427 protein-coding genes, 11 tRNA genes, 16 pseudogenes and 3 other annotated features are annotated in these 461,373 nt (G+C 54.6%); of the genes and pseudogenes, 242 read left to right on the top strand and 212 right to left on the bottom strand.

Translation table 11 applies throughout. The features are described from left to right. The first annotated feature begins 286 nt into the window (after positions 1-286). The 3 genes from WG219_13075 to WG219_13065 all read left to right on the top strand — a co-directional run bounded on the left by WG219_13075 (position 287) and on the right by WG219_13065 (position 3,964). Complete coding sequence (locus tag WG219_13075; GenBank protein ID WXL24261.1) at positions 287-1,564, top strand: NAD(P)/FAD-dependent oxidoreductase; 1,278 nt, start codon at positions 287-289, stop codon at positions 1,562-1,564. After that, positions 1,561-2,280, top strand: coding sequence for a thiosulfate oxidation carrier complex protein SoxZ (locus WG219_13070; protein ID WXL24260.1), 720 nt, complete (start codon positions 1,561-1,563; stop codon positions 2,278-2,280). Before WG219_13075 ends, WG219_13070 begins: the two co-directional genes overlap by 4 nt. A 163-nt stretch (positions 2,281-2,443) precedes the next feature. Next, a complete protein-coding gene (locus tag WG219_13065) occupies positions 2,444-3,964 on the top strand; it encodes an aldehyde dehydrogenase family protein (GenBank protein ID WXL24259.1) in 1,521 nt (506 codons plus the stop codon). 390 nt (positions 3,965-4,354) lie between these two features. Here WG219_13065 and WG219_13060 read toward each other — a convergent pair whose 3' ends face one another. Continuing rightward, positions 4,355-5,971 (bottom strand): methyl-accepting chemotaxis protein, encoded by a 1,617-nt coding sequence (locus tag WG219_13060; GenBank protein WXL28007.1) that lies wholly within the window; start codon positions 5,969-5,971, stop codon positions 4,355-4,357. A gap of 356 nt (positions 5,972-6,327) precedes the next feature. Between WG219_13060 and WG219_13055 the strand changes: the two are divergent. The 3 genes and pseudogenes from WG219_13055 to WG219_13045 all read left to right on the top strand — a co-directional run bounded on the left by WG219_13055 (position 6,328) and on the right by WG219_13045 (position 9,662). After that, a pseudogene (locus tag WG219_13055) lies at positions 6,328-6,743 on the top strand (ABC transporter permease). 427 nt (positions 6,744-7,170) lie between these two features. Further along, positions 7,171-8,334, top strand: coding sequence for a GGDEF domain-containing protein (locus WG219_13050; GenBank protein WXL24258.1), 1,164 nt, complete (start codon positions 7,171-7,173; stop codon positions 8,332-8,334). A 105-nt stretch (positions 8,335-8,439) separates the two neighbouring features. Beyond that, positions 8,440-9,662 (top strand): IS3 family transposase gene (locus WG219_13045; protein WXL24257.1). Its coding sequence is split into 2 segments (ribosomal slippage): positions 8,440-8,725 and positions 8,725-9,662, totalling 1,224 coding nucleotides; the frame shifts between segments, so codons are not numbered across the junction. Continuing rightward, positions 8,718-8,834 (top strand) — a sequence feature (AL1L pseudoknot). It overlaps the preceding gene by 117 nt. Before the next feature lie 304 nt (positions 9,663-9,966). Here the strand turns inward: WG219_13045 and WG219_13040 are convergent. After that, positions 9,967-10,692, bottom strand: a complete 726-nt coding sequence (locus WG219_13040; protein WXL24256.1) for a tetratricopeptide repeat protein — start codon at positions 10,690-10,692, stop codon at positions 9,967-9,969. A 53-nt stretch (positions 10,693-10,745) separates the two neighbouring features. Next, the gene (locus WG219_13035; protein WXL24255.1) at positions 10,746-11,108 is read right to left on the bottom strand and encodes a hypothetical protein; all 363 of its coding nucleotides are present in this window, start codon (positions 11,106-11,108) and stop codon (positions 10,746-10,748) included. A gap of 185 nt (positions 11,109-11,293) precedes the next feature. Here WG219_13035 and WG219_13030 point away from each other — a divergent pair, with 185 nt between their 5' ends. After that, positions 11,294-13,096, top strand: coding sequence for a sodium:proton antiporter (locus WG219_13030; GenBank protein WXL24254.1), 1,803 nt, complete (start codon positions 11,294-11,296; stop codon positions 13,094-13,096). Between the two features lie 171 nt (positions 13,097-13,267). Here the strand turns inward: WG219_13030 and WG219_13025 are convergent. From WG219_13025 to WG219_13015, 3 genes and pseudogenes are all read right to left on the bottom strand, one after another. After that, a pseudogene (locus WG219_13025) lies at positions 13,268-13,762 on the bottom strand (flavin reductase family protein). A 101-nt stretch (positions 13,763-13,863) separates the two neighbouring features. Then, on the bottom strand, positions 13,864-14,898 hold the full coding sequence (locus tag WG219_13020) for a methionine synthase (GenBank protein ID WXL24253.1): 1,035 nt from the start codon (positions 14,896-14,898) through the stop codon (positions 13,864-13,866). A gap of 21 nt (positions 14,899-14,919) precedes the next feature. Beyond that, positions 14,920-15,903: a DUF1852 domain-containing protein gene (locus WG219_13015; protein ID WXL24252.1), complete on the bottom strand. Its 984-nt coding sequence runs from the start codon at positions 15,901-15,903 to the stop codon at positions 14,920-14,922. Positions 15,904-16,478: 575 nt separating this feature from the next. On the opposite strand from WG219_13015, the gene WG219_13010 reads away from it, so the two are divergent. The 9 genes from WG219_13010 (at position 16,479) to WG219_12970 (ending at position 24,645) form a co-directional block, all read left to right on the top strand. Continuing rightward, positions 16,479-17,432: an AraC family transcriptional regulator gene (locus WG219_13010; protein WXL24251.1), complete on the top strand. Its 954-nt coding sequence runs from the start codon at positions 16,479-16,481 to the stop codon at positions 17,430-17,432. Between the two features lie 262 nt (positions 17,433-17,694). Next, positions 17,695-19,053, top strand: coding sequence for a benzoate 1,2-dioxygenase large subunit (benA, locus tag WG219_13005; GenBank protein ID WXL24250.1), 1,359 nt, complete (start codon positions 17,695-17,697; stop codon positions 19,051-19,053). Next, positions 19,050-19,538 carry a benzoate 1,2-dioxygenase small subunit gene (benB, locus tag WG219_13000; GenBank protein WXL24249.1) on the top strand — a complete coding sequence of 163 codons (489 nt, stop codon included), beginning with the start codon at positions 19,050-19,052 and terminating at the stop codon, positions 19,536-19,538. Before benA ends, benB begins: the two co-directional genes overlap by 4 nt. A 46-nt stretch (positions 19,539-19,584) precedes the next feature. Further along, on the top strand, positions 19,585-20,598 hold the full coding sequence (gene benC / locus WG219_12995; GenBank protein WXL24248.1) for a benzoate 1,2-dioxygenase electron transfer component BenC: 1,014 nt from the start codon (positions 19,585-19,587) through the stop codon (positions 20,596-20,598). Positions 20,599-20,694: 96 nt separating this feature from the next. Next, the gene (locus tag WG219_12990; GenBank protein ID WXL24247.1) at positions 20,695-21,471 is read left to right on the top strand and encodes a 1,6-dihydroxycyclohexa-2,4-diene-1-carboxylate dehydrogenase; all 777 of its coding nucleotides are present in this window, start codon (positions 20,695-20,697) and stop codon (positions 21,469-21,471) included. 26 nt (positions 21,472-21,497) lie between these two features. Further along, positions 21,498-22,619, top strand: a complete 1,122-nt coding sequence (locus WG219_12985; GenBank protein WXL24246.1) for a muconate cycloisomerase family protein — start codon at positions 21,498-21,500, stop codon at positions 22,617-22,619. A gap of 17 nt (positions 22,620-22,636) precedes the next feature. Beyond that, entirely contained in the window at positions 22,637-22,927 is a 291-nt protein-coding gene (gene catC / locus WG219_12980) for a muconolactone Delta-isomerase (GenBank protein ID WXL24245.1), read from the top strand. A 43-nt stretch (positions 22,928-22,970) separates the two neighbouring features. Further along, the gene (gene catA / locus WG219_12975) at positions 22,971-23,897 is read left to right on the top strand and encodes a catechol 1,2-dioxygenase (GenBank protein WXL24244.1); all 927 of its coding nucleotides are present in this window, start codon (positions 22,971-22,973) and stop codon (positions 23,895-23,897) included. Positions 23,898-24,045: 148 nt separating this feature from the next. Beyond that, complete coding sequence (locus tag WG219_12970; protein ID WXL24243.1) at positions 24,046-24,645, top strand: hypothetical protein; 600 nt, start codon at positions 24,046-24,048, stop codon at positions 24,643-24,645. Positions 24,646-24,809: 164 nt separating this feature from the next. On the opposite strand, the gene WG219_12965 is transcribed toward WG219_12970, so the two are convergent. Then, positions 24,810-25,454, bottom strand: coding sequence for a LysE family translocator (locus WG219_12965; protein ID WXL24242.1), 645 nt, complete (start codon positions 25,452-25,454; stop codon positions 24,810-24,812). A 207-nt stretch (positions 25,455-25,661) separates the two neighbouring features. On the opposite strand from WG219_12965, the pseudogene WG219_12960 reads away from it, so the two are divergent. The 5 genes and pseudogenes from WG219_12960 to WG219_12940 all read left to right on the top strand — a co-directional run bounded on the left by WG219_12960 (position 25,662) and on the right by WG219_12940 (position 28,776). Beyond that, positions 25,662-25,832: pseudogene (locus tag WG219_12960) on the top strand (transcriptional regulator). 695 nt (positions 25,833-26,527) lie between these two features. Then, the gene (locus WG219_12955) at positions 26,528-26,872 is read left to right on the top strand and encodes a hypothetical protein (GenBank protein WXL24241.1); all 345 of its coding nucleotides are present in this window, start codon (positions 26,528-26,530) and stop codon (positions 26,870-26,872) included. Positions 26,873-26,927: 55 nt separating this feature from the next. Beyond that, complete coding sequence (locus WG219_12950) at positions 26,928-27,398, top strand: RDD family protein (GenBank protein WXL24240.1); 471 nt, start codon at positions 26,928-26,930, stop codon at positions 27,396-27,398. Positions 27,399-27,540: 142 nt separating this feature from the next. Next, positions 27,541-28,188: a hypothetical protein gene (locus WG219_12945; protein ID WXL24239.1), complete on the top strand. Its 648-nt coding sequence runs from the start codon at positions 27,541-27,543 to the stop codon at positions 28,186-28,188. Between the two features lie 399 nt (positions 28,189-28,587). Further along, on the top strand, positions 28,588-28,776 hold the full coding sequence (locus tag WG219_12940; GenBank protein WXL24238.1) for a hypothetical protein: 189 nt from the start codon (positions 28,588-28,590) through the stop codon (positions 28,774-28,776). A gap of 178 nt (positions 28,777-28,954) precedes the next feature. Here the strand turns inward: WG219_12940 and WG219_12935 are convergent, their stop codons facing one another. From WG219_12935 to tauA, 10 genes and pseudogenes are all read right to left on the bottom strand, one after another. Further along, positions 28,955-29,608 carry a methionine ABC transporter permease gene (locus tag WG219_12935; protein WXL24237.1) on the bottom strand — a complete coding sequence of 218 codons (654 nt, stop codon included), beginning with the start codon at positions 29,606-29,608 and terminating at the stop codon, positions 28,955-28,957. After that, a pseudogene (locus WG219_12930) lies at positions 29,592-30,572 on the bottom strand (ATP-binding cassette domain-containing protein). Before WG219_12930 ends, WG219_12935 begins: the two are co-directional and overlap by 17 nt. A 104-nt stretch (positions 30,573-30,676) precedes the next feature. Further along, a complete protein-coding gene (locus tag WG219_12925) occupies positions 30,677-31,471 on the bottom strand; it encodes a MetQ/NlpA family ABC transporter substrate-binding protein (GenBank protein ID WXL24236.1) in 795 nt (264 codons plus the stop codon). A gap of 18 nt (positions 31,472-31,489) precedes the next feature. After that, a complete protein-coding gene (locus tag WG219_12920) occupies positions 31,490-32,911 on the bottom strand; it encodes an LLM class flavin-dependent oxidoreductase (protein WXL24235.1) in 1,422 nt (473 codons plus the stop codon). After that, positions 32,911-34,110: an SfnB family sulfur acquisition oxidoreductase gene (locus WG219_12915; protein WXL24234.1), complete on the bottom strand. Its 1,200-nt coding sequence runs from the start codon at positions 34,108-34,110 to the stop codon at positions 32,911-32,913. Before WG219_12915 ends, WG219_12920 begins: the two co-directional genes overlap by 1 nt. A gap of 3 nt (positions 34,111-34,113) precedes the next feature. Beyond that, positions 34,114-35,398: pseudogene (locus tag WG219_12910) on the bottom strand (SfnB family sulfur acquisition oxidoreductase). 250 nt (positions 35,399-35,648) lie between these two features. Then, positions 35,649-36,482 carry a taurine dioxygenase gene (gene tauD, locus WG219_12905; GenBank protein WXL24233.1) on the bottom strand — a complete coding sequence of 278 codons (834 nt, stop codon included), beginning with the start codon at positions 36,480-36,482 and terminating at the stop codon, positions 35,649-35,651. 15 nt (positions 36,483-36,497) lie between these two features. After that, on the bottom strand, positions 36,498-37,313 hold the full coding sequence (gene tauC, locus WG219_12900) for a taurine ABC transporter permease TauC (GenBank protein ID WXL28006.1): 816 nt from the start codon (positions 37,311-37,313) through the stop codon (positions 36,498-36,500). Positions 37,314-37,327: 14 nt separating this feature from the next. Then, positions 37,328-38,110, bottom strand: a complete 783-nt coding sequence (tauB, locus tag WG219_12895) for a taurine ABC transporter ATP-binding subunit (GenBank protein WXL24232.1) — start codon at positions 38,108-38,110, stop codon at positions 37,328-37,330. A 158-nt stretch (positions 38,111-38,268) separates the two neighbouring features. Continuing rightward, positions 38,269-39,243 carry a taurine ABC transporter substrate-binding protein gene (gene tauA, locus WG219_12890; GenBank protein ID WXL24231.1) on the bottom strand — a complete coding sequence of 325 codons (975 nt, stop codon included), beginning with the start codon at positions 39,241-39,243 and terminating at the stop codon, positions 38,269-38,271. Positions 39,244-39,514: 271 nt separating this feature from the next. On the opposite strand from tauA, the gene WG219_12885 reads away from it, so the two are divergent. The 3 genes from WG219_12885 to lpxO all read left to right on the top strand — a co-directional run bounded on the left by WG219_12885 (position 39,515) and on the right by lpxO (position 41,904). Further along, positions 39,515-40,117: a DUF4823 domain-containing protein gene (locus tag WG219_12885; protein WXL24230.1), complete on the top strand. Its 603-nt coding sequence runs from the start codon at positions 39,515-39,517 to the stop codon at positions 40,115-40,117. 11 nt (positions 40,118-40,128) lie between these two features. Next, positions 40,129-40,698 (top strand): DUF1285 domain-containing protein, encoded by a 570-nt coding sequence (locus WG219_12880; GenBank protein ID WXL24229.1) that lies wholly within the window; start codon positions 40,129-40,131, stop codon positions 40,696-40,698. Positions 40,699-41,004: 306 nt separating this feature from the next. Next, positions 41,005-41,904, top strand: a complete 900-nt coding sequence (lpxO, locus tag WG219_12875; protein ID WXL24228.1) for a lipid A hydroxylase LpxO — start codon at positions 41,005-41,007, stop codon at positions 41,902-41,904. 76 nt (positions 41,905-41,980) lie between these two features. On the opposite strand, the gene WG219_12870 is transcribed toward lpxO, so the two are convergent. Next, positions 41,981-43,645, bottom strand: a complete 1,665-nt coding sequence (locus tag WG219_12870) for an electron transfer flavoprotein-ubiquinone oxidoreductase (protein WXL24227.1) — start codon at positions 43,643-43,645, stop codon at positions 41,981-41,983. 322 nt (positions 43,646-43,967) lie between these two features. On the opposite strand from WG219_12870, the pseudogene WG219_12865 reads away from it, so the two are divergent. The 12 genes and pseudogenes from WG219_12865 to WG219_12810 all read left to right on the top strand — a co-directional run bounded on the left by WG219_12865 (position 43,968) and on the right by WG219_12810 (position 54,294). Then, a pseudogene (locus WG219_12865) lies at positions 43,968-44,716 on the top strand (electron transfer flavoprotein subunit beta/FixA family protein). Further along, a complete protein-coding gene (locus WG219_12860) occupies positions 44,717-45,646 on the top strand; it encodes an FAD-binding protein (protein ID WXL24226.1) in 930 nt (309 codons plus the stop codon). It abuts the pseudogene before it with no gap. A gap of 113 nt (positions 45,647-45,759) precedes the next feature. Further along, a complete protein-coding gene (locus WG219_12855) occupies positions 45,760-46,458 on the top strand; it encodes an AzlC family ABC transporter permease (GenBank protein WXL24225.1) in 699 nt (232 codons plus the stop codon). After that, positions 46,455-46,787, top strand: a complete 333-nt coding sequence (locus WG219_12850; GenBank protein ID WXL24224.1) for an AzlD domain-containing protein — start codon at positions 46,455-46,457, stop codon at positions 46,785-46,787. Before WG219_12855 ends, WG219_12850 begins: the two co-directional genes overlap by 4 nt. A 164-nt stretch (positions 46,788-46,951) precedes the next feature. Further along, complete coding sequence (locus WG219_12845; protein WXL24223.1) at positions 46,952-47,779, top strand: transporter substrate-binding domain-containing protein; 828 nt, start codon at positions 46,952-46,954, stop codon at positions 47,777-47,779. Between the two features lie 9 nt (positions 47,780-47,788). Next, the gene (locus tag WG219_12840) at positions 47,789-48,148 is read left to right on the top strand and encodes a DUF4398 domain-containing protein (GenBank protein WXL24222.1); all 360 of its coding nucleotides are present in this window, start codon (positions 47,789-47,791) and stop codon (positions 48,146-48,148) included. After that, a complete protein-coding gene (locus WG219_12835) occupies positions 48,145-48,954 on the top strand; it encodes an OmpA family protein (protein WXL24221.1) in 810 nt (269 codons plus the stop codon). The genes WG219_12840 and WG219_12835 overlap by 4 nt, the downstream gene beginning before the upstream one ends. A gap of 179 nt (positions 48,955-49,133) precedes the next feature. Continuing rightward, positions 49,134-50,573: a PLP-dependent aminotransferase family protein gene (locus WG219_12830; protein ID WXL24220.1), complete on the top strand. Its 1,440-nt coding sequence runs from the start codon at positions 49,134-49,136 to the stop codon at positions 50,571-50,573. Between the two features lie 100 nt (positions 50,574-50,673). Next, entirely contained in the window at positions 50,674-52,356 is a 1,683-nt protein-coding gene (locus tag WG219_12825) for a VWA domain-containing protein (protein ID WXL24219.1), read from the top strand. Continuing rightward, the gene (locus WG219_12820) at positions 52,353-52,934 is read left to right on the top strand and encodes an RNA polymerase sigma factor (GenBank protein ID WXL24218.1); all 582 of its coding nucleotides are present in this window, start codon (positions 52,353-52,355) and stop codon (positions 52,932-52,934) included. The genes WG219_12825 and WG219_12820 overlap by 4 nt, the downstream gene beginning before the upstream one ends. Next, positions 52,931-53,629, top strand: coding sequence for a hypothetical protein (locus WG219_12815; GenBank protein ID WXL24217.1), 699 nt, complete (start codon positions 52,931-52,933; stop codon positions 53,627-53,629). Before WG219_12820 ends, WG219_12815 begins: the two co-directional genes overlap by 4 nt. A 137-nt stretch (positions 53,630-53,766) precedes the next feature. Beyond that, entirely contained in the window at positions 53,767-54,294 is a 528-nt protein-coding gene (locus WG219_12810; GenBank protein ID WXL24216.1) for a hypothetical protein, read from the top strand. 241 nt (positions 54,295-54,535) lie between these two features. Here WG219_12810 and WG219_12805 read toward each other — a convergent pair. Further along, positions 54,536-55,303: pseudogene (locus tag WG219_12805) on the bottom strand (AMP-binding protein). A gap of 209 nt (positions 55,304-55,512) precedes the next feature. On the opposite strand from WG219_12805, the gene WG219_12800 reads away from it, so the two are divergent. The 5 genes from WG219_12800 to WG219_12780 all read left to right on the top strand — a co-directional run bounded on the left by WG219_12800 (position 55,513) and on the right by WG219_12780 (position 61,845). Further along, complete coding sequence (locus WG219_12800; GenBank protein ID WXL24215.1) at positions 55,513-55,740, top strand: hypothetical protein; 228 nt, start codon at positions 55,513-55,515, stop codon at positions 55,738-55,740. Between the two features lie 1,228 nt (positions 55,741-56,968). Then, positions 56,969-57,502: a fimbrial protein gene (locus WG219_12795; GenBank protein ID WXL24214.1), complete on the top strand. Its 534-nt coding sequence runs from the start codon at positions 56,969-56,971 to the stop codon at positions 57,500-57,502. A gap of 86 nt (positions 57,503-57,588) precedes the next feature. Then, a complete protein-coding gene (locus tag WG219_12790; GenBank protein ID WXL24213.1) occupies positions 57,589-60,036 on the top strand; it encodes a fimbria/pilus outer membrane usher protein in 2,448 nt (815 codons plus the stop codon). Between the two features lie 34 nt (positions 60,037-60,070). Continuing rightward, on the top strand, positions 60,071-60,808 hold the full coding sequence (locus WG219_12785; protein ID WXL24212.1) for a molecular chaperone: 738 nt from the start codon (positions 60,071-60,073) through the stop codon (positions 60,806-60,808). Continuing rightward, positions 60,805-61,845, top strand: a complete 1,041-nt coding sequence (locus WG219_12780) for a fimbrial protein (GenBank protein WXL24211.1) — start codon at positions 60,805-60,807, stop codon at positions 61,843-61,845. Before WG219_12785 ends, WG219_12780 begins: the two co-directional genes overlap by 4 nt. Before the next feature lie 76 nt (positions 61,846-61,921). On the opposite strand, the gene WG219_12775 is transcribed toward WG219_12780, so the two are convergent. The 7 genes from WG219_12775 to WG219_12745 all read right to left on the bottom strand — a co-directional run bounded on the left by WG219_12775 (position 61,922) and on the right by WG219_12745 (position 71,672). Further along, entirely contained in the window at positions 61,922-62,743 is an 822-nt protein-coding gene (locus WG219_12775) for an NAD(P)-dependent oxidoreductase (protein ID WXL24210.1), read from the bottom strand. A gap of 138 nt (positions 62,744-62,881) precedes the next feature. Further along, positions 62,882-64,870, bottom strand: a complete 1,989-nt coding sequence (locus WG219_12770) for an acetyl/propionyl/methylcrotonyl-CoA carboxylase subunit alpha (protein ID WXL24209.1) — start codon at positions 64,868-64,870, stop codon at positions 62,882-62,884. 141 nt (positions 64,871-65,011) lie between these two features. Beyond that, positions 65,012-65,809 (bottom strand): enoyl-CoA hydratase-related protein, encoded by a 798-nt coding sequence (locus tag WG219_12765; protein ID WXL24208.1) that lies wholly within the window; start codon positions 65,807-65,809, stop codon positions 65,012-65,014. Between the two features lie 214 nt (positions 65,810-66,023). Then, positions 66,024-67,184, bottom strand: coding sequence for a citronellyl-CoA dehydrogenase (atuD, locus tag WG219_12760; GenBank protein ID WXL24207.1), 1,161 nt, complete (start codon positions 67,182-67,184; stop codon positions 66,024-66,026). 49 nt (positions 67,185-67,233) lie between these two features. Further along, positions 67,234-68,850, bottom strand: coding sequence for a geranyl-CoA carboxylase subunit beta (gene atuC / locus WG219_12755; GenBank protein ID WXL24206.1), 1,617 nt, complete (start codon positions 68,848-68,850; stop codon positions 67,234-67,236). A gap of 5 nt (positions 68,851-68,855) precedes the next feature. Then, entirely contained in the window at positions 68,856-69,719 is an 864-nt protein-coding gene (locus WG219_12750; protein ID WXL24205.1) for an SDR family oxidoreductase, read from the bottom strand. A 165-nt stretch (positions 69,720-69,884) separates the two neighbouring features. Continuing rightward, a complete protein-coding gene (locus tag WG219_12745; GenBank protein WXL24204.1) occupies positions 69,885-71,672 on the bottom strand; it encodes an acyclic terpene utilization AtuA family protein in 1,788 nt (595 codons plus the stop codon). Between the two features lie 239 nt (positions 71,673-71,911). Here WG219_12745 and WG219_12740 point away from each other — a divergent pair, with 239 nt between their 5' ends. After that, a complete protein-coding gene (locus tag WG219_12740) occupies positions 71,912-72,535 on the top strand; it encodes a TetR/AcrR family transcriptional regulator (protein WXL28005.1) in 624 nt (207 codons plus the stop codon). Positions 72,536-72,656: 121 nt separating this feature from the next. Here the strand turns inward: WG219_12740 and WG219_12735 are convergent, their stop codons facing one another. The 7 genes from WG219_12735 to WG219_12705 form a co-directional block, all read right to left on the bottom strand. Beyond that, a complete protein-coding gene (locus WG219_12735; protein WXL24203.1) occupies positions 72,657-73,517 on the bottom strand; it encodes a hypothetical protein in 861 nt (286 codons plus the stop codon). Positions 73,518-73,826: 309 nt separating this feature from the next. Further along, the gene (locus WG219_12730) at positions 73,827-74,591 is read right to left on the bottom strand and encodes a CPBP family intramembrane glutamic endopeptidase (protein WXL28004.1); all 765 of its coding nucleotides are present in this window, start codon (positions 74,589-74,591) and stop codon (positions 73,827-73,829) included. A gap of 231 nt (positions 74,592-74,822) precedes the next feature. Further along, positions 74,823-75,614, bottom strand: coding sequence for an ABC transporter permease (locus WG219_12725; protein WXL24202.1), 792 nt, complete (start codon positions 75,612-75,614; stop codon positions 74,823-74,825). Between the two features lie 16 nt (positions 75,615-75,630). Continuing rightward, on the bottom strand, positions 75,631-76,368 hold the full coding sequence (locus tag WG219_12720; GenBank protein ID WXL24201.1) for an ABC transporter ATP-binding protein: 738 nt from the start codon (positions 76,366-76,368) through the stop codon (positions 75,631-75,633). Beyond that, entirely contained in the window at positions 76,365-77,330 is a 966-nt protein-coding gene (locus WG219_12715; protein ID WXL24200.1) for a YVTN family beta-propeller repeat protein, read from the bottom strand. The genes WG219_12720 and WG219_12715 overlap by 4 nt, the downstream gene beginning before the upstream one ends. Positions 77,331-77,398: 68 nt before the next feature. After that, positions 77,399-78,574 (bottom strand): ABC transporter substrate-binding protein, encoded by a 1,176-nt coding sequence (locus tag WG219_12710; protein ID WXL24199.1) that lies wholly within the window; start codon positions 78,572-78,574, stop codon positions 77,399-77,401. 151 nt (positions 78,575-78,725) lie between these two features. After that, positions 78,726-79,700, bottom strand: coding sequence for a tetratricopeptide repeat protein (locus WG219_12705; protein ID WXL24198.1), 975 nt, complete (start codon positions 79,698-79,700; stop codon positions 78,726-78,728). Positions 79,701-79,879: 179 nt separating this feature from the next. On the opposite strand from WG219_12705, the gene WG219_12700 reads away from it, so the two are divergent. From WG219_12700 to WG219_12685, 4 genes are all read left to right on the top strand, one after another. After that, positions 79,880-80,350, top strand: a complete 471-nt coding sequence (locus WG219_12700) for a YbaK/EbsC family protein (protein WXL24197.1) — start codon at positions 79,880-79,882, stop codon at positions 80,348-80,350. Between the two features lie 127 nt (positions 80,351-80,477). Continuing rightward, entirely contained in the window at positions 80,478-80,915 is a 438-nt protein-coding gene (locus tag WG219_12695; protein ID WXL24196.1) for a copper-binding protein, read from the top strand. After that, positions 80,916-82,172 (top strand): histidine kinase, encoded by a 1,257-nt coding sequence (locus WG219_12690; GenBank protein ID WXL24195.1) that lies wholly within the window; start codon positions 80,916-80,918, stop codon positions 82,170-82,172. It begins immediately after the preceding gene. Beyond that, positions 82,169-82,819 (top strand): response regulator transcription factor, encoded by a 651-nt coding sequence (locus tag WG219_12685; protein WXL24194.1) that lies wholly within the window; start codon positions 82,169-82,171, stop codon positions 82,817-82,819. The genes WG219_12690 and WG219_12685 overlap by 4 nt, the downstream gene beginning before the upstream one ends. A 247-nt stretch (positions 82,820-83,066) precedes the next feature. Here WG219_12685 and rimO read toward each other — a convergent pair whose 3' ends face one another. The 7 genes and pseudogenes from rimO to WG219_12650 all read right to left on the bottom strand — a co-directional run bounded on the left by rimO (position 83,067) and on the right by WG219_12650 (position 90,703). After that, positions 83,067-84,389 (bottom strand): 30S ribosomal protein S12 methylthiotransferase RimO, encoded by a 1,323-nt coding sequence (gene rimO / locus WG219_12680; GenBank protein ID WXL24193.1) that lies wholly within the window; start codon positions 84,387-84,389, stop codon positions 83,067-83,069. Positions 84,390-84,583: 194 nt separating this feature from the next. Next, positions 84,584-85,363 carry an alpha/beta hydrolase gene (locus tag WG219_12675; GenBank protein WXL24192.1) on the bottom strand — a complete coding sequence of 260 codons (780 nt, stop codon included), beginning with the start codon at positions 85,361-85,363 and terminating at the stop codon, positions 84,584-84,586. A gap of 373 nt (positions 85,364-85,736) precedes the next feature. Next, the gene (locus WG219_12670) at positions 85,737-86,285 is read right to left on the bottom strand and encodes a cytochrome b (protein ID WXL24191.1); all 549 of its coding nucleotides are present in this window, start codon (positions 86,283-86,285) and stop codon (positions 85,737-85,739) included. Positions 86,286-86,367: 82 nt separating this feature from the next. Beyond that, positions 86,368-87,639: an AcvB/VirJ family lysyl-phosphatidylglycerol hydrolase gene (locus WG219_12665; protein WXL24190.1), complete on the bottom strand. Its 1,272-nt coding sequence runs from the start codon at positions 87,637-87,639 to the stop codon at positions 86,368-86,370. Between the two features lie 7 nt (positions 87,640-87,646). After that, a pseudogene (gene mprF / locus WG219_12660) lies at positions 87,647-90,223 on the bottom strand (bifunctional lysylphosphatidylglycerol flippase/synthetase MprF). A gap of 217 nt (positions 90,224-90,440) precedes the next feature. Next, positions 90,441-90,517: transfer RNA gene (locus WG219_12655), tRNA-Met, on the bottom strand. 109 nt (positions 90,518-90,626) lie between these two features. Further along, a tRNA-Met gene (locus WG219_12650) sits at positions 90,627-90,703 on the bottom strand. A gap of 313 nt (positions 90,704-91,016) precedes the next feature. Between WG219_12650 and WG219_12645 the strand changes: the two genes are divergently transcribed. Then, on the top strand, positions 91,017-93,086 hold the full coding sequence (locus WG219_12645) for an LTA synthase family protein (protein WXL24189.1): 2,070 nt from the start codon (positions 91,017-91,019) through the stop codon (positions 93,084-93,086). A gap of 95 nt (positions 93,087-93,181) precedes the next feature. On the opposite strand, the gene WG219_12640 is transcribed toward WG219_12645, so the two are convergent. The 5 genes from WG219_12640 to mobA form a co-directional block, all read right to left on the bottom strand. Continuing rightward, a tRNA-Met gene (locus tag WG219_12640) sits at positions 93,182-93,258 on the bottom strand. 136 nt (positions 93,259-93,394) lie between these two features. Then, positions 93,395-94,261, bottom strand: a complete 867-nt coding sequence (gene cho, locus WG219_12635; protein ID WXL24188.1) for an excinuclease Cho — start codon at positions 94,259-94,261, stop codon at positions 93,395-93,397. 155 nt (positions 94,262-94,416) lie between these two features. Next, a tRNA-Pro gene (locus tag WG219_12630) sits at positions 94,417-94,493 on the bottom strand. A 131-nt stretch (positions 94,494-94,624) separates the two neighbouring features. Further along, the gene (locus WG219_12625; protein ID WXL24187.1) at positions 94,625-94,846 is read right to left on the bottom strand and encodes a YgdI/YgdR family lipoprotein; all 222 of its coding nucleotides are present in this window, start codon (positions 94,844-94,846) and stop codon (positions 94,625-94,627) included. A 79-nt stretch (positions 94,847-94,925) separates the two neighbouring features. Further along, positions 94,926-95,501: a molybdenum cofactor guanylyltransferase MobA gene (gene mobA / locus WG219_12620; GenBank protein ID WXL24186.1), complete on the bottom strand. Its 576-nt coding sequence runs from the start codon at positions 95,499-95,501 to the stop codon at positions 94,926-94,928. 67 nt (positions 95,502-95,568) lie between these two features. Here mobA and moaB point away from each other — a divergent pair, with 67 nt between their 5' ends. Next, positions 95,569-96,108, top strand: a complete 540-nt coding sequence (gene moaB / locus WG219_12615; GenBank protein WXL24185.1) for a molybdenum cofactor biosynthesis protein B — start codon at positions 95,569-95,571, stop codon at positions 96,106-96,108. Next, positions 96,105-97,307, top strand: coding sequence for a gephyrin-like molybdotransferase Glp (gene glp, locus WG219_12610; protein WXL24184.1), 1,203 nt, complete (start codon positions 96,105-96,107; stop codon positions 97,305-97,307). Before moaB ends, glp begins: the two co-directional genes overlap by 4 nt. Before the next feature lie 52 nt (positions 97,308-97,359). On the opposite strand, the gene WG219_12605 is transcribed toward glp, so the two are convergent. Both WG219_12605 and WG219_12600 read right to left on the bottom strand, forming a co-directional pair. Then, positions 97,360-98,382, bottom strand: a complete 1,023-nt coding sequence (locus WG219_12605) for an AraC family transcriptional regulator (GenBank protein ID WXL24183.1) — start codon at positions 98,380-98,382, stop codon at positions 97,360-97,362. 187 nt (positions 98,383-98,569) lie between these two features. Beyond that, a complete protein-coding gene (locus WG219_12600; protein ID WXL24182.1) occupies positions 98,570-99,268 on the bottom strand; it encodes a pirin family protein in 699 nt (232 codons plus the stop codon). Positions 99,269-99,487: 219 nt separating this feature from the next. Between WG219_12600 and yegS the strand changes: the two genes are divergently transcribed. From yegS to WG219_12585, 3 genes are all read left to right on the top strand, one after another. Beyond that, entirely contained in the window at positions 99,488-100,405 is a 918-nt protein-coding gene (gene yegS / locus WG219_12595; protein WXL24181.1) for a lipid kinase YegS, read from the top strand. A 128-nt stretch (positions 100,406-100,533) separates the two neighbouring features. Continuing rightward, positions 100,534-101,469 (top strand): chemotaxis protein CheV, encoded by a 936-nt coding sequence (locus WG219_12590; protein WXL24180.1) that lies wholly within the window; start codon positions 100,534-100,536, stop codon positions 101,467-101,469. Between the two features lie 86 nt (positions 101,470-101,555). Further along, entirely contained in the window at positions 101,556-102,371 is an 816-nt protein-coding gene (locus tag WG219_12585) for an MOSC domain-containing protein (protein WXL24179.1), read from the top strand. Positions 102,372-102,414: 43 nt separating this feature from the next. Here the strand turns inward: WG219_12585 and WG219_12580 are convergent, their stop codons facing one another. Beyond that, complete coding sequence (locus WG219_12580) at positions 102,415-104,340, bottom strand: transglycosylase SLT domain-containing protein (protein ID WXL24178.1); 1,926 nt, start codon at positions 104,338-104,340, stop codon at positions 102,415-102,417. A gap of 297 nt (positions 104,341-104,637) precedes the next feature. Here WG219_12580 and WG219_12575 point away from each other — a divergent pair, with 297 nt between their 5' ends. Then, positions 104,638-106,563 (top strand): ATP-binding cassette domain-containing protein, encoded by a 1,926-nt coding sequence (locus WG219_12575; protein ID WXL24177.1) that lies wholly within the window; start codon positions 104,638-104,640, stop codon positions 106,561-106,563. 60 nt (positions 106,564-106,623) lie between these two features. Next, the gene (locus tag WG219_12570) at positions 106,624-107,310 is read left to right on the top strand and encodes a hypothetical protein (GenBank protein ID WXL24176.1); all 687 of its coding nucleotides are present in this window, start codon (positions 106,624-106,626) and stop codon (positions 107,308-107,310) included. 27 nt (positions 107,311-107,337) lie between these two features. Here WG219_12570 and WG219_12565 read toward each other — a convergent pair whose 3' ends face one another. After that, positions 107,338-107,778, bottom strand: coding sequence for a universal stress protein (locus WG219_12565; GenBank protein WXL24175.1), 441 nt, complete (start codon positions 107,776-107,778; stop codon positions 107,338-107,340). 71 nt (positions 107,779-107,849) lie between these two features. Between WG219_12565 and WG219_12560 the strand changes: the two genes are divergently transcribed. From WG219_12560 to WG219_12530, 7 genes are all read left to right on the top strand, one after another. Continuing rightward, the gene (locus WG219_12560; GenBank protein WXL24174.1) at positions 107,850-108,287 is read left to right on the top strand and encodes a hypothetical protein; all 438 of its coding nucleotides are present in this window, start codon (positions 107,850-107,852) and stop codon (positions 108,285-108,287) included. Positions 108,288-108,938: 651 nt separating this feature from the next. Further along, the gene (fadB, locus tag WG219_12555) at positions 108,939-111,086 is read left to right on the top strand and encodes a fatty acid oxidation complex subunit alpha FadB (protein ID WXL24173.1); all 2,148 of its coding nucleotides are present in this window, start codon (positions 108,939-108,941) and stop codon (positions 111,084-111,086) included. A 30-nt stretch (positions 111,087-111,116) separates the two neighbouring features. Then, a complete protein-coding gene (gene fadA, locus WG219_12550; protein ID WXL24172.1) occupies positions 111,117-112,292 on the top strand; it encodes an acetyl-CoA C-acyltransferase FadA in 1,176 nt (391 codons plus the stop codon). Positions 112,293-112,366: 74 nt separating this feature from the next. Continuing rightward, a complete protein-coding gene (locus tag WG219_12545) occupies positions 112,367-112,609 on the top strand; it encodes a DUF1653 domain-containing protein (GenBank protein ID WXL24171.1) in 243 nt (80 codons plus the stop codon). Positions 112,610-112,732: 123 nt separating this feature from the next. Then, a complete protein-coding gene (gene topA / locus WG219_12540) occupies positions 112,733-115,339 on the top strand; it encodes a type I DNA topoisomerase (protein WXL24170.1) in 2,607 nt (868 codons plus the stop codon). A 68-nt stretch (positions 115,340-115,407) separates the two neighbouring features. After that, positions 115,408-115,926, top strand: coding sequence for a DUF6586 family protein (locus WG219_12535; protein WXL24169.1), 519 nt, complete (start codon positions 115,408-115,410; stop codon positions 115,924-115,926). A 74-nt stretch (positions 115,927-116,000) separates the two neighbouring features. Next, complete coding sequence (locus WG219_12530; GenBank protein WXL24168.1) at positions 116,001-116,237, top strand: hypothetical protein; 237 nt, start codon at positions 116,001-116,003, stop codon at positions 116,235-116,237. A gap of 81 nt (positions 116,238-116,318) precedes the next feature. On the opposite strand, the gene sulA is transcribed toward WG219_12530, so the two are convergent. Beyond that, the gene (gene sulA, locus WG219_12525) at positions 116,319-116,798 is read right to left on the bottom strand and encodes an SOS-induced cell division inhibitor SulA (protein ID WXL24167.1); all 480 of its coding nucleotides are present in this window, start codon (positions 116,796-116,798) and stop codon (positions 116,319-116,321) included. An 11-nt stretch (positions 116,799-116,809) separates the two neighbouring features. Then, positions 116,810-117,421: a transcriptional repressor LexA gene (lexA, locus tag WG219_12520; protein WXL24166.1), complete on the bottom strand. Its 612-nt coding sequence runs from the start codon at positions 117,419-117,421 to the stop codon at positions 116,810-116,812. Between the two features lie 255 nt (positions 117,422-117,676). Here lexA and WG219_12515 point away from each other — a divergent pair, with 255 nt between their 5' ends. Genes WG219_12515 through nagZ form a run of 3 tightly spaced genes read left to right on the top strand, consistent with a single transcriptional unit; the run spans position 117,677 to position 119,975 of the window. Next, entirely contained in the window at positions 117,677-118,384 is a 708-nt protein-coding gene (locus WG219_12515; GenBank protein ID WXL24165.1) for a TetR family transcriptional regulator, read from the top strand. A 46-nt stretch (positions 118,385-118,430) separates the two neighbouring features. After that, positions 118,431-118,955: a L,D-transpeptidase gene (locus tag WG219_12510; GenBank protein WXL24164.1), complete on the top strand. Its 525-nt coding sequence runs from the start codon at positions 118,431-118,433 to the stop codon at positions 118,953-118,955. A gap of 21 nt (positions 118,956-118,976) precedes the next feature. After that, positions 118,977-119,975: a beta-N-acetylhexosaminidase gene (gene nagZ / locus WG219_12505; GenBank protein ID WXL28003.1), complete on the top strand. Its 999-nt coding sequence runs from the start codon at positions 118,977-118,979 to the stop codon at positions 119,973-119,975. A gap of 54 nt (positions 119,976-120,029) precedes the next feature. Here the strand turns inward: nagZ and WG219_12500 are convergent, their stop codons facing one another. The 4 genes from WG219_12500 to WG219_12485 all read right to left on the bottom strand — a co-directional run bounded on the left by WG219_12500 (position 120,030) and on the right by WG219_12485 (position 123,844). Beyond that, the gene (locus tag WG219_12500; GenBank protein ID WXL24163.1) at positions 120,030-122,567 is read right to left on the bottom strand and encodes a penicillin acylase family protein; all 2,538 of its coding nucleotides are present in this window, start codon (positions 122,565-122,567) and stop codon (positions 120,030-120,032) included. Positions 122,568-122,685: 118 nt separating this feature from the next. Beyond that, the gene (locus WG219_12495) at positions 122,686-123,099 is read right to left on the bottom strand and encodes a DUF2489 domain-containing protein (GenBank protein WXL24162.1); all 414 of its coding nucleotides are present in this window, start codon (positions 123,097-123,099) and stop codon (positions 122,686-122,688) included. A 55-nt stretch (positions 123,100-123,154) separates the two neighbouring features. Further along, complete coding sequence (locus tag WG219_12490; GenBank protein ID WXL24161.1) at positions 123,155-123,346, bottom strand: SEC-C metal-binding domain-containing protein; 192 nt, start codon at positions 123,344-123,346, stop codon at positions 123,155-123,157. Between the two features lie 6 nt (positions 123,347-123,352). Next, on the bottom strand, positions 123,353-123,844 hold the full coding sequence (locus tag WG219_12485) for an LEA type 2 family protein (GenBank protein ID WXL24160.1): 492 nt from the start codon (positions 123,842-123,844) through the stop codon (positions 123,353-123,355). A 111-nt stretch (positions 123,845-123,955) separates the two neighbouring features. On the opposite strand from WG219_12485, the gene WG219_12480 reads away from it, so the two are divergent. Further along, entirely contained in the window at positions 123,956-124,516 is a 561-nt protein-coding gene (locus tag WG219_12480; protein ID WXL24159.1) for a hypothetical protein, read from the top strand. Between the two features lie 31 nt (positions 124,517-124,547). On the opposite strand, the gene WG219_12475 is transcribed toward WG219_12480, so the two are convergent. After that, entirely contained in the window at positions 124,548-125,018 is a 471-nt protein-coding gene (locus tag WG219_12475; GenBank protein WXL24158.1) for a YchJ family protein, read from the bottom strand. A gap of 4 nt (positions 125,019-125,022) precedes the next feature. Then, complete coding sequence (locus tag WG219_12470) at positions 125,023-125,520, bottom strand: DUF6231 family protein (protein WXL24157.1); 498 nt, start codon at positions 125,518-125,520, stop codon at positions 125,023-125,025. Positions 125,521-125,953: 433 nt separating this feature from the next. On the opposite strand from WG219_12470, the pseudogene WG219_12465 reads away from it, so the two are divergent. From WG219_12465 to WG219_12455, 3 genes and pseudogenes are all read left to right on the top strand, one after another. After that, a pseudogene (locus tag WG219_12465) lies at positions 125,954-126,304 on the top strand (OmpA family protein). Positions 126,305-126,483: 179 nt separating this feature from the next. Further along, positions 126,484-126,732 (top strand): annotated as a pseudogene (locus WG219_12460) (DUF1145 domain-containing protein). 76 nt (positions 126,733-126,808) lie between these two features. After that, positions 126,809-127,570 (top strand): collagen-like protein, encoded by a 762-nt coding sequence (locus WG219_12455; GenBank protein ID WXL24156.1) that lies wholly within the window; start codon positions 126,809-126,811, stop codon positions 127,568-127,570. 46 nt (positions 127,571-127,616) lie between these two features. Here WG219_12455 and WG219_12450 read toward each other — a convergent pair whose 3' ends face one another. Then, a complete protein-coding gene (locus WG219_12450) occupies positions 127,617-128,081 on the bottom strand; it encodes a CopD family protein (GenBank protein ID WXL24155.1) in 465 nt (154 codons plus the stop codon). 108 nt (positions 128,082-128,189) lie between these two features. Here WG219_12450 and dinG point away from each other — a divergent pair, with 108 nt between their 5' ends. The 5 genes from dinG to pdxH all read left to right on the top strand — a co-directional run bounded on the left by dinG (position 128,190) and on the right by pdxH (position 135,413). Beyond that, positions 128,190-130,334: an ATP-dependent DNA helicase DinG gene (gene dinG, locus WG219_12445; protein WXL24154.1), complete on the top strand. Its 2,145-nt coding sequence runs from the start codon at positions 128,190-128,192 to the stop codon at positions 130,332-130,334. A gap of 125 nt (positions 130,335-130,459) precedes the next feature. After that, entirely contained in the window at positions 130,460-132,655 is a 2,196-nt protein-coding gene (locus WG219_12440; GenBank protein WXL28002.1) for a beta-agarase, read from the top strand. A 46-nt stretch (positions 132,656-132,701) separates the two neighbouring features. After that, positions 132,702-133,847, top strand: a complete 1,146-nt coding sequence (locus WG219_12435) for a serine hydrolase domain-containing protein (protein WXL24153.1) — start codon at positions 132,702-132,704, stop codon at positions 133,845-133,847. 213 nt (positions 133,848-134,060) lie between these two features. Continuing rightward, entirely contained in the window at positions 134,061-134,651 is a 591-nt protein-coding gene (locus tag WG219_12430) for an OmpA family protein (GenBank protein WXL24152.1), read from the top strand. A 114-nt stretch (positions 134,652-134,765) separates the two neighbouring features. Continuing rightward, entirely contained in the window at positions 134,766-135,413 is a 648-nt protein-coding gene (pdxH, locus tag WG219_12425; protein WXL24151.1) for a pyridoxamine 5'-phosphate oxidase, read from the top strand. 45 nt (positions 135,414-135,458) lie between these two features. Here pdxH and WG219_12420 read toward each other — a convergent pair whose 3' ends face one another. Continuing rightward, on the bottom strand, positions 135,459-135,698 hold the full coding sequence (locus tag WG219_12420) for a hypothetical protein (protein ID WXL24150.1): 240 nt from the start codon (positions 135,696-135,698) through the stop codon (positions 135,459-135,461). Positions 135,699-135,847: 149 nt separating this feature from the next. Here WG219_12420 and WG219_12415 point away from each other — a divergent pair, with 149 nt between their 5' ends. The 8 genes from WG219_12415 to WG219_12380 all read left to right on the top strand — a co-directional run bounded on the left by WG219_12415 (position 135,848) and on the right by WG219_12380 (position 143,570). Next, positions 135,848-136,984 (top strand): glycerate kinase, encoded by a 1,137-nt coding sequence (locus WG219_12415; protein ID WXL24149.1) that lies wholly within the window; start codon positions 135,848-135,850, stop codon positions 136,982-136,984. Between the two features lie 103 nt (positions 136,985-137,087). Continuing rightward, positions 137,088-137,549, top strand: a complete 462-nt coding sequence (locus WG219_12410) for a glycine zipper 2TM domain-containing protein (protein WXL24148.1) — start codon at positions 137,088-137,090, stop codon at positions 137,547-137,549. A gap of 304 nt (positions 137,550-137,853) precedes the next feature. After that, positions 137,854-140,646: a monovalent cation/H+ antiporter subunit A gene (locus WG219_12405; protein ID WXL24147.1), complete on the top strand. Its 2,793-nt coding sequence runs from the start codon at positions 137,854-137,856 to the stop codon at positions 140,644-140,646. Continuing rightward, positions 140,646-140,978, top strand: coding sequence for a Na+/H+ antiporter subunit C (locus WG219_12400; protein ID WXL24146.1), 333 nt, complete (start codon positions 140,646-140,648; stop codon positions 140,976-140,978). Before WG219_12405 ends, WG219_12400 begins: the two co-directional genes overlap by 1 nt. Further along, positions 140,975-142,477, top strand: coding sequence for a monovalent cation/H+ antiporter subunit D (locus tag WG219_12395; protein ID WXL24145.1), 1,503 nt, complete (start codon positions 140,975-140,977; stop codon positions 142,475-142,477). The genes WG219_12400 and WG219_12395 overlap by 4 nt, the downstream gene beginning before the upstream one ends. Then, the gene (locus WG219_12390) at positions 142,474-142,971 is read left to right on the top strand and encodes a Na+/H+ antiporter subunit E (GenBank protein ID WXL24144.1); all 498 of its coding nucleotides are present in this window, start codon (positions 142,474-142,476) and stop codon (positions 142,969-142,971) included. The genes WG219_12395 and WG219_12390 overlap by 4 nt, the downstream gene beginning before the upstream one ends. Beyond that, positions 142,956-143,225 carry a K+/H+ antiporter subunit F gene (locus tag WG219_12385; protein ID WXL24143.1) on the top strand — a complete coding sequence of 90 codons (270 nt, stop codon included), beginning with the start codon at positions 142,956-142,958 and terminating at the stop codon, positions 143,223-143,225. Before WG219_12390 ends, WG219_12385 begins: the two co-directional genes overlap by 16 nt. Positions 143,226-143,234: 9 nt before the next feature. Continuing rightward, a complete protein-coding gene (locus WG219_12380) occupies positions 143,235-143,570 on the top strand; it encodes a Na+/H+ antiporter subunit G (protein ID WXL24142.1) in 336 nt (111 codons plus the stop codon). A gap of 37 nt (positions 143,571-143,607) precedes the next feature. On the opposite strand, the gene WG219_12375 is transcribed toward WG219_12380, so the two are convergent. The 5 genes from WG219_12375 to WG219_12355 form a co-directional block, all read right to left on the bottom strand. Continuing rightward, entirely contained in the window at positions 143,608-145,218 is a 1,611-nt protein-coding gene (locus WG219_12375; GenBank protein ID WXL24141.1) for an NAD(P)/FAD-dependent oxidoreductase, read from the bottom strand. Between the two features lie 442 nt (positions 145,219-145,660). Beyond that, a complete protein-coding gene (locus WG219_12370) occupies positions 145,661-146,680 on the bottom strand; it encodes a lipase secretion chaperone (protein ID WXL24140.1) in 1,020 nt (339 codons plus the stop codon). Positions 146,681-146,859: 179 nt separating this feature from the next. Next, complete coding sequence (locus WG219_12365) at positions 146,860-147,840, bottom strand: triacylglycerol lipase (protein ID WXL28001.1); 981 nt, start codon at positions 147,838-147,840, stop codon at positions 146,860-146,862. Between the two features lie 187 nt (positions 147,841-148,027). Beyond that, positions 148,028-149,035: a triacylglycerol lipase gene (locus WG219_12360; GenBank protein WXL24139.1), complete on the bottom strand. Its 1,008-nt coding sequence runs from the start codon at positions 149,033-149,035 to the stop codon at positions 148,028-148,030. Between the two features lie 473 nt (positions 149,036-149,508). Beyond that, positions 149,509-150,858, bottom strand: coding sequence for an MFS transporter (locus tag WG219_12355; protein WXL24138.1), 1,350 nt, complete (start codon positions 150,856-150,858; stop codon positions 149,509-149,511). 348 nt (positions 150,859-151,206) lie between these two features. On the opposite strand from WG219_12355, the gene pqqF reads away from it, so the two are divergent. The 4 genes from pqqF to WG219_12335 all read left to right on the top strand — a co-directional run bounded on the left by pqqF (position 151,207) and on the right by WG219_12335 (position 156,614). Beyond that, positions 151,207-153,681: a pyrroloquinoline quinone biosynthesis protein PqqF gene (gene pqqF / locus WG219_12350; GenBank protein ID WXL24137.1), complete on the top strand. Its 2,475-nt coding sequence runs from the start codon at positions 151,207-151,209 to the stop codon at positions 153,679-153,681. A 218-nt stretch (positions 153,682-153,899) separates the two neighbouring features. Next, positions 153,900-154,457: a PPC domain-containing DNA-binding protein gene (locus tag WG219_12345; protein WXL24136.1), complete on the top strand. Its 558-nt coding sequence runs from the start codon at positions 153,900-153,902 to the stop codon at positions 154,455-154,457. 479 nt (positions 154,458-154,936) lie between these two features. After that, a complete protein-coding gene (locus WG219_12340) occupies positions 154,937-156,058 on the top strand; it encodes a porin (protein WXL28000.1) in 1,122 nt (373 codons plus the stop codon). A gap of 169 nt (positions 156,059-156,227) precedes the next feature. Then, complete coding sequence (locus WG219_12335) at positions 156,228-156,614, top strand: hypothetical protein (GenBank protein WXL24135.1); 387 nt, start codon at positions 156,228-156,230, stop codon at positions 156,612-156,614. 213 nt (positions 156,615-156,827) lie between these two features. Here the strand turns inward: WG219_12335 and WG219_12330 are convergent. After that, positions 156,828-158,050, bottom strand: a protein-coding gene (locus WG219_12330; GenBank protein WXL24134.1) for an IS3 family transposase whose coding sequence is annotated in 2 segments (ribosomal slippage) — positions 156,828-157,765 and positions 157,765-158,050 — 1,224 coding nt in all. Because the reading frame shifts where the segments join, the coding sequence is not laid out codon by codon here. Continuing rightward, positions 157,656-157,772 (bottom strand) — a sequence feature (AL1L pseudoknot). It overlaps the preceding gene by 117 nt. Positions 158,051-158,216: 166 nt before the next feature. Here WG219_12330 and nosP point away from each other — a divergent pair. From nosP to WG219_12315, 3 genes are all read left to right on the top strand, one after another. Beyond that, positions 158,217-159,356, top strand: a complete 1,140-nt coding sequence (nosP, locus tag WG219_12325; protein ID WXL27999.1) for a nitric oxide-sensing protein NosP — start codon at positions 158,217-158,219, stop codon at positions 159,354-159,356. Then, the gene (nahK, locus tag WG219_12320) at positions 159,295-161,934 is read left to right on the top strand and encodes a hybrid sensor histidine kinase/response regulator NahK/ErcS' (GenBank protein ID WXL24133.1); all 2,640 of its coding nucleotides are present in this window, start codon (positions 159,295-159,297) and stop codon (positions 161,932-161,934) included. The genes nosP and nahK overlap by 62 nt, the downstream gene beginning before the upstream one ends. A 195-nt stretch (positions 161,935-162,129) precedes the next feature. Then, positions 162,130-162,966, top strand: a complete 837-nt coding sequence (locus WG219_12315; GenBank protein ID WXL24132.1) for a DMT family transporter — start codon at positions 162,130-162,132, stop codon at positions 162,964-162,966. A 72-nt stretch (positions 162,967-163,038) separates the two neighbouring features. Here the strand turns inward: WG219_12315 and WG219_12310 are convergent, their stop codons facing one another. Both WG219_12310 and WG219_12305 read right to left on the bottom strand, forming a co-directional pair. After that, positions 163,039-163,704 carry a response regulator transcription factor gene (locus WG219_12310; GenBank protein ID WXL24131.1) on the bottom strand — a complete coding sequence of 222 codons (666 nt, stop codon included), beginning with the start codon at positions 163,702-163,704 and terminating at the stop codon, positions 163,039-163,041. Between the two features lie 98 nt (positions 163,705-163,802). Continuing rightward, a complete protein-coding gene (locus WG219_12305; GenBank protein ID WXL24130.1) occupies positions 163,803-164,360 on the bottom strand; it encodes a PQQ-dependent catabolism-associated CXXCW motif protein in 558 nt (185 codons plus the stop codon). 288 nt (positions 164,361-164,648) lie between these two features. Here WG219_12305 and WG219_12300 point away from each other — a divergent pair, with 288 nt between their 5' ends. Next, complete coding sequence (locus WG219_12300; GenBank protein WXL24129.1) at positions 164,649-165,449, top strand: transporter substrate-binding domain-containing protein; 801 nt, start codon at positions 164,649-164,651, stop codon at positions 165,447-165,449. 6 nt (positions 165,450-165,455) lie between these two features. Here the strand turns inward: WG219_12300 and WG219_12295 are convergent, their stop codons facing one another. The 7 genes from WG219_12295 to WG219_12265 all read right to left on the bottom strand — a co-directional run bounded on the left by WG219_12295 (position 165,456) and on the right by WG219_12265 (position 172,699). Next, on the bottom strand, positions 165,456-165,623 hold the full coding sequence (locus WG219_12295) for a DUF2897 family protein (GenBank protein WXL24128.1): 168 nt from the start codon (positions 165,621-165,623) through the stop codon (positions 165,456-165,458). Between the two features lie 76 nt (positions 165,624-165,699). Further along, a complete protein-coding gene (locus WG219_12290; protein ID WXL24127.1) occupies positions 165,700-167,046 on the bottom strand; it encodes a 3-deoxy-7-phosphoheptulonate synthase class II in 1,347 nt (448 codons plus the stop codon). A gap of 86 nt (positions 167,047-167,132) precedes the next feature. After that, complete coding sequence (locus WG219_12285) at positions 167,133-168,920, bottom strand: N-acyl-D-glutamate amidohydrolase (GenBank protein ID WXL24126.1); 1,788 nt, start codon at positions 168,918-168,920, stop codon at positions 167,133-167,135. Beyond that, positions 168,917-169,657: a sulfite exporter TauE/SafE family protein gene (locus tag WG219_12280; protein WXL24125.1), complete on the bottom strand. Its 741-nt coding sequence runs from the start codon at positions 169,655-169,657 to the stop codon at positions 168,917-168,919. Before WG219_12280 ends, WG219_12285 begins: the two co-directional genes overlap by 4 nt. Beyond that, complete coding sequence (locus tag WG219_12275) at positions 169,657-170,439, bottom strand: SDR family NAD(P)-dependent oxidoreductase (GenBank protein ID WXL24124.1); 783 nt, start codon at positions 170,437-170,439, stop codon at positions 169,657-169,659. Before WG219_12275 ends, WG219_12280 begins: the two co-directional genes overlap by 1 nt. Then, on the bottom strand, positions 170,439-171,371 hold the full coding sequence (locus WG219_12270; protein ID WXL24123.1) for a bile acid:sodium symporter family protein: 933 nt from the start codon (positions 171,369-171,371) through the stop codon (positions 170,439-170,441). Before WG219_12270 ends, WG219_12275 begins: the two co-directional genes overlap by 1 nt. A 38-nt stretch (positions 171,372-171,409) precedes the next feature. Next, the gene (locus tag WG219_12265) at positions 171,410-172,699 is read right to left on the bottom strand and encodes an NAD(P)-binding domain-containing protein (GenBank protein WXL24122.1); all 1,290 of its coding nucleotides are present in this window, start codon (positions 172,697-172,699) and stop codon (positions 171,410-171,412) included. A 160-nt stretch (positions 172,700-172,859) separates the two neighbouring features. Here WG219_12265 and WG219_12260 point away from each other — a divergent pair, with 160 nt between their 5' ends. Beyond that, positions 172,860-173,633: a spermidine synthase gene (locus WG219_12260; GenBank protein WXL24121.1), complete on the top strand. Its 774-nt coding sequence runs from the start codon at positions 172,860-172,862 to the stop codon at positions 173,631-173,633. Here the strand turns inward: WG219_12260 and WG219_12255 are convergent, their stop codons facing one another. Then, positions 173,634-174,425, bottom strand: coding sequence for a crotonase/enoyl-CoA hydratase family protein (locus WG219_12255; GenBank protein WXL24120.1), 792 nt, complete (start codon positions 174,423-174,425; stop codon positions 173,634-173,636). It lies immediately after the preceding gene. A gap of 344 nt (positions 174,426-174,769) precedes the next feature. Here WG219_12255 and WG219_12250 point away from each other — a divergent pair, with 344 nt between their 5' ends. Further along, positions 174,770-176,446 carry a DEAD/DEAH box helicase gene (locus WG219_12250; GenBank protein WXL24119.1) on the top strand — a complete coding sequence of 559 codons (1,677 nt, stop codon included), beginning with the start codon at positions 174,770-174,772 and terminating at the stop codon, positions 176,444-176,446. A gap of 97 nt (positions 176,447-176,543) precedes the next feature. Here the strand turns inward: WG219_12250 and WG219_12245 are convergent, their stop codons facing one another. Further along, positions 176,544-177,314: a class III extradiol ring-cleavage dioxygenase gene (locus WG219_12245; GenBank protein ID WXL24118.1), complete on the bottom strand. Its 771-nt coding sequence runs from the start codon at positions 177,312-177,314 to the stop codon at positions 176,544-176,546. Positions 177,315-177,439: 125 nt separating this feature from the next. Here WG219_12245 and WG219_12240 point away from each other — a divergent pair, with 125 nt between their 5' ends. Next, positions 177,440-178,096 carry a thiopurine S-methyltransferase gene (locus WG219_12240; GenBank protein WXL24117.1) on the top strand — a complete coding sequence of 219 codons (657 nt, stop codon included), beginning with the start codon at positions 177,440-177,442 and terminating at the stop codon, positions 178,094-178,096. 52 nt (positions 178,097-178,148) lie between these two features. Here the strand turns inward: WG219_12240 and htpX are convergent, their stop codons facing one another. The 3 genes from htpX to WG219_12225 form a co-directional block, all read right to left on the bottom strand. Next, positions 178,149-179,021 (bottom strand): protease HtpX, encoded by an 873-nt coding sequence (gene htpX / locus WG219_12235; GenBank protein ID WXL24116.1) that lies wholly within the window; start codon positions 179,019-179,021, stop codon positions 178,149-178,151. 89 nt (positions 179,022-179,110) lie between these two features. Further along, entirely contained in the window at positions 179,111-179,563 is a 453-nt protein-coding gene (locus WG219_12230) for a hypothetical protein (protein ID WXL24115.1), read from the bottom strand. A gap of 86 nt (positions 179,564-179,649) precedes the next feature. After that, entirely contained in the window at positions 179,650-180,861 is a 1,212-nt protein-coding gene (locus WG219_12225) for a pyridoxal phosphate-dependent aminotransferase (GenBank protein WXL24114.1), read from the bottom strand. A gap of 205 nt (positions 180,862-181,066) precedes the next feature. Here WG219_12225 and msrB point away from each other — a divergent pair, with 205 nt between their 5' ends. From msrB to WG219_12210, 3 genes are all read left to right on the top strand, one after another. Beyond that, on the top strand, positions 181,067-181,462 hold the full coding sequence (msrB, locus tag WG219_12220; GenBank protein ID WXL24113.1) for a peptide-methionine (R)-S-oxide reductase MsrB: 396 nt from the start codon (positions 181,067-181,069) through the stop codon (positions 181,460-181,462). 135 nt (positions 181,463-181,597) lie between these two features. Next, positions 181,598-182,083, top strand: a complete 486-nt coding sequence (locus WG219_12215; protein ID WXL24112.1) for a glutathione peroxidase — start codon at positions 181,598-181,600, stop codon at positions 182,081-182,083. Between the two features lie 5 nt (positions 182,084-182,088). Continuing rightward, positions 182,089-182,547: a MarR family transcriptional regulator gene (locus WG219_12210; GenBank protein ID WXL27998.1), complete on the top strand. Its 459-nt coding sequence runs from the start codon at positions 182,089-182,091 to the stop codon at positions 182,545-182,547. Here the strand turns inward: WG219_12210 and WG219_12205 are convergent. Next, positions 182,526-184,835 (bottom strand): response regulator, encoded by a 2,310-nt coding sequence (locus WG219_12205; GenBank protein WXL24111.1) that lies wholly within the window; start codon positions 184,833-184,835, stop codon positions 182,526-182,528. The two genes, WG219_12210 and WG219_12205, sit on opposite strands and share 22 nt — an antisense overlap. Positions 184,836-184,935: 100 nt before the next feature. Here WG219_12205 and WG219_12200 point away from each other — a divergent pair, with 100 nt between their 5' ends. Both WG219_12200 and WG219_12195 read left to right on the top strand, forming a co-directional pair. Beyond that, positions 184,936-185,829, top strand: coding sequence for an ATP-binding protein (locus tag WG219_12200; GenBank protein WXL24110.1), 894 nt, complete (start codon positions 184,936-184,938; stop codon positions 185,827-185,829). After that, positions 185,822-186,304, top strand: a complete 483-nt coding sequence (locus WG219_12195; GenBank protein ID WXL24109.1) for a GAF domain-containing protein — start codon at positions 185,822-185,824, stop codon at positions 186,302-186,304. Before WG219_12200 ends, WG219_12195 begins: the two co-directional genes overlap by 8 nt. Before the next feature lie 53 nt (positions 186,305-186,357). Here the strand turns inward: WG219_12195 and WG219_12190 are convergent, their stop codons facing one another. Next, complete coding sequence (locus tag WG219_12190; GenBank protein WXL24108.1) at positions 186,358-187,017, bottom strand: glutathione S-transferase family protein; 660 nt, start codon at positions 187,015-187,017, stop codon at positions 186,358-186,360. Between the two features lie 34 nt (positions 187,018-187,051). After that, the gene (locus WG219_12185) at positions 187,052-187,822 is read right to left on the bottom strand and encodes a hypothetical protein (protein WXL24107.1); all 771 of its coding nucleotides are present in this window, start codon (positions 187,820-187,822) and stop codon (positions 187,052-187,054) included. 224 nt (positions 187,823-188,046) lie between these two features. Here WG219_12185 and WG219_12180 point away from each other — a divergent pair. The 4 genes from WG219_12180 (at position 188,047) to WG219_12165 (ending at position 188,437) form a co-directional block, all read left to right on the top strand. After that, positions 188,047-188,122: transfer RNA gene (locus tag WG219_12180), tRNA-Glu, on the top strand. A gap of 35 nt (positions 188,123-188,157) precedes the next feature. Beyond that, a tRNA-Gly gene (locus WG219_12175) sits at positions 188,158-188,233 on the top strand. Between the two features lie 44 nt (positions 188,234-188,277). Further along, a tRNA-Glu gene (locus WG219_12170) sits at positions 188,278-188,353 on the top strand. Between the two features lie 8 nt (positions 188,354-188,361). After that, positions 188,362-188,437 (top strand) — tRNA-Gly (locus WG219_12165). A gap of 64 nt (positions 188,438-188,501) precedes the next feature. On the opposite strand, the gene WG219_12160 is transcribed toward WG219_12165, so the two are convergent. From WG219_12160 to WG219_12070, 19 genes are all read right to left on the bottom strand, one after another. Beyond that, complete coding sequence (locus tag WG219_12160; protein ID WXL24106.1) at positions 188,502-189,572, bottom strand: cysteine synthase family protein; 1,071 nt, start codon at positions 189,570-189,572, stop codon at positions 188,502-188,504. A 74-nt stretch (positions 189,573-189,646) separates the two neighbouring features. Next, positions 189,647-190,780, bottom strand: coding sequence for a histidinol-phosphate transaminase (gene hisC, locus WG219_12155; protein WXL24105.1), 1,134 nt, complete (start codon positions 190,778-190,780; stop codon positions 189,647-189,649). Positions 190,781-190,793: 13 nt separating this feature from the next. Continuing rightward, complete coding sequence (locus WG219_12150; GenBank protein WXL24104.1) at positions 190,794-192,188, bottom strand: MATE family efflux transporter; 1,395 nt, start codon at positions 192,186-192,188, stop codon at positions 190,794-190,796. After that, positions 192,182-193,183 (bottom strand): hypothetical protein, encoded by a 1,002-nt coding sequence (locus WG219_12145; protein ID WXL24103.1) that lies wholly within the window; start codon positions 193,181-193,183, stop codon positions 192,182-192,184. Before WG219_12145 ends, WG219_12150 begins: the two co-directional genes overlap by 7 nt. Before the next feature lie 34 nt (positions 193,184-193,217). Then, positions 193,218-194,588: an alanine racemase gene (locus WG219_12140; GenBank protein ID WXL24102.1), complete on the bottom strand. Its 1,371-nt coding sequence runs from the start codon at positions 194,586-194,588 to the stop codon at positions 193,218-193,220. Between the two features lie 154 nt (positions 194,589-194,742). Then, a complete protein-coding gene (locus tag WG219_12135) occupies positions 194,743-196,905 on the bottom strand; it encodes a TonB-dependent siderophore receptor (GenBank protein WXL24101.1) in 2,163 nt (720 codons plus the stop codon). 378 nt (positions 196,906-197,283) lie between these two features. Next, complete coding sequence (locus tag WG219_12130) at positions 197,284-198,333, bottom strand: acyltransferase family protein (GenBank protein WXL24100.1); 1,050 nt, start codon at positions 198,331-198,333, stop codon at positions 197,284-197,286. Between the two features lie 63 nt (positions 198,334-198,396). Continuing rightward, positions 198,397-199,803 (bottom strand): lipid II flippase MurJ, encoded by a 1,407-nt coding sequence (locus tag WG219_12125; GenBank protein ID WXL24099.1) that lies wholly within the window; start codon positions 199,801-199,803, stop codon positions 198,397-198,399. Position 199,804: 1 nt separating this feature from the next. Beyond that, positions 199,805-201,235, bottom strand: coding sequence for an O-antigen ligase family protein (locus tag WG219_12120; protein WXL27997.1), 1,431 nt, complete (start codon positions 201,233-201,235; stop codon positions 199,805-199,807). A 2-nt stretch (positions 201,236-201,237) separates the two neighbouring features. Next, entirely contained in the window at positions 201,238-202,341 is a 1,104-nt protein-coding gene (locus tag WG219_12115) for a glycosyltransferase family 1 protein (GenBank protein WXL24098.1), read from the bottom strand. Continuing rightward, positions 202,332-203,540, bottom strand: a complete 1,209-nt coding sequence (locus tag WG219_12110) for a glycosyltransferase family 4 protein (GenBank protein ID WXL24097.1) — start codon at positions 203,538-203,540, stop codon at positions 202,332-202,334. The genes WG219_12115 and WG219_12110 overlap by 10 nt, the downstream gene beginning before the upstream one ends. Positions 203,541-203,547: 7 nt before the next feature. Next, positions 203,548-204,879: a cellulase family glycosylhydrolase gene (locus tag WG219_12105; protein ID WXL24096.1), complete on the bottom strand. Its 1,332-nt coding sequence runs from the start codon at positions 204,877-204,879 to the stop codon at positions 203,548-203,550. Further along, positions 204,876-206,057, bottom strand: a complete 1,182-nt coding sequence (locus WG219_12100; protein WXL24095.1) for a glycosyltransferase — start codon at positions 206,055-206,057, stop codon at positions 204,876-204,878. Before WG219_12100 ends, WG219_12105 begins: the two co-directional genes overlap by 4 nt. Beyond that, a complete protein-coding gene (locus WG219_12095) occupies positions 206,057-208,042 on the bottom strand; it encodes an exopolysaccharide transport family protein (protein ID WXL24094.1) in 1,986 nt (661 codons plus the stop codon). The genes WG219_12100 and WG219_12095 overlap by 1 nt, the downstream gene beginning before the upstream one ends. A 14-nt stretch (positions 208,043-208,056) precedes the next feature. Then, positions 208,057-208,824 carry a polysaccharide biosynthesis/export family protein gene (locus tag WG219_12090; GenBank protein ID WXL24093.1) on the bottom strand — a complete coding sequence of 256 codons (768 nt, stop codon included), beginning with the start codon at positions 208,822-208,824 and terminating at the stop codon, positions 208,057-208,059. A 29-nt stretch (positions 208,825-208,853) separates the two neighbouring features. Then, positions 208,854-209,765: a glycosyltransferase family 2 protein gene (locus WG219_12085; protein WXL24092.1), complete on the bottom strand. Its 912-nt coding sequence runs from the start codon at positions 209,763-209,765 to the stop codon at positions 208,854-208,856. Next, complete coding sequence (locus tag WG219_12080; protein ID WXL24091.1) at positions 209,765-211,228, bottom strand: mannose-1-phosphate guanylyltransferase/mannose-6-phosphate isomerase; 1,464 nt, start codon at positions 211,226-211,228, stop codon at positions 209,765-209,767. The genes WG219_12085 and WG219_12080 overlap by 1 nt, the downstream gene beginning before the upstream one ends. Positions 211,229-211,844: 616 nt before the next feature. Further along, positions 211,845-212,255 carry a PA2817 family protein gene (locus WG219_12075; GenBank protein WXL24090.1) on the bottom strand — a complete coding sequence of 137 codons (411 nt, stop codon included), beginning with the start codon at positions 212,253-212,255 and terminating at the stop codon, positions 211,845-211,847. A gap of 79 nt (positions 212,256-212,334) precedes the next feature. Next, positions 212,335-214,782 (bottom strand): acyl-CoA dehydrogenase, encoded by a 2,448-nt coding sequence (locus WG219_12070; protein WXL24089.1) that lies wholly within the window; start codon positions 214,780-214,782, stop codon positions 212,335-212,337. A 144-nt stretch (positions 214,783-214,926) separates the two neighbouring features. Between WG219_12070 and WG219_12065 the strand changes: the two genes are divergently transcribed. The 3 genes from WG219_12065 to WG219_12055 all read left to right on the top strand — a co-directional run bounded on the left by WG219_12065 (position 214,927) and on the right by WG219_12055 (position 217,505). Continuing rightward, positions 214,927-215,586, top strand: coding sequence for a transglutaminase family protein (locus tag WG219_12065; GenBank protein ID WXL24088.1), 660 nt, complete (start codon positions 214,927-214,929; stop codon positions 215,584-215,586). 195 nt (positions 215,587-215,781) lie between these two features. Next, entirely contained in the window at positions 215,782-216,714 is a 933-nt protein-coding gene (locus tag WG219_12060; protein WXL24087.1) for an ABC transporter ATP-binding protein, read from the top strand. After that, entirely contained in the window at positions 216,711-217,505 is a 795-nt protein-coding gene (locus tag WG219_12055) for an ABC transporter permease (protein ID WXL24086.1), read from the top strand. The genes WG219_12060 and WG219_12055 overlap by 4 nt, the downstream gene beginning before the upstream one ends. 69 nt (positions 217,506-217,574) lie before the next feature. On the opposite strand, the gene cysB is transcribed toward WG219_12055, so the two are convergent. The 5 genes from cysB to WG219_12030 all read right to left on the bottom strand — a co-directional run bounded on the left by cysB (position 217,575) and on the right by WG219_12030 (position 221,484). Then, positions 217,575-218,549, bottom strand: coding sequence for an HTH-type transcriptional regulator CysB (gene cysB, locus WG219_12050; GenBank protein WXL24085.1), 975 nt, complete (start codon positions 218,547-218,549; stop codon positions 217,575-217,577). Positions 218,550-218,644: 95 nt separating this feature from the next. Further along, the gene (locus tag WG219_12045) at positions 218,645-219,160 is read right to left on the bottom strand and encodes a universal stress protein (GenBank protein ID WXL24084.1); all 516 of its coding nucleotides are present in this window, start codon (positions 219,158-219,160) and stop codon (positions 218,645-218,647) included. Between the two features lie 129 nt (positions 219,161-219,289). Beyond that, a complete protein-coding gene (locus WG219_12040; GenBank protein ID WXL24083.1) occupies positions 219,290-220,195 on the bottom strand; it encodes a 5'-nucleotidase in 906 nt (301 codons plus the stop codon). A 9-nt stretch (positions 220,196-220,204) separates the two neighbouring features. After that, entirely contained in the window at positions 220,205-221,158 is a 954-nt protein-coding gene (locus WG219_12035) for a putative 2-dehydropantoate 2-reductase (protein WXL24082.1), read from the bottom strand. Then, entirely contained in the window at positions 221,158-221,484 is a 327-nt protein-coding gene (locus WG219_12030) for a thioredoxin family protein (protein WXL27996.1), read from the bottom strand. Before WG219_12030 ends, WG219_12035 begins: the two co-directional genes overlap by 1 nt. A gap of 55 nt (positions 221,485-221,539) precedes the next feature. Here WG219_12030 and WG219_12025 point away from each other — a divergent pair, with 55 nt between their 5' ends. Then, on the top strand, positions 221,540-221,962 hold the full coding sequence (locus tag WG219_12025; protein ID WXL24081.1) for a PilZ domain-containing protein: 423 nt from the start codon (positions 221,540-221,542) through the stop codon (positions 221,960-221,962). A gap of 167 nt (positions 221,963-222,129) precedes the next feature. Further along, positions 222,130-223,206: a 3-deoxy-7-phosphoheptulonate synthase gene (locus WG219_12020; GenBank protein WXL24080.1), complete on the top strand. Its 1,077-nt coding sequence runs from the start codon at positions 222,130-222,132 to the stop codon at positions 223,204-223,206. Between the two features lie 84 nt (positions 223,207-223,290). Here the strand turns inward: WG219_12020 and WG219_12015 are convergent, their stop codons facing one another. From WG219_12015 to WG219_12005, 3 genes are all read right to left on the bottom strand, one after another. Then, positions 223,291-224,487, bottom strand: coding sequence for a benzoate/H(+) symporter BenE family transporter (locus WG219_12015; protein ID WXL24079.1), 1,197 nt, complete (start codon positions 224,485-224,487; stop codon positions 223,291-223,293). After that, positions 224,487-225,098: a LysE family translocator gene (locus WG219_12010; protein ID WXL24078.1), complete on the bottom strand. Its 612-nt coding sequence runs from the start codon at positions 225,096-225,098 to the stop codon at positions 224,487-224,489. Before WG219_12010 ends, WG219_12015 begins: the two co-directional genes overlap by 1 nt. Before the next feature lie 142 nt (positions 225,099-225,240). Further along, positions 225,241-225,675, bottom strand: coding sequence for a MarR family transcriptional regulator (locus tag WG219_12005; protein WXL24077.1), 435 nt, complete (start codon positions 225,673-225,675; stop codon positions 225,241-225,243). Between the two features lie 82 nt (positions 225,676-225,757). Between WG219_12005 and WG219_12000 the strand changes: the two genes are divergently transcribed. The 4 genes from WG219_12000 (at position 225,758) to WG219_11985 (ending at position 231,241) form a co-directional block, all read left to right on the top strand. Next, positions 225,758-226,915 (top strand): PLP-dependent aminotransferase family protein, encoded by a 1,158-nt coding sequence (locus WG219_12000; protein ID WXL24076.1) that lies wholly within the window; start codon positions 225,758-225,760, stop codon positions 226,913-226,915. A gap of 33 nt (positions 226,916-226,948) precedes the next feature. Continuing rightward, a complete protein-coding gene (locus WG219_11995) occupies positions 226,949-227,551 on the top strand; it encodes a glutathione S-transferase family protein (protein ID WXL24075.1) in 603 nt (200 codons plus the stop codon). Between the two features lie 97 nt (positions 227,552-227,648). After that, complete coding sequence (locus WG219_11990) at positions 227,649-229,577, top strand: DEAD/DEAH box helicase (protein WXL24074.1); 1,929 nt, start codon at positions 227,649-227,651, stop codon at positions 229,575-229,577. Between the two features lie 188 nt (positions 229,578-229,765). After that, positions 229,766-231,241, top strand: coding sequence for an inorganic phosphate transporter (locus WG219_11985; protein ID WXL24073.1), 1,476 nt, complete (start codon positions 229,766-229,768; stop codon positions 231,239-231,241). Between the two features lie 32 nt (positions 231,242-231,273). On the opposite strand, the gene WG219_11980 is transcribed toward WG219_11985, so the two are convergent. Further along, a complete protein-coding gene (locus WG219_11980; GenBank protein WXL24072.1) occupies positions 231,274-231,675 on the bottom strand; it encodes a hypothetical protein in 402 nt (133 codons plus the stop codon). Between the two features lie 517 nt (positions 231,676-232,192). On the opposite strand from WG219_11980, the gene WG219_11975 reads away from it, so the two are divergent. Beyond that, positions 232,193-232,723, top strand: coding sequence for a cupredoxin family protein (locus WG219_11975; GenBank protein ID WXL24071.1), 531 nt, complete (start codon positions 232,193-232,195; stop codon positions 232,721-232,723). Positions 232,724-232,758: 35 nt separating this feature from the next. On the opposite strand, the gene WG219_11970 is transcribed toward WG219_11975, so the two are convergent. Next, positions 232,759-233,130 carry a glutaredoxin gene (locus tag WG219_11970; GenBank protein WXL24070.1) on the bottom strand — a complete coding sequence of 124 codons (372 nt, stop codon included), beginning with the start codon at positions 233,128-233,130 and terminating at the stop codon, positions 232,759-232,761. Between the two features lie 145 nt (positions 233,131-233,275). Here WG219_11970 and WG219_11965 point away from each other — a divergent pair, with 145 nt between their 5' ends. Next, complete coding sequence (locus tag WG219_11965) at positions 233,276-233,509, top strand: DUF3820 family protein (protein WXL24069.1); 234 nt, start codon at positions 233,276-233,278, stop codon at positions 233,507-233,509. Positions 233,510-233,555: 46 nt separating this feature from the next. Here WG219_11965 and WG219_11960 read toward each other — a convergent pair whose 3' ends face one another. The 5 genes from WG219_11960 to WG219_11940 all read right to left on the bottom strand — a co-directional run bounded on the left by WG219_11960 (position 233,556) and on the right by WG219_11940 (position 237,856). Further along, positions 233,556-235,226, bottom strand: coding sequence for a malate:quinone oxidoreductase (locus WG219_11960; GenBank protein WXL24068.1), 1,671 nt, complete (start codon positions 235,224-235,226; stop codon positions 233,556-233,558). 340 nt (positions 235,227-235,566) lie between these two features. Next, on the bottom strand, positions 235,567-236,115 hold the full coding sequence (gene folE, locus WG219_11955) for a GTP cyclohydrolase I FolE (GenBank protein ID WXL24067.1): 549 nt from the start codon (positions 236,113-236,115) through the stop codon (positions 235,567-235,569). An 85-nt stretch (positions 236,116-236,200) separates the two neighbouring features. Next, entirely contained in the window at positions 236,201-236,758 is a 558-nt protein-coding gene (locus WG219_11950; protein WXL24066.1) for a Smr/MutS family protein, read from the bottom strand. A gap of 84 nt (positions 236,759-236,842) precedes the next feature. Continuing rightward, complete coding sequence (locus WG219_11945) at positions 236,843-237,160, bottom strand: hypothetical protein (GenBank protein WXL24065.1); 318 nt, start codon at positions 237,158-237,160, stop codon at positions 236,843-236,845. 99 nt (positions 237,161-237,259) lie between these two features. Next, positions 237,260-237,856, bottom strand: coding sequence for a cysteine hydrolase family protein (locus WG219_11940; GenBank protein ID WXL24064.1), 597 nt, complete (start codon positions 237,854-237,856; stop codon positions 237,260-237,262). 204 nt (positions 237,857-238,060) lie between these two features. On the opposite strand from WG219_11940, the gene prmB reads away from it, so the two are divergent. Further along, positions 238,061-238,993: a 50S ribosomal protein L3 N(5)-glutamine methyltransferase gene (gene prmB, locus WG219_11935; GenBank protein WXL24063.1), complete on the top strand. Its 933-nt coding sequence runs from the start codon at positions 238,061-238,063 to the stop codon at positions 238,991-238,993. Here the strand turns inward: prmB and WG219_11930 are convergent, their stop codons facing one another. After that, on the bottom strand, positions 238,994-242,470 hold the full coding sequence (locus WG219_11930; GenBank protein ID WXL24062.1) for a NahK/ErcS family hybrid sensor histidine kinase/response regulator: 3,477 nt from the start codon (positions 242,468-242,470) through the stop codon (positions 238,994-238,996). 248 nt (positions 242,471-242,718) lie between these two features. Here WG219_11930 and WG219_11925 point away from each other — a divergent pair, with 248 nt between their 5' ends. Then, complete coding sequence (locus WG219_11925; GenBank protein WXL24061.1) at positions 242,719-243,123, top strand: hypothetical protein; 405 nt, start codon at positions 242,719-242,721, stop codon at positions 243,121-243,123. A gap of 24 nt (positions 243,124-243,147) precedes the next feature. Here WG219_11925 and WG219_11920 read toward each other — a convergent pair whose 3' ends face one another. Next, positions 243,148-243,432, bottom strand: a complete 285-nt coding sequence (locus WG219_11920) for a hypothetical protein (protein WXL24060.1) — start codon at positions 243,430-243,432, stop codon at positions 243,148-243,150. A gap of 111 nt (positions 243,433-243,543) precedes the next feature. On the opposite strand from WG219_11920, the gene WG219_11915 reads away from it, so the two are divergent. After that, positions 243,544-244,113: a GNAT family protein gene (locus WG219_11915; GenBank protein ID WXL24059.1), complete on the top strand. Its 570-nt coding sequence runs from the start codon at positions 243,544-243,546 to the stop codon at positions 244,111-244,113. 18 nt (positions 244,114-244,131) lie between these two features. On the opposite strand, the gene WG219_11910 is transcribed toward WG219_11915, so the two are convergent. Together WG219_11910 and WG219_11905 are read right to left on the bottom strand one after the other, a co-directional pair. Continuing rightward, positions 244,132-244,920 carry a hypothetical protein gene (locus WG219_11910; GenBank protein WXL24058.1) on the bottom strand — a complete coding sequence of 263 codons (789 nt, stop codon included), beginning with the start codon at positions 244,918-244,920 and terminating at the stop codon, positions 244,132-244,134. A gap of 69 nt (positions 244,921-244,989) precedes the next feature. Further along, positions 244,990-245,961: an alpha/beta fold hydrolase gene (locus WG219_11905; protein ID WXL24057.1), complete on the bottom strand. Its 972-nt coding sequence runs from the start codon at positions 245,959-245,961 to the stop codon at positions 244,990-244,992. Between the two features lie 159 nt (positions 245,962-246,120). Between WG219_11905 and aroC the strand changes: the two genes are divergently transcribed. The 4 genes from aroC to WG219_11885 all read left to right on the top strand — a co-directional run bounded on the left by aroC (position 246,121) and on the right by WG219_11885 (position 249,289). Next, the gene (aroC, locus tag WG219_11900) at positions 246,121-247,212 is read left to right on the top strand and encodes a chorismate synthase (protein ID WXL24056.1); all 1,092 of its coding nucleotides are present in this window, start codon (positions 246,121-246,123) and stop codon (positions 247,210-247,212) included. Between the two features lie 77 nt (positions 247,213-247,289). After that, positions 247,290-248,447, top strand: a complete 1,158-nt coding sequence (locus WG219_11895) for an MFS transporter (GenBank protein WXL24055.1) — start codon at positions 247,290-247,292, stop codon at positions 248,445-248,447. Between the two features lie 31 nt (positions 248,448-248,478). Next, the gene (locus WG219_11890; protein ID WXL24054.1) at positions 248,479-249,027 is read left to right on the top strand and encodes a hypothetical protein; all 549 of its coding nucleotides are present in this window, start codon (positions 248,479-248,481) and stop codon (positions 249,025-249,027) included. Positions 249,028-249,097: 70 nt separating this feature from the next. After that, positions 249,098-249,289, top strand: coding sequence for a PLD nuclease N-terminal domain-containing protein (locus tag WG219_11885; protein WXL24053.1), 192 nt, complete (start codon positions 249,098-249,100; stop codon positions 249,287-249,289). Between the two features lie 18 nt (positions 249,290-249,307). Here WG219_11885 and WG219_11880 read toward each other — a convergent pair whose 3' ends face one another. After that, on the bottom strand, positions 249,308-250,189 hold the full coding sequence (locus tag WG219_11880) for a DNA-3-methyladenine glycosylase (GenBank protein ID WXL24052.1): 882 nt from the start codon (positions 250,187-250,189) through the stop codon (positions 249,308-249,310). A 183-nt stretch (positions 250,190-250,372) separates the two neighbouring features. On the opposite strand from WG219_11880, the gene WG219_11875 reads away from it, so the two are divergent. From WG219_11875 to WG219_11855, 5 genes are all read left to right on the top strand, one after another. Then, a complete protein-coding gene (locus WG219_11875; protein WXL24051.1) occupies positions 250,373-251,848 on the top strand; it encodes an NAD(P)/FAD-dependent oxidoreductase in 1,476 nt (491 codons plus the stop codon). Next, positions 251,832-252,761 (top strand): alpha/beta hydrolase, encoded by a 930-nt coding sequence (locus WG219_11870; protein WXL24050.1) that lies wholly within the window; start codon positions 251,832-251,834, stop codon positions 252,759-252,761. Before WG219_11875 ends, WG219_11870 begins: the two co-directional genes overlap by 17 nt. Before the next feature lie 268 nt (positions 252,762-253,029). Then, on the top strand, positions 253,030-253,362 hold the full coding sequence (locus tag WG219_11865) for a ribonuclease E inhibitor RraB (protein ID WXL24049.1): 333 nt from the start codon (positions 253,030-253,032) through the stop codon (positions 253,360-253,362). A gap of 95 nt (positions 253,363-253,457) precedes the next feature. Then, positions 253,458-254,177 (top strand): type 1 glutamine amidotransferase, encoded by a 720-nt coding sequence (locus tag WG219_11860; protein WXL24048.1) that lies wholly within the window; start codon positions 253,458-253,460, stop codon positions 254,175-254,177. Between the two features lie 197 nt (positions 254,178-254,374). Next, entirely contained in the window at positions 254,375-254,974 is a 600-nt protein-coding gene (locus tag WG219_11855) for a cysteine hydrolase family protein (GenBank protein WXL24047.1), read from the top strand. Positions 254,975-255,057: 83 nt separating this feature from the next. Here WG219_11855 and WG219_11850 read toward each other — a convergent pair whose 3' ends face one another. After that, positions 255,058-255,873: a c-type cytochrome gene (locus tag WG219_11850; protein ID WXL24046.1), complete on the bottom strand. Its 816-nt coding sequence runs from the start codon at positions 255,871-255,873 to the stop codon at positions 255,058-255,060. Further along, positions 255,870-256,229 carry a rhodanese-like domain-containing protein gene (locus tag WG219_11845; GenBank protein WXL24045.1) on the bottom strand — a complete coding sequence of 120 codons (360 nt, stop codon included), beginning with the start codon at positions 256,227-256,229 and terminating at the stop codon, positions 255,870-255,872. The genes WG219_11850 and WG219_11845 overlap by 4 nt, the downstream gene beginning before the upstream one ends. Before the next feature lie 691 nt (positions 256,230-256,920). Between WG219_11845 and WG219_11840 the strand changes: the two genes are divergently transcribed. Then, positions 256,921-258,126, top strand: a complete 1,206-nt coding sequence (locus WG219_11840; protein WXL24044.1) for an acetyl-CoA C-acetyltransferase — start codon at positions 256,921-256,923, stop codon at positions 258,124-258,126. A gap of 52 nt (positions 258,127-258,178) precedes the next feature. Continuing rightward, the gene (locus tag WG219_11835; GenBank protein ID WXL24043.1) at positions 258,179-260,323 is read left to right on the top strand and encodes a 3-hydroxyacyl-CoA dehydrogenase NAD-binding domain-containing protein; all 2,145 of its coding nucleotides are present in this window, start codon (positions 258,179-258,181) and stop codon (positions 260,321-260,323) included. Between the two features lie 74 nt (positions 260,324-260,397). Here the strand turns inward: WG219_11835 and WG219_11830 are convergent, their stop codons facing one another. The 3 genes from WG219_11830 to WG219_11820 all read right to left on the bottom strand — a co-directional run bounded on the left by WG219_11830 (position 260,398) and on the right by WG219_11820 (position 262,360). Continuing rightward, complete coding sequence (locus WG219_11830) at positions 260,398-261,288, bottom strand: pirin family protein (protein WXL24042.1); 891 nt, start codon at positions 261,286-261,288, stop codon at positions 260,398-260,400. A gap of 454 nt (positions 261,289-261,742) precedes the next feature. Next, positions 261,743-261,904: a hypothetical protein gene (locus WG219_11825; protein WXL24041.1), complete on the bottom strand. Its 162-nt coding sequence runs from the start codon at positions 261,902-261,904 to the stop codon at positions 261,743-261,745. A 291-nt stretch (positions 261,905-262,195) separates the two neighbouring features. Next, on the bottom strand, positions 262,196-262,360 hold the full coding sequence (locus WG219_11820; GenBank protein WXL24040.1) for a hypothetical protein: 165 nt from the start codon (positions 262,358-262,360) through the stop codon (positions 262,196-262,198). A gap of 221 nt (positions 262,361-262,581) precedes the next feature. Here WG219_11820 and WG219_11815 point away from each other — a divergent pair, with 221 nt between their 5' ends. Next, positions 262,582-263,316: an amidotransferase gene (locus WG219_11815; GenBank protein WXL24039.1), complete on the top strand. Its 735-nt coding sequence runs from the start codon at positions 262,582-262,584 to the stop codon at positions 263,314-263,316. Between the two features lie 44 nt (positions 263,317-263,360). Here WG219_11815 and WG219_11810 read toward each other — a convergent pair whose 3' ends face one another. The 4 genes from WG219_11810 to WG219_11795 form a co-directional block, all read right to left on the bottom strand. Beyond that, entirely contained in the window at positions 263,361-264,332 is a 972-nt protein-coding gene (locus tag WG219_11810; GenBank protein WXL24038.1) for a magnesium and cobalt transport protein CorA, read from the bottom strand. Between the two features lie 95 nt (positions 264,333-264,427). Then, positions 264,428-265,153 carry a 1-acylglycerol-3-phosphate O-acyltransferase gene (locus WG219_11805; protein ID WXL24037.1) on the bottom strand — a complete coding sequence of 242 codons (726 nt, stop codon included), beginning with the start codon at positions 265,151-265,153 and terminating at the stop codon, positions 264,428-264,430. A gap of 136 nt (positions 265,154-265,289) precedes the next feature. Further along, complete coding sequence (locus WG219_11800; GenBank protein WXL24036.1) at positions 265,290-267,173, bottom strand: methyl-accepting chemotaxis protein; 1,884 nt, start codon at positions 267,171-267,173, stop codon at positions 265,290-265,292. Positions 267,174-267,325: 152 nt separating this feature from the next. Then, positions 267,326-268,015: a crotonase/enoyl-CoA hydratase family protein gene (locus WG219_11795; GenBank protein ID WXL24035.1), complete on the bottom strand. Its 690-nt coding sequence runs from the start codon at positions 268,013-268,015 to the stop codon at positions 267,326-267,328. 182 nt (positions 268,016-268,197) lie between these two features. On the opposite strand from WG219_11795, the gene WG219_11790 reads away from it, so the two are divergent. From WG219_11790 to WG219_11775, 4 genes are all read left to right on the top strand, one after another. Further along, positions 268,198-268,395, top strand: coding sequence for a hypothetical protein (locus WG219_11790; protein WXL24034.1), 198 nt, complete (start codon positions 268,198-268,200; stop codon positions 268,393-268,395). A 119-nt stretch (positions 268,396-268,514) separates the two neighbouring features. Continuing rightward, positions 268,515-268,604, top strand: a tRNA-Ser gene (locus WG219_11785). 247 nt (positions 268,605-268,851) lie between these two features. Further along, positions 268,852-269,520, top strand: a complete 669-nt coding sequence (locus WG219_11780; protein WXL24033.1) for a hypothetical protein — start codon at positions 268,852-268,854, stop codon at positions 269,518-269,520. 326 nt (positions 269,521-269,846) lie between these two features. After that, a complete protein-coding gene (locus WG219_11775) occupies positions 269,847-270,065 on the top strand; it encodes a DUF2970 domain-containing protein (GenBank protein ID WXL24032.1) in 219 nt (72 codons plus the stop codon). Between the two features lie 9 nt (positions 270,066-270,074). On the opposite strand, the gene WG219_11770 is transcribed toward WG219_11775, so the two are convergent. Next, a complete protein-coding gene (locus WG219_11770; protein ID WXL24031.1) occupies positions 270,075-271,175 on the bottom strand; it encodes an ABC transporter substrate-binding protein in 1,101 nt (366 codons plus the stop codon). Positions 271,176-271,312: 137 nt separating this feature from the next. Here WG219_11770 and pnuC point away from each other — a divergent pair, with 137 nt between their 5' ends. Then, positions 271,313-271,879, top strand: coding sequence for a nicotinamide riboside transporter PnuC (pnuC, locus tag WG219_11765; protein WXL24030.1), 567 nt, complete (start codon positions 271,313-271,315; stop codon positions 271,877-271,879). Then, entirely contained in the window at positions 271,876-272,406 is a 531-nt protein-coding gene (locus WG219_11760) for an AAA family ATPase (protein WXL24029.1), read from the top strand. Before pnuC ends, WG219_11760 begins: the two co-directional genes overlap by 4 nt. An 89-nt stretch (positions 272,407-272,495) precedes the next feature. Here WG219_11760 and WG219_11755 read toward each other — a convergent pair whose 3' ends face one another. Further along, positions 272,496-272,834, bottom strand: coding sequence for a DUF3509 domain-containing protein (locus tag WG219_11755; protein WXL24028.1), 339 nt, complete (start codon positions 272,832-272,834; stop codon positions 272,496-272,498). 18 nt (positions 272,835-272,852) lie between these two features. Next, positions 272,853-273,074, bottom strand: a complete 222-nt coding sequence (locus WG219_11750) for a hypothetical protein (protein ID WXL24027.1) — start codon at positions 273,072-273,074, stop codon at positions 272,853-272,855. A gap of 435 nt (positions 273,075-273,509) precedes the next feature. Here WG219_11750 and dnaX point away from each other — a divergent pair, with 435 nt between their 5' ends. From dnaX to WG219_11730, 4 genes are all read left to right on the top strand, one after another. Beyond that, positions 273,510-275,651 (top strand): DNA polymerase III subunit gamma/tau, encoded by a 2,142-nt coding sequence (dnaX, locus tag WG219_11745; protein ID WXL24026.1) that lies wholly within the window; start codon positions 273,510-273,512, stop codon positions 275,649-275,651. An 18-nt stretch (positions 275,652-275,669) separates the two neighbouring features. Next, a complete protein-coding gene (locus tag WG219_11740; GenBank protein WXL24025.1) occupies positions 275,670-275,996 on the top strand; it encodes a YbaB/EbfC family nucleoid-associated protein in 327 nt (108 codons plus the stop codon). Positions 275,997-276,086: 90 nt separating this feature from the next. Next, entirely contained in the window at positions 276,087-276,686 is a 600-nt protein-coding gene (recR, locus tag WG219_11735; protein WXL24024.1) for a recombination mediator RecR, read from the top strand. 135 nt (positions 276,687-276,821) lie between these two features. Then, positions 276,822-277,970: an acyl-CoA dehydrogenase family protein gene (locus WG219_11730; protein WXL24023.1), complete on the top strand. Its 1,149-nt coding sequence runs from the start codon at positions 276,822-276,824 to the stop codon at positions 277,968-277,970. A 61-nt stretch (positions 277,971-278,031) separates the two neighbouring features. Here WG219_11730 and WG219_11725 read toward each other — a convergent pair whose 3' ends face one another. From WG219_11725 to WG219_11715, 3 genes and pseudogenes are all read right to left on the bottom strand, one after another. Next, on the bottom strand, positions 278,032-278,244 hold the full coding sequence (locus tag WG219_11725; protein WXL24022.1) for a cold-shock protein: 213 nt from the start codon (positions 278,242-278,244) through the stop codon (positions 278,032-278,034). Between the two features lie 179 nt (positions 278,245-278,423). Further along, positions 278,424-279,269: an SDR family NAD(P)-dependent oxidoreductase gene (locus WG219_11720; GenBank protein WXL24021.1), complete on the bottom strand. Its 846-nt coding sequence runs from the start codon at positions 279,267-279,269 to the stop codon at positions 278,424-278,426. A gap of 5 nt (positions 279,270-279,274) precedes the next feature. Continuing rightward, positions 279,275-279,469: pseudogene (locus WG219_11715) on the bottom strand (NAD(P)-binding protein). Between the two features lie 108 nt (positions 279,470-279,577). Between WG219_11715 and WG219_11710 the strand changes: the two are divergent. Further along, positions 279,578-280,282 (top strand): TetR family transcriptional regulator, encoded by a 705-nt coding sequence (locus tag WG219_11710; protein WXL24020.1) that lies wholly within the window; start codon positions 279,578-279,580, stop codon positions 280,280-280,282. Positions 280,283-280,336: 54 nt separating this feature from the next. Here the strand turns inward: WG219_11710 and WG219_11705 are convergent. From WG219_11705 to fnr, 3 genes and pseudogenes are all read right to left on the bottom strand, one after another. Further along, a pseudogene (locus tag WG219_11705) lies at positions 280,337-281,167 on the bottom strand (metal-dependent hydrolase). A gap of 173 nt (positions 281,168-281,340) precedes the next feature. Beyond that, complete coding sequence (locus WG219_11700; GenBank protein WXL24019.1) at positions 281,341-281,889, bottom strand: adenine phosphoribosyltransferase; 549 nt, start codon at positions 281,887-281,889, stop codon at positions 281,341-281,343. Positions 281,890-281,909: 20 nt separating this feature from the next. Then, positions 281,910-282,635 (bottom strand): fumarate/nitrate reduction transcriptional regulator Fnr, encoded by a 726-nt coding sequence (fnr, locus tag WG219_11695; GenBank protein WXL24018.1) that lies wholly within the window; start codon positions 282,633-282,635, stop codon positions 281,910-281,912. A gap of 154 nt (positions 282,636-282,789) precedes the next feature. Here fnr and WG219_11690 point away from each other — a divergent pair, with 154 nt between their 5' ends. Next, positions 282,790-283,242 (top strand): hypothetical protein, encoded by a 453-nt coding sequence (locus WG219_11690; GenBank protein ID WXL24017.1) that lies wholly within the window; start codon positions 282,790-282,792, stop codon positions 283,240-283,242. An 8-nt stretch (positions 283,243-283,250) separates the two neighbouring features. On the opposite strand, the gene hemN is transcribed toward WG219_11690, so the two are convergent. The 14 genes from hemN to ccoN (WG219_11620) form a co-directional block, all read right to left on the bottom strand. Further along, entirely contained in the window at positions 283,251-284,633 is a 1,383-nt protein-coding gene (gene hemN, locus WG219_11685) for an oxygen-independent coproporphyrinogen III oxidase (GenBank protein ID WXL24016.1), read from the bottom strand. Between the two features lie 88 nt (positions 284,634-284,721). Next, entirely contained in the window at positions 284,722-285,405 is a 684-nt protein-coding gene (locus WG219_11680; GenBank protein ID WXL24015.1) for a sulfite exporter TauE/SafE family protein, read from the bottom strand. After that, positions 285,398-285,613, bottom strand: a complete 216-nt coding sequence (ccoS, locus tag WG219_11675; GenBank protein ID WXL24014.1) for a cbb3-type cytochrome oxidase assembly protein CcoS — start codon at positions 285,611-285,613, stop codon at positions 285,398-285,400. Before ccoS ends, WG219_11680 begins: the two co-directional genes overlap by 8 nt. Positions 285,614-285,670: 57 nt before the next feature. Further along, positions 285,671-288,079, bottom strand: coding sequence for a heavy metal translocating P-type ATPase (locus tag WG219_11670; GenBank protein WXL24013.1), 2,409 nt, complete (start codon positions 288,077-288,079; stop codon positions 285,671-285,673). Between the two features lie 8 nt (positions 288,080-288,087). Further along, a complete protein-coding gene (locus WG219_11665; GenBank protein ID WXL24012.1) occupies positions 288,088-288,600 on the bottom strand; it encodes a FixH family protein in 513 nt (170 codons plus the stop codon). 11 nt (positions 288,601-288,611) lie between these two features. Next, a complete protein-coding gene (gene ccoG, locus WG219_11660; GenBank protein WXL24011.1) occupies positions 288,612-290,024 on the bottom strand; it encodes a cytochrome c oxidase accessory protein CcoG in 1,413 nt (470 codons plus the stop codon). Positions 290,025-290,189: 165 nt separating this feature from the next. After that, entirely contained in the window at positions 290,190-291,185 is a 996-nt protein-coding gene (ccoP, locus tag WG219_11655; GenBank protein WXL24010.1) for a cytochrome-c oxidase, cbb3-type subunit III, read from the bottom strand. Continuing rightward, positions 291,182-291,367 (bottom strand): CcoQ/FixQ family Cbb3-type cytochrome c oxidase assembly chaperone, encoded by a 186-nt coding sequence (locus WG219_11650; protein ID WXL24009.1) that lies wholly within the window; start codon positions 291,365-291,367, stop codon positions 291,182-291,184. The genes ccoP (WG219_11655) and WG219_11650 overlap by 4 nt, the downstream gene beginning before the upstream one ends. Positions 291,368-291,373: 6 nt before the next feature. Beyond that, the gene (gene ccoO / locus WG219_11645; GenBank protein ID WXL24008.1) at positions 291,374-291,982 is read right to left on the bottom strand and encodes a cytochrome-c oxidase, cbb3-type subunit II; all 609 of its coding nucleotides are present in this window, start codon (positions 291,980-291,982) and stop codon (positions 291,374-291,376) included. Next, complete coding sequence (gene ccoN / locus WG219_11640) at positions 291,982-293,424, bottom strand: cytochrome-c oxidase, cbb3-type subunit I (protein WXL24007.1); 1,443 nt, start codon at positions 293,422-293,424, stop codon at positions 291,982-291,984. The genes ccoO (WG219_11645) and ccoN (WG219_11640) overlap by 1 nt, the downstream gene beginning before the upstream one ends. A 365-nt stretch (positions 293,425-293,789) precedes the next feature. Then, entirely contained in the window at positions 293,790-294,722 is a 933-nt protein-coding gene (gene ccoP, locus WG219_11635) for a cytochrome-c oxidase, cbb3-type subunit III (GenBank protein WXL24006.1), read from the bottom strand. After that, the gene (locus tag WG219_11630; GenBank protein WXL24005.1) at positions 294,722-294,904 is read right to left on the bottom strand and encodes a cbb3-type cytochrome c oxidase subunit 3; all 183 of its coding nucleotides are present in this window, start codon (positions 294,902-294,904) and stop codon (positions 294,722-294,724) included. Before WG219_11630 ends, ccoP (WG219_11635) begins: the two co-directional genes overlap by 1 nt. 4 nt (positions 294,905-294,908) lie before the next feature. After that, a complete protein-coding gene (gene ccoO, locus WG219_11625) occupies positions 294,909-295,517 on the bottom strand; it encodes a cytochrome-c oxidase, cbb3-type subunit II (protein ID WXL24004.1) in 609 nt (202 codons plus the stop codon). Beyond that, positions 295,517-296,956 carry a cytochrome-c oxidase, cbb3-type subunit I gene (gene ccoN / locus WG219_11620; GenBank protein WXL24003.1) on the bottom strand — a complete coding sequence of 480 codons (1,440 nt, stop codon included), beginning with the start codon at positions 296,954-296,956 and terminating at the stop codon, positions 295,517-295,519. The genes ccoO (WG219_11625) and ccoN (WG219_11620) overlap by 1 nt, the downstream gene beginning before the upstream one ends. Before the next feature lie 101 nt (positions 296,957-297,057). Here ccoN (WG219_11620) and WG219_11615 point away from each other — a divergent pair, with 101 nt between their 5' ends. Both WG219_11615 and nfuA read left to right on the top strand, forming a co-directional pair. Then, the gene (locus WG219_11615; GenBank protein ID WXL24002.1) at positions 297,058-297,738 is read left to right on the top strand and encodes an alpha/beta family hydrolase; all 681 of its coding nucleotides are present in this window, start codon (positions 297,058-297,060) and stop codon (positions 297,736-297,738) included. A gap of 90 nt (positions 297,739-297,828) precedes the next feature. Then, entirely contained in the window at positions 297,829-298,413 is a 585-nt protein-coding gene (nfuA, locus tag WG219_11610; GenBank protein ID WXL24001.1) for a Fe-S biogenesis protein NfuA, read from the top strand. An 84-nt stretch (positions 298,414-298,497) separates the two neighbouring features. Here nfuA and WG219_11605 read toward each other — a convergent pair whose 3' ends face one another. After that, positions 298,498-299,538 (bottom strand): RNA methyltransferase, encoded by a 1,041-nt coding sequence (locus WG219_11605; protein ID WXL24000.1) that lies wholly within the window; start codon positions 299,536-299,538, stop codon positions 298,498-298,500. A gap of 121 nt (positions 299,539-299,659) precedes the next feature. Here WG219_11605 and WG219_11600 point away from each other — a divergent pair, with 121 nt between their 5' ends. Continuing rightward, positions 299,660-299,962, top strand: a complete 303-nt coding sequence (locus WG219_11600; GenBank protein WXL23999.1) for a DUF1883 domain-containing protein — start codon at positions 299,660-299,662, stop codon at positions 299,960-299,962. 47 nt (positions 299,963-300,009) lie between these two features. On the opposite strand, the gene WG219_11595 is transcribed toward WG219_11600, so the two are convergent. Then, the gene (locus WG219_11595) at positions 300,010-300,897 is read right to left on the bottom strand and encodes an EamA family transporter (GenBank protein WXL23998.1); all 888 of its coding nucleotides are present in this window, start codon (positions 300,895-300,897) and stop codon (positions 300,010-300,012) included. Positions 300,898-301,058: 161 nt separating this feature from the next. Here WG219_11595 and aceK point away from each other — a divergent pair, with 161 nt between their 5' ends. The 3 genes from aceK (at position 301,059) to WG219_11580 (ending at position 305,340) form a co-directional block, all read left to right on the top strand. Then, entirely contained in the window at positions 301,059-302,786 is a 1,728-nt protein-coding gene (gene aceK, locus WG219_11590; GenBank protein WXL23997.1) for a bifunctional isocitrate dehydrogenase kinase/phosphatase, read from the top strand. A 259-nt stretch (positions 302,787-303,045) separates the two neighbouring features. Next, positions 303,046-304,611 (top strand): PAS domain-containing methyl-accepting chemotaxis protein, encoded by a 1,566-nt coding sequence (locus WG219_11585; protein WXL23996.1) that lies wholly within the window; start codon positions 303,046-303,048, stop codon positions 304,609-304,611. Between the two features lie 75 nt (positions 304,612-304,686). After that, complete coding sequence (locus tag WG219_11580; GenBank protein WXL23995.1) at positions 304,687-305,340, top strand: DTW domain-containing protein; 654 nt, start codon at positions 304,687-304,689, stop codon at positions 305,338-305,340. A 165-nt stretch (positions 305,341-305,505) separates the two neighbouring features. Here WG219_11580 and WG219_11575 read toward each other — a convergent pair whose 3' ends face one another. The 3 genes from WG219_11575 to WG219_11565 are packed head-to-tail and all read right to left on the bottom strand — an operon-like array spanning position 305,506 to position 310,411. Beyond that, positions 305,506-306,864: an HlyD family type I secretion periplasmic adaptor subunit gene (locus WG219_11575; protein ID WXL23994.1), complete on the bottom strand. Its 1,359-nt coding sequence runs from the start codon at positions 306,862-306,864 to the stop codon at positions 305,506-305,508. A gap of 8 nt (positions 306,865-306,872) precedes the next feature. Beyond that, positions 306,873-309,032, bottom strand: coding sequence for a type I secretion system permease/ATPase (locus tag WG219_11570; GenBank protein ID WXL23993.1), 2,160 nt, complete (start codon positions 309,030-309,032; stop codon positions 306,873-306,875). Between the two features lie 23 nt (positions 309,033-309,055). Beyond that, entirely contained in the window at positions 309,056-310,411 is a 1,356-nt protein-coding gene (locus tag WG219_11565) for a TolC family outer membrane protein (GenBank protein ID WXL23992.1), read from the bottom strand. Between the two features lie 451 nt (positions 310,412-310,862). On the opposite strand from WG219_11565, the gene WG219_11560 reads away from it, so the two are divergent. Continuing rightward, positions 310,863-321,092: a retention module-containing protein gene (locus WG219_11560; GenBank protein WXL23991.1), complete on the top strand. Its 10,230-nt coding sequence runs from the start codon at positions 310,863-310,865 to the stop codon at positions 321,090-321,092. A 127-nt stretch (positions 321,093-321,219) separates the two neighbouring features. Here the strand turns inward: WG219_11560 and WG219_11555 are convergent, their stop codons facing one another. Further along, the gene (locus WG219_11555) at positions 321,220-321,879 is read right to left on the bottom strand and encodes a DUF6685 family protein (GenBank protein WXL23990.1); all 660 of its coding nucleotides are present in this window, start codon (positions 321,877-321,879) and stop codon (positions 321,220-321,222) included. A gap of 361 nt (positions 321,880-322,240) precedes the next feature. Between WG219_11555 and WG219_11550 the strand changes: the two genes are divergently transcribed. Next, a complete protein-coding gene (locus WG219_11550; protein ID WXL23989.1) occupies positions 322,241-322,459 on the top strand; it encodes a DUF2835 domain-containing protein in 219 nt (72 codons plus the stop codon). An 81-nt stretch (positions 322,460-322,540) separates the two neighbouring features. Continuing rightward, positions 322,541-323,563, top strand: coding sequence for a quinone-dependent dihydroorotate dehydrogenase (locus WG219_11545; protein ID WXL23988.1), 1,023 nt, complete (start codon positions 322,541-322,543; stop codon positions 323,561-323,563). Positions 323,564-323,652: 89 nt separating this feature from the next. Here WG219_11545 and WG219_11540 read toward each other — a convergent pair whose 3' ends face one another. Beyond that, entirely contained in the window at positions 323,653-323,868 is a 216-nt protein-coding gene (locus WG219_11540) for a ribosome modulation factor (protein WXL23987.1), read from the bottom strand. A 427-nt stretch (positions 323,869-324,295) separates the two neighbouring features. Between WG219_11540 and rlmKL the strand changes: the two genes are divergently transcribed. Beyond that, the gene (gene rlmKL / locus WG219_11535; protein WXL23986.1) at positions 324,296-326,515 is read left to right on the top strand and encodes a bifunctional 23S rRNA (guanine(2069)-N(7))-methyltransferase RlmK/23S rRNA (guanine(2445)-N(2))-methyltransferase RlmL; all 2,220 of its coding nucleotides are present in this window, start codon (positions 324,296-324,298) and stop codon (positions 326,513-326,515) included. 3 nt (positions 326,516-326,518) lie between these two features. Here the strand turns inward: rlmKL and mnmC are convergent, their stop codons facing one another. Continuing rightward, positions 326,519-328,501 (bottom strand): bifunctional tRNA (5-methylaminomethyl-2-thiouridine)(34)-methyltransferase MnmD/FAD-dependent 5-carboxymethylaminomethyl-2-thiouridine(34) oxidoreductase MnmC, encoded by a 1,983-nt coding sequence (gene mnmC / locus WG219_11530; GenBank protein WXL23985.1) that lies wholly within the window; start codon positions 328,499-328,501, stop codon positions 326,519-326,521. Positions 328,502-328,625: 124 nt separating this feature from the next. Here mnmC and greB point away from each other — a divergent pair, with 124 nt between their 5' ends. Continuing rightward, a complete protein-coding gene (greB, locus tag WG219_11525) occupies positions 328,626-329,099 on the top strand; it encodes a transcription elongation factor GreB (protein WXL23984.1) in 474 nt (157 codons plus the stop codon). A gap of 84 nt (positions 329,100-329,183) precedes the next feature. Next, positions 329,184-330,479, top strand: coding sequence for an MFS transporter (locus tag WG219_11520; GenBank protein WXL23983.1), 1,296 nt, complete (start codon positions 329,184-329,186; stop codon positions 330,477-330,479). Positions 330,480-330,497: 18 nt separating this feature from the next. Here WG219_11520 and WG219_11515 read toward each other — a convergent pair whose 3' ends face one another. Then, positions 330,498-333,002, bottom strand: coding sequence for an ABC transporter permease (locus WG219_11515; GenBank protein WXL23982.1), 2,505 nt, complete (start codon positions 333,000-333,002; stop codon positions 330,498-330,500). Further along, positions 333,002-333,685 (bottom strand): ABC transporter ATP-binding protein, encoded by a 684-nt coding sequence (locus WG219_11510; GenBank protein ID WXL23981.1) that lies wholly within the window; start codon positions 333,683-333,685, stop codon positions 333,002-333,004. Before WG219_11510 ends, WG219_11515 begins: the two co-directional genes overlap by 1 nt. A 10-nt stretch (positions 333,686-333,695) precedes the next feature. On the opposite strand from WG219_11510, the gene WG219_11505 reads away from it, so the two are divergent. Continuing rightward, positions 333,696-334,301 carry an arylesterase gene (locus WG219_11505; GenBank protein WXL23980.1) on the top strand — a complete coding sequence of 202 codons (606 nt, stop codon included), beginning with the start codon at positions 333,696-333,698 and terminating at the stop codon, positions 334,299-334,301. Between the two features lie 15 nt (positions 334,302-334,316). Here WG219_11505 and WG219_11500 read toward each other — a convergent pair whose 3' ends face one another. Beyond that, entirely contained in the window at positions 334,317-335,789 is a 1,473-nt protein-coding gene (locus tag WG219_11500; protein ID WXL23979.1) for a sensor domain-containing diguanylate cyclase, read from the bottom strand. Between the two features lie 389 nt (positions 335,790-336,178). On the opposite strand from WG219_11500, the gene WG219_11495 reads away from it, so the two are divergent. Together WG219_11495 and WG219_11490 are read left to right on the top strand one after the other, a co-directional pair. Beyond that, on the top strand, positions 336,179-336,460 hold the full coding sequence (locus tag WG219_11495) for a hypothetical protein (protein ID WXL23978.1): 282 nt from the start codon (positions 336,179-336,181) through the stop codon (positions 336,458-336,460). 84 nt (positions 336,461-336,544) lie between these two features. Then, complete coding sequence (locus tag WG219_11490) at positions 336,545-337,504, top strand: L,D-transpeptidase family protein (GenBank protein WXL23977.1); 960 nt, start codon at positions 336,545-336,547, stop codon at positions 337,502-337,504. A 112-nt stretch (positions 337,505-337,616) separates the two neighbouring features. Here the strand turns inward: WG219_11490 and WG219_11485 are convergent, their stop codons facing one another. The 3 genes from WG219_11485 to WG219_11475 all read right to left on the bottom strand — a co-directional run bounded on the left by WG219_11485 (position 337,617) and on the right by WG219_11475 (position 341,241). Beyond that, positions 337,617-338,114, bottom strand: a complete 498-nt coding sequence (locus WG219_11485) for a DUF934 domain-containing protein (GenBank protein ID WXL23976.1) — start codon at positions 338,112-338,114, stop codon at positions 337,617-337,619. Beyond that, positions 338,098-339,756: a nitrite/sulfite reductase gene (locus WG219_11480; protein ID WXL23975.1), complete on the bottom strand. Its 1,659-nt coding sequence runs from the start codon at positions 339,754-339,756 to the stop codon at positions 338,098-338,100. The genes WG219_11485 and WG219_11480 overlap by 17 nt, the downstream gene beginning before the upstream one ends. A gap of 405 nt (positions 339,757-340,161) precedes the next feature. After that, entirely contained in the window at positions 340,162-341,241 is a 1,080-nt protein-coding gene (locus tag WG219_11475; GenBank protein WXL23974.1) for a patatin-like phospholipase family protein, read from the bottom strand. A 167-nt stretch (positions 341,242-341,408) separates the two neighbouring features. Here WG219_11475 and WG219_11470 point away from each other — a divergent pair, with 167 nt between their 5' ends. Genes WG219_11470 through WG219_11455 form a run of 4 tightly spaced genes read left to right on the top strand, consistent with a single transcriptional unit; the run spans position 341,409 to position 344,012 of the window. Beyond that, the gene (locus WG219_11470; protein WXL23973.1) at positions 341,409-341,717 is read left to right on the top strand and encodes a PepSY domain-containing protein; all 309 of its coding nucleotides are present in this window, start codon (positions 341,409-341,411) and stop codon (positions 341,715-341,717) included. Beyond that, positions 341,717-342,025 carry a PepSY domain-containing protein gene (locus WG219_11465; protein WXL23972.1) on the top strand — a complete coding sequence of 103 codons (309 nt, stop codon included), beginning with the start codon at positions 341,717-341,719 and terminating at the stop codon, positions 342,023-342,025. The genes WG219_11470 and WG219_11465 overlap by 1 nt, the downstream gene beginning before the upstream one ends. Beyond that, the gene (locus tag WG219_11460; GenBank protein WXL23971.1) at positions 342,025-342,693 is read left to right on the top strand and encodes a response regulator transcription factor; all 669 of its coding nucleotides are present in this window, start codon (positions 342,025-342,027) and stop codon (positions 342,691-342,693) included. Before WG219_11465 ends, WG219_11460 begins: the two co-directional genes overlap by 1 nt. Then, entirely contained in the window at positions 342,690-344,012 is a 1,323-nt protein-coding gene (locus tag WG219_11455) for a sensor histidine kinase (protein ID WXL23970.1), read from the top strand. Before WG219_11460 ends, WG219_11455 begins: the two co-directional genes overlap by 4 nt. Before the next feature lie 21 nt (positions 344,013-344,033). Here WG219_11455 and WG219_11450 read toward each other — a convergent pair whose 3' ends face one another. Both WG219_11450 and WG219_11445 read right to left on the bottom strand, forming a co-directional pair. Then, complete coding sequence (locus WG219_11450) at positions 344,034-344,630, bottom strand: NAD(P)H-dependent oxidoreductase (protein ID WXL23969.1); 597 nt, start codon at positions 344,628-344,630, stop codon at positions 344,034-344,036. Positions 344,631-344,731: 101 nt separating this feature from the next. Continuing rightward, positions 344,732-346,879, bottom strand: a complete 2,148-nt coding sequence (locus WG219_11445) for a methyl-accepting chemotaxis protein (protein WXL23968.1) — start codon at positions 346,877-346,879, stop codon at positions 344,732-344,734. A gap of 232 nt (positions 346,880-347,111) precedes the next feature. Here WG219_11445 and WG219_11440 point away from each other — a divergent pair, with 232 nt between their 5' ends. Together WG219_11440 and WG219_11435 are read left to right on the top strand one after the other, a co-directional pair. After that, positions 347,112-348,428 (top strand): Na+/H+ antiporter family protein, encoded by a 1,317-nt coding sequence (locus WG219_11440; protein ID WXL23967.1) that lies wholly within the window; start codon positions 347,112-347,114, stop codon positions 348,426-348,428. A 168-nt stretch (positions 348,429-348,596) separates the two neighbouring features. After that, positions 348,597-349,289: a peptidase C39 family protein gene (locus tag WG219_11435; protein ID WXL23966.1), complete on the top strand. Its 693-nt coding sequence runs from the start codon at positions 348,597-348,599 to the stop codon at positions 349,287-349,289. 53 nt (positions 349,290-349,342) lie between these two features. Here WG219_11435 and WG219_11430 read toward each other — a convergent pair whose 3' ends face one another. Next, positions 349,343-350,626 carry an FAD-binding oxidoreductase gene (locus tag WG219_11430; protein WXL23965.1) on the bottom strand — a complete coding sequence of 428 codons (1,284 nt, stop codon included), beginning with the start codon at positions 350,624-350,626 and terminating at the stop codon, positions 349,343-349,345. A 185-nt stretch (positions 350,627-350,811) separates the two neighbouring features. Here WG219_11430 and WG219_11425 point away from each other — a divergent pair. Next, positions 350,812-350,888: transfer RNA gene (locus WG219_11425), tRNA-Val, on the top strand. Between the two features lie 101 nt (positions 350,889-350,989). Here WG219_11425 and WG219_11420 read toward each other — a convergent pair. The 24 genes and pseudogenes from WG219_11420 to WG219_11305 form a co-directional block, all read right to left on the bottom strand. Further along, positions 350,990-352,132 carry a tyrosine-type recombinase/integrase gene (locus WG219_11420; GenBank protein WXL23964.1) on the bottom strand — a complete coding sequence of 381 codons (1,143 nt, stop codon included), beginning with the start codon at positions 352,130-352,132 and terminating at the stop codon, positions 350,990-350,992. Between the two features lies 1 nt (position 352,133). Then, complete coding sequence (locus WG219_11415) at positions 352,134-352,367, bottom strand: hypothetical protein (protein WXL23963.1); 234 nt, start codon at positions 352,365-352,367, stop codon at positions 352,134-352,136. A gap of 78 nt (positions 352,368-352,445) precedes the next feature. After that, positions 352,446-352,772 carry a hypothetical protein gene (locus WG219_11410; GenBank protein WXL23962.1) on the bottom strand — a complete coding sequence of 109 codons (327 nt, stop codon included), beginning with the start codon at positions 352,770-352,772 and terminating at the stop codon, positions 352,446-352,448. Between the two features lie 45 nt (positions 352,773-352,817). After that, a complete protein-coding gene (locus WG219_11405; GenBank protein WXL27995.1) occupies positions 352,818-353,228 on the bottom strand; it encodes a phage protein NinX family protein in 411 nt (136 codons plus the stop codon). Between the two features lie 276 nt (positions 353,229-353,504). Beyond that, entirely contained in the window at positions 353,505-353,711 is a 207-nt protein-coding gene (locus WG219_11400) for a hypothetical protein (protein WXL23961.1), read from the bottom strand. Between the two features lie 25 nt (positions 353,712-353,736). After that, entirely contained in the window at positions 353,737-353,877 is a 141-nt protein-coding gene (locus WG219_11395) for a hypothetical protein (GenBank protein WXL23960.1), read from the bottom strand. 23 nt (positions 353,878-353,900) lie between these two features. Beyond that, the gene (locus WG219_11390) at positions 353,901-354,284 is read right to left on the bottom strand and encodes an ead/Ea22-like family protein (protein WXL23959.1); all 384 of its coding nucleotides are present in this window, start codon (positions 354,282-354,284) and stop codon (positions 353,901-353,903) included. A 596-nt stretch (positions 354,285-354,880) separates the two neighbouring features. Further along, positions 354,881-355,024: a hypothetical protein gene (locus WG219_11385; GenBank protein ID WXL23958.1), complete on the bottom strand. Its 144-nt coding sequence runs from the start codon at positions 355,022-355,024 to the stop codon at positions 354,881-354,883. After that, complete coding sequence (locus WG219_11380; GenBank protein ID WXL23957.1) at positions 355,021-355,335, bottom strand: hypothetical protein; 315 nt, start codon at positions 355,333-355,335, stop codon at positions 355,021-355,023. The genes WG219_11385 and WG219_11380 overlap by 4 nt, the downstream gene beginning before the upstream one ends. Continuing rightward, the gene (locus WG219_11375; protein ID WXL23956.1) at positions 355,322-355,624 is read right to left on the bottom strand and encodes a hypothetical protein; all 303 of its coding nucleotides are present in this window, start codon (positions 355,622-355,624) and stop codon (positions 355,322-355,324) included. Before WG219_11375 ends, WG219_11380 begins: the two co-directional genes overlap by 14 nt. A gap of 171 nt (positions 355,625-355,795) precedes the next feature. After that, complete coding sequence (locus tag WG219_11370; protein WXL23955.1) at positions 355,796-356,056, bottom strand: hypothetical protein; 261 nt, start codon at positions 356,054-356,056, stop codon at positions 355,796-355,798. After that, positions 356,053-356,292 carry a hypothetical protein gene (locus WG219_11365; protein ID WXL23954.1) on the bottom strand — a complete coding sequence of 80 codons (240 nt, stop codon included), beginning with the start codon at positions 356,290-356,292 and terminating at the stop codon, positions 356,053-356,055. The genes WG219_11370 and WG219_11365 overlap by 4 nt, the downstream gene beginning before the upstream one ends. Continuing rightward, complete coding sequence (locus tag WG219_11360) at positions 356,267-356,908, bottom strand: HNH endonuclease (protein WXL23953.1); 642 nt, start codon at positions 356,906-356,908, stop codon at positions 356,267-356,269. Before WG219_11360 ends, WG219_11365 begins: the two co-directional genes overlap by 26 nt. A gap of 40 nt (positions 356,909-356,948) precedes the next feature. Further along, a complete protein-coding gene (locus WG219_11355) occupies positions 356,949-357,497 on the bottom strand; it encodes a hypothetical protein (GenBank protein ID WXL23952.1) in 549 nt (182 codons plus the stop codon). A 7-nt stretch (positions 357,498-357,504) separates the two neighbouring features. Then, a complete protein-coding gene (locus WG219_11350; protein WXL23951.1) occupies positions 357,505-357,999 on the bottom strand; it encodes a single-stranded DNA-binding protein in 495 nt (164 codons plus the stop codon). Continuing rightward, a complete protein-coding gene (locus WG219_11345; protein WXL23950.1) occupies positions 357,999-358,787 on the bottom strand; it encodes a YqaJ viral recombinase family protein in 789 nt (262 codons plus the stop codon). The genes WG219_11350 and WG219_11345 overlap by 1 nt, the downstream gene beginning before the upstream one ends. After that, positions 358,784-359,701 carry a recombinase RecT gene (locus WG219_11340; protein ID WXL23949.1) on the bottom strand — a complete coding sequence of 306 codons (918 nt, stop codon included), beginning with the start codon at positions 359,699-359,701 and terminating at the stop codon, positions 358,784-358,786. The genes WG219_11345 and WG219_11340 overlap by 4 nt, the downstream gene beginning before the upstream one ends. Positions 359,702-359,957: 256 nt before the next feature. Continuing rightward, on the bottom strand, positions 359,958-360,089 hold the full coding sequence (locus tag WG219_11335) for a hypothetical protein (GenBank protein WXL23948.1): 132 nt from the start codon (positions 360,087-360,089) through the stop codon (positions 359,958-359,960). Next, entirely contained in the window at positions 360,086-360,370 is a 285-nt protein-coding gene (locus WG219_11330; GenBank protein WXL23947.1) for a hypothetical protein, read from the bottom strand. The genes WG219_11335 and WG219_11330 overlap by 4 nt, the downstream gene beginning before the upstream one ends. A gap of 21 nt (positions 360,371-360,391) precedes the next feature. Then, entirely contained in the window at positions 360,392-360,706 is a 315-nt protein-coding gene (locus WG219_11325) for a hypothetical protein (GenBank protein WXL23946.1), read from the bottom strand. 630 nt (positions 360,707-361,336) lie between these two features. Continuing rightward, positions 361,337-361,546 carry a hypothetical protein gene (locus WG219_11320; protein WXL23945.1) on the bottom strand — a complete coding sequence of 70 codons (210 nt, stop codon included), beginning with the start codon at positions 361,544-361,546 and terminating at the stop codon, positions 361,337-361,339. A gap of 1,487 nt (positions 361,547-363,033) precedes the next feature. Further along, the gene (locus tag WG219_11315) at positions 363,034-363,870 is read right to left on the bottom strand and encodes a DUF3037 domain-containing protein (GenBank protein ID WXL23944.1); all 837 of its coding nucleotides are present in this window, start codon (positions 363,868-363,870) and stop codon (positions 363,034-363,036) included. Beyond that, positions 363,867-364,605, bottom strand: a pseudogene (locus WG219_11310) (HipA family kinase). Before WG219_11310 ends, WG219_11315 begins: the two are co-directional and overlap by 4 nt. A 118-nt stretch (positions 364,606-364,723) precedes the next feature. After that, on the bottom strand, positions 364,724-365,293 hold the full coding sequence (locus tag WG219_11305) for a LexA family transcriptional regulator (protein WXL23943.1): 570 nt from the start codon (positions 365,291-365,293) through the stop codon (positions 364,724-364,726). Between the two features lie 158 nt (positions 365,294-365,451). Here WG219_11305 and WG219_11300 point away from each other — a divergent pair, with 158 nt between their 5' ends. The 36 genes from WG219_11300 to WG219_11125 all read left to right on the top strand — a co-directional run bounded on the left by WG219_11300 (position 365,452) and on the right by WG219_11125 (position 393,127). Continuing rightward, positions 365,452-365,661, top strand: a complete 210-nt coding sequence (locus WG219_11300; protein WXL23942.1) for a Cro/CI family transcriptional regulator — start codon at positions 365,452-365,454, stop codon at positions 365,659-365,661. A 9-nt stretch (positions 365,662-365,670) separates the two neighbouring features. Next, positions 365,671-365,973, top strand: coding sequence for a hypothetical protein (locus WG219_11295; GenBank protein ID WXL23941.1), 303 nt, complete (start codon positions 365,671-365,673; stop codon positions 365,971-365,973). A gap of 243 nt (positions 365,974-366,216) precedes the next feature. After that, positions 366,217-366,948 carry a phage antirepressor KilAC domain-containing protein gene (locus tag WG219_11290; protein WXL23940.1) on the top strand — a complete coding sequence of 244 codons (732 nt, stop codon included), beginning with the start codon at positions 366,217-366,219 and terminating at the stop codon, positions 366,946-366,948. After that, positions 366,948-367,310 (top strand): HNH endonuclease, encoded by a 363-nt coding sequence (locus tag WG219_11285; protein ID WXL23939.1) that lies wholly within the window; start codon positions 366,948-366,950, stop codon positions 367,308-367,310. The genes WG219_11290 and WG219_11285 overlap by 1 nt, the downstream gene beginning before the upstream one ends. Next, entirely contained in the window at positions 367,310-368,209 is a 900-nt protein-coding gene (locus WG219_11280; protein ID WXL23938.1) for a hypothetical protein, read from the top strand. Before WG219_11285 ends, WG219_11280 begins: the two co-directional genes overlap by 1 nt. Then, positions 368,199-368,672 (top strand): hypothetical protein, encoded by a 474-nt coding sequence (locus WG219_11275; protein WXL23937.1) that lies wholly within the window; start codon positions 368,199-368,201, stop codon positions 368,670-368,672. The genes WG219_11280 and WG219_11275 overlap by 11 nt, the downstream gene beginning before the upstream one ends. Next, entirely contained in the window at positions 368,669-368,857 is a 189-nt protein-coding gene (locus WG219_11270) for a DUF1382 family protein (protein ID WXL23936.1), read from the top strand. The genes WG219_11275 and WG219_11270 overlap by 4 nt, the downstream gene beginning before the upstream one ends. Beyond that, positions 368,854-369,219, top strand: a complete 366-nt coding sequence (locus tag WG219_11265; GenBank protein WXL23935.1) for a hypothetical protein — start codon at positions 368,854-368,856, stop codon at positions 369,217-369,219. Before WG219_11270 ends, WG219_11265 begins: the two co-directional genes overlap by 4 nt. Then, positions 369,212-369,418 (top strand): hypothetical protein, encoded by a 207-nt coding sequence (locus tag WG219_11260; protein ID WXL23934.1) that lies wholly within the window; start codon positions 369,212-369,214, stop codon positions 369,416-369,418. The genes WG219_11265 and WG219_11260 overlap by 8 nt, the downstream gene beginning before the upstream one ends. Beyond that, positions 369,411-369,998, top strand: a complete 588-nt coding sequence (locus WG219_11255; GenBank protein WXL23933.1) for a DUF1367 family protein — start codon at positions 369,411-369,413, stop codon at positions 369,996-369,998. Before WG219_11260 ends, WG219_11255 begins: the two co-directional genes overlap by 8 nt. Continuing rightward, the gene (locus WG219_11250; protein ID WXL23932.1) at positions 369,995-370,501 is read left to right on the top strand and encodes a hypothetical protein; all 507 of its coding nucleotides are present in this window, start codon (positions 369,995-369,997) and stop codon (positions 370,499-370,501) included. The genes WG219_11255 and WG219_11250 overlap by 4 nt, the downstream gene beginning before the upstream one ends. A 55-nt stretch (positions 370,502-370,556) precedes the next feature. Next, the gene (locus WG219_11245; protein WXL23931.1) at positions 370,557-371,096 is read left to right on the top strand and encodes a recombination protein NinG; all 540 of its coding nucleotides are present in this window, start codon (positions 370,557-370,559) and stop codon (positions 371,094-371,096) included. Further along, a complete protein-coding gene (locus tag WG219_11240) occupies positions 371,093-371,320 on the top strand; it encodes a DUF3310 domain-containing protein (protein ID WXL23930.1) in 228 nt (75 codons plus the stop codon). Before WG219_11245 ends, WG219_11240 begins: the two co-directional genes overlap by 4 nt. 53 nt (positions 371,321-371,373) lie before the next feature. Then, positions 371,374-371,631 (top strand): hypothetical protein, encoded by a 258-nt coding sequence (locus WG219_11235; GenBank protein WXL23929.1) that lies wholly within the window; start codon positions 371,374-371,376, stop codon positions 371,629-371,631. After that, a complete protein-coding gene (locus tag WG219_11230; protein WXL23928.1) occupies positions 371,628-372,329 on the top strand; it encodes a hypothetical protein in 702 nt (233 codons plus the stop codon). The genes WG219_11235 and WG219_11230 overlap by 4 nt, the downstream gene beginning before the upstream one ends. A 322-nt stretch (positions 372,330-372,651) precedes the next feature. Next, the gene (locus tag WG219_11225) at positions 372,652-373,059 is read left to right on the top strand and encodes a hypothetical protein (GenBank protein WXL23927.1); all 408 of its coding nucleotides are present in this window, start codon (positions 372,652-372,654) and stop codon (positions 373,057-373,059) included. Between the two features lie 38 nt (positions 373,060-373,097). Beyond that, positions 373,098-373,682 carry a terminase small subunit gene (locus WG219_11220; protein WXL23926.1) on the top strand — a complete coding sequence of 195 codons (585 nt, stop codon included), beginning with the start codon at positions 373,098-373,100 and terminating at the stop codon, positions 373,680-373,682. Then, complete coding sequence (locus WG219_11215) at positions 373,672-375,135, top strand: DNA-packaging protein (GenBank protein ID WXL23925.1); 1,464 nt, start codon at positions 373,672-373,674, stop codon at positions 375,133-375,135. Before WG219_11220 ends, WG219_11215 begins: the two co-directional genes overlap by 11 nt. 198 nt (positions 375,136-375,333) lie before the next feature. After that, positions 375,334-376,710 (top strand): anti-CBASS Acb1 family protein, encoded by a 1,377-nt coding sequence (locus WG219_11210; GenBank protein WXL23924.1) that lies wholly within the window; start codon positions 375,334-375,336, stop codon positions 376,708-376,710. Next, entirely contained in the window at positions 376,673-377,596 is a 924-nt protein-coding gene (locus tag WG219_11205; GenBank protein ID WXL23923.1) for a phage minor head protein, read from the top strand. The genes WG219_11210 and WG219_11205 overlap by 38 nt, the downstream gene beginning before the upstream one ends. Before the next feature lie 2 nt (positions 377,597-377,598). Further along, positions 377,599-378,873, top strand: a complete 1,275-nt coding sequence (locus WG219_11200) for a hypothetical protein (GenBank protein ID WXL23922.1) — start codon at positions 377,599-377,601, stop codon at positions 378,871-378,873. A 5-nt stretch (positions 378,874-378,878) separates the two neighbouring features. Continuing rightward, on the top strand, positions 378,879-379,322 hold the full coding sequence (locus WG219_11195) for a hypothetical protein (GenBank protein ID WXL23921.1): 444 nt from the start codon (positions 378,879-378,881) through the stop codon (positions 379,320-379,322). A gap of 12 nt (positions 379,323-379,334) precedes the next feature. Continuing rightward, a complete protein-coding gene (locus tag WG219_11190) occupies positions 379,335-380,426 on the top strand; it encodes a major capsid protein (GenBank protein ID WXL23920.1) in 1,092 nt (363 codons plus the stop codon). Positions 380,427-380,438: 12 nt separating this feature from the next. Further along, complete coding sequence (locus WG219_11185) at positions 380,439-380,705, top strand: hypothetical protein (protein ID WXL23919.1); 267 nt, start codon at positions 380,439-380,441, stop codon at positions 380,703-380,705. 82 nt (positions 380,706-380,787) lie between these two features. Beyond that, entirely contained in the window at positions 380,788-381,174 is a 387-nt protein-coding gene (locus tag WG219_11180) for a hypothetical protein (GenBank protein ID WXL23918.1), read from the top strand. 65 nt (positions 381,175-381,239) lie between these two features. Beyond that, positions 381,240-381,509 carry a hypothetical protein gene (locus WG219_11175; GenBank protein ID WXL23917.1) on the top strand — a complete coding sequence of 90 codons (270 nt, stop codon included), beginning with the start codon at positions 381,240-381,242 and terminating at the stop codon, positions 381,507-381,509. Between the two features lies 1 nt (position 381,510). Beyond that, the gene (locus WG219_11170; GenBank protein WXL23916.1) at positions 381,511-381,906 is read left to right on the top strand and encodes a hypothetical protein; all 396 of its coding nucleotides are present in this window, start codon (positions 381,511-381,513) and stop codon (positions 381,904-381,906) included. Position 381,907: 1 nt separating this feature from the next. Beyond that, positions 381,908-382,276: a hypothetical protein gene (locus WG219_11165; GenBank protein WXL23915.1), complete on the top strand. Its 369-nt coding sequence runs from the start codon at positions 381,908-381,910 to the stop codon at positions 382,274-382,276. A gap of 13 nt (positions 382,277-382,289) precedes the next feature. After that, positions 382,290-383,282: a phage tail tube protein gene (locus WG219_11160; protein ID WXL23914.1), complete on the top strand. Its 993-nt coding sequence runs from the start codon at positions 382,290-382,292 to the stop codon at positions 383,280-383,282. Between the two features lie 41 nt (positions 383,283-383,323). After that, positions 383,324-383,932, top strand: coding sequence for a DUF6246 family protein (locus WG219_11155; GenBank protein ID WXL23913.1), 609 nt, complete (start codon positions 383,324-383,326; stop codon positions 383,930-383,932). 51 nt (positions 383,933-383,983) lie between these two features. Continuing rightward, positions 383,984-386,410, top strand: coding sequence for a tape measure protein (locus WG219_11150; protein ID WXL23912.1), 2,427 nt, complete (start codon positions 383,984-383,986; stop codon positions 386,408-386,410). Continuing rightward, positions 386,407-386,871, top strand: a complete 465-nt coding sequence (locus WG219_11145; GenBank protein WXL23911.1) for a DUF1833 family protein — start codon at positions 386,407-386,409, stop codon at positions 386,869-386,871. The genes WG219_11150 and WG219_11145 overlap by 4 nt, the downstream gene beginning before the upstream one ends. Further along, positions 386,868-387,236, top strand: a complete 369-nt coding sequence (locus WG219_11140) for a nitrite transporter (GenBank protein WXL23910.1) — start codon at positions 386,868-386,870, stop codon at positions 387,234-387,236. Before WG219_11145 ends, WG219_11140 begins: the two co-directional genes overlap by 4 nt. Further along, a complete protein-coding gene (locus WG219_11135; GenBank protein WXL23909.1) occupies positions 387,233-390,235 on the top strand; it encodes a host specificity factor TipJ family phage tail protein in 3,003 nt (1,000 codons plus the stop codon). Before WG219_11140 ends, WG219_11135 begins: the two co-directional genes overlap by 4 nt. After that, the gene (locus WG219_11130) at positions 390,222-390,686 is read left to right on the top strand and encodes a hypothetical protein (GenBank protein WXL23908.1); all 465 of its coding nucleotides are present in this window, start codon (positions 390,222-390,224) and stop codon (positions 390,684-390,686) included. The genes WG219_11135 and WG219_11130 overlap by 14 nt, the downstream gene beginning before the upstream one ends. 104 nt (positions 390,687-390,790) lie before the next feature. Beyond that, entirely contained in the window at positions 390,791-393,127 is a 2,337-nt protein-coding gene (locus WG219_11125) for a family 43 glycosylhydrolase (protein WXL23907.1), read from the top strand. A 66-nt stretch (positions 393,128-393,193) separates the two neighbouring features. Here WG219_11125 and WG219_11120 read toward each other — a convergent pair whose 3' ends face one another. Beyond that, entirely contained in the window at positions 393,194-395,140 is a 1,947-nt protein-coding gene (locus WG219_11120; GenBank protein WXL23906.1) for an acyltransferase family protein, read from the bottom strand. 224 nt (positions 395,141-395,364) lie between these two features. Here WG219_11120 and WG219_11115 point away from each other — a divergent pair, with 224 nt between their 5' ends. The 14 genes from WG219_11115 to WG219_11050 all read left to right on the top strand — a co-directional run bounded on the left by WG219_11115 (position 395,365) and on the right by WG219_11050 (position 407,707). Next, positions 395,365-395,850, top strand: coding sequence for a hypothetical protein (locus WG219_11115; GenBank protein ID WXL23905.1), 486 nt, complete (start codon positions 395,365-395,367; stop codon positions 395,848-395,850). Beyond that, complete coding sequence (locus tag WG219_11110; protein ID WXL23904.1) at positions 395,847-396,338, top strand: DUF2514 family protein; 492 nt, start codon at positions 395,847-395,849, stop codon at positions 396,336-396,338. The genes WG219_11115 and WG219_11110 overlap by 4 nt, the downstream gene beginning before the upstream one ends. Positions 396,339-396,754: 416 nt before the next feature. Continuing rightward, entirely contained in the window at positions 396,755-398,677 is a 1,923-nt protein-coding gene (gene thrS, locus WG219_11105) for a threonine--tRNA ligase (GenBank protein WXL23903.1), read from the top strand. Next, positions 398,677-399,228, top strand: coding sequence for a translation initiation factor IF-3 (gene infC, locus WG219_11100; GenBank protein WXL27994.1), 552 nt, complete (start codon positions 398,677-398,679; stop codon positions 399,226-399,228). Before thrS ends, infC begins: the two co-directional genes overlap by 1 nt. Positions 399,229-399,288: 60 nt before the next feature. After that, entirely contained in the window at positions 399,289-399,483 is a 195-nt protein-coding gene (gene rpmI, locus WG219_11095) for a 50S ribosomal protein L35 (protein ID WXL23902.1), read from the top strand. Positions 399,484-399,509: 26 nt separating this feature from the next. Further along, complete coding sequence (rplT, locus tag WG219_11090) at positions 399,510-399,866, top strand: 50S ribosomal protein L20 (protein ID WXL23901.1); 357 nt, start codon at positions 399,510-399,512, stop codon at positions 399,864-399,866. A 95-nt stretch (positions 399,867-399,961) separates the two neighbouring features. After that, positions 399,962-400,978 carry a phenylalanine--tRNA ligase subunit alpha gene (gene pheS / locus WG219_11085; protein WXL23900.1) on the top strand — a complete coding sequence of 339 codons (1,017 nt, stop codon included), beginning with the start codon at positions 399,962-399,964 and terminating at the stop codon, positions 400,976-400,978. 42 nt (positions 400,979-401,020) lie between these two features. Next, positions 401,021-403,399 carry a phenylalanine--tRNA ligase subunit beta gene (gene pheT, locus WG219_11080; protein WXL23899.1) on the top strand — a complete coding sequence of 793 codons (2,379 nt, stop codon included), beginning with the start codon at positions 401,021-401,023 and terminating at the stop codon, positions 403,397-403,399. 3 nt (positions 403,400-403,402) lie between these two features. Beyond that, positions 403,403-403,705 (top strand): integration host factor subunit alpha, encoded by a 303-nt coding sequence (gene ihfA, locus WG219_11075; protein ID WXL23898.1) that lies wholly within the window; start codon positions 403,403-403,405, stop codon positions 403,703-403,705. Continuing rightward, positions 403,686-404,042: a MerR family transcriptional regulator gene (locus WG219_11070; protein ID WXL23897.1), complete on the top strand. Its 357-nt coding sequence runs from the start codon at positions 403,686-403,688 to the stop codon at positions 404,040-404,042. The genes ihfA and WG219_11070 overlap by 20 nt, the downstream gene beginning before the upstream one ends. A 78-nt stretch (positions 404,043-404,120) precedes the next feature. After that, a tRNA-Pro gene (locus WG219_11065) sits at positions 404,121-404,197 on the top strand. 177 nt (positions 404,198-404,374) lie between these two features. Further along, positions 404,375-405,583: a hypothetical protein gene (locus WG219_11060; GenBank protein ID WXL23896.1), complete on the top strand. Its 1,209-nt coding sequence runs from the start codon at positions 404,375-404,377 to the stop codon at positions 405,581-405,583. 245 nt (positions 405,584-405,828) lie between these two features. After that, entirely contained in the window at positions 405,829-406,371 is a 543-nt protein-coding gene (locus WG219_11055) for a Pycsar system effector family protein (protein WXL23895.1), read from the top strand. A gap of 19 nt (positions 406,372-406,390) precedes the next feature. Continuing rightward, positions 406,391-407,707 carry an adenylate/guanylate cyclase domain-containing protein gene (locus WG219_11050; protein WXL23894.1) on the top strand — a complete coding sequence of 439 codons (1,317 nt, stop codon included), beginning with the start codon at positions 406,391-406,393 and terminating at the stop codon, positions 407,705-407,707. A 221-nt stretch (positions 407,708-407,928) separates the two neighbouring features. On the opposite strand, the gene WG219_11045 is transcribed toward WG219_11050, so the two are convergent. After that, on the bottom strand, positions 407,929-408,069 hold the full coding sequence (locus tag WG219_11045; protein ID WXL23893.1) for a hypothetical protein: 141 nt from the start codon (positions 408,067-408,069) through the stop codon (positions 407,929-407,931). Between the two features lies 1 nt (position 408,070). Next, positions 408,071-408,199, bottom strand: a complete 129-nt coding sequence (locus WG219_11040) for a hypothetical protein (protein WXL23892.1) — start codon at positions 408,197-408,199, stop codon at positions 408,071-408,073. Positions 408,200-408,372: 173 nt separating this feature from the next. Between WG219_11040 and WG219_11035 the strand changes: the two genes are divergently transcribed. The 3 genes from WG219_11035 (at position 408,373) to umuC (ending at position 410,827) form a co-directional block, all read left to right on the top strand. Beyond that, positions 408,373-408,999, top strand: coding sequence for a hypothetical protein (locus tag WG219_11035; GenBank protein WXL23891.1), 627 nt, complete (start codon positions 408,373-408,375; stop codon positions 408,997-408,999). A 120-nt stretch (positions 409,000-409,119) separates the two neighbouring features. Beyond that, the gene (locus tag WG219_11030; protein ID WXL23890.1) at positions 409,120-409,557 is read left to right on the top strand and encodes a S24 family peptidase; all 438 of its coding nucleotides are present in this window, start codon (positions 409,120-409,122) and stop codon (positions 409,555-409,557) included. Next, positions 409,550-410,827, top strand: a complete 1,278-nt coding sequence (umuC, locus tag WG219_11025; GenBank protein WXL23889.1) for a translesion error-prone DNA polymerase V subunit UmuC — start codon at positions 409,550-409,552, stop codon at positions 410,825-410,827. Before WG219_11030 ends, umuC begins: the two co-directional genes overlap by 8 nt. 24 nt (positions 410,828-410,851) lie before the next feature. On the opposite strand, the gene WG219_11020 is transcribed toward umuC, so the two are convergent. The 5 genes from WG219_11020 to WG219_11000 form a co-directional block, all read right to left on the bottom strand. Continuing rightward, a complete protein-coding gene (locus WG219_11020; GenBank protein WXL23888.1) occupies positions 410,852-411,295 on the bottom strand; it encodes a hypothetical protein in 444 nt (147 codons plus the stop codon). Between the two features lie 38 nt (positions 411,296-411,333). Next, positions 411,334-412,443, bottom strand: coding sequence for a tyrosine-type recombinase/integrase (locus tag WG219_11015; GenBank protein WXL23887.1), 1,110 nt, complete (start codon positions 412,441-412,443; stop codon positions 411,334-411,336). 3 nt (positions 412,444-412,446) lie between these two features. Further along, positions 412,447-412,662, bottom strand: a complete 216-nt coding sequence (locus WG219_11010; GenBank protein ID WXL23886.1) for a hypothetical protein — start codon at positions 412,660-412,662, stop codon at positions 412,447-412,449. Continuing rightward, positions 412,637-412,849: an AlpA family transcriptional regulator gene (locus WG219_11005; protein WXL23885.1), complete on the bottom strand. Its 213-nt coding sequence runs from the start codon at positions 412,847-412,849 to the stop codon at positions 412,637-412,639. Before WG219_11005 ends, WG219_11010 begins: the two co-directional genes overlap by 26 nt. 79 nt (positions 412,850-412,928) lie before the next feature. Continuing rightward, positions 412,929-413,681 carry a LexA family transcriptional regulator gene (locus WG219_11000; GenBank protein ID WXL23884.1) on the bottom strand — a complete coding sequence of 251 codons (753 nt, stop codon included), beginning with the start codon at positions 413,679-413,681 and terminating at the stop codon, positions 412,929-412,931. 1,183 nt (positions 413,682-414,864) lie between these two features. Between WG219_11000 and WG219_10995 the strand changes: the two genes are divergently transcribed. The 5 genes and pseudogenes from WG219_10995 to WG219_10975 all read left to right on the top strand — a co-directional run bounded on the left by WG219_10995 (position 414,865) and on the right by WG219_10975 (position 417,597). Beyond that, positions 414,865-415,269: a hypothetical protein gene (locus WG219_10995; GenBank protein ID WXL23883.1), complete on the top strand. Its 405-nt coding sequence runs from the start codon at positions 414,865-414,867 to the stop codon at positions 415,267-415,269. A gap of 8 nt (positions 415,270-415,277) precedes the next feature. Next, positions 415,278-415,562, top strand: coding sequence for a hypothetical protein (locus WG219_10990; GenBank protein ID WXL27993.1), 285 nt, complete (start codon positions 415,278-415,280; stop codon positions 415,560-415,562). Between the two features lie 125 nt (positions 415,563-415,687). Then, entirely contained in the window at positions 415,688-416,053 is a 366-nt protein-coding gene (locus WG219_10985; protein WXL23882.1) for a hypothetical protein, read from the top strand. 428 nt (positions 416,054-416,481) lie between these two features. After that, positions 416,482-417,234 (top strand): hypothetical protein, encoded by a 753-nt coding sequence (locus WG219_10980; GenBank protein WXL23881.1) that lies wholly within the window; start codon positions 416,482-416,484, stop codon positions 417,232-417,234. 177 nt (positions 417,235-417,411) lie between these two features. After that, positions 417,412-417,597: pseudogene (locus WG219_10975) on the top strand (metallophosphoesterase). Positions 417,598-418,268: 671 nt separating this feature from the next. Here the strand turns inward: WG219_10975 and WG219_10970 are convergent. Further along, positions 418,269-419,228, bottom strand: coding sequence for a hypothetical protein (locus tag WG219_10970; GenBank protein ID WXL23880.1), 960 nt, complete (start codon positions 419,226-419,228; stop codon positions 418,269-418,271). 234 nt (positions 419,229-419,462) lie between these two features. On the opposite strand from WG219_10970, the gene WG219_10965 reads away from it, so the two are divergent. Next, the gene (locus tag WG219_10965; GenBank protein WXL23879.1) at positions 419,463-420,512 is read left to right on the top strand and encodes a hypothetical protein; all 1,050 of its coding nucleotides are present in this window, start codon (positions 419,463-419,465) and stop codon (positions 420,510-420,512) included. A gap of 157 nt (positions 420,513-420,669) precedes the next feature. Here the strand turns inward: WG219_10965 and WG219_10960 are convergent, their stop codons facing one another. Continuing rightward, the gene (locus WG219_10960; GenBank protein ID WXL23878.1) at positions 420,670-422,172 is read right to left on the bottom strand and encodes a DUF3596 domain-containing protein; all 1,503 of its coding nucleotides are present in this window, start codon (positions 422,170-422,172) and stop codon (positions 420,670-420,672) included. Positions 422,173-422,213: 41 nt separating this feature from the next. Between WG219_10960 and WG219_10955 the strand changes: the two genes are divergently transcribed. After that, the gene (locus WG219_10955) at positions 422,214-422,480 is read left to right on the top strand and encodes a hypothetical protein (GenBank protein ID WXL23877.1); all 267 of its coding nucleotides are present in this window, start codon (positions 422,214-422,216) and stop codon (positions 422,478-422,480) included. A 631-nt stretch (positions 422,481-423,111) separates the two neighbouring features. Continuing rightward, entirely contained in the window at positions 423,112-423,633 is a 522-nt protein-coding gene (locus WG219_10950) for a hypothetical protein (protein WXL23876.1), read from the top strand. An 8-nt stretch (positions 423,634-423,641) separates the two neighbouring features. Here the strand turns inward: WG219_10950 and WG219_10945 are convergent, their stop codons facing one another. Further along, positions 423,642-424,514, bottom strand: coding sequence for a WYL domain-containing protein (locus WG219_10945; protein WXL23875.1), 873 nt, complete (start codon positions 424,512-424,514; stop codon positions 423,642-423,644). Positions 424,515-424,677: 163 nt separating this feature from the next. On the opposite strand from WG219_10945, the gene WG219_10940 reads away from it, so the two are divergent. The 8 genes from WG219_10940 to brxL are packed head-to-tail and all read left to right on the top strand — an operon-like array spanning position 424,678 to position 440,719. Then, positions 424,678-425,178 (top strand): BrxE family protein, encoded by a 501-nt coding sequence (locus tag WG219_10940; protein ID WXL23874.1) that lies wholly within the window; start codon positions 424,678-424,680, stop codon positions 425,176-425,178. After that, the gene (locus WG219_10935; GenBank protein ID WXL23873.1) at positions 425,175-425,960 is read left to right on the top strand and encodes a DUF1819 family protein; all 786 of its coding nucleotides are present in this window, start codon (positions 425,175-425,177) and stop codon (positions 425,958-425,960) included. The genes WG219_10940 and WG219_10935 overlap by 4 nt, the downstream gene beginning before the upstream one ends. After that, positions 425,941-426,513, top strand: a complete 573-nt coding sequence (locus WG219_10930; protein WXL23872.1) for a BREX protein BrxB domain-containing protein — start codon at positions 425,941-425,943, stop codon at positions 426,511-426,513. Before WG219_10935 ends, WG219_10930 begins: the two co-directional genes overlap by 20 nt. A 15-nt stretch (positions 426,514-426,528) precedes the next feature. Continuing rightward, on the top strand, positions 426,529-430,167 hold the full coding sequence (gene brxC, locus WG219_10925; protein WXL23871.1) for a BREX system P-loop protein BrxC: 3,639 nt from the start codon (positions 426,529-426,531) through the stop codon (positions 430,165-430,167). Positions 430,168-430,170: 3 nt separating this feature from the next. Next, entirely contained in the window at positions 430,171-434,268 is a 4,098-nt protein-coding gene (pglX, locus tag WG219_10920) for a BREX-1 system adenine-specific DNA-methyltransferase PglX (protein WXL23870.1), read from the top strand. Further along, positions 434,265-436,115 carry a DUF262 domain-containing protein gene (locus tag WG219_10915; GenBank protein ID WXL23869.1) on the top strand — a complete coding sequence of 617 codons (1,851 nt, stop codon included), beginning with the start codon at positions 434,265-434,267 and terminating at the stop codon, positions 436,113-436,115. The genes pglX and WG219_10915 overlap by 4 nt, the downstream gene beginning before the upstream one ends. Further along, positions 436,115-438,637 (top strand): PglZ domain-containing protein, encoded by a 2,523-nt coding sequence (locus WG219_10910; GenBank protein WXL23868.1) that lies wholly within the window; start codon positions 436,115-436,117, stop codon positions 438,635-438,637. Before WG219_10915 ends, WG219_10910 begins: the two co-directional genes overlap by 1 nt. 3 nt (positions 438,638-438,640) lie before the next feature. Continuing rightward, positions 438,641-440,719 (top strand): BREX system Lon protease-like protein BrxL, encoded by a 2,079-nt coding sequence (gene brxL, locus WG219_10905; GenBank protein WXL23867.1) that lies wholly within the window; start codon positions 438,641-438,643, stop codon positions 440,717-440,719. Between the two features lie 44 nt (positions 440,720-440,763). Here the strand turns inward: brxL and WG219_10900 are convergent, their stop codons facing one another. Continuing rightward, on the bottom strand, positions 440,764-441,066 hold the full coding sequence (locus WG219_10900) for a hypothetical protein (protein ID WXL23866.1): 303 nt from the start codon (positions 441,064-441,066) through the stop codon (positions 440,764-440,766). Between the two features lie 330 nt (positions 441,067-441,396). After that, positions 441,397-444,231, bottom strand: a complete 2,835-nt coding sequence (gene mobF, locus WG219_10895; GenBank protein WXL27917.1) for a MobF family relaxase — start codon at positions 444,229-444,231, stop codon at positions 441,397-441,399. A 988-nt stretch (positions 444,232-445,219) separates the two neighbouring features. Between mobF and stbB the strand changes: the two genes are divergently transcribed. After that, complete coding sequence (stbB, locus tag WG219_10890) at positions 445,220-445,948, top strand: StbB family protein (protein ID WXL27916.1); 729 nt, start codon at positions 445,220-445,222, stop codon at positions 445,946-445,948. Next, on the top strand, positions 445,941-446,369 hold the full coding sequence (locus tag WG219_10885; GenBank protein WXL27915.1) for a hypothetical protein: 429 nt from the start codon (positions 445,941-445,943) through the stop codon (positions 446,367-446,369). Before stbB ends, WG219_10885 begins: the two co-directional genes overlap by 8 nt. A gap of 104 nt (positions 446,370-446,473) precedes the next feature. Here the strand turns inward: WG219_10885 and WG219_10880 are convergent, their stop codons facing one another. Beyond that, the gene (locus WG219_10880) at positions 446,474-446,788 is read right to left on the bottom strand and encodes a hypothetical protein (protein WXL27914.1); all 315 of its coding nucleotides are present in this window, start codon (positions 446,786-446,788) and stop codon (positions 446,474-446,476) included. A 138-nt stretch (positions 446,789-446,926) separates the two neighbouring features. Here WG219_10880 and WG219_10875 point away from each other — a divergent pair, with 138 nt between their 5' ends. The 5 genes from WG219_10875 to WG219_10855 all read left to right on the top strand — a co-directional run bounded on the left by WG219_10875 (position 446,927) and on the right by WG219_10855 (position 453,735). Next, on the top strand, positions 446,927-448,087 hold the full coding sequence (locus WG219_10875) for a hypothetical protein (protein ID WXL27913.1): 1,161 nt from the start codon (positions 446,927-446,929) through the stop codon (positions 448,085-448,087). Positions 448,088-448,281: 194 nt separating this feature from the next. Further along, complete coding sequence (locus WG219_10870) at positions 448,282-449,052, top strand: hypothetical protein (GenBank protein ID WXL27912.1); 771 nt, start codon at positions 448,282-448,284, stop codon at positions 449,050-449,052. Positions 449,053-449,092: 40 nt separating this feature from the next. Then, positions 449,093-449,965 (top strand): hypothetical protein, encoded by an 873-nt coding sequence (locus WG219_10865; GenBank protein WXL27911.1) that lies wholly within the window; start codon positions 449,093-449,095, stop codon positions 449,963-449,965. Positions 449,966-450,434: 469 nt separating this feature from the next. Continuing rightward, positions 450,435-451,997: a PAS domain-containing methyl-accepting chemotaxis protein gene (locus WG219_10860; GenBank protein WXL27910.1), complete on the top strand. Its 1,563-nt coding sequence runs from the start codon at positions 450,435-450,437 to the stop codon at positions 451,995-451,997. A 1-nt stretch (position 451,998) separates the two neighbouring features. Further along, positions 451,999-453,735, top strand: a complete 1,737-nt coding sequence (locus WG219_10855) for an EAL domain-containing protein (GenBank protein WXL27909.1) — start codon at positions 451,999-452,001, stop codon at positions 453,733-453,735. Between the two features lie 272 nt (positions 453,736-454,007). Here WG219_10855 and WG219_10850 read toward each other — a convergent pair. Then, positions 454,008-454,328: pseudogene (locus tag WG219_10850) on the bottom strand (transposase). On the opposite strand from WG219_10850, the gene WG219_10845 reads away from it, so the two are divergent. The 4 genes from WG219_10845 (at position 454,321) to WG219_10830 (ending at position 457,067) form a co-directional block, all read left to right on the top strand. Further along, positions 454,321-454,668: a hypothetical protein gene (locus WG219_10845; GenBank protein WXL27908.1), complete on the top strand. Its 348-nt coding sequence runs from the start codon at positions 454,321-454,323 to the stop codon at positions 454,666-454,668. The pseudogene WG219_10850 and the gene WG219_10845 sit on opposite strands and share 8 nt — an antisense overlap. A gap of 495 nt (positions 454,669-455,163) precedes the next feature. Continuing rightward, positions 455,164-455,451 (top strand): type II toxin-antitoxin system HigB family toxin, encoded by a 288-nt coding sequence (locus WG219_10840; GenBank protein WXL27907.1) that lies wholly within the window; start codon positions 455,164-455,166, stop codon positions 455,449-455,451. 2 nt (positions 455,452-455,453) lie between these two features. After that, positions 455,454-455,855 (top strand): helix-turn-helix domain-containing protein, encoded by a 402-nt coding sequence (locus WG219_10835; GenBank protein ID WXL27906.1) that lies wholly within the window; start codon positions 455,454-455,456, stop codon positions 455,853-455,855. A 126-nt stretch (positions 455,856-455,981) separates the two neighbouring features. Beyond that, a complete protein-coding gene (locus tag WG219_10830) occupies positions 455,982-457,067 on the top strand; it encodes a hypothetical protein (protein ID WXL27905.1) in 1,086 nt (361 codons plus the stop codon). 506 nt (positions 457,068-457,573) lie between these two features. Here WG219_10830 and WG219_10825 read toward each other — a convergent pair. After that, positions 457,574-457,912, bottom strand: a complete 339-nt coding sequence (locus WG219_10825) for a hypothetical protein (protein WXL27904.1) — start codon at positions 457,910-457,912, stop codon at positions 457,574-457,576. Between the two features lie 771 nt (positions 457,913-458,683). Further along, positions 458,684-459,906 (bottom strand): IS3 family transposase gene (locus tag WG219_10820; protein WXL27903.1). Its coding sequence is split into 2 segments (ribosomal slippage): positions 458,684-459,621 and positions 459,621-459,906, totalling 1,224 coding nucleotides; the frame shifts between segments, so codons are not numbered across the junction. Beyond that, positions 459,512-459,628: a sequence feature (AL1L pseudoknot), on the bottom strand. It overlaps the preceding gene by 117 nt. Before the next feature lie 52 nt (positions 459,907-459,958). Here WG219_10820 and WG219_10815 point away from each other — a divergent pair. Further along, positions 459,959-460,396 (top strand): annotated as a pseudogene (locus tag WG219_10815) (HlyD family efflux transporter periplasmic adaptor subunit). A gap of 107 nt (positions 460,397-460,503) precedes the next feature. Here the strand turns inward: WG219_10815 and WG219_10810 are convergent. After that, on the bottom strand, positions 460,504-461,259 hold the full coding sequence (locus WG219_10810; protein ID WXL27902.1) for a 3-oxoacyl-ACP reductase family protein: 756 nt from the start codon (positions 461,257-461,259) through the stop codon (positions 460,504-460,506). Positions 461,260-461,373 lie beyond the last annotated feature (114 nt).

Raw genomic sequence — 461,373 nt, 5'->3', positions numbered from 1 at the left:
AAAGTGATGAGGTTTTAGAAAAATATGTATTCTTGTGCAGGTGATGTTAATTACGTGAGTTGGATAGAGTGTCTAGAGATGATCCGCGGCCGATGCGTAATAAACTCATAAAATAAGTTGATTCAGCCGAATAAAGTTTTCTCAGGATCTATAAGAATTCATTGCGTTTTAATTAGGAGTCAAAGCGCTTTTCTCCTTCCTACGTATTGCTTCATTTACTCCTAAAGTCGAATATGTTGAGCGCCTATCTTGTATCAGCGTGGTCTCAAATGAAGACTGGGCACTCATGATGCAGAGCATCTCACGCAGAAAATTATTGGCGGGTATAGGCCTGGCACCTTGGCTGATGTCCAGTGGTATCCGGGCTGGCGTGAGTCGATTACGAGTCGTCGTGATTGGCGGAGGATTTGCTGGCGCTACTGCCGCACGTTACCTCAAGCAGCAAGCACCTGAGCTGGATGTGGTTCTGATCGAGCCAAAGAGCGAGTTCTACACTTGCCCCTTTAGTAATCACGTGTTGGCGGGGTTGCAGCCACTGTCGAGTATCTGTCACCGCTACGAAGGCTTGATAAAGCAAGGTGTAAGACACATCCGCCAAAGCGCGCAGTTCATCGACCGTGAAAAGCAACGAGTTTGGCTCGAAGACGGTCAGCGGCTGCATTACGACCGCCTATTGTTAGCCACTGGCATTAGCATGAACTGGCAGGCAATCGAGGGCTATGACCAAGACGCAGCACAGGTTTTGCCCCATGCATGGCAGGCCGGAGCGCAAACGGTTTTGTTACGCAAACAATTGCAGCAGATGGATGCTGGCGGCGTGGTTGTCATCAGCGTTCCGGATAATCCCTATCGTTGCCCACCCGGTCCGTATGAGCGGGCCAGTTTAATTGCTCACTATCTCACTCAGCACAAACCACGCAGCAAGGTACTAATCCTCGATAGCAAAGATACCTTCTCCAAGCAGGCACTATTTCAGCAAGGATGGAAGGAGCTCTATGGCGAGCGTATAGAGTGGTTGGGCAGGGCTGATGGAGGACAAACGTGGCGGGTGGATGCGCTCAAGCGTGAGTTGTACACCGAGTTTGGTCAGAAGCATAAAGGCAGTGTGGTCAATCTGATTCCGCCACAGACCGCAGCCCCAATTGCGCAGCAGGCTGGGCTGACTGATAGCACTGGCTGGATACCGGTTCGTGCAGCAAGTTTCCAAACTCAGGCTGATCCTGCCATTTATGCAGCAGGTGACTGCACGATTGCCTCACCTATGCCCAAGTCAGCCTACAGTGCCAACGCTCAAGCCAAAGTGGCTGTAGCCGCGATGTTGGCGGACCTGACTGGGAGGGGGGCGCCAGAACCTGAATGGCGCAATACCTGCTACAGCGCCTTGAGGCCGAATTATGCGGTGTCGATCGCCGCAAATTACACCGTACATCAGGAGCGATTGATTGAGATACCTGGCAGCTTGGCGCTTAGCCCGGCGGATGGTTCGCAACAACTGCGCGAGCAGGAGTTTGCACTCTCACAAGCGTGGTACAGCAGTATTTGCGCGGATTCATGGGGCGTATGAAAGCGCTACTGATTGTTTTGTTGGCCTGCTTACCTCAGTTGAGCTGGGCATTTACAGCCGAGGTATTGGCCAAGCAGTGGATGGCTGAAGGAATACACCACAATCAGGGGCTGGAATTGACCCTGGCGCCATGGGTGGAGGATGGCTCATTCATACCATTGGACTTGGTTTTAACGGGAGCTGAACCACCGGTCTCAATCAGTTTGTTACGCAGTGAAGAGCCAGATCCTCGCATCGCTCAGATTACCGTGCAGGAATGGGCTGAGCCGCTACGCTTATCGACGCGGGTTCGGTTACCACAAAGCCAATCACTCATTGTGCTGGCGCGTGATGGGCAAGGGCGTGTGTGGTCAGCCCGGCAAGATATTGAAGTATTAGCCAGTAGCTGCATGACGCCCATGCCCTCAGCTCGGCCAGTGAACTTTGGCCAAGTGCGCGTCTGGGTTGATGGAGAGCATGAGCGCGCGCTGCGTACGGTACTGCATCATCCAATGGAAACCGGCCGCAGACCTGACCTTGCTGGTGGTTTTTTGCCGCGCCATCTACCGACGTTGTTCGAAATCAATAGTGCGGGGAATAACGTACTGCGTGCAGAACCATTTGAAGGGCTTTCAGTCAACCCATACTGGCGCCTTATTCTCCCTGCCCGCAGCCACGCCATCAGTATTCGCTGGGTCGATGCTGATGGCAGCCAATTTAGTGCTGAACTGCCCTGATCTAAGGAGGTAAACACAGGTGATGATTTCCGGCTCTACTACCAAATAACGAGAGGTTTTGTGCCATGGGCGCATACCTGCGCCTTTGGGGCCTTTCTAAGATCAAGCCATGCCCAGCTCACGCTTTTGGGAGCAGGCTCACTAACAAAAAGAGGTTTTCACAATGATCTACGCCAAACCAGGTACTCAAGGCGCGCTGCTCACACTCAAACCGCGCTACGGCAACTACATCAATGGCGAATTCGTTGCGCCGGTAAATGGCAGCTACTTCACCAACACCAGCCCGGTTGATGGTTCGGTCATCGGTGAATTCCCGCGTTCCGATCGTGACGATATCGAGCGGGCGCTGGACGCTGCTCACGCCGCCGCCGACGCCTGGGGCCGTACTTCGGTTCAGGAGCGCTCCCACATCCTGCTGAAAATCGCTGACCGCATTGAGCAGAACCTGGAGCTGCTGGCTGTTACTGAAACCTGGGACAACGGTAAGCCGATTCGTGAGACCCTGAACGCCGACATTCCGCTGGCGGCTGACCACTTCCGTTATTTCGCTGGCTGCCTGCGCGCTCAAGAAGGCTCCACTGCCGAAATCAACGACACCACTGCGGCCTACCACTTCCACGAGCCACTGGGCGTCGTTGGCCAGATCATCCCGTGGAACTTCCCGCTGCTGATGGGCGCATGGAAACTGGCTCCGGCTCTGGCTGCCGGTAACGCCATCGTGCTCAAGCCTGCTGAGCAAACTCCGCTGGGCATCACCGTACTGATGGAGCTGATCGGTGACCTGCTGCCAAAAGGCGTACTGAACGTGGTGCAAGGCTTTGGCCGCGAAGCCGGTGAAGCGCTGGCCACCAGCAAGCGTATCGCCAAAATCGCCTTCACCGGTTCCACGCCGGTTGGCTCGCACATCATGAAGTGCGCTGCTGAGAACATCATTCCGTCGACTGTAGAGCTGGGCGGCAAGTCGCCGAACATCTTCTTCGAAGACATCATGAAAGCTGAGCCTGCCTTCATCGAGAAAGCAGCTGAGGGTCTGGTTCTGGCCTTCTTCAACCAAGGTGAAATCTGCACCTGCCCGTCCCGTGCACTGGTTCAAGAGTCGATCTTCGAACCGTTCATGAACGAAGTGATGAAGAAGATCAAACAGATCAAGCGCGGCAACCCGCTGGACACCGACACCATGGTCGGCGCACAGGCGAGCCAGCAGCAGTTCGACAAGATCATGTCCTACTTCGAGATCGCTCAGCAGGAAGGTGCCGAGCTGCTCACCGGTGGTGGCGCAGAGAAACTGGAAGGCAGCCTGGCAACGGGTTACTACATCCAGCCGACCCTGCTCAAAGGCCACAACAAAATGCGTATCTTCCAGGAAGAAATCTTCGGCCCGGTGGTCAGCGTTGCCACCTTTAAGGACGAAGCTGAAGCCCTGGCAATCGCTAACGACACCGAGTTCGGTCTGGGCGCTGGCGTGTGGACCCGCGACATCAACCGCGCGTACCGCATGGGCCGTGGCATCAAGGCCGGTCGTGTATGGACCAACTGCTACCACCTGTACCCGGCGCACGCTGCGTTCGGTGGTTACAAGAAATCTGGCGTAGGCCGCGAAACCCACAAGATGATGCTCGACCACTATCAGCAAACCAAAAACCTGCTGATCAGCTACGACATCAACCCACTGGGCTTCTTCTGATCCGTGTGAAATCTGGCGCGCCGGCTCCGCGCGCCAGCCCCCAACCTGCGACTCGCCTTAGGTGAGTGTGCTGACTGCCCGAATGGCGGTTCGGGCAGAGTTTCAGCAACGCAACGCGGCTTCGGCCGCGTTTTTTATTGCCTGGAGAAAAGCGGGCAGAGCGTGGTGCAGTGAGTGTTGCGGATCGATGCGGCTTTTATCGGATACCAAACCGCACGCTGTATAGGGCGCGCGCTCACAGATGAGACGTAGAGTCCAATCGAACTGCAGGGGGATACACAGAGCACCGGCTAAAGGTCTTGCTCGCAGGGCGGGGGATCTACAGATGGAAGCTAAAGTGGAGACCGCTCCAGGTTTTGTCTGTCACGGTCTCCAATCGCTATAGCGGCATCAGATTTTGAAGTTCTGCACCAGCTTTTGCAGTTGGCTGGCAAGGCTTGCGAGTTGTGTGCTGGTGGCTACGTTTTGACGTGAGGCATCGCTGGTTTCTTCAGCGATCTGGCTAACACAGGTGATGTTGCGGTTGATCTCTTCAGCGACCGAGCTTTGCTCCTCGGCGGCGGAGGCGATCATGGCGTTCATGTCATTGATAGTGGCAACGGCGTTGCTGATTTGCTCCAGCATACGACCGGCGCTGGCCACTTGTTCTTTGCCACTTTGAGCCTTCTCACAGCTGCTTTCCATGACGGTCACGGCGCGGTTTGCACCGTGCTGCAGCTTTTCAATCATCGCCTGTATTTCAGTGGTGGACTGCTGAGTACGTGAGGCGAGTGTGCGTACCTCATCGGCCACTACGGCAAAACCACGCCCTTGTTCGCCTGCACGGGCCGCTTCGATGGCCGCATTCAGGGCGAGCAAGTTGGTTTGGTCAGCAATGCTGCGAATCACATCCACCACAGAGCTGATGCTGACGCTGTTGGCTTCCAGCTCGTGAATGACTTCAGCAGCATGCACAACTTCGGTGGCCAGACTATCAATAGAGATGATGGTCTGTTGCACAACCTGTTTGCCGCTTTCAGTCTGATTGTCAGCTTCTTCTGCGGCGTGAGCTGCGTTAGCGGCATTGCCTGCGACGTCTTGTACTGTGGCGGACATCTCATTCATCGCAGTGGCCACCTGATCGGTTTCCATCTGTTGACGATTGATGCCATCACTGGTTTGGCGGCTGATCTGCGCTGTTTGCTCGGCCGCAGCGGCCAGTTGCTCAACAGCTTGTGCCAATTCGCGGATGGTGCGCTGGAAGTGGCTGGCCATGGTGTTGAAGGCATCAGCAATAGTGCCCAGTTCATCTTTACCCGTGTATTGGATGCGATGAGCTAAGTTACCGCTGGCAAGGGCAGAACCACCCGATTGCAATTGGCGTACTGCTTGAGTGATACCGGATACGGTAGCCAGTGAAAAAGCGATGGCAATGCTCAAGGCAACGGCAAGAGAAATACCAATTGTGAATAGCAATTTGCTGAAGCGATTGTCAGCCGCCAGATGGCTTTTCTCGGCGAAGCCTGTCTGCTGGTTGATCAGGTTACGCAGATGTTCATAGGTTTTGTTAAAGGCCGGTTGTAGGCGGGTGAGGATGATTTCATTGGCCGCCATGTAATCGCCGTCACGCATCAGCTTCAGCGCGGGTTGAACGCTTGTATCCAAGTAAGTAATCAGCTCGCGTTGCAGTGCATCAAACATGCGCTGCTGCTCAGGCTCCACAACCAGGGCCTGGTATTCGCTCATATGCTCACGCATATCCTTAGCGTTCTGCTCCACGGCATCAAAGTGGAGGCTAGGCGGGTGATTATGGGCATTCTCAAACGCACTGCCCGGCATGTGCTGGAGGGCCAGCAGCAACTGCGTACGTGTGAGGTGCATGTGGTTGCTTAGTTCGTTCAACGTATCCAGCGGTAGCAGTACGTTGTTGAACATCTTGTCCAGATCACTGTTGCTGTTGCGCATACCGTTCAGTCCAGCAACGGTCATCGCAACTGTAACGAATGCCAAGAGCCCCAAAAGGCACATAAGACGAAATTTCAAAGTAAACCGAGTCAACCAATCACGCATTGCAACCTACCAACGTAGTCAGGAAAACGATGGTTCTATTTTGCCATCAATTGGTACTGGTATCTTGCGTTAGGTCATTAAGTGCTTGATTCAGTGCTATATAAATATGTCCAAAAGGTCAGGTATTAATGGGGTTGGTGCTGGTTTTACGCGGTCTCATGGGGCGATAAGGCCTGGAACAAAATGTCGCAGCCACGGCTGTGAAGGTGTACGCCGTTATGCCTCATCAGTGACCTGACTCAGGCAAGCTGGAACGTTCTGATGTTATATGTTTATGCGTAATTGATATTTAAATTGAATTTTTATAGCTGTAGATTGGCTCCATGCTGAATCCGCTGCCCGCCATCGCATTACTGCCGTTGGCGCTGAATACCTGTGCGGGATTTCTCGGCGTCTCGGAAACCCAGCGCATAGCCGGGCGCAACTGCGGCCTCAAAGGCCTGTGTTTTACTGTTTATCCTTATTCCGGCAACTCTGCCGTCGATTCTCGCAGGCCTGAAAATCGCTTGGGCGTTTGCCTAGCGTATGCTGATCGCCGCCGAGCTGGTGATTGGCGCCTCCAGCGGCAAGGGCAGGCTGGGTTGGTACATCTTCCTGAACCGCAAAGAGCTGTACACCGACAAGGTTTTCGCCGGGCTGGCGCCGTGATTCTGTTCGGCCTGCTGGTGGAAAACCTCATCTTCGCCAAGGTTGAGCGCCTCACCGTAAACGCTGGGGCATGCAGCGCTAAGCCGTGCTCAAAGACAGATAAAGAACAGAACCAATGCTTCAGAATGGGCTGAGGGCGGCAAATGGCAGTAACGCTGCGTAATTAAGACGTTTATGAAAAAGCGCCCGGTGAATGCCGGGCGTTTTCATATGTGGGGGCGTTCGGTTCGTCGAGTCTAGATAATACTTTCGTCTTACTTATAACTTGGCGATGTAGATGGTTTGCCAGATAGAGCAAATAGCCATTACGATCAGCTTTGTAGAACAGTCGTGCAGTTATATAAATGTGCTCTGAGCACGCGATCCTTACTGGAGGCGCCTCAGCACTGAACTGGCGATCGAATTAACGAAGAGCAAGTGCGCAAGCGTCTTCTCTTGTCTGAAGCGCGCACGAACAGGCCCGGTTGCTTGACGGCCGACTTCAGTAGTCACTCCATTTGTGAGAAGTCATGGTCACCACTGTCATCATCAGCATGCTCTGCGTGCATCTGCTGTGTTTTAGCGCCATGTTCCTGCTGATCAGCACTCGGCTGAACGGCAAGAAATTCGGTATGGAAGTCTTCGCCCTCGGTAGCCTGTTGCTGGGTATCGCCTACATTCTTCAAGTGGTGGAAGGGTCAGACCGAGAAGGCTTGGTGAACATCATCAACCACACCATGACACTCTGCGCCCCTGTGGCTTACTGCCTTGGCGGTATGCGTTTTTTTGGCTACTCAACCCCCGTACTGCGGCCCATGCTGGCGGTAGCAGTGGGTTACACCCTATTGCAGCTCGTGCTGGATCAAATATTAGGGCCGGTTGCTCGGCATGTGCTGTTAGCTGGGGTGTGCTCGATGCTGTTCTTCGGCATGACAGCCTCACTGGTCTATGGGCGCTCCAGCTTTGCCAAAGACCTGCGCGCCGAGATTGTCGTATTTGCCTTGCTCATTGGCGGCATCTGTATTCTCAACGGCATCAAGTTTTTCATCATTCTTGATGGCGGTCTGGAAGCCCTGAATTTGAGCAGCCGCTTTCAGGTGATCTTTTACATTTATATGTCCTTCCTCGGCACCGTATTACCGCCCAGCCTCGTCTGGCTGGTGCTGCGACGCCTCACGGACGAACTGCGCACCTTGGCCACCCATGACCCACTTACACGCCTGCTTAACCGGCGCGGCATGGTCGATGGTCTGGAGAGTCATTTTCGCTCCCGTACAGCGGGCAAAGCCTTTGTCCTGATCGTCGATGTCGATCACTTCAAACGCATCAACGACACCCACGGGCACAAAACCGGAGATCAGGTGCTGGTGCACGTCGCTAACATCCTCGTCAGCAACGCCCGCAAAGGTGACCTCGTCTGCCGTCTAGGCGGCGAAGAATTCGCCCTGATCGCCCTCGACACCGACCGCGAAGGCGCCCTGCAACTGGCCGAACGCGCCCGTGCCGCCATTGAACAAAGCCAAGTCCCCGGTCTCGACCCCAAGCAACCCATACGCTGCACCGTCACCATTGGCGTCTCCGATCCCTTCACCAGCGCCCAAGCATTGGATGACTCGCTGCAACAGGCGGACAGGGCGTTGTATCGAGGGAAATCGGAAGGGAGGAATCGGGTGGAGTGGGTGAGGGTAGGGTAAGTAGGTGTGTTGATGGCAAGGGCAAGTTTCGGCCAATAGCCGTCATTGAGCTTCCTGAATCGCCCCGGGTTTCGTGGAGGCCTCAACTCTTGAGAAGATGAGGCCATGAAAAAGACTACGACCTACTCCCCTGAAGTCCGTGAACGTGCCGTGCGCATGGTTCTGGAACACCTGAACGACTACCCCTCCGAGTGGGCCGCCATTGAAGCCATCGCGCCGAAGATTGGCTGTGCAGCGCAAACGTTGCATGGCTGGATTCGCCGCCATCAGACCGACGCAGGCCAGCGTCCAGGCCCGACCACCGAAGAGCGCGAACGCATCAAGGCGTTGGAGCGGGAGAACCGGGAATTGCGCAAGGCCAATGAAATTCTGCGTCTGGCCAGTGCGTATTTTGCCCAGGCGGAGCTCGACCGCCGCACCAAGTCCTGAGGGCTTTTGTCGATCAGTACCGTGACCGTCTCGGGGTCGAGTCGATCTGCCGTGTCTTGCAGATCGCCCCGTCCGGTTACCGCAGACATGCGGCCCAACTGCGCAATCCGGCACTGCGTTGTTGCCGTGCTCAGCGCGATGAGGCGTTGAGCTTGGAGATCCAGCGCGTGTGGGATACCAACATGCAGTGCTATGGCGCGGTGAAGGTTTGGAAGCAGTTACTGCGAGAGGGCCTCAAGGTCGCCAGATGTACGGTGGAGCGGCTAATGCGGCGAGCTGGGTTGCAGGGAATTAGGCGTGGCCAGGTTGTACGGACGACGGTGGCCGGCGACAAGTCGCTGTGTCCGCTGGATCGTGTCCAACGCCAGTTCCATGCTGAGCGCCCGAACCAGCTGTGGGTGTCGGATTTCACCTATGTCTCGACCTGGCAAGGCTGGCTGTACGTGGCGTTCGTGATTGACGTCTTTGCACGGCGCATCGTCGGCTGGCGAGTCAGTACCAGCATGAAGACCGACTTCGTGCTGGATGCCCTGGAGCAAGCGCTGTACGCCCGACAGCCACATCGTATGGGTGGCCTGATTCACCATAGCGACCGTGGCAGTCAGTACGTCTCGATCCGCTATACCGAGCGGCTGGCAGAGGCCGGCATTGAGCCTTCGGTTGGCAGCAAGGGCGACAGCTACGACAACGCCTTGGCCGAGACTATCAACGGGCTGTACAAGGCTGAACTGATTTACCGGCAGTCATGGAAGAGTCGTGAAGCTGTTGAGATGGCGACCTTGAAATGGGTGCACTGGTACAACCACCAGCGGCTGTTGAGCTCAATCGGGTATATCCCGCCTGCGGAGGCTGAGGCAAACTTCCACCAGCAACAAGCAAGTCAGGCCATGGCGGCCTGACTTAAACGAAACGGCCTCCACGAAACCCGGGGCGATTCATGCTGTACAGGTGTAGTGGTCACTAATCCCGGACATTTTGCAGTTCTATAACGAGGCTGCACAGGCTCTCGAATACCGCACACAGGTTCTACCCCACTTACACAGACGATTTTGTGTTGCTGGGCTAGCAGGCCTTATCAAGAAGTGCGGGTGAGGGTACGCTAAGTTGATGCGGGCGATATCGGCTGGGAGCGGTCATAGTGCGTTTACGAGATTGAAAAGAAATGGGGACAGATTTATTTAAGCCCTCGGCTCTGATCACAGGTCAGTTCACCCGCAAATAGTCTCCGTCTGCACTGACGTTATGGCCGAAACCGCAGTGCCAACTATCACTACTTTGTTTGATGGTAAGGCCGTTTCCATCTGACGACTTCGTCAGTGAAAGTATGCAGGGTTCTGCGTCATCACTCTCTCTAAGAACGATATCGCCCTCACCATTTTTCAAGGTCACCACTTCGCTGAAATCGCCCAGGTTTGGGCCGTAGTAAAGGGCCCGCGGACCAAAGTACACACCTTGCCAGTCCGCTTGGTATGTATCGATTTTGAGTGGTTTCAATGTGAGGATCTGAAACGTGCTGAGCCTGGCGTATCGCCAATATTCGCCTGAAAGCGAGGTTGGCTTCGGCAGGGCATCCAGCTTGTCCTGAATCAGCGAGAGGTTGTACTTCGACTTTTTGTCATTCGGCATGATGGCCAGCCAAGCCTGTGCTTTGCGGTATTCGCCCTGGCGAATCCAGGTCAGTGCGACATTGTTGTAAGCAGTGGCTAGTCGGTCCTGATCCCCCACATCACACTCTTCCTGCCACGCCGCCTGCAGTTCAAAGGATTCCCGTGCTTTGGGGTAGTTCTTGGCTTTGTAGAAGGCTTCGCCTTGCTGCGCGTGCTGGCTGATCTTTGCGCAGTCGGCTGCAATCTGTGCCTCGGTGATTTCTGCTTGGCAGTTGAGGGCAATTAACATCAGCGCCAGCAGGCTGAGGGTGGGTTTGTTCACTGTAGCTTTCCTTATAAATTATGCCGACTTGCTTCCCTGCAATAAGCCTCAGCTTACGCTTCGCGGCATGCACTAATCTCTTTCCAGATATAGCCATAGCTATATCGTAACCAGGCAATTTTTAAACTGTCCTGCCGACGCTTTATCCAGCTGGCCTCGCGAGCACGGGTCTGTTTGTCTATTTCGCTCAGCAGCCACTGGGTATCGAACCCTGTCCATATAGGCGGTACAGGGGTTTCAAGATTGCTAAAGCACACTGGAGCAACGTCCTCAAAGAGTATGTCCCGGACAATCTCGGGGTCGTAGTCACGCACTTGCTTTGCTATCGCCTTATAGTCCACCGCGTTGTCAACAAAGGCGTCTGCCAATGCTATTTGGATTTTGGCTCGGTCTTGTGGAGTTAGAACACGTCCCAATGGGCAAGCTCCCCTAGCTCAGCAGCGAAAGTGTCGGCGGAACCTCCGCCAGCTATACCACCTGCGGTACTGCCAACAAGAATAACTGCATAAGTATGCCGTAACTCATTAACGCAAATATTCCCCTGAACCATCCCGCCATTAGCTAGTCTTTCAATGCCTGCTCATCGAAGGACGAAGCATTAATGAACGAAACCCAAATTTTATTGGCCTTTGGCGGTATCGGATTAGCCGCGTTGGCCTGTCAGTGGCTGGCGTGGCGTTTAAAGCTGCCGGCGATTTTGTTTTTGTTGTTAAGCGGCATTCTGGCTGGGCCGGTGTTGGGCTGGCTTGATCCGCAGGAGCTGTTCGGGCCATTGCTGATGCCGTTGGTGTCGATGGCGGTGGCGCTGATTTTGTTTGAAGGCAGTTTGACGCTGCACCTCTCGCAGTGGCGTGAGATCGGCAGTGTGGTGCAGCGGCTGGTGACGGTCGGTGCGCTGGCGACCTGGGCGGTGATTACGCTGGCTACGCATTGGTTGCTGGGCTTTGATTGGCTGTTGTCGCTGCTACTGGGGACGTTAACGCTGGTGACCGGGCCGACGGTGATTGTGCCGATGCTGCGGGTTGTGCGACCGCGGGCTTCGATTGCCAATATCCTGCGCTGGGAAGGGATCGTGATCGATCCTATCGGCGCGTTGCTGGCGGTGGTGGTGTACAGCTTTATTATCGCCAGTGCATCGGGTGAGGGCCTTAGCCACAGTCTGATGGTGTTCGGCGGTGTGATCGCCTGTGGCACTGTGTTGGGCATTGCCGGTGGCTGGTTGCTGGGTGTGGTGTTGCGTCGCCAATGGCTACCAGAGTATCTGCACAACCTTGCAGCGCTGGCGGCGGTACTGGGCATCTTTATTGGCTCCAACCAGCTCATGCATGAGTCAGGCTTGCTGGCGGTAACGCTGATGGGCATGTGGCTGGCCAATATGCGCGGCGTCGATGTGCAGCACATTCTGCACTTCAAGGAGAACCTCAGTGTTTTGTTGATCTCCGGTCTGTTCATCCTCCTTGCTGCACGGCTGGATCTCAGCGCATTGCTGGCGTTGGGCCCTGCGGTGTTGATTCTGCTGCTGGTGATTCAATTGGTCGCCCGGCCACTGAACATGCTCATCTCTACGGCAGGCTCCAGCCTGAACTGGCGCGAGCGCGCCTTGCTGGCGTGGATCGCGCCACGGGGCATTGTTGCGGCGGCAGTTTCGGCCATATTCGCGATTCGCTTGGACGAGGCGGGCTATGAAGGCGCGCTGCTGTTGGTACCCCTGACGTTCGCGGTGATCATCGGCACCGTTGTTGTGCAAAGCGCGACAGCACGCCCAATCGCCCGTTTACTGAATGTGGCTGAGCCTGCGCCGAGTGGCTTCCTGATTATTGGCGCTAACGGCCCGGCGCGGGAGATTGGCAAGGCACTCCAGCAGTTGGGCAGCCGCGTGTTGCTGACTGATTCCAGCTGGGAAAACATCAGCGCGGCGCGTATGGAAGGGCTGCCGACTTATTTCGGCAACCCGGCTTCCCAGCACGCCGAGGCCCACTTGGATTTGATCGGCCTGGGCCATCTGCTGGCGCTTTCTCCGTCTGGTGAGCTGAATACCTTGGCGGTGATGCGCTTCCGCCATGACTTCGGCCATCAGCGCCTGTTTAGCTTGGCCCACAGCCAGGAGAGCCGCCGCAGCGACAAGCACCGTACCAGCGACAAGCATCGCGGCAAGCTGCTAGGTAACGACAGTCTGACCTACAGCAAGCTGGCCAGCTTGCTGGCGAAAGGTGCGGAGTTTTACAGCACCACGCTGACCGAGGGCTTCACCTGGGAGGATTACCAGGCGCTACACGGTGAGCGTGCAACGGTGTTGTTTGCTCGTGACCCGAGCGGTTGGGTGCATGTGGTCAGCAGTGACAGCCAGCTCAAGCCCGCTACTGGCTGGACATTGCTGGCGGTGATTCAGCCGCAGGCGCAATAGCGTGGAGCGAACGCCCGTGTTGAGCGGGCGTTCGCTTCAATATGTAGTCTGGCTTAGTTCTCAGCGATGCATAGTCCCGCTGTTCCGCATTTCAATCCCTTCAGCAAACTGTTGAGACGTTTTCTTCACGGTATGCCTTTTTTCTGGCAGGTTCAACGGCGTGCCATTAGGCGCCTCAAGGGTGCAGTACTGACCTTTGAAATACAGCAGCGGCTGAGGCGCGCCTGCCTCATCACGGCTGAGAGCTTTAACTTCACCTATAACGATCAGATGATCGCCTGCCTGATATTCAGCGTGAATTTCACAATCCAGCCAATGCAGGCTGTTAGTGATAAGTGGGTTGCCCAGCGGGGAGTCATACCACGACACACCTCGCCACTTATCTGAGCCTTGGCGAGCGAACTGATTAGAAATATCCACCTGTTGATCGCTCAGGATGTTAACGGCAAAGCGGCCTGCCTGACGGATGCGTGGATAGCTCGCAGAGGTGGACATGACGCTAAACGACACCAGCGGCGGGTTCACTGACACGCTGTAAAATGACTGGCATGTAAAACCGAGCTGCTCATCGTTTATACGTGATGTGATGACGGTTATCCCGGATGCAAAGTTGCCCAAGGCTTTACGGAAACTCAGTGGCTCAATAGCAGGATTTACACCTGGCATAGACGATCCTAATTAGACTCAACGGCTGCCCGGCTTGGGGCTTCAAGCGCTTGAGCCCGCCCTGCACCAGCGCTGGATGCAGGGCGGGTTGTGTGTCTTAACTAGCGTGAAGCAGCCAGTTCTTGACGGATGATTTCTGCGCCAGCGCTCAGTGCGTGAAGCTTGCACCTGGCCACTCGACGAGCCAACGGTGCCATGCCGCAGTTGGTTGATGGATAGAGCTTGTCAGCGTCTACAAACTGCAAGGCCTTACGTAATGTGTCGGCAACTTCCTCGGGTGTTTCGATGGTGTCAGTGGCCACATCAATTGCGCCCACCATCACTTTTTTGCCGCGGATAAGCTCAATGAGGTCCATCGGTACCCGGGAGTTGTGGCATTCCAGTGAAATGATGTCGAGCTTGGACTTCTGCAACTTAGGGAAGGCTTCTTCATATTGTCGCCATTCTGAGCCTAAGGTTTTTTTCCAGTCGGTATTGGCTTTGATGCCGTAGCCGTAGCAGATATGAACGGCGGTCTCACACTTGAGGCCTTCAAGGGCGCGTTCCAACGTAGCAACACCCCAGTCGTTCACTTCATCAAAGAACACGTTAAAGGCAGGCTCATCAAATTGGATGATGTCCACGCCAGCTGCTTCTAGCTCAAGCGCTTCTTGGTTGAGGATTTTGGCAAACTCCCACGCCAGCTTTTCACGGCTTTTGTAGTGGCCGTCGTAGAGTGTGTCGATCATGGTCATTGGGCCGGGGAGGGCCCACTTAATCGGCTGCGTCGTTTGCTTGCGTAAAAACTTGGCATCTTCCACGAATACTGAGTGTGGCCGGGAAACTTCGCCGACTACAGACGGTACGCTGGCATCGTAGCGATTGCGGATTCTGACGGTTTCGCGCTTTTCGAAATCCACACCTTCAAGGTGCTCGATAAAGGTCGTAACGAAGTGTTGTCGTGTTTGTTCGCCATCACTGACGATATCAATGCCTGCGTGAAGTTGCTCTTGCAACGAAACGCGTAACGCATCTTGTTTGCCCTCTGCCAGTTCTTCACCTTGTAGTTTCCAGGGCGACCAGAGCTTTTCAGGTTCGGCAAGCCAAGAAGGTTTTGGCAGACTGCCTGCTGTAGATGTGGGTAATAGTTTTTTCACAATAAAGACCTTTTAAATCACTCAGGCAGCGTAACTGGAGGACCACTGTTCAAGAACAGTTTGGTAGGGTTTTATAAATACTTCTTCGACGAACCTTCCTTGCTCAACTGCCAGGCGGCTGCGTTCTTCCCGATCATAATTAATTCGAGTTAATGAATAGTCTTGATTGTTCAGGCTGGGCTGGTAGCACTTGCCTGCCGGGGAGTTTGCGTTGTAAATCTCGGGCCGGTAAATCTTCTGGAAGGTATCCATGGTGCTAATCGTGCTAATCAGCTCCAAGTCTGTGTAGTCGAGTAAAAGATCCCCTGAGAAATAAAAAGCAAAAGGTGCGGCGCTATTGGCTGGCATAAAATAGCGAACTTTTAGCCCCATCTTTTTGAAATACTCATCCGTAAGTGAGTATTCATCCTGCAAGTATTCGAAACCTAGCACGGGGTGCTGGTTTTCGCTGCGGCGGTAGATTTTGCTGCTAGAGACGCTCAGGCAGATGACCGGCGGCTTGCTGAAGTTGTCGCGGTATGCGCTGGAGCTGACAAATTTTTTGAATAGCTTTCCGTGCAGTTCACCAAATTTTTCTGGTGTCTCGAAACGCTGCTTGCCTTTGTTGTGCGCTTGCAGCAAAACACTAAAGTCATAGTCCCTGACATACGACGAGAAACTATTGCCAGTAATGCCTTCAATTCGTTCATTGCTGTGGTGATCAATAATATTGGTTTTCAATACTTCGATCAGCGGCAGCGGGTCTTCGTTGTGTTTAAATTCTGCCTCTAATTCAGCTGATATGATTTCAAGCTCAATGCTATAACGATCTCCATTGGGGTTGTCCCAATGAGCCAGCGCATTAAAGCGGTTGTCGATCATTCTAAGGGTGTTCAGCAAATTTTCTCTGCGACTTGCTCCCCTGGCCAAGTTGGCAAAGTTTGTTGTCAGTCGGGTATTGTCTGATGGAATGTAATTCTCATCAAAGCGAATGCTTTTAACGTTGAAGTTAAAGTCTGTAGCCATTTTGATTGTGTAACCTGAAGTTCTAAAGACCACAGCGATGTTTGACTATGGGTCTTTGAGTCGATATGTCTGCGATCGTATATGTGCTCGGGCATGTCACGAGCTGATTGGCGCAGTGAATGTGTCAGGAGTGATTGTCAGGTTGAGCGGGATGATGAGGCAATCTCATATTTTTCGTGATGAAAGCAAGAAATCCTCATGATTGAGCGCAGGCCTTCACGCACTCAGTACAGGCGCCTGTGTTGAATCTCCAATGCGCTTGGTCATGTGGCATAGGCGTCGGCGGCTTGATCGCCCGTTTAATTTCGAGTTTTCACCGCTCTGTCCGCAGTGTGCGGACTAGGGCTACGTGCGCTGCTTGACCCGCATCATGCTGCTAGGCAGGTGAATTGATGTTGCCCGCGTGCACCATCTGTCTGTTGTGGCTCACTTTGAGACTACGATGCTGGTACTGCGTTGGGGCTTGTGATTGAGTGCCAGTCAGCTTGATGCTGCTTATCTGGGTCGTTGTGTGGCATCAATGCCTGATGGGTCGCTGTTTGGCGATTCGATAATAAATAAAAGAGAGTTTTCGCATGGAAAACCGCCTGCTGAGTGTGAGCAGCAGGGTGTTTGAGCGTGCTGATCCCCGTGAAGTATCTGAGTATGTCAATCAGCATGTCGGCACTCATGACATCCGCCTGCCGCGATATGGATACCCTCAAGCCAGTTTGAGTCACCGCCCGTTTTCAACCCTTGATCTGTGCCGGATCAGCTATGGCGGGGTGGTGCGTGTTACGTCTCCGGCGCTGGAAAGTATCTTCCATCTGCAAATTCTGCTGCGTGGTCAATGCCTGTGGCGTACGCATAATCAGGAACACAGCCTGAATCCGGGGGATGCGGTGCTGATCAACCCGGATGATCCGGTTGACCTGACCTATTCGGCAGACTGTGAGAAGTTCATCGCCAAGCTGCCTGTCTCTCTGCTGGATTCGATTTGTGAGACGCAGCACTGGCAGCGCCCAGAAGAAGGCATTCGTTTTCTCAACAAGCGTTACGGCGCGGCTGAATTAGGCAATTTTTACAGCCTGCTCGATGTGGTGTGTAACGAGGCTGAGGAACCGTCGCTTGAGCGTGTGCAGCAGCACTTTGCGCACATCATAGGCAGCAAGCTTCTGGTGCTGATGGACAACAACATCAGTCACGAGCCGTTGGGCAATCAGGTCGCACGTTTTGATCAGATTGCTGACTTTATCGAGGCGAATCTGAAGTTGGAGCTCAGCGCCGAACTGTTAGCCAGACAAGCCAATATGAGCGTGCGTTCGTTATACGGTCTGTTTGAGCGCCAAGTTGGGGTGACGCCGCTGCATTACATCCGGCAAAAGCGTCTGGAGCGTATTCATACCTGTTTGCTTGACCCCAGCTGCGGGGTGCGCAACGTAACCGAATTAGCGCTGGAGTACGGCTTTCTGCACCGTGGTCGTTTCTCTCAAATCTATCGTCAGCAGTTTGCCGAGTTACCCTCTGAGACCTTTAAGCGCCGCCGTTAAGGGGCGCCTCTTAAAACTACCTGCGTTGCCAACGCCGCGTTAAAAACAGCCTCAAAATGCTCATTTACCACCTGTAAACTGCGCTTTTTCGCCTGTTTTTGCCTTGCGTTGACTGCCTCGCCTACGTTTTTAGAGGTCCCCTAAGGCGGTGCTTCCTCCTCTTACACAAAGTGGATAGCAGTCTGCGCAAAGTGGATATTGCCGCTGTCTGCCCATGCCTAACCTGAGCCTCGCCTGAACAATAACAATGGAGGCTCTGGCTATGTCCCTGAGTGTCGAGTACCTGAATGCCTTGCTTGAGGACGATAGGGAGAAGGGCATCTACCGCTGCAAGCGGGAGATGTTCACGGATCGGCGTCTGTTTGAGCTGGAGATGAAACACATCTTCGAAGGCAACTGGATTTATCTGGCCCACGAAAGTCAGATTCCCGAGATCAACGACTTCTTCACCACGACAATGGGGCGCCAGCCAATCTTTATTGCCCGCAATAAAGAAGGCGAGTTGAACGCCTTTCTTAACGCCTGTAGCCACCGTGGGGCCCAGCTGTGTCGGCATAAAAGCGGCAATCGTTCGTCGTTTACATGCCCGTTCCACGGCTGGACCTTCAACAACAGCGGCAAGCTGCTCAAGGTGAAAGACCCTAAAGACGCGGGTTACCCCGAAAGTTTCAACTGCAATGGCTCCCATAACCTGACGCCGGTCGCCCGTTTTGAATCGTACCGGGGCTTTCTGTTTGGCAGCCTGAATGCGGACGTGAAACCGCTGAAAGAGCACCTTGGCGAGTCAGCCAAAATCATCGACATGATTGTCGAGCAGTCACCTGAGGGCCTGGAGGTGCTGCGTGGCTCCTCATCCTATATCTACGAAGGCAACTGGAAGCTGACCGCTGAGAACGGCGCAGACGGTTACCACGTAAGCGCCGTGCACTGGAACTACGCGGCCACGCAAAACCAACGCAAACAGCGCGAAGCCGGTGAAGAAATCAAAACCATGGACGCTGGCGGCTGGGCCAAACAGGGCGGTGGTTTTTACTCATTCGAGCACGGCCATTTATTGCTATGGACCCGCTGGGCCAACCCGCAGGACCGACCGGCCTATGAGCGTCGCGATGAACTGGTGCAGGCGTATGGACAGGCCCGCGCCGATTGGATGATCGAGAACTCGCGCAACCTGTGCCTGTATCCAAACGTCTACCTGATGGACCAGTTCAGCTCACAAATCCGTGTGGCGCGCCCGATTGATGTGAATCGCACGGAGGTCACCATCTACTGCATCGCCCCCAAAGGTGAGAGTGCCGAAGCGCGGGCGCAGCGCATTCGTCAGTACGAAGACTTTTTTAACGTCAGCGGCATGGCCACGCCGGATGACCTTGAAGAGTTCCGCTCGTGCCAGCTTGGCTACGGCTCGGGGCGCGGTTGGAACGATATGTCCCGTGGCGCTGAGCACTGGGTTGAAGGTGCGGATAGCGCTGCCCAAGAAATCAACCTGAAACCGTTGCTCTCCGGGATACGCACCGAAGATGAAGGCCTGTTCGTGCTGCAACATAAGTACTGGCAGCAACTCATGCTGGATGCCGTAAACGCTGAGCAGCAGCTGATCGCCGTGGAGGATGTGCAATGAGCAGCCTTTACGAAACCGTACGTGATTTTCTCTACCGCGAAGCGCGCTATCTGGACGACCGCCAGTGGGATGAGTGGTTAGAGCTGTATGCGCCGGATGCCACATTCTGGATGCCTGCGTGGGATGACCGTGATCAGTTGACCGAGGACCCACAGGCTGAAATTTCGTTGATCTGGTACGGCAACCGGGGCGGTTTGGAAGACCGGGTGTTTCGCATCAAAACCGAGCGTTCCAGCGCGACCATGCCGGACACGCGCACCTCACACAACATCAGCAATATCGAGATAACCGGGGAGCGGGACGGGCTCTGCCACGCGCGCTTTAACTGGCACACCCTGAGCTTCCGTTACAAAACCACGGACAGCTATTTCGGCACGAGTTTCTACGTTTTGGATGTGCACAGCGAGCAGCCGCAGATCAAAGCGAAGAAGGTGGTGCTGAAAAACGACTACGTCCGCCAGGTCATTGATATCTACCACATCTGATTTTGCTGCCCGCAGGCCATTTGCGCCTGCGTGGGTGAGGTTGCCTATGAATTACCAAATTGCACTCAATTTTGAGGATGGCGTGACGCGCTTTATTAGCGCTAACACCGACGAAAGTGTGGCGGATGCGGCCTACCGGCAAGGCATCAATATTCCGTTGGATTGCCGCGACGGCGCATGCGGGACCTGTAAATGCTTTGCCGAATCGGGCCAGTACGATCTGGGCGAAGAGTTTATTGAAGACGCGCTGACAGATGATGAAGCCGCAGAGGGTTTTGTCCTGACCTGTCAGATGCGCGTGCAAAGTGATTGCGTGGTGCGTGTGCCAGTCGGGTCTGAGGTATGCAAAACCCAACAGGCCCGTTATGAGGGCGCTATCAGCCGGGTTGAGGTGCTTTCTGCAAGCACCTTTGTACTGTCGATCAAAGCCGAATCATTGAAATCGTTGGCCTTTCTGCCGGGCCAGTACGTGAATCTCACCGTGCCGGGCAGCGATCAAAGCCGGGCGTATTCCTTTAGCTCGCTGCAACAGGGTGGTGAAGTCAGTTTTCTGATCCGAAATGTACCGGGTGGTTTGATGAGCCGCTTTCTCAGTGAGTCTGCCAAGGTTGGTGACGCCCTGAGTCTGGCTGGGCCGTTGGGTAGTTTCTACCTGCGCGAGATCAAGCGCCCATTGCTGTTGCTGGCCGGTGGCACAGGGCTGGCGCCGTTTATGGCGATGCTGGAGAAAATCGCTGTGGCTGGCACTGATCAGCCCGTGCACCTGATCTATGGCGTAACCAGTGATGTTGATCTGGTTGAGCTGGATAGGCTTGAGACGCTGGCGCAGCAGATTCCTACCTTCACGTTCAACGCGTGTGTCGCCAGCCCTGAGAGCCACTATCCGCAAAAAGGCTATGTCACCCAGCACATAGAGGCCAACCACCTCAATGGCGGGGATGTGGATGTGTACCTGTGCGGTCCGCCAGCGATGGTTGAGGCTGTCCGCCACTACCTGCAAGAGCAGGGCGTGACGCCATCCAACTTCTATTACGAGAAGTTCACTCCCAGCACGGATTAAGACGCTGTTCGCCACCAGAACAGGGCGTTAAGCCCAGCCATTACAACCATCACCAGACCCCGCGAGGTGTGTATGGGCGAGAAGAGTTTTCAAGGATTGGACAGAAACAGGCGCTTTGCCGGCAAAGTGGCTTTTGTAACCGGTGCGGCACAGGGCATTGGCCGAGGCGTAGTTGAGCGGCTGCTGGCGGAAGGTGCGCAGGTTGCCGCGGTTGATCGCTCCGAGTTGGTATTGGAGCTGGCTCAAGCGCATCAAACGGATCTGCTGTGCCTGACGGCAGATCTGGAGCAATACGGTGAGTGCGCACAAGCCATGACCGATGCCGTGCAGCACTTCGGGCGCATCGACATCCTGATCAACAACGTCGGCGGCACCATCTGGGCCAAGCCGTTTGAGCATTACCGCGAGCAGGAAATCGAGGCCGAGGTTCGTCGCTCCCTGTTCCCAACGTTGTGGTGTTGCCATGCTGCTTTGCCGTACATGCAGGCGCAGGGCAGTGGGGCCATCGTCAATGTGTCCTCCATTGCCACCCGTGGTGTTAACCGCGTGCCGTACGGTGCCGCCAAAGGCGGGGTAAACGCGCTGACTGCGTGCCTGGCTTTCGAGAATGCTGGCAATGGCATCCGCGTCAATGCCACAGCACCGGGTGGGACAGAAGCGCCGCCGCGCCGCATCCCGCGCAACAGCGCTGAGCAAAGTGAGCAAGAGAAGGTTTGGTATCAGCAGATTGTTGATCAGACCGTCGACAGCAGCCTGATGAGGCGCTACGGCAGCATCGACGAACAAGTCGGCGCCATCCTGTTCCTTGCCTCGGATGAGGCCGCCTATATCACCGGCACCGTCCTGCCTGTTGGTGGTGGTGATCAGGGCTGATCCTTTCCTAACTTCGGAGTCTCACCATGAGTCAGGTGCTGATTGAACGCATTGAGGCGTTCATCGTCGATTTACCCACTATTCGCCCGCACAAGTTGGCGATGCACACCATGCAGCAGCAGACATTAGTGATTGTCCGCCTGCGTTGCAGTGATTCGGTTGAAGGCATTGGTGAGGGCACCACAATCGGTGGTCTTGCTTACGGCTACGAAAGCCCGGAAAGCATCAAATGCAACATCGACCACCATCTGGCGCCCGCGTTGATTGGCATGGATGCCAGCAATATTAATGCTGCCATGCAGCGGCTGGATAAAATCGCCAAGGGCAACACCTTTGCCAAGTCCGCCATTGAAACCTCACTGCTGGATGCCCAGGGCAAACGCCTCGGATTGCCCGTCAGTGAGCTGCTCGGCGGGCGTGTACGCGATAGCCTTGAAGTGGCCTGGACACTGGCTTCCGGTGATACCAGCAAGGACATTGCCGAAGCCGAGTGCATGCTGGAGATTCGCCGTCACCGTATCTTCAAACTGAAGATTGGTGCTAACCCGGTTGAGCACGACCTCAAGCACGTGATCGCGATCAAAAAGGCACTGGGCGACAAAGCCAGTGTACGGGTTGATGTTAACCAGTATTGGGATGAGTCCCAGGCATTGCGGGCCTGTCAGGTGCTGGGTGACAACGGCATTGACCTGATTGAGCAACCCATCTCCCGCATTAACCGCGCAGGGCAAGTGCGTCTTAACCAACGCAGCCCGGCGGCCATCATGGCGGATGAATCCATCGAGAGCGTTGAAGATGCCTTCAGCCTGGCTGCTGACGGTGCGGCCTCGGTATTCGCCCTGAAAATTGCCAAAAACGGAGGCCCACGTGCCGTGCTGCGCACTTCTCATATCGCAGAAGCCGCCGGTATCGCCTTATACGGCGGAACCATGCTGGAAGGAACCGTCGGCACGCTGGCCTCGGCCCACGCCTTTATCACGCTCCGGCAGCTGACCTGGGGCACCGAGCTATTCGGTCCCTTGCTGCTGACTGAAGAAATCGTCACCGAAGCCCCCGTATACCGCGACTTTGCCCTGCATGTACCACGTACGGCGGGGCTGGGAATCACCCTCGACGAAGAGCGTTTCGCCCGCTTCAAGCGCCACTAAACAAGGAGGTAATGCACATGCTGTTTCACGTAAAGATGGTGGTCAACCTGCCGCTCGACATGGACCCAGCTAAGGCTGCACAGCTGAAGGCTGACGAGAAAGAACTGGCGCAGCGCCTGCAACGGGAAGGCATCTGGCGGCATCTCTGGCGCATTGCAGGGCACTACGCCAACTACAGCGTATTTGATGTGCCCAGCGTTGAGGCGCTGCACGACACCCTTATGCAGCTGCCGCTGTTTCCCTACATGGACATTGAGGTCAACGGCCTGTGCCGCCATCCCTCCTCAATCCACAGCGACGACCGCTGAAGCCATCGAACCGACCCGATAACAACAATTTGAGGTGTTAGCCATGACTGTGAGAATTGCTCAAACCAATGAAACTCAAGCACTCTTCAAAGAGGCCGCTGGGTTCGCCAATAACGACGGTAACCCGCGCCTGAAAAAGATCATGTTTCGCGTGCTCAACGACGTCGCCAAACTGATCGAAGACTTTGACCTGACTGAAGACGAGTTCTGGACCTTTGCGGACTACGTGAACCGTTTGGGCCAGCGCAGCGAGGCAGGGTTGCTGATTGCCGGGTTGGGGATCGAGCGCTTTCTCGACATGCGCCAAGATGCCATTGGTGCCGCCGCAGGCCAGACTGGTGGAACGCCGCGCACTATTGAAGGCCCGCTTTATGTGGCGGGCGCACCAGTCGTGCAAGGTACCGCGCGGATGGATGATGGCAGCGAAGACGATGTTGGGATCGTTATGTTTCTGGAAGGGCAGGTAGTGGACTTAGACGGTCAGCCTATAGCCGGGGCAACGGTTGATGTGTGGCACGCCAATACCAAGGGCAACTACTCGTTCTTCGACAAGAGCCAATCTGAATACAACCTGCGCCGCCGCATCATTACCGACGCTGAGGGGCGCTACCGGGCACGCAGTATCGTTCCGTCCGGGTATGGTTGCGACCCGCAAGGGCCGACTCAAGCGTGTTTGGATTTGCTGGGGCGTCACGGCCAGCGACCGGCACACATCCACTTCTTTATCTCCAGCCCTGGTTACCGCCACCTGACCACGCAAATTAACTTGGCGGGTGACAAGTACCTGTGGGACGACTTTGCCTACGCCACCCGGGACGGTCTGGTGGGCGAGTTAAACTTCCGCGAAGACGGTGCCCGTGGCATAGCCGGTCGTTATGCTGAGTTGCAGTTCGACTTCCAGTTGCAGAAAGCCGCCGACCATAAAGCTGAACAGCGCAGCCAGCGCCCGCGAGCGTTGCAAACACTCTAAACCCTAGTGCCTGCGGGGCTGGGCAAAACCCGCAGGCTTATTTATGGAATGGATACCGCTGGTAAAGTTGTGTGCATTACCGGTTCAGATTCCCTTTGAAAGGTTGTATAAGCCCCAGCCATCTGCTGGAGTTCAAGGAACAGTTTCAATGCATCGTATCTGGATGCTTCTTCTGCTTGGGGCACTTGCGGGGTGTGCGACTAAGCCCCCAGCCAATCCCTACAACCTCTGCGCGATTTTCCGTGAAAAACCCAAATGGCATGAGGCTGCATTAGCTACACAAAAACGTTGGGGGGCACCGGTGCAAGTGCCAATGGCGATGATGTACCAAGAGTCCACCTTCAAGCACGACGCACTGCCACGGCGTTATTACTTGCTCGGCTTTATCCCGTGGGGCCGGGTGAGCACGGCCTACGGTTACGCCCAAGCTAAAACCGATACCTGGGCCGATTACAAACGCGAAGCCGGGCGCTGGGGAGCTGACCGGGACAACTTCGCTGACGCCATCGACTTCATGGGCTGGTTTATGTACAAAACCCGCCAAGTTAACGGCGTATCCCTGTGGGATGCCTACGGCCAATACCTCAACTACCACGAAGGCTGGGGCGGTTACCGCAACCGCACCTACGACGCCAAACCCTGGCTCAAAACCACCTCACAAAAAGTCCAGGCCCGCGCCTCGGAATACGGCGCGCAGTACCGCAGCTGTGAGCAAGAACTGTCCCGTGGTGGCGGTTGGTTCTGGTAGTTCTCAAGCCTCAGCGCAGGGCTGGGCATAACGAGATGTAAAGGCGCGTGGCTACCCGTGCCAGTAGCGCTTATTAGCGGCTAAAGCCGCTCCTACGTATTACCCTATTTTGTAGGAGCGGCTTTAGCCGCGAATGGCCCAAACCAATTCTTTGCGTCTGAGCACTAACGATGCGTCAACGCTAGCCTGACGCCCAATGCGATAAAGGCCGTGCCCACAATTCGGTCCAGCAGTATCTGGATTTTGCGGTTACGGGAGACTGCGCCAGCGGCGCTGCCTGCCAGCACAGCAAACATCGCGTCGGTGACAAAGGCCACCAGCGTGTAGGCGAGGCCCAGCACGAGGAAGGACTCCATCTGGTGTTGGCCGCCCGGCACGACGAATTGCGGGAAGAACGAGACAAAAAACAGCAGCACCTTGGGGTTGGTCAGCGTGGTGATAAAGCCTTTGCTGAGCAAGTCCTGCAGGCGCGCATCTTTTTTAATCGATGGCGCATCATCCTGCGTGACCTCGCCTTTGGACAATGTACCGAGAATCATCTTCCCGCCCAGGTACATCAGGTAAAGCGCCCCGGCGTATTTGACGATTGAGAACATCACTGGCGAGGCGGCGATCAGCGCCGTAAGACCAATCACGCTGGCAATGGCGTGCGTGCAACTGCCCAGCGCGACGCCAGCAGCAGAAATAACCCCAGCTTTTCGGCCGTTGGCCACGCTTTGGCCCACGACATAGGCCATATCTGGGCCCGGCGTGATGGATAGCAGAAAAACGGCAAGAACAAACAGCCACAGGCTAGTGATATCAAACATAAGGCTGTACCAACAAAAGCGGCTGGTCGATGAGTGAGCTCATCAGCCAGATGAAAGAGGGCGCTTACTGTAGCACCGGCTCAATTGCCCTGCGCAGCCCCTTCATCCAGCTATTTACTGGTCGGGCGCCTGAATCTAGCGGCCAGCGCATTCACCATCCGCTGCCCATACAGCCCAACAGCCAGCCCCAACAGGATCAACAGCACCGTGGTCAGCCTGCGCCAGTGGGGCGAGCGCTATCTGTTCGCCGAGGGCGAAAGCTATTCGCAACTGCTCGATAACGATCAAGCCGAACCCGTGCAAACCATCAGCGTGTGCTCAAGCACAGGCAAAGTACTAGGCCCGGAAGATTGCCACCGGCGGGTGGTAAAGGTTTAAGGGATTACATGCCTTGGTGGGTGGCTAATAACACCATCTACACCCCCGATCCTACCGGCGGAGGGTAGGGTGGATAAGGCCGCAAAGCGGCTTATCCACCAGCGGTCTTTCGCCAGACTCAAATCCCGAAATCAGCGATGTTCATACCGCCAATTGGCAGATGAAAAGAGCGTCACCTAAGAGTCTCGATCCCCCTACAGTCCCGGTGCACGGAGCAGGGCGTTAACCACGTCCAGTAGGGTGAATAAGACCGCGCAGCGGTTTATCCACCAAGCAGTCTTACGCCCAACTCAAATCTTGAAATCAACGAAGTCGGTACTGTCGGCCATCCCCACAATCACGACCCGAATAAGCAACTGACGTGAGCAGATTTGTTCGGCTTGCAGCGTTCAAATCAGATCGTGACTTGCTTAAATCTGAAAGGACGGTTTTCAGATTGTCTCTAGAAATGGCCACTTGCCATTAGGTATTCTCAAGGTGCATTCGTCTCATGTCGCGGCGCTTAGCGTGAAATTACATGTAAACGCGAGCAGTCAAGCGAATTCATCGAGGGATTCAGTCTGTTGGCTTAAGCCTTTGCTTGGTAAATATTTATTGTCAACTGCTGCTTTGCCTTTGCGGATTTAGATCGAATGCACCGTTATGCGTTAAACGCGCATGCGGACTAATTACTGTTATGTGTGAAGGAGAGGAACATGCCCACTTGCCCCAAATGTCAGTCAACTAACATCGATAAGCTGAATTACGGTAAGCGTGTAGGAGCTAGTGTCGGTGGAGCAGGAGGTGCTGCTGGTGGTGCGGCAACGGCTCTGGGTGGTGCAGCTGCCGGTGGCAAAGCAGGTGCCGCAATGGGGGCTTTTGGTGGCCCTGTCGGTATCGCAGCTGGCGCAGCAGTCGGAAGTATCGCGGGCGCAATTGTGGGAGCCCTAGCAGGCGGCGCTGCCGGAGCTGCAGCCGGAGCCATAGCAGGGCGTGCTGTTGATGAACACATCCTCGATAACTACAAGTGTATGAAGTGCGGCTACAAATTTAATGAATAGACCGCAGCCTAAGCTGAAAATGTAGGAATTATGAAAAAACAAGGAAGCTCTAAATATGCAAAATCAAGATCTAGAATACGCTGGCTTTTGGGTAAGAACAGGCGCTGCCATCATTGATTCAATCCTGATGATGCTCATAACAGTCCCATTAACTGTATCAATATATGGGTGGGGTTATTTTAGTGAAGAAAACACATCAATCATCGCTGGCCCTGCTGACTTCCTGATAACTTGGGTGCTGCCAGCTATAGCTGTAATCGCTTTCTGGATCACTAAACAAGCCACCCCAGGTAAAATGGCTGTTTCTGCAAAAATCGTCGATGCAACTACAGGTCGCCCGGCAAGCCCAGCCCAATTGGTAGGCCGATATTTCGCTTATTTCGTATCAATGCTGCCACTCTTTCTGGGAGTTATTTGGGTGGCTTTTGATAAGCGTAAGCAAGGATGGCACGATAAGCTCGCAGGTACGGTGGTGATTAAGAAAATTAATATTGGGCCTGAGCCAGTTAATTTCAATAATGCTTGATAAGGCGTCTAGAGGAAAAGGGCAGATTTATTTGTTCGCGTTTCCCCGTGGAAAATAAATCTGTCTCCCTTTATGCGCTCACTGGGGTGGGCTAAATTTTGCAATTTAGCCCGGATATATAGTGCAATCAAAGGTCTATGCAATGATTCATGCTCCATTTTCAATCGTAGAAACACGCTGGTGGCAAGACGGAAATAACAGTGTTCGTGCTTTGTTTGAGTCAGTTGCCGCTTTGCAATATGAGAATCCGAGTGCTTTTTTATATGACATGTTTTGCGATGATTCATCACTTGATACAATAATGCATCAACGCTGCTCAGATGGTACAACGCATGTTATTTATTTGGCTACTCACGGTAATGAAGAGGCCACTGCAGTAGGGCATGATGAAAGTACTCTGGTATCGCGCACTAGATTTCGCAATATCTTGCGAAGTGCTAATGCTAAGGGAAAATTAACTGGGTTATATCTTGGTACTTGCTACACAGCGCAAAATAGGACGATCGAATTTCTTATGGATTCTGGCGGTACAAAGCTTTCATGGATGGCGGGATACACTGAATCTGTGGATTGGATCGAGGGATCTGCAATTGATATGGTTTTTTTTAACTACTTGGCGCAAGAATATAGAAGGAATAAATCGAGGAAAAAGAAAAGAACAGGTGCGGAGATGGCAAAAACAGCAGCAACTGAGCTCATGAGACTTATACCAAGTGCTCATTCAAAATATGGATTTAATTTTTATAGTTTCAATGGTAAAAAGTTGACGAGCATGCTGGATGGGAGGTAATGCCTAAAGATTCATTCAAGTCGTGGCTACTTCAGGATATGGGTTATCTGAAAAATTTGGCATCGTATGAAGATAAACGTTGAGATGCTTTTTAAAAATATTTTTATCATTAATTTTTTGAAGAAAAGAGGGTTGGTGTTTTTCTGGAGGACGATGTGTTAATGGATAAGTCTGTCTCCTTTTTTTACTGTTATAGTTTTGGAAAAAGCGAATAAAGTCGCTCCTGTGAAATGGTACAGGGCTCCAGATATGGAAAGAATACAGGTCCAGCATCCTGCAGTGCCTTTCACAGAAATTAATAGCATTGGCAAAAGCAATGAGAAGTAGCCTAACAAGTCAATGCAGCGGGCGGCGTAGCGTCACCGCTGATTTCCAGCGTTAGAGAAAAAGGAGCGTCATATGAATAAGTCAAAAAACCTAGATGAAGTATACGAGAAGTTAAAATTGTCACCCCATTGGAGAGATGATTTCAGAATCGAAGAAACGAAAGATGCAGGTGGAATACCCGTCTACTACATAAAAGCTGATGATCAAGAGCCATCCACAATTCTTGCCATTGCCCAATTAAACGAAGTCTTAAAGCTCTAACAACTGGTTCAAATCGTTCGCGTCGCTCACTGGGACGGGCTAAAGCCCGCCCCTTAACCAATCGTAACTAGAGCTCGGAATTACTGTCTTGCACCGACGAGAATCCCGAATCAGTGATGTCTACACTGCCGTTTTATGCATGAAAAGAGCATCAGCTACGCTGCCCTAATCCCCCCACTCACCCCCGCCGATTCACCCCCTTCGCCAACCGATCCCCGCCGTACTGAATCACACTCACCAGCACCACCAGCGCGAAGATCACGGTAAACATCACCTGGCTGTCGAAGCGTTGATAGCCGTAGCGGTAGGCGATGTCGCCGAGGCCGCCTGCGCCGATGGCGCCGGCCATGGCGGAGGAGTTGATCATGGTGACTAAGGTCAGGGTAAAGCCGCCAATAAGGCCGGGCAGAGCTTCGGGTAGCAGGACGTGCCAGACGATATGCCAGCGGCGGCAGCCCATGGCTTGGGCGGCTTCGATCAGGCCGTGGTCGACTTCGCGCAAGCTGACTTCGGCGATGCGCGCAAAGAACGGTGTAGCGGCGATGGTTAGCGGGACGACAGCCGCCCACACGCCATAAGTGGTGCCGACGATCAGGCGGGTGAAGGGGATCAGCGCCACCATCAAAATCAGAAACGGGATGGAGCGGAACAGGTTGACGATGCTGCCCAGCACCTGATTCAGACGGGGCGCGGCGAAGATACCGCCTTTGTCGCTGGTGACCAGAAACACCGCCAGCGGAATCCCTGCCAGCAGCGCTAGAAAGGACGACACGCCGACCATCAGCAACGTGTCGAGAAAACCCTGCCACAGGCGTTCAAATAGGATCGACATAGCCCAGTACCTCCGTTTGGCTGGCCAGTTGTTGTGCCTGTTGGATCAGTTGTTCGCGGCTGTGGGTTGAGCCGCTGACCGCCAGCAGCAGGTAGCCCAATGCGTGGCCCTGAATCCGTTCGATGCCTGCATCCAGCAGGCGCAGCCTGCCGCCGAGTGCCTGGCCGAGGGCGGTGAGGTTCGGCTCGGCCTTGTCACCGGCAAATTGCAGGCGTAGCACCAGTGCGTCGTCCGGGCTGGTCGGCTGAGCGTGTAAACGGGCTTGCAGGTCGTCCGGCAGGGCGTGGCGCAAGGGTGTCAGCAGCGTTTGGGTGACCTCGTGCTGCGGCGCGCCGAACACTTGCCAGACCGGGCCTTGTTCAACGACATGGCCTTGTTCGAGCACCACGACGCGGTCGCAGATTTCGCGGATCACCGCCATCTCGTGGGTGATCAGCACAATGGTCAGGCCCAGACGCTGGTTGATCTGCTGGAGCAGGGCGAGGATCGACTGGGTGGTTTCCGGGTCCAAGGCGCTGGTGGCTTCATCGCACAGTAGAATCTGCGGGGCGTGCACCAACGCGCGGGCGATGCCAACGCGCTGTTTTTGCCCACCGGAGAGTTGCGCCGGGTAGACCTTGTGTTTGTTTTGCAGGCCAACCAGTTCCAGCAGCTCGCGCACTTTTTGTTGCCGCTGGGCTTTCGGCACACCGGCCACGCGCAAGGGCAATTCGACGTTTTGCCAGACTGTTTTGGCGGACATCAGGTTGAAGTGCTGGAAGATCATGCCGATGCGGCGGCGCAGCTGCACCAACTGCTCTTCATCCAGTTGGCCGATGTCGCTGTTGTTGATCAGGATCTGCCCGCTGCTGGGCTGTTCCAAGCGGTTGATGGTACGCAGCAGCGAGGATTTACCTGCGCCGCTGCGGCCGATGATGCCGAAGATTTCGCCGTGCTTAATCTCCAGCTCGATGTTGCTCAGGGCGTGTACGCCGTTATCGTACTGCTTGCTTACGCCGCGAAAGTGCAGGTGCGGCGGGGCGACGGCGAGGGCGGCCTGCTCCACGTGAGTCTGAAAGCCGCTCATGTTCAGCGCTCCCAGCCGGCCTGATACAGCGTGCCGAGGTATTCATCTAGCGCGGCGCGGACCACCGGCGAGTGCTGGTAGATATCGACGAATTTCTTCAGCCGCGCATCGTCCCGGCTCTTGGGCTGGATGACGAACTGGATGACGTATTCGGGGTGATCCAGCCCGTCAAACAGCAGCGCTGAAGTAGCGTCGAACAGTTTCGACTGGCGGATATAGGCTGGATAACCCTGCACCAGATCCACGTCATCGTAGGCCGGAACCAGTTGCACGGCTTCCAGCTGGATGATGTTGATGTGCTTGGGATTGGTCAGGATATCGTCTTCTGTCGCCTTGTAACCCACGCCCGGCTTGAGGGTGATCAGCCCGGCTTTGGCCAGCAGTTGCAGGCCGCGCCCGCTGTTGATCGGGTCGTTGGCGATGGCGACGCGGGCGCCTTCGGGCAGTTCATCGAAGCTTTTGTACTTTTTCGAATACAGCCCCACGTTGTTGATCACGCCTGGCGCGTAGGGCACCAGATCAAACCCGGCGGCGGCTTTGGCGTTTTCCAGAAAGGGGATGTGCTGGAAGTAGTTCACGTCGATATCGCCATTGGCGAGGCTGACGTTGGGGGCGATCCAGTCGTTGAACTCGATCAGCTCGACTTCCAGCCCTTGTTTTTTCGCTTCTGCCACCGCCACTTCCAGCGGCTGGGCAAAAGCGGCGGTGGAGCCGAGTTTCAGCGGCGCATCAGCAAAGGCAAAAGCGCTGGCGAGTAGCAGGGTGGTGAAAGTGAGGCGGGTAATGGCGCTGCGCATAGATGCATCCTTGTCAGGCTAAAGCAGGTTAAGAACGGCGTGGTTAAGGTGGGCTTTCTGGTTGGATTGGCTCAGGTTGGCCGGGGAACGCCAATGCGCCGCGCTGTGGTTCTCCGGCAGGCGTGGGCCGTGGCCGAACAGCTTGTTGCGCAAGGTGCCTTCGGCATATTGGGTTTTGTAGGCGCCACGGCTTTGCAGCTCGGGAATCACCAGCTCGATAAAGTCGGCATAGCTTTCCGGGGCGACGATGCGGGTGAGGTTGAAGCCGTCCAGCCCAGTTTCCCTGATCCAGCTTTGCAACTGATCAGCCACCTGCTGCGGTGAGCCGACGATAACTGGATAACGCCCGCCTAACGCGTGTTGCTCCAGCAGGCGGCGTTTGGTCCAGCCGCTGTCTTTGGCGGTAAAGGCTTTCACCACTGACTCGATGGCGTTGGTCTTCTGGTAGCGGATCGGCTCGTCCAGCTCGTAGGTTGAGAAGTCGATTCCGGTGGAGCTGGAGAAGTGCGCCAGGCCCGCTTCCGGGCTGGCGTAGCGCAGGTATTCGGCGTGTTTGTCGCGGGCCTCGGCTTCGGTCGTGGCGACGATCACGCTGATGCCCATAAACACCTTTATCGAATCCGCCGTGCGGCCCGCTGCAACGGCGCTGGCGCGAATTTGCTTAACCTGCTCGCGCACCGCCGCCTGATTCTGCCCGCCGATAAATACGCACTCGGCATGCTGCCCGGCAAAACGCTGGCCACGAGGGGAAGAGCCGGCCTGAAACAGCACAGGCGTGCGCTGCGGCGAAGGCTGGCTGAGGTGGTATCCCTCGACCTGATAGAACTCGCCCTGGTGCTGAACCTTGTGCACTTTGCCCGGCTCGGCATACACGCGGCGCTGGCGGTCAACTACGACGGCATCATCCTGCCAACTGCCTTCAAGCAGCTTGTACAGCACCTCCAGGTACTCATCGGCCTGATCGTAGCGGCGGTCGTGTTCAATCTGCTCGCTCAGGCCCATGGCTTTGGCGGCGCTGTCCAGATAGCCGGTGACGATGTTCCAGCCGACCCGGCCGTTAGTCAGGTGATCCAGCGTGGAAAGCCTGCGGGCGAAGGTGTAGGGCGGCTCGTAGGTGAGGTTGGCGGTGACGCCAAAGCCGAGATTTTGTGTAACCGCCGCCATGGCCGACACCAGCAGCAGCGGGTCGTTGACCGGTAGTTGGATGGCCTCCTGCAACGGCAGATCGACGGACTGCTGGTACACGTCGTACACGCCGAGAATGTCGGCAATAAACAGCCCGTCGAACAGGCCGCGTTCCAGCAATTGGGCTAGCTCAGTCCAGTACTGAATGCTGTTGAACTGGCTGGAGTTGTCCCGCGGGTGGGTCCACAAACCGTGGTGGATGTGGCCCACGCAGTTCATGTTGAAGGCGTTGAGGAGAATCTGTTTCTCAGCCATCAGATGGTCCCCCGACGCGGTGGCAGGGTGTCGTTGAGGTAGTAATTGCCGACCGCGTGATACTTCCAGCGCACCGGATCATGCAGGGTGTGGGTGCGGGCGTTGCGCCAGTGGCGGTCGAGGTTGTGATGGGCGAGGGTGCCGCGGCTGCCAGCCAGCTCCAGCAATTTGCTGGCGATGTTCAGCGAGGCTTCGGTGCTGATGGCTCGCGCTTCGGCCACGGCAATGGAGGCTTGCGCCACGCTTTCGGCGGTAGGGTTGGCCTGGGCTGCATCAACAAACTCGCCTGCCCATTCCAGCAGCGCTTCAGTGGCGTGCAGTTGGGTGACCAGTTTGCCAATGGCTTTGAGGGTGAGCGGGTCGTCGCTGGCTTTGTCGACGCCGGAGTCGATCCACGGGCGGGCATTGCTGCGCACGAATTTCAGAGTGTCTTCATAGGCGGCGCGGGCGATGCCGGTATCAATCGCGGCATGCAGCAGTTGGGCAAACGGGCCGACTGTTGTCGGGCGCTCGAAAGCACTCTGGAACGGCACCACATCGTCGGCTGCCACCGGCACCTGACTCAGCACCACCGAGCCGCTGCCGGTGGTGCGCTGGCCAAAGCCGGTCCAGTCATCAATGATCTCAAGCCCGGCTGCATTACGCGGGACAAAGGCCAGATGGCCAACGCCGTGCTCATCCACCGCCAGCGTAGGGATGCGCTGGGCGTACAGCGCGCCGGTTGAGTAGAACTTGCGGCCGGTGATGCGGAATTTGTCGCCGTCACGTTCGAGCCGGGTGTTGCGGTCCAGCGCGGTTTTGGTGCCCAGCTCGGCCAGGGCGTTGCCGAAGCGCTGGCCGTTGAGTACGTCAGCGTAGAGTCGGGCTTGTTGCTCAGGCGTGCCGTTGATGCGCAGCACTTCCAGCGCATAGAAATGGTTTTGCGGAATTTGCCCGAGAGAGCCGTCCGCCTGGGAAATACGGGCGATGACCTTGGCCACGGTGACGCTGGACACACCCGCGCCGCCGTAGGCTTTGGGCACACTGATGCCCCACAGGCCGGATTGGCTGAATTGTGCCAGTTCAATGTGAGGCAGCAGGCGCTCGCGGTCACGTTGGGAGGCTTCGCTGGCAAAGGACTCGGCCAGGTGTTCGGCCACCTCAAGGGCTTCGGCATCACTGCGAATCAGGTAAGGCTTGTTATGCAGGGGAGCGTTCATCAGTCAGATCCATGAATGACGGGCAGGGCGTGTGCCATTGAGGTGGTAGGCGCCGATGGCGTGGTATTTCCAGCGCACCGGGTCGTGCAGGGTGTGGGTGCGGGCGTTGCGCCAGTGGCGGTCCAGGCCGAACTCGGCGAGGGTGGCGCGGCTGCCGGCCAACTCCAGCAACTTTTCGCTGGCTTGCAGGCTGATCTCGGTACTCAGTACTTTGGCTTCGGCCACGGCTATCGAGGCGCGGGCGGCGCTGTCGGCATCAATCGGCTGCTGAGTGACTTCATCCAGTACCCGCGCCGCTTTGCGCAGGAGAATTTCAGCGGCATGCAGGCTGATCTGTAGGCGGCCGATATCGGCAATCACGTACGGGTCGTCACTGGCGCGCTCGACGTTGGCATCAATCCACGGGCGGGACTTTTCCCGGACAAAGGCGATGGCGTCGCGCAGGGCTGCGGCGGCGATGCCGGTATCAATGGCGGCCTGAATCAACTGTGAGAAGGCGCCCTGAATATTCGGGCGCTCAGCCAGTGGTGCGAGGGGGATCAGGTTCTCCTCATCAACCTCCACGTTATGTAGAAAAACGGTGCCGCTGGCGGTGGTGCGTTGGCCAAAGCCGGACCAGTCGTTGACGATGCGTAGCCCAGGGCGTTTGCGCTGAATCAGGGCCAGCACCGGCTGATCCTTCTCATCCAGCGCTTTGGCGGCAATCCAATGGGCGAACAGGGCGCCGGTGGAGTAGAACTTTTCACCGGTGATAAACCAGCGGCCATCTTTCTCTTCAAGACGCGCGCGAATATCCAGGGTGTGCTTGCTGTTGCGCTCCGGCCCGGCATTACCGATGCGCCAGCCGTTGAGCACGCTGGTGAAGATGTACTGCTTCTGGCTCTGGGTAGCAGCGCTGTTGATCAGGCCGATCAGGCCGAAGTGGTTTTGCGGGATCTGCCCGAGTGACGGGTCCGCTGCGGAGATAATGCGGAACCGTGGCGTAAGACAGCTGCGGCCCGCCGAACTCACGGGGGACGCCAATACTGCCAAGGCCGCTGCGGGTGAACTGCTCGACCAGCTCCCAGGGCAGCTTGCGCTCGCGGTCACGCTGAATCGCCTGTAATTCTGCGGCCTCTGCCAGCTCACGGGCGGCGGCGATGGCCTGTTCATCGGTTTGCAGGATTTTTGCGGGGTACAAAGGGGCAGCGGCGGGCTGGGCAACGTCTGGTTGGGCGTTGTTTGCGGCTGTCTCTGGCAGGGTTTCCGGGTGGGAAACGGTGTCCTTAAGGGGGGGCGGACTGGCCATGGATTCCTCTTCTTTTTAGGTGGCGCATCGGCCCCCGCAAAGAAGACGGGCACCGAAGCAAAATCAAAAAACGAGCTGCTCCGGTGGTCCGGTCCATATACCTTAAACCTGCGTATCTTCTTATCTAAAAGAGTTTTTTCGCATAAACATAGATGCCAAATACTGGCCGGTTGGACGCTCTTACCAAGCCAAATAAAAAAGCGCACCGGCCGGTGTGGCGGGTGCGCTTCGTGCTGTTGAATGTTATAGATCAGACCGGCTTGTCACCCAAAATGGTGGCGCGGTGCATCACGCGGCGATTCGGACGGTAATCGTCGGTGGCGTAATGCTGGGTGATGCGGTTGTCCCAGAAGGCGATGTCGTTCTCCTGCCAGCGCCAGCGGATGGTGAATTCCGGCTTGGTGCTATGGGCGAATAGGAGTTTCAACAGCGCGTCGCTTTCGGCTGGCTCCAGCTCGTTGATGCGGGTGGTGAAGCCCTCATTGACGAACAGGCCTTTGCGCCCTGTAACCGGATGCGTACGAACTACCGGATGGGTCAGTGGCGGGTGCTTGCGTTGCACTTCGTGGTAACGCTCCAGTGCGTCCGGCGTATTGCCGAAGCGCTCCAGCGGGAAGGAGCGGGTGAAGTCGTGGGTCGCAGTCAGTCCATCAAGCAGCTGTTGCAGCGGCTTGGACAGCGCTTCGAACGCCGCGCTGCTGCTCGCCCACAGCGTGTCACCACCGAAGGCAGGCGGTTGCTTGGCTGCCAGTACCGCACCCAGCGCCGGTTCCTCAAGGAACGTCACGTCGGTGTGCCAGATGGCATTGTCACGCACGTCGGTTTCGGCGGTGTCCAGAACCAGCACTTCCGGCTGATCGGGGATGTTAGGGTAAATCGGGTGAATGTGCAGATCACCGAAGTAGCGGGCGAAGTTGGCCTGCTGCTGGGGCGTAATCGGCTGGTTGCGGAAGAACAGCACCTGATGAGTAAGCAGGGCATGTTCGATGGCGTCTTTTTGTTCGGCGCTCAGCGGCTGGCTCAGGTCGATGCCGTCAATCTGTGCGCCCAATGCCGGGCTCAATTGGGTGATTTGAATGCTCATCTAAATTCGTCCAACTCAGTGTGCCTGGCCGTGCCAGGGGGCAAGTTTGCGTTGCAGGGCGCGCAGGCCCAGCTCTAAAGCGAAGGCGATCAGGGCGATAACCAGAATCCCCAGTATCACCACATCAGTGACCAGAAACTGGGCGGCTGACTGCACCATGAAGCCCAGGCCGCTGGTGGCGGCGATCAGCTCTGCGGCAACCAGGGTCGACCAGCCGACGCCAAGGCCGATGCGGATGCCGGTGAGAATGTCGGGCAGGGCGCTGGGCAGAATCACATGGCGGATCAGTTGCGCCTGGGTTGCGCCCAGCGCTTGGGCCGCACGGATTTTGCTCTTGTCGGCGTTGCGCACGCCGGTCGCGGTGGCAATGGCGATGGGGGCGAAGATGGCGAGGAAGATCAGCAGCACCTTCGACAGCTCGCCAATGCCGCACCAGATCACGATCAGCGGCAGATAGGCCAGCGGCGGGATCGGCCGGTAGAACTCGATCAGCGGATCAAAAATGCCACGTGCGATGCGGCTGTAGCCAATGGCAATGCCCAGCGGGATGGCCGTCAGCACCGCTGCCACCAGTGCCAGGCTGATGCGCTGCAAGCTGGCGGCCAGATGCTCCCACAAAGAGCTGCCCATGTAGCCTTGGGTCAGCACCACCCAGCCACGTTCCAGCACAGCCTGCGGGCTGGGCAGGAACAGCGGTTCGATAAAGCCAAAGTAGGTCACCGCCCACCAGCTCCACAGCAGGAAACCTACACTTAGGCTGCTGATGGTGAACAGGCTGAGCTGACGCGGGGCGCGGCGCTTGGGCTGTTCGGCTTGGTCGTTGGAGTAAATGTATTCAAAGCTGCTCATGGGCGATTCCCCTGGCGTTCAGCAAATACCTGCGCAAGCACATGCTCGCGGGTGGCAATAAAGTCGGGATCGGATTTGATCGTCCGGGCGCTTTCGCCAGCGGCGTAGCGCTTACCGAAATCCAGGCTCAGGCGCTCACTGATGCGGCCCGGGTTGGGCGACAGCAGGATCAGATCGGTGGCCAGAAACACGGCTTCTTCAATGTCGTGGGTGATCAGGAACACAGGTTTGGCGGTGCGCTGCCAGACTTGCAGGAGCAGTTCCTGCATCTGCTCGCGGGTAAAGGCATCCAGCGCGCCAAACGGTTCATCCATCAGCAGTACGCGGGGCTCGGCGGCGAGGGCGCGGGCAATGCCGACACGCTGGCGCTGGCCACCTGAGAGTTCCCAGATACGGCGCTTTTCAAAACCGGCCAGATCGACCAGTTTGAGCAATTCACGGGCTTTGGCTTCGCGCTCAGCTCGGCCAACACCAGCCAGTTGCAGGCCGAAGGCGACGTTTTCAAGCACGGTTTGCCAGGGCAGCAAGGCGTCATCCTGGAACACCACGCCGCGCTCTGCACCGGGACCGGTAACAGGGTGTTGATCGAGGCTGATACGGCCAGCGCTGGGGCTTACAAAGCCCGCAATCAGATTGAGCAGGGTGGTTTTACCGCTGCCGGAAGGGCCAAGTGCAACCAGTAATTGCTCTGGGCCGAGGCTCAGGGATATGTCCGTCAGTACCGGCTCGGCCGTGCCGGGGTACTGTGCGCTGATGCGCTCCAGTTCGAGTAAGGCCATTTGCGATGTTCTCATCAGTAACGTGCCGCTCAGGTCTGCGGCACAAAGACGGTGTCACGGTGTCACGGTGTTGCAGGTGATTCAGGCTTCCGTTGCCGGATCGACCCTGTACAGCAGGATTTAAGGCGGTCAGCGTCCGTGCTGACCTTTCATTCCGCTTATTGCGGAATGAATGCGTTGGTGACGTACGGGCTGTAGTCAGTCAGCACCGCATCCACCTTGCCTTGCTCCTTGAGGAACGCAGCGGTATTCGTGATGGCTTTTACGGTCGGCTCACCTAAGGCTTTTACCTGCTCGGCCGCCAGCGGGAAGACGTTGCTTTGCAGCAGGCCTGGGATGTCTTCAGCTTTGGCACCGGTCAGTTTGGCGATCTTGTCGATGTTGCTTTTGTCCGCTAGCCAGGCTTGTGGGTCTTGGTTGTACTTGGCGTAAGCATCCAGCGTGACTTTGGCAAAGGCGCGCACGGCGTCTGGGTTCTTTTCTGCGAAATCTTTACGTACTACCCAGCCGTCGAAGGTCGGAGCGCCCAGCTTGCCCAGCTCACCTGAGGTGATCAGCACTTTGCCGTTCTCCTTGGCAACGCCCAACGCCGGGTCCCACACATAGGTACCGTCGATGTCACCACGCTTCCACGCGGAGATGATGGCAGGTGGTGCCAGGTTGAGGATCTGCACGCTGGCTGGATCAATCTTCCAGTGCTTCAGCGCAGCCAGCAGGCTGTAGTGGCCGGTGGACACAAACGGCACAGCGATCTTTTTGCCTTTGAGGTCTTCTGGGCCATTGATGCCATCACGGACCACCAGTGCTTCAGATGCACCCAGTTGAGCGGCGATCAGAAAGGTCTGGATCGGCAGTTGGCGGGTGGATGCAGCCGTGATCGGGCTGGAGCCGATGTAGCCGATCTGCACGTCACCGGAGGCAACGGCGGTGATCACTTCCGCACCACCGTCAAATTTGCGCCAGTCGATTTTGGCGTTGCTGGCTTTCTCAAACTCGCCGTCAGCTTGTGCCACTTTGGCCGGGTCTACAGTGGTTTGGTAGGCGATGGTGAAGTCGGCCGCTTGAGCACTGAGCGCAAAGCTACCAACAGCAATGGCGGCAAGCAGGCGGCGGGGGAGGAATTTATTTAGCATGACAGACTCCTGACCGACCTACTGCATCAGGAGTGGTCGGGCTTTTCTCGTTTTTTGATGGGGCTTACTGGGAGTCCGGTGGTCCGGTGAAATGCAATTTAATGGATATAAAAACCATCCAATAAATACTTTTTAAGCATATGCATATGTGTAATCGCTCAAGCAGGCCGGTTGAACAACCTCGTATTCCTGGCTTATGCCTAAACTGGCGTGAAATCTGCATTTACAAGCTATTCGCCGGTTTTTTGTCACCGGCCAGGAGGCTCTGACTATGCGTATAGCGGTACTACTTGCGGCGGCTCTAACTTTGAGCGGCTGTATGAAGCCCAGTGATTTGGCAGATGGCGCAGTGAATCAACTGCGGGATGTGGGGATGTTGGATCACAGCCATACCCAGCGCGTTAGCAACTGGCGTCTGCAACCGGATTCCTTCATCTATATTGCTCAAGGTGCATTCACGCCATCGGGAGGCGCCTATCCGCGACCCAATGTGGTCGCAGAGGAGGCCTTTAATGGTTTTGTCGAATACTTCCCCATGGTTCGTCGTGCCAAATCGCCTATAGGGCTTGAAGAGGCCATGGCCGAGGCGCGCAGCCTGGGCGCTCATTATCTGCTGTACAGCCGTTTTGCGTCTGCCAATGACCGCATCGGTTCGGTGGAGGAGTGGGAAGAGCAGGGCGACTGGGGCAATTTGGGCACTGATAAGGCTGTGATTCATCTGATGCTGCTGGAAACGAATACCCGTTATCTGGTGGATAGCGCACGTATTCGTAACCGCGGCGGCTTGCTCTCGCTATATGATGCCAAGCCTGAAGAATTGATACGCCCGCCGCTGGAGGACTACGCCCAGCGTCTGCTTGGGCTGAGTAATTGAAGGAATACGTAATGAGCGATACCGGTAAGGCCAGCAATTTGCTGGCGCAGATTCCCAAGAGCGAGGGCAAAGGTTTGCCGCCGGTGCACCTGTGGAATCCCGATTTTTGCGGCGATATCGACATGCGCATCGCCCGCGACGGTACCTGGTACTACATGGGTACGCCGATTGGCCGCAAGCCCATGGTCAAGCTGTTCTCCACCATCATCCGCCGCGACGGTGATGACTATTTTCTGGTAACGCCGGTAGAAAAAGTTGGCATCAAAGTCGACGACGCTCCTTTTGTAGCGGTGACGTTGCAGGTGGAGGGCGAAGGTGAGGCTCAAGTACTGCGCTTCACCAACAATGTCGACGATGAAATCATCGCGGGGCCTGAGCACCCTATGCGTTTTGAGCTTGACCCCGTAAGCGAAGAACCTTCGCCTTACTTGCACGTAAGAACTAACCTTGAAGCTTTGATACACCGCAATGTGTTCTATCAACTGGTTGATCTGGCTGTTAGCCGTGAGATCGACGGTCAGCAGTGGTTGGGCGTTTGGAGCAGTGGGGCATTCTTTCCGATTGCCCATGATCCGGCTTAAGTGAGTGGCTGAGGGTTTGTGGTTTTAGCCGTTTACGCTCTTATCAAAGCGAGTGAGTGCTTATGTGCGCGGATTGGTTGATTCTGGGAGTATAATTCCGCGTTTTCGATAAGATTTTGTCAAAGGACGGAGACCGGTCGGTCTCTTCAGCCAAGTATGGCCAGGTAAACCCAGTTCACCTGCAGTGGTCAGTTGTTTCTTACGGTATGTCCAATGCCTGTTAGCCAAGCTAAGACTTGCGACAGGCGCCGACCTGTCATGACCGGTCGGGGCATGATCATCTCCTTCTAAAAGGCGATTTGTCCTGTGAAACTACTCATTGTTGCTGTTTATCTGCTATCCATTGTTTATGTGCACCTTCGTGGCAATGTGCGACATAAGTTAAGCCGACAGCTCAGCGATCACTCCAGCTTTCTGGCTCCGATAAATACGTTCCTGTATCTGTTCTCCCGTAAACCCAACCGACCGTTTTTGGACGCTGCCGATTTTCCTGAGCTAACTGTTTTGCAGGAGAACTGGGAGACCATTCGTGAGGAGGGGCGTGCTCTGCTGGCTGCGGGGGCGATCAAAAAGTCTGATCAATACGATGACGTGGGTTTCAATTCGTTCTTCAAATCGGGCTGGAAGCGCTTCTACCTGAAGTGGTACGGCGACAATCATCCGTCAGCGATGAAGCTGTGTCCGCGGACAACCGAGCTGGTGCAGGGCATTGGCTCAGTCAAGGCCGCCATGTTTGCTGAACTGCCGCCGGGCTCGAAGTTGGTTCGTCACCGTGATCCTTATGCCGGTTCGTACCGCTATCATCTGGGCCTGGATACACCGAATAGTCCGGATTGCTTCATTGATGTGGATGGCGAGCGCTACCACTGGCGTGATGGCGAAGCGGTGGTATTTGACGAGACGTACATCCACTACGCGGAAAACGCCACGCAAGAAAACCGCATCATCCTGTTCTGTGATGTTGAGCGCCCACTGAAATACGGCTGGGCTACTGCGTTCAGCCGCTGGTTTAGCCGCACCGTTATGGCGGCAGCGGGTTCGCCTAATGAGGCGGGCGACAAAACCGGTGCACTGAATCGTCTTTTCGGCAAAATTTACAAAGTGCGCCTCTACGGTAAGGCACTGAAAAAGCGCAACCGTATTCGCTACTACATTGAGAAATGGGCGCTGTTTGGTGGGTTACTGCTGCTGTTTATTTTGATTTGATCCGGCAGTTATTCGGGCCTAAAACAAAAAAAGCTCCGTACCTTTCGGTACGGAGCTTTTTCTTTGGGCGACTGCCTTACATATTGGGGTAGTTCGGGCCGCCGGTGCCTTCAGGAGCAACCCAGGTAATGTTCTGAGCCGGGTCCTTAATGTCACAGGTTTTGCAGTGTACGCAGTTCTGTGAGTTGATCTGGAAGCGCTTGTCGCCGTTTTCCTGCGTAACTACTTCGTACACGCCTGCAGGGCAGTAACGCTGCGCCGGCTCGTCGTACAGCGGCAGGTTTTTGCTCAGCGGAATACTCGCATCAGCCAGCTTCAGGTGGCACGGTTGGTCCTCTTCATGGTTGGTGTTGGAGAGGAATACCGAGCTGAGCTTGTCGAAGCTCAGTTTGCCATCCGGCTTCGGATAGTTGATTTTCGGCGCCTGTGCAGCGGGCTTCAGGCGAGCGTAGTCTGGCGTTGTGTCGCGCAGGGTGAACGGAATCTTGCCGCCGAAAAAGTTCTGATCAAGCCAGTTGAAGCCGCCGCCGATGATGGCGCCGAACTTGTGAATAGCCGGGCCAAAGTTGCGGCTGCTGAACAGCTCGTCATGCAGCCAGCTGGCTTTGAAGCCATCAACGTAGCTGGTCAGTTCGTCACGGCCTTCGCGGCCTGCGAACAAGGCGTCAGCCACAGCTTCAGCGGCCAGCATGCCGGACTTCATAGCCGTGTGGCTGCCTTTGATTTTGGCGAAGTTCAGGGTGCCGAGGTCGCAACCGATCAGGGCGCCACCTGGGAAGACCATCTTCGGCAGGGAGTTGTAGCCACCTTTACAGATGGCACGAGCACCATAAGCAACACGCTTACCGCCTTCCAGATACTGAGCAATCACAGGGTGATGCTTATAGCGCTGGAACTCATCAAACGGCGACAGGTGCGGGTTGGTGTAGGACAAGTCGATGATCAAGCCGACTACCACCTGATTGTTTTCCAGGTGATACAGGAAGGAACCACCGGTGTTTTCGCTGCCCATGATGTCCATCGGCCAGCCAGCGGTGTGGACGACCAGGCCTTGCTCATGCTTGGACGGATCAATGTCCCAGATTTCCTTGATACCGATGCCGTAATGCTGAGCATCGGCTTCGCTGTCGAGGTTGAATTTCTTGATCAGCTGTTTGCCGATGTGGCCACGGCAGCCTTCAGCGAACAGGGTGTACTTGGCACGCAGTTCCATGCCTGGGGTGTAGTAACCCTCTTTAGGGTTGCCTTCGTGGTCAACACCCAAGTCGCCGGTCAGAATGCCGTATACAGCACCGTTTTCATCAATCAGCGCTTCCTGAGCAGCAAAGCCTGGATAAATTTCTACGCCCAGGTTTTCAGCCTGTTGGGCCAGCCAACGGCACAGGTTACCGAGGGAAATGATGTAGTTGCCTTCGTTGTGCATGGTCTTCGGAACGAAGAAATCAGGCACTTTCGTAGCACTTTCGGCATTTTTCAGGACATAAATGTCATCACGCTTGACGGGCGTGTTGAGCGGGGCGCCGAGTTCTTTCCAGTCGGGAAAGAGTTCACTCAGTGCACGCGGCTCGAAAACGGCGCCGGAAAGGATGTGTGCACCCACTTCAGAGCCTTTTTCAACAACGCATACACTGATATCTTTACCCGCTTCGGCGGCTTTCTGCTTCAATCGGCAAGCAGCGGACAAACCGGATGGGCCGGCGCCGACGATAACGACGTCGAACTCCATAAATTCGCGTTCCACAGGCAATCTCCTGGTCAAGGCTCTCTAGTTTTAATGTGTATTCAGGCTCAACCCTTGAACACTGGTAGTGCATTATATCTACACGCTTGTCCGGGTCCAATACAAACGTTTGTTTGAATTTTCTGTAGGGCTGTTAGAATCTTACTACACCGCAGACGTTCGGGTCTTCTGTTGTATTGACCGGGCCCCTGTCGTGCGGTCAAGATACGGGCGGTTTTGTGTCTGCCATCCATGTGGTTGACTCCCGGTTCCGGCCGGTTTGCGTTCCCGCCATGTTCGCTTCTGGCGACATCCATATTCACCGGAGAGTAACGAGGAATCCATGAAGGTTCTTGTAGCTGTCAAACGAGTGGTCGACTACAACGTTAAAGTTCGTGTTAAAGCGGACAACAGCGGTGTCGATCTCGCTAACGTCAAGATGTCGATGAACCCGTTCTGCGAAATCGCTGTTGAAGAAGCGGTACGCCTGAAAGAAAAAGGCGTGGCGAGCGAAATCGTTGTCGTCACCATCGGCCCGTCCGCCGCTCAAGAGCAACTGCGTACCGCGCTGGCTCTGGGTGCTGATCGCGCTGTTCTGGTTGAGTCGGCTGATGAGCTGAACTCCCTGGCTGTTGCCAAAGTGCTGAAAGCCGTTGTCGATAAAGAGCAGCCTCAGCTGGTCATCCTCGGCAAGCAAGCGATCGACAGTGATAACAACCAAACTGGCCAGATGCTTGGCGCTCTGACTGGTTTCCCCAAGGCACTTTTGCTTCCAAAGTTGAAGTGGCTGGCGACAAGGTCAACGTCACCCGTGAAATCGACGGTGGTCTGCAAACTGTTGCACTGAACCTGCCTGCGATCGTCACCACTGACCTGCGTTTGAACGAGCCGCGTTATGCGTCCCTGCCGAACATCATGAAGGCCAAGAAGAAGCCGCTGGAAACCGTTACTCCAGCTGATCTGGGTGTTTCCACCGCCTCTACCGTCAAGACCCTGAAAGTTGAAGCCCCGGCTGCTCGCAGCGCTGGCATCAAGGTCAAGTCTGTAGCTGAACTGGTCGAGAAACTGAAGAACGAAGCGAAGGTAATCTAAATGGCTATCTTGGTTGTTGCAGAACACACTAACGCTGCGCTGGCCCCTGTCACTCTGAACACTGTGGCAGCTGCTCAGAAGATCGGCGGTGACGTACACGTACTGGTAGCGGGCGCTGGTTGCGGCGCTGCTGCTGAAGCGGCTGCGAAAATCGCGGGCGTTTCCAAGGTCCTGGTTGCTGATAACGCTGCTTTCGCCAATCAGCTGCCGGAAAACGTAGCACCGCTGGTTGCTGAGCTGGGCGCTGGCTATAGCCACATCCTGGCTTCTGCTACCAGCAACGGTAAGAACATCCTGCCACGCGTTGCTGCGCAGCTGGACGTTGATCAGATCTCTGAAATCATCGCTGTTGAAAGCGCTGATACCTTCAAGCGTCCGATCTACGCCGGTAACGCCATTGCCACCGTGCAATCTTCCGCTGCAATCAAAGTCATCACCGTTCGTGGTACTGGCTTTGATGCTGTTGCTGCTGAAGGCGGTAACGCTGCGATTGAAGCCGTTTCTGCGGGTGGCGACGCTGGCAAATCGGCTTTCGTTGGCGAAGAGCTGGCTAAGTCCGACCGCCCTGAGCTGACCGCTGCCAAGATCGTCGTTTCCGGCGGCCGCGGCATGCAGAACGGCGACAACTTCAAGCACCTGTATTCCCTGGCTGACAAGCTGGGTGCAGCTGTGGGCGCATCCCGCGCTGCAGTTGACGCAGGCTTCGTACCGAACGATATGCAGGTCGGTCAGACCGGTAAAATCGTTGCCCCGCAGCTGTACATCGCGGTGGGCATCTCCGGTGCCATCCAGCACCTGGCCGGTATGAAAGATTCGAAAGTGATCGTTGCGATCAACAAAGACGAAGAAGCCCCGATTTTCCAAGTGGCTGATTACGGTCTGGTTGCCGATCTGTTCGAAGCAGTACCTGAGCTGGAGAAACTGGTCTAACCAGTATTTTCGCTAGAAAAAACCCGGCCTACGCCGGGTTTTTTTATGGGATAACTTCTGCGAAGTCAGTACAGTTCAGGCTTTCAGCTGAGCATTTGCACAAGGTTGTTTTGATGCGCGGTCAAAGGATTCGGGCGTTTGGTAGTGGATTAACAGACAGTTTGTCCGTTGCAGCCGGATATCTACCCATCGCCTTTTCGTTCGGTGTGGCCGCTATACAGGCCGGGTTGCCAGCTGCCATCGCTATCTTGGCCTCAGTCATTGTGTATGCCGGTGCCAGCCAGTTTCTTTTGATCTCCTTGCTGGCCTCAGGGGCTGGAATTTGGACTGCCTTGCCGACAGTGATGCTGATGAATGCCCGTCATGTTCTCTATGGTCCAGCCTTGATCCCTGGATTGTCTGCACCTCCTCAATTAAGAAGTCCGTTGCAGGCTTTTGGCTTAACCGATGAGGTTTTCGCCACAGCAATGAGTAAATTACCGTCGATCAACGAGGCTGACCGCGAACACTGGTTGTTAGGTTTGCAGATCGGGGCCTATGCCTCTTGGGTCGGTGGGACGATTGTCGGCGTTTTGCTGGTGGCAGAGGTGGGGAACTGGCCTGTGTCTGTACGTGAAGGGCTTTCGTTTGTGCTGCCTGCGCTATTTTTTGCGTTGTTGCTTGAGACAGGTGTCCGCCGCTGGATGCTGCCAATCCTGGCCGCCGCTTTGACAGCCGCAGTGCTAGGCCTGTTTATCGCCAACTACAACGCGCTTGTGGTGGCCATTTTGGTCGGGGCAGTGGTGCAGGCATTCTGGGGGAAGACCTCATGATGCAGATGTTTTGGATTATTTTGGCGTGTGGTGTTGGGACATTTCTGTTGCGTTGGCTGCCTTTGAGGCAGGCCCGTAAGCGACATACTACGGAACGTGGCTCAGCTGCAGTCGTGCGCCTTTTAGCGGGAGTAGGCCCCGCCGCGGTCAGTGCGCTGTTCACGGTATCGATTTACGGTTTATTGGGTACTGAACACACATTGAATCAATTTTTTAGAATCGTCTCGGCTTTGGCCATCGTGGTGATGGTGCGTATGTTGACCCGTGGTGGCGTAGCGATTCCTACTTTATGCGGCGCGCTGGGGTACGGATTACTCGGAACAATCTAATTAATCTGCACGCCTGTGATGTCAGTCAAGAGGGGCGCAGAGCGCTTCGATTAGATTCAGCACCTTTGCTGAGGCGCAGATAGTTACTCAACATAAGCTAGTATGGTTATGTCGTTTTTTGCTTATTCGTACCGCTTTTGCTTCAACTCTTCGAGAAGTCACCCATGCTAAAACGTGGTTTGCGTAAATGCGTTGCCGTTTTCTGTGGTCTGCTGTTGGCGCCTGTTGCTGCAAGTGCGGCGGGTAAGTGCGAGCGTCTGATTGCTACTGGCAATCCAGAGTATCCGCCGTATTTATGGCGAGACCCGCAGAACCCTCAGCAACTGATTGGCGCTAACGCAGACCTGTTGAAATATGTTGGTAATGAGCTGGGTGTGAAGATTGATGTCCTCTATACCGGACCATGGTCGCGGGCGCAGGATGAAGTACGCACAGGCCGGGTCGACCTGATAGCGGGCGCATTTCTGACAAAAGCTCGCCTTGGGGTGATGGATTACATTCACCCGGCGTTTTACACCACATCCAACGTGGTGTGGGTGCATAGCGGGGCTGAGTTTCCGTATGCGAGTTGGGAAGACTTGAAAGGACGTACCGGCGATACCCTAGTCAATAACAGCTTTGGACAAGAGTTTGATGCTTACGCCAAGAGCAATCTGACGCTCGAAGGTGTCTCCAGCCTTACACAAGCATTCAAGAAATTGCTGCTCGGGCGTACCGATTACGTCCTCTATGAGCGCTACCCTGGTCAGGCTCTGGCAGACAGTCAGGGGCTAGGGGATAACCTGCTTGTGCTGGATCCACCGATCTCTAGTGAAGGGCTATACCTGACTCTGTCGCACAATTCGGCCTGTAATGATGCCTGGCTCAGAGGTAAGCTTGCGCAGGCTATGACTGAGGCTCTTGAAAAGGGCGTGCCGCAGAGGTTGTTGGAGAACAATCTGAAACTTTGGAAAGAGCAACAGCCTCCAAGCCTGACAGAGGCTACTGAGTAGGGAATTCGTGTGAGTTATCGTCGTGTCTGTGTGGCCTTGCTGCCACTGTTTCTGAGTGCCTGTGCAACTACTGATCCTGAACCCGTTGAGCAACTACGCTTGACTGAGCAGGCTCTTTCTCAAGCCAAGGCGCTTGGTGTTACGGCTGAACAGTCAGCGACGCTGCGTCTGGCTGAACAGAAATTTGCATTGGCTCAGGCCTATGCAGAGGAAGGTGAGTTCAGGGATGCCCGTAACCAGGCTGAACAGGCGGAGCTTGATGCGCGTCTGGCCGAGGCTGAACATCTGACTGAAAAGAGCAAGCAACAGCTGGTGGAGCTTCGCAAGGGCATTACTCAGTTGCGCAAACAGCTGGGGGGCTTGCAATGAAAGCGTTGAAGTTAGCGCTGACGGTTATAACTGGCTCATACTTGCTTAACGGTTGTGCGGTGACACCAAACTCTGAGGCGGAGTTGGGCAAGGCCCGCGTAGCTTATGAGCGCCTTAAGGATGATGCCAACGTCTTGCGCAGCGCGCCTAAGGATTTGATTCGCGCCGGTGAGTCGTTAGGTCGGGCAGAACGTCTTTCCAGCTATTGGGGCAGCTCAGACGACGTGGCTCATTATGCTTATCTGAGCCAGCAATACGCCGCTATCGCTGAACAAAAAAGCCTGCTTAATCTCAATCAGGAAAAGGCCGCCAAGCTGGAGCTGGACAAACAGCGACTGGAATTGGCTTTGCGCGAAGCTAAGTTGCTCAATGTGCAAGATCAAGGCAGTTGGATTGAGGAGCAAATTGTCAGCCTCGCTTCGGACGAAGCTAACCGAGGTCTGGTTATGACCCTCGGCGATATGCTGTTTGATACCGGACACAGTGACCTGCAAATTTCTGCCAACCGTACGGTTTTGAAGTTGGTGCAGTTTCTGCAACTCAACCCGCGACGCGTTGTACGCATCGAAGGCTATACCGACAACACCGGCACAGCTGAAGAAAATCTACAGCTGTCCAACGCCCGAGCGCAGGCAGTGGCGGATGTGATGGTGGAACTCGGTATCGATCCGAAGCGTATTGAGGTCAAGGGATACGGCGACAGCTTCCCGGTAGCTGTTAATGCCTCGGAAAAAGGCAGGGCACAGAATCGCCGGGTTGAGGTCGTGATTTCTGATGAGAACGGTCGACTAAGCGAATCACGTTAATGCCATAAGTCCTAAAGCCCCGCTAGCCGGGGCTTTTTATTGCCTGCTGAAAGCTATTCACCCAATTTATTACTTCGTTGTGGACAATCTGCTGTATCGCTGACAAATTTCGTAACTGTGCCGGTTCAGTTTTGATTGATGACTATACTGTTACGGTTCAGTTAGCAGGGGTTAGGTCCATGACGAGTCTGTTGCTTTACCAGCGTATCGCTCAACAACTGGCGGATGATATCCGTCGCGGCGTCTATCAGCCCGGAGAGCGTGTGCCTTCCGTGCGCAAGATGAGCACGCAGTTGAACGTGAGTCATGCGACGGTGTTACAGGCTTATGCAAATCTCGAGGATCAGGGCCTGATCCGTGCACGCCCGCAGTCAGGTTTCTATGTCCACCAGAGCCCGGCATTGACGGCAGCCACCCCAGACATCGCTCGGGTTGAGCGCCCTGGTTTGGTAACCCGAGGCAGCATTATCAATCAGGTGTTGTCGGAGTCCCGCCGTGAAGGGGTTTTCCCTTTGGGCGCTGCGGTGCCCCATGTTGAGTATCTACCGGTACGGGCGATCAGCCAGCAGTTAGCCAAGGTCACTCGCTTTCAGACGGCCAAGTCGTTCGGCTATATGTTTAGCCCCGGCTATGAGCCGCTGCGACGCCAGGTGGCTATCCGTATGCGTGATGCGGGTGTGGTGGTTGACCCGTCTGAGGTGGTGATCACCCACGGCTGCGTGGATGCCGTACACATGAGTTTGCGGGTCCTGACCAAGCCAGGCGATCTGATCGCGGTGGAGTCACCCACTTATTACGGTTTGCTTCAGGTTGCGGATTTATTGGGGCTTAAGGTCATCGAGATTCCCGGAGATCCAACCACGGGGATCAGCCTTGAAGCGCTGCAGCTGGCTGCTAACCAGTGGCCTATTAAGGCGGTCGTACTGACAGCTCGTTTGAGTAACCCGCTGGGCAGTACGATGACTGAAGACCGCCAGCGACAATTACTGCGCCTGGCTGACAACTATGATTTCAAGATCATCGAAGATGATATCTACGGTGAACTGATGTTTGAGCAGGGCACCACGCGTGCACTCAAAGCGCTAGATCGCGACGCTCGTGTTGTTTACTGCTCCAGCTTTTCCAAAACCTTATCGCCGGGTGTGCGTATTGGTTGGGTGATTGCTGGGCGGCATCAGGAGGAAATCGAGCGTTTGCAGACCTTCACAACGTATTCAGCCTGTAGCGTGACGCAGATGGCTGTAGCGGCTTATCTGGAAAATGGTGGGTACGACAGGCATCTGCGCACCGTCCGTCAGGAATACCGCAAGAACCTGAATCTGTTTCAACTGGCGGTACAGCAGTACTTCCCGGAGGGGACTCAGATCAGCCGGCCTAAAGGAGGCTTCATCCTCTGGGTGAGCCTTCCTGCGCGGGTGAATACCAAGGAGATTCACCTTCAAGCCCTTAAACAGGGCATCAGCATTGCGCCGGGCCTGATATTCAGCAATACGGAGCAGTTTAACCACTGCATTCGCCTGAACTGCGGGATTCCATGGAACCGTGAGGCGGAGCGGGCGTTGATGACGCTGGGCTTATTGGCAACGCAGCTGTGCCAGGAGGCGGGGCCGGAGTCCTGAAAGGTGCTGGCAGAAATAGTTCTGCCAGCCTTAACCCGTTTCAGCCAAGCACTGCGTCTATTTGAGCGAATGGTTTGTCACTCGCATCAGGAGACGCCGCATGTCTTACCTTCAACTGTCGTTTCGGCCGCTGCTGGCCGGATTTGCTGTAGCCCTCATCTCAGGTCTTGGTCTAACCGCATGCAACTCCAGCATGCAAGAGGAAACGGTGGAGACTGAGGCTGCCGCAAAGCTCAGCCGCCATCAGCCTTTAGCCGCAAGCAGTGCGGCGATGCCGGTGGCGACCTACGCGATGATGCCGCAGCTGGTCATGGAAAGGTCTGTGCCGGAGTATCGTGAACAGTCCCGTGAGCAGTACCAGAAACAGGATGACAATCCAGTTCGGGCTGTCGCGGAAAACCCGGTTTCGACTTTCAGCATTGATGTGGACACAGGCAGCTATTCCAATGTGCGCCGTTTCCTTAATCAGGGGCAGTTGCCGCCGAAAGAGGCCGTGCGCCTGGAAGAGCTGGTCAATTACTTTCCCTATGATTATCCGCTGCCCACAGGTAACGTGCCGTTTGGCATCCAGACGGATGTAGCCACTACGCCGTGGAACCCGCAAAGCCGGTTGCTGCGAATTGCAATTAAGGCTTCGGATGTTCAGCGTGCAGAGTTGCCGCCAGCAAATCTGGTGTTTCTGGTGGACGTGTCCGGCTCCATGGACCGCCAGGACGGCCTGCCTCTGGTTCAGTCAACGCTGAAACTGCTGGTGGATCAGCTACGGGCTGAGGATAAAGTGTCGCTGGTCACGTACGCCGGTACCTCTCAAGTCGTGCTTGAGCCAACTTCAGGCAAAGAGAAAGCGAAGATTCGTGCTGCCATCGAGCAGTTGACTGCTGGTGGCTCGACAGCCGGGGAGTCTGGCATTCAGCTGGCTTATCAGCAGGCGGAGCAGGGCTTTATCGACAAAGGGATTAACCGCATCCTGCTGGCCACCGACGGCGACTTTAATGTCGGCATCAGTGACTTTGACGCGCTCAAAGAGATGGCCGCGCAGAAGCGCAAAACAGGCGTTTCCCTGACGACGCTGGGCTTTGGCACAGATAACTACAACGAGCGGCTGATGGAGCAGTTGGCCGATGCTGGTGATGGCAACTACGCCTATATCGACAACCTGCGTGAGGCGCGCAAGGTGCTGGTGGACCAGCTCAGCTCAACCCTGGCGACGGTGGCCAGCGATGTGAAGGTTCAGGTTGAGTTCAATCCCGCTGAGGTGAGCGAGTACCGCTTGCTGGGTTACGAGAACCGTGCACTCAAGCGTGAAGACTTTAGCAACGACAAGGTCGATGCCGGTGAAATCGGTGCCGGGCATACGGTTACAGCGCTATATGAGGTGATCCCCGCTGGTAATAAAGGCTGGCTGGAGCCTCTGCGTTATCAGGAGGCTGGTAAGGTTGCTGGCAAGGCTGGGGAAATGGCTTGGCTGCGCATTCGTTACAAGCCGGTTGGTCAGAACAGCAGCAATTTGCTGGAGCAGCCGATTGCATCTGGCGCGGTACAGTCGATCGACCAAGCCAATGAAGACCTGCGCTTTGCCGCAGCTGTGGCGGCATTCGCACAGCAGCTCAAGGGCGGTTCTTACACCGGAGATTTCTCCCTGGCTGACAGCGCGGCTCTGGCGCGCAAGGCTAAGGGTGAGGATTACTTTGGCTTGCGGGCTGAGTTCATACAGTTGGCAGAACTGGCGCAGAGCCTGCAAACTGAGAATTCCCGTTCTACGACTGCACGAGTGCAACAGTGAACCAGCCCCTCATGGAAGATGATGTCGCCTTGTTGCGACGCTACCGCCGCGGCGATGCTGCGGCCTTTGCCCAACTGTATGAGCGACACCGGCTAGGCCTCTTTAGCTTTATTTTAGGCTTGTGCGGTGATCAGGCTTTGGCCGAAGAGGTGTTCCAGGACACCTGGATGAGCCTGATCCGCACCCAGAGCGATCAGCGCGAGTCCGTGTTGTTCAAAACCTGGCTGTACCAGATCGCCCGCAACCGCCTGATTGATCACTGGCGTAAGAATGGTCGGCATCAGGCTGGGCATGATGAGTACGATGAAACTCAGCATGCCCAGCCCGACCCTCAGCCAAGCCCTGAGCAGCAGCTGAATCTAACCCGTGACCAGCAGCGCTTACAGGCTGCTTTGGCTGATTTGCCAGAGGAGCAGCGCGAGGTCTTTCTGCTGCGTGCCCATGGCAGTCTGGAAGTAGCCGATATCGCGGAGTTGACCCAGACCCCAGCTGAAACGGTAAAGAGCCGTTTGCGCTATGCGATGCAGAAGTTACGTCGGTTGTTGGCTGAACCCGCAGCCGAGGAGTTGCCCTTATGAAGCACGAATCCCCTATGACGCCTGAGCAGGAGCAGCAGATGCTGGAGCATTTCCGTCTGCATGCTCAAGGCGAACCCAGCGCCGCAGTCGATGCACAAATAATGGCAGCGGCCCGTGCAGCCACTGAGCAGCCTGTGACGGCGGGGCAACCCCAGTATTCGTTTTCACGCTTGTACTCCTGGCTATCGGGGGGGCGCGGTCAGCAGCGCTGGTCGCTGGCTTTGGCTGGCGTGGCCTGTTTAGGGATCGCCTTGAGTCTGACGTGGCGCCAGTTCGAGCCCACGGCTGATAAGTATGATGGTGTCCCTGCGTCAGAGTCGTACTCAGCAGTTTCGAGTGAGGCCCCTATGAGGCCGATGACGGCTCAGTTGATTGCGCCCTCAGCAGAAATGCGAGCCAGGTCTGCACAGCCTGAGGCTGCACTCGGCGCTCAGCCCAGCGCGAAGCAACGCGTTGAGGCCGCTTCAAGGGAACAGTTTGCAACCCTTGCCAGTGCGCCAGCGATGGAAACTATCAATTCAGACGAACAACCGTTGGTTATTGATCCCGACGTGCAGGAGCGTCTCAAGGCACTGCATGTCTTAAGGCAAGAAGGGAAAGAGAAAGAAGCTGAGGCAGCCCTGCAAACACTGCACAGGGATTATCCCGACTTGGATATCGAGGCACTGTTGCGCCAGTGGCAGGAGCAGGAGTGAGTGGAAGTGCTGACAGGTAGACATTCTGTTTGTTGAACTGTCGGCATTTCTAAATTGTGTCGCTAGACAAAACCCGCTTGCCAGTGCGTCTGGCACGGGTCAGCATAGCGGCTTTCTACGTATTGTCAGTCAGCTCTATGTCTCTATTTCGTTGCTTAGGCGTTATTGGACTTGCCGCATTACTTGTCGCCTGTGATCAGTCTGAAAAAGCCCAGCCCACGGTAAAACCGACGGCACCTGTTGAGCGCCCGCAAGAACAACCCACGCCTCCCGTTGAGCCTGTTGCGCCGATTGAAACCAGTGCGCCAGAACAACCCGAACCGGCCGCGCCTCCTGCGGTTGAACAGCCCACCATCGAGGTAAAGGCTAAGCCAGAAAGTGCACCTAAAAACGTCACTCAGGCCAAGCCAAAGCCCACAGTTAAGCCGTTGCCAGAACACGAACCGCTGAACTTGAGCCTCAACCCAAATGTATTTGACCCGCTAAAGCCGTATGACCAAGAGGATGTCCAGCCAGACAAACTGCTGCCACCACTGTTTGAAGAAAAGCCAGAACCGGAAAGCCCGTTCCAACTCAACGGAAAGCTGATCACCAATGACAGCATGCAAGGTGACTACTGGGACACGGTAGAAGGTGCGCAATTGAACTTTGAGTTCAAACAGTAGGCAGACGATGGTGTGCAGCAGGTGAGGTGATCTCAGAACCTGTAAGCGCCTTCTACAATAGCCTGATAGAGTGCGGGCCTGATGACTGTCAGGTGATGATCAGCGGGCAGCCTCACGAAGACAGAACCGTCAATTTTGTCAGGGGCATAGGCTTCATTCTTCAGCGCTGACTTCTTGTATTTGAAGGTGCCGGTTGTCTCTACGCTGTGCAACTGTCGATAGAACAGTGGCTCGGCGTAGGCAGGTAGAGCACATCCTGCTCATTCAAGGTCAGGCCTGAGTGGCCGAAGCCACCGTAGGATTTAATCCACTTGCCGTGGCTCATGATCGAGGCTTTGGGCAGCCCTGTGGTGCCGGAGGTGTAGATCAGAAAGCATGGATCTTTCATCCTCACCTGCGCAGACTCCGGCGGATTTTCTTGACGTTGGCTGCATGCAAGGTGGAACAGGTTTGTGCAGTGTGTTGGAGCATTACCCGCGTCTGTCAGGCAATCGTGATCGGCCACCCAATAAGGGTGTGGCGGTTTTTCGAGCTGCGAGCTGACTTCATCGTAGGCAGTCAGTAATTCATCGCCCACTACAACGAATTCCGGGCTAACCAGGTTAAGGCTGTGGGCCAACACCTTGCCGCGCTGCGTGGTGTTGAGCAGCGCGCTGACGGCGCCGAGTTTGCTCAAGGCCGCCCAAATCATCAGCATTTCTATGCGGTTTTCCATCATGACCGCGACAACACTGCCATGGCGTACACCTTCTGCCTTAAACGTCCACGCCAATCGGTTAGCCCAGGCATTGAAGTGGTTGTACGTGAGGCGGCGATGTTCATCCATCGCGGCAGGGCGTTCGCCGTGCAGGCGGGCAGCCTGCTCAATGGCCCAAGCCAACGACAGCTTCTTTTCGCGATTGCGAATCGCGGTGTAGTACAAGCCTCGCAACATGCGTGGAGTCTGGCTGAAGCGTTGCGGTAAACGAGCAAGAAAACGCAGCGGTGAAATCAGGTCGGTCTGGCTCATAGTGGTCAGTTTTTCTTGGCCTATATCCGTTGGCAGTGACGGCATTGAAAGGTCCAGCGAGCACCTATGGCGCCTGCGCGGCACTGTTCAGTCAATTCAGTAAATAGTGCTTCATTAGCTGCACAATCGCCCCCGATCTTTAGATAGGCGTGCACTTGACCGAAGCGGGTCAGTACACTGGACCCAAGATGGAATGACAGGGATTGACCATGCTTAAGCGCCGCAGACAGGCAGAAACAGCCAAACCACCTGAGAACGAGTCGATATTCACCATGATCGACCGGGTGATCTGGACGCTGGTTCGGATAGTAGGGCTGATGCTTGCAGCGGCCATTCTGACGCCGCATTTCTCTGTTCTGCTTGTACTGGCCACAGCGTTGCTGTGTTGGCTGAGCGCGCGAATGGGGATGAAGAAAGTCGCCAATTACATCACATAGAACCTGACTGTATTGGTGTTGGGCACTGCGTTCTCCTGCTTTTACTGGTTGCCATTTTGGCTTGGGGCCCCGTTGGGGTTGCTGGTGGTGCTGGTCGGTTTTACTAGGGGAGTGCTATGGCCTGATGCAACTGATTCAGACTAAGCCGCATCATTTGTAGGCAGCGACTGAGACGATTTACTGCGAGCAGATTGGCCACAAGGGCGAGGATGCCGGAATTCAGCCGTTATCTGCCTAGCGTATTTTCAACAGTCCGCAAGCGGCCAGTGCTGCCAATGACTTCCATCTGCGGCACCAAGCACGCGCTACGCCCTATGGCTGTTTTGAGCCTCAGTCCTATACCGTAAAAACTATCCCGAGTTGAGTCGCTTGGTGGTAATGGATGCCTGCACACTGCATCAGGGATTGTATAGAGCAATGGTGGTCCGCCGATGATTTGGTTAGCGTACAGCTTGTTCTTAATAGTGACGCAATATACCTGCCATATAGTCTTTTAGTAGCCGGATGATAAAGCCCCAAACTATTACCATGCCGGGACTGTGAGCGAAGGGGGGGGCAATGCTTGTGGGGCGTACTTTCGCGGAGATGTTGAAGTCAAGTCCTTACACCTAGTCGCACTTATGTAGTTGCATATCTGAAACGTCGGCTAGGGACTTATGGGGTGCGCGCGTGGATCTCAACTGTAAGGCGTGTACCAGCACGTCGCAAAACGCACATTTTAAAATTGAGTGCATTCTCCTGTATGACAGTAGGCAGCCGTGTGGTGTTGTGCAAATTACTCATGCCTGAATGATGGTGAAGAAAATTTTCGAAACATCTATGTAATAAAAATGGAGTATTTTTTAATTTATTTTTAATTTGGTATATGGGGGTTGCATTTTTAATTAGGGTGCCGTTTTTGTGTGAATATTTGTTTTGGCTCGTGACTTGATGTTGATTTTTACTTAATGTATGTATTTTTTTCTTTATGTAAGTAAATCCCTACGCTGCGTTCGGGTAGTCCTTGCATACGTGTTTTCCCTTCTGAACTATCGTTGACTTACTTCATCAGGTTGATTGCTCCTGAGATTAATAATCTTTCGCTTATATCGGTCTTGCCGACTATCTGAGTTATGAGTGTGCGGAATGCATTGCTCTTCCGGTAATAATCGATATCTCGGTTAAGTGTGATTTCTCTGGGGTGTCTGTGTTGAAGTGTGACCGATAAATAAATTATGAGAGAGTTTTCATGAAAAATATTTTTGTAGCTGCAACTGCCTCCATTGTTCTGGGAATGTCTTCTTTTGCTTTCGCAGCAACACCAAGCAGCGGTAATCCAGGTACTGTTCGTTTTATCGGTGAAATCGTCTCCGGTGCATGCGGTATCGATGCTGGTAGCATGGATCAGACTGTTTCCTTGGGGCAGGTCCCGGCTAGCCAGTTCAAGGCCGTTGGCGATCGCTCCAGCCCGAGCAAGTTCGATATCGTTTTGACTGATTGCGATACCAGCACTCAGAAAAATGCTCGTTTCACCTTCTCTGGTGTTCAAGATCCAGCTTCTCCTGCACTGTTCGCTACCACAGGTCTGGCTGAAAACGTTGCTATCCGCCTGCAAGCTAGCGCTGGCGAGATGCTGGAAAACGGTAAAGAGCAGGTTGCTCCGATTGTTTTGCAAGATGGTAATAACACTGTCAGCTTCGGTGCTATGTACGAATCTACAGCTGCTTCCGTAACACCGGGTGAAGCTGACAGCGTTGTTAACTTTACTGTTGCTTACAACTAATTTGCGCTAGGCGATGGTTGTATAGGAAAGGGGCGTAAATGCCCCTTTCTTCTTGTTAATTTCTGTATAGAGAAAAGGTGGATCTCGTGATCCGTCGTGAATGTTTTTTCCTTTGCTTTTTGAGTATCGCCGCGCCTTCTGTTGTGGCGCTAGAGTTTAATTCTGAGTTTTTAAATATAGATAATGATACAAATGTAAGTCTGGATAAATTTTCGCGCGGGAAGTACACGGCTCCTGGTAGTTATCTGCTTGATATTGTCGTTAATAAAAGGAGTTATGGTAGCGAGTCGATAGAGTTTAAAAGTAATGGTGAGGGGCTTGAGACTTATCCGTGTCTGCGTTTGAACTTGATAAGTAAATTTGGTCTCAAGTCAAGTTTGTTGGAGCTTCTGCCATATTACCAAGATACGGATTGTATCAGGCTAGATTCTATTGATAGTGCCAAAGTTAACTATCAGGCAGGATTGGCTCGACTTTCAATAAGTCTGCCTCAGGTTTCCTTTGAGTATGACGACCCTAGCTATATGCCTCCGGCTGCTTGGAGTGATGGTATTGACGGTGCGCTGCTGGATTACCGTGTAATTGCCAATCATCGGCACTCTACTGGGGCGGGTTCCAGTGGTGAGTCAAATTCTCTTCAGAGTTATGGAACTGCCGGGCTGAATATCGGTGCTTGGCGGATTCGAGCTGATTATCAGGCGCAGAAAGAAAGCGGTAGTTACAGCAGTACGTTCAATGACAAAACGTTACAGCTCAATCGATTCTATGCGTACCGAGCGTTGCCCTCTATCCGTTCAAAGTTCACCTTTGGCGAGGACTACCTGAACTCAGATGTATTCGACACATTTGCCTTAAAAGGCGCAACACTCAGTAGCGATGAACGCATGCTGCCGCTCAGGTTGCGTGGCTATGCACCATTGATCAGCGGGCATGCGCAGACCAATGCGACGGTCACTGTTTCCCAGGACGACCGCGTGCTCTACTCAACAACGGTCACCCCAGGCGAGTTCAGCATTCAGGACTTAGATAGCAGTGTTCAAGGTGTGCTGGATGTAACAGTCAAGGAAGAAGATGGAACTGAGCAGACTTTCACGGTAGCAACCGCGACAGTACCTTTTCTCGCACGTGAAGATGAACTTCGCTACAAAATTTCAGTTGGTCAGCCGCGCCTGACCGGTGGAGGTATTGAACCTAACTTCATCAGTTCGGAGCTAGCCTATGGCTTGCCTATGGAGGTGACTCTGTACGGCGGGGTGCTGGCGGCTGACGATTACTTATCCAGCGCACTGGGTATCGGTAAGGATCTAGGCCCATTTGGTGCTCTGTCTGTGGACGTCACCAATGCGAGGGCGAAACTATATTGGAGTGACGAACTCACGGAGGGTAACTCCTACCGAATAAACTATTCCAAGCGATTTGATGCAATTGGCACCGATTTGCGTTTTTTGGGGTATCGTTTCTCAGAAAAGTCCTTCACTAACTTCTCACAGTTTGTTGGATCACCTGATTCATACTCCATGAACTCGGGTAAACAGCGTTATTCCATCACCCTGGCCAAAAACTTCCCATGGATGTCGGCCAGCTTTTCCTATGACCACTCTACCTATTGGGATGCGCCGACCAATAACCGTTTTGGCCTGACACTGGCACGACGAGTATCTATCGCAGGGCTGCATAACCTGAACGTGCATCTGTCTGCCTATCAGACGCGCAATGCGCTCAATGACGATACTCAGGTTTACCTCGGGCTCAGCCTTCCGCTTGGTGAAGGTGCGGTGGTGTCGAGTAACATGCAGCACACAGGTTCCGGTGATCCTGGTGCCACTTTGGGCTACAGCTATGACGACGGCCGAGGTATCAATTACCAGGTTCACGGCACTGTGGGTGAGCAACGTAGTGCAAGTGCTAACGTAAGCAAGCGCACGGCAAACTACCGGGTGAATGCTTCAGCTACCACAGATGGAAGTACCTATCGTTCGGTCACCGCCAGTGTCAACAGTTCGGTCGTGTTGACTTCTCATGGTGTGATGTCCCACGCCAATGGCTCAAACGGTGATACCCGCTTGTTGGCTTCAACCGACGGCGTCGAAGGGGTTGCGTTTGCTGGTCTGGCACGCACCAACAGCAAAGGGCATGTTGTGGTTGATGGAATCCCTTCATTCCAGGCTTACGAGGCTCGAGTGAATGTAAATGAACTGCCACTCAACGTGGATGTAGCCAACCCAATTCAGCGCATGACGCTTACTGAAGGAGCTATCGGTCACGCCAGTTTTGCTGCAGGTCGCGGATATAACGCTTTTATAGAAGTTCTTCAGGAAGGCGGAGACTTTGTGCCGTTTGGTGCATCGGTTCAAGACGCTGTCACCAATCGGGAAGTAGGTATTGTCGGCGAGCAGGGAGTGACCTATCTGCTTGGTGTTAAAGCAGGTGCAGATCTGATTGTGCGTTGGGGAGATGGCCAAAATTGCAAGCTGGCTGAACTACCAGAAAGTGAAATCGTTACAAATGTAGCTAAGTCAGTGCTTTGTCTGTAAGCACGCCAGCTTTTTTTATGCTTGGAGAGATAATATGTTTTTATTACCACATCGCTACTTTAAACAGCGCATTTGCCTTGCCGCTAGTCTTTGTATTCCATTGTTGGTACAGGCTGCAGTTTCTCCAGATCGTACGCGAGTTATATTCGATGAGTCGGCCCAGTCGGTAGGCGTTACACTGAACAACAGAAGTACTGAACTTCCGTTTGTAGTGCAGTCATGGATTGAAAATGGAAACGGCGAAAAACTTACCAGTCCCTTCATGGTATTACCCCCTCTGCAGCGCATTGAGGCTAGCGAAAGCTCGCTATTACGTATCGTTAAACTCCCTGAGGCTGAACTTCCGAAAGATCGTGAGTCAGTTTTCTATTTGAATGTGCGTGAAATTCCACCTAAGAGTGAGGCCGTGAATACAATTCAAATTGCCTTGCAATCGAAGATCAAACTTTTCTATCGCCCTGCAGCCGTTAAGCGTGTTCGTGGCGGAGATCTAGCCGAGGGCCTTCATATTAAGGTCGACTCAGCAGCTAAACAGCTTACGATTAATAATCCGACCGCTTTTCATATAACCGTAGTGGGGCTACTGGCTGGCGTAGAAAAAATTAGTATGCCTATCGAAACGGTGATGATCGAGCCTTTCGGCAGTGCTCAATTTCCAATTACTCAGACAGGGTTTAAAGAGTTGTTCGTGTCTAACATGAATGATTATGGAGGCCAAGCAGATACACATTTCATTTGCAGCGCTGTTGAGTGCAAGGCTGCGCAACCATGAAAGTTAGCAGTTCGTCCAATCGCCACTTCTGGTGGATGTGTGGCCTGTTTGCGCTTCTGCTTTCATTCTCTCTACCGTCATGGGCTTTGCATTGCAAGTCAGTCACGGGCGCTGATTATTTGACTGAGGATATTGGCCCTGTATCGGTTCCAGCGACGGTCGCTGATGGCACCATCATTTGGCGATCACGCACACACACTGTGTCCGCTGAGTGCTGGAAGCACCCTGATTCATATCCTACTGAAAATGATCCAATCTATTTCTATGGCAACCCTTCCGGACTTTATTCCCCTGCTTGGGGCATTGAGTTCGGTTTGGTCTATAAAGGCCGTACTAATTGGGATGGTGACTGGAGTTCGAATCCTTCAGGTGGGGTGTATACCGGTCACACCTCTATCGCCTGCCCGTGGGCAATTACCTATCCGGCAATGAAGCAGTGTACTTTGGTGCGAGCGAATATTACGTTTCAGGTAGTGATTCGTAAGCGTGGATTGGAGCCACTGAAAACACCGACTCAAGACACGTATGACGTATTTCAGTTAGACGGGAAGTATGGTTTGTATGATGGTCCATCTAACCCGCACGGAAATTTTCGTTATCAACTGCGGGGCTTGCAGAATATCGTCGGTACAGACTGCGCCATTGATGTGACGGCTAAACCAGAGCCCGGAACTGTTAACTTTGGAACGGTTCAGACTACTACCACAGGCTTCTCACCACCAGCACCAACCAGAAGCTTCACACTGGAATTAAACAAAGCTTGCGAAACTGCCATCAATATTGGTGGTACCTTTATGACGTCTTACAAAGACGGCGATTATGTGATGTTGCCAGAAGCTAACAGTAAGTTCGGTATACAGATCAGGGATCAACGTAACAACCTCGTTCCGTTCAACGAACCGTTCCCTTTGGCCAAGTTTCAACCGAACCAACCACAAATCATTGTTCCATTCACCGCCACAATGGTGCCCTTGGATACTGATATTGACGAAGGGGCATTTGAAGCAATGATGGTAGTCCAAGTGGTTTACTACTGAGGCATTGCTGACTCTAACAGTCTGCTCTTGCAAGAGGCAAAACCTGCAAGAGTAGACTGCCTAACTTATTGAAGGGTCACTCCACAAACAAATCCGTCATCAACCCGCTTCCGTTCTGGTCGTAGCGGTACTTGTCAAAGTCAGTGACGCCTTGTTCGGCAAGGATTTCATCGTCAATCAGCAGGCGGCCGGTGAGGCTGCGGCCCGTTGTGTTGAGGATGGCGTAAGCGGCGTCCGCCATGATCGCCGGGGTGCGAGCCTGTTTGAAGATTTGCGGGCCGCCCAGTTCGAACTCGATGGCTGCTGTGGCAATCACAGTGCGTGGCCACAGTGAGTTGACGCTGACGCCGTGCTTCTTGAATTCCTCACTCATGCCGAGGGTCAGCATGCTCATGCCGTACTTGGTTACGGTGTAAGGGCCGTATTGGGCAAACCATTTCGGATCGAGGTTCAAAGGCGGGGAGAGGTTGATGATGTGTCCGCCGCTTTGTTTGAGATAGGGCAGCGCGGCCTGGCTGCAGACCATCACGGCGCGGGTGTTGATCTGGTACATCAGGTCAAAGCGCTTGGGTTCGAGCTTTTCCACGCCCACCAGCTTGATGGCACCGGCATTGTTGATCAGTGCATCAATACCGCCAAAGTGTTCGGTGGCTTTGGCCATGGCTGCGCGCACGGCTTCTTCATCGCGTACATCGAGTTGTATGGCCAGCGCCTTGCCGCCAGCTGCTTCCACTTCTGCGGCAACGCTGTGAATGGTACCTGCTAGTTTGGGATGGGCTTCGGCGCTCTTGGCAGCAATGATGATATTGGCGCCATCAGCCGCTGCTTTAAGGGCGATTTCGCGTCCAATACCGCGACTGGCGCCAGTGATAAACAGAGTTTTGCCTTTGAGGGACATCGTGTAAGCCTCCGGTGCTTGTGGCTGTTTAAAAATCAATTCGAGCCAATATCAATCGTGATAAACGAAAAAGCCCCTCCGCAACGCTGGCGTTAACCAGTGTTGAGGCGGGGCCAGGTAAGGCTGCATGGGCACCGATTAAGCTTCGTCAGCCTCGATTTCCACCAGCAGTTGGCGATTCTTAACCTGATCGCCTTTATTGGCACCAACGCGGCGTACGGTACCGTCTACGCCTGCTTTGAGTGGGTGTTCCATCTTCATGGCTTCCAGCACAACCAGCAGTTGGCCTTTGCTGACCTTGGCGCCTTCTTCCACCAATACATCAACGATTGCACCGTCCATAGGCGCTTTCACCGCACCGCTGCTGGCCGCATTCTGGCCACCCGCTGGCTCGTGGGTAACGTCGATCAGTTCGAGGTTGCCGAAGTGGCCGAACAGCCAAACCTTGTCACCGTCTAAGTGGTACGCCTGACGACGACGGATGCCGTCTTGCTCTAGGGTCAGCCAGCGGCCATCGCTGTTGAGCAGCTTCAGTTCGACCTGCGTTTCACCGACTGTGGCGCGCAGGTAGGCTTGAGTGCCATCGCCCAGTACGTCGAGTTCAACGGCACACTTCTGCTCGCCCTGTTTCAGGGTGAAGCGCCACGGCGCGCTACCCGCGCTGCGCCAACCGGCAATACCGCCCTGATGGGCGCGACTGTTGGCCGAGGCCTGATAGAGCAGGGCGGCGGCAATGGCCAGCTCGCTTGCAGCCGGGGCTTGTGGGGTCAGGCTCTCGTCGCTGGCAAAGTGCTCGGCGATAAAGGCGGTGGTGGCCTTACCCGCTGCAAACTCTGGGTTGGCCAGCAGGTTGGCGAGGAAGCGCTGGTTGCCGTTTACGCCCAGCAGCACGCAGTTTTCCAGCGCGCGAACCAGCTTGCGGCGGGCATCTTCACGGGTTGCGCCGTACGCGATGACTTTGGCCAGCATCGGGTCGTAGAACGGGGTGACTTCCTGACCTTCCACCAGACCGTGGTCGATGCGCACGCCATCCAACAGCTCAGGCTCCCAGCGCAGCACGCAGCCAGTTTGCGGCAGGAAGTTCTTGGCGGAATCCTCCGCGTACAGGCGCACTTCCATGGCGTGTCCGGTGAGCTGGATCTGCTCCTGAGTCAGCGGCAGCGGTTGGCCTTCGGCAGCACGGATCTGCCACGCCACCAGGTCCTGGCCGGTGATCAGTTCAGTAACCGGGTGCTCTACCTGCAAGCGGGTGTTCATTTCCAGAAAGAAGAACTCGCCGCTGGCATCCAGCAGGAATTCCACCGTACCGGCACCGACGTAGTTCACGCTGGCAGCGGCTTTCACAGCCGCTTCACCCATGGCTTTGCGCAGCTCTGGGGTCATGACCGGGCAGGGGGCTTCTTCTACCACTTTCTGGTGGCGGCGCTGCACGGAGCAGTCACGCTCACCGAGGTAAACGATGTTGCCATGCTGATCGCCAAACACTTGGATTTCCACGTGACGTGGGCGAATCACGGCACGCTCCAGAATCAGCTCACCGGAGCCGAAGGCGTTTTGCGCTTCGGAGCGGGCGGTGCGGATTTGCTCTTGCAGTTCGCTGGCCTCGTGCACCAGGCGCATGCCACGACCACCGCCACCAGCGCTGGCTTTGATCATCAGCGGATAGCCGATGCGGCCGGCTTCAGCGATTAGGGTCTCGTCGTCCTGTGCGGCACCTTCGTAACCCGGAATGCACGGCACACCGGCTTCGAGCATGGCGATTTTCGACAGGCGCTTAGAGCCCATCAGGTGGATGGCCTCAACGGTCGGGCCGATAAATACGATACCGGCGGCCTCGCAGGCGCGGGCAAAGTCGGCGTTTTCCGAGAGGAAACCGTAGCCGGGGTGGATGGCATCTGCGCCGGTCTTTTGGGCCGCCGCGATGATGTTGTCGATCACCAGATAGGACTGGTTGACCTGCGCCGGGCCGATACACACGGCTTCGTCAGCCACTTGCACATGGCGGGCGCCAGCGTCGGCCTCAGAGAACACCGCCACGGTGCGGTAACCGAGGTCTTTGGCGGTGCGCATTACCCGGCAGGCAATCTCACCGCGGTTGGCAATCAGAATCTTATTGAATGCAGCCATTTATTGTTCTACTCCTGCCGTCTAATCCGCGCTGGGACTCTATGGGTGGATCGGGGCGCGTCGTTCACGCTTGATTGATCCACCGTGCGGTGTTCGGGTGATGTGGAAAGCAACATCCACCCTACGATCTGTATATCCGTGTTATTGCGCCCACTTGGCAGCACGCTTCTGTACAAAGGCCATGGTGCCTTCAACACCTTCCGGGCCGGTGACAGCGGCTGCAAACTGCTCCGCAGCACGGTCCAACAGGCTGCTCAGGGCTTCTTGCTCGGTGTCCAGCAACAAGGCTTTGGTCAGTGCGTTGGCGTGTGGCGCGCATTTGCGCACTTGCTCGATAGTCTCTGCCAGACGTTGTTCCAGATCGCTGTCGTTGCTTTCGCAGTAGTGCACCAGGCCCAGACGCAGGGCTTCTTCGCCGTTGAAGCGAGCCGCCGTAAGCGCCAGACGGCGGGCCTGAGTCAGCCCCACACGCTTGACCACAAACGGTGCGATCTGCGCGGGCAGAATACCGAGAGTGGTTTCCGGCAAACCGAATTTGCAGGCGCTGTCGGCAATGGCGATATCGCTGATGCAGGCCAGCCCGAAACCGCCGCCGAGCACGGCACCTTCCAGCACAGCGATGACCACCAGCGGGGCGCGCTGGAACTCTTCCAGCATGGCGCCGAAGGCGCGGTTCAGTTCGCGATAGGCGTCGCCGCCTTTGGCGCGGGCACCGGCCATGTCTTTGATATCGCCACCGGCACAGAAGTGGCCACCAGCGCCACGCAGCACCAGAGCACGCACGTCGTTCTGCTGGCTGACGTGGGCCAGCACCGCACGCAGTTCATGCACCATGGCCAGACTCATGGCATTACGGCTGTCCGGACGGTTGAGGGTGACGTGCAGCACGCCCGCCTCAAGGTTCAACAGCAGTGTTTCGCAATTCGGTAATTCAGCCATTGCAGGCTCCTTAAATCTTTTGCCTAACGCACTTCGTTTGGGGCCGGGCATCGTCATGTTGGATGTAAAACGACGACTACGCGCCCCGATCCACCCTACAGTCTGTATCCACCAGAGCGCCGGTTACCCCGGTAGGGTGGATGTCGCTTTTTACATCCACCGTGCGATCTCAATGGTGGATCGGTGAAGCGCGATCCACCCTACGTTCAGCGCCTTAGCCTTTCTTCTTGCCGGGTAGGGTGCCCATCATTTTGCAGATGATGCCGAGCATGATTTCGTCCGCACCGCCGCCGATGGACACCAGACGCACGTCGCGGTAAGCGCGGGAAATCGGGTTGTCCCAGGTGTAACCCATGCCACCCCAGAATTGCAGGCAGCTGTCGGTCACTTCACGGCCCAGACGACCCGCTTTGAGCTTGGCCATGGAGGCCAGCTTGGTCACGTCGCGGCCTTTGATGTACAGCTCGGTGGCTTGGTACACCAGCGCGCGAAGGGCTTCGATTTCAGTTTGCAGCTCAGCCAGGCGGAAGTGCACATACTGGTTGTCGATTACCGGTTGGCCGAAAGTGTGGCGCTGACGGGTGTATTCAATGGTCTGGTCAACGCAATACTCCAGGCCTTTGATGATGTTGGCAGCACCGAACAGACGCTCTTCCTGAAACTGCAGCATCTGCATCATGAAGCCAGCGCCTTCGTGGCCGATGCGGTTGCGCTGCGGCACGCGCACGTCATCGAAGAACACTTGAGCTGTCTCGGAGGAACGCATGCCGAGCTTTTCGATGTGCTGGCTGAGGGTGATGCCCGGCGTGTTCATCGGCACCACGATCAGGGATTTGTTGACGTGGGGCTTGTCGTCACTGGTGTTGGCCAGCAGGCAGATAAAGTCGGCTTGCGGGCTGTTGGTGATCCACATTTTCGCGCCGTTGATGATGTAGTCATCACCGTCTTTGCGTGCGGTGGTTTTCAGGCCGGCCACGTCGGAGCCTGCGCCGACTTCGGAGACACCAATGCAGCCAATGTAGTCACCCGCAATGGACGGGGCCAGGAACTCCTCACGCAGGGCATCGGAGCCGAAACGGGCCAGCGCCGGGGTGCACATGTCAGTCTGCACGCCGATGGCCAGTGGTACGCCGCCGCAATGGGCGGTACCGAATTCTTCAGCAGCTACCACCGAGTAGCTGTAATCCAGGCCCATGCCGCCGAATTTTTCCGGCTTGGAGATACCCAGCAAGCCCAGATCACCGGCCTTTTTGAAAATTTCACGCATCGGGAAATGGCCGTCTATTTCCCACTCTTCGACGTAGGGGTTGATCTCCTTGTCGACAAAGTTTTTCACCGTGCGGCGCAGTTCTTCGTGTTCTTGAGTGAAGTTCATCGTTGTTATTCCTTCTTTCAAAAAGTGTCAGTTCAGGACTGCGGCTCGATTACAGGCGGGCCACACCAAATGTGTTGGACTTCAATGGGCGGATACGCGCCTCTTCGCAAATGTCGAGCAAGAAACCCAGCAGCTTGCGCGTGTCACGTGGGTCGATCAGGCCGTCATCCCACAAGCTGGCGGTGCCGTACAGCGCGGTGGACTGGCTGTCGAGCTTCTGCGCAGTCACTTGCTCCAGCATGTCGAGCATTTTCGGGTCGGCTTCTTTGCCTTCTTTTGCGTGTTTGTCTTCAGTGACGATACGCAGCACCTTACCGGCCTGTGCGCCACCCATAACGGCGGTACGGCTGTTCGGCCAGGCGAAGATAAAGCGCGGGTCCAGGCCACGGCCGCACATGGCGTAGTTACCGGCACCGTAAGAGCCGCCGACAACGATGGTCAGCTTCGGCACGGTGGCATTGGCCACCGCCTGGATCATCTTCGAGCCGTGCTTAATCACACCGTTCTGCTCAGACTCGGTGCCGACCATAAAGCCGGTGGTGTTGTGGAAGAACAGAATCGGCGTATTGCTCTGTTCGCACAGTTGGATGAATTGAGCCGCCTTAGCCGCACCACGCGGCGTGATCGGGCCGTTGTTGCCGATAAAGCCGCAGGGCTGGCCTTCAATGGCAAGGTGTCCGCACACGGTCTGGCTGTCGAACTCGTTTTTAAAGTCGAGGAACTCGGAGCCGTCAGCGATGCGGGCGATGATTTCGCGCACGTCGTAGGGCTTTTTTGCGTCGTTGGGCACGATGCCCAGCAGCTCTTCAGCCGGATACAGCGGCTCGCGCCAGGTCTTTTGCGGGCGGGCGGGGAGCTGGGCATTCCACGGCAGCATGCCGAGAATTTCGCGGGCCAGGCGCACGCCATCGGCATCGTTCTCAGCCAGGTATTCAGCGGTACCGGCCACTTGGGCGTGCATCTCGGCGCCGCCCAGTTGTTCATCGGTGGCGATCTCACCTGTAGCAGCCTTCAGCAGAGGCGGGCCAGCGAGGAACATCTTGGCCTTGCCGCGCACCACCACAACGTAGTCTGAAAGGCCTGGTTGGTATGCGCCACCGGCGGTGCTGGAACCGTGCACCACGGTGATTTGCGGCAGGCCCATGGCCGACATACGCGCTTGGTTGGCGAAGCCGCGAGCACCTTCAACGAAGATGTCCGCCGCGTAGTTCAGGTTGGCACCGCCGGACTCGGCCAGCGTCACCACCGGCAGTTTGTTTTCAAAGGCGACCTGTTGCAGGCGCAGGGATTTCTTCAGGCCAGTTGGCGAAATGGTGCCGCCCTTGATGGCGCTGTTGTTGGCCAGCACCAGGCAGCGCACGCCTGAGATGTAGCCAATACCAGCGATGATGCCGCCACCGGCCATGCTGCCGTCTTTGTCATCGTGCAGCTTGTAACCGGCCAGGGAGGACAGCTCAAGGAACGGCGCGCCCGGATCGAGCAGCAGGTTCAGGCGTTCGCGGGGCAACAGCTGGCCACGGCGCTCGAATTTGGCTTTGGCTTCATTGGCCTTATCCAACACCTTTTGTTCGACTTCACGGAAGCTCTGGATGGCAGCGAGCATGGCTTCACGGTTCTGGGCGAACCCTTCGCCGTGAACGTCAATTTCCGACTGGATAACTGGCATCAGATTTACTCCTTGAACACTTCAGGCAAATAGGCCCGGTGGAAACCGTTATAGGACTCGCTGTTCCTCGCTTTGCCGAGGGTCCAGGCGCGGGTGCCCTGGCTGGCGGCGCCATCAATGCGGATGGTGTTACCGCTGATGAAGTTGGCGCCAGGGGAGAGCAAGAAGACGATGGCCGCAGCAATCTCGGATTCGGTACCAATGCGTTGCAGCGGCACGTGATCCTTCAGGTTACGGATCATGGTTTTCATCGACTCCGGGTAAGTGTCCATGCCACTTGAGGCCACCCAGCCCGGCGCCACGGCGTTGACCCGCACACCGGCATGGCCCCACTCGTACGCGGCAGTCTTGGTGAAGTTCTCCATACCGGCACGGGCTGCACCAGAGTGGCCCATGCCCGGCATGCCACCCCACATATCAGCCAGCATGTTGACGATGCTGCCGCCATGCTTGCTCATGCTTTGCATAAACACTTCTTTAGCAATGAGGAAGCCACCCACCAGATTGGTCCGTACCACGGCCTCAAAGCCTTTCTGGTTGATGCCAATCAGAGGGGCAGGGAACTGGCCGCCGGCGTTATTGACCAGATGATGAATCTGCCCGCGCTCAGCGATGATCGCCTTGACCATAGCCTTGACCGCTTCTTCATCACGGATGTCGCAGGCGTGGAAGCTGACTTCGCCGCCGTCTTCACGAATCTCCGCTGCGGTCTTTTCCAGCTTCTCCAGTTTGCGTCCTACCAGCACCACATGGGCACCCAGATGGGCCAGCTCATGGGCTACGCAGCGACCAATGCCACTGCCGCCACCGGTGACCACGATGGTCTGACCGCTGAACAGGCCGGGCTTGAAGACTGAGTCATATGCCATTGTTGTTTTTGTCCTATTCATAAGGCAGAAGTCTTGTGGTGCCTTCTGCCAGAAGCTGGTGGATGAATAAAGCGCCATCCACCCTACACAGTGTTCGCCAGTCCCGTAGGGTGGATCGGGGCGCGTAGCCCGCGCTTCACCGATCCACCGTGACCATCTCAAGCCCTACAACGATTCAGCCAACGCCTTCGGTACGGATACCGGAAACTCCAGCAGTTGCTGAGCAAAGGCCTTGCCTTGTGGGTCGATGCGTAGAGAGGCAACACCACCGCCGCCCAGTGCATTTTCCAGCAGGAAGTTCAGGCTGTTAGTGCCCGGCAAATGCCAGCGGCTGACTTTGCTCTTGTCGCCTTCCAAGGTGTGGCCCATCCAGTCGGCCACCGCACCTTCAGTCAGCGCCGCAGCAATCCAAGGCAGGTACTCGGCTTTACGGGCCATCACACCGATGTTGCTGTGGTTGCCTTTGTCACCCGAACGGGCCACGGCCAGTTTCACCAGCGGTACAGTGACTTCGCCCTGGCCCTGCGGTTGGGCGACGGCCACATCAGCGCCGATCAGCTCAGCGTTGTAGGCAGGGAGTTCAGGCAGGCTAACCGGTGTGCGCTCGCCGTTGATTTCCACTTCCAGGTTGCACGCGCTCTTGTCGGCGAGGAAAGAGAACAGGCGGATGATCGGGTAAACCGTCGGGCGGCCGCCGACGATGCCGGTCAGGCCCGGAGCCATACCGGTCGAGGCTTGGGCGATCTCGCGGGAGAACAGCACCAGTGCTTCCTTCTTGGCGTGGCTGACGGCCAGTTTCACGATCACTTCGCGGGTGTCTTTGCGCTGGCCTTGTGGGCCGTAAGTGGCCTCGGTGCCCAGCAGCTCAATATTCACATCGCGGTAAGGGCCCCAGCCGCGCTCGATGAACATTTCCTGAGTCTTATTGATGATCGCCTGGCTCACGCGCTCGGCCTTGGCCACGGCGTCGATACCGGCCAGCAAGCAGCTGGCAGTGCAGCGGAAGCCATCCGGGTGAGTGGCGCTGACTTTGTACTGATCAGTCGGTGGCAGGCCTTTGGCGCCTTTAACCGACACCACGTTTTCGGTGACTTGCTCCAGCTTTACTTCGCTGAAATCGCAAATCACGTCCGGCAGCAGGTAAGCGCGTGGGTTGCCGATTTCATAGAGCATCTGCTCGCCCACGGTGAACGGCGTGACCAGACCGCCAGTGCCTTCCGGCTTGCTGATGGTGAAGCTGCCGTCTGCGCTGGCCTCAATAATCGGGAAGCCGATGTGCTCGTAATCCGGCACATCGCGCCAGTCGGTGAAGTTGCCCCCGGTGCTTTGGGCACCACACTCAACCAAGTGACCCGCGAGCGCGGCTTGCGCCAACTTGTCGAAGTCGCTCCAGTCCCAGCCGAACTCATGCACCATGGCGCCGCTGACGACTGCGCTGTCGACCACGCGGCCGGTGATCACAATATCTGCACCTTGTTCCAAGGCGGCTGTAATGCCCGGCGCGCCGAGGTAAGCGTTCATGGAAACGCAGAAGGGCGGCAGCGGGTTGCCGTTGAACATCTCTTTAGTACCGGCCTTGGCCAATTCGCCCAGCTTAGGTTGCAGGTTGTCGCCGTGCAGCACAGCAATCTTCAGGCTGACACCAGCTTTCTCGCAGGCTGCGGCCATGGCGGCGGCGCAAGCCGTCGGGTTAACCCCACCGGCGTTGCTGATCACGCGGATTTTTTTCTCGGCGATCTCACCCAACAGCGGGGCCAGTACTTCGACGAAGTCTTTGGCATAGCCTTCGTCCGGCTTCTTCATCTTGGCGCCCGCCATGATCGACATGGTGATCTCGGCCAGATAGTCGAAAACCAGATAATCAATAGTGGCACCGCGTACCAGTTGGGCAGCAGCAGTGGAGGTGTCGCCCCAGAAGGCGGAAGCGCAGCCGATGCGTACTGTTTTTGTCATTGGAATAGCCCGCAACACAGGAATAGGGTGAAATGAAGGCTACCAAGCAAGCGCTTGGTTGAAAAGACCCTGTTTGTGTTTCTTTGTGAAAATTGTGCCAAGCGCTTGCTTGGTTGGTCGGTAGCGCATAAATTCCCCCCCAATTGCGTTTATGTCAGTTCAATGGCACGGCACTCGGGCACTTGCGGCCGGTTTACACGATGCGTAGCTGGCTTATCAGGTTGTTGGAGAACAAAGAAGTGGATGAACAGAAAGCCCAGGCCGTATTGCATGAACTGGTCAGCAGCGGGCAGATAACTGATCCGGAGAGTGCCCGTGGCAAGCTGTTGCAAACCGCCGCGCACCTGTTCCGCAGCAAAGGCTACGAACGCACCACCGTGCGCGATCTGGCCAGTGCAGTGGGGATTCAGTCCGGCAGCATCTTCCACCACTTTAAAAGCAAGGACGAAATCCTCCGCTCGGTGATGGAAGAAACCGTCCGCTACAACACCGCCCTGATGCACGCCGCACTCGCCGAAGCCACTGATCTGCGTGGTCGCGTACTGGCGCTGATCCGCTGCGAACTGCAATCCATCATGGGCGGCACCGGCGAGGCCATGGCCGTGCTGGTCTACGAATGGCGCTCCCTGTCAGAAGAAGGCCAGGCCTTTATCCTCAAACTGCGCGACCAGTACGAACAGCTCTGGCTTCAAGTCCTCACCGAAGCCAAAGAAGCCGGCTTTGTTAAAGCCGACCCCTTCATCCTGCGTCGCTTATTGATGGGCGCCCTGAGCTGGACCACCACCTGGTTCCGCCCCGAAGGCCCAATGCCGTTGGATCAGTTGGCGGAAGAGGCGCTGCATATGGTGTTGAAAGAGGGGTGAGTCGATCTCGTTAGATAGTGTCCGGCCATTTAGGTGTATTAGTCTTCAGGGCTAACTGGTATTACGAGTTAAGTCCCTCGCGTTATACGGGGGGCGTATTTTGGGAGAGTGGCTTATATAGTTAGTACCACGATCCTTCTGCTCTGAAGTCGATCTTTTTGGTTTCAGGGTCAAAGGTTATTTTTACTTTTTCAGGTGGCTCAATGAAGGTTTTTGGAAAGCTCAATTGATTTAGCCTTTGTATAACTCCATTGTCATCTGTTAGAGCTACCCGTGCGCCGCTCCTAGTTTTCATTATTTTCATGAAGGTTCTATTATTTTCTTGGCTTATTGGTATTAGTATTTCTTCGGGTAGTGGTTTTAGGTATTCAAGATAGTTAATAAAGTTGTTTTGTTTTTCTGTGTCACCTGATAGGTATTCTATCGCTGCAGATATTTCAATTTGGCTGCTGAAGTAGGTGTAGTTGATGCACCATAGATTCATTTCGCAATTGCTTTTCATTGGGACGGCCCATTTTACTACTGGCAAAGATTTTGAGATGGCCACGCCAGCAGTTAATGCGCTCTCACCGAGTAGTGATTCAAGTATTATTTCCTTTGCTTCATCTAAGATTACGCACATTGGTGCATTCATGCGTGGCTCGAACTTCGCCAGTTTGTTAAATTCCCTGCTTAAGGATATTCTTCTATCGGCGTCATAAATTATGTCTCCCCGGGATATTGCGCCGCGAAACATGAATCCTTTCGCTAAACCTAGTTCTAAGAATAAATGGATTGCTCCTACAAAGTTGCAATTGGATACAGTGTCATTTGTGTCGTGAGAGATTAGTAGTATGGAGTCCGATGCAATTTCTGAAATTTCAAAGTTGGTGCTTGGTCCTTCATAGTTCATGGGCTTTCCGAAGAAGACCTCATCTCTGGCGATGTCAATAAAGTTTGAGTATCTTTTGTAAATTTCTTCGATGCCAAGTTTTTCGATCATGGATGAGTAACCAAGCACATCCAAAAAGCAAATCAGTCGATTCTTGTGATGGTTCATGTAATACGCCAGTTTTTGTTGGTGTTAGTGTGTGCGGTTGCTTGAAATTCTTATTTTGTGTTTGATTGGTTCGAATGTTCTGTTTGGGTGCGTTGAGGGTACATATTTTCAGTTTTTTTGGTCGGTTTTATAATTAGGATTGTTTTGTGGGTAAAAACTTTTAAAAATCTCTGACTTGAACTCAATTTTGCCTGCTCCTAAGAATGCGACCGCTTGGTTTCGTTGAGTCGCCTTACTTTTCTTGTAATGTTTTTAGTACACCGGCAACCGCAGCGGATAGCTCAGCAGCAAGATGTGCAGAGTATTTACTGCCAGATGCAGGGCTATCGCCAGGCTGATACGGCCGCTGAAGTGGTACACCAAGCCGTAACCCAGCCCGGCAACGCCGGCGAGCAAGGCGAAGAGGGGGCTGAAGGGTAGGTGGACGGCTGCAAAAATAGCCGTGCTGATGCCGATGCCCGTCCAAGCGCCGAGCCAGCGCACCAATTGGGTTTGTAGCAGGCCACGGAAGAGCAATTCCTCAGCCAGTGATACCACGCCTAAATTTACCAGCAGCCACAAGCCTAAGCCTTCCGGCCACTTGGGCTGCCAGCCGACCAAGCCGGTGCCCAGTGCAAGTAGGGGCACTGCAATTAAAGTGGTGAGGGCGACCAAGGCGGTTTGTTTAGGATTACTCAGCGTTTTGCGGGGTTGGCCTAGCCACCAGGCCAGCAGGATTATTCCAGCGGTTAGTTTGCCCCAGCCAAACCTAAGGCTATAAGGCGGCGCATCATCACTGAGTTGGCGTGCAGGCCAGAGCGTGGTGCTGCCAAACCCCGGTAGCAAATGAAATACCAACGCTGCGCAGCCGAGCAAAGCCAGCAGCCACCAAACACCCGTCGGCAGGGATTTCTCACCCAGTAAGAGTAGAGCGCTGAGCAACACCGCCAGTGCTAACCCAGTCGGTTGAATGAAGCCAAGCCCATAGCCGAATGCCAGGCAGAGCATTGGCAGAACGAGGCGGAATTGTAGGGACAGCAGTGGTGTATTGGGATGAGTCATTGCGCGCTCCAGAACAGGTGAATGGCAAGCGTATGGCTTGAGCGCAATAAGTGCGTGGGAGCGTTGAGTGTGGATGTGTCGAGTTCAGCCGTCGGTAAACAGAAGTGCAGCGCCATACAACCTCCTTTTGTAAGCGCTGCACCGTACCGCGTTGATCGCAGTTTTGTCATGCCAGGGATGTGTTGCCTGGACTTTTTCGTACAGAACCTACGAGCCCTTTCTCAGCGCCGCATGTTGCGGGTTAAACGTCAGCACCGCCAATGTAGCGAACAGCAGCGTCAGTCCCACGCAAATCCCCAGTGCCAGGCCATTTACCCGCTCATAGAGGGCGAAGCGCACCAGTTCAGTGGCGTGGGTGAAGGGATTAATGGAGCACAGCCAGTACAGCCATTCGCTGGCTTCCTTCATCTTCCACAGCGGGTACAGCGCAGAGGAGAGGAAGAACATAGGGAAGATGACGAAGTTCATCACCCCGGCAAAGTTCTCCAACTGGCGGATGCCGTTGGACAGCAACAGGCCCAGTGCGCTGAGCAAAAGGGCGACTAGCAACAGCGCAGGCAAAGCAGCCAGCAGGCCCCAGGCGGGTGGTTGCACGCCATACAGCCAGGCGATACCGAGGAAGGCGTAGACCTGTAACAGCGAGATCAGGGCGATGGCCAGCAGTTTGGCGGCCAGCAGAAACGCTCTGGGCAGCGGGCTTGTGAGCAGCACGCGCATGCTGCCCATTTCCCGGTCGTAGACCATGGACAGCGAGCCTTGCATGCCGTTGAACAGCAAGATCATGCAGGCCAGGCCCGGCACGATGTAAGTCTCATAGGTGATGTAGGTGTCATACGGGGCGATAATGGCGATCCCCAGCGCGGCACGGAAACCGGCGGCAAACACCAGCAGCCACAGTAATGGTCGCACCAGTGCGCTGAGAAAGCGGCTGCGTTGCAGAACGAAGCGCAGCCATTCGCGCAGCACGATGCCTTTGAGGCAATACCAGTAGGCATTCATTACAACACTCCGAAAATCATCGTGCGCCCGCTTCGGGGTTTGCGGTCAGGCGGGCGAAGCTGGCGGCCAAGTCGCTCTCCCCATCCACGCGGATGCTTTGCACGGTGCCTTGCGCAACCAGTCGGCTGCGGTTGAGCAGGAACAGCGCGTCGCTGTCGTGGATTTCATCCAGCAGGTGAGTGGTCCACAGCACGGCAAGGCCGCTGTCGCTGCACAGTTGACGCACGTGCTGGTTGAGCGCTAAACGGCTGGCCGGGTCGAGGCCGACGCTGGCTTCATCCAACAGCAACAGTTGCGGGCGGTGTAGCAGGGCGCGGGCGATTTCAACGCGGCGACGGTGGCCGCCGTTGAGGTCGCGCACTTTGTCTTTACGCCGTTCGCTCAGGTGCTGGCGCTCAAGCTCTTCATCAATGCGAATCTGCGCCGCTTTGCGGCCGATGCCGTGCAGGGCTGCGTGGTAGTGCAGGTTCTGTTCGACGCTTAAATCCAGATCCAACGTGCTTTGTTGGAACACCACCCCCAGCTGTGCCAACGCCTGACGCGGCTGTTTACGCAGGCTGTGGCCCATCACCCGAATCTCGCCCTGTTGCAGGTCGTAGAGGCGGGTGAGCAGGGCGATAAGCGTGGATTTACCCGCGCCGTTGGGGCCCAGCAGGGCGGCGAAAGTACCGGGCGCAACGCTGAAACCCACGTCTTGCAGAGCAAGGCGTGGGCCGTAGGCGAAGCGGATGTTATCCAGCTCCAGTGCCATCATGGGGTGACAACCACGCCCCATGGATAGCGCCCGACTTTGATCGACTTGATCACTTTCAGCGAGGCGACATCAATCACCGAGACGTCACTGCTCACGCCATTGGTGGTCAGCAGGTGCTTCTGGTCCGGGGTGAACGCCATGTGCCAGACGCGACGGCCAACCAGGAGGTAGTCAAGAACCTCGTAGGTTTTGGCATCGACCACTGCCACGTGGTTGGCTGGGCCGAGGGCGACGAATGCGTATTTGCCGTCTTTGCTCAGTTTGACGCCCACCGGCTGAACTTTGTCCGGGTGTACGCCTTTGATGGCGAAGGTCATGACTTTTTCGATCTGACGGCTGGCCACGTCGATGATGCTGACCGTGCCGCCGATTTCTGCGGAGGCCCACAGACGCTTGCCGTCCAGATCAAATTCAACATGGCGCGGGCGTTGGTCAACCAAGGTGTTATCCACCAGTTGCTGGGTGCTGGTGTCGATCCAGTGCAGCATGTTGGTGGTTTCGCTGGTGTTCACCGCCCATTTGCCATCCGGGCTGACGGCCATGCCTTCGGGCTCCACGCCCACATCGATCTGCGCCAGGACTTCGTCAGTCTGGGTGTCGACCACGGTGGCCAGGGCATCGTCTTCGTTGGAGATGTACAGCCAGCGGTCATTCGGGTGCAGGGCAAACTGCTCTGGGTCGGCGCCGGACGGTAGTTCTTTGATGATCTTGCGGGTGGCCAGATCCATCACCTGCACGCGGTCGGAGTCACTGGCGCAGATGTACAGCAGCTTGTTGTCGCTGGACAGCAGCAGGCCGCGGGGGCGCTGGCCGACCGGGATGGTCTCGGTGACTTCCATCTTGTCCATGTCGATGACGGTGATGCTGTCATCCTTCTCATTGGAAACGTAGGCGGTGGCAGCCAGAGTGGCACTGCTGGCCAAGGTCAGGCCGATGCTCAGTGCGAGGGTTGTCAGGCGCATGGGGTTTATCCTCTTGTTCTAGTAGGGGCTGCACATTGCGAATTGACGCAATGTGCAGAGGCAGGTGTTCAGGCCTGTTCGGCCAGGTTGCAGGTCACTTCCGGCTGATCAAAGCCGAGGCTGTCCAGTTCACTGGTTGGGTGCAGGAAGCCGTCTTGCGGTGAAGTGGTCACCAGTGCACGGGGATGTACGACTGGAATGGGCTGGCGCAACTGGCCGTTCCAGCTGCGGAAATTCAATTTGCGGCCTTTGAAGCCATCCAGCGGCAGGTCGTTGCTCAAAGACAGTGTGCGGATGGCGGCTACGTCTGTTGTACGCAGCTTGGTCACGGCGCTGGCGAGGCTGCGCACACCAATCCAAGCGGCGAAGTCGCGGTCATTCATCCAGCGTTTGGCATGGGCTTCAAAGCGCTTTTGCAGTTGGGCTGCGCCGTAGGTTTCTACGGTTTTGTGCCAGCCGGTCGGGGTCAGGCCCTGAGTGCCGGCAACAGGGCGCGGGTACCAGGTTTGATAAGGCACATACTCACCGAAGTCACCGCGTTCATCAGCCACCAGCACCACGTCGTACTCATCGGTTTGAGTGAACAGCGGCATTTCCGACTGGGCGCTACGACGTTGGTCGTTATCAAAGCTCCAGGCTTTTTCTGCAACGATGGTGTGGCCAAAGCGTTTAGCGGCGCGCTTGAGGGCTGCGGCGTAGGCTTGATCATCTTCAGTAGGTCCGACAATCAGAAGCCAGCGAGTCCATTTGCGCACAGTGAGGAACTGCGCCAGGGCGTCTGTGAGCATGGCGCGGCTGGGCAGGGTGTGCAGTACGTTGCTCAGGCATTGTTGCTGACGCAGGCTGTCATCTGGGCTACCGGCGTTGATCAGCAGGCTGTCGGGCAGGGCGTCGCTCAACTCTCGCAGGGTGGCAGCCGGTGCGTTCACAACAAACAAGCGCAAGCCTTCTGCATGTTGTTTACGTGCGGCTTCGATCAGCGCCGCGCTGTCCTCGTGTTCCGCGACTTCCAGTTGGTAGCTGTGCTTGAGAAAACGCCCGGTGCTGTTGCTGTCTGTGATGGCCAGTTCGGCGCCGCGCAGGCCTGCATCCTCAGGCTCGGGAATGACGTTAGAGAGCAGTGGCCCGGTATCGGGTGTGTAAGCCAGATAGCCAATGCGCACCTGCAATTCGTTAGCACTGGCAGTCATCGCCAGTCCTAGGCTGGTGGTGAGGCAGAGCATTAAGCGGCTGAACGAATGCATGAGACGACTCCTGAACAGGGTGTCGCCAGCATAGGAATCCCGACTGGGTCGGGAAATATGCCCAAGGTCGCGCCGGGTTCCTACTAAGGTAGTAAATCGAAGGGGGCTAATAACCTGCCGCAAAGTGGTGGCGGCAGGTGATTGACAGGTATCAGTCGCTCAGCTGACGGATATCCAGACGCAGGTGGTGTATGCGAGCGGTGCCGTTGTGAATGCGCAGTGTGGCGTGCTCGCTAAGCTCCAGTGTTTGCTCAGCAGCAGCTTGGTTTAATTGTTCACGGATGACGGTGAAGGCGAGGATGTCATCATCCACTTTCATCAGCTCAGGCGTGCCGCGTTGGTAGCTGTAGTCTTTCGCTTGATCGAAGGTTTGCTGCCACAGCGTTTGCAGTTCGCTGCGCTTGAGTTGTTGCCAGGTTGTGCTCTGTGGCAGGCGAATATGGATCTGCGCGTTCTCTTCAAGCGCAGCGACCATGCCGCTGGCGTTACGCCGCCCAGCGGCGTTGCTCATCTGCTCGAACAGCTGTTTCACGCTGGCCAGTTCGTCAGCGCTGGGGGCTGGTGTTTTACCGTTGCCTTCCAGTGCTTGGATGAACTGCCGTGCAGTTGTGTGCCCGCCTGTATGGGCTGCACTGCGTATCCAGCGCAAACCTTCGCTGCGTTGGCCTTCCTCATACAAGTACTTGCCGAGTATCCATTGGGCTTCTGTGTTGTCACCCTCAGCGGCGCGGGTGTACCAGAGGCGCGCCGTGGTTTTATCGACGGGAGTGCCCAGGCCGTTGTCCATGGCTCGGGCAACTTCGTACATGCCAATGGCATCACCTGAGTCGGCTGCCTTGCGGTACCAGTACAGGGCTTTCTCCAGGTCGGTCTGGGTACACAGCCCGGCGGCATACATGTTGCCTAAGTTGAGCATGCCTTGGTGATTGCCCACATCGGCCAGTGCTTGATAGCGTTCGAAGGCTTCATCGAACTGCCCCATTTTGTAAACGGCATAGGCCTCCAGCACTTGGATCATCTCCCGTGCTACGCGCTCCTGATCACCATCGTTAGGAGCTGCCGAGGCAGTTGTGGTCATAAGGGCAGTGAACAGGGCAAGCGGGAAACGCAGGGCGAAGGTACGCATTACAGGCTCTCACTACAGGGGCGACTGCGTTTACGTTAGCAGCCAGGCGCTGTGTGGTCTGTGGCCTGAAAGTGCTAAAGGCTTCGGACTAAAGTCGCGAAAGCTGCAGCGGTTGCAGCTGTTGCGACCTCGTTTAATTCTTATGATTAGCTGGTGACCACTATCGGAGGGATTCTTATATGTCACTTAGTAAACGTGCCCAACATTTTCAGGACATGCTCAATCAGCGGGGGCTCAACCTGACGGTTCAGGAATTGCCGGATTCAACCCGGACGGCTGACGATGCGGCGCGTGCGTTGAACTGTGAGAAGGCTCAGATCGTCAAGTCCTTGGTGTTTCGCACCGAGTCGAACAGTCCGGTGTTGGTTTTGGCCAGCGGCCCAACGCGGGTTAATGAGAAGGCCATTGAGCGAATCCTGGGAGAGCCCCTTTCTAAGGCCGATGCTGGCTTTGTTAAAGCGGTCACTGGGTTTGCCATCGGCGGTGTTCCGCCGTTTGGCCATAAAGAGCCTATCCAGTTGTTTGTCGATGAAGACTTGCTCAGGTTTGATGAGCTATGGGCAGCGGCAGGCACGCCCAATGCGGTGTTCAAAATTCCCGGAGATTTGTGCGCAATCCTCCCTGACCATCAGGTGATTTGCGTCAAGTAGCAGGCGACGTCGTGGTCGTAGCTGTTTGTCTAAAGTACCTCTGAGCCAGTACTAAGGTAGTAATACATGCCAAGGTCTGGCTGCTTAGCATGGGCGCATCCCAACAAGAACAAAATAGGTGCTTCCAATGCGTACTTTAAAGGCTCTAATGCTCCCAGTGTTGCTGGTTGTCAGCATGATCGGAGTGGACACGCTTCAAGCAGCAGGTGATTTGACCCGCCGCACTGAGTCTTTGCCAGATCTGGTGTTTGGCAGTGAAGAAAGTGACTACAGCATGTCCCAGACTGAGTATCAGCTGGAGACCGGAAAAGCCTATCAACTGAAGATCATTTCAACCGGGCAGAAGGAATATGCGTTCCAGGCGCCTGAGTTCGCCACATCAATCTTTGTGCGTAAGGTTGAAGCCGGTGGTGTCGAAATTAAATTGATCACCCTGACCGAGCTGGAATTTGAAGACGCAGGTGAGGCTGAAATCTACTTCGTGCCGATTAAGCCGGGCAAATTTCCGTTCTACGCCAAGGGCCTTGAAAGCAAAGGCATGCTGGGCCACTTCGTGGTCAAGTAAGTGTCTGCTCTAAGACGAACCTACCTGCTGGTGACCCTGCTATTTGTAGTGGTCACCAGTTTTGCGTTACTGCTGATGACCCGGCAGGCGCGCGAAGATGTGCTGCGTGAGGTACAGGCAGCCGAATCTGTTGTCGGCTATCTCTACGATTCTGTGCAGCGTGACCCCGAAAACCTTCAGCCCAGCTTGATCGGCAACCTGCGCCATATACGGGTTCATTGGCAGGGGGACGATCAGGACGATGATGAGTCCTCCTTCGAAGCTTGGGTCAGTCAGTACATTTTCGATATTCATACCAAGCCACGGGTGATTGATATGCCCGATGGCCGGCGTCTGCATATCAGTGTCGATCCAACGGATGAGATCGAAGAAGTCTGTGATTCGTTGTTACAGCTTCTGTGGCTGAGTTTGTTCGCACTGAGCTTTAGCCTGTTGAGTATCCGCTGGGCGGTGAAGCAAGGGCTGAGCGTGTTGGATGAGCTATTGCGTGGCTTGCAGCAAGTCAGTGAAGGGCAACTGGACGCGCGATTACCGGTGCACAGCGTACCTGAAGCAAGACGCCTAGCTGCTCATTTCAACTCAATGGCCACCACCTTGCAGAAGGTTCAGGCGGACAATACCGAGCTCACTCACGCGCTAATGGCCCTGCAAGAGCGTGAACGCGCACGCTTGGGGCAGACCCTGCATGACGACCTGGGCCAGTACCTCAGTGGAATCCGGGCTCAGGTTTGCCTTCTACGGGCTGTTTCTGACAACCCAGAGCAAGTTCGCTGTACGGCCCAGCAGTTAGAGGTGCATACACAGCGCTTGCAGGAAGGCTTTCGCGGCTTGGTTCGCGATTTGTATCCGGTCATGTTGGAGCATTTGGAGCTGGATGAGGCATTGCAGCTGCTCAGCAATAACTGGCAAGAAGCGACCGGTATTCACTGCCGGGTGATCGTAGGTCAGAACTTACCGCGACTGCCGCTGCCGACCAAGGCTCACCTGTACCGTCTGATTCAAGAGGCGCTGACCAATGTTGCTCGTCATTCTCACGCCAGTGAGGTGCGGGTGCGTTTGCAGTATCAGGGCAAGCGGTTGCGCTTGTTTATCCGCGATAACGGCCAAGGTGCCAATCAACCATTACAACCGGGCATTGGCCTGCGCTCCATGCAGGAGCGGGCACGTAGCCTCGGGGCCCAATTGCAGGTGATTACCCGGCCCGGAGCTGGGTGGGTGTTAGCACTTACGCTGCTGGTAGAGGAGCATGTTGGATGAAAATTCTTTTAGTGGATGATCATGCTGTCGTTCGTCAGGGCTATGCCAGCCTACTGCGGGCCCTGTTGCCTGACGTTCAGGTGCGTGAGGCTTGCGATGGCGAGCAGGCCCTGCAGATGGTTCAGGAGGAGATTCCTAACCTGGTCATCATGGATATCTCATTGCCGGGCATCAGTGGCTTAGAAACCACACGCCGTCTGCGCCAACGGCTACCTCAGCTGCGTGTTTTATTTTTCAGCATGCACGATGAACTGCCATTGGTGCGACAGGCACTGGACGCGGGGGCGCTGGGCTACCTGACCAAAACCTCATCGCCGGAAGTGCTGGTAGAAGCGGTCAATCGCACCTTGGCCGGGCACCCCTACATTGAGCAGACACTTGCAACGCATCTGGCGTGCAACCCGCACAGCGAAGGCAACAGCGATCCGCGCCTGCGTGGCATGACCCAGCGAGAGTTTGAGATATTCGTGATGCTGGCCAAGGGTACGCCGAGCCAGATGATTGCCGAGAAGCTGTGCATCAGCAGCAAAACCGTCTCCAACTACCTGACGCTGCTGAAGAGCAAGCTGCAAGTCAGCTCACAGGCTGAGCTGGTGCACCTGGCGATTGATACTGGAGTGATCCGGCTGGGGCTTGAAAGCGCCTGAATCACGCGGCTTTGTGAGGGCCATTGTAGGGTGCGGTAAGCCTGCGCAGCAGGTTACCCACCATGGATTTTGGCTGTTTCACGATATGGGTGGGCTGCACGGGCGCTCGGTGGATAAACCGCAGCGCGGTCTTATCTCACCCTACAGGGGGGATTCGCTGGGATGCCCCGGAATACCTCTGGAGCTATCAATCCGCAGACACAAAAAAACCGGCACATGGCCGGTTTTTTGTTGAGCGAAATGCTGATCAGATCAGCTCAGCCCACATGTCGTACTCGTCGGCATCAACGATGCGCACACGGACTTTATCGCCCGGTTTGACCGCTGTGGTTTCGATAAACACGCTGCCGTCGATTTCCGGAGCGTCAGCGTAGCAGCGGGCAACAGCGCCCTGATCGTCCACTTCGTCGATCAGCACTTCCATTTCTTTACCGACTTTCAGCTGCAGGCGTGCAGTGCTGATGGCCTGCTGGTGCGCCATAAAGCGGTCCCAGCGGTCTTGCTTCACGTCATCCGGTACTGGGTTGTCCAGCAGGTTGGCCGGTGCGCCGTCTACTGGCGAGTACTGGAAGCAGCCCACGCGATCCAGTTGGGCTTCGGTCAGCCAGTCCAGCAGGTACTGGAAGTCTTCTTCGGTTTCGCCGGGGAAGCCGACGATGAAGGTGGAGCGGATGGTTAGCTCAGGGCAGATTTCGCGCCACTGCTTGATACGGGCCAGGGTTTTGTCTTCAAAGGCCGGGCGCTTCATGGCCTTGAGCACTTTCGGGCTGGCGTGCTGGAACGGGATGTCCAGGTACGGCAGGATTTTGCCGGCAGCCATCAGCGGGATCAGTTCATCCACGTGCGGATACGGGTAAACATAGTGCAGGCGTACCCACACGCCCATGCTCGACAGCGCTTCGCACAGCTCGGTCATGCGGGTTTTCACCGGCTGACCGTTCCAGAAGTCAGTTTTGTACTTCATGTCGACGCCGTAGGCGCTGGTGTCCTGAGAAATCACCAGCAGCTCTTTAACGCCTGCTTTGACCAGACGCTCAGCCTCGCTCAACACTTCACCCACCGGGCGGCTGACCAGTTTGCCGCGCATGGACGGGATGATGCAGAAGCTGCAACTGTGGTTACAGCCTTCAGAAATCTTCAGGTAGGCATAGTGGCGCGGGGTCAGCTTGACGCCTTGCGGGGGTACCAGGTCGATCAGTGGGTTGTGCTCGGTGCTTGGCGGTACCACTTCGTGTACAGCATTCAGCACTTGCTCGTACTGCTGCGGGCCACTGACGGAGAGTACGCTCGGGTGCACTTCACGGATGGAGCCTTCTTCCACGCCCATGCAGCCGGTGACGATCACCTTGCCGTTTTCGGCGATGGCTTCACCGATCACTTCAAGGGATTCAGCCTTGGCACTGTCGATAAAACCGCAGGTGTTGACCACCACCACGTCGGCGTCCTGATAGGTCGGCACCACTTCGTAGCCTTCCATGCGCAGCTGGGTGAGGATGCGTTCGGAGTCCACGAGGGCCTTGGGGCAACCAAGACTTACGAATCCGACTTTAGGTGTGGTGGGGGTGGACATCAGGTGAACCTCGGGCGCGTACGGGGATGCTGGGCGCTCGTGCGCCTCTGATCAAAAAGTGCGCAATTCTAGCGATGCTGGCCGGGCATTTCCAGCGCCTTATGGATACATCGCTGCGGCATCGTCAGTCAGTCGGTGTAAGTTGTAGTACAGCACTGGCTAACTGACGAACACAGATCCCCCTATGGATGGAATTAGCGAAGGAACGCGCGAACCGCATCCAGCACCTGCTGGGGGTATTCGCGGTGCGGTACGTGCCCACAGTTCGCTAGCAGAACCATTTGTGTCGGGCCGCCGGCGCCAGCGCAGATGAACTCTGGCTGACGGTTTGAGCCGAACTCGTCCTGATCACCGTGCAGGCACAGCAATGGGCAGTGCACGTTGGGCAGCTGATCCTTCAAGCTCCAATTGGCAAAGGCTTCGGTTAGCCACGTGCCTGTCCAAGCGTGTAACACCCAATTGGCTTTGTCGCCATGGTATTTGGCCAGGCGATCCATTTGCCCTGGTTTGGCGAATTCATTTTTGGCGTGGGTGATGCCGTTCTTTGTGTTGATCTCAAAAAAGCCTTGGGCGGACTCGCTGATCACGGCCTCGCACGCGTTCGGGTAGGCGACTGCGCAGCCAACGGCCATGCCGCCGCCGACACTGTGGCCAAATGCGACAAAACGCTGGATATCAAAGGCGTTTAGCACCGCGTTGAAGTCTGTGGTGGCTTCATCTTGCACGAAGGTTGTGGGCATTTCACCGCCACGAACATCGGATTGGCCAAACCCCAGGCGGTCATAAGCGATGACGCGACGTTCGGTGGCCGCTGCTAATTGTTCAGGAAAGTCTCGCCACAGTGTCACGCAGCCCAGTGAATCATGCAGCAGGATGATGGGCGCGCCTTGCTCTGAAGAGGGCGTCCAGCTTTGGGCAAAGAGTTTGCCTCTGGCGGTTTCAATCCAATGTTGCTGCAGGGTTACGGTGGGCACGGTGGGCTCCTTGATTGTTAGATAGGCCTTTGTTCTGTAGACGCTATGACTTGTCGAACCTCATACGGACAGTCAGTGAGCCCGCTGAGCTTGAACGGCTGCCCAGTACATCCGGGCGCGTTGAGAGGGTGACTACAAAACTAAGGGGTGCAGACGTTAGGCCCAAGTGGCATTCAGGGCAATACGACAAGCGGATAAGCCACTGAAATACTGCCTGCTTGGTTCACTAAGCATGCGCTTGGACGATTTTAAACGCTTAAGTTATGGAGGCGGTGAGTGTCGTCAGCGCTTGTCGCAACCAAGCTTGGACGTGTCGTTAATAGTAGTAGGGGGGCACCATGAGGCTGGCTCAGCAGCCTCATAGTGGTTTGCATTATTTACCTGGCAACATGCGTTTCAGGGTGTCGTCTTTCAGAACGTGGTGGTGGACCACTGCTGCCACTGCATGCAGCCCGATCAACCAATACCCGACAACGCCTCCCAGTTCGTGCCACTCCTTCAAGCTACCTGCAAGATCCGGGTTCTTGCTAACCAGTGGGGGTAGATCCAAGCCGAAGAAAGGAATGGGTTTGCCTGCTGCACTAAGTACCGCCCAGCCCATCAATGGCAGGCCAATCATCAGTGCGTACAGGGCAAGGTGCATGAGCTTGGCAGGCACGGCTTGCCAATCTGGAAGCGCGGGTGTGACTGGAGGTGTCGGTGCGATCAGACGGGCCAGCAAACGAATCCACACCAGCACAAAAACACTCATGCCGAGTATGAAGTGCCACTGCTTAAGCAGCTCGCGGGGATCACTGCCCTTAGGAAAGTTAACCCGGAGTTCAATACAAGCATAAACGGCAGCAATTAGCACCAGCATCAACCAGTGCATGCTGATGGATAACGTGCTGTAACGGGCAGGATGTTGCGTCAGAGTTGTCATCACGGTTTCCTTGGTATCCCACACGAAGCGGCGGGCTTGAGGGAAGCCTAGCTGCTCATCCTTAATTGAATGTTAAGTTAGATCAATGTCCGGTGCTTTGTGATTGGCGCTGGGCAATCGCCTGTAAAAGTCGTTCAGCCAAGGCAGGGTAATTTTCATCAAAGTGATGTCCGCCAGGCAGGCGTAGTTTTTCACCTACGGCAGTGGGTTCGGTACAGCCGCTGGTGGTTTGTTCTTCCTCGCCGTAAACGCACAGCACTTTTTCTGCTGGTAGTTTGCTCAACTCTGGGCCGATCAGGGCTTCTTGCCCGGATTGCCCCAGCCAGCCTTTGACTTCCACTTGGAAGCTGCCACTGCGCGCCAAGGCCATGAGCAGTATGGCGTCTACCTGTTGCTGATCCGCAACAGGCAGACGGTTGTAGATGGCAGGCAGCACATCGGCACCAAAGGAAAAACCGGCCAGTACGAAGCGTCTGGTGCTCCATTCTTCGCGGTAGTACTGCATCATCCGGCTGAGGTCGGCCGCCGCTTGTTCAGGGCTTTTGTGCTGCCAGAAATAGCGCAGGCAATCGACACCGACTACCGGAACATTTCGGGCTGACATTTCTTCGGCCACAGCTTTGTCGAGGTCTCGCCAACCGCCGTCACCGGAGTAGAAGAGGGTGACTGTTTCGGCGGTCTGCTGGTTATTGATCTCGATGGTAGGCATGTCATCGGGTTGGCCTTGCAGCAGCTCATTCAGGCGTTGCTGTAAGAGCTCAGGCAGTGTGGTGTCGTAGTCGCTGATACTGGTATGGGCATTGCTCAGGTCACGGGCAAAGCGGGCGCTGGGATCATCCGGGTTATTGTTCCAAGCGGCGAACCAGTGGCCATGTTCGGCTTTTGAAGGCAGCGGCAGTGCGCAGTCTGGTTGCTTCAAGCTGAAGCCCACAGACAGTGCCTGAGCATTGTCATTGTTCTGGGTAGCCAGCCAGCGCCAAGCAAATGCAGCGCCTTTACCAATCCCGGCGACCAAGGTTAGGTGCCCGGAAAGCAGGGCGACCGCTGCCTGGGCGCGTTGTTGCTGGGCTGCACAATCATCAGCGGGGAGTGTGAACTCGACCAGTTTGACTCCGTTGTCCAGGGCCATTTCCAGCAGATCATCGTCTGCCAGTCGCTGCCCTTCTTCTGAGGCCAGGAGTACCCATGCTGTCGGTTTTCCATCGGGAATAGCCAGTGTTACCTGACTGCCGTCGGCCAGCGTATGGTGCTCAATGCGGGCATGGGTGTTGTAGCACAAATACACCAGTAGTCCGGCTGCGATGAGCAGCACAGCGATGAGCAGGGAAATCTGTTTGCGGGTGACCTTGAACATGCTGTCCTCAGCGTTTTACCAATCCTGTGTAGCCACCAGCAATCAGGGCGGCGGTATCTGCCAGCGCGACCAGTGGGTCAAGCCCGGCAGGTACGGCCATGTAACGAGGCTCCCATTCGGGCTGAAACTTCTCTTTGAAGTGGCGTAGACCCTTGAAGTTATAAAACTGTTCGCTGCGCTGAAAAATCATTGAGCCCAAGCGTTGGGTCAATGGTGCGCCGCGACGTGGTTGCAAGCCCGACAATGGCACCATGCCGAGGCTGAAGCGCTTATGCCCGGATGCTTTGTAATGCAGCAACAGATTGAGAATTAGAAATTCCATGGTCTGCTTAGGCGCTTCGGGATGTACCCGCATGAGGTCTAAGCTGGCCAGCTCTTGACTCGAAGTTTCCAGCAGGTTGGCAAATGCAACCGGGCGGTCTTCAAGGGTGATTACGGCGATGCGGAAATGTTTGAGGTACTCAGGGGTAAAGCGGCCCAGTGAGAAGCCTTTTTCCCGCACGTGTTTACCTTGCATCCAGGCATCGGAAATTACTTTAAGCGCATCCAGCGGCGCCTGACCGGCCTCATAGATCACCAGCTTGAGGCCGTCACGCTGACCGCGATTTAAGGTGTAGCGCAGATCCTTCATGGCTTTGCCTTTGTCTTGCAGGTCAAAGCGTTGCAGGTCGACTCGGGCTTCTTCGCCGAGTTTCAGCGCACTCAAGCCGATATCCATGTAGTAGGGCAGGTTCTCTGCGCGTACCTGATAGAACACGGGACGCAGCCGGTAGGTGTCGCATAGATCGCGGAACTGCCAGATCAGTTCGGCCCGGTGTGAGGCTGTACCGGTAGGGTCGAACAATGCAATCAGGCTGCGGCCGTGGCGAGCAAACATCAGGAACGACTCGCCCTCAGGGTGTAGCAGCACCGCCTTATCACCGGTCAGGACCAGCGCGCCATCGGGCTGATCGGATGCCGCAACGATGTTGCGAGCTTGCTCTAATTCTTCTGGGGTGATGGGGTGAATGGTCATCGGCACGGGTTTGAGCAACCACAGCAGCGCAATGATGCCCAGTAACAAGCCGCAGCCTAGGGCTGCACGCAGCGTACGAGGCGCGTCACCGTTTACGGCAAACTGCCAGAACAGCTCATTGCTGTAGGGAACATTCTGGTACACGAACAATGTTAGCCAGAACGATGCGGCCAATACGCAGAAACTGGCCACCAGATTGCCTCGGGCTACAGGCATCTCCAGCAGGCGGCTGGGGCGGTAAAACGACTGGCGGAAGATAACCAGCAGCGTAGCGGTCAGCACCATGAGGCTAGCTTCTTCCCAGTCAAAGCCCTTGAGGATCGACAGGCCCGCGCCACTGATAAGCAAAATGACGGTCAGCGCCCAAGCGGCTGACAAGCGCCTGCGTAGGCCGTGGGCCAGCAGCAAGCACAGCATGCCCACCAGACTCGCGGCTAAGTGCGAAACGTCGATCAGTCGATGGGGAATCAGAAAGCTAAGGTACTCCAGGCGTTCATCCGCCGCCGGTGTCGCCCCGGAGAGGATGAGCACTACACCGGAGAGAAACACCAGCAGTGACAGGATCGGTGCAGCCAGACCAGACGCGGCCCTGACGGCTTTACGGCCTGCCGGTAAGAAACGTTTAGCCTCGTTGGCCAGCAGGAGCAGGCAAGCGACTGCCAGTGGCAGACCGATATAAATCAACCGATACAGCAAGAGCGCGGCCGCCAGTGGTGCAGCATCCAAAGAACCAGCAAATGCTGCTAGCAGCACTGCCTCAAATACGCCGATTCCCCCTGGTACATGACTGAGTACACCGGCCGCCAATGCCAGCAAATAGACCAGCAAAAAAGCGGGCAAAGGCGGGGCTTTGGGGAGTAACAGGTAAAGCACGCTGGCGGCTGCGCAGACATCAATGAGAGTGATGAGCAGTTGCAGAGCGGACAGCTTCAGGCCGGGTAGACGCAAGCTGCGCTGTCCAAAGCGGATGCTGACGTAGCCTTGTCCTGACAGCTGAGGGTCGCGGCGACGACTGAGCCAGAAAATACCCAGCGCGCTTAACAGCAAAACCAACCCCGCTATCATTTGCACGGTTGCGGCTGGCAAGCGCAAAGCCAATCCGGCCGCTTCCGGGTTGATCAGTGCTGCGACCGCTGAAAGCGGCGGTAAGGCACAGCCCAGTGCCAGGCTGACAAATACGGTGATGCGGGCTATGTCGCTGGTGCCGACGTTGTAGCGGCTGTAAAGCCGATACCTGACGGAGCCGCCTGTCAGAACAGAAAACCCTATGGCATTGGAGATGGCGCTGGCGCAGAAATTACCCATGGCCATGACACGCATAGGCAAGCGCACGCCCGTCATGCGAAAAGCAGACCATTCGTAGCCAAGCAGGGCGATAAAACTCACGGCTGCCGCGCCAGCTGCCGCTAGCAACTTACTGTCGGGGACTTCATCAATGGCACTGCGCAATGCATCTGGGTCTAGCTCACGCAGGAGATGCCAGCAGGCAAAAAGTCCAAAGCCAAAGAGAAGAAGGGTGAGTGCAAGGCCGATGGCCTGTCGGTATGAGCTCAGGTAATCAAGCCATCGTGGAGGCTTGTCGTGCGCGTTGTCTTTGGGTGTCGCTGAAAGTTGAACCTTACCGCCCATGAACCACCTCGTGTCGAGTTGGCAAAAGAGCATGTGGGCGGCAGGGATAACTTCCAAGCCCCGCCGAATCTGATCCGACTATCGGTAGGGTAAACGCGGGAAACTGGGACAATCGCCATAAACAAAAAAGGCCACTCAATGAGTGGCCTTTTGAATTTGGTTGCGGGAGCCGGATTTGAACCGACGACCTTCGGGTTATGAGCCCGACGAGCTACCAGACTGCTCCATCCCGCGCCGGCCATTGTATAGAGATTGGGCTTTGTGTCAAGTAAAAAATCAGTTGAATCAAATATTTAGAAAACGCAGGCGAAAAAAAACCACTCATTGAGTGGCTTTTTGAATTTGGTTGCGGGAGCCGGATTTGAACCGACGACCTTCGGGTTATGAGCCCGACGAGCTACCAGGCTGCTCCATCCCGCGGGCCGAATAATACGCTTGTGAGTTTGAGTGTCAAGATTTTTTAGCCAAATCATTGATTTAGCTATGCCTGGCTGCCATTCAACTGCTCTACAGATGAGCGCTGATGCTGGTCGGCCCTGATTTCACCTTTTTTTCACAACCTGGTCTCTACTATCTGTAGGTTGTGCAGGGGGCTTTGTTGGCCGAGTTGAGGGTCATGCTAGGACGCTGATCTTGCTTTTGGTCGGATCAGCTGAGGTTTCCAGCACTTTATGTGCATGCTTGAAGTCGTATGCGGTTCATAACAACTCCTATTAATTGCATGAAGCTTTTTATGTCGAACGCATCCCTAAAAGATTTACCGCCTCCTGTTTTGTCGAGTACACCCTCAGTCAAATCGCATATGGCATTCGTATTGGGCAGCGCCTTGTTGTTCATGCTGGTCCTCAGCCTTTTGCGTTTGGCTTTGTTGGTCTACAACCGCGACATGATTCTGGATACCCCGGCAAGTGTTGTGCTTGAAGGGTTCTTTAATGGTTTGCGGTTTGACCTGCGTCTGACGGCCTACGTATTTATCCCTCTTCTAATTTGCCTGCTCAGCCTAAAAGCAATGGCGGCGCGAGGATTAATGCGGGCATGGTTGCTGTTGGCAACTTGCGTGGTGATATTGCTGGGTTGTCTGGAGTTGGACTTTTACCGTGAGTTTCACCAGCGCCTGAATGGCTTGGTGTTCCAGTACGTAAAAGAAGACCCGAAGACTGTCCTAAGCATGATCTGGTACGGCTATCCAGTAGTTCGATACCTTTTGGCTTGGATCGTCGGAACGTTGCTGTTGTTCTGGCTGTTTAAGCGCATTGACTTGGCCACTTGGAAAAACCGGCAGATTGTCCAAGGCGGTAAGGCTGTAGCAGGGTGGCCAGTGCGCCTGGTGGTGTTCCTGTGCTGTGCCGTGGTGGTGACGTTGGCCATACGTGGCACCCTGCGCCAAGGCCCGCCCATTCGCTGGGGGGATGCCTACACCACTGATTCACTCTTTGTTAACCAGTTAGGTGTTAACGGTACGCTTTCTCTAATTGATGCTGCCCGTAAGCAAATGGGGGAGGACCGCGACAATATATGGAAAAGCAGCCTGCCGACCGAACAGGCTCATCAGATCGTGCGCAAGATGTTGCTGACAGATCAGGATACGTTGGTGGACGCGGACAAGGCGCCGGTACGTCGCGATAGCCTGCCACTCGATGCAGGAACACTGAATGTTCGCAACGTAGTCGTCATCTTGATGGAAAGTTTCGCAGGGCACTCAGTTGGGGCGCTTGGTGCTAAACAGTCGGTGACTCCATATTTTGATCAGCTGGCCAAGGAGGGACTGCTGTTTACGCGCTTCTTATCTAACGGCACCCATACCCATCAGGGGATGTTTGCAACCATGGCCTGTTTCCCAAACCTGCCTGGTTTTGAATACCTGATGCAGACGCCGGAGGGCGCGCACAAATTGTCCGGCCTGCCAGCTGTACTGCAGCCGCGGAAGTTTGACGATGTTTATGTCTACAACGGTGACTTCGCCTGGGATAACCAATCAGGTTTTTTCGGTAACCAAGGCATGACCACCTTTATAGGTCGCAATGACTACGTTGACCCTGTGTTCTCTGATCCGACGTGGGGGGTGTCCGATCAGGACATGTTCGATCGTGCGCTGGTCGAGCTGAAAAAACGTGAAGGCAAAGAGCCGTTCTATGCACTACTGCAAACGCTTTCTAACCACACACCTTACGCCTTGCCGACACCGCTGCCGGTGGAACCGGTGACTAACCGTGGCAGCATGAATGAGCATCTGACCGCCATGCGTTATTCCGACTGGGCGTTGGGGCAGTTCTTTGAAAAGGCCCGTAAGGAGCCGTATTTCAAAGACACCTTGTTTGTTGTCTTGGGTGATCACGGTTTTGGAAACGAGCAACAGATTACCGGCATGGATCTGGGGCGTTTCAACGTACCGCTTTTGATGATAGCGCCGGGCATACAGGAAAAATTCGGCACTGAGAACAATGTGGTTGGCAGTCAGGTTGATGTTGTGCCGACGATCATGGGGCGCCTTGGTGGCGGCTATCGTCAGCAATGCTGGGGCCGCGATTTGCTTAGCCTGCCAGAAGGTGATCAAGGGTTCGCTATCTTCAAACCATCAGGCAGTGATCAGACGGTGGCCATTATCAAAGGGGATCAGATGTTGATTCAGCCTAAGGACATGAAAGAGCAGTCCTGGAGTTATCAGCTGGGTGCAGACCCTAAAGGCGCGCAGATTGAGTTGGATGAGCAAGCGGGTGAGCTGAAGCAGCAGCTTGAGGCTTATATCCAAAGCGCAACAGAAAGTCTGCTGGATAATACTGCTGGTACCCATGCAGTAGAGTGAGGGTACGAATAAGCCAGTCGCCAACAGGCTGGCTTATTCTCTGTAAATTCCGCCAGGCAATAAAAAAGGCCACTCATTGAGTGGCCTTTTGAATTTGGTTGCGGGAGCCGGATTTGAACCGACGACCTTCGGGTTATGAGCCCGACGAGCTACCAGACTGCTCCATCCCGCGGCCGCCATTCTAGTGTTTTACAGAGCTGTGTCAATCTAAATCTCAGATTATTTCTTTTTTATTCAGATGCTTAGGTGTGTGTTGTGCGACTTTAAGCGCTGCTGAATGAGGCTGGATGGCAGGTGTACAGTGCCTTTCAGGGGAATTGAGCGGTAAGGGCGTTGGTGGAAAAATCAATAATATTGCAAAGGCCGAAAATGATCGGGCGGACGAGAATTTTGTAGCTGTCTGCATCAAATGGTTGAGGAGCTGAGCTCGATGCTTGGCGTGCTGCTTCCTCAGTTGAGTAAGTGCCTAGGTAATGCCACTGGTTGATTACGTGATATTCCTGCAAGGTGCTACAGCTTTCATACAGTGCAATGGCTCCGGCGAATGGCCAGCGATAAACCTGCCACTGCGCCAGCGATGCCTGCAGTCGCTGGTGATGGGCCTCTCGGGTTTCCTTGCCACAACAAGCCCCCGCGCATTTGCCAATTTGAGCCCTGAAGCAAGCACGCCCGCTCGGGTGTTCAAGCCCGAGGAGGGTGTGACACAACCGCTCTTGATCCGCGAGTTCAAGTAAGGCCTCTTTAGCTGCCTTTCTACTCTTGAAAAGCCCGTACAGCTGACCCGTATTTTCCCAGGTTGTATCAACAAGTTCAGGGGTTAAACCCTGTAGGCGTATGGAGCACAAACGCTTCTTGCGTCGAAGGCGTTTGTTTGTCAGCGGTTGTAGTTCCTTGATGAGCTTGGACTCGAGAAGCAGGGCGCCGATTTCACCAGCTGTTAAGCGATATTCAATGCGCCGTGTTTGGCGTAACAGGTGCGCTTCTTCTTGAGTGCGCAAGTGAGAGAGCAGGCGTGCGCGGATGTCCACGCTTTTGCCGATGTACAGTGGCAGATCACCGTCCTCAGCAAAAAACAAATACACGCCGGGAGCCCTAGGTGCGGCTAGCACTTGCTCGCGCAGATGCTCCGGGTATTCGTATGGAGTTTTGGGTTTTGGCAAATTTGGTACAAGCATGCCTATATAGTGGGGTGCATGCCGAAAAATACGAGGACCATTGATCGGCGAGTGTCACCTCAACATGAGTATGTGAGGATGAGTCTGTCAGTGGGCCAAAACGACAAAACCCGCCGAAGCGGGTTTTGTTGGCAGTTCAATGATGAACTTGAATATGGTCGGAGAGACAGGATTCGAACCTGCGACCTTCTCGTCCCGAACGAGACGCGCTACCAAGCTGCGCTACACTCCGAATGGGGCCGCATTTTACCGAAAAACTTTTACAGCACAAGGGGTTAGCTTTGATTTTTTCTATCAGAAGCACGCTTGTGCTTGTCCTAAATTATCAATCACCCGGCAAGTGCCGGGTGATATCGCAGATATTCAGAGTTCTTTGACAGTGCGTACTTGGTCTTTGTTGACCTTGGCGCGCTTACCGTCAAGCTGCTGGAATTCGTAGAAGCCAGAATCTTCATCGAACACGGGTTCGTCGATGGTTTGGATTTCACGGCCATCATTCAGGGTGATGACGGCGGGGGAAGAACAGCCTGCCAGCGTCGCCAGACCAAATGCGATGAACAGGGCTGGTAGCAGTCGCTGATTCATTGGGAGTGTCTCCTTAATAATAATTTGCTTACGTGAGTATGATAAAAACTGTCTGACAGAGTTCCCAACCATAAAAAAACTATTTCACTACAAGCAAGCTTTGCGGCGTGTTGAAATTCGACAGCCTAGGATCGTCGGTTGGGCATTCGATAAAGACAGGTGCATGGCTGCTAAGCCAACGTTGGGGGCTGCGTTGGCCGGAGCGCCACTGCAATTCAAGATCATTGTTGAGCAGGGTCGGTATTAGGCAAAACAACGGCTCAATCCACCCGCCCGACTTCACAATCACGGGGTGCTGGCCGCAGCGGCTGATGATTTCTTCAATCAGTGTTTGGTCAACTCGTGGTGCATCGCAGGGTAGGACCAGCAACTGCGAGTGCCGGGCATTGCGTAAACCAGCGCGGATACCGGCAAGCGGTCCTTCAAATGTGGCGTCATCATCGGCAAACAGCCGATCTGCGTAAACGGAATAGGGCTCAGCGTTTCGGTTGCAAGAGATGATCAAGTCATCCGTCAGCGGGCGAACCACGCCATGAACCCATTCAATCATGGGGCGGCCTTGCCAGTGAATCAGGCCTTTATCTTGCCCGCCCATCCTTTGCCCACGTCCACCCGCCAATATCAGGATGGAAAAAGGCGTGAGTTGGTCGGGCATGGAACGTCTCTCGTTGAGGGGCTGTGATATAACGGCGAGCATTCTTGGATCAAGCGAGATACCTGCCATGAAGGACAAAGCAGAAGCCGTATTTGTGCCCCTAAATATAGCGGTACTGACCGTTAGTGACACCCGCAATCTGGATACCGATACATCCGGGCAGCTGTTGATCGAGCGTTTGCAGGGGGCAGGGCACACCTTGGCTCAGCGAGCCTTGCTGAAGGACGATCTATACAAAATACGAGCGCAAGTGGCGACCTGGATCGCGGACGATCAGGTACAGGTTGTGCTGATTACCGGAGGTACAGGTTTCACAGCACGGGACAGTACGCCAGAGGCTGTTACCTGCTTGCTGGACAAGCTAGTGGATGGATTTGGCGAGCTGTTCCGGCAGATTTCGGTTGCTGATATCGGAACTTCTACTATTCAATCCCGGGCGTTGGCGGGCCTTGCCAATGGCACCTTGGTTTGCTGCATGCCGGGCTCGACCAATGCTTGTCGCACGGCTTGGGATGGCATCTTGGCGGAGCAGTTGGATAATCGCCACCGTCCGTGCAATTTCGTGCCTCATCTCAAGAAGGCAGCTGCCTGCGAGACTCGCGGATGAATGCTCCCCTGATGCCTGTTGAGCAGGCACTACAGCAGTTGTTGGAGCAGGCAGAGGCCGCATTAATTATCGAGACGCAACAAGTCAGCCTGGATCAGGCTGATGGCCGGGTATTGGCTGAAGATGTGATTGCCAGCCTTGACCTGCCACCGTGGCCTAACAGTGCAATGGATGGCTATGCCCTGCGCTTGTCCGATTGGGTTGCTGAGGCGCTGCCGGTATCTCAACGCATTGTTGCTGGTAGTGCACCTGAACCTTTAGAGCGAGGTACCTGTGCCCGCATTTTTACCGGCGCACCGATGCCACAAGGTGCTGACACCGTTGAGATGCAGGAAAACATCACGCTGACAGACGATGGGCGTGTGGTGTTTACGCAGCCTTTGAAGGTGGGGCAGAACGTCAGGCCGCAAGGTCAGGAAACGCGCAAGGGTGATCGCGTGCTGGCCCAAGGCACTCGTCTTGGCCCGGTGGAATTGGGATTGGCGGCCTCGTTGGGGTTGAGCCACTTAACGGTGTGTCGTCGAGCACGAGTTGCCGTGCTTTCCACCGGAGATGAGTTGGTGGAGCCGGGTCAGGCCTTGGGTTTTGGTCAGATCTACAACAGTAATCGTCGCGTCCTCATCAGTTGGCTGCAGCGTCTTGGCTGCGAAGTCGTTGATGCTGGAATCTTGCCAGATAATCTGGAGCAGACACGAGCGGCGTTGGCGGCACTGGACCAGGTTGATCTGATTCTTTCAACCGGTGGTGTCTCTGTCGGTGAGGCGGACTTTCTCGGAGTAGCCCTGCGCGAAGAAGGTGAGTTGGTATTGTGGAAGCTGGCGATCAAACCCGGTAAGCCACTGACCTTTGGCCGCTTTAGAGGTGTGCCAGTAATGGGCTTGCCAGGTAATCCGGCTTCGACGCTGGTGACCTTCGGATTATTGGCGCGCCCCTACCTGTTGCGCCGTATGGGGGCTACTCAGGTTCAGCCACTGGGCTTTGATCTACCCGCTGGCTTCGCTTGGAATAAAGCGGGCAAACGCCGGGAGTATTTGCGGGCGCAAGTTCAGAATGGGCGCGTAGTGCTGTATCCCAATCAAAGTTCAGGTGTGCTGCTGAGTGCGGCCTGGGCAGACGGTTTTGCCGAGGTGCCGGAAAACACAACGCTGGCAGAAGGGGATGCTGTGCGGTTTATACCCCTGAGCGAGCTGCTGGTTTAAATCAGTAATAGATGATGAATGGCTGGGGGTTGGCCGTCCCTGGCCTTAGCGCTCAATGACTGCGCTGAATCTGGCGGAATTCGCCGGGTGTGTTCCCTGTCCAGCTCTTAAAGCTGCGGTGGAACGAGCGCGGCTCACTGAAGCCAAGCAGGCAGGCGATGGTCTGCACGGGCAATTCTGTGCGTAGCAGATAGTGCTCGGACAACTCTTTGCGCAGTTCTTCCAGAATTTGCTGATAGCTGGTGCCGGCAACTTGCAGGTGGCGCTGGAGAGTCCTGGCCGTCATAGCGAACTGTTCGGCAACACGCTCTTTGCGTGGCAGTCCATTGCGCAGTAGCAGACGCAGGGTGTTCTTTACCTGTTGCGGAAAAGGCTGATTGGCATCCAAACCGGACATGACATTCAGTGCGTGTTCTTCTAGGTTGTGCAGCAGGCGGGCATCAGCCTCTTTGAGCGGTAGATCAAGAAACTCATTGGGCACGATGAGGGCGCTTGCTGGCTGCTCGAACAGCACCGGACAGCCGAAGATGGCTTCGTATGCGGCAATTTGGGTGCCTTGTGGTTGGGCATGTTCAAACCACACTTCACACGGTGAGTATTGAGTGTCGGTGAGCCAGCGAGCAAACAGCAGCCAACTGGCGAGGGTGTTTTCCACCAGTTGGCGTTTTGTCTCGCCGGGTAGTGCGTGGCACAGCCAGCCCATATGGGTGGTTTCGCCTGTGCTGCGGATATCACTGGTACCTATATCGCTGACCAGTTTCTCGTAGGGCTGAATGCGGCTCATGGCTTCGCCCAGAGTGGCGCAGTTCATGGTGATATAGCCCAATAGGCTCCAGGATCCAGGTTGCACATAACGGGCGGAGTTCAGGCCGAAGAGCGGATCGCCGGAGCGTGCCAGCAGGTTTTCTAGCAGACGTTCAAACTGCTGACTGGGAATGCGTAGGCTGTTGTCTTCAAGATCGGCAGGTTTAAGCCCGGCACTGCGCAGTGCTTGCTCTATGTCTATACCGAGTTGTTCAGCGTGGCGGATGTATTTGTGCAAAACGGGAATGGCGGTGTAGCCGAGGTCGTTCATGGGGTCTTTGACACGAGATGTGGTGTATTGCGAGGAGGATGCGTACAGGATGCCCTGACGTCTTGGGTAGGCCGCCTAGTATAGGCCGATGGGGCGGGGAGACAAGTTGAATTGCCAGCAACTAGCTATGGCTTAGCCTGCTGGAGGGTGAAGGACCAAGCGGGGCGAACCCCGCTTGGTGGGGTTTTTAAGCCACGTCTACTAGAACGATTTCACTTTCTTCCAGTGCGGTCACGCGAATGACTTCCTCTTGTTCAATCGCAACACCATCGCGGGCGCTGGCCTTAACACCATTCACTTCAATGCTGCCGGTTGCAGGCACCAGATAGGCTTTACGGCTTGCACCAATAGCGTATTCAGCAGTCTGACCAACATTAAGCGTTGCGGCTACCACGCGGGCGTCGGTGCGGATTTTCAGGGCATCCGTGTCCGCTTCATGGCCGCTTGCTAGTACCACAAAGTTCCCAGAGCGGTCTCCTTTGGGGAATGGCTTGGTTCCCCAGGATGGTTGCAGGCCGGTCTTATCCGGGAAAATCCAAATCTGGAACAGCGTGGTGGTCTCTTTCTCCATGTTGAACTCGCTGTGGGCGATACCTGTCCCAGCGCTCATGACCTGCACATCACCCGCTTCAGTACGACCGTGGTTGCCCAAACTGTCGCGGTGGGTGATTGCCCCTTTACGCACGTAGGTGATGATTTCCATGTCACGGTGCGGGTGAGTCGGGAAACCACCGCCTGCAGCAATCTCATCGTCGTTCCATACGCGTAACGGGCCCCAGTTCATGCGAGCTGGGTCATAGTACTCAGAGAACGAAAAGTGGTAATGGGCATTCAGCCAACCGTGGTTGGCACGGCCAAGTTGGTTGAAAGGGCGTACTTCGATCATCTGCGTAACCTCCTAATTGGAGACGGCTGGGTTGCCGTATCCGCTGTTTATGGGGTAATGATCCATGAAATTAATTAGATTATAAATGCCTTATTTTTGCGCATAACAATCGAATAAATAGATGTGTTTGGGGTTTCGTCTAACCTGCAGGCGTAATGGGGAAGCTCTGCAATACTGAGTCAGGTGATGGGCATGCCGTTTAAATAGGAGGAGCTGTAGATGGATGTACGCAAAGCACTGCTGATCCTGCATGGAAAGCAAGCAATGAACGAGGATGTGCGCGCCGCTGTGGCGCAGCGCCGTGAGCTGGGTTGGCAGTTGGATGTCCGGGTGACTTGGGAAGGGGGCGATGCACAACGAATCGTTAACGAGGGGCTAGAGGCGGGGTATCCCATCCTGATCGCAGGCGGTGGTGATGGGACCTTGCGCGATGTGGCTGAAGCGATGGCTAAGGCTAAAACACAGGCTTCGCTGGTGCTGATGCCGTTAGGGACAGCCAATGATTTTGCCGTTGCAGCTGGTGTGCCGCTTGAGCCGTTGGCTGCGCTGGAGTTATTGGATCAGCCGGCGCAATTGATTGATCTGGGCAGCGTGGATGATCAGGTGTTCCTGAATATGGCCACGGGTGGCTTTGGCAGCAATGTCACTGCTAATACCTCTGAAGACCTCAAGCGCGTACTGGGTGGTGTTGCCTATTTTCTGACAGGGCTGACACGTTTTGCAGAAGTTCATTCCTCGTTTGCCCGTTTTACTGGGCCGGACTTTCAATGGGAGGGGGAGGTGCTGGCACTCGGGGTCGGCAACGGACGCCAGGCTGGTGGTGGACATCAGTTGTGTCCGCAGGCACAGGTGAATGATGGGCTGCTGGATGTCTGTATTGTTCCGGCAGCAGCGGATGCAGTCGGGACGTTGGGCACATTCCTGTCGGGCAGTATTAACGGAGTGGAAAGTGTTGCAGTGACTGCTCGCGTGCCTTGGCTAGAAGTTGAGGCCCCCGAAGGCTTGGATCTCAATTTAGACGGAGAACCCATAGAAACCACCCGTTCCCGTTTTCAGATCCTGCCGTCAGCGCTTCGTGTGCATTTACCCGCATCCTGCACGTTAACTGGAGCAGGTGCGCCAAATAATCGCGAATAAACGCGCTGGGGTGTAGCATGGTCAGGTAGTGGCTTGGTGCTATCTATTACAGTGGTGCCATCTGCTGCCGATACAGTGGATCAACAGGATTCAATCAGCCCAGTGGCGAGCAAATTCAGGAGTAAATGATGGCGGGCATTCTTGATACGGTGGATCAGCGCACCCAACTGGTGGGTGAGAACCGCCTGGAAATTCTGATGTTCCGCCTCACTGGGCGTCAGGTGTTTGCCATCAACGTTTTCAAAGTTCAGGAAGTGCTGCAATTACCAAAGCTGACGCTGATGCCCCAGCGTCATCGCTTTGTCTGCGGTGTTATCAATTTGCGCGGGCAAACCTTGCCGGTGATTGACCTGTCTCAGGCCATTGGTATGCGTCCGATTGTTCCTGATGAGCGCAGTACGATCATCGTCACCGAATATAACCGCTCAGTGCAGGCCTTTCTGGTCGGTGGGGTTGAACGCATCATTAACCTCAACTGGGAAGCCATCCAACCACCACCAGGTAGCGCAGGGCGGCAACACTACCTGACCGCGATCACTAAGGTTGAAGACCAGATCGTCGAGGTGATCGACGTGGAAAAGGTGCTGGCCGAGATCACCCCCATGAGCACCAAAGTATCGCCTGAGAAGCTGGCAGACCCCATGTTGGAATATGCCCGGGGGCGTGAAGTGTTGCTGGTGGATGACTCCAGTGTTGCCATCACCCAGTTACAGAGCACCTTGTCGCAGTTGGATATACGCTGCCACTGTGCAACAGATGGCTTGCGTGCATGGAATAAGCTCAAGGCTTGGGCAGATGAAGGTATCGACCTCAACGAGAAACTGTTGATGGTGGTGACCGACGCCGAAATGCCAGAAATGGACGGCTATCGCCTGACCACGGAAATTCGCAATGATCCGCGCATGCGAGATTTGTACGTGGTGCTGCATACGTCACTGTCCGGCAGCTTTAACGCTGCAATGGTGAAGAAGGTCGGCTGTGACAACTTCCTCTCCAAGTTTCAGCCAGACAAACTGGTTGATGTCATTCATGAGCGTCTGGAGCTACTGTACCCGACAGTGTAGGCATGGTCTGTTAACGGAAAGCGTTGGGGTTTCGTCTCGGTTGCACTTACAGTTAGCAGTGAGTGCATTTAACCGAGATCGACACCATGTTGCAGCTTTCCGAGCTTTATCGTTACCCCATTAAATCCTGCGCGGGCGAGACCCTTGCAGAGGCTTCTTTGGGGGCGCTGGGTGTACAAGGTGATCGTCGTTGGATGGTGGTTGACGCTGAAACTGGACGTTTTCTGACACAGCGCTTACTCAGCCAGATGACCCAATTGCATGCCCGCTGGCAGGGTGATGGAGCGCTGCATGTTTCTGCACCAGGGATGCCTGAGCTTGAGATTGCGGTGCCCGGTGCAGATGACAATCTAAAAGGCGTCACTATCTGGCGGGATACCCTAGAAGTGCCGGATGCCGGTGATCAGGCTGCCAAATGGTTCAGTGATTGGTTGCAGCGGCCATGCAGATTAGTGCAAGTGCCCGACGCCAGAGCACGGCATGTGATCAATGCCTATCCCAAGTATGCCCAGGCCGAAGACCGGGTCGCGTTTGCTGACGGCTTTCCATTGCTGTTGATTGGCCAGGCTTCGCTGGACGATCTTTCCCGGCGCGTTGGCCGCCCTTTGTCGATGCTGCGTTTTCGGCCGAATCTGGTGGTGGCAGGAGCTGAGCCCTATGCCGAAGACAGCTGGAAGCGCATCCGTATCGGTGAGATGGAGCTTCGTGTGGCCAAGGGCTGTGCCCGTTGCATCATGACTACGCTGGACCCTGAAACAGGGGAGCGCAGTGAAGATCGCGAGCCGCTGACGACCCTGATGACTTACCGCAAGCGTGACGATGGGATTTATTTCGGTCAGAACCTGGTTCCCTGTGGGGAGGGGCGTCTGGTGACCGGCATGCCGGTAGAGGTGATCGAGTAACGCGCAAGCCTGCACGCCCGTTGAGGGCGTGCAGGGATGTCGATTACTGATCGAAGTAGCGCTCGTGCCACGCCACCAGCGGTTGTGGCGAATTAAGTTTATTGCCGTAGATCACTGAGTAAGACAGAACGTTCTGAACATACTGGCGGGTTTCGTCGAACGGAATGTTCTCGATCCAGACGTCATAAGACAGGTGATTGGCCCCACGCAGCCACTGGCGTACGCGGCCCGGCCCGGCGTTGTAAGCGGCTGAAGCCAGTACACGGTTGCCGTTGAACTGTCCGTAAATCTGGCTCAAATAGGCTGCACCCAACTGAATATTGATTTCAGGTCGGAAAGCCTGCTGAGGGGAAGCCAGCGGAATACCAAAGCGTTTGGCGGTTTCCTTAGCGGTTGCTGGCATCAGTTGCATCAGGCCCATGGCGCCTACGTGGGAGCGAGCGTCAGCCATAAAGGCGCTTTCTTGACGGGTGATGGCAAAGACCCAGCTTGAGTGAATATCACGGTTGCGGGCTTCGCGAACCAAGGCGTCACGGTGGGCCATTGGGAAGCGAACATCCAAATCATCCCAGTACTGAGCCTGACTGATCGCGCGGATCGCAGGGAAATACCAGCCCATTTCATAACCGATGCGGGCTTGCGCCACCATTTCATCACGGCTGAACAGGCGGGTGACGTTGTACCACTCGCGGCGTCCGTCGGCGATCTGGCCACGGGCGTGAAACTCCAGTGCACGACGAATAGCAGCAGAGTTGCGGACTTTCTGGATGGTTTGCGGACTCAATGCCAGTGGTTTGTTATTGAGCTGGTAGGGCGCTTTGACCTGATCTGCGGCCATAAAACCATAGAAGTCACGCTCCTTGGCCAAGGCCTGATACAGCGGGATGGGCTCTTTGCTGTTGGGCTTGGCCAGTTGCAGGCTGCGGGCCTGCCAGTAGCGCCAGCGGTTAGTGCTGATCAGGTCTGCTGGCATACGTTTGGTCAGCTGATAGGCTTCTTCCCAACGACCCAGGCGTAGCAACAGGCGTGCGCGCCATTCGGTGACGTTATTGTCGCGCAGCTCCGGGTCGTACTTGGCCATCACGTCCAAAGCACGGGCATCAAAGCGACGGGCCAAGGTCAAGCCGATTTCACGGGCGATGGCGACTTGCTCATCTTTGGAAAACTTCATGCGCTGGGTATAGCCATCCAGCAGGCTGAGCGCAGCTTCGGGATCTTGGCGGGCCAAACGGCGCAGGCCAAGACTGACAACATCACCCGTGGCGTGATCGGTTTGGGTAATGCGCCCGGTCTGCTTAAGCAGTTCGGGTTTTTGAGCCACTTGCAGGAGCAGTTGGCCTTGGTTGCTGAGAGTCGTCAGGGTTTTGCTGAGGTGGGTCACCAGGCCATAGTTGCGGGCTTCTGCTGCCAGCTTGGCCCGTTGCCAGCGTTTTTCTTCGGTCAGTTGGCCGTCAGCTGCCCAGCGCTGAAATAGTGGATCACAGGCGTTGGGTTGTGATTTGCCCACCAACCAGAGCTTTTCAGCGGCAGCATGAGCTTCCTTTCGCATGCCCTGGTTGAACAGGTATTGACCGTACAGGCAGTCCAGTTCAGTGAACTTCAGCCCGGGGTCGTAATAATTGGCAAATGTTTTCCACTCTCCACGTTCGGCTACCCAACGTAGCCAGCGCAGTTTCATCCAGCCGATTTGCGGCAAGTCACCATGTTCCGTGATGAATTTTTCGATTTCTTCATTGCTGGCGGACTTGAGCCGGGCTGTCAGCTCGTCATAGGCGAGGTAGGGCTCCAGTGGGTAGTCGCGCAGCTCATTGGCGTAGCGCAGGTAAGGGCCCTTGTCGCCTTTGGCCAATGCAGCCTTGGCTTGGTCGTAGTAGAGCCGCTGCTGGGCCAGTGTTGCGGCTTGGGCAGTTGAAAGACAGACAGTAGACGCCAACAGGCAGGAGAGCAGTTTCAACAAAGGGGCTCGCATGACTCATCCATAAATAGCAGTAGTGCAATCCCACTAGCTTAGTCGTTTGCCTTAACTCGGAGAAGGCTCAGGGCGGTAATGAAAGCGGTTGAGCACTTTGATGTAAGCCAAATCATGTGTGTAGGCACTGTTTGCTTGGTTTACAGAGCTATCGGGAAATTGCCAGCGATACGAGACGACAACTCAGGGTAGAATGCGCGCCCAGTTTTGCAGCCTGCGTGCTGTGGAAGATTACTCCGGGAGGCGGTGTCTGGTTTACCAGTGAGCCCAACTCCCGCCGTTATGTTGAGGCGTGTGATGACCCTGCTCAAATTCTCTGATGTGTCCCTGGCTTTTGGCGCAATGCCGTTGCTGGACAAAGTGTCCTGGCAGATCGCCAGGGGCGAGCGGGTGTGCATCATCGGCCGTAACGGCACGGGTAAGTCCAGCATGCTTAAGTTGGTTAAGGACCTACAAAAGCCTGACGACGGCTCAATCTGGCGTGCACCCGGTTTGAAAATCGGTGAGCTGCCCCAAGAACTGCCTGTTGCTGATGGGCGCAGTGTGTTTGATGTGGTCGCCCAGGGCTTGGACGGTGTAGGTGAATTGCTCGCGCAGTATCACCACCTCAGCCAGAACATCACCAATGATGAGGACTTGGACAAGCTCATGCGCGTGCAGCAGGAGCTTGAGGCTCGTGATGGTTGGCGCTTACAGCAACTGGTAGACAGCACCCTGAGCCGCTTGCAATTGCCTGCTGAAAAAACCTTGGCTGAGCTGTCCGGCGGTTGGCGCCGTCGTGTGCTGTTGGCTCAGGCGCTGGTCTCTGAGCCTGATTTGTTGCTGCTGGACGAGCCTACCAACCACCTGGACATCGGTGCCATTGCCTGGCTGGAAGAGGCGTTGAAGGAGTTTCAGGGCGCGGTGCTATTTATTACCCACGACCGTTCTTTCCTGCAAAACCTCGCCACCCGCATTCTTGAGTTGGATCGCGGCGGTCTGATCGACTGGAACGGCGATTACGCCAGCTTCCTTGTACATAAGGAAGCTGTTCTGGCGGCAGAAGAGACTGCCAACGCGCTGTTCGACAAACGTCTGGCTCAGGAAGAAGTGTGGATTCGACAGGGCATCAAAGCCCGTCGTACCCGTAACGAAGGGCGTGTACGTGCTCTGAAAGCCATGCGCCAGGAACGTAGCCAGCGCCGCGAGCGTACTGGTAAAGCGAGCTTCCAACTGGAGACCTCGGAGAAGTCGGGCAAGCAGGTCATGGTGCTTGAAAATGTCAGCTTCGCCCATCCAGGCGGCCCTGAACTGATCAAGGATTTCTCCATGGTGCTGCAGCGGGGCGATCGCATTGGTTTTCTGGGGGCTAACGGTACCGGCAAAACCACCTTGCTCAAGCTTATGCTGGGGGATCTTCAGCCGACTAAGGGCACTGTAGAGGTGGGGACGCGCCTAGAGGTTGCTTACTTTGATCAGCTGCGAAACCAGCTGGATTTAGAAAAAACCGTTATCGATAACATTTCTGAAGGCCGCGACTTTATCGAAATTGATGGCCAGAACCGACACGTCCTGAGCTATCTGGGCGACTTCCTGTTCAGTCCGCAGCGCGCCCGTACCCCGGTTAAAGCCCTGTCTGGTGGTGAGCGCGCCCGTCTGTTGCTGGCCAAGTTGTTCAGCAAGCCCGCCAACTTGCTGGTGCTGGATGAGCCGACCAACGACCTGGATGTGGAAACCCTTGAACTGTTGGAAGAGGTCCTGCTGACTTTCTCTGGCACGGTACTGATGGTCAGCCACGACCGGGCGTTCCTCGATAACGTCGTAACCAGTACTTTAGTTTTTGAAGGTGAAGGCCGAGTGCGGGAATATGTGGGCGGCTATCAGGATTGGCTGCGCCAGGGTGGATCACCCCGCCTGCTGGGCGTTGGTGAAACCAAAGGCGGTAAGCCAGAGCTGCAATCGGCTGTGGTGCCAGCTCCTGTTGAGGCCGCGGTGGTTGAGCCAGAAGCCCCCGCACCGGCCAGTAAGAAGAAGCTTAGCTACAAGTTGCAGCGCGAGCTGGAAGCAATCCCAGGGCAGATTGATGAGCTTGAAGCGAAACTGGCTGCTTATCAGGAGCAAATTGGTGACCCTGGTTTTTACCAGCAGCCTGTAGAGGTGACGTCCAAAGTGCTTGAGGCGATGCAGGCTGCGCAGCAAGAGCTGGACCACCTGATCGAACGATGGGCCGAGCTGGAAGGGTAAGTGCCATCTAGCGCTGCATGCGTTAGAGGTAGTGTTTAGTGGATTCTGGCGGGGACTTTCATGAGTATCGAGTACAGCATTATTCTCGATGACGACCATCAGTTCAGTTACAAAATTGAGCTTGATCGGGTTTATAGCGCGCAGGACGCGCAACAAGCACCCGCATGGACGCGACTTGAGCACGAACGCTGCACTAACTGCCCGCTGAGCAAAGACCAATTTAGCCATTGCCCTGCAGCGGTGGACCTGCACCGTGTGATCGAGGATTTTCAAGGGCTGCCTGCATTCCAGAAGGTCTCTGTCTCGGTACGTACCCCTGAGCGTGAATATGCTAAGTACCTGGGGTTGGAGGAGGGGTTACGAGCACTCTTAGGGGTGATCATGGCCACCAGTGCGTGCCCCGTCTTGAATAAATTGAAGCCGATGGCGTTGCAGCACTTGCCATTCGCCAACTCCCAGGAGTTCACCTTACGCGTAGTTTCCCTTTACCTCACTCAGCAATACTTCAACTACAAAGAGGGGCGAATACCAGATTGGGACATGAAGGGGCTGGTGCGGCTCTTCCAACAATTGCAGTTGGTCAACCAGGCTTTTTGGCAGCGTATTCATGCTACCTGTGAGGGGGACTCAAACCTAAAGGCCTTCCTCAGCTTCTTTTCCATGTCGTCCAGCATCACCTACTCACTGGAAACCCAGTTGCAGAAAGTCAGGCCGCTGGTTATGGGGCCTAAAGAGGCAGGAGAATAAGGCTTATGCCTTATTCTCCGTTGGCACTTACTCTGATTTTTTTAGGCGTACTGCCAAGACATCGCAAGGCGCGCTGTGCAGGACGTCGTTAGCTGTTGAGCCCAGCAATAGGGCGAGTCCATGACGACCATGACTGCCAACGATAATCAAATCGCAACCTTGTTCTGACGCCAATCGATGGATTTCCTGACGTGGCTGGCCGTATGTCAGGTGGCGCCTGTCTTCGCTCAGGTCTGGGTATTTACCGGCAAAAGCATCGAGCCGTTGTCGGGCTTGGTCATATTGCTGCTGTTGCAGCATCGAAAGGTCCATGGGAACGTCGCCACCAAAGGCCATCGCCATTGGTTCGACAACATGAACCACAGATAATAGTGCCCCGCTTGCGGAGGCTACTTTTTGAGCCCGATGCATGACCGGATCGCATTCGTCTGTTAGGTCTACGGCGACCAGAATGTGCTGGTAAGGCATGGCAGTTACTCCTCTTGAGGTCGATGGTTTTAGTATGGCCTTCCCGTTTTTTAAATCTTTGAGATTACGCAATGAATGTCTGGTTAATGCTTCTGCTCCTGGCCGTGGTGCTCAGTCCGCTTTCGCTGCTGATGCCGTCGAAACGGCAAAGGGGGCGGATGGATGTGCGCTTGGAGGCCCGGCGCATGGGGCTGGCTATGCAGCTGTCCCGTGAGCAATGGCCGCACTGGATGTCGCAAACAGCCCCAGATTCATGCCCACACTACCACCGTGCGCGCCGCAGGGGGAGCAATGATAGCTGGTGTTACTGGCAATCGGAGCCTGGGCAGTGGCTAAACAAGTGGCGTGAACCTTGTGAGGACGCCACTCTTTTAGAGCAGTTACTTGTATTGCCAGGTGATGTCTACAAGGTTGAAGCAAATGCAAAAGTGCTGGCGCTATGGTGGGGCGAACGGGGCGGCAGTGAGGCGCTTGAAAAGGTGGCAGCGTTCATTAAAGCGCGCGCCTAAAAAGAAAGCCCAGAGCAACTCTGGGCTTTAGATAGGCCAGGCAGGCCGGAAATCGATAGTTCGAGATGCGAAAAGACACGTTCAGGACAGGGGCTACCCTGAGCGGAACTGAATGCCTCAATTGTAGACCGATATAGACGTTTCCATAAGCTTGACGTTGAGGATCATGTTTAGCGGCTTACGGACTATGAATCACCCCGTATAAATGAGGTTGATTGCGGCGTTATCTGCTGGCTGGCCTTTCCAGTCGTCATGGCTGAGAGTATTCATTTAGACGTCTTGCCGGGCATTTTGGCTGCGCCTCTGGGCCGAAAATTACTGCCTATATTGCTCGCATTCCCTCCCATTACTGATCATCCGATAGCAGAGTTGGATACGTTTGTTCAGTGCGATAACGTAATTTTTTGTACAGGCAAATAAGCGTATAACTCCCAATTGACAAGCGCTGGCTTTTCCGTGAAGGTGTGCACACCCAAGTCAAACGGGCGTATGAATTGAGCGTTTGTTTTATACAAATGCCTTCCTGCCCGATTATCGCGTCGGTGGGTGTGCCAGGCTGATTGGGGCTACATTGCACAGTTCATCTGTGGAGTAGCTTGCTGGTTGGCTCCGATGTGTACTGTTCAGCTTCCATACCGTGGAGATCAGTTGATGATTTACGAAGGTAAAGCCATCACGGTTAAGGCTCTTGAGAGCGGCATCGTCGAACTGCAATTCGACCTCAAGGGTGAATCCGTCAACAAATTCAACCGTCTTACCCTAAATGAACTGCGTCAAGCTGTTGATGCAATCAAGGCTGATGGTTCGATCAAAGGCGTGATTGTTACCAGTGGCAAAGACGTGTTCATTGTTGGTGCCGACATCACCGAGTTCGTCGACAACTTCCAGCTGCCTGAGGCAGACCTGGTCGCTGGCAACCTCGAAGCCAACAAAATCTTCAATGATTTCGAAGACCTGCCTGTCCCTACAGTAGCAGCCATCAATGGCATTGCACTGGGCGGTGGTTTTGAAATGACTCTGGCTGCTGACTACCGCGTAGCCAGCGAAGCTGCCAAGATTGGCCTGCCTGAAGTTAAACTGGGTATCTACCCAGGCTTTGGCGGTACCGTTCGTCTGCCACGCGTAATCGGTACTGATAACGCCGTTGAGTGGATCGCCTCCGGTAAAGAAAACAAGCCTGCCGACGCGTTGAAAGTCGGTGCAGTTGACGCAGTCGTTGCTGCCGACAAATTGCAGGAAGCGGCACTGGATCTGATCAAGCGCGCCATCTCCGGCGAGCTGGACTACAAGGCTAAGCGTCAGCCGAAGCTGGAGAAGCTCAAGCTCAACGCTATCGAACAAATGATGTGCTTCGAAACCGCCAAAGGTTTTGTTGCCGGTCAGGCTGGCCCGAACTACCCAGCACCGGTTGAAGCGATCAAGACCATTCAGAAAGCGGCCAACCAAGGCCGTGACAAAGCTCTGGAAATCGAAGCCGCTGGATTTGCCAAGCTGGCTAAAACTTCCGTTGCGGAGAGCCTGATTGGTCTGTTCCTGAATGATCAGGAACTGAAGAAAAAAGCCAAGAAACACGATGAAATCGCTAATGACGTGAAACTGGGTGCTGTACTCGGTGCCGGTATCATGGGTGGCGGTATTGCTTACCAGTCCGCTTCAAAAGGGACTCCGATCCTGATGAAGGATATCCGCGAAGAGGGTATCCAGATGGGGTTGAACGAGGCCTCAAAACTGCTGGGCAAGCGTGTTGAAAAAGGCCGCATGACGCCTGCGAAGATGGCTGAAGCACTGAATGCCATCCGCCCGACCATGTCCTACGGCGATTTTGGCCATGTTGATATCGTGGTTGAAGCTGTAGTTGAGAACCCGAAGGTCAAGCACGCTGTGCTGGCTGAGGTAGAAGGGTATGTGAAAGAGGACGCCATCATCGCGTCCAACACGTCCACTATCTCCATCACTTACTTGGCTCAAGCGCTGAAGCGTCCTGAGAACTTTGTGGGCATGCACTTCTTCAACCCGGTTCACATGATGCCGCTGGTTGAGGTTATTCGTGGTGAGAAGTCCAGCGAGAAGGCTGTGGCGACTACTGTTGCTTACGCCAAGAAGATGGGCAAAACCCCGATCGTGGTCAACGATTGCCCAGGCTTCCTGGTAAACCGTGTGCTGTTCCCGTACTTCGGCGGTTTCGCCAAGCTGGTAAGCGCTGGTGTCGACTTTGTGCGCATCGACAAGGTCATGGAGAAGTTCGGCTGGCCTATGGGCCCGGCTTACCTGATGGACGTTGTGGGTATCGACACCGCTCACCATGCACGTGATGTGATGGCAGAAGGTTTCCCAGAGCGTATGAAGGAAGAGCGCAAAACTGCTGTTGATGCGCTGTACGAAGCCAATCGCCTGGGTCAGAAGAACGGCAAAGGTTTCTACGCTTACGAGACCGACAAGCGTGGTAAGCCGAAGAAAGTGGCTGACGCCGATATTCAGGCAGTACTCGCGCCGGTTGTGTACGAGCAGCGTGAAGTGACTGATGAAGACATCATCAACTTCATGATGATCCCTCTGTGCTTGGAAACCGTTCGCTGCCTGGAAGATGGCATTGTCGACTCGGCAGCTGAGGCAGATATGGGCCTGATCTACGGTATTGGTTTCCCTCCGTTCCGTGGTGGCGCGCTGCGCTACATCGATTCGGTTGGTGTTGCCGAGTTCGTAGCCCTTGCTGACAAGTACGCTGACCTGGGTGCGCTGTACACACCGACTGCGAAACTTCGCGAAATGGCCGCCAAAGGCCAGAAGTTCTTCGGTTAAGCGCGCAACGACTAGAGCGAGAGTAAATTTATGAGCCTGAATCCTAGAGATGCAGTGATCGTCGACTTCGGTCGTACCCCAATGGGTCGTTCCAAGGGCGGCATGCACCGTAATACCCGCGCTGAAACTATGTCGGCGCACCTGATCAGCAAGCTGCTGGAGCGCAACACTAAAGTTGACCCGGCAGAAGTTGAAGACGTTATCTGGGGCTGCGTAAACCAAACCCTGGAGCAGGGCTGGAACATTGCCCGTATGGCGTCGCTGATGACTCAGATCCCACACACCAGTGCAGGTCAAACTGTCAGCCGTCTGTGTGGCTCTTCCATGAGCGCGCTGCACACTGCCGTGCAAGCTATCCAGACCGGTAACGGTGACGTGTTCGTCGTGGGTGGTGTCGAGCACATGGGCCACGTTGGCATGATGCACGGCGTTGATCCGAATCCACATCTGTCCCTGTACGCTGCTAAGGCTTCGGGCATGATGGGGCTGACCGCAGAAATGCTGGGCAAAATGCACGGTATCAGCCGCGAGCAGCAGGATGCCTTCGGTGAGCGTTCTCACCGTCTGGCGCACAAGGCAACTGTCGAAGGCAAGTTCAAGGATGAAATCATCCCGATGCAAGGCTACGACGAGAATGGCTTCCTGAAAGTTTTCGACTACGACGAAACCATTCGTCCGGAAACAACCCTTGAAAGCCTGGCTGCCCTTAAGCCTGCCTTTAACCCAAAAGGCGGAACTGTGACTGCAGGTACTTCCTCGCAGATCACTGATGGCGCTTCCTGCATGATTGTCATGAGCGCTCAGCGTGCTCAGGACTTGGGCATTCAACCGATGGCTGTAGTTCGCGCCATGGCTGTTGCCGGTGTGGACCCGGCGATCATGGGTTACGGGCCTGTACCGTCAACTCAGAAAGCTCTGAAACGCGCAGGTCTGACCATCAACGACATCGACTTCATCGAACTCAATGAAGCCTTTGCAGCCCAAGCTCTGCCTGTGCTGAAAGATCTGAAGGTTCTCGATAAGATGGATGAGAGGGTCAACCTGAATGGCGGTGCGATTGCATTGGGTCATCCGTTTGGTTGTTCCGGTGCACGTATCTCCGGTACCCTGCTCAACGTGATGAAGCAAAATGGCGGCACCCTGGGTGTGTCTACCATGTGCGTGGGTCTCGGTCAGGGTATCACCACCATTTTCGAACGCCTGTAGTCAGCGCGTTTTTGAAATGGAAAACCGGGGCTCAGGCCCCGGTTTTTGTTTTTTGAGTACAGTACTGAATGAATATGGAAACACAGATACAACCTGGTCTCTATCGCCATTACAAAGGCCCTGAGTATCGCGTTCTGGGTGTAGCAAGGCACACTGAGACCGAGGAGCTTATGGTTGTTTATCAGGCATTGTATGGTGAGTTTGGCCTGTGGCTGAGGCCCCTGGACATGTTCAGCAGCACTGTAGATGTTGATGGTGAAACGGTTCCACGTTTTGCGCTGATCAAGGTCGAAGACTCAGTATTGACTCGGTTTTGAGCTGCACTAAACGCTTGCTGAACTTGACCTTCGCTAAAGCACCACTATATATAGCGGTGCCGCATTAGCATCTGTACAGCACCTCCCGCTTTTTATTTACCGAATTCAGGAATTTTCCAATCCATGGGCAAATCGCTGGTCATCGTGGAATCCCCGGCCAAGGCCAAGACCATCAACAAGTACTTGGGCAGCCAGTACGTGGTGAAGTCGAGCATCGGCCATATCCGCGACCTTCCTACCAGTGGCTCGGCCACTGCTGCCAAAGAGCCTGCCAAACGTGGCAAGGCTGCTGGAGAGGTACCAGCCCTGTCGCCTAAGGAAAAGGCTCGGCGTCAGCTTTTCACCCGTATGGGGGTTGACCCGGAGCACGGCTGGAAAGCCAAGTACGAGATTCTTCCAGGCAAGGAAAAAGTCGTAGATGAGCTCCGCCGTCTGGCAAAAGACGCTGACACTATCTATCTCGCAACCGACTTGGACCGCGAAGGGGAGGCTATTGCATGGCACCTGCGGGAATCCATCGGTGGGGACGACAGCCGCTACAAACGCGTGGTGTTCAACGAAATCACTAAAAAGGCTATTCAGGAGGCGTTCTCTGAGCCGGGTGAGTTGGATATAAACCGGGTTAACGCTCAGCAGGCACGTCGCTTCCTTGACCGTGTTGTGGGCTACATGGTCTCGCCGTTGCTGTGGTCGAAGATTGCCCGTGGTTTGTCCGCCGGCCGCGTGCAGTCGGTTGCCGTAAAGCTGGTGGTTGAGCGGGAAAAAGAAATTCGTGCATTCGTGCCGGAAGAATACTGGGAAATGCACGCAGACCTTGCCAGTGGGCGTGGCGACACAGTGCGTTTCGAGGTTATCCGTGAAAACGGTGAGGCTTTCAAACCGCTTAACGAGGCGCAGGCCATGGCCGCGCTGGAAGCTTTAAAGGCTTCGGCCTACAGCGTCAGTAAGCGTGAAGACAAGCCGACTAGCAGTAAGCCTTCTGCTCCGTTTATCACCTCCACCTTGCAGCAGGCGGCCAGTAACCGCCTCGGCTTCGGTGTTAAGAAAACCATGATGATGGCTCAGCGTCTTTATGAAGCTGGTTACATCACCTATATGCGTACCGACTCCACCAACCTGTCAGTTGATGCGCTGAACATGGTGCGTGGCTTTATCGAGTCGGAGTTTGGTGACAAGTATTTGCCATCCAAGCCGCTGTACTACAGCAGCAAGGAAGGGGCTCAGGAAGCGCACGAGGCGATCCGTCCTTCTGATGTCAATCTCAAGCCAACTCAACTTTCAGGCATGGAGCGAGATGCAGAGCGTCTGTACGACTTGATCTGGCGTCAGTTTGTGGCGTGCCAGATGCCGCCTGCTGAGTACCTGTCTACGTCTGTTACCGTCAGTGCTGGCAAGTTTGAGCTGCGCGCCAAGGGCCGTATCCTCAAATTTGACGGCTATACACGTGTGTTGCCGCAGCAGAGCAAGCCGGGCGAGGACGACGTGTTGCCAGAAATGACCCAGGGCGAGGCACTTAAGCTGCTCAAACTGGATCCAAGCCAGCACTTCACTAAGCCGCCAGCGCGTTACTCAGAAGCCAGCTTGGTTAAGGAAATGGAGAAGCGCGGAATTGGTCGCCCATCGACCTATGCCGCGATTATCGGCACCATTCAGGATCGAGGTTATGTGACGCTGCATAACCGCCGTTTCTATTCGGAAAAAATGGGTGAAATCGTCACCGATCGCCTCGGGGAAAGTTTTTCCAACCTGATGGATTACGGCTTCACAGCGCGTATGGAGGAGCATCTGGATGATGTTGCTCAAGGTGAGCGCGAGTGGAAGAACCTGCTTGATGCTTTCTATGCCGACTTCAAGAAAAAGCTTGAGGTGGCTGAGGCCAGTGAAAATGGTATGCGTGCCAATCAGCCAACCATGACTGATATCCCGTGCAAAGAGTGCGGGCGGCCAATGACTATTCGCACAGCCTCCACTGGGGTGTTTTTAGGCTGCTCAGGCTATGCGTTACCGCCTAAAGAGCGCTGCAAGGCTACGGTTAACCTTGTCCCAGGTGACGAGATTGCTGCGGATGATGAGGGGGAGTCCGAGTCACGCGTGCTGCTGGGTAAGCGTCGCTGCCCAATCTGTGCCAATGCGATGGATGCTTACCTGCTGGATGAAAGCCGTAAACTTCATATCTGCGGTAACAACCCGGATTGCGCAGGTTACGAGATTGAACAGGGGCAGTACCGCATCAAGGGGTACGAGGGCCCGAGCCTGGAGTGCGATAAGTGCGGCAGTGAAATGCAGCTCAAGACAGGGCGCTTCGGTAAGTTCTTTGGTTGCACCAACAGTGAATGTAAAAACACCCGCAAACTGCTTAAGAGCGGGGAGGCTGCTCCACCGAAGATGGACCCGGTGAAGATGCCTGAGCTCAAGTGTGAGAAGGTCGATGATACTTACATCTTGCGCGATGGTGCTTCCGGCTTGTTCCTGGCTGCTAGCCAGTTCCCGAAAAATCGTGAGACACGTGCGCCGTTGGTGTTGGAGCTGGTGCCGCATCGCAGTGAGATTGATCCGAAGTATCACTACCTGTGTGATGCGCCGACAAAGGATAGTCAGGGGCGTCCTGCTGTTGTTCGTTACAGCCGAAAAACCAAGGAGCAATATGTGCAGACCGAGGTAGACGGCAAACCGACAGGCTGGCGTGCATTCTATGACGGCAGTAAGTGGAAGGTCGAAGACAAGAGTTAATGGGCATTGTTTGTGCGCCTGAAGAGTCAGGCGCGCACAGATAGTTTGTATGCAGTGGAGAATGCCGCATGGCCCAGGAACTCTATACCCGTACCAATCAGAAGATTTTCTACGCAGGGCTTGCATTGGAATCCTGGCGTAAGGCCGAGCAAGCCCAGAATTTGAACGCACTGGCCCTTATCCAGGCTGAGCGTGAGTCGGCATTGTTTCATTTGTACGGCGCTTTGCTTGGGCTGTGCCACGAAATTGCTGGTTATTACCGTATCCCTGACAGTACAGCGCCGCGAGCTGAAGTATTCCTTCGGGGTGAAGTGCTTGATGTTGCTCCCAGTCAGGAGTTGGGTGAGCTTGTTGAGTTGTACCGGTCCGCAGACAGCTGGCTGGCGCAATTGCTAAAGGCGTACAACCAGTTATTTCTACCTCCTCAAGCAGGTAAGCAGGGCAAGGTTGATCCTTCAACGCCATTGATTACAGCGGTGAGCCTAGATAGTGAAGAGCAGTCTCTTAGTCATGAGACTCTTGAGGCTTGGCGCCAAGCTTTAAAAGCGCTGGCTCAGCGGTTTCGACAAACTTTAAGCGAGTGGTAAGGCCTGAGTGAATTTCAGGCCGAGAGCGTCTTCGGCCTGTTACACTGTGCGCCTTTCGTGGAGAGCTAATTTAAATGCCGACTTCATTTCTGGAAATTGTTGAGCTGCCGGATGGGCGCATTGCATTGCGTCGTGCAGAAGATGAAGAGTCTCTGGTAGTGCTGGATTTCTCCGCAGATGCGAAGGCATTCTTGCAGGGGCAGCACCTAGAAGTTGCCAAGGCGATGCTTAATGTCGGCGTGCAAATGGCCGGCCAATTGGCTGAAAATAATTTTCAGCAAGAAGAAGAGATTCCTCGCGTTCTGCATTGATGGCAGCCTTCATGGCGCCATTCGCGTTGGGGCGAAAATAGGGCAAAGCGCTGTCTTTGCCCTGACCGGTTACCTGTGGTTTTAGCCTAGGCTGATATTGAGGCTCTGTGCTTTACCTGCTTGGGCTGCCTGTTCCAGGGTATTGCGGGCTTGGGCGGGGAGAGGGTGGAGCCAACTGACGACTGTGTGGCTGCGTCCTAGCTTGAGTGCTTCCTCTGCTAGGGTCAGAGCACTTTGTCCACCCCGCGGTTGAAGTAGCAAAATACGTTCGCGGTTCAGGCCGCTTTCACGCAGCCAACTGTGGGTAAGCGTTGCAGGTGGTGCGATAAGAGTTAGCCAGCGATGGTCGTGGTTATCGCTTAATGCTTTCAGGATCGGTGCGAGAAGCGTTAAGCAGTGCCCGGCTGAGCCGCGTAGCGACATTTCACTGAATGCGGTTGCGTCTTCATCAAGCGCTGGAGCCTGATCGATAGAGTCGGCCAGCCATGGTGTTGCCGATGATGCGATGACACCATCAAACAAAGGCAGTTGCGAGCGGTTCAGTGATTGCGGGAACTGCATAGAGCCTCCTTTTAGCGGCGGATCACGCCGACGCTCAAACCTTCAATGACAAGGTCTTGTTCTTCCAAATTGACTTTAATGGGAGAGAACTCTGGGTTCTCGGCAAGCAACCACACGGTGTTGCCTTCGCGCTTAAACCGTTTGACGGTGACTTCATCGTCTATTCGGGCTACAACGACCTGCCCATTGCGCGCTTCGCGGGTGGTGTGTACGGCAAGCAGGTCGCCATCAAAGATGCCGATGTCTTTCATACTCATACCCCGTACGCGCAGTAGGTAATCTGCTTTAGGGTGAAAGAAATCGGGATTGATTTTGCAGGAGTCTTCGATGTGCTGCTGAGCCAGGATTGGAGAGCCTGCCGCAACCCTGCCAATTACAGGTAAGCCCTCGTCTTCGTCGCTATTGGGTTCAAAGCCAGGGATGCGGATGCCACGGGAGGCGCCAGGTGTCATCTCAATGGCGCCTTTACGGGCCAGTGCTTTGAGGTGCTCTTCAGCCGCGTTAGGCGATTTGAAACCGAGCGCGGTGGCAATTTCTGCCCGCGTAGGTGGGTAGCCGTTATCCTCTAAGCACTGTTTGATGAAGGCGAGAATTTCGGCCTGGCGTGGCGTCAGTTTTAGCATGGTCATCTCTGTCTTTTTGTACAGTGACTGGGATTATATACAGTGTTGTTGGATTGGCAATCATTCAATTTCTAATATTGCTGGCGTTAGTCGAATACTGACTAAAGTATGTGGTGTTACTTGCAGACTTCACTGATCGTCGTATGGGGTTATGGAGTAAAGTCTGGGATAGTTGCGGTTTGGAGGGCTGCCCGGCTTGACAATGAATGCAACTGAAACGTATGTTTCAAACAAGTGTTTGCTAGATGAATTCTTATGGCCCAGTCGGAAACTGTTGAACGTATTCTTGATGCAGCAGAACAGCTTTTTGCTGAGAAAGGCTTTGCTGAAACTTCTCTGCGTCTGATTACCAGCAAGGCTGGGGTGAATTTGGCCGCGGTGAATTATCATTTCGGCTCTAAAAAGGCGCTGATTCAAGCCGTGTTTTCGCGTTTTCTCGGCCCTTTCTGCATCAGTCTTGAGCGCGAGCTTGACCGGCGCCAAGCCAAGCCTGATTGCAAGCCCAGTTTGGAAGAACTACTCGAGCTGCTGGTTGAACAAGCGCTCTCAGTAAAGCCGCGTAGCGGCAACGACTTGTCAATCTTTATGCGCCTGTTGGGCCTTGCATTCAGTCAAAGCCAAGGGCATTTGCGTAAATACCTCGAAGAGGTCTACGGCAAGGTTTTCCGTCGTTATATGCTCTTGGTTCACGAGGCTGCGCCGCGTATACCACCTCTTGAACTGTTTTGGCGGGTGCACTTCATGCTGGGGGCTGCTGCATTCAGCATGTCGGGTATCAAGGCTCTGCGAGCCATGTCTGAGAATGATTTTGGTGTAAATACTTCACTTGAGCAGGTGATGCGTCTAATGGTCCCGTTCCTAGCAGCAGGCATGCGTTCGGAAAGCGGCCTGATTGACGATGCTTTAGCTAACGCTCAACTCAAACCCCGCAATAAAACTGCAGTGCCAGCTGGCAAAGTCTGATGGATGTGGATGGGCTAGCGAGGTTTGATCCGTTAAGCTAGCCGCCATGACAACGCTTGATCTTCTTCATATTTCAATTGCCGACCAGCAGTTATATGGCTTTGCTGGCGGCAAGCTGAAATTTCGTCTGCCCGTTTCCACCGCACTTAACGGTGCGGGCGAACTCAATGGTTCAGGCTGTACGCCCCGTGGTCGGTTTTTGGTGCGCGCCAAAATTGGCAATGGTTTGCCAGTAGGTGCGGTGTTGCGGGGCAGGCGTTGGACCGGTGAGGTCTGGTCGCCTGAACTGCATGCGCAGTTTCCTGGGCGTGATTGGATCCTCAGTCGGATTCTTTGGCTCAGCGGCTGTGAGCCTGGCCGCAACCGCATGGGGCAGGTTGATACCTTTCGCCGTTATATATACCTGCACGGGACTCCCGATACAGAGCCAATGGGCGTACCGCTGTCCCATGGCTGTGTGCGCCTGCGTAATGAGGCGTTGGTTGAGTTGTATGACGCTGTCCCGGCTTATTGTGCCGTGCACATTGATGAGGCCGCTTGCCCGCAGTGGGCGGCTGCACCGATTGAATAAGGAATTGTTGTGAGTGTGACTCTGCAAGGCTCTCTGATGCTGGATATCGACGGCACGTGGTTGACTGCCGAAGACCGGGCGATCCTTCGCCATCCTGAAGTTGCTGGTTTGATTTTGTTTGCACGCAATATCGAGGATCCGCGTCAGGTTCGGGATTTGACCGCCTCAATTCGTGCGATTCGCCCCGATCTCCTGCTGGCAGTCGATCAGGAGGGTGGCCGCGTGCAGCGTCTACGCAATGGATTTGTGCGTCTACCGGCAATGCGTGCGTTGGCCGATAACCCAAATGCTGAAGAGCTTGCCGCTCTGTGTGGGTGGGTGATGGCAACAGAGGTACTTGCGGTTGGGCTCGACTTGAGTTTCGCCCCAGTGCTGGATTTGGATCACCAGCGCAGTGCGGTTGTCGGTACACGGTCTTTTGAAGGCGATCCGCTGCGTGCTACTGCGCTGGCGGGTGCGTTCATCCAAGGTATGAACAATGCGGGGATGGCCGCCACGGGCAAACACTTCCCAGGGCACGGTTGGGCTGAGGCCGACTCCCATGTCGCAATACCGGTTGATGAGCGCAGTCTTGAACAGATCCGTGCTGTTGATTTACAGCCATTTGCCCGGTTAAGTCAGCAATTGGCAGCTGTTATGCCAGCCCACGTGATTTATCCGCAGGTGGACAGTCAGCCTGCCGGTTTCTCACGGCGTTGGTTGCAGGAGATTCTGCGTGGCGAGCTAGGTTTTAAGGGGGTGATCTTCAGTGATGATCTGTCCATGGCCGGTGCTCACGTGGTAGGCGATGCCGCCAGCCGTATTGAGGCTGCCATGGTCGCTGGCTGTGATATGGGATTGGTATGCAATGACCGAGCATCCGCAGAGTTAGCCTTGAGTGCATTACAGCGCTTAAAGGTTGCGCCTCCACAGGGGCTGTCGCGTATGCGACGCCAGGCATACCCCGGGATCGAATATAAGCAGGATCCACGCTGGTCACAGGCCATAAGTCGCCTGCGCGAGGCGCATCTGATCGTATAAATGTGAACCTAAAAATAAAGGCGCCTGAGGCGCCCTTATTTTTTGCAGCCAGGATCACTTGTCCGGACTGAGCAGCAGGCGACGGTTACCGTAGACTTTATCAATGTTTTCCGAGCGGAATGGGAAGGTCATGTAGCTGCCCTTGAGCCAGGCTTCGATGCCATCAGCGTAATGCTGACTGGCTGGATTGCCTGATTGACCGGAACTGTTAAGTCCAATCATCGGCTCTGCCCGACCGAAGTCGACGATAATGCGCATGGCTGGTACCAGCCAAGTGTCGAAGTTATCCCCCCATTCATAAGCTGCTACGTTCAAGGTGCCGTGGTCACCTCCTGCAGGGTAGGGGCCGCGATCTAGGTAGTTTTTAATCGCATTGAGGCTTGCACGCTGGCTGGCGCTCAGGTGCTGGGCCATTTTGGTTGAGTCGCTTGCCCATGTGTAGGTGTGCAGCTTGCCCCACTGCCAGCTGGTGCGATCAGTGCCCAGGCGGCTTTCCAAAAGGGTTACTGAAGCGGCTAAGCTGCGGGCGAGGATCGCGGGTTTATCCTCTTTCTGCGGCGTGTTGCGGTCATCCCAGAAGGGGCTGTCCTCACGACTGAGCAGGTGATCGGCTTGTGCTGAATATGAGTTGTTGGCGGTGGCGACCAGCGCTTTCCATGCTGGGCTGGTGTCTGGCCCCAGTTCATCGAGGAAGGTGTCGCGGGCGCTCTGGTAGAGAAAGGCGCTGTACAGGGCTGCGTCGGCCGATGTTGCTGACATTTTGCCGTCGAACTTCATCAACCGGTTGAGGGCCTCCTGAGCCTTGTTACGCTCTGTCGGTGGCAATGCGTTGATGGCTGCCTTGAGGCTTTCCGCCATACCGGGAGCGCTAAACATCCGTTGCAGTTTGGCCACGAACGGAGACGTCTGGTCGTACTGCATGGCAATCGAGCTTTGCGTGTCGTGTCTGCCGCTGTTGGCCAGTTGTTCGATGCGTTCGGCGCGCTCAGGGTAGAACCAGGAGTTGGACAGTTGCATGCCGTAACCCTGTGGCACTGTGCGATGGTTAGCTGTGCCCAGCCAGCCTTGTGGCGGGTCTTGATCGTAAGGATGCAGCATGGGGTCGGCGTAGCCATCCCATTCGTACTGGCTGTTCCAGCCTGGAGATGGCATCAGCCCGAGCCCGGCGCGACGGTTTGGATAGCGTCCGGTGACTTGCCAGCCGATATGTTGGGCGTCGGCAAAGACAATGTTGAGTGGAATGGCTCGTACTTCACGGGTGGCTTCGAAGGCCTGATCCACGGACTGAGCGCGGGATAGGTCAAACATCGCATCCAAGGTTTTGTCGCCATCCAACTCAGGCGTTCGCAGAGCAAGACCATAACCACTGCTCAGCGGTAACGGTTGCAGCATATGCTTACGCTCGCCCAGTACGGAGTTCAGTAGTGGGCCGTGGCGGGTTTCGAAAATGGTTTCTCGAATCGGGCGCTCGCCCTTGATAAAGAATGTCTCCTGGCGCTCCTTAACTGGCAGCCATTTGCCGTCAGCCTGGTAGTAAAGGTGACCGTTCTGGCGTTGAACCTTTTCTAGAAAAAGGTCTTGGGTATCGCCCATGACCATTGTCATTCCCCAGCCTAGTTTTCCGTTGAATCCGGCTACTACAGCGGGTACGCCGGCAACCGATACGCCCGCGGCATTGAACTTTGGTGAGCGGATTTGAACGAAGTTCCAGGCTGAGGGCATTGAAAGCGGCAGATGCGTATCGTTAGCCACAATGCTGCGACCGCTGCGTGTTTTGACCGGGGCAAAGGCCCAGTTATTAGAGGCTGCTACGCCAAGCATATGAGCATCGGCGAACTGGCTGACTGCTTGATTTAAGCCGCCTAGGCTTGCGAGTTGACCGCTGAGGTTGAGGCCTTTGAGTTTCTCGGCTTCGCTAAAAGGCAGCGGCTCATCCGGATAGGTCGGCAGCAGCCACGCCACCTTGTCAGCACCGACTTTCTGCGCCAGTACCAGTGAGGCGATCTCTTCCTGAAGATTAACCGAGAGTCCAAAGTTGAGCAGGCAGAAGATCAGTGCAGAGTCTTCTGGCTTCCAGTAGGCCGGGCGATAGCCAGCCTCTGCCAGGTCCATCGGCAGTTTGTCGCGGTAACGGAACAGATAGGCGTTTACGCCTCGGGCGTACACTTCGAAGAACTTCTGCAAGCGTGGCGAGGCGTTCTTGAAAAGGAGCTCCGCGTTCTTCTTCAGGTTGACTGAACGCATAAAACGGTCGATATCCAAGACGCCGGGGCCGGCCATTTCCGCCAGTCGGCCCTCGGCCATCAGGCGCATGCTGACCATTTGGCTGAGGCGGTCGCTGGCATGGACGTAGCCCAATGCAAACAGTGCGTCGTGGAACGTGGTGGTCTCAATGAGCGGCATGCCCAGCGTATTGCGGCGTACAACCACACTGTTGGCCAAGCCTTTGATTTTGACGATGCCTTGGTCTGGGTGAACGCTGTTGCTGTATCGGCTGTTGAGAAATGACTGGCATCCGCTAAGTGATACTGCTGCCGTTACCAAGCCAGCGAGGCTCAGGTAGGCCATGGGACGAAATGCGCGCGCTAGCATGCAGCAGGCTCCTTATAGGGAGTAGTCATGATTGAGATTCGGATTTTGGGGTTAGTGACGGCGTAGGGCGTACGTTAGCCAGCGAGGCCGTGCCTGACAAGGCGTCTGCATGTATAAGTCAGGTGCGAGGTTGGTTACTCAAGCCTTTGTCGAGCAGCCATCGGGCCGCATCGTGAGCCGCTTGCTGATGTTCAACGGTTAAGCGCTCAAACAGCTTCTCGTAATTCGCGCGCTGTTCTTTACTCAGTGCCTTCCAGCCCTGGTGGGTCGGGATATGTGCTGTAGCGGCATAAATCCGCTTGAAAACATCACAGGGTTGATTTTGGTTGAGCTGATAGTCGTAGTTATCCAGCAGTACCTTGATTCGAATCGCGCCCTCGATCAGTGGCAGTTGCCCATCCAGAAGGCTGTTAGCGAGGATTCTAAGGTCGCCAGCGAGTCGCTCGTGTTGGGCTAGGCGTTTTTCTCTATGGGCTTGCTGTTGCCGCCAGACTTTGCGCCAAAGGTGGAGCGCATAGACTGCCAAAGCCACGAGTATTAACGTGGCTATGGCGAGTAGTGATGTGGGCAGTGCTGTCACTAGCGGTTCACGCGCCGTGGCACTTCTTGAACTTCTTCTGGCTGCCGCACGGGCATGGATCGTTACGGCCAACGTCTTTCAGTGCGTTGCGTACCGGCTCTTGATGGCCGTGGTTGCAGTGAGGGCCGTGAACATGGCCATGATCATGATGGTGGTGATCGTGGTTGCAGTCAGGGCCGTGGACGTGTTGCTGGTTCATGCAGTGTTACTCCGGGATGTAATCACCGGGAATTATCTCGCCATTACGCGACATGTGCACGCGTTGACCGAAGAACCAGCCGGTTTTTACAGAGCCTTTGAATTGATAGGGAATTGCCTCGTCAGGCTGTTCGAGGGCTTTAACCACTTGGCGAACGTGGCGCCACAAATTGGTGCGCACTGGAACTGAGAACGTACTGTGGCCATGGGCGGGCACACTCAACGAGACATCAGCCTCGCCCTTGGTGAGCTCAACATTATTGAGGGTGACCTGATATTCCAGCTGGCTGATGGGCAGGCTGAAGCTATTGGGGTTGTCGATCCTAAAGCGCAGGTTGAAGTGCTGTTCAAGCAGTCTGGCTTTAACGACCTCCACCTTGAGCAAGGCGATTTCAGGCGATTTCAGGCTACCGGTGGATGAGCAGCCGGAAAGGCCTGAAAGAAGGCCAAGAAATAGTGTAAGGCTCAGTATTTGTAGTGATTTTGCCTGTAAAAACATTGCTGCCCCCCAATGACTTCTCAGTGTAACAAGCAAGAGCGCAGCTGCAAGCGGTTGTTAGTTGAAATAATCTGCACCATAGTGGCGTAAGACTAGGTCAGGAGTATGACGATGGCTCGTTACGAAATTGCATTCAGTGCGCAATTGGTGCCGGGAGCTCAGCTTGAAACTGTTAAAGCGAATCTAGCCAAGCTATTCCAAGCCGATGAGCAACGCTTAGCGTTGCTCTTCTCAGGGCGCCGGATTGTGATCAAGAACAATCTGGATGAGGCGGGCGCAGAGAAATACCGCTCTGCTATAGAGCGCGCAGGTGCGGTGGTTGAAGTTGTCGACATGGACTGCCAGATCGAGGAAATTGTTCTGACAGCTCCAGCTCCAGCTCCAGCTCCAGCTCCAGCTCCAGTGCCGGAGGCACCTGCAGCGACCACCAACGCCCGCCTGCAAGTGATCCCTCGCGACGAGTACATGGCTGCATTCAGTGATGTTGAGGCTCCAGATTTTGGAATTGCCCCGCTGGGCAATGATTTGCAGGATGCCAAGCCTGCTGCAGCGGTGCCTACTCTGGACCTGTCACAGTTCAGCCTGGCACCGGCGGGCAGCGATATGGGGGAGTTAAAGCGTGCCGCTGCTGGTCCTGTGCCTGATATCTCTCATCTTAAATTGCAGGATTGAATGGCCTATACGCTGGATAGGGATGTCCGGTTCAAAAGAAATCCGAGCAGCACTTCTTGAATTTTTGCCCGCTGTTACATGGGCATGGGTCGTTGCGCCCAGTCTTAAGCTCAACCGTGGGGTCAATGAAGTACCAGCGCCCGGCGTTTTGAACAAAAGCTGATCGCTCACGATGGCTCTGCTCACCATTTTGATCCCGCCAGCTCGCAACGAATGTCACATAGGCATGGGCAGGGGTGCCTTCAAGCAGCTCGGCGTGCTCAACGTTTAGGCCAAGCCAAGTGCTGCCAAGGCTCCAGCTACGGATGCCATCTTGATCTAGCGCGTTTTGCTGCGCTGGCAGTGTTGTTTCAACTAGATAGTCGATGAGCCCGACGGTGTATGCACTGTAGCGCGAGCGCATCAATGCTTCTGCAGTGGGAGCGGGTGTGCCTGCGTGATAAGGGCCACAGCAGGCAGCGAGGGTTTGTTGGCTGCCGCAAGGGCAGTTAGCGTTACTCACTGATTTACCACCAGTACTTTCCAAAGTTTTGCGGGTTGGCCCAAAACTTGGCATTGAGCCAGTCAGGCACCTGTTTGTAGTCCAGTAGATCGTAGGTGAAGAGCGTCAGGGTCTGCTCATCACGCTGGAAGCGTTCACTGGCTTGCAAGGCCAGGGCAAACAAGTCTTTGTCTTCCCAGCCGCTGGCTTTCAGATCAATCAGCACTGCCATGCGGCTGGCATTCAGGTTGCGGATGCCGCCGAGCAGTTGCAGCCCTTCACGCTTATCCATGTGCTCAAGGCACCCAACGATAATGGCAAGGTCGTACCGTTTTGCTGCCAATTCTGCGGGCAACTTCCCACTTTCTGCGTGCGCAATATGACACTTTGGCTGTGCCTGAATAAATGCATCAATTGCTGGTAGGTCACGTTGGCCTACAAGTAGCAAGCGTTCAGGAGTGTAACGCGCCAGAAGAGCTGCTAGGGCCTGTTGGGGTGTTCTGTCTGACTGAGGGGCGGGCATAGACGTCCTTATGGGTGCAGATAGCTGGCGGGCGTAAAGATATGAGATAGCACATAAGTTCTACTTAGGGCTTCGATTCTCTGGCGCATTTTAAAACTGGGGTCTTTACTTCGTCAGTATCGGCTTTTACGCCGATTTACCAATAGGAGACACACAAATGAGCATTATCAGGAAAGCATTACCCCTGATCGCAGCCAGTACTTTGTTGACAGGATGTGCCGGCGTTCAGAAAAGCGATTGGCCTACCTGCGCGGTTGTTGGTGGTATAGGCGGCGCGGGGTTGGGGGCTATTGAAAGTTCTGCATGGGCTGGCGGTGGTGCTGCCCTGGGGGCTGGTATGGCTGCTGCCTATTGCTGGGTGCATGGGGCCGAAGAGCAGGTGGCGGTCGTAGAAGAGGTTGTCGAAGAGCCAGTGGCGGTGGTTGAAGAAGTTGAGCCAGTACGCGTTGAACTGGATGTTAAGTTCGATTTCGATAAGGCGCAGGTTCGCCAGGAAAGCTACGGCGAGATCAAAAACCTTGCCGATCTTCTTAACCAGTATCCGCAGACCAGCACTGTGGTTGAAGGCCACACCGACTCCGTCGGCAGTGATGCTTACAACCAGACGCTCTCCGAGCGCCGTGCCAATGCCGTACGTGATGTACTGGTGAATGAATATGGTGTACCGGCCGACCGAGTCAGTGCTGCGGGTTACGGTGAAAGCCGCCCGGTTGCCGATAACGCTACCGCTGAAGGTCGTGCAGTAAACCGCCGCGTGGAAGCTGAGGTAGAGGCTCGTCCCTGATAACTGATCTACGTCAGGACAGAGACCTAAAGCCAGCCCATCTCAGGGCTGGCTTTTTTATAGGTGTGGTTAACCTCTAGTAGTCTGAGTGCAGACTGCAACTGCCTGTGAGCGTGAGTGTGGCGGGCGGCGGCCAAAGCGGTTAATGTTCCGGCCAGATTTTTGATTGAGTCGGCGTTATGAAAATCTTCTTGCTCCTTGGAAAACTGGTGACGTTGGTGTTCTGGGGAATCGTGATTGGCAACCTTTATCAGCCATTTGCTCAGCCATTTGATCTTCTGCTGCGTTTAGCTGGGGGAGTAGTCCTGGCTGTGCATGTTCTTGAGACTTTGATCTTCCATAAAAGGCTTAAGGACCTACCGTTGCCTTTTATGCAGCGAGTTCAGGTTTTAGTGTTTGGTGTGTTTCATGTGCTGGGGTTACCAGCGCACAAGGCTGAGTCGATAGCAGCCCCTGTCGGGAAAGGGGCTGAACCAGAACAAATAAAAGGGGAGGAAGCAGAACATGCAGAAAATCTTGGCGCTGACGCTGTTGTTCAGCCCGTTAGCACTGGCTCAGGCGGCAATTGAAGTCAGCCCTAATGCCATCATGCGTTTACCTGCTGTGGGCACTGCGCTGCATGTAGATCGGCTTGAGATTGCTGACCATGGGACCCTGCTAGTACCTGCTGGGTTGACAGATATTCAGGTCGATCAACTTGTTCTTGGCCAGCAGGCTCGATTGTCGTTCGCGCCAGGAGAGCGTCCTCTGAGTCTGCAGGTTACTACTGCCACGTTAGGTGAGAATGCCTTGATTACGGCACGTGGAGCCCAGGGCAATTACTCGAAACCGGCAACAGCTGGGCGTGATTTGAACCTGCGCTTTGGTGAGATCAATTCTGGTGCCTTGGTGGTGGACGCCCGTGGTGGTAAAGGTGCGCCAGGATATGTTGGGCTTGCTGGTGCAGATGGCAAGCCGGGTGGATGCACGTGGGGGCAGGCTACCCATGGCCATGATGGCCTTGATGGTGGCGATGGCCAGCCAGGTGGTGCAGGTGCGAAGGTGCGTATCGAGATTCCACAGAGTCTTGCTGAAGAGCAAGTGCGAGTGCTCGTGGAGGGTGGTCCTGGTGGTGATGCTGGTCAGGCCGGACAGGCTGGCAAGGGCGGTGACAGCAAAGGGTGTTTGCTTTACACCACAGCTGCCGGTGCCAGCGGTAAATCTGGGCAGAATGGGCGTGCGGGTGAGGCAGGCGCTCCTGGCAGCGCAGAAATCGTTAAGTTTTGATGAGCCTCCCGCTAGTGGGACTAAACACCGCTAGCGGGAGCAGAACTCAGAAGCTCGGACGGGCTGCTGCAACAGCAACCAGAATTAGGCCCAACAGCAAGTTAGTGCCTACCAAACGGCGTATTTTTCCCAGAACTTCACCACCCGCTGGCCAGTTCTCCGCATCAACGGCACGGCGCAGGGCTGGCAGTTGGAGTATTTGTAGGCGCAGGAATAAGGCCAGCATCGCCAGGTAAAGTCCCATCATGATGTGCACGTAACGCGGCGCACCGTCGAAGCCTTTGAATGTCAGGTGCATCATGCCAACGCCGGTTACGGGCAGCACAATCACGGCAGCCCATACCCAATAAAAGAACCTCGGAAATACGCTCAGCCACAGTTTAAGGCGTGAGGGTGCGTCTAGTGCACTGACTGCTGCCGGGCGCAGCACCATCCAAGCGAAGAACATGCCGCCGACCCAAATTAGGGCGGCGAGTACATGCAGGCTGTAGGACATTGCATAAGGGGTCATGGGTGTTCCTCTCAGGTAAGCGGTTCTGCGCATTATCAATTAGCGCGCTATGATAGCCGCCGATTTCAAACACTGAAAATTTATCCAGCCTTTCACGTCCCGTATTTCATGCTCAGTCCCGAACTAAAATCCCAGATACAAGGCGCTTATAGCCGCTTCCTTGAGGCCAAGTCCCTCAAGCCCCGTTACGGCCAGCGTTTGATGATCGCTGAAGTCGCTAAAGTGCTGGGCACTATACAAACCGACGATGAAGGGCGGCGCGTGGGCGAGCCGGCCGTTGTGGCGGTAGAGGCGGGCACAGGCACAGGAAAGACAGTGGCTTACAGCATGGCCACCATCCCGACTGCCAAAGCAGCTGGTAAGCGCTTGGTGATTGCCACAGCCACTGTGGCGTTGCAGGAGCAGATCGTCCATAAGGATCTGCCCGACCTAATGCGCAACAGTGGTCTGAGTTTTAGTTTCGCGCTGGCCAAGGGGCGTGGACGTTATCTCTGCTTGTCCAAGTTGGATCTGCTGTTGCAGGAGGGCCAGGCGCAAAGTGCGACGGCGCAGCTGTTTGAAGAGGAAGGTTTCAGAATCGACGTGGATGAACAGAGCCAGAAGCTGTTTAACGCCATGATCGAAAAACTCGCCGGTAACAAATGGGATGGCGATCGTGATAGCTGGCCAGAAGAGCTGGATGATACCCAGTGGGGGCAGGTGACCACTGACCATAGTCAGTGCACGGGGCGTCATTGTCCGAACTTCCAGCAGTGCACCTTCTACAAAGCTCGGGAGGGCATGGGCAAGGTTGATGTGATCGTGACCAACCATGACATGGTTTTGGCTGATTTAGCCCTTGGTGGCGGCGCTGTACTGCCGGACCCGCGTGACACCCTTTATGTATTTGACGAAGGCCATCACCTGCCAGACAAAGCGATTGGCCACTTTGCCCATTTTACCCGCTTACGTTCGACCGCCGACTGGTTGGAGCAAACAGCCAAGAACCTCACCAAGCTGCTCGCGCAGAACCCGCTGCCGGGTGATCTTGGCCGGCTTATTGAGCAGATTCCAGAGTTAGCCCGAGAGATTAAGACCCAGCAGCAATTTATGTTTGCGGCCTGCGAGCAATTGGCTGACTTCCGTGCTGGGGAGGACATGGAGGGGCGTGAGCGCCCGCGTCATCGATTCCCCGCAGGGGTGGTACCTGAGCATCTGATCGAACTTGGCATGGAGCTGAAAAAGGGCTTTTCCAAGCTGACTGATCTCTACACCGGTATAACTGATCTGCTCAAAGAGGCCATGGATGGAGAGGGTGCAGTCGGTATTGCCAGCCATCAGGCTGAAGAGTGGTATCCACTATTTGGCAGCTTATTAGCCCGCGCTCAAGGGAACTGGGAGCTGTGGCTGGCCTTTACCACGGAAGATCCTGAAGAAAGTGCGCCGATGGCCCGCTGGCTGACATTGGCCGACAGTGGCGCAATGTACGACATTGAAGTTAACGCCAGTCCAATTCTGGCTGCCGAGACCTTGCGTCGTAACTTGTGGAATGTGGCCTATGGTGTGCTGGTAACCTCGGCAACACTGACTGCACTTGGCAGTTTTGATCGGTATCGAATGCGTGCCGGTCTGCCTAAGCAAGCGGTTACGGCCGTGGTACCGAGCCCATTCCACCATGCCGATGCAGGTGTATTACGGATCCCTAACCTGAATGCTGATCCGCGGGATGTCGCAGCTCATACCGCCGCGATTGTTCGTGAGCTGCCAGGCCTTATAGCTGGATCGAAGGGTACATTGGTGTTGTTCTCCTCGCGAAAACAGATGCAGGACGTGTTCGAAGGTCTGGAACGAGACTGGCGCAAACGCGTGTTCATCCAAGGCAACCTGTCCAAGCAAGAAACGCTGAACAAACACAAAGCACGGGTCGACAGTGGTGAGGAAAGTGTCCTCTTTGGACTGGCCAGCTTTGCCGAGGGCGTAGATTTGCCCGGTGCCTATTGCGAGCATGTGGTGATCGCCAAGATTCCGTTTGCAGTGCCAGATGATCCGGTAGAGGCCGCACTGGCTGAGTGGATTGAAGCCCGTGGCGGTAATCCGTTTATGGAAATTGCAGTGCCGGACGCTTCGCTGAGGCTGGTTCAGGCGTGCGGACGATTGCTGCGCACAGAAGCTGATCGGGGTGTCATTACATTGCTCGACAGGCGAATGGTCACCCAGCGTTACGGTAAGGCTATTCTCAATGCGTTGCCGCCTTTCCGCCGGGAAATAAGCTGATTAGGCCTAATCTGCTGGCGCGCCAGTGAACGCCGCGAGCACAATACGGTCAGCAATCACATAGTCCGGTTACAGGCCATTGCCTGTGAGGTGTGTGTTCTGCGCTTGAGGGAGTTTGTTGCGTGATGGTCAAACTGCGGTTGCAAGTGGGTGCATGGGTATTGTTGGGCTGTTCTTCATTGGCTTTTGCCCAGGAAAAACAGGAGCTGTACAACTTTGTTCGTCCTCTGGATGTGGTAAAGGTCGTTACACAAAACGTCGAGCTGCCAGACCTAAAAGGTGAAGAAACACCCGGTGGTGAGGTTTTGCGCAGAATCGTATTCCAGCCTGGCGAGCAGTCACTGCTGACGCTTCAACCTCAAAATGAGTCATGGGACTGGAGTAAACAACAGGCTCTGGTACTGCGTATTCAGAATGCGATGGACTGGGATCTGACCTTGGATGTTCAGGTTCAGAGTAATGACGGTCAACAGCTTAACAGTCGAGTCGCTTTGCGTGCCGGGCCAGCGCAAACCCTCGTACTGCCTCTCAGTGCCACATCACCCCTGAAGCACGGAATGCGTGCGGGAGTGCCGATGCCGGTACAACAAGGGGGCCGCCAAGTGCTGTTTGCCGACAACGTCAGTGGGGCGCTGGATAAATCCCAAGTGAATTCAGTAGTGCTGTCTGTCCCCAATCTGGACTCAGCCCAGAGTATTTTGCTTAGCCATGTGGCTGTTCAGCAAGAATCACCCGAAGCAAACATTTACCAGGGCATTGTTGATGCTTATGGCCAGTACAGCGGTGGCCGCTGGCCGGGCAAGATTTCGCGAGACGAGCAGTTGCAGCAAGGCGCTGCTGAAGAGGCCAGGCAACTGCAAAAGTGGCTGAGTGAGCCTAATCAGCTGGATGCCTATGGCGGGGTAAAGGTCTCTGAGGGCTTCGAAAAAACCGGGTTCTTTCACACTGAAAAGCGCAATGGGCGCTGGTTTCTGGTGACTCCAGAAGGCAATCCGTTCTTCTCCCTGGGGGTTAATGCGGTCAGCGTGGATCAAAGCGCCACCTACGTAGAAGGTCGCGAGGCGATGTTCACGGTATTGCCCAAAGACGGCGAACCCCTTGCTGCTTTTTTCGGCAGTACAGACAGCCGCAGTGGTAATGGCTCCAATCAGGGCCGTGCTTTTGACAGTGGCCGATGGTTCGACTTTTATGGCGCAAACCGTCATCGCACCTATGGCCAAACTGACCCGGCCGCATGGCGTCAACTGAGCCAGGACCGCCTGTTGGCATGGGGTTTTAATACCATTGGTAATTGGAGCGATCCGGCTTTTGCTAATGAGCCGCGCATGCCGTTCACTGTGCCGCTGTCTATCCGCGGCGACTACGCGACCATCAGCACTGGCGTGGATTGGTGGGGAGCGATGCCAGATCCGTTTGATCCCCGCTTTGCTATGGCGGCTGAGCGAGCTGTGGCCATTGCCGCTCGAGATGTGCGGGACAATCCATGGCTGATCGGTTTTTTTGCTGATAACGAACTGGCTTGGGCTGGCGCCGCAGACGATGCGAACGGTCGTTACGCGCTGGCTTATGCGACCTTGCGGCTGACCACGGATGTTCCAGCCAAGCGCGCGTTCCTTAAGCAGTTGCGCGATAAATACCGTAACCAAGAGGGGCTCTCCAAAGCCTGGGGTATCCAGTTACCGGCTTGGGAATTGATGGAGGACCCTGGTTTTGAGGCGCCACTGCCCAACAATGAGCATCCGGCAATTGAAGTGGATATGCAGGCCTTCCTGAAGCTCTACGCAGAGACCTACTTCAAAACCATCTCAGAGTCATTGAAATGGCATGCGCCGAATCATTTGCTCTTGGGGGGGCGTTTCGCCAGTAGTATTCCTGAGGCCGTCAACGCCTGTGCGGCCATTTGCGATGTGCTCAGCTTTAACTTTTATACCCGTGAGCCGCAGCAAGGCTATGACTTTACTGTGCTGCGCCAGCTGGACAAGCCGCTGATGGTTACTGAGTTCCATTTTGGCTCCCGCGATCGGGGGCCGTTCTGGGGCGGTGTGAGTGAAGTTTATAAAGAGGAAGAGCGTGGCCCAGCTTATGCGCAGTTCCTCAAGAAAGCGCTTGAGGAACCACAGATAGTGGGCGTTCACTGGTTCCAATATCTGGATCAGCCTGTAACCGGGCGCCTGCTTGACGGAGAAAACGGCCACCTAGGTCTGGTTGCCATCACTGACCGGCCATGGGATGGCTTCGTCAAAGCGGTGCAAAAGGCCAATCGCCAGGTGGCGGCAGCTATGAGTAAACTGCTGGTTACAGAGAAAACAACAAAACCGTAATCTCATACGGTTTTACTGGTGTTGATACAGGTTTGAGGGCGAGTGCGTGCAGATACAGGGATATTTCGATCTTAAATTTGAAGCGCTGCGTGATGCATTTGCTGCGCTGTTCGACAATCCCCAAGAGCGCGGTATGGCTCTGTGTGTGCAAGTTGGCGGCGAAACTGTCGTCGACTTGTGGGCAGGCACCTCTGACCGAGATGGCCAACAGGTTTGGCACAGCGACACCATACTTAATCTGTTTTCGTGCACCAAAACCTTCACAGCTGTCACTGCATTGCAGCTGGTGGCCGAGGGCAAACTTCAGCTGGATGCCCCTGTAGCCGGTTACTGGCCAGAGTTCGCTGCGGCTGGCAAAGAGAACATCACGCTACGCCATCTGCTCAGTCACCAAGCCGGTCTTCCGGCGTTGCGTGAGTTGTTACCGGCTGAAGCCCTCTATGATTGGCAAGCAATGACCCAAGCGTTGGCTGCCGAGCAACCCTGGTGGACGCCAGGGCAAGGGCATGGCTATGCCCCGATCACCTATGGATGGTTGGTGGGCGAAGTGTTACGGCGGGTAGAAGGGCGCGGGCCAGGAGAGTCTATCGTCGCTCGCATTGCTAAACCTTTAGGGCTGGACTTCCATGTGGGGTTGGCTGATGAGGAGTTCGATCGAGTCGCCACGATTACGCGCGGCAAAGGCAACATGGGAGATGCTGCGGCACAACGGTTGCTGAAAGTCACCATGACTGAGCCTACCGCCATGAGCACCCGGGCTTTCACCAATCCACCGTCGATCATGACCAGCACCAATAAGCCGGAGTGGCGGCGCATGCAGCAACCGGCTGCTAATGGCCATGGCAATGCCCGTAGCCTGGCTGGTTTCTACAGTGGTTTGCTGGATGGCAGCTTGCTGGAGAGCGATATGTTGGCCGAGCTGATCCGTGAACATGCAGTAGGTGAGGATAAAACCCTGCTGACCCGCACTCGCTTCGGCCTCGGCTGTATGCTGGATCAGCCTGATGTAGCTAATGCTACCTATGGTATGGGGCCGCGTGCGTTTGGGCATCCCGGAGCGGGTGGTTCTATCGGATTTGCTGATCCTGAGCGGGATGTCGCCTTTGGTTTCGTCACCAATAATCTTGGACCGTTCGTCTTGATGGACCCTCGACCACAAAAACTTGCACAAATCCTTACTGCCTGTTTGTAGCAACCTCGGCTAAACTGCTGCATAACCTTTTTAAGTTATCGTCATAAAGTATTAAATTTCTTCCTTTTTAAGTGTGGATTCATGATGCCAGCCCAAAAGACACTTGCTCTCTCCTTATGCCTGTTTCTTAGCGGATGCAGCTCGTTTAACTCTTTTGATCTAAGTGCCTTGGGCTTTGGTGAAAAGAAGGAAGAAAAACCTCAAGTTGTAAAGATGCCGCCGCCGGCCGTGACCCAGGCACGTTTGAATGATTACGAACCGAAGGTCAAAGAGGCCATCAAAGGCACTCACTTCGAATACGAGCGCCGTGAAAATGTATTGGTAATCACAGCACCGGTACAAGGGGCATTCAATCCAGACCGCCCTAATATGATGCTGCCAGCAATGCTGGGCCCGTTGACACGCATGGCTAAAATGGTTGAGGCCGATGAAACCATTGGTGTGTTGATTCTGGGTCACGCTGACAGCAGTGGCGATGCCAAGCAGAATCAGATTCTCAGTGAGCAACGTGCTCGCGCGTTTACGTCGATCTTTCGCATGAGCGGTCTTAAACAGAACCGCCTGACTGCCCGTGGTCTGGGGTCTGTTTCCCCTCGCGCCGCTAACGATAGCCCACAGGGCCGAGCACTTAACCGTCGTGTTGAGATCATGCTGACATCCAAAGACACCCTTAATGCGCTGATCGCCCGCTATAGTCAGCCGGCTCCTGCCAGCACGTCCGCAGCGGTTGCCGACGTGAAAAAAGTCACTGATAAAAACGCAAAGACTGTTGCCAAGGCTGAGAAGTCGGCTACCCGCAACTGATTCAGGCTACGCGTTAAGGAAGTCTGTTCTCACAAGCGCTCGCAGGCTTTTTGCGTCAGATCAAGCAGAACCTGGCGCCTCCAGTTAAGCTAGGCACATTCAGGAGGATGTGCCATGACTCAAACACTGGCTGATATGCGCCGCGACTACACCCGTGATGGCCTGAGCGAAGCCCAGGCTCCGCTTGAGCCACTGCAACTGTTCCAGAGCTGGTTTGCCGACGCAGTCAAAACCGAACAGCTCCCCGTAGAACCCAATTCAATGATGCTGGCGACCGTCGACAACGACGGCCGTCCGCATTGCCGTGTCTTGCTGCTCAAAGCCTTGGATGAGCGAGGCTTCACTTTCTTTACGAACTACGATGGCGCCAAGGGCCAGCAGCTTCAGGATAATCCATTCGCGGCGATGACTTTTTTCTGGCCAGCACTTGAGCGCCAAGTGCGCATTGAAGGGCGCGTGGAAAAGGTTACGCCGCAGGAGTCAGACGCCTATTTCCAGGTGCGCCCGCTGGGAAGTCGCTTGGGGGCTTGGGCTTCACCGCAAAGCCGGGTAATTGCTGATCGAGGTGAGCTGGAAAGCCTGCTGGCTGAAACCGAGAAGCGTTTTCTCGACACTGCACCGCATTGTCCTCCGCATTGGGGCGGTTACCGGTTGATTCCCGAACGTATTGAATTCTGGCAGGGGCGAGCCAGTCGTTTGCATGATCGCCTCAACTACCGCTTGGTAGAGGGTACCTGGCTGCGCGAGCGTCTCGCTCCGTAATGGTTATGAGCAGCAGTCGGCCAGGGCTGGCTGCTGTTTTCTTGATCAGCTTCGCTCTGTGTATTGGTCGGCGGCTTGTTGCAGCCACACTGGCAAATCGCTTCGCTTGACCTTTTGTGCCTGTGCCTCAGCCAGTTTCTCCAGCATGTAGGCACGCTTATCCGGGGAGTCCGCTCCTAATGACAGGGCCAGGTCACGGTCCATCCAGCGTTTAATTCGCACATAGATCCACCAGTGGAAGTACAGTCCTGTGATGGTGGTGATCACTACAATGAAATAATCCATAACACTCCCCAATCAAGCCACATAGCTTAAAGCATGCGGGACTGAGCATTGAAGACGTATTGTTGTCGCAGCATTTGGGCTTAATTCACTTTGGGCTGTGCTGGTGTCTTCGACCGTGAAGGATCTCGGTGCAGTTCATGAGGTTGGATATGAAAGTTGTCATTGCTCCTGATTCATTCAAGGAAAGTCTCTCGGCCCCTGATGTCGCTGCTGCGATTGCCCGTGGCTGGCTGGAGGTGTTTCCGCAGGCTGAAATTTGTCTGCGGCCAATGGCTGATGGGGGCGAAGGCACCGTTGATGCTCTGCTGGCCGCAGTTGGTGGTGAGCGCCGTTTATTAAAGGTGAAAGGACCGCTCGGAGTAGAAGTGCAGGCCCATTGGGGTTGGCTGACGGGCAATACGGCTGTCATTGAAATGGCGGCCGCCAGTGGGCTGGCGTTGATCGCGCGGGATCAGCGCGACGCTGCCCGCGCCAGTAGCTACGGTACAGGTCAATTGATTCGGGCAGCTCTGGATGCAGGGGCGCGGCACGTTATTCTTGGGTTGGGAGGCAGTGCCACGAATGATGGCGGCGCAGGGCTTTTGCAAGCGCTGGGTGCTCGCTTGCTCGATAGCGACGGTCAGCCACTGGCTTCAGGTGGTGGGGCGTTGGCTGGACTGAAAACGATTGATCTTTCTGGTCTGGATCCACGTATAGGTCATGTCAGCTTTGAAGTTGCAGCTGACGTAGATAACCCCTTATGTGGCCCAAAAGGCGCGTCTGCTGTATTTGGGCCGCAGAAGGGCGCGAACCCACAGCAGGTGAGCGAACTGGATGCGGCATTGCAGCATTACGCTTCAGTCGTTGCGCAGACGCTGGGCCAGGACCACAGCCAAGTCCCCGGCACCGGGGCTGCCGGAGGATTGGGTTTTGCCGCCAGAGCTTTTTTGAACGCAGGCTTCCGCCCCGGTGTCGAACTGATTGCTGAGTTGTCAGGTCTGGCGCAATCCATAGTCGGAGCTACTCTGGTTATCACAGGGGAGGGGCGTTTTGACTCCCAAAGTCTGCATGGCAAAACTCCAATCGGGGTTGCTCGTGTGGCTCAAGCGGCGAACGTTCCGGTTATTGTGCTGGCAGGCAGTTTGGGTGATGGCTATCAGGAGATGTACCAAGTTGGGATTCAGGCTGCATTTAGTTTGGTGCCTGGACCGATGACATTGGAACTGGCGTGTGCATCAGCTGACAAAGAGCTTCAAGCCCGCACTGTTGATATTGCACGGCTATGGAGGTTAGGCAGGGGCGTCTAGTATGTCTGTGTTTGATCGTTGAGTTTGCAAGGTGCGCTGGCTGAGTTGGATATATCGTTACCGGGCGCGGCAGAGAGCCGAGAAGGCCTGAGTGGAGAAAATTATGCGTAAAGCCATGGTATTGGCCATTTCACTGAGTTCATTGGCGCTGTTGGGTGGCTGCACGTCAAACTTGACCGGCGACTCGTATTCACGGGATGAGGCTCGCCAGGTTCAAACGGTACGACTGGGGACTATTGAGTCGCTGCGTCCGGTCAAGATTGAGGGTACAAAAACACCGATCGGCTCGGGAGCCGGCGCCATCGTCGGTGGCGTGGCAGGTAGCGGATTAGGCGGCGGACGTGGCAGTGCAGTCGCTGCGGTTATCGGTGCGGTCGCGGGTGGGTTCCTGGGAGCTGCAACTGAAGAGGGGTTGACCCGTACTCAAGGCGTTGAGATCACTGTGCGTGAAGATGACGGCAGCCTTCGCGCTTATGTCCAAGAGGTCCAGGAGAACGAGATTTTCCGGGTTGGTGACCGTGTCCGTATCATGACTGTGAATGGCACCAGCCGCGTTACTCATTGATTGTCACCTTAAGCCGGATCAGCATCGGCTGATCCGGCTTTTTATTGTTTTTTGTAAGTAAACCAGTCCCTTAGAATGAATGCGTTCAGTTCGAATGCCTTCCACTTTGGAGTGTTTGGAAATATTTCTATCCATGACGCGCTGATGATAGTTATGGATAATCGTGACATTTCCGTAATTCGTACTGTCCTGCTTCATTACTGGTTTAAGGTTAGTAGCAGGTGGCCGGTTGTTTAGGCGTATGGATGCTATGTGGCGTTAGGCTGCGCATGGACATGCGCCAGATTTGTTTGAGGGGACTTCTATGACGCTAGCGATGATCATCGCCTTGCCGTTTATTGGCATTTTTATGGCCTTGCTGGGTGAGCGTTTTGGGCGCTCAGCCTGTGCCGTGGCGACGGCTATCGCCCCCGTCATTGCGCTGTATCTGCTGTTTACAAACTATGAGGCGGTGTTTGCTGGTCAAACCCTCATTTCGACCTATAGCTGGTTGCCTGCGCTTGGGTTGAACCTGTCTGTACGCTTAGATGGCTTGGGCTTTTTGTTTGCCTTGCTGATTCTGGGTATCGGTCTACTGGTTGTTTTGTACGCTCGTTACTACCTGTCTGCTAAAGAGCCGATGGGGCGCTTTTTCTCTTATCTGCTGCTTTTTATGGGCGCCATGCTCGGTGTGGTGCTGTCTGAGAATTTGCTGCAACTCGTCATGTTCTGGGAACTGACCAGCCTGGCCTCTTTCTTGCTGATTGGTTTCTGGAGTCATCGCTCCGACGCTCGTCGTGGAGCTCGGATGTCCCTGACCGTTACCGGCGGTGGTGGATTGGCGATGCTGGCCGGTATCCTACTGATCGGCCATATCGTTGGCAGTTTCGAGCTGACTCAGGTGTTGGCTTCTGGCGATCTGATCACTAACCATGCGCTATATCCCCTGGCCCTTGTGTTGGTGCTACTGGGGGTGTTCACCAAGTCAGCGCAGTTCCCATTCCACTTTTGGCTGCCTCACGCGATGGCGGCGCCCACACCGGTTTCGGCCTATTTGCATTCTGCAACGATGGTCAAAGCTGGGGTGTTTCTCCTTGCGCGACTTTATCCGGCTCTTTCTGGATCGGACCTCTGGTTCTATTTGGTCAGTTTGACGGGGCTGACCACGTTGCTTGTCGGGGCAGCCATGGCCCTGTTCCAGCATGACCTGAAAGGTTTGCTGGCTTATTCGACAATCAGCCACTTGGGGTTGATTACGCTGCTGTTCGGTCTTGATACCCAGCTGTCCACTGTCGCGGCTGTATTCCATATCATCAACCACGCGACCTTTAAGGCTTCGCTGTTTATGGCCGCTGGGATCATCGACCATGAAACCGGTAGCCGTGATATGCGCAGAATCAACGGCCTGTGGAAGTACATGCCGCATACCGGCTTGCTCGCCATGGTGGCAGCTTCAGCCATGGCAGGGGTGCCGCTGCTGAATGGTTTCCTCAGTAAGGAAATGTTCTTCAGCGAAACCTTGAACGCTCAGCTCCTAGGTAGCTTCCACTGGGTAATTCCTGCGGTGGCAACCGTGGCCGGGGTTTTTGCGGTGGCTTACTCACTGCGTTTTATTCATGACGTGTTCTTTAACGGCGAGCCAATTGACCTGCCTAAATACCCGCCCCATGAGCCTCCGCGTTACATGAAGGTACCGGTGGAGATTTTGGTGACTGTTTGCTTGTTGGTGGGCATTGTTCCAGCCTATACAGTCGCACCTTTGCTTGCGGCGAGTGCTTCATCTGCACTGGGTGGGCAACTGCCGGAGTACAGTCTGGCGATCTGGCATGGTTTTAATCTGCCGCTGCTGATGAGCTTTGTTGCGCTGATCGGCGGGATTCTTCTGTATGCCTGTCGCAAGCCACTGTTTAGCTGGTATGAAGGATTGCCGACTATCAGTGCGATTGATCTGTTCGAGCAGGCTATGCGTAGCGTGCAGGCGTTTGCCCGTAGTGTCACCGGCTTGTTGGAGAACGGTTCGCAGCAGCGTTACTTACTCTGGATGCTGTGCAGTGCACTGGTCTTGGTGGTAGTTGCCCTTGAGCCATTGGAGACTTTGCAGGGCACCTTGCCGCTCACGCCCGTTGATGCACTGACTGCCCTCGGTTTTGCTGTGCTGTGCCTGACGTCAGTGTTGACTGTGGTTTATCACCGCGAGCGCTTGATTTCGCTGATGATCGTGGGGGGCGCGGGGTTGATGGTGGTGCTGGCATTCGCCCGTTACTCTGCACCCGATTTGGCATTGACCCAGGTTTCGGTAGAGGTGGTGACTATCATCCTGCTGATGTTGGTGCTGTATTTCATGCCGGATCGTACGCCGCCTGAGTCCAGCAGCGCACGTGTCTTACGTGATCTGCTTGTGGCCTTAGGAGTAGGTACGTTAATCGCATTGCTGACGTTCGCTGTGCTGACCCGGCCCTATGACAGCATTGCTTCCTTCTTTATGCAGAACAGTATTTCAGGTGGCGGCGGAGCGAACGTCGTTAACGTAATTTTGGTCGACTTCCGTGGCTTCGATACCATGGGTGAAATCACTGTACTGGCCATTGCCGCTGTGGGCATTTATGCATTGCTGCATGGCCTGCATTTGCCGCATCCGGAGCGCGATGCATTTGGCAGGTTATGGTCCACCGATAGCCATCCGATGATCCTCGACAAGCTATCGCGCCTTCTCCTGCCGATGGCGTTGCTGGTTTCTGCTTTTATCTTTATTCGTGGCCACAACCTACCTGGAGGCGGCTTTATTGCGGGCCTGATCACCGCGATTGCCCTGATCCTGCAATACATATCCCACGGCGTGACGTGGACTCAGACGCGACAGCCTTTGAGTTATCACGCGATAGCAGGTTGGGGTGTGATGTTGGCAGGTCTGACCGGTTTGGGGAGTTGGGCATTTGGTTATCCGTTCCTGACGACATCATTTGGTCATTTTGATATTCCGCTGATTGGCGAGATTGAGCTAGCCACAGCGCTGTTGTTTGACCTGGGGGTGTATCTGGCGGTGGTTGGGGCAACCCTGCTGATTCTTTCTAACCTCGGCCACGTGAGTCAGGACGAATCGAGCAAGGAGGTTCTCTGATGGAAGTGTTATTCGCCATTACATTGGGCGTGTTGAGTGCATCGGGTACTTATCTGTTGCTAAGGGGCCGCATCTTTCCCGTGGTACTAGGGCTGACACTGTTGTCGTATGCCGTCAATTTGTTCCTTTTTGGAATGGGTCGCCTCGTTACCGGTGGGGCAGCCGTGTTGGGGAGCGGGACAACGCAATACGCTGACCCGATTCCGCAGGCCCTGGTGCTAACGGCGATTGTGATTGGCTTTGCCATGACAGCCTTTGTTGTGGTGCTGTCGTTGCGTGGGCTGGGTGAGTTGAAGACAGATCATGTCGATGGCAAGGAGCCTCGCGCATGAATCATCTGTTGATCCTGCCAGTTCTGATTCCGCTGTTTATGGGGGCGATCTTGTTGATCGCTCACCGTATGGGAAAGCCTGCCAAGCGCGTGTTGTCACTGCTGGCAACTTTTGCCCTGATCCCCGTTGCTGCTTGTCTTCTGCTGCAGGCCGGTGATGACCAACTGCGTGTCTATGCATTGGGCAACTGGCAGCCACCGTTTGGCATCATCCTGCTGTTGGATCGTCTTAGCGCATTGATGCTGTTACTGACTTCTGTGTTGGCCAGTCTTTCTCTGATCTATGCTTCGCGTGGAGATGACGAGCGTGGGCCAAACTTTCACTCGCTGTTCCAGTTTCAGCTGCTAGGGATCAACGGGGCGTTCCTGACGGGCGATTTGTTCAACCTGTTCGTGTTTTTCGAGATTTTGCTGATCTCGTCCTATGTATTGTTGGTCCACGGCAATACCGGTGAGCGGGTAAAGGCTGGGATGCACTACGTGGTGCTGAACCTTCTGGGCTCGTCATTCTTTTTGATTGGCGTTGGTATGCTCTATGGCTTGACTGGCACGCTGAACATGGCTGACTTGGCAATTAAAGTCGGGCAGGCCGATGCCGACACGGCACCATTGATTGCTGCAGCGGCGTACTTTCTGTTGGTGGTCTTTGCACTCAAGGCTGCCATCCTGCCGTTGTACTTCTGGTTGCCCCGTGCCTATTCAGCTGCCTGCGCGCCGGTTGCCGCGTTGTTTGCGATCATGACCAAGGTGGGGTTGTACGCCATTATTCGCGTGTTCACCCTGATCTTCGGTGGTGCCGCCAATGAATTGGCCTATCTGACCCACGATCTGCTTTGGTGGTTGGCAGGTCTGACCATTGTTGCGGGTGTATTTGGGGCCTTAGCAGCCCGTCAGTTGCAAGTTCTGCTGGCATACCTGGTGGTGGTTTCAGTGGGAACGTTACTGGCCGGTTATGCCTTGGGGAATGCTGAGAGCCTGGCCGCTGCCTTGTATTACTTGGTGCATAGCACATTGGTCGCAGGAGGCTTGTTCCTCCTAGCCGACCTGATCAGCCGCCAGCGTGGGGATGCCCAAGGGGCGCTGCTGCAACAAGCAGCAGTGCAGCAACCTTTGCTGCTGGGTGGACTGTTCTTCATCGGTTGCATATCGGTGGCAGGTTTACCGCCATTCTCGGGCTTTCTTGGGAAAGTGATGCTGCTGCGTGCGGTACTGGACGAAGGTCAGGCGCAGTTGCTCTGGCCGATTCTGCTGGTGGGTGGCTTCGGTTTGATCATCGCTCTGAGTAGGGCAGGCAGTGCCCTTTTCTGGGCAGGACAGCAGGCACCAGCAGTCACACAAAAAGCAGACCCAGTGCGCTTGCTGGCAACCGTCGGTTTGCTCAGTGGCAGTGTTGTTCTGGTGATTGCTGCCCAACCGATTAGCGCCTACATGCAAGCTACGGCCGAGCAGTTGATGAATCTACAACCCTATCTGGCCATCGTCCGTGGAGGTGAGGCATGAAGCGATTCTTTCCGCATCCACTGATGATGTTGGTTTTGGCCATCCTCTGGTTGTTTATGGTCAACAGCATTGCGTTGGGACAGGTAGTGCTCGGCCTGATTTTAGGCTGGGGCATCGTCCACCTCACACAGCACTTTCTGCTGGAAGTGCCGCGTGTCCGTAAGCCGCTGCTGCTGTTTACCTTCATGTTCAAAGTGTTCTACGACATCGTCATTGCCAACCTGCAAGTGGCCAAGCTGGTGTTGGGATCGCCGCAGCGCCTCAATCCGGCGTTTGTGGATGTGCCGATGGATATCGAAAATGACTTCGTGCTGGCAGTGCTGTCGAGCATCGTCTCGTTGACCCCTGGGACCGTATCGGCAGGCCTCAGTGCTGATCACAAGATTTTGCTGCTGCATGGGCTGGATGTGCCAGATGCGCAGGCCCTGATTGATGAAGTGAAGCAACGTTACGAAGCCCCACTCATGGAGATTTTCGAATGCTCACGTACGTAATGCCAGTGTGCATGGCACTGCTTGCGCTGGCAGTGGTGCTCAATGTCGCGCGCCTGATCAAGGGGCCGAGTATGCCGGATCGCGTTTTGGCCTTGGACACGTTGTACATCAACGGGCTGGCGCTGGTAGTCGTCTTTGGGATCTGGCTCAACAGCAACATTTTTTTTGAGACGGCGTTGCTGATCGCTGTTATGGGCTTTGTCAGTACGGTGGCGGTAGGTAAGCACCTGCTGCACGGCGACATCATTGATTAAGGACCGATCATGCCATTCTGGTTAGAACTCCTGATTTCACTGGCACTGTTAGTCGGTAGCCTGTTCACGTTGATTGGTGCGATTGGTCTGTATCGTCTGCCAGATTTCTTTACACGTCTGCACGGGCCGACTAAAGCGACCACGTTGGGTGTCGGCGGTTTGCTAATCGCGTCCATTCTGTTCTTCAGTGTGCAGGGCGAGGGTATCAGTGCGCATGAGCTGTTGATTACGCTGTTCCTGTTTATCACCGCGCCGGTCAGCGCGCACATGCTGTCTAAGGCGGCGATTCAGAAGAAGGTTAAGTTGTTTGAGCGCACCCGCGGCAGGCCGTGGGAGGAGGGCTGAGGCGCAGTAATCTACGCCTCAGTTGGTGTGCTCAGGCTCAGTCGAGTTTGAGCATGTCGCGGATAACGGCTTCAGCCACGCGGATGCCGTCGACACCAGCGGAGAGAATCCCTCCGGCATAGCCCGCACCTTCACCGGCCGGGTATAAACCCTTCACGTTCAGGCTCTGCAAGTCCTCGCCACGGGTGATGCGTACAGGTGACGATGTGCGGGTTTCGATACCGGTCAGCACGGCATCGTGCAGGTCAAAGCCTTTAATCTGTTTGCCGAAGGCTGGCAGCGCCTCACGGATCGCCTCGATGGCGAAGTCCGGCAGGGCCAGGGCCAGATCACCTAGTTTGATGCCAGGTTTATAGGACGGCTCAACACTGCCCAGTTCAGTCGAGGGTTTACCAGCAATAAAGTCACCTACGAGCTGGGCGGGTGCTTCATAGCTGCTGCCACCCAATATGTAAGCATGGGACTCCAGACGCTCCTGCAACTCAACACCCGCCAAAGGGCCACCCGGATAGTCCTGCTCAGGCGTAATGCCAACCACAATGCCGGAGTTGGCATTGCGTTCGTTACGCGAGTATTGGCTCATGCCGTTGGTGACTACGCGGTTTGGTTCTGAGGTTGCCGCCACAACTGTCCCGCCGGGACACATGCAGAAGCTGTACACAGCGCGACCGTTTTTAGCGTGGTGTACCAGTTTGTAGTCCGCAGCCCCCAGCTTGGGATGGCCTGCGTATTTGCCCAGGCGAGCACGGTCGATCAGAGACTGTGGATGCTCGATGCGGAACCCCACCGAGAAAGGTTTGGCCTCCAGATACACACCGCGTTTTTCCAGCATGCGGAAAGTGTCACGGGAGCTGTGGCCTAACGCGAGAATCACATGGCGGCTAAAAAGCTGTTCGCCATTCTCAAGTTCCACGCCCTTAAGCTGTCCATCATCAATCAGGAGGTCACTGACCCGCTGCTCGAATCGTACTTCACCGCCCAGCGCCTTGATTTCTTCACGCATGGTGGCAACTACACCTGTCAGGCGGAAGGTACCGATGTGGGGTTTGCTCACATAGAGGATTTCGTCCGGTGCGCCGGCTTTAACGAACTCCTGTAACACCTTCCTGCCGTAATGTTTCGGGTCTTTAATCTGGCTGTAGAGCTTGCCGTCGGAGAAAGTCCCGGCTCCGCCCTCGCCGAACTGGACGTTGGACTCTGGGTTGAGCACCTTCTTGCGCCAAAGCCCCCAAGTATCTTTAGTGCGCTGGCGAACTTCTTTACCACGCTCAAGCACAATTGGCTTTAAACCTGCCTGGGCAAGAATCAGTGCAGCAAAAATACCGCATGGGCCAAAACCAACCACCAGCGGGCGCTCTGCGAAATTCTCTGGCGCGGAACCTAGCGGTTTATAACGGGTGTCTGGGGCGACGCTGATATGGCGGTCGTCGGCGAACTTCTGCAGCAGGTTTTCTTCGTTATTGACTGTGCAGTCGATGGTGTAGATGAACTGCAACTCTGTGGACTTCTTACGCGCATCGTAGCTGCGTTTGAAAATGGTGAATTCGAGCAGGTCTTTATCTGAAATGCCGAGGCGTTGAAGGATAGCAGGACGTAGCGCTTCATCAGAGTGATCGAGGGGCAGTTTCAGTTCTGTGATACGTAACATGGGCATGTACTCAAAAGGCCGGTGGCAACCCGGCAGAGGGTTTGGCGCGGAGTATACCTGTAGCTGGCAGCATGAGCAGCTACAGGAGAAAAATCACTGGCAGTGGTAGGAATATGGAACAAGAGAAACGGGGCGTCTCCTGTTTAAATTACTCGCTGTTCCTAGTAGTTTATTTTTCTCAGTAGGGCATAAAGTTGGCTTGAAGCAAAAGGAAGAACAAGGGTTTTAATTTGAAAGGATTACGGTAAGAGTCTGGCCAATCCAGTTATTAGCTAGGTGCTGCTGCGCATCAAGGGTTTATGTGGCTGTTTATAAGCAAATAAAATCCGACTTCGGTATGTTTGTATTAGGATTTTAAAATGGTTGCTACATGTCTTGTTTGTGGTCTCGGAAATACCGGGCGTTGATGTATTCTGATCAATGCCCGGTATTTAAGGTTTTGTTATTTCTTTTCTTTTTGCTGCAACTCATAAAGCTGCAGGGCGGCATCAACCCGCAGGCGTTCTTTATCGGTGAAATTTTCCTCCATCAGGCGTTTGATGGCTTGTTCCTTCTCATTGTCGCTGAGCCCGGTGTTGTCGCTGATTTTTTGCCTTTCAGATTGGAATCCAAGTAGACGCTTTTGCCATTCGGAGCGTTTAGTGTCCAATTGTTCGAGGCGTTCAGTGGCTTCTACGCCGACAGTCTGCTGGCGTAATTTGCGCAGATCAGCGTCGGTCCCACCATTGGCCTGAAGTGCTGCAGTCTTTTGGTTGAGTTCGCTCAGCAGACGGGTTAGAGCATCATCCTGCATCTCTTCTGGAAGCGCATCGCGCAGTTGCTGGATCCGCTCAGTTTTAGTTTCATCACTTAGATTCGGGTCATGTAGGATCGTGAGTCGTTGCAGGGTGAACTCGTTGTAGAGTTGTTCTCTACCGAAAAATGCTGCTACGACGTCACTGCTGAATATCCGTTCTCGTAGTGCTTTTACCGCTGATTCACGTTGAGCGAGGGTGCTGATGTCGGTGGTTTGTGGGTGCTCCATTTCTAAAGCAATAAGCTCATGCTGATACTGAAGATACTGATTAAGAATCTCATGTGCCTGGCTTTTGGCTGGTTCTTGTAATTGGCTATCAATATAGCCACGAAGCCTTTTAAGACTTTGCTCAACTGATTCTTCGCCAATCGTACTAAGGAAATAATCGAATATACGCCGAATATCATCGGTGATCAGTAGGTTGCCTGCTTCATCAACTTTGAATACCCCGTCTACTTCCGTATCCCTCATATAAGAAGGCATTTGTGGTAATTTTTGCAGAGCGGTTAGATTGTTGTCTGGAGCAACCTGTGTCACTTGGCTGGAAACTATTGATCGGGTGGGGGATTGTGATATTGCTGTAGTTTTTGGTTGCGGGTTATACAAGAAGAGCGCAGCCAGAATGACAATGAAAGCCACGGTAAACAGTAAAAGCAGTTTTTTCACGTTCACACCTGATTAGATTTATGTATTGCAGTTTTCGTCATTTTTTGGCGGTTTATAATTTGAGACTATTTTTAACAACAAGAGCCGAGTTCTTTTAGCTGTTGAGGAGGACTGGGCACTATGAACATGTTTCGTAATAGAACAGTGCGGGCCCTGCAAAGCAGAACCCGCAATTTTTATCAGAAGCCAGCAAGTTTCAAACGGTTAGCATGTTGTCGAAAAAGTGTTTTCGGGTTGGTTTCAAGTGGACTTACATTCCCGAAAAGTTGGTTGATTTCATCGACATGGTTCATGATGTAGTTGTCACGAATTACTTGACCGAAGTGAGAGCCACAAACCGGGGCCAGACCATCACTGTCACCTTTGCCCATAAGTCTGTTGACCACGGCTCCTGCTGCCATCCCGAGGTCGTTACCACTGTCCAGGAGGTTGGTTAGTGTGTGACTACCGATCCATGAGTAGAGGCGGATGCCGTTAACCTGATACGCACCTTCACCGCAATCACTTGTTGGTATACCTGCAGGGAAGCGTCTGTTGAAGTCAGCTGCACCCACGGTGGTCAGTGAGCCAAGTGAGCCTAGGGAATCTTGAGGAGGCAAGGGGATGTTACCGCTCAGCAAGTTGATTGTCTGGCCTACCACATTGACAACTGCAGCAATCGGCTCGCGTATAGCCGGGTTATCTGGGACGAGATCGATTGCGTCGGCAACTCCGGAGCCTTTGTGTGACCCTCCGACGGTAGTGACTGAGGCTACGAGATCTGGTCTGGTGCCGAGTACATAGCGCACATCTCCTCCACCTTGACTATGTCCGATCAAATTGAACTTTTTGTAGCCTTTTGCTGCAGCCCACTGTTCCAGTTGTGCGATAAGTTGCTCGCCGCGGACCTCGTTACTGTTTACCGCTGATGACTCGCTGATAAGAACTTCAGCGCCACCGTTGCGCAGTTCACCGGGAATGCCGAACCAATAGTCAATACCTGCAATCTGCCCGAAGCCAAACAGACCATGGCTGAGAACAATTGGATAGCGTGTTTGCGTGTAGTCATCTTTCTTGGGAAACAGAAAATCCAGCAGCCCGGCGCTGGCCTGTGTAGTCACCAGTAGTGTTGAACTGAGGCAAAGTGCAGCAAGTGTCTTAGTCTGCACGTTGTGTGGCATGCAAGCAGTGATGCGACGATGTAGATTCATCAGGAGTCCTTCCTTTTTGGATTTATAAACTCATGTTTCCATGAGTCGGTCACTAAAGAGGCAGCTCTGCCTCAATCCCTGTAATAAGCAGGGCCATTGCGGCCCTGCCTGCCTACTTACCGATAAATGTTCTATGTCTCAGAGGACAGCAGGCTGTTTAAAGGCCCGCGAGCTTCAAACGGTTGGCGTGTTGTCGGTAAACCGTTACTGGGTTTGTTTCCAGCAGGCTGGTGAGACCGAACATCAGGTTTACTTCATCTAGGTGGTTCATACGGTAATTGTCGCGGATGACCATACCTAAGTGAGAACTGCAACTGCCAACCATTCCGTCATTTGCCACGCCTTTGGGGAAAGTCAGTGAGGCTGTTTTTGTAATCAGATCTGATGGGTCAACGATGTTTGTGCTAGGACTGGCTCCACTCCATGAGTAGTAGCGGATGTTATTGACGACATAGTCACCTTCACCACAATCGGTTTTGGGGATGCCATCCGGGAAGCGGCTGTTGAACTTCAATGATCCTTCGGTGGATAGGGCCGCCAGTGAGGCTAGGCCGTCTTGCTTGTGGAACTTCCCATCTGCAGAAAGTACGTCGATCAGGGCACCCAAGCTCTCAGCAAGGGCGACCACTGTCGCCCGGGCAATCGGGTTTTGTGGGTTTTCTTTCAGGTAGTCAGCCAGCGCTGAGCCTTTGTTTACCCCTGCAATAGTTGTGACAGACGCCACCAGATCCGGGCGTACACCTGCAACGTAGCGGATGGTTGGGCCGCCGTGGCTATGGCCGACAAGATTGACCTTGCCTTTGCCGGTTATGGCCAAGTAGCTCTCTACTTGTTGGAGCAGTTCCTCTCCTCGGATTTCGGTGCTGTTAACAGGTGAGACCTCAGTAACGAAGACATCTGCACCGCTCTGACGTAGAGCACCCGGAATACCATGCCAGTATTCGACTGCGCCTCCGAGGAGTCTGTCAAATCCATATAAACCATGACTGAAGACTATGGGGTAACGAGTCTGCGTGTAGTCGTCTTTTTTTAGTCCCAGAAGATCCAGAAGGCCCGCATTGGCCTGGCCGCTGAGTACTATTGAGGTGCTTAGGCACAGAGTGGCGATTTTCTTTACGTGAGGGATGCGGCGAGCACAGGAAGAGAGAGTGTTGAGCAGCTTCATTGATGTCCGTCCTGGTTAGTTTCTGCAATTACCCCATGGGATTATGTTGGGTAGCTGCGCCTCATCCGTTGAGGAGCTTCGGGCACAACTTGAAGCCACCTGTGGTGCTTGCTGAAGTGGCTTTAAGTTAGGTCCGATGCACTATTGTGATGGGCTCAAGCAGAAAGTGTGCCAGATGCCTGCTTTGTCTCTGAGAGCCTCATTGTGCGGGTGTTAAGCAAGTTCAACTGAGGTAAAGCTGACCATGTAGTCATTTAAATGCGTTACTACATGGAACAGAAATTTGAGTAGGAGGTGTGGCTAAAGGTAGCAAGAGTGTGACCCAAGTCTGTTTTTGACGAAGGGCTCCGGTTTTTTCACTCACAAAAGCAGTTAAACCTCAGTTTCCCCTCCCGGATAGCACTTTGGGTAACGGTTGTGTGGACGTTTAGCCTGCTCAGATCGAGCAGGCAATGTGCTTTGCATGCCGCCGTTCATGTCGCGTCAGCATGACTCACAAGACCTTTGATAAAGATGGCGCCAGTGGCGATGACTGCAGGCACCAGAAGTGCGGTAAGAACTTGTTCAAAATTCCATCCCAGGCCAAGCAGGGTGGCACCAATCCAAGCGCCTAGAACAGCGCCTAAACGACCTATTCCCAGCATCCAAGAGACGCCTGTAGCGCGACTCTGGGTCGGATAGAACCGGGCGGCCAAAGACGGCATGGCCGATTGGGCACCGTTTACGCACATACCAGCCAGCAATACCAGCGTGGCGAGCAGGGTTACATTGCTGAGGCTCTGCCCCACACAGTATGCGAATACACCCGCTAGCAGATAAAACACGGCGATGACTTTGTGTGGGTTAAAGCGGTCCATTGCCCAGCCAACGCCTACTGCACTGAGGACGCCGCCGAACTGGAACATCGCGCCGATAACGGCTGCGTGTTCCAGGCTGGCGCCGTTGTCACGCATAAGCGTCGGAAGCCAACTGGTGAGCAGGTAGACGATGACCAACCCCATGAAATAGGTGAGCCAGAGCAGCAGGGTGCCGGTCTTAAACGAGCTGGAAAAAATCATTTTGAAGACATTGCTGCTGGGAGCGGCATTTTGTTCAGGGACACTAAACCCACTAGCCTTTTCCACTTCTAACGGGGCAATAGGGGCAAGTACCTGACGAATTTTAGCGACACTCCTGTTGCTTACCACGAGGAATCGGGCAGATTCAGGCAGCCAAGCAAGAAGTGCTAGCCCCATCAATATCGGTAAAACACCGCCAATCACCAACAGGCTCTGCCAGCCGTAGTGGGGGATGAACCACGCTGAAATCAGCCCGCCGGAGGCCATGCCAAGGTTAAAGCCGCAAAACATGCTGGTCACAAGCAGCGACTTAAGTCGCTCAGGGGTGTACTCCGAGAGCAGGGTTGTAGCATTGGGCATGGCAGCACCAAGGCCCAGACCGGTCAGAAAGCGCAATATCAGCAGTTGTTCCAAGTTGCTGCTGTAGGCACAAAGCAGACTGAACAGACCAAACAGAAACACGGCAATTACGAGGACGACCTTGCGTCCGAAGCGGTCCGCCATTGGGCCTGACCCGAGCGCACCGAAGATCATACCGACAAGTGCTGCGCTCATGACTGGACCTAAGCTGGCGCGGTCTATACCCCAGTCCTGACTGAGGGCAGGGGCTATAAATCCCATGGCAGCGGTATCAAGGCCGTCCAAGAAAACGATCAGAAAGCACATCAACACAATCCGCCATTGGTGTGCAGAGAGTGGCTGATTGTTGATGAAGGACTGTACGTCCAGGATGCCCGCGTCGGGCGTTGAGATGTGACGACTCATGCAAGGATTCCTGCGAAGTGGGCTTCCTCTACCTGGCTAATGAGGGTGAACGAGGAAGACTTGGCAAAACAGGAATGAGTGTTGTCAGGTTGGCTGACGGCTCATTGTTTTTATTGGGAAGGCCCGTTCCAGAGCCTTGCAAGGTCAATAGTCTCGGTTGCGAAAGTATTCGTATAGTCCTTTATTGGGCAAGGTGGGCGGTTATCGCACGTAGGTCGGTCGTGAGTGAGATCCAATCCTTGCTTGGCCCCAGGTATCGCGGCAAGGCGGGCTCCTCCCAAAGAAGTATTGCCAGTCGCGCTGTGAGCGCTGATTCTCATCTGCTTACGTCCGTTGGACTGTGTGCTTATGTCAGCTGCCCCCGCCAATGTCAGCCAGCCGCTTCTGCCGGATATCCGTCGGTTGTCCAATGGCTTGCCAGTATTACTGTGTAGTCAGCCATGGTCTGGACGGGCAGGCGTTTGTCTGCGGGTCAATGCCGGCAGCCACGATGAGCCGCTGGCATATCCGGGGCTGGCTCACTTTCTTGAGCACATGCTGTTTCTGGATAGCAGTGGTTATACCGCTAGCCAGCGCTTGATGCCGTTTGTTCAAGCCTGTGCAGGGCACTTGAACGCGACCACACAGGCCCGTCATACAGAGTTCTTTTTTGAGGTTCCTGCAGATCAGCTAGGAGGTGCTCTGGCGCGCTTGCTAGATATGCTGACGCGACCACTGCTGAGCGAGAGCGAGCAGCTCAGGGAGCGGGAGGTGATTCATGCCGAGTTTGCTGCCCGCTGTCAGGATGCTGATACCTTACTGAGTGCTGCTATGGGGCAGGCTTTGCCGGTTGGGCATCGTTGCGGTGATTTTCTGGCGGGTAACCGCGACACGCTGCCGGTTCAGGAGGGTGGTTTTCAGCAGGCGTTGCGCAGCTTCCATCAACGCTATTATTTCGCGGGCAATTGCCAGCTGAGTATTGTGGCTCCGCAGGGGATAGAAGAGCTGTACTGCTTGGCTCAACAGTATGCAGCTGCGTTGCCGGAGAAACCGGTGGAGGAGCGTTCTGCTCCATCACCCATGTTGCCACTGCGTTTTCACTGTGCGCGGCTTTTTTGGGAGAATGCCCCGGAGGCGATCCACGTCGGTTTTGTCCTAGACCTGCCCTCAACTCACGCCGACGATGCTTTTCGCTTATTAAGAGAATGGCTGCTGGCTGAGCAAGCAGGTGGTTTGCTTGACGAATTGCGTTCAGACGGACTCTGTTCCGGGCTGGAGATGCGCAACGTCTATGCAGCGCAGGGGCAGGCACAGCTTGTCTTGAGTGTGACCAATGCAAGCAATCCTGAGCGTGTGTTAGCGCTGGTTAACGATTGGTTGGCCTTTATGGCCACGCATGCCGATCTTGGCCAGCGACTTGAGCACTGCCGTGCCGTACAGACCTGGCAAACGGTAAGCCTGACGCCTCTTGAGTTGGCGAGGCAGCAGGCTCAGGCTGCTGTAGAAAACGGCTGCTGTGATGTGCAAGCAGTGCGACGACTGCTTGAGCAGATGCAAGATCCCCAGCGTCAGATCGTGATTCGCACACAAAAGGATGAACTGCCAATCTGGGGCGGATCAGGTTTTCCTTTGCGTATGGTGTCCGACAGGCTGATATCTGTGCCCCGTATCAGCAAACCCTGGCGCCTGCCTGAAGCTAACCCGTTATTGGCAGTGCCGGATCAGGACATGCCTTTAAATATCCCGGCAAGTTTGCTTTGGTTGGACGCTGCGGATGATCCGCTTTCACCAATAGCTCACGCAGCCTGGAGAGCGCGCCTAACCTTTACAGCGCCTCTGTGCAGCCAACGTTTGCGGTCGTTGCTTGATACGTGTTCGAGACAGCTGGTGCGGCAGGCTGCGCAATTGGGGGTGCAGTTACACCTTAACTCTGACGCCAGCAGTGTAGAGATCCGTCTGCATGGGCATGCGCGGTTGCTTCCCAACGTCATTGGGGCGTTAATGCGTAAATTAGCTAATCCCAGTGAGCGCTGTTGGCAAGCTGCATATGAGACAGTGTCTGAGGCTGGTGTTATGCCCATCCGCGCGTTACTGGCGCGGATAAATGAGATCGTTGAATTCGCACCACAGCATGATCCTGATAGTGCTCGCATGCGAGAGCTCTATGCCTCGATGCAGGTGGATGCTTTGGGCATCGGCTTTAATGCAGATGAGCAGCGGGGTATTACAGCGTTGTTTGCCACGGCATCTAAACGTCGTACCGACGTAGGCACAGCGCCATTGCCATCACGCGTCTCGTGGCAGCAAGTCTCGGCAGATGGCGAGTCAGCGCTGCTGTTGTTTTGCCCACAACCTGACTTGTCTGCAGAAACAGAGGCAGGTTGGCGTTTATTGGCACAATTGCATCAGAGCAGTTTTTATCAGCGTATTCGCAGTGAGCTGCAATTGGGCTATGCGGTTTTCTGCCAGTACAGGCAGATCAAGGGGCAGGGCGGGCTGCTGTTTGGTGTGCAGTCACCCCATCTTTGTGCATCAGCAATTCTGGCGCATATTCAGGCATTTCTTTCTGCGCGTACTGCCTGGGTTGAGCATCTGAGTGGGGCTGAGTTGCAAGATGCTTTGGTTGCCTTACAGCGTCAGTTGCAGCAGCACGCCAATCATGTAGAGAGCATGGCGGAGCAGCAGTGGCAGATACACCTTGCTTCATTGCCCTCAGACCATATTGAGCGAGTGATTAGCGCCCTGGAAAACCTGAGTCTGGCGAGCCTGTGTGCTGCGCAACACGCGCTGACTGAGGGAGCTGGTGGCCGATATATTTTGAGCAACCACGAGCAGTCTGACTGACCGGCTATCGTGTTACTGCCGCTGCATATGCCATAGCTATTAGCGCTGTAAATTGCCTTGCCTCCACTCAGGGCCCTATATAGGTGGGCATTCTCTTTAGGTGTGAATAATGGCCACTTGAACACTCATAAATTGTGAGTCAGTGCCTTACGCATAGTCAGTTTTGTCAGGAGAGGGGCGTTGTTAGGTTGAACCGACGCAAATAGCGGAGGTAAACCATGAAGATTCAAACGTTAGTCATATCTTTAACCCTTTTGGCCACTAGTGCAGCAGTGAATGCAGCTGACTATATAAAACCCTCTGATGTGAAACCCTACGGTGAAGCTAGCAGTGTCCAGGAGAGGCTGGTCAGTTCTTCTGAGACTGAAAAGACCTACGCGCTGATCCTGCGGGAGGGGGATGATGTGTATACCGCTCTCAATGATTTTGCCGTGCGCCATAAGGTTGTGGGAGGACGTTTCACGGCAATAGGCGCAGTTAAAGATGTCAAAGTTGGCTGGCTTGATCGCCAGCGCAAAGAATACAAAGTCATCGCTGCCGGCCAGCAGGTGGAAATAATCGCCCTAACGGGTGATGTTGGCGAAGTAAATGGCACACCTGCGGTACACGCTCATGTGGTGTTGAGTCGTGACGATGGCAGTGTATGGGGTGGTCACCTCATGCATGCCGTTACCTCGCCCACGGTTGAGGTTATCTTCACTACGTACAACACCCCCATGCCGAAGATGTTTGACGATGAGTCAGGTATGACGTTGTTCAACTTCCAGAATCTTTAAATCAGCAACAGTTTGTACAAAGCATCGTCTTTAGCCGGGGGGCTTCAGTTTCGCCAGAGGACGGTGCTATCAGAGCGTTATCAGGCAGCAACCCTTAGTGCAGCCGCTTTACCGAAAAGTGGTTTTGTTTTTTGCAGCTTCCTTCCAGGGCTGCGCCATCCTTCTACCCCTAACCCCTCAAGACATACACGGCAAAGCTGGAGTTGCCGGGTATTAGTTCGTCTACGACTTTGGATGATAGTGCTTTAAGTGTGGGTCGGATTAGGTGCAGGTATTAGGCCGTTAGCGTCGCGACTGTGCTTGGCTCCAAAGCAGCAAAAGATCAGGGCTATGGCAGCGTATGGGTACTGGTATGTGTTTTTGATAATCCGCTTCGACCGACTGACCGTTACGAGTCGTCCTATCCACCGGAGAGTGTTATGAACAACAAGAATGCCAGCACCCGTTTTCTGCCTTTGGCGCTAGCCACTGCTGTAGCAATGGTGACTGCTCAGCACGCAGCTGCCGAGATTGTCCTGTACGACCAGGATGACGTTACCTTTTCCACCGATGGCTACATCAACGCCTTCTATGTGAACAGCGATGTAGATCGTGAAGGTGAGCAATACGACCGTCGTCAGTCACGCGTCAAAATGGGCTTCCTGCCAAACTGGATCGGTTTCAACTTCGGTAAAGAAGTCGATGGTTTGAAACTGGCGGCTCGTTCTTCTTTCTGGGTGACCATCAACGATGGTGAGTCGGGCGGTACTGATACTGCGATCGACGTTCGTCAGTTTTACGGTACCGTAACCTCCCCAGAGTGGGGTGAGGTTCTGGTTGGTAAAGATTTCGGCCTGTTCGCTCGTTCGAACATCTTCCTGGATGAGCTGCTGGCTGGCTACGGTAACGTCAGCGACACCTTGGGCTTGGTTGATGGTGGCGGCGTTTCCTTCGGCAACATCGGTACTGGCTACCCATATCCATTCCCAAGCGCTCAGATCACCTATCGCAACAACAACCTTGTTGAAGGTCTGCGCGTAGCGGTTGGTATCATGGATCCGGTTGACACCAACGATAACACCGATCTCGGTAAGTCTTACCAAGAGCAACCGCGCTACGAAACAGAAGTCAGTTACCAGTTCGACGTAGGCGGCGCGACCATCTACTCCTGGATCAACGGCATGACCCAGAGTTCCGAAAACACCGACAGGAGTGTGGACACCATCGACTCCAACGGTGTTGGTTACGGTGTGCAAGCTAAGATCGGTGGCTTCTCTGTGACCGCATCTGGCTTCGAGGCTGAAGGCATCAACCCATTCTTCACCAACAACCTGGGTGAGCCGAGCCTGCGTGAGATCGATAGCAGTGGCTACCTGATTCAGAGCTCCTACACCTTCGGCAAAAACCGTGTGGCCATCTCTTACGGTAAAACCGAGGATGACGGTAATGGTCTGGGTACTGAGGCCGATTACGAAACCCGCGGTATTGCTTACTTCCGCACCATCAACGACAACCTGAAATTGGTTGCCGAGTACAACCAGTACGAAATTGATGCGACTGAAGGCAGTGGTCTGGGCGAAGACACAGACACCCTGGCATTGGGCGTCGTGCTGAACTGGTAAGGCAGACAGCTGAATCAGGCGGGGGAAACCTCGCCTGATTCGTTTCGGAGGTAACGATGGATATTCAAGCATTGCTGATCCTGTTGCCCTTGAGCAGTGTGGTACTGGCACTGCCATTTGTCCTCGGGCGCTGTCTGTTTCAGCGTCGCTCCCAGTTGAGGTAATACTTATGCTGGGGCTTTGGGCTGAACATGCTGCGCAATACCTGCTGGTGCTGGCGATTACGACCACACTGGTATTTGCCTTACCTATCTTCGCTGTACCGCTAACGTGGTCCCGCGTAATGCGCTGGACGATCCCCGAGCACACAGACTTAGCTGTCTATTTTGGCCGTTGTCTTGGTGCATTCATTCTGATTATCGAAGCCATGATGTTTCGTGCTGCCCTTACCGGGGAGGCGATTCATGTGACATTCGAACTGCTGGCGGGCGTTGCCACGATGATGATCGTGGTACACATCTACGGCGCCATTAAGCGAATCCAACCGATCACTGAAACGCTGGAAATAGGCTTCTATATAGTGCTGTTGTTACTCACGCTGCTGTTCTGGCCTTAGGGGCAGAGCAAGCCACTACAGCTGGGTTATGCCCGGTTTTTCATATCAGGCCCGCTGCAAGGGCTGCACTTACAGAAGCCATCTCAGCGGCCGATGAGTCGAGATTGATAGGCGACATTCATGCATTTTTGATGAGCGATGCCGCTTAGGTTGCTCCCACCCTAAAAACACTACTGAATCGCCCCGGGTTTCGTGGAGGCCGTTTCGTTTAAGTCAGGCCGCCATGGCCTGACTTGCTTGTTGCTGGTGGAAGTTTGCCTCAGCCTCCGCAGGCGGGATATACCCGATTGAGCTCAACAGCCGCTGGTGGTTGTACCAGTGCACCCATTTCAAGGTCGCCATCTCAACAGCTTCACGACTCTTCCATGACTGCCGGTAAATCAGTTCAGCCTTGTACAGCCCGTTGATAGTCTCGGCCAAGGCGTTGTCGTAGCTGTCGCCCTTGCTGCCAACCGAAGGCTCAATGCCGGCCTCTGCCAGCCGCTCGGTATAGCGGATCGAGACGTACTGACTGCCACGGTCGCTATGGTGAATCAGGCCACCCATACGATGTGGCTGTCGGGCGTACAGCGCTTGCTCCAGGGCATCCAGCACGAAGTCGGTCTTCATGCTGGTACTGACTCGCCAGCCGACGATGCGCCGTGCAAAGACGTCAATCACGAACGCCACGTACAGCCAGCCTTGCCAGGTCGAGACATAGGTGAAATCCGACACCCACAGCTGGTTCGGGCGCTCAGCATGGAACTGGCGTTGGACACGATCCAGCGGACACAGCGACTTGTCGCCGGCCACCGTCGTCCGTACAACCTGGCCACGCCTAATTCCCTGCAACCCAGCTCGCCGCATTAGCCGCTCCACCGTACATCTGGCGACCTTGAGGCCCTCTCGCAGTAACTGCTTCCAAACCTTCACCGCGCCATAGCACTGCATGTTGGTATCCCACACGCGCTGGATCTCCAAGCTCAACGCCTCATCGCGCTGAGCACGGCAACAACGCAGTGCCGGATTGCGCAGTTGGGCCGCATGTCTGCGGTAACCGGACGGGGCGATCTGCAAGACACGGCAGATCGACTCGACCCCGAGACGGTCACGGTACTGATCGACAAAAGCCCTCAGGACTTGGTGCGGCGGTCGAGCTCCGCCTGGGCAAAATACGCACTGGCCAGACGCAGAATTTCATTGGCCTTGCGCAATTCCCGGTTCTCCCGCTCCAACGCCTTGATGCGTTCGCGCTCTTCGGTGGTCGGGCCTGGACGCTGGCCTGCGTCGGTCTGATGGCGGCGAATCCAGCCATGCAACGTTTGCGCTGCACAGCCAATCTTCGGCGCGATGGCTTCAATGGCGGCCCACTCGGAGGGGTAGTCGTTCAGGTGTTCCAGAACCATGCGCACGGCACGTTCACGGACTTCAGGGGAGTAGGTCGTAGTCTTTTTCATGGCCTCATCTTCTCAAGAGTTGAGGCCTCCACGAAACCCGGGGCGATTCACTACTTAGGGATGACTTTGGCGCTACTCAAGTTGCATGGGGATTGGCCCGGCGCCTTACTAAAATTGAGCTTTGATTGAATGTGTATTGATGGGGCTCGGTATGCCGCATGCACCTATGGAAGATGTACTTACAGCGACATCGAGTGCGACAGATGTCGAACTGGTTGCTCAGGAGCTGGCGCGGCAGTTGATACACCCTAATTTGGGGTTCGTGTTGTTCTTCTGCTCGGCTGAATACGATCTGCAAGCACTGGGCGAGGCGCTGGATCAGTACTTCGGAGGCGTCAGTCTGGTGGGCTGTACCAGCGCAGGGGAAATCACGGCCCAGGGCTATGACCGTGGCTGTGTCAGTGCCATTGGGTTTGATCACCGCAGCTTCTCAATTGCCAGTGCGCTCATTGATGAGATGGAGCGCTTCAGCCTGCTGGATGCGCAGCAGTTGGTTGAGGAACTGGTCAGTGAGTGCCGGACTAATGAGTTAGCCCCCATCAAGGGCCACAGCTTCGCCCTGACGTTGCTGGATGGGCTTTCCAGTCGTGAAGAGATCGTACTGGGGGCCTTGAGCGCAGCATTTGGCAGCATTCCGCACTTTGGTGGTTCCGCCGGGGATGACAATCGCCTGAATCAGACCCATGTGTACTACGCAGGGGAATTCCATAAGAGTGCTGCAGTGGTGGTGCTTTTCAACACCTGGCTCGACTTTGAAGTATTCAGCACCAATCACCTGCTACCGCGGGAAGATAAGCTGGTGGTAACCCGTGCCGACAGCACATTGCGCCGAGTGTATGAGCTAAACGCTGTGCCCGCCGCTCAGGAATACGCGGACCTTATCGGTGTGCCCGTTGATTCGCTGAACCATACGATTTTCGCTGCCCATCCACTGGGGGTCCGTATTGGCGAGCAATACTACGTGCGCTCAATTCAGCGCGTTAATGAAGATCTCAGCCTGACTTTCTACTGTGCGGTTGAGAACGGCATTGTGCTCACAGCTATGCGCCCCGGTACGTTGCTGGAGGATACCCAGCGGGTCTTCGCAGGCCTGCGTGATCGCCTCGGTCCGCTGTTGTTGACCATAGGCTGTGACTGTTTTCTGCGCCGCATGGAAATCGAAGAGCAGGGGGGAGTGGCAGAGGTTTCAGACTTCCTGCGCAGCCAGAACGTAATCGGCTTCAACACCTACGGGGAGCAGTTCAATGGCATGCACATCAACCAAACACTCACTGGAGTTGCCATTGGCAGACCTGGACGAGGTTGAGGTTGCTGAACTGCGCGCCCGCTGCGCCGAACTCCAGCAGCAGAACAATAAGCTCCGGCAGATAAACGCCGCCCTTATCGAGCGTGTTGAGTCAGTTCACTCCCGTGGTGACGATGCTTATGCCGCGTTTCAGCATTCGGTGGTGCTGGCTGAGCAAGTACGGGAACGAACCGATGCGCTCAACCAAGCCATGGCCGAACTCAAATCCAGCAACCAGTTGCTCAGTGATGCACGCCTACGGGCGGAGACGGCTCATCAGCACTTGATTGATGCGATTGAAAGCATCTCCGACGGCTTTGTTCTGTTTGACCGCGAAAAACGCATCGTCCTGTTTAACAGCCGCTTTAAATCATTCTGGGCGGGTAGCAGGGCACGCATTTCAGCTGGGACACGATTAACTGAGATTAAGCGCCTGAGCCGTACCACTGGGTTGGTGGTGGAAGAACAGCGCAGCGGACGTGACGACAATACGCTCTTCCGTCTGCAAGACGGCCGTTGGGTGCAGGTAAGTGAGCGGCCAACCCGTGAAGGCGGGCTGGTGATTCTCTATACCGACATCACCGAAGTGAAACTCAATGAAACCATGCGCCGAGAGCAAGCCTTGGCGCAAAAATCGCGGCTTTTGCAGCGTGCCGTAGATAACCTCTCTCAAGGCATGGCCATGGTCAATGCAGAGGGGCAGCTGGAACTGTGGAATCACCGTTTCCTCGACCTCTGCGGGCTGGCGCCGATTAGCGCTCACCGCCCATTTGCTGAGGTGATGGCAGAAAGTGAATTGCAGCTACTGACCCCTGAGAGTCAGGATGAGCAAGGGCGACCACTTAAAGAGCTGGAGCTGTGTCTGTTCGACGGTCGCATGCTGGAGGTGCGTACGCATCCGCTGCCAACCGGCGGCTTCGTTAACACCTTTACAGACATCACTGAACGCCACCGTCACGCGGAAGCGCTCAGCGAAAGTGAGCGCTGGATCCGTCTGATCACCGACCATGTACCCGCACTGATCGCCTACCTGACGGCTGATCTGGTTTACCAGTTCACCAACAAGGTCTACGAAGAGTGGTATCGCTGGCCCCGTGGTGCCATGCTTGGGCAGAGCCTGCGCGAAGTGCACAGTGAAGAGCATTGCCGTCGTTTGGAACCATTCGTGGAGCGGGCGCTGTCGGGTGAAAGCGTCACCTTCGAGGTCGCTGAGACCAACCACAAGGGGCAGGAGCGCTACATGCTGCGCTCCTATGTGCCAAATCGACTGGCTTCGGGTGAGGTAGTCGGGATCTTCGTACTGATACGCGATATCACAGAGCGCAGACGTACAGCAGAGGCACTGCACCAGGCGTATCAGCACCTTGAGCAACGGGTGCGGGAGCGTACGGCCGAACTCACCGAGCTTAACAACCAGCTGCTGCGGGAAATTGATGAGCGCACGCAGATGGAGGTTCGCTTGCGCGAAGCCAAAAGCGAAGCTGAGCAGGCTAACCTGTCGAAGACCAAATTCCTCGCAGCCGTTAGCCATGACTTGCTGCAACCACTAAATGCTGCACGTTTGTTCACCAGTGCGCTGATGGAGAATCGTGAAGGCAGGGATACCACCGCGCTGGTGCGTAACGTCAGCAATTCACTGGAAGACGTGGAGAATTTACTCGGCACACTGGTGGATATCTCCAAGTTGGATGCAGGGGTCATCAAACCTGATATCGCGCCCTTTGCAGTCAGTGAGCTTTTGGAAAACTTGGCCGTCGAGTATCGCCAAATAGCCGCCAGTGAAGGGCTGCATTTGGATTTTGTGGGCAGTTCGGTGCTGGTGCGCAGTGATATCCAACTGTTGGCGCGGATACTGCGTAACCTGCTCAGCAATGCCATTCGCTATACCCCAAGTGGGCGTATTTTGCTGGGGTGTCGCCGTCGCAGGCAAAGCCTGTCTATAGAAGTGTGGGATACTGGTGTTGGAATCGCCCAGGACAAACTTAGTGAAATATTCCTTGAGTTCAAGCGGGGCGATGTTCAACACCATCGGCAGGACCGCGGCTTAGGTCTGGGGCTGGCCATCGTCGATAAGATTGCCCGCATGCTCGGCCATCGCGTGCGCGTGTCTTCGCAGCAGGGTAAGGGCTCAGTGTTTGCGATCGAAGTACCGATCACCACCAAAGCGCCTAAGGCAAAGGTCGCCTATGAAGCGCCCGAGTCGCTGGATGAGCGTTTAAGGGGATCACGGATCTGGGTGCTGGATAACGATGCAGCCATCTGTGCGGGCATGCGCACACTGCTGGAAACATGGGGCTGTCAGGTGGTTACTGCATTGTCCGAGGAAGACCTGGCGCGACAGGTAGACAACTTCCACGCCGATGCGGATCTGCTGATTGCCGATTACCATCTGGATGATGACAAAAACGGCGTGGATGCCGTGGCCCAGATTAACGCCCGGCGCAGCACGCCATTGCCTGCGTTGATGATCACCGCCAACTACAGCAATGAGCTTAAACAACAGATGCGCGAGTTGGGGCATACGCTGATGCACAAGCCGGTTCGGCCGATGAAGCTGAAAACGGCAATCAGTCATCTTTTAGAGCGTGAACAGGCGTAGCCGCTCGTAATTCTCAAGCGGGCGCTGCAGACGGCTAAGTATTTCCGAGCTGGATGCAGCCAGTGCTGGTGTTTTGGTTGAAGATCGGGCCCAATTCAATCGACACCATTCACTCCTGATTGGCTACTGCTCAGCTCATTCCCGCGGTCATGGGGATAATCAGTTGAATCAGGACTGCCTGCCCTAAGGTACATAATGACTGCGCTGGTTTTTACGACAATATTATTCGCCGCAGCTTTGCATGCGTCATGGAACGCCATTGTTAAAGCCGGTAAGGATACATTTCTAACGACGGTTCTTGTTTCGGCCTTTGCGGCGATTTGGGCGCTGATTGGCTTGCCTTTTTTACCTGTGCCAGACTCGCAAAGCTGGCCTTATATTTTTATTTCGACCCTCTTGCAGGTTATCTACTGCTATCTGTTAGCGACTGTCTATCGACTGGCCGACATGAGTTTGGTTTACCCGCTGATGCGAGGAGTGGCGCCAATCATTGTGGCGCTTACAGCAACGCATTTTCTGGGCGAAAAGCTTACAGGGCTAACCTGGTTGGGCATCCTGATAGTTTGTTCAGGTGTTTTGTTTGCTCTGGTAAGAATGAAAAGCGGCAACGCTAAGGGTGTGATGCTGGCACTGTTGAATGCCTTCATCATTGCCGGTTATACGTTGAGTGACGGTATTGGCGTGCGCCTTTCGGGATCGCCTGTGGCTTACACCTTGTGGGTGTTTTTGTTGGCGGGTGTGTTGATCTTGATCTGGCCGCTTGTGGTCCAGCGTCGGGCATTCTTCGCTTACACCGGGCAGAACTGGCGATTAGGGGCAGTTGGGGGAATGGGGGCGATTGCGTCCTACGGCCTGGCGCTTTGGGCCATGATCGGTGCCCCGGTGGCGGTCGTTGCTGCTTTGCGAGAGAGTTCAATACTGTTTGCGGCGCTCATTTCGTTCTTCATCCTTAAAGAACGGGTTGACGCTGTTCGGGTTATTTCAGCCTGTCTCATTGTTGTGGGTGTGGCGGTACTGCGCTGCGCGTCATAGTGCATGAGGGCAGGGTGGGTCAGCGGTGTGACCTCCCTGCGTTAGGCTGGCTAGCACAGTCTTGTGCGAGGCTCAGCGGCGCAAATAGGCTGCGAAATCAATGTCCCCGGCAGACAAAATAGCCTGCACACGATTGTGCACGTTGAGTTTGCGCAAAATCGCCGATACGTGTGCTTTTACGGTGGTTTCTGCAATGTCCAGGCTATAAGCAATCTGCTTATTTGACTCGCCTTTAGTCATACGCTCAAGCACCAACAGTTGTTTGCGCGTCAGGGCTTGCAGCAGCTCCGGTGGGAACGTTTGATGATCGGGGTTGCTACGTTGGGAGCCTGATTTCTGCGTACGGATGATATCCGGTGGCAGGTATACGTTGCCGTTGAGAATCTGCTGGATGGCATTGGTCATCTGGTTGCGCGGGGAGCTCTTGGTAATAAAACCTACAGCGCCGTAGGTGATGGCCTGCAGCACGATCTGTTTGTCTTGCTCGGCAGAAACAATCACAACAGGGATAGTGGGCGCTTCATTACGCAGGTTGATCAGGCCATTGAGGCCATGCATGCCTGGCATGTTCAGATCGAGCAGGATCAGGTCCAGATCGTCGTGTTCGTGGGTCAACGCGAGCGCGCTGTCCAGATCAGCGGTTTCCATGATGGTACTGCCGGGAAATCCATCGGCAATCACGCTGCAAATGGCTTCGCGAAACAGTGGATGGTCGTCGGCGATCAGAATCTTGTACATGGCCTTGCCCCTGATTTTTGTGGTTGTGGCATGGATGTGGCTGTTTTCAGCTCTAAACCTCCCTGGTCATTTTTTCTCTAATGTCCTGTAGAGAGTGTTTAGCGTGCTGGTGTAAAGGGTTCCGGTTGGGCTGGAACGAGCTGCAAACCTGCTTGTTGCCAAGCATCAACACCATCTCTGAACCAGTACAGGTTGCTGTAACCCAATTGATGGGCTCGTTTCACGGCGTTCCAGCCTAACCAGCAGTCGGAGCGGCAGTAGAAGACCATAGGCCAGCTCTTATCGCCATGACTAATGCGTTTTAGGTTGTCTTCGAAGTACTGCTGCCAGTACTGATCCAGCTTGCCCAAGCCTGTATTGGCCAGCCAAATGCTTCCGGGTAAGTTGGCGTGTATTTCGTCCTCAATAAACTGTCCATGCAGCCATTGGCGACCGTAAACGTCAATCAGTGCAACGTCCTTACTGTTCAGCAGGTTTTGTAGTGATTCTGTATCGAGAGTATGGGCATGTTCAGCATGGGCGGGTGTAGGGCTCCGGTAGTGGCTGCTGCGGAACCCGTCTGCATTAAACAGATCCGGAGCGCCCTGTGCAGGGACACTCAGCAGTAACCCAGTAAGCAGTGATAGCCCTAACGATAGGGGCATGCAGCGCATCATTGCCTTAAGTCTCTGTTCTTCTTGTGCGGGTATTACAGGGCAAAGGTTGGGTTTTGTGAATCCTACATTGGTCAGCAAAACCAGTACTAAAGTAGTAACTGTTTTTGGGTGTAGACGACCCTTGTGGTGAGTTCATTCATTAGCGTAACGAGTGTGAAGGGTGATGCTGAAATGATGGCGTCACAATATGGCAAGTGTCATGTGTGTAAATAACCTGTGCTCACCTGTTCGAGATGCAAATCATCGCTTAGGCTGTGTGGATTAGTGTAAGCGAGCTTGACTAGCCAAATGCCGATGCTTAGCCGGTTATTGCACCAGTTTCTAATGTTATTTGGGGGGCTGCTAATTAGTGGTGCGAGTTTTGCTGCTCAAGAAGTCCGTGTGGCTGCTGCTTACTTCCCACCTTATGTATACAAGCCTGACCATGATTATGCTGAAGGGTTACAGGCAGGGTTGCTGACTGTCCTTAACGAAAGCCAGACTGAGTTCCGCTTTGTGGCGGTACCCACTTCACTGATGCGACGTTTTCGCGATCTGGAACAGGGACGAACCGATATGAGCTTATTTGAAAATCCTCTATGGGGATGGAGTAACTTTGCCAACCACCAAATTGACATGGGTTTAGTGGACACAGAGGTTTTTGTTGCGCGAAAGGAGCCAGGGCGTACCCAAGCGTACTTTGACCGCCTTGATGGAAAACGCTTGGTCTTATTCGCGGCGTATCACTATCGTTTTGCTGATTACAGAATAGAGCCTGCATTTTTGAGCAGCGAGTTCAATGCTGTGTTAGGGCACTCTCACGAGAGCAATTTACTTATGCTGCTGCATGGGCGTGCAGACATTGCACCCATGACACGGTCCTTCATCGAGAGCTACATCATGCGCAACCCGCGGTATTCCGACCGGGTGATGATCTCCGAGAGGGTCGACCAGGTGTACCGTCACCAGGCGATTCTGCGCGAGGGCGCGCCGATCACGCCTGAGCAGTTCACAACGATTTATGAAGCGTTGCGTGACAGTGGCAAACTTCAGAACATTTTTGGCAATTACGGCATCACCGTACTTCCGCGATCTGCAATGACTCGCTGAACCGACTCAACGATCCTGAGCGTCTTTGCGTTCCTGCTCAACTTCCCGCTCTTTGATTTTCTTGAGCTGTTCGTCTGTCAGCGGCAATGGCTTGGCTGTTCGAAGCAGCACCGTTAAACCACCGGCGATAGCAGCCAGCGAAAGTAGTATTAAAAGTCCTACAGACCAAGTCATCGCGTTAACTCCTCTATTTATTCTTAACCATAGACGATAGAGCTGTTGGGCTGCCTGTGAGCAGCCCAACGGATGCTCAACGGCGCACTTGCTTGAGCGTTTCAGCAATCATAAAGGCCAGCTCCAGGGACTGGTCAGCATTCATGCGCGGGTCGCAGTGGGTGTGATACCGGTCGGACAGATTGTCTTCCGTGATTGGCCGTGCGCCGCCTGTGCACTCGGTGACGTTTTGCCCGGTCATCTCAATATGAATCCCGCCCGCATAACTGCCTTCGGCCTGATGCACGGCGAAGAACTGTTTAACCTCAGCCAGAATCTGCTCGAACTCACGGGTTTTGTAGCCTGTGCTGGCTTTGATGGTGTTGCCGTGCATCGGGTCTGAACTCCACAACACGTTGCGACCTTCACGTTGCACGGCTTGGATCAGTCGCGGCAGTCCCGCTTCAACTTTATTGGCGCCCATACGTACGATGAGGTTGAGGCGTCCAGGGTCATTGTCCGGGTTGAGGATGTCGATCAAACGGATTAGTTCTTCACTGTCCATGCTAGGCCCGACCTTGACGCCGATCGGATTGCCAACGCCGCGCAAGAACTCGACATGGGCGCCATCAAGCTGGCGGGTACGGTCGCCGATCCACAGCATATGCGCCGAGCAGTCGTACCAGCCGCCGGTGAGGCTGTCTTGGCGGACGAAGGCTTGTTCGTAGTTTAGCAGCAGTGCTTCGTGGGCAGTAAAGAAGCTGGTTTCACGGACCTGCGCAGCGCTGTCCATACCGCAGGCACGCATGAACGCCAGGGTTTCATCAATGCGGTCAGCCAGTTGGCTGTACTTCTCGCTCAGGGCTGAGTTGGCGATGAAGTCGAGGTTCCATTTATGCACCTGATGCAGGTCGGCAAAGCCGCCTTGGGCAAAGGCCCGCAGCAAATTGAGGCTGGCCGTGGACTGGTGGTAGGCCTGGAGCAGGCGTTCCGGATCAGGGACGCGGCTGGCTGCATCGAAGCTGATGCCGTTGACGATATCGCCGCGGTAGGCGGGCAGGGTGACGCCGTCGATGGTCTCGTCATTAGCTGAGCGCGGCTTGGCGAACTGGCCTGCCATGCGCCCGACTTTGACGACCGGACAGCCCGCAGCAAAGGTCATGACAATGGCCATTTGCAGCAGCACTTTAAACGTGTCGCGGATTTTAGCTGCGCTGAACTCAGCAAAGCTCTCGGCGCAGTCGCCGCCCTGTAGAAGGAAGGCCCGGCCTTGGGTCACTTCCGCAAACTGGCGCCGTAACTCCCGGGCTTCACCCGCGAACACCAGCGGCGGGAAGCCTGCCAGGGTGCGTTCTACTTGGGCCAGGTGATCGGCATCAGGGTATTGCGGCTGTTGCTGGATGGGTTTGCTTCTCCAGCTGTCGGGTGTCCAAGCGTGCTGCATAGCGGTTCTCGATATCAGTCCATTTCAACGAATGAAACATCTTAACTGATAATAATTACCGATATGCGGCACGCTTTGGCCGATGTTTATGCCAGTGCCGGTTGCATACCGCTTACGGGCTGGCGTGACAGGACCTGTTCGCTGGGCAGGAAACGGCCAAAGTCACGGGTTTTGCCCAGTGTGTCAGGGAAGCCTTGTTCGCGTTGGTAGGCGATGCGGCCATTGATCAGGGTGGCCTCAACAGCGGCATCGTTACGTTTCACAACGCGCACCAAGCCCAGTACTTCCATAGGGGCTTCGTGCATTTCGTCCAGCTCATCGGTTAGCCCTTCAGGGTTGACGATGACCAGATCAGCGCGGTCGCCGACACGAATATAGCCCGCATCTACGCCGATAAAGTCAGCCAATTCGCCAGTCAGGCGGTGGATGGCGTGGCCCAGTTCCATAAACGGTGCGCCTTCCAGTTGTGCATCACGCACATACTTGAGGAAGCGCAGCGGGAAGTTGTATTGAGCGATGGAGCGCAGGTGGGCACCCGAGTCGGCAAAGCCGGGTTGAGTCCAAGGGCTGGCCAGCAGCTGGCGCATAATGGGAATGCGCACGTTGCCGTAGCAGGTGGTCCACTTAAGTTCTTCGCGGTACTGGCAGGCCAGTTCGAAGTAAGCGTCCACAGGATCGAGGCCGCGTGCCTGGCCGAGTTGTTTGAAGTTTTTGCCGACCATCTCTTTATCCGGGCAGTCGATCACCCAGCAGTCAGAGAAGTCACGGTGCCACAGGCCTTTGGTGAGAACTGCCTTGACCTGCTTCTTGAACAGGGCGCGGAACTCGGGCTCTTTGACTTTGCTGTACAGCTCATCCGGGTCTTTGATGTTGCGCAGGATTTCCCCGGCGCCAAACTCCTCAAAGGCATTCACGTTGAGTCCTTCAAGGTGCAGGTTGAAGGGGGCAGGTAACGTCTGCCAGCGGAAGTGCCCGCGCAGGACTTTATTAGCCAGCCAGCCCGAAGCACGGGTGATGCGGTGCAGGAACGGCTGCGCCTTGAGGTCCAGGGCGGTCAGCATCGAGCACTTAAGCGGCTTACGGAACCAGCCGTGGGCTTGCCAGAGGAAGGCAAACACGTTGACCTTGGTTACGGCGTTTGGCGCGCCCTGAAGCACGGCGCCGCGACGACGGAGCACAGCAAACAGGCGGGAGAATTCTTTCCAGGTGGCGAACGTGGAGGGCAGCGGACTGGACCAGGCGCGGTCGCCGTCCATCTTGTCCAGGCGGGTGGTCATCACCGACAGACCAATACAGCCTGCGTCGAGTGCTTCTTCGAGCAGCTCTTCCATGCGCTGCATTTCAGCTTCCGTAGGCTTGACCCGGCTGGTTGCGCGTTCGAGGCCCATCACTGCTACACGCAGCTCTGAATGACCCAGGAAGGAGTTCACGTTCGGCCCCAGCTCCAGTTGATCGTAGAAGGCGCGGTAGCCTTTGGCATCGCGCCAAGTTTTCTTCTGCTCAAGGATGGGCAGGACGTATTCGCGGGGTACTGCTTCTACGCGGGTGAAAAGGTCGGAGCAGTCCACAGCATCGGCCAGCACCATGCTGATGGAGCACGAGCCGATGGTGACTGTGGTAACGCCGTGGCGCACCGACTCTTTCAGGGCCGGCGCGGCAATCACCTCGGCATCGTAGTGCGAGTGAATTTCAAGGAAGCCTGGGGTGATCCATTTACCGCTGGCGTCGATCACGTTGGGGCAGCCGCTTTCATCCAACGGGCGCAGGCTCAACACATCAATACGGCCGTCTTTAATGCCGATGTGTCGAATTTGACCCGGTTGGTTGCTGCCATCGAAGTACAGGCCGTTTTTAATAATGATGTCGTGGCTCATATCAGGCTCCATGGGGCAAGAAGCAGGCCGCCGGTGACCAGCAGCAACAGGTAAATCGCTATACGGAAGTGTTGTTCGTTAAAGCGTTGATGCAGGCGCTCGCCCAGCCACACACCGATCAACAGCAGTGGGGCGTAGGTGAGAATCTGTGGCAGGGCCGGTTGCAGACGACCGTCGAACAGGAAGCAGATCGTCAACAGGCTGTTCAGGGTGAACCACACGGTCACCAGAGTGGCGCGAAGACGGGCTTTATCCAGCGGTGTGCCTGCCAAGGCAAAGACCAGCAGCGGCCCGCCCGATGCAAATAGGCCATGGCTAATACCCGCACACAAACTGATGATGCGGTTAAGCCACATGGGCCTGGCCTGCTGGGCCAAATTGCGACGCAGGCGCCACAGCTCGCGGGCCGCAAACCACAGCACCAAGGCGCCAAATAGGCGTTTGGCCAAGGCAGCATCCAGCCAAGGCAGAATCACATAGCCAATCAGGGTGCCGAGCACCATACCCGGCAGAATCATGCCCAGCAGCAATTTGCGGTCGATTTGACTGCGGTGACGCCACACCAGAAAACCAGTCATGCAGATGTTCAGCGGAACCAGAATCGGTAGCAATTGCTCAATTGGCAGCAGCAGTGCCCCTAGCGACAGAGCAATCACAATGCTGCCAAAACCGGTGATGGCTTCAAGCGTGTAGGCCAGCAGAATAAAACCAGCCAGGGCGATCCAGGCAAATTCCATCAACCCATCTCCCCAGCAAATCGTTCACTCATCTTGCGGTAATAAAAGCTTGGCGCTATTCGCCAAAGCAGACTGGCTAACCAACTGCCACGATCGGGGAATAGGCGCTCAACACCCTTTTCGTGGGCCTTGAGGATCTGTTCGGCCATCCAGTCGGCCCCGCGGACTTTGCCGATGGTTGAGCGTTTGTGTTGGGCTGCATGGCCATCAGCGCCCAGAGCGTTGCGTTCAATGGGGGTATCGAGAAAGCTGGGGTAAACCATCAGCATGCTAATGCCGTCTTGCCTGACCTCGGCGCGTAATACCTCAAAAAACTGAGCCAGAGCGCTTTTCGCCGCACAGTATCCAGCGCGGCCGAGCACCGGCATCCAGCCCGCCATGGAACCAATGGCGATGATCTGACCCTGGGTTAACTGAAGCAGTGGCAGCGCCTTGAGTGTTAGCTCTGCCGGGGCGTGATAGTCCACGGCCATAACTTTGCGGAACACGGCCGGGTCTGTGCGCATGGTCGGTGAGCGGTGGGTAATGCCCGCGTTATTGATCAGTACATCGAGTCGGCCAAAGTGCTCCTCACAGGTACGAATCAATTTTCGCTGGACGTCCGCATCAGTTATGTCGCCGCTGACCCCATACACGTGCTCTTTGCCTAGGGTGGCAACTCGCTCGGCCAAGCAGTCGGCATTCATGTCATTGAGCAACAGACCGTAGCCCTTGGCGTGATAGGCGCGTGCAAGCTCCCAGCCGAGGCCGCTAGCGGCCCCGGTGATTAGTGCGATTTGCATCAGTGACTGCCTTGATTAATAGACGATGGCGCCAGATCGGAGGCGGCGGGTGCCGAGCGCGACCAGTACAGTGCCAGTAGCAGACCGGCTAACAGCTGCCAGCAGCCCCAGAACGCGGCGATCAGCAACATGCCACCGGCTTGCGGGAAGAAAGTGAAGATCAGTGCCATGCCCAACGCTGAGTTATGGATGCCGGTTTCCAGCGTGACTGCACGCACATCCGCTTCAGGCAGGCGCCACAGGCGGGCACAGATGTAGCCTAAGCCAAGGGCCATGGTGTTGAGCAGAACCACCAGCCAGAAGAACAGATGGAAGTGCTCCAGAAACTGGTCGTAGTTCTTGATAAAAGCACCACCAACGAACGCAATCAGCACCAACAATGAAAAGTTGCGCAGCGGGCGCTCCAGCTTCTGCGCCAACAGCGGGCGAATTTTGCCGATAAACATGCCCAAAGCCATCGGCAGGATCAGTACCAACAGCACCATCAGCAGCAAGCTGATTGGATCAACGCTGATCTCGGTGAGCAGCGCCCGGGTTTGCGGGTTGATGCCCGCATACAGAGCAAAGTTCAGTGGGGTGAAGATCCCCGCCGTTACACTTGAGACAGCCGTGACGCTGGCCGACACCGCCACGTTGCCCCGGCCAATCCAGGTCATGATGTTGGAGAAAGTGCCGCTGGGGCAGGTTGCTACCAGAATCATGCCCATGGCCAGTGACGGATCAATCGGCAAGAGAATGGTCAGCAGGCAGGTGGACGCTGGCAGCAAAACGAACTGAACCAGCATGCCGATCAGCGGTGCCTTAGGTGCGAGCAGGATTCGCCTGAAATCATCTACGCGCAGTTCTAAGGAAACACCAAACATCATCAGCGCGATGATGGCGTTAAGGCCAATCATCGCGGTGGGGGAAAACTCAAGGTTAACGGCCGTCATTGCGTATTACCTAATGCATGCAAGGTTTATAGGTTTTGTTATTTTTTTAGCTCGGCAATCAGCTGCCTGAGTGTGGCCCGATACGTGTCTTTGTGCACGTAGTAGGCCATGCGATCAAGTTTCAGGTAGTTATAGCCACCGTCCTCGCGGCTATTGCAGCCCGCTGTCACACGCTGGCGGAATGTTTGAGCGGCTTGCGGGTTGTTCTTTTGCTGGCGGATGGACAAGGCCACCAGTTCTGCCTGCTCATCCCGGCCCTGCCAGCCAAGGCCAGAGGCTTCCACCATGCCCATCATGAACAGGTCATCGTATTGGGGGTGGAAGATGTTCAGGTACAGCTGTGGCGCGCCAGCCTCTTGCGGCCAGTTGAGGTGTTTACGCTCGATGAACGGGTAGTTCAGTTTGTAGCCAGTGCCTTGCAGAATCAGGTCGTATTCGGCTTTATGCCCATCGCTGAAGGTTACTGTTTGGCCTTCGATGCTGGTTACATCCTTACGCGCTTTGATGTCACCATGACCGAGGTAGTGCAGAACCAGCGAGTTCATCACAGGGTGCGATTCGTAGAGCTTGTAATCCGGGTCTGGTAGCCCGTATTGAGAAGGCTTGCCCACCAGTGTGCGGATAATCAGACCATCGACAAATTGCTTGAGCGGACGAGGTAGCTTGACCGCTCCACCCAGGGTGTCTGTCGGACGGCCCCAGGCAAACTTAGGTAAGAAGTAATAACCACGGCGCACGGAAATATCCACCGACTTGGCGCGGTGCACGGCATCCACGGCAATGTCGCAGGCCGAGTTGCCGCAACCAATCACCAGCACACGCTTACCACTGAACACATCGGCTGAGCGATAGTCGCTTGAGTGCATCAGCTCACCGCTGAAGGTGCCGGGCAGGGCGGGTTGGTTAGGTGTATGCAGCGTGCCGTTGGCGATCAGGACGCCATCCACCAGCCATTCACGCTGTTGCCCATCAGACTCTGTAATGAGTTTCCAGCCTTTTTCCAGGCGCTCTACGCTGCGAACACTGGTGTTGAACTGGAAATGCTTATACAGATCGAAGTGTTTGGCGTAATCGCGGAAGTAACGGCGCATCTCGCTGTGGTGCGGGTAGGTGGCAACGTCATCTGCAATCGGGAATTCGGTGAACTCTGTGGTGCTTTTGGATGAAATCAGGTGTGCCGAGTCGTACATGGTGCTGTGAGGGTTATCAATATCCCACAAGCCACCGACGTCGCTGTGCTGCTCGAAACCCACAAACTCGATACCGTACTTCAGCAACTGGCGGGCAGTACAGAGACCCATTGGGCCTGCGCCGATGATGGCATGCATGATGACCTCACGATTCGTTTTTGTATTTTGTGGATTGCCGACTCACGTGTCAGTCAGCGGCTGCGACAAATTATCGCGTGACCTGGGGTAGTGAGCTCAATGACAATTGGCGACTTTCGCCTGATCAAAATGGTCAGGGATGTCATGGTGGAGTGTTCTGATGCCGGGTTTACCCCCAGTCGATCAAATGCCTGAGCCGGTAATGATTGCTGAAGTGCACGATGCGTTCGGGGTTATTCAGGTAGTCGAAATGGGCGCCTATCGCTTTCTCGAATTTGGTGAAGCCATCGAGCAGAGCTGTACCTTTATGCCCGATCCGAGTTGGCTGGAGTACGACTACACCCGCGCCATGCTCATGGCAGCGCTGGCCTGCGAGGCGCCGGAGAGTGCGCTGTTCCTCGGCCTTGGGGCGGGCAATTTGACCCAGGCATGTCTGAAGTTTTTGCCACTGGACGACGTTGAAGTCATCGAGTTGCGCCCGGATGTCCCTCGCTTAGCGATGGAATACATGGGGCTTGCAGATGATCCACGCCTGACCATTCGCATTGGCGATGCGGTTGAACTGTTGGATAGCGCTGAGAAGACAGACTTGCTGTTTGTTGACCTGTACAACGATAACGGCCCGTCCAGCGGACATCTGGCCTGGAAGTTTCTTGAAGACTGTCAGCAGAAGCTCAACCCTGGTGGATGGCTGATCATCAACCAGTGGGCCAGTAATGACGGTAAGCCGTTGGGCGCTGCGTTGTTACGAGGACTGTTTCATCGCCATTACTGGGAGTGCCCGGTGAAGGAGGGCAATGTGGTGCTGATGGTTCCGGCTGATCTGGATCAGTCACTGGATCGTGACCTGCTGCGCCAGCGCAATGCTGCTCTGGCGCCTAAGCTCGGTTATTCCCTTGAGCCGCTGATTCGATGCATTCGCCAAGCTAGCTGATCAACGGCCTTTGAACTCACCCGGCCTGCGTTCCTGCATAGCGCGCAGGCCTTCTTGGGCATCCTCACTGCCAATCAGTCGGGTCGCAACCGCAGGCAGGGCGGCACACGCTGCCGCTTCACCTTCCACAATGGCTTGCCGCGCAGAGGCCAAAGTAGCCTGCACGCCTAATGGCGCTTGGGCTGCGATACGCTGTGCCAGCTTCAGTGCGGTCGGCATCAGGTCTTCGGTGGCCAGTACTTCTTGAACAAGCCCCAGGCGGTAGGCTTCGTGGGCATCAAACGGGTCGCCGGTTAGCAGCCAGCGCATGGCATTGCCCCAGCCAGCTATTCGCGGCAATCGCAGGGTCGCGCCCCCAAAGGGCAGGATGCCGCGCTGAACTTCCATTTGCGCAAAGCGGGTGTTGCTGGCACACAGGTTGATATCAGCCGCCAGCATCAACTCAATACCAATGGTGTAACAGTAGCCTTGTGCCGCGACGATAACGGGCTTGGTTACTCGTTTACCGCCAAATGTGCCCATTGGGTCATAGCCGCCCTCAGGGATTTTCCAGCCAGCGGCCAGTTCGGTGGCGACGTTAGCCAAATCGAGCCCGCCGGTGAAATGTTCGCCATGGGCAAAGAGCAGTGCCACTCGGGCGTCTTGGTCACGTTCGAACTCTCCATAGGCCAGTGCTAGGTCATCCAGCATGGCCATGTCGAAGGCATTTCGCTTGTTGACGCGGTCGAGTCCGATCAGCAAGACATGTCCTAGCTTTTCCCGGGTTACACGTCCTTCTGTGTGGCTGGTCATGGAGAGCTGTCCTCAGCTGAGTGTGTTTTTGTATATTGGTCGCGGCATTTATAGTTTTTTAGCCTACCGTATTGCCTGTTTAATTTCGCAGGAAATCAACACATCAGCCAGGATTTCCGGTATAGTGTGCGCCGGTCAAAACTTGACCACGTTCAGGTAGAGCACATCGCCCGGGGGCAAAACCTCGGCAGCCAGTCCCCCACACGGACTATCCTTGACGATTCATTTATCACCATGTTTTCGCAAATCCCCGCCGACAGAGCTGCCAGGGTGACCTTTTGGTCTTACACGGCATGCGCAGCTTTGGAATATGGGTCTTTTGCGGATGTATTTAAGGCAGACCCATGACCCAGGAAATCGGCGGCTTCGCCGCACTCGGACTTCACCCCAGCATCGTCGCTGCACTGACTGCAATTGGCTACGAAGAGCCGTCGCCTATTCAGTCCCAAGCAATCCCGGTCATTCTTTCCGGGCGCGACATGATTGGGCAAGCTCAAACCGGTACCGGCAAGACCGCTGCTTTTGCTTTGCCTCTGCTGACTAAAATTGATGCAAGCAAGCGTGAACCTCAGGCGCTGATTCTGGCGCCGACCCGCGAACTGGCCCTGCAAGTGGCCACCGCGTTTGAATCCTACTCTAAACAAATGCCCGGCCTGAATGTGGTGGCGGTATACGGTGGCGCGCCAATGGGCCCGCAACTGAAAGCCATTCGCCAGGGGGCTCAAGTAATTGTGGCAACGCCGGGACGTTTGGTTGATCACCTGCGTCGCGACGAAAAGATGCTCTCGACCATCCAGTTCCTGGTGCTGGACGAGGCAGACGAGATGCTCAAATTGGGCTTTATGGATGACCTCGAAGTAATCTTCGAAGCCATGCCGGCCAGCCGTCAGAGCGTACTGTTCTCGGCCACTTTGCCACATTCGATTCGTGCTATTGCTGAAAAGCACCTGCGTGAACCTCAGCACATCAAAATCGCTTCAAAGACTCAGACAGTAACGGCCATTGAGCAGGCGCACCTGATGGTCCACGCGGACCAGAAGCACGCCGCTGTTTTGCGTCTGCTGGAAGTGGAAGAGTTTGATGCGCTGATCGGTTTCGTTCGCACCAAGCAAGCCACTCTGGATCTGGCTGCTGCCCTGGAAGCCAAAGGCTACAAAGCCGCTGCGCTGAACGGTGACATCGCCCAGAACCAGCGTGAGCGCGTAATCGACTCGCTGAAAGACGGTCGTCTCGACATCGTGATTGCAACTGACGTTGCTGCCCGTGGTCTGGACGTGCCGCGTATCACCCACGTGATGAACGTGGACATGCCGTACGATCCGGAATCCTACGTACACCGTATCGGCCGTACTGGTCGTGCAGGTCGTACCGGCCGTGCACTGCTGCTGGTTACGCCGCGTGAACGCCGCATGCTGCAGGTGATTGAGCGTGTAACCGGACAAAAAGTTGGCGAAGTTAAGTTGCCAAACGCTCAGCAGGTTCTGGGTGCACGCATCAAGAAGCTGACTGCAAGCCTGGCGCCGCTGGTTGCTGATGCTGAAGCCACCCACGGTGATCTGCTCGATCGTCTGACCGCTGACATCGGTTGCAGCCCGCGTGCTCTGGCCGCTGCGCTGCTGCGCAAGGCTACCAACGGTCAGGCCCTGAGTCTGGCTGAGGTTGAGCGTGAGCAGCCGCTGGTTCCGGGTGGCCCGCGTGAGCGTTCGGAGCGCTCTGAGCGTGGTCCGCGTCCTGAGCGTGAAGGTGGTCGTGAGCGTCGTGCGCCAATGCCGCTGGCAGAAGGTCGTGCTCGCTGCCGTACTGCACTGGGCGCGCGCGATGGTATCGCCGCCAAGAACCTGCTGGGCGCAATCCTCAACGAGGGTGGTTTGGCACGTGAAGCAATCGGCCGCATTCAGGTGCGCGAGAGCTTCAGTCTGGTTGAGCTTCCAGAAGACGGCCTGGAACGCCTGCTGGCCAAGCTGAAAGACACCCGTGTAGGTGGCAAACCGTTGAAGCTGCGTCGCTATCGCGAAGACTGATCTCTACGGCGTTAAGAAAAAGCCCTGCTCATGCAGGGCTTTTTTGTTTCTGGGTGAGTGGTGCTTGAGTCGTCTGAACCGTTTAAGCGTTGAATGCTCAGGCAAAGCTATAGATATCCATGCCCAGCGTTCCGAATGCGAAACCCGTGTGCTCGACTTTAAAATCACGACCAGCACCCATTGCGAAATACAACGGCAGAAAGTGCTCATCAGTGGGATGACTGCGCACGGCGTTTGGCGCTAGTTGGCGGTAGTTGAGTAGCGCAGAGGTGTCCCGGCGATCCAGCTTTTCTACGACCCAATCGCGAAACGCTTGAGCCCAAGGCTCGACACTATCCGGCCCAGCATAACGATCCATATCCCGCAGGTTGTGTGTGATGCTGCCGGAGCCGATCAGAAGAATGCCCTCTGCGCGTAGATCCTGTAGGACCTCGCCGATACGCAGGATCAATTCAGTGCCATGCTGGCTGGGCAGTGATATCTGCACCACAGGAATATCTGCCTGCGGGTACATCAGTCGTAGGGGAACCCAGGTTCCATGGTCAAACGGGCGTTGCGCATCAAGCGTTGCCGGCAGACCGGCTTCGTTCAGGCGTTGGGCTATGTCTGCGGCCAGCTGTGGCTGGCCGGGGGCAGGGTACTGAAGTTCATAAAGTGCCTGAGGGAAGCCGCCGAAGTCATGCCAGGTTGCAGGCTGGCTACCGCTGCTGATGCGCAGGTCATTGCTTTCCCAATGCGCGGAGACCACCACAATTGCCTTCGGTCGTGGCAGTTGGGCGGCGAGCCTGGTCAGGACTGGGCCGGTTTCGCCCGGCATCAACGCGATCATTGGCGATCCGTGTGAAATAAACAGGCTTGGCATTAACATGGCGAACACCTCCATACACTAATGTCCTATTTTCGATCACCTGCGGGGTGGTTAAAAGCTGAATAGTTGGGGCATTCGTATCGGGTAATTTGATTTGAAGCCTTGTAGGGGATCTGGGAGTTCGTATGCACGCAGAGTTTTGGCATCGCCGCTGGGCACGCAGTGAGATTGGCTTTCATCAGCGGGAGGTGAACGCTGACCTTGTACAACATTGGCCTGCGTTGCAGCTTTATTCAGGGGATCAGGTGTTTGTGCCGTTATGCGGCAAGAGTCTGGATATGGTTTGGCTGTCCGCTCAGGGGCTGCAAGTGCTTGGCATTGAGCTTTCACAGGTGGCCGTTGAGGACTTTTTTAAGGAGCAAGGGCTGCAGCCTGAGGTGACTGAAGCGGGGGCGTTCAGGTGTTATGAGGCAGAAAGGTTACGGATTTTTTGTGGTGATTTTTTTGCACTGACGGCTGAGCACGTCGAGGCTTGTCGCGGCATTTATGATCGTGCAGCACTGATTGCACTGCCGCCGGAGATGAGGGCGCGGTATGTAGCGCATCTCAGCCAGATTATGCCCCGTGGCTGCCAGTCACTGTTGGTGACGTTGGATTATCCGCAAGAGCAGATGTCGGGCCCACCTTTTGCGGTGAGTGATGAGGAAGTACAGCGGTTATTCAGTCCAGATTGGGACGTTGAGCGGTTACAGCAGCTAGATGTATTAGGCGGTAACTGGCGTTTTTTAGAGAAGGGCTTGAGTCGTTTGGAGGAGAACGTCTATCGCTTAATAAGGGCGTAAGGACATTCTTGCGTAAAAAGGCGGCTCGAGGGCCGCCTTTTTCGTGGCGCTGTTAGCCGCGCTGGCGCAGGGCTTCGATACGGTCTTCCAGTGGTGGGTGGCTCATCAGCAAGCCAGCCAGACCATTTTTCAGGCCGCCGTTGATGCCAAAGGCTGTCAGGCTGCTTGGCATGTTTACCGGTACTTCCTGCTCGGCGCGTAGGCGCTGCAAGGCTGCAATCATGGCACCGGTGCTGGCCAGGCGCGCACCAGCTTCATCCGCTTTGTATTCACGCTTACGCGAGAACCACATAACGATGATGCTGGCCAGGATGCCCAGTACCAGTTCCGCGAAGATAGTGGCAACAAAGTAACCAATGCCTTGGCCTTCTTCGTTTTTCAGGATCACCTTGTCAACGAAGTTACCGAAGATACGGGCGAAGAACATAACAAAGGTGTTCACAACGCCCTGGATCAGAGCCAAGGTCACCATGTCACCGTTAGCTACGTGGCCAATTTCGTGGGCCAGTACCGCACGCACTTCATCTGGTGAGAAACGTTCCAGCAGGCCTTGGCTGACCGCAACCAGTGCGTCGTTCTTGTTCCAGCCTGTGGCAAATGCATTGGACTCATAGGCCGGGAAGATACCGACTTCCGGCATTTTGATACCCGCTTCGCGGGACAGCTCTTCCACGGTTTGCAGCAGCCATTGCTCATGGCGTGTGCGTGGTTGGGTGATGATTTCAGTCTTGGTGCTCATCTTCGCCATCCATTTGGACAGGAACAGCGAAACCAGCGAGCCGGCGAAACCGAACACGGCGCAGAAAACCAAAAGGCTTCCGTAGTTCTGGCCGGTGAAGCGGTCAACCCCAAGCAATTTCAGGGTGATGCTGGCAATGATCAACACTGCAATGTTGGTGGCCAGGAACAGCATAATGCGCATCATGGTGTGTAGAGACTCCTCACGGGTGAAACTATTGGTTATTGCCGGCTATATAAGGGCGGCTACCCTGGTTCTTCAACTGAGCTTCTATTTCAAACTATGTCGCTTGTGCTGCTCAGATTGCTTTCAAAGAGTAGACGGGTCAGTCGTGCAACACGTTCACTGTTACGTTGAGAAAGTGCCTCACGTAACTGAAAAGCAAGTGTACCCCTTGTCCTACGTACACTAGGTGGGAGCTGTTGCTCAGAATCGACAGCGAATGGCACGGCCCGGGTGAGACGCATGAAAGACTTTTCTGTCAGCACTGCTTGATCCAAAGCGTCGTAACCGATCGTCGAATCGAAGCGAATGTACCCCTCATCCGCAAGCCATAGCAGAGCGCCCAGGCAGCTTTGGTGGCGGGGTGTGGGGAGGCCGAACTCGTCAGGTTCTTCCCGGCCGATCAGGTCTTCAACATATAGGGCGGATTTGCAGGGAAACGCCTGATACAAGGCCAGCAGACCTGCGGCGGCATCTTTATAGAAGTCGTCTATCTGCAAATCCATCCAGTTATTTCCATTGCTGAAATTAAGGTGAAAAGTGGCCGGTGCACGGCCAGCTGTATCTGGGCGTGCGCCGGCTCATTCCCTGTTTACTGTTTGTAAGTTTTGAGGAAACTGCCGATGCGTGTGATGGCGGCTTCAAGGTCATCAACACGGGGCAGGGTAACCACACGGAAGTGGTCAGGCCATGGCCAGTTGAAGGCAGTGCCTTGAACGACCAGCAGTTTTTCCGAGAGCAGCAGGTCCAGTACGAATTTTTCGTCGTTATGGATCGGGCAGACTTTCGGGTCGATTTTGGGGAAGGCATACAATGCGCCCATTGGCTTCACGCAGCTCACGCCAGGGATGTTGTTGAGCAGCTCCCAGGCTCGGTTGCGTTGTTCCAGCAGGCGGCCGCCGGGAAGAACCAGGTCGTTAATGCTTTGATAACCGCCCAGAGCTGTCTGGATGGCGTGCTGACTCGGTACGTTGGCGCACAGGCGCATGTTCGCCAGAATGTCGATGCCTTCAATATAGCTCTTAGCCTGATGCTTAGGGCCGGAAATGGCGATCCAGCCGGAGCGGAAGCCCGCCACGCGGTAGGACTTGGACAGGCCGTTGAAGGTCAGGCAGAGCACGTCTGGTGCCAGTGAAGCGGTGGAGATGTGCTGGGCTTCGTCGTAGAGAATCTTGTCGTAGATTTCGTCAGAGAACAGCACCAAGTTGTGCTGGCGTGCCAGCTCAACGATGTCCATCAGAACTTCTTTGGAATACACCGCGCCCGTCGGGTTGTTCGGGTTGATCAGTACCAATGCTTTGGTGTTTGGCGTGATCTTCGCCTTCATATCGGCGATATCCGGGAACCAGCCTGCTTGCTCGTCGCACAGGTAGTGCACTGGATTGCCGCCCGCCAAGGCTACCGAGGCCGTCCACAGTGGGTAGTCGGGAGCAGGAATCAGTACTTCATCGCCATTATTGAGCAGGGCCTGCATGGCCATGACGATCAGCTCGGAGACACCGTTACCCAAGTAAATGTCTTCAATGCCAACGCCTTCTACCTGCTTTTGCTGGTAGTACTGCATCACTGCTTTACGGGCGCTGAACAGGCCTTTTGAATCACTGTAGCCTTGTGCCGTAGGCAGGTTACGGATGACATCACGAAGAATTTCGTCAGGCGCTTCAAAACCAAACGGCGCCGGGTTGCCGATGTTCAGCTTGAGGATTCGATGTCCTTCTTCCTCCAGGCGTTTGGCGTGCTTGAGCACCGGCCCGCGGATGTCATAGCAAACGTTGGCGAGCTTGTTGGATTTGCTGAACTGCATGATAGGGTCCTGATATGAGGAAATACCGCACTTCAACCCGGTGGCGCAGGTCTGGAAACTGCCGAGCGGCGGTGCCGCTTCGATACCTACTGCTGCCGAGCCTTGGCAGGTTGTGGTGCGGGTGACAGACTGAGCGCGAATGATACGTCGCAGCCTGGCCTAGGCAAAGGTGCAGGCCGGGCTTTTTTCAGTTGAGGAGTGGGTCATGGATAAATTGGATAAGCCTCTGGACGCTTGGCGCGAGGAACTTACCGAAGAGCAATTTCATATTTGCCGGCTAGGCGGCACGGAACGGGCATTCACCGGTAAGTACCATGACAGCAAAACGCCGGGTGTCTATCACTGCGCGTGCTGTAAAACGGCCTTGTTCGATTCCGACGCTAAATATGATTCTGGAAGCGGTTGGCCCAGCTATTTCCAGCCCGTGAATGATCAGGTCATTCGTAGCGTGGATGATTTCAGCCATGGGATGCATCGGATCGAAGTTAAATGCGCGAACTGTGATGCCCACCTCGGTCACGTGTTTCCAGATGGCCCTACGCCGACCGGTTTGCGCTATTGCATCAACTCAGCGTCATTGAACTTGGTCGAGCGGACTTAAGGTTGTGGTGGTGCGAGGCGCGTTATTTTGAGCGAAACAGGCCCGTAATCAGCGGGCCTTATTTTTATAGAAATAGATTGTGTGCAATTTAATTGTTGGCTAGCTTCACTGGGGTCAACAAACGGAGGCTGCAGTATGAGTAATCAGCTACTGGACATACCCCTTACTGCCATCAGTGGGGAGCAGAAGACGCTGTCAGACTTTGGCGGGCGGGCATTCCTTGTTGTTAATACAGCAAGCAAGTGCGGTTTTACGCCCCAGTACAAAGGCTTGGAGCAGCTCTGGGAGCGCTACAAAGAAAAGGGGTTGGTGGTGCTAGGCTTCCCTTGCAATCAGTTCGGCAAACAGGAGCCCGGCGATGAAACAGCTATTTCACAGTTCTGTGAGTTGAACTTTGGCGTTAGCTTTCCGTTGTTCCGCAAAATTGAGGTAAACGGTAACAATGCTCATCCGCTGTTTGTCAGTTTGAAGAAGCAAGCACCGGGGGTGCTGGGCAGCCAGGCGATCAAATGGAATTTCACCAAGTTTCTGGTGAGCGCTGACGGTCGTCAGGTCAAGCGATTCTCGCCGATGTGCAAGCCTGAAGAGCTGACTAGCGAGATAGAAGCGTTGTTGAAATGACTGAAATGAAAGCAGGTGATGCGAGTCTGCGGCTGGATAATCAGCTGTGTTTCAAGCTGTATGCAGCGTCGCGCCTAGTGACGCGTGCTTACCAACCGATGCTGACTCAGTTGGGCCTGACTTACCCGCAGTACCTTGTGATGTTGGTACTGTGGGAGTGGCATCAGCAGCCATCTGAGCAGCCAACGGTTAAAGCGCTGGGGGCGCGGTTACTGTTGGACTCTGGCACACTGACGCCGCTGCTAAAGCGCTTACAAGGCCAAGGGCTGCTGGAGCGTAAGCGGTCTTCAGCAGATGAGCGTGAGGTGCACTTGGCGCTTAGCGAAGCAGGCTGGAGCCTTTATGCCAAGGCTCTGCCGCTTAAGCACCAACTGCTCTGTGATCGTCAAGTGGAGTCGCAGTCCCTTGAGGGTTTACGTCAGCAGCTGGATGGTGTGCTGGCTCAGTTGCTATCCAGCCAGTGAGCCAGCAATTGGCCAAGTTCGTCTTTGCGGAAAGGTTTGGCCAGGTAATCATTCATACCTGCTTTCTCACAGCGTTCGCGCTCGTCCGAAAGGGCGTTGGCAGTTAGGGCTATGATCGGCAGCCCCTTGAATTCTGACCGCTGGCGAATTTGCCGGGTGGTTTCGTACCCGTCCATGACGGGCATGTTGCAGTCCATCAGCACCAGGTCAACGTGGTGCCTGTCGAGCAATCGCAGCGCTTCCCCACCATGGTTGGCCAGCAGTATTTTGTAACCCAGCTTGCTTAGCATGCCTTTGGCAACCAACTGGTTAACCGGGTTGTCCTCCACTAACAACAGTGTGAACTGTTGGTTGTCATGGGGTTCTGTGCTGCACTGAGGTGCTTGGTCTTCTCGACGGTTCAGGGAGTGACCAAGCGCTTGCAACAGTGCCTGGCGGCTTAGCGGGCGCGCCAGTTGGATAATTGGATTGAGACTGGCTACTTGTTGAGGTGTTAAGAATTGCCCGTATGCACTGACCAGAATGACCGGTATCTGACTGTGGGTTCGCAATTCGCTCAGCCGTTGAGGGCAGTCGCTGATAATCAAGTCAGCATTGAGGTTTTGGAGCGCGTTGTTGTAATCAAGTTGCTGGTAGTCCAACCCCCAGCTTGGGAGCAAGCTAGCAAGCTGCTCGCTGAGACCTGAGCTGTTGGGGCTCATGACTAAAACGCGGCCTTGAATTGAGGGCAGAATCAGTGCATTGCCCTGTGGTTTGAGGGGTAAATCCACATAAAAAGTGCTACCAAAACCTTCCTGCGTTTTAAGCCTGAGCTGACCCTGCATGGCTTCGCACAGACGGCGGGTCAGGGCGAGCCCCAGACCAGTGCCGCCATACTGTCGGGTAATGTCGACGCCCGCTTGGGTAAAGGGCTGGAAAATACGACTCTGGGCTTCTTCGGCAATCCCGATGCCGGTGTCACGGACAACGATCTGTACGCCTTTTTCGCTCGACTTGACACTGATGTCGACCCGTCCGAAACGTGTGAACTTCAAAGCGTTGGAGAGCAGGTTGCTGACAATTTGTCTAACTCGGGTCGGGTCGCCTAAGAGCAACGGAGGCAGGTATGGGTCAATCAGGCAGGTCAGTTCTACGCCCGCTGCCGTGTTTTGCGAAAGTAGACTGGCCGTTTCCTCAACAATACCGCCTAGGTCGAAGGGGATGTGCTCAAGTTCAAGCTGGCCTGCTTCGAATTTAGACAGGTCCAGAATGTCGTTCAACAACTCCACCAGAACCTTACCGGAGTTGTGCGCAATCGACAGCTGTTGGCGTTGTTCGTCGCTGAGTGGCCCATCCAGGGATAACGCCAGCATGCCGAGCAGGCCGTTAAGGGGGGTACGAATTTCATGGCTCATGTTGGCCAGGAAGGCCGAGCGAGCTTGAGCCATGTCCAGCGCAATACGCTTGGCGTCCTGTAACTCGCGGTTGGAGTCAAGGAGTCGCCGGTTGGCAGCCTCCAGCTCACGGGTGCGTGAGGAGATGATGTCTTCAAGCTCTGTCAGGTAGTGCGTCAGGCGGTTCTCGGCCTGGTGCCGTTGTTCGATCTCGGAAGTGATGCTGCTCAGCTGGCGGTTGGTGACATCAACCAGCACGCCGATCTCGTCGCGTTCGTGGCCAGGCGGATAAGGGAGTTTTTCAGCCTTGGGGTTGCGCAGGTCACGCTCACTGAGGGCACTGATAAAACCGGTCAGCGGTTTAGTCAGCATGAAGTAGAAAAGCACCAGCAGTATCAGCGAGAGCAACAAACTGCGAGCGAAACCCGTGCCGATGGTGAGCATGGAGCGGCGCAGAAAGTTGCTCCCAAAGGCATAGGTGTCGACTTCAAGAATCAATTTGCCCAGAGCCTCATTCGGGGCATGATTGATATATAACGTGCTCTCAAAAATACGGCGTTGGCCGAACAGGAAATCGCTGATCGGTCGGTAGCTGCTTTGCAGCGTGGGACGGCTGACGCTGGAGAGCACTTGATGGGTGTTATCAATCACCTGAGCGCGCACGACAGCAGGGGAACGTAGTAGGCCCAGCACCAGTTCCTGAGCAAGCTCGGCATCAATGTTGTAGGTGATGCGCGCGGCAGGGTTGTGGCTGATGTCCATCAGGGCGTTGATTTCGCGGTTGATGGAGGCATCTTCGCTGGCATAGTCGATGCTGACTTGCACCAAACTAAGGAGGGTGCCGAGGATAAAGGCTACCAACACAGTTAAGCCTGCCTGCTTGTAGGACAGGCGTTGGGTTAGCGCGATATCCATAACGGTATTGTTTATTCCCTGATCGGTTGTGCGTGTAGCATAGCCGATCTGCGTTGATCGAAGGCAGTGGCAACGCTGTTTGTAAATTTCGGAGTAGAGCGTGGACGTAATTTTGCAGAACTTCTTGTCACGGGCAGAAGCCGTGATGGCGCGTATCGAACCGTTGTTACCTGCACAGCGCGAAGCAATCGACTGGCAGACTACGCTGGCTGCACGTTGGCAGCGAGAAGGGCGAACGGGGTACCTGCTGCCGCTCAAGGTGAGTCTGGATATACGTTTGGATGACCTGCTGGGGGTTGACCGCCAGCGCGACCAGTTGGCACGCAATACCAACCAGTTCGTCAGCGGTCTTCCTGCTAACCACGCCTTGTTATGGGGAGCGAGGGGCACTGGTAAATCGTCCTTGGTCCGCGCTCTTTTGGCAGAGCATGCGGAGGCGGGGCTGAGGCTGATCGAGATCGAGCGGGATCACCTATCGGATCTGCCGCGCGTCGTTGAGCTCCTCAGCGGGCTGTCACAACGCTTTATAGTGTTTTGCGATGACTTGTCCTTTGAGGCAGGCGAGGGTGACTATCGGGTGCTGAAATCAGTGCTGGACGGATCGCTGGAGCGTGCGCCAGATAACGTTGTGTTGTATGCCACCTCTAACCGGCGCCATCTGGTGCCGGAAAAGCAGAGTGACAACGATAATTGGCAGCATATCGACGGTGAGTTGCATCCAAACGAAGCGGTTGAAGACAAAATCGCATTGTCAGATCGCTTTGGCCTGTGGGTTTCGTTTTATCCATTCAGCCAAGAGCATTTTCTCGACGTGGTTCGGCATTGGGTTGGTGTCCATGCCAATCAGGCGGGTTTGAGCTGGCAGTGGCATGAGGACCTGGAAAAGGCCGCAATCCGCTGGGCGCTGGCCCGTGGCAACCGCAATGGCCGTTGCGCCTATCAATTCGCCCGTGATTGGGTGGGTATGAAATTACTGAGTAAGCACGATGATTGATTTGCAACAAAGTGGGCAGGGCCTGGATGGCTATCCATTGCTGGAAGCACAATTGCAGGCTTTGTTAGCGGATGAGCGTGATTTTGTCGCTAATGCGGCGCAATTTTCGGCTTTCCTGTTTCAGGAACTGAGTGATTTGAACTGGGCGGGTTTTTACCTGGCTCGTGACAATCAACTGGTGCTGGGGCCTTTTCAGGGTAAAGTTGCCTGTGTACGTATTCCATTCGGCAGGGGCGTATGCGGGACGGCTGCAGCCACTCGACAAACACAGCGTGTTGAAGATGTGCATGCATTTGCCGGTCACATTGCTTGCGACAGCGCGTCAAACAGTGAGTTGGTGGTGCCTCTAATCAAGGATGGCCGTCTGATCGGCGTGTTGGATCTGGATAGCCCAACACTAGGGCGCTTCAGTGAAGTTGATCAGGCTGGAGTAGAACGACTGGCTCAGGTATTTCTTGAGTTAACAGATTGCTGAGTCTACTTGAAAAAGCCCGGGTAACCGGGCTTTTTGCTGATTGTCAGGCTGTGCTATTTGCCGGTCATTTTGGCAATCACTTTCTGTTCGCTGGCAATCATGCTTGCGGCTGTTTCCCGTGCTTTGATGCGTTCGAAGTGGGCGTGGAGCTTGGGCCAGCGATGAGCGTCTAGCTGTTCATTGGCGTGTTGCAGGTTAACCAACTGGGTGGCAACCGCCAGATCGGCGAGGGTCAGTTTGCCGCCAACAAAATAGTCGGCATCGCCTAAGAGCTTTTCTAGATAATCAAAATGAGGCGGGAGCTTCTGTGTCAACGCTTTTTGCGCGGCGTCCTCATCACATTGTTGACCGATTGATGGCAGAACAATACGGTTCCGAAAAACAGCGAACGTGCTTAGTGGTGCAACCTCGTAATCGGCATATTTCTCGATCCAACGGACTTTGGCTCGTTCTTCAGGAGTGTCACCAAGCAGTTGAAGGCTTTGTGGGTACTTATCTTCTATGTACTGGCAGATGACGCTTGAATCCGCGAGGGTGGTATCCCCGTCTCTAAGCGCGGGTATTCGTCCCAGTGGGCTCAGCTCTGAAAACCATGCTGGCTGGTTGAAGGGCAGAACAATCTCAAGTTGGTAGTCCAGTCCCTTTTCAGCAAGCAGCAGGCGGACTTTACGTACGAACGGCGACAGTGGTGCGCCGTAAACTGTCAAACTCATGCGGGCTACTCCCAGGCGCCAGCGGCGCGTTTGTTTAGTCGTAGATGTTCTTCTTTTTCCACTCTTCGTCGCTGCCGAGCGAATCGAGTCCAGTATTGAGTTCGCTTTGCTGGCTGCTGGAACGTTTGATGTTGTCCAAGACCAAGGCATTGGCTCGGGCTAACTGGTCTTCGAACTTTTTCAGTGCTTCTTTATAGGGGTTTGGCTCAGGTTGCTTGCTCAGATATTGAACGCCCCGCTCGAAAGCTAGGCGTGCTTGACCGGGCATGTTCTTTTGCAGGGCTTGCAGGCCTAGGTTGTTAAACAGCTCGATGTGCACCTGACAGAGCATGTGTCGAATTTGACCGACCCAGTGTTTGCCCTCTGCCACTGTGATCACGCCATCCTTAACGGCTCGTGTCAGCTGGCCGTGCAACGTCTCAAGTTGATAGCGGATGTCTTTGCCCTTGGCTTCACTGGAAATGTGTTCCTGCGGGTTGCTAATGGTGATGGACTCACCGAGCTTCTGCTGCTGCCGAAGCACCTCTAAATTAGCAAGGGCATCTTTATCGTTTTTGTTCAGGCCAATTAGACGATCGCAAATATGTATTTGCAGACGGATCAGCAGCTGCTTGAGGGCAGGGGACATAAGTTGTCCAGGAAGGGTTTCGTTTAGGTCGCCACACCGGCGCAGACGATCGGTAAGGTCGGCACGCATGCGAGCCTTCTCGATCTTGTTGGCTTCAACCATCTGGTTGATATAGGCGATCGCCAGTAGAAGGACGACTCCACCTATTACCAGGGAGGTAATAAAGAGTGGGGACATAGGTTGGCCTCTCGGTCACCGGTTTTGGCCCGAGTGTAGTGTGTAAGCATGGTTGGAGATAGTGTTTTGCTGGCACCAGAACATGAAGTCTTTGATTTATAAATTTTTTTTCAAAGAAAGGTTGACGACTTCTAATTCCATCCATAGAATGCGCGCCACTTCCAGCGCAAAGCCTCACAGCAGAGCGGTTAGGAAGCCGGATAGAGAAGTGATTTCCGGGCAATGTCCCCTTCGTCTAGTGGCCTAGGACACCGCCCTTTCACGGCGGTAACAGGGGTTCGAGTCCCCTAGGGGACGCCACTTCCAAAAGAAGTGTGTTGTACCAAGTTGTAAATGCGGGAATAGCTCAGTTGGTAGAGCACGACCTTGCCAAGGTCGGGGTCGCGAGTTCGAGTCTCGTTTCCCGCTCCAGTTTCAGAAACGCTGTTGAGGCAGAGTTTCAAATAAGTTCCAAGGTCCCCTTCGTCTAGTGGCCTAGGACACCGCCCTTTCACGGCGGTAACAGGGGTTCGAGTCCCCTAGGGGACGCCAATTTGTACGCGGGAATAGCTCAGTTGGTAGAGCACGACCTTGCCAAGGTCGGGGTCGCGAGTTCGAGTCTCGTTTCCCGCTCCAAATAAACAAAAAAGCCGCTCATATGAGCGGCTTTTTTGTTTGTTCTCTAGTCTGTTTAGAAGGCTTATGCCGATTTAGCGTGTGGCCCTAGCGGTGATGCGTAGCCTGCCTGAATAATCCTTGTCCGTTTGCAGAGAATCTGCTCTAACTCGGCCGCGACTGAGCTATTCATCAGTTTGTGTGTATACATCCACTCGTCATTGAACACTGTGTCGAGGTACTTCTCGCCGCCATCGCAAACCAGGACTACTGAGGTGCTGTCGGAGCGTTGCCCGCGGGCCTGCTTGAGGGCGTGATAGATAACGCCTCCGGCTGAGCCGCCAACAAGGATGCCATGGTGTCGAGCGAGGTAACGCGCTGTTTCAAATGCTTGGCTGTCGCTGACCCTGATGCCTTCATCAATGAGTTCGTAATCAATCAGTTTGCCGATCTCGGCTCCGGCCGGAGTACCGGTACCTGATTGATGGTAGGGCGCACCTGTGCCCCCGAATATCACAGACCCAACGGGCTCCACGCCGACAATTTTCAGGTTGGGAATCGATGTTCTCAGGGCGCGTCCTGTTCCACAGAGTGAGCCGCCAGTACCAATGGCGCCGATCAGCGTACTAATTTTGTCGCCAAGTGCACGATGCAGCTCATGGGCAAGAGCCGTATAGCCGTTGGCATTACCGGGATTATTGTGTTGTTGGGTCCAGTAGGCACCATGCTCATGGGCTATACGTTCGGCGGTGGCATCTCTGTCCGCAGTCGCCAGACCACCCTCTGGGCTGCCAACGCGAACCAGCTCGGCACCATAGGCCTGCATGCCCCGCAGTTTTTCGATGCTGGAGTGATGGTCGACAACGGCTGTGAAGCGGTAGCCCCGCTCTGCGGCAATCAGGGCCAGGCCTAAACCGGTGTTGCCTGAAGTTGATTCGACAATCCAGCCGCCGGGTTGGAGTTTTCCTTGTGCTTCGGCTTCATCAATCATTTGCCGCGCCATGCGTATTTTCGCGGTGGCCGTTGGATTGTACTGCTCAAGTTTCAGTAAGACGCGACCGCTGCCCGGAGCGACCGGCAACTCCAGCAGAGGTGTGTCACCGATCAGATCAGAGACGCGGGATTTAATGGGGGCAGGACTCTCAATAGCATGCATAACCAACTCCGTGGTTGCTGTAGTAGCTTAAAAATGTGTGGGATGTTTGTTTCCTGAATGTCAGTGAGTGATGTTCAGATGCTTCGTTTAAGGCTCAGCAATGCCTTCAGAAACTGGTCGTTTTCTTCAGGTAATGCGATGGAGGCGCGGATGAAGGTTTCATAGCCGGATTCGCGCCAGGCTTTGACGATCACACCTTGACGCAGCAGGGCCTCTACAACGGTTGTGGCCGGGATATGGGTGTCGATAAACAGGAAGTTGGCGTTGGAAGGAGCTACCCGGTAACCGTGGGCTTCTAAGGCGTGCGTAAGACGGACTCGCTCTTGGGTAATCAATGCGACGCTTTGGCGAAGATGGTCAGCGTCGTCCAGTGCGGCGAGGGCTGCCTCCTGGGCCAGTTGATTAACGTTGTAGGGTGTACGGACGCGATGCATCGCTTCAATGATTCCGGGATGTGAGGCAATGCCATAGCCCACGCGCAGGCTGGCCAGACCGTAGGCTTTGGAAAAGGTCCTGAGGACGATCCAGGGACGTGATTGTGCCGCTAGTATGTCCAGCGCCTCGGAGTATGCAGGGTCAGCTTCTGCATATTCGTGGTAGGCCTCATCCAATACGAGCAAGCATTCCTCAGGGCTAGCCTGGACAATCTCTTGAAGTTCATGCGCAGAAAAGACCGTGCCGGAGGGGTTGCACGGATTACTAATGAAAATGAGCTTTGCAGGCAGCTGGAGTGTTTTACGCCACGCCTCGAGGTCGCATGAAAAGCGGTCGGTCAGGGGCACTTTGAGGACTGTGGCCCCCATCATCCGTGGGAAAGTTTCGTGCAGGCTGAAGCAGGGGGATTGAGTGACGACTAAGTCCTTGGCATTCAAGAAGACTTGGCACAGCAGCTCTAGGATGTTCTCCGAGCCATTACCAAGAATGATCTGTTGCGCCGGGTATTTATGTTTGTCGGCGAGCGCTTGGCACAACGCTTTCCCGGCTGGGTCAGGATAGCGACCCAGGCCCTCAAGAAGACGACGCTGTAGCGCCTCAAGTGCCAGCGGAGAAATACCGAGTGGGTTCTCATTGTTGGAAAGTTTTACCAATCTCTTTGGCTGGTATTTGAGGCGGATTTCTTCTGGGTCAGCGCCTGGGTCATAAGTGGGTAAGGCCGTGATAACAGGGCGGGTCAAATGATGCAGTGCTTGACGTTCGGGCGTACGCATGCTGATTCCTTCCTCATTGTCCGCTGGCGGCAGGTGAGGTTTCCTGCCGCCGAAGGTCTGTGATGCGCTGATGAAATGAAACGCCCAGCAGAACGGCTGTCGCGGCCAAACCGATGGCTTGACCCATCCAAACGCCGTAGATGCCGAAGCCTGTCAGAAATCCAAGCAGGTATGCGCAGGGCAGCCCGACAAGCCAGTAGCCGAGCAGGGAAATGCGAAATGGGCCGGCGGTATCGCCGGTGCCACGCAAAATACCGTTGCCTATGTTCTGGCTGGCATCAAAAATCTGGAGTACTGCGGCAATCAGCAGGCCTGAGACCGCAAGGCTAAATGTGGCTGCATTGGTGCGTTGATCGGCTGAGATAAACCAACTGACGAGGGTGTTCGGTACAAGCAAGTAGGGCACTGCAACAATCAGCATGCTTGCTACGCCGAGCCCGATGGCGATGTAACCCAGTTTTTTCGCGCGAGCGTAATCAGCAATCCCACAGGCTTCACTGATGTGGATTGACGCTGCATGTGAGATGCCTGCCGAGATCATGAAAACGATATAAATGATCTGGTTTAGCACCGTTTGAGCGGCCAACGCCTCGACACCCAAAAGACCGATTAGCAGCGTCAGTACGGTGAAAAATCCTGCTTCGGATGCATAGGTTCCGGCGATTGGCAGGCCGAGCTTCCAAACATCACGTACCGCTGCGGATGACCACCGTAGCTCAGGCAGGGAGAAATACGGTGCCAGCCGTTTGTTCTTGATCACCACGATCAGGAACATCAGAAACGACAGTAGAAATACCACCGATGTTGTTAACGCAACGCCAATGAAACCCAGCGCTGGCATGCCAAACTTTCCAAACACCAGGCTGTAGTTCAGGAAGGCCGTCAAACCGATTGATATCAGTGTGATCGCCAGTAATGGGCCAGGGTATTTGAGGCCTACCGTGAAGTGCCTAAGGGTTTGGAACCACAGGCAGGGCAGCAAGCCGGGGGCTGCGAGCAATAAGTATTCGAAGGTCAAGGCTGCGATATCCGGCTCTTGGCCAACCCAGATCAGGGGTTGTTCCAATGCCAGTAAAAGCACAATGAAGGCCAGACCAGAAACGGTCGCCCAAAACATCCCTGCTACAAGTAGCTGGCGTATACGGGCCTGGTCGTCGCGGGCTTGTGCTTCAGCAACCAGGTTGCTGACACTGGTTACCAGGCCGGTGCCCATCGTTCGCAACTGGTTGAACAAAGCAATGGCCAGGCCGCCAGCTGCCAGCTCTCGGGCTCCAAGGCTGCCCAGCACAATGATATCAATGGTTGTTACGGCTACATGCGCGAAGTTGGTCAGAATGAGGGGTAAGGCAAGCCACCAAATTGCCCGGACTTCACTGTGCCAGCCGCGTTGTTGGGTTGTGCTCACCATAGCTTGACCCTCACACCGCGGTTCTGCGCCAGAGCCAGTTCCGCCAGATACCGACCCAGGGCTACATCGGTGACAACCATGCCGCTGTTGTAGGCAAACACCACATCAGTTGGATTACGTCGTGCCAGTGCTTGGCCGCTGAGGATGTCGGGTAGTTCTGCATCCACTGGAGGAATGCTGCCGTCAGCCTTGCACAAATCGCCGCAGGTGACTTTCATCTGCTCGATATCTGTGGCAATTCGATAGTCAGCCTCATGTAAAACGTCAGCGTCGATACCGTAACCCAGCAGAATGGCGACGGCTCCGGGCTTCATCCAGGCCCGATGAACTTGCAGCTTTGAGGTGAGCCCTGAAGCACCGATGATGATGTCTGCTTGGCCTGCAGCTTGTTGTAGGTCCTCTACATCCTCAACCTGACGCTGCGGATATAACCGGCTGACTTCAGCCTGTACAGCCTTTACCCCATCACGATAGTTGCCATAAACCATCAGGCGCTCAAGCCCCGGTAAGGCGGCAAGCAGCATTGGCAACGCAATCTGCCCCTGAACCCCGGTGCCGACCACAAGCGCGGATTTCGCCTGCGGATGCGCCGCACGGGCCATTAGTGCTGATGTGGCTGAGGTGCGCAGAGGCCCAAGTTTGACAACATCCATCATGGCGATTGGTTCGCCAGTGCTGTCATCGCACAGAAAAATAAATGAGTGAAAGCGATAAGCGTCGCGGTTACGTTGCGGGTCGAACTCGTACACAACCTTGAACCCGAGTGTTTGACTCGAACCGTCGCGACCAACCATTGAGTAGCCAATTGAGCGTTGATCAGCAGGTTGAACAATGGTTTTTAGGGGATTGATTGATTCGCCAGTGCGCAGCGCGATGAGAGCCTCTTCAACGACCTTGAGTACGTGCGTGTATTCGGTGCCCAAGACTTCCAAGTCGGACTGTGAGAGCAACCAAAGTTCCCCTTTATTTCCATATCTATGAGCGGAGTGCTCCATGGCATTCGCCTCCGTTTGGCGGTTTAAAGCAGGCTTAAATATCGTCCAGTCGCCAGTGCATCGAGTGGTCGTGCGGGTCGAGTTCAATGACGACTTTTCGGGGAATCGCTGCGTCGTGGAAAGCGGACTCGTTAGAGTCCATTTGATAGCCCGCCGTGTTGATGTAAACGAGCTTTTCACCAGGCAGAACAGGGCGCGAAAAGGGGACTTTGCGCCAACTAACCATGTCGCTGTCCAGGCAGGTAGACCCGCCTACGCAGGCATTGAAGGCTGAGCCGCAGGGCTCTCCCAGTAACACAGGGTCAGGCAAGTATTCGCTGTTAAACCATTGTTCGGAAAGACTCAGGCTGCTGCCTTCAACGGTGATGATTGAGTAATCGCTGCGTTGTTTACTGCCCAGAATGTTGAACAAGGTCAGCCCGGCCTGATCCAGTAGTGCGCGGCCTGGTTCAATAATCAGATGGATACCGTTGTGACGCAGCTTGTGCGCCAGACTCCCTTGCTGGGTGGGGGCTTGAAGCAATGCTTCCAGCGCGTTGGCTCCGGCAATCTCACTGCCGTAGGGGTAGAAACCTGAGAATGATTTATTGGCGTGGTAATGAGTGCGATGGTCGTGTTGCAGGAATCGGTTCCAATGCTGGGCAGAAACATACTGGACCGGTAGCCCGCCGCCGATATCGACTCGGTTGCAGGTGACGAGTCCCAGTGCTCGTGCTTGGAGGCATAAGTCGATAGCCCGGCTGGTACAAGTCGCTCGCTCGGCAAGGCCATAGCCACTGAGGTGGAAGGAGAACCCTTGCAGCTCGATGGTCGAAGGATTGGCAAGGCACAGCAGGACGCTCTGATTGAGCTCCTCCTCACTGTGGCCAAACCGGCTCTTGGCCTCACTTTCCGGGCGCCAACGTAATAAAGTCCGCGCGCGCTGGTTCAGGTTTGCAGCGATCAGCGTCAGGCGCTGCAACTCATTTACCGAGTCGACTGAAATCAGGCACCCGTGAAGCAGGGCTTCTTTAAGCAGGCGTTCTGGCTTATCCGGCCCAGACAGGCCTATGCGATCGCCCCGTACACCGGCGCTGAGGGCTTTGCTGAGTTCGCCACTGCTGGCGACGTCGATTCCACTATGGCGTTCGGCTGCTGCACGGGCAAAACAGTCTGCCTTATTGGCTTTTTTGGCGAAAAGGATGGTGCTTTGCAAATGGTGTGTGTCGAGCACACGTTGCATGCGCGCTAGGTTCTCATCGAACACCTGAGGCAATACAACATGCAGCGGAGAGCCTAACCCTTGCACCAGCTCGTTGAGTCGGCGGTGGTGTTCGCCCAGTAAACGGCCTATCAATGGATGCTGGTGGGCAGGAAGAGGTTTGCTCACTGTAGGTGGAGAAACACGACCTAGGTCTTCACGCATTTCACAGTTCATGGCTGCACCCAATGCACAGGTTGAGGCTCGCTGATGTTCACCAACGGGCTGTTTAGGGCGAGGTTCACCTCTGGGAGAGGATGGGGCGGGGCGATAACCGCTAGGCGTTTTCGCATTGGCTGCCCCTCGGGTCTGTACGCCGCTAGAAGCTGAACTTGGTTGAGAGGAAAATCTCCCGCCCGCGCCCAACCTCAAGGCCGCCGCTGTAGTAAACGCCGGAGTAGTAGTACTTGTTCGTCAGGTTCTTGGCTTGCAAGCGGAATGTGGTGGGCACGCTTTCGATTTTTGTCTCATAGCTAATGCCTGCATCCCACAGGCTGTAGCTGGAGATATAACCGCTGTTTTGCGCATCCACAGGACGACTGCCGACGTAACTCACTGTACTGTCGACTGACAGCTGAGGAACGGATTCGAACGCGTAGCGCGCCCCCAGTGCGCCTTTCCAACGGGGCACACCCTCACTGCGTTTGCCACGGGTGGTGTCGTCAGTTACCTCCTTAAGCTCTGTATCCAGGTAGGCTGCGTTGCCCATCATGGTCAGGCCTTGGGTGACTTTTGCCGTGGCGTTAAGCTCAACGCCACGGTGCTGGAAGCGGCCATTGCTGACAAAGTCGTTATTGAGATTCAGGTAGCTGGCGTCGCGTTTAATTTCAAAAACGGCCAAGCCCACGTTGAGACTGTCATTGAGATCCGCTTTTAAGCCTATCTCGTACTGCTCTGACTCAATCGCATCCGTAGGGTGGTTAGCATTGTTGGCGTTGTAAGGGGCGTAATCGCCTTTCTCGAAGCCTTTGGAGTAGCTGATGTAGGTCATCAGGCTCTCAACAGGGCGATAGATCAGCGCACCGGTCGGAACAAAGACACTCTCGTCTTGAGGCAGCGCGCCTGCAGACAGGTCGTGGGCTTTGTACCAGATATAGCGCCCGCCAAGCAGGACCTGAAACTGGTCGGTTAGCGTGATCAAGTCGCTGGCAAACACTGAGGTTTCGCGAATGCTGGATTTAAACTCGGTGTCATTTTCATGACCGAAATGCCAGCGATCAGGTTGAGTAGGGTTGCGGATATTGCCGACGGATATATCGCCGACGCCTATGTCACCACCACTTTCCACAAAGTCCCAGTAGGGGCTGTTGTCATGGAATTGTCGGTACGAGGTGCCGAAGAACAAGTCATGGAAAATGCTGCCGGTTGAGATTTTGCCTGCCAGATAGGTTTGCAGTGACCAGGTGCTGAACACCTCCCCACGTGACTGGTACAGATCCGCGTAGCCGATATCACCATTGGGTTGAATATCAAAGAGGTCTACGTAGCCCCCGTGGCGCTCAACGCGGGAGTAGTTGGCCTGCGTGACTGAGGTCCAGTCATCATTGATCAGGTAGTCGAACTTGGCCTCCAGGTTAAATGCCTCGGTTTTGTGGCGATACCAGGAGGGCGAAAGGGCGTCGCGGCGATCAACATGGGGCGGCCGAACATAGCTGGAAGGATCCAACGGATTGGCCCGCTTGCTTTGATCCGCCCGCAGGATTGGGTCTGACATGGCGCTCTTCCAGGCCCAGTCGGTATTCAGCTGCAGGAGGGCGCGGTCACTGAAGCGGAAGTCCGTGGCCAAACCCACAAACTTGCGCTCTAGATCACCGAAGTGGTTGAAGTCGCCGATCTTCTCGTAACCGGCATTGAGCCGGTAGCCAATGGCATCATCGGCCAGACTGTTGCTGGTATCCACCGCCACGTAGCGTCCCAGCAATGACGTGCCTTGTAAGCTGACTGTTGTGAAGGGCTGCAGGGTAGGTCGCTTGGGGATGTAGTTAATGGTTCCGCCTGGCGAGTTGAAGCCATACAGAAACCCTGACGGGCCTTTGAGTACGTCAACGCGCTCGACCAACTCCAGTGGCATATCGTAGTGCGGCGCCAAGGCCAGGCCGTCGCGGCGAATTGTGTTGAAGTTATCCATCGCAAAGCCGCGCAGGCGGAAGTTATCGAAGCCGCCGCCGTATGAGGAGTTGAGCACTGAAGGATCAAGCGCGAGTACATCCTTGACTGTACGCGGAGAGGTTTCACTGATGTGCTTTGCGCTGTAGCTCTGAATCGCAAGGGGGACTTCCATGGTGTCCTTAGCCCCGAACGCTCCGGCATTGACCTCAAAGGCATTGTTCAGCGGAGCGGTGACCGTCACTGCACCCAGATCCATGACTTCGGCTGTTGGCTCATCATCTGCATAAGCCGGATTGAGACCGATTGATGCAGCAACCACACTGGCCAAAAGGCTGTGCTGCAAAGGGCGTTGGGGTGTCGCTCGAACACGCATGTGAATACCTTCTTTCATTAGCGATTAAGAGGAATCAGCGGGAGTTCGGCTTAAGGAGACTTTCCATTCTCATGCACCTATCCCTGTGCTAAATGCGGTAATTGCCACTACCGCTAGCTGTTATTCTTAAAACGTTATAATGTAACATTATCGAATGCAACCTTTTCTCATCGAACAGGCGTTGATATGCCTAAAGCTGTCTGGAATGGGGGGTTTAGCTGTTGAGTAGCACGCCATTGATGACGGGTTACAGGGGGGGAGACGACAGGAGAAATACGCGCAATGCCTGTGTTCTTAAGGCAATGCGCGTTGGGTCAACTCAGGTGACTGCCACAGTAAAGGCCCAGGGGCTTTTCTGTGGCAATGCGTGTCTCGCGATTAAGAGGCGGGCCGCGCGGCTTTACGGACGGGAAACGGAAAGTACAGCGCCCGCAGCAGCGCCACACGCTTGAACACTTCCGCAATGATCAGCGGAACCACCACGGCGATGACGAAAGCGACTCCAGCGGCTGCCGCCTCAGGCAGGCCAAGGTGTTTGAGTAATGCAAAGCTCTTGTGCTGAATCTCGCCATGGAAGATCAGCAGAATCAGGGTTGACTGGCCAATGTATGTCATCAGCTTGCCCAGCCAGTTGAGTTTCATCATCACCCCAGCCAGCGCCCAGCAGATATAAACTCCGCTGAGTGCCTGCACGGTCGTCAGCAGCCAGTGATCGTAACGGCGCTGAGCCAGATCCATCACCACAGGTTGGTAGGCAAAAGTAGCCGCGGTGATGGCAACGGCAATCAGCAATGTCACCACTGAGCTGCGGTGGCTACGCAGAACATCGCGCAATACATACCCGAGCATGAAAAACGCGCTGCTGATCAGCGTCACATCGATGCTGAAGGGCAAGCCTGGCAGTAGATAGTGCGTGCCGCCAAACGTCACCGGCACTTGCCAGAAAGCTTTTAATGTCAGAATGCCCAAGCCAAGCAGCGTTGCCAGCAGCAGGCAGCTTGATGTCAGCGACAATTCCAGGCGTTTGATCAGGCGCAGTATCAGCCACGAGAACAGCAAGGCTGCCCAAAAGTGCGGGAGAAACCACAACGCCTGCCAGGGCAGAGTTTCAACACTGGCGTAAAGCACACCGCCGATGTCAGGCAGCAGTGGCTGGCCACGGATCAAATCCCGCACGATGACGTAGCCGAGCATGGTCACGAAAAACGGCTTGAGCAATGCATCAGCCTTGCGCACAGCCATTTCTACGAAGGGCTGTTCAGGTTTGAACAGCACGCCGGATATAAAGAAGAACAACGGCAGAATAAAGGCTGATAGCAGCGGGTAAAGCGCCTCGGGTGACTGTGCGACAAACCAGCCATGCCCAAACACGATAATCAAAATGCCAATGCCGCGTGCGACATCCATTTGAATCCAGCGCTGTTTCAACCTGTTATCCCCACATTCCACTTGTGCAAAAAATTAACGCTTATGTGCCCTGTTACCGTTGAGCTACTGACGCCATGGCCGTAGCCACATGGCTAATGTCCCCAGGGTTAATGCCCCCATGGCAGTTGCAAGCGCGAGCTGCAGCCAGATGTTTGTGATTGGCAAGATGAGCAGTGCCGCCACGGTTAGCAGTCCGGCGCTGAGCAGGCACAGACGAGGCCAGTGCACTAAATGGGCTAGTTTCAGCCGATGTATCAGAAGTGCCGCGGTGCAGATAACACCAGCTGTGCTGGCCAGAGGAATACCGCTCAAGCCAATGGCAAGCGGCAAGACCAGTAACAATCCAGCGTTCACCGCGCTGCCTGTTAATTCGCAACGCAAAGGCAGGCGTGTGTCACCATCGGCATAGGCATAGCGGGCAAGCAACGCGTTACTGGCACCAAATACCAATGGCAGCGCAAACCAAGCCAGCAGATTAGGTAAAGGTGAGCCTATGCCTTGCTCGGGCAGCAGGAGTGTCACAAACGCGGGAGCTGCAGCCACTAGACCAACTCCGGCAGGCAGCGTAAGCAGGATGGCTGATTCAATCCCGCGCTTAAGACTGTCCAGACGCTGACTGCCCTGGCGGCGACTCATCATACTGAGCAGCACCTGATTAAGACTCATCAGGGCAATCATTGGCAGATTGATCAGCTTGCGCGCTAGGTTGACCCAAGTGACGGCGCCTTCGCCCAGCAACGAGGCTGCGAGGCGTTCAAGTAGCGTCAGTCCTTGGCTGGCAGCATTGCTGGCAAGCAGCGGCCCAATGCGTTGTGCCAGTTCACGCAGCTCGTTACCTGGCGCGCGCAGCTGCCATGGGCGCCAGCCTTGTGTCCACACGGCTGGCAACAGGACCAGTGGCATCAACAGACTGCCCAGTAAGCAACTCCATGCGAGGTGGGTAGGATTACTGTTAGGCCCAACAACGGCCAGATATATGACTGGCGGCAGGTTAAAGAGTAGCGACCCCAAACCTGCCAGGAAGAACTGTTCACGAGCATGCAGAGGAATAGTGAGAACAGCATGCAGCATCAGCCCGGGCATACACCAGACCAATACCTGCAAGTTGCTGGCCGCCTGTGCAGTTGCGGTATCCGTTAAACCTGGGCCGAGCAGTTTGACCAGCCAGGGGGCCGCCACATAAATTGCCGTGCTCAGTGCCAGTGCAAGTCCGAACAAGCTGGGAAGCATGGCAGACAACCATTGCATTTGTTGTCTGCTTTGCCGCTGAAGAAAAAGAGGCAGTGCCGCCGCGCTGAGGAGCCCTCCGGCCAGTGACATTCGCAAGGCTTCAGGCAGAAACAAGGCAATGAGAAAGGCATCGCTTTGTTGGCCAGCGCCCCAAGACGTCACCAGTAGCAGCTCACGGGCAAAGCCCAGGCACAGACCTAGCAAGGTGGCAAATGTGAGCCAGAATGCTGATCCGAGCATGTCAGGAGAGACTCCCAACATCATGCAGGAAGGGCTGTTTGCTCACGCGCTTGGGTTGTGGCTGACGGGAAGGGAAGAGACGTCTCGCCTCAAGTAAGTTAATCCCCACCAGCAGCCAGAACAGACCGATCATCACCACTGCGAAGCTGAAGTAGTGGTCAAACAAACCACTGACTAGCGCTGAGAGAATGCCGCAGGTACTGCCCAACCAGATGGCGTTGTCGCGAGTCAGGACAATCGGGCCTTTTTCAGGCCGCGCTTCACGCCACCAGCGCCATGTCACAGCGATGTACAGCAGCATGCCGATAAAGCCGACTTTGTACATGAAGTTGAGCCACAGATTGGAGATCCCCATGAGATTGGTGCCCGGCACCGGCGGGTCGACTTTGAAACCGATGCCAAGCGGATAGCGGGCGACGGCATCTGGGAACATCCGGTACTCGTCGAATCGCACCTGAGTACTGGCGTTCTGCGTCGAGAAAATAGTGGCCAGGCGCTCCTGTAGGGGCGGGTAGCTGAGCACCAGCAGAACCACCAAACCGGCGCCAACCAACAGCATACGGCCCGTATGTGGAACCTTGCGCAGGGACATCCAGAACAGAATGGCTGCCAGGCTGAGCATGGCTCCGCGTGAACTAGCCAGCAGAATGGCGGCGGCACCCAGTACTGCCACTGACAAGCCAAGCCCGCGGCGCCAGCCTTGATTGGCAACGCCATAACAGAAGGCCAGAGGGAGCAGGAGCGCCATAATGCCGCCAGTGGCATTAGGGTGCATCCACGGCGAGCCCATACGCGTGGCAAGCGCTTCCAGGCCAAACTTGAGCATGTCCAGGTTGCCGTAGTTGAGCAGCGTGAGAATCGGCCCCATGCCCGATGCGGAGCGGTAGCGAATGAACACAGCAATGGACATCACCAGCATGGCCAGCGTGCCCACGAGCATCGCTATGACCACCGTTTCACGGGTTTTAGGCTCGATCAGCAGACGGTCGGCCAGGAACACGATCGACAGATTCAGCAACCAACGCAGCCAGCTTGAAAAACCGCTGCCCTCAGCCTGAATGCTGACTTGGCCCACCACAAATGGCACCACTGTAAACAGCATCAGCCACAGCAGCATACGCTCCGTAGAGCGGTAGCGAAGTGAGGTCACCGGAGGCAGCTTTGACAGAAACAACTGCCACATGACCGCTCCCCAGGTGAGAGCAAGAATGGCCTCGCTCACTGTGGTGCGGATACCGACATTGATGGTGGAGTAGGGCGCAAAAGTGGCGACCAGCACAAACAGCAGCAGCCCCCACAGCGGGAAGCGCAAAACTGTCACGGCGCCTGCAACAGCAATGATCCCTGCTGCAGCTTTCGCAGGCGAAAGCAAAAGTAGTGCAGCACCAAAGGCCAAGCCTGCCAAGCTGGCAGCCAGATTACCGAGGAAAATTCTCACCGCAGCTCCTCGATCAGTTCAGCCAGGCGCTTCTGGTAAGCCTCATGGTTGAAACGGGCGGCCCAGGCTATCAGTTCTTGACGATTGTGGTGTGGCGGTGTGTTGGCTAACTCAAGCATCAGGTTGTGCAGCGCGGCCGAATCGGTTGGCGAGAATCGTGGTGCCGACGGCGGAGTGATTTCATCCAGGGAGGTGCCCGTGGCTACCGCCACGGGCGTGCCGACGCTAAGGGCTTCAATCACAGGCAGGCCGAACCCTTCGGCGTAAGAAGGTTGCCACAGGCGCTGCGCTTTCAGGTAAAGGCTGTGCAGGTGAGCATCATCCAGCCCGCCCAATGCTTGTAACCCTGGCAGGTTGCGCTGAGCTTCAGGCAAGTGTTCAAGACTGCCCACCAGAACCAGTGCCGGTACATCGGCAGACTCGGCTCTGGCTTGCTGCCACACATTAATGAACCAGGGAACGTTTTTGCGCAGCTCTCGGGTGCCCACCAGCAGCCAGAAACGCTCAGGCAGCGCATAAGCTGAAAGGTCTGCCGGCTGGCCTGTGAATCCGTTGACCTGATTCGGCAGGACCCTGAGTTTATGAGCCTGCCGCGGAAACAGGCGGGCAGCTTCATTCGCGCTGTACTGCGAGGGTGTCCAGACCCGGTCGGCGGCATGCATTGAATAGGCAATCGACAGGTAATCAGTGATCCGGTAAAGCAGCGCTTTCCAGCGGTTAGCGTGGTAATTCTTCAAGGTGATCTGGAACAGATCATGAATCAGCAAGGCATAGCGGACACCAGAGGGGCGTGGCGGAAGCGGTAGGCCCATGTTGAACGTACTGATGTACAGGTCGATATTGTTGCGCCGCAACGCGCTGGGCAGGTAACAAGCTTCGAAACGCAGACGCTGGTGTGGTTGATGCATTGATGTGGCCGGGCAAGCCCATTCCGGGCAGTGCGCATTTTGGCGAATTGAATCACCCTCCGGTGCCACGGCAAAACGGCTGACACTGCAGTCGGGCAGTGCCTTGAGAGCATCTTCGAGGGCGTAAACCTGGCGGCTGATACCCGACTGTGGGGAGGTGCCGACGGTTCGGTAGTCCAGACCTATGCGCATGCTGTTTGATCCGCGTTCAGAGTGGCATAGACCTGTTCCAGCTGGGCAGCTGCCACGCTCCAGTCATGATGTTGACGTGCATAAGCACGACCATTTTCGCCCATTCTTTTCGCCGTCTCAGGGCTGCGCAAAAGCTGCACAACAGCCTCGGCTAATTGCTCTGGGGTTTCGCCCGCGAGATAGTCCTGTCCGGGTTTAAGCGCCAGGCCGGATGCGCCTTGGGCGGTTGTAGCCAGCGGCAGGCCAGCGGCGAGCGCTTCCAGCACTTTGAGCTTTGAGCCGCCGCCATGGCGCAGTGGCGCGAGAAATACCGAGCTGGTCGACTGCAGCGCTAGCAAGTCTGGAACAAAGCCCTGCCATTCGATGCGAGCGTCTGGCCAACGCTGCGCCCATTCTTCGGGCAGGGCATAACCACAGACACTCAGGCGGGCGTCAGGGCATTTGTCCCAAATAAGGGGCATGATTTCGTCCAGCATCCATTTAGCGGCATCCACGTTAGGAGCGTATTCGTAGTTGCCAAGGAACAGGATGCGTTGTTGCTCAGGCGCGGGTTGAGCGCCGGCGAAGTAGGAACAGTCAACGCCATTGACCACAACAGGCAGTTTGCGGCCGAGCATGCTGCCTAAACGCTGGGCGTCTTGTTCGGTAACCGCAATGACTTGCGCCGCTTGCTGCATCACTCGGCGCTCCCAGCGCCGGTAACGCCACTGGTCGTAGTGGACAAAGGGCTTCAGCCAGGCGGGCATGTTGGCATAGGTCGCGCTGCCAAGGGATGACTCCACGTTGTGTTCGGTCATGACGAAGGGCTGCTGCTTTTCACGCAGCACCTTTTCATAAGGCTGAAAGGTATAGCTGTGTTCGATCTGGACGATGTCCCAGTGTTCTTGCAGCAGATCACGGGCAGCGTGCTCCAACCCTTTAGACAACCCGTTGGTACTGGTGAGCAGAGGGTAGGGCGCAAACAGAGCGGCAGCGATTGTTTTCAGGCTTCGCAGTGGGCGACGCGGCAGGACAATCAGGCGCTCAAGCAGCGGCTCAAGTGCTTTACGCTCTTCGGCTGTCACCGGTTGCTTACTGTGCATCAACAAGGTGATACGGTGCCCGCGCTGTGCAAGGCTGCGCAGCAAATGGTATTGGCGCGTTTTGCCGCCGCTGGTGGTCGGCCAGGGGGAATAGGACAGGATCCACAGAATACGCATACGTCGCTTACTCCCAGACCAGCATTTGCAGGCTGGATTTAACGGGAACCTGTAAGCCTGTCTTGCCGTTAAGCTCGGTAACCTTGCCGCTCAATGGATCGTGCAACGTGGCTTTGCTCAATTTGGGAAGGGTCACTTCGCCCCCTTGAGCAGACCAGAACAGCCAGATATGGCGGCCATCTTCGCGGGTCCAGCCGATACTAAAAGTACCTTGGGGCAATTGTTCGGCCACAGGTGGATCGGCAGGTGTCAACTTCGGCCCGGTCACCTTGAGGAAGCGTTGCAGGGCTAGGTAGACCGGTTTGGGGTTGGCATCCAGATCCAGCAGGCCGTAGTCGCGGTCACGCACGCTGGCTCGGTGATCGAGATCACTCAGGGTGAAGAGGAAAATCCGGTCGTAATCCAAGGCGCTCATCAGGGCCAGACGGCGTATGACGTAGTCGGCCTGACCGTTTACGCCGATGATGTCCTGAGCCTCTTTCGGCCCTTTGTAGGCGGACCAGCCCCATTCGGTACTCCAGATTTCCGGAACACCGCTGTTACGCAGGGCTTGGTTTACAAAGTTGGCTTTCTCAATAAAGTCCAGCTTGGCGGGATCGTTGCCTTCCGGGAGCTGGGTATAGGGATGGTAGGCGGCTACAGTCCCCAAATGCTGGGCGCCAAGTTTGCTCAGTTCATCAAACATGGTCTGGCCGTTTGGCATTTCACTGAAAAATGCCATGCCTGCCGCGACGACAGGCTTCTCGGGTTGTACTTGACGCAGTGCAATGGTGCTGGCTTGCAGCAGCTCAGCATAGCCTTTGGGGTCCGCTTCGGGGCGCCAAAAGCCGATTAGGTTAGGCTCGTTCCAAACCTGCCAGGCTGCGACACTCGGGTAACGGTCTGCGAGCATGGCCATGCGTTGTGCAAATACAACCGGGTCTTGCGGCGGAAACTGATCCTGAAACGGGGATGATTTCGGAGCCGTAGTGATAAAGCGTGCTGAACCGACAAGATAAAAGAGTGTGTTCAGGTCGCGCTTTTGCAGGTCTTTGACCAGCACATCCAGGGCTCCCATGCGGTAGTCGTCTTCGGCGACTTCAAGCCGATCCCAGTGCAAATCAATTCGAACCCAGTTGAGGCCTAATGCCTCAAGGCGGTCTATCTGTTTTTGGTAACGCTCGGGGCTAAACCAGAGGAACTGGGTATTAACGCCTAGAAAATCTTTCCAAACGACCTCGCGAGGTGCCTTAAGTACCTGAATCTGAGCGTCAGCCTGTTTTCCCAACAGGGTTGAGAGGATCAAAACCAAAAATATCGCCAGCAAGGCGAAGAGCAGTACGCGGCTACGGGCTTTCATGCGCGGTGGTCCATCAAGGTACTGAATATGTCATAAAAGTGTCGGGCAGTATTGGCCCAGAGCCGTTCCGTGCCAATTGCCTGAGCGCGGTCGGCCCAACCTTGGGCCAGCTCTGGGGCTTTGGCAAGCTTGAGTAGTTCCTCGGCCAACGACGCCACATCACCCTGGCGGAACAGACTGCCATTGCCGTGCGAGACCTCTTCAGCAAAGGATCTGGCGTTTGAGGTAATGGCCCCGCGGCCACAGGCCGCAGCCCAAGACAATGCCCCGCTGGTTCCACGCTGGCGGCCGAGGAGTGATAGCTTCTTCGACTCGCGGTACGGCAATACCATGACGTGATGGGCCTGAATGGTCGCGGCTATCTCTTGCGCAGGCAGATTGAGTTTCCAGTCAATTGCATGGGTCAAATCGAGTTCGGCTATCTGCTGTTCGAGTTGCTGCAGGTAGTTAGCTTTACCTGCGAAGGCCATCTCCGCTGAGGTGCCACCGGCGAGGGTCAGCCGGACACGTTGGCGCAGCTCAGGCTGGGTCGCAAACAGGTTGGCCAGAGCGTGGATTAAGTCCTCAATGCCTTTGCCGCGATAGATGAAACCGAAATAGAGCAGGCGCAGTGGTTCCAGTGGGGGCAACGGCGCTGCCGGAATGGGCAGGTTGCCGTGGTGAATAACAGCGACTTTCCCCGGCTCCAGTTGCATGCGGTGTGAGAGGCACTGAGCACCGGTGTTAGTCAGCGTTACGATGCGGTCCAGGCTGCGGGCCAGCTGGCGCTCTTCACGCAGGGTCAAAGGGTCTGCTAGAACAACAGCTGCCTGAGGCAGCGGGCTGGGCAGGCGCTCGAGCAAGGTCAGTGGCCAGGGCAGCTGTTCTCGCCGCCAGACGATGCGCTCCGGGTCATGCACGGTCGCAGTCATGGGCACACCAGGCAGGCGCTTACGCAGCTCACGCAGTGCTAAAAACTCCGTGAGCCTGCCGCCGCCAAGTTCGGCATGGATGAGGTCGATGCCTTCCCAATCCACCGAGTTCAGTACTTGGCCGACATTACTGCCGCTGACAGCTTTACCTTGGAGCGGGGTTACGACCTCAATACCCAGTGCCATTAATGCTTGGCGAAAGTTATTGGCGTAGTCGGCGATCCCGTTCTGTTCCGGTGGCAAAGGCGCCAACAGAGCAATCCTCATCAAAACGCGCTCCTGTAACGGGCGATTGTTTGCAGGACTTTGCTTGGTACTTCGAAACGGCGGCGGTTAATGATGATGCCATCGACCTTGCCAAACGCTGTAGTCAGAATGTACAGGGCATTCTGAATCACCGGTACAGTACTCTTCTGGGCTTCAACGACCAGTGCGATCAGGTCGGCCTGACGCAGTTTAGTGAATGCGCCGCTGCTGCTGGTCAGGGCGGGTGCATCTAGCAGGACGACTTCACCGGGTTGAGCGGGGCCACCATCCACGCGCACGCGCACACCATTTTCTTCCAGAACCTGTTGCAGCTTGCTGATGATGAAGCTGACACCTTCGCCTGGGCGAGCTGAAACCAGGCCCAGGGTTAGACCGGTTTTCTCTATCTGGGCATAGGGCAGCAGGCTGTAGAGTCGATAAACACTGGCTGTGAAGGCATTGCTATGAGCTTCTCCTTTGTCCTGCTCAGGAAGCGTACTCCATAGCGGCAGGCCGAGTTTCTCCTCAGTCAGACCACCATCATGGATGCGCTGGTCGAGCAGGTAGCACAGATAAACCACCAGCAGACCTACGGCCACACTGAAGGGGAGGGCAAGGAATAGCATCAGCAAGGTTTTCGGGAAAATCCGACCTGGGTTGTAGGTGGCTTCTTCGATTATCGAAATATTGCTGATCTGGCTGTTATCCAGCTCACGGTCAATCCGAGATTTTTCCAAGCTGTCGACATACAGCGCGTAGTTGCGCTCGGTTGCGCGCAGCTCACGGTTAAGGCGCTCGATCGTCGGCTCCATTGCCATCGCTTCGCGGCGTTGGCTCTCAAGTTCTTTGAGCTGCTTTTCCTGTTCTCTGAGCTGGCTTTTCAGGGCGGCGTTGTTGCTGCTCTCATCCAGCAGCACGCGTTGCAGGTGGATCGACAGGGTGTTGGGTGCACGATCTTCAGAGCTTTGTACGGTATCCCCCTCAAGCTCGACTTCTTTCTCCAGTGCTGCGATCGAGGCGTTTAGCGCCAGTACAGGTGGCGCATTATCCGTGTAGGTGCGCAGCATGTCGGCACGTTCAAGGCGCTTTTGGTTAAGCAGGCGGCGCAGGTCTTGTTGGGCAGGGTTGAGAGCAATCTGGCGGACCGTGACGACTTCGCCCGGCAGCCCTTTGAGTTGCTTGCGGGTGCTTTCCAGCGCGCTGTCTGAAGAGGCGATCAGGCGAATTGTGTTAAAGCGTTCGCCGCGCAAAATGTTGATGCGCTCGGAAAGGTCTTGAAGGCGATCTTCAATACTGGCGGCACCTAGCTTGTCGAGGTGCTGGAGAATTTGATCTTTGAAGTCTTTGATCTGGGCTGCTGACTCAGCCGTTTGGTTTTCATAAAACACGTACAGGCTCTTGCGACCCAACGCCTGCGTGCGTTCTTGCAGATAGATATCGACCCAGGCTTTGACGACAGCTTGAGCAACTTCAGGCTCACTCCAACTGAAGCTGATTTCCATCACTGTGGAGCCAGGCTCATGAGTGACCGAGAACTTCTTCTTCAAGTCTTTAGCCAGACGTTCGAGTGCTGTGGTCTCTTCGATGATGCCGAAGGTTTCCAGCGTCACGCGAATACCGTCAAAGACCGCGCCAATGCCTTTCTTCACGTAGAACTTAGTGCGTTTCCACAGGCTTTCAGGTGGTGGCTGATTGGCCAGCACTTCCAGATAGCGTTCGGCAACCTGGCGGATGATCGGGCGGCCGGTCAACATCAGCTCTTCATCAACGATCGGGTCGCGTTGAGTGCTGGGCATTACCAGTGTCTGACGGTCGCTGACTTCAATTGGCAGGGTAGAGTCACGTCCGGGCTTAACCAGCAGGCGGGCTGTGGACTCGTATTTAGGAGGGAGCAAAAACGCACCCAACACAATAATGACCAGTGCGCTGATAGCGGCCAGGCGGAATTCACGCTTGAAAATGAACAGCAGCCGCAGCAAATCACGAAAAGAACGAATTTCAATCATGGTATTGCTGCGCCTTAGTTGTCGTTAACGGTATAGCTGAAGCCAACACCCATGGATTTGGTGAATGGCAGCAGTTGGTTGAGATAGACGTCGACCCCTTCAATCCGGTCGCCGACCATGGATTTGGGCACGAAAATGATGTCGCCGCGCTGTAACGGAAGGCTTTTGCGACCTTCTGGGCCGGTGGCCAACAACTGGCTGAAATCAAGGAAGTAGGCGTTGTACCGACCGTTTTCGTCCTCGCGTAGCAGGGCGACGCGGCGAGCGTCACCCACTGGAAGGATGCCGCCAACACCCATGATGGCTTGCTCCATGTTATTGGCGACTGGAATGGGCACAGCCGATGGGTTACGAACCGCACCACCGACAAAAACGGTATTACCGGGGGCCTGGTTGATATTTACGGTCACACCTGGCTCTCGGTAAATGCTGGCCAGTTTGGTGCGTAGCTCGTCGGCAATTTCTTGTGGGGTACGGTTAGCGGCCTTTACCTGTCCGATGAAGGGGTAGTAAAAGCTGCCGTCAGTTAGCACGGTATATAGGGTCAATTCATAAATGGTGCTGGTGTTGATGGCCGACAAGGTCGGCATTTCACCTGAGTCCCGGACAATTCTGAGGATATCGCCAACACGGATGCGCTCAAGGGCCGGCGGAAGTTTGGCCAGTTCAGTTAGTGCCAGTTTGCCTTGGTCGACAGTATCGCTATCAGGCACAGGAATGCGCGCCGGCGTGTTGCAAGCAGCCAGTGCCAGCAGGGCAAGCATGAGTAGTGGACGCTTCATGTGGGGATACTTCCTCAGGGTTGTAGCCTTTATTTCCAGTAGCCCGGAAACATGCTGATACGGCGTTTAAAGGACAGTGGCAACTTGTGCTCGGTCTGGCCGAGACGGTAGCCGACTAACTTGAGAACTGTTCGCATGATTGCTTCAGGTATGAGATGTATGGCACGTGCCTTAATCAAAGTCCTGACTTCCTGAATGAAATAGCGTAAGCCTTCATTCTTGGCGTCGCCAAAGGTCTGGCGAATCCAGCGTTCTCTTCCATAGAAGACGCCAATGTCGAAGTAGCGGCGAAACTCTTCCAGGAGGCTGTAGTTGTGGGAGTGGTGTACTTCTGCATTAGCGGCATAGCGCACGGCATAACCCTTGAGTAGCAAGCGAGCTGCCACGTAGGCATCTTCACTGCCAATGACATCTTCAGGAAAACCGCCCGACTTCTCCAATGCATCTGTCCGATAGGCCGAGAAAGAGTCTGAGCTGAAGCAGGTTTTGATGCCCAGTTCGTCAGAGTCTTTACGCCGCTTGGTTCTGCTCTGTTGCGGGTAGTTAAAGTGGCGCGATTGTGCGCTAAGAATATCGGCACCCTTGTGCGGCAACTGTCGTCCATAGGCGACGCCAATATCCGGCTCAGAGCAGAGTGACTCCAGTAAATTGGCAAAACTGTCCGGGGAGGCCGGTATGGCGTCCTGGGTCATGTAGATCAAAACATCGGCGTTGACCTGCTGGCTTGCCCAGCGTCGGGTGCCGCCATGGTTGAATGTTTCAACGGGAATGACTTCGACGCGCGCTCCAAACTCACGGTAGCGAGCAACTGTGTTGTCGGTGGAGCTGCTATCGACAATGAATATTTCGTCTGGCTGACGGGTTTGGGCTGCCAGAGCTGGTAATTGGAGGTCGACATGGGGACCCGCGTTGCGGGTGGGTATGATGAGGGCTACACGCATTATGCTTGCTCCACATCATCGCCAGGCGCGCGGCCATAGACATCATCAAAGCGTACGATGTCATCTTCGCCGAGGTACTCGCCGCTCTGAACCTCAATCATCACCAAATCAATCAGTCCTGGGTTGCTCAAGCGATGCTTGTGCCCAGCAGGGATGAATGTGGACTCATTGGTATTGAGCAGAAATTGATGTTCACCATTGGTGACCTGAGCGGTACCACTGACTACGATCCAGTGTTCGCTGCGGTGATGGTGCATTTGCAGCGAGAGCGAGGCTTCTGGTTTAACCACAATACGTTTGATTTTGAAGCGACTGCCTTCTTCAAGCACTGTGTACGAGCCCCAGGGGCGACTCACCGTTGTGTGCAGTTTGTACGCATCGTGGCTGCGCTTTTTGAGCTCTTGAGCGATAAGTTTCACATCTTGCGGACGCTTAGCATCGGCAACCAAAAGGGCGTCCGGGGTATCAATAATCAAAAGATCGTGAATGCCCAACCCGGCCACAAGGCGCTTACGGGAGTCGATATAGCACCCGCTCACATCATGGAGAATGGTCTCGGCGCGGATTTGGTTGCCGTGCTCATCGGCCGGAAATACCTCACGCAGAGCCTGCCAGCTGCCAATATCGCTCCAGCCGATGGAGCAGGGTACTGCGGCGACTTTTTCCGAGTGCTCCATAACTGCGTAGTCAATAGACAGGTCAGGAGCCTGTTCGAATGCAGAGGCATTCAGTTCGCGCTGTTTGAAATGATCGCCTGACAACTGGCTGCCCTCAGCCAAGGCAGCTTGAGTGGCCTGAAGAACTGCAGGCGCGTAGCGTTCAAGCTCTTGAAGCAGAGTGCCTGCCTGGAAGCAAAACATTCCCGCATTCCAAAGATGGCGGCCGCCTTCTAAATAGGATTGGGCGGTGGCATGGTCAGGTTTTTCGACAAAGCATTTGACTTTAAAGCCGTTCCCCACCGGCTCCCCTTGCTCGATATAACCAAACCCGGTTTCAGCTCGCTCGGGAGTGATTCCAAAGGTGACAAGGAGTCCCTGCGAGGCCAATGTTCGTGCCTGCCCAACTGCCTTTTTGAACGCGGGCTGATCCGTAATTAGATGGTCAGCGGGGAGAATCAACAGTTGGGCTTGGGCGCCGTACCGTTCCTCAACATGCAGAGCTGCAGCTGCAATAGCGGGGGCCGTGTTGCGGCCGAATGGCTCCAGCAAGAACTCTTGCGCAATGCTGCTCTTAATTTCGCGGTAATGATCAAGAGTCTGAAAAAGTAATTCACGATTGGTGACTGTGAGGATGCTGCCAATGTCAGCTAGCGCTGAAACCCGCAAAAGGGTTTTTTGCAGAAGGCTTTGGTCGTCTTCCAAGCGGATGAATGGCTTGGGCATGCTTTCACGGGAAACAGGCCACAGTCGCGTGCCTGCACCACCTGAAATAATGCAGGGAATAAGAATCGCGGCAGTCGTCATGCAGTGCGTCCTTGCTTATCGCTGGGCCTTATTTAGGCCCACCATCCATGGTTAACCTGTTATCAGCACATCCGTCGTTCCGAGTGCTAAACATGCCATCGCCATAGTGAAGGCGTGACAGAGTTCGAAGCAGCGTCACCAACGGGTGAGCCACTTGAAATCAAGTCTCCAATTTAAGACGAAGTTAAAACGACTAGTGGATTGTGGATGGGGGCATTAACTGCCACCTAGATACAGGAGTTAAGTGTTGCGGGTCGTCACTTGTAAAAATCGCAGCGTCAGAAACATGTGGCCAAAAATACGTCACATGATGAATTTTGTTTTTGACTTAAGTCATTTTTACGTCGTTTAGAGTGACTTTTACATGAGTGGGATAAAGGTTGCTAAAACGTTGGTGCTGTTTTCAATGTGCCAGGTGTTACCACAGCTGCTCAAGCGCTTGGGGCTTATCAGCCATAGGCCAGTTGTGGAGCGGGCAGGGCTAATTGAGGTGATGCTGAGCTCATACGGTCGTAGGCTCGTCATCTATTGGGGCAGGGAAAAGTTGAGCCTGCTGCGTTATCCCTGCAGGCTCAAGGCAATTAAAGAGTCGGAAGGCATTCAGAACTGCAGCTTATCAATGCTTACTGCCTTCAGTTGGCATAGCCAGCAGTTGTTTTTCCATGTTCCAGTCGAAAGGCTCGTCGTTTTCTTCTGCCTGGAAACGGCGTTCTTCGAGCGTCTGGTACATCTCGATTTCTTCGTCCGGCATAAAGTGCAGGCAATCACCGCCGAAGAACCAAAGCAGATCCCGTGGAACCAGATGAGCAATCTGGGGATAGCGTTGGAAAATCTGGCTGATCAAGTCCTGGCCCAGATACTGACTCGTGTCCGGGTCGTTTGGCAGGTCGGCGAGCAGTTCATCAAAGCGCTCAAGGAACATGGCGTGGCTGTCATCCAGAATCTGCTCGGCTTCACCCAAGGCCGCCAGGATGGTGCGCACATGCTGTAGCAGGGAAAGGTGATGTTCGAGGTGTGGGTTGGCCATGGTGCAGTCCTGTAGGTAAAACGGGCGGGCAAGTATAAAGGCCGCGCCGCCCGCTGTCCTGTTACTCGCCTTGATCTCGTCAGCGAACCTGACCTGCGTGCAGACTCAGCTCCTCTTTGCTGAAATCGTCGACATCAATCACTCGGCGGCGAGCCGCTTCGGTCTGTTTCAGCGCGTGAGCTTCCTGCTCGCTCAGAACGCCTGCCAGTTGTGCCGCTTCGATGAGGGATTGTTCTGGCTTCGGTGCAGCTTCGCCGGATTTAATCGCTTTGTGAAGTTTGCGATTCAGCGCTTTGCTTTCCTGCAAAAGATTGTGAGCGTGTTGCAAGGCACCAACTGCATCGGTTTCCTGTTTGGGGCGGTAGCAGCCCGCAAGTATTTCCTCTAGCGCAGCATCACCGGCGTTACGGCCCAGCACAGCGGCAACTTCGGCATCCAGTTTGTCGTTTGGCCCTTTGTGCATGCGTCCCAAAGGTAGAACGAGCAAGCGCAGGGCGCAGCCAATCGGTTTGTTTGGAAAGTTATGCAGTAGGCCTTCAAGTGCCTGTTCGGCCTTGCTGAGGCTCTCTTCTAGTGCCCAGCGTAGCAGCGGTTGTGAGTGTGCCGGATAGCCCAGGTCGTGGTAACGCTTAAGGGCGGCGGAGGCCAAGTAAAGGTTGCTCAGGACATCACCGAGTCTAGCTGAGAGCCGTTCGCGGCGTTTCAGCTCGCCGCCCAAGATCATCATGCTGGTATCTGCCAGTAGCGCAAAAGCAGCAGCAAGGCGGTTGAGTGCGCGGTAATACGGGCGGCTGACATCATCCCCCGGTACTTTGCTAAATGCACCGAAACCTAGGCTAAGCAGCAGGCTGCTGGCGGCATTACTGATGGCGAAGCCGATATGTTCCAGCAGTAGCTGGTCGAACTCCTCCAGCGCTTGGTTCTGATCCTCCAAGGTGGCTAGTGACATTTCCTTAAGTACAAAAGGATGGCAACGGATTGCACCCTGGCCGAAGATCATCAGGTTACGGGAGAGAATATTCGCCCCTTCAACCGTGATAAAAATCGGCGCGCCTTGCCACGAGCGGCCAAGGTAGTTGTTTGGCCCCATGATGATGCCCTTGCCACCGTGCACATCCATGGCGTGGCTGATGCACTCCCGGCCGCGTTCTGTTAGGTGGTATTTGAGGATCGCTGAGAGCACGGACGGTTTCTCACCCAAATCAACCGCGTTAGCGGTGAGAATGCGGGCGCTGTCCATCAGCCAGGCGTTTCCGCCTATGCGCGCCAGAGCTTCCTGAATGCCTTCAAACGCTGACAGGGGTACATTGAACTGCTCACGGATCTCACTGTATTGGCCGGTGGTCAGGCTGGTGAATTTGGCGGCGCCAGTGCCCACCGCTGGCAGAGAGATTGAGCGGCCAACCGACAGGCAATTCATCAGCATCATCCAGCCTTTGCCCAGCATATCTTTACCGCCAATCAGGTATTCCAGCGGGATGAACACATCCTTGCCGGAGTTCGGCCCGTTCATAAACGCTGCACCCAGCGGCAGATGTCGGCGACCAATTTCTACGCCGGGAGTATCAGTTGGCACCAGCGCTAGGCTGATGCCGAGTTCTTCCTTGTCGCCCAACAGGTGTTCTGGGTCATAGGCCTTGAAAGCCAGGCCTAGCAGCGTGGCGACCGGTCCAAGGGTGATATAACGCTTCTCCCAGTTAAGGCGTAGGCCGATAACTTCTTCACCTTGCCATTGGCCTTTGCAGATGACACCGGTATCGGGCATTGCGCCAGCGTCAGAACCAGCCAGTGGGCCGGTGAGGGCAAAGCAGGGGATATCGTCGCCACGGGCTAAGCGCGGCAGGTAGTGATTACGTTGTTCGTCGGTACCGTAATGCAGCAGCAGCTCAGCCGGGCCCAGTGAGTTGGGCACCATGACAGTCGAAGCTAGGTCGCCGGAGCGGGTGGCTAACTTCATTGCAACTTGAGAGTGTGCGTAAGCCGAGAACCCCTTGCCGCCGTATTCCTTGGGAATGATCAGGGCGAAGAAACCGTGGGTTTTAATGTGTTCCCAGGCTTCTGGAGGAAGATCCAGCTGCTGGCCGATTTCCCAGTCGCTGACCATTGCACAGAGCTCTTCAGTTGGCCCGTCAAGAAAAGCTTGTTCTTCTTCAGTGAGCTCGGCCTTGGGGTAGTTCAGCAAGGTATTCCAGTTGGGACGGCCGCTGAATAGCTCACCATCCCACCAGACTGTGCCAGCCTCGATAGCATCGCGCTCTGTATCCGACATGGGCGGAAGGACGCGTTTGAACCAGTTGTAAAGTGGCTGTGTGAACAGGCGTTTACGCTGTTGGGGTAGCAGCAGGGGAAGTGCACTGGCAGCTAGCAGCACCCAGCTAATCAGTTGTAGCCAGCCAGGAGTGTGGCTGAAGAGGGCTGTCACAATCAAATAGCCAGCCACAATAGCCATTGCCTTAAGTGGGGGCGTGCGTCGGTGTGCCAGAAAGGCGACACCTAAGAGCAGTACAAGTAACCAGAGAACAAGCATGCAAATTCCTCCATGATGATGTGCAGTACACATCCCTCAGCATAGCCACCTTGTTGGCGGCATGAGCAGTAAGCTTGGCAGAATCGTCATGGCTTGGGCTGGATACGTCTGAGTAGACTGGATTTCCAGCCTCGGAGAATCCAAATGCGTGAGTACCTTGAGCCCAGCCGATTCATTGATAGTGACCACCCGGCAGTAGTGGAGTTCGCCGAGCGTGCCCGAGGTGCGAGTGACGAGCCCCTGCAACAGGCGCTTAATCTCTACTACGCTGTGCGCGACGGAATACGCTACAACCCTTATGTATTCAGTCGGAATGAGGAAACCCTTAAAGCCAGCTACGCGGTATTAAGTGGTGAGAGCTATTGTGTGCCCAAGGCAGCGTTACTTTCGGCCTGTGCCCGCCACTGCGGAATACCTGCGCGCATTGGTCTGGCCGATGTGCGCAACCATCTTTCAACACCTCGCTTGATTGAGCTGTTACGCACTGAAGTGTTTGCCATGCACGGCTACAGCGAGTTGTTCCTAGAGGGGTGCTGGGTCAAGGCAACGCCCGCTTTCAACCTGAGCCTGTGTAAGTTATTTAAGGTTGAACCGCTCGAGTTTGACGGCATACACGACAGCGTTTTTCATGCCTATAACCAAGAGGGCCAGCGATACATGGAATACCTCTGTGATCATGGCCAGTTTGCAGACTTACCGGTTGAGCTTTTCTACAAGCATCTTGCCCACTGCTACCCGCATTTGTTTGAGGACGCCTTTCGCCTGGGAGATGGCGATTTGGCCAGTGAAGTGGTGAGGTCTTGAAGGTAATTTGCACGCTATATCAAATGGACTGATGGATTAAATCAGAAGATTTAGCCAACAAGTCACGTCTTAATGTGTAGGCTATCACCTCCGCAACATTAAACGCTTATTACGGCTCTGACTGAGGGTTCGCTAGAATTGGCGTATCTCGGCGAACGTGTTTTCGCGTTATTTTTATCAGGTGTGCAGATTTATATGAGTACTGCTCTTTCCATCCGGCAGTTGACCAAAACTTACAACAATGGCTTTCAGGCGCTGCATGGCATTGATCTGGATGTTGCCGAAGGGGATTTCTTCGCTCTGCTTGGGCCTAATGGCGCCGGTAAATCCACCACAATTGGCATCCTCTCCACGTTGGTGACTAAAAGCAGTGGGACGGTCAATGTGTTCGGCAATGATCTGGATAAACAGCCGTTGGCGTTAAAACGTTGCCTGGGCGTTGTGCCGCAGGAGTTCAACTTTAATCAGTTTGAAAAACCCTTCGACATTGTCGTGACGCAGGCGGGTTATTACGGTATTCCGGCGCGGATTGCCAAGGAGCGAGCAGAGCAGTACCTGAACCAGTTGGGTTTGTGGAGCAAGCACAATGTTCCGTCCCGAGAGCTCTCCGGGGGGATGAAACGTCGCCTGATGATTGCGCGTGCCCTTGTCCATCAGCCGCGCTTATTGATACTTGATGAGCCTACTGCTGGCGTCGACATCGAGTTGCGCCGTTCCATGTGGAGTTTTCTCACTGAGCTGAATGAGCAGGGCATTACGATTATTTTAACGACGCATTATCTGGAAGAAGCTGAGCAGCTTTGCCGAAATATCGGCATCATCGATCACGGAAGAATTGTCGAAAATACCAGCATGAAGGAGTTGCTCAAAACCCTGCATGTCGAAACTTTCCTGCTCGATTTGGCTGAGCCATTGATGGCTGAACCCCAGCTGCCGGGCTATCCCGCCAAAATTATTGATGCTCACACACTTGAGGTTCAGGTGGAGAAAACGTTGGGCATCAGTGAGCTATTCCGCCTGCTGGCGGCACAGAATATTCAGGTTCTCAGCATGCGTAACAAATCCAACCGCCTTGAAGAGCTATTTGTGTCTCTGGTTGAGAAAAATCTTCAGAAGGTGGCGGTATGAGTGGTTACGAGCAAGGTTCTGAGTTCAAAGCAAACATGGTTGCCTTGTATACGATTGTGGTGCGTGAAATTCGCCGTTTCACTCGTATCTGGCCACAAACGTTGCTGCCTCCAGCGATCACCATGGTGCTGTACTTTGTCATCTTCGGAAATCTGATTGGCAGTCGGATTGGCGATATGGGTGGCTTTAGCTACATGGAATACATTGTACCGGGGCTGATCATGATGTCGGTGATCACCAACTCATACGGTAACGTTGTGTCGAGTTTTTTCGGCAGCAAGTTCCAGCGTTCCATTGAGGAGTTGATGGTTTCCCCCGTTTCGCCTCATGTGATTCTTTGTGGCTATGTCATCGGTGGGATATTGCGCGGTCTGGCGGTCGGGCTGATTGTGACCTTACTGTCGCTGTTCTTTACTCACTTGCAAGTCCACCATTTAGGCATCACCGCGTTAGTGGTGCTGCTGACTGCGGCAATCTTCTCCATGGGCGGCTTCATCAATGCGGTATTTGCCCGCAATTTTGATGACATTTCCATTGTGCCGACCTTTGTCCTTACCCCGCTTACCTATCTGGGGGGGGTGTTTTACTCCATTACACTGCTGCCCCAGTTTTGGCAGACCGTGTCGATGGCTAACCCTGTACTACATATGGTTAATGCTTTCCGTTACGGCATTCTTGGTGTGTCGGATATCCGCATTGGCGTCGCAATCGCTTTCATGATGGTTGCCTCTGTTGTGCTGTACCTGATCTGTATCCGCTTGCTAGTTGGCGGCAGGGGTATGCGCCAATAAATTTCGCTGCTGCAGACAAAAAGCCCGTCGTGAAGACGGGCTTTTTGTTTGTGCTTTGTTGGTAAAAACTCAGTGCACCGGAAGATCAATGCCTTCAAAGAGCTCCTCAAGCTCTGCCTTGTTGTGGCACTGCACCGCCTTGGCCAACACATCGCGGGTGAGGTGAGGAGCAAAGCGCTCGATGAAGTCGCACATAAAGCCACGTAGGAAAGTGCCGCGACGAAAACCAATCTTAGTCACGCTCGCTTCGAACAGCTCGCTGGCATCTAGAACGACGAGGTCTGTGTCGAGTTGGGTGTCGACTGCCATCTTAGCCACGATCCCAACACCCAGGCCCAAACGAACATAAGTTTTGATTACGTCAGCGTCCGCAGCAGTAAAGACAACCTTCGGAGTCAGGCCGCGCTGGCTGAAGGCTTCATCCAATTTAGAGCGACCGGTGAAACCGAATACGTAGGTCACGATGGCATATTCGGCCAAGGCTTCTAGAGTCAGTTTGGGCAATTTGGTCAGCGGGTGCCCTTGGGGGACCACAACACAGCGGTTCCAGCGGTAGCAGGGCATCATGATCAAGTCGTTGAACAGCTCCAAGCCTTCTGTGGCAATGGCGAAGTCGACAGTGCCGTCAGCGGCCATTTCAGAAATTTGCATCGGTGTTCCCTGGTGCATGTGCAGGGATACGTCCGGGTATTGCTTAATGAAATTGCTGATAACAGGAGGCAGCGCATAACGTGCCTGTGTATGGGTGGTGGCGATGGACAGTGTGCCTTTCTTCTCGTTAGAGAATTCTTGGGCGATCTGTTTGATGCTTTCAACTTTGCGCAGGATTTCACCCGCAGTGTTAATGATGCGCTCACCGGCCGGAGTGATGCGGGTCAGGTGTTTGCCACTACGAGCAAAAACCTCGACACCCAATTCATCTTCAAGAAGGCGGATTTGCTTGCTGATCCCCGGTTGCGATGTATAGAGGCTTTGGGCTGTGGCCGACACATTGAGATCGTGGTGGGCGACCTCCCAAATGTAGCGCAGTTGCTGGAGCTTCATAAAAATCCCTCAAGAGCCAAAAGTCGACAGGCAGATCGTCCGGCGGTCATATAACCATAATGCTCATTCAGTCGTAAAATCTAGAACAGTTTTATTTAATTGGGAAGCTTTGAGCTTCCACTATGTGTACGGTGCTGAAGCATTGGCACCAGGTAGACAGGCACCTCGCACAGCTGAACCAATCTGGAGGCTGTGCGGCCAAGCGGGACACTGAGATTAGTTCCATGACTATGACTGCCAAGTACCAGTAGATCTGCGCCCAATTGACGGACTTCATCCAAGATAACGCTGGGAGGGTCTCCCTGGCGGACATGAACGGCTTTGATCAGCTTGATGTCATTGCTTAGATCGTCGATTTCTTCTCTGAAGCCTGCAAGAACCCTTTCTTTGAGGTGCTTCATGACGCTGTTAAGCCCGTTGTGCTGCAGCTCTTCCAGCTCATGTTCATCCAGGTAAGTTTTCAATACAGACTGTGCGTACAGGCCCATCGGCTCCACTGCGTGTACGACATACAGGCTTGCTTTGAATGACCGAGCTAGAGCGAGCGCGTGCTGCAAGACGTAGGGTGCATAAATTCCAAGATCAGTGGCATAGACAATAGAGCGAATCATGCGCACTCCTGTAGCTGCGTGACTGGCTGGTATTAACTGAGAATAGCAGGCTCAAAACTGGTCAAAAACATGAATTTGTTCTCGCCAGTGCCCGTTCCAGAGAGGTTTGTTACAGGGCAGTGCAGATGATTAAAGCTGCTGCTCGTTACTTACGCCATGTGGAACGTGCCCTGTGGCGACAACATCGCGAGCTCGTTCACAGTGTCCGGCTTGGTCATCGAAAAAAACGTCAGCACCAAATGTTTCAAGAAATGAGGATTTATCCAGTCCACCGAGGAAAAAAGATTCGTCTAGGCGGATATTCCATTCGCGTAAGGTGCGGATAACCCGTTCATGGGCCGGTGCAGAGCGAGCGGTGACGAGCGCGGTACGGATAGGGCACTGATCGTTAGGGAACTCCTGCTGCAAACTGTGCAAAGCCGCTAGGAAAGGCTTAAACGGGCCGCCTCCCAATAACTCGCGCGCTGACTGCCGCTCGTGGCTTTGAAAGGCCTCAAGGCCGCCTTGCTGATAAACCCGTTCAGACTCGTCTGAAAAGAGAACCGCATCGCCATCAAAGGCAATTCGCAGTTCAGGGCTGGCCGCGCGCCGTGAACCGCCGGAAAGAATGGTGGCTGCTGCAAAGCCAGAGGCCAGCGCACGGCGCACATCTTCAGCGTGGGTGGAGAGAAACAGGTGACAGCCGAACGCAGCCAGATAGGGTTCTGGGCTGCGTCCGCCGACAAATGCTGCCCGAGAGATGTTCAGGCCGTGATGCTGGATCGAGTTGAATGCGCGCAGGCCAGTGTCTGCACTGTTACGCGATACCAAAATCACCTCAACGCGTTCCTGCTTAAGCGCCGTATTGAGGCCCAGGAGTTTTTCGACAAGGGGGAACGCGTCGCCGGGTTGGAGAATCTCCTCTTCATGCTCGATCTGGTATTGGCGATAGGCTTCGACGCCTTCGTTTTCATATACCTGATGGCTCTCACGCAGATTGAAAAGCGCGCTGGAGGAGATCGCTAAAACCAGCTTGTCGTCGAGTCCCTTGCTCATGTTCTACTCCTACTCGGGTTGTGGCCGCTGGCTGATGAATCGCAGGCTCTGATAAAGCATTTCTGTACGGGGCATGGCAATACCCACTTCAGCTGCAGCTTGCAGTGCTACCTCATAAATGGCGTGTAATTCCATGGGCCGTTTCAGGGCAAAGTCGTGATACATGCTTGGCAGGTAGTCTGGCATACGATCAGTGACTGCCAAGAGCTTGCTCGCAAAATTGTTGGGCATCTGGTAGCCGCATGCGATGGCTACGTCTATCACCTCTTGCATGATGGCCGCTGTCAGGGCGCGGCTGTCAGAGTGCTGCATGATGCGCTGGGTGTCGCAATTGAGCAGGGCTGAAAGGCCGTTGTAAGGGGCATTCCAGACCAGTTTTTGCCAGCGCGCCTGCGTGACGTTGGACAGCGTCCCGCACTCCAAGCCGCCTTGTTTGAAGACATCACTGCCTTGCTCAACGATGTGCTGTCGGGCGCTGTCATCTTCTGCCGGGCCTGAGTGGTAGACCAGGTTGAGGTTGCCCAGTGACTGATGCTCGACCACTCCAGGTGCGCTGCGGTGTGCGCAGATATAGCAAAGACCAGCAATCAGATGCAGCGAGTCCGGCAGCAGTGGGCGCAATTCGTCCTCGACAGCCAGGCCGTTTTGCATCATCACGATTTTGGCGTCATCTGCGGCAGCCTGAATGATAAGTGGTGCCAGTTCGTTATTGCTGGTGGATTTAGCACACACCAATAACCAGTCGCATTTAGGCATATCGGCGACAGATTGATACGCCTGCACGGGGTTGAGGGTCAGGTTGCCATGCACAGCACTATTAAGTCGCAGGCCGTTTTCAGCAACAGCTTGATATTCGCTACGCAGTAGAAAGTGCACGTCAAGGCCTGCACGGGCCAGCATAAGGCCGTAAAAACCGCCAATGGCACCAGAGCCAATAATGCCAATACGGGGTGTTGCATTCATCAAGGGAGTTCCTCTGCTGGGCGTAACAGGGCTGTGTTCAGCGCCTCGGTTAAATCGTTTAGGTTCAATTTGGCTTGAACCGGGCCGTAAAACTGGCCATCTCGAATGGCAAAGAGTGTCGGGAGGTGAAACACCTCATAGCGCGAGACCAGGCCGCCATTGCTGCCAGCGTCTATCCAGGCCAGGCGATCAACAGGAAGATCTAGTCCCGGCAAATGCTGCCTTGCCCAGCGACAGCTGCTGCAGCCGGTGCTGGTGAAAATCAGCAGGCTAACGCCGGGCAGGGCGAGCAGGCGATGATCTGCATCGAGATCAGTCAGTTCCAGTTCGCTCACTATACTGGTCAATGTGAAGTCCGAATGATGGCTTGGAGGTGTCGAGATGCGTCGTTATTTGCGTCATCCGACAGAAATGCCTGTCGAGCTGGTGGTGCGCAAGCAAAGATTTATACCACGTCAGCGCCTGCATAATATAAGTCTGGGTGGCGTTGCATGTAACAGCCCGCGGCCGTTCCGGCGCGGTACAGCGGTTGACATGCGCATCCCTTTATTCGGCTCACAAGCTTGTTATCCGGGGCTCGTGGCCTGGAGTCGAAAGGAGGGGGAGGCCTATGTGATCGGCATTGCGTTTGTCGATCACGAGACCGTATTCAGGGTGCGGATGATCGAGCAAGTCTGCTCTATTGAGCAGTATCGGCGTCAATTGGAGTTGGAAAAAGGCTCTGCGCAAACGTTCGATTCAGCGGCTAAAGCCTGGATTGAGCAGCATGCCAATACCTTTGGGCTCGATACAAAACCCTCTTGAATGGACTGCCGAGTAAGCCTTTAAGCCGAAAAGCCCATTGTCGAAGCAGGCCTATACGCGCTAAGGTTCTGCACCCCGCTGCGCTCATGACTGCTGCGCTCCCCATATGGAGGTGCACTGGAGGCCGGCAGCCGTACCTGATTACCTACAAGTAGATGACAAGCACGATGGCTGATTTACCGATTGATGACCTGAACGTTGCCTCCAATGAAACCCTGATTACTCCCGCTCAGCTCAAGCGTGAAATTCCGCTGACTGAAGCGGCTCAGCGTACTGTGACCAACGGTCGTCAGGTTGTTCGCAACATCCTCGATGGTAAGGATCACCGTCTGTTTATCGTCGTGGGCCCTTGCTCCATTCACGACATCAAGGCAGCCCATGAGTATGCCAAACGCCTGAAAGTCCTGGCTGAAGAATTGTCTGACACGCTGTATCTGGTTATGCGTGTTTACTTTGAGAAGCCGCGTACAACCGTGGGTTGGAAGGGCTTGATCAACGATCCTTACATGGACGATTCGTTCAAAATTCAGGATGGCTTGCACATTGGCCGTAAGTTGCTGCTGGATCTGGCCGAAATGGGCTTGCCAACGGCCACTGAAGCGCTGGACCCGATCTCCCCGCAATACTTGCAGGACCTGATCAGCTGGTCGGCCATTGGTGCGCGTACTACTGAGTCGCAGACTCACCGCGAAATGGCCTCGGGTTTGTCCTCAGCTGTCGGCTTCAAGAACGGTACAGATGGTGGTCTGACAGTTGCCATCAACGCACTGCAATCAGTTTCCAGCCCGCACCGTTTCTTGGGGATTAACCAAGAGGGTGGCGTCTCGATCGTCACCACTAAAGGTAACGCCTATGGTCACGTGGTTCTGCGTGGTGGTAACGGCAAGCCGAACTATGACTCGGTCAGTGTGGCTGTGTGCGAGCAGGAGCTGGTCAAGGCCAAGATCAAACCGAACATCATGGTCGATTGCAGTCATGCCAACTCCAACAAGGACCCGGCGTTGCAGCCATTGGTCATGGACAACGTTGCTAACCAGATTCTTGAAGGTAACCAGTCCATTGTTGGCCTGATGGTGGAAAGCCACCTGGGTTGGGGTAACCAGTCCATTCCGAAGGACCTGAGCCAACTGCAGTACGGTGTATCCATTACTGATGCTTGTATCGACTGGGATACCACTGAGAAGACGCTGCGTAGCATGCATGCCAAGCTGAAAGACGTTCTGCCGAACCGCTCCCGCGGCTGATATCTACCGGCTGAACCCATTCGGGGCTGAAACCACTCCTTAGCGGGATGCGGTTTCAGCCCCGAAGTCGTTTAAGGGATGGCCTCAGCTGCGTTTTTTGCCCCAGTTCAGTACGGCGAGGGTCAGCAGCCCGGCCACAATTCCCCAGAAGGCCGACCCGACGGTGAATAGGGTCATGCCTGAGGCCGTAACCAGAAAGGTGATCAGTGCGGCTTCGCGCTCCTCAGGTTCCTGCATGGCCTGTGTCAGTCCGCCAATGATTGAGGAAAATAGAGCTAGAGCGGCAATCGACAAGATCAGTGCCTTAGGGAACGCTGCAAAAAGAGCGGCCAGTGTGGCGGCGAAAATACCTGCGATGGCGTAAAAAATACCGCACCAAATAGCAGCGGTGTAGCGCTTTTGTGGGTTCTCGTGAGCTTCTGGCCCGGCGCAAATGGCTGCGCTGATGGCGGCCATGTGGATGCCGTGACTACCAAATGGGGCCAGCAGAATTGACAGGATTGAGGTGGTATTGAGCAATGGGCTGGCAGGTACATCATATCCATTGGCCCGTAACACCGTCATGCCAGGCAGGTTCTGTGAAGCCATGGCGACAATGAATAGCGGGACGCCAATGCTGATGATGGCTGCCAGTGAGAATGCTGGGGTCGTCCATTCGGGGGTAGCCAGCTGAAGGTTGAAGCCGCTGAAGTCCAGCAGGTCCGTACATCCAGCATACAAGCCGCCGATAATCAGGGCGGCGAGCACCGCGTAACGCGGCGTCAGACGTTTGCCCAATAAGTAGGCGAGCAGCATGCATACGACCAGCAACGTGTGTTGCTCAGCCGCTATGCATATTTCCAAGGCAATTTTGAACAGCACACCGGCCAGTAATGCAGAAGCCAGAGAAGCGGGTATACGTCGCATCAGATGGTCAAAGGTGCCTGTCAGCCCGATCAGCAGAATTAACGCCGATGCAAATATGTAGGCACCAATGGCTTCTGCGTACGGCACGCCAGGCAGGCTGGTAATCAGCAATGCAGCACCCGGGGTGGACCAAGCAATCATGACCGGTACACGGTAGCGCAAGGACAAGCCGATACAGCCGATAGCCATGCCCATTGACAGCGCCCAGATCCACGAAGAAATTTGCCCGCTGCTCAGGCCTGCGTTGTTACCCGCCTGTAACAACAAGGCGAGTGAGCTGGTGAAACCTGTCAGTACAGCGACAAATCCAGCGACAATGGCTGATACCGATGTATCGGCCAGAGGGCGCAGTGGCAGGGCGGTTGGGTGCTGCATCAGAACAGTCCTGAGTCAGTAAGAATCGGATAAAGCGAGGCTACCAGCAGAATCGCCATCGCGGTATTGAAAATGCGCAGGGCACGAGCATCGCTCAACCAGCGTCGCATCAGGCTTCCTGCTGCCGCCCAAAGCCCAACGCTCGGTAGGTTAATGACTGCGAACAGCACCGAAATCATTAAGACATTGGTGGTGAAATTTTCGTGGGGCGTATAGGTGGTGATGGCACCAATAGCCATGATCCAGGCTTTGGGATTGACCCATTGAAAGGCGGCAGCCTGCATAAAGCTGAAAGGGGTTGCTGCGCCCGAACCTTCCACATCCGGTGTGCCAGTATTGGCTATTTTCCAGGCCAGATACAGCAAGTAGGCGGCACCGGCATAACGCAGGATGGTGTGCAGTACAGGCACTTGCTCAAAAACTTGACCAAGGCCGAGCCCAACGGCTGCCACTAACACCATAAAGCCGAGGCTGATCCCCAGCATGTGTGGAATGCTCCGGCGAATGCCGAAGTTCACGCCGCTGGCCAGCAGCATCATGTTATTGGGGCCTGGTGTCAGTGAGCTGACAAGGGCAAAGACGACAAAGGCAAGAAGCAGTTCGGTGGTCATGGCTGTGTTCTCTCTATCAGGAGTACAGCCTAGGGCGGAGGCAGGGGGGCGTCTCCGTACAGCAGCTAAGTCAATGGGTAGAACAGTTAAAGTATCTGCCTATCCGTGAACGTGAGCGCTCAACTTATATCGGCAAGACTGTTTAAACGATCCGGTTCAAGGTCTGGTTGACCAGCAGCCAGCCATTCGCTGCATCTTCTCCAGCCTCGGCAAACGCTTTTTGCAGCAGCTTTGATTGTTCACGGCGTAATGCCTGCTCGAGCTTGGCGCCTTCAGGGGTAAAGGCAAGCACGCGTTTACGCTTGTCATCTGCGGCGGTCAGGCTCTCCACTAAATGCATCTCCAGCAATTGTCGCAGAGGGATGCTAAGCGCTTGTTTGCTGACACCCAGATAAGCGAGGAGCTCCTTCATGCTCATGCCAGGGTATTTACCAATAAAAAACAGGATGCGGTGGTGCACGCGGGAGAGGCCCCGGCGTGCCAGCATCTCATCTGCCTTGGAGGTGAACGCCTGATAGCCAAAGAAGAACGACTCCATGGCGTTTTGCTGAATGCTCGGATTTTTAAGGTCAATCATATTGACGTATCTGGTACTGTCGGCGTAGTTTCGGTCAAACAGTTTGACCTAATTTTAATTGAATTTGCTACCGGTGATTTCCATGGCTTTCTCTGAACGTGTTGCCCGCCTGAAAAGCTCCCTGATTCGTGAAATTCTTGCTGCGGCGCAGCGTCCAGAGGTGATGTCCTTTGCAGGTGGCCTGCCTGCTGAACCTATGCTGCCGAAAGTTGAGTGGGCCGAGATGCCGACGAGCATGGGCCAGTACGGCATGAGTGAGGGTGAGCCTCAATTGCGTGAAGCCATCGCCGCCGAGGCTCGGGCGCTGGGTGTTCCGTGTGAGGCGAGCCAAGTGCTGATCGTAAGCGGTTCCCAGCAGACTCTGGATCTGGCCAGTAAGCTGTTCATTGACCCGGGCACCCAGGTATTGCTGGAGGCACCCACCTATTTGGCTGCTCTACAAGCCTTCCAACTGTTCGGTGCCGATTGCATTGCCGTCCCGCAGGAAGCAGATGGCCCGCAGATTGATGCGCTGCGCAAAACCTTGGAGAGCAGCAAGCCGGCATTTGCCTACCTGATCCCGACTTTCCAGAATCCATCAGCGGTTCGTTACAGCGAAGCCAAGCGGGATGCAGTGGCTGCGCTGCTGGATGAATTCGGCGTGACCCTGATTGAGGATGAGCCTTACCGTGAGCTGGTATTCGATGCTGGCAGCGCGACCCCGATTGTTTCGCGCCTTAAGAAAGCCAGCTGGATCTACACGGGCACTGTATCGAAAACCCTGCTGCCAGGCCTACGTGTCGGTTATTTGATCGCCACCCCTGATCTGTTCCCGTACCTGCTGCGTTTGAAGCAGTCCGCTGACCTGCACACCAACCGCATTGGGCAGTGGCAGGCGCTGCAATGGCTGGGTACTGAGCAGTTCCGCAGCCACCTGAGCGAACTGCGCGATTTCTACCGGGTGCGCCGTGATGCCATGCAGAACGTACTGAACGAGCACTTCAGTGATCTGGCCGATTGGCAGGTGCCGCAAGGTGGTTTGTTCTTCTGGCTTAAGCTCAAGGAGCCAATGGATACCCGCACCTTGCTGGATAAGGCTCTAGCACAAAACGTGGCCTTTATGCCGGGTGAACCTTTCTTTATCGACCCGGATCAGAACCCAGGTTATTTGCGCCTCAACTTTAGCCACGTAGCGCCAGAGCGCTTGGCTGAAGGGATCAAGCGTTTGGCTGCGGTAATCCGCGAGGCGCAAGCTGACTGATAGTCGGCTTACCCTACAGATTCAGAGGGATTCATGTACAAGGTTTACGGCGACTACCGCTCGGGCAACTGCTACAAGGTTAAGCTCATGCTGCATTTACTGGGTATGGATTATCAGTGGGAAGCAATTGATATCCTCAAGGGTGAAACCCGCAGCGAGGCCTTTTTGGAGAAAAACCCCAACGGCAAGATTCCGGTGCTGGAACTTGAAGATGGCAGTTACCTCTGGGAGTCCAATGCCATCCTGAACTTCCTTGCAGATGGCAGTACCTATCTGCCAGCGGAGCCACGTCTGCGTACGCAGGTCTTGCAGTGGCAGTTCTTTGAGCAGTACAGCCACGAGCCCAATGTGGCAGTCGCACGCTTTATAAAACTCTACCAAGGCATGCCAGAAGAGCGCCGTGGTGAGTATGAAACCTGCCTTGAGCTGGGCTACAGAGCACTGAAGGTTATGGATAAGCAGTTGCAGAACACCTCATTTTTGGTGGGGGAGAGCTTCTCGATTGCTGATGTCGCGCTGTATGCCTATACCCATGTGGCGGATGAGGGTGGCTTCGATCTCGTGGCTTTCCCGGCTATCCGGGCATGGATGGATCGAGTCTCTGCTCAGCCAGGTTACGTGGGTATGTTTGACTGAAAGGTCGGCCGCCGAGCGCCAAGCGGCTCTCGGCGGCGACTTTTTGAGCTAAAAAAGGCTTATCATTCAACGATCTATTAAGTTTATGGGTCGTCGAATGCCCTCTGCTGTACAGCGCTACAAGCAATTACTAGCTGATGTTCTGGCGCGCTACTTTCCCAACACTACGGCTTACCTGCGGGCTGAGCGCAAGGCTAATGCGGCACGTCTTGCTCCAGCGAAGCAACAGAGCAAGAAGGGCAGAACCCGTAAACCAGGCAAAGTGCCTGTTAAATCCCCTAAGGCGAGTGCTGCCGGTCCCAAAAACGTGGGCAAAGCCTCTGGCATATACAGCTCTACGCCGCTCACTATTACCGCTGCATCGGTTAAAACCATGCAGGAACAAGTAGCAAATGCTGTGAAGGCAGGGGTGCTTGCGCCACCTTCTGCAGAGCAGTGGGCGATGATCGTCAGTCCGCAGCCACTGACCAGGGTGTTCGCCGGTGCTGGTTCGGGCAAGTCAACCACACTGATCCTTCGGGTCATGTTCATGCTCGCGCACATGTCTGTACGACCTGAGCAGATGACCATTATTTCATTTACCAACGCCTCGTGTAGTGAGTTGCGTGAACAGCTCTCGCAGGTGTCGAGCTATTTTGCCTGTGAGGTCTCTCCAGCACAGGCGCAACTGATGGTGCGGACTTTTCACTCAGCAATGGCTGTTATGGCAAAGGGGATGCTGGGAAGTTGTAACTGGTTTGAACAACTGGACGAGCGCCGCAGCGATCAGGCTGAGCCGGATAATCCATTGCTTGGCTCGCGCCTGCGCCCTGGCCAGCAACGCATTCTTAAACAGGTCTATCAGTGCTGTTACAACGAGCAGCCACGCTTTCGCGAACTTGTACACCGACTGCTTGGGGAGCCTAACAAGACCCATGCTGCCAAGGCACCCATGGGGCTGTTCAGAATGAGCGGCGAGTTTTCTGCGGTTCCCTTGTATGAGGCTTTTTATGCTCAAGGTGGTTTTGCCGAAAGTATAGGTTTGGATATCGTCAAGCTCCCGCTGCAAAAGCTTAATTGCCCTGAGCCGGAACGCCATTTTGCTGAGGCGCTGACTATGTTCTGGCGCGCCTTTCAACAAACTCTGCATGAGCAGGGTTTGATGACCTTCAGTGGTGCTTTTCAGCAACTCACCGAGCGTTTGAAACAAGGCGAGGCGACCCTTGAATCAGCGCTTATTCAGCCTTTTTGTCACTTGCTGATTGACGAATTTCAAGATATTTCGCCGCAGATTGTTCAATGGCTTCAGGCCGTTCAGCGCTTTGCCAGCGAGCAGGGGGAGCGCGTAAGTCTGATGGCCATTGGCGATGATTGGCAGTCAATTTATGGCTGGCGCGGCAGCTCACCCGAACTGTTCATGGATTTTGATCGGCACTTCCCCTGTAAAGGACGAGGGAAGCGCAGTAGCGTTCTCATGCTGGCGACGAATTATCGGAGCATCGAGCCCATCATCCGCGACGCTGAAAAGGTGTTACAGCCTGTCAGTAGTAAGCAGGCCAAGGGCAGTTCGGCCAATCGAGCGACGGAGGCAGGAGAGCACGGGGTCAAGCTGATCCAGGGTTTTGACCTACGCAAACAGATGCCAGATTTGCTCAGTCAGATACAACGACAATGTGAGTATGCCGGACAGCGCAAGCGCGAGCGCACCGCCGTATTAATCCTTGCCCGCAGAAACGAGCCATTGAAGGCCATCACTGAACAGTTAGATAAGAAGTTGCCCGTTAAGGCCTACACCATCCATCGTGCAAAGGGGTTGCAGGCTGAAGTCGCTATCATTCTGGATGACTGCATGCCGCCAGTGCCTCACCCGTTGCGAAATGCGTTATATGCCTGCAGCGGTTTTTTTTCCAACAGTTATGACCAGGCGATGAAGGACGAAAGTTTGCGCCTGGCGTATGTGGCCATCACCCGGGGTGTCAGTCGCGTGTTTTGGTACTGCCAGAAGCACCAGGGGGCAACACAGTTGCTTGCTAGGAAGGGGCAATGAGCCATCATTTAGCGGTTTTTTCTGCCAGACTGCTGCGTGATCAAAAAAATTAATAGTTGCCGCAGGCCCTTAAAATCGTGGCATTCCGTCGATTTTAGGACTGTCGAACATCATGTTGATGACGATTTGGCTGATTTTGGGGCAATATTTTGTGACAATGCGCGCCCCCTAATACCGAGTGCTTTTGCATGCTCTCCCTTTTTTCCACTATGGATGCCTGGCTGATTGTCAGCTTGGTCGTTGCAGTCACGTTTGTACTCGCATTCGAGTTCATCAACGGTTTTCACGACACTGCCAACGCCGTAGCAACCGTTATCTACACGAAAGCCATGACACCAAACCTGGCAGTTTTCTGCTCCGGGGTGTTCAACTTTCTGGGGGTTCTGCTAGGTGGTGTAGGCGTAGCCTATGCGATTGTTCACCTGCTACCGGTCGATTTGCTGATTAACGTGAACACTGGCCAGGGGCTGGTGATGGTCTTCTCTCTGCTAGCAGCGGCGATTTTGTGGAACCTCGGGACCTGGTTTTTTGGCATTCCAGCTTCCAGCTCGCACACATTGATCGGTTCGATCCTTGGGGTGGGGCTGGCCAATGCGCTGATCACTGATATATCCGCCGCAGAGGGGGTCAACTGGCAGAAGGCTGCAGACATCGGTATGTCTTTGCTGTTTTCGCCGCTGGCAGGCTTTGCTGTAGCTGCGTTATTGCTCATCGCGCTGAAGTTGTGGAAGCCGCTGTCGACTATGCACAGTTCGCCGGTCCAGCGTATTGAAGAGAAGGGCAAGAAACATCCGCCGTTCTGGAATCGCATGGTGCTGGTGACCTCAGCCATGGCGGTGAGTTTCGTCCATGGCTCCAATGACGGACAAAAGGGTATTGGCCTGATCATGCTGGTGCTGATTGGTATCGTGCCTGCTCACTTTGCTGTGGATCTTGAAGCTACAGGCTACGAAATCTCCCGCACCCGTGACGCCGCTGTACACCTGGGTGATTTTTACCACCGCAATAGCGAGCCGTTGTCCGAATACTTGGCTCTGGGCAAGGGTAACGGGTCTGATCTGCCTAAGCAGTTCCACTGTGACCCTCAGCAGACCGAAGCAACCCTAGCATCGCTGCTAACTATCCTTAACGGAGTGCACAGTTATGAGGATATTCCACCAGCCCAACGCGTGGAAATGCGCCGTTATTTACTCTGCCTAGACGATGCAGCACGCAAAGTGTCTAAGCTCGACGTGCTGCCTGATCGTGAAAAGAGTGATTTGGAAAAGCTGCGCAAAGACCTGACTTCGACGACCGAATATGTGCCGTTCTGGGTTGTGTTGGCCGTAGCGCTTTCGCTGGGTCTGGGGACTATGGTGGGCTGGAAACGCGTTGTGCTGACTGTGGGTGAAAAAATCGGCCGTGGCGGCATGACATACGCCCAAGGCATGAGCGCCCAGGTGACGGCGGCAGTGGCGATTGGCATGGCTAACGTATTCAGTCTGCCGGTGTCGACTACCCATGTATTGTCGTCGGGCGTAGCTGGGACAATGGTCGCCAACCGCAGTGGCCTGCAATCTGGGACTGTGCGCAATATTCTGCTGGCCTGGGCGCTGACGTTGCCTGTCGCGATGACGTTGGCCGCTGGGCTGTACTTGGCCGTTACATTCCTGTTCCTGCGTTAATCAAGGGCACCTGAACCAGAGGTCGCTCTGGTTCAGGTGTCACGCAGAAGATCGTGTGAGTTCAGCAGGTTGTAGGCTATCTCTGGTCGTTTTTCCAAGCTGCGGCGAATAGCAGCCGGGATGGACTGGCGTGTTTTTCGGCAAAGACCAATTTGCTCAGCAATCTGAATCTGTATTCCGCGCATGCTACGGACTTCATTGAAGCCGGGTTCAATGGTCATACGAATACCAAGCTGCTCTTCCATACGCTGTTGCATACGGTATAGATGCTCCAGGCTTTCCAGATTCTCGAGGCGTTCCAGTAGACGCTTTTCCTCAGATCGCGTCAGCAACAGGATTCGCTGGAGGGTTACGGGCTGGTCAGCTAACGACTCACGCCTGCAATCGCAGGCACCGGGTGGGCAAGGTTGGCGTATGAGGATCGGCTGATTCATGGACTCAGATCATAGCCAGCTTAGGTTGACCTTGCACATACCCATCTGTAGACAACACGCTCCACTCGTGTTTTAGTCAGTTTGTTAGTTCTGCCTTTTCCTCATATGCCTCTGACTCGTCTGTTACTCATCCCTTTGATGCTGTTCGTATTGTCACTGCAAAGTGTGGCAGGGGGGCGTGTGCTCGACTGCAATGAAGGCTTTGCGGTGAGCAAGACACATGCAGGGCACGTCATGAACGAAACGGAGCAAATGCCAGTGTGTGAGAGGCAGGTTGATAGCATTCAACATCACACTAGCCACTGTTCATGCACTCTGATCTGCCCCGGTGGCGTTGCCTTCAACTCTTTAAGGGAGGCGAGTATTCCGGCTGCCAGCGCCAAGCCATTTGCAACCACTGGGCACAGTTTTTTTAGTGTGGTGTTGGACCCAGCTGATAAGCCGCCTAAGTTTTCCTTTGTTTAAGTCTTTTAACCTACTTATGTGGTGGCGACTTACGCCTGTTTAGGTGTGGGCATTGCCAGAGTGCTTATTCAAGGATGTTTATATGTTTTTTAAATCGTGCGTTGTTACTGTTGCTTTGTCCCTTGGTTTGGTCAGTGTCGCTGCGGCCGATGAAGGCCAGCAGCCCCATCATCAAATGGTGATGAATGCAGGTGTGCCTGTGCAAAAGGCATGGGGAATGGCAGGTGATACAGAAAAGGTGGAGCGGACGATCGAGATCAAGATGGATGATCGTATGCGATTTAGCCCTGACCACATAGCGATCAAACAGGGAGAAACCATACGGTTTGTTCTTCCGAATGATGGGCAGGTTCAGCATGAGTTTGTTTTGGGTGAAAAAGCACTGCTGGACAAATTCGCCGACGATGTTGTGAAAGGCAAAGGCATGCTGCATGGCGAAACAGGAATGGCCCATGTTGCGCCAGGTGAGCGAGGCGAGGTGGTGTGGACGTTTAACCGGGTAGGCGAGTTTGATTTCGCTTGCCTGATTGCGGGGCACTATCAGTCTGGAATGGTGGGCAAGATCAGCGTCACAGCCCAATGATGCTATGGGGCCGCCAATAGGCGGCCCCATACAGTTTAAGCGGTAGCAAATCGCTCGTTTAAATAGGCGATGATGGCTTTGGATTCATACATCCAAGTAACCTGACCTTCTTTCTCTATACGTAGACAAGGTACTTGAATCTTTCCGCCTTGTTCTTCTAGTTCTTTACGAGCCTGAGCATCTCCTTTGGCGTCGCGCAGAGCGACAGGCACGTTCAGTCGATGCAATGTTCGGCGAGTCTTAATGCAAAAAGGGCAAGCATGAAACTGGTACAGGGTCAGTTCACGGGCAGCTTGATCGACTTCGGCCTGAGCGGAGGCTGAGCGCTTGGTTTTACTCGGGCGGGTAATCCAGTCGATGAAAATGATCAGCTGACCGAGGCCTTTGCGCAGAGCGGTAATAATCATGCAGATGAAACCTTGACGAGGGAGTGAAAAAGGTGGGGCAGCTTACCTGAGTTACGAGCAGCTGGGCAGGCTGGTGTGGCCGTGTGAGCAGACGCATAATTTACTGCATGTGATTAAAGCGCTGTAGGCGCTCAGGACGAGTTAAGTGAAACCCGAAGACCTGTTGCTGTTGGTGAGCCGTGAGATGCCGTTTGGTAAGTACAAGGGGCGCCTACTGGCTGACTTACCAGGGCATTACCTAAATTGGTTTGCCCGTGAAGGTTTCCCGAAAGGGGAAATCGGTCGGCTTTTGGCCTTGATGCAGGAGATCGATCACAATGGCCTTTCTGGTTTACTGGATCCTCTGAGAACTAAGCCCAGAGAGCCGCTCAAAAACTAGCTGGATAATCAAAGCTGCCCCTTAGGGCAGCCTTGAATAGAGGGGATCAGAGAGCAGTATTATTAGTGCGCTCGGGTTGAGTAGAGCTAGTGGCTGGCGTGTTGAGTTCTGCTTGATCCTGTAACGATGCATCAGGGGCTGGTGCAGGCTGTTTTTCTGGAAGAACCTCGACAAATGGCAGGCCCAGACGCTCGCTGGTGCGAGCACGGGTCGCATTAGTCAGCTCTAGGTTACCGTTAAGTTTTTGGCCATACGTTGGAATGATCTCTTTCAGCTTGGCCTGCCACTGCGGTGTTTGCACCTTATCCTTAAATGCACGCTCCAGCACAGAAAGCATGATTGGCGCAGCGGTTGATGCGCCGGGAGAGGCGCCCAACAGTGCAGCTACGCTGCCGTCCTCTGCGCTCACGACCTCAGTACCAAACTGCAAAACCCCTCCAAGTTTGGGGTCTTTTTTGATTACCTGCACGCGCTGACCGGCCTGAACGAGTCGCCAGTCCTGTGCTTGTGCTTCTGGGAAGTACTCGCGCAGTGAAGCCATGCGATCATCATCGTTGAGCATCAGCTGGCTGATGAGATAGGTACTCAGTGGGATGTTGTCGATACCAGCACTGATCATCGGACTGATGTTATGGGTGGTCAGGGCGCTGAACATATCCAGCAGCGAACCATTCTTCAGGAACTTGGTAGAAAAGGTAGCGAATGGTCCGAACAGCAGCACTTTCTTACCGTCAATGACGCGGGTATCAAGATGCGGTACTGACATCGGCGGAGAACCTACCGAAGCTTTGCCATAGACCTTGGCCAAGTGTTTCGAGACGATATCAGGATTGCTGGTGGCCAAGAATGATCCACCTACTGGGAAGCCAGCATAACCCTCGGCTTCTTTGATTCCGGTTTTCTGTAACAGCTTAAGTGCTGCACCGCCTGCACCGATAAAGACAAACTTGGTCTTGATGGCTTTTTCTGCCTCACCGTTGTTGAGATCGGCTACAACCACAGTCCATGTGCCGTCATCGTTACGTTTGATATCACGTACTTCGTGACGCAAGTTGAGCTTGAACGTCTCTTTTTGGCTTAACGAGCCAAACAGTTGGCGTGTAATTTCGCCGAAATTGACATCCGTGCCGATCGCCATTCGCGTTGCTGCGATTTTCTGCGCTGGGTCGCGGCCTTCCATCATCAGTGGTACCCACTGCTTGATCTGCTGAGGATCTTCCGAGTACTCCATCCCACGGAATAATGTGCTGTGCTGCAGGGCAGCATGGCGCTTTCTGAGGAAGTTGATGTTGTCATCACCCCAGACAAAACTCATGTGGGGCGTATGGTTGATGAAAGAGGAAGGCTTGCGTAGGACGTCTCGTTCGACCTGATAGGCCCAGAATTGCTTAGAAATCTCGAAAGACTCATTAATAGCAACGGCTTTGCTGATGTCGATGCTGCCGTCAGCCTGCTCAGTGGTGTAGTTCAGCTCGGCAAATGCAGAGTGACCAGTGCCTGCGTTGTTCCATGGGTTTGAGCTTTCATCGGCAACTTTATCCAGTCGCTCGTAAACCTCAATATTCCACGCTGGTTCCAGCTCATTCAGATAGGTGCCTAAGGTAGCACTCATGATGCCGCCGCCAATTAAGACGGCATCAACGGTTTTGTCTGCATCGGGTTGTTTCGAACAACCGATCAGACTGATGCAAAGCAAAGGCAATAATAGTTTTTTCATAGTGCTCGCCATTCCATGGGAGGGACAATCAGTAACCATTCTAGGTTTATCGTGCAGTGATGCCGTTACGTTCGTCTGGTTACATAGCGGTACTTCCGAATAAAGGCTGCGGGGTTTGGACCGCTGTTTCCTTTCGGTTACACCGTATCTTAGGCAGAAAGTGTGCCAGCCAGGTCAGTATCGCATTGGCCCTAGCTAGGAAGATTCTGATGGGGATGGGGCGGTGGATTCCCGCCAACAAATCGTAGTTAAGAGTGATGGGGTGGCGGTTATCCGCCATCCCTCTGAGCCCACTGCATGAAAGCTGGTGGTCAAACCGGTATTGCACCGGTTTGAATGATCAGTTGTTGATCAGACTCAGGAATTCGCTGCGAGTCGCTGCGTTTTCACGGAACTCGCCAAGCATCACAGAGGTGACCATGGAGGAGTTCTGTTTTTCTACACCGCGCATCATCATGCACATGTGCTGTGCTTCGATAACGACGGCCACGCCCAGCGCCCCAGTAACCTGTTGGATGGCTTCGGCAATTTGGCGGCTCAGGTTTTCTTGGATCTGCAGGCGGCGGGCAAACATATCGACGATGCGGGCTACTTTTGACAAGCCAAGGACTTTGCCATCGGGAATGTACGCCACATGCGCTTTGCCAATAAACGGCAACAGGTGGTGTTCACACAGCGAGTACAGTTCGATGTTCTTGACCAGCACCATTTCACTGTTGTCAGAGCTGAACAGCGCGCCATTTGCGACTTCTTCCAGCGTCTGCTGATAGCCACGGCACAAGTACTGCATAGCCTTGGCGGCGCGTTTTGGGGTATCCAGCAGGCCTTCGCGGGATACGTCCTCGCCAAGCTGACCAAGGATGGCGGTGTAGTTTTGTTCCAGGGACATGGACAATCTCGTTGGTATTTCAAAGTGCGCAGGTTAGGGCGCATGGTGGATGCTGGCAAGTTTAGCGTTTGCCAGCATAATCCGGTTATTCGTCGCGGCCATCCATCATTAAGCGCTTGAGCATGACATAGACTGCGCCTGTTCCGCCGTGTTTTGCCTGGCATGAGGTGAAACCCAGCACCTGAGGGTGTTGACGCAGCCATGTGTTGACGTGGCTCTTAATCATTGGGCCTCGGCCGTTTTTGCGCTGCGCCTTGCCATGGGTAACGCGCACGCAGCGCACTTCAAGGCGGTTGGCCTCGGCGATGAACTCCCACAAGGTATCCCTGGCCTTTTCGACGGTCATGCCATGCAGATCAAGGGAGCCTTCAAACGGTATCTGCCCAAGCTTAAGCTTGCGCATTTGACCTTCTTGAACACCGTTAGCGGCCCAATGCAGGCTGTCTTCAGGGTCAACATCAATCACGAACTGGTCGGAGAGGCCGTCGACCTTGATTTCTTTAACCCCAACAGTCGCTGCTTGGCGCAAGGCCGCTAACTGTGTCTTGTTGGGTTTGGGTTTGCCGGTGTCTGCGCGGTCATGCTTGATTGGCTTGATGCCGCGCAGTTCGGCTTTGAACAGGGAAAAATCGTCGTCTTGCATCTGAACCTCCGCGAATGCCACTAGTGTAACCAAGGCGGAGGGGTTCGTGCTGCATCCTGATTATCTTAGTGTCGCGATTGGTGATTAGTCACGCCGTTTAAGCAGGTCTGGGGACAGACTGAGTCCGTCGGTGCGACGCGATCGGCGACACCGTCGCCAGATGAGCGCCCCAAAAATGAATAGGAAAAAACCTGCAAATACCATGACTCTGGCTGTGCCTGGGTCCTCGTTCAGGCTCTGCAAGGCGACGGGTTGATTCAGTAGGCTGATTGATCCGGTCAGAACCAAGATGATTGAAAAAATGATGAAGATCACTGCCAGTAGGGTTGCCAGGCGATAGCGCCAAGTTCCCGGCTTGCGTGTTCGCAGGCAGCGCGGATCAAAATCATCGGAGAGCTTCATTCCGATTTCCTCTTATAGTCTTGGCGGTAAGACCTGAGGTTACAGAGCAGGTTCAACCCGCTCTGTTGATCGGTTGCCAATGTGGGCGCTGAACAGCCTTTAAATCAAGGCTTGGGCGTTAGGAACGACAGCAGCGAAATTATCCGCCAGCGCGACTATTTCAGTGCGGTGCATATCGGCTGCTTGGATGATCTGTCCATCTGGCGTCGGCAGGTCACGGGTTGCACAAGCCGCGTCGACAACGGTACAGCGATAACCGAAGTCTTTGGTCGCACGAACAGTGGTGCTGATACTGGAGTGGGTCATAAAACCGCATACGATCAGGTCCAGTCGGCCAATTTCTTGCAATTTTTCATGCAGGTGTGTGCCCGAGAAAGCATTGGGAAGACGTTTTTCAATGACGTACTCTCCGGCGATCGGTGCAGTTTCTGGCAGGTGGTAGCCGCGCGGACCTCGCGGGTCAAGCAAGCCGTCAGGTATACCCATGTGTTTTACATGAATGACCGGCGTGCCCAGTTTTCGGGCAGCATCGAGCAGTTGAGTGATTTCACCGAGGGCAGCATCAAGACCGGGCAGTTTCAGCACGCCGCTACGGTATTCTTCCTGTGCGTCGATAATGATCAGCGTCGCGTTGCGCAGGCTGGCAGGTGCGTGGGTACGTCCTGTCAATGCAAGCAGCGTCTGAGGGATGGTCATGTCATAAACTCCTGACTGGACAATCCCACTATTCTCTCCCGCATGCGTGCGTATGTGAACTAGCGTCTGTTGATATTGTTCATCACGTCTATTCAAGACTGGCGGCAGTCTACGGCTGGTGAGTCTTAGCTGGTATCGTCATGAGTGCCGACCTGGACTGTGTAATGGGCTAGAATGCCTATCCTTTATTCACGGAGAACCATTGTGAGCGACACCAGTAAGGACTTCCCGACCCGCCTGAGGACTGTGCGCGATTATATTCGGTGGGCTGTTAGTCAGTTTCATGGTGCGGACTTGTTCTTTGGACACGGCACTGACAATGCCTGGGATGAGGCCCGGCAATTGGTGCTGGGGGCGCTCCATCTACCTTATGAAATAGCCGACAGCTACCTGGACTGTCGCCTAGAGGATGAGGAGCATGCTTACCTGCACGAGTTACTCCGTCAACGCATTGAAGAACGTGTGCCAACCGCCTATCTGTTAGGTGAAGCTTGGTTCTGCGGTTTGCCATTTATCGTGGATGAGCGAGTGTTGATTCCGCGTTCTCCGATCGGTGAGCTTATTGAGCAGCAGTTTGCACCGTGGTTACCTCATGAACCTGCGCGAATTCTCGATCTGTGCACCGGGTCGGGTTGTATCGGCATTGCCTGTGCCTATGCCTTCCCAGAGGCCGAAGTGGTATTGGGAGACCTGTCTTTCGATGCCTTAGAGGTGGCCAATCAAAATATCGAACGTCATGAGCTAGGCGAGCGTGTGTATACCGTCCAGGGTGATGGTTTTGCAGGGCTGCCAGGCCAGCGTTTTGATTTGATCGTGTCTAACCCACCCTATGTGGATGCCGAAGATTTTGCCGATATGCCGGCCGAATACCAGCATGAGCCGGAGTTGGGGCTTGCCTGCGGGGAAGATGGGCTCGATTTAGTGCGGCGTATGCTGGCCGAGGCGGCTGATCATCTGACCGAACAGGGCGTGCTCATTGTAGAAGTGGGCAATAGTCAGGTGCATGTGGAGGCGCAGTATCCAGAAGTCGACTTCACATGGTTGGAATTTGAGCGTGGCGGGCATGGCGTGTTCCTGCTCGGGGCCAAACAGTGCCGTGAGCACCAAGCGCTCTTCCGTGAGCGCCTCAACGGCTGATTAGCGCAGACTGTTGAACCGGTTGAGCAGGGCGCGTAATGCGGCTGGCTTGACCGGTTTAGGCAGGAACTCCAGCCCTGCAGCTCGTACTTGAGCAATCAGCTCCTGACGCCCGTCAGCGCTGATAACCACTGCCGGTACCTGTACGTTCAACTGCTCGTGTAGCCAGGTGACCAAATCAGTGCCTGTTTCGCCATCGTTTAGGTGATAGTCGACCAAAATGACCTGCGGGTGCATGCCGTCTGCTAGCAGGCTTTCACATTCCAAACGGTTGCGTGCAGTCCATACATGGCAGCCCCAACGCGACAGCAGACTGGCCATTCCGTTGAGAATGCTGTCTTCGTTGTCGATGCACAGGACGCGGGTTCCTGCCAGGGGTTGGCTGGTGGTTTCGCGCTGGGGCTTTAGTGGGACTTTGGGTTTTTCAGTGGCAATCGGCACGGTGACGCTGAAAACACTCCCTTTACCTACCCAAGAGCGAACTTCCAGGGGGTGCTCCAGTACGCGGCACAGACCATCGGCAATAGCTAATCCAAGGCCCAAACCTTTTTCAGCCCGGGTCTGGTGGCTGTCGAGGCGTTTAAACTCCTCGAAAATCACTTTGCGCTTTTCTTCAGCAATGCCTGGGCCGCGATCCCATACTTCTAGTCGCAGGTGCTTGCCACTGCGGCGCACGCCAAGCAGAACGCGGCCTTTGGCGTAACGGAATGCGTTGGTCAGGAAATTTTGCAGAATCCGTCGTAGCATTTTGATGTCGCTGTCCACCAGCAGCTTGCTGCTGCGCATGCAGAACTCAACACCTTGCTCCGCTGCAAGCACCTTAAATTCTGCCCCCAGCGTCTCGAACAATGTATTCAGTACAAAGGGCTGACGTTGGGGGGTGATGCGACCATTTTCCAGGCGGGATATATCCAGCAGATCGCTGATCAGGTCTTCGGCAGAGCGTAACGAGCTGTCTAAGTGCCGAACCAGCTCACGCGCTTCCTCGGGTAGGTCGTGCTCATGATGGGAGAGGGCTGCTGAAAACAGGCGGGCGGCGTTCAGCGGTTGCATCAGGTCATGGCTCACTGCCGCAAGGAAACGGGTCTTTGATTGGTTGGCACTCTCTGCATTGCCCTTGGCATCAATCAGCGCGAGGTTCAGCAGTGACAGTTCATGGGTGCGTTGTAATACGCGTTGTTCCAAGCCTTCGTTGGCATCTTTCAAGGCGCGTTCGGCCTCGCGGAACTCGGTGATGTCGGTAAAACTCATTACGAAACCGCCGCCAGGCATCGGGTTACCAATGAGTTCAATGACTCGGCCATTTGGAAATAAACGTTCGGAAGTATGTGCCGTGCCTTGGCGCATCCAATACAAGCGTTTGTTGACGTGAGCTTCGATATCACCACCCCCTAGCAGGCCGCGCTCTGCATTGAAGCGGATGATGTCAGCAATAGGGCGCCCGACTTGAATCAGTCCATCCGGGTATTCAAACAATTCGATATAGCGGCGATTCCATGCAACAAGATGCAGGGATTGATCCACCACGCTGATGCCTTGGGTGATGTTTTCAATTGCGCCTTGTAGCAGGGCGCGGTTGAACTGCAAAACTTCTGAGGCTTCATCGACGATGCGCACCACATCTTCGACGTGCATTTCCCGACCCTCAATAGCGGCCTTAACCACGGCTCGGGTGGAAGATGCCCCCAGAACACCAGCGAGCAGGCGTTCAGTGTGGGCAATCCAGTCGCTGGTGGAGGGCTGGTTGGGATCGAAAGGTTTGCCTTGTAGCAGTGCATAGCGATGAAAGCTCTGTTTGGCGCGTTCTTCGCCGACAAAACGGCTGGCCAGCAGGAGCAGGTCGCTCAGTTGCACTGCCAGCATGCTGCGGTTACTGGTCGGCCTGCCGAGGTCGTGGCCAATAAACCGACCAGCTTGCCAGTGGTCTGTGACTCGTGTGCGCGAGAAAAAAGACACCCAGGCAAACAGAATGAAGTTGCCAGCCAGTGACAAGATGATGCCGCGGCTCTGCGGGTCAACATCAATGCCAATCGGGGCGTGCAAGAGGGTTTGCAAACCGGGGAAGACGTCTAGCGATAAGCCAATGCTGCCCGCAATCAGTGGCATCACCAGCGTGTACAGCCAGATCAGTGCGCCCACTGCGATCCCGGCAAACACACCTTGGCGGTTAGCTTGCTTCCATACCAAGGCGCCAAACATAGCCGGTGCGAGTTGCCCTATGGCTGCAAAGGAGACCTGCCCGATGGTTGCCAGACTGGCGTTTGAGCCCAGTAAGCGGTAGCAGACGTAGGACAGCAACAGAATCAGAACAATACTGACCCGTCGGGCTGTGAGCATCCAATAGCGGAACGCTTCGAAAGGTCGTTCGGTGTTTTTGCGGCGCAGCAGCCAAGGCAGCAGCATGTCATTAGAAATGATCGTCGACAGCCCAACTGAGGCGACGATCACCATGCCGGTCGCGGCGGAAGCACCACCAATAAATGCCAGTAGCGCGAGAGTAGGGTGGGACTGGGCCAGTGGCAGGCTAATCACGAACGAGTCTGGGCTGATGTCGCTCGGAAGCAGCATTTTCCCTGCAAGGGCGATGGGCACAACAAACAATGCGGCCAGTACTAGGTACAGCGGGAACACCCAGCGTGCTAGGTTGAGGTCTTTGGGCTCTGTGTTCTCTACCACTGTTACGTGAAACTGACGGGGCAGGCAGGTGATGGCGATCATGGCCAGGCCAGTCTGGGCGAGCATCGCAGGCCAGTTGACGCTTTGCTGCCAGAACATCTCCAGCTCGCTACTCGCCTTGGCCTCTATGAGCAGGTGGTCAAAGCCGTTGTAAATGCCGTAGGTAACAAAGACGCCTACCGCAAGGAATGCCAGCAGTTTGACCAGCGATTCAAAAGCAATCGCCAGCATCATGCCTCTGTGGTGTTCGGTGACATCAAGGTTACGGGTGCCGAACAAGATGGTGAACAGGGCCAGAATTAGCGACACCACCAGTGCGGTGTCTTGGGCGCCAGGGCCAATGATCTGCGCGTCTTCGCCAATCAGTAAGTTGACGCCCAGCACAATAGCCTTGAGCTGTAGCGCAATGTAGGGCAGTACGCCGACTAGACAGACAAAGGCCACGACAATGGCCAGGGTTTGTGATTTGCCGTAGCGGGCGGCGATAAAGTCAGCAATGGAGGTGATGTTTTCTTGCTTGCTGATCATCACCATCTTTTTCAGTACCCAGGGGGCAAAGATCATAATGATGATGGGCCCTAGGTAAATTGGCAGGAACTGCCAGACTTGCTCAGTGGCCTGGCCGACTGACCCAAAGAAGGTCCAACTGGTGCAGTAAACAGCCAGTGACAAACTGTAGACCCAGGCGCGGGCTTTAGGTGACAGCGGTCGGTCACGGCGGTCGCCATAAAAGGCGATTGCAAACAAGATGGCCATATAGGCCAGGGCGACAACGGCAATAAGCCCGCTGGAGAGGGTCATGCACACTCCGCTGGAAGTGGTGGTTTGAACAGAAGGTGTTACTCAGAACCCGCAGAGCATACTGCATCAGTCTGCGCGAGTGTCCTTGTTACTTGCGTTTGCGTCAGGTCGACCATCGTCGAATGTGTCATATACCGGCAGCCTGTCTGAAGATACAAGCCGACAGTGATACCCAATCACAACCGGGTGTATTTTGAGCTTAGCGCTAGCCGAAGGGCGCAGGGTATAACTCACGGAGGAGAAGCACGATGGCGCACGTTATTGATACTCAAGAGTTGCGTGCGCTGGCTGAGAGGACCGGACTCACCGCTGATTGTGTCTGCCTGAGGCACGATCTCAAGGGTTGGAGCGGTTGGCCAGTGGGCTATCACGAAGATGAGTTTGTATTCCACGGGACACTGGCTAAGTACTCGCAGGAGGAAGCGACCATCGATGAGCACCACCCTGACCAGACGCACTACTGGTCAGTTAAGGCGCCAATAGCTCCGCAATTTTATCCCTACAACCAGTCCACAGTTTGGCTGTGCCGCCATTGTCGGCGTGTTTATCTACGACACAATGACGACGGTGCTTACCATGTTGAACGACGTATTCGACTGGTGCAGGCTGAGCTCATCGTGGATGCAGCACATGCCAATGACGGTCGTGAGTGAAACTAGCAATCACCTGAGTTCCGGTTACATAACCTCCAGCGCAAAGGCTGGCAGCACTACACAAACCAAGAACTGGAGAGCTAAGTAGCCAAAGAAGGCCCCAATACCGCCGTAAAAGGCCGCGACAATGGCGGTGAGGAATGTAAACACGATGCCAATGGCCTGTCTGGCCAGTGTGAGCCATCCTGACCCACCTGTTTTACGTCCATCGTATTCAGCTTTGATGATAAACAGGCTGAACGCTAGGGATATTGCCACCATCAGCCGGGCGGGATTGATCATAAACCACTCAAATATGACTGCAGTCATCATAACTACCTGAGTATTGAGGAACTATCGTGCTGAATATTTGCACAAATACAGAGTCATAGTCAGGTAATTGTTGTTTCTCTCTAACACGGCTGAGTGATGAGGCACCCAATGTTTAAACCGCAACTGGTAACCCTGCAACGCGGCGCTCTGCGGATTGAGCCGATGGCCGATGCGGATATTCCTGCGTTGGTTGAATTGGCGGAAGCCAATCGCCAAGAGCTTATGTACATGAGTGGCACGCAGCGGTTGGACTGGTATCGAGAGGCCCTGGCTAATCAGCGGGACGGGCTGGCGATCGCCTTTACAATACGTTTGGGTAACGTGTTGGTGGGTACTACGCGTTTTGCCGACTTCAATAACAGCCTCCCCAGTGCTGAGATAGGTTGGACGTGGCTGGACAAAAAACAGCACAGCACAGGCCTTAACAGCACCATTAAATACCTGATGCTCAAGCATGCGTTTGAAAACTGGGGCATGGTGCGCGTGCAGCTTAAAACCGCTGCCAGCAACACCCGCTCGCAGCGTGCGATTGAAAAGCTGGGTGCACGACGCGAGGGTGTTTTGCGTAATCATCGTCGCCTGGCTGATGGCCGTCTGGATGACACGGTGATGTACAGCATTACCGACGACGAGTGGCCGGCGGCAAAGCGTGATTTGGAGATACGTTTCAGCTCTTAAAGGCGTAAGTAGCCAGCCTTAGTGAGTTGCAATCCAGATAAGTAGGGCGGCCTGGAAGACGCTAAAGGTCACCAAGCAGGCGATGGTAAAGCGTAAGCCACTGTCGTCTCGCTTGTAGGCGGTAATGCGCTCTTCCAGCTTGCGGATCTTATTCTCCTGTTCATGCAAGTTATGGTCTGCCTGCTCCAGCATACTGGCGGCATCAACCAGCCCAAGAACCTGTACTTTTTCTTTGTTCCAGTCCGTGTGCAAGGAGCTGACGCGTTGTGCCGTGCATTGTGCGGTCATTTGCAGGGGGTCGAGGTACTCAATCGTGAACCCCTGCGCTTGCAATGCGTGATCGCGACGACTGCGCGATTCTTCACTAAAGGCATCCTTACTTGGCAGCGCCATGGGTTTGACTTGATAGTGCGAATACTTTTTTCGCGCCCATTCGGCTGCCTGAGCCATTAGAAAACGGCCAAGGCCACGGTTTTCAGGAACAGGAGAAAGGCCTTTAGGCGGCCCAAAATGGATGGTGCGCTCAGTGTGGTTGGCCCAAACTTCCAAGACGTTCTGTTCTTTATGAACACGTTGATCCGGCAAGTGCAAAGTCAGGCGTAACACGCTGTCATATTGATCACCGCGTTCGACGTAGCCCAGCTGGATAAAACGCAGTGGTCGTGGCCCGGTGTATTTATCAACTGGCAACGGCGCCAAGCGCAACAAACGAAACTCTTCCGGGGGCAGTTCTGCCCACGGATGCGCTTCTTCGAGTTCTTGATCTTCTGCAGAAGCTTCTGCTTCTGGGGTGGTGTTTTCGGTCATAAACGACTGTCCTTAGTACGATCTTACAGAGTGATCGCATGGTTACCGCGCTTATCGGCCATTTTGTTGTTAACTAGAGGGTGGCTCTTTGCTATTGCGCTTAATAAATTGAACGATAGTTTCGCTTAGCCCGGCTGCAAGCGGTAGTTTTGGATTGTTGTAACTGGCAATTTGCGACTGTAAGTCGGCATTTGTGATGCGTAAGACGTGGTTCATACCTGGAACAATCAAGGCATCTGTATTGGGTTTGGCTTCACTGAGGGCCAACGCGTCGTCAACGCTCACTTGAATGTCGTGAGTGCCTTGGACAATCAAGGTTGGCACTTGTAGGCGGGCAAACGCTTGGGCGGGATCTTGCCGCAGCAGGGATATCAAATACGGCTGCACGCTGGGTCTGAATAACACCTGTAAGTCTTCGGGGACCTGATCGGTCGTTTGGCCTTTCAAGAGCAGATCAAGAATGGCATTACTTTGAGCCCTGAGATCCGGTGGCAGGCGGGTGTCGATCTGTTCACGTAGGACCTGATCAATAGGGCGCCCAGTTCCTGCCAGCGAGACAACAGCAGTGGCGTGAGCCTCTGGGGCTGCGAGGCTGGCAATCAACGCGCCTTCGCTGTGGCCAATCAGAACGAGATTGCTGAAGTCAGGGTCTTGTCGGAGTAAGCGGCTCCATGCGATGGCGTCGTTAACGTAGGCTTCAACGCTGAGGTTGCGCTCGTCGGGTGTCGCTGCCCGGCTGGCGGCAACGCCGCGTTTGTCGTAACGCAAGCTGGCAATACCCTGTTTCGCAAGGTTCTGGGCCAGGCGTTTGAGGCTGTCATTACGGCCGCCTTCTGGATTATTTCCATCGCGGTCGGTCGGGCCGCTTCCAGCAATCAGCAAGGCTACGGTTTGCGGTGCGTTGCCAGACGGTTTGAGCAAGGTACCAAACAGGGTGCCTTGATCAGTTTGCAGGCGCATTGGCAGCTGCATGCTGGCATGGGGGCTGGCCTGAGCCAAGGAGCTACCGAGAAGGACGGTCAAGAGAAGTGCTCGCAACATAGAGTATGACTACAGAAAAGAGTTACTTGGACGCACAACTGGGCCTAAGGTTCGGCGTGAACTGAATCGGCACCGAGGTTATACTCGCACGCTTTACCTTAGTGGAGTGCCGCGTATTGCGCGCGGTCTCTGGGCTGATATTCGCGGAGCGTTTTGCACATGTCCGGCAATACCTACGGCAAGCTGTTTACTGTCACCACCGCTGGCGAGAGCCATGGGCCGGCGCTGGTCGCCATTGTTGATGGCTGCCCGCCGGGGCTCGAATTGAGCTTGGAAGACATGCAGCGTGACCTGGACCGCCGCAAACCGGGCACCAGCCGCCACACCACCCAGCGTCAGGAAGATGACCGGGTAGAAATTCTTTCCGGCGTGTTTGAGGGCAAAACCACTGGCTGCTCTATTGGCTTGCTGATCCGCAACACCGACCAGAAGTCCAAGGATTACTCCGCAATCAAGGATTCCTTCCGCCCAGCCCATGCGGATTACACCTATCACCACAAGTACGGTATCCGCGACTACCGCGGCGGTGGCCGCAGCTCGGCCCGCGAAACAGCCATGCGCGTGGCTGCCGGGGCCATTGCCAAGAAGTTTTTGGCCACCCAAGGCATTGTCATTCGTGGCTACATGAGCCAACTGGGCCCGATCGAGATTCCGTTCAAGACTTGGGACAGCGTTGAGCAGAACGCATTTTTCTGCCCAGACCCGGACAAAGTGCCGGAGCTGGAAGCCTATATGGACCAACTGCGCCGCGACCAGGATTCCGTAGGGGCGAAGATCACGGTTGTTGCTGAGGGCGTTAAACCGGGCTTAGGTGAGCCTATTTTTGATCGCCTCGACGCTGAGCTGGCTCACGCACTGATGAGCATCAACGCAGTTAAAGGCGTCGAGATCGGTGCTGGTTTCGCTTCTGTTGCCCAGCGGGGCACCGAACACCGAGACGAACTGACTCCGGAAGGTTTCCTCTCTAACAATGCCGGCGGCATTCTCGGTGGGATTTCCAGCGGCCAGCCAATCGTGGCGCATCTGGCGCTAAAGCCGACCTCCAGCATTACTACGCCGGGTCGTACCATTGATATCAATGGTAATCCTCAAGACCTGATCACCAAGGGCCGTCACGATCCGTGCGTAGGCATCCGTGCTACGCCAATTGCTGAGGCGATGATGGCTATCGTGCTGATGGATCATCTGCTGCGTCACCGCGCCCAGAATGCTGACGTCAAGGTGAGCACGCCGGTTCTGCCGCAACGCTGAACCATAACGCAGGCCGGGGATTCCCGGCCTGTTCTGTTTGGGCTTGGGATGGCGAAGGGCCTCTGTATTGAGCCTTTATGAACACTGAATTGCCTTACTGGCGCCTTTCCGGTTTCTACTTTTTCTATTTCTCTCTGCTCGGAGCTACGGCGCCGTTTCTGTCCCTGTATTTCGACCATCTTGGGTTTTCCGCTGCGCGTATTGGCGAGTTGGTGGCCATTCCCATGTTGATGCGCTGCTTTGCGCCGAACATCTGGGGCTGGCTTGGGGACTACACCGGCCGCCGCTTGGCGATTGTGCGCTTTGGTGCGGTCTGTACGCTGTTGAGCTTCGCCGGGATTTTTTTCAGCAAAAGCTACGCCTGGCTGGCGCTGATCATGGCCTTACATGCGTTCTTCTGGCATGCGGTGCTGCCGCAATTCGAGGTGATCACTTTTGCTCACCTACGCGAGAAAGCTGAGGGCTACAGCAAAATCCGTCTATGGGGCAGCATCGGTTTTATCGTTGCAGTGGCGGGCCTGGGTAAGCTGTTCGAGGTGTTGAGTCTTGATGCCTACCCATGGGCGCTGGTGCTGATCATGGGGGGGATTGTGCTGGCGAGTCTGTGGGTGCCGAATATGCAGGCCCAGGCGCGCAGCGGTGACCATTCCGGCGGGTTCTTGAAACAGCTATGGCAGCCAGGAATTCTGGCTTTTTTTGTCTGCGCGGGGCTGATGCAGCTGAGCAACGGGCCGTATTACACCTTCTTGAGTCTGCACCTGGAAAACCTCGGTTATACCCGCAGCACCATTGGCCAATTATGGGCGCTGGGCGTGGTGGCTGAGATCGTCATGTTTATTTTTATGGCGAAGATACTGGCCCGGTTTTCGTTGAGGTCGGTGCTGGTTGGCAGTTTCCTGATTACCGCTGTGCGCTGGTTGTTACTGGGTAACTTGGCGGATCATGTGATGGTGCTGCTGTTTGCTCAGATTATGCATGCGGCCACGTTTGGTAGTTTCCATGCGGCTGCCATGCATTTTGTCCAGCGCAGTTTTCCCGAGCGCCTGCAAGGCCAAGGACAAGCGTTGTACGCTGCACTTGCCGGTGTCGGTGGGGCGTTGGGCGCTTTGTATTCGGGCTACAGCTGGCACGGCTTGGGTGCCGCCTGGACTTTCAGCATCGCCAGCGTATTTGCCGTAGCGGCCGCGATGATTACTATCCGTTATGTAGGTAAGGAGCGCGCAGGCGCTGTCTGATCCGAGTTCTATATTTTGAAGAGTATTTGATATGAGCAGCCTGATCGTTTTTCACCATGTCACCCCTCAGGTGCCAAACAAGCTGCTGACCCATGAGGAAGACATTGTCAGCACACTCGCAGCTGTTGGCATTACCTACACTGAAATCCCTGTACAGGAACGGGTCAATCCAGGTGAGTCGGATGATCTATTGCTACAAGCAAGTCGCTCACAGTTGGATCAATTGCAAGCCGACTACGCTATGGCCAGCATTCAACTGCTGAATGTGTGCGATGAACGAGGCGAGGGTAATGCACTTGCTGACAGCCTGCGCAAAGAGCAGCGCTGTGCTGCAAAGCAAGTGGTTTATTGCCTGGCAGGGCGCGGCCAGCTGATGCTCAATCTCGGCGAATACATCTACGGCGTGGTGCTTGAGAAGCAGGGGCTGGTGGTTGTGCCTGCTGATACAGCGTTCTGGCTTGATGGCGGCGAAAACCCGCGCTTTGCCCTCGCACGTTTATTTGAGACCGCTCAGATACCAGACTTTGAGGTGGTTGATGGCGATTTCCCCGGACGTTTCTACCGTTTCGATCAATTTTGACTGGCGTTCAGCATTACTCAACAGAGTGTCTATCCTGAAAGGGCAAACCTTTCAAACAGGAGTGACACGCATGGGCTCTACATTTAGTGGTCTGCTGGGACTGGTGATTCTGGCTCTGGATATTTGGGCGATCATCAGTGTTATTAAAAGCAACGCGGAAGTTGGTATTAAGATCCTTTGGATCGTATTGATTGTCCTGCTGCCAGTAGTCGGGCTAATCATCTGGGCGCTGCTTGGACCTAAGGGTACGGTCAAGCTTTAAGGCATATCAAACCTGTCTTCATTCACCTGAATAGTTGTGCCACAGGTACGCTGCCGCATAGGCCCGCCAGGGACGCCAAGTCTCTGCACGGGCCTGTAATTGTTTGGCGCTGATGCCGTCTTCACCCCAGATTGGTGCCTTAAGCAGGCCCAGATCACTCGCCGGGAAGGCATCGGTCTTGCCAAACGCCCTCAACGCGATGTGCTCGGCCGTCCACGGGCCTATCCCCGGCAGGCTGCACATACGCTCAACAAAGCTGCTGTAACCCTGCTGTGGGTCCAGGTTCAACACACCGGAGGCCACCTGAGCGGCGAAATGTTGCAGGCACTGCACGCGACGAGAAGGCATACCAATCCCCTCTAAATTAGCTTCTGCAATGGCCTCTGGCGTTGGAAATAAACGGCTAAGGTGCGGTTGGCTGGCATCGCTCAGGTCTCTGCCAACGCGCGCAACCAGCCGGTTAGTAATGCTCACAGCGGCTTTAACCGTTACTTGCTGGCCAACAATCGCCCGTACAGCCTGCTCAAATGGGTCCCAGGCCGTGGGAAGGCGCAGGCCAGGGTGTTGCGCCTCCAGCTTGCGCAAAAGCGCGTCGCGGGCAAAGTGCGCAGCAATTACGTCTGGATGGCAATCCAGATCAAACATCTTGCGGACACGGGCGATAAGCTCAGGCAAGCAATTGTGTAGAGAGGGGCTGGCAGTCAGCTGTAAGGCTGGTTGATCGCTCAAGGGTATGACCTGAAACCAGCCACTTTGCGCGCCGATTAGCGCGCTGCGGCTATAGGCCTGAGCGGAAACATGCTCAACACCATCAAGGGCACGCAGCTTGTAGTGGGAATGGAACTGCTGCCAGGACCAGGGTTGGTGATAGTGGAGAAGGGATGTTTGATTTCTGTTCATGGCGCAACGGTAGCGGGAGATGGTTATTACGACCAGTCTCAGGCTGACTTTCAAATTTTGCTGAAGTTCTAGCAGTGAAGCGATTGTGCATGATCATCCGGAATTTGGCCGTAAAGGCCACTTACGGGGGGGTAACAGCGGATTAGTATGGGGATTTCAAATCCTATATGTTTGGGCATAACAATGAATAAAAAATTACCCAATACTTCTCATACTCAGGTGCTGATTATCGGCAGCGGCTTTGCCGGTTTGGGGATGGCGATTCAGTTGCAGCAGGCGGGGATTACCGACGTGCTGTTGTTGGAAAAAGCCGCCGAGCCCGGTGGAACCTGGCGGGATAATAACTATCCAGGGGCTGCGTGTGATGTGCCGTCCCATCTCTATTCATTCTCCTTCGAGCCTAAACACGATTGGAGCCGTAAATTCGCGCCACAGTCGGAGATTCATCAGTACAGCCTGCATCTGATTCGTAAATACCAGTTGGCCGGGCATATTCGCTGTAATGCAGAGGTAAGCAGCGCGGCGTTTGTGGAGTCCACTGCAAGCTGGCGGGTTACCCTGACGGACGGCGAAGTGCTGACCTGTGCTGTGCTGATAAGTGCCTGCGGTCAACTCAATCGACCTGCGTACCCAGCCTTGCCAAGGCTTGCCCAGTTTCAAGGTGAAGCCTTCCATTCAGCACGTTGGCGGCACGATTTAGAGTTGCGCGGCAAGCGTGTTGCAGTGATTGGCACAGGCGCTTCAGCAATTCAGTTTGTGCCGCAAATACAGCCCAAAACCGGCAAGTTGATGCTGTTCCAGCGTTCCGCTCCCTATGTGCTGAGTAAGCCCGATCGTGCCTATAAGCCTTGGGAGCAGACGTTGTTTAAGTATGTACCTGGCTTGCAGCAACTCAGCCGTGGCTTGATGTATTTGCACCATGAGCTGCGCGGTCTGGCATTTATCAGCATGCCTTGGTTGATGAAGGGGATGCGCTGGGGTTTCGAGCGGCATCTTAAGCAGCACATCGCTGACCCAATGTTACGGGCGCGTTTGCAGCCGGACTATCCAATGGGGTGCAAGCGAATCCTGATCAGCAACGATTACTTTCCAGCGCTGACGCAGCCCAATGTGCAAGTGATCGATACGGCTATTCGTGAGGTCAGGGCCCATTCGATTGTGACGGCGGATGGGCAGGAATATGAATGTGATGTGATCATTTACGGCACTGGTTTTGCCGCCACAGATTTTCTTGCGCCGATGCACATCACTGGGCGTGCAGGGCAGGTACTCAATGAGGTGTGGCGTGATGGCGCTGAGGCTTACAAGGGCATCAGTGTCAGCGGTTTTCCGAATCTGTTTATTCTTTACGGACCGAATACCAATTTAGGTCATAACTCGATTCTGTACATGCTGGAGAGCCAATTCCGTTATGTCGTTGGCTGCTTGCAGGCCATGGAGCAGCGCGGCCTGCAGTGGATGGATGTTAAAGCTGACATACAGGCACGATATAACCGCAACGTTCAGGCCGACTCCCATCGTACGATCTGGGAACAGGGATGTACCAGCTGGTACAAGATTGACTCAGGCAAAAACACCAACAACTGGCCGGGATATACCTTTATCTACCGCTATCAGACCCGAAAACCGGAGCTGAATCATTATGACTGTCAACGCTGAATTCATCACACCTGCATCCGAGCAGGCGCTCTTGCGTTCGATTTTGCGCGGCAGCCTGCGCTTGCTGTTCCGTAGCTTGGTCCGACCACCGATGCCGATAGCGGGTCAGCGGGCAGTCCTGCGCATGCTTACGGCCGTTAGCCCGACGCCTGCTGGCGTTACACTTGCAGCGGGATCACTTGCGGGCAGGGCGTGTGAGTGGCATCGTCCAGCGTGTAGTAACGGATCAGTATTTCTGTATCTGCATGGCGGCGCTTTTCTGATTGGCGGGCCGAATACGCACCGGGCGATCTGCGCTCACTTGGCCAAGCGTGGGCAGATGGACGTGTGCGCGCTGGATTATCGTCTGGCCCCCGAACATCCTTATCCGGCAGCACGTGAAGATGCTGTGGCAGCCTACAAGAGCTTGCTCGAGGTAGGCTACAAGCCAGAGCAGATCGTGATAGGCGGCGACTCAGCTGGAGGCAACCTGAGCCTGATTACAAGCCTTTATCTTCGCGATCAAGGTATATCTCAGCCAGCGGCGCTGGTGTGTTTTTCACCGGTTACTGATTTTACTGGTGCGCATATTCATCACCCCCCAGCGGGTGACCCGCTGTTAAGCGAGGCCTGGGTACGGCAGGCCGTAGGACTCTATTGCCCGCCGCATGTGGAACCCGATGACCCTGGCGTTTCGCCGCAGTTTGCTGATTTAACCGGCTTGGCACCGCTGCTCTTGCAAGTAGGTGAAGATGAAATGCTGCGCAATGACAGCCTGCGTTTTGCCGAAAAGGCACAAGCGGCGGGTGTGGAGGTACAACTGCAACGCTATGTTGACCTCTGGCATGTATTTCAAGCCCACGCCGGGTTACTCAAAGTTGCAGACCGGGCGTTGACCGATGTGGTGACTTTTATCCGGTCACGAGGTTGTTGAGTGGGGCGAGGAGGGTGTTTCCGTTTGTAAGAATTAAAGCGAATGTCCCGTAACGGAACTAGTCTATCTATATAGCTGCCTCAGTAATGGCGGCAGCTGTCGGCTATGGGGCAAGTCCATGTGGCTATTCCCGCCGCTTACTGTGCATTCTGCTGTTGGTTGTATCCGCAAGTCCTGGGGGCCGCTGTGCTTTCTCTTTATGGCCCCTTGTTTAAGGCTGAGTCCGCGTCAGAGGTAATTCATTGTCGTCGCAGAAGGAGATCAGATTATGGGCAGGGCATTGCATGAAGAAAACCGCGACAGCCTGTTCCGCCGCATGAGAGAAGGTGGCTTCGATTTCTCCCGTTTTTACCCGATTGAGTTCTACGCTGTATTTCCTGATGAACAGAAGGCCCGGGAGGCTACCCGCCGCTTTCGTGGGGAGTCTATGCACGCGCAAGTTTCAGAGCGTGAAGATGGTGTATGGAGTTTGCAGGTGTGCAAAGTCATGTCAGCCACCAGTAATGGGATTGGTGACTTTGAGCAGGATTTGGAGTCCGTGGTGATTCCCTTGGGTGGTGAACTGGACGGCTGGGGCGTGACACAGGAGGCTCGCCCATAGGATGTATAAGCGTGTCACCTGCAACGGGTGACACGCAGTTGTTTCGCCTCGACCCCGACAGATGCATGGGGCAGACTTACCAGAGGAGGCGATTTATGACCGATATTCTCATCTTTACCCATACCGAATACTGCCCACCAGCCCACTTGGGTGAGGTGCTGGACAATGGTGGCTACACCTATCAAGTGTTAAGAGCGGACCAGAATCAACTTGATGGCTTAGACCTAGATAAGCCAAAGGCGGTCGCCATCATGGGTGGGCCGATGAGTGTTAACGACCCTTTGCCATGGCTGCACACTGAGGTGGCTGCGATCCGCTATCTACTCAAGCGCGAGGTACCCATGGTTGGTCACTGCCTGGGCGGGCAATTGATAGCTAAAGCCCTGGGGGCTCCCATTACGTCAATGGGTTATACAGAAAGTGGCTGGCAGCCGATGAGTCGACTGGATCAGGCTCAGCCAAGCCCCTGGTTAGAGCACGTGCCTGACACCTTCACTATTTTCCAATGGCATGGGGACACCTTCGCAATTCCAGAAGGTGCTCAACCCTTGTTGAGCAGCCCTTGGTGCCCTAATCAGGGCTTTGCTTGGGGGGAGAAAGTGCTGGCTTTACAAGGTCACCCTGAAATGACTGAAGCACTTATCACGGAGTGGCTCACGGATTGGTACCACTTGCTAGATCCAACACAGCCGAGTCAACAAAGCAAAGCACAGATGCAAGCGCAATTGCAGCAGAAGGTTTCTGAGTTGAACAAGGTGGCTCAAGGCTTCTACAGGCGTTGGCTGGCATTAGCGGGGCTGAACCCCAGGCCATGACTTCATTGAGTGTCTTGATCTGGCGCTAATCTTTATAAGCGGTGGCGGTAAGCCTGATGACAGCTTTGATGCTTCAGCCCTTCAAGGCGTTGCGGGGAGGCCTAATGAATAGCAATACTAAGACTAACGTACTATGGAGGCGTCTGTTGTATTAGCGAATATGGCGTATTGTCTTCGATCAACCTGTGAGGCTACACATGAGTTCTGCAACAACCTTGCGTCTACTGACCGGTATGCCCGCTGTGCCGGCACCCTTATCCGATTCTGCGCTGATCATTGTTGACGCGCAGAATACCTATCGAACAGGTGTGTTGGCGCTTGATGGGGTTGAGGCTGCCCTAGATCAATGCAAAGCGCTGCTTGAACGTGCGCGTAAGGCAGGCGTTCCTGTTATTCATATCCAGCATGATGCTGGGCCTGGAACTCCCTATGACATTCGTGCTGAGATTGGTGCGATTGCCGATAAGGTGGCTCCGGCAGAAGGCGAGCCGGTAATCGTCAAGAACTACCCTAACTCCTTTGTGCAAACTGACTTGCATGAGCGCTTGCAGAAACTCGGCGTCAAAAACCTGATTGTGACGGGCTTCATGACCCATGTTTGCATCAACTCTACAGCTCGTGGTGCGTTCAGCCTGGGGTACTCGGTCACTGTGCCGGCCGATACCACAGCGACCCGCAACCTGCCTGCAATCGGTGGTGGGGTTGTCCAGGCTGCCAGTATGCAGGCCGCGGCATTGGCCATGTTGGGCGATATCTTTGCCATCGTAGTGCCTTCTCAGGCCGATATTCCTGACTAATAAGGCTTCGTATGGAGGGGGCACGGTTTAGCCGTGCTCACCCGTTGCGCAGCTTAGCCCTTCGTAATCACAGCAGCTGACGCTCAATTTGTAGCAGTGGAAACCTTTCTACCTGCCATGTGCTTGAGATAGCTGATCAGGTCGCTCAGGGCTTGCTCGCTCAGTACATTCTCTGCAAATCCTGGCATCTTGCCCTGCGACCATTGACGTAGGCTCTGCGGGTTACGGATGTACTGGCGCAGAAAATCACCGCTGAAATATTCCGTCGGGTTGTATGGCAGGTTTAAGTCAGGGCCAAACTGCGCGTCGCCTTCACCGTTTAGCTTGTGACAAGCCAGGCAGTTTTTCTGGAACTGTTCGAAGCCGGCCGACACGCTGCTGTCTGCGGCTTGATCGGGCAAAAGGTTGGGGAAACGCTCGCTTACTGCTGCCAGTTGTTTAATCGATGCGACCTGGAAGGGCCATTGCTCAGGCCCAATCTGGCTGGCTGCGGGATTTTCCCAGACCAAATAAAACGGCCCTGCACTGGGGGTGCGCTGGCTGATTCTTGGCCAAGGGTTGGCGGGGTCCTCAATTGCCAACCAGGCTTTGCTACCTGTCTTGCTCAACAGCGGTGCGGCTGGCAACTCAGCAGCGAACCCGTCAGTCGCACGTACCTGCAGATGATCCCCTGGGGCTAAACCATCCAGTAAGTCTGCGACTGGTATAGCGCGATAGTGCATGGTGCGCTTGTAGCTGACGTCGTCCACGATTTCGATAGTTTGCAGGTTCGGGTGCTTGAGTAATTCCTCAGTACCTAACTGTGTGCGGCGCTGGTCCAGTTCAATGGTCAGCTCGGCAGCGATCAGCGGGCTGACTGTGAGCAAGCAAAGCAATGCGAGTAGGGGGAGCTTTTTCAATCCTGCGTTTCCAGTGCGTCTTTAAGCTCTTCGTAGCCGCCGGCATTTATTACATGGGTGTAGCCGAGCTGATTGAAGCTTTCTAAAGCTATGCCGGAGCGTCGGCCGCTGCGGCAGTAGAGAACAATTGTGGTGTCTTTGTCGGGTGCCAGTGAGCTGATTTGTCCGGCAAGCGCTTCATGGTCGATGTTTTGTGCACCCTCGATGGCGCCTGAAGCAAATTCCTCAGCACTGCGCACATCAATCAGCAATGTATCGGGGGATTGCATAGCATCGAGTGCAGCACTGATCTCGGCTTGGCCGGCAAACAGGGAGGTACTGATTAGCAACGCGGAGGCACTTAAGAATGAGCGCATGGCAAGGACTCCGTAGCAGAAAAGCTACCCTAGCACGGTAAACCCATAGTGCGTACTAACCGGGACGTTTGCTTTGACGATTGGGCATCTCTGGCACTGCACGCGCCAGCATTCCTGCGTCCAGAGATGCCTTAGCCGCTGAGGGCAAAATGCGCTTAGTGTCAGCTAACGATGCGGGTCAGATTGGGGAGAATCAGAACTACCGTTGTAGCGAAAACGATCATCCCGGCTTGGCGAACTTTCAGAAAATTATTCATGGCATTTGCCTATTGTTTTTTACGGTTGCTGGCACGCGCTGTGTAATTCAGCACTGTGCTGCACCTCTGTTGGCCACATAAACCGTCCCGGCAACACCCGGCGGCGGTACTGTTTAAGATGCCCTGAATGGGGATCAGGTCACCTACTAAAACTCTAGGTTTTTGTGAGTTTGTAAATAGACTCATTTTTTCCTAGGTTAAAGTGTTTTTATCAGTTTTAGTTATTAAAGAGTTGACCCAATTGCGCACCACCCTATACGCCAGACGTGTTCATGAGGGCTGGGACGACCGATGACCGTTGGTCTGAGCGCAGGGGTCAATTCACCTGAGCACTTCGGTCATTGAGTCAGGAAACGGGCGGGGTATGGTAAGTCCACCTAACAAGAACTGGTGTGGTGAATGCTGCGCCTGAACACTGTGAGTCTGAGGACGCCATGACCGAAGCATTTATTTTCGATGCGGTGCGTACGCCCCGCGGCAAGGGCAAAAAGGACGGATCGCTGCACAGCGTAAAACCAGTGGATCTGGTCGCTGGGTTGCTTAAGGCACTGCAATCACGCAACAACCTCGATACCAGCCAAGTCGATGACGTAGTGCTCGGTTGTGTGACGCCTATTGGTGATCAGGGTGCAGACATCGCTAAAACAGCAGCGATGGTGGCGGATTGGGATGTCAGTGTGTCCGGCGTGCAGCTCAACCGTTTCTGTGCTTCCGGGCTTGAGGCGGTGAATATCGGTGCGATGAAAGTGCGTTCCGGTTTTGAAGATCTTGTGGTCGTCGGCGGTGTAGAGTCCATGTCCCGTGTGCCCATGGGCTCAGATGGCGGTGCCTGGGTGATGGACCCAGCTACCAACATGCACACTCATTTCACTCCGCAAGGGATTGGTGCCGACCTAATCGCCACGCTTGAGGGCTTTAGTCGCGAAGATGTCGACAACTTCGCTTTGCGTTCACAGCAGAAGGCAGCGCGGGCTAGCAACGGTGGCGGCTTTAAAAAATCTTTGGTTCCGGTTACCGATCAAAACGGGATTGTGCTGCTGGATCACGACGAATTTATCCGTGGCGACTCTACTCTCGAAGGTCTTGGCAAACTCAAGCCCAGCTTCGAGATGATGGGGCAGATGGGATTCGACAGCACCGCATTGCAGGTTTACAGCCATGTGGAGCGGATCAATCACGTGCACACGCCGGGCAACAGCTCGGGCATCGTTGATGGTGCAGCATTGATGCTCATCGGCTCTGAATCCAAAGGTAAAGAGCTAGGACTCAAGCCCCGCGCTCGTATTATCGCCACGGCTGTGACCAGCACTGATCCGACCATCATGCTTACGGGGCCTGCACCGGCTACTCGTAAGGCACTGGCCAAAGCCGGTTTGAGTGTTGAAGACATTGACCTGTTCGAAGTCAACGAAGCCTTCGCCTCGGTGGTGATGAAATTCATGAAAGACATGGGCGTCAGCGAAGACAAGGTCAACGTCAATGGCGGTTCCATTGCCATGGGCCACCCGCTGGGCGCAACAGGTTGCGCCATTCTCGGCACGCTGCTGGATGAGCTGGAGGAGCGCCAACTGCGCTACGGCTTGGCCACCCTTTGTGTAGGCGGCGGCATGGGTATCGCCACCATCATCGAACGTATCTGAGCGCAACGGGCTAGCCCGGTGCTTGAGCACATTTGGCAAGAGAACTCGAACAATGATTGACGCCATTCGTTATGAAAAAGGTCAGGACAATATCGTCGTCCTGACCATGGATATGCCCGGCCAGAGCGCCAACACCATGAACGCCGTCTATCGCGAGGCGATGGGGGCGGTGGTGGACCGTTTGGAGGCCGAAAAAGACAACATCGCCGGGGTGATCCTGACCTCTGCGAAAAAGACCTTCTTTGCCGGTGGCGATTTGGGTGAGCTGATCAAAGTCACCAAGGCCGATGCCAAAGACTTCTACGCGATGATCCTGCGCATTAAAGGCCAACTGCGTCGTCTGGAAACGTTGGGTAAGCCTGTAGTCGCAGCGATCAACGGCGCGGCCTTGGGTGGTGGTTGGGAGATTGCCCTGGCCTGCCATCATCGTATCGCCCTGGACAATTCCAGCGTGCAGCTGGGTCTGCCAGAGGTAACCCTGGGCCTGCTCCCGGGCGGCAGTGGGGTCGTGCGCATGGTGCGCTTACTGGGGCTGGAAAAGTCGCTGCCGTATTTGGCAGAAGGGAAAAAGGTACGTCCGGATGCAGCGCTCAAAGCGGGCCTGATCCACGAGTTGGCCACTGACGTCGATGACATGCTGGCCAAGGCTCGTGCCTGGATCGCTGCCAACCCAGCTGCGGTGCAGCCGTGGGATGTCAAAGGCTACAAAATACCCGGCGGCACGCCGTCTACCCCAAGTGTGGCGCAGATGCTGGCCATCGCGCCGAGCGTGCTGCGGGACAAAACCAAAGGCTGTTTCCCAGCGCCGGAGAAGATCATGTGCGCCGCTGTGGAAGGTGCTCAGGTTGATTTCGATACCGCACAGATCATCGAAGCCCGTTACTTCACCGAGCTGACCACTGGCCAGGTGGCCAAGAACATGATTGGCACCTTCTGGTTCCAGCTCAATGAAATCAACGCCGGTGGCTCCCGTCCGCAAGGTTTTGCGCCGTATGTAACCAAGAAGGTCGGCGTACTTGGCGCAGGCATGATGGGCGCAGGTATCGCCTATGTGTCTGCAGCTGCCGGGATCGACGTGGTGCTCAAAGACGTTTCGGTAGAAGCGGCAGATAAGGGCAAGAGCTATTCCGCCAAGCTGTTGGACAAGAAAGTCAGCCGTGGCCATATGACCGCTGAGAAGCGCGATGCGGTGCTGGAGCGGATCAAAACCACCGATAAAGAAGCTGACTTCGACGGCTGCGATCTGATCATCGAAGCGGTATTTGAAGACCGCGAGCTGAAAGCCAAGGTCACCGCAGCGGCTGAGTCTGCTGCACTGAGTGATGCGGTCATCGCCTCCAACACCTCAACGCTTCCGATCACGGGCTTGGCCAATGCAGTGCGGAAACAGGACAAATTCATTGGTCTGCATTTCTTCAGTCCGGTCGACAAAATGCCGCTGGTGGAAATCATCAAAGGTGCTAACACCAGCGACGAAACCCTTGCCCGTGGCTTCGACTACGTTATGCAGATCAAAAAGACGCCGATTGTGGTCAACGACAGTCGTGGCTTCTTCACTTCCCGTGTGTTTGGCACCTTCACCAATGAAGGCCTTGCCATGCTTGGCGAGGGTGTGTCTGCTGCAATGATCGAAAACGAAGCGCGCAAAGCGGGTATGCCCGTCGGTCCGCTGGCAATCAGTGATGAAGTGTCCATGAGTCTGATGGATCACATCCGCAAACAAACCATCAAAGACCTCGCGGCCGAAGGTAAGCAGATCCCGGATCATCCGGCTTATGCGGTGATCGATTTGATGCTCAACGAATACAAACGTCCCGGTAAGGCTGCAGGCGCTGGCTTCTACGAGTATCCGGCTGGCGGTAAGAAGTTCCTGTGGCCTGAACTGAAAGTTCGTTTTGAGAAAGCCGATGCTCAGATTTCACAGGAAGACGTTCGCGATCGCATCCTGTTTATACAGGCCATTGAGACCGTACGTTGCGTGGAAGAGGGCGTGCTTAAGTCGGTTGCCGACGCCAATATCGGCTCCATCTTCGGCATAGGTTTTGCCGCTTGGACGGGCGGTGCGCTGCAATTTATCAACCAGTACGGCATTCAGGATTTCGTTGCCCGTGCTCAATATCTGGCCGAACAGTACGGTGAGCGCTTCCTGCCACCGGCTTTGTTGCTAGAGAAGGCGGCCAAGGGGCAGAACTTCTGAAGTACTCGCGCTGACCTGCTACTGACCAAACCGGCCCATTATGGGCCGGTTTTTTATTGCGCTTAAGGCGTTACTTAGCGCCAAACAGGGATGGTGCCGGAGGCTGTGCGGCGATCGCCGGCTTCGCGAAGGGTGCGGGCTAGCTCTGTAATACGCCGTTCGCCCATCTCAAGTGCTTCGGCTGACGTGTGAACAGAGTAGCTTCCCAAATGCAGTGAGTGTGGATGAGGTACCGCTGAGCCCAGCACGAACACCGCGTCTTCTTCACCTGGGTTTTCTAGGTCAATGGCCGCGCTGCCGGGGGCAAATACCGCCATCTCGCCTGTTTTCAGCGAGACGCCTGTCGAAAGCTGGCCCTTAGCCAAAGCCAGCCAGGCAACGCTATGACCGGCTGGTGGTTGATAGGTCCAGCGCTCTTTGGCCTTAAGCGTGACCAGCAGATAGTTAATCCCTTTTGGCGCGTTTACCGGGCTTTGGATGCCTTGGTACTCACCGATAATGACGTGGGCTGGTCCACTCTGTGGAATAGATTTCGCCTCGAAGTACTGACTTTCTGGCTGGCTATTTTCCAGTTCAGGGGGCAGCGCCAGCCATAGCTGGAAGCCCGTTAGGCGGGGCACATTTTCAATGATCATTTCCTTGCCGTGCCAAACCCCGGCAGCAGCCTTCATCCATTCAACACCGCCATAGCTGATGGTGCCTGCACCTGACTCGGGTACATCAAAGCGCATGCTGCCTTCCGGCAGTACAGTAACGGTGGCAAGTCCAGAGTGTGGGTGCAGCGGCATTGAGCCGAGGGCTTGGACGTTAACGCCACCGACTTTAAAAAGATCGAGAAAAACAAAGGGCTTGAGAATCTGTCCTAAATCAGACGGACTCATCAGGCGGGTGATCGGCCCGTGGGTATGTCCTTCCGTTACGTGGATGACGGGCCTTTCAGATAAGGCACGGTTGTTGGTGTTCATTTAAACGCATCCTGGCGGTTGAATAGGGGGCGGTGACTTGCTGCGCGGAGCTAATGCCGTCATGCAAAGAGTACGTCCTGCCGGGTGTTAGCTAAGCGCAGTGAGATGACTGGCAAACGGCCCTGGGCCGCAGCTTTCTGCACCTGATGGATTAGTCCCAACAGCGCGATTGGACACTTGCCAAGGCTCGTGCACTGGAAACTGTCCAATCCCAATCGCTTTCTACGCTGTGCAGGTGTGCTGTAACGGGCAGCTCTTTATAAACTGCTCGATAGTTCTGTATTCACCAGTATCGGTCGGAAGCGACAGTGTGGTGACGCTGCCATCGTTGAAGTGGACGGATGCTTCCGTTTCAAGATGCAGGCCTCCCTGGTCAATGGTCACGTGACTAACACGGTAAACGTTTGGCTGCCTCAACAATGACTTAACGCTCACGACTATTCTCCTCAGCGATTTACTTATCGCTCGGTTGCGGGTTTTTCACCGGCACGTTGTGAATGTTGAGAAACTGCTGTGCCGACTGAGCGGCTTTCTGTTGCTCGTTAGCGCTGTCGTGATGGTGATGGGAATAGCTGGAAGCAGTGGCAAGGCTGGCGATAAAGGAAAAATTAATCATGATCCAAGTCCTTTGGTAAGCAGGGCGATACGCCCGATTCGTTAATACTCTGCCTGTGCGGGGTCTTGCAGAAGTGAAAGGGGGTTATGGTGACTATTAGCTCCGCTGATAGTGGTTGCGAGTGCTTATAACAGTCGTTTTCCGGTGTCTGATTAGCGAGTGCATTGCTGCTTGAGTCAATGAAAGGTGGGCTACTGACAGCGTGTCGGCAGTCCGCCTTTCACTGAGTGCAGATCGGATGCAAGGGCAATGGATGACGCGATTTATCTTGGGCTGCTGTGCCAGGTGACCTCAGGCGGTTTTGTTACCGTCTTTCTGCTGTGACTGTGCGCCAGATTTGAGATCGGCGACCTGCTGTGGCTGAGCATTTGTTGGTTGAGTTGAGGGCTGATAGTTGATATTTCCAGAGAAAACCGATGCTGCAATCAAACTGGCGATAGCTGAATAGTTGACCATTTCTGATGTCCTCTTCGACCCGTGGGCGACGTGCCCAGTGAGGTTGATACTCCGCCTCATAACGCCTCTAAAAAAGTGAATGGCGCTTATGGTGTGTATCAATGTCGGTAATGGTGACAAATGGTCAAATTCAGTGCCTGAAGGCTATTGCCTTACCGCCCGCATGAGGGCACCCTTGCGCGCTTAAAAATTGCCCCCATTGCTCGCCAGGTGAAGGTGCCATGCCGCTGCAGATTTGCATTCTTGAAACTGATGTCCTGCGTCCGGAACTGATAGACCAGTTCGACAGTTATGGCCGGATGTTTGAGCGCTTGTTTGCCCAGCAACCGATTCCCGCGCAGTTCAAGGTGTATAACGTGTTGGAGGGGAATTACCCGCCTGACACAGAGCGCTACGATGCGTATCTGGTCACGGGGAGTAAAGCGGACTCATTCGGGCCTGATGAGTGGATCCAAACGCTCAAAACCTATCTGCAGGATCGCTTTAAACGGGGCGATAAACTCCTGGGTGTGTGTTTCGGTCACCAACTGCTGGCATTAGCGCTAGGCGGCCATACTGAGCGTGCTGTTAAGGGCTGGGGGGTTGGCATCCACCGTTACGACTTGCCCAATAAGGCGCAGTGGATGAGCCCGGATCTCGAAGACCTGACATTGCTGATCAGTCACCAGGATCAGGTCACTCGCTTGCCTGATAATGCGACGCTGCTGGCTAGCAGTGAGTTCTGTCCGATTGCTTCGTACTGCATTGGTGATCAGGTGCTGTGCTTCCAAGGCCACCCTGAGTTCGTGCACGACTATTCCAAGGCGTTACTCAATGCACGTCAGGAGCACATTGGCGAGGCCGTCTATACAAAAGCAATGGATAGTCTCAGTCAGGAACATCAAGGCCAGACTGTTGCCGAGTGGATGATGCGGTTTGTCGCACAGGGCCGCTCTGGCCTTGAGCAAGCAAGCTAAGACATAAACTGCACAGGGGCCGCTTTAGAGCGGCCTTTTTGTATCTACAGCCAGCCGTAATGTCTGAAGCTGAAATACAAGGCTAGGCAGCCGCTGCCTATCAGACCGAGTACCCCAAAGTAACCATAATGCCAGCTTAGTTCGGGCATATTGTGGAAGTTCATCCCGTAAATACCCGCAACGGCAGTTGGGAAGGCCAGAATGGCAGCCCAGGCTGCGAATTTACGCTGGGTGATGCTCTGCCTGGATGACTCCAGAAGCAGACCAATTTCGATCGCATGGTCGGCCATTTCCCGAAGCCCTGTCAGGTCTTCCAGCAAGCGTTTGACATGGATGCTCACGTCACGGAAGTAGGGCCGCATGTTCTTGTCGATGAAGGGGAATTCTAGGCGTTGCAGCTCTTGGCAGATTTCAGCCAGTGGGCCTATGTAGCGGCGCAGACGAAGTAAGTTGCGGCGTAAGGTCTGGATGCGCTCGACATCGGACTGGCTTAGCGGATGCTTGAGCACATGCTGCTCAATTTCTTCCAGTTCGTTATGAAAGCTGTCCAGCAGCGGCCGGTAGTTCTCAATCACAAAACTGAGGAGGGCGTAGATGACAAAGTCTTCACCGTGCTCAAGCAGTAGTGGTCGGGCTTCACAGCGTTGGCGCACTTGGGAGTAAGGCGGCGAGTTGCCGTAACGGGCACTGATGACGTAACCCGTACCGGCAAACAACTGTGTCTCGATAAAGGTCAGCTCACCGTCCACTAGACACGGTGAATAGAGCACCATAAACAGGGCATCGCCAAAGGTTTCCAGCTTGGGGCGAGTGTGGCGTTGCAGGGCGTCCTCAAGGGCCAGTTCGTGCAGGTTGAATTGCTTTTGAAGGGTACAGAGTTCTTCCTGTTGTGGCTCGTAAAGACCTATCCAGACGAAGTGTCCGGTCTTATTCGCCCACTCGCGGCCTTCATCTAGATCAATATTGGCAACTTTGCGGCCTTTGCAATAAGCCGCAGCGGCGATGACTTGCCCCATGTGATTTCCCTTACCCGCGATAAATTGCCGAACAGCATAGTCGCTTGGACGCCTATGGGGAATGCAGACACGCCGGAGTAAGGCACTAAAGCGATTCAGCGCTTTTGGCTGACCTGTTGATCCAGTTCCGCAATGCATTGCTGCATTTGCGTGCGGCAGTTCTCCATGAGCTGTGGCAGGTCTTTCTTGTCCAAACCTGCTGTGGGAATAGGTGGCAGTGAGCGGATGTGCAGGGTGCCGCCATTCCAGCTATTAAACTTTACGTGTTTAGGGTAGGTACTGACACAAACGGGAATGATGGGCACTCCCGCAGCAACGGCCATCTGAAAGGCACCTTTCTTGAAAGTTTGGAGGCCCTTGCCGTGATTGCGCGTGCCTTCGGGGAACACCCAGATCGAGGTGTCTCTGTTCTTAAGTGCGTCAGTGGTCGCTACCAATGAATGGCGTGCGCGGATGGCGTTATCACGATCGATCAGGATATTGCCGGCGAGCCAGTAGATCTGGCCAAAGAACGGCACCCACTTTAGGCTTTTTTTACCGACGCTTACGGTACGAGGTGGAACGATGCGACTGAATACATACAGATCGAAATTGGACTGGTGGTTGGCAACGAATACACAAGCGCCATGCTGCTCAGTCAGTGAACGGATTTCAGCCTTGAGCTTCCAGCGCAAAATCCATAGGCCTGGAACACTGTAGAGCCTACCGCAAATACGGCTGTTGTCCGGATTAAAGGGGCGACATAGGCAAACTAGCAGGCCGATCAGACTGGCCAGAATAAAGTGCACGCCCATCGCCAACATGCGCAAAATAAACAGCATTCATGACACCTGCAATGGTGAAGAACGCAGGAGTTTACGGTTGCCTTGTGAATTCGGCAATTATCGCCATGGCGTGCCGGTCGGAGGGTTGGGTAACAGATTGGGGCTGCCCATAAATGTAGGGCAGCCCCATTTTTTACACGCTGAAACGGCCTAGTAACCGGTCTTGCTGGGTGACTTGGTCAACCATCAATGTGCATTGACGCACCTGCTCTTCGGAGCCAGTCGAAACCTCATAGCTGATGTCACGAATGTTGGTTGTGTTGCGGTTTATTTCTTCGGTGGTGGCGCTTTGTTCTTCTGCCGCGGTAGCAATTTGCAGGTTCATGTCGTTGATGCGTGTGATCGCATCTCTGATCCGTGCCAGCATGTCATTAGCTGCACTGGCTTCTTCTGCGGTTCTGCTGGCGGAGTCGCGGCTTTGTTGCATGCGAGATTCAGCCTGACGCACGCCTGCTTGCAGCTGGTCGATCATCTGGCGAATTTCTTGTGTCGACTGTTGGGTGCGTGAAGCCAGCGAGCGTACCTCATCGGCGACGACCGCGAACCCTCGGCCAGACTCGCCTGCGCGGGCAGCCTCGATGGCAGCATTGAGTGCGAGCAGGTTGGTCTGATCAGCAATGCTGGTAATAACCGACAAAATCGACTCAATATTCTGGCTGAGTTTGGACAGCTCATTGATTGAGTTGCTGGTCTGATCCATCTCCTCGGCCAGATTCATGATCGCCTCAGTGGATCGGGAAACGACGCGTACACCGTTCTCAGTTTCTTCATTGGCCATTACCGCCGCTTGCGCAGCGGACTGTGCGTTTCGGGCAACCTCTTCTGCAGTGGACGCCATCTCCTGCATTGCCGTGGCGAGTTGATCCAGCTCTTGCATCTGCTGTTGCAGCCGGGTGGCGCTCTGATGAGCGCTATTGGACGTCAGAGTGGTACTTTCCCGCACTTGCCTGGAGTTGCCCATTACATCTCGGATCAGGTGTTGCAGGGTTTCGATGAAACTGTTGAAGTCTTTGGCGACTAGGGATATTTCATCATTACCTTGTGCAGGCAGACGGCGCGTGAGGTCACCTTGGCCACTGTTCACCTCCACTAGGGAGTTGTGTAAATGGTTAAGTGGCTTCAGTAGGGTATTCATCAGAACAATCAGCACAATTAGGCTAATCACGACGCCTAAAACAGTTCCAACCACGGCACTCCAGCTTAGGGAGTTGGCTTCGGCCATGATGATCTCCTTATCCAGCACAACTCCGATGTACCAATCCATACCTTTCAGGTTGGGTAAAGGCGTGAAAGAAACTAATAAGTCCTTATCGGCGGCACTAATGTCAGTAATATTAGTTGTTAACTGTGGAGCCTGGCCATCGAACAACTCGCGGTAATTTTTGCCGTCGTAGGAATGGTCAGGATGGGCGATGATGTTGCCATTCTTGCTCATTAAAAAGGTGTAGCCAGCACCATTGAAGTCCAGGGTGTTGATCGCGTCAGAGATGTTCTTGAGGCTGATATCACCACCAATCGCCCCCAACAAATTACCGTTGTCTGTCAGCGGGGCTACAGCTGAGATGAGAGTCTCGCCTGTGGTGCTGTCGACGTAGGGTTCGGTTAATACCGCCTGTTTCGCGGCGATTCCAATGCTGTACCACGGACGCTTCCTGCCATCCCAATCAGCACTCGGATTCCAACTTTCCGTGTTTTTGATGGGTTTGCCATCACTGGTCAGGGTGCCAAACACCAGGAGGAATTCGTTGACCAGCGTCTGGGTGGTGATTACACGCTGCGTTTCTTCAGGGCTGTAATTGCGGTCAATGGTCTGCGAGGCAAGATCCATCAGCTTGAGCTTGGCGTTGAGCCAGTTCTCAATCTGTCGGGCTAGGGCGCCACTGGTTTCGTCAATGTTTTCACTGACCTGCGCGTACAGCGAACTGCGCACCTGGGTTACCTGGGAGACCGACAGCAATGTGGTCGTCAGCAGCAAGACTACGGCGGCTGCTAACCCCACCTTGTGGGAAATCTTCATGGCGCGCTCCATTGTTATTTTTTTAGGTAATCGGCTCGTTCTTCGCGTACTTGAATATTTGGATGGTTAATGCTGGCACTTACAGCATAGCCCGTAAAAAACAGGCTAAATAAATGCCCGGCAGGAGCCGGGCTTTATGACGTATCAGATTGTTACAGCGCGTGTTGTTTATCCAGTTCAACCGCTTGGGCAAGCTCATCAAGCAATGCACTGCGTACTTTCAGCTTGGTGTTCTTGTGCGCCTTCATGTTGATCTTTTTCATTTGCTCTGCAACCGCGAGGGCAGTTGCCTGTAGCTGCTCGGCCGGTACCACTTTGTCAAAGAAGCCGGCATCCAGCGCACCTTGTGGATCAAACATCTCGCCATTGATCACAGAACGCTGGAAATGCTGCTTATGCAGACGGTCACGAGCCAGTGCAATACCTGCGTGGTGCATGGTCATGCCGATCAATACCTCATTCAGACCAATGCTGAATGGCCCTTCAATGCCAATGCGGTAATCCGCTGACAACAACAGGAACGCACCTTTTGCTACGGCATGGCCGGGGCAGGCAACGATGATCGGGAAGGGGTGAGACAGCATGCGGCGGGACAGGGTTGAGCCGGAGGCGACCAGGTTAATGGCATTCTCCGGGCTGGAGGTCATCACCTTCAGGTCATAACCGCCGGAAAGAATGCCTGGCTGACCCGTGATAATAACAATTGCACGATCCTGCTCGGCGCGATCCAGCGCAGCATTTAATGCAGCCACGACATCCGGGGAAATTGCATTGACCTTGCCGTTGCTCAGGGTCAGCGTGGCAATGCCATTGTCTAATTGGTAACTGATCAGCTCACTCATGGGGCGATTTCCTTGTTAAAAGTTGTGCAGACGTTACTCATACCCTGTGCGACGGTAAAGCCTCATAGCTGACCGTTAAGTCATGCTGTGCGTGTGCAGGCTATAGCCTGTATCCACTTTGCCAATTGGCCGAGAGTCGCCGGAGTACCTACATTGCGGGTTTTTCGCAGGAGGAACCCGCAATGTCTGACAGTCCTAAGCAGAAGACACGCTGGAGAGGCTGCCTGGCTCTGCTATTACTGATCGCCCTGATGTGGGCATCGGCAGGTGATTCGGCGCAGGAAAGAACAGGCCTTGTGGCCATTTTTGCACTGAGCCTGTTTATTTCGCTTGGCTTCATTCTGTTTGGCCGTGAACGAATAGATCCAGGCAGCAAGTGACCCTATCGCGACAGCAGATTCTTCATAAGCGCATGAAATTTTTGAAAAAAACCTTTGCGTTCTAATAAATGTTCGATTACATTAGCGCACCTCGAAACGGCAAACGCCTAACGAGATCCGGTGAAGTGTCCGAGTGGTTGAAGGAGCACGCCTGGAAAGTGTGTATACGGGAAACCGTATCAAGAGTTCGAATCTCTTCTTCACCGCCACTTTCAAAAAAGCCCCGTAGCTGAAAAGTTACGGGGCTTTTTCATTTCTGTCATGCCTGCGGTTGCTAAATTGCTACAAAGCAGGGGGGGGTAGAAAGTCCAGTGCCACTGGCGTTGCGAGGACTCCTAGATTATGACTTACGACTGATTAGGCCTATATAGTGGTCGTAAGGTAAGGCCTTTGAGGCAGCGGATTGTCGCGCGTGAATTTGGGACGTGCCATGCACTAGTGGCGAAGGAGTCTGTGATGCTATTTGATGAGGAGGAGTTAAAGCGCAGGGCTGATTACATGGCTGAAAACGGTGGAATTCAACCGATGCATGGGGTGTTTTACAACTACTCCATACGCTATACAGCAGAGTGCGCCCTTAACGCATTTTTATTATACGAGGAGTTGCTTGAGTGTGACTCTGAGGCATGGGAGTTAGTAAGTTCTGTGCAGGAGGCTATCGGGCATGCAGGGGCTCTATCTAGATATTTTTGGCCTCCGGTTAAACCGAAGGACAACAGTCCTTTTGCACGTCATAAAACCGCACGAGGAGCTTCATTAAGAAAGCACTACGGGCTCACCGAGGACTCGCCACTTTGTATGGAAGGATTGCGGAAAGCAAGGAATGCTTGGGAGCACTTTGACGAGAGATTGGACGTGTATTTGCTCAAGCATTTGGCCGGAGAATTCATACCTGAGCCTCTTGTGGCTTCTCACGCGCTCGCAGATAGCCCAGTGAAAAAAGTCTTCAAACTGATAGATCCTGAGGCGCAGTGCTTAGTTCTTTTGGGAGAAAAGTTTTTCTTTGGCCCAATCCGTGACGAGGTTATCCGCATTCTGTCGCACTTTTCTGAGTACAAGAATCTATCCGATAGATTGATCGGGCATCGTGAGGTGGTGGGAAAAGGAGGGCTTGAGCCGGGTTAGTTCAAAATACTCGTACATACCCAGTTCATCTCCCGTCTGTATGGCTTGTAGATAGCCGTATCTGTGAACGAATCGGGTCTTCAAAAGCTCGAATCGCTTCTTCACCGCCACTTTCAAATAAGCCCCGTAGCTGAAAAGTTACGGGGCTTTTTGTTTTGCGGCCCGAAGCATTGGTGAAATTAAATTTCCAATCTGGCAATTGTGCGCCTGCTCGGCTCTGCCGATGTTTCTGAGGCAAGGCATGGACGGGCTGATTCAGGTGCTACTGCCATTCACGTGGCGATATCCGTATGCGCAGCTAAGCTTTAGAAAAGGAGGGTGAGGCGATGAGTGATAAAGATGAACGTCAGCCGCTAACGCTAAAAGAGCTGTTGCAGAGCGTGTTAAGTGCGGCGTTAGGGGTACAAAGCGGAAAAAACCGTGCGCGTGATTTTTCCCGGGGGACGCCAGGGCAGTTCATTATCCTGGGGGTGACATTTACCATCCTGTTTGTGCTGATGGTCTACTTGCTAGTTAGGCTTGTGCTGCACTTCGCAGGTGTGTGAGAACGCTGGTCAGTGCAGCATGTCTTCGATTGAGAACTGGTAGTCCTTGATTTGAGGCTTGTAAACCGCACTGAAGTTTTTGAAGTTAAGGCCATAACCGGGCATTTTCATGTGCCGCATCAGCTGGGCTGCTTGTTTCTCATCCACAAGGGTGAACAGGTCGTCTACTCGGTCTTTTCCGCCGCGCTCTGCGAAGTCTTTTCCGGCGTGGTAGTCATGGAGCATGACTACGGCCCAAGCCCCAAGTGAGAAGTGGCCACTAGTCAGCGCTGAAATTTGGTTATTGATGCGTGCTTTGAATACGTTATCCGAGTTGTTGAGGGCCGATAGGTATATATCCCGGCCGGGTGTTCTGCCGAGCTCTTGTGCTGCGTCCATTACGCCGAAAGCCATTTCGTCATTAGCAGACCAGGCCAGCTGTGCATCGGGGTGGCGCTTGAGCAGAACTTTGGCTTGTTCGTAGGCGCGTTGACGGCTCCACTCTCCAACGACTGTCTGTTGCAACTTTATTTCAGGGTGCTCCGCAAGTGCTTGCCGTAGTCCCTGTTCGCGTAGGGCGGAGGAAGGTGTAGAGCGAATGCCATTAAACGCGAGCATGCTGCCAGGTTGGCCGGACAGTTTCTCAATTAGGGCTTTGGCCATCAGGTATCCCGCGTGCTGGTCATTTGCGATCAGGCTGCCAATCCAGTTTTTATAGCGTTCACGTGTGCCACCGCTTAGGGTCTGTTGTTCGGGGGTCAGGGTGCTGTGAAGGCTGAAAAGTTTGACCGGCGTTTCAGCGAAAATACGTAAGATTTCGGGGCCTACATACATTTCATTCACAAAAATGATGTAGTCGGGCTGTAGGGGGCCGACTGTCAGGGTGTGGGCGTTTTTCAGAATGCGTTCCCGTTGGCGCTCGCCATACAGGATTCTAAGGTTGACCCCTAGGTCTTTGGCTGCTGCCTGCATAAATTCGGAGTAACTCACCCAAAATGGTTCATTAGCGAAGCCAGGGTTGAGAAATACTATGTCAGCAGGCTTGGCGGCTGCGTTAGTGGAGGCTTGAGCGAGCTGCGCAAACATCAGTGCGGCGGCTACGACTAAAAGCCTTAATGCTGAACTGAACACACGGATTCTCCTGATAGGGTTCGGGAGTATATCTGGAAAATCATGCCATTTTGATGGCCTTAAAGTATTTACTCTATAGCGGCAGACTGTCTGGGAAGCGCTCGCTACAATTCGCGCTCTCTTTAAGCGGGTGCGTTATGTCTTTGTTAGAGGTTGTTGCGTCGGCAATCGGTATTCTGGCTGTATGGCTTACGATTCGGCAGAACACGTGGTGTTGGCCTGTTGGGTTGGCCATGGTGCTGATGTACGCCTGGATTTTTTATGACACTCGCCTCTACTCCAATATGTTGTTGCAGATGGTGTATGCCTTGCTGCAAGGCTATGGGTGGTGGATGTGGCTACGGGGCGGAGACTCGGGGGGCGGGGTTCAGGTTGGACGCTTAAGTGTTAGCCGATTGGCCGCGGGTCTTGTGTCTGGCGCACTACTTTCATTGGTTTTGGGTTATGCAATGGCAACCTATACCGAGGCGAGTGCCCCCTGGCAGGACGCAAGTTTGAGCGCCTTTAGTTTGGTGGCTCAGGTGTGGATGGCGCAGAAGCGTATAGAGAGCTGGTTGCTCTGGATCCTATTAGATGCGTTGTTTGTTGGTCTCTTTCTACAGCAGGGCTTATATCTGACTGCAGCTTTGTATGTAGCCTTTACGCTGCTAGCTGTTCGCGGCTGGGCGGCCTGGCGGCGTGACTTGGCTACGGAGCCAGTATGAAGATAGTGGTTTTGACCGGGCCAGAGTCAAGTGGAAAGAGTTGGCTGTCGAAAGAGTTAAACGCGCAGTTGGGCGGGTTGGTGGTTGGAGAGTATGTGCGCTTTTTTATCGAAGAAAAGCAGCGTGATACATGCTACGAAGACATCACCCCCATCGCTTTAGGGCAATTGGAGTGGGAGGATCAGGCTAGATCGTCCGATACGGAGCTACTGGTCCTGGACACACACCTACTGAGTAATATTCTGTGGAGTCGTACGCTGTTTGGGGCCGTGCCTGAGTGGATCGAACGAGCATTACTCGAACGTCAATATGGACTGCATATCTTGCTCAGTCCGGAAGGTGTCGAGTGGGTTGATGATGGACAGCGCTGTCAGCCAGAGCTTGAGCGGCGGCTTGACTTCTACATGGCCTGCAAGCAATGGTTGAGTGACAATAATCAGCGTTTTGTTGAAGTGGCGGGCGATTGGGGGCAGCGAAGAGAGCGTGTGCTTGATGTTGTTCAGCGCTGGCTTGCAGAGCGCGGCTGATACGTGTTGTTGAGTCAGAGAAGGGGCACGACTCAGAGTCTGGGCCCGGCTTTTGCTGCTTGCCGGGCTCATCATGGTTAACGACTGTTTCACTCAGCCTGATAAGTCAGCAGGCTGTCCTGTTCCTTGAGCGCCTTTCTCAAGTCTGAAGGAATGCTGCCTGAGCGCATGGCCAGCTCCAAGCGGATATTTTCCAACGCTTGGGCAAAGGAGTCAGGATCGCCGCGCTGTGTCTTGGTCAGAACACGGCTGCAAGAGGTGGCATCGTTGTCGTCAAGTAAGGAAAGAACGATGCCGCCGTCTGGCCGGGGATCACTGAACGTTACACGCAATGGCGAAAACATTTTTTCTACAAATGGACGGTTGATGTTTTCCATAACAATCTTCTTCCAAGTGAGTGAAAAATATTCGATCACAACATAGAACATTAGTTCTCTATATTGTGTTTATCCGTTAATTGCTCTTTTGGCGCGGTCAATCACTTGTTGCAGATTGGCCTGGCTGTATTGGCCGGGATAAAGACGCTGTGTGTGTCGCGCGATGCCCGACTTGTTTACAACTGTAAAACTGAAGCTGCCATTGCGCGGTGCAAGAATATGGCAGTCAAGTGGAGCAAATGCATTGGTAAGGGTGCTAACTGCATCCTGGATCTGATGATGTGTATTCATTTTTATAGTGTTTCCTAAACGCTGCGCATCTATGCGCTAAGTAAAACTCCATGCGCACGACCCAAACGGTGGTCGTGAAGAATGGAACTGATTATGTGTGCGGATGGCTATTGGCCGGCACTGGGTCAGTACCCACGAGGTTGGCTAAGTCTGCTTTAGAAGAGATGGCCAAATCAGTCAGAAGTAGCATTGGGATCAGAGCTGTGCGGCATCTTGGCAGATGCGCTCTGAATCGAGCTATTAAAAGGGCCTTAGAGGCCATTTGACTTACAGCTTGGTACAAACAGACAACATCATACTGCTTTGGTTAAAAAATATCCAGTGCATTTTTTGAACACGCTGACGCGTCTTATGAAGACACCCTCATTCGGATGCAATTTACCCCATGCTCCGTTACGATTAGGGATCAATCGCTTTCTCTCACGATAGGTATCAATGAGTTATCAGGTTCTAGCACGTAAGTGGCGTCCGCGCTCATTCAACGAAATGGTTGGGCAAACCCATGTGCTCAAGGCGTTGATCAACGCTTTAGACAGCCAGCGCCTGCACCATGCCTATCTATTCACCGGCACGCGTGGGGTGGGGAAGACCACCATTGCGCGCATTATTGCCAAGTGCTTGAACTGCGAGACCGGTATCAGCTCTACGCCCTGCGGCGTTTGTTCGGTCTGCAAGGAAATTGATGAAGGGCGCTTTGTCGATCTAATTGAGGTCGATGCGGCGAGCCGAACCAAGGTCGAAGATACCCGTGAGCTGCTGGACAACGTCCAGTATTCGCCGAGCCGTGGGCGATTCAAGGTCTACCTGATCGACGAAGTGCACATGCTCTCAACCAGTTCCTTTAACGCTCTGTTGAAGACACTGGAGGAGCCGCCACCCCATGTGAAATTCCTGCTCGCGACTACAGATCCACAGAAGTTGCCAGTAACGGTGCTGTCCCGCTGCTTGCAGTTCTCTCTGAAGAACATGCCCCCTGAGCGTGTCGTTGACCACCTCTCCCATGTACTGACTGCTGAGCAGATTCCGTTTGAGCAGGATGCCTTGTGGCTGTTGGGGCGTGCGGCCGATGGGTCCATGCGGGATGCCATGAGCCTTACCGATCAGGCGATTGCCTTCGGCGAAGGTAAAGTGCTGGCAGCGGACGTCCGCGCTATGCTGGGTACGCTTGATCATGGCCAAGTCTATGGTGTGCTGCATGCATTGCTAGAAGGTGATGCACGTAAACTGATTGAGGCCGTGCGTCATTTGGCCGAGCAAGGGCCAGACTGGAATGGCGTGCTGGCTGAGATGCTCAATGTGCTGCACCGCGTTGCGGTTGCCCAGGCGCTACCTGAGGCCGTCGATAATGGCCAAGGTGACCGTGAGCGCGTGCTGGAGTTGGCTCAGGCGTTGCCTGCAGAGGACGTACAATTCTATTACCAGATGGGCTTGATCGGCCGTCGTGATCTGCCTCTGGCTCCCGAGCCGCGAAGCGGTTTTGAAATGGTGCTTCTGCGGATGCTGGCCTTCCGACCAGCTGATAATCAGGATGTTCCCCGGATAGCGCTAAAGCCTCTGGGAATCAGCCAGGCCACTGCTGATTCAACGAGTAACACAGTGGCCAGTGCCGGAACACCGGCGCTGGCGCATCCTGTTATGCCAATCGAAGCAGCGACTGAAGCCGCTGTTGAGCCTGAGCCCGTAGAGACAGTTACTCAAGCTATTGAGCAGACGGATGCGGCGTTTGTTGTCACAGAGCAGAAAGCACCTGAGGCCTTGCAATCGCAGCCAATAGACGCTCAGCCTGTTGCACCTGCACCTGCACCTGCACCTGTCGAGTCTGTGGCAGCTCAGGAAGTCAGCGGTATTGATCTGCCTTGGGAAGAGCAGAAGGCTCCTGAGTCGGAACCGGCAGCTGTGGTTGCTGAGGCTGAGACTCAGACAGCCATAGAAGTTGACGTGCACGTTGAGCCTGAAACCATCGATGCGGCGGCTCCGGGTGAACCAGTTGCAGAGCCAGCTGAGGAGGTATCGCTTGCACCCTCGATAGAGGCAGCAGTTGAAGATGATGACGAGCCACCGCTTGGTGACTACGATTATGTTGATGTAGACGCCGACTCGTTTGACTATGACTTCGCTGTCGCGGATGCCGAAGAAGTCGCCGAGCCTGAGGTATTGCCTGCTGTGGCGCCCGCCACGGGGCTGGCTGCCGAGTGGCTGGAGATGTTCCCAAGATTGGGCCTTTCCGGCCTTACAGGCAGTATCGGAGCCAACTGCACCCTGATATCGGTTGAAGGTGATAACTGGTTATTGCACCTGGACCCCGCACATTCAGCGCTATTCAATGCCACGCAGCAGCGTCGTTTGAATGATGCTCTGAATCAATTCCAGGGCAGAGAAGTGAAACTGCGCGTGGAGTTGCTTAAGCCGGAACAGGAAACGCCTGCTCAGGCTGCTGCACGCCACCGTGCCGAGCGTCAGCGTGATGCTGAGCGCTCTATCCAGCAGGACCCAATTGTCCAGCAGATGATTCAACAGTTCGGTGCGGTTATTCGTGCCGACAGTATTGAGCCGCTGAATAACAACCTCAACGCCTAATTACCGAGGATTTACACCATGATGAAAGGTGGAATGGCTGGCCTGATGAAGCAGGCTCAGCAAATGCAGGAAAAGATGCAGAAAATGCAGGAAGAGTTGGCTAATGCCGAAGTAACTGGGCAATCCGGTGCAGGCTTGGTCAGCGTGGTCATGACTGGCCGCCACGACGTTAAGCGCATCACGTTGGACGACAGCCTCATGCAGGAAGACAAAGAGGTTCTGGAAGACCTGATTGCCGCTGCGGTTAATGATGCCGTGCGCAAGGTTGAGCAGAACAGCCAGGACAAAATGTCCGGTATGACCGCTGGGATGCAACTGCCACCCGGTTTCAAACTGCCTTTCTAAAGCTGTTTGTTGCGAGATGTGGACGCACCGCATCTCGCATTTCTGTCTACGACCGCCTTAACGGTTCGCCGCCACTGCACGAGTTGTTACATGAGCTTTAGTCCTCTGATTCGCCACTTGATAGATTCCTTGCGTAGCCTGCCCGGCGTTGGGCAGAAAACAGCTCAGCGCATGGCGCTTCACCTGCTTGAGCGGGATCGTACTGGCGGACTGCGTCTAGCAGAGGCGCTTAGTGCAGCAATGGCGGGAGTGGGGCATTGCCGACAATGCCGTAGTCTGAGTGAGGATGAGGTGTGCCAGCTATGCCTCGACAGCCGCCGCGATGATAGCCTGCTGTGTGTCGTGCAAGGCCCGGTTGATGTATACGCTGTAGAGCAAACGGGTTACCGGGGGCGTTATTTCGTGCTCAAAGGGCATCTATCACCATTAGATGGCCTAGGCCCTGAGGCCATCGGAATACCTGAGCTGCTTCAGCGGATTGAGGCTGGCCAGTTCAGCGAGATCATCCTGGCGACCAACCCGACAGTCGAAGGAGAGGCCACTGCTCATTACATAGCTCAGGTGCTCGCTGATAAAAATTTGAGCGTTACACGGCTTGCTCACGGTATGCCGCTGGGTGGTGAGCTAGAACTCGTGGATGGTGGAACGCTGGCTCACGCCCTGGCTGGCCGTCGTCCAATCAGCCTTTAAGTATCCATACTGCTTGTTGTCCGCGCTGCTGGTAGCACCGCGGCTATTTTGTGTGCCTGCTGCTTTCAACTGAAGCGCTTGATAGCCAAGCAAGCGCTTGGTATGGTTCCGTAAAATAACAACGGGACCTCTTACATGGCCGCATTTCAGGAATATTTCGATGAAACTCACCAGCTGGTCCGCGATTCGGTGCGCCGTTTCGTTGAGCGAGAAATTCTCCCCTTCATTGATGAATGGGAGGAGGCTGAGAGCTTCCCCCGTGCGCTCTACAAGAAGGCTGGTGAGGCTGGCATTCTAGGCATCGGTTTTCCTGAACAATTTGGTGGAAGCCATGAGGGGGACCTGTTTGCCAAGATTGCCGCCAGCGAGGAGCTTATTCGCTGTGGATCAACAGGGCTTGTATCAGCCTTGTGCTCTCTGGATATTGGTTTGCCCCCAGTGTTGAAGTGGGCCAAGCCGCATGTTCGTGATCGTGTCGTGCCTGAGGTGCTAGCTGGCGAAAAGATCATCTCGCTGGCGATAACCGAGCCAAGCGGCGGTTCTGATGTCGCTAATCTCAAGACCCGCGCAGTAAAAGAGGGTGATTTCTACAGGGTAACCGGCAGTAAGACCTTTATCACCAGTGGCACACGTGCGGATTACTACACAGTTGCGGTGCGCACCGGTGGAGAAGGCTTTTCGGGTGTCAGCTTGCTTCTGATAGAGAAAGGCACGCCAGGTTTCACGGTTGGCCGGAAACTGAAAAAAATGGGCTGGTGGTGTTCGGATACGGCGGAGCTGTTCTTTGATGACTGCATGGTGCCGGCTGAAAACCTGATTGGCGTCGAGAATATGGGCTTTGCTGGCATCATGGCCAACTTCCAGTCTGAGCGCTTGGCCCTGGCCCTGATGGCCAACATGACCTCGCAGATGGCGCTTGAAGATGCATTGACCTGGGCTAAAGACCGTAAAGCCTTTGGTAAGCCGATTGGCAAGTTTCAGGTGATCAAACACCGGCTAGCAGAAATGGCAACCCAATTGGAGGTGTCCCGCGAGTTCACCTACAGGCAGGCGGCGAAAATGGCGGCGGGTAAGAGTGTCATCAAGGAGATCTCCATGGCGAAGAACTTTGCCACGGACGTGTCCGATCGTATCACGTACGATGCAACCCAGTTGCTGGGGGGCATGGGCTTTATGCGTGAAAGCCGAGTTGAGCGCCTGTATCGAGACAACCGTATTCTTTCGATTGGGGGCGGTACGCGTGAGATCATGAACGAGATCATCAGCAAGCAAATGGGCTTGTGATTCTGTTGTTTCAATAAAAACAAACCCCGCAAAAGCGGGGTTTGTTTTTCAGAGCGAGAAGTTAAGCAGGCTTAACTTCTTCGGCCTGCATACCTTTCTGGCCGCGAGCGGGCACATAGGTAACTGTCTGGCCTTCTTTCAGAGTTTTAAAGCCGTCAGCCTGGATGGCTTTGAAGTGCACAAAGAGGTCGTCGCCACCGTTAGCTGGAGTAATGAAGCCGAAGCCTTTTTCATCGTTGAACCATTTAACGGTGCCAGTTTCGCGATTTGCCATGGTGTGTCTCTTGAATCGTTTTGAAGTGCAGGGCCAGACGAGGCGCCTACGTGGTTTGCCGGATACGGGGATCTGACCTAATCATCATATGCGGTTTTTCTGAGAAGTGCTGCCTCTAACATCAATAATTCATGCGTAATCTGCTAGTTGGTACACACTCTCGTACCATTAATCAGCTTTCAGTCCTGTCTCCGCGCTGCGAAGCGCATAGCAGCTGTCACTATGTTCTGATAGAAGGCTGGGAACAGTCGTTGCATCAAGTCAATCACGTAGGCATCCGGACCAATAAGGATTCTGCGTTTGTTTTTTAGCACGCCTGCAAGAATGACCTGTGCAGCTTTCTCTGGAGTTGTTTTGAGAAGGTGATTGAATTGCTGCTTAGCGTTATCCGGATTTGTGCCAGTCAGGTTATCCATACTGGCATTCACGCGGGCACTGTTGGCGATATTGGTTTTGATTCCCCCAGGGTGTACGCAACTGGCTGAAATTCCATATCTGCCTATATCCAACTCCTGCCGTAGTGACTCGGTAAATCCCCTGACGGCGAATTTACTGGAGTTGTAAGCGCTCATGCCGGGCTGTGCGAATAAGCCGAATACACTTGAAATATTGATGATATGGCCGTTACCGCTTGCCTTTATATGGGGAAGAAAGGCTTTGGTGCCGTTTACCACGCCCCAAAAGTTGATGGACATGATCCATTCGTAATCGTCGAAGTCATTGCCCTCGGTCGTACCACCTTGAGCTACACCAGCGTTATTGAAGATCATGTTTACGCGGCCATGTTCGTTGACCACCTGACCAGCCCAAGCCAAAACAGCCTGCCGATCTGCCACGTTCACGGCATGCTCGCTCACGCTAACGCCCAGTGCACGGGCTTGCTTGGCCGTCTCACTAAGCCCCTGAGTGTTGACGTCTGAGAGTGCTAGATGACATCCCTGCCGCGCCAGGTTCAGGGCAAGGGCTCGACCGATACCAGATCCTGCACCGGTGATGGCGGCGACTTGATCGTTAAAGGTGTTCATACACTGATTTCCTTGGCGCAGCCTGGGTAATTATTGACTCGCCAGGTGCCACCGACGCCTTGATCCTTTTCGATCAGGATAAAATCATTTTCCCCCGCCTCTTTCAGGCGAATGGCCATGCCAATGCCAGAGAAGCCTGTGCCGATAATGGCCACCTTGTAGTGAGGTACAGGTTGTGGAGGTTTTTCGTGTGTATTCATGACCAGGCACCTATTATTATTGCTGGTTGTATACAACTGTCTACTAAGGTATTCAGTTGTATACCATTCGGCAAGCCATGATTTCATCAGCCAATATTTGGGTAGGGTATGTCCACGCTCGAGATCGAACCCAGTAGTGTTGCACCGGGTAAACAATCACTGATTGATGCTGCATTGCGTTTGACCAGCACCAGTAGGAGCTTAAGCAGTGTGGGGCTTCGTGAATTGGCCAGAGAGGCTGGGCTTAACCCGAATACTTTCTATCGCCATTTTCGTGATGTGGACGATTTGGGGCTGACCATCATTCGTAAGATCGCGTTGGAACTCAGGCAGCCACTCCGGGATTTGCGTCGGGCGGCGGCAGAGCGGGTCCAACATTCATCAGCCAATGGTGCTGAGCTGTTCGGGATCGACTTGCAGCGCAGTCGGTTGGTTTGTCATGAAACCGTTCAGCTATTTTTCGATTTTGTGGAGCAGAACCCGCAAGCTTTTTTCATCGGCGTGCGTGAGTTGCACGGTTCATCGGTGTTAATGCGCAAGGCTTTGGGGGAGTTGATGGATGATTTAGCGCTGGATATGGCGGACGACATCAGAGCCTACAAGCTGTTGCCCGAGATGTTGGCGCGCGAAGTTGTTTTGGAGATTTCCGGTGTGATCAGCCGCAATCTGTTTCAGCAGTCGCTGGATTACATTGCCCTGCCAGAAAAGCGTGGAGCGGTTAGAGCAATGGCGGAAGAACAGATCGTCATGCTGTTTACCGGTGCCAGCGTATTGCAAAGCATGGGGCAATTGCAGTTGCCTGTCAGCGACTAGCCTCTACAAACAGGTGCAGGCGGTGCATGAGCAGGCACCGCCAAGCTGGTGGCCCTAGCTGCTGAATCCTAAGCGGTCACGCCACCGCTGTTCCAAGGCTTTGCTGTCGTGGTCATAGGGGTGGAAATCGGGGCGGTAATAGCTCAGATAAGGCCGGATAATACCGGTTAGGTATCCATTGCGAGGGCTGAGCAGGGTTTTCAGGCCCTTGCCCCAGCTGCGCCAGTTGAACAGTTGGCCATCCTTGCGCAGAAGGTGAAGCTGGAACCAGCCGATCACCCCGAAAAAGAGGAGTGTGGATACTGTCATGGTGCCAATGCGGGTGAAATATCCGCCGCCGACGGCTTGAAATACGTCGTAGGCAACCGCTTTGTGCTCATTCTCTTCAATAGCGTGCCACATCCACAGTTGATAGAGCCTTGGATCGTTCATCTGGCAGGTAAGGTCTTCGCGCTGGAGAATCTGCTCAGCCATTGTCGCGGTGAAGTGTTCCAGAGCGCAGGTGATGCCCAAGCGCTGCTTGACGGAGCTGAAGCGGGTTACCCATTCCAGTAGCACTTTGATTCTTAGCTCCAGACGATGGAGGTCAATGTTGTGCTCGGCTGCGTATTGGTTGTACGCAGCATGTTCTTTGGAATGCATGGCCTCCTGGCCGATAAAGGCGCTGATGTCTTTTTTCAGCTGAGGATCATCAATGCGATCGCGTACCGCCCGCACACTGTCCACGAAGAACTTTTCTCCATAGGGGAACAGCGAAGAAAGGTTATTCATGAAATGGCTGAGAAAGGGATCTCCAGCGAACCAGTACTTCTAGCTTTCACTGAAGTTAAAGTCCATGCGGCGGACCGGGAAGCTGGGAGCGGGAAGTTTGGCTTGGGCAGACATAAGACAACTCCTGAGCATTGATCGGCATGCGAACATTTGATCGCTGGAGTGATCATTAGTTGCTCAGGTGATTTTGCACAGGTCATATCCGGCCAGAGCGACAAAATTACGCCAACTTATGGTTGGTGTTAGGGCTCTAGCGGGGCAGGCACCCACGGTGGGCGCCAGCGCTGTTACTGCTCGGTGAGGCTGTAATAGGTCAGGGCAAATGTCGGGATGCCACTGTCCATCAGCTTTTGCGAGCCGCCGAGTTCAGGCAGGTCAATGATGGCGGCCGCTTCGACGACGGTTGCACGCAAGCGCCGCACTAGCTGAGCTGCGGCGAGGAGGGTGCCACCGGTGGCAATCAGGTCGTCGAAGATCAGTACTCTGTCGCCTTCGCAAAGGCTGTCGGTGTGTACTTCAAGACGAGCCTCACCGTATTCAGTCTGGTAGCTCTCGGTCAGCACTTCAGCCGGTAACTTACCTTGCTTACGAAACAAAACCAGGGGTTTGTTGAGCTCGTGGGCGACAATAGAGCCGATCAGGAAGCCGCGGGCATCCAGGGCGCCAATGTGGCTGAAGTCGGCCTCGATGTAGCGCTGAACGAATGTGTCAACGATCATGCGCATCGCCCGTGGTGACTGAAACAGTGGTGTGATATCTCGAAAGATCACGCCAGGCTTGGGGAAGTCCACCACAGGACGGATAAGCGTTTTGATCGTGAAATCATCGTAAGGCATGAAAATGTCCCGGCTATTGACTAGTTACCGCCTGCCAGTGAGCACAGCTCGATAGGATCAAGGATGCGAACTTCCTTGCCTTCGGCCTCCAGCAGTTTGTTCTGCTGAAAACGGGTGAAGACCCTAGAGACTGTTTCGACAGCAAGGCCGAGATAATTGCCAATTTCGTTACGGGACATCGACAGGCGGAACTGATTGGCCGAAAAACCACGGGCGCGGAAGCGCGCGGAGAGGTTGACCAGGAATGTGGCAATGCGCTCGTCAGCGGTCTTTTTCGACAGCAGCAGCATCATTTGCTGATCTTCGCGTATCTCACGGCTCATGATGCGCATCATCTGGCGGCGCAGCATAGGCAGTTGCAGAGCCAGTTCATCCAGTCGTTCGAAAGGAATTTCGCAAACGGAGGTTGTTTCCAGGGCAACCGCGGAAACAGGATAGATCTCGCTGTCCATGGCTGACAGGCCAACCAGCTCACTGGGAAGGTGGAAACCAGTGATTTGCTCGTCGCCAGCATCACTGAGGCTGAAGGTTTTCAAGGCCCCGGCACGCACAGCGAAAACTGAGTTGAACGCATCACCCTGACGGAAGAGAAACTCTCCCTTCTTAAGCGGCCGTCCGCGTTTGACGATTTCATCGAGGGCGTCCATGTCTTCAAGATTCAAAGACAGTGGCAAACACAGCGTCGCCAAGCTGCAATCTTTGCAATGCGCTTGGTGAGGTGCGTGAATTTTGATGCATTCAGACATCTGGAGTTCCTGAACTAAGCACACAACATACTTAAGGGTAACCCAGTGACAGGCTAGGAGCCAAATGAATGCTTGGGTTTGAATGAATACTGTTAAAGCTTGTTACAAATAGAGCGATAAAAGAGGGTAATCCAATTTTTCAAAGAGATTTTCAATGAAAATTTCAGAAGCCGAACTTGCTGGGCGGATCAATCGAACGATAGAGGCCAATACACAAGCAGAGGGCAAAGGCGCAGCTGAGCCTGAGAGATTTTTCGACAGTGTGCGGGTAAGTCTTTCAGAAGGCGCACGGGCCCGCTCAATGTCAGAGCAAGCTGACAAAGCTATTGATGAGAGCGATTTGCCTGGGGATGTGAAGACCATCCTTAAGATGATTCGGGAGTTGAAGGAAAAACTGGCCGAGGCCTTGCTCAGGCTGCGTGAAACGATGAGTGATGACACGCTAACGCCGGATGAGAGGAGAGTGCTGCTGGAATCCATTCAGCTGGAGGTCAGTACGTTGCAGTCCGCCTTGACGAAGGCTAATGCGTCGCTAATTGATGCGATGAAGCTGCATGGCCTGTCCGATCTGCAAATTTCGGAGGCCTTGCAGCTACTTCAGCTCTGATAACGGTGCTAGATGACCCTGGAAAAACGTTGCTGACTGCTCTCATGCAAATAGTGGTCAAACAGCATGCACAACGACCTGACAAGCAGCCGTCCTGCTGGCGTTACTTCGATATCGTCAGGCGTCAGTACGATGAGACCATCCCGGTTCATTTGTTCCAATGCAGGCCAGACATCGGCAAAGTACTGGTAGAAGTTAATGCCATACGCCTGCTCAATATCAGCGAAACGCAAGTAGAAGTGGCAGATTAATTGCTGGATGACTGCACGGCGCAGGCGGTCATCATCGTCGCAAATCAGCCCGCGACACGTCGCCAGTTGGTTAGCCTGGATTCGATCCTGATAAACAGCAAGATCGCTGCTGTTCTGGCAGTACAGGTCACCTATCTGGCTGATTGAAGACACGCCTAGGCCAATCAAGTCGCAATGACCATGGGTGGTGTAGCCCTGGAAGTTGCGTTGCAGCGTGCCGTCTTCCTGGGCGATGGCCAGCTCGTCATCTGGCAGGGCAAAGTGATCCATGCCGATATAGCGATAGCCTGCTGCGCTGAGCTGTTCGATGCTGGCCTGAAGCATGGCGAGTTTGTCGCCGGGGCTCGGCAGGTCGCTGTTGTTAATCCGGCGCTGCGGCATAAAACGTTCCGGCAGGTGCGCATAGTTGAACAGCGTGAGGCGATCAGGTTGCAGGGCAATGATTTCGGCCACTGTCTTTTGGAAACTTTCCGGCGTTTGCAGGGGCAGGCCGTAGATCAGGTCTATGTTCACCGAGCGGAACTGCAAAGTGCGAGCAGCATCGATGATGGCGCGGGTTTCTTCCAGCGATTGCAGGCGGTTGACTGCCCGTTGTACAGCGGGGTCCAAATCCTGCACGCCGATACTGATGCGGTTGAAGCCGAGCTCTCTGAGCAGCCCCATGGTTGACCAGTCAGCCTCGCGGGGGTCGATTTCGATGCTGTAGTCACCCGAGTCATCATCCAGCAGATTGAAGGTCTGGCGTAGATGGCTCATGAGTTGCCGCAGCTCGTCATGGCTGAGAAAGGTCGGGGTGCCACCCCCAAAGTGCAGTTGCTCAACTGTCTGTTTTTTGTCCAGATGTTGGCCGATGGCAAGCGCTTCTTGCTGCAGGCGTTCCAGGTAGGGCTGGGCGCGGCCGCGATCTTTGGTGATGACCTTGTTGCAGCCACAGTAGTAACAAATATGGGCGCAGAATGGGATGTGTACATACAGCGACAGTGGTCGCAATTGCTCACGGCTGTTGCGCAGCGCGTGCAGCAGGTCGAATTGGCCCACGCCGTCATGAAACTGAACGGCGGTTGGGTAAGAGGTGTAACGAGGGCCAGCCTGGTCGTAACGACGAATCAGATTGGTGTCCCACTCAATGGTGTTGAGCATGCGGGCTTTCCGGGTCTGTCTACATAGGCCGGAAGTCTATGGTTGTCACGATTTGGGTATCTTGACCTGTATCAAGCAGGTGCAGTGATCAATGTCCCATTAGCCAATGCTGGTGTGGCCCGGGCAGCGTCCATAGGCCAAACAATATGACCATGAAACCGCCAGCAATACGAATGCCGCGATTGCGCATAAATCGGCTGAGTTGCTCAGCTGCCAAGCCTGTGGCTATCAGCACAGGTAGGGTGCCGAGGCCGAAGAAGAGCATGAGCAGTGCGCTGTTCAGGGCATTACCTTGGCTAGCGGACCATAACAAGGTGCTGTAAACCAAACCACAGGGTAGCCAGCCCCACAAACCGCCTAATACTAGAGCACGGGGTAAGCTGGTAACCGGCATAAAACGCTTAGTCAGTGGCTGTATGAAGCGCCACAGACCGCGACCAAGGGCTTCGATACGCGTCAGGCCACTCCACCAGCCGGCCAGATACAGTCCCATGGCAATCAGCAGCAGGGCCGCCACAACACGCAGGGCCGTCACTAATGGGCTGCCAGCTACTGCCCAGCCAGCCAAGCCGAGGAATAGTCCTGCTAGGGTGTAGCTGAGGATGCGGCCCATGTTATAGGCCAGCAGCAGCCTCAGGCGGCGGCTGCGCTGCTCAGGTGGAATAGCCAGGGTCAGGGCGCCCATCAGGCCGCCGCACATCCCCAAGCAGTGACCGCCCCCGAGCAAGCCAAGGATAAGGGCTGAAACTAACAGAGGCAGTAGCTCAACCACGCGGCTGGTCCTTATCCGGCTGCTGAGTGTCTTCCCGAGCTTGCTCGACTGCAGCCCGGTGCTTTGGGTCTTCATCGTCAAACAAAATGCTGTGTGCTGGACCGTCCAAATCGTCGTACTGGCCGCTGTCTACCGCCCAGAAAAACAGCCAGATGGCGAATGCCACCAAAACGATGGCGACAGGGATCAGGATATAAAGCGCTGGCATTGGATCTCCGCGTGCAGGTGTTGGCTGCTGACAGGCTGGCTAGTATGCGCGGCTGGTTTACAGGGGGCGAACTCGTGCCAGACGAAGGGCATTGAGTACGACCAACAGTGAGCTGAGGGACATCCCCAGTGCTGCCCAGATTGGTGTAATCCAGCCGAAGGCAGCAAAGGGTAACACCAGACCGTTATAGGCGCTGGCCCAGATCAGGTTTTCGATGATGATATGGCGGGTGCGACGTGCCATTTTAAGGGCTTGCACCAGGCTGCTGAGCCGGTTTGAGAGCAGTACTGCATCGGCGCTCGTTTTCGCCAAGTCAGTAGCGCTGCCCATTGCTACGCTGATGTCAGCTGCTGCAAGTACGGGAACATCATTGACGCCGTCGCCAAGCATCAGCACCCGGCGGCCTTCACTGTGCAATTGCTTGAGCACAGCCAGTTTGGCGTCGGGAGTAAGGCCGCCACGCGCATCATCAATGCCGAGCTGTTTAGCGACCTCTGTGACCATGGGTGAGCTGTCACCGGATAGCAGCAAGATCTCCCAGTGTCGTGCTTTGGCGGCTTCAATCAGTTCTGCCGCATCCTCACGCAGGCGGTCATCCAGTACAAACCAAGCCAGCGGGCCTTGGGTGTCGCCCAGTAGTAACCACTGTCCATGTTCTCCGCTGATGATGGGGGCGGTTGTATTGCTCAACTCACATACAAACTCGGCTTGGCCGATGCGTAGCGTGCGACCGTTTACTTGGCCCTCAAGTCCGAGGCCTGGATGGCTGGTTACGGAGTCTGCAGGTTCCGGAGCTTGCCCGAATGCGCGGGCTATTGGGTGTTCTGAGCGGTTCTCGAGTGCAGCTGCAAGTGCTAGGCAGGCATCACTATTGAGTGCAGTGTGTGGGTGGATGGCACTGAGCGTCAGTTTTCCTTCGGTGAGGGTGCCGGTTTTATCGAGTACCAGCGTGTCGACATGGTTCAGTCCCTCAAGTACATGCCCGCGGGTCAGCAGCATGCCGAGTTTGTGAAGCGAGCCAGTCGCGGTAGTCAATGCTGTGGGTGTGGCCAAAGCGAGAGCACAAGGGCAGGTGGCAACCAGCAGAGAAAGCACAATCCAGAACGCGCGGGACGGATCAATCTGCCACCAGATGATGCCGACAACGGCAGCAACCAGCAGAACAACGATCAAAAACCAGTGTGCAACCTTGTCCGCCAACATGGCCAACTTGGGCTTGTCGGATTGGGCGCGCTCAAGCAGTCGCACGATCGCGGAGAGTCGAGTGGCATCGCCCAGGGCCTGTACTTCGACGGTCAGTGGGCCTTCGACGTTAAGTGTGCCTGCGGTGACGGCATCGCCTGGTCTGCGTGGCTGAGGCAGGTATTCACCGGTCAGCAAGGACTCATCAATACTGGATTGTCCTTGCAGAATTTTTCCGTCGGCCGGCAGTAACGCACCGGGGGGAACCAGCACTTGATCAGCGATATTCAGCTCGCTCAGGAGAATGCGGTGGCTCTGGCCGTATTCGTCCAAGCGCAGGCAAGAAGCCGGCAGCAGGTTGACCAGCTGTGCGGTGGCCGTTGCTGTGCGTTCTCGGGCACGGCGTTCGAGGTAGCGTCCTGCCAACAGGAATAGTGCAAACATACCTACAGCATCAAAATACAATTCACCCTGACCGGTGACTGTGGACCAGATCCCTGCGATGTAAGCACCAGCAATGGCCAGCGAGACTGAAACATCCATGGTTAAGTGGCGTGTGCGTAGATCACGCAGCGCGCCACGGAAGAATTGGCCGCAGCAGTAAAAGACGATCGGTGTGGTCAGAAACAAGCTGACCCAGCGCAGGATCTTGTCCAGTTCGGGGCTTAAGTCGATATTGAATTCGGGCCAGGTGGCCATGGTCGCCATCATCACCTGCATCCACAGCATTCCCGCTACACCAAGTTGACGCATGGCACGGCGGTTTTCCTGCTGGAGTTGCTGGGCGGCGGCGTCAGCTTGCCAAGGGTGGGCGGCATAGCCGATTTTGCGCAGTTCGCTGAGCAGCTTACTCAGTGGTACCTGACTGTCGGACCAGCGCACGATCAGTCGATGGTTAGAGAGGTTGAGGCGGGCTTCATCGACACCGGGCATGGTGCGCAGGTGCTTTTCGATCAACCAGCCGCATGCTGCACAGCTGATACCTTCTATGAGTAGACAGGTTTCACTCAGCTCACCCTTGTGTTCGACAAAGGGCTGTTGGACATCCTTGCGGTCATACAGCGCCAGTTCATCCGGCAGTACCTGAGGCAGGCTTTGCGGGTTGGCGGCGTTTTCGCTGCGGTGTTTGTAATAGTGTTCCAGCCCGCCACTGACAATGGCCTCGGCCACGGCTTGGCAACCTGGACAACAGAAGTCACGGGTATCGCCCAGAACTTGGGCATGGAAGCGGCTGCCGGAGGGAACCGGCAAGCCGCAGTGATAGCAGGGAAGAGGGGTAGCCATTGCTGGGATTAGTGTTCGTCACCGAGAAGAATACTTCTCTCGCTGGCGACAGTTTCCTCTTCAAAAAGGCGCCACTGTTTACCGCCTTCTTCACCCAACAGCTCAACGAAACGACGACCTTCGACAGCATCAGTCATATGCCCGCTGTAGCTGCCGTCAGCTTGTGGCTGCAAGATAACGCGGCGATCGCGCTCCGGCTGGGTAGGGGATACCAAGTTGAGGATCAGTTGCGGTGGGCGGCTGTTACCGGTGAGCTGCAAGCTGGCCTGGCCTGTTTCGTTGTTCAGGACCAAGGTCCCTTGGACTTGTAGGCGTGCAGCCAGCTCTTCACGTTCCAGCGACTGGTTGATGCCCTTGCCGACGTCATAGTAATCGTCAGAAATCAGCCCCGGAGGGTTGGTGCTGGCGAAATACAGCAGGCCAGTGCCTTGCGCCACCGAATAGGCGAGCAAGGCAATGATGAACCAAGGCCAGAACTGTTTGTACCAGGGTTTGACGGGGGACTTTTCAACTTCGCTCATGGGTATCTCGTTCAGCGCACGCTTGGACCGATAAAGCGGCTGTCGGCTTGGGTTTTAATATCAGGTGTATCGACTGCCTGAACACGGAAGAGAATCTCGTTAGCGCTTGACGGCAGTTTCTCAGGCGCGATGGAGAGTTCTACCGGGAGTGTGAGCACTTCACCAGCTTCAGCTGTAACTTCTCGTTTCCCTTCGTAGACGAGTCCATCCAGACCGGCGGCTTCAATCACATACGACACGCTGTGTTGAGCCTTGTTCATGATCTTCAGGGTGTACACGTTCTCGATGCGACCTTCCTCGTTTTCGCGGAACAGCACGCGGTCTTTCAGCACATCCAATTCAACCAGCGAGCGGCTGGAAATGGCATATGCGAATACGCAGAACATGGCGACCAGGGCGATGGCATAGCCGATCAAGCGAGGGCGAACCAAGTTGGTTTTCTTGCCAGAGAGGTTGTGCTCAGTGGTGTAGCTGATTAGCCCCTTTGGATAGTTCATCTTATCCATGATGCTGTCGCAGGCGTCGATACAGGCCGCGCAGCCGATGCACTCAATTTGCAGGCCGTCACGGATGTCGATGCCAGTCGGGCAGACGTGTACGCACAGTTTGCAGTCGATGCAGTCACCCAGCCCTTGGGCTTTGTAATCGGCATCGCGCTTACGTGGGCCACGGCTTTCGCCACGGCGTGGGTCGTAGGAAACGATCAGGGTGTCCTGGTCAAACATCACGCTCTGGAAGCGCGCATAAGGGCACATGTAGATGCACACTTGTTCGCGCAAGTACCCGGCATTGCCGTAGGTGGCGAGGGTGAAGAAACCGACCCAGAACAGTGCCCAACCATTCGCTTCGAGGGTAACGAGGTCAGGAATGAGTTCGCGGATAGGTGTGAAGTAGCCAACGAATGTAATTGCAGTGGCTACCGAAACGGCCAGCCAGATGCTGTGCTTAGCCAGTTTCTTAAAGAATTTACTTGCGCTCATGGGGCTCTTGTCGAGCTTCATGCGCTGATTACGGTCACCTTCAGTCACCTTCTCAGCCCACATGAATACCCACGTGAACACACTTTGCGGACAGGTGTACCCGCACCAGACGCGCCCGGCGAAAACGGTGATGAAGAACAGGCCAAAGGCGCAGATGATCAGCAATGCTGAGAGCAGAACGAAGTCTTGTGGCCAGAAGGTCGAGCCAAAAATATAGAACTTACGCTCAGGCAGGTTCCACCAGACAGCCTGATGGCCGCCCCAGTTGATCCAGACCGTACCGAAATAAAGAAGGAAGAGGGTGGCACCACCGACCATGCGGAGGTTGCGGAACAGGCCGCTGAAAGCGCGGGTGTAAATCTTTTCGCGACTGGCGTACAGATCAACAGTCGACGAGTTGGAAGAGGCAGGTGTTACGTCTTTTACAGGAATTTGATTGCTCATCAATGCATACCACGGCGGTTGATTGGCAGCCCTGGCTGATACGTGCCGGCCTGGGTCATTTCACGGTACTTCTCATATGGTACGCCTGAAAAAGCACTGCCCGGGTGCGACGCTAGGTCGCGCTCCGGGCAGTCGGGTCTTTCGGGTTAGGAAAGAACCAGGCTTTTACTGTTCAGCTGCCTTGTGGGACAGGCTGTACACATAGGCAGCCAGCAGGTGAACCTTATCGTTACCGAGGAAGGCTTCCTGAGCAGGCATTGCGTTGCTGCGACCGTAACGGATGGTCTGCTGCAACTGAGCATAGCTGCTGCCGTAGATGAACGCGCTCGGGTTGGTCAGGTTAGGCGCACCCATAGCCGCCATACCTTTACCGTCTGCGCCGTGGCAGGCGAAGCAAACAGTGCCGAAGATTTCTTTACCTTTAGCTACATCAGCTTCGGTACCTTCAGGCAGCTTGCGGCCAGCCAGTTCGGTCAGAACGTAAGCAGCAACGTTGCGTACGCCGTCTTCACCAATAACACTGGCTTGTGGAGGCATCACGCCGTGACGGCCACTGAGGATAGTGGCTTTGATCTCGGCAGTGGAGCCGCCCCAGCGCCATTCGCTGTCGGTCAGGTTCGGGAAGCCGTAGCTGCCCTTAGCATCGGAGCCGTGGCAAACCGAGCAGTTGGAGGCAAACAGACGGCCACCCATTTTCAGGGCTTTCTCGTCTTTTGCCACTTCTTCGATTGGCATGGCTGCGTATTTGGCGAAGATCGGGCCATATTCAGCGTCGGCCTTCAGCATCTCTTTTTCCCACTGAGCAGCACCGGTCCAGCCGCTGTGGCGGTTGGAGCCGTCGGCGATCTGGACGCTGCTGACAAACGGAGTTTTGGCTTCGTTGTCCAGATAGTCGTAGCCCGGCAGCAGGCCTTTCCAGTTACCCAGGCCTGGGTACAGAGCCAGGTAGCCGAGTGCGAACACGATAGTGCCCACAAACAGCATGAACCACCATTTCGGCAGTGGGTTGTCATACTCTTCGATGCCATCAAAGGAATGGCCCAAAGTCTCTTCAGTTGTCTCCTGACGCTGGCCTTTACGGGTACCGAAAATCAGCCAAGTCAGGGCAAAAATGGTGCCCAGAGACAGAATGGTTACGTACCAACTCCAGAACGTGGTCATTGGTTATTGCTCCTGGAAGATTGCTCGTCACGCTCGTTGGGTTTGGGATCGTCGGCGAAGGGCAGGTTAGCGGCTTCGTCGAAGCTTGATTTGCGCTTGCTGCTGTAGGCCCAGAGCACCACGCCAATGAAGGCGATGAATACAATTGCTGTGCCTATGCCACGAATAGTCCCGATATCCATCGTGCGTTACCGTTTGTTCTTGATAGAAGTTCCGAGAACCTGCAGGTACGCAACAATCGCGTCCATTTCGGTCTTGCCTTTCACTGCGTCTTTAGCACCGGCAATGTCTTCGTCGGTGTAAGGAACGCCCATGTCACGCAGGACTTCCATCTTCTTGGCGGTGTGTTTGCCGTCAAGCTTGTTCTCAACCAGCCATGGGTAGGCCGGCATCTTCGACTCAGGAACCACGTTGCGCGGGTTGTACAGGTGAGCACGTTGCCACTCATCAGAGTAGCGACCACCCACACGGGCCAGATCAGGACCAGTGCGCTTGGAGCCCCACAGGAACGGGTGATCCCAAACGCTTTCGCCAGCTACGGAGTAGTGGCCATAGCGCTCGGTTTCAGCACGGAACGGGCGAATCATCTGGGAGTGGCAGCCCACACAGCCGTTAGCGATGTAAACATCACGGCCTTCCAGTTGCAGTGCGGTGTAAGGCTTGAGGCCTTCCACCGGCTCGTTGGTGACGTCCTGGAAAAACAGCGGAACGATTTGAGTCAGGCCACCGATGCTGACGGCGATAACCATCAGCAGCGCCATCAGGCCAATATTCTTCTCAATAATTTCGTGTTTCATCAGTGCGCTACTCCGGCAGGGATCTGTGCAGCAGCTTCGTATTCAGAAGCTTTAGCTGCACGCACGGTGCGGTAGGTGTTGTAAGCCATCAGCAGCATGCCGGCGACGAAGAATGCACCGCCGAGTGCGCGGACCATAAAGCCCGGGTGGCTTGCTTCAAGGGCTTCAACGAAGGAGTAGGTGAGGGTGCCGTCTTCGTTGACTGCGCGCCACATCAGGCCTTGGGTGATGCCGTTTACCCACATAGAAGCGATGTACAGCACGGTGCCGATAGTCGCCAACCAGAAGTGGGCGTTGATCAGGCCGATGCTGTGCATTTGCGGACGAGCAAATACGCGCGGGATCAGGTGGTACAGCGCACCGATGGAGATCATGGCAACCCAGCCAAGCGCACCAGCGTGTACGTGGCCGATGGTCCAGTCAGTGTAGTGCGACAGTGCGTTGACAGTTTTGATGGCCATCATCGGACCTTCGAAGGTCGACATGCCATAGAACGCCAAGGACACAACCAGGAAGCGCAGGATTGGGTCGGTACGCAGCTTATGCCAAGCACCCGACAGGCTCATCATACCGTTGATCATGCCGCCCCAGCTTGGAGCCAGCAGGATGACCGACATCGCCATACCTAGAGACTGAGCCCAGTCTGGCAGAGCGGTGTAGTGCAGGTGGTGAGGACCGGCCCAGATGTACAGGGTGATCAGTGCCCAGAAGTGCACGATAGACAGGCGGTACGAGTAGATCGGACGTTCAGCCTGCTTCGGTACGAAGTAGTACATCATGCCCAGGAAGCCGGTGGTCAGGAAGAAACCTACGGCGTTGTGGCCGTACCACCATTGGATCATGGCGTCAGTTGCACCAGCGTACATTGAGTACGACTTGAACAGGCTGACCGGCATTTCTGCACTGTTAACGATGTGCAGCATGGCAGTAACTAGGATGAATGCACCGTAGAACCAGTTACCTACATAGATATGCTTGGTTTTACGCTTCATCACGGTGCCGAAGAACAGCACGGCATAAGCAATCCACACAATAGCCAGCAGGATATCAATTGGCCATTCCAGCTCGGCGTACTCTTTGGAGCTGGTGTAGCCCAGTGGCAGGGTGATAACCGCTGCAACGATAACCGCTTGCCAGCCCCAGAAGGTGAAGGCAGCCAAACCGTCGGAAATCAAACGAGTCTGGCAGGTGCGCTGTACCACGTAGTAAGACGTGGCAAACAGGGCGCAACCACCGAACGCGAAGATTACCGCGTTAGTGTGAAGCGGGCGGAGACGGCCGAAGCTCGTCCATTCAAGGCCCAGGTTGAGTTCAGGCCACACAAGTTGTGCAGCGATGAACACGCCTAGACCCATGCCAATGACTCCCCAAATCACCGTCATCACGGCGAATTGGCGAACCACCTTGTAGTTATAAGCAGTCTGACTGATTGCTGTGCTCATTATGGGGTTCCACGGTTTTATGGATTTTTCAGGGGCAAAAATCGGCGGCAAGTATGGAGAAGACGCCAATTCATTGCAACGGCGCAGGCCGGCGCTATAAGGCTTTCAGGGCGCTTTTGAGCTCAGTTGGAACCTTCACGCAAGGTAGTTCTGGCAACAAAACGCAATAAAAGATTTAGCGCAAAGATGGGAATCGCCTTGAACTTATGACGGGTGGCGACTGCAAACTAGATTAGCCCAACTGATCGCCAGCGTCTGTACCCGCAGTTCCGGGGTGCGACCTTGCGTCGCATAAGAAAATGACCCGATGGTCGGGTGAGGTGGCTGGCGACCCTGAGTCGCCAGCCAGTTTTGCAGATGAAGAATTACTCTTCAGCAGTTGCTTGCTTGCTCAGGCTCATGACATAAGCGGCGAGCAGGTGGACCTTGTCATTACCCAAATATTGCTCTTGGGCTGGCATTTGGCCCATACGGCCGTGACGTACAGTTTGTTGGATCTGCGCAAAACTGCTGCCGTAGATGAAGGCGGCAGGGGAGGTCAGGTCTGGTGCGCCCAGTGCAGCCATGCCTTTGCCGTCTGCACCATGGCAGGCGAAGCAGACTGTGCCGAAGACTTCCTTGCCCTTGCTGACGTCAGCTTCAGTGCCTTCCGGCAGTTTGCGTCCGGCCAGCTCGGTCAGTACGTATGCGGCAACATTGCGAACACCGTCCTCACCTATGATTTCGCCTTGTGGCGGCATCATGCCGTGGCGGCCATTAAGGATGCTTGCCTTGATCTCAGCCGAAGAGCCACCCCAACGCCATGAGGTGTCGGTCAGATTCGGGAAGCCATAGCTGCCTTTTGCATCAGAGCCGTGGCAAACCGAGCAATAGGTGGCGAACATGCGGCCCCCCATCTTCAGTGCGCGCTCATCCTTGACGACTTCTTCCAGCGGCATAGCGGCATATTTGGCGAAGATAGGGCCATACAGCTCATTGGCCACATCCATTTCGCGCTCCCATTGTTTGTCCTGAGTCCAGCCATCTTCATAGCCAGGCAGAACACCTTTCCAGTTGCCCAGGCCAGGGTAGAGCACCAGATAGCCCACGCTGAAAATCAGGGTGCCAATGAACAACATGAACCACCACTTCGGCAGTGGGTTGTCATATTCCTCAATGCCATCGAAAGCATGGCCCATGGTTTTATCGGTAGGACTTTTGTGCACCTCGCTCTTGCGGGTGGCAAAGATTAGCCAGAACAGAGCGATAAGGGTGCCGACAGTCAGCGCCGTAACGTACCAGCTCCAGAATGTGGTCATTAGGTATTGCTCCTTGGTACTGCGTGCTTGGTTTCATCGGCAAATGGCAGCAGGGCGGCCTCATCAAAAGCCTGCTTGCGCTTGCTGCTGTATGCCCACAGGGTGACGCAGGTGAAGGCCATGAAGACCATGGCTGTACCTATGCCACGCAGTGTGCCGATGTCTATAAGGTCAAGGGACATGGACTTACCTTTTGTTCTTCACGGCAGTGCCAAGCACTTGCAGGTAAGCAACAATTGCGTCCATTTCGCTTTTGCCTTTCACGGCATCTTTGGCGCCAGCGATATCTTCGTCTGTGTATGGAACACCCAGGGTGCGCAAAGCCTGCATCTTCTTAGCGGTGTCCTGGCCGTCGAGAGTGCTGTCTACCAGCCATGGGTAAGCAGGCATCTTCGATTCGGGCACGACGTTGCGTGGGTTGTACAAGTGCGCACGCTGCCATTCATCCGAGTAGCGACCACCCACACGAGCCAGATCAGGGCCAGTACGTTTAGAACCCCACAGGAACGGGTGATCCCAAACGCTTTCACCGGCCACGGAGTAGTGACCATAACGCTCGGTTTCAGCACGGAATGGACGGATCATCTGTGAGTGGCAGCCAACGCAGCCTTCACGGATATAGATGTCGCGGCCTTCCAGCTGCAGGGCGGTGTAAGGCTTGAGGCCTGCGACCGGCTCGTTGGTGACGTCCTGGAAGAACAGCGGAACGATCTGGGTCAGGCCGCCAATGCTGACTGCCAGCACCATCATCAGCGCCATCAGGCCAATGTTCTTTTCAAGAATTTCGTGTTTCATCAGTGGCTCCCCTCAATCGAAAACTGCGCAGCGGCTTCCATCTCGGCGGCCTTGCTGTTGCGTACGGTCAGCCAGACGTTCCACGCCATAACCAGCATGCCGGCGAAGAAGATGCCGCCACCGATAACGCGGACGATAAAGCCTGGATGGCTGGCTTCCAGCGCTTCGACAAAGGAGTAGGTCAGGGTGCCGTCTTCGTTGACTGCGCGCCACATTAGGCCCTGGGCAATGCCGTTAACCCACATGGAGGCGATGTACAGAACAGTGCCGATGGTGGCCAGCCAGAAGTGCACGTTGATCAGACCGATGCTGTGCATTTCGTTACGGCCAAAGACTTTCGGCAGCAGGTGGTAGAGCGAACCGATGGACACCATGGCAACCCAACCGAGGGCGCCAGCGTGTACGTGGCCGATGGTCCAGTCGGTGTAGTGGGAGAGTGCGTTGACGGTTTTGATGGCCATCATCGGACCTTCAAAGGTCGACATGCCGTAGAACGCCAAAGACACAACCAGGAAGCGCAGGATCGGGTCGGTGCGCAGCTTATGCCAGGCGCCTGAGAGGGTCATCATACCGTTGATCATGCCGCCCCAGCTCGGTGCCAGCAGGATCAGAGACATGATCATGCCCAAGGACTGAGCCCAGTCCGGCAGAGCGGTGTAGTGCAGGTGGTGAGGACCGGCCCAGATGTACACAGCAATCAGTGCCCAGAAGTGCACGATGGACAGGCGATAGGAATAAACCGGGCGGCCCGCTTGCTTCGGTACGAAGTAGTACATCATGCCGAGGAAGCCTGCGGTCAGGAAGAAGCCCACCGCGTTATGACCATACCACCACTGAATCATGGCATCCGTCGCGCCGGCATAGAGCGAGTAGGACTTGGTCAGGGTGACTGGGATTTCCAGGTTGTTAACCACATGCAGCAGGGCAACGGTGATGATGAAGCCACCGAAGAACCAGTTACCTACATAGATATGGCTGACATTACGCTTCATGACCGTGCCGAAGAACACGATGGCATAGCTGACCCAGACGATGGTGATCAGAATGTCGATCGGCCACTCCAGCTCTGCGTATTCCTTGGAGGAAGTCCAGCCCAGTGGCAGGCTGATCGCAGCCAGCAGGATGACCAGTTGCCAGCCCCAGAAGGTGAAAGCAGCCAGTTTTGGCGCGAACAGGGTGGTTTGCGATGTGCGCTGCACAGCGTAGTAGCTGGTGGCGAACAGGGCGCAGCCGCCGAAGGCGAAAATTACCGCGTTAGTATGCAACGGGCGCAGGCGTCCGAAGCTGGTCCACGGCAGGTTAAAGTTAAGCTCTGGCCAGGCCAGTTGCGCGGCGATAAAGACGCCGAGCCCCATCCCGACAATGCCCCACACCACCGTCATGATGGCAAATTGGCGCACCACCTTGTAGTTGTAGGCGGAACTGCTGGTTGTGTTCATGTCTGGGCTTCCATCCACGGTTATAGGCAGATCAATGAAAATCTGCGGGCGCGCGCCTGTAGGATGAGCGCACGTCACAGATTCTTTTTAGCGAGGTAAGCATGAGTAATGGGCATGAGGGAGTTATTGACGGGGATCAATACACCCACGCGCAGGCCGATGGCGGCTGGCTTCGGGATATCCCTGAGGAGGCCGTTAAAGCCACGTTGATTCTTGCCCACGGTGCCGGTGCACCGATGGATAGCGAGTTCATGACTGTAATGGCACAAAGCCTTGCAGCACGCGGTATTGAGGTGATTCGCTTTGAGTTCGCCTATATGGCTAATCGCCGTGTTGACGGAAAAAAAAGGCCGCCAAATCCTCAGGTGCAACTGCTCCAACAGTGGCGTGAGGTATATGCCAGGGTGCGCCAACAAGTCGCAGGGCCGTTGGCGATTGGTGGCAAGTCAATGGGCGGGAGAATGGCCAGCTTACTAGCTGATGAACTCGGGGCTGATGCCTTGGTTTGTCTGGGCTATCCATTTTATGCGGCTGGCAAACCAGAGAAGCCGCGAGTGGCCCATTTGGCGGAGTTAAAAACGCCCACGCTGATTATTCAAGGTGAGCGTGACGCGCTGGGCAATCGCGCGTCAGTGCAGGCCTACTCGCTCTCATCTGCAATCCAGTTGCACTGGTTGGTGGCGGCAGATCACGATCTTAAACCGCTGAAGAGCTCGGGCTTTACACATCGGCAACATCTGGACGAAACGGCCGATACCATTGCTCAGTTCCTCATACCCTAGCGCAGGGACGGATATTCCTACTAAAACACTCCGTCTTTCCCGCAGCCATTGTGTGGCGTACACTGCGCAACATGATTGCGAGGAGTTGCCATGAGCACCATTACCATTACTGACGCGGCCCATGATTATCTGGCAGATCTGCTGAGCAAGCAGAACACTCCAGGCATTGGTATTCGCGTGTTTATCACCCAGCCCGGCACTCAATACGCCGAGACCTGCATTGCTTACTGCAAACCCGGCGAGCAGAAGCCTGAAGATACCGCTTTGGGTCTGGCCAGCTTTACCGCGTGGATTGATGCGGTGAGCGAACCTTTCCTGGAGGATGCCGTAGTCGATTACGCGACCGACCGCATGGGCGGCCAGCTGACCATCAAGGCGCCAAACGCCAAAGTACCGATGGTCAACGAAGACAGCCCGATCAACGAGCGCATCAATTACTACCTGCAAACTGAGATCAACCCAGGCTTGGCCAACCACGGTGGTGAGGTGAGTCTAATTGATGTAGTGGATGATGGCATTGCCGTGCTCAAGTTTGGCGGCGGCTGCCAGGGCTGCGGCCAGGTTGACCTGACACTGAAGGAAGGTATCGAGAAAACCTTGATTGAGCGCATTCCAGAGCTCAAGGGTGTTCGAGATGTCACCGACCACACTAACAAGGAAAACGCCTACTACTAAGGCGCGGCTTGTTAGGTGGAAATAAAACGGCTTCAGATCACGTAGTGACTGAAGCCGTTTTTATTGGGCATAGGACGGTTTTGATCAGGACTTGGCTGATCTGAACTGGTGCTTCTTGCTCAATTCGGCGGCCCGCGCCCGCAGCTGGCCGCAGCCTCCGTCAATATCCTGCCCGGCAGAGTTACGCACTTTGGTCAGCACACCGCGGCTGTGCAGGTAGCGGACAATCTGAATGATGCGGTCGCCGTCGGGGCGGTCGAATTCATCCTCTTCAAGGCTGTTGTATGGGATCACGTTCATAATCGCGTACTTGCCCTTGAGTAGACGAAGGATGCCGTCCATTTCTTCCTGACTGTCGTTAATACCTTTAAGCAGTGTCCACTGGTACTGAATCGGGTAGTCAATCAGTCGGGCATAGCGCTCACCCAGCTCCACCAGCTCTTCGGGGTCTATTCTCGGTGCGCGGGGCAGCAATTGCTGACGCAGTTCGGCGTTTGTGGTGTGCAGAGACAGGGCAAGGGCAGGCCTGATTTTCTGCTGTGGTAGCCGCTCAAATACACGAGGGTCACCCACGGTAGAAAACACCAGATTACGCTGGCCAATCCCGCCTTCAGTGGCCAGCAGGTCAATGGCATCCAGTACGTTGTCCAGGTTATGTGCCGGTTCGCCCATGCCCATGAATACGACTTTTTTGACTGGGCGGTAACGCCTTGCCAGGGCGACCTGGGCGACGATCTCAGCGGTGCTGAGCTGGCGCAGCAGGCCGCTCTTTCCGGTCATGCAGAAGACGCAACCCACCGCGCAGCCGACCTGGCTGGAGACACACAGGCCATCGCGGGGCAGCAGGACGCTTTCAACCATCTGCTTGTCAGCCAGCTCGACCAGCAGGCGTGCAGAACCGTCGGCGCCGGGGTGTTCAGAGGCCAAGCGGGCGAGTCCGTCCAGCTGCGCGGTTAAGTCAGGGATGGCTTCGCGTACCGGTAAGGGTAAGAAATTTTCGGTTTTTTGATTACGCGTACCGGTGTCCAGGGGTACACCACGCAGCCAGCAGCGGGTAATCCGCCCGATGTGCATGGGTTTGGCGCCGAGATCGCTAAGGTACTGGTGAAATTCGTGAATATGCATGGGGCGCGCATGCTATCACCGGTGCTGCATAAACGGCAGCCTGCCTGCTCAGTGACGTCAGGGATTTTATCGGGGCGTGGTATCATCGCCGCTTTGTTGCGCAAGCTGGCCGAGACTTCTCATGAAATTCATACACCAACGCGAACACCTGAACGAAGACGATGTGGTTGTCATCGAGTGCTCGCAGACCTGCAACATCCGCCTGATGAATGATGCGAATTTCCGCAGCTTCAAGAATGGTGGCCGCCATACATACCACGGCGGCGCATTCGATAAGTTCCCGGCCAAGATCACTGTACCTAGCAGCGGCTTCTGGAATATCACCATTGATACAGTGTCACGTCGCGCGATCAGCGTGACTCGCAAGCCGACATTCAAGCATTCAATTCGCTTTATTCGCCGCTCACCGTCCTCGTTGCGGTAATGAAGATGTAAACCAAGAAGCCCGCTCATATAGCGGGCTTCTTGCATTTAGCGAACAGGTGCGGGTTTAACCACCAGCCACAGCGCAAGTGCGATCAGACTTCCGCCATATAGGTACGTCCAGGACAACGGCTCATCCAGCAGCAGTGCTCCCCACAGAACGCCAAATACAGGAATCAGAAAGGTGGTCGTTGAGGCCTTGATTGGGCCTATATCGGTCAGCAGGCGGAAGTACAAGACATAGGCGAATGCTGTGCAGATCAACCCCAGTGCAGCCAGCGGCAGCCAAATATCCCATCCTGTCCAGCGCACTGGTGGCTCATGCAGTGCGCTGATGATCATCATAGGCAGGAGAAACAAGCTGGCACCTAGCAAGCTGGCAAAGGCGGCGAGGCGGTTATCAAGGCCGCCTTGTTGGCCGATCCAGCGACGGGTAAGAAATCCGGCAAAACCATAGCAGGCTGTTGCAACCAAGCAGGCCAGCGCGCCAAGCAGCAGATTCAGGTTGAATGCAATCGGGCCGGTTTGTGTAAGCACCGCTACGCCTATAAGGCCGATAGCAACACCGGCAGCCTTGCTCAAGGTGACTTTTTCAGCAAAAAACAGCATGCCGATTAGCACACCCATCATCGGCGTTGTGGCATTAAAAATGGCCGAATAACCCGCTGGAAGCACCAGGGCGGCCAGGCAATACATGGCGGACGGCAAGCCTGCGTTAATCACGCCAAGTAAGAGGAAGCGCCTGAGTTTTCCGCTGAAATTCCATTGGATACGTAGCGCCAGCAAGACGACCAGAAGACCTAACATCCCGGTTGCCGAACGAAAAAAGGCCGTTGGCATACTGCCTAACACAGGTGCGACCATGCGCATAAACAGAAAGCTTGCTCCCCATATGGCAGCGAGAAACAGCAGGCGTGAGAGGTCTGAAAGGCGCACCGCAAATACCACAGAGCAGAAAAGGCGTGCAGTGTTGCTGGCCTCATGCGCGCACGCAATCCCGTTTTTTGAAAAACACGCTATGGAATTAGCATGGCTTTAACTTGCTGAGGGGTATCGCTAAGCTCAGGTCTTCATCGACATCCTCATCAGGGGGACGTATGCCGCAGTGGCCAGCAGGTGAAATCGCAACGCTGATTCTGGAAGGGTTTGATCATTACCGGGAGCAATTCCGGCAAATCACAAATGGCGCAAGGGTTCGATTTGAGCAGGCGCAGTGGCAGGAAATACAGAAGGCTGCGGCGGCGCGTATCGCGCTTTATGAAGAGTGCGTAGGAATCGTTAACCGCCAGTTGCGCAATGCATATACAGAGCAGACCTTGCTTAATGTGATGCAATGGCCCTTAGTTAAATCGGCTTATATCCGGTTGATTGATGTGCGCTTCGATGATGAATTAGCCGAGACTTGGTACAACTCTATTTTTTGCAGCTTGTTCAGCCATGATGAGATCAATGACGGTTGTATGTTTATTCATACAACGCGTCCCGCATTACGGGTAAATGCCCGCGTGGCGCAAACACGGATATATAGCCCAGCCGGAGACATAGCTCAGGCGTTGCGGGCGATCTTCGCTGACTACCGGTTTGAGGTTGGCTACGACGATCATGAGCGGGATGTGCAGCGCCTACTCAAGCAAGTTAATGAGAACTTACCTGATTGGGTGTGCAAAGACCCTGAGTTGAAAATTGAGCTGTACGAATCACGTTTATACCGCAATAAAGGCGCCTATTTGGTCGGTCGCATATACACACGTGATGAGCAGTGGCCGCTTGTGATTCCCTTACTGCACCGAGAAGGTAAAGGTATTCAGATAGATGCTCTGATCACGGATGAAGCGGACGTCTCGATCATTTTTTCATTTACCCGCTCATATTTCATGGTTCGGGTCAGCTATCCGGCAGAGTTTGTCAATTTCTTGCAGAAAATTCTGCCAGGTAAACACATAGCCGAGCTTTATACATCAATAGGTTTTTATAAGCATGGGAAGTCGGAGTTCTATCGGGCGCTGATAAACCACCTCGCTAACACCGACGACAAGTTTGTAATGGCCCCCGGTGTTCGTGGCATGGTCATGAGCGTATTTACCCTGCCGGGGTTCAATACTGTCTTTAAAGTCATCAAAGATCGTTTTTCGCCTTCGAAGAGTGTCGATCGTAATACCGTTATCGAGAAATACCGCTTAGTAAAGTCAGTCGATCGTGTGGGGCGCATGGCTGATACCCAGGAGTTTGCTGACTTCCGGTTTCCGTTGAGCAAGTTTGACCCAGAATGTCTGGCTGAACTGCTTGAAGTTGCTCCATCAACGGTTGAGGTTGAAGGGGAGACGGTCCTGGTCAGGCACTGCTGGACAGAGCGGAGGATGGTCCCGCTTAACCTGTATTTGGACAGCGCCAGTGAGGCTCAGGTGCGTGAGGTACTGGACGACTATGGGCTGGCCATCAAGCAATTAGCCGCCGCCAACATTTTTCCCGGCGATATGCTGCTGAAAAACTTCGGCGTGACCCGTCACGGGCGTGTGGTGTTTTATGACTATGATGAGATCTGCTTTCTGACAGAGGTTAACTTCCGCTATATACCGCCACCGCGTTATCCGGAAGATGAGATGTCGTCTGAACCCTGGTACGCAGTCGCGCCAATGGATGTATTCCCTGAGGAGTTTCCACCGTTCCTGTTTTCAGACGTTAAGCAACGTCGATTATTCAGCAGTTTGCATGGAGAGTTGTTCGATGCCAAATACTGGCAAGGGCTGCAGGCGGCGATACGCGAGGGCAAGATAATCGATGTATTTCCCTATAGGAGGAAAGAAAATCCAGATAATGGGTTTTAATCGTGTGGGTCGCCGAATAAAGGCTTAAGTCTTAAAGATGTCAGGTGGGGCGGTATTTTTTAGATCAGTATGCGCAATCTACTACTTAGGTGTAGTTTTGCGATCTATCTTTAAAGGTTCGAGTGAGTGGTCTTAAGACTGGTCGATTACAGCTGTTTCTTTTTTTAACAAGAAGCTACATGCATTTTCTAGCTAGTTTGCACAGGTGTGCTAAACCTATTACAGCAGTTCCTATAACAGCTATAACAGGTTTGCTTTGATGCGCCAGAATCTACCGGTCACACAACAAGAAAGAACCTTTTCTGAACATGAGCGCCTGATTTCAACGACAGATCTGAACAGCAAAATCACTTATTGCAACGATGCATTTGTCGCCATTAGTGGTTTTACCCGTGAGGAGCTTATCGGTCAGCCGCATAACTTAGTTCGCCACCCTGATATGCCGGCGGCTGTTTTTGGTCACATGTGGGAGGTGATCAAGCAGGGAAAGCCATGGATGGGGATCGTAAAGAACCGCTCTAAGAACGGTGATTACTATTGGGTGAGCGCCTATGTCACGCCCATCTATGAAAACGGTCAGATATCCGGCTATGAATCCGTGCGCTCGCTGCCCACACGAGAGCAGAAGCAGCGTGCTGAACAACTTTATGCGCGCTTACGGGCAGGCAAGCCGGCTATCTCTTCCGTAGAGCGCTGGACTCGGGGGCTCGTTGAGTCTTGGCCGGTAATACTGGCGGGGTTGCTGCTAGTTGGCGCTAACATGGCGTTTTCCGGTGCAGCTTTTTGGCTTGCAGTAGCAGTTGTAATGGCATCACTCGGGGTGTTCCAGCATGCGGTGAGGCAGGGGCGGATCAAGCAGACTCTGGCCGAGCATCCTAAAGCGTTTACCAGCCCATTAGTGGCCCTGACCTACACCGATAGCCGTGGCGCACAGGCACTGTTAGATATGGCTATGATCAGTGAGGATGCACGCCTACAAACAGCACTGACGCGCATTGAAGACGCTGGCGTCAACGTGAAGAAGCACGCCACGCGATCAGCTGAACTATCCAGCGCAGGCGCCGCCATGCTCGACCAACAGCGTATGGAGACGGATCAGTCGGCCACAGCTATCAACCAGATGGCAGCGACCATTCAGGAGGTCACGCACAACGTACAGAACACATCACATGCAGCAGAAGAGGCGGATGATCTAGCACGGCAGGGGCTGGAGTTAGCGAGTGGCAGCTTGAGGTCAATGCATCATATGGCCGATGCAGTCGCTGAGATTGGTCAGGCGGTTAACGAACTGGCTAATTCAACGCAGTCGATTGGTAGTGTGGCGGACGTGATCACGTCTATCGCTGAGCAAACCAACCTGCTAGCACTTAACGCTGCTATTGAGGCCGCGCGCGCAGGTGAGCAGGGCAGAGGGTTCGCAGTCGTGGCCGATGAGGTTCGATCACTGGCCTCGCGTACGCGAGAGTCAACAGAACAGATTCATCAGATCATCGCGGCCTTGCGTGCCGGTGCCGATCGGGCAGTGGCGACTGCTCAGAAAGGCGCCGAAATTTCTAAAGATAGCGTTGCCTGTGTTGAATCAGTCCGGACTGCTCTGGATGGCATTAGCCAGGCTGTAAGCAGTATCACCAGTATGAGCCAGCAAATGGCGGCTGCATCCGAAGAGCAAAGCCATGTGGCTGAGGACATTAGCCGGCAAATCACGCAGATTGCCCAGCTTTCTGATCGCAGTGCTGACCAAGCCCATCAGGGAGCCTCAATCGGGCGGGAGTTGGAGTCTATGGCGGATTACTTGCACAGTCTTGCAGAGCGGTTCAACCGCTGAGTGGTTGCGCAGCAGGTGGCGTTTCCCACCTGCCATCCTGGCGGTGTGGCAAACTGTGCGGCTTAGGAGAGCCGAATGCCACGTCCACATTGCCCTCGATGCACCCGACCTGTTGACCACTGTCTGTGCCCGCTAATCCCTCATCTTTCGAGTCGCACACGGGTGCTGATTCTTCAGCACCGCAGCGAGGCTGGTCATGCACTTAATACCGCTCGGCTTGCAGCACTTGGCCTGGTCAATTCACAGTTATTAGTCGGTGAAGTTTTCGATGGCCTGCATGAGTTGTTGAACCAGCCGGGCTATCGGGCCTGCTTGTTATTCCCCGGCGAGCAGGCTCAGTCATTGAGTCAGCTGGTTTCAGGCACAGATCAGGTGCCTACGTTGTTGGTGGTCCCCGATGGCACATGGCGCAAAGCCCGCAAACTCTTGCATCTCAATCCGGCACTTGCTGAGTTGCCAAGGGTGGTGTTGCCCGAGGGATTGGAGTCGCGTTATCGGTTACGTAAGGCGCCAAAGCCGGGAGCCTTATCTACGATTGAGGCGATTGTAGAAAGCCTGAATACACTTGATGCCCCAGCCAACTTCAATGCCTTGCTCAAACCATTCGAATCACTGATTGATGGGCAGATTGCCGCGATGGGTGAAGAAACCTACCAGCGCAATCATGGGAATAGTTTGGAGGGGGAGGGCAAGCGCTTTTACGAGAAGCAGCCGGAGTCGGTGATCTGACGTTGAGAACGCGGTCAGGGGTGCTAATTGCAGCGTGTGAACTGCACTAGTTTGCCGAATTGTCCTTTCTTCATTTGGCAATTAGGGCCTGTATGTTATTCGCGGCTGAAGCTGCTCCTACACACGGTGCAGTTTGTAGGAGCAGCTTCCGTCGTAAACCGCACGTTAGCGTTCGCGCATGGCTTCAGAGCGGGCTTTAAGCACTGGCTTAAGCAAGTAGGCGAGCACGCTCTTTTCGCCAGTGATGATGTCAACGCTTGCCACCATGCCAGGGATGATCAACAGCGGGTTTTCTGCGCTACCTAAATGGCTTTTTTCGGTACGAACCTGGATTAGGTAGAAACTCTTGCCTTCTTCGTCAGTGATGGTGTCGGCACTGATCAGCTCAAGGTTCGCCTTCAGGCCTCCATAAATTGTGTAGTCGTAAGCGGTGAACTTCACCATGGCTTTCTGACCTGGGTGAAGGAAAGCAACGTCCTGTGGGCGTACCTTGGCTTCAATCAGCAGGCTGTCATCCAGCGGGACGATCTCTACCATGTCATTACCGGGTTGAACCACCCCCCCAATGGTGTTGACCTTGAGCTGTTTGATCACGCCACGGACTGGGGAGACAACAGTGGTCCGGCTCACGCGGTCGTCAATTGCGACACTTGAAGCCGTAATTTTTTGCAAGTCGGTACGAACCTGGTTGAGTTCTTTGAAAGCTTCAGAACGGAAGGCCAATTCGGACTCATCCATTTTGCTTTTGATCTCGGCTGCAGCAGCTTCTGCCCTAGGAATTGCTAGCACAGTAGCATCCAGCGAACCGCGAACTTCGACCAAGCTACGGCGTAAACGTAGAATCTCAACCTGCGAGATTGCGCCTGTGGCTACCAGTGGTTCTGACATGTTCAGCTCTTGCTGCATGAGGCCAACGCTGGAGCGGTATTGCTGGGCTTTAGAGCGAAATTCTGCCAATTCCTGCTGCTTCTGGCGTAGTTGTTCGCCCAGCGTGCGCTGTTCACTTTGCAGGCGCTCTTGGCGAGAGCGATAGAGGTCTTCTTCGTCTTGGGCCAATTGAGGAGCTTTTTCGACAATCTCTTTTGAGAGCTCGAATGGTTTACCTTCAGCCTCTGCCGTTAAGCGTTCCAGACGAGCCAGCAGCGCCAGTCTGTCTGCTTCAGCCTCGCCGCGGTTGGAGATAAACCGGGTGTCATCCAAGCGCAGCAGTACATCGCCTTTTTCGACGACCTGACCTTCACGCACGAAGATTTCGCTGACGATCCCGCCTTCAAGGTTTTGGATGACCTGAACTTTGCTCGACGGAATGGCCTTGCCTTCACCGACGGTGACTTCCTCAAGGACAGCAAAGTTTGCCCAAACCAGCGCCGAGAGCAGGCACGCGGCAACTGCCCATACGGTGATCCGGGTCAGGCGAGGGGTATCCTCCAGGATAGTCCCGTCAACCTCAGGCATAAACTCGGTGTCTTGACGACGCTGACGCATACCGGAGAAGTAGTCGTTCAACACATGACGTAATTGCATGGCATTCCCTACACAGCTGCAGAGCCGATACGGCCCTTGCGTAGCGCTTCGATAACCGCTTCTTTTGGACCATCCGCAACGATCTTGCCGTTGTCCACTACAACCAAGCGATCGACCAGACTCAGCATGGAAGCACGGTGCGTTACCAGGAGCATGGTTTTACCTGCGCTCCAGGTTTCAAGCTTTCTACGCAGGATGTCCTCGCTGGTGTTGTCCATGGCGCTGGTAGGCTCATCAAGCAGCAGAATTGGTGGACTCAGCAGCAGGGCACGGGCTAAAAGAACGGCCTGGCGTTGACCGCCGGAGAGCAGTAAACCGCGCTCGCCCACCGGACGATCAAACCCTTGCGGGTGCTGGCGGGCCAGCTCACTGACCCCGGTGAGCTCTGCGATTTCCAGAATGCGGGCATCACTGACGTAGCGGGCGCCCAGTGTCAGGTTGTCACGCAGGGTGCCAGACAGCAGGGGCAGGTCATGGGCAACGTAGCCAATCTGATGCCGCAGATCAGCGACATCCAGCTGACGAAGGTCGAGGTTGTCGAGCAGAATTTGGCCTTTGCTCGGTGTGTAAAAGGACATGATCAGCCGGCCCAACGTACTTTTACCTGAGCCGCTACGACCAATAATGCCGATGTGTTCCCCAGGTTTAACCTTCAAGGTAACGCCATCCAGTGCAGGAGTAGCTTGGCCCGGATAGCTGAAGGTGACATCACGGACCTCAAGGCCACCTTGTAGCTGGGTGCGCTCGACCGGACGCTGGTTGGCCTTGCGCTCTTGCGGCATGGCCATCAGGGCGTCTGTGCTGGTCATGGTCAGACGTGCTTGCTGATAGCGAGTAATCAGACCCGCAATCTGTCCAAGTGGCGCCAGAATGCGGCTGCCCAGCATGTAACAAGCAACCAAGGCTCCGACGCTCATCAGGCCGCCAATAATCATGTAAACGCCACAAACGATGGTGGCCAAACCGGCAAACTGCTGGAGAAAAGCCGTGCCGTTGGTTGCGATGGCGGCAAGTGAGCGGGAGTGAATATCCAGACGGCTGAGTGCGCCGTGTGTTTTCTCCCACTCGTGCTGGCGTTCACTCTCAGCGCAGCAGGCTTTGAGAGTTTCAAGGCCGCTAATGGTTTCAATTAAGAGCGCCTGACGCTGAGAGGCCAACTGCAGGCTCTTTTGGACGGTATCGCGCAGGCGAGCCTGAACAATAAATGCGAACAGTGCGGTAATGGGGAAGGCCAGCAGCGGGATCACAACCAACCAGCCGCCAATCAGCCAGATCACCAGCAACATTAGAAGCGAGAACGGTAGGTCGATCAGGCTAGTGAGTGTGACTGCTGTGAGGAAATCTCGCAGCCCCTGGAAGTCATGAATACTCTGTGCAAATCCGCCGACTGAGGTCGGACGATTGCTCATGGACATCCCGGTGATACGTTCGAACAGCGTTGCTGAAAGCACCACATCGGTCTTTTTGCCAGCCGTATCCAGCAAATGAGAACGTAATACCTTCAGCAGTAACTCAAAACCTAAGCCAATCATCAGGCCAATGGCCAATACCCATAAGGTAGAAGTGGCTTGGTTAGGGACGACGCGATCATAGGTCTGCATGACAAAAAGCGGGACCATCAAGCCCAGCAAGTTAATCAGCAGGCTGGCCAGTACAGCATCAGCATATAGCCAGCGTGACAGCTTGAGTGTGTCACGGAACCAGGCTTGAACTCTGGGGACCAGTGGTCGATAAGCCTCTTCAAGGCTGTGGCGGGGGCGGGCAAAGAATGCTTGGCCGGTGTATTCAGCCGCGAGATCGTCGCGGCTAACCCACTGTTCACCACCATCGGCTTCGCATGGCAGGATAAGTACTTTGCCGTCGTCACCAAACTTACGCAGGACCGCCGTGCGGCCATCCTTCAACAATAAGAGAAGGGGCAAATTGAGCGCCGAGATGCTATTCAGTTCGCGGTGCAGCAATCTCCCCTGCAGGCCAGCCCGCGCAGCTGCGCGGGCAAGCAAGTCAGGAGTCAGTCTTTGCTCTGGCAAGGGCAGCCCGGCTGTCAGACTGCCACGGCTGCCTGCGCAACCGTGGAGCTTGCAGAGTATTAACAGGCCATCCAACAACGGATCGTCATGATTCAGGCGTGGATCTTTATCCGTGCCTGGTCGCTCCATGGTGGTCAAGATGTACGACTCCTGTATCAGGGTTACTTCATATCGGGAAGACGTGCATCACTCTTCACTTCGCTAAGGGCTACAGTCTCGCTTGGGGCGACAATCTGCTGACTGCGCAGGAGTTCACCCATGGCTGTAACGACCCTGTACATGGAGAACTCTTCGGTGAAGCGCACTTCGCTGTAACGACGGTTCGCAGTGAAGAGTTCGTTTTCACTGTCGAGCAGGTCGAGCAGGGTACGCTGGCCCAAGCTGAACTGTTGCTGATAAGCCTCACGAACGCGCGTGGTGTAATCAGCATAGGCGCGAGCTTTAGGCGTTTGCAGCTTGGCATTTTCCATGGCGTTCCATGCCAGCGTGAGGTTCTCATTGAGAACACGCAGGGCGTTGTTGCGAATATCCAGCGCTTCGTTCACCTGGTGGGCAGATGCATTCAGGCGAGCTTTGTCACGAACACCATTGAACAGGTTGTAGTTCATGACAATTGCAGCACGCCAGCCACTGTTGTGGCCTTCATCACCACCCGTGTTGTCATCGGCGTGGGTCGCCAGCTCTGCATCAAAGCGTGGGTAGAACGGTGACTTAGCTACTTCATACTGTTTTTCAGCCGCGTGTACGTCAGCTTGTGCAGATTTCAGCAGTGGGTTGTTGTCCAGTACGCGTTGGCGCGCCTCTTCAAGTGTCTCTGGCAGAGTGCCCTTGAGCGAAGCTGGTGAGGTCAGCTCTTCCGGCAGACGGCCGACAACGCTGATGAAGTTAGCCTCAGCGTCAGCCAGGTTAACTTGCTCGGTATAGAGGTTGTTTTCAGCCAGTGCCAGACGCGCTTCGGATTGATCCAGGTCAGCAGCACTGCCAACACCTTGGCGGCTACGCATGCTGATTTGATCATTGATACGCTGGTGGGCGAGCAGGTTGTTACGTGCTAGCTCAACCATCTCGCGGCGCATCAGCAAATCCAGATACACCTCTGCAGTACGCAGTGCGAGGTTTTCGGAGGTGCCCAGCAGGCGGTAAGCACGGGAGTTTACAACTGCCTCGGTGCGGCCCACCTCATTTGGGGTATTGAAGCCGTCAAAGATCATTTGACGAAGGCGCAGTTCAGAGGTGCCGTAGGTCAGGGTCTCTGTGTTGTGGTTGCCTTGCGCACGGGTGCTAGGGCTGTCGCTTTTCTCACGACCGTAACCCATTAGCAAGTCAACAGTTGGTAAGTAGCCGCCTTTTGCAATACGTACTTCTTCGTCAGACGTCAGGCGGCTGTTCTTGCCAGCATGAATTTCTGGGTGGTTATCGATTGTGCTTTGCATCGCCTCGGACAGTGTGAGTCCTTGAGCCTGGCCGCAAAGTGCCGCCAACACAATGCTGCTCAAAAGCGGATTAAGTACGCGCATTTATCGATGCTCCGTTAGTTGTGTATTTGTTGTCATCTTTGAAGCTGAAGCCGAGAATAGTCGTTTTTTTGACACATGGCTATATTGGCTAACTTTAAAACACTCAATAAAAAGCTTTTAGTTAGATTTTAGAAGATTTGGCACTATGGTATATGAAAAAATAATCTTATGAATATATTAAGAATGAAGACATTGTCTATATAGGGTAGACCCGTCCTGCTCGGGCTCAAGGAAGGTTTTCGAAAAAATGGGTTAAGGACCTCTCGTTCTAGAGAGCAATAACCTGGATTTAAGGTAACTTTTAAGTTCGAGTCGTAATATTGACGCTCGACTTTTTGGCAGTGTTTAAAAGTTGCTTTAAACCAGGAGTTAATTTCTCTCAAAGTGGCGTCCTTGACTATTTCTAAACTAAAAACCGGGGTGATCCTGGTGCAGTTTTAAGGGTGAGATCATGGCGACTTTATTAGGTGTTGTTAGCCAAATCGTCGGCGAAGTATTTGCTGTGGCGGCAGACGGAACTCGTCGAGCTCTGAGTGAGGGTGATCGCCTTTTTGTAGGCGAAACGCTTGTTACAGGAGCGAACGGCTCAGTAGCTGTAAGACTCGGTAATGGTCAGAGCCTGACCGTAGGGCGCGACAGCAGTCTGGATCTGACCCCTCAACTGCTGGCAGCTGATGGCGCATCACAAGCTCCGCAGTCACAACCTGCGAACACTGCGCCATCGGATGAAGATTTGACTGATGTAGAGCGCTTACAAGCAGCGATCGAAGCCGGTGATGACCCAACCCAAATGGGTGAGGCAACCGCTGCTGGTCCAGGCGCTGGTGGGGCTGGTGGTGCTGGCGGAGCCGGTGGTGGCAACTCGTTCGTAATGCTTGATGCCACAGGTGGATCAGTCGATCCAACTATCGGTTTCCCAACGAATGGCCTGCAACGCGGTCCTTTGTTCCCGGATCCAGTGATCGGCGCCACAGAACAGCCAGAGGCCGTCACTCCACCGCCACCTCCACCTGTGATCACACCGGATTACACGCCTGGCATTACTGTGGAGTACACCGATGCGACAGGCACACTGCAAAGTGGCCCTGGCATCGTGGACGAAGAGGCCCTAGCAAGTGGCTCCAATTCAGGTACTGGCGCCGACAAGGCATTCGGCACAATTACAATCACATCGCCAGATGGTGTTTCGGCGGTGCAGATCCAAGACGTTAACGGAAACTGGGTTGACGTAACCTCTGGTGGAACTGTTCAGGGCAAATACGGTTTCCTGACAGTCGACGCTGCGGGTAACTGGACATACAACCTCACCGGCAACACGCTGGACCATAGCAATCCAAATGCTGTTGATGGCAACGACCAGGTGGGTGAAAGCTTCCCAACCCGCATGTTTGATTTGGATGGCGACGTATCACCAACCGTCAACATTAACGTAAGCGTGCTCGATGACGGCCCTAAAGTTGAAGTCGCCCAAGGTGCAGAGTGGCTGAGCGTCGCCAGTCTCGATGAGAGCCTTGCTAGTCTGAGTGGCGCCCAGGGCGATGGCGTGGCATCAGCGACTCTGAGTGCCGCTGCCGTACAAGCACAGTTCACCACTGTGTTGGGTGCTGATGGTGGTACGGCTGCATACAGCCTGAACCTGAGCGGCAGCAACGTCGCCTCTGGCTTGTTTGCTGTAGGCGGTGAAGGCGGTCAAGGTGCAGAAATTGTTCTGAACCAATCCGGCAATGTGATCACCGGCAGCGCAGGCGGCGTGAATTACTTCACCCTGACCATTAATGCGGCGACCGGTGAAGTCACCGTTAACCTGCTGAACAACCTGTGGCACAGCAACACCGGCAGCAACGATGAAGCCGAAGTGTTGCAGCTGGCCGAAGGCGCCCTGAAACTGACCAAAACCGTAACTGACGGTGATGGTGATACTGCCAGTGCCTCGGTGGATCTGGGCACCTCTGGTGCGATCAGTTTTGAAGACGACGGCCCGAAAGTTGGCCTCGCAACCGGTGAGGTGCCAGTACTGTCCGCCATCCTTGACGAAAGCTTGGCATCACTGGGCGGCGCGCAGGGCGATGGTATTGGCAGCGCAACTTTGGGTGCCGATGCCGTACAGGCGCAGTTCACCAGCGAAGTCGGTGCTGATGGTGGTACGGCTGCATACAGCCTGAACCTGACCGGCAGCAACGTCGCCACTGGTTTGTTTGCTGTTGGTGCGGCGGGCGCACAAGGTGCAGAAATTGTTCTGAACCAATCCGGCAATGTGATCACCGGCAGCGCTGGCGGCGTGAATTACTTCACGCTGGCCATCAATGCAGCAACTGGCGAAGTCACTATCAACCTGCTGAAAAACATCTGGCACAGCAACGCCGGCAGTTTTGATGACGCTGAAGTGCTGCAACTGCCTGAAGGTGTACTGAAACTGGTTAAAACCGTTACCGACGGTGATGGTGATAAAGCCAGCGCTGCCCTGGATTTGGGGGCGGCAGGGGTTATCAATTTCGAAGATGACGGCCCCACCATCTCGGCACAGGCCTTTGATTCGGCCATTCTGCAAGTGGATGAAAGCAATTTCGAACTCGATGCCACGGCCAATATCAGCAGCTTCTTCACTGTTGATGGTGGATCTGACGGTGTTGATGACGTGGACTACAGTCTGGTCTTGAACTCTTCCGCCAGCGGTTTGGTAGACACTGCAACTGGGCAGAATGTCTTCTTGGTCCTGAATAGTGCAGGTGTGGTGGAAGGCCGTGTCGGTAACGCGCAAGGCGCAGTTGTCTTCACTCTGAGCGTGGATGGCAGCGGTAATGTGAAGCTGGACCAACTGCGTGCGATCCAGCATAGCGACACCAGCAACCACAACGAAGCCAAGTCACTGGCTGCCGGTGTAGTCAGCGTCAAAGCCACCGTCACTGACGGCGACGGCGACAAAGCCAGTGCCAGTTTGGATATCGGTAAGGCCATCAGCTTCCTGGACGACGGCCCAAGCATCAGCGCCAAAGAGCTGGGCAGCCTGAGCCTGCAGGTCGACGAAACCAACCTGAACACAGCGGCTACCTCGTCGTTCACACTCGCCAGCCTGTTCAGCGCCAATGCCGGTGCAGATGGCCAGAAGGCGCTGGACTTCGCGCTGAAAGTTGAGAGTGAGGACAGCGGTCTGTTCGACAGCCTGACCGGTGAGGAAGTCAAACTCAGCCTCAATGCTGAAGGTGAGGTGGTTGGTACCATCACCGGCGGCGTAGTGGTCTTCACTGTCAGCGTAACTGCTGATGGCAAGATCAGCCTGAACCAAGAGCGTGCGGTTAAACACCCAGTCGGTGGCACCAGCCACAACGAAGCCAGTGCGACGCTGGACGGCAAAATCAGCGTGGTCGGTACCATCACCGATGGCGACAACGACACTGCGACTGCCACTGCGAACATTGGTAAGGCCATCAGCTTCCTGGACGACGGCCCAAGCATCAGCGCCAAAGAGCTGGGCAGCCTGAGCCTGCAGGTCGACGAAACCAACCTGAACACAGCGGCTACCTCGTCGTTCACACTCGCCAGCCTGTTCAGCGCCAATGCCGGTGCAGATGGCCAGAAGGCGCTGGACTTCGCGCTGAAAGTTGAGAGTGAGGACAGCGGTCTGTTCGACAACCTGACAGGTGAGGAAGTCAAACTCAGCCTCAATGCTGAAGGTGAGGTGGTTGGTACCATCACCGGCGGCGTAGTGGTCTTCACTGTCAGCGTAACTGCTGATGGCAAGATCAGCCTGAACCAAGAGCGTGCGGTTAAACACCCAGTCGGTGGCACCAGCCACAACGAAGCCAGTGCGACGCTGGACGGCAAAATCAGCGTGGTCGGTACCATCACCGATGGCGACAACGACACTGCGACTGCCACTGCGAACATTGGTAAGGCCATCAGCTTCCTGGATGACGGCCCAAGCATCAGCGCCAAAGAGCTGGGCAGCCTGAGCCTGCAGGTCGACGAAACCAACCTGAATACAGCGACTACCTCGTCGTTCACACTCGCTAGCCTGTTCACCAGCGATGCCGGTGCAGATGGCCAGAAAGCGCTGGACTTCGCGCTGAAAGTTGATAGTGAGAACAGTGGTCTGGTCGACACCCTGACCGGTGAGGCTGTCAAACTGAGTCTCACCGCTGACGGGAAAGTGATTGGTACCATCACCGGCGGCGTAGTGGTCTTCACTGTCAGCGTGACTGCTGATGGCAAGATCAGCCTGAGTCAGGCGCGTGCAGTTAAACACCCAGATGGTGGCAGCAGCCACAACGAAGCCAGTGCGACGCTGGACGGCAAAATCAGCGTGGTCGGCACCATCACCGATGGCGACAACGACACTGCGACTGCCACTGCGAACATTGGTAAGGCCATCAGCTTCCTGGATGACGGCCCAAGCATCAGCGCCAAAACGCTGGGCAGCCTGAGCCTGCAGGTCGACGAAACCAACCTGAACACAGCTGCTACCTCGTCGTTCACACTCGCTAGCCTGTTCACCAGCGCTGCCGGTGCAGATGGTCAGCAATCGCTGGACTTCGCGCTGAAAGTTGAGAGTGAGGACAGTGGTCTGTTCGACAGCCTGACCGGTGAGGAAGTCAAACTCAGCCTCAATGCTGAAGGTGAGGTGGTTGGTACCATCAGCGGCGGCGTGGTTGTCTTCACTGTCAGCGTGACTGCTGACGGCAAGATCAGCCTGAACCAAGAGCGTGCGGTTAAACACCCAGATGGTGGCAGCAGCCACAACGAAGCCAGTGCGACGCTGGACGGCAAAATCAGCGTGGTCGGTACCATCACCGATGGCGACAACGACACTGCGACTGCCACTGCGAACATTGGTAAGGCCATCAGCTTCCTGGATGACGGCCCAAGCATCAGCGCCAAAGAGCTGGGCAGCCTGAGCCTGCAGGTCGACGAAACCAACCTGAATACAGCGACTACCTCGTCGTTCACACTCGCTAGCCTGTTCACCAGCGATGCCGGTGCAGATGGCCAGAAAGCGCTGGACTTCGCGCTGAAAGTTGATAGTGAGAACAGTGGTCTGGTCGACACCCTGACCGGTGAGGCTGTCAAACTGAGTCTCACCGCTGACGGGAAAGTGATTGGTACCATCACCGGCGGCGTAGTGGTCTTCACTGTCAGCGTGACTGCTGATGGCAAGATCAGCCTGAGTCAGGCGCGTGCAGTTAAACACCCAGATGGTGGCAGCAGCCACAACGAAGCCAGTGCGACGCTGGACGGCAAAATCAGCGTGGTCGGTACCATCACCGATGGCGACAACGACACTGCGACTGCCACTGCGAACATTGGTAAGGCCATCAGCTTCCTGGATGACGGCCCAAGCATCAGCGCCAAAGAGCTGGGCAGCCTGAGCCTGCAGGTCGACGAAACCAACCTGAACACAGCGGCTACCTCGTCGTTCACACTCGCTAGCCTGTTCACCGCCAATGCCGGTGCAGATGGCCAGAAAGCGCTGGACTTCGCGCTGAAAGTTGAGAGTGAGGACAGCGGTCTGTTCGACAGCCTGACCGGTGAGGAAGTCAAACTCAGCCTCAATGCTGAAGGTGAGGTGGTTGGTACCATCACCGGCGGCGTAGTGGTCTTCACTGTCAGCGTGACTGCTGATGGCAAGATCAGCCTGAGTCAGGCGCGTGCAGTTAAACACCCAGATGGTGGCAGCAGCCACAACGAAGCCAGTGCGACGCTGGACGGCAAAATCAGCGTGGTCGGCACCATCACCGATGGCGACAACGACACTGCGACTGCCACTGCGAACATTGGTAAGGCCATCAGCTTCCTGGATGACGGCCCAAGCATCAGCGCCAAAACGCTGGGCAGCCTGAGCTTGCAGGTTGATGAAACCAACCTGAATACAGCGACTACCTCGTCGTTCACACTCGCTAGCCTGTTCACCAGCGATGCCGGTGCAGATGGCCAGAAAGCGCTGGACTTCGCGCTGAAAGTTGAGAGTGAGGACAGCGGTCTGTTCGACAGCCTGACCGGTGAGGAAGTCAAACTCAGCCTCAATGCTGAAGGTGAGGTGGTTGGTACCATCACCGGCGGCGTAGTGGTCTTCACTGTCAGCGTGACTGCTGATGGCAAGATCAGCCTGAGTCAGGCGCGTGCAGTTAAACACCCAGATGGTGGCAGCAGCCACAACGAAGCCAGTGCGACGCTGGACGGCAAAATCAGCGTGGTCGGCACCATCACCGATGGCGACAACGACACTGCGACTGCCACTGCGAACATTGGTAAGGCCATCAGCTTCCTGGATGACGGCCCAAGCATCAGCGCCAAAGAGCTGGGCAGCCTGAGCCTGCAGGTCGACGAAACCAACCTGAACACAGCGGCTACCTCGTCGTTCACACTCGCTAGCCTGTTCACCAGCGCTGCCGGTGCAGATGGTCAGCAATCGCTGGACTTCGCGCTGAAAGTTGAGAGTGAGGACAGTGGTCTGTTCGACAGCCTGACCGGTGAGGAAGTCAAACTCAGCCTCAATGCTGAAGGTGAGGTGGTTGGTACCATCAGCGGCGGCGTGGTTGTCTTCACTGTCAGCGTGACTGCTGATGGCAAGATCAGCCTGAGTCAGGCGCGTGCAGTTAAACACCCAGATGGTGGCAGCAGCCACAACGAAGCCAGTGCGACGCTGGACGGCAAAATCAGCGTGGTCGGCACCATCACCGATGGCGACAACGACACTGCGACTGCCACTGCGAACATTGGTAAGGCCATCAGCTTCCTGGATGACGGCCCAAGCATCAGCGCCAAAACGCTGGGCAGCCTGAGCCTGCAGGTCGACGAAACCAACCTGAACACAGCGGCTACCTCGTCGTTCACACTCGCTAGCCTGTTCACCAGCGCTGCCGGTGCAGATGGTCAGCAATCGCTGGACTTCGCGCTGAAAGTTGAGAGTGAGGACAGTGGTCTGTTCGACAGCCTGACCGGTGAGGCTGTCAAACTGAGTCTCACCGCTGACGGGAAAGTGATTGGTACCATCAGCGGCGGCGTGGTTGTCTTCACTGTCAGCGTGACTGCTGACGGCAAGATCAGCCTGAACCAAGAGCGTGCGGTTAAACACCCAGTCGGTGGCACCAGCCACAACGAAGCCAGTGCGACGCTGGACGGCAAAATCAGCGTGGTCGGTACCATCACCGATGGCGACAACGACACTGCGACTGCCACTGCGAACATTGGTAAGGCCATCAGCTTCCTGGATGACGGCCCAAGCATCAGCGCCAAAACGCTGGGCAGCCTGAGCTTGCAGGTCGACGAAACCAACCTGAATACAGCGACTACCTCGTCGTTCACACTCGCTAGCCTGTTCACCAGCGATGCCGGTGCAGATGGCCAGAAAGCGCTGGACTTCGCGCTGAAAGTTGATAGTGAGAACAGTGGTCTGGTCGACACCCTGACCGGTGAGGCTGTCAAACTGAGTCTCACCGCTGACGGGAAAGTGATTGGTACCATCAGCGGCGGCGTGGTTGTCTTCACTGTCAGCGTGACTGCTGATGGCAAGATCAGCCTGAGTCAGGCGCGTGCAGTTAAACACCCAGATGGTGGCAGCAGCCACAACGAAGCCAGTGCGACGCTGGACGGCAAAATCAGCGTGGTCGGCACCATCACCGATGGCGACAACGACACTGCGACTGCCACTGCGAACATTGGTAAGGCCATCAGCTTCCTGGATGACGGCCCAAGCATCAGCGCCAAAACGCTGGGCAGCCTGAGCTTGCAGGTCGACGAAACCAACCTGAATACAGCGACTACCTCGTCGTTCACACTCGCTAGCCTGTTCACCGCCAATGCCGGTGCAGATGGCCAGAAGGCGCTGGACTTCGCGCTGAAAGTTGATAGTGAGAACAGTGGTCTGGTCGACACCCTGACCGGTGAGGCTGTCAAACTGAGTCTCAATGCTGAAGGTGAGGTGGTTGGTACCATCAGCGGCGGCGTGGTGGTCTTCACTGTCAGCGTAACTGCTGACGGCAAGATCAGCCTGAACCAAGAGCGTGCGGTTAAACACCCGGTCGGTGGCAACAGCCACAACGAAGCCAGTGCGACGCTGGACGGCAAAATCAGCGTGGTCGGCACCATCACCGATGGCGACAACGACACCGCGACTGCCACTGCGAACATTGGTAAGGCCATCAGCTTCCTGGACGATGGCCCAAGCATTACTGCCAAGGCGCTGACAGGTCTGTCACTGGTGGTTGATGAGTCAGACCTTGCGACTAACGCAACCGCCAATGTCAGCAGCTACTTCAACATCACTGACAGTGCCGATGGCCGTGAGGGTGTTACTTACAGCCTGAATGTCGAGAGCACAGCCAGTGGTCTGGTGGATTCTCTCACCAATACCGCGATTACCTTGAGCAAGAATGGCAGCGTAATTGAAGGTAAGAACGCCGCAGGCGATCTGGTCTTCACCTTAAGTGTTGGCAGCGATGGTACTGTGACCCTGGATCAGCTGCGTGCGATCAAACACCCGACTGGTGGTGCTAGCCACGACGAGGCTGTATCTCTGGTTGCAGGCAAAATCAGCGTCACAGCGACTGTGACTGACCGTGATGGCGACACCGCCAGTGCCAAACTGGATATTGGCCAGGCCATCAGCTTCAAAGACGATGGACCTGTTGCTGTAGACCAGTCGGCTTCCGGCTCTGCTCAGGTCAAACTGGATACCAACCTGATTCTGATTCTCGATGTGTCCGGCAGTATGGATGAAGCCTCTGGTGTGGGTGGCATGGATCGCCTGCAAGCTGCTAAAAATGCGCTGCTTGAGTTGCTGGAGCAATATGATGCGTTGGGCGATGTAAAAGTAAGTTTCACTACCTTTAATGCGAGTGCGTCAAGTGGATCAACATGGTTGACAGTGAGTCAGGCCAAGACAGCTATTTTGGCTACAACGGCTAGTGGTAATACTAACTATGATGCGGCACTGATTGATGCCATCAACTCCTTTGGTGAATCCGGCAAGATCACCTCGGGAAATGTGCAGAATGTCGCTTACTTCCTTTCGGATGGTGAGCCGAACAGACCGTCTGGTGACTCTGGTATTTCCAGTACTAATGGTAGTGCGAGTGGCTGGCCGTCACCTTACTCCAACGGCAATGCATCAGAGGAGCAGGCTTGGATTAACTTCCTGAAAGCCAACGGCATCCGCTCCTATGCTCTGGGGATGGGGACCGGTGTTACCGAGTCAGCGTTGAACCCTATTGCATACGATGGCAAGACCGGAACTAATACCAATGCAATTGTGGTCACTGATATGAATCAGTTGACACAAACATTGGTTGCAACGGCTCAGGCGTCGCCGATCAATGGCAATTTGACAACGGGTGGTGGTTTCGGGGCTGATGGCGGCTATGTGAAGTCGATTGTGATAGGTGGCAGCACCTACACCATTACTAAGAGTGAGTTAGGGGCCTATACGCTGGGAGGTGCCAGCGGCGGCACGCTTGCAAACAATGAGCTGAAAGTAACACTTTCAAATGGCTCCAGTTTTAGCGTGAATATACTGACTGGTGGTTATACCTACACGCCGCCAAGCACAATTGCCACCGCCATTGCTTTGAGTATCGGCTTTACCTTTGCAGACGGTGATGGTGATGTAAGCCCTCAAGCTAACCTCAATATCAATATTTCGACCTCCACTGCTCCGGTGGTTGTGCGTGATGATTTGATTTTGACCAACACTTCAGCATCGAACGGCAACTTCGTTATCGATATTCCGACATGGGCACTGCTGGCTAACGATACGGGGGCCAACTCCAGCTTGCTGAAGGTCTTGAGTGTTGCGGGAGCTACGAGTGGCAATGTTTCTAAGAGTGCTGATGGCTCTACTGTGACGTTTACCGATACTGGCAATAGTGGTGGTTCCTTCTACTACGACGCTACACTCAACGGCCAGGCTGCCTATGATCGTGCTGATGTGACAATTAACCGGTCTACGGATAGCACAATCAACGGGACGTTCCGTAATGAGATCCTTTTGGGGCGTAATGGCAGTGCAGATACGCTCAATGGCGGGGATGGCGATGATATTCTCATTGGTTTGGGTGGTAACGACACTCTGAACGGGGGCAATGGAAATGACATTCTCGCTGGCGGGGCTGGCAATGACACGCTTAACGGCGGAGACGGAATCGATACGGCTACATACATTGATGCCACTTCGGGTGTGACTGTCAGGCTCAATACTACAAACGCGCAAAATACAGGCGGCGCAGGCACTGATACGCTGAACTCCATTGAGAATCTGATCGGTTCGAACTTCAACGACAGTTTGACCGGTAACAATCTCAATAACCTGATCAATGGTGGTGCTGGCGATGATCTGTTGATTGGCGGTGGCGGTAACGACTACCTAATCGGCGGTTCAGGTGCAGACACCTTCAAGTGGACCTCCGGTAACACTGGCGTTACAACGATTGCCGACTTCCAGAAAGGGGTCGATAAGTTGGATCTGTCTGAGTTGCTGGTCAATGAAACGACTGACAACTTGAGTCAGTACCTGACCTTCAGCTTCGGCACCAACACCACCATCACAGTGGACAGGAACGGACCGCAAAGCGGTGGTACCGGGCAGTCTATCGTGTTGGAGGGAGTCAACCTGCAGGCTGCGTATGGTGTATCCAATCAGGCGGAAGTCATCACGGCCATGCTGAATGATGAAACCCTGAAAATCAGCTAAGGCGTGGCAGCCTGCCTGTGACACAGTCAGGCTGCTCAATGAGCTTTAACCCTGGCCCTGCAGTGAGAAGATCACTGCGGGGCTTTTTTATTGAATGCGTGTTTAGTGGGGTAAATGGGCTTAGGGGTCAAGCCGATTTCAGGGTCGACAGGTATGCAATAACATCTGGTGCGCCGGCGGCGATGAGGCCTTGCCCCAGTGCTGAGCTTTCTGCGGAATGCTTGGGTAGCATCAGAATTTCAGAGGAGGTGTCAGAGGTGAGTAAAGGTAACCGCGCATAAGGAAGACCGGTGTCAAGCAGCAGCTCCATGAATTGAGGATCTGCCCATGCAGGTTTGGGAATCGCGACGGCATAATAGTTTTGCTCTAAGGCCTGTAGGCCTTGAGTGCTCAGTTCGTAGCGTTGGAGTGATGCCGGGAGACTGATATCAAGCTTGCGCAGTCGCATGTAAGCAACGGCGCACGCAAACGCCTCCGGGTGTAGTTCACCAGCCCAGAATACTCGGTTGCCTAGCCAACTGGCTTGCCTCAGGGCGATGCTATCGCCAGTCAAATAGCCGGGCAGGGCAAGGGTGAGGGTGCGCACTAAGTCCTTGTAAGAAATGATACGGATCTTTTTGCAGCCTTCACTGGCTGCTAAGGCTTCAAATGAGGTGTAGGTTTCCTCTGCCTCAGTGCAGTTTGAGAGCCCATCGATTGTGCTCAGATCAAATTTAGGCAGTTGGACCTCAACTTTGCTAACCAAATTGATGAGCAGAGCATGTGCGTCAGATTTATCTTCTTGCACAGGACCAGACAGTGCGCCACGCGGTAGATCAGCAAGCCGGTGCAGTTGAGGGTGGCAATTCCAGGAAATACTCGGGCGAACACTGGGGATTGGGCTAAAAGGCAGGCGAAGTTGGCTTGCTTGCTGAAACAGTTGTTGTTGCCCACGCTCAGCCAGTCCGAGCTTGCGTGCCAGTGCACTCAGGCGCGACTTCAAGGAGTTGTTGGGCGCTGTAAAACTCATAAACTTCGGTGTACTCCAAGAGGCAGAAACTGCCGAAATCAGCAGGTTTTAGCTCTGCAAAGGCCCTAATCAATAGCGCGCCAAAGCACTAATGGCAAGGTTGTGGCAAGATGACACGTTAGTATAAACAGGAGTGTACATGCCAACGTTGGTTCTGGATGTTGCCTTACCGGCTGATCGACTGATAGCGGTTTATCAGGGGCACGCCAATCGCATATTGATGAAAAGTCGTGATGGGAAGACGGTCAGTGTACCGGCTCATCACTTCCGTCCCTTCTTGACTCATGAGGGCGTCTACGGCTCATTTGTCATGGAGTTTAGTACAGCTGGCCAGTTGATGAGTCTCAAACGTCTTTGACAGGCGCTGTGTTCCTCGCTTCTGGTTACTGTGCGCGCGTATAATTGCACGCTTTGCAACTTTAAAGAGCTAAGCCTGCCCATGTACACCCTGGCCCGCGAGCTGCTGTTCAAACTTTCTCCGGAAACCTCCCACGAACTGTCCATCGACCTGATTGGTGCTGGTGGGCGTCTGGGGCTAAACAAACTGCTGACCAAGCAGCCATTGTCACTGCCAGTTTCGGTGATGGGCCTGGATTTCCCAAATCCAGTGGGGCTTGCCGCGGGTCTGGATAAGAATGGCGATGCCATCGATGGTTTCTCCCAGCTGGGGTTCGGTTTCGTTGAGATTGGTACCGTTACGCCGCGCCCACAGCCGGGCAACCCTAAGCCACGTTTATTCCGCCTGCCTGAAGCAGAAGGCGTGATCAACCGCATGGGCTTCAATAATCATGGTGTTGATCATCTGTTGGCGCGGGTTCAGGCCGCGAAGTACAAGGGCGTTCTGGGCATCAACATCGGTAAGAATTTTGATACCCCGGTTGAAAACGCCGTGGACGACTACCTGCTGTGCCTGGATAAGGTGTATCAGCATGCCAGTTACGTGACGGTGAACGTCAGCTCGCCTAACACGCCGGGCCTGCGTAGCTTGCAGTTCGGTGATTCGCTCAAGCAATTGCTTGAGGCGTTGCGTCGTCGTCAGGAAGACCTGACCGAGCAGTACGGCAAGCGCGTGCCACTGGCTATCAAAATTGCCCCGGATATGAGCGACGAAGAAACCATTCAGGTTGCCAACGCGTTGCTCGGTGCAGATATGGATGCTGTGATCGCGACCAACACAACACTGGGGCGAGAAGGTGTGGAAGGGCTGGAGTATGCTTCTGAAGCAGGCGGCCTTTCTGGTGCGCCGGTACGTGATAAGAGCACACACATCGTGCGTGTTCTGGCAGGCGAGTTGAAAGGCCGCATGCCGATTATTGCCGTGGGCGGTATTACGGAAGGCAAGCACGCTGCAGAAAAAATCGAAGCGGGAGCCAGTCTGGTTCAGATTTACTCCGGTTTTATCTATAAAGGCCCGGCTCTGATCCGTGAGGCGGTGGATGCAATTGCTGCGCTGGGTAAGTAACAGGCATTAAAAAGGGGCTCCTTTGGAGCCCCTGGGCTCTCGCCCTCCGCTCGGATGGAGCGGGCTTGGTAAGTCGGTTGTGTGTCCTGTCAGCCGACTGCGCGAAGTTCGTTAAGGCGATGGATTCCGGCGGTGCCGGTCATGCCGTCCCAATTGTCACCCCGGCCTTCGCGCCAGCCGTTAATCCAGGCTTGGCGGACAGCGGGAAGGGTGAATGGGCAGAGGTCGCGGGATTTGCCACTGATACCAAATTGATAACCGCGCAAAAAAGCTCTTTCTAACGGATCACGCTTAAGTCTTCTCATAGGGTATTGCCCTCAATGTTGACTGTTATGTATGTCCTGTAAAGCTTGTTGCTGTTATGGGCAGACGTCTCTGCCTGTGGAGTTCGTTGCCGGCGTGACGAATCTCCTTGGCCGCTCCATTGCGGAGCTAAGCTAAGGACGATTTCTAACCAATGTGAGCGGGCATGTGAATGACTCTTTCGTCATAAGCCCGTAACCTTTTTCAGGCAAAGGCCATAAGGCGTTGCCGATTAGGTTAGGTTATTTTTCTGTAGCGCTTGTGTGTGGGCGCTTACAGCAGATTGTGTACGTTGAGCAGGTGATGATGAATGTTGTTTGAACCTGCTGCTTATTCCGACGAACTGTCCATTTTGTACAGTTCGTCATCTATTTTGGCCATGTAGCCTTATTTGCATGGCGTTGATTGCCGTTGGCACTGGAAGCTCCCATGTCGGATCGTTATGAACTCTATCTCACTTGCCCTAAAAGTCTCGAAGGGCTGCTGCTTGAAGAGGCCCGCAACCTAGGGCTGGAGGAGGCTCGCGAGCATACGGCCGCCATCCGCGGCATGGCTGATATGGAAACGGCATATCGGCTGTGCATCTGGTCGCGCTTGGCCAACCGCGTGTTGTTGGTGCTCAAGCGCTTTACTGTTCAGAACGCTGAAAGCCTGTATGACGGGGTGCTGTCGGTCGACTGGGCGGAGCATCTCGATCCGGCAGGGACGCTCGCGGTGGAGTTCAGCGGTCAAGGCTCAGGCATTGATAACACCCATTTCGGCGCGCTGAAGGTGAAGGATGCCATCGTCGATAAGCTGCGCATGCGCGATGGCACGCGCCCGAGTGTCGATAAGGTGAACCCGGACGTTCGAGTGCATCTGCGCCTGGATCGTGGTGAGGCGATTCTGTCGCTGGATCTGTCCGGCCACAGTTTGCATCAGCGCGGTTACCGATTGCAGCAGGGCGCGGCTCCGCTGAAAGAGAACCTGGCTGCCGCTGTATTGATCCGAGCGGGTTGGCCGAAGATTGCTGCTGAAGGCGGCGCGTTGGCTGACCCAATGTGCGGTGTTGGTACCTTCTTGGTTGAAGCGGCGTTAATTGCGGCCGATATCGCTCCAAACTTGAAACGTGACATGTGGGGCTTTACCAATTGGCTGGGCCATGTACCGGCGGTATGGCGCCGGGTACGTGAAGAAGCTGAGCAGCGTGCCGCAGCAGGTTTGGCGAAAAAGCCGCTGTGGATTCGTGGTTATGAAGCTGATCCGCGCCTGATCCAGCCTGCGCGCAATAACATTGAGCGTGCGGGGCTTAGTGAGTGGATCAAAGTCTATCAGGGCGAGGTGGCTACATTTGAGCCGCGTCCAGACCAGAATCAGAAGGGCTTGGTGATCTGTAACCCGCCTTATGGTGAGCGTTTGGGGGATGAGGCGAGCTTGCTGTATCTCTATCAGAACTTGGGCGAACGTCTGCGCCAGGCCTGCATGGGCTGGCAAGCGGGTGTGTTTACCGGTGCGCCTGATTTAGGTAAGCGTATGGGCATCCGCAGCCACAAACAGTATTCGTTCTGGAACGGCGGGCTGCCGTGCAAGCTGCTGATGATCAAGGTTCAGCCTGAGCAGTTTGTGACGGGTGAACGCCGCACCCCTGAGCAACGCGAGCGTGACCGTGAGCAAAATGCGTTGCCGGTTGAGCACAAAGGTGCAGCCCAGCCGGTTGAGCAGGCGCGTTTAAGTGAAGGCGGGCAGATGTTTGCTAACCGCCTGCAGAAGAACCTCAAGCAACTGGGCAAATGGGCACGCAAAGAAAACATCCAGTGCTACCGCCTGTACGATGCTGATATGCCGGAATACGCGCTGGCTATTGATCTCTACGGCGACTGGGTGCATGTGCAGGAATACGCTGCGCCTCGGTCGATTGATCCTGAGAAGGCTCAGGCTCGTCTGTTTGATGCACTGGCAGCTATTCCGCAGGCGCTTAATGTGGACAAGAGCAAAGTGGTCATTAAACGCCGCGAGCGCCAAACCGGCACCAAGCAGTATGAGCGCCAGTCTGCTCAGGGACAGTTTATGGAGGTCACTGAAGGTGGTGTGAAGCTGTTGGTGAACCTGACTGATTATTTAGACACCGGCCTCTTCCTGGATCACCGCCCGATTCGCCTGCGTATTCAGAAAGAAGCGGCCGGTAAGCGATTCCTCAACCTGTTTTGCTACACCGCAACGGCGACCGTGCATGCGGCCAAAGGCGGTGCACGCAGCACCACCAGCGTTGATCTGTCCAAGACCTACCTGGATTGGGCGCGGCGCAACCTGTCGCTCAACGGTTTTTCCGATAAAAACCGCCTGGAGCAGGGCGACGTGATGGCGTGGCTGGCGGATGATCGCGGCGAATACGACCTGATCTTTATCGACCCGCCGACCTTCTCTAACTCCAAACGTATGGAAGGTGTGTTTGATGTGCAGCGCGACCACGTCCAATTGCTGGATCTTGCCATGGCGCGTCTGGCACCGGGTGGTGTGCTGTATTTCTCCAACAACTTCCGTAAGTTTGCGTTGGATGAAAACCTGCCGAGCCGTTATCAGGTCGAAGAGATCAGCAGCTCAACCATCGACCAGGACTTTGCCCGCAACAGCAAAATCCACCGGGCCTGGCGCTTTAATCGCAAGGCCTGACCTTTAGCCCTGCTTGCGCGTCAGTGCACGCAGGGCAAAACGGTTGGGGTGGCAGGCTTGGGCCACGTCGGCAGCAACGGGCATTGGCTCGTTGTCCAGCCATGCAGCAATCAGCTCCCCGGACAGCGGGGCAGTGATTAGCCCGCGTGAACCGTGGCCGCTGTTCACGTACAGCCCCTCCAGCCATGGGCACGGTTTGTTCGGCACTTTACGGGCGTTCTTGCTTAGGGCTGCGTAGGTGTTGGCAAAACGCTCAGCATCGGCCAAAGGCCCGACGATGGGCAGGTAATCTGGACTGGTGCAACGGAAGGCTGCACGCCCCTCCAGCGTCTCCACATTCAACTGATCAGCCTGCATGCGTTGCGCAAGCTCAGTGGAAATCTCACGCAGCAGATCAAGGTTGCTGATGTGCTCGGCAGGTGTGATGTTTACGTCATCACTATGAAAATCAAAGCTGGCCCCCAGCGTGTGCTCGCCGTTGCGCGGCGGAGCGACATAGCCTTCAGCACACAGCACAGTTTTCAATGCCCGGCTGTTGTCAGTGGCCGGGATGCGGGTGATCTGCCCGCGAATCCGTTTAAGCGGCAATTCCGAACTTTGGCTGAACTGACGGATTTGCGCCGCGTTAGCCAGCACCACGACCTCTGAACTGACGAGCAACTGCTTTTGATTCCAGGCTTGCCACTGACCGGCCTGGCGACGAAGCTCAAGTGCCTCCTCATGCAGTTGCAGGCGGATATTTGGGTGTGTGCTGAGTAGCTCGCACAAGGCGGGTGGGTGAACCCAACCCGCATCGGGGTAGTACAAACCACCACTGCTCAGGGGCACACCAGCCTGTTCTTGTGCCTGTGGCTGATCCAGTACATGCAGCAAGTCAGCAGGGAACGCTTCTGCCAGTTGTGCTTGCCGCTTGGCTTCCTTGTCATCAAAGGCCAGCTGCAGCACGCCGCAATCGTCCCATTGCACACCTTTGGCTAGCCGCTGGATAAGGCGGCGGGTGTAGCCGAAACCGCTGACAATCAGGCGTGAGAGTGTGGTGTGGTGGGCGGATAGTTTCAGGTAAAGCACGCCCTGCGGATTGCCGGAGGCCTCCTGAGCGATTGCACTGTGACGCTCTAAGATCGTGACTTGCCAGCCGCGTCTGGCCAGACTTGCAGCCGTGGCGCAGCCAGCCATACCCGCGCCAATGACCAGTGCGTGGCGATTCTTGGCGGGAGTTTGTGGGCGGGCAAACCAAGGCTTATCGGTGTTTAACGAGCATGCGTTGAATACACCTTTGAGCACTTCGCGTTTACGCCCAAAACCTGGTGTGCGCTCCATAGCAAAACCAACGTCGATCAGCCCGCGGCGTACATATCCCACGCTGGTGAAGGTGCCTAGTGTCGTGCCCGGTGCAGACAACCGCGCCAGCTGGCTGTATAGCTCTGGCACCCACATCTGCGGGTTTTTGGCAGGGGCAAAACCGTCCAAGAACCAAGCATCCACCTGTGCGTCGAGCTGCGGCAGCTGCTCCAATACATCGCCAATCATAAGGGTCAGGCCGATGCGACCATTGGCGAACGTCAGGCGCTGAAAGCCAGGGTGAATGGCCCGGTATTCGCCCAGTAGCTGCGCCGATAACTCAGCCAGCTCTGGCCAGAGTTGCAGGGAGCGTTCCAAGTCTGTGTGGGTCAGTGGGTATTTTTCTACGCTGATAAAGTGCAGGCGCGCATCAGCCGGGGCCAGTTGCTCAAATAGCTGCCAGGCACAGAGAAAGTTAAGCCCGGTGCCAAACCCGGTTTCACCAATAACGAACTGCTGGCCCGCGCTCAGTGCGGCAAAGCGTTCAGGCAATTGATTATTGCCAATAAACACATGGCGCGTTTCCGCAAGGCCGTCATCCTTGGAGAAGTACACGTCGCCAAATTGGGCGGAAATCGGCTGGCCGCGCTCGTCCCATTCAAGGTCAGCGTTTGGGGTTTGGGGCTTGGATGTGGCTTCAGACATTTCGGTTACCAGCAGGAGCAAGCGCGCATTTTATAGAATCCGCCCCAAAGGGACTAATGATCATGCTGCCGCAGTCGCTCAGGTATCGTTATGATTGCCCCCATTTCGCAATGAGGTAACAGGTTTGAGTACAAAGCTGATCACTCAAGAAGGCCACGAGGCCCTGAAAAAGGAGCTGGATTACCTGTGGCGTGAGCACCGCCCTGATATCACTCGCAAGGTTGCGTGGGCTGCCTCACTGGGCGATCGCAGTGAAAATGCCGATTACCAGTACAACAAAAAGTTGCTACGAGAGATTGATCGGCGAGTGCGTTACATCCGTAAACGTCTCGAAGATATGCGTGTGGTGCCATACTCGCCAGAGCAAGAAGGTCGGGTGTTCTTTGGTGCCTGGGTGACGATAGAGAACGTTGAGGGCGAATCTAAACGCTTTCGCATTGTGGGTTACGACGAGATATACGGGCGTAAAGATTACATCTCCATCGACTCACCTATGGCGCGTGCGCTGCTTAAAAAAGAAGTAGGTGATGAGGCCACTGTGCAGACCCCGCAGGGTGAGATGATCTGGGAGATCATTGAGATCAGCTACGACAAATAGTGGCTGACGTGTTGGTTTTGGTTGCACGTCAGCCTGTTCAATCGGCACACGCCGTTCTGCTTTTAGTTCTTCAGGTCAAAATCCATGATGCGCCGTAGCACTGCTTCGAACGGAGGTTTTACCCGTTCTGACTATAAAACACTGGGGCTTGCTGCACTCGGTGGGGCGCTGGAGATATACGACTTTATTATCTTCGTGTTCTTTGCGCTGACGTTGAGCCAGTTATTCTTCCCGCCGGAAATGCCGGACTGGCTGCGGCTGCTACAGAGCTTCGGGATCTTTGTTACAGGTTATCTGGCGAGGCCGTTAGGCGGCATTCTGCTCGCTCACTTCGCTGACCGTTTCGGGCGAAAACGGGTGTTCAGCCTGAGTATCTTGATGATGGCGTTGCCTTGCCTGTTGATCGGCTTGATGCCGACCTATGAGCAGATTGGTTATTGGGCGCCTGTCATCCTGCTGTTGTTCCGCGTACTGCAAGGTGCGGCCGTCGGTGGCGAAGTGCCAAGTGCCTGGGTGTTTGTGGCCGAACATGCCCCACAAGGGTATCAAGGCTATGCCTTGGGTATTTTGCAGGCCGGGCTGACATTCGGCTATTTGTTGGGTGCATTGACTGCAACCATCCTCACGCAGGTTTACACATCGGCGGAGGTGCTGGAGTTTGCTTGGCGTATACCGTTCCTGCTTGGGGGCGTATTCGGCTTGGTCGGTGTGTGGCTACGACGCTGGCTCAGTGAAACGCCGGTGTTTATGGCCATGAAAAACCAGAGTGAAGCAGCACAGGAGTTACCGCTGCGCACTGTATTGCGTGGTCACAGGCAGAGCCTGATACCGGCCATGCTGCTGACCTGCTTGCTTACGTCGGCAGTGGTGATGCTGGTGGTGGTAACACCGACGCTGATGCAGACCCGTTTCGCGATTCCGGCCAGTCAAACCTTTGCCCTGAGCAGTCTGGGCATCATGTGCCTGAATGCGGGTTGCGTGATCGCTGGGGCACTGGCTGACCGCATCGGGGCGTGGCGGGCGGTGAAGGTCTACAGCTTGTTGCTGCCAATCGGTGCCTTGATGCTGTACGCCTGCTTGATTTTGGACAGCCGCTATATCGCACTGGGTTATGCCCTGGCCGGGCTCAGCTGTGGATTGGTGGGCGCCGTACCCAAGGTGATGATTTCACTGTTTCCCGCCGAGATACGGGTCTCGGGGATTTCAGTAACCTACAACATTGCCTATGCCCTATGGGCGAGTTTTACCCCATTGTTATTGATCAGCCTGATGCCGCAGACGCCATGGACCATTGTGATCTTCTGCGTGCTGGTGGGGCTTGCGGGTGTCTTCACGGTGTCTTGGTTTGGCAGCAGAGTGGGGCTACTCCGTACGGCCTGAGTCGCCCCGGCTCTTGGCTTAACCTTCGCGCAGCACCGTCAGCGGGCTGGCGTTTAGTGCACGGCGTGTGCCAATTACACCGGCCGTGCCGACCAGCAGCGCGCCGATTACTGGGAGTAGCAGCAACTCAGGATGGGGCTGCCATTTCAGTTCAAAGGCGAAGGTATAGAGCAAGTAGCTGATTAGCTCACAGCCGAAGGCCGCGAGTAGGCCGCTGGCCGCGCCGAGCAGAGCAAACTCGGTCTGCCGAGCTCGGCTGAGGAGGGTGCGTTTGGCGCCAAGCGCGCGTAGAAGGGCACCCTGCCGAATACGTTCATCAAGGGTTGCTTGCAGCCCTGCAAACAGCACAGCAAGTCCGGCTCCCAGCACGAATAGGAGCACAAACTCCACCGCCAAGGTGACTTGGGCCAGAATGCTGCGCAACTGATCAAGGAGAGCGTCCACTTGCAGCAAAGTGACCGCCGGGAACGCCCGAGACAGCTCAACCAGTTGTTGCTCGCTTCCTGTGGGCAGGTAGAAGCTGGTCATATAAGTCACCGGTAAATCCTTCAGGGTGCCGGGCTGAAAGATCATGTAGAAGTTGGGCTGGAAGGTATTCCAGTTGACCTTGCGCAGACTGGTGACGACGGCATCACGGTTGATGCCGCCCACATTGAACGTCAGCCGGTCACCCAGTTTTAGCTTGAGGCTATCCGCCAGCTCAGACTCCACCGATACACCTGGCAGTTCACTCGCGCTTGCGGCAGTCCACCAACTGCCGGCCACTAAGTCGTTGTCAGTTGGCATTTCCTGAGCCCACGTTAGGCTCAGGTCGCGGCGTAGGGCGCGATCCCCTTGCGACTCCTTACTGACGTTCTGGCGAACAGCTTCGCCATTAACCATGACCAGGCGGCCCGGCACCACCGGGTAAAGTGGCGCTGCGTGGGGTGAGAGTTGTGCCAAACGATCGCTGAAGGCTCGTTGCTGGTCAGGCAGAATATTCAGGGCGAAGTGGTTGGGCGCATCATTCGGCAGCTGGTCCTGCCAGGTATTAAGTAATTCACCCCGTAACAGCGCAATCAGCGCCATGGCCAGAATGATCAGGCCAAAGGCTAGTGACTGTCCGGCGGCTGCCAGTGGGTAGCGTAGTAACTGGCCTAGACCCAAGCGCCAAGGCAGTGATGCGTTGGCCAACAATCGACGCAGGCTCTGCAAACCAATCAGCAGCAGGCCGCCGAGCACCAGTGCAGTGATCAAACCACCACCAAGCAGGGCCAATGTGAGTTTCAGATCCAGGCTTAGGCGCCACATGATCACGCCCAGCGCCAGCAGCGCGAGGCCGTAGACAGCCCACGAACTGGCCGCAACCGGCAGCATGTCACGGCGCAGCACCCGCAGCGGTGGTACTCGGCCAAGGGCGGCCAGGGGGGGCAGGGCAAAGCCGGCCAGCGCAATCAGGCCGGTGGCCATCCCTGCCACTGCTGGCCATACGCCACCCGCTGGGACTTGAGCCGGCAACAGCCCTTGGAGCATGGAGAACAGGGTCAATTGGGCAAGCCAGCCGAACAGGGCGCCAGTCAGGCTCGCCAACAAACCGAGAATAGCCAGCTGCAGGCTGAACAGGCCCAGTGCCTGCCGCCGTGACAAGCCGAGGCAGCGCAGCAGGGCGCTGGCATCAAATCGGCGGGCGGCAAAACGATTGGCGGACAGGGCCACAGCCACACCCGCAAGCAGCACTGCGGCGAGGCTGGCCAGATTCAAATAACGCTCTGCACGGGACAGGGCGTTACCTACCTGACGGTTACCGTTTTTGGCATCTTCAATACGCTGGTTGGGCTCTAGGGTTGGTTTGATCGCCGTGCGATATTGGTTCAGCGCATCTGCTGTGCCACGCCACAGGTCGCGATAGCGTACGCGGCTGCCGGGTTGTACAACGCCGGTAGCGTCCAGGTCGGCCAGGTTGATCAGTACGTTCGGGGTAAGGCTGTAAAAGTCGCCGGCTTCATCGGGCAGATAGGTGAGCACGCGGGTTAGACGCAGGGTTTTTGAACCGACTTCTATCTCGTCTCCGGGCTTGAGGTTAAGAGCCGCGAACAGGCGCGACTCAGCCCAGGCTTCGCCCGGTTGCGGGCCTTGGCCTTCCTCTTCCGGTGCATACAGCGTGGGCGCACTTTTAAGTGGGCCACGCAGTGGATAGGCGCTGTCTGCTGCTTTAATGCTGGCCAACTGAATGCCATCGTCACCGGCAATGACGCTGGAAAACTCTACCAGTTGGGCGTGATCTAGCCCCAGTTGTTTGCCTGCCTCGATCTGTTGGGCAGTGCTAGGGGTGCTACCGGTCAGGCGTAAGTCTGCAGCCAAAAACTCGGTGGCGCGCAGCATCATGCCGTCATTCAGGCGGGCACTGAAATAGCCGATTGCTGTGCTGGCTGCTACCGCAATCAGCAAGGCAAAAAACAGAACGCGCAGTTCACCCGAGCGGGCGTCGCGCAACAGTTGCCGCCCTGCAAGGCTTAGCAGTCGGCTAAAAGGTAAGTTAGTCATCAGGGTTCCACATGCGCGATCAGGTGGCCGCCTTCAAGGCGGATCTGGCGTTGGCAGCGGTGGGCCAGGCGCTCGTCATGGGTCACTAGTACCAGCGTGGTACCGCGCTCTTTATTCAACTCGAAAAGCAGGTCGCTGATGCGCTCGCCAGTTTGGCTGTCGAGGTTGCCGGTGGGCTCATCGGCAAACAGCACCGCAGGTTCCGCGGCAAAAGCACGGGCGATTGCCACGCGTTGCTGTTCGCCGCCAGAGAGCTGACGGGGAAAATGGCTGAGTCGCTGTGCAAGGCCGACGCGTTCAAGCAGGGCGCGGGCGCGCTCACGTGCATCTGCGCGGCCTTCCAACTCCAGCGGTAGCATGACGTTTTCCAGAGCATTGAGGCTGTCTAGCAACTGGAATGACTGGAAGACGAAACCCACGTGTTCGGCGCGAACTTTGGCGCGTTGATCTTCGTCCAAGCTGCTTAGGTCGTTACCGGCCAGAATGACGTTGCCACTGCTGGGCAGATCAAGGCCTGCGAGCAGGCCGAGCAGGGTGGATTTGCCCGAGCCGGAACTGCCGACAATGGCCAGGCTGCTGCCGGACTCCAGTTGCAGTGACAAATCGTGGAGAATGGTTAGCTTACCTTCCGCGCTGGAAACCACTTTGCTAAGGTTTCGCGCGGTGAGAATACTTGAGCTCATGGAGATTCCAATGCGTAACTGGTTGATCGGTACTGCCCTAAGCCTGCTCCTGTGGGGGCCTTCGGCATTTGCAGGAACCGTATTGGTGGTGGGCGATAGTATCAGCGCCGCTTTCGGGCTGGATACAGAGGATGGCTGGGTGGCACTGCTGCAAGAACGTCTCAAAACTGAGGGTTTTGACCATCAGGTGGTCAATGCATCGATCAGTGGTGATACCAGCTCAGGCGGCGCGGCACGGCTGCCCGCGCTGCTTGCAGAACATAAACCGCAATGGGTAATTGTCGAACTTGGCGGCAATGATGGCCTGCGCGGGCAGTCGCTGACCCAATTGCAACAGAATCTTGCGGACATGGCAGAAAAGTCTAAGGCGATTGGGGCCAAAGTCCTGTTGCTGGGGATGAAGCTGCCGCCGAATTATGGCCAGCGCTACACCACAGCTTTTGCCGCAGTGTACCCCGCAGTCGCCGAGGCAACAGGCTCAGCTCTTGTCCCGTTTGTTTTGGAGGGTTCTGCGGGCGTTCCGGGGATGACCCAAGCCGATGGAATCCACCCGACTGCCGAAGCGCAACCGATTTTACTGGCCAATGTATGGCCGGCACTTAAGGGCTTGCTTTGATCCGCTGTGGCGGCGCTAAGCCAAGTCTTGCTGCAACCTGTTACGACCTAATTGTTTGGCTCGGTACAGTGCACGGTCAGCACGATTGATCAGTTGCTCAATGTTCTCGCCTGCTTTGAGCTGCGCTAAGCCCAAGCTTGTGGTTACGCTCAGCACCTCGTTGGCAAAAGGCACAGCCATATCGCTTATACGCTGGCGGATCTTTTCGCCCAGTTCTCGGGCTTGATCTGCTTCTGTGTTTTTTAACAGCAGAATGAACTCTTCGCCGCCCCAGCGGCAGAGAATGTCTGCTTCGCGAATGCTGTGGTGCAAGGTCTCGGAGAATTTTCTAAGGACCTCGTCACCCGCCATGTGGCCATGGCTGTCGTTTAGATTCTTAAATCGGTCGATGTCCAGCATCAGCGCGCAAAGCGGGCTTTTCTCGCGTTCTGCCTCTTTTAGCGTTTGTCTGGCAAGAAGGTCGAATCCTCTTCGATTCAGTAGTCCGGTCAGTTGGTCCGTTGTGGCGAGCGCTTTGAGGCGACGCTGATAGCGGCGCAGGGCTATGTGAACAAGGGCAATGATGATGACGCTGACGACAGCGCAAATAAGTAAGTTGAAATAGAGCGACTTACGAATGGCTACGAGTCCACTCTCATCTTCTTTGTCTACAAATAGATACCAGTTCAATTCGGGGATATAGCGAACATTGAGCAGGTGGTTCTGGCCTTGATCATCATAACTATGAGTGGCGTATAGGGTGTCGGGTGTTAGTGTGGCCAGCGACTCGAGTCCTGGAACATCACTTAGCAAATTACCAATTCCCAGCCCTGCAGGGCCGCCCTGAGTGCCAGCAAGGACCAGTCGGCCAGTCGCATCGCTAAAGAACACCTTACGCTTATAGCGCTGTTGGTAGGTTTGAATGTGTTCGGAAATGGTATCCAACTGGAGCCCAACGCCGGTTGCACCGATGAAGTTGCCTTGCTGGTCCTGCACTTTGTAATTGATGAAAATGGTCAGGCGATCCTGATTAGCCAGATCCACATCAATATTAATGGCGTAGGGTTTTTTAGAGTTTTTGAGTTCGTAGTACCAAATGTCTCGAAAAGCCGCTGGGCTGATCTTTTTTAGAACACCTTTAGCTTGGTAATAGGTGCGGCTTTTGTCAGATACAAAAAAGCTGGTCAGGGTTTGATAGTGCTTTTGCACATCTTCAAGGTAACGGATGATCATGGCTGGATCATGTTCCCCGGCCTGCACCCAATCAGTGATGTAGACATTTCGAGCCATCATCGACGATATGAGGATGGGCCTGACCAAGTCTTTTTGGATTTCGGAGTAGATCGTGTCTGACGTGAGCGGCAGTTCAGTGTCGACAACACTGCTGCGAATGGACTGGTACGCGGTGTAATAACTGGCCAGAGAGGTGGCGAGAAACCCTGAAAGCAGAAGTACGACAAGTATTAATGTCAGAGAACGATGGCTTACGCGCTGGGGTGATGGGAGCATGCCTGTCTCTGAGTCTGCATAAAGGTGAAAGTAGCGGGCTTAACAGCCGCCGCGATTCTAATGGGGTTGCTGCCGCGGCCATATACCTGAAATCAGGTGCCTTGCGTCCAAAATTCACGCTGCTTAACCGTAAGACTTGTAGGGCTAAATGTGCTGAAGCGTCCTGCAAACAACGATGGCGTCTTTAACCGATTTTCTGGCGTTAAAGCCTGTTAGGAACCATTTCCCTATTGTGTGGTGTCGTTAAACTTCACGGCGCAGCACGGCTGATGCTCATATGGCTGAATGGCGATCAATTTTTCTCTCATTTAACCTTAACCCATTGCTCTTACAGGCTTTTCTGGACCGACACTTTCAGCTAAGGTTGCGCCCCTTCACTGGAGTCCTCAATGCCACGCCCTGCTTGGTCCTTGTACGCCTATCAATCAATCGAACCTGACGAGCAGCTTGATCTGTTCGCCTGTCGGGAAGTGCGCGTCCATCTTTTGGTTCGTCAGCTTGAGTTAGGGCAGTTCGCAGATCGCACATTGTGTGGTGGGCTATTGCCAGCACAGCCCATCTGGCGTGACCTGGATAAGGACATTTTACGCGACAAGCGCCTATGTCCTGCTTGCAGAGCAGCGTTAGAAGCTGAAAAACGGGGTAACAGGCCTGATCTTCCGGGTGTTTGAATCCTGTCTGCGATTGATCAATCGGTGTACAATTCGGTCTATACCATTTCTCACACTTTTATTGTCTACATCAGGGATTTCAGGATGCTGCCGCGTGCTGTTGCCGTCACCCGCTGCTTGTCATTGGCTGCCGTATTAGGTTCTGCCTCTGTTCAGGCACTCGAGTTTCCGCTACCTCCGCCTGGAGAAGATGTAATCGGCCAGGTTCAGGTTATCAAAGCCAAATACGAAGACACCTTTGCTGATATTGCTACTGCCAATGACTTGGGTTATCTGGAAATGGTGGCCGCCAATCCAGGAGTGGATCCATGGTTGCCGGGCGAGGGTACTGAGATCACTCTGCCGACCCGTTTCATTCTTCCGCCTGGGCCGCGTGAAGGCATTGTGATCAACATTGCTGAATACCGGTTGTATTACTACCCCAAAGGCCAGAACGTGGTTTACACCTACCCGCTGGGTATTGGCCGCGAAGGGTGGGGGTCTCCGGTGACCAATGCGCGGATCACCACCAAGGTGCCGAACCCGGGCTGGACTCCACCTAAATCTATTCTTGCTGAGCACGCTGCTAATGGTGATCCGCTTCCAGCCTACGTGCCGCCAGGTCCGGACAACCCGTTGGGTCCCTACAAAATGGGGCTTTCAGCTTCTGGCTATCTGATTCATGGTTCGAACAAGAAGTTCGGGATTGGCATGCGTGTGAGCCACGGTTGCTTCCGTATGTACAACGACAACGTGCTTGAGCTGGCCGCCATGGTCGCTGTCGGTACTTCGGTACGTATCGTCAATGAACCGTATAAGTTTGGGCGTGCGAACGGTAAGGTTCTCCTTGAGGCGCATACGCCGCTTGAAGAATCTGGCCATGAGTCGGTAGTCGATAAGCACACCGCTGTAATCAATGCACTGCTCAAGGATGACCAGTTCTCTAATCTTCAGCTGGATTGGGACATGTTGCGTGAAGTGGTTGCAGCAGAAGATGGTCTGCCTGTTGAGATCGCTCAGCCTGGCCAGCAGGCTGTGGTGCACAGCGAAACTCAAGCGTTTTGATCATCTCGTAAACGTTCATACAAAAAAGCCCGGCGCAGTGCGTCGGGCTTTTTTGTTATATGGCTGCAGAATAAGAAAACCCGCTTTCGCGGGTTTTCTTATTGCATGCTAATCAGCCACGGCGGCGGAAGAGCGGTTGCGGACGATCAGTTGAAGACTGATAAACCTCGCTGAACTCCTCGAATGCCTTAAGAGCATCGACCGGGTCTTTATCGGCGCGCAATGCAAACGCATCGAAGCCAACACGCAAGTAAGAGAACAGCTGATCACGCAACACGTCACCAATAGCCCTGACTTCACCTTTGTAATCGTAGCGATTACGCAGCAGGTAGGCCGTGGAGCAATGGCGGCCATCGGTGAAGGCTGGGAAATTCAAGGCAATAACCTGGAAGTTGTCCAGCTGATCAGCGATTTCCTCAATCTCCTCACCGGCATCCAGCCAAACACCAAGACCGCCATCACGTGCCTTAAGGGCGGTGCTGTGCTCAAGCCACAGCGCCATGGGCACGATCAGGTTGTCGGTATTGCTGATGCTGTCCAAGGTTGCATCCTTGGGTAGCAGGTGCCAGGTGTCGTCGACGATCTGTGCATTCTTAATTATTTGCTGCATAGACGCGCTCCTTGAATGGGTCGACGCCAATACGGCGGTACGTGTCGAGGAAGGTTTCTTCTTCGGTACGTTGTTCTACATAGACGTTGATGATCTTTTCGATCACGTCAGCCATGTCAGCTTCAGCAAAGGATGGGCCCAGAATCTGCGCCAAATGAGCGTCACGGCCAGAACTACCACCTAGCGATACTTGATAGAACTCTTGGCCTTTCTTGTCGACACCCAAGATGCCGATATGGCCAACGTGGTGGTGACCACAGGCGTTCATGCAGCCGGAGATATTCAGTTCGATATCGCCGATGTCGAACAGATAGTCCAGGTCGTCAAAACGACGCTGAATGGCTTCGGCAATTGGGATGGACTTGGCGTTAGCAAGGGAGCAGAAGTCGCCACCCGGGCAGCAGATAATGTCAGTCAGCAGGCCAATGTTCGGGGTGGCAAAACCATGCTCACGCAGCTCGCCCCACAGTTGGAACAGTTGAGCTTGCTCAACGTCAGCCAGGATGATGTTTTGAGTATGGCTGTTGCGTACTTCGCCAAAGCTGTAGCGCTCAGCCAGGTCAGCCAATGCATCCAGCTGCTTGTCAGTTACATCACCTGGGGCGACACCTGTAGCTTTGAGCGAGAGGATGACAGCAACGTAGCCCGGCTTCTTGTGGGCAAACGTGTTGCGCTGACGCCAGCGGGCAAAGCCTGGGTGTTCAGCATCAAGGGCCGCAAGCGCAGCGTCTTGATCTTCAAGGGCTTTGTACTCAGGGTCTACGAAGTGTTTAGCAATGCGCGCGACTTCATCTTCAGTCAGCGTGCTCGGGCCATCTTTAAGGTGAGCCCATTCAGCTTCGACGCGCTCAGCGAAGACTTCCGGCGTCAGTGCCTTGACCAAAATCTTGATGCGGGCTTTGTACTTGTTGTCACGACGGCCAAAGCGGTTGTACACACGCAGAATGGCATCGAGATAAGTCAGCAGGTGCTGCCATGGCAGGAATTCGTTGATGAAGCTGCCCACTACTGGGGTACGACCCAGGCCGCCACCCACAGATACACGGAAGCCCAATTCGCCCGCTGCATTGCGGACAGCTTCGAGGCCGATATCGTGTACTTCGATAGCCGCACGGTCGCCTACTGCGCCATTAACCGCAATTTTGAATTTGCGAGGCAGGTGGCTGAACTCAGGGTGGAAAGTCGACCACTGACGGATGATTTCACACCATGGTCTTGGATCAACGATCTCATCCTTAGCCACACCAGCAAACTGGTCAGTGGTGGTGTTACGGATGCAGTTGCCGCTGGTCTGGATGGCGTGCATTTGCACGGTGGCCAGTTGGGCGAGAATCTCCGGCACGTCTTCAAGTTCCGGCCAGTTGAACTGTACGTTCTGGCGGGTACTGATATGTGCATAGCCTTTGTCGTAATCGCGGGCGATCTTGGCAAGCATGCGAACTTGTGCGGAAGAGAGCAGGCCGTAAGGCACTGCCACACGCAGCATGGGTGCAAAGCGCTGGATATACAGGCCATTTTGCAAGCGCAGCGGGCGGAACTCTTCGCCGCTTAATTCCCCGGCCAGAAAACGGCGGGTCTGATCGCGGAACTGCTTAACGCGGTCCTCAACGATTTGTTGGTCGTACTGGTCGTAAACGTACATTTTCTGTCCTGTTATCAGGCTTTCTACTGCTAATTCTGCGCGCACGGCAGCGCACTCCCAACGGAGCCGGCAGAAGATACCAGTTAAGTGATATTCACTAAAGTGAAGTTTGAATATATGCAAAGAACAAAAAGAGATAAGTGCGCGAATAAACCTGCTTTGGCAGTTTGAGGGCGGGCTAACTCTAGTCTTTACTGGATGTGATCCTTACAAAAACACAAGAGGACTGAACATGACTCACGAACAGCAAGAAGCCAGAAGCACTGACAGTCAGGTTGATGCCCGGGCTATTTTTGTCCTGATTCTGCTGGTAGTAGCCACCGCAGTTTTCTGGGTTAGCAACCAGTAGTTTTAGTCCGAGCGCTCTGGACTTAGGGCGGCGGGCGTGGGTTGATCACGCACGCCTCAAAGCGTTTGCATGCGCTGCGCTATATGGTTGTTGTCGCACAAGGACAGGAACTCATCACCGAGGCGTTCGCTCTCGCTGATCGCATTTTTCCAGTGCCGTATGCGGGTGGCATCGTTGCCCATATAGCGGCGAAAGTCTTTGCGATCAGGAAGCTTGCCACCAGGCAAGCGGGCTAGATATTCGGGCGAGGGCGAGAGCAGCACCACATCGGCTAATTGTTGTGCATCGCCGCGGCGCCAAGGTGTCATTTTGTCAAACCAGCCGGGAATCACTTTATCGGTGAAGTGGGGATAAAGCACAATTCCGCTGCCGTCATAGGGTAGGTCTAAGTGATAGTCCAACAAGCCCCCATCGCGGTAAGTGCCTGCACCTGCACCTGGAATATCGCGAATGCCTTGCATGACCATCGGTATTGAACCGGAGGCAAGCAGGGCGTGACGCAGGTTCTCTTGACTGAGTTTCAGCGCGCGTGAAGGGAAGTCATTGAGTGCATTGAGCGGCGGTGTTTGGCGAGGATCATGGAGGATGACCCGCTCAAAGTTCCTGCCAAGTTGAGAGCGACTCAACAGGTTACGGCCGATCACGGAAGATAGACCCAAGGCCAGTAGGCCTTTGTGATCATGGGCCAGTAGCCCCAAGCTTTTAACCACCATGACGTTTAGCCGGTAGTTAGGGTTGCTGAGAATGCTTGCGTCTTGGCCATTCAGCAATTGATTGAGCATCTCTGTACATGCATTGCTGACATCTGCGAGGGTAGATTTTTTGTTGAACTGCAAATGTGTATAGAGCTCGGCCAGTCGACGTAAGCCCTGCACAGGGTCTGGTAGGCAGGCACTTGCGAAGCGCCAAGAGCCGATCGATGCGCCGATCAGTGTGCGCGCACGAGGGGCGCGTGGCAGCCACTCACCAAATAGCGCCAAATCAAGGCCTTGCAAACCCAGTGGCTTGGGTCCCCCGGCGGCGCCAGGAATCGTTGAAACATCGGCGGCTTGCAGGCCTTGTTCGCATATCCGTGCAAAGGCGCGTTTACCCGCTTTAATTGTCAGTGCCGGGTACTTGATTTGAATCCCACTCATGCGGTTACTCCGTTGCATAAGCAGCGGATTATAGAACGCAGGCATTCATTCGCTGAACAGTGATATGGACCTGTACTGTTTGGGGGATTTCAGGTCATTTTCAGTTTCAGTTAAGTCTGCAGCTGTATCTTGGCACTCGTTGAAAGCAACCTTCAAAGGATAGTGAAATGAATAAACTGACTGCGCTGTTTACCGTTGCTGCTTTAACACTCACCGCCGGACTTGCTCAGGCGCGTGACATTGGTTTGGATGAGGCCCTGCAGTTGCAAAGTGCCGGTAAAATTAAACCGGTTGCAGAATTGACTGCTGCGGCACTGTCCCAGCATGCCGGTGGCAAGGCAGAATATACGGAGCTTGAAGACGAGGCCGGGCGGCTGGTTTATCAGGCTGAAGTACGTGATGCCCAGGGCGTTAAATGGGACGTGGATGTAGATGCCGTTACAGGGCAGATTCTGAGAAATAAACGAGACGATTAATGAGATATACGGCCCTAGGGTGCTGTGCACTGCTGCTGATGTTGGTCTGCACTGTGTCAGGCGCCCGTGACCTGGATCAGGATCAGGCTTTGCGCCTCAGGCAGCAGGGGCTGATCCTGCCGCTTGATCAATTGATGCAGGCAGCTCTAGCGAGGCACCCCGGCGCCGTATTGCTTGAGGCTGAGTTAGAGGACGACGATGGCGTCCTCAAGTATGAAGTTGAGTTAGTCACGAGCGATGGCGTCGTTCGCGAAATCGAACTGTCGGCTTCGACCGGCGCGGTGATCAAGGACGAAGTGGAGGACTGATGCGCCTGCTTTTGGTGGAGGACAATGTACAGCTGGCAGATGAACTGCAAGCGAGCCTAAAAGCTCAAGGTTACGCAGTTGATTGGTTGGCTGATGGTCGCGATGCCGCGTACCAGGGGCTCACTGAACCTTACGATCTAATCGTTTTGGATCTTGGGCTGCCAGGCAAGCCTGGATTGGATGTGTTGGGAGAGTGGCGCGCCGCTCAACTGAGTACACCCGTGCTCGTCCTCACAGCACGCGATTCGTGGGCTGAGCGCATTGAAGGCCTTAAAGCGGGGGCGGACGACTACCTAACCAAGCCATTTCATCCTGAGGAATTATTGCTGCGCATACAGTCCCTGTTGCGCCGAGCGAAAGGCTTGGCAAACCAACAACAACTTGAGGCTGCTGGTTTACAACTGGATGAAGGGCGGCAAACCGTCCGAAACAGCGATGGAGAAATTCAGCTGACAGCGGCTGAGTTTCGGTTATTGCGTTATTTCATGCTGCACCCGGGGCAGATTCTGTCGAAAAGCCATCTTGCAGATCATCTATACGATGGTGAAACCGAGCGGGACTCGAACGTCCTTGAGGTGCACGTTAATCACCTGCGTCGAAAATTGGGGCGCGACATCATTGAAACGCGCCGTGGTCAGGGTTATCGCTACGCAGGGACTGCAGTTTGAGGTCTATTCAACGCTCATTGAGCTTGGGCTTGGTGTGCGTCGTTCTGATTGTCGGCCTGTTATTGGCTCAAGGAAGCCTGTGGTTGTTTGACCGCAATCTGCGCAGCTACATCCACGCAGGCTTGCAGGACGAGGCGCAGGGGATCCTAAGTGCAATGATGCGCGATGCCAATGGCAGAATTCAGTTAGACGACCGTCGCATGAGTGCAGCCTATAAGCGGCCGTATTCAGGGTTATATTTTCGTGTCGATTTTGCCGATCAGAGTTGGAGATCGCGCTCTCTGTGGGATCGCGAGCTGGGTATGGCTCACGAGCCCGGTCTGCAAGAAGAGCTAGCTGATGGCCCACAAGGGCAGGAGTGGTTGGTTTATCGCGCTGACTATCAGCGGTTTGGACAGAAGATCACCATTCATGTTGCGCGGGACTATACCCCCATCCTCGACAGCTTCAGCCGTATCCAGAAAATGGTACTTGGGCTCGGCGTGCTGGCTTTGGTGTTGCTCGTCATCATGCAGCGTGTGTTGGTTGGCAGGGCGCTGCGGCCCCTTGAAACCACGCGTCAGCAGATTATGCAGCTGCAAGAGGGAGACCGCAGTCAGCTTGACCAGACCGTTCCAGAGGAGCTTGAACCTCTGGTTGCACAAATTAACCATTTGCTCGCGCACACCGAAGATACGCTTAAGCGCTCACGTAATGCCTTGGGTAATCTTGGGCATGCGTTAAAAACGCCGCTGGCTGTATTGGTGAGCTTGACCTCTCGCGAGGAAATTAAGGCATTGCCAGAGTTGCACGACGGGTTGGTTTCCCAGTTGCAAAATATTCAGCAGAGAATCGCCCGAGAGTTAGGGCGTGCAAGGCTGGCTGGCGATGTACTGCCTGGGGCTTACTTCGATTGCGGTAGGGAGTTGCCAGAGTTATTTGCCACCTTAAATATGATTCACGGTAACCATTTGGATCTAAGTTGGCAGGCTGATACCAGCATGCGTTTGCCGTGGGATCGTGAGGATTTGTTAGAGCTTTTAGGCAACTTGTTGGATAACGCTTGCAAATGGGCGGACAGCCAAGTGCGTTTAGCTATATTGCGTGATCAGCAAGCGTTTGAGCTGATTATTGAGGATGACGGGCCGGGAATTGCTCCTGAACGGCGCGAGCAAGTCATTGGCCGCGGCGCCAGGCTGGATGAGCAGGTGGCAGGACATGGCTTGGGCCTGGGTATTGTTCGTGACATCGTTGATGCTTGGGAGGGCGAACTGCAGCTCGACGAAAGCGAGTGGGGCGGTTTGAAAGTTGTGGTCAGATTGCCCGTGAGGCGCACCTGATATCAGGTGCGCCACCCTGTATTACATGCCGTTGGTGAACGCGGGGTTGCTCAGATCAATTTGCGCACGAACGGGAGCTAATGCCTTGGCGTATTTGACTAAGATGTCTAAGGCGTAATCAACGCGCGGGTACAAGCGTTGATCTTCCTCGCTGCTGGCATGTGGCGTGTTCATAACCTTCTCTACACCACGAATGATCAAGTGCTCCGGCAGGTAGCAAAGACGGCAGTTTTTGTACCCTGAGGCGCGCAGTTCGCTGATCGGATAAGAACCACCGACTGCTGATGACACCCCCACCAGTAAACCTGGTTTGTGTGCCAACTCTGCCTTACTGGCATAAATGAAGAAGTTTTTAATGGCCGGGCTGGCCATGCCGTTCCACTCGGGGGAAATGATCACTACTGCATCAGCGTCTTTTAGCTGCTGGCTGTAAAGGCTCCAAGGGCCGGTATCTTCCGCTGGCCACAAGGGCAGGGGAGCCATTCCCAGGTCAATAACGTGGCTCAGTTCTGCGCTGGTATGGCCTTGTTCAATCAGGCGCTGACGCAAAAAGCGGGCAACTTTGCCGGACTGGCTGTCAGTACGACTGGAGCCTGCAACCAAAGCGACTTTTAGCATTAATTCCTCCGGGACATAAAAAACAGGCTGCGTTGGGCAGCCTGTTGGTGAAGTACACAATAATAAAACAGCGTCGGGCTTTTTGTGGAACGAAAGACCCACTAAACGCGGAACTGATCCATCAATGCTTGCTGATTATTGGCCAGTTTGTTCAGGTCATGACTGATCTGAGCTGACTCCTGAGCTTGAGCAGAGATAGCTTCGGTTACATCACGAATTGAAGCGACGTTGCGGTTGATCTCTTCGGCAACAGAGCTTTGCTCTTCCGCCGCACTGGCGATCTGCATATTCATGTCAGTGATGAGGCTGACAGCTTGGTTGATGCGATTCAGTGCATCCACAGCCTGTTCCACTTGCTCAACACTGCTCTGAGCCTGGCGATGGCTACTGTGCATGGTATCGACAACTTCTTTAGTTCCGCTCTGCAGGCCTTCAATCACTAGGCGAATCTCTTCGACTGAGTCCTGAGTGCGTTTAGCTAGGTTGCGAACCTCATCAGCAACGACCGCAAAACCACGCCCAGCATCACCGGCACGGGCAGCCTCAATGGCTGCATTAAGGGCCAGCAAGTTGGTTTGCTCAGCAATTGATCGAATAACCTCAAGAACTGTACCAATCTTTTCGCTGCTCTCAGCGAGCCCTTCAACTTCCTGCATGGCCACGTTCATTTCGTTGGCGAGCACTTCAATGGCTGAAGTTGTTTGGGCAATGACAATCATGCCTTCTTTACTTGCTTGGTCTGCGTTACGAGCAGAGTCGGCAGCTTGTGCGGCATTGTTGGCAACATCATGCGCAGTGGCGCTCATCTCTTGAAATGCTGTTGCCACCTGGTCAACTTCACGGAACTGTTGCTGCATGCCGTTGCTGGTCTGGTTGGCGATTACGGCCGATTGATCAGCAGTCTTACGAGCGTCTTGAACGCTCTGTTTGACTTCCGCAATGATGGGCTGGAGTTTATCGAGGAAACGGTTAAACCAATTTGCCAACTCGCCCAGTTCGTCTTTGCGTGAATAATGCAGCCGGCTGGTGAGATCACCTTCACCGCTGGCAATGTTTTTAAGCATGCTGGCCAGCGTCATGATTGGGCGGGTGACGCCTCGGGCCATGAGCCAAATTAGAAGGATACCCACGATAACCGCAGCAAGGCCGATGAACAATGAAACGAGTGTGCTGCGAGCGCTATTGCTGTCCATCTGTTGGGTCAGTTCGAGAACAGGGGCAAGAAGCGTGCTCTCAGGGACGTCAATTACAACAGCCCAAGGCTTGCTTGTTGGGATTGGACGCATCGGGTAGACAACCCGAAGCATGCCATTTTCCATCGTTAGCGAAGTTTGTTCTGATGCGATGAGGCTGGTAATAGCATTGCTTTGACCTGCAAACGCTTTGTCCAGTTTCTCGCCGAGTAAGGACTGATCACGGCTATAGCTGCTCAAATAGCCGAGAGGACTGACAATACTGATGTGCCCGGTGCCGTCGAATAGTTCCTTGTGGCCTTCAACGCTGAGGGTTTGTAGCTTGTCCAGTGCAATATCAACGCCGAGCACGCCAACAACCTTACCGCCTTCCTCAATGGGCATGGCGATACTTGTCATTAAAACTTTCTCACCGTCATTGGCGCCGTCGAGATAGGGCTCAATCAAACAGGCTTGGCCCGTCTGGATGGGGCAGGTGTACCAAGCGTTAAACGGCGTGCCCGTGATGCCCGGTGTGGCATCGATCATGCTTTCTTCCTGCATGACTTCCTGGCTCAACTGGTTGTTATCGCCTTGCATCCAGTACACCGCGAACCGGCCGATATCATTACCGCCGAGCGTCGGTTGATCAACGAATACCTGATCCTGGCCGTCCAAGCCATTGGGTTCAAATGCCAAGTAAACGCCCAATAGCGAGTCGTTTTTAAGCAATGATTCTTTAACCCTTTTATTCAGTTCCTCTCGAACCGAATAAGGATCATAAGCATGCTGGTTTGCTTGTTCACGGATAAGTCTGATTTGGGCGGCTGTGCTGGATGCATATTGGTACGCATCCATGAAGAAGCGCTGTACCTTGAGGGTTTCTGTTTCAGCGCGGGCGTGCATGCGCGCCCGTGCCGCCTCAGTGAGCATATTTGAGCTTGAGCTCAGCACTAATTGAGAGTTTTTAGAGGCTTGATAAACCGTAAGGCCTTCAAGGACTGTGACGATTGCGAGTAAGCATAAGCCTGCAAGCAACGTAATCTTCATTTGTATGGAGAGACTGCTCAGTCGCATGGGATGGCCTTCAATATTATTCGTCAGTTGTAGTATCGACTGTCTATTCAGTTTCTTTAAGACGGGAGCGGCATTGGGTGTACCTTGGTATCTATTATAAGGTACGAAAGTACACTTTTGTTTTTTGACAGCTCAGTCTGCATTGTGCAGAGTACCGATCCTTCGCCGCTTAGGCGCACCAACTTGTTGAGGTTTTAGGCCTTGACAGTCTCATTAATGCTGGAGTGATTTGATGAACGCAGTGGTTGCGGCGGTCGGGATTATGCTGATTCTGAGCCTATGCCGCGTACATGTTGTGGTTGCCCTGATTGTGGGGGCGTTGGCTGGCGGCTTGCTTGGTGGTTTAGGGCTTGAAGCTTCCCTTGCAGCCTTTAATAAAGGCTTAGGTGGTGGCGCAACGGTTGCCCTGTCTTATGCTTTATTGGGTGCCTTTGCGGTCGCAATCGCTAAGTCAGGCCTTGCCCATGCACTCGCAGACAAAGTGCTTGTGATGGTTGATAAGCGGCACGAGCAAGGGGCGGGGCTTCTGAAGTGGAGTCTTATCTGCGTATTACTGGTAGTCGCAGTTTCTTCTCAAAACATTCTGCCCATTCATATCGCATTCATTCCGCTGCTGATCCCGCCACTGTTGTATGTGCTAACCAAGCTGCAGATTGATCGCCGGTTGATTGCCTGTGTGCTGACCTTCGGCCTGATCACACCGTATATGTTTCTTCCGGTGGGCTTCGGTGGCATCTTCCTGAACGAAATTTTAGTCGCAAATGTCGCCAATAATGGTGTCGATACGACGGGCTTGAACGTTACTCATGCCATGACGATTCCAGCTATAGGGATGGTTGTTGGGCTGCTGATCGCTTTGTTTTCGTACCGTAAAAAACGTGTATACGACATGAGCAAGGTGGAGAAGGCTGAGCGGGTAGGCACTCAGTACAATCCGAAGACTTTACTGGTGGCAGTGGCTGCTATTGTGGTGGCCTTTGTGGTCCAGCTTTGGCTGGACTCGATGATCATCGGTGCTTTGGCTGGCTTTATCATCTTCTCGGTGTCTGGAGTGGTTCGCTGGAAAGAAGCGGATGATCTTTTTACCGAGGGCATGAAAATGATGGCCATGATTGGCTTCATTATGATTGCTGCGGCAGGCTTTGCAGAAGTGATGAAGGCAACTGGCGAGGTAAAGACGCTGGTGGACAGTTCGGCGACCTTGATCGGTCATGACAAAGCCATGGGGGCTCTGGTCATGCTGTTGGTGGGCCTGCTGGTGACCATGGGCATTGGCTCGTCATTTTCGACTGTGCCTATCATCGCGGCTATTTTCGTTCCATTGGGTGTGCAGCTCGGTTTTAGTCCGCTCGCCATCCTCAGTATTGTCGGTACTGCCGGTGCGCTGGGTGATGCAGGCTCTCCAGCTTCAGACTCAACCCTTGGCCCAACGGCGGGACTGAACGTTGACGGCCAGCATAATCATATTTGGGACAGCGTGGTGCCGACCTTCCTGCACTACAACTTGCCGCTGTTGGTGTTTGGCTGGATAGCAGCTATGACGCTGTAAGCATAATCCACCTGTTTTAAAAGGGTTGCCGGTAAATCAGCAACCCTTTTTTATTGGGCTGAGATCGTGTGTTGTTACGCAATCAATGTCTCGTTACAGATGTCATAGGTAGTTCTGACTGCCACACTGTAAACATGAAGTGGGTATATCCAATTTAGCGAGGGATTCATGGCTGGATGGTTAAGTGTTGCCAAGGTGATACCTGTTGGGCTGCTGTTGGTTTTGAGTGTTGCCTGCAGCTCAGGCCCACAGTTAAAGCCTGAAACAGGCTCATTGCCAGAGCGCGTCGAATTGGTGGATGTCCCGTTTTTTTATCTTAATGATCCTTCAGGTGGGGACTCTGCACTGGCTGCACTGCTGAATCATCACAGTGTGCTGACGACGCCAGGCGTGGTTAAGCAGCGTTTATCAGATCTGGCTGGTGGGCAGGAGCCACGAAAAGCGCTTGCAGTTGTCGCTGGATCTTATGATCAGGTGGTCTACCCACTTGCAACGAGTTTGGATGCGCTGATTCAGCAAGTTGCAGGCGGGTTTCCAGTATTAGTACAGCTGGATAAAACGTTTTCCGGGCCTGGAGGCGAGTTCGCTTTGCTTGTTGGCTACGATCAGCGGGAGCGGACTGTGGTGCTGCGCAGAGGCAATGTGCGCCGTTTGCACATGAGGTTAAGTGACTTTGATGAGGCGTGGGCTGAGGCCGGGCGGTGGGCTGTCGTTATCCTGCCGGCGAATAATCTGCCTGCACAGGCTGATCGTGAAACTTGGATGAGTGCTTTGCGGGAGCTGCAGATGCAGGGACGGGATTTAGCGGTTCAGCGTGGTGTGTCGGCAGCGCGGGCACACTGGCCGGATTTTCGCCTGTAACCTTATCCCCACAACAAAAAACGGCACCTTATGGGTGCCGTTTTTGTTCAACCTCAGATGCCGAACTTATCTCGCAGTGAGTAATACCAAGCGCCGATGGCTGTGAATGGTACGCGGAACAGTTGACCGCCAGGGAAGGGGTAGTGCGGAAGGTCAGCAAATGCATCAAAGCGCTCAGCCTGACCACGCAGGGCCTCGCCCAGTACCTTGCCAGCCAAGTGTGTATAGGTCACGCCGTGACCGCTGCAGCCTTGGGAATAGTAGATGTTATCGCCTAGGCGTCCGACTTGAGGCAGGCGCGAAAGTGTCAGCAGGAAATTGCCGGTCCAAGCGTAATCAATCTTCACGTTCTTAAGCTGCGGGAAGGTCTTCAGCATTTTCGGGCGAATGATGGCTTCGATGTTAGATGGATCACGTGCGCCATAGACCACGCCGCCGCCGAAGATCAGGCGCTTATCGCCGGAAAGTCGGTAGTAGTCGAGCAGGTAGTTGCAGTCCTCAACGCAGTAATCCTGCGGTAACAGAGATTGTGCAACTTCGTCAGACAGCGGCTCTGTGGTAATCACTTGTGTGCCACAAGGCATCGACTTGGCCGAAAGCTCAGGAAGCAGGTTGCCTAGGTAAGCATTGCCGGCTACCACGACGAATTTCGCTTTAACACGGCCCTTCGGCGTGTGTACAACAGGGTTTGCACCGCGGTCGATGCGTGTGGCGGGGCTTTGCTCATGGATGACCCCACCAAGTGATTCAACGGCTGCTGCTTCGCCCAAGGCGAGATTCAGCGGATGGATATGGCCACCGCTCATGTCGAGCATGCCGCCTACATAGAGGTCTGTGTTTACAACTTCGCGGATGCGTTTCTCATCCATCAGCTCTAGCTGGGTGTGGCCGTAGCGTTCCCATAGCTTTTTCTGGGCTTCAAGATGCTTCATGTGCTTGGGCGTGTTAGCTGCGAATACGCCGCCGTCTTTCAGGTCGCACTGGATGTTGTATTTGGCAATGCGCTCACGAATGATGCGACCGCCTTCGAAGGCCATGTCGCCGAGGAGTTTGGCCTGTTTCGCACCGACACTGCGTTCGATGACATCAATGTCCCGGCTATAGCTGTTAACGATCTGGCCACCATTACGGCCTGAGGCGCCAAAGCCAACCTTTGCGGCCTCGACAATTACAACTTTGAAGCCGTTTTCGAGCAGGGCGATGGCGGTCGATAGGCCGGTATAGCCAGCGCCGACAATACACACATCTGTTTCTACTTCACCGTTGAGCTCGGGGCGTTCCGGGACTGGGTTGGCCGATGCCGCATAATAGGATTGTGGGTAGGGTGTGTGCGCCATTTTGCAACCTCTGTTCTTTATTTTTTACGAGTAAGCTGATCCTACCTGAGTTAAAAATGGCCGGCTAGTGGCCCAAATCAAAAGATGCAGTGAAGCTCAAGTGGTAAAAATTTCAATTATTCAGAGAGTTAGCGAAAAAATCTGTTGACACCCATGCGCGGCTCAGTAGAATGCGCACCCACAGCAGGCACGTAGCTCAGTTGGTTAGAGCACCACCTTGACATGGTGGGGGTCGTTGGTTCGAGTCCAATCGTGCCTACCAGTTGCAACCCGCTTAGGGCGGGGCTTAGAAGGCGATCCATACGGGTCGCCTTTTTTGTTTTGGGAAAACTTTGGGAATATTTTGGGAAAACGAAAACCCGGTCAAAGTTTTAAACCCGCCTTCACCTGCTGGTAAATCACCTCCTTCTGCTCGTGACCGTCTTGGTAGTACGCGGTCATTTCTGGCGTTGCGTGCCCCATCAGTACCTGCACATACTCAGTCGCGAACCCCTGCTGCTCGTATAGCCAAGCTCCAAGTGCGCGCAATTCATGCACCGTTGGTCGGGCTTTCGGGTTTTCGATATGGTCATACGCCCCAGCGAGGTCGCGGGCTTTCTTGAACTCCTTGGTCAGGTAGTCGTCAGTGATGGCTGACCAGTGGGCCTTGGCCTCGATCTGTTCCCGCTTGCGCGCCTTCGGGCGGTAGCAGAGAAGGAAAGGGCTGGCGATGGGTTCTGACAGGCATTCCTGCACAACAGCCCGCAGGTCCGGCCCCATTTCGATTTCCAAGTGAATAGGGGTGTCGTAGTTCTCAGTCTTACCGGGGCTGACCCTGATCACGTTCCTCTTCATATCGACGGCTGTCCGCTCCCAGGTAACAAGATCCTCACGCCGCTGCAGGCTCAGCAGAGCCAGGCGGATGGCACGCTTTAGCCATGCCGGAGTGGTGCCAGCATCAAGAATCTTCTGCACGCCCTCAATGGTGTGCCGCTGGCGAACTTTATCCGCCTCTTTCTTCTGCAGGGTCAGCTCTGCGCAATTCCGCTCAGCCATGCCCTTTGCCACGGCGAATGCAAAAATCTGCACCCACAGCGCCCGATGCTTGGTGTATGCGTTATTTGTGAACTGGTCGAGGTATTCGGCCATGGCCAGAACATCAATTTGGCCAATCATCCGTTCGCCCAGGTCAGCCCGGTACCGCTCTAACTTGATCCGGGTTTCCTTCAATGTTGACTCGGCCAGCTTGCGGCCCGGCAAGTATTCTTCCGCGAAACGCTCAAGCAACAGCTTTACCTTTGGTGCTTGCTCGCCGGTCAGCAGCTGCAGCAGCTCGCCATCGTCAGCCATCAGCGGTGCCAGCTTGGCATTTGCCAGCCGCGCCAGCTTGACTGCCTCCGCTAGCGGCTTGTTGATACTGATCTTTTTGCCGGTGATCGGATTGCGGTACTGCCAGTACTTCCCGTTTGGGTACAGGTTCTCCGGCAGGTTCCGATTGCGGCTGGTGCGGGGGCGCGGAGGACTCATATCAGCTTACCGCCATCATCTTATGTAGAAGTGGATCGTTGGAGCCGACCAGCTCCGAGTTAAGGTCAACGAAATACATGCCGCCTTTGATTTCGCCGATCACTTCGCCTTCTTCAATCCAGCGTTTGAGCTGCTGGAGGCTTGGCTTGTCACCGGCATAGCGCAGTTTTCGATATTCCCCGACTTCCATCAGACGGGGCAAACTTGCTGTGATCTGAGAAATTATCTTAGCCATAGAAACACTCTCCGCCCTGCGTGTGCAGGGTTGAATGATGTTTTAGAGGGGGGGTTGTTGCTGGATGCCCTGAATTGCTCAAGGCATGTTCTTGCCGATCTCTGCTGCGGCACTCGTGATAGCGAGACACATGTAAGGATCATCGGGTGATGCTGTGCCCAGCTTTGTCATGTCAAGATCGCCAGCGCCCCAAACTACGCCTCGCTCAAAGTCGACTGTGAACTTGAGGGTCGCCGCTAGCGCTAGTGCATCGCTTTTATACTGTGCCGGGTTCCATGCGTTGACTATGCAACTCTCAGGCCCGCCGCCGCCACACTGCACTACGGCATCGCCATCTGAGTTGAAGAATTTGATCTTGATGCTCGCCGCCTTCGCCGCCAGCTCAAGCATTTCGCGTTCTGTCATGTTGGTTCCTTGCCCGGCGCTGGGCCGGGTCTTGTTAGGCGTTGATCAGTTCGATGGGACTTCAACCGTGTCGCCAAATTTGCTGGCCACGATTGCGCGGCAGGCAGCGATGAGCGGCGTGTCACCTATTTGCTTGATGGCGATGCCCTCATGGCCTGCCATCCACCACATGGCCTTGCCGTCCACGCCCATCCACTTCAGCTCAATCTGATATTTATGAACCAGTGGGCCGCCTTGCGCCCATTCACTAGACCACGGGCGAATGAAATACCAAGGCGCTATCCACCCTCGCGGCGGCCACTGGAAGTCCTTGCTTAGGTCTGGAGGTGCTAGCACCTCTCCGCCATGATTCCCGTCGATATCCCTTGGAACGCGGCGCATCTTCCAGCCAAGCGCAAGCGCCACCGCCCAGTCCAGCGCAGCGCCAGTCAGTTCACTGACTGGGATTGATTTCATTTCAGACACAGCACTACCTCCCGCCGTTACCGGCAGTTGAAGTTGTAAGGGAAGGGGATTACTGAGCGTCGCGCTCAGCGTTTCGGTCGTACTCGGCCCCGGCTTTGAGTAGGGCGCAGGCAGTGAGCAGGCCGAGGATTATGGTTGCGGAAAGGGTGAGGGTGATGATGGTGGTCATGGGCGTCTAGCCTTATATGCGGTATACACACCATGAACACCCCAGCCAACCAAAAAGCAGCCGATTGAGTTCAATACCCACGCAAACACATCCATCACTCACCCCCTATTGGCGCGGTGGGCGGCGGCTGCGATCAAGTCCGATGCAGTCAGATCATCGCCACCGCTGGCAGGCTGCTGGTTGAGGCGGGATAGCGCAGCATGTATCAACCGGGCACATTCGCTACGGCGAAGCGGCGGACTGATGTTCTGCATCTCCACCATTGCGGCGTCCACAGCCGAGGTAAGGCGGGCATTGCTCAGCACCACTCCGCTCGTCTGGGCAATCGGATTATCCCTCCAGCGCCTCAACCAGCCCGGAGATGGGCGGGGCCGCGTACAAAGACGCGCCTTCATCCACTCCATCAATGATTGCGCTAGCTTTCAGCTCGCCAATGAAAGTTACACCACCGGATTCGTATGCTTTGCGCACTACGCCAATCGGCTCCTGCTGCCTCAGCGCTTCCAGCTCGAATAGCGCCTTCTGAGATTTTCTTCCGCAATGCCAGCGCGACGCCACGACTTGTCATGCTGTTCGCGCAGCCGCTCATTCTCGGCGGCAAGGCGGTCGATTTCATCGGCAGCAGAATCAATATCGTTTAACAGCTCAATGATCGCGCTCGGATTTGCTGCCGCGATAAATCTGGTATTGGCCTTTTCGTTGCTTTTTGGAACAGTCAGCGCTATCAAATCCAGGCCAGTTAATGATTGTTCCAACGCCCTGGCTGCATTCTTTAGGCCCAAAAACTGCGCAGATTGACTTATTGCCTCCAGTGAACGGAAACCATGGGCCTGCGCTAGCTTTTTCTGCCAATCCTCGGAGGATTTTTGTTTTCTCACTCATTCCGACTTCCCTTATTCTTTGCCCTTTGCAACATCATGGCGTACTGGTTCTGGTTCATGCGCTGCATGTACAGCGCGTGTAGCTGTTCTTCGGTCATGGCTTTGATCCGGTGGAGTGCAGGCCAAGCAATCGCATGGCATTTGCTTGCCTGAGTGTCGGCAGAAGGTGGGACGGCTCATGACGCCCCTGTAAGTTGGTCAGGCATGATTGATCCTCGCCAGCGGCGTGAATATGTTGTTATGTCTAAGGTTGCCCGTCCCGCAGCATCAGGCTGGGAAGGAGGGCGGGTGGCTAGATCAGGCTGAGCTGACTGACACTCTTCTGGCCCGAGGGGCAGCAAGCGCTTTGCGCGCTCTGCCTTTGCCGCTGCAAGCTCGTCCGTGTAATGGTCATTACCAGGCTGGCGCTCAATATCAACGACGCTGCCATCAGGGCGGCGGATGGTTCGGCTTCCTTTACTGCCGCGCTCTATTGAGTAGCCGAGCGAAGTCCATATGCCATTTGGGCTTTCTGGGTGCATGGCTTTCTCCTTGTCGGTTACTTGTCGCTCTGCATCGCTTCGATTGAAGCCCTTAACTCAGCAACCCCGGCATCAGGAAAAGGATGGCGCTGCGAATACAGTTCCGCTGAGCTGCTTCACTACCAGCTTGCTTGATACGCCGGTATCGAATTTCGTATTGCCGACAAGGGCGGGGGAGTCGAGTGGCGGGTAGTTGTCGGTGGGCTTGTCAGTCATGGCTGGTCGCCTTCGGCTATCCAAAGTACTGCAACAGCCTTAGCTACCGGGCATCGGATATCTTCACAGTCGTGGCCGGCATGCTGTGTGTCATCCAGCAGAGCCCTTAATGCCTCGCAAAGCTCTTTGCTGCCCTTCTTGTACTGCTCGACAATGCGCTCATGCTGGGCGACGGTCATTAGCTCAAACGACTTAGCCGCACGAGAAGGTTTGATAGTTGTAACCCTTTGCCTGCACTCAAAGCCATTAAACTCGTCCGGTCTTTCCATAACAGACCATGCCACCACCTCAACCTTCTCAATCTCGCTCATCCTCTCCATCCTCCGTATAAGCCTCTAACTTCCGCGCCACGTTTTCGCTTATCGTGATTTCGTGGCGCGGTACTTGTAGAAGTGCGCCAGAACCTTCAGGCCCGAGCGAGTGCGCATTCATGATCAGCAACTGGATTGCCTCGGCCTGTTCTTCGATTCCGTGCCACTGCATAAGATCGACCAGCTTGGCCTTGATGCCAGGGCGCACTCGGTGGCGAAGCTCTGTTTCTGCATTCGCGGCGCGTTTTGCTGCTGTACGGGCGTCGCGCTCGGATTGTTTTAGCGCCATGGCTATTGCCCCGCATGAGTGATACCGTGCTGTGTCGCGTAACACAGAGAGTCACGCAGATGGCTTGGATGGCGACCAAGGCCGATCCCTATGCACTTCCATGAAATTCCGACCTGCCTTAGCTCATAAGCTGAGCCAGTTCGTTTGCTGGAATTGAGCGTTTGCGGGTTTTCATTTCCAGACCTCGCGTAACATGGCGCGCTGCCGGGCCTGCCGCGTGCCGCGCTTGGCTAGAGGCATCTGGCTAGGTGCTGCTTCATTTCCGCGACGTGCGGCCCGTGAGTCGGTAACAATACGATTGTTATACGAGTGCTTATCGCAGCGCTGAACGATTGGCATAGTCACTACCGGCCCGCGCTTTGCTTCAAACTCGGCCATCTTTGCAGCCAGCTCATTACGCAGCGGGTCGCGAATTTGGATATCTGCGTTCATGAGCGAACTCCTTGAATAGCTGCCCGTTGCTGAGGGCGCGGCGTAACATCAATGAAGCCGGTTCCCTTGAAGTCACCGTCAGTTGCTCGGGCTAGCTCAATTTCATTGCGCGTTGATGCGTTGATTTCAGCTGCAACCATAGAGATAGCCTTTGCTTGATCTACAGTTGCCTCACCACTGAGCACCTTGCGCATTGTTTCGCCCAGGAACTCACGAAATTCGGTCACGTCTTTCATTTTCGACTTTCTTATTTTTCATTGAACCAACCCAGGGTGACTGTTGCCGGTACTCGGGGCCATATCTGCGTCCCCTGTTGCGCTGCCCAGTCGAGCGGAGTACAGCTAAAAGGTTTTCAATCGCGAAGTTGCTGCGGTTGCGATCAATGAAGATGACGAAATTTCCTTCAGGGATCGGCCCGTGATGCTCTTCCCAGATCAGTTCATGCACTGGCCGCCAGTCCACCTTCTTGTTTCGCGTGTCGGCCACCTTTCGGTACAAGATTCCGTCCTTGCTGACTCGCTCAGCACCAATAGGCCGCCAGGTGCTGGAGACATTGCCAGGCTTGAATTGGGTGTCTTTGGATTTTCCGCCTGCATTCCAGCCCTTCATTCCGGCGTTCCATGGGGCTCCACCTTTCTTGAACCGCCCACACCCAGAAAGCTGCTTGTATTCATCCGACCGCTTCAAGCCGAGCTTTTGCACTCTGTTGAAAATTGATCCAGAGGTTCTTCCCATTGCTTGCGCTATCGCAGTGATGGGCTTGGTTTTGTAAAGCTCTGAAAGCTGGGCATCATGCTCGGCAGTCCACGGAAGGCGCTTGAGAGTGCGGCGCCCAACATCTGCATTGCTCATGCGTCACCGTTTTGGCAAAGAAAAGGGCTCCGAAGAGCCCTTATGCTGCCAACAGATTTTCGAAGAAAGGAGCCAGTTCGTCAGGCTCAACCTTGTAGTCCAGCCACTTGCTGCCAGACTGAGCCGCCGAGATTGTCTGGTATGTCCTCGCAATCTCGCCGGGTATCAGCAAGACATGCTGCAAGCTGTCGTCATCTGCCATGCAAAAGCAAACGAAGAACGCCGCGACTGATTCTTGCTTCTTAACTCCAAAAGCCCAGCGCTTAGTTTTGCTGTTCCGGTTCGACGTGTTGAGGCGCGAGGCTTTTACGTCAACGCCCCAACCCCCAACTTGGAAGTCCATTTTTGCTTGGAATTTCTTCCCGTTCATGTTGACTGCCTCGGGCACCAGTTCAGCAAACAGCCGCTCTGCGCGAGCGGCTAGCCTGTCTGAGTCAGAGCCGTACCGCGCTTTGTCACCAGTGACCGGTTCACCAGCGGTCTTGAGATGGATATAAACCGTCTGCCAGGGGATACCAATCTCAGCGCCGGCCAGTTTCAGATTCTTGAGCCGCCGATACGACTCAACGCATTGCTCAACAATATCCATGGCTACCTCAGAATGGGATCTGATCATCAAAGTCGTCGTAGTCTGGCTCTGGCTGCGGCGCTGACTGCTGAGGCCGACTATTTTCCGCCGGACGGGTCTCGTTACCGTTTCCTGATTCGCGCCGCGCCCGCTGCTGCCGTGGAGTTCCTTCTCCATCTCCGCGCGCCCCAAGCAGCTGCATCGTGCCCTGCATATCCACGATGATTTCGGTGGTGTAACGCTTGATACCGTCCTTTTCCCACTCGCGGGTTTGCAGTTTGCCTTCGATATAGACCTGGCTGCCTTTGCGCAGGTACTCACCGGCAATTTCAGCGACCTTGCCGAACAGGGCAACGCGGTGCCATTCAGTTTTTTCGACACGCTGACCGGTCTGCTTGTCGGTCCACTGCTCGCTGGTGGCCAGGCTCAGGTTGGTTACCGCATTTCCGTTAGGCAGGTAGCGCGTATCAGGATCTTGGCCGCAGGTGCCGACCAGAATGACTTTATTGACTCCACGGGCCATTAGGCGGCCTCCTTCTGTTGTGTCTCGATAGGATTGCGAAGCTCGGCTTCGTACTGATCAACCAGAAGCTTGAACTCCAGCAGATCAGCCTCAAGGCGCTCGATGTAATCCTCATCCCGCTTGAACTCTTTCCACCAGAGCTGACGACCTACAGGCTTTAGGGCTGGGCAGTAAAGGCCGATGTGCCACCACTTGCGCCCAGTGATCCACATGCATCCCTGCACTTGATCAAAAATCTCACTGGCGTCATTGTCGATATGGAAGGCGCGGAGCCTTTCAGGATTCATGAAGCACTTGTATTCGCTGCCACCGTCTTTATCGATTAGGCCGTCAGCGCTAGCCCCAAAGCATCCGTCTTCGGTGGTAACGAACCCAGCGCGCTGGACGATAAGCCCCGTCTGAAACTCGTGCTCCATTCGAGCCTCAGGCTCCAGCTCATGCCCGCGGCGCATAGAGTAGGTTTCAAATCCTTCATCAAGCGGCTGCTTGCTGATGCGTTCGATTGCAAGGCGAAATGCGTAGTTTTTAGCTGCATCGGAAAACTCGCCAACCTTCTCGCCAGCTAGAGCCTTGGTTACGGCCTCTGCTTTTGGAGCTGCCTTGTATTTAGCAAGATCCAGCGCTTCTTTTTGAGCTGCGCCTGACTGAATGGCCTCTACGTAAATGCGCTGCTGCTCTGTTAGGCAGTTGACCTTGGAGCGAGCAACGCCAAACATGCTTGCGGTGATGCAGCCAGCCCGAGCAGCATGCCAATCAGCGCTGCCTTGCTCGCAATTAATAATGATCATTGAGCCACCCCTTCAATTGGTGCGTTATTTTTCAGGTATGCCTGCCTCTCAAGAACAGCAGCCTTTATCAGTTCATAGGCCTGCTTATCTCCTGCTCCCCTGGCAGATTCAACAGCCTGCTTCCAGACCATCTGAAGAACCTCTGCCGACTCGGATGCATTGACCTTTTCGACCCATGAGGCGGTAAAGTCAGGATTTGCAGCCTGCTTCCCGGTCAGATCAATTCCTTCTCCAGCATCTGTATTGAGGTGATGAATCGCCTGCTCAAGACGCGGCGTCATGGGCCAGTATTTGGACGCACGCTTGACCATGGTCTTTTTGATCATTTCGCCCTCGTCCGTGACCCACGGGCATTTCTTCTTGTCCTTAACCCAGGCCTTCCATGCGCTTGAGCGGTCACGGATTGCGTACACCTCCGCAAGCGTCATAGTGTCGGTTAAATAGTCGCCATCCGCAGTCTTTGCGACCACGTAAACACCAACAATTTCGCCGCGATCCTGGCTGAATGGGTTGTACTTATGGGCAGGAGGGTTGTCGTATCCGTTCAGCTCAAAGGAGTCAGTCGCATATACAAGCTCTGCCTTAGCCCAGCGAATAGAGCCAGATGCGATGGCGAGATCCATCAGCCCCATATAGCTGATATCAAGACAAATCTTGCCGTCTCTCGGCACCAGGTACGCTTGCTTAGTCGCTGGGTTCAGGCTGATGCCGATTGCTGCAATATTTGCAATTGCATTGACTACTGACTGCCGGTTATTGGATGCAACCTTAGTGATGTAGTCGTTTGCGCTGATGGCCTGAATCGCAAACCCTGCCTCGCGGTCAAAGTTAATACTCTGATCTGTGAGGACGGCAGCGAACGAATCGCGAGTTCCGTAAATGTCATTTGTTATGGTTGCTATTGCGTTGCTCATGGCTACCTCGATATGCGCGCAGAAGCATGCCGCGCATGACGCAGCAGTAGAGATTGATAGGGAAGGTGTTAGCTCTGCATTTGCGATTAAATGAGCAGGTCCTTTGGAATAAGGCTTTCATCCATTTAATGCACCTACATGAGCTTTGCGATTGATTAGCCCAGGCTTGGGCCGATGATCGTTACGATCAGGAAGAGGGCGATCATCAGAAAGCCGTTGAGCCAGATTGCGTGGCGGCGGGCGCGCTGATTTGTGGTCATACAGTCACCACACAGCGCCCATTGCGGCGCTCAATCTTGATTGCCTTCGGAAGCTCAGCCACCAATAAAAAGCCCCGCTGTTGCAGGGCTTGAATGGCGGCTTCGATGGTTGGGTAGATGGCTTTCATGACGCCCTCCGAATTGCATTGTTCTTATTCGCTTGAGGTTTCTTGGTACGAATGCGCGCACCCCTGATCTTACGAAGTTCGGCGCGCCGCTCTTGAACCGCCAATTCTGTGAGCCTGGTCCAGTAGCCGTACTGCTCATCATCAAGAAGGGCGGTGGCGTAGGCCATTTCGATCATGCCTTGGCACAGATTTGGCTCTGGAAACTCAGAGCGCTTTATCTGCTCGACGTAGTACTCAACAAGCTCTGCAGCCTTGGCTTTCTGCCAGTCGGATGTGCTCATGACACCCTCCGTAGCCCAGAATTAAATTCGGACCGGACTGCGGCTTCCTCTTCTGCTTCGTCCGAGATTTGCGCGCTTTCCGATGAAGGCATGGCGCTCTCGGTCGATATGGCGCTCAATTGCCTCAAGGGCATCGGCCAGCTTCGGCGTTTTCTGCGAGGTCACGGACATAACTGCCAGCCACTGCGGGCGATCCATTTCGATGATTGCAATGCAGAGAAGCTCGCCCAGCTCATTCATGCCTTCTGCGCAGTGCTCGGCGTATCGCTCAATCACATCGGCATCACCTGCATCAATTGCTTCACTCAGCGAATCTATGATCTGTCGAATTTCCATGATTGATTCCTCGGTGAAATCGCACTGGTCAGGCGCCAGACCCGGTGACCAAGCCGGGCGAATAGCCAGCCTGACGCCTGCCGGTGCGATCTATGTGAGAAAGAACCCCGGCGAACCGGGAGAGGATGTTGCGAATACGTGCGAAACCATTTTCCTGATGCCGGGAAATTGGTCATGCAGGGCAACTGTCAAGGAATGCTTGATAGTTGATAGGGCAGACTGGTTAGGCCAGTCCTCACCCGAACTCCGTCGGCGCTTAATGCAGTGGCCGGAGCTGAACAAATCCCGCGCCGTTCTATGCGGTCAGTGGCCCGTGTGGTCGCTAATGCTCCGAACTGTCTTGATTCAGCCTTGCTCACTGCATTGGTGGACGGCTCTAATGGTTAGTCCGTTGGTTTTATCCGCTGTACTCCACTAAAGCCATCCCCAATACACCCTCACCGAGGGCATTGGCAGCTTATTGCCAGGGCGCTGAACCCCACTGAACCCCGTCATACTCCTGTTATCAGAGGCGGCATCCCGTGTCGTGTTTGCGGGATCTTGTTGCGCTGAGTGGTATGTTCCAAAATGGAACAAACCACTTGGCTTGTCTTCCCGCTGCCCACTCAGTGAATGGGCAGAAGTGAAGGGTTATTCGATCTCGAAATGTTCTTTTGCTTGCGCTTCGCCTATCTCTTCAAGAAGATCGCTAGCGCCGTAGTGCTCTACGATCATTGTGAGATCGAACGAATTGAGAATCTGCTTAACATCAGCTTCTTTCGCCTCAACACGAATCCAGTTACCACTAAGAGGCTCAAGGGAAATACCTCCAGCCTCGAAATCAATATCAATAACACTCATTTTCTCCTCTTGTTGTCTTCCCAGATACCCCTGTCACCAAGGGCATCGAGGAAAACGGGCATTGCTCGCGCCAGGGCTACTGGCTCGCTGGCGCGTGGATCATCTGGCTGTCAGTTGCTGATTACTTGCCATCAGCTGATCTTGCGTTGCCTTCCTCAATTAGCGACTCTTGAGTTCTTTCATCTGACAGGAGTTGAGAGTGAGCGACAATGCAACCCCGGACGGTCCAGATGTCGTCATTGACAGACTAACTAGAGAGTTGCGCCGGGCATTTCAGGCGGTGAACAAGAAGTGCGAGCGCGAAGAGCGTAGAAAAGCGCTCGCTGCAAAAAACGAAGAGCGTGAAAGGCGCAGAGCGGAGCGTTTGGCAAATCGCCCTTCAGCGGCTGAGCGTCGAAGACTGAGAGAGATAAGGGCGCAGGCTATTGAGGCTCTCAATAATCCGGTGAGGTTGGCAGCTAAGTGCGCGGAGTGCAGGGCTGTTCTATCTGAAGCAGAAGAATACGATTACGGCCATCTTTGCAAGACTTGCTACTTGCGCCTCCGCGAATTGGTGCCGGGTCCACGCTCCGATAAACCAACCGAATACTCAAGCGTAATTCTCGTTCCGGGTGGCGCGCCAGGTACCGGAAAGTGCGCTAATACTTCCAAGTCCCCTAATAAAGGCGACTTGAGAGCATCCGGCCCGCTCAAGGCAGGCCGGTATTCTCTTTCTCTTGCATAGGCCAACGGTCGCTTTCCCGTCAGTGGTTTTTCGTGTGCCCGGAGTCTTGCCGCCTAGGTCGTACACGTACTTGCCACTACGCAGCCTATCCAGCTGCGCCCTCCGAATGAGGTTTTATGCCCAGTGACGACATGTAGGTCGTGCACTGCGTACCGTTGCGCGGTACGTCCGCTGGCTATGCATCGGCCAGCTCGGCGGTCTAGTTTGTTAAAGAGCGTGGCCTTTCGGCCTGAAGCTGTTTGGCTTCGTGTTGGAGTCAAATATAGGCATACCTTTATTTAAGGTCAACAGGTTTACCTTTTTTTTTCATTCGAGGATTCTCTTTAGCGGTTCCGCTTTATTTTAAAGACTGTCTAAGTGAGCCTTGAGCCTTCCAGCACACCAAACGCTGCCATCCGAGCGCTTGATCATCTTTGCGCATTCGTCCTGCTCGATTTCTTCAAGCAGGCGCTCCCAGTCTTCAGGGAGGTCATCGGGGAGGGAGAGAGGTTCGCCTGGCATTCGCGGCGGGCGCGTGGCGTGGTCAGCAAGTGATTAACGCGGCGCAACAGGCGATGGTATGAGGAGATTTGGCGCTGATGAGTTACGGGCGCGCTGAGTACGGCATGATGGGTGTCTTCTTGCTTTTACTGTTTTTATATACAGTAAGGTAGTTGCGTGATGTCGCTATAGGAAGAAAACTAAAATTAGGAATGTAAAGTGTAAAGGTGGGCAAGCTGTGAGGCAGGTATAAAAAGCCCGCACTAGGCGGGCTTGAAATAGGTCAATGGAAGGAAGGGGAATTCTTCTTGATCTGATCAATAATTCTGTCGTCGTTACCTAAGGCTGTACTCACTACCCTTACGCTAGGGTAGGACTCCAGCTCTGTGCAAATTTCTTCATAAGCCTTCAGCAGTTTAGGTTTACCACTTTCTGGTGGGGCTGCGATAAACAGTGTGTCTTGGGCAAGTCGGTCAGCAGACTTAAGGCGTCGTAATTTGGATATCCAGGCGTCGCCGTGATCAATTATTTTGCCTGACTCATCATGCCCAAGGTGTATTGGCTTCAGGGCTTGGACAGCCACGCCATTATTCATCATAACGAATGGAAATTTGACCTGATAATCGTTTGAGCCAAGTCTTCCTTCGCTGTATCGCTGTTTCAAATTTCTAGCGCTCAGCAGCTTCCCGAGCTGTCTCTCAAGGACGGCCTCTTGGTACTCCTTGGTGGCGAAGCTGTGATTCACGTAGTGATCGAAAAGCTTAGTCAAGGCTTGATCAGCATTATCCATTCGCAGTGTGCCAGCATCGCTGAATCTCATCATGGTTTCACGAGGATGGATCAGATGCTGGAACGTAGAAATTAGAATAGATAGGTTGGTTCGATTGGAGACACAGTAAGAGCTGAGCCTATCAAGTTCTGCCTCAATTTCGCGCCGAGCCCTGACGAATATTTGGGCATCAAGGGTTGGGAAAAAACTTGTAACGCGTTGGCGCTTCTTCTCGATTTTGAACCGAAAATCCCCGTTATTAGCAATCAAAACGACGCCAATATTGACGAATTCGCCTGTTTCAGGGTAAGGCAGGAACCGCAAGATGGAATAGTTACAGACGAGTTTCATAACTCACTCCAAAACTGCTCTTCCGTAAACAGGTCAAGCATGGCGCGCCTAGCTGCTAGTGTAGGCTGAGTCAGATCAATATGATCACTGTCTCGATATAGCCAGTCTTCGGGTAAAAAGCTGACAATCCTACCCCAATTCTCAAGCGCCGAGTCAAGCATTCTCATGAAATCCTGACGGATTACAAGATCTCGAAAATGAGGTCTCACCTCACGGAAAACGTGTCCATTCAAAAAATCATGGCTGTTGAAGGCCATGTCAAAGGCTAGGTTGTGGTCAATAACGCAGAGGTTGCCTCTTGAGTCAAGGATGAGGTTTACATTGCCACCTTTATCCCCAAGTACTCGATCCTCATTTCTAACCCACCAGTCGAAAAGGAGTAGCTTTCAAGTCAACGGGAATTCTTTGGATGCTAGCTAGAGTGACGTCAGTCGCGTTATCGACAGACTGTGATGCAAATGCAAGTCCACCCCTAAGATCTTGAATATCTGGAATTGTGCTGAATTCGATCAGCTCTTCAGGGATGTGCATGAGCCTCCACTCAGGGATGGGCAGCCCAATTAGCATACCTAGTTCAGCCCCTAGAGCTTCTGAGATTAGGGCAGGGCCCCCAGCTTTATTAAGGCCCTTAACAAAGTAAGTTAGCCCGTCCTCGGCTCTTATAATAAAGGGCTTAATCGAATAGCCCTGATGGCTTTGTCTAATAATCTCGGTGGCAGTAACAATTTCAGGCACTAGCGTGATTCCCTAGGCTCGAAGCATTAGTCGTCTTGTAGTTAGTGGAATACACGTCCAAACGAGGCGTTACTCTTAAGATCATTGCCGACTTGCGTCCGTTGATCTGCTAGCACGATTAAACCCTAAGTTTGCTAGGTGGCACAATCGCACCAACATAGTGAATGGCCTCTATCTGCTCAACCGGAATTGTCCGTCGACCATAGGCGTCATTGATCGACATGACACTGACCTCATGGTCGTTTGAGTACAGCAGCTCCTTGAGCATGCTTTCTCCATCGTGCAGGCGGATCATGACGTACTCCCCCGGCACCAGATCCCGGCTCGGCTCAATGACTGCAATCCATCCCGAGCGAATTGCAGGGGCCATGCTGTCGCCGCGCAGGCGTAGCGCGTAAGCATCTGGATCACTGGACGGCACATCCACAAAGCCTTCGCCTTCATCAAGTTCAGACCAGTAGCCCTCGCTGCCCATCTGGGCTGTACCAACGATCTTCACGGCTTTGAACTGCGAAGTGATTGCAGGGCCGGGCTCGACGTTGCTCATGGCGTCGGTAATCGCGCCCTCGCCAGTTGCAAGCCATATAGGGTCTGCGCCGCAGACTTGAGCCAGTCGGACAAGGTGTCCGCTAGTCCTTGTTAGGCCGCGCTCTATCTCAGAAACGGACGCCTGCTTGATGCCAGCCATTGTCGCCAGCTCAGCCTGGGTTAGTCCCGCTCTTTTTCTTGCCTGCTTAAGGCGATCTTTAAGTTCCATGGTTACCAATTTAAAGGGCAGCCTTTGTGGTTGCAAAAAGGAATGCCTGTGCATACCATAAAGGCATCCCTTTATATGGGCGGAGAATCATGAGCACTCACTTTGAAAAACTTGTCTCGCACTTCGGGTCGCAGCAGGCGACTGCCGAGGCGCTGGGCGTAAAGCAGGGCACAGTTAGCGGCTGGGTGCGAGGCCTGCACGGATGCACTGCCGAGGTTGCAATGCGCGCCGAAATTATCACCAGCGGTGCAGTGAAGGCGCGCGACCTGCGCCCGAGCATTCCGCAGGCTGTCGCATAGGAGGCTTCCATGTACGACAACCCTAACGACCGCCGCGACCAGCTGACCCGTGTTCGCCTGAGTTACGACCGGGATACCGAACTGCGTAAAGCAGCCCGACAGCTCGGAATGCAGCATTCCGTGCTTGCCCGTGAGCTTGTAGAGGCCGGGCTTGATGCTCTGGCGCAGATCACCGGCAAGGGCGGTGCTGACGATATCGCTGCTCATTTCAACTGCACTCCGACCGAACTTGTTTCCCAGCTTCTCCGCGAGTCAATCCGCGAACTCCGCACTGCCATTACTGAGCAGTCTGCAGAGAAATTGAGGGCCTAAAGAGAAACATTTTGGTCGGGGGATCAGCTCATGACGCAGACGCAACAAGAAGTAGTGACCGAAGCAGCAGGGAAGGCTGCACGGAAAATCGCAGAAGGGAAGACAAAGCTGGGGGGTAAAGCGGGGGATGTTGTCCCGATTAAGCCCAAAAAAGAGGCCCTGAAAAGGGCATAAGACAGGCACAAAAAAGCCCCGAGCAACGCCAATCGACCGGGGCTTTACCTACAACAAGTGGAGAACATTATGCATTCACAGGCCATAGGCAGCAACAGTGTACAGGTGACGCGCCACGAAATCATGCAGGGCGAAAACGTGGCGCGTATGTCGTCGCTGGAAATCGCTGAGCTGACCGAGAAAACGCACGCCCATGTAATTCGCGATATTCGCACCATGCTTGAGGCGCTCAAAGATGATCCAGATTTGGATCATGTCGAAGAGACAAAGGATGCTCGCGGATACACTTCTTATTTCAAGCTGCCAAAGAGTCTTACTTTGACGCTGGTTTCTGGGTACAGCGTTTCCGTCCGTTACGCAATTATTAAGCGCTGGATGGAGCTTGAGGATCAACAAGCCCCGCAAGTACCGCAAACCCTCTCGCAAGCCCTGCGCCTTGCTGCTGATCAGGCCGATTTGATTGAGCAGCAGGCCGCCGCACTTCAACTGGCCGCGCCCAAGGTTGAGTTTGTAGAGCGCTACGTTGAATCAACTGGCTCTATCGGCTTCCGCCAGCTCGCCAAGCTGCTTAGCGCCAATGAGCGCCGCCTGCGCCAGCTGCTGCTGGATAAAGGCGTTATGTACTACCTGGGTGGCGTACTGACTCCATACGCCCAGCACACAGACGCTGGCCGATTTGAAGTCAAAACAGGAACCTGCGAACACAACTCTCACGCATTCACTCAGGCCAAGTTCACTCCGAAGGGTGTGCAGTACGTTGCTGGGCTGTGGGCTGCTGAATCGATGAAGTGGGCTGCGTGATGGCCAAGCCTCTGTCTTTCAATAAAAAAATGGCTGTCCTTCAAAAGACAATGGGTAACTGTGCATATTGCGGCGCCGGCCTAGTTAATGAGGGTGTGTTCACTATCGATCACGTAACCCCTAGAGCCCTTGGTGGCAGTAATGAAATTGGCAATTTGCTAGCCGCCTGCATGTCCTGCAATGGCAGTAAAGGCAAGAAAACCCTAGAGCAGTTCCGCACATTCAGTGCAGTAAAAGCGGCCACAGGGGAGACAATCTTTGGGCAGGCTCAAGCCGAATACCTTTTAAGGATTGGTGCTTTTGATGCAATTGGCGCAGATGAAAACCATGAGTTCTTTTTTGAACAGATGGGGGGTGCCTAATGCAGTACACCCTAACCATCAATCAGGCCAAGGCAGCTGAGTGGGGACTTAATGCTCAGCAAGCCATGCTGTTTGCCTTCGTATACGAATGCCCAAGCTGGTGCAATCCCGTAGAGACGCCTGATGGTATTTTCTTTGCGATCAGCAAGGCCAAGATCGTCGAAGAGCTGCCGCTTCTGACTGACAAGCCGGACACCGCTTACCGGCTGCTCAAACAGCTGGCAGAGGCTGGCGCCGTGCAGCTCTCCCACACCTCAAACATCACATTAGTGCGCCTGACCGAGAAAGGTAAGGAATGGAACCGCAAGCAAGACGGGTCGGAAAAATATCCGTCCTCTAGCACTTCGGCAGGTCGGAAAAAAATCCGATCAGGGTCGGAAAAAAATCCGAGCAAGGTCGGAAAAAAATCCGATCTAGGGTCGGAAAAATCTCCGACAAATCAGGATACCAGTAATCAGGATACCAATCATAAAGCTAAGGCTCGCACGGCTCGCCCGACCAAGTTCGATCCGCTGACTTGCAAGCCCGATGGTGTCAGTGACGAATCGTGGGCTGGCTTCTGCGAAATGCGCAAAGGCAAAGGCAAGGCGCTGACTCAGCACGCCTGCAACCTGATCGCTAAAAAACTCCAAGGCCACGCCAATCCATCCGCAGTCGTAGACCTGTCCACTGAAAACGGCTGGTCGGGCGTCTTCCCAGAATCGCAGCAGGTATCTCGCCATGAAAACCGCCCAGCAAGCAGTGGCGTCCGCACTCTCTCGGCCGCAGATCGCGTCAAGCAAGCCATCGCAGAGCGAGAAGCCGCAGAGGCTCAGTCAGAAACTGCTGGATGTACTCTGGACGAAAATGGCGGAGCTGTACGGCCACCGCTGGACGGCGAGTTTCGGCGTGTCGGCTGATCAATCGCATGCATGGGCGTCGGCACTGGCTGGCCTGAGTGGGCAGCAAATCGCTGTGGGATTGTCTGTGCTGACTCAGCGCGGTGACGACTGGCCGCCAAGTGCGCCCGAGTTCCGCAAGCTGTGCTCGCCAAGCGCTTACTCCATGGGGCTGCCGTCTATTGATAGAGCATATCGACAAGCCTGCGAAATCGCATACCCCGGCGCTGATAGCTCCCGTATTCACCCCGCTGTGTATCACGCCGCCTGCGAGGCTGGCTTTTACGAGTTGCGCATGCTGCCGGAGAGCAAGAGTCGCCCGCTGTTTGAGCGAGCCTACGAGGTGACGGTGCGCATGTGCGCGAATGGTGAGCCGTTGCGTGAAGTGCCGAAGGCGCTACCGGAGAAGGTCAGTGTGGTGACTCCAGAAGTTGGTGTTTCGGCACTGCAAGAGATGCGCGCTGCGTTAAGGGGGAAAGCATGAACCGAGCAAGCAAAAAAGACCTGCGCGCATCCCTAAAAGTCGCATGCGACCTGGCTAAGGCTGGTGTTGGTTTCGTGTGCATCCCAGTGATTGACGAGGCCGATCGGCGAAACCTGGCTGACCAGGCTGTTGAGCGCATGGAGCGGATTGCTGTCATCGCTGAAGCCGCGGAGCGTAAGGCATGACTGATATCGAACTTTGCAGCGCAGAGCGCGAGCTGGCGGACCGGCTGCGTAGTGATCGTCAGCCCCTGCTGCGTAAGTGCACTCACTGCCGCGGGTATGAGTTGGAGCGCCGCTGGTGCCATGTATGTGACGGGAAGGGCTTGGTCATGACTGAGGCGGCCAAGGCGCTGGCTCCATCAAATCAGCGCATCGTTCCGGTTGAGCCTGTGCGGGTAGCCCATCCCCTCGAAAGCTATCTGAGCAAGGCGGATAAGCTGGAGCAGCCCAAGCGCCCATGCCCAGAATGCAGCGGTTACGAGCACCAGCGTCATGAGTGCGAGCGCTGCGAGGGCGCTGGGATGGTGGAGGTTCGCCATGGCTAAAAACGCCGTAACTCTGCCGCTTTCAGTCATTCAGGACGGAAAGACCTGGGCGCTGTTCAGCTTTGAGTACTCAACGCCGGACGGCAGGTTCAGTTCTTACTTCTACGCGCTGTCGTTTGAGCATGCGAGCTACATCCTCGCTGAAATGCGCCGCACTGCTGGGGATATCGGGCAACTGGTCGAGGTTCGCAATGGCTGAAATCGCACTCATGCGCAGCGGCCAGGGCCTGGTTCCGGCTACCGACGCCGACCGCGAGCTGATCAGCAAGTGGAAGCATGGCCAGGTCATTCATGGCGAGTTTCGCAAGATGCGCAACGCAGCCTTCCACAACAAGTTCTTCGCAATGCTGGATCTTGCTTGGGAGTACTGGGAGCCGAAAGGCGGGTTGGTGCCCCAGCAGGAACTGCGAGGTATTCGCGGCCTGCAGCGGTATTTCGAGCAGCTGAATAATCGTCCCGGCCAGCTCAATATCGCCGTTGATGCGTACATCGCACAGCTTGAGTCTGAGCGAGCCGAGCGCTTCCCGGCAGTTGAGAAAAGCCGTGAAGCATTCCGCGACTGGATCACTGTTGAGGCCGGTCATTACAACCTGGTGCAAACGCCTGGTGGTGTGCGCAAAGAACGCAAGTCGATCAGCTGGGCGGCGATGGACGACACGGCTTTCGAGCCGCTTTATCGCGATGTGTTCAACGCTTGCTGGCGGTTGGTGTTGTCGGCGCACTTTGAAACCGAGGCTGACGCGATGGCGGCGGCTGATCATATGGGGAGCTTTGCATGAGTGCAGTTTTGAAAATTGGCGGTCATCCATTGGCCGGAAACAGCAAGAAGGTTTACCACTGCGTTCCTGTTTCTGAGGCACACCAGGTGCATCAGATCGCTCAGAACGTCAGGCGAGATAGCGGCCTTAGTGACCGGAAGATTATCGAGGAAAGCCTTGTTGATCTGGTTGATCTTGGGCTTATCAAGCGTGTCGGACTGGACAGGTATCAGCGCCGATCACTGCAGGATTACGCAGCAGCGGCGTCGCAGCCTGTTAAGGCACCGGCAGCTGTGCCGCCAGTAGAGGCCGAGATTACGCATGGCTCCGATGTGAATGTGCATGAAATGCTAGTGCAGATAGGCGAAGAGGTGCGCAGTTGCGCGAGTCATTTTGCTAGCCGTTTCAAGTTGCTCGCTGACCGAGTTGACGATGCTGCTGCTGCGCTCAGGGAGTGCGAAGGGAAGGATGCAGAGGCGCTGGATAAGCTGCGCCAGCTTCAGTCATTGCTGAAAGGGCTGTAGGGTGGCCTCCCGCAAGCCCCTGAAGGCGATCAGCAGCAAGCCGAAGAAGTGCGCGGTGCGTACCTGTCGAGCGCCGTTTGTGCCGAGCCAGACCTTCCAGACCTGGTGCGGCCCTGAGTGCGGCCTGGTTATCGCCCGGGCGAAACAGGACAAGGAGCGCAAGGCGCTGGCCCAGGTCGAGCGCCGGGAAATCAAGGCGGCCAAGGAGCGGATCAAGTCGCGCGGCGATTACCTGCGTGAGGCGCAGACTGCATTCAATGCCTGGGTGCGTGCGCGTGATGCCCAGCTGCCGTGCGTGAGCTGTGGGCGTCACCACCAGGGCCAGTGGCACGCGGGCCACTACCGGACAGTTGGCAGCACTCCTGAGTTGCGCTTTGAGCCGCTTAACGTCCACAAGCAATGCGCCCCCTGCAATAACCACATGAGCGGCAACGTAGTGGAGTACCGAATCAACCTGGTGCGCAAGATCGGGCTGGAGGCCGTTGAGTGGCTGGAAGGCCCGCATGAGCCGAAGAAGTACACGGTAGACGAAATCAAGGCCATCAAAGCCCATTACCGGGCGCTGGTGCGTGAACTGAAGAGGGGGGTGGCATGAGTGCACTGGATATCCAAGTCGGCGGCGCCCACTACAAAGACCAGCCAATCCAGCCAGTCGAATACATCCACGCAAACGGAATCGGGTACTTCGAGGGCAATGTAATCAAATACGTCTCCCGCTGGCGCAAGAAGAACGGCATTGCTGATCTGGAGAAGGCCAAGCACTACATCGATCTGCTGATTGAGCTGGAAAACAAGAAAGGACAGGGGGCTTCGGAATGATCGAGCCAATCAAGATGAATCCATGCCCATTCTGTGAGGGGCCTCCATGCGTTATGGCTGTTGATAGCGCCGATGGCGTTGTAGTTGCAGCGCTTGCAGAGTGCTCCGGCGTCGGCGCTCAGGTGTTTGTCTACTGCCATGAGTGCGGAGCTCAAGGCCCAACGCTGGATGCTTACGATGATGAGAGCGACCTGAATGAACTAAAGCTGGCAGCAGCTATGGCTTGGAATGAGCGCACAAGTAAAAACAGAGCGCTTTACGATGCTAATGCTGAGAGCGGCTTGAATATCTGGCCGAGGGCTTCGGAATGATGCAGCTACGGTCGGCACGCGAAGCATGGTCAGCGGCATTCTATGAGCGCTGGGACAGCATTTCCTCAATGATGGCTGAGCAAGCAGAGCTTGGCATTGTCGAGGCTGGCGGCTTCATCAAGCGCAAGATTGCTGATGTAGATGAATTTGGCCGCCCCTGCACATGGACGCAGCACATCTACTGTCCACCGGCTAAGCAGGACAGAGTGGGGCGCACTAATTCGGCGTCAAAGCTGGTTGATCGGGCACTGGCTGGCCACATACAGAAAGCAGTATCAAGCCTGTCGCCTGGGTTGCGTGCGTTCGGCAATCACATGTACAGCCCAATCGCCACGATTGACGACATGGAGGCAGCAGAGCAACTGGTTTGGGAGTGGTACGAAACCCGACGCATCTATCATGGCGTGCGTGTCACGGCTGAGAAGCGCGAAAAGGCTTTCTATGTCGCCAAGATATGCCTGCATCGGTATCGCCGTATGCACCAGGGCGGCATGAGCGCGGGTATTGACCCAACACCCACGCCCGAGGCATTCCGTGCGGCGCTTAATGATGTATATGGAGTCAAGCTAAGAAGCAGCAGCTGGGATCGTGACTGGCAATCAGTAGTCGACATGATGGCCGAGGTTTGCAACGACATAGACAAGCTGGCACTCCAGCCGGTTGCAGCTGTCGTGGCAGAGTTGAAAGAGGCGGCGTGAGGCATCGTTATAACGTATTGACATTCCCGTGCGGCTGGCGTACCTTTTTCCACATGCTGACGTAACTGCGTCATGATGAAATACAACGAAGCCCCTGCAGAAATGCCGGGGCTTTTTCGTTTCCGTGCCAGTGTGCGACCAGTCCGTGTTTTGTTCCTTCACGGGCTCTTAACCCGCCATGCCTCTGCCTTCGTGCAATCACAAATCGTGCGGGTCTTTTATTCCTGAACATCCAGCCCCCGTCATGCTCTTTGCCATACGGCGGATGCTTGCGCGTGCGTGCTGGATCTAAATACACCACCTGGCTACGCCGGGAGGCCTCATGAAACATACAGGCGTTCAACTTATGTCAGAGCCGGGTCCGTTGACCGCTGTCGGTGGTATCGCGCTCTATAAGCTCGGCGCGTTTGGTGCGATGGCCATCCTTGCAGCCGTGGTCGTAATGGCTATGACGCTGCCGAAAAGCCCCCGTGAGTTCGTGGTGGCAATGATCAGCACGCTGGTGGGAAGCATCGGTGGCGGCGCATTCCTTGTGCGCTGGTTAGAGATTGCCCACTGGGCGCAGGACGATGCAGGGATGATCGCTATTGGCGGCGTCGTATTCCTGTGCGGCCTGCCTGCATGGGTGATAGTCCGGGCACTGTTCGCCTGGAGCGAAGGCAAGAAGAATCGCGAGATCACAGAGATTGTGGAAGTTGTTCTGAATGCTAAGAACAAGGCCGGGCTGTGATGTGTGACGACTACGAAGGGTTTTAAAGGTATCTCCCAATGGCGCTAACCCAAAAACAGGAGGCCTTCTGTTTGGCTTACCTCGAAACGGGTAATGCCAGCGAGTCGTACAGAAGGTCATACAGTGCGGCTCGAATGAAGGAAAAGCAGGTCTGGGAAGAGGCGAGCAAGATGCTGTCTCACCCAAAGGTTGCCCAAAGGCTGGCCGAGCTTAATCAGGCCGCTGTATCTGCTGCTGTAATGTCGCGGCAAGAGGCTCTTGAGCGGCTTTCCTTGTTCGCTCGTACTGATCTGTCGGACCTGGTTGAGTTCGGCACATACGAGATTGGAGAGCAGGATGGGCAGCCTGTCATCCAGGCGTCATGGAAGATCAAAGATTCAGCCCTGCAAGACCCTAAAAAGCTATCAGCCATTGCTGAGCTGAGCGCCACGAAAGACGGAATCAAGATCAAGACTCACTCGCCCTTGCAGGCCATTCAGCAACTGGCGAAGCTGCAGGGATGGGAGTCGGCAACCAAGCACGAAGTTTCCGGGCCTAATGGCGGGCCGGTAGCTGTTGCTGCTCTCTCGAAAGAAGAATACAAGCAAGCCCGCCGCGAAATGCTGGAGAAAGATGACTGCTGACGCCATTACGCTGGCTAGAAAGGTTGAGTGTGAGGAGGAGGGGCTTTACTTCGCACGCTACTTTTTCAAGCAGCGTACTGGCGGAAAGATGATCGTTGCGCCGCATCACCGGGTCATTCAGGAAACGCTTGATCGGGTTATTAGTGGCGAGATCCAGCGGTTAATCATTAACGTTCCGCCTGGGTACACAAAGACAGAGCTCGCAACGATCAACATGATCGGCAGGGGGCTGGCGCTGAACAACCGCGCCCGGTTTATGCACCTGTCTTACTCGCACAATCTGGCTCTGCTCAACTCCAGTACGGCCAGGGCGATGGTTAAGTCATCGGCTTATCAGGCTATGTGGCCGATGAGTCTGCGCGATGACGCAGACAGCAAGGCTATGTGGTGGACTGAGAACGGCGGCGGCGTTTATGCATCGTCTGCGGCTGGTCAGGTGACCGGCTTCCGAGCTGGGCACATGGAGCCGGGCTGGCAGGGCGCGCTGATCATCGACGACCCAGTTAAGCCAGATGATGCATATAGCGAAGTCGTGCGGGATGGGGTGAATAACCGCTTCAACGAAACAATCAAAAGCCGCCTCGCTGTCGAAACGACTCCGATGGTAGTGATCATGCAGCGCATTCACTACCACGACCTGAGTGGTTACTTGTTGCGCGGTGGATCTGGCGAGAAGTGGCACCATCTGAATCTGCCGGTGATCATCGACAACAGCGAATCGTACCTGGCGGAAAACACGCATGGCATTCCTATTGATCACGGCCTGCCTGATGGCTGGCTCTGGCCTTTCAAGCACAACGAAAGCCACAGGACTGCACTGTTTGCACACCGCAGAACCGCTGAAGCGCAATACATGCAGAGGCCTCGCCGGTTTAATACGGAAGGCGCGCTGTGGACTGAGCAGCTTATTGCAGCGGCTCACGCGCTCCAGATTAACCAAGACCGGCACCGAACGGTTGTCGCTATCGACCCGCAGGCCACAAACAGCGACGAGAGCGACGAAACAGGAATTGTTGCGGCCAGCTCATATGGGGCTGGCGATAAGCGCGTGTTCTCTGTTGATGGAGATTACAGCGGCAAGTACTCACCGGCTGGCTGGGCTAAGAAGGCTATGGCTGCATATGAGCAGCACAGCGCTGACGCCATCGTCATTGAGACGAACCAGGGCGGCGACATGGCAGAGGAAACTCTTCGCAACGCAGGGTTCAAGGGCCGGATCATTCGAGTTCACGCCAGTAAGGGCAAATTTGCCCGAGCCGAACCGATATCAGCCCTGTATGAGCAAGGGCGTGTGTCGCATGCTGGGGCGCTGTACACCCTTGAAAACCAGCTAATGGAATACGTACCGGCAACGGCGAAGAAGTCGCCAGATCGCCTGGACGCGATGGTTTACGCACTAACAGAGCTTGGCGGGTCAACGCCTGTCGGCATCCTTCTCCCCGGAATGCGCTAATGGCCATTTTCATACTTACCGCCCGCAACGGTCAGGCGGTGGTTGTTCGTGCCCGCTGCCTTTCATGTGCTCGCACGGTAGCCGCTGACAATGCTGGCGCTGAAGGGACGCTGATCTGGCGCGACCCGGAGCAATCGACAGTTGAGCTTGTAAGGCCGGACGACAGGCCGGGATTGATACTCAGGACGGAATTACGCAATGACTGACAATCTCACCCTGGCGGTTAACCATGCCCTTGATCAGGCTATGGCTCGGTCGCGCATGGCAATGGCAAGCGCTTACGGCGTTGCTGGAGCTATCGACGACAAGCGCCCGCAAGCATGGTGTGAATACGGATTCCCTAAAACGGTAGACTTTGGCCAGCTTATGAGCCTGTACCGTCGTGGCGGGCTGGCGTTTGGTGCAGTAAAGAAGATCACCGACAAGTGCTGGTCTACTGATCCTGAGGTGATCGAGGGTGAAGGGAAAAGGGATCGCACAAAAAATACAACGAAGTGGGAGAAAACCGTCTCCGAGATATTCAATAACGCCCTTTGGTATAACTTTTTCGAGTCTGACAAGCGACGATTGGTAGGGCGCTACTCTGGCTTGCTGCTGCAAATTAATGACAGCAACGGCTGGGATCAGCCTGTGGTTGGCAGCAAAAGCAAACTTGTTAAGGTGATCCCCGCGTGGGCTTGCAGTCTTCAGCCGGGAGAGCTGGAAACAGACACTAAGTCAGAGAATTACGGCAAGCCCAAAGAGTGGACATATCGAGAGGTTTTGCCTGGCGGACATGTCAGCGACCGCAAGATTCACCCAGACCGCGTATTTATCCTCGGTGACTACGCATCGGACGCCATCGGCTTCCTTGAGCCTGCCTATAACAACTTCGTCAGTATTGAGAAGGTAGAGGGCGGTAGCGGTGAGTCTTTCCTCAAGAATGCTTCACGACAGCTCAACGTAAATTTCGACAAAGAGGTGGATCTTGCTGGGATTGCCGCTATTTACGGGGTTGGGCTTGATGAGCTTCAGGTGAAGTTCAACGACGCCGCCAGGCAGGTCAACCGAGGCAATGACCTCATGCTGATCACGCAGGGCGCTACAACCACGCCATTGGTGTCGGCGGTGCCAGACCCAACGCCAACCTACAACATCAACCTTCAGACAATTTCCGCAGCGCTGGATATACCTACCAAGGTTCTTGTTGGCATGCAGACCGGCGAACGAGCCAGTTCTGAAGATCAGAAGTATTTCAATGCGCGCTGTCAGGCAAGGCGAGTTCGTGAATTAACCCGCGAAATTAACGACTTCGTTGCTCATCTGATGCGAATCAAGCTCATCGACACGAAAGCCAAGTTCACGGCTATTTGGGATGACCTGACCGTTCCGGCGAAAGCTGAAATGCTGGCCAATTCCAAGACGCTGGCAGAGATCAACGAGAAGAGCCTGGGCGGCGGCGCTGAGTATTTCAGCGCGAGCGAGATACGCGAAACGGCGGGCTACGAGCCTGACGAGCTGCCTGAGCCGCTGCCAGATAACGACCCGGAGGATGACGATGCGAAGAGCGCCGATCCTACCGGCAAATCCAGCTGATCCAACAGGGGTTGACCGGCTTGAGCGGGGCGCAATCAACGACTTTGCGAGCCGAATCAGAAGGATCAGGGATGCATACATTGCCGGGCTCAATCGCATTCCGGCTGAGCCTGTAGTCAATAAGCGCTACACATTCGCCATTGACGCCTTCCTGCTTAGCTCGGTTCTCGACGGGGCTGGGCGGGAGGTTGAGGCGCAGCTGTTGGAGGGCGGAGAGCAAAACGTCTGGTTCTTTGCGACCTACGTTTCAGTCGCTTACCAGCGCGGCACTGGCCAGCAGTACGCGAACCTTGCTCGGCAATCGGCGGCTTACGCAGGCGGTCAGCAGTCACTGGCAAGCGTGATCAGATCCACCCCATATCTCAACCGAATAGCGCTTATCGCGGCAAGTGAGTTTGAGGAAATGCGGTGGCTTAGCGGGGAGATCAGGGCAAATATGGCTCGCGTCCTGACCGACGGAATAGGTCGAGGGATTAACCCGCGTGAGGTTGCCAAGAACCTAACCGAGCAGGCTGGTATTGAGGCGAGGCGTGCAAGCCGCATAGCCCGGACAGAGATCACCACAGCCCTACGCAGGGCGCGCATGGATGAGATCGACTACGCAGCCGACCGATACGGGCTCACATCGCTCGAAATGCACATGTCCGCGCTAAGCCCGACAACTCGGGCCACGCATGCAGCCAGGCACGCAACGCTGCACACCACTGACGAACAGCGCGAATGGTGGAGTCAGAACGGCAATTCGATCAACTGCAAGTGCAGCACGGTATCTGTACTGGTGGGCGATGACGGCAAGCCGCTGGTGCCGCAGATCATCGAGCGAGCCAAGCGCAACAAAGAAGTCATGAAGGCCAAGGGCAAAGGCCCGTGGGCCAAAGAGGATTGATCATGCCCATTCAGGTAAACATCACCACCCAGGTGAACAGCAAGTCTATCCGCCGCGAAGACTACAACGGTCGCCCGCACATCATTCTGCCCAGCTACACGCTACCGGCAAACGTGGTGATGAATGGTGGACTGTACACCGCAGAGCAGATCGACAAGCACTATGCGGGACTTGAGGGCACGCTGGCGCCGCTTGGCCATCCGACTGTTAACGGTCAGTTCGTTTCTGCCTTCTCGCCCGAGGGTATCAACGTAGGCCACATCGGCGCTTGGAACCGCAACGTCAAGAAGTCCGGCAACCGCATCTATCTGGAAAAGTGGGTGGATGTTGAGTTTGCCCGGAACAGCGAGGGTGGTCGCGAGCTGCTGGAGCGCGTTGAGGCAATCGAGCGCGGTGATGACGTCCCGCCGATTCACACCAGCGTTGCTGCATTCCTTGAGCGCATGGAGGCCAACGACCAGCAGCGGGCAATGGGCGCTGAGTGGGTTGCGGAAATCAGCTCCATGGATCACGACGCGATCCTGTTGCACGAAGTAGGCGCAGCCACCCCAGAGCAAGGCGTGGGCTTGATGGTGAATGCCGACCAAGCCCATCCATTGCAGGCCAACTCCGGCGCCCTGATCGGCGAATCGTTCCGCGAGCGCGAGCAGCGTCTTGATCGTGCAGCCAAGCAGCAATTTGCCAGCAATCCAGATGACTACGCATGGGTCGCTGACTTCACCGACACCCAGGCCGTAATCATTCGCAACGGCGGCAATGCAGAGGTGTTTGGCTACAAGGATGAAGGCGGAAAGATCACTTTCGACGCCACCGGTACGCCAGTTCAGCGTCAGGAAAGCTGGGTGACAGTAGTTGCCAACAGCATCAAGAAGATTTTTAAACCGCAGGCCCGGCCTGCAACAAACCAGCAGGAGGGCGATATGCCTTTGACTCCAGAAGAAAAGGCCGAGCTGACCAATGAAATCAGCAAAGCTGTAACAGCAAACATCGGTCAGGCCATGGCTGACGCCATCAAGCCGGTTACCGAGCAAGTAGCAACCATTTCCGCAAACCAGCAAGCCCTGGCTGAGTCCCTGACCGCAAACCAGCGTGCAGAAGAAGATCAGATGCGCGAAGCCGTTAAGGCCAAGTTCGGCGAGGTGGTCGCCAACAGCCTGTCCGGCGAACCGCTGCGCGAAATGTACAAGCAGTGCGGCAGTGCTGAGCAGATCGGCGCCAACGCATCGCAAGCCAAGACCGGCCTGGCCGCCGATGTCGCCAACCTGCCGAAGGAGTAAACGACATGCCTCGTTACCGTCGCGTAAACATTGATGGTCAGTCGCTGTACAAGACTGAAACCCGCAAAACTGCGGCAGCTCTGTATCCCGGCACTTTCGCAGTGATCAATGGTAGTGACCTGTTCGCCCAGGCTTCCGCAGTGGTTGGCCGTCTGTACGTGCTGGGCGCTGCTGAGCATGAGGGCCTGGGCATTGCCGATCAGATCCCGTCCGGCCATTCGGCTGTGGGCAGCTATCTGGAAGAGGGGCGCGAGTTCGCCGTTCGCATGGCTGCTGGCACCTACAAAAAGGATCAAGCGGTTACCGTCAGCGCTTCCGGTCTGGCCATTCCAGTCCCGGCAACAGCAGGAACCTACAAGGTCATTGGCTACATTCAGGACGATGTGACCACCGCAGCCGTCGATTTCATCCGCATTCGTGTTCGCGCTGACAGCGTGACCGTGGCCTAAGGAGGTCAGAGCATGTTTCTTACCCAACAAAGCATCGCAGATCACCCGCTTTTGATGGAGCACTTCCGAGAGCTTCAGGCTAACCGGAGTATCCTTGCTCAGCAGCATGAGGCCATGATTCACGCGAACCGCGCACTCATGAGCCCGAACATGCTACACGTGAACAGCGGTCTGGTCCCGAACCAAGATTTCTGGAAGGAAATCGACCGCCAGACCATTCAGATGCGCGATCAGGAAACCGGCATGGAGATCGTGAACGATCTCTTGCGCGTGCAAACTGTTCTGCCAATCGGCAAAACCGTGAAGATGTACCAAGCTGTTGGCGATATCGCTGACGATGTGGCGATCAGCATCGACGGTCAGGCTCCTTACAGCTTCGACCATACCGACTATGCGGGTGATGGTGACCCGATTCCTGTGTTCACGGCTGGCTATGGTGTCAACTGGCGCCATGCGGAAGGCCAGCGCAGCGTTGGCGTTGACCTCGTTCTGGACTCGCGTCGCGCCAAGCTGCGCAAGTTCTATAAGCAGGTTGTTGCTTATGCGCTGAGCGGCAGCAGCAAGGTCAACGTGGACGGCAAGGCAGGTCAGGGCATCAAGAACCACCGCAACACCATCAAGATCAATCTTGGCACTGGTGCTGGCGGTGTGAACATCGACCTGACCACCGCAAGCCAGGCTGATCTGGCTGCATTCTTCACTACCGGCGCGCTGGGCCAAGCTCAGCGTTCCAACTTCGTCGATGTGTACGACATCCTGTGGTTCTCGCCGCAGATCATGGCGAACCTGAACAAGCCTGCAACAGTCACTATCGGCGGCACTCAGATGCTGACTGGCGGCTCTGTGCTCGACGTCATCCGTGCGTTCATCCCGGCTCGCGAAATCCAGCAGTCTTACGCATTGTCTGGTAACGAGTTCCTGGGCTATCAGCGCCGCCAGGATGTCATCACTCCACTGGTCGGCATGGCTCTCGGCGATGTGCCTCTGCCGCGCCCGCTGCCTCAGACCAATTTCAACTATCAAATGATGTCGGCAATGGGCATGCAGATCACCCGCGACGGTGCGAACCGTTCCGGCGTGGTTTACGGCGCTAACCTGGCATAAGGAGGGTAGATCATGCCTAAGTTTGAAGTGATCCGCCCATGGTTCGGCGTTAAAGCTGGTGACGTGGTCGAGTTGGATGCTGTTAACCCTGCGCTCGAATCGAATGTTCGCCAACTTAGCGAGGGCGTGGCCAGTCTTGAGGTGGCGACACCGGTCAAGGCTCCAAAGAAAGGCGACATTGCCAAGCGTCTGAAAGAGCTAGGCATCGAGTTCGACGGCAAGGCAGCCACAGAAGAGCTTGCAGCTCTGCTGCCTGACGGCGATCCGCTGAAAGGCTAACCAACCGCACCACCTCGACTATGGCCACCTTCGGGTGGCCTAGTCGTTTCTGGCCCATGGCCGCGAATTTCTGGAGTCCGACATGCTGACCACTGAGCAGGCGAAAGAGTACCTGAGCACACTCGGAATCACGCTGCCTGGCTTTGTTTTGCAGGCGCTTGTAGATAATGCCAACAGCATTAACGAGTGCCTTGATGCGAACTACCCGGCGGGAACGGCGCTGCTGATACAGGTGTATCTGGTGGGTCTGATGGCGCTGGCGCAGGGCGACAAGTACCTGAGTTCGCAGACAGCTCCATCTGGCGCCTCGCGCTCATTCCGCTATCAGCAGTTCGCCGACCGCTGGCGCGGCACTCTGTCATTGTTGCGCGGCCTTGATAAACACGGCTGCGCCACTGAGCTAATTCCGCCAGATCCAACCAAACCAGCACATGCGGGCCTTTGGGTTGCCACGGGAGGCTGCAATTGAGCGAGACAGCCGCGTGGTCGTACACGAACACGGCAACAGTCCGCCCCTTCGTGAAGATCGACCTGATGACCCAAAAGATCACCTATGGCCCTGAGTACGAGATCGCTTGTACTTGGGAGGCCAAGAACGAAATGGTGCGCGAGACAGGTGGGCAGAGTGGGGCGAGAGGGACTGAGTTTGTCTCCCGCCACATGATCTACACCGAAGACAAGCGCCCGAAATACCGCGACCTGATCCAGTTCGACGGCTCTGACGGCTGGGAAGAGATCAGGTCGGTGACGAACTGGGATATGTCGTTCTTCAATGAAGAGCCTGACTTTCTATTGGTGACCTGATATGCCCGTTAAAGGAATAGAGCGCGTCCGCAAAGGGTTCAAGCAGAAGGTTGACCACATTGCCGATGGCGTATCTGAAGGTGCCGTGTTCGCAATCCTGAGTCAGGGCGCAGGCATTGCCCAGAAGATGACGCCCATCGACACCAGCAACCTGGTTAACAGCCAGTATTACCCGCAAATGGAAGTCACCAAAAACGGCGTTAAGGGGAATGTCGGCTACACGGCTGCATATGCTGCCGCCGTTCACGATGCGCCCGGCACGCTCAAGGGGCAGCCACGCGAAAGCGGTGGCGGCGACTACTGGGACCCGAACGCAGAGCCTGGCTTCCTCAAAAAAGGCTTTGAAGAAGTAAAGCCAGCCATTCCGGCAATCCTGAAACAGCACTACAGGGTCTGATATGTACGACTCATTCGTCGATTGGGTGCGCTCTGTGCTGGGCGACTCATACGAGTACAGCCGTGGGCAGTGGATGGACGGCCCTGAGTTGCAGGATGTTTGGATAGCCGCGATCCATCAGAACGGAGGTCCCGGCCCAGACGTTGAAGACCGCCGTCAGCGCTACCGCGTGATCCTGCTTGGCCCACGCAATGGTCGGGAGCACTCCGTAGCAATAACAGAGCACATCGAATCACTTGTGCAGGCCGCCCTAGGTGACAGCTTGCCATGTGGGGCCGCCTCTGTGCGGGCAATAGGGGAGCCGGTAGGCCCCGGCTACACAACCGAAAACCGGGCTTGGTACAGCCTGGACCTTCAAGTTCTATTTTAATTAGGAGGCCTACATGGCTTGCAAAAAGACGAAAATCGTCGGTCGCGATGTGATTCTGGAATACAGCATTGGCTGCGGTGATCGCATCCCGTCGGAAGGTGAGTGGCAGCGTGTAAGTGCAATGCGCAACAAGGAGCTGTCTATCGAGTGGGAAACCACCGACGCGACCGCCGATGACTCTGTTGGTGCGCTTCGCGAAAATCTGGCCACCTACCAGACCATGAGCATTTCCGGCAGCGGTACCCTGAAGGTCGGCGGCGCTGGTTATGCGCCACTGCTTGAGCTGACCAAGCATGTGATCAGTCCGGAAGCAACGGACGGTCAACCTGTTGCATGGGTGCGCTTGACGTTCCCGGACCTGACTTTCACCGCATTTATGATCATCACGAACTGTGGTCGCACCGCGCCGCACGACAACATTGTCGAATACAGTTTCGAGGCGCAGGCGACATCCTCTGACTTCGGTCTGATCGTTGAAGATACGCCAGATGTCAATGCTCCAGATCCGACCGCTGTCGAGGTCATTCCAGCAGCTCTGACCCTGGCAGCAGGTAAAACCTATGATGTTGAGGCTGTTGTGGCCCCAGCCCAGGCCAATCAGAACGTGCGCTGGGAGTCGAGCGCCCCGGCTGTTGCCTCCGTAAACCTGATCACGGGCGTGGTTAGCGCCAATGCGTTGGGCACTGCAACCATCACCGCCAAGAGCGTGGATAACCCGGCTATCTCTGACACCTGCGCTGTAACTGTTGTCAGCAATCCTAGCGCTATCGAGGTTAGTCCGGCGGCAGTGTCTGTGGCTGATGGCGCAACCCAGCAGCTGACCGCTTCGGTTCTGCCTGCGACTGCACCGCAAGGCCTGAGTTACATCACTGGCGACCCAGCCATTGCCACCGTGAGCGCTTCAGGCTTGGTCACCGGCGTAGCTGAGGGCGAAACCACTATCACAATCCGCAGCACCTTTGCCCCGGGCGTGATCAAGACCGTGCAGGTCGAAGTAACGGCTTAATTGCCATGGCGCCATGGAAGGCGCACCCTTTGGAGTTGGAAATGATCCTTACCGAGATTGGCGAGATCGGCGTGCATGTTGGCGATCACTGCTATCGGCTGCGTCCATCACTGTACGCAATGAGTAAGCTCGGCAGTCCGTCAGAGATCGTTTCCCTGTTTGCAAACGTGATGGGCGACCCGCTTACAAAGGTCCACCAGCACAGCCAATTTCGAGACGCCCTTGAAGTCATCCATGCATGCACTGAAGAGGACGTTACAGAGGTGTTCGGTTACTACAACGAGCGCTTCAAGTATGTACTGAAGAAAGCCGACCCTGCGCACATTATCCCGCTGGCCCGCTGCCTACTAAAACACGGCGTTATAGGGGCGCTTCCGCCGCTTCCTGTTAAGTCAGATGAAGATCGTGAGTACACGGCAGAATTTGTTGCCCGTGACCATGTAGCGGTTGCCATGGCTCACCTTGGGGTTTCCGAGGCAGAGGCGTGGAATATGACTATGACCAGCCTTGTTGGGGCGCTGCGGGCCAAATTCCCGCAGGCCGAAAGCGATTCGCCAGGTGCGAAGGCTCCGACTATCGAAGAGGCTGAGGCTGCGCTGGACTGGCATGACAAGGTGCTGGAGAAGCGCAAAAAACGCCTTTCGGCGTAACGAATTGCACAAGACCCGCTTCGGCGGGTTTTTTATTGCCCGGAGAAAAGCATGTCCGAGAAAGTTGGCTCCATCTACTACGAAGTAGAGGCGGACGCTTCGAAGCTGGTCAATAGCACGAATGACGTTGATGCAGCCCTGGGCAAGGCTCAGCGCTCAATGGGCAAGACGGATGCTTCTGCAAGCAGTCTAAACGCCCGCATGAACAAGCTGGCCTCTTCAATTAGGTCAGCTAACCAGCAGGTCAATGCGCAGACCTCTGCTTACTCAGGCCTGACAAAGGTGGTTGCTGCTTATCTGTCTATGCGTACCCTGCAGGCCGCTATTGCGATGTCTGATCAGTACGGCCAGATGGCTAGTCGCATTCGTAATGCAACTGACAGCGCAGATGAATACGAGAAGGTTCAGGCCCGCCTGCTGCAAACGGCTAACGGCACCTACCGGGCGCTGAGCGAGGCGCAGGAGGTGTATCTGGCGACAGCCGACACGCTGCGCGATCTTGGCTATACCACTGATGACGTATTGGACATTACCGATTCATTCTCTTACGCCCTGGTGCGCGATGCTGCGCGCGCTGATCAGGCGACTACTGCGATGGACGCCTATTCTAAGGCGCTCATGAAAGGCAAGGTCGAGGCTGATGGCTGGGCCTCAATCATGGCAGCTACGCCATCTATCGTGAACGGAATCGCGGAGGCGACCGGGCGCTCTGCTGAGGAAATCAGGAATCTAGGCGCCACCGGCAAACTTTCGGTAGAGGCGCTTAACGAGGGGCTGCGCCGCAGTCGCGACGAAAACAAGGCCATGGCGGACGAAATGGAGACGTCCGTCAATGATGCCTTTGTGAAGCTGCAAAACAGCATGACCTTATTCATCGGAAAGATGAATGAATCAAGCGGCGCAAGCAGCATTCTTACTGAGAACGTCGCGCTACTAGCCGATGCACTGCAAGACCCTGAAACGATTAAGGCTGCCCAGGATCTTGCTGGCGGAGTTGTCGCCGCCCTTAACGCCATCATAAGCGGTGCTAAGCAGACGGTAGACGTAGTTCGTTGGGCCGCAGAGAGCATTGCTGCTGCCCTGGGCGGGGCTGCCGGTGACGATATCGTTAGACTGCAAGAACAGCTTGAAACCTATCAAGAAATGCTCAGCAATCCACTGAAGCGGCTGCGCATTGGCGGGAAAGGGCAAGCTGTAGCTTTTTTCAGCGAGGAAGAAATAAAGACAAACATCGCTGCCACCCAGCGAATGATTGATGACTTCTACAAAGAACAGCAGAGCAAGCCTCCGGTGGCGGTGCCGAATATCGAACCGCCAAAATCAAAAGCGAGCGGCGTCGTTAGTGCGATTGCGCCTACTGCATCAAGGCCCGGCGGCTCTGGGAAGTCAGAAGAGCAAAAAACCGCAGACGCCATCAAGAAGCGCATTGAGTCGCTAGAGCTTGAGGCTGAAACCCTTGGCATGTCGAAAACCGAGCTTGAGCTTTATACGCTCCAGCTTGACGGAGCCACGGATGCCCAAATCAGGCAGGCAGCTACGGCTCGCGCTCTGATTGATGCCTACGACCAGCAGGCCAAGGCCGCAGAAGATGCGGCTGCAGCAGAAGAGAAGCGTAGGGCAAAGTTTGGCGACGACCCCACGGCATATGTTCGCGGAGACGTTAGCCCACTTTCAGGCGGAGAGTTCGACAATCAGTATGCCCGCTATGCTGCTGAAGAAGCTGAAGAGATCAAGCGCTATGAGGCGCAAATGGCCCGCCTTCGCGAAGCCGAGCAGCTTCGTATAGAGGTAATTGGCGGCTACCAAGCTCAAGAGCAAGCGATGGCTCAAGAGCACGCGGACAGGCTTGAGCAAATCGAGCAGGCCAAGAATCAGGTTTTGCTGGCCACTGGCCAAAACTTGTTCGGCGAGCTTGCTAGCGCTACTGCTGCCTTTGCCGGAGAACAGTCCGGTCTTTACAAGGCCATGTTTGCGGCCTCCAAAGCCTTCGCGCTGGCTGATGCTGCTATCAAAATTCAGCAGGGCATTGCTGCTGCCGCGTCTCTAACGTGGCCAGCAAACTTATCGGCCATGGCCTCTGTTGCGTCCGCCACCGGATCAATTATTTCCACAATCGGAAGCATTGCAATGCCGGGCCGCGCCCTCGGCGGCCCAACCCAGGCTGGGCAGATGTACCGAATCAACGAAACCGGGGCGCCGGAAATATGGCAGAACTCAACGAACGGCCAGCAGTACATGATGGCCAACACTCGCGGCGAAGTTATCAGCAACAAGGATGCCGTATCCGCGAACGATGGCGGAATGCCTAATGTGATCGTGAATATCCATAACAACGCTTCTGGGGCGACAGCTACAGCGTCAAGTCGGATGCAAGACCGCGACTTCATTATTGACGTGGTAGTGAACGACGGGTACCAGGGCGGACCTGTTGGAAGGATGGTTAACGGAATAACAGGGTCAAGGAGGGCGGCGGGATGAGTATTCTCCGCAGGCTCTACGCATCAGGTGGTAACGAGATCATCTACGACACCGTGACGATCTCGGACGGCGTGCAGACTTACCGGCTGGTGAAGGGCTTTGAAAACATGATCCTTGGCGGCGTGGAGTTCGAGGGGGCTGGTATTGATATCGCCATACCCAAACGCAGCGCCACAGGCACCCAGAACTTGGTTGTTGCTATCGACAACACGTCAGGCATACCCGGAAAGCTATTGCGTGATGCGCAAAGGGCTAAACGGCAAGTTGTGGTGACTTTTCGGCAGTTCACAAGCGATAACCCGTCGACTGACGCCCAAAGGCCGCTTCAGTTTGCAATGAAGAGCGCAACGATTACGAACGGCAAGCTACAGATCACTGCGGGCTACTTCGATTTGCTCAACACGGCATGGCCGCGCCGACTTTACACGCTGAACAAATTCAGAGGACTGACTTACCTATGAATGAGTTCATGCATTGCCAGTACGTCGAGGGCGGACGTAAATACCCAAGATTCGATTGTTACGGGCTTGTGCTGGCTGTACGCGAAAAGCTGGGAATGCCTGCACTCCCAGACTACGGCGCTGTTCGAAAGGGCTCAGCAATGCACGCGGCCGCCGTTAAGCACATTCCCGATTGCAAGCCGTGCAAACCTCAACCAGGGGCAATAGTCCTTTGCTGGCGCCTTGGGATCGTTCAACACATCGCTGTCGTGATCGAAGCTGATCAGCAGCTTCGCGTGCTCGAAATAAACCCGGGCAAGAACACTACCCACTCATCAATTGGCGCTTTTGAACGCAAATACACGCGTGTGGAGTATTACCTGTGATCAGCGTTTACCCGAGCCGGATGGAAGGCGAGCCGATTGAGCGGCACGAGATAGGCGGGCCTGTGCGCCTTGATGAATGGTTGACAAGCGTTGTTGGGCAAGAGATATCCGAGCGCGAAACGCAGCCGGTGAATATTGACGTGAACGGCGTCACGATTGCTGACTTCAGCATCACCGTTCAGCCTGAAGACGATGTGCGTATATACCCCAACATGTATGCCGGGGTAGGAATTGGCACCATCATCTACTGGGCAGCCGTAGCCATTTCCGTTGTCATGTCCATCTACATGTACATGAACATGCCAAAGTCAGGATCAAGCGCTACCCAGAGCCAGGGTGATGATCTGGACATGGCCACAGCAAAGGCAAATCAGCCAAGGGCCAACCAAGTAATTCGTGAATCTTTTGGGTACCAGCGAATTTATCCAGACTACATCATGCCTCCGTTCAAGCGCTTCGTTAATCGCCGAGAGCAGTTCAACTGCTTCTGCGTGTGCATCGGAGTCGGGAAGTATCAACTCCTTCCAAACGGCGTGAAGATCTGCGAAACACCTATATCTGTATTCGGTGATGATGTTGTCTATCAGATACATGAACCAGGCGATAGCGTTGCAGGCGACCCTCTTGCAGAGTTTTGGCATGTTGTCACTGAAGTTGGTGGCACAACAACAGGAATAGGACTTGACCTAGCTAGTACAAATAGCACTGATTCAAATGCCAATATTTCAACTGTTATGGTGTCAGGAAAGACGTTGTCAACAGTTGATGGCCAAGATGAATTCCCTGGGTCGTGGAATGTCGGCCTGGTTCTCTCAGTGGCGCTGCCTCAGCCTGTAGTGGTATCTACAGGAGCTGGAGGGCGTAGTAGATTTTCTGGCGTATTTTCAGATCTTGCGCCATTTGTAGGTATGAGGGTATCTCTTGCAGGTGATGAAGATGGTAATTATGTAATCAGTGCATACTCTCCAGCCGTTGCACCAACCCCAGGCACCGGAGGCTCACCTTCTGCTGTCCTCGGTAGCGCATCGCCGACCACTTACAACTTCACATCAAGCCCCGCTGTATTCACGGTAACCTTTAGGGGGGTAACGAAGACAATTCAGTTGACGTCGAATTACGTCAATATGAGCGGGATAATTTCGTCGATAACTGACCAGCTGTCTGGTTCTGGTCTTGTTGCGCAGGATAGCTCCGGCCGCATTCGAATTGTTGAGCCATCCAGTCCATATAAAGGCGGGGCTATCACATCAAGCGGGCTTCCAGTCTCTGCATTCGGGGCCTCGCCAACATTCACCGTTGGTACCGCCTCAAGCGGAGGATCGCCCGGCCAAGATGCATACATTGAGCTTAACTTTGAGAGCGGCGCGCCAGCCACCGGGATGACAGAAGGAGGGAGGCGCATTGCTTTCGGATATAGAGGGTTTCAGCACCAGATCACAGCTATAACACCTACAAGCATCACGGTTAACAGGCTGACAGATACCGGATCAGTAGATGCAGGCTGGACAGGCTGGGCAAACCGCTATTTGACTGACGAAGTTATCAGCACGGACGGCGCAGGAGCTGCCAATATAAGCTGGGTTGGTCCGTTCATGGCGTGCCCGCAAAACGAAAAAACAGATGTCATTGAGTGGGATCTGTTTTTGCCGCAAGGGATTGGAGCAACTGACAAAAAGGGGCGTTTTTACGATTATCGCCTCGATGTCCTTATGCAGTATCGTGATGCATCTGTCGGAGGCGCCTGGACTGATGTGCCGTGGACGCACACGGGAAGGACTGCCGACCAGATCGGATTCACGATGAGAACTGAACTTCCGTACGCAATGCGTCCGCAGGTCAGGATGCGGCGACTTACTGCGGTCCAGCAGTGGAACATGCACCGTGACGCGATCAACTGGTACGGCTTGCGTTCACGCCTTCCTGCTCCGTCCAAGTATGACGACGTGACTGTTATGACAATGGCTGTGCGCGGCGGAGACCGCCTGAGCCAGCAGTCAGAAAATAAGGTTAGCGTAGAGTGTATTCGCGTACTAAATGATGCGCCTACTCGCGCAATCGAGGATGCTGTTTACTACGTTGCGCACGATCTCGGTCTGACTGTTGCAGATATCGACAAGAGCGCAATTGGTGCTATTGCCCAGGCGTTCTGGGGGCCACGTTCTGAAACTTACGACCACCAACACTCAGTGCAGTCTGCAGCGCGCGACGTTTTGCAGGGCATGTTTGCTGCCGGAATGTCTCATCTGACAATCAGCGACGCAAAAATCTCGGCAAAACGAGAGGGCGTGCAGAGCATGCCGACTCAAGTCTTCTCGCCAATTCAGTTCACGAAGGAACTTGAAAGCCAGTTATCAGCAATCAGCCCCGACGACTACGATGGCGTTGACGTTGAGTTTTTGAATGAAGAAACGTGGTCGATTGACAATGTTGAGTGCCGGATGCCTGGACAGGTTGCCGCTCTCAAGGTTGAGAAAATCAAACTGGATGGCGTTACAGGTCGAACAAGAGCCTGGAGAATCGGCATGCGCCAACTTCGCAAGCATCGACTGCAGCGCTGGAGTTATACGGCCGAGACAGAACTTGATGCTCTGAATTGCGAGTTTATTGACCGAATCGCCCTTTCAGAAGACGCGGTAGGCGAGAGCCAGTCGGCGCTTATCTGGTCTGTGGATGGCGACATGCTTGAATTAAGCGAGCCACTTGACTGGAGCGGAATTGCAAACCCTCGCGTGCGAGTGCGGCGACATGATGGCTCAGCAACTCCGCTCTATACGCCAATCAAAGTCACTGACACGGTGATCCGCATTCCGGACTTGGACTTTGTGCCCATAACATCGCTTGAGATAGAGCCCGCAACGCTCTTGTTCGGCGATGCCGAAAGGATCGAATACCCGGCAATGGTCAGTGAGATAACGGCAAACTCTGATGGTAAGTGCCAGATCGTCGCCGTCGAGTACACCGATGAACTCTACGTGGATGATAACAATGCCCCTGCCTAAGTACCCGGAAACACTGCCTCTAGGGCTGGTTGGATCGCGAAGCTATCAGCATGAAAACACGATAATTCGCACCGACCGGCTCAAGGGCTTGCCGCGCAACCGGCGATGGACTTCATCCCCAATAACCACGGTTTCAATAGAGTGGCTTTTCAGCAATGAAGAGGCGCAGATATTTGAGGCGTGGTTTGCGGGGGCGATAGCTGACGGGGCTGACTGGTTCCAGATACCGCTCAAATACAGCGGCGTGCTTGCTGATTACCGCTGCCAGTTCACCGGCATGTACTCGGGGCCTAACCCGTCAGGCCCAAGAATGCAGAAAATCTCAGCAGAAATCGTGATCGACAAGCGACCACTGATAGCTGGCGACTGGTGGCTCATGCCGATGTACTGGGAGCTTAATGGCCGCAGCATGCTTGACGTGATCATGAATCGAATCTGGCCCAAGCACTAACTAACACACCCTAAATAAATACGCCGAAGTCACCCGCCCGTCGGGAGGGTTGACTGCGCTCTGGCGAAATAGTCCGCCCCAGAATTACGGGATAAGGAGAAGTCATGCGCTACAACACTCGAAACCCAATAGGCACAGATGGCTCAGTAGACCCACGCGACTTTCACGACAACGTCGCAAACGCTGACCTTGCATTGAATAGCGAAGAAAATTCGTGGGTTGATCGACTCGGCAAGGCCCGCAAGACATTCAAGGGGATGGAGAGCGATTTCGCATCTCAGCAGATTGCGCTTAGAGAGGAGTTTTTACAGTTTCTCAGCGCGTCAGGCTATGTCTTTATAGGTGACTACGAGCCGGGCCTTGAATTCACGCTTCGCAATCAGTACATGATCAAAGATGGCGTAGCATATCGTGTCGCTGTCAGCACAGAGCTTCCGTATGTGACATCTGGAAACTGGGCCGCCGAGCAGTCAAAGTTCGTAGCTTTCAGCGCTGACGATACTCTAAGGCAGGATCTTGCTTCAAGCTTAGATGGCGAAGGTGCTTCTCTTGTTTCTATAAGGAAGCCAAGCGGAACATATGGAACGGTTCAAGAAATGGCAAATGATCTTAGTGGGTCGTATGCAGTTTCAGCAGGCAATCTTTACCTATCATCGTTTTTTAGAAACAACACAGACACATCAATAAGTCTATATGCGTCACTAGATGGTGCTAATTTTTCAAGAATTGTTTCGCCGATGACAACAAATGGTGATTCATTTTCAGGAAGAGACCCGTCGATATATTACAAGGACGGGACATTTTATATAGCTGTGACAAATTATCAGGCAGGAAGTCATGACTTTGCTGTTTGGAAAAGCAAGGACCTTGTATCATGGTCTATCCATTATGCAAATCTAGGGTCTTCTCCAGTTTGCAGTAATACAACCAGCGCTCCTGGCGGAAGCGTACCTTGCAATAGAATTTGGGCTCCAGAATGGTTTGAGCACGACGATGATCTTTACATTCTAATATCTCTTAGATATGCAGCAGATGCAGCTGATGTAAATGGATTGATTGTACCTTTCTTTCGTCCATTTTACTCAAAATGCACAAGCCTTGAAGATATGCAATTTGATGCTCCTATTGAGATTGCTATCCAAGGTGACGCTGGCAACAAGATTGATCCGGCTATTATAGCTGTTGGATCAACTTTACATATGGCAATAAAAAACGAATATGATAAGTATATTTATTTGTATTCGTCAGGTTCTATTGATGGAGCTTGGACACTAGAAGGGAAAATACCAGTATATGGCGTTGAAGGCCCTTGTATAACGAAAGTAAATAACTCATATCGTATTTATTTTGATCACTTTGAGCTTGGGGCAACTGCCTTTGTTGATACTGATAATTTCTCTGTGTTTACTGGGCAGAGATTTATAAATGCCACCTCTCTTCATCGGCATGGAACTGTGATTTCAGTATCAGAATATCCTGAGTTCGATCAAAACTACATAAGATCTAGGATTGCCGGTGTATCCTCTTTCGCTTATCAAGGTTTACATGATTCTTCGCCAAGACTTAATCTTGTAAGTGGGAATGTTTCAATAACTCCATATGAGGGGGCAATATATTCTGTTTCTGGAACGAATGTTGTAAATCTAGAGATTCTTTCTCAGACTGCGAATGAGTTCTTTTTGCAAGTGCGTAGCGATAGTGCGAGCGCGGCAATACTTATCCCGGCTCAGTCGAACTATGCTCCAGGTGATGGTTCTTTAGATATTGTCGGATATGGTAACTATAGAAATCGCTTGATTAGGATAAGAAGAGACTCACAGGACGGAAAATATAGGGCGGAAGGAATTCAAGGAACAAGAGGTATAGGTTCAGGCGCAGGCCTTGTATCTGATGCAGGCTCAAAAGATATAAACAATGGATCGGTTACTTGGACTCCAAAGTTTGGATGGACATATACAACGTCAGGCTCTGACGCTGGTGAGGTAGTGATCAACAGCCTACCTTCTTTGCCGGAAGGGTTTACTTTTAACCTTATGGTGCTGTCCGGGACTGCGGATGGAGCTATACGCATAAAGTCAGGTGGATTTTCAATTGGCGGACGAGATGCGCTGTACCGGGGTGACTTCGGATACGATGGCAAGATTATCAGGATTGTTAGGGCTGCAAGCGCTTGGCGCGTTGAGGGCGGCACGGAGCTTTGCGAGTCAGTTGCCTATGACCCTCCAAGCATTGCAGCAAACTCAGAAATCACGACAACCATCCCAGTTGCAGGCGCCGCGATGGGGGATTTTGTCCAAGTGGCTTTTAGCCAATCAGTTGGCGTCATTGAATTAGACGCATACGTCTCCTCCTCAGGAGTGGTAACAGTTAGATTGAGAAACAGAAGCGGGGCTGCAATTGATCTGAATGCCGGAGTATTAAGAGTGAGGGTAACTCGATGATTTTTTATTTTGACTAACCTCTCGTAATTTATTGCGCCCCTAGATATAGGGGCGCAATTATCAGAATTATTGAGCGGCCCTCATGATGGCAGGTGCAACAAATCTTGAGCCACTATCGTTTAGATGTCCTCTGTCTTTATAGAGAACGGTGCCGTCCTTTGCTATGAAACAAGACATTTGGTCGCATAGAGCGCTTGAAAGATCAACTGTTCTTACTTCTTTGAAGTCCTTCAGTACCTTCTCTGTGAGTGAGCGATAAGCAGAGAATTGGATCATTTTCTCGAAATCTGATCTCAAGAATGAACATTTATCTTGCTTATTCGTCAGCCTGAATGGCCTTGTCTCACAAAGCTGAGGGTCGTGCGGTAGATATGGGTTATCGAAAACTATAATGATAGTTTTACCGGACTCTGTTAGTTTTTTAAGAGTGCGCCGCATTCCACTCTCAAGTGCTTTAATGTAGCTAACTTCGCTCGGATTTTCTTTGTCAGCTGCATCGTTATATGAGCATCTTGGGCTGTGTGCAAGTATCACTAGCTTTATTTTTGAGTCGTTCAATATGTATTCGTAGGCGCTATTTATAAGCTTGTAAGCATCCTTCCTCACCTCTCGCGCTCTTGTATCTTTTTGTGCTGTTGCTATGTTTATAAATGGAGCTGCACAACTAGCAGGAAAAACAGCTACACCATTGTCATTGCTCATCATTTCGCTGAGGCCTAAATATAGGTGACCTGCATGTGAGTCTCCTATTAATGCAACTGTATTTTCTGACTTTCTTTGCATCCTGCACGGATTGTCCGTTATCTTAGACCACTTAGGGAAAACTTTATCGCAATTGCTTTTTGCCTCAGATAGGGCGGATTTTAATTCATCCTGGTGTGAGTTGTTGTTACTAATAAAAATATATAAACCTATAGAGCCGATGACAGCTATTGTCGATAGAAGTACAGCTACAAGTGGTCTACTGCTCTCTGCTTTGCGCAATGGCTTTTCGATGAGCTTGTATGTAAGCCAAGCTAGTAGTATTGAAAGTGCTGCGGCTGTAGCACGAATCTCGGCTGCAGGAATATCTCCTTCAATAATGCGAGCAAATGAAAGTAGTGGCCAGTGCCAGAGATAGATAGGGAAACTTATCAGGCCAATTAATACTGCTGCCTTGTTTGAAAAGAGGATTCTATTCAATGGCGCTTTGGGGCCCGCAGAGATCAGCAGCACTGATCCAAGTACCGGGGCTACAGCATACCAGCCAGGAAATGCATCAGACGCCTTAATAAAGAACATAGACCATGCGATTAGAATCAACCCAGATATGCTGGCGAAATTCTCAATATTTGCTCGTAATGTGCTTTTTTCAGTTGCCCACCAGCTCTGTAAAACAATCCACGCGAGTAGGCTTCCAGCTAAAAGCTCCCATGCACGACTAGGTAGCAGGAAAAACGCAGCAATTGGGCTGCTTTCTATTTGTATTAAGTTGATAGCGAAAGATATTAGTGCGATCAATACAGTCAAAAATAAAGGCTTTGCGCGCAGTCTAAGCCCTGCCCATAGCAGCAAAGGCCAAAGCAAATAGAACTGCTCCTCGATTGCAAGTGACCATAAGTGAAGAAGTGGCTTTAATTCGGCGGCTGTATCGAAATAACCACTTTCACTCCAGAAAGAAAAGTTTGCAATAAATGCAGACCCAGCAGCTATTTGCTTTCCTAGATGTCGATATTCATCATCAAGTAATACGAAATTCCCAGCTATTAAACAGAACAAGAGCACAGTTATTAGTGCTGGAAATATCCTTCGGATCCGGCGCGAATAAAAGTCGGAGAAGCTGAATGAGCCTCGATCCATGCTTTTTAAGAGGATTGTTCCTATTAGAAATCCTGATATCACAAAAAACACATCTACCCCAACGAATCCTCCAGGCAGAAGTGATGGGAAAGCGTGGTAAATCACAACGGCGGTTACTGCAAGCGCCCTTAGCCCATCTATGTCGGGGCGATATTTAATGTTTGGATTGCTCATGCTGCTCCTGCTTGGATGCCGATTCGATAGCGCTGCAGAGTTTACATAATTGATGAAGTTAATTCCCTAAACGCCGCCCAGGAATAGGAAGGCTTTGGCTGATTGGCAGCCTGGCGCTGCCGGGCACATGTTTACCAGCATGCCCAGGGGTGACTCCTTTAGCGCTCAGCGCCTGATGTTCATACACCGCCCTAGGGGCGGTTTTTTATTGCCCGGAGAAAAGTATGAAGATGACCCTCGCCGACATTCGGCAGCGGGCGATTGCGCCTGCGCTTGCACTTTTGCCAGCGAACATGAGCAGCCCTGAGGCTGAAGTAATGCTGCTGGCCATTACTCGGCAAGAAGATCCAGAGCAGCGCCGCCGCCAGTGGCCGAAAGGGCCGGCTCGCGGGCTGTGGCAATTTGAGCAAGGGGGCGGGGTGCGCGGAGTGCTAAACCACCCAGCGACCCGTGATATTGCTGTGCGCGTGTGTGGTGTGCGTGGCGTTCAGCCTTCACCTGAGGCGGTGATGATAGCGATCATCATTGATGACGTGCTCGCTGCTGCGTTTGCGCGACTGCTGCTCTGGTCTGATCCGAAGCGCCTGCCGAAAGCGAATGACCCCCAGGGCGCGTGGGATTTGTACATTCGCACTTGGCGCCCCGGAAAGCCGCACCCAGAGAAGTGGCCGGGCAACTATGCCGCTGCCGTTCGTGAGGTAATCCAGTGAGCTGGCTGCGTGCTGTGCCGGTTTGGGCTTGGGCGTGCCTTGGGCTGTCCGTGCTGGTGCTGATTCAAGACAGCAGGCTTTCTGATGTTCGTGGGGAGTTTGCGGAATATCGGGAGGGAGTAGAGCGGGCGGCAAAGGAGGCCGCAGAGTCGGCGCTGGCAGAACGCAGGCGCATAGAGAAAGAACTGGAAGAGGTCGATCGACATGCAATCGAAGAAAAGCAGAAGTACCGCGCTGATGCTGATCGCGCTCAGTCTGAGCTTGACCGGCTGTCAGCTCTTTTCAGAGCAGCAGAGCGACGTGCGGTGCAATGTGGAAATTCCATCACTGCCCAGCTCAGCGAGACAGCCGAGCGTGACGCCAGAGTGCGATCCGACATGCTCGGCAGGATTGGAGAGGCTGCTGCAGGATATGCAGAAATCGCTGACGGGCGTGGAGTAGCGGGGCGTGCGTGCGAGAAGGCTTACGATTCGATAAAGCCCAAATAGCTAACAACTGTAGGAAAATACAGTTCGTAAGTTATTGATTTTTCGTGTACTTTAGCCGTGTTCTAAATCACACGGATTTGACCTTTTTTCCTTGTGATTCAATTGGTTAGGTGCGCCTTGCCGCCATCTTGACATGGTGGGGGTCGTTGGTTCGAGTCCAATCGTGCCTACCATATTTGGTAGAAAAGGGTCGCTATTGCGACCCTTTTTTATTGCCTGAAAAACAAGGCAATTCACGCACGCAGGCCTGCATCTCTTTGCTAAAGTACTGCGTTTACAACTTCCAGTGACTCTGGTTCGGTTCTGGTTGGCTAAAGCTCCTGCCACTGTAAGGCAGGTATACCGCCGAATCATTTACTGGCTCATCCCAACCCACGTGGCCTTTGGTAGAGGTCACCACTAGGAGAGGAGGCGCCATGCCCATCATTACTCTTCCCGACGGTAGTCAGCGTACTTTCGATCAACCCGTATCCGTATTAGAAGTGGCTCAGTCCATTGGTGCGGGGCTGGCCAAGGCCACGGTGGCCGGCAAGGTCAACGGTAAATTGGTCGATGCTTGCGATCTGATAACTGACGATGCAACCCTGCAGATCATTACCCCAAAAGATCAGGAAGGCGTCGAAATTATCCGTCACTCCTGTGCTCACCTTGTGGGGCATGCCGTCAAGCAGCTATTCCCATCCGCCAAGATGGTGATCGGGCCTGTCATTGATGAAGGTTTTTACTACGATATCGCCGCGGAGCGTCCTTTTACGCCAGAGGATATGGCTGCTATCGAGCAGCGCATGCGTGAGCTGATCGACAAAGATTACGACGTCATTAAGAAGATGACGCCGCGTGCTGAGGTGATTGAAGTCTTTAAGTCTCGCGGTGAAGATTACAAGCTGCGTCTTATTGACGACATGCCGGATGAAACGGCGATGGGCTTGTACTACCACGAAGAGTATGTGGACATGTGCCGTGGTCCGCACGTGCCTAACACTCGCTTCCTTAAAGCATTCAAGCTGACCAAGATGTCAGGCGCGTACTGGCGCGGCGATGCTAGAAACGAACAGCTGCAACGTATCTACGGCACAGCGTGGGCGGATAAGAAGCAACTGGGTGCTTATATCCAGCGCATTGAGGAAGCTGAAAAGCGCGATCACCGTAAAATCGGTAAGCGCCTAGACCTGTTCCATACCCAGGAAGAAGCGCCAGGCATGGTTTTCTGGCACCCGAACGGCTGGACTATCTATCAGGTTCTTGAGCAGTACATGCGTGGTGTTCAGCGCGAAAATGGCTACCAAGAAGTACGCACCCCGCAAGTGGTTGACCGCATCCTTTGGGAAAAGTCGGGTCACTGGGGTAACTACGCTGACAACATGTTCACCACAGAATCGGAAAGCCGCGACTACGCGATCAAACCGATGAACTGTCCATGTCACGTTCAAATCTTCAACCAGGGGCTGAAGAGCTACCGTGAGCTGCCACTGCGTTTGGCAGAGTTTGGTTCCTGTCACCGCAACGAAGCTTCGGGAGCCTTGCACGGCATTATGCGTGTGCGTGGCTTTACTCAGGACGATGCGCACATCTTCTGCACTGAAGAGCAAGTCAAAAAAGAAGCGGCTGACTTTATTAAGCTGACTTTGCAGGTTTACTCTGACTTTGGTTTCTCCGACATCCAGATGAAGCTTTCTACTCGCCCAGCTAAGCGCGTGGGTGATGATGCGTTCTGGGACCGCGCTGAGCAGGCGCTGGCTGATGCTCTAAATGAGGCCGGCCTGCCTTGGGAGTATTTGCCGGGCGAGGGGGCTTTCTATGGTCCTAAGATTGAGTTTACTTTGCTGGATTGTCTGGGGCGTGCTTGGCAGTGTGGTACGCTGCAGTACGATCCGAACATGCCGCAGCGCCTTGAAGCCAGCTATGTCTCTGAGGACAACTCGCGCAAAGTGCCAGTTATGTTGCATCGTGCCATTCTTGGATCGTTCGAGCGATTTATCGGTATTTTGATCGAGCACTACGAGGGTGCGTTCCCTGCTTGGCTTGCTCCGACCCAAGCTGTGGTGATGAATATCACGGATAAGCAGGCTGATTTTGCCCTTGAAGTTGAAAAAAGCCTCAATCAAAGCGGTTTTCGTGCCAAGGCTGACTTGAGAAACGAGAAGATAGGCTTTAAAATCCGCGAGCATACTTTGCTCAAGGTTCCATATCTTCTGGTTATTGGAGATAGGGAAGTAGAGACGCAAACTGTCGCTGTGCGCACTCGTGAAGGCGCTGACTTAGGCTCTATGCCCGTCACCCAATTTACTGAACTGCTCGCACAGGCGATTTCCCGGCGTGGTCGCCAAGGTTTGGAGTAATTATTATTAAGCGTGATATGAGACAAGATAAACGAGCTGCACCGAAAGCCCCGATCAACGAGAATATCTCGGCACGCGAGGTTCGGTTAATTGGCGCTGACGGCGAGCAAATTGGCATCGTCTCGATTGATGAAGCGCTTAGAATCGCGGATGAGTCCAAGCTAGATCTTGTAGAGATCTCTGCTGATGCAACGCCTCCGGTTTGTCGCATCATGGATTACGGCAAGTCTCTCTTCGAGAAGAAGAAGCAGATTGCGGCTGCGAAAAAGAACCAGAAACAGGTTCAGGTTAAAGAAATTAAGTTTCGTCCAGGGACGGAAGAAGGGGATTACCAGGTAAAACTACGCAACCTGGTACGTTTCCTTGTCGATGGGGACAGGGCCAAGGTATCACTTCGATTCCGTGGTCGTGAGATGGCGCATCAGGAGCTGGGCATGGAACTGTTGAAGCGGGTTGAAGCTGACCTTGCTGAATACGGTACTGTTGAACAGCATCCGAAGATGGAAGGACGCCAGCTAATAATGGTCATCGCCCCCAAAAAGAAGAAGTAACCACCAGGGCACGGCAGGCCTTGCGGTTATGTTTATCAATTGAATGCGGAGTATCCGAACATGCCAAAGATGAAAACTAAGAGTGGTGCAGCCAAGCGTTTTCTTAAAACCGCTACTGGCTTCAAGCACAAGCACGCTTTCAAGAGCCACATCCTGACCAAAATGTCCACCAAGCGTAAGCGTCAACTGCGGGGCAGCAGCCTGATTCACCCGTCTGACGTAGCAAAAGTGGCGCGCATGCTGCGCGTTCGTTAATCGGTCAAGGTTAGAGGAAATTACTCATGGCTCGTGTTAAGCGCGGCGTTATCGCTCGTAAGCGTCACAAAAAAATTCTGAAACTCGCTAAAGGCTACTACGGTGCGCGTTCACGCGTATTCCGCGTTGCCAAGCAGGCTGTGATCAAGGCAGGCCAATACGCCTACCGTGACCGCCGTCAGCGTAAGCGTCAGTTCCGCGCTCTGTGGATCGCTCGTATCAATGCTGGTGCTCGTGTTAACGGTCTGTCTTACAGCCGTCTGATCGCTGGTCTGAAAAAAGCGTCCATCGAGATCGATCGCAAGGTTCTGGCCGATCTGGCAGTGAACGAAAAAGCGGCGTTTGCTGCGATTGTCGAGAAAGCGAAAGCCGTACTGGCTTAAGTCCCTGACAATCTCCGGGCTCGCCCGGTGCTAAACGTCACCAATAGGGGAAGAGCCTTCAAGCTCTTCCCCTATTTCGTATCTGGAGTCTTTAAATGGAAAATCTGGATGTGCTGGTCTCGCAAGCGCTTGAGGCCGTTAGCCACACCGACGATGTGAACGCCCTAGAGCAACTGCGTGTTCAGTATCTGGGTAAAAAAGGTGAATTGACTCAGGTGATGAAGACCCTGGGCAATCTTTCGGCTGAAGAGCGCCCGCAAGCCGGTGCGCTGATTAACGCGGCTAAAGACAAGGTTCAGGACGCGCTGAATGCGCGCAAGGCGTCCCTTGAGCAGGCGGCTCTGAGCGCCAAGCTGGCTGCAGAGAAAATTGATGTGACGTTGCCCGGCCGTGGTCAGACCTCTGGTGGCCTGCATCCGGTGACGCGAACTCTTGAGCGTGTGGAGCAGTTCTTCACTCGCATCGGCTACGGCATCGCCGAAGGCCCTGAAGTCGAAAACGACTATCACAACTTTGAAGCATTGAATATTCCAGGCCACCATCCGGCCCGTGCAATGCACGACACCTTCTATTTCAATGCCAACATGTTGCTCCGTACCCATACCTCGCCGGTACAGGTCCGCACCATGGAGTCCCAGCAGCCGCCGATCCGCATTGTTTGCCCTGGCCGTGTTTACCGCTGTGACTCAGATATTACTCACTCCCCGATGTTCCACCAGGTCGAAGGCCTGCTGGTTGATGAGGGTGTAAGCTTCGCCGACCTTAAAGGCACTATTGAGGAGTTCCTGCGGGTATTCTTCGAAAAGCCTCTGGGGGTGCGTTTCCGCCCATCTTTCTTCCCGTTCACCGAACCGTCAGCTGAAGTGGACATGCAGTGCGTAATGTGCAGCGGCAAAGGCTGCCGAGTGTGCAAACAGACTGGCTGGCTTGAGGTGATGGGCTGCGGCATGGTGCATCCGAACGTGTTGCGCATGTCTGGCATTGATCCAGAGAAATACTCCGGCTTTGCCTTTGGCATGGGGGTTGAGCGTCTGGCGATGCTGCGCTATGGCGTCAACGACTTACGACTGTTCTTCGATAACGACCTGAGGTTCCTAGCGCAATTCCGCTAGCGCGAACCGCATGAACGTAACCGAATAGTTGAGGAGAGCAGGATGAAATTCAGTGAACAGTGGCTGCGCAGCTGGGTGAACCCTCAGGTTTCCCGTGATGAGTTGGTAGCTCGTTTGTCTATGGCTGGGCTGGAAGTCGACAGCGTTGAGCTGGTGGCTGGACAGTTCAGTGGCGTAGTTGTGGGTGAAGTGCTGAGCACTGAACAACACCCTGACGCCGATAAATTACGCGTATGTCAGGTGAGCAACGGCAGCGAAACATTTCAGGTCGTCTGTGGCGCACCGAATGTGCGCCCCGGCCTCAAGATCCCTTTCGCCATGATTGGTGCAGGGCTTCCTGGCGACTTCAAAATCAAGAAGGCAAAACTACGTGGTGTTGAGTCCCACGGCATGCTGTGCTCGGCTTCTGAGCTGAAAATCAGTGATGACCACGACGGATTAATGGAGTTGCCAGTTGATGCGCCGGTTGGCGAAGACATCCGTGCTTATCTGCAGCTGGATGACGCCAGCATCGAAGTTGATCTGACGCCGAACCGCGGTGACTGCTTGTCTCTTGCCGGTCTGGCACGTGAAGTAGGTGCACTCTACAACGCGCCTGTAACACGCCCGCAAGTCGCCAGTGTTGCCGTGGCGCACGAAGAGGTCCGCAGCGTTGAAGTGTTGGCGCCCAATGCCTGTCCACGCTACCTTGGCCGGATCATTCGTAACGTAGATCTTTCCCGCCCAACGCCTTTGTGGATGGTTGAGCGTCTGCGCCGTGCTGATATCCGCAGCATCGACGCGGCGGTTGATATTACCAACTACGTAATGATTGAGCTGGGCCAGCCCCTGCATGCATTCGACCTTGCCGAGATCAATGGCGGTATTCGTGTGCGAATGGCAGAAGTGGGCGAGAAACTGGTTCTGCTGGATGGTCAGGAAGTTACTCTGCGTTCCGATACCTTGGTTATTGCTGATCACCAGCGTGCACTGGCAATCGCCGGTGTTATGGGGGGCGAGCACAGTGGTGTTAGCGCTACAACTAAGGACATCTTCCTGGAGAGCGCTTTCTTTGACACCATTGCCATTGCAGGCAAGGCGCGCTCCTACGGCTTGCATACTGATGCATCGCACCGCTATGAGCGTGGTGTTGACTGGCAGCTGGCTCGCGAAGCCATGGAGCGCGCAACAGCGCTTCTTCTGGATATCGTAGGTGGTGAGGCGGGGCCGGTCGTAGAAGCTGCAAGTCAAGAGCATCTGCCACAGATTGCCCCGATTACACTCCGTGCTGAGCGCGTCGAGCAGATGCTCGGCCTGCGTATGGAGGGTTCTGAAATTGAGCAACTGCTGTCTGGGCTTGGCTTGTCTGTCGCTGTGGCAGGTGAGGGGCAGTGGCAAGTAACAGTTCCAAGCCATCGCTTCGATATCAGTATCGAGGTGGATCTGATCGAGGAACTGGGGCGCCTCTATGGTTATAACCGTCTGCCGGTGCGCTACCCGCAGGCACGACTTGCCCCACAGGCGAAAGCAGAGGCCACGGTTGATCTGCCAGTACTGCGTCGACTGCTAGTCGCTCGTGGATATCAGGAGGCGATCACTTACAGTTTCATCGATCCGAAACTATTTGAACTATTCAGTCCTGGTGTAGCGCCGCTAATGCTGGCAAACCCGATTTCGGCTGATATGGCTGCAATGCGTTCGTCACTGTGGCCAGGCTTGGTAAAGGCGCTGCAGCATAACCTCAATCGCCAGCAATCTCGTGTTCGCCTGTTCGAAAGCGGCCTGCGTTTTGTCGGTCAGCTTGATGAATTGAAGCAGGAGCCGATGCTCGCGGGTGTCGTCTGTGGTGGTCGTCTGCCTGAGGCGTGGGCTCATGGGCGTGAGACTGTAGATTTCTATGATGTAAAGGCAGATGTAGAAGCGCTGCTGGCAAGCGCCGGTGCAGCAGCAAGTTTTGCGTTTGTGCCGGGCGAGCACCCAGCATTGCATCCGGGTCAGACCGCACGCATTGAGCGTGAAGGTGAGCTGGTGGGCTACTTGGGTGCGATTCATCCGGAGTTGGCCAAAGCGTTGGATCTGGACCAGACTGTGTTCATGTTCGAACTGCTGTTAAGCGAAATCACGCGTGGGCAAATGCCAAAATTCCAGGAACTTTCTAAGTTCCCAGAAGTGCGTCGTGACCTCGCATTACTGGTAGATCACGATGTTCCGGCTCAGAGCCTGCTGAATACTATTCGTGAAACAGCAGGGGAATGGATGACAGACCTCAAGCTGTTTGATGTTTATGTAGGAAAAGGCATTGATCCTGATAGAAAAAGTATCGCAGTCGGCTTGACCTGGCAGCATCCATCGCGCACTCTTAATGACGATGAGGTGAGCACCACAACGCAGAATATCCTCACCTCCCTGGAACAAAGGTTCAACGCCACGTTAAGGAAGTAGCGTATGGGGGCTCTGACGAAAGCTGAGATGGCAGAACGTCTGTATGAAGAGCTGGGCCTGAATAAACGGGAAGCCAAGGAATTGGTGGAGCTGTTCTTTGAAGAGATCCGCCAAGCGCTGGAGCTTAACGAACAGGTCAAACTCTCGGGGTTCGGTAATTTTGATTTGCGCGACAAGCGTCAGCGCCCCGGTCGTAATCCCAAAACAGGGGAGGAAATTCCGATCACGGCTCGCCGTGTCGTGACTTTCCGTCCCGGCCAGAAACTTAAAGCCAGGGTTGAGGCTTATGCTGGAACCAAGTCATAACGACGAACTGCCCACGATACCCGGCAAGCGGTACTTCACCATAGGTGAGGTCAGTGAGCTGTGTGCTGTAAAACCACACGTATTGCGCTATTGGGAGCAGGAGTTCCCTCAGCTCAATCCGGTCAAACGGCGTGGAAATCGACGCTATTACCAGCGTCAGGATGTCCTGATGATCCGGCAGATTCGTGCATTGCTGTACGATCAGGGCTTCACCATTGGTGGGGCTCGGCAACGATTGTCCGGTGATGAAGCTAAAGACGACAGCACTCAATACAAGCAGTTGATCAAACAAATGATCACCGAGCTTGAAGATGTGCTGATGGTTCTTAAGAAGTAACGACTATTCAAAAAAGTTTCCATAATTCAGAAGCTTATAGTATAGTCTTAGACGTTTTCGAAAAGTCGGAAACATCGTCGGGGCGTAGCGCAGCCCGGTAGCGCACTTGCATGGGGTGCAAGGGGTCGAGTGTTCGAATCACTCCGTCCCGACCAAAAAACCCTACAAAATCCAGTCACTTAGCGGTGACTGGATTTTTTTATTTCTGGCTCCTGCAAAATTCCTGCAAAATTCCAGCAAAACCCCTCTAGTCTGGCTGCGCGGGCATACGTTGAGTATGTCTGTCTGCGCAGGGATCGCTACCTGAATCGTTTTGGGGCAAGGGAAACTGCATGGATCGCTTGTTTGCAAGCCTGTCGCCAGAGGAACTCTATGAGCACCTTCAATCTCTGGATGATGGTGAGAGAACCATCAGGGTTGTTGGAAACAGTGCATTACTGCCTTCACTCGGCGCTGTCTACAAACTGCTTCATACCTCTCGCGAGGTGGTTTGGGATGCCATGCGGTCAGGCAGACCATCCTTGCCTGTCGCGAAGACGCTAGCTAAGGCTTGGAACACCCCAGGCGTACATCTTGGGCGAAGCGCCACCATTCGACTGTTAAGAGCAGGGCGGGACGCAGGCTTAGCGGAAGCTCTCTCATATTTCGTGGGTTTGGATTACCTCTGGCCCCGCGCCAATGAATGGACAGGCTTGTTCACCAGCGGCCTATTCTCGCAGGACGTTTCCAAGCAATTTTGGGTCGGTTTCGTCCAAGAGGTGATGCATCTCAATGCCGTAGAGCTGCACTCGGATTTGGGAAGGTTGCGGCAGTGGGATGGTTATGCCAGATCGCCGACAGTCTTTCGCTTTGGCTGTCCTGCAATGCGGGAGGCTCTGATTGGGCGCTTAGCATCTGTCTCTTCTGACGAGGAGGCGGAGCGCGATCCTATGCTCGACCGTGTGCATATTGTTGACTCTTTTGCCGTACTCATTCGCCTTCTAGCTTGGTGTGTTGCTGATTTAACAGTGGATCTTTGGGAGCAGGTTGAGCAGGACGGGATGGGCAATGATGTTCCGTTGCTGGAGCTGATACCTGTATTCGATGAAGTCGCACAGGTGTGGAGTAATCCTATGCAATCTGCGATTGATCGTCTGGCGAGGATGTCTGGATGGCAGCGCGATCATAAAGCTACAAGGTTTCTGGGGCAGCTCTGGGGGCGTGAGGGTGGTTTAAATGGTGTTGAATCGCGCATTAGGCTGCTGCGCTACTGGGTACAGCTAAAAAAGGGGCGCCCAGACTTCAAGTCTTTTCTGGGGTTGTCTAGAGTGGTCGCTGCTGAAAGGCTTTGCGCTGAGGGCCTAGATCAGGCTGGAGCAGAACAGTTTGCATGGTACCAGGCTGTCATTCTGCGGATTGCTGAGACCCTCTCTCTTGTCCGCGTAGACCTTAGCGCTAGGGGTTATACGATTTCGGAAGTATCAGACCTCGTGTCGATTTATGCACATGAGTTCTGTATCGCCCGAGGTCTCCTCGGAAAACCCGTTCAGGCGTGCTCTTAAATTTTTGAAGATTTGAATGAGAAATGGCACTCATCTTACTAGGCGCATGCACTGGAGCTGACCACCGGTTGAGAGCGATTTAACCGATGGATGTATAGACAGTACTCGGCCACGTCAGTCCGATGCAGACCAGAGGCTATAGTTATTTATTTACGGGGTTGAGGTGTGTATATTAATTATATTGTGCAATATATATTGCTAATCGTACTGTCTGAATTTTCGATAAAATATTGTATGGGGAAGTGATGTCTACTGCGCAAGATTTGGAAAAGAAGATAAAAAATCAACTAGAAGTACTTAAGCGAATTGATGCCTATATTGGTACAACTAACACAAAGTGTACTATTCTTATGTCATATTGCGCAGCGGCTACTGCATTTATATTTACGCTGCTGGCTAAGCTTGATTTTTCTACCGTAAGTATAGCTTTGATGGTTGAAATTGGGGTGTTCTCAGTCTTGGCCCTGTCTCTTGCCTTGTGGTCTATGGTTCTGGCTACAATTACTATATTTCCAGTTACATTCAGTAGGCCAGATGCTTATCAGGGAGGATCTCTTATTTTTTATGGAGATATTTCTTCGTGTGGGAGAGCGGGTGAATATTCAGACAAGGTTAATAACTCCTCGGACGCTGAATTTCTAGAAGATTTAAATGAGCAAGTTTACACCTTGGCTTCAATTGCTTCGAAAAAATTTGCTAGAATTCAATTTGCAACAGTTGTGCTCGTGCTTCATTTTTGGTGCATGGCTGCCGTTTTGATTGGCGCGGTTATATATTATTTGTTTTAGCTATGGATGGTGAGGTTTTATGTCTTCGTTGAAGGATGTTTATAAGTCATTCGATCATGTCTTTGATCGCTCTATCACGAAGAGTTTGAGAGCGACTAGTTTTGGGTTGGATTCGCTTAATGAGAGCGTACCTGCACGTCGAATGGATAGTGGCGAGATGCTTTCTAATGCCAATGTTGCAGAGGCAGAGTTTGGTATTCAAGAAGCTATTCGTGGTTTGTTCGGCAAGAAGCGAACAAATGCGCACAGTATCGGAGGGCATCCTGATTTTAAACATCTGACTGCGCCGGGTATGAGCGAATACGGATTCAATGTCTCTTTGTTTATGGATATTAAGGGTTCAACGAAGTTGGGCTTGATCTATAGTCCTGAAGAAGTTTTCTTCATAAAAAATACGATAATTCGTTGTGCAATTGAAACTATCCGGGCTTTTGATGGCCATGTTCACCGTATCATGGGGGACGCTGTTTTGGCTTTCTTTCGGGCCGATGGTGTTTCTGCACGCAATGCGGCAATTGATGCGGTCAACTGTGGTTGCTATCTCGTAGAGTTTATGCGGCAACTTGTAGCCCCTAAATTACGGGTGAATAACGTTGATGACGATGTTGGAATTCGTGTTGGTGTGGATTATGGGAAGCATGACGATGTCCTTTGGGGTATGTACGGGTTCCAGGGCTCATCAGAGGTTACGGCAACCTCTTTTTATGTTGATGTCGCGGCAAAACTACAGCAGAGCGCTCCTCGCAATAGGGTCATGATCGGCGAGTCTATTCGGTCACTTCTGGATATTCACGATGAATTGACTGAGCTTAAGCGTGTAAATGGCGGGGAGTCAGTCGAGCGGTACGTAATGCCGAATTATACCGGTGTCGATGGGCGGCCTGTGAATTATAAGAAATATGTTTTAAAGCAGGAAAAATACTTCGCCTTATTACCTAAGCCTGAATGGCAGGACGCCCCAATAAAAATATCAGCGCTGATCAAGCCTAAGGAAAATATTGTTTATTCAAATCCCGATGCTTACCATGCATGCTCTCGTGGGTTACCCAAAGGAGTAGGGGTAGATTTTAAGGCTAAATTTTCCCTCCCCTATACCATTGGTAAGGTACAGGTACGCTTTAGGGTGAAAAATCATGGAGTAGAGGCTGGTGATGAGCTCACGTATGAGAAAGATGTTGATGCACAGTACAATCGCGAGCGCGGAGAGTATTGGGCAAGCTACTGGAGAGGAACGGCCTATACGGGCCTCCATTACATGGGTGTAACTGTCCTGGTCGATGGAAGGGTTGAATATAAGGAACAGGATTTTGGCGTTTATATCGGTGCCCCGTCCTGATTTCATTTGCTTTTACCGTCAATGGTATGGATAAAGATTAGTTAATTCCTTATCCCCATATCGATCAAAGTTGTGATTGTGCTCAACCTATATCATCTGTCGAGACCATTTTAGAGTCTTTGATAGTCGGGGTTCGGTGTGTTTACAGACTGCGCTTAATTTCTTGATCTTAGTAGAAAGGGGCCGCAATCTTGAAGCCCCTTATTAACTGTCAGATAGCGTTATTTTTGTTGATTTGGGTTGAGCTGTTTTCCTCGATTACCCTGCCTTTTGTCGTAGAGGGAGTTCGTGCCTTTTGTTCCTTTGTTTGCGTTTTGCTGGTCAGCTTTAGCGTCTTGGGGGGCTTTGTAGGGCTTGGTCATCTTACTGATCCTCGTCTGAGCGGTCTTCCCAGTCGTCCGGGCGCTCGTCATAGCCACGCGACTGCCAGTACGCATCGTTGTTTTCATTCAGTTGATTTGCATGGTTGTCGCGGTCGCTTTTATCGCTCATTGTGATTTTCCTCTAGGAGTCAGCCTGCCTAAGGCCTGTGGTGAAGGCGGGCTCAGTATTTGTTCGCTGCTGGTGGCTTCGATAGGGAACTGACGAGGAAATTTTCTGCTGAGGCGATAAAGCCGTATCACTCCGAGGATCAGATGTATCACCGACCGATTCATGATGAGGTCATGAGCCGGGCATCACGCTTGGCCAGCGACTGCCACCCACTGGTAGCTGAGCGTCACGCAGAGGCGCTGGCTCGCTACGCCCGGGTGACCTCTGCCTGCGATGCCCTTGAGTCTTTTCTCGGGGCTCGCCCGCGAATGGATGATGATGTCTTCGCTGTGCTAGCGCAGCGTCGCGCAGAGATCTCTGATTTGATCGCGCTGGCTAACCTCGACGCCTACGAGCAGGAACTGCCCTCTGGCTTGTACTTGGCAATACCGTTTTTCCCGCGGTGCTCAGACAAACAGCCCGTATGGCTGGTGAATCGAACAGCGAAGCCCATCACCTATATCTGCCGGTCACTGTATGCGTATGCGAGCACAGATGATGGTGTCGATGAGTACCAGGCAGCAGGCTCTGCGTTCAAGGATGGGATTGCAGTTTCTGCCGTGATTGCGCCGGGCGAGAGACTGCAAGTTGATGACTACTCAATGAGCTTCGACGGTGACTTCGTCAGTAATCGCCGTATCGTTCTGACCATTGATGGTGAGCGTCGCGAGTGGTTTGTCAGTGTCTCGAAGCTTGGCGGCTACCTCTGGGATAAGGAGCTCCATGGATTTCATGCACTGAAGGATGTCACTGAGCGCTAACCTAGCAGGTGCGAGATCAGGCGCCGAGCTGGGGCAGGACAGGCCCTGTTCTCATACCCTGGCTATGCAGTTTCGAGATGTGCGATATACTGTTTATATGTACAGTATTCGGCATTTATCGTGGACAGTATCACTATCCTGGGCTCAGTTTCTCGAACGACCGCCTCCCTCCCGTTCTACCTCCCATCCGTTCCAGCAGGATTCCCTAGTCCTGCCCAGGATCATCTTGAGCAGCGTATCTCCTTCGATGAGCTTTTTCAGCTGCACCGCCCTCAGCTCTACGTGGTGCGCGTAGCAGGCGATAGCCTGCAAGGGCTCGGCATCCTCGATGGCGATCTGGTGCTCGTAGACAAAAGCCTAACGCCTCGCCGTGGCGATGTTGTGGTGGCTTGTCTCAATGGGGAGTTGCTTCTGAAGATACTGAGTGGTGACCAGCATCAGATCATCCTGGCGTCAGCCAATCCTCAGTACCCACCACGCTATGTCTTGGAAGCGGAAGACTTTCAGATTTGGGGTGTGTATGTAGGGCTATGCAGGGCAGGGCGGGCCCATGCATGACCGAGTTTTTGCTCTCATTGATTGCAATGCCTTCTATTGCAGCTGTGAGCGCGTGTTTCGCCCAGCGCTGGCGCGGACACCCATCGTGGTGCTGTCTAACAACGATGGCTGCGTAGTCAGTCGAACCGCTGAAGCCAAAGCGCTGGGTATCAAGATGGGGGCGCCCTGGTTCCAAATCCGCCGAGCTTTTGAGGCGGCGGGTGGTGTTGGTTTTAGCTCGAACTACGCCCTGTACGGTGACATGAGTGAGCGCGTGATGACTGTCATCGAGAGCATGGTGCCTGCTCTTGAGGTGTACAGCATCGACGAAGCATTTGCTGAGTTGACCGGCGTTCTCCAAAACCTTGATTCGATGGGGCGAGAAATTCGGGCCAAGATTTTGGCTGTTACAGGTATCCCAACGGGGGTGGGGATTGGGCCTACCAAAACGTTGGCAAAGCTCGCGAACTATGCAGCGAAGCGTTGGCAGAAACAGACCGGCGGGGTAGTGGATATCACCGATTCGAGCCGACGAAGCAAGCTATTGGCGGTGACTCCGGTACAGGAAGTCTGGGGTGTAGGGGCTCGATTGGCTGCGCGGCTGCATGACATGAATATCAAAACAGCCGCCGATCTCGCTCATGCAGACACTGCGACATTACGCGCACGCTTTAGCGTGGTGCTCGAAAGGACTGCGCGAGAGCTCCAAGGCGTTCCTTGCGCAGAGCTCGATGATGCTGCGCCGCCGAAACAGGAAATTTGTTGCAGCAGGATGTTCGGGGTGCGGTTACACGAGCTGGCGCCAATTCGGGAGGCGGTAGCCGCATACACAGCCCGGGCCTGCGAAAAGCTTCGGGCCCAAGGCTCGGTATGTAAGCGTGTGCGGGTCAGTATTCGCACTGGCATGTTCAATCCCGATGAGCCGAGGTTTGTCAGGGGGGCGCTGCTAGAGTTGCCGTATCCGAGTGACGACACGCGTTTAATAACTCGCTTGGCCCTAGAAGGGTTGGAGCAGATTTATCGCCCAGGATTTGCCTTCTCAAAAGCCGAAGTGCTGCTGCTCGACTTGTGCCAGCGAGGGGAGTTCACCGGGGATCTGTTTGCGCCCATGCAGTCCGCGGACTCCCAGAAAGTCATGGCGGTGCTGGATGCGATTAACAATAGATGGGGACGGGGCACCCTTCGCCCAGGTGGTGTACCGAACTCGCCTGGTTGGGCTATGAAGCGTGAGCTGTTGAGCCCGTGCTACACCACGCGAGTCGACCAGCTTTTGGCGGTTAGAGCCAAGTAGCAAGGAGATACCTGCCATTTGAGGCTAGATGCTTCCCCAGGGGGCCATGCACGGAAGCTGGGCCACTCGACGAAACATTGCACGGTGACTCTGCTTAAATCCGCCACGTGTCCAGACGGTCAGTCTGAAATTCTCCCGTACCGCGTCAGCTGGCACTTGCAGAGCTTGTTCGGTGCCCATGGACAGCGCATAGGGTTGATCGCTGAAGTCCTCAAACAGAATCTCCAAACCGTCTCGACCACCAGCGTGGAGCATGGGCCCGCGAGAGATAATTACATGCTTCGCTGTTTTCATGTCACGCAGTCCGGGCTTCATGGAATCTGGCAGTAGAAGTCGAGCGACGCCGGCATTCCACGACAACAGCGCGTATCCGGAGTGAAAATACTCGGACTGCCAGTAGTTAGTGTGTGTGATCAGCGGGCCATCGTTGGCGATGGTGATCATTCCGTGTTGGGGCTGTGCGTTCATTAGTTTTCCTTTCAGTTGTTCAGTGTGTTTGTTGCGGCCTAGTCGTCTGTGAACTCGCTGATGTCTAGATCGGGGGAGACCTCAACCCATTCGGCAAACTCGTGGCCCTTGAGGTAGTTCAGCGTCATGTCGGGGCTGGCGTGGCCTGCGATCTTCTGTGCGTCTTTGCCTGCCATCTGGTACATCTTCAAAGAGGTGCCCCGGATCTCGTGCAAGCCGGGCATCTCTTTTGCTGTGTAGGTCGGGTAACACTGAGCCGCGTCTCGGGCTTTTTTAAACTCGGTGCTTAGGTAGTGGCCTGTGATTTGAGTGGGATGCTCTTTGTTTTCGCAGTCACGCTTTCGATCCGGCTGGCGGTGAATTAAGAAAGGGGACTCCACCTCATCACGGCACTGATCAATAACCTTTTGAAAGGCAGGCGTGATCTCCATCTTCAGCCAGGATGCGTCAGTTTGATCGCTGGTTTTCTGCTGGATGACGTACATGTAGCCATCTTTGATCCCATCAAAGCGCAGATTCAGCAGGTCGCAGCGGCGTTGCGAAATCAGCAGTGCCAGGTCGATGGCATTCTTCAGCCACATCGGTGCATGTTCGCGGATGGCCTTGATACCTTCTTTGGTGTGACGCTTTCGCACTTTGCGCTCATTGCGTTTAAGGGTTTTTTCAGCCACGTTGCTTTCTACTAGGCCACGCGCAGCGGCTTGGTTAAACAGGTCGATGATGCGTGCTCTAGCCTGATTACTGGCGCGTATAGAGTCGATTGCGCTTAGGAAATCGCTGATTTGTTTGAGTGACACCATGTTCAAGGGCAGGTGACCGAAGGCGTTGTCAATTTGCTTCAGGCGAATCAAGTAGTTCTCCTCGGTGCTTTTCTTGAGATTTCTCTCCGGCATCACTTTTTCTTTGTACTCTTCAATAAATGAAGAAACTGTCAGTGTGTGATCAGCCATCACCGCTGCAATCAGATCAGTGTTAACCATCAATTTCGCATTCAAAATTTGTGCGCTCTTGATGGCTTTCTGACGGTCAAGGCCGAAGTTGTGCCATTTGTTCTTGATAGTGTCTTTATAGCGATAGGCCTTGGTGTCTTTGCTGTAATACAAATTCAGGGGCAGTTCGCGATTAGCTTTTTTCCGTGGTCTAGCCATTGATCACCGTCCTGCCAGCACTTTTTCAACGAAGTCATCCGCGTTTTGCGCTTGGTACTCGCTCCAGTCGACGTACCAGTTGCCTACCACCTGCTTGCCCGGCAGCTTGCAGTTGAGGAGGTGATTGCGGATTGACTGCCGACTCAGAGGCGTACCGTTCTCGCCCCACACTCGACGTTGGAACTCTCTGATGCTAATGAGCTCTTGACTGCTGCTCATGACCTTTCCCCCGACCCACCTCTTCACCATCGAGTTGATGGCTTATCCATCGCTCGATCTCTTCACTGTCCCAGCCAACTCTGCCGCCACCTATCTGGCGCTTCTGGGGAAATCGTCCTTGGCTCATCCATAAATAAATGGTGCTGCGTGCTATCCCGCATACGTGGGTCACTTCTTTCAGTCGCATGATTCGGCGCATTAACGATTCAATTCCTTTAAATGATTTGCCTTGTAAGCGTTAAAACGATTGAATAGGGCAAAAAAAATCAAAACCTCTGAAGCCGACTAGCAATGACTCCTGCAACGCGCATGCTGGCATCTAAGGGGTGTAGCTCTTCCTCGCCTGCGTTAATCGCGAAAAGCAGAAACTGTCCGCTCGGGGTGTCCATGACACGGCCTAAGCGAATTTCGTCATCAACGCGTACGACAACGATGTCTCGACCGGCCTCAACAGGAGCGTCTGGTTCAATCAACAGAAAGTCATCTTCACGCAAATTTGGAATGAAAAAGTCTCGGGTAGCGCGGAGCAGAAATGCACGCGGGCTATACGGGAAAGGCCACTGAAAACGACGTTGCTGTTCCAGATTCTGCTTATAAGCAGTATCGGGGTCGAGCAGGGATCGAGCTGTCCAAGCCAGTAGCTTCAAGCCAATGGGCTGCACCGTGTCAGTAGGACTGATCTCGGATTGCATATAAGCAGCGCTCTGCTCCCCTGGCACCGCATCGCTGAGCATCCGCTGAACAATCTGATCCGCAGCTGAAGGAATAGAGCGCAAATTACTACGCAGCAAGTCCATGGTCTGTTCATGGTTATGGCCGCTGTCCAGCCATTCGGCAGGTACGTCCAAAGCCTTTGCCAGGCTCACCAGGCTGCGAGAGCCTTTGTTGCGTCCTGCCTCAAGCGAGGCAAGGCTCGACTGCGCCACACCGGCCCGATCAGCCAGCTCCTGCTGGGTCAGGCTGCGGTATTTACGGGCATAAGCAACACGCTTGCCGACGCTGTCGAGATTGAGAGACATGATGGTTTCCTTAACCGATGGTGCAGATCATATGGATCTCTCAATTGCGTGTCAACCCGTATGTGATAATGATTTAATCGTAATTGAGTGTAGCGTCTGGAATGCCCGTTTTAGAGCGGGTCGCGTCTAGTAAGACCGCTCAATTGGTGGCTGGCGGCCTGGGGCTGAACCATTGCATGCCCTGAAGGACATCCATTGTTGTGGTGGTGTTGATGTCCTGTAGGTCATCGATCCACAGATCAAATCTGCTGCCCTTAAGGCCATCGGTTGGTAATGCGCCAAGCAGAGACGTAGACCTTATGGCTTCAAGGCCATCGCATGGAGGAAGGTCAATGCCCCGCAGGTCATTCATCGCAGTGGTGGCGCGATGACCTGTAGGACATCAAGCCGCAGAGAGGGGCGAATGCCCTACAGGTCATCCGTCGCAGCGGAGTAATCGATGACCTGTAGGTTATCGAGTGACAGCCCTCATCTGATGCCCTGTGGGTCATCGCCTAGTTTCAGGTGCAATGCCTCGCAGGTCATCGCATGGCGTAGGGCAATGTCCCGCAGGCCACCAATCCGATGCCCAGGGTGATCACCTACAGGTCATCAATTCGCCACACGAAAGCGATGCCCTACAGATCATCTGTGGGGCGGAGGTGGGTCAGGAGAGAAGACTGATTCAGTGGCAGGACGGTAACTGTGTCGGTAATGGGGCCTGCTCCTCACGCGCGGGCGAGGCGTGTGCTCGTTCGCAGGTGAGCCTGATGCAGTGCCCTCGCACCCGTGCGAGGGGCTTCAGGGCGAGGGCGCGGTTAATATCAAAAGTATGCTGAATTTATATTGGCAGTTAACTTGGCTGAAACTTGTCAATATATATGTATTATAAATACGGCATGAAAAAAGTTTGCTGTTTAGGGTTGACGAGTATGCACTCTTTGCATCTATTCTATTTGCACGTTGTGGCAATGGAGTCGGTAGGGTGAGCAAGCAGATCGACGGGAAGGGCGGATAACCAGGGTGGTTTAGGGTTAATAACTTTAAACCGCATTTCCAGTTCGCTGATTAATGCAGGCGAATTCGTCACTGCGTTTTCATTTGGGGCATCGATCTCTACGCCTTGGGGCAGGTTATCCAAGGCAGGCAAGTTGCACCCTGAATTCAGGTTAGGCGAGATATACCGGGATAGCTGGGGTGGATGATGAGTGAGTTAAACAAGATTGCAGCGTTGTTACACGGCCCTGGCGAAGTGATGCCTGGCATTCAAATGAGCTGGGAGCAGGCGCGTGCGCGTGTGGAGGCCAGAGGCCGTGCGTCTTGGATGGATTTTTGTGTAGTCGAGAACTGGAATTGGATTGATCTCACTCTTTCCGCAGAGGCGCAAGAGAAGTTCCGTTCCGCTGGTTTGCAGCCGGTAGTGCTGTATGCACATAACGTTTTGTTTGATAGCCGGCGGCGATTTGATGTCGGCGATTGGGTGCGCACCACGCCGTTGGTGAGCTTTAGCGAGGATTGCTTCTTTCAGACGCGTAACACGCTGTACGTGTTGGTCGGAAACGGCCAGCGCAAGCAGGCCGAGTTTGCAACGGTCATGAGCATTTTTTGAGTGAAGTTATGGCTACCACCGATCCGTTACCCGAGGCGGTGTGCTGCGATCTTTGCGGGAGCGATCTACGCATGCCGGGCTATGGCCAACAGTCTGGGCTGCTGCACGCCAGGTGGGGCTATGGCTCGCGGCATGACGGTGAGCATTACCGTGTCCAGTTGTGCGAAGCCTGTTTCTTCCAGGTGCTGGCGTACATCCGGCAAGAGCGTCGGGTACAGCGTCTTTTCGATGAAGAACCACTGGATGATCAGGATTTTGGGCTGATAACTCGTGGAGATTATTGGGGGATGTGAGCGGTTAATAGAGCGGGTTAGATATTTAATGACTAGGGGTGATAGTTATGTTCAGGGCATCGCGTGACTGGATGGCTAAGAGGGGTGAGATTCTCGAGCCTGAACCAGGGTCTATGTATTTTGGGATGGTTGAGCTGGAGTTTGCATTGCCGTGGTTTCATTTACGAGTAGAGATTAAGGCAGAAGACGGAGTTTACTACACACAAGTGTTGCCCAGCGGTATTGAAGAGTTTAAATGTTTCATGAAGTGGGCTGGCCTTGATGAGAGAGCCCTATCCGTTAAAGCTCAGGTTATGCTGCCCATGCATATGACCGGGCGTGATGAATGGACACTGGAACCCTTAGTAACACTTCATGAGGTCACAGGAGCCGATTTTAAAACCGACTGGTTTTTTACCGTGCCCTCGGGTGCTGTGTTTCGTTATGGGGATGGCGCAACACTCGCTTTGGAAAATGCGCTGAATCCACTGCTGATCTATCCGCGGTTCTGATTTCACGTGTTGCCCTGTCCGCTTGGAAGAGGTCGCCGTGGCCTGGGCCTGGCAGGGCATTGCTCCATTTATGGTTACGGTTCTACCCGGCTCGCACACAGGCTTCGATGCCAGCTGAGACTGAAGAATGAGCGCCTGTGCTCAGTCAGGAGGATGTCGTGATCAACTCGCGAGGTTACCCAGGTGAGGGGCCGCGCTTGGATACAGCGCTGGTCGACCAGCTCGTCGGGATAAAGGTCGTATTGTTCACATGGCCTCATCGTCGCAAGAGTTGAGATCCTCACGAAATACGGGGTTAGCCAGTACTTAGAAGCAAGAAGTACTCGGTCTGAATACTAAGAATAAATATATAGCGCTCTCAGCATAAGGGCGTTGACTTCGCTCGTTCTCAAGGCGCAATTATATATAAAGCATATAGGGGAAATGCCATGCGCAGAAGCTACGAAATCAATTCTAAAAAATGTCACTTCTATGAGGGTGAAAACGAGATTGGTCATGATGTTTCAGACCTTTTGGATCTGCTGAGCATTCCGGTGGAGGCCCAGGGGGCTGTTCTATATCAATGGAAGGGCAGGATCACAACATACGTGGATGAGGGAAGTGAGGGGGGTGTAGTTTATTTAATTCCAGAGAGTGATTTAAAGGCGTTCTTAAAGAGTGCCATTGCAGCCAGCACAGAGAAAACCATTGTAAATGCTGCGTCGTTATTTGCAAAAATAACTCAAGAGCGCCTGGACTCAATTGTAGGGAATGACTCCCCTCAATTATCACACTCAGACCCCGCAGTGCGCAGCGCGATGCTGAAGGCGTCGAGAAATGGGTTTATTAGCTTTTATGATGATATGGAGGTTTATGCAAAGAATAAACTATTAAGCCCCGAACAAATTAAGGAGTGGAGTCGAATAAAGAATCTTCTGCCAGATAGAAAGGGGGCTATCAATGATCGGCATCTTTACGCGCTGATTATGTTGATCGCTCCAATTTGGCCAGATCCCAAGAATGCCAGACAGTATGCTTTCGACAATAACTACCTGATCATCCAGACTATATTGCTTAACGTTTATAAATTAGACGGATTTAGCAAGTCTCAGAAAGCATTAATGCTTCAGGAAGTCGTGCGGCAAATCGGACAGAGAGATCAAGCGAAAGGAGAATTAAAGAATGATCAGCCAGAGCCTTGATGGCTCCGCGTTAGGCTCCAACGATTAAATAATCAGCTCAATCTCAAGCGGCTCTCTCTTGTCACGTTCGGAATGAGAGGCTGGCTTGAGGGGCTCGGAAAATGCCGATCACTCCTGCAAGACAGATTGATTTCCGACACTGATTTCACGTGTTGTCCTGTGTGTTTGGGAGCCGTAATGCGTATTCACGTACTGTCAGATTTGCACCTGGAATTCAGCCCCTTTGCGCCTCAGGTCACGGCAGCTGATGTGATCATTCTGGCCGGTGATATTCATGTCAAAGGCCGTGGTGTTTCTTGGGCCAGGCAAGCCTTTGAGGGGCCTGTGCTGTATGTGCCGGGTAACCACGAGTTTTATGGCGGCCTTTCGCACTGCGCTGTGCATTACAAGATTGCCGGCACGAGCGGTGTTTTCAATCCACGAGGTTATCCAGGTGAGGAAACTGGCTTTGATCCAGCACGGGTGTTGACGCTGTGAGCTGGGCGAGGTTGTCACCCGCGGAGCGGGAGAAACTAGCCTGCGCGATGAAAATGGACTTTGGGCGTCCTGTTACGGCGTATCTGACCAATGCGATGTTTGTGGCGGGCTGCTGTATCGGGAGGGTGCACCACCACGTTCAGGGCGATGTGATGGGGCGCTTTCAAGACGGTCACCGCATCCGAACGTCAGACGTAATGAAGGCAAATCAGTGCGGCGAGTACTGGTTGCTTCGCACGCGCAGCGGTAGTTTGTATGTCGTGCTGACCTTCGGTGAAGGAGGGCGGGCTTCACTCGATCTGCTTCTCGAACTGCGGCGACGTGGAATGCATGACACCCCAGGTCGCCTTCAGTAGCGGGCATCGCTCGATGTGAGCAGACCATTCCTACCCCGAACAACCTCAGCATGCTGGCCAGCCCGAGTACTTAGCTTCGCTCAGGGCATCACTTGAACGAAGGAGGACGGTAAGTGACCCGCAGGGGCGCAATTATTCCTCTCGGTACCCGCATCATGGGGTGTCTGCTGTGGTAAGTCTGGATCAGCAAATATGCATCACTTACTCAACCGTACATGACGGCATCGGCGGGCCCAGGTAGGTGCCGCGAAGTGTCATCCGGTCAAAGCTGTAGACATGCGCATGTGGGCTTTCGATACAGCGACCAACCAGCGGAAGCTTTTGATCTGGCTTGCCAGGCTGGAGCTCAATATTACTCCCGCAAATTGGGCAATCTGCCGAAAAGCGTACCAGGCGCGTCCAGCGGTAGCTCTCGTGGCGGAACATCTCAAGCTCGCAACTGGCTTCTTTGAAAGCGGAGACCCAGAGCGGGGCTTTGACGACACAGTTGTCAATGACGCGGAACCAAGGCGAATAAACCTCCCGCCAGATGAATACAAACCCTGCAAGACTCAAGCATAGGGTGATCAGACTGCCCATGTTAATGGGCCCCTCACGCAGGCCCAAACTCAGCAACATGATTCCGAGCAGGGCAACCCATAGTGCGCTGCCCAAAAGGATGGAGCTCAGAAAACTAATGCCCCTGATGCTGAGATTACGCATCTCCCCATGACGTAAAAATGGCCAGGCGGCGAGTGAGGGCTGGATGGCGCCCTTGCCAGAGCGTCGATAGAGCAATGTGGTTGATGGCTCGCTCTCAATCTCAGGGGATTCTGCGGCGGCATGCTCAGGAGCTAGTTCCAGCCAGTAGAGGCTGACGTTGCCTCTGCCACCACCAGGTTGGTAACCCAATTGAAGCCGAGGCTCCAAGGATGAAGGTTGAGCCAGGCGAAGAGCGCGACGCAGGATCGCAATGGCCGGTACCCAATCCTTGGGTTCCATGTCTTGCTCTGAGGCGGTACCGCAACCTGTAAGCAAGGCCTTGGCCTCGAAGCGCAGTTTCTCAGTGGAGTCAGGCCGAGCGAGTCCCTCATCAACCATGAAAGACAAGATTTCATAGGAGCGACCGCGTGCCGGATTCTCTTTCAGATGCTGCTGAAGACGCTGAAGTGCTTCGATCATGCACATCCCTATGTTTTTGAAAAATATGAGGTTTAAACCGGATTATCCGGATTAAGGCGGTTCTGGGCGGTTTTTCTCCGCGCTTATTTTCACCCTGGGGCCTACTCAACTCCAGTGGAATGCCTCATGACGATGACAATAGCGATAGACGATCAATGCCGGGTTGTTTCGATTAACGAGGTAGAACGGGGCCTTGTGTGTGGATGCCGATGTATTGAATGCAATGAGCCGGTAGTGGCCCGCAAAGGGCAGCAGCGTATTCACCATTTTTCCCATGTCTCGCAGAAGATGCCTTGCGAGGTCATGCCTGAAAGCTTTCTGCATCGGTACGCTAAACAGGTGGTTCAGGAGAGCCTGGGGTTGCAGTTGCCCCCACAGCCTGGTCATCAGCCTGATTCGGATGATCAGAGCTCATGGTGGGATTTTGAGTCGGTCGCGCAGGAAGTGTGGCTAGGGACGTTCAGACCTGATCTGGTCGCAGAGCTGCCGGATGGCCCCCTGCTAATTGAGTTCGCCTGCACCTCATATGTCGACGATGAGAAACAGGCGCGGATTGAGCAGTTGGGCATTCGCGCCGTCGAGCTGGATTTGAGTGGAATGCTTGTAACCCCGACAGCGGAAGGTCTGCTGGAACTCAAAAGAGCGATCTTGCATGACTCGACACTAAAGCAGTGGCTGTATCCGCTTCCTGAAGTCATGGGTGCTTGCGAGCCGAGGCCTCAGCCTGTTGAAAGCCCCATGGAGCCTGAGCCAAGTATTCAGCTGCCCGAGCGATTGAGGTACACGATCCAAGGGCTGTGGGTTGACCTGCGCGTGCTGGAGTTTGGCTCTGTCGTCGTTAACTCAGTGGCGTACAGTCCATTCATTGCTGAGCTGCTCAAGCGACTGGCACGGCAGTACAGCGGTCGATACGTCCCCAAATTCAGAAACTGGATGTTCCCCTCTTGGGCTGGCGAGCTTATTCGGCATGAGCTAGAGACCATGGCGGATCGTGAGCTTCTTCCACATACCAGAGCGCCGTCTGCATTAACCACGTCTTCTGCTCCGGTCACCCAGATTGATGTTGGAGGCTACCTGGATGCTCGGGTGATTCATCAGCAATACCTCGCTGGGCTTGCTCCTCAATGCTTACCCCAGGGTGAGTTCGGGGCGCGGCATTTCGGGACAGGTCTAGATTGCGATGGGCTGGAATGCTTTTTTCAGGCCAGCGGGGTGGAGATATTGGGTGTTGAGGTTATTCGGGTGCAGGGGCAGATGGACTTCGCTTACCGACTGCGCCGTTGAGCAAAGCCTGGGGAGAGCTTCAGGGGAGCAGGCCATGGCGGGCAGGTACTGATATTGCGGATGTTGATGCAGGTAATTCGGTAGGCCTCTGTACAAGCATGCACAAGAGGCGTGAATTGTATGTGTATGCTCCAGAGGACTCCTCTCATGTGCAACCTCAACAGGCTGACCAGCCTGCGCACATGGCCTCGTTGATGGCATCAACACGACTGAGCGGCAGACCTGTCTCTTCTGGAATCCACTCTGCATAGTGATCTTTAAGCATCTGGTCATCGGTATGCCCCAGTTGCTTGATCACCCATTCCGTTGGGGCAAAGTGAGACAGTGCTCGGCTGGCAAAAGTATGTCGGCACTGGTTAAGACCCCGGTAACGAACGCCAACGGCTTCTGTATGTGCTTTGAACCAGCGATCCAAAGCACTTTGGCTCCATGGTTTACCTGTGTGCGGATTCGTGAAGAGCAAGTTTACGGTTTCGTGCCGTAGGGAGAGGTTGTCCAGGCGGATGATTTCGAGGGACTGCATAGAGTGATGCTGAGTATCAGCCAGGATCTCTTCGAGCAGCTCAATGGCGGGTTCCAGCAGATCGATTTCCCGCCGACGAGCTTTCACCTTCGGAGCCTTATGCTCGCCGTGAACATGGGCTCGATTAACCTTGAGCTTCTTGCGTTTGAGATCGACGTCTTCAGCCGCCAGCGCCACCAGCTCGGATCGAGACAACCCCAGCCAGCAGTTGAGCACTAGCATACGTGCCGTGATGCGCTGACTAGGATCGCCATTCAATAGTTGTTGCATCTCATCGAGCGAGAAGGGATCCGCTTTACTCTCGCGCTCAAGGAGGTGGTTTTCGATTCCTTCGGCACGATTACCGCTTGTAATGCCATTGCGAGAGGCGTCAAACCATACACCGCGGACGACGATCAGCACGTCGTTGGCGGTCTTTGGCGATACCCCTTGCGGGTTCTCTCGGCTCCTCACGAGCCGATTTCTAAACTGTTGCAGCTCCTGCGTTGTTACGTCGGCCAGCCGCTTTTCGCCGAAGGCATTAAGCACATGCTTAGCACGGCTGCTGTAGTTAACCGCAGTGGACTTGGCCTTGCCGCTGCGCTGAGTTTCCAGCCAGCTCTCTACCCCCTCTCTGACGGTCATATTTGCCAACGAGTTTGTTTTGCTCCGGGACGCGGTCTGCTCTTGGTTAATCGCTTGCGCATGGCGTGATTCAGGGAAGAAAGCTCGATAGTCAAACCGTCCCCTGGAGATAGCTTCGAGCACTTGCCCTCGAAATCGAGCTGCAAGGGCAATGCTGAATTCATCCAAATTGTCACGCGAGACGATCTCGCGGCAGCGCTCGCCGTTGTACATAAAGCTGATGCGAAGAGCCTTGCCGTGTTGCTCTACCCCTTCAGGTAGCGAGGGCTGCTGGTTGGCTGATAGCAGGTTTTCGGTCGTGGCTTGTGGACTCATTTCATACCCCGCAGAGTCGCAAGCAAAGGTGAGATTACCCTGCTTTATGGGATAAATATATTCCATATTTTCATTTTGATCAATTGCTAATGTGATAATTTGGGGTTGGCAGCACCCTTCATGTGGCGTGGGGCTTGGTTTTCGCCGCAAGTAGGTCGTCTGAAGGGCCAAAAGCGAGGGGCTGTTGTCGAATTTCAATCGTCCCGGATGGTTACGGGTTAACAGTTAGGAGAATCACCATGTACCAGCTCGCAGATCAGGTAAACGGCCTATTTGGTGAAATCTATGCCTCCATCGAAGAAGCCGAGGCTGCTTTAGAAACCCTAGTTTTGGAGCATTTGGATGGGGAGAAAGAGGTGGTACTGATAGAGATTGAACAGGCAGCGGTAAGGAATTGCCGCGATCCTCTAGACCTCACCGAGGCCGAGTTGTCTGCCCTTGCCGGGTCGCGCATCCGCAATTCTCACTCTATCGAGGAGGTGCTCGAAGCGAATCTCAACGTGTGACAGAGAAGAAGATCTGCCTGATCGCTATGGTTAATTGATTTGGTGATGCGGAGGGAAAGGCGGAATGAAAAAAGCCAGGGCGTTAGCCCTGGCTTTTTGACTGCCTATTCGGCAGGGGTGACGCACGGTACAGCGGGTATCTTCAAACTGCCTATTCGGCAGAGGTGACGCACGGTACAGCAGGTATTATCAAACTGCCTATTCGGCAGAGGTGTCGCTCGGTACGGCTGAGTGTCTCTAAGCTGCCTATTCGGCAGAAAATCACAGCACCGCCTGCTAGGGAGGTGCCAAGCTTGCAGTTACTAAGTTAGCCAACCTTTCTCTATCTGTCAACTCGTAGTGATAGAAAAATTTAATCATAGTATACTAAGTATACTGATGCGTGTACGGGTGGCTTTGCCCAGCGACACCTCGCGGGTGCCTGGATGGTGTCTGTGGGCTCGTTGATGTTGGACGAAATCGCCCCGGCTTTTTGGCAAAAACTTTACCGTCCGTCGGTCGTATTCTGATTTTTCTTTGCTGGGAGGCTGAAATGTACGAAGCCCTAGTGCTGCAAGGGATTGGTGTGTTTTTCGAAGGGTTTTTCACCCTCTGATAACTACCGTTCGTCGGCTTTTTAGAGAGGGGGGAGTTGAAAAAAAATTTTGAGGTCGGATCTATATATTTGAGAGCAAAGAAAAAGCGCGTTACCTCCAGCCCCATTTTTCCCTTCAGTTTTTTCTTCGTATCCGCAGGCGAAGCTAACGCCAATACCGCTCGAAAAGCAGAGGAGAAAGACGCCAGCCGCTCCTCTGGGTTCGGGAGCTCGTCTTCTTCGCAGCCGACAGGCTGCGGCTTAAGCTTTGAAATCAAAAGCTGCTTTAACGAGAATTTTTTTGACTTGAAGCCTGTAGATGGTTGTGTTTCACAACCATCTACAGGCTTCAACCCCATTCAGGGATCCAGCCCACTCACGTCGAGGCAAACAGGGGTGAACATGATTCAGCTCGATCTCAGTACTAATGATGCCGAGGCGCTCCTTCACCATGCACGGACATTCAAGCCAAAAAGCTCTGACCCGCGCGAAGATATGCGTCTGCAAGACGCTCTGGATGACTTGGTTGAAGCGATTGAGCGGCATTTCCACGAGGCAGCTTTACAGCGCTGTGATTGAATCTGGGGTCATTCATAGAGCCAGGGCTTGAGCTCATCAAGATTGGCCACAACGATTTGCTGCGCGCTGGCACGAGGCTGAATTTTGTGCGGATCGAGCTGATAGCGCTGTAAGACGTACTGTGCCAGTGCTCCGCGAGTTGGAATTACGAGTTGGCCTTTCGTCATTCCGTAGTCCGTTTCGATGATTTCTCGCTGCGATTGACTGAGTCGAGAGTCGGGCTCAATGGTGATGACCACTTGCGCTGACCACCCAGCATCCATCTCGCGTGTCCAATCGGATTTCCCGAGGGGCTCAAGCTCGCCGCGGAAACGGCTTAGAACAAAATCACGGTAGTCGCCATTCTTCTCGCAGAAAGCCCGAACATGCCAACGCATCCCACTAAATACCAACGTGTGAGGTGCGATGAGGCGCGTCTCCGGGATCGGGCTGCTTAGGGATACGTACTCGCACTCCAGGCGTAGGCCCTCACGGCATGCGCGGAGCAGGGGGCGCAGGATCTCCGGCCTTATTGAGCGATCAGGTACCTGAAGAATTTCGGTGTGAGCATAGGCCAGTGCCAGCCCTTCGATGTGAGCTTCGCGTTCGTGGTTCTGATTTAGGAGTCGCAGGTAGTCGCTGGCACTGTCATCAATGAAGCGTGGCTTGAATGTCTTGGCAGGCACATATCCCTTTAAATGCCGGTCGTATACCAGATTTTTGGGGGCGTGCTCGTTGATGTAGGTGTTGATGTCTTTCGACGCTTGCTGCCTGCTGATGCCAAAGCTCTGCATCAGGTGATTAGTCGTGAGACGCCCCTCCCACCAGACCACGGTCTCGATCAATTGATAGCGCAGTGCCAAGTCCCAGCGGACTGACTCGATCTGTTGTGAGCGTTTCACGTAGCGAGGCCTGAGCAAAAAGTTTACGTGTATATGCAGACAGAGTGGATGTGTAGCGAGAATTTACATAGCATCATGCCTATTGAAGCAGAATTCTGTCCGCCAGGGGTGTGATAGCCCCTATGATTTGCGCTCTTGCGCAGCATGATGAGATTCAAAAGCGATGATCAAGGATGCACAAACCATTGCCGAGCTGCGAGTGCTCGTCGGTTACCTCGGTGAGCAGCAGCCAGCCTGGTGGCCGAGCCAGTTTTTTAGCCCTACAGCCGCAGCTTTCCTTGGGCCAGTTTTCGCTCGTTCAACCTCGCTCGCCCAGTATCAGGGTGTGACCGCAGCTGCTGCTCGTAAGCATGAGGAGCACATAGGTGAGGGACGAACCTTCCATTTATTCAGGCTCCCGGAGATATTCGAGCAGTCAGCTGCTGGGGTTTTCTCAGATAAAGCCTTCGAGTCTAGAGTCCGCACATTGGTTGCAAGTCGCGATCAGGCTTTGGGTCGCTTGGCAGAGCTTGCGGGTGGCCCTGTCAGCGCCAGTGAAGGGCCTGTTGTTGTCGGTGATTTGACTGATGAGCTGAGCGATGCGCTGGAGTCTTGCGCCGCGCTGTACCTGGATGCCTTTAAGAAAGGTATCCAGTGCTTCCCATTCTTGCGGGAGGCGCAGTGAGCGCAGTGCGTTATTACACCACCCAGCTCCAAGCAGGGTTGGGGCTTATTGAAGAAACGCGCTTACTGCTTGGGCTCTATAAGCCTGGTATCAGTACGAGTGAGTTATCGGACAAGGCGCTAGCTTCCGGCCTTTTTCCTCTGGTGTCGGCCCGTCGCTTGCACAATATCGTCAGCGAGTGTTTTGCCCCGCGCTTTCTGCGAACGCCGGGTACTGCTGGCTCGCTTAAGAGACTGGCAGCCAATCTGACGCGTCAAGAATTCAGCCAGCTCCTGTTCCTGTACACCGCGCGCGCCAACCTGATTCTGGAAGACTTCGTCCGTGAGCAATACTGGCAGCACTACAGTGCCGGGCGTGACAGCCTGACCTTGGACGAAGCGCGTGAGTTTGTGCTGACAGGTGTACGCAAGGGCAAGACTCAGAAGCCTTGGTCTGACACCACCATCAAGCGGATTTCCTCCTATCTGATGGGCTGCTGCGCTGACTACCAATTGCTGTCGGCCAATACTCGGGGGCCTCGCCGGATTCTGCCATTTCGAATCCTGCCCAGAGTGGCTGCCTATGTAGCCTACGACCTCAAGTTTCAGGGCCTGGGAGACAACCAGATCGTTGGCCACAGCGATTGGCAATTGTTTGGCCTTGAGCGTGAAGACGTGCGTGAAGAACTCAAGCGCCTCTCGCTGCAAGGCTTTCTGATCATGCAGTCCGCTGCCGACGTTACTCATATCAGCTGGACGCACAAGCACATGGACGAGGTGATCGATGTCCTCACTCAAGGCTGACTTTAATGAGCTGATCGAGCGCATCCGCCAAGGGCGCGAATTCGGTCACGCCAGTTTCGAACCGATTTTCTATCTGGTGTTTCACCCGGAGCAGATCCTGGAAGTGAAGCGCCAGCAGCCGGCTTGGGAGGCGCGTCTGCGCAACGAGGGCTGGGATGTACACACCTTTTCAATCGCAGAAGAGATTGCCGACATTCTCGGCAAAGCGCCGCTGCGCAAGATCTGGCTGGCGGCAGACCAGCGTGCCCCTCAGTCCTGGGAAAAGACCAACGCCTCCCTGGCCAACGCAATAGCAAACGGCGCGCTTCAAGATCGCCTTGAGGCCAAGCTAGCCACTCTCGAAGATAAGCCCAAGGCCATCTTGTTGGTCTCCGATTTAGAGGCCCTGCATCCCTTCATGCGCATCGGTGTGATCGAAGGGAAGCTGCAAGGCAAATTCCATGTGCCCACCGTGTTTTTCTATCCCGGCGTGCGCACTGGCAAAACCCGTCTGAAGTTCCTCGGTTTTTATCCCGAGGACGGTAACTACCGCTCGGTACATGTCGGCGGCTAAGGAATAGAGGCAAGTATGGAAATCAAACAGCTTTTCGACCCCAGCAAAGACATCTACCGCAGCATCGAAAAGGTCATCACCTACGGCGTCTCTCAGGAGGCGCGTCTCAAGGCAGAGATCGCCGAGTATGTGGTGACTGACAGCATCGATGAGCAATTCAACAAGCTGCTGCTCAAGATGCAGGCTGCCATGGATGCTGGCGGTGAGAACGAGGTGGGCGTCTGGGTTTCTGGCTTCTACGGCTCGGGTAAGAGCTCGCTGACCAAATACCTTGGTCTGGCTTTCGACGACAGCATCAAGATCGATGGCGTCCCTTTCATTCAGCACCTGCAAGACCGCCTGAAGAAGACCACCACTCGCCAGCTGCTGAGTACTGTCGCCAAGCGCTTCCCGGCGGCTGTCTTGATGCTTGACCTGGCCAGTGAGCAGGTGGCTGGGGCCACCATGGAAGAGGTCTCCACCGTCCTCTACTACAAGGTGCTGCAATGGGCCGGCTACTCGCGCAACCTAAAGGTTGCTGCGTTGGAGCGCAGACTGAAGATAGAGGGGCGTTATCAGGAGTTCCTTGATCTGTTCAAGGACATGGCAGGGGGCGAGGAGTGGCACAACTACCGCAACGATGAATTGGTCGTAGACAGCCTGGTTCCTGCCCTGGCTCACCATCTTTACCCGAACTTGTTCAAAACGGAGAGCTCGTTCAGCACCGAAGCCAGTGAAGTCATTCGCTTTGAGAACGACCGTGTCCAAGAAATGCTGGAAATTGCCCGCGAGGCGTCGGGCAAGGATTACATCATCTTCATCATCGACGAAGTGGGGCAGTACGTCGGCTCGCGTCCGAACCTCATCCTCAATCTCGATGGCCTGGCCAAGAATCTCAAGGCATTGGGCGATGGCAAGGTCTGGATTATCGGTACTGCGCAGCAGACCCTGACAGAGGACGACCCGCGCGCCTCGCTCAACTCGCCGCAGCTATTCAAGCTCAAAGACCGCTTCCCGATCCAGATCGATCTGGAAGCTAATGACATCAAAGAGATCTGCTACACCCGCCTGCTGGGCAAGTCACCCCAAGGTGCTGCCGAGTTGGGGGCGCTGTTCGATCAGCATGGTCAGGCACTGCGTCATCACACCAAGCTAGAGGATGCTCGCGCATACGGTACGGATTTCGACAAGGCCACTTTCACCAACCTCTATCCCTTCCTGCCTGCGCACTTCGACATATTGCTGCACCTGCTGGGTGCCCTGGCGCGTTCTACAGGTGGCATCGGTCTGCGCTCGGCAATCAAGGTGATCCAGGATGTGCTGGTCGAGCCAGGCGAAGGCAAGACTCCTATTGCCGATCAGCCAGTGGGCTGGCTCGCTACCACCGTGACCCTGTACGACGCCCTGGAGAAGGATATCCAGCGCGCTTTCGTCAGCATCCACAAGGCAGTCGACAGCGTCTGCAAGATCCGTTTCAGCCACTCGCCAATCCACCAGAACATCGCCAAGACCGTGGGTGTTCTGCAAATTCTCGGTAACCTGCCGATCACTCGGCAAAACGTCAGTAGCCTGATGCATGACAGCATCGTCTCACCCAGCCAGGCGGAAGCGATCAAGCAGGCAGTTGAGGAGCTGATTACCGATCCCATCGTACCGTTTGGCGAGCAGGATGGTTTCCTGCGTTTCTTCAGCGAAAAGCTGAACGATATCGAGCAAGAGCGCAGCCAGATTCCGCTGCGAGCCGTTGAGCTCAAGCGCCTTGCCAACAATGCCCTGACGGCGGCTTACAACCCGCTCCCAAGCACCCAGCTACATGGCTCTCTGGCCGTACAAACCGGACTCAAGGCGCAGACTCAAGGCGGTATGCCGGTGGCGTTGGCGGGTGATCGCAACACCATCCAGACCATCGTCGAGCTAGTTGATCCCAAGGACTACGACACCACGCGTACACGCCTGGTGGATGAGTCGCGACACAAACAGGCGCAGTACCAGATTTACCTGGTTGGTCGTACCACTCCGGAAATTGATGATCTGACTGCGGAGATTTATCGCTGCAAAGAGATCGCCAACAAATACCGAACCGATCCCGACCAGGAGATCAAGGAGTACTGCAACGGCCAGGCGGATCGTGCCAACCGTCTGACTACAGAATTGGAGCGCCTGATCAAGCGCAGTTTGCTGCAAGGCTCCTTCATCTTCCGCGGTCAAACCAACGCTGTAGAAAACCTAGGCAGTGAGTTGGTAGATGCTGCACGCAAGCATTTGGCTGAAGTTGCTGAGCAGGTTTTCGACCGTTACGGCGAAGCTCCTGTGCGGGCGGCCACCGAGCTTGCTGAGAAGTTTCTGCGAGCAGGCAGCCTTACCGCTATATCAACGCCAATCGATCCGCTCGGCCTGGTGCAGGTCAACGCCGGCAAGGCGAGTATCCGCACCGACCACAAGGCGCTGGTCAGCATTCGTGATCATATCGACCGTCTTGGTGTCGTCGAGGGCAAGAGCCTGAGCGACAGATTTGCCGATGCGCCGTTCGGCTGGTCGCAGGACACGCTGCGCTACCTGCTTGCTGCTCTGCTGCTGGCGGGGGAAGTCAAACTAAAAGTCGGTGGGCGCGAAGTCACCGTGAATGGCCAGCAGGCTATTGATGCGCTGAAGACCAACAACACCTTCAAGAGCGTCGGTGTCTCCTTGCGCGAGGACAAGCCTTCCATGGAGATGCTCGCTCTGGCCTCAACCAGGCTGACCGAGCTTTGTGGTGATTTGGTCGTGCCCCTTGAGGACGCCATCAGTAAGGCGACCACCAAGTTGTTCCCCAACCTGCAACAGCGCTATGCACCCCTGGCAGAAAAGCTCAAAAGCCTAGGTCTGCCAGGTGTAGATCGGCTGGACAGCTTGAGTCGCGATATCGCTGATGTGTTGCTCACGGATGCCTCTGATGCGCCCCAACGGCTGGGTAAGCAGGACTCGGCACTTTACGAAAACCTGAAATGGGCTGCCGAGGTACGCAATAGTCTGGAGCAGGGGCTTGAGCAGACCCTGCGTGACTTGCTCCAGCATCGCAGCGCCATCGAAGGGCTGCCGCAAACTGATATTCCTGCACAGTTGAAGGATGAACTGGCCGAGCCCTTTGCTCAGCTAGCGCAGCGCTTGCAGCAGCTGGACTTCCACTGCCACTCAGCCGATTTCAACACCCGCCTGACCCACCTACGTGCCCAGGTAAGTACAGCCGCTACCTCCATGCAGTCGGCGCAGGCCGAACGACTGAAAGAGGCGGAAGTCGATTTGCAGCGCGTACCTGAGTGGGTTGAGTTGACCCTGCAAGAGCAGCAGGAACTGCTTGGCAAGCTGGAAGGGTTGATTCTCCAGGTGCAGCCGAATATCTCTGGCCTGCAAGCACTGGTCAACCGCGACTACGAGATTCACAACCAGGTGCAACAACTCAAGCAGCGTATCGAGCGATTGGGGCGCGAGCGCCTGCAAGAGCGGATCAAGTCCGAGCAGCAGGAAAAGGAGCAGGAGGGTGCTCCAGAAGCCAAGACCATTACTCGCAGCTTCAAGGCCCGTGCGCGCATCACCTCTCTGTCCGACTTGGACGCCATGATCCAGGCGCTGCAAAAGCTCAAGAGCGAACTGAAATTCGCCCACGCCTTTGAGCTGGATGTGCAGGTGGAGGAGTAAACCGTGGCCTTTGATCAAAGCACGCGGAATCGACTGCAAAAGCTGGTCAGCGATTGCCGCAAGCTGCTCAGTGAAGAGTTCAGCATCCAGTTGCAGCAAACCTATGGCATCGATCCCAATAGCGGTGAGGTAGCTGACCTTGATCGGTTGACTCATCTATGCGACCGGGATCGGCAGACCGCCCAACTGCTGCGCGACACGCTCGCGCACTACCTGGCCGTAGATGCGGATGACAAGGCACATCGCATCGCCGCCATTGACCGCATTATTCGCGAACAGGCCTTTACCGTGCTTAACCGCTTGGCCGCCTTGCTGATGATGGAGGCGCGCGGTCTGCTTGCTGCGGCTGTGGTCAGTCAGGGGCAGCAGTCTCAGGCCTTCGAGTTGTACAAGATGGTCTCCGGCAGTTCATTGGGGGAAACCGGTGAGGTTTATCGTACCTTCCTGTTCAGCCTGTTCGATGAGTTCGCCATAGATTTGCCGGCATTGTTCGATCGCTATGCTGCCCAGGGCCGTCTATTCCCTCGCGAGCCAGTGCTGCTTGAAGTGTTGGACGTGTTGAACCACCACGAGATTCAGCCGCTGTGGGCGGAAGATGAAACCATTGGCTGGATTTACCAGTACTTCAACTCAAAGGAAGAGCGTAGGGCCATGCGCGATGCCAGCCAGGCGCCGCGTAACAGCCGCGAGTTGGCAGTACGCAACCAATTTTTTACCCCACGCTATGTGGTGGAGCTCCTGGTTGACAACACTTTGGGGCGGATTTGGTTCAATGCCACTGGCGGTCAAACCAAGTTGCGAGAGTGTTGCCAGTATCTGATGGTAAAGCCAGATGAGCATCCGCAGACTAGTGCTCACTTGCGCGACCCACGTACCCTTAAGCTGCTTGATCCAGCCTGTGGCTCCATGCACTTTGGTCTTTATGCATTCGACCTGTTTTTGCAGATCTATCAGGAAGCTTGGGACTGGGAGCAGGCTAATGGCCCAGGCTCTCTTGATGTATCAACCCAACCGAAAACCAGTTTTCTTCCGCTCTGTCAGACCTATACCGACCTTGAGGCTTATCTACGCGATGTGCCGAGGCTGATCGTCGAGCACAACATTTATGGGGTAGATATCGACCCTCGTGCTGCACAGATAGCCTCGCTGGCGCTCTGGCTGCGAGCGCAGCGTGCTTGGCACGATGCTGGGGTCAAGGCGCTGCTGCGTCCAGAAGTGGGGCGTGGCCAAATTGTTGCCGCTGTACCGCCTCCCGGCGGCAAGGGGCTGAGGCTGAAATTTGCAAGCAAGTTAGATGGCAATGATGCCTTGCTATTTGAGAAAACCCTTCAGCTTCTCAAAGGTCTACCTGAGTTGGGAGTGTTATTGAGGGCTGAAATTGAGTTGCCACACCTTATTCGACAGGTCTATGGCGGTGCTGGTTGGGGGTTGTTTGCTGAGGAAGAGTTAGAGACTTGGCAGGTTGCGGAGGAGCGATTAAGAAGTTCTCTTGTCGAATTTTCAGAGCAATATAATGAAACTTACCAAGGTCGCCTATTTGCTCGCGATACTTTGGAGTGTTTACGTCTAGTCGATCTTGTCGGGGAAAAATTCGACGTAATAGTTATGAATCCACCCTTTGGTGCTGTTTCTGAGGGGGCCAAAGGCTATGTGTTCAAAGAATATCCTCTCGATAAAATAGAAATTGCTGCTTGTTTTGTTTCTAGATGTCAGGAACTGCTTTCTGATAAAGGGTTAGTTGGTGCTATAACAAGTAGGACTTTTATTTTTTCTGAAAGCTTTCAGCGCTGGCGCGAGAGCTTTATGTCTGGGCTTGATATTTGTGCGGATCTTGGGTTTGGGGTTTTGGATGCATTAGTAGAAACTGCTGCATACACAATTTGTCATAATCATGATGGAGTGGCGAAATTCATTCCTCTTGTAAATTCACCACAAAAAGAACGCGACCTTCTTGATTCGGTTTCAAAGGAGCGAGGTTTCTCTGGTGGTGATGGAAAAATTATATTTCGCCCGCGATCTTCTTTTTCTAAGTTTGGCACCGAATGGTTCTATTATTGGCTTTCGGAGAGTCTCCTGGCGTCGGCGGAGAAAATGGAGGCTAGGAAGTCCGGGGTTATCGGGAAGTCAGGCTTGCAGACATGTGATAATTTTAGATTTGTCCGCTTGGCATGGGAGTGCGCAGTAAGTACAGGTTTTGATAAAGATTGGCCAAGATTGACAAAGGGCGGGGAGTATCAGCCGTTTTGGGGGGATGTCTATTTGGTTGCTAATTGGCGGAGTGATGGCTCCGAAATGAAAGCATTCATAGAGGCTTCATATCAATCTTGGTCAAAGCAAATACCAAGTGTGAATTTATATTTCAAGCCCGGGCTCACTTATAGTGAAAGAACTACGAGCTCCTTAAGTCTGAGAGTATTGCCTGAAGGCTGCCTCTTCGATAAGAAAGGGCCATATGTTGGGCGTGGAGCTGGGTGTGATAATCAGGAAGATATGTTGGTGTTCTTGGGGCTTAGTTATACCTATATTTTTAGGTGTCTCGTAGATTCACGCGTCGGATTGAGGGATGCTACTGAAGCTGGCAGCCCTGCCAGAGACTATATGCCTTCAATGGTTGAGCGTCTGCCTCTTCCTAGCCTGAATGATGCTGAGCGAAAAAATGTAGTCCAATGGGTGAGGGGATGTATTGATACTCACCGATGGATGGGTTCCCTTAGTGTTACGGACTCCCTGCACTGTGGTTTTCCTGGCTTGGCCTCAGCTCAAAGCCTCCAAGATTATCTTGTTGTGCTGGGGGGTAAGCTTGCTGAACGACTTAAGTTGTTATACGTAGGTCTAGAGTTTTCCGACAGATTAATGAATGATAGGTTCGGCTTGTCGGTAGTCGAGCATAGTATGCTTGTGGGGACTTTTGGCCCTGAAATCAATCCTTATCAAGATTGTACTGATGCTGAGGGGTTAGATGGTGTTGATGAGTATATAAGATTGCCAGAGTCAGAGTTGGTGAATTTGGTTGGCAATAAGTATGGTCTCTTTACAAATATTTTGAAGCAATCTTATGTTGGAAGTAGAAAGCTTGAGTTGATTTCGTATCTTTGTGGTGTAAGTCCGCTCAAGGTTATTGATAGGGTTGGTTCGCTTGAATGGCTTTTTGATGGTAGAGATGTTTGCGAGAATATTTTAGATTATTTTGTGGGTGTGGCGTTTGGGCGGTGGGACTTAAGCAATTGCTTTGGCTGGAATGATTCTTTTGATGAGTCATTGCCGTTTAATAAGATTCCTGTTGTTCCGCCTGGTTTCGTAATAAATAAAAATCATTCTGGAAGCGGCGTTATCCTTGTAGATGACGCTGGTAGCTCATTTGATCTTGTTTCCAGGGTTCATGGTGTATGCGAGCGTCTTTGGTCTGCGAATGGGGATATGGATCGTTGCCAGAAAATAGAAAACGAAATTCTTGATAAACTTAATGTTTATGACTTTAGGTCATATTTCAAAGATAGTTCTAGATTTTTCGACGATCATTTGAAGCGATATTCAAAAAGTCGTCGAAAAGCCCCAATTTATTGGCCGCTCGCGACTGCTTCTGGCAGTTACACGCTTTGGCTCTATTACCCCGGTCTCAGCGATCAGACGTTGTTCACCGCCGTCAACGACTTCGTTGACCCCAAACTGGTGGATGTCCGTAAGGAACTGCAAACGCTTCGTGATAAGGGAGCTGGCCGTAGCAAGCAGGACGAGAAAAGTCTGGAGGCGTTGGCCAGTCTGGAGCACGAACTGGCCGACCTGCGTGATAGCCTGCTGGAAATTGCTCCTAACTACCGCCCCAACCACGATGACGGAGTCCAGATCACCGCCGCCCCGCTGTGGAAGCTTTTCCGCCACAAGGCCTGGCAGAAGGTGCTTAAAGACACTTGGGCGAAGCTGGAAAATGGCGACTACGACTGGGCGCACCTGGCGATGAATTACTGGCCTGATCGTGTGCGCGACAAGTGTGTCACCGACAAGTCGTTGGCTATCGCTCATGGGCTGGAGAATCTCTACGTTGAACCTGAGCCAGTCGAAAAGAAAACACGGGGCCGTAAGAAAGCAGGGAGCACCGAATGAGCATCATGCAGCAGTCCAGCAAAGCCCAGGACAGAACCTTGGGTGTCTGGTTCCAGAGCATTCAGCAGGGGCAGGTAAAGCTACCGCGTTTCCAGCGTTTCGAAGCATGGGATCGCAACCGGGTTACCGGCTTCCTCAACACCATCATTAACAACTTGCCGGTTGGCGTGACCTTGGCGCTTGAGGTTGGGGATCAGGAAAAGTTTGAGTCGCGTTACATCTCCACTGCTGAGCCTGCGGTAGAAGGGCGTGTGAACCAACACCTTCTGGATGGTCAGCAGCGTCTTACGGCTTTCTGGCGCTCGATGCATAACAACTACAAGTGGGAAACCTACTTCGTCTATTTGCCGCAGTTCGACCGTTACTACGAACAGCCCGGTGATGAGGTTGAGGTGTGCTGCATTCCCCGGTGGATCAACAAGAATGGTCTGCGTATGCCGCGCTGGGCAGATGATTCGCGCAGCAGCTTCGAGCGCGGGTTTGTGCCCATATCCCTCCTGCGTCCTGGTGACTTGGTGAGCGAGATTGATGCTTGGTTGGCCAGCGCCACTAACCATTTGCGCCCCAGTAAGGACGACCCCGATGCGTGGGACAAGATGGAGAGCTACAACGCACTGCGTGAGCAGTTCAAGAACGAGCTGAACACCCTGCGTGAGCGGGTGACGCACTTCAACTTGCCTTACCTCTCGCTACCGGCTGACACGTCCAAGGAAGTAGCACTCCAGGTGTTCATCAACATGAACACCAACAGTAAGCCTCTCTCGCTGTACGACATCATCGTCGCGGAGGTTGAAAACGTCGCTGGGCGCTCATTGCACGAGCTCCAGGTAGCACTGGGTGAGAAGTGCCCGGACGTTAGCCGCTACAGTGACCTGAGTGACCTGATTCTCTCCACCTCTGCGCTGCTTCAGGACAAGATCTCCAATACCCGCGGGATGGTAGAAATGTCCAAGCAACTGATGTTGGACAACTGGCCAACGCTTGAGCGTGGCCTGGAGCGCATGGCTGCGCTGCTAGCTAGCCAGGGGGTTTATGACGCGGCTAGGTTGCCGACCAATGCGGTGCTGGCCGTGATAGCCGCTAGCTATGCATTGATCCCTGAGCATGGAGATTTCTTGGGTAACGCTGAGAAGCTCCTTCGTCGTTATCTGTGGTCTTCCTTTTTCACTGACCGGTATGAGAATTCAGCTGCATCAAGAGCCTTTGCAGATTTCAAGGCGATGAAAAACCTTCTGCAAAAGAAGGATTTCAAGGATGAGGATCTCGCATCTGTACCCGTGCTGGATCGCGCTCAGCATCCGCTGGCCACTCTCGATGAGCTGATGAGTGCAGGTTGGCCGAAGGGAACCGGTATCGAAGCACGAGCCATCATGGCAGTGACGACCTACCTCGGGGCAGTTGATTTCGCAGATCACAAGGCGGCCTCTTACGAGAGCTTGCAGAAGCGTGAATACCACCATGTTTTCCCTGATGCTCTGCTTGCCGAGGCTAAGATACCGAGCTATCTCGCCCTTAACTGTGCCCTGATCACCTGGAAAACCAACCGCAGTATTGGGCGCAAGGATCCTCTCGACTATTTGAAGGATCGTGTGGACTGGGCTGGGGAAGACACCGTTCGCAAGCGTCTCAAAACTCACCTGATCGATTATGACGTTCTGGCCAAAGCTCATTACGGTGTGGCTACTGATGAAGCGTTCGAAAAGCGTCTGAATGCCGACTTCACCGCATTCCTGCATAACCGGGCCAGGCTGGTCGAGGCAGCGATGCAGCAGTTGGCTGGGGGGGAGTCTACTGACGTTACCAGTCTCTGGTCGGTACTCGAATCTGTTGAAGAGGCAGTTGTTTGATGAGTGTTCAGACCTTCATTCAACAGGAAATCTTTTTTCCGCGACTCGCGAAGCGTGGCGTGCTGGTGGTATACGACCCTGAGCGGCGCTACCGGGAAACCTGCCTTGCGCTGGCCGATGAGCGCTGTGAGGTAGTTGACGCTTCCGAGAGCAGCATTCTGAGCCGTGAGCAGGCGATCATAACGTTGCTGTCCCTAGGCAAGGGGCAGGTCGACAGGTTGCTGGTATACGTTCCAGCCGCGCAGCCGCTGACCGAGGAGGCCAAACAGGCTGACCCTTTTGCAGCGGTAGGTGCGTGTGGTGAGGTGTTCCCGGGCGGTGACAGTGACAGCTTCTTTAGCCTGTGTCTAAAGGCCAAGCCAGATCAGACCATGGCGATCCGACAAATTTTTGAGTCAGATCCCAACCCGAGCTTTGCCGTGATAGACGCCGTCGGTGGCGGCCTTGGCTGGCCGAACTTGCGTGCGCTTCTCAAGGTAGAGTCGAGTCGCGACATCCTCTTTGCGCTGCTAGCGCCAAGTGCCCAACAAGAGTCTGCCCTTAAGGGGAGTGATGCTTGGGTGAGCGAAGCGCGCGATCTGCTGAAGAACTCAATTGGGTTGTCTCTCAAGACGAAGGGGAAGACCTGGTCTTCTATTGCTACTGAGTTGTGGCGCTTCGTTTTGTTCAGCGAGTTTGTCTTTGATCTACCTGACCAGTTGCCGGCTGCGTTGGTCGACATTCCTCGTGCAGACACCATTGCCAGGGCCGTAATTGAGGGGCTCTGTGACGACCTGCGCAATGATCGCCGCACCCAAGGCCTGTATATCGATAGAGCTGAGGAAATTGAGGAGGAGCTGGGGCTCATCGGACACTGTGCTCAGCTAGCTGACTTGGGGCAGCGGGATACTTTCCCCTTCGAGGAACGCACCTTCCTTAATCGTGCCATTTCCGCAATCTTGGCTGACGACACCGACCAAGTGCGGAGGATTCTTGAGCAGCACCAACGTTCTGTATGGACGGGGAAGGGCGAGAGCCGTGGGCAATGGGACTTGCTGCGTTCAGCGCTTGACTTGATCCAGAGCTGTGATGATTTGGATCGTCAGTTGGGGGATCACACTCGTAGTCTGGAAACCCTGCTGGAGTTTTACGTGAGCTCACTGCGAGAGGTGGATCGCCTACATCGTGAGTTCGAGCAGGCCGTCAGCGACTTCGAGTGGCAGGATACTGATGGTGTGATGACCTCAGTGAAGCAGCAAGCACGCAAGCAGTACGGCAAATTGGCCGAGAAGGTTCAGCTGGTCTTCACCCGTCATTTGCAAAATAGCGGATGGCCGCTCCCAGGCTATCTCGCCAACGCAGATGTTTTTGACCGTTTGGTTGCCCCTAGGCTGCAACAGAATGGCCGCAAGATCGCCTACCTGATGATTGATGCCCTTCGCTATGAGCTGGGCGTCGCCTTGGAGCGTCAGCTCGCCGAAGATGGCATTGTCGAGCTGAAAACAGCTCTGGCTCAGCTGCCCAGTGTGACGCCGGTCGGTATGGCCAGCCTATTGCCAGGTGCTGGTCAGCAGCTGTTCTTGCGCAATGCTGATCAGAGCATTGTGCCGATGCTGGGCGATCAGGTTGTCAATACCGTGGCCCAGCGCATGGAGGTGATCAGGAAACGCTACGGTCAGCGGTTCGCCGAAGGCAGGCTTGAAGACTTTGTTCGGGATCGCATTGATTTTGATGCGGACATCGACCTGTTGGTGTTGCGCGCTGTGGAGATCGATAGCCACTTCGAGAACCACCCTGATACCGCTCCCGCTGAAATCACTAATGCGTTACGGCGTATTCGTGTGGCGATCCATAAGCTTACCCAGCGTGGCTTCCATGAAGTCGTGATCGCAACTGACCACGGTTTTTTCATGAACAATCATGCTGGTGCCGGTGATGTGAGTTCAAAGCCATCTGGGGATTGGTTAGTCGTTCATGACCGCTGCGCACTGGGAGACGGCAGTGCCGACTCCAATCACCTGATTCTCAGCGCTGAAAAGTTGGGAATACGGGGCGACTTCGCCAAGTTCGCGGGGCCGCAGACCTTAGCGGCCTATCGCAATGGCCTGCTGTACTACCACGGTGGCGCATCGCTGCAAGAGTGCGTGGTGCCGGTCATCACCATGCAGCTGAAAGCCCAGGAGCAGCCCAGTTTGAATAAGGCTGCCATCAACATCTCCTACAAGAACGGTGCAAAGCGCATTACTACGCGTGTTCCGGTGATCGATGTGGTCGTTGATGCTGCGGATATCTTCTCTACGGAGAGTGACTTCGAGATTCTGCTAGAAGCCCAGAACAGCAAGGGTGAGGTAGTAGGTGAGGCTAAGGCTGGTGGTGTTGTGAACCCAGCAACGGGTACGCTGACCCTCCAGGCAGGTGAGAAGGTACAGGTCACTCTGAAAATGCAGATGGAGTTCGAAGGCAAATTCAAGGTGAAGGCTCTGAACCCGAAGACTAATGCCATCTACAGCCAAATTGAGCTGGAAACGGACTACGCGGTGTAAATCATGGATATCCTGGATCAGAAGCTCACATCGACGTTCGACGGCAAGGTGGTTCGCAAGGATCTGCTGCACCGAATCAAGAAAGGCACCAACGTCCCGACGTTCGTGTTGGAGTTTCTCCTGGCCCGCTTCTGTGCCAGTGACGATGACTCGGAGATTCAGGCTGGCCTGGAGGCAGTGCTCGACACCCTGAACGAGAACTACGTTCGACCCAATGAGGCAAACTCAGCTCAGTCGAAGGTAGCCACCAAGGGCAAGCATCGCTTCATTGACAAGGTGCACGTCAACTATGTCGAAAAAGACCGCCGTCACTGGGCAGCCTTGGAGAACTTCGATTCGCGCAAAGTCGCGATTAGCGAAAAGTACTACCGCGACCATGATCGTCTTTTACAGGGTGGTTTGTGGGCAGAGGTGACTCTGGCCTTCAACGAAATTGAAGACGATGACTACGCCTTCTACATCGAGGATCTGCGCCCCATCCAGATGAGTCGCTTCGACTTCGCGCGATACTGCGAAGGTCGTGAGCAGTTCACTCGGGACGAGTGGCTAGATGTCGTTCTGCGCTCTGTTGGTTTGGAGCCCAGCAAGCTGTCTCCCCGGGTGAAGCTGCACTTTATTGCTCGCTTGGCTCCTCTCATCGAGCCCAACTACAACTTTATCGAGTTGGGGCCGCGTGGTACCGGTAAATCCTATTTCTTCAGTGAATTCTCGCCGTACTCGACGCTTATCAGCGGTGGCCAAGCGACCAAGGCGACGCTGTTCTACAACAATCAGCGCCACAAGATCGGTCTGGTGGGTTACTGGGACACAGTGGCTTTTGACGAGGTAGGCGGGATCAAGGTCAAGGATCAGGACACCATCCAGATCATGAAGGACTTCATGGCCAACGGGCGTTTCTCTCGTGGCGTTGAGGTGATTGCCGATGCCTCCATGGCCTTCGTGGGTAACCTCGATCTCTCGGTTGAGCAGGTGGTTAACTCGGAAGTCCATGATCTGTTTCAGCCGCTGCCCAAGGAGTTCGACCTGGCTGTGCAGGATCGTTTTGCTTGCTACCTTCCTGGCTGGGAGATGCCGAAGAACAGCAGCGAGTTCCTGACCAGTCACTACGGGTTTATCACGGATTACCTGGCCGAAGCGTTCCACTACCAGTTGAAGCAGACCAACCGATACGAGGAGGTCAGCAAGCGCATCAAGCTGGGAAGGGCGGTTGAGGGCAGGGACGAGAAGGGCATCAAGAAGACGGTATGCGCCTTCTTGAAGATCCTCCACCCTAATGGAGCTCCGTCTGATCAGGAGTTCGCTGAGTACGTGGCCTACGCGGTAGAGGGACGGCGTCGGGTCAAGGAGCAGATGAATAAGCGCAAGACCGATGACGAGTACGCGCGGATCAACCTGTCCTACATTGATGCTTCAGGCAACGATGTGGTGGTGTACTGCCCCGAATCACGGAATGCACCTGCAACACAGGAGCCGACTCGCAAGAGCATTCACGCTGGCTCGGGTGACGAGGCGCCAACGGCAGTGGCTCCGTCTGATCGGGCTGTTGTTCCAGCTGAAACGTTTGTTGAGCAACCTGATGTAGTCGAGGCCGCTGGCGCCGAGGCAGTGCTGCAAGAACAGCATTACACGATCCACTACGGTGATACGGGCTACAGCTACGAGTCGATTGTGCTTCCTTTCTTACAGGGAGCGAAGACTGTAGAAATCGAAGACCCGTATATTCGAGCCAATCACCAGATCCATAATTTTGTTCGCTTCTGCGAGGCGGTGATCAAGTCGCCCACAGTCAGGGCAATCAAGCTGACGACCAGCTATGACCAGGATACCGATCTCAAGGATGTTGCCGAGCGTCTAGAGGAGCTCAAGCAGAGCCTGTTGGAGATGGATATCGCGCTGGAGATCAAGATCAACGAGAACCTGCATGATCGCGAGATCCGGGTCGACAATGGCTGGGTGATCAAGATCGGTCGTGGTCTCGACTTCTTCCAGAAGCCCGATAGCTGGTTCGGCATTGGTGCGAATGATCTGACTCTGCGGCGTTGCTTGGAGACCAAGGTCGATATCTTCAAGGCGAAAGCTTGATGGCTGCTATCTGTGGTGCCTCGATGGAGGCACCACATTGTCGGTCAGAGCCAGTGACCAGGAATTTCGACACCATAGTTTTTGGCTACGGTCATCAACGTCGAAACAATCTCTGCATGGCGTGCTTGGTGAACGGGCTCCCAGGTAGCACGGAAAGCCAGCAGGGATTGCAGTTCGCCAAGGTTATACATACCCAGCCGGTGGAAATTGCCCCAGCTAGGGATACCGAACAGGTTGTAGATGACCACTGTCGCATCGCGCTCGCTTGCTAAGCGTTTATCTCCAATGAGCTTTTCAGCGGCTTCCTCTGCTTCATCTCGATCTTCGTAGGTGTTTAAGAGTTTCATTCTGAAGGATGTGCATGTCGGGCTGGTGGGCAGATAGTTTGCCTTATCTGATGTCGACAGGCTCGTGGCTAGCTGGCCCTCGCAGCTACCTTCTGTGGCCCCGAAGTCCCAGAATAACGACACAATCCGCTCGCGTGCCATTCTCCCTTCGTGCCATGGATCTGAAGCCCGTCATATTATCGTCCCAGGTATTTGGCTCAAGGTTGTCCGGGTATCGAAGAGACCATCATAGTCAGCCGCATTAACCACTCCGGCCAATGTTTTAGTGGTGAGCGAGTGAACCGGGTCGTAACCGTTTTCGTAGCCTTCCATGAGCATTACGAATTGCTCCTATGGCGATAGAGTGGGCTCGGGGAGATGAGAGTGCGCCCGAGGCTGAGAAGGGGCATCTTTTGTTGGCAGCGATTTATCCGTCTTCAAGTGTTCTCGCAGCCGTTGGATTAGCAGTAGCAATTTTTGCCGTGCCGTTGAATGGAGCTTCAGGCTTGGCTGATGGTAGTCAACCTCCATTGCTGGATAGCTGGTAGTGCCCGGATATGAAAAGTGAATGCCTGCTTTTTCCAGTAGTACCTTTGTCCCCGGTTGCAGTGTCCGAAAAGTTTTTTCTACCGCACCTATAACCTGATGAAGTGTCCTCTTTTTCGTTCCTGGATCTGCATCTAGAGCTGTCATTTTTGACCTGAACAGGCTCGTATTGTTCGCGAACGTGGATTTGCACTCAGGGGCTAAGTAAAACGAGCAGGCAGCCTTGGAACGTGTAAAGGCGACATAGGCAGAGCGCCGGTCAGTGGTTTCGCTCACGATATAGAAGGCATGCTCGACAGTGAGCCCCTGGGACTTATGTACGGTCATTGCGTAAGCGTGATCGAGCCTGTCGTAGTCGCTGAGACGCCAGCTGATTTCGATTCCCGAGCGATCCAAACGGGCATGCACGACCGTTTCATTTTTTGCGCCATCAGTGCCCGGCTTGTGATCCTCGATACTGATGACAGTCGCCCGGTCTCCATTGAACACTGGCGTCTGACCAAGCTTTGAGTTTTTGCGCAGCATGATTCTGTCGCCTGGGCAGAGTTCAAGCTCACGTGAGTAGCCCCGATCATTGCTCACCCGGATAACCTTCTCAGCTTTTTTGTCCAGCTCGCGATCAAGCATCCGGATTTCTCGAACGCGCTGATTCAGCTGGTTTACATGGCTATTTCGATCAGCAAGCAAGAGAATTTCTCTCCAGTCGGTGCCTGCTTTGTGTACCTTCGAGGCATCGGTGAGCATGAGCTCAATAGGCGAGGCTTGGTCGTTATTCGTTTCCCGAACTAATCCGCGTCGTTGCATCATCGTTGGGGCGTCGCCAGTATCGGAAAACCAAGCCTGGCTGATCGCTCTATCATCGGCACTTCGCTGGCGCGCTATCTGCTCAAGTCTTGCGGCGCCCAGGTGCTGGGTGAGCATATGCAGTGTGGACGCAGAGCCAACAGCTTCAAGCTGTTTGGAGTCCCCCACAAGAACGATCTTTGCCCCTGTTGCTTCCACATGGCTCATGAGTTTGTGCAGCGTACGGGTATCAACCATGCCGGCTTCATCCAGTACGATCACGTCATGGTCGGTCAGGTGGAGTGGTTTCCGGGCGTTATCGTTCTCAAGCTGCATGAGCAGCGCATGAATAGTCTGCGAGTCAATGCCGGAGCTTTTTTGAAGTTCTGCCGCCGCGGCACCTGATGGCGCAAGACCCAGTACACGATGCCCAGCCGAGCTGTAGGCGATTTTGAGCGCAGCGAGTGACGCAGACTTTCCGGTGCCCGCAGCCCCCTGAATGATCGCGATCTGTCTGCCATCTGTGGCGTGCACCATGGCCTGAATCTGCTCATCGCGAAGGGGAAAGCCCTTCTCCTGTTCGCATTGCTGCAAAGCTTGTTGGATCTTTAGGTCGGACAGGGAGAATTGCTGTCTATGACCTGACGCTTTGCGAGCAAAGCGGAGCATATCGACTTCGAGCTGCCTGAAGGTTTCGGTCGTAAATAATGGTTTTGCTCCAGGACTGGCTGGCAGACGCACAACTCCCAGCTGCTGTGCGACGGCAGACTCAATTTCAGGGAGTGATCCGATACCGCCATGGAGGATGCTGAGCATTGCGACAGCACGATCAAGATCATGTTGTTTGAAGACGCTGCTGTTCTTGAAAACCATTGCTTCGACGGCAAGCAGAGTGGCTGGCGTGAGATCCCCGGTGACGGGTGATAGATCTGCTAGGCGGGATTTCCATTCCTCACGTAGTAAATTTCCTTCAACTGCTGCTTTGGCTTGGCGTGTTCTTTTTGCAACAGCTCGCGCCGCATCCGCGCCTGAAGCTCCCATAGCTTTCAGGCCATCTTGGATCTCCGCACGGCGAGTCGAAAAGCACATGGCGGTATTGCGATCAATGCCTGCAACAATCAAACCAGTGCGTTCAGGATTGCATTCGAAGTGACTGGCAATTTCTGGAAGATCGCGCTGAAGGATGCTGGCAAGGCAGGCATCGAACAGCGCTCCAATCTCTACCTGTCGTCGATACAGCTCTCGGGCATCCAACGTTCTCCATTGACCGTCACTGCCCAGAATCAGGTTGGGAATTTCGGCGTGAACATGAAGATGCGGTTCCTGGTTACGGTTGGTGAAGTGGAGGTAAGTCGCTGCAACAACTTCTCCTGGATGGCTTTCGCTTCCTTGTGCGCCTGTTCGGTATGCAAAGATGCCGCGTTTTTCGAGATGCTGGATGGTTCGACTGGCGGCCTCCATCATCGCGCACTCAAATTCCATCTGCTGATCACGCGGGAGAGTGGCGTACAGCAGTGAGAGCGATTTTTCGACGTTGAATGATGTGGAAAATCCGGCCAGGGCGTGATTGTCAGTTTGTAGCTGAGTTTGTCTTGTCTTGCTACAGAACGCCTGCTCGGTTCGAGGGTTTATACCGGACATCAACGCCTGGTAGTCCCCAGGTCTGGGCATCGATCCGAGGTTAAGCTTGTGTGATCCGCTCCCAACTAGGGCTGCCAGCAGTGTGTCGCTGTTGGCATTTAAATAATAGTCCTCTGAGCCTGAGCGAGAATAAGTTAGCTCAAGGCCAATTTCATTGTAGTCGGCTCGTGACGCAATATCCTTTGAGCAAAATTTATCAATTGTAAAAATACTCATGCCGGTTCTCCGGTTTCAAGAAGGGACATGACACCTGTTCTGGCTCCTGCGGCTGCCGCATCGATCACCCTGTTGCTCAGTAGCGATATCGAGTGAGCAATCTCATCTCGGATAAGTTGAGATGTGGGACTGTCTAGTCTAATTGTATTTGTGGTTTTCAATGATAGTTGGCGGGTGGTCAAGGCCACCAAGTCGTCTAAATCAATCGCGTCTAGGATTGTCTCCAGAATACGGCTTTGAGCTACGCCCAAGGAGTTGGCGAGATTATTTATCGCTACTTGGTTTGAGTGGTTGTTAATGCTTTGGCTGTAAATTCTTCTCATAGCATGCCTCGTTAAATATATTTACTACGTATTTAGTAAATACATATGAGCATGCGCTGGTGCAACTACATGTTTGTAGGCTGGGTTTTACGCTGTTGCAACCTTCGAAGAAGGTGCAGCAGTGTTAAAAGTTTTTCGTTCTTGTTTTCGTGCTTTCGATTGCTTTCGTTTGTGATCTCGTGCGCTCACGTGTTGTCTTGAGTTTTCACGTGCAATGGTATGTTTTCAAAAAATCTTGTTTATATAACCAGTATTTCAGGTCTGTAAACTTCTATTGTTATGTAAGTGTGCGCATAATGAGTGAAAAGAGGGGGCGATATGTCGAAGGGGAAAGCAAGAATTGCTCTACATTCCAAGCGCAATTATTTAGTCGAATCGCTAAGAGACTTTAAGTCGTTGCAGGAGATTAGAGATTGTCTGGTGAGCGAAGGGGTCGCCATTTCTCTGTCAAGTTTATATCGATTTTTGGTTAATGACATGAGAGAGGAGTATGAGAACTACTTGAGGGTCACAGGGCGAGGGTTGGTCAGGAACAGGGGCGGTCTCGATACGGTTGCTAATCGAATGGTCAGTAGTGCGGAAAGTTTAATGCTGCCAGTGGTAAAGAAGGAGTCAATTAGCAATCCGGGTGAGTTAAATAAATTTCTTAAAAATAGGTGTTGATTATGAAAGTAGTAGTTGCGGGCATCAGTGGGAATCAAGGTAAGTCGACATTGTCAGCTCATATGCTGGTGCCGCGAATGAACGGGGCAAAGCTTTTGGTTGTAGAGTCTATAAATCAAGATTCCCGCGATTTGGTGAGTGCTTCTGGAATGTTAAGGGGGGAGGAGTTCAAGAAAATCTACTTGGAAATGGTCGTGAACGATGACCTAGTAGTCGATGTTGGTGCGTCAAATTCTGAAGCCTTTTTCGAAGGACTTACGTCGTTTAATGCAGGCCATGATGAGGTTGATCTATTCATCGTTCCGGTTGTTCCAGGAGCTAAAGAGCAGACGGAGTCCATTCTAACTGCGCGTATGTTAGCGGCTATGGGGGTGGAAAAGGAGCGAATCAGAGTGGTTTTTAATAGGGTAAAAAGAGATGTTTCTGAGGAGTTTCCTGAAATTGTCTACGCTGCTGAAAGCACAGGTGAGTTCATTGCGGATCCACGTTGCATGGTTTTCGAAAATGACATTTATGCGGATCTGGCCGATTTGAAGATGAGCCTTAAGGTCGCGTGTGAAAAGCTTGTGCCAAATTTAAAGGACATCAAGGATGGGTTAAGGAGGCAGGCATCCAGTCCTGATGAATATTATAGATTGGTAAAAATGCTCAACGTTGGCAAGAAGGCAGAGTCTACTTCCCGTCAGCTTGATGAAGCTTTCTTGGTTCTATGCGGAGGTAGGGGTGAGTGATTATAAGAGGCCCTTGACGAGGCATGAAAACCAAATTCGTCTCCTCTATGAATACGTTGATGAAATTATAGGAAGGTTGGATTTTATAAAGATATCTGTCGATAAGCTTGAGCGTTTAGAAGTCATGCTTCATGGGGCTGAAGGGGCTCCTGGGTTAATCGAGACTATCGAGTGGCTTTCATATGAAGTTTCAAGGGTGGAGCGCATCGGTACTGGATTGTCGAGTAACTCGTCAAGAGAGTTGGATGAGCGGCTGTTGAATATTGAGGTGCTGTTGGCGGCATGCTCGAAAAGACGGGCGCTACGAGGCCATAAAAAGTCCGTAGCTAGTTTCAGGTGGATATCGGCGTCTTTGTTGCTGTTTGTAGGAGGTGTGATGGGTGGTGGATGCTTCTGGTTTGTGCAGGCGTTGATTAACTAGTAATGGTGCGTGGGAAGGAGCCAATAAATGGCCTTTGAGCTGAAAAAGCCCGAGCGAGGCTGCGGGCTTAAGTGGGTCTATATTTGCTCAGTGGCTACTATGGGTTAGCTTTTGATTTTCCTCATGATCTCTTTAAATTCGGATTTCAGGGCTTGAGAAACTTTGGACTCCAAGTCGTAGATGTCCTCATCCTCAATGACTGCTCCGAAAAGCTGGGTTTTCTCTGCGGCGGAAAGGCCGGAGATGTCAATTTCATCCGATGGGGCGCCAATTCCAATGTCGAAATCCTGTTGGTTCCATTCGCTTGGAGTTATGTGCCACCTTATCGGGCCAATGTTATCAATTTTAATCGAAATGTTAGCCCAGGCATTGGTAGAGCCTTCATTTTCAATCGAATAGTCAAGCAGCTGGATTAGCATTGCTAACTCCTATATGTAAGTGGGAGTGATACAGCTGCCTGTTCGGCAGAAAGCACGGACATGCGTCAATGCTGGGTGTTGATGTTTAATATAGCAGTTCTCTCGAATGATGTATTGGTAAGCGTAGGTCGTTTTTCCATGGCTGACTCGTGGGCAGCAGTGATGGGGTATGATGGCATTACCGTGCGTACCATTCTGCTAAGGACAGTGCTGATGTCAGACAACCATTTGACCCTTGCCAAACGGTTTTGGGTTGATGATCTACCGGGGGCTTCAGTCACTGGTTCACGCCTGTCTAACCTATTGGAAACTGTTTCCCACGGTAAATCATTGACTGCCCTAGGGCTGCGCTTTCTGACTGAAAATGGGCTCAAGAGTCTGGCGCAATTCGTTGCTGGCGATATTTCTGAATCACAGTTTCTTCAGCTTGCACCGATTGAGCAGTCGTATAGGGTTGCAGCTGCTTTAGAGCGCCAGAAGACTGTTGATCAACAGAGGCAGGTTGAGCGGGAGGAGGCTGAGGCTCGCCACGCAGCCATGATGGCTCGCCTCCATGCCGAGAGGCTTCAGCGAGAAAGCGATCCGAAATATATAGCTCGTCAAAGAAATCGCGAGCTGCGAGAGCGGTATGGTGTTGACGACTTCGTCGATGAGTCTGATTTCAGGCAACTGATGGCGATTTTGCGCAAGCTGGACGGTGCAAAGCGTCTTTCAGAAGAAGACGCAGTGTGGCTGAAAAGCGAGGGCAGGGAGTACGCAACTGAGGAAATCCTCCATGCCCACAATCGGCTTGAGGCCAACTACTACCTGGGCGAGTTTCGCAAGGCGGGAGATATCTGGCAGTTAGTGAATGCTAGTGGTCACCTGCGCAAATGCGATGCCTCGCAGGAAGCGCATGATCTCCTGAATAAGATCCAGGATGGTGCCCTAAAGCAAGCCAAGCTGAAGTCGGCGGTTCGCACCACCCATGGTGGCGTGATGCGCGATCTAGGTCGCTATAACGATGCACTCCAGTTGGCGGATGAAGCGCATCGGCTTTTGCCGAATAGTTTTCGACCCTGCACTCTTCTGGGGGCATTGAATATTGAGTTGGGGCACATCGCCTTGGGCCATGACTGGTATTCGAAGGCTGAGGAGCGGGGCGCTAAACCTGGCAGCATCGAGTCAGAAATTCGATCTCTGTTAGGGCGTATGCCGCATGAGAAACGAGATTCTGTGATTGGCCAACTGCTGAGTATTGATCCTGTTCAATATTCTTGGCTGCGCAAGAAGCCCGCTGCGAAAGACCGCCGCCGCTGAGGGCACAGGCGGAACGGGGAAAGGCCCTTATGCAAGCCTGCGTCTATGCCATGCCGTCATGGCCGCACATGGTGAGGCCTGCTTTGAGAATGGAACAGGCGCTTCCCCAAGGATTGAGTGGCTCTTTCCTCGCTCAGCGCTGATGCGCGGTGTGGGGATTGACCTATGTACACCACTAAGCAAGAGGGTAAAGCATGGCTGCTTATGCAAGCTCAGGGCTTTTCATTGGCTGGGACGTAGGAGCCTGGAACTGCGACAAGAACCCCAGCAGTCGCGATGCCCTGGTCGTTCTCGATAGCCAGCGGAAGCTCATGGGGAGGCCCTGGCGCGGAAGCCTTCGCCGTGTAATCAATCAGTCAGTGGGTACAGATGATTTTATCAATCGGCTCTTGGGACTTTGCGAGCTGGATGACCATGGCCAATCCGCACCGGTGGTCTTGGCCATCGATACCCCGTTGGGTTTTTCTCAAGGATTCATCGATCTGTTGATAAACAGCCATGCGGCTGACTCAATTGATCGATCATCAGAGAATCCATACCTGTTCCGCCGAACTGAGCGTCTTCTATTTGAGCGGGGGCTGAGTCCACTGTCAGCGTTGAAAGACATGATCGGTAGCCAGGCCACCAAGGGCATGCATGTGCTGGCCCGTTTCGCCCCTCAAATTGAGACCTGCGGGGTATGGACGGATGGTGCGGGCTTGCGTGCAATTGAGGCATATCCCAGCGGCTGCAAGCGCTCGACCAGTATGGCCGAATTGCATCATGAATTCGGTGTTAGGGGGCAAGCCGGTGGTGAACTGCCAGAGGGATTCCATCATGGGGATGAACTGGACGCATTGACCTGCGCCCTGATCGCCTGGCTATTTCACTTTCAGCCGCAAAAGCTGCTCCAGCCGGAGCCAAATGTACCCGTCAAGGAAGGCTGGATCTTCGCTCCAGTTGATGGCTTGGGTGACCCGGCGTAATGAATGCGAATTCTTCGACATATGAAGACATCTACAGCCCTTGATCCCACCTGAGCATTGCCATGTGCTTTATGGGCAGCGCATAGCGACCTGGAATGGCATCTGGGGAATTTATGCCGAGCTGGGATGTTGCGTTGGCAAGAGCAACACCCCTCTGCTGTTTGAAGTAATGAAGGCAGTGGAGCTTATCCATCACTACACGACTTGGCCGCCAAGGGAGTACACGTTCCCGACTGTCATTGAGGTCACCTACTTCCTCAGCATGTGTACTCAACTGAAGATTTCCGTGCAGAGCCATTTGCGCTTGGAAAATGGCCTGCGACTTGATCCGTTCAGCTTTTGCACGCTGTGTTGGCGGCAGCCATTGCCAGGAAGAAAGCTCTGCGCACACCACTCCCCCAATGTTCCGCTTCAGGATGAGGTCGGAACGAAAGCTGCGGCGGCCCGCTACAAATCAGGCGTTCGCCAAAGAGAGCGGTTCGATAAGGCGGTAAATCGCATCCTGACCAGGGAGGTGACGGAGTTCCATGAAGGGCTCTTTACTCCCGTGGTGCTGCTCCCCGAACAGGGCATTGTGACTTGGCTGACTGAGCATCGCCCGTTGCTGTGGCAGTTGCTCGGGGAACGACAGCAGCAGCTCAACGATACGAATGCCGTGAGCATGCTGGTTGATCTATTGCACTGTCCTGATGGCCTGCCACCCAAGGCCAATCAAATTTATCGACTTATCAATCAGCATCTGTACGAGCATCCATTACTGATCTGGCCGATGCTAATACGGGCCGAGGGGTGGCATCGCTGCCGCGCGGATGTGCGAGGGCAATGGGGAGGAAAACGCTCTGGTGCAGGGCGTCCTATACGGCTCGAGAGCGAGTCGTTACCTGCTTCTTTATATGCTGATCCACAGAGCTAGCAGGCTGCTGGCTGATAGATGAACTTACAACTGAGCGGGGCAGCGCCTTCCCCAGCTAGGTACGCGACGACAGGATCGTCAAGCGTTCGCGGGCGTGCTCGTGGAGCATTTGTGCCAGATGCGCATCAGTCTGTGGCAGGGGCGTCAGGCAGCGTGATAATACATCGTACGTAGCTCAAAGCCTGTTTGAAGGCGCCCCGTCAGCGGGCGTAGCGAATCACTCAGCGGTGTCAAGCTCCGGAGGGCGCGTACTCCACTTTGGCAAGTTGCTCAGCAAGGCAAGCTACTGGCAGCATGCTGCTCACGCATGGTATGGGACGACCGCAAAAAACTGACTGCAACTGCCCGGTTTCACTCAAAAGATATACGACCAATTGCCGATTCAGCTAATCATCCGGGATGCTAAAATAGCTTTTTGGTATGATGGCTTTTTGCTATAATCGGAATATTTATTCCGAGACTTTACTCGATGAAAAACAATGGCCCTGTGACTACGAGAGAGCGTGATTTCACCGCCACTCAACGCTTGATCACGACTACGGATACGCATGGCACCATCACCTACTGTAATGATGACTTCGTCAGCATCAGTGGCTTCGAACGTAATCAGCTGCTGGGAGCCCCGCACAATATCGTGCGCCATCCGGATATGCCAGAAGCGGTATTCGCGCACATGTGGAGTCACCTCAAGGCCGGCAAGGCCTGGATGGGCATCGTCAAGAATCGCTGCAAAAACGGTGACTTCTATTGGGTCAACGCCTATGTGACGCCGATAACCGAAAACGGTCGGGTGACGGGGTATGAGTCAGTACGGGTAAAACCGGATGCCGAGCAAGTGCGCAGGGCCTCTGCCTTGTATGCACGGATGCGCTCTGGAACGTGGAGCGATTCAGCAGGCAAAGCTTCGCGTTTCTTGCGGGTGCTGGCTATGCCTCTGCTTGCCAGCCTACTCGTGCTGGCAGTGTCTCTGCTCATTTCCCCGGCAATTGCCAGCGGTTGCGCAGTGATTGCGTTTTTTGCATTACAGGCTTGGCAAAATCGGCTTTCCGAGCATTTGTTTTTGCGTTTGCAAAATACTGTGCATGGGGCCTTCGATAGCGAACTGATTGCTCGCACCTATACCGACTTGGCTGGTAAACCTGCCCAAATACAAATGGCGTTGATCAGTGAGCGCGCGCGAATTAGCACCGTACTTAGCCGGCTTGAGGATTATGCCGACCATAGTTCAGAGCTGGCCCAACGCAGCGGTCAATTGACCAGCAGCGCCGAAACCTCTTTGCTGGCTCAGCGAAGCGAGGCCGATATGACGGCAACTGCCATGCATGAGATGGCGGCCTCGATTGCCGAGGTATCAGCACATGTTCATCGCACCGCAGATGAGGCGCAGCGGGTTAATACACTGGCTCGTAACGGCTCTGCCGAGGCTGGCAAGACACGCGACGTGATCGAGAACTTGGCACATACGGTGTCCGGGATTAGCGATTCGGTGGAGGCATTGGCGCGCGACACTCAAACTATTGAACAGGCGGCGGGCATGATTCGGGCAATTGCCGAGCAGACCAACTTGCTAGCCTTGAATGCGGCCATCGAGGCGGCACGGGCCGGTGAACAGGGCCGGGGCTTTGCCGTGGTGGCAGATGAAGTACGAGCCTTGGCATCGAAGACCCAGGAGTCGACCAAGGCTATTCAGGACATCATCAAGACACTGTTGGCGGGGGCGCAGAACGCGGTGACGATAGCCCAGGCCGGCACCCAAGAGGCCGCCGCCGGTGTGCAGCAGGTGATCGCTACCCAGGAGGCGCTGCAAGGAATCAGTAGCGCCGTTGGCTTGATCCATGACATGGGCCAGCAGATGGCGGCGGCATCAGAAGAACAGGCGCATGTCGCCGAGGATATTTCCCGGCAGATCACGCGCATTGCCCAAGCCTCTGACCATAATGCCGAGCTGGCGGGAGAGTCCGCGCAGGTGGGCAACGACTTGAAACAGACATCACATGCCATGCATGCACTGGTTGAGCGCTTCGGTAACTGAAATGAGAAAACCGGGAGAGAACAATCAGGTGCCTGACGGGGCGGAACCGAATACATGGGATGGCCTGGAGTCAGCGCTTGCCGGTGCCATTTTCAATGCCGCTGTAGATGCCATCATGGTCATCAACGCACGCGGTATTATCCAGGCGGTTAACCAGTCTACACAAACGCTTTTCGGCTTCAGTTCGGACGAGATGCTCGGCAAGAACATCTCCATGCTGATGCCAGCACCGTATGCCCAGGAGCACGACGGTTATTTAAACAACTATTGCTCCAGCGGTGAGCGCAAGATCATCGGCATTGGCCGAGAGGTCACGGGCCAGCGCAAAGACGGCAGCTGCTTTCCGCTGCATTTGAGCGTCAGTGAGTTCAGTCAGGATGGCCAGCAGTTATTCGTCGGCATCTGCCACGACATCAGTGAGCGCCGCAAGTTCACCGAGCACATTGCCTTTCTGGCCAAATACGACGGGCTTACCGGGTGTGCCAATCGACGTGAGTTTATTGAAGGGCTGTCCAGAGCCATTGAGGCTTGTCAGGCCAGTGGGCGGAAAATTGCGGTGTTGTTCATCGATCTGGACGGTTTCAAGCAGATCAACGACAACCATGGTCATCAGGTTGGCGACCGCTTGCTCAAGCTAACAGCTGAGCGCTTTCAGAAAACCTTGCGCGATAGTGACCTATTAGGTCGGGTGGGGGGAGACGAGTTCGTCGTCTCTATCATTCTAGATTCCAAAGGGGAAACAGCCTCCAACATCGCCGCACGGTTGATGGAGGCGCTGAAGGAGCCATTCGTCATTGATAATCGGGCACTGAGTGTTGGTGCAAGTATCGGCATCAGCCTGTACCCCGATGACGGTCTGACAGCCGATGAGGTGATGAATGAAGCTGATATCGCCATGTATCAGGCCAAGGTGGAAGGTGGCGGCAGTATTCGCCTATTCGATCAAGCGTTACGTGAACGATCCGAGCAGGTCTATCGCCTGCTCAGCCGCTTGCGCAGGGCCATTTCGCTAGAGCAGTTCGAGTTGCATTACCAGTTGCAGTTCGATATGCAGACCTTGCAGCCGTGCGGCATGGAGGCCTTGCTGCGTTGGCGTGATGGCGTTAATGGCCTGGTGGCACCTGATCAGTTTATTCCTGTAGCACTGGAATACGGCCTGATGCCGACTATTGGACGCTGGGTAATTCGCCAGGCGTGCAAAGACAATATGACGCTAATCGAAACGGGCCTGCTGGATGTGGTGGTAGCGGTCAACATTTGTGCCCCGTTGTTCAGTGAAGCCGGATTCTGCGCGCTGGTTCATCAGTTACTTGTCAGCACTGGACTGCCGGCTGAGCGTTTGGAGCTTGAGATCACCGAAGATGTGGCAATGAACTCTTCGGCCCAGGTATTGCAGACCTCGAATGAACTGTATGAGGCCGGTATCCGTTTGGCAATGGATGATTTTGGCATCGGCTTTTCGTCGTTGAACCGCTTGAAAAAGTTGCGGTTTGACAAGCTGAAGATCGATCGATCGTTCGTTTCTGGTCTTTTTGAAAGCCGTAGCGATCAAGCTATCGTGCAGGCCATTCTCGGTATGGCCAAAGGACTCAGCATGCGCACGGTGGCTGAGGGGGTTGAAACGGAGGAGCAGCTAGCCTTCCTGCGGGAGGCAGGATGCTCTCAAGGGCAAGGTTTCTGGTTCGCCAGGCCGATGCCACTACCTGAACTAATTGAGTGGTTGCGGGAGCGGCGTTAGCAGGGCAAACACTTGCCGTTGCACCGGCCCCAGTACGCCTCACTGGACATGATCCTATTGATCGCCCGCCTTGAAGTCTTAATCGGCGGCCCCTTGAAGAGTATCTGGGAAGAGGCTCATAACAAGCTTGGCCTTGTTATGAGCAGGCCACGAGCAACTTTACAGGGAACGTTCTCAATCAGGCCAATCACACTCCTTTGCATTACTAGCGGCTATACCGCACATACATACGGTGCCAACGGTAAGCGTCCGCCGAACTCACCTTGCGTGATTCAGGCAGGCGCCCACTGATGCGGCAGCAGTTGGCCGACCTCACTCGCCCGTTGCGTCGGCAGGCGTGTCAGCACGTCCTTGAGATAGGCATACGGATCATGCCCGTTCATGCGGGCCGACTGGATAAGGCTCATGATCGCCGCCGCGCGTTTGCCGCTGCGTAGCGACCCGGCAAACAACCAGTTCGAGCGCCCCAGGGCCCATGGACGAATCTGGTTCTCGACCTGGTTATTGTCGATGGGCACAGCACCATCTTCCTGGTAGCGCGTCAGCGCTACCCAGCGTTTTAGGCTGTAATCCAAGGCTTTCGCCGTGGCCGAGGCGGGTGGTGCTCCGGCTTATCGGATGCTCGCCCAGGGAATTTGCAGTGAGTTTCGCAAGCTAATTGAGCGGTCGGTTGAAGAGGACTTGCTCAACAAGGTCGTGCTCAGACACCGGCGTAGCATTACTACCGATAACCGGCTGCGTGCTGTCCAGGACATTGAGCCAAAGGACTGCGAACTGATTGATACGCTGATGACCAAGTACAGCTGCTACGAGCACAGTCAATCGAGCGAGATACCTGTGTTTATTCCGGAGGAGCCAGAGCTGCGTCAGGACTTGGAAGCACTCAAGGCCTGGCGTGACGGCTTGAACAAGCGACGCGCTGAAGCGGCTTAGGCGTAGTCGCCTCCGAGAGCGGAAAATCGCACTCGGTACACCCGCCTAATAATGCGGGCCTGAATCGCCCTAGTTTGGTAGACACCGTTGAGCGGCAGCTTTTGAATCATGGCTGCCTAGGTGGCTGAAATGGTGTAAGGCCCTGATGATAGTATGGGTCTATTAGGTGCAGTCGTAGCCGCAAACGGTTTGTCCATTTTGGAGAATGGGGTATACGCCTTCCCTAGGGATCAACTGATGCATTTTTGCCCCGCGTATTTTGGGGGCAAAACTGGGGGCAAAATCCAGGCCGCTGCAAACCTTCCCAAACCAGCAGACGCCGGATTCACTGGGCTGTAGCGGTGCCTGGAACGGCGTAGACGTGCAGTAGGCAGCGTTCAAGTCGCTAGCTAAAACTGATGCTATTTTCATGTCTATGGATCAGGGTATCGCATCTTGCGATGCTGGGGCGGGCGCGTTACCATGCCTGCTATCGCAAGGTGCGATAGAGGCGCTATGCACGTCATTACACAGAAGCGAATCTGGGAGGCACAGGCCAAATGGCCTCGCTCAGCGACTGCGCTTGAGGCTTGGTATCGGCTGGTGAAGGCAAGTGCGCCGCGGGATTTCGCCGAGATGAAGAGGCTCTTTCCGGCGACTGATAAGGTAGGGCCTCTGCATGTGTTCGACATCGGTGGCAACAAGCTGCGGCTGATTGCCATCGTTCATTACAGGGCACAGAAGGTGTTTATTCAGCATGTGCTGGATCATGCTGAGTACGACAAAGGCAAGTGGAGGGAGTAATCATGTCCGCATTGATCAAGCAGGCTTGTGAGCACTGGCGTTACGTTGCACCGTTGCTCACCAAGCCGACGAGCGAAGATGACTATGATGCTCTCGTAGAGGCGTTGGATGAGCTGCTGATCGTGGTCGGCGATGATGAAGATCATCCGCTGGCCAGCCTGGCTTCTCAACTGGGTGACATGATCGAAGCTTACGATGAGCTTCATCGGCCATTACCCAAAGTGGGCGGTGTGGAGGTTCTTCGTTACCTCATGCAGGAGCATGACCTGAGCCAGGGCGATTTGCCTGAGGTCGGTACCCAGTCAGTTATTTCCGAGGTTTTGGCAGGTAAACGCCAGCTAAATGTAAGGCACATCCGTGCTCTCTCGGATCGCTTTGGCGTCCCAGCGGATGTGTTTTTTTAGAGCGCTAGGCGTTTCGTTCGGTTGGGGGCTATGAGGTCGTTGAGAGATTTTTTCTAAGGGCTCTCATGGAACGCTGCATAGTTTGACACCGGTACGTTGTTCAATTTTTCGAAGCATGGAGCGCTGATGTCAGACAACCATTTGACCCTTGCGAAACGGTTTTGGGTCGATGATTTACCGGGCGCTTCAGTCTCTGGTTCACGCCTGTCTAACCTTTTGGAGGCTTTTTCCCAAGGTAAACCATTGAGTGCCCTGGGGCTGCGCTTCCTGACTGAAAATGGGCTCAAGAGCTTGGCGCAATTCGTTATCGGTGAAGTTTCTGAGTCACAGTTTCTTCTGCTCGCGCCGATTGAGCAGTCGTCCAGGGTCGCCGCTGCTGCCGAGCATCAGAAAGTCCTTGAGCAACAGCGGCAGGTTGAGCGGGAGGCGGCTGAGGCTCGCCACGTTGCCATGATGGCTCGCCTCCATGCAGAGAGAGTCCAGCGCGAAAGTGATCCGAAATTCATCGCTCGCCAAAAGAATCTCGAGCTGCGAGAAAAGTACGGTGTTTTTGGCTTCGTGGATGAGCCTGACTTCAGGCAACTGATGGTTATTTTGCGCAAGCTGGACAGTGCAGAACGTCTTTCCGAGGCAGAGACCGTATGGCTGAAGAGCCAGGGCAGGGGGTACGCCAGTGAGGAAATCCTGTATGCCCACAATCGGCTTGAGGCCGACTACTACCTTGGTGAGTTTCGCAAGACGGGTGATGTTTGGCAGTTGGTGAATGCCAGTGGTCACCTGCGCAAATGCGATGCCTCGAAGGAAGCGCATGACCTCCTGGAGAAGATCCAGGATGGAGCCCTCAAGCAAGCCAAGCTGAGGTCGGCGGTTCGCACCACTCATGGTGGCGTGATGCGCGATCTTGGTCGCTATAACGAAGCACTCAAGTTCGCGGACGAAGCACACCGGCTTCTGCCGAATAGCTTTCGACCGTGCACACTTCTTGGGGCGCTGAACATCGAGATGGGTAACGTCGCCCTTGGGCATGAATGGTACTCAAAGGCAGAGGAGCGGGGTGCTAAAGCAGGGAGCATTGAATCGGAAATTCGATCTCTGCTGGGGCGTATGCCTCAGGTGAAGAGAGAGTCTGTGATAGGCCAGCTGCTGAGTATTGATCCTGTTCAATACGCTTGGCTGCGCAAGAAAACCGTCCCCAAAAAGGATCATCGTTGAGTGCTTTGGGCCAGTAGTGCGTATGCCAGGATTGCCATGGGTATGGCTGAAAGCGCTCCATAATGAGCTGCAAAACTCCTCTGGAAGCCGCGGTTTTGCGTTGTCAAAGCAGCAGATTCTTGTCAATTTACACCAATCGAAATTGAATAGATCTTCTGATAAAGCCTTTTAATTCAATTGCTTACGGATTTCAGTGTGCCCTTGATAGCTTGCATGGGGTGCAAGGGGTCGAGTGTTCGAATCACTCCGTCCCGACCAAAAATCCCTAAGCGGCTCAAGCACTTACGTGTCTTGGGCCGCTTTCATTTCCACCCCTAAAAAATCACTGCGGGGATTTTGTGGGGGTTAGCCCATTTTTCATCTTTTTGCCCTCCTTAGAATTGTCAGTACCGGTGCCCGGTTGTCGGTTACTGAAACTTTATTCGCCGTAATGATCAGCTGGTCCAGCTCGGCCGCTGTGTAATGGCTGGTGAAGTTGCCGTTTTTGTGACTCAGTAATGCCTGCCCTAATGAGAAACCCCGGTCGATTGTAGCCGGCGCCCGGATGTGTGTTTCAGATCGTGGATTCGGATCCGGGCAAAACCGGGGTTGGCCGGTTTGTAGTATTGCTGCGGCCCCACACTGGCTTCTTTCGACGCTGAATCATTCATTCGATATGCGGCCCCGGTCGGAACTCGGTAGGGGAAGGCGTAAAGCGGATCCAGTCGGCGCTGGCCATCAATCACTTTTCTGCTCACGTCGTTCAGTACCACCAAGCGTTCGTCCCTGTATTTAAACGCGGACCGCTCGTGGCGGCTGTCAAAGTCTGACGGGATGATGAAAACACTGGCACCGATTTCCGGCACGGCAATCTCCCGGTGTCAGTGCAACTTTCAGGTACCTCCTCCCATGACACGGGCTTGTGACTGGTCTTGCTCTCGTCGAGCTTGCTGATCATCGGAATGACATCCAGCCAGGGACGGCACTGGTCGCCTGTCCACTTGCTGGCACCTGGATGCAAAATTTTGATGAAAGGTTCAAGTGTGATGTTGCCGGTGCGGTAGCTGACTGGCTGTTTCAGTTTGCCGTCAGGGCGTGGCAAGGGATGCAGTTCGTCGGGGATGTAGGGCGGGGAGGGTTTGGTCGTAACCTGCTTTAAGAGAAGGTCACCGATATAGGGATCCACCTGTTGCAGGTAGGTGGAGGTCCACCCAATTGAGACTTGTTACAGATCAAAAAGAGTGACCAAGTTGAGTGATTTGTCGGGGACGGGATTTAGCCTGGCTATGTTGAGACTCGTTGCATGTGATCAAGAGCCCGGTTAACGGAGAGTTCAGGTAAGCGGGCAGGTGTGAGGCCTCAGTGGGATATAGGCGATTCTCTGAAATTTAAAAGCTGCCAAGCCATCTGTTATCGATGGCTTGGCACTCTTGTAGCTACTGAGCAACCCAGTCTATTCCCGTGACAATCCCCCAGTTACCTATCTCATTTGGTCTCCTCCAGTGAGCAACTGATGATTTTCTGAGGTAATCCAAAGCTTGTTCGTAGCTTCTGAACCGCTGCTCATTGCCTTTGGGCCAACTGTATACATGCCATTCTGAATCGCCCCGGGTTTCGTGGAGGCCGTTTCGTTTAAGTCAGGCCGCCATGGCCTGACTTGCTTGTTGCTGGTGGAAGTTTGCCTCAGCCTCCGCAGGCGGGATATACCCGATTGAGCTCAACAGCCGCTGGTGGTTGTACCAGTGCACCCATTTCAAGGTCGCCATCTCAACAGCTTCACGACTCTTCCATGACTGCCGGTAAATCAGTTCAGCCTTGTACAGCCCGTTGATAGTCTCGGCCAAGGCGTTGTCGTAGCTGTCGCCCTTGCTGCCAACCGAAGGCTCAATGCCGGCCTCTGCCAGCCGCTCGGTATAGCGGATCGAGACGTACTGACTGCCATGGTCGCTATGGTGAATCAGGCCACCCATACGATGTGGCTGTCGGGCGTACAGCGCTTGCTCCAGGGCATCCAGCACGAAGTCGGTCTTCATGCTGGTACTGACTCGCCAGCCGACGATGCGCCGTGCAAAGACGTCAATCACGAACGCCACGTACAGCCAGCCTTGCCAGGTCGAGACATAGGTGAAATCCGACACCCACAGCTGGTTCGGGCGCTCAGCATGGAACTGGCGTTGGACACAATCCAGCGGACACAGCGACTTGTCGCCGGCCACCGTCGTCCGTACAACCTGGCCACGCCTAATTCCCTGCAACCCAGCTCGCCGCATTAGCCGCTCCACCGTACATCTGGCGACCTTGAGGCCCTCTCGCAGTAACTGCTTCCAAACCTTCACCGCGCCATAGCACTGCATGTTGGTATCCCACACGCGCTGGATCTCCAAGCTCAACGCCTCATCGCGCTGAGCACGGCAACAACGCAGTGCCGGATTGCGCAGTTGGGCCGCATGTCTGCGGTAACCGGACGGGGCGATCTGCAAGACACGGCAGATCGACTCGACCCCGAGACGGTCACGGTACTGATCGACAAAAGCCCTCAGGACTTGGTGCGGCGGTCGAGCTCCGCCTGGGCAAAATACGCACTGGCCAGACGCAGAATTTCATTGGCCTTGCGCAATTCCCGGTTCTCCCGCTCCAACGCCTTGATGCGTTCGCGCTCTTCGGTGGTCGGGCCTGGACGCTGGCCTGCGTCGGTCTGATGGCGGCGAATCCAGCCATGCAACGTTTGCGCTGCACAGCCAATCTTCGGCGCGATGGCTTCAATGGCGGCCCACTCGGAGGGGTAGTCGTTCAGGTGTTCCAGAACCATGCGCACGGCACGTTCACGGACTTCAGGGGAGTAGGTCGTAGTCTTTTTCATGGCCTCATCTTCTCAAGAGTTGAGGCCTCCACGAAACCCGGGGCGATTCAACTCGCCTGTCCGGGGGCGTGTGAATGACATCCTCATCAACACGCTAGGAGGTGTGATACAGCCAGGTGAAATCATCATGGAGATTACACCGGTTGAGGATCAGTTGTTTGTGGAGGCCAAGGTGCGTCCACAGGATGTGGCATTTGTTGCGCCTGGGATGCCTGCAAGCGTCAAAATCACTGCCTATGACTACAGCATTTATGGAGACCTTAAAGGCGTCGTAGAGCAGATAAGTGAGGACACCATTGAGGAGGAGACTGCGCGAGGGAAAGAGGCGTTCTACAAAGTGATGATCACGACAGAAAGTTCGCATCTTGAGCACAAAGGCGAGATTTTGCCCATTCGCCCAGGCATGGTCGCGCAGATCGATATTCAAACGGGAAAGCGAAGCCTGCTGAGTTATCTATTGAAGCCTATTGTTAAGGCTCGACTTTACTAAACGGCAAGCCCCTGATGAGTCAGGGGCTCTTAGTACCGCTAATTAAGCTGACACAAGCCTAAAGGTGAAAGTTGTGGCAGTCCGCGTTTGTCGGCTATGCGCTCGGCTCACAAAAAATGATCTCCACCATTAGGACTGATGCATTGCCCTTGGAAATGCCTTCCAGCTTCTGAAGCCAGGAATACGTAGCTCGGGGCAATATCGTCTACCTCGGCGATACGGCCGAGCGGGATGCCACTCTTGATTGCCTGTAAGGTCTCGCTTGGCACTGATTCAAGAATCGGTGTGTATGTTGCGCCAGGGGCTACGCAGTTTATGGTGATGTCGCGGGCGCCGATTTCTAAAGCGAGCGAACGTGAAAATGACAAGATTGCGCCCTTGGCAGCTGTGTATGCACTCAAGCCCGGAGCACCTTTGTAGGCCAGCTGAGATACGGTGTTGATGATTCGCCCGAAACCCTGCTCGTACATAAGGGGCAGTACGGCTTTGGTCATCAAGAACGTCCCACGCAAGTGAACGGCCATGACGCGATCCCACACCTCAACCGGTAACTGCTCGACCGTATGGTTATGCGCAATGCCTGCGTTATTGACCAATATATCCACACGCCCAAACACTTCAAGCACTTGGCGGATCATGTGATCGACTTCTGCCTCTGATGCAACGTCTGCACAGACAGCGATCGACTCACAGCCAAGCCTTCTCAGTTGTCCGCACACGTTGGCAGCTGCGGCTGCTTCAGATGCATGTGGGTAATTGATTACTACGGCTCTCGCTCCAGCCTTCGCAAAGGCCAAGGCAACGCCTTGACCGATTCCGGAGCTGCTGCCAGTGATTAGGGCTACTTTGCCATTCAGACTCATGTTGGACTCTTTTTGTGATTGTTATCTGGTCAATAATCATTGTAATCAGGGGCCAAATCCAGAGGTAAATCGAGCGCTTAGCTGCTGCATGGTCGTTGGCCACATCGGTTTCAT

Source organism: Pseudomonas mendocina (genome assembly GCA_037482215.1).
Classification (GTDB): domain Bacteria; phylum Pseudomonadota; class Gammaproteobacteria; order Pseudomonadales; family Pseudomonadaceae; genus Aquipseudomonas; species Aquipseudomonas mendocina_E.
This window is presented reverse-complemented; position numbering and strand designations above follow the sequence as displayed.

Coding starts and splice junctions, on each gene's coding strand:
- WG219_11410 (WXL23962.1), bottom strand. CDS start 352,772: ATGACAGAACGCGAAATGCTTGAGCTGGCGGCGAAGGCGGCGAGCATC.
- stbB (WXL27916.1), top strand. CDS start 445,220: ATGAAAGTAGTAGTTGCGGGCATCAGTGGGAATCAAGGTAAGTCGACA.
- folE (WXL24067.1), bottom strand. CDS start 236,115: ATGTCCCTGGAACAAAACTACACCGCCATCCTTGGTCAGCTTGGCGAG.
- WG219_12020 (WXL24080.1), top strand. CDS start 222,130: ATGGCTGATTTACCGATTGATGACCTGAACGTTGCCTCCAATGAAACC.
- WG219_12105 (WXL24096.1), bottom strand. CDS start 204,879: ATGAAAGCCCGTAGCCGCGTACTGCTCTTCGCCTTGCTGGCGATATTT.
- WG219_12885 (WXL24230.1), top strand. CDS start 39,515: ATGCGTATAGCGGTACTACTTGCGGCGGCTCTAACTTTGAGCGGCTGT.
- WG219_11905 (WXL24057.1), bottom strand. CDS start 245,961: ATGTTGCGAGCACTTCTCTTGACCGTCCTTCTCGGTAGCTCCTTGGCT.
- rimO (WXL24193.1), bottom strand. CDS start 84,389: ATGTCCACCCCCACCACACCTAAAGTCGGATTCGTAAGTCTTGGTTGC.
- WG219_12490 (WXL24161.1), bottom strand. CDS start 123,346: ATGAACCAGCAACACGTCCACGGCCCTGACTGCAACCACGATCACCAC.
- pdxH (WXL24151.1), top strand. CDS start 134,766: ATGACTCAAACACTGGCTGATATGCGCCGCGACTACACCCGTGATGGC.
- WG219_10880 (WXL27914.1), bottom strand. CDS start 446,788: ATGCTAATCCAGCTGCTTGACTATTCGATTGAAAATGAAGGCTCTACC.
- WG219_11300 (WXL23942.1), top strand. CDS start 365,452: ATGAGCACTCACTTTGAAAAACTTGTCTCGCACTTCGGGTCGCAGCAG.
- WG219_12935 (WXL24237.1), bottom strand. CDS start 29,608: ATGTCGATCCTATTTGAACGCCTGTGGCAGGGTTTTCTCGACACGTTG.
- WG219_11220 (WXL23926.1), top strand. CDS start 373,098: ATGGCGCTAACCCAAAAACAGGAGGCCTTCTGTTTGGCTTACCTCGAA.
- WG219_12915 (WXL24234.1), bottom strand. CDS start 34,110: ATGAACGCTCCCCTGCATAACAAGCCTTACCTGATTCGCAGTGATGCC.
- WG219_12315 (WXL24132.1), top strand. CDS start 162,130: ATGACTGCGCTGGTTTTTACGACAATATTATTCGCCGCAGCTTTGCAT.
- WG219_11285 (WXL23939.1), top strand. CDS start 366,948: ATGGCCAAGCCTCTGTCTTTCAATAAAAAAATGGCTGTCCTTCAAAAG.
- WG219_11140 (WXL23910.1), top strand. CDS start 386,868: ATGAATGAGTTCATGCATTGCCAGTACGTCGAGGGCGGACGTAAATAC.
- WG219_11690 (WXL24017.1), top strand. CDS start 282,790: ATGAAAATTTCAGAAGCCGAACTTGCTGGGCGGATCAATCGAACGATA.
- WG219_12625 (WXL24187.1), bottom strand. CDS start 94,846: ATGAATCAGCGACTGCTACCAGCCCTGTTCATCGCATTTGGTCTGGCG.
- WG219_11925 (WXL24061.1), top strand. CDS start 242,719: ATGGCGCACGTTATTGATACTCAAGAGTTGCGTGCGCTGGCTGAGAGG.
- dinG (WXL24154.1), top strand. CDS start 128,190: ATGCTCAGTCCCGAACTAAAATCCCAGATACAAGGCGCTTATAGCCGC.
- WG219_12815 (WXL24217.1), top strand. CDS start 52,931: ATGAAGCACGAATCCCCTATGACGCCTGAGCAGGAGCAGCAGATGCTG.
- atuC (WXL24206.1), bottom strand. CDS start 68,850: ATGCCAGTTATCCAGTCGGAAATTGACGTTCACGGCGAAGGGTTCGCC.
- WG219_11205 (WXL23923.1), top strand. CDS start 376,673: ATGCGAAGAGCGCCGATCCTACCGGCAAATCCAGCTGATCCAACAGGG.
- WG219_11190 (WXL23920.1), top strand. CDS start 379,335: ATGTTTCTTACCCAACAAAGCATCGCAGATCACCCGCTTTTGATGGAG.
- benB (WXL24249.1), top strand. CDS start 19,050: ATGAGCAGCCTTTACGAAACCGTACGTGATTTTCTCTACCGCGAAGCG.
- WG219_11835 (WXL24043.1), top strand. CDS start 258,179: ATGATTGACGCCATTCGTTATGAAAAAGGTCAGGACAATATCGTCGTC.
- WG219_12145 (WXL24103.1), bottom strand. CDS start 193,183: ATGGAGCACTCCGCTCATAGATATGGAAATAAAGGGGAACTTTGGTTG.
- WG219_11215 (WXL23925.1), top strand. CDS start 373,672: ATGACTGCTGACGCCATTACGCTGGCTAGAAAGGTTGAGTGTGAGGAG.
- WG219_13065 (WXL24259.1), top strand. CDS start 2,444: ATGATCTACGCCAAACCAGGTACTCAAGGCGCGCTGCTCACACTCAAA.
- WG219_10910 (WXL23868.1), top strand. CDS start 436,115: ATGAGTGTTCAGACCTTCATTCAACAGGAAATCTTTTTTCCGCGACTC.
- WG219_11265 (WXL23935.1), top strand. CDS start 368,854: ATGACTGATATCGAACTTTGCAGCGCAGAGCGCGAGCTGGCGGACCGG.
- hemN (WXL24016.1), bottom strand. CDS start 284,633: ATGCTCAACACCATTGAGTGGGACACCAATCTGATTCGTCGTTACGAC.
- WG219_12795 (WXL24214.1), top strand. CDS start 56,969: ATGAAAAATATTTTTGTAGCTGCAACTGCCTCCATTGTTCTGGGAATG.
- WG219_11825 (WXL24041.1), bottom strand. CDS start 261,904: ATGATTAATTTTTCCTTTATCGCCAGCCTTGCCACTGCTTCCAGCTAT.
- WG219_11335 (WXL23948.1), bottom strand. CDS start 360,089: ATGAAAGCCATCTACCCAACCATCGAAGCCGCCATTCAAGCCCTGCAA.
- WG219_12115 (WXL24098.1), bottom strand. CDS start 202,341: ATGCGCATAGGTCTGGACTACCGAACCGTCGGCACCTCCCCACAGTCG.
- WG219_11385 (WXL23958.1), bottom strand. CDS start 355,024: ATGACTGACAAGCCCACCGACAACTACCCGCCACTCGACTCCCCCGCC.
- WG219_11440 (WXL23967.1), top strand. CDS start 347,112: ATGAACGCAGTGGTTGCGGCGGTCGGGATTATGCTGATTCTGAGCCTA.
- WG219_12830 (WXL24220.1), top strand. CDS start 49,134: ATGACGAGTCTGTTGCTTTACCAGCGTATCGCTCAACAACTGGCGGAT.
- WG219_12210 (WXL27998.1), top strand. CDS start 182,089: ATGAAAGCAGGTGATGCGAGTCTGCGGCTGGATAATCAGCTGTGTTTC.
- WG219_12285 (WXL24126.1), bottom strand. CDS start 168,920: ATGAGCCACGACATCATTATTAAAAACGGCCTGTACTTCGATGGCAGC.
- WG219_11035 (WXL23891.1), top strand. CDS start 408,373: ATGAGCCGGGCATCACGCTTGGCCAGCGACTGCCACCCACTGGTAGCT.
- WG219_12160 (WXL24106.1), bottom strand. CDS start 189,572: ATGCATGCTATTGAGAGTCCTGCCCCCATTAAATCCCGCGTCTCTGAT.
- WG219_12825 (WXL24219.1), top strand. CDS start 50,674: ATGTCTTACCTTCAACTGTCGTTTCGGCCGCTGCTGGCCGGATTTGCT.
- WG219_12405 (WXL24147.1), top strand. CDS start 137,854: ATGACGCTAGCGATGATCATCGCCTTGCCGTTTATTGGCATTTTTATG.
- WG219_12955 (WXL24241.1), top strand. CDS start 26,528: ATGCCCACTTGCCCCAAATGTCAGTCAACTAACATCGATAAGCTGAAT.
- WG219_11340 (WXL23949.1), bottom strand. CDS start 359,701: ATGAGCAACGCAATAGCAACCATAACAAATGACATTTACGGAACTCGC.
- WG219_11250 (WXL23932.1), top strand. CDS start 369,995: ATGAGTGCAGTTTTGAAAATTGGCGGTCATCCATTGGCCGGAAACAGC.
- WG219_12950 (WXL24240.1), top strand. CDS start 26,928: ATGCAAAATCAAGATCTAGAATACGCTGGCTTTTGGGTAAGAACAGGC.
- WG219_11160 (WXL23914.1), top strand. CDS start 382,290: ATGGCTTGCAAAAAGACGAAAATCGTCGGTCGCGATGTGATTCTGGAA.
- WG219_12195 (WXL24109.1), top strand. CDS start 185,822: ATGATTGATTTGCAACAAAGTGGGCAGGGCCTGGATGGCTATCCATTG.
- WG219_11775 (WXL24032.1), top strand. CDS start 269,847: ATGAGTGATAAAGATGAACGTCAGCCGCTAACGCTAAAAGAGCTGTTG.
- WG219_11920 (WXL24060.1), bottom strand. CDS start 243,432: ATGACTGCAGTCATATTTGAGTGGTTTATGATCAATCCCGCCCGGCTG.
- WG219_11405 (WXL27995.1), bottom strand. CDS start 353,228: ATGAAATCAATCCCAGTCAGTGAACTGACTGGCGCTGCGCTGGACTGG.
- WG219_11575 (WXL23994.1), bottom strand. CDS start 306,864: ATGCAATTACGTCATGTGTTGAACGACTACTTCTCCGGTATGCGTCAG.
- WG219_10970 (WXL23880.1), bottom strand. CDS start 419,228: ATGATCGAAGCACTTCAGCGTCTTCAGCAGCATCTGAAAGAGAATCCG.
- WG219_11845 (WXL24045.1), bottom strand. CDS start 256,229: ATGCGCTCATTCTTAAGTGCCTCCGCGTTGCTAATCAGTACCTCCCTG.
- WG219_10980 (WXL23881.1), top strand. CDS start 416,482: ATGCGCAGAAGCTACGAAATCAATTCTAAAAAATGTCACTTCTATGAG.
- tauD (WXL24233.1), bottom strand. CDS start 36,482: ATGAGCATTCAAATCACCCAATTGAGCCCGGCATTGGGCGCACAGATT.
- WG219_11980 (WXL24072.1), bottom strand. CDS start 231,675: ATGAATCAGCCGATCCTCATACGCCAACCTTGCCCACCCGGTGCCTGC.
- WG219_12765 (WXL24208.1), bottom strand. CDS start 65,809: ATGGCTGAATTACCGAATTGCGAAACACTGCTGTTGAACCTTGAGGCG.
- WG219_11565 (WXL23992.1), bottom strand. CDS start 310,411: ATGCGCGTACTTAATCCGCTTTTGAGCAGCATTGTGTTGGCGGCACTT.
- WG219_11970 (WXL24070.1), bottom strand. CDS start 233,130: ATGATTATTACCGCTCTGCGCAAAGGCCTCGGTCAGCTGATCATTTTC.
- WG219_10870 (WXL27912.1), top strand. CDS start 448,282: ATGGCTGCTTATGCAAGCTCAGGGCTTTTCATTGGCTGGGACGTAGGA.
- WG219_12275 (WXL24124.1), bottom strand. CDS start 170,439: ATGCAAATCGCACTAATCACCGGGGCCGCTAGCGGCCTCGGCTGGGAG.
- WG219_10830 (WXL27905.1), top strand. CDS start 455,982: ATGTCAGACAACCATTTGACCCTTGCGAAACGGTTTTGGGTCGATGAT.
- WG219_11810 (WXL24038.1), bottom strand. CDS start 264,332: ATGGGGCAAGTCATCGCCGCTGCGGCTTATTGCAAAGGCCGCAAAGTT.
- WG219_11375 (WXL23956.1), bottom strand. CDS start 355,624: ATGGCGCTAAAACAATCCGAGCGCGACGCCCGTACAGCAGCAAAACGC.
- WG219_12230 (WXL24115.1), bottom strand. CDS start 179,563: ATGGATTTGCAGATAGACGACTTCTATAAAGATGCCGCCGCAGGTCTG.
- WG219_11490 (WXL23977.1), top strand. CDS start 336,545: ATGCTGCCGCGTGCTGTTGCCGTCACCCGCTGCTTGTCATTGGCTGCC.
- WG219_10985 (WXL23882.1), top strand. CDS start 415,688: ATGGTTGAGCTGGAGTTTGCATTGCCGTGGTTTCATTTACGAGTAGAG.
- WG219_11585 (WXL23996.1), top strand. CDS start 303,046: ATGCGCCAGAATCTACCGGTCACACAACAAGAAAGAACCTTTTCTGAA.
- cysB (WXL24085.1), bottom strand. CDS start 218,549: ATGAAGCTCCAGCAACTGCGCTACATTTGGGAGGTCGCCCACCACGAT.
- WG219_12810 (WXL24216.1), top strand. CDS start 53,767: ATGTCTCTATTTCGTTGCTTAGGCGTTATTGGACTTGCCGCATTACTT.
- WG219_10930 (WXL23872.1), top strand. CDS start 425,941: ATGTCCTCACTCAAGGCTGACTTTAATGAGCTGATCGAGCGCATCCGC.
- WG219_11470 (WXL23973.1), top strand. CDS start 341,409: ATGAATAAACTGACTGCGCTGTTTACCGTTGCTGCTTTAACACTCACC.
- WG219_11940 (WXL24064.1), bottom strand. CDS start 237,856: ATGACCATCCCTCAGACGCTGCTTGCATTGACAGGACGTACCCACGCA.
- WG219_12450 (WXL24155.1), bottom strand. CDS start 128,081: ATGACCCCTTATGCAATGTCCTACAGCCTGCATGTACTCGCCGCCCTA.
- WG219_12205 (WXL24111.1), bottom strand. CDS start 184,835: ATGGATATCGCGCTAACCCAACGCCTGTCCTACAAGCAGGCAGGCTTA.
- WG219_12375 (WXL24141.1), bottom strand. CDS start 145,218: ATGTTACGTATCACAGAACTGAAACTGCCCCTCGATCACTCTGATGAA.
- WG219_11710 (WXL24020.1), top strand. CDS start 279,578: ATGTCCACGCTCGAGATCGAACCCAGTAGTGTTGCACCGGGTAAACAA.
- WG219_10940 (WXL23874.1), top strand. CDS start 424,678: ATGATCAAGGATGCACAAACCATTGCCGAGCTGCGAGTGCTCGTCGGT.
- WG219_12265 (WXL24122.1), bottom strand. CDS start 172,699: ATGCATGCCATCATCGGCGCAGGCCCAATGGGTCTCTGTACTGCCCGC.
- WG219_11780 (WXL24033.1), top strand. CDS start 268,852: ATGCTATTTGATGAGGAGGAGTTAAAGCGCAGGGCTGATTACATGGCT.
- WG219_12670 (WXL24191.1), bottom strand. CDS start 86,285: ATGACAACTCTGACGCAACATCCTGCCCGTTACAGCACGTTATCCATC.
- WG219_11060 (WXL23896.1), top strand. CDS start 404,375: ATGGATCGCTTGTTTGCAAGCCTGTCGCCAGAGGAACTCTATGAGCAC.
- WG219_11005 (WXL23885.1), bottom strand. CDS start 412,849: ATGCGACTGAAAGAAGTGACCCACGTATGCGGGATAGCACGCAGCACC.
- WG219_12750 (WXL24205.1), bottom strand. CDS start 69,719: ATGGCATATGACTCAGTCTTCAAGCCCGGCCTGTTCAGCGGTCAGACC.
- WG219_12545 (WXL24171.1), top strand. CDS start 112,367: ATGGAAACACAGATACAACCTGGTCTCTATCGCCATTACAAAGGCCCT.
- WG219_11200 (WXL23922.1), top strand. CDS start 377,599: ATGCCCATTCAGGTAAACATCACCACCCAGGTGAACAGCAAGTCTATC.
- pqqF (WXL24137.1), top strand. CDS start 151,207: ATGTCAGCTGCCCCCGCCAATGTCAGCCAGCCGCTTCTGCCGGATATC.
- WG219_12245 (WXL24118.1), bottom strand. CDS start 177,314: ATGTTAATGCCAAGCCTGTTTATTTCACACGGATCGCCAATGATCGCG.
- WG219_12390 (WXL24144.1), top strand. CDS start 142,474: ATGAAGCGATTCTTTCCGCATCCACTGATGATGTTGGTTTTGGCCATC.
- WG219_12940 (WXL24238.1), top strand. CDS start 28,588: ATGAATAAGTCAAAAAACCTAGATGAAGTATACGAGAAGTTAAAATTG.
- WG219_12035 (WXL24082.1), bottom strand. CDS start 221,158: ATGAATGCAACACCCCGTATTGGCATTATTGGCTCTGGTGCCATTGGC.
- WG219_12695 (WXL24196.1), top strand. CDS start 80,478: ATGCGTACTTTAAAGGCTCTAATGCTCCCAGTGTTGCTGGTTGTCAGC.
- WG219_12280 (WXL24125.1), bottom strand. CDS start 169,657: ATGGAATTTGCCTGGATCGCCCTGGCTGGTTTTATTCTGCTGGCCTAC.
- WG219_11120 (WXL23906.1), bottom strand. CDS start 395,140: ATGAGCAATCCAAACATTAAATATCGCCCCGACATAGATGGGCTAAGG.
- WG219_12335 (WXL24135.1), top strand. CDS start 156,228: ATGCTGGGGCTTTGGGCTGAACATGCTGCGCAATACCTGCTGGTGCTG.
- WG219_10810 (WXL27902.1), bottom strand. CDS start 461,259: ATGAGTCTGAATGGCAAAGTAGCCCTAATCACTGGCAGCAGCTCCGGA.
- WG219_12075 (WXL24090.1), bottom strand. CDS start 212,255: ATGGCCAACCCACACCTCGAACATCACCTTTCCCTGCTACAGCATGTG.
- WG219_11150 (WXL23912.1), top strand. CDS start 383,984: ATGTCCGAGAAAGTTGGCTCCATCTACTACGAAGTAGAGGCGGACGCT.
- WG219_11045 (WXL23893.1), bottom strand. CDS start 408,069: ATGACCAAGCCCTACAAAGCCCCCCAAGACGCTAAAGCTGACCAGCAA.
- WG219_12040 (WXL24083.1), bottom strand. CDS start 220,195: ATGAGCAAGGGACTCGACGACAAGCTGGTTTTAGCGATCTCCTCCAGC.
- WG219_12845 (WXL24223.1), top strand. CDS start 46,952: ATGCTAAAACGTGGTTTGCGTAAATGCGTTGCCGTTTTCTGTGGTCTG.
- ccoO (WXL24008.1), bottom strand. CDS start 291,982: ATGAAACACGAAATTATTGAGAAGAATATTGGCCTGATGGCGCTGCTG.
- WG219_11260 (WXL23934.1), top strand. CDS start 369,212: ATGGCTAAAAACGCCGTAACTCTGCCGCTTTCAGTCATTCAGGACGGA.
- WG219_11070 (WXL23897.1), top strand. CDS start 403,686: ATGCTGGAACCAAGTCATAACGACGAACTGCCCACGATACCCGGCAAG.
- WG219_12775 (WXL24210.1), bottom strand. CDS start 62,743: ATGTCCCTCAAAGGCAAAACTCTGTTTATCACTGGCGCCAGTCGCGGT.
- msrB (WXL24113.1), top strand. CDS start 181,067: ATGGATAAATTGGATAAGCCTCTGGACGCTTGGCGCGAGGAACTTACC.
- WG219_12575 (WXL24177.1), top strand. CDS start 104,638: ATGACCCTGCTCAAATTCTCTGATGTGTCCCTGGCTTTTGGCGCAATG.
- WG219_10990 (WXL27993.1), top strand. CDS start 415,278: ATGGCTACCACCGATCCGTTACCCGAGGCGGTGTGCTGCGATCTTTGC.
- WG219_12090 (WXL24093.1), bottom strand. CDS start 208,824: ATGAAGCGTCCACTACTCATGCTTGCCCTGCTGGCACTGGCTGCTTGC.
- WG219_12225 (WXL24114.1), bottom strand. CDS start 180,861: ATGCAGTTCAGCAAATCCAACAAGCTCGCCAACGTTTGCTATGACATC.
- topA (WXL24170.1), top strand. CDS start 112,733: ATGGGCAAATCGCTGGTCATCGTGGAATCCCCGGCCAAGGCCAAGACC.
- benC (WXL24248.1), top strand. CDS start 19,585: ATGAATTACCAAATTGCACTCAATTTTGAGGATGGCGTGACGCGCTTT.
- WG219_12070 (WXL24089.1), bottom strand. CDS start 214,782: ATGCTTGTTCTCTGGTTACTTGTACTGCTCTTAGGTGTCGCCTTTCTG.
- WG219_12110 (WXL24097.1), bottom strand. CDS start 203,540: ATGCGTATTCTGTGGATCCTGTCCTATTCCCCCTGGCCGACCACCAGC.
- WG219_12580 (WXL24178.1), bottom strand. CDS start 104,340: ATGCGAGCCCCTTTGTTGAAACTGCTCTCCTGCCTGTTGGCGTCTACT.
- WG219_11890 (WXL24054.1), top strand. CDS start 248,479: ATGAGCAGCCTGATCGTTTTTCACCATGTCACCCCTCAGGTGCCAAAC.
- WG219_11505 (WXL23980.1), top strand. CDS start 333,696: ATGCGTAACTGGTTGATCGGTACTGCCCTAAGCCTGCTCCTGTGGGGG.
- WG219_11015 (WXL23887.1), bottom strand. CDS start 412,443: ATGGCTAGACCACGGAAAAAAGCTAATCGCGAACTGCCCCTGAATTTG.
- WG219_11990 (WXL24074.1), top strand. CDS start 227,649: ATGCCCTCTGCTGTACAGCGCTACAAGCAATTACTAGCTGATGTTCTG.
- ccoN (WXL24003.1), bottom strand. CDS start 296,956: ATGAACACAACCAGCAGTTCCGCCTACAACTACAAGGTGGTGCGCCAA.
- WG219_12410 (WXL24148.1), top strand. CDS start 137,088: ATGCGTAAAGCCATGGTATTGGCCATTTCACTGAGTTCATTGGCGCTG.
- WG219_11000 (WXL23884.1), bottom strand. CDS start 413,681: ATGTCTCTCAATCTCGACAGCGTCGGCAAGCGTGTTGCTTATGCCCGT.
- WG219_11280 (WXL23938.1), top strand. CDS start 367,310: ATGCAGTACACCCTAACCATCAATCAGGCCAAGGCAGCTGAGTGGGGA.
- WG219_12095 (WXL24094.1), bottom strand. CDS start 208,042: ATGATTGAAATTCGTTCTTTTCGTGATTTGCTGCGGCTGCTGTTCATT.
- WG219_11240 (WXL23930.1), top strand. CDS start 371,093: ATGAGTGCACTGGATATCCAAGTCGGCGGCGCCCACTACAAAGACCAG.
- htpX (WXL24116.1), bottom strand. CDS start 179,021: ATGATGCGCATTATGCTGTTCCTGGCCACCAACATTGCAGTGTTGATC.
- WG219_12720 (WXL24201.1), bottom strand. CDS start 76,368: ATGATGGCACTGGAGCTGGATAACATCCGCTTCGCCTACGGCCCACGC.
- WG219_12565 (WXL24175.1), bottom strand. CDS start 107,778: ATGCCTTACCAGCACATTCTGGTCGCCGTAGACCTAACAGACGAATGC.
- WG219_12600 (WXL24182.1), bottom strand. CDS start 99,268: ATGATCGAAGTACGCCCTTTCAACCAACTTGGCCGTGCCAACCACGGT.
- ccoO (WXL24004.1), bottom strand. CDS start 295,517: ATGAAACACGAAATTCTTGAAAAGAACATTGGCCTGATGGCGCTGATG.
- catC (WXL24245.1), top strand. CDS start 22,637: ATGCTGTTTCACGTAAAGATGGTGGTCAACCTGCCGCTCGACATGGAC.
- WG219_11755 (WXL24028.1), bottom strand. CDS start 272,834: ATGTTCTATGTTGTGATCGAATATTTTTCACTCACTTGGAAGAAGATT.
- pheT (WXL23899.1), top strand. CDS start 401,021: ATGAAATTCAGTGAACAGTGGCTGCGCAGCTGGGTGAACCCTCAGGTT.
- WG219_11840 (WXL24044.1), top strand. CDS start 256,921: ATGACCGAAGCATTTATTTTCGATGCGGTGCGTACGCCCCGCGGCAAG.
- WG219_12530 (WXL24168.1), top strand. CDS start 116,001: ATGCCGACTTCATTTCTGGAAATTGTTGAGCTGCCGGATGGGCGCATT.
- benA (WXL24250.1), top strand. CDS start 17,695: ATGTCCCTGAGTGTCGAGTACCTGAATGCCTTGCTTGAGGACGATAGG.
- WG219_11865 (WXL24049.1), top strand. CDS start 253,030: ATGGGCAGGGCATTGCATGAAGAAAACCGCGACAGCCTGTTCCGCCGC.
- WG219_11550 (WXL23989.1), top strand. CDS start 322,241: ATGCCAACGTTGGTTCTGGATGTTGCCTTACCGGCTGATCGACTGATA.
- WG219_12470 (WXL24157.1), bottom strand. CDS start 125,520: ATGCCCGCCCCTCAGTCAGACAGAACACCCCAACAGGCCCTAGCAGCT.
- WG219_12255 (WXL24120.1), bottom strand. CDS start 174,425: ATGACCAGCCACACAGAAGGACGTGTAACCCGGGAAAAGCTAGGACAT.
- WG219_10955 (WXL23877.1), top strand. CDS start 422,214: ATGTACCAGCTCGCAGATCAGGTAAACGGCCTATTTGGTGAAATCTAT.
- WG219_12385 (WXL24143.1), top strand. CDS start 142,956: ATGCTCACGTACGTAATGCCAGTGTGCATGGCACTGCTTGCGCTGGCA.
- tauA (WXL24231.1), bottom strand. CDS start 39,243: ATGCTAAATAAATTCCTCCCCCGCCGCCTGCTTGCCGCCATTGCTGTT.
- WG219_11540 (WXL23987.1), bottom strand. CDS start 323,868: ATGAGAAGACTTAAGCGTGATCCGTTAGAAAGAGCTTTTTTGCGCGGT.
- WG219_12345 (WXL24136.1), top strand. CDS start 153,900: ATGAAGATTCAAACGTTAGTCATATCTTTAACCCTTTTGGCCACTAGT.
- WG219_11360 (WXL23953.1), bottom strand. CDS start 356,908: ATGAGCAATGCAGATGTTGGGCGCCGCACTCTCAAGCGCCTTCCGTGG.
- WG219_11870 (WXL24050.1), top strand. CDS start 251,832: ATGACTGTCAACGCTGAATTCATCACACCTGCATCCGAGCAGGCGCTC.
- WG219_11795 (WXL24035.1), bottom strand. CDS start 268,015: ATGAGTGAGCTGATCAGTTACCAATTAGACAATGGCATTGCCACGCTG.
- WG219_11930 (WXL24062.1), bottom strand. CDS start 242,470: ATGACCCTCTCCAGCGGGCTTATTGCCGTTGTCGCCCTGGCCTATATG.
- pheS (WXL23900.1), top strand. CDS start 399,962: ATGGAAAATCTGGATGTGCTGGTCTCGCAAGCGCTTGAGGCCGTTAGC.
- WG219_11460 (WXL23971.1), top strand. CDS start 342,025: ATGCGCCTGCTTTTGGTGGAGGACAATGTACAGCTGGCAGATGAACTG.
- WG219_12500 (WXL24163.1), bottom strand. CDS start 122,567: ATGCTAGCGCGCGCATTTCGTCCCATGGCCTACCTGAGCCTCGCTGGC.
- WG219_11820 (WXL24040.1), bottom strand. CDS start 262,360: ATGGTCAACTATTCAGCTATCGCCAGTTTGATTGCAGCATCGGTTTTC.
- WG219_12710 (WXL24199.1), bottom strand. CDS start 78,574: ATGCATTCGTTCAGCCGCTTAATGCTCTGCCTCACCACCAGCCTAGGA.
- WG219_12665 (WXL24190.1), bottom strand. CDS start 87,639: ATGTTCAAGGTCACCCGCAAACAGATTTCCCTGCTCATCGCTGTGCTG.
- WG219_11515 (WXL23982.1), bottom strand. CDS start 333,002: ATGACTAACTTACCTTTTAGCCGACTGCTAAGCCTTGCAGGGCGGCAA.
- WG219_10915 (WXL23869.1), top strand. CDS start 434,265: ATGAGCATCATGCAGCAGTCCAGCAAAGCCCAGGACAGAACCTTGGGT.
- WG219_12560 (WXL24174.1), top strand. CDS start 107,850: ATGAATGTCTGGTTAATGCTTCTGCTCCTGGCCGTGGTGCTCAGTCCG.
- WG219_11885 (WXL24053.1), top strand. CDS start 249,098: ATGGGCTCTACATTTAGTGGTCTGCTGGGACTGGTGATTCTGGCTCTG.
- WG219_12080 (WXL24091.1), bottom strand. CDS start 211,228: ATGACGACTGCCGCGATTCTTATTCCCTGCATTATTTCAGGTGGTGCA.
- WG219_11040 (WXL23892.1), bottom strand. CDS start 408,199: ATGAGCGATAAAAGCGACCGCGACAACCATGCAAATCAACTGAATGAA.
- WG219_12365 (WXL28001.1), bottom strand. CDS start 147,840: ATGCCACACAACGTGCAGACTAAGACACTTGCTGCACTTTGCCTCAGT.
- WG219_12400 (WXL24146.1), top strand. CDS start 140,646: ATGGAAGTGTTATTCGCCATTACATTGGGCGTGTTGAGTGCATCGGGT.
- WG219_12085 (WXL24092.1), bottom strand. CDS start 209,765: ATGCGTGTAGCCCTCATCATACCCACCCGCAACGCGGGTCCCCATGTC.
- tauB (WXL24232.1), bottom strand. CDS start 38,110: ATGGCCTTACTCGAACTGGAGCGCATCAGCGCACAGTACCCCGGCACG.
- WG219_12970 (WXL24243.1), top strand. CDS start 24,046: ATGCATCGTATCTGGATGCTTCTTCTGCTTGGGGCACTTGCGGGGTGT.
- WG219_12570 (WXL24176.1), top strand. CDS start 106,624: ATGAGTATCGAGTACAGCATTATTCTCGATGACGACCATCAGTTCAGT.
- WG219_11325 (WXL23946.1), bottom strand. CDS start 360,706: ATGGAAATTCGACAGATCATAGATTCGCTGAGTGAAGCAATTGATGCA.
- WG219_11290 (WXL23940.1), top strand. CDS start 366,217: ATGCATTCACAGGCCATAGGCAGCAACAGTGTACAGGTGACGCGCCAC.
- WG219_11420 (WXL23964.1), bottom strand. CDS start 352,132: ATGAGTCCTCCGCGCCCCCGCACCAGCCGCAATCGGAACCTGCCGGAG.
- WG219_12745 (WXL24204.1), bottom strand. CDS start 71,672: ATGACAAAAACAGTACGCATCGGCTGCGCTTCCGCCTTCTGGGGCGAC.
- WG219_11365 (WXL23954.1), bottom strand. CDS start 356,292: ATGAAAGACGTGACCGAATTTCGTGAGTTCCTGGGCGAAACAATGCGC.
- mobA (WXL24186.1), bottom strand. CDS start 95,501: ATGCCCGACCAACTCACGCCTTTTTCCATCCTGATATTGGCGGGTGGA.
- WG219_11960 (WXL24068.1), bottom strand. CDS start 235,226: ATGAAAAAACTATTATTGCCTTTGCTTTGCATCAGTCTGATCGGTTGT.
- WG219_12125 (WXL24099.1), bottom strand. CDS start 199,803: ATGCTCGGATCAGCATTCTGGCTCACATTTGCCACCTTGCTAGGTCTG.
- WG219_11295 (WXL23941.1), top strand. CDS start 365,671: ATGTACGACAACCCTAACGACCGCCGCGACCAGCTGACCCGTGTTCGC.
- WG219_11485 (WXL23976.1), bottom strand. CDS start 338,114: ATGCAGCAAATAATTAAGAATGCACAGATCGTCGACGACACCTGGCAC.
- atuD (WXL24207.1), bottom strand. CDS start 67,184: ATGAACTTCACTCAAGAACACGAAGAACTGCGCCGCACGGTGAAAAAC.
- WG219_10860 (WXL27910.1), top strand. CDS start 450,435: ATGAAAAACAATGGCCCTGTGACTACGAGAGAGCGTGATTTCACCGCC.
- WG219_10900 (WXL23866.1), bottom strand. CDS start 441,066: ATGAAACTCTTAAACACCTACGAAGATCGAGATGAAGCAGAGGAAGCC.
- WG219_11950 (WXL24066.1), bottom strand. CDS start 236,758: ATGCAAGACGACGATTTTTCCCTGTTCAAAGCCGAACTGCGCGGCATC.
- WG219_12925 (WXL24236.1), bottom strand. CDS start 31,471: ATGCGCAGCGCCATTACCCGCCTCACTTTCACCACCCTGCTACTCGCC.
- WG219_11185 (WXL23919.1), top strand. CDS start 380,439: ATGCCTAAGTTTGAAGTGATCCGCCCATGGTTCGGCGTTAAAGCTGGT.
- WG219_12270 (WXL24123.1), bottom strand. CDS start 171,371: ATGACGGCCGTTAACCTTGAGTTTTCCCCCACCGCGATGATTGGCCTT.
- WG219_11145 (WXL23911.1), top strand. CDS start 386,407: ATGAGTATTCTCCGCAGGCTCTACGCATCAGGTGGTAACGAGATCATC.
- WG219_11895 (WXL24055.1), top strand. CDS start 247,290: ATGAACACTGAATTGCCTTACTGGCGCCTTTCCGGTTTCTACTTTTTC.
- ccoS (WXL24014.1), bottom strand. CDS start 285,613: ATGCCAGCGCTTTATATCCTGATCCCTGTCGCCATCGTTTTGGTGGCA.
- WG219_12800 (WXL24215.1), top strand. CDS start 55,513: ATGCTTAAGCGCCGCAGACAGGCAGAAACAGCCAAACCACCTGAGAAC.
- glp (WXL24184.1), top strand. CDS start 96,105: ATGAATGCTCCCCTGATGCCTGTTGAGCAGGCACTACAGCAGTTGTTG.
- WG219_12585 (WXL24179.1), top strand. CDS start 101,556: ATGTTGCAGCTTTCCGAGCTTTATCGTTACCCCATTAAATCCTGCGCG.
- WG219_11860 (WXL24048.1), top strand. CDS start 253,458: ATGACCGATATTCTCATCTTTACCCATACCGAATACTGCCCACCAGCC.
- WG219_12860 (WXL24226.1), top strand. CDS start 44,717: ATGGCTATCTTGGTTGTTGCAGAACACACTAACGCTGCGCTGGCCCCT.
- WG219_12920 (WXL24235.1), bottom strand. CDS start 32,911: ATGGCTGAGAAACAGATTCTCCTCAACGCCTTCAACATGAACTGCGTG.
- WG219_13075 (WXL24261.1), top strand. CDS start 287: ATGATGCAGAGCATCTCACGCAGAAAATTATTGGCGGGTATAGGCCTG.
- aroC (WXL24056.1), top strand. CDS start 246,121: ATGTCCGGCAATACCTACGGCAAGCTGTTTACTGTCACCACCGCTGGC.
- WG219_12605 (WXL24183.1), bottom strand. CDS start 98,382: ATGAACGACCTCGGCTACACCGCCATTCCCGTTTTGCACAAATACATC.
- WG219_11580 (WXL23995.1), top strand. CDS start 304,687: ATGCCACGTCCACATTGCCCTCGATGCACCCGACCTGTTGACCACTGT.
- WG219_12240 (WXL24117.1), top strand. CDS start 177,440: ATGCACGCAGAGTTTTGGCATCGCCGCTGGGCACGCAGTGAGATTGGC.
- WG219_10995 (WXL23883.1), top strand. CDS start 414,865: ATGAGTGAGTTAAACAAGATTGCAGCGTTGTTACACGGCCCTGGCGAA.
- WG219_12340 (WXL28000.1), top strand. CDS start 154,937: ATGGTGACTGCTCAGCACGCAGCTGCCGAGATTGTCCTGTACGACCAG.
- WG219_11350 (WXL23951.1), bottom strand. CDS start 357,999: ATGGCCCGTGGAGTCAATAAAGTCATTCTGGTCGGCACCTGCGGCCAA.
- WG219_11830 (WXL24042.1), bottom strand. CDS start 261,288: ATGAACACCAACAACCGTGCCTTATCTGAAAGGCCCGTCATCCACGTA.
- rplT (WXL23901.1), top strand. CDS start 399,510: ATGGCTCGTGTTAAGCGCGGCGTTATCGCTCGTAAGCGTCACAAAAAA.
- WG219_12485 (WXL24160.1), bottom strand. CDS start 123,844: ATGTTTTTACAGGCAAAATCACTACAAATACTGAGCCTTACACTATTT.
- WG219_12025 (WXL24081.1), top strand. CDS start 221,540: ATGCGTCGTTATTTGCGTCATCCGACAGAAATGCCTGTCGAGCTGGTG.
- nosP (WXL27999.1), top strand. CDS start 158,217: ATGGAAGATGTACTTACAGCGACATCGAGTGCGACAGATGTCGAACTG.
- WG219_12415 (WXL24149.1), top strand. CDS start 135,848: ATGAAAGTTGTCATTGCTCCTGATTCATTCAAGGAAAGTCTCTCGGCC.
- WG219_12715 (WXL24200.1), bottom strand. CDS start 77,330: ATGCGCCTGACAACCCTCGCACTGAGCATCGGCCTGACCTTGGCCAGC.
- WG219_11615 (WXL24002.1), top strand. CDS start 297,058: ATGAGTAATGGGCATGAGGGAGTTATTGACGGGGATCAATACACCCAC.
- WG219_12305 (WXL24130.1), bottom strand. CDS start 164,360: ATGATGCGCTGCATGCCCCTATCGTTAGGGCTATCACTGCTTACTGGG.
- WG219_12190 (WXL24108.1), bottom strand. CDS start 187,017: ATGAGTTTGACAGTTTACGGCGCACCACTGTCGCCGTTCGTACGTAAA.
- WG219_11995 (WXL24075.1), top strand. CDS start 226,949: ATGTACAAGGTTTACGGCGACTACCGCTCGGGCAACTGCTACAAGGTT.
- WG219_11630 (WXL24005.1), bottom strand. CDS start 294,904: ATGTCCCTTGACCTTATAGACATCGGCACACTGCGTGGCATAGGTACA.
- WG219_11170 (WXL23916.1), top strand. CDS start 381,511: ATGCCCGTTAAAGGAATAGAGCGCGTCCGCAAAGGGTTCAAGCAGAAG.
- WG219_12005 (WXL24077.1), bottom strand. CDS start 225,675: ATGATTGACCTTAAAAATCCGAGCATTCAGCAAAACGCCATGGAGTCG.
- WG219_12770 (WXL24209.1), bottom strand. CDS start 64,870: ATGGCTGCATTCAATAAGATTCTGATTGCCAACCGCGGTGAGATTGCC.
- WG219_11720 (WXL24021.1), bottom strand. CDS start 279,269: ATGAACACCTTTAACGATCAAGTCGCCGCCATCACCGGTGCAGGATCT.
- WG219_11445 (WXL23968.1), bottom strand. CDS start 346,879: ATGCGACTGAGCAGTCTCTCCATACAAATGAAGATTACGTTGCTTGCA.
- catA (WXL24244.1), top strand. CDS start 22,971: ATGACTGTGAGAATTGCTCAAACCAATGAAACTCAAGCACTCTTCAAA.
- WG219_12395 (WXL24145.1), top strand. CDS start 140,975: ATGAATCATCTGTTGATCCTGCCAGTTCTGATTCCGCTGTTTATGGGG.
- WG219_12290 (WXL24127.1), bottom strand. CDS start 167,046: ATGCAGCACGCTTGGACACCCGACAGCTGGAGAAGCAAACCCATCCAG.
- WG219_12380 (WXL24142.1), top strand. CDS start 143,235: ATGCCATTCTGGTTAGAACTCCTGATTTCACTGGCACTGTTAGTCGGT.
- WG219_11875 (WXL24051.1), top strand. CDS start 250,373: ATGAATAAAAAATTACCCAATACTTCTCATACTCAGGTGCTGATTATC.
- WG219_11235 (WXL23929.1), top strand. CDS start 371,374: ATGGCTGTTGATAGCGCCGATGGCGTTGTAGTTGCAGCGCTTGCAGAG.
- mnmC (WXL23985.1), bottom strand. CDS start 328,501: ATGTCTGAAGCCACATCCAAGCCCCAAACCCCAAACGCTGACCTTGAA.
- WG219_11130 (WXL23908.1), top strand. CDS start 390,222: ATGCCCCTGCCTAAGTACCCGGAAACACTGCCTCTAGGGCTGGTTGGA.
- WG219_11225 (WXL23927.1), top strand. CDS start 372,652: ATGAAACATACAGGCGTTCAACTTATGTCAGAGCCGGGTCCGTTGACC.
- WG219_11355 (WXL23952.1), bottom strand. CDS start 357,497: ATGGATATTGTTGAGCAATGCGTTGAGTCGTATCGGCGGCTCAAGAAT.
- WG219_12215 (WXL24112.1), top strand. CDS start 181,598: ATGAGTAATCAGCTACTGGACATACCCCTTACTGCCATCAGTGGGGAG.
- WG219_11195 (WXL23921.1), top strand. CDS start 378,879: ATGCCTCGTTACCGTCGCGTAAACATTGATGGTCAGTCGCTGTACAAG.
- WG219_13050 (WXL24258.1), top strand. CDS start 7,171: ATGGTCACCACTGTCATCATCAGCATGCTCTGCGTGCATCTGCTGTGT.
- lexA (WXL24166.1), bottom strand. CDS start 117,421: ATGCTAAAACTGACGCCACGCCAGGCCGAAATTCTCGCCTTCATCAAA.
- WG219_12510 (WXL24164.1), top strand. CDS start 118,431: ATGACAACGCTTGATCTTCTTCATATTTCAATTGCCGACCAGCAGTTA.
- WG219_12135 (WXL24101.1), bottom strand. CDS start 196,905: ATGCGTGTTCGAGCGACACCCCAACGCCCTTTGCAGCACAGCCTTTTG.
- WG219_11380 (WXL23957.1), bottom strand. CDS start 355,335: ATGAGCGAGATTGAGAAGGTTGAGGTGGTGGCATGGTCTGTTATGGAA.
- WG219_11805 (WXL24037.1), bottom strand. CDS start 265,153: ATGCTGTTTATTTTGCGCATGTTGGCGATGGGCGTGCACTTTATTCTG.
- WG219_12685 (WXL24194.1), top strand. CDS start 82,169: ATGAAAATTCTTTTAGTGGATGATCATGCTGTCGTTCGTCAGGGCTAT.
- WG219_11855 (WXL24047.1), top strand. CDS start 254,375: ATGAGTTCTGCAACAACCTTGCGTCTACTGACCGGTATGCCCGCTGTG.
- WG219_11510 (WXL23981.1), bottom strand. CDS start 333,685: ATGAGCTCAAGTATTCTCACCGCGCGAAACCTTAGCAAAGTGGTTTCC.
- WG219_11815 (WXL24039.1), top strand. CDS start 262,582: ATGCCGCTGCAGATTTGCATTCTTGAAACTGATGTCCTGCGTCCGGAA.
- WG219_12705 (WXL24198.1), bottom strand. CDS start 79,700: ATGCGTACCTTCGCCCTGCGTTTCCCGCTTGCCCTGTTCACTGCCCTT.
- WG219_11740 (WXL24025.1), top strand. CDS start 275,670: ATGATGAAAGGTGGAATGGCTGGCCTGATGAAGCAGGCTCAGCAAATG.
- WG219_12785 (WXL24212.1), top strand. CDS start 60,071: ATGTTTTTATTACCACATCGCTACTTTAAACAGCGCATTTGCCTTGCC.
- WG219_10835 (WXL27906.1), top strand. CDS start 455,454: ATGTCCGCATTGATCAAGCAGGCTTGTGAGCACTGGCGTTACGTTGCA.
- ccoP (WXL24006.1), bottom strand. CDS start 294,722: ATGACCACATTCTGGAGCTGGTACGTTACGGCGCTGACTGTCGGCACC.
- WG219_11165 (WXL23915.1), top strand. CDS start 381,908: ATGTACGACTCATTCGTCGATTGGGTGCGCTCTGTGCTGGGCGACTCA.
- WG219_13070 (WXL24260.1), top strand. CDS start 1,561: ATGAAAGCGCTACTGATTGTTTTGTTGGCCTGCTTACCTCAGTTGAGC.
- WG219_11330 (WXL23947.1), bottom strand. CDS start 360,370: ATGAGCACATCCGACTGGCAGAAAGCCAAGGCTGCAGAGCTTGTTGAG.
- WG219_10875 (WXL27913.1), top strand. CDS start 446,927: ATGGCTGACTCGTGGGCAGCAGTGATGGGGTATGATGGCATTACCGTG.
- WG219_10840 (WXL27907.1), top strand. CDS start 455,164: ATGCACGTCATTACACAGAAGCGAATCTGGGAGGCACAGGCCAAATGG.
- WG219_11945 (WXL24065.1), bottom strand. CDS start 237,160: ATGAAGCTCTCCGATGATTTTGATCCGCGCTGCCTGCGAACACGCAAG.
- WG219_11180 (WXL23918.1), top strand. CDS start 380,788: ATGCTGACCACTGAGCAGGCGAAAGAGTACCTGAGCACACTCGGAATC.
- WG219_12725 (WXL24202.1), bottom strand. CDS start 75,614: ATGAATGCCTACTGGTATTGCCTCAAAGGCATCGTGCTGCGCGAATGG.
- WG219_10855 (WXL27909.1), top strand. CDS start 451,999: ATGAGAAAACCGGGAGAGAACAATCAGGTGCCTGACGGGGCGGAACCG.
- cho (WXL24188.1), bottom strand. CDS start 94,261: ATGCTTGTACCAAATTTGCCAAAACCCAAAACTCCATACGAATACCCG.
- WG219_11915 (WXL24059.1), top strand. CDS start 243,544: ATGTTTAAACCGCAACTGGTAACCCTGCAACGCGGCGCTCTGCGGATT.
- WG219_11050 (WXL23894.1), top strand. CDS start 406,391: ATGTCTTCGTTGAAGGATGTTTATAAGTCATTCGATCATGTCTTTGAT.
- WG219_11475 (WXL23974.1), bottom strand. CDS start 341,241: ATGAGTGGGATTCAAATCAAGTACCCGGCACTGACAATTAAAGCGGGT.
- WG219_12535 (WXL24169.1), top strand. CDS start 115,408: ATGGCCCAGGAACTCTATACCCGTACCAATCAGAAGATTTTCTACGCA.
- brxL (WXL23867.1), top strand. CDS start 438,641: ATGGATATCCTGGATCAGAAGCTCACATCGACGTTCGACGGCAAGGTG.
- WG219_11910 (WXL24058.1), bottom strand. CDS start 244,920: ATGACCGAAAACACCACCCCAGAAGCAGAAGCTTCTGCAGAAGATCAA.
- WG219_12440 (WXL28002.1), top strand. CDS start 130,460: ATGGTCAAACTGCGGTTGCAAGTGGGTGCATGGGTATTGTTGGGCTGT.
- WG219_13015 (WXL24252.1), bottom strand. CDS start 15,903: ATGGCTACAGACTTTAACTTCAACGTTAAAAGCATTCGCTTTGATGAG.
- WG219_11415 (WXL23963.1), bottom strand. CDS start 352,367: ATGGCTAAGATAATTTCTCAGATCACAGCAAGTTTGCCCCGTCTGATG.
- ccoG (WXL24011.1), bottom strand. CDS start 290,024: ATGAGCAATCAAATTCCTGTAAAAGACGTAACACCTGCCTCTTCCAAC.
- WG219_11520 (WXL23983.1), top strand. CDS start 329,184: ATGATGCGCCGTAGCACTGCTTCGAACGGAGGTTTTACCCGTTCTGAC.
- rlmKL (WXL23986.1), top strand. CDS start 324,296: ATGTCGGATCGTTATGAACTCTATCTCACTTGCCCTAAAAGTCTCGAA.
- WG219_12150 (WXL24104.1), bottom strand. CDS start 192,188: ATGGTGAGCACAACCCAACAACGCGGCTGGCACAGTGAAGTCCGGGCA.
- WG219_11480 (WXL23975.1), bottom strand. CDS start 339,756: ATGTACGTTTACGACCAGTACGACCAACAAATCGTTGAGGACCGCGTT.
- WG219_11435 (WXL23966.1), top strand. CDS start 348,597: ATGGCTGGATGGTTAAGTGTTGCCAAGGTGATACCTGTTGGGCTGCTG.
- WG219_12880 (WXL24229.1), top strand. CDS start 40,129: ATGAGCGATACCGGTAAGGCCAGCAATTTGCTGGCGCAGATTCCCAAG.
- WG219_11210 (WXL23924.1), top strand. CDS start 375,334: ATGACTGACAATCTCACCCTGGCGGTTAACCATGCCCTTGATCAGGCT.
- umuC (WXL23889.1), top strand. CDS start 409,550: ATGCATGACCGAGTTTTTGCTCTCATTGATTGCAATGCCTTCTATTGC.
- WG219_12965 (WXL24242.1), bottom strand. CDS start 25,454: ATGTTTGATATCACTAGCCTGTGGCTGTTTGTTCTTGCCGTTTTTCTG.
- WG219_12055 (WXL24086.1), top strand. CDS start 216,711: ATGAGTGGTTACGAGCAAGGTTCTGAGTTCAAAGCAAACATGGTTGCC.
- WG219_12310 (WXL24131.1), bottom strand. CDS start 163,704: ATGTACAAGATTCTGATCGCCGACGACCATCCACTGTTTCGCGAAGCC.
- WG219_11665 (WXL24012.1), bottom strand. CDS start 288,600: ATGAGCGAAGTTGAAAAGTCCCCCGTCAAACCCTGGTACAAACAGTTC.
- WG219_11730 (WXL24023.1), top strand. CDS start 276,822: ATGGCCGCATTTCAGGAATATTTCGATGAAACTCACCAGCTGGTCCGC.
- WG219_11790 (WXL24034.1), top strand. CDS start 268,198: ATGTCTGACAGTCCTAAGCAGAAGACACGCTGGAGAGGCTGCCTGGCT.
- ihfA (WXL23898.1), top strand. CDS start 403,403: ATGGGGGCTCTGACGAAAGCTGAGATGGCAGAACGTCTGTATGAAGAG.
- WG219_11305 (WXL23943.1), bottom strand. CDS start 365,293: ATGGCTGGCATCAAGCAGGCGTCCGTTTCTGAGATAGAGCGCGGCCTA.
- WG219_12455 (WXL24156.1), top strand. CDS start 126,809: ATGCAGAAAATCTTGGCGCTGACGCTGTTGTTCAGCCCGTTAGCACTG.
- WG219_11370 (WXL23955.1), bottom strand. CDS start 356,056: ATGAACGCAGATATCCAAATTCGCGACCCGCTGCGTAATGAGCTGGCT.
- nfuA (WXL24001.1), top strand. CDS start 297,829: ATGAGCACCATTACCATTACTGACGCGGCCCATGATTATCTGGCAGAT.
- WG219_11270 (WXL23936.1), top strand. CDS start 368,669: ATGAACCGAGCAAGCAAAAAAGACCTGCGCGCATCCCTAAAAGTCGCA.
- WG219_12060 (WXL24087.1), top strand. CDS start 215,782: ATGAGTACTGCTCTTTCCATCCGGCAGTTGACCAAAACTTACAACAAT.
- WG219_11750 (WXL24027.1), bottom strand. CDS start 273,074: ATGAATACACATCATCAGATCCAGGATGCAGTTAGCACCCTTACCAAT.
- WG219_12015 (WXL24079.1), bottom strand. CDS start 224,487: ATGCAGCACCCAACCGCCCTGCCACTGCGCCCTCTGGCCGATACATCG.
- WG219_11545 (WXL23988.1), top strand. CDS start 322,541: ATGTACACCCTGGCCCGCGAGCTGCTGTTCAAACTTTCTCCGGAAACC.
- WG219_11450 (WXL23969.1), bottom strand. CDS start 344,630: ATGCTAAAAGTCGCTTTGGTTGCAGGCTCCAGTCGTACTGACAGCCAG.
- WG219_11430 (WXL23965.1), bottom strand. CDS start 350,626: ATGGCGCACACACCCTACCCACAATCCTATTATGCGGCATCGGCCAAC.
- WG219_12010 (WXL24078.1), bottom strand. CDS start 225,098: ATGACCACCGAACTGCTTCTTGCCTTTGTCGTCTTTGCCCTTGTCAGC.
- moaB (WXL24185.1), top strand. CDS start 95,569: ATGAAGGACAAAGCAGAAGCCGTATTTGTGCCCCTAAATATAGCGGTA.
- WG219_12185 (WXL24107.1), bottom strand. CDS start 187,822: ATGTCCCCACTCTTTATTACCTCCCTGGTAATAGGTGGAGTCGTCCTT.
- WG219_12700 (WXL24197.1), top strand. CDS start 79,880: ATGTCACTTAGTAAACGTGCCCAACATTTTCAGGACATGCTCAATCAG.
- WG219_11055 (WXL23895.1), top strand. CDS start 405,829: ATGTCTACTGCGCAAGATTTGGAAAAGAAGATAAAAAATCAACTAGAA.
- WG219_12250 (WXL24119.1), top strand. CDS start 174,770: ATGACCCAGGAAATCGGCGGCTTCGCCGCACTCGGACTTCACCCCAGC.
- WG219_12645 (WXL24189.1), top strand. CDS start 91,017: ATGTCGAACGCATCCCTAAAAGATTTACCGCCTCCTGTTTTGTCGAGT.
- WG219_13030 (WXL24254.1), top strand. CDS start 11,294: ATGAACGAAACCCAAATTTTATTGGCCTTTGGCGGTATCGGATTAGCC.
- WG219_11600 (WXL23999.1), top strand. CDS start 299,660: ATGAAATTCATACACCAACGCGAACACCTGAACGAAGACGATGTGGTT.
- WG219_11880 (WXL24052.1), bottom strand. CDS start 250,189: ATGAACAGAAATCAAACATCCCTTCTCCACTATCACCAACCCTGGTCC.
- WG219_12780 (WXL24211.1), top strand. CDS start 60,805: ATGAAAGTTAGCAGTTCGTCCAATCGCCACTTCTGGTGGATGTGTGGC.
- WG219_11255 (WXL23933.1), top strand. CDS start 369,411: ATGGCTGAAATCGCACTCATGCGCAGCGGCCAGGGCCTGGTTCCGGCT.
- fadA (WXL24172.1), top strand. CDS start 111,117: ATGAGCCTGAATCCTAGAGATGCAGTGATCGTCGACTTCGGTCGTACC.
- ccoN (WXL24007.1), bottom strand. CDS start 293,424: ATGAGCACAGCAATCAGTCAGACTGCTTATAACTACAAGGTGGTTCGC.
- WG219_11465 (WXL23972.1), top strand. CDS start 341,717: ATGAGATATACGGCCCTAGGGTGCTGTGCACTGCTGCTGATGTTGGTC.
- WG219_11985 (WXL24073.1), top strand. CDS start 229,766: ATGCTCTCCCTTTTTTCCACTATGGATGCCTGGCTGATTGTCAGCTTG.
- WG219_12735 (WXL24203.1), bottom strand. CDS start 73,517: ATGATCGAAAAACTTGGCATCGAAGAAATTTACAAAAGATACTCAAAC.
- WG219_11175 (WXL23917.1), top strand. CDS start 381,240: ATGACCCAAAAGATCACCTATGGCCCTGAGTACGAGATCGCTTGTACT.
- mobF (WXL27917.1), bottom strand. CDS start 444,231: ATGAGTATTTTTACAATTGATAAATTTTGCTCAAAGGATATTGCGTCA.
- fadB (WXL24173.1), top strand. CDS start 108,939: ATGATTTACGAAGGTAAAGCCATCACGGTTAAGGCTCTTGAGAGCGGC.
- rpmI (WXL23902.1), top strand. CDS start 399,289: ATGCCAAAGATGAAAACTAAGAGTGGTGCAGCCAAGCGTTTTCTTAAA.
- fnr (WXL24018.1), bottom strand. CDS start 282,635: ATGTCTGAATGCATCAAAATTCACGCACCTCACCAAGCGCATTGCAAA.
- WG219_12420 (WXL24150.1), bottom strand. CDS start 135,698: ATGGATTATTTCATTGTAGTGATCACCACCATCACAGGACTGTACTTC.
- pnuC (WXL24030.1), top strand. CDS start 271,313: ATGTCTTTGTTAGAGGTTGTTGCGTCGGCAATCGGTATTCTGGCTGTA.
- WG219_11725 (WXL24022.1), bottom strand. CDS start 278,244: ATGGCAAATCGCGAAACTGGCACCGTTAAATGGTTCAACGATGAAAAA.
- WG219_11125 (WXL23907.1), top strand. CDS start 390,791: ATGCGCTACAACACTCGAAACCCAATAGGCACAGATGGCTCAGTAGAC.
- WG219_11345 (WXL23950.1), bottom strand. CDS start 358,787: ATGATCATTATTAATTGCGAGCAAGGCAGCGCTGATTGGCATGCTGCT.
- hisC (WXL24105.1), bottom strand. CDS start 190,780: ATGCGTACGCCCGAACGTCAAGCACTGCATCATTTGACCCGCCCTGTT.
- WG219_11020 (WXL23888.1), bottom strand. CDS start 411,295: ATGAACGCACAGCCCCAACACGGAATGATCACCATCGCCAACGATGGC.
- WG219_12065 (WXL24088.1), top strand. CDS start 214,927: ATGCGTGAGTACCTTGAGCCCAGCCGATTCATTGATAGTGACCACCCG.
- WG219_11010 (WXL23886.1), bottom strand. CDS start 412,662: ATGAGCAGCAGTCAAGAGCTCATTAGCATCAGAGAGTTCCAACGTCGA.
- WG219_11155 (WXL23913.1), top strand. CDS start 383,324: ATGATCCTTACCGAGATTGGCGAGATCGGCGTGCATGTTGGCGATCAC.
- WG219_12945 (WXL24239.1), top strand. CDS start 27,541: ATGATTCATGCTCCATTTTCAATCGTAGAAACACGCTGGTGGCAAGAC.
- WG219_12355 (WXL24138.1), bottom strand. CDS start 150,858: ATGAGTCGTCACATCTCAACGCCCGACGCGGGCATCCTGGACGTACAG.
- WG219_12835 (WXL24221.1), top strand. CDS start 48,145: ATGAAAGCGTTGAAGTTAGCGCTGACGGTTATAACTGGCTCATACTTG.
- WG219_12480 (WXL24159.1), top strand. CDS start 123,956: ATGGCTCGTTACGAAATTGCATTCAGTGCGCAATTGGTGCCGGGAGCT.
- WG219_13010 (WXL24251.1), top strand. CDS start 16,479: ATGGAAAACCGCCTGCTGAGTGTGAGCAGCAGGGTGTTTGAGCGTGCT.
- WG219_11495 (WXL23978.1), top strand. CDS start 336,179: ATGCCACGCCCTGCTTGGTCCTTGTACGCCTATCAATCAATCGAACCT.
- WG219_11315 (WXL23944.1), bottom strand. CDS start 363,870: ATGAAACTCGTCTGTAACTATTCCATCTTGCGGTTCCTGCCTTACCCT.
- WG219_12045 (WXL24084.1), bottom strand. CDS start 219,160: ATGATTCGCTCTATTGTCTATGCCACTGATCTTGGAATTTATGCACCC.
- WG219_13060 (WXL28007.1), bottom strand. CDS start 5,971: ATGTGCCTTTTGGGGCTCTTGGCATTCGTTACAGTTGCGATGACCGTT.
- WG219_11605 (WXL24000.1), bottom strand. CDS start 299,538: ATGCATATTCACGAATTTCACCAGTACCTTAGCGATCTCGGCGCCAAA.
- WG219_12260 (WXL24121.1), top strand. CDS start 172,860: ATGCCGGGTTTACCCCCAGTCGATCAAATGCCTGAGCCGGTAATGATT.
- WG219_12515 (WXL24165.1), top strand. CDS start 117,677: ATGGCCCAGTCGGAAACTGTTGAACGTATTCTTGATGCAGCAGAACAG.
- yegS (WXL24181.1), top strand. CDS start 99,488: ATGGATGTACGCAAAGCACTGCTGATCCTGCATGGAAAGCAAGCAATG.
- WG219_11650 (WXL24009.1), bottom strand. CDS start 291,367: ATGGATATCGGGACTATTCGTGGCATAGGCACAGCAATTGTATTCATC.
- dnaX (WXL24026.1), top strand. CDS start 273,510: ATGAGTTATCAGGTTCTAGCACGTAAGTGGCGTCCGCGCTCATTCAAC.
- WG219_12590 (WXL24180.1), top strand. CDS start 100,534: ATGGCGGGCATTCTTGATACGGTGGATCAGCGCACCCAACTGGTGGGT.
- WG219_12000 (WXL24076.1), top strand. CDS start 225,758: ATGGCTTTCTCTGAACGTGTTGCCCGCCTGAAAAGCTCCCTGATTCGT.
- WG219_12855 (WXL24225.1), top strand. CDS start 45,760: ATGCGCGGTCAAAGGATTCGGGCGTTTGGTAGTGGATTAACAGACAGT.
- WG219_12300 (WXL24129.1), top strand. CDS start 164,649: ATGCCGATGCTTAGCCGGTTATTGCACCAGTTTCTAATGTTATTTGGG.
- recR (WXL24024.1), top strand. CDS start 276,087: ATGAGCTTTAGTCCTCTGATTCGCCACTTGATAGATTCCTTGCGTAGC.
- WG219_12100 (WXL24095.1), bottom strand. CDS start 206,057: ATGAGGATTGCTCTGTTGGCGCCTTTGCCACCGGAACAGAACGGGATC.
- WG219_12430 (WXL24152.1), top strand. CDS start 134,061: ATGCCGCCGCCGGCCGTGACCCAGGCACGTTTGAATGATTACGAACCG.
- WG219_12140 (WXL24102.1), bottom strand. CDS start 194,588: ATGCGTGAAGACCTAGGTCGTGTTTCTCCACCTACAGTGAGCAAACCT.
- WG219_11670 (WXL24013.1), bottom strand. CDS start 288,079: ATGGCTACCCCTCTTCCCTGCTATCACTGCGGCTTGCCGGTTCCCTCC.
- aceK (WXL23997.1), top strand. CDS start 301,059: ATGCCGCAGTGGCCAGCAGGTGAAATCGCAACGCTGATTCTGGAAGGG.
- WG219_11760 (WXL24029.1), top strand. CDS start 271,876: ATGAAGATAGTGGTTTTGACCGGGCCAGAGTCAAGTGGAAAGAGTTGG.
- WG219_11320 (WXL23945.1), bottom strand. CDS start 361,546: ATGAGTGTTATTGATATTGATTTCGAGGCTGGAGGTATTTCCCTTGAG.
- WG219_12360 (WXL24139.1), bottom strand. CDS start 149,035: ATGAAGCTGCTCAACACTCTCTCTTCCTGTGCTCGCCGCATCCCTCAC.
- WG219_11700 (WXL24019.1), bottom strand. CDS start 281,889: ATGCCTTACGATGATTTCACGATCAAAACGCTTATCCGTCCTGTGGTG.
- nahK (WXL24133.1), top strand. CDS start 159,295: ATGGCATGCACATCAACCAAACACTCACTGGAGTTGCCATTGGCAGAC.
- brxC (WXL23871.1), top strand. CDS start 426,529: ATGGAAATCAAACAGCTTTTCGACCCCAGCAAAGACATCTACCGCAGC.
- WG219_12985 (WXL24246.1), top strand. CDS start 21,498: ATGAGTCAGGTGCTGATTGAACGCATTGAGGCGTTCATCGTCGATTTA.
- thrS (WXL23903.1), top strand. CDS start 396,755: ATGCCCATCATTACTCTTCCCGACGGTAGTCAGCGTACTTTCGATCAA.
- WG219_11230 (WXL23928.1), top strand. CDS start 371,628: ATGATGCAGCTACGGTCGGCACGCGAAGCATGGTCAGCGGCATTCTAT.
- WG219_11115 (WXL23905.1), top strand. CDS start 395,365: ATGAAGATGACCCTCGCCGACATTCGGCAGCGGGCGATTGCGCCTGCG.
- WG219_11800 (WXL24036.1), bottom strand. CDS start 267,173: ATGAAGATTTCCCACAAGGTGGGGTTAGCAGCCGCCGTAGTCTTGCTG.
- WG219_11560 (WXL23991.1), top strand. CDS start 310,863: ATGGCGACTTTATTAGGTGTTGTTAGCCAAATCGTCGGCGAAGTATTT.
- ccoP (WXL24010.1), bottom strand. CDS start 291,185: ATGACCACGTTCTGGAGTTGGTACGTAACCATTCTGTCTCTGGGCACC.
- WG219_12850 (WXL24224.1), top strand. CDS start 46,455: ATGATGCAGATGTTTTGGATTATTTTGGCGTGTGGTGTTGGGACATTT.
- sulA (WXL24167.1), bottom strand. CDS start 116,798: ATGCAGTTCCCGCAATCACTGAACCGCTCGCAACTGCCTTTGTTTGAT.
- WG219_11500 (WXL23979.1), bottom strand. CDS start 335,789: ATGCTCCCATCACCCCAGCGCGTAAGCCATCGTTCTCTGACATTAATA.
- WG219_12295 (WXL24128.1), bottom strand. CDS start 165,623: ATGACTTGGTCTGTAGGACTTTTAATACTACTTTCGCTGGCTGCTATC.